This is a genomic window from Salmonella sp. NW177 (assembly GCF_051811585.1).
Lineage (GTDB): Bacteria > Pseudomonadota > Gammaproteobacteria > Enterobacterales > Enterobacteriaceae > Salmonella > Salmonella enterica.
Genome location: NZ_JAMMZV010000003.1, coordinates 1 through 461373 on the forward strand (window position 1 = coordinate 1; position 461373 = coordinate 461373).

At 52.5% G+C, this 461373-nt stretch carries 416 protein-coding genes, 11 tRNA genes, 1 rRNA gene, 1 other RNA gene, 22 pseudogenes and 1 other annotated feature (1 of these 452 only partly in view); of the genes and pseudogenes, 258 read left to right on the plus strand and 193 right to left on the minus strand.

The window, feature by feature from the left end:
• Window positions 1–249: 249 nt before the first annotated feature.
• The 3 genes from rrf (at window position 250) to dkgB (ending at window position 1601) form a co-directional block, all read left to right on the plus strand.
• Window positions 250–365: ribosomal RNA gene (rrf, locus tag NA986_RS10275) — 5S ribosomal RNA — on the plus strand.
• 191 nt (window positions 366–556) lie between these two features.
• A tRNA-Asp gene (locus tag NA986_RS10280) sits at window positions 557–633 on the plus strand.
• A gap of 164 nt (window positions 634–797) precedes the next feature.
• Window positions 798–1601, plus strand: a complete 804-nt coding sequence (gene dkgB / locus NA986_RS10285) for a 2,5-didehydrogluconate reductase DkgB (RefSeq protein WP_023216583.1) — start codon at window positions 798–800, stop codon at window positions 1599–1601.
• A gap of 20 nt (window positions 1602–1621) precedes the next feature.
• Here the strand turns inward: dkgB and yafC are convergent, their stop codons facing one another.
• Window positions 1622–2536, minus strand: coding sequence for a DNA-binding transcriptional regulator YafC (gene yafC / locus NA986_RS10290; RefSeq protein WP_000648536.1), 915 nt, complete (start codon window positions 2534–2536; stop codon window positions 1622–1624).
• A gap of 104 nt (window positions 2537–2640) precedes the next feature.
• On the opposite strand from yafC, the gene NA986_RS10295 reads away from it, so the two are divergent.
• From NA986_RS10295 to NA986_RS10305, 3 genes are all read left to right on the plus strand, one after another.
• The gene (locus tag NA986_RS10295) at window positions 2641–3816 is read left to right on the plus strand and encodes an MFS transporter (protein WP_001127538.1); all 1176 of its coding nucleotides are present in this window, start codon (window positions 2641–2643) and stop codon (window positions 3814–3816) included.
• Between the two features lie 131 nt (window positions 3817–3947).
• Window positions 3948–4748: an endonuclease/exonuclease/phosphatase family protein gene (locus tag NA986_RS10300; protein ID WP_001230970.1), complete on the plus strand. Its 801-nt coding sequence runs from the start codon at window positions 3948–3950 to the stop codon at window positions 4746–4748.
• A 77-nt stretch (window positions 4749–4825) separates the two neighbouring features.
• Window positions 4826–5596: a class I SAM-dependent methyltransferase gene (locus tag NA986_RS10305; RefSeq protein ID WP_023216584.1), complete on the plus strand. Its 771-nt coding sequence runs from the start codon at window positions 4826–4828 to the stop codon at window positions 5594–5596.
• A gap of 55 nt (window positions 5597–5651) precedes the next feature.
• Here NA986_RS10305 and mltD read toward each other — a convergent pair whose 3' ends face one another.
• Together mltD and gloB are read right to left on the minus strand one after the other, a co-directional pair.
• The gene (gene mltD, locus NA986_RS10310) at window positions 5652–7019 is read right to left on the minus strand and encodes a murein transglycosylase D (protein ID WP_000644706.1); all 1368 of its coding nucleotides are present in this window, start codon (window positions 7017–7019) and stop codon (window positions 5652–5654) included.
• Between the two features lie 71 nt (window positions 7020–7090).
• On the minus strand, window positions 7091–7846 hold the full coding sequence (gene gloB, locus NA986_RS10315) for a hydroxyacylglutathione hydrolase (RefSeq protein WP_001052773.1): 756 nt from the start codon (window positions 7844–7846) through the stop codon (window positions 7091–7093).
• A 34-nt stretch (window positions 7847–7880) separates the two neighbouring features.
• Here gloB and NA986_RS10320 point away from each other — a divergent pair, with 34 nt between their 5' ends.
• Complete coding sequence (locus tag NA986_RS10320) at window positions 7881–8603, plus strand: class I SAM-dependent methyltransferase (RefSeq protein WP_000801238.1); 723 nt, start codon at window positions 7881–7883, stop codon at window positions 8601–8603.
• Here the strand turns inward: NA986_RS10320 and rnhA are convergent.
• Entirely contained in the window at window positions 8600–9067 is a 468-nt protein-coding gene (gene rnhA / locus NA986_RS10325) for a ribonuclease HI (protein ID WP_000917872.1), read from the minus strand. The two genes, NA986_RS10320 and rnhA, sit on opposite strands and share 4 nt — an antisense overlap.
• 63 nt (window positions 9068–9130) lie before the next feature.
• On the opposite strand from rnhA, the gene dnaQ reads away from it, so the two are divergent.
• Window positions 9131–9862 (plus strand): DNA polymerase III subunit epsilon, encoded by a 732-nt coding sequence (dnaQ, locus tag NA986_RS10330; RefSeq protein ID WP_001670675.1) that lies wholly within the window; start codon window positions 9131–9133, stop codon window positions 9860–9862.
• Window positions 9863–9995: 133 nt separating this feature from the next.
• A tRNA-Asp gene (locus NA986_RS10335) sits at window positions 9996–10072 on the plus strand.
• Window positions 10073–10392: 320 nt separating this feature from the next.
• Here the strand turns inward: NA986_RS10335 and NA986_RS10340 are convergent.
• From NA986_RS10340 to tagK, 6 genes are read right to left on the minus strand one after another with little or no spacing between them, the layout of a single operon-like run.
• Complete coding sequence (locus tag NA986_RS10340; RefSeq protein ID WP_000367619.1) at window positions 10393–11448, minus strand: ImpA family type VI secretion system protein; 1056 nt, start codon at window positions 11446–11448, stop codon at window positions 10393–10395.
• Between the two features lie 10 nt (window positions 11449–11458).
• Window positions 11459–12454: a type VI secretion system baseplate subunit TssG gene (tssG, locus tag NA986_RS10345; protein ID WP_000145239.1), complete on the minus strand. Its 996-nt coding sequence runs from the start codon at window positions 12452–12454 to the stop codon at window positions 11459–11461.
• Window positions 12451–14334 carry a type VI secretion system baseplate subunit TssF gene (tssF, locus tag NA986_RS10350; protein WP_023216585.1) on the minus strand — a complete coding sequence of 628 codons (1884 nt, stop codon included), beginning with the start codon at window positions 14332–14334 and terminating at the stop codon, window positions 12451–12453. The genes tssG and tssF overlap by 4 nt, the downstream gene beginning before the upstream one ends.
• A 15-nt stretch (window positions 14335–14349) precedes the next feature.
• Window positions 14350–14844 carry a type VI secretion system baseplate subunit TssE gene (gene tssE, locus NA986_RS10355; protein WP_000108007.1) on the minus strand — a complete coding sequence of 165 codons (495 nt, stop codon included), beginning with the start codon at window positions 14842–14844 and terminating at the stop codon, window positions 14350–14352.
• Window positions 14841–15665 (minus strand): type VI secretion system accessory protein TagJ, encoded by an 825-nt coding sequence (locus NA986_RS10360; protein WP_000750535.1) that lies wholly within the window; start codon window positions 15663–15665, stop codon window positions 14841–14843. Before NA986_RS10360 ends, tssE begins: the two co-directional genes overlap by 4 nt.
• Entirely contained in the window at window positions 15652–16554 is a 903-nt protein-coding gene (gene tagK / locus NA986_RS10365) for a type VI secretion system-associated protein TagK (RefSeq protein ID WP_023216586.1), read from the minus strand. The genes NA986_RS10360 and tagK overlap by 14 nt, the downstream gene beginning before the upstream one ends.
• Window positions 16555–16921: 367 nt before the next feature.
• On the opposite strand from tagK, the gene tssH reads away from it, so the two are divergent.
• The 26 genes and pseudogenes from tssH to NA986_RS10495 all read left to right on the plus strand — a co-directional run bounded on the left by tssH (window position 16922) and on the right by NA986_RS10495 (window position 44597).
• A complete protein-coding gene (tssH, locus tag NA986_RS10370) occupies window positions 16922–19561 on the plus strand; it encodes a type VI secretion system ATPase TssH (protein WP_023216587.1) in 2640 nt (879 codons plus the stop codon).
• Window positions 19562–19660: 99 nt separating this feature from the next.
• Complete coding sequence (gene tssB / locus NA986_RS10375) at window positions 19661–20203, plus strand: type VI secretion system contractile sheath small subunit (protein ID WP_000996815.1); 543 nt, start codon at window positions 19661–19663, stop codon at window positions 20201–20203.
• 23 nt (window positions 20204–20226) lie between these two features.
• Window positions 20227–21735, plus strand: coding sequence for a type VI secretion system contractile sheath large subunit (gene tssC / locus NA986_RS10380; protein ID WP_000013884.1), 1509 nt, complete (start codon window positions 20227–20229; stop codon window positions 21733–21735).
• A 14-nt stretch (window positions 21736–21749) separates the two neighbouring features.
• Window positions 21750–21908, plus strand: coding sequence for a BPSL0067 family protein (locus NA986_RS10385; RefSeq protein ID WP_254895323.1), 159 nt, complete (start codon window positions 21750–21752; stop codon window positions 21906–21908).
• A 12-nt stretch (window positions 21909–21920) separates the two neighbouring features.
• The gene (locus NA986_RS10390) at window positions 21921–22367 is read left to right on the plus strand and encodes an STY0301 family protein (RefSeq protein WP_020437319.1); all 447 of its coding nucleotides are present in this window, start codon (window positions 21921–21923) and stop codon (window positions 22365–22367) included.
• A gap of 252 nt (window positions 22368–22619) precedes the next feature.
• Window positions 22620–23105, plus strand: coding sequence for an Hcp family type VI secretion system effector (locus NA986_RS10395; RefSeq protein WP_000312802.1), 486 nt, complete (start codon window positions 22620–22622; stop codon window positions 23103–23105).
• A 67-nt stretch (window positions 23106–23172) separates the two neighbouring features.
• A pseudogene (locus NA986_RS10400) lies at window positions 23173–23367 on the plus strand (type VI secretion system lipoprotein TssJ); the annotation flags it as partial.
• A 42-nt stretch (window positions 23368–23409) separates the two neighbouring features.
• Entirely contained in the window at window positions 23410–23895 is a 486-nt protein-coding gene (locus tag NA986_RS10405; RefSeq protein WP_001081550.1) for a type VI secretion system amidase effector protein Tae4, read from the plus strand.
• Complete coding sequence (locus NA986_RS10410) at window positions 23880–24263, plus strand: type VI secretion system amidase immunity protein Tai4 (protein WP_000379146.1); 384 nt, start codon at window positions 23880–23882, stop codon at window positions 24261–24263. Before NA986_RS10405 ends, NA986_RS10410 begins: the two co-directional genes overlap by 16 nt.
• Window positions 24264–24405: 142 nt before the next feature.
• Window positions 24406–24891 carry an Hcp family type VI secretion system effector gene (locus NA986_RS10415; protein ID WP_000119443.1) on the plus strand — a complete coding sequence of 162 codons (486 nt, stop codon included), beginning with the start codon at window positions 24406–24408 and terminating at the stop codon, window positions 24889–24891.
• Window positions 24892–24957: 66 nt separating this feature from the next.
• Entirely contained in the window at window positions 24958–25494 is a 537-nt protein-coding gene (gene tssJ, locus NA986_RS10420) for a type VI secretion system lipoprotein TssJ (protein ID WP_001045936.1), read from the plus strand.
• 3 nt (window positions 25495–25497) lie between these two features.
• Entirely contained in the window at window positions 25498–26841 is a 1344-nt protein-coding gene (gene tssK, locus NA986_RS10425; RefSeq protein ID WP_023205893.1) for a type VI secretion system baseplate subunit TssK, read from the plus strand.
• Window positions 26838–28142 carry a type VI secretion system protein TssL, long form gene (tssL, locus tag NA986_RS10430; protein ID WP_000132483.1) on the plus strand — a complete coding sequence of 435 codons (1305 nt, stop codon included), beginning with the start codon at window positions 26838–26840 and terminating at the stop codon, window positions 28140–28142. Before tssK ends, tssL begins: the two co-directional genes overlap by 4 nt.
• A 4-nt stretch (window positions 28143–28146) precedes the next feature.
• Complete coding sequence (locus tag NA986_RS10435; protein WP_023232364.1) at window positions 28147–28932, plus strand: Rap1a/Tai family immunity protein; 786 nt, start codon at window positions 28147–28149, stop codon at window positions 28930–28932.
• Window positions 28929–29423, plus strand: a complete 495-nt coding sequence (locus NA986_RS10440; RefSeq protein WP_023216589.1) for a T6SS effector amidase Tae4 family protein — start codon at window positions 28929–28931, stop codon at window positions 29421–29423. Before NA986_RS10435 ends, NA986_RS10440 begins: the two co-directional genes overlap by 4 nt.
• A 236-nt stretch (window positions 29424–29659) precedes the next feature.
• Window positions 29660–33529, plus strand: coding sequence for a Type VI secretion protein IcmF (gene icmF, locus NA986_RS10445; protein ID WP_070793879.1), 3870 nt, complete (start codon window positions 29660–29662; stop codon window positions 33527–33529).
• Complete coding sequence (locus NA986_RS10450) at window positions 33529–34317, plus strand: TagF domain-containing protein (RefSeq protein ID WP_001254128.1); 789 nt, start codon at window positions 33529–33531, stop codon at window positions 34315–34317. The genes icmF and NA986_RS10450 overlap by 1 nt, the downstream gene beginning before the upstream one ends.
• Window positions 34314–34730: a DUF2195 family protein gene (locus NA986_RS10455; protein ID WP_001596567.1), complete on the plus strand. Its 417-nt coding sequence runs from the start codon at window positions 34314–34316 to the stop codon at window positions 34728–34730. Before NA986_RS10450 ends, NA986_RS10455 begins: the two co-directional genes overlap by 4 nt.
• Before the next feature lie 23 nt (window positions 34731–34753).
• Window positions 34754–35275 carry a DUF2778 domain-containing protein gene (locus tag NA986_RS10460; protein ID WP_023994364.1) on the plus strand — a complete coding sequence of 174 codons (522 nt, stop codon included), beginning with the start codon at window positions 34754–34756 and terminating at the stop codon, window positions 35273–35275.
• A gap of 395 nt (window positions 35276–35670) precedes the next feature.
• Window positions 35671–37905, plus strand: coding sequence for a type VI secretion system Vgr family protein (locus NA986_RS10465; protein WP_023216770.1), 2235 nt, complete (start codon window positions 35671–35673; stop codon window positions 37903–37905).
• A gap of 59 nt (window positions 37906–37964) precedes the next feature.
• Window positions 37965–38423 (plus strand): DcrB-related protein, encoded by a 459-nt coding sequence (locus NA986_RS10470; RefSeq protein ID WP_023216769.1) that lies wholly within the window; start codon window positions 37965–37967, stop codon window positions 38421–38423.
• A gap of 15 nt (window positions 38424–38438) precedes the next feature.
• Complete coding sequence (locus NA986_RS10475; protein ID WP_023216768.1) at window positions 38439–43142, plus strand: RHS repeat-associated core domain-containing protein; 4704 nt, start codon at window positions 38439–38441, stop codon at window positions 43140–43142.
• The gene (locus NA986_RS10480) at window positions 43139–43627 is read left to right on the plus strand and encodes a CPCC family cysteine-rich protein (protein ID WP_023216767.1); all 489 of its coding nucleotides are present in this window, start codon (window positions 43139–43141) and stop codon (window positions 43625–43627) included. Before NA986_RS10475 ends, NA986_RS10480 begins: the two co-directional genes overlap by 4 nt.
• A 159-nt stretch (window positions 43628–43786) precedes the next feature.
• Window positions 43787–43876: pseudogene (locus NA986_RS10485) on the plus strand (RHS repeat-associated core domain-containing protein); the annotation flags it as partial.
• Between the two features lie 96 nt (window positions 43877–43972).
• On the plus strand, window positions 43973–44215 hold the full coding sequence (locus NA986_RS10490; RefSeq protein ID WP_240890590.1) for a hypothetical protein: 243 nt from the start codon (window positions 43973–43975) through the stop codon (window positions 44213–44215).
• A 34-nt stretch (window positions 44216–44249) separates the two neighbouring features.
• Window positions 44250–44597 carry a hypothetical protein gene (locus tag NA986_RS10495; protein ID WP_240890591.1) on the plus strand — a complete coding sequence of 116 codons (348 nt, stop codon included), beginning with the start codon at window positions 44250–44252 and terminating at the stop codon, window positions 44595–44597.
• 71 nt (window positions 44598–44668) lie between these two features.
• On the opposite strand, the gene NA986_RS10500 is transcribed toward NA986_RS10495, so the two are convergent.
• Window positions 44669–44902 (minus strand): hypothetical protein, encoded by a 234-nt coding sequence (locus NA986_RS10500; RefSeq protein ID WP_000035941.1) that lies wholly within the window; start codon window positions 44900–44902, stop codon window positions 44669–44671.
• Window positions 44903–45106: 204 nt separating this feature from the next.
• On the opposite strand from NA986_RS10500, the pseudogene NA986_RS10505 reads away from it, so the two are divergent.
• The 8 genes and pseudogenes from NA986_RS10505 to NA986_RS10540 form a co-directional block, all read left to right on the plus strand.
• A pseudogene (locus NA986_RS10505) lies at window positions 45107–47200 on the plus strand (RHS repeat-associated core domain-containing protein); the annotation flags it as partial.
• A gap of 9 nt (window positions 47201–47209) precedes the next feature.
• Complete coding sequence (locus tag NA986_RS10510; protein WP_023216764.1) at window positions 47210–47470, plus strand: hypothetical protein; 261 nt, start codon at window positions 47210–47212, stop codon at window positions 47468–47470.
• A gap of 2 nt (window positions 47471–47472) precedes the next feature.
• Window positions 47473–48054, plus strand: a complete 582-nt coding sequence (locus NA986_RS10515) for a hypothetical protein (RefSeq protein ID WP_240890592.1) — start codon at window positions 47473–47475, stop codon at window positions 48052–48054.
• Window positions 48055–48195: 141 nt separating this feature from the next.
• A pseudogene (locus tag NA986_RS10520) lies at window positions 48196–49008 on the plus strand (RHS repeat-associated core domain-containing protein); the annotation flags it as partial.
• A 279-nt stretch (window positions 49009–49287) separates the two neighbouring features.
• Window positions 49288–49389 (plus strand): annotated as a pseudogene (locus tag NA986_RS10525) (HNH endonuclease); the annotation flags it as partial.
• A 13-nt stretch (window positions 49390–49402) separates the two neighbouring features.
• Window positions 49403–49924, plus strand: a complete 522-nt coding sequence (locus NA986_RS10530) for an SMI1/KNR4 family protein (protein WP_023203424.1) — start codon at window positions 49403–49405, stop codon at window positions 49922–49924.
• A 243-nt stretch (window positions 49925–50167) separates the two neighbouring features.
• Window positions 50168–50692, plus strand: a pseudogene (locus NA986_RS10535) (DUF4329 domain-containing protein); the annotation flags it as partial.
• Window positions 50693–50710: 18 nt separating this feature from the next.
• Window positions 50711–51019 carry a hypothetical protein gene (locus tag NA986_RS10540; RefSeq protein WP_023216761.1) on the plus strand — a complete coding sequence of 103 codons (309 nt, stop codon included), beginning with the start codon at window positions 50711–50713 and terminating at the stop codon, window positions 51017–51019.
• A gap of 58 nt (window positions 51020–51077) precedes the next feature.
• On the opposite strand, the gene NA986_RS10545 is transcribed toward NA986_RS10540, so the two are convergent.
• A complete protein-coding gene (locus NA986_RS10545) occupies window positions 51078–51323 on the minus strand; it encodes a hypothetical protein (protein WP_023216760.1) in 246 nt (81 codons plus the stop codon).
• Window positions 51324–51459: 136 nt separating this feature from the next.
• On the opposite strand from NA986_RS10545, the pseudogene NA986_RS10550 reads away from it, so the two are divergent.
• From NA986_RS10550 to NA986_RS10565, 4 genes and pseudogenes are all read left to right on the plus strand, one after another.
• Window positions 51460–51633: pseudogene (locus NA986_RS10550) on the plus strand (RHS repeat-associated core domain-containing protein); the annotation flags it as partial.
• A gap of 1134 nt (window positions 51634–52767) precedes the next feature.
• Window positions 52768–53235 carry a sugar tyrosine-protein kinase gene (locus NA986_RS10555; protein WP_000828178.1) on the plus strand — a complete coding sequence of 156 codons (468 nt, stop codon included), beginning with the start codon at window positions 52768–52770 and terminating at the stop codon, window positions 53233–53235.
• A gap of 29 nt (window positions 53236–53264) precedes the next feature.
• Window positions 53265–53422: pseudogene (locus tag NA986_RS10560) on the plus strand (RHS repeat-associated core domain-containing protein); the annotation flags it as partial.
• A gap of 130 nt (window positions 53423–53552) precedes the next feature.
• A pseudogene (locus NA986_RS10565) lies at window positions 53553–53830 on the plus strand (hypothetical protein).
• Between the two features lie 131 nt (window positions 53831–53961).
• Here NA986_RS10565 and NA986_RS10570 read toward each other — a convergent pair.
• Window positions 53962–54210, minus strand: coding sequence for a SymE family type I addiction module toxin (locus NA986_RS10570; protein WP_023216986.1), 249 nt, complete (start codon window positions 54208–54210; stop codon window positions 53962–53964).
• 52 nt (window positions 54211–54262) lie between these two features.
• Here NA986_RS10570 and NA986_RS10575 point away from each other — a divergent pair.
• Window positions 54263–54424, plus strand: a pseudogene (locus NA986_RS10575) (transposase); the annotation flags it as partial.
• Between the two features lie 64 nt (window positions 54425–54488).
• Here the strand turns inward: NA986_RS10575 and NA986_RS10580 are convergent.
• Window positions 54489–55085 (minus strand): annotated as a pseudogene (locus tag NA986_RS10580) (ATP-binding protein).
• A gap of 915 nt (window positions 55086–56000) precedes the next feature.
• On the opposite strand from NA986_RS10580, the gene tcfA reads away from it, so the two are divergent.
• The 6 genes from tcfA (at window position 56001) to tioA (ending at window position 62559) form a co-directional block, all read left to right on the plus strand.
• Complete coding sequence (gene tcfA, locus NA986_RS10585; RefSeq protein WP_001009507.1) at window positions 56001–56711, plus strand: fimbrial chaperone TcfA; 711 nt, start codon at window positions 56001–56003, stop codon at window positions 56709–56711.
• Between the two features lie 50 nt (window positions 56712–56761).
• Entirely contained in the window at window positions 56762–57337 is a 576-nt protein-coding gene (gene tcfB / locus NA986_RS10590; protein WP_000287812.1) for a fimbrial protein TcfB, read from the plus strand.
• A gap of 108 nt (window positions 57338–57445) precedes the next feature.
• Window positions 57446–60133, plus strand: a complete 2688-nt coding sequence (gene tcfC, locus NA986_RS10595) for a fimbrial outer membrane usher protein TcfC (protein WP_079940866.1) — start codon at window positions 57446–57448, stop codon at window positions 60131–60133.
• Between the two features lie 22 nt (window positions 60134–60155).
• On the plus strand, window positions 60156–61214 hold the full coding sequence (locus tag NA986_RS10600; RefSeq protein ID WP_000791808.1) for a CfaE/CblD family pilus tip adhesin: 1059 nt from the start codon (window positions 60156–60158) through the stop codon (window positions 61212–61214).
• Window positions 61215–61346: 132 nt separating this feature from the next.
• Window positions 61347–61802, plus strand: a complete 456-nt coding sequence (gene tinR / locus NA986_RS10605) for an Lrp/AsnC family transcriptional regulator TinR (RefSeq protein ID WP_000141547.1) — start codon at window positions 61347–61349, stop codon at window positions 61800–61802.
• 139 nt (window positions 61803–61941) lie between these two features.
• Window positions 61942–62559: a protein TioA gene (gene tioA / locus NA986_RS10610; protein WP_000241748.1), complete on the plus strand. Its 618-nt coding sequence runs from the start codon at window positions 61942–61944 to the stop codon at window positions 62557–62559.
• Between the two features lie 601 nt (window positions 62560–63160).
• Here tioA and NA986_RS10615 read toward each other — a convergent pair.
• Window positions 63161–63273, minus strand: a pseudogene (locus NA986_RS10615) (hypothetical protein); the annotation flags it as partial.
• Window positions 63274–63329: 56 nt separating this feature from the next.
• Between NA986_RS10615 and NA986_RS10620 the strand changes: the two are divergent.
• On the plus strand, window positions 63330–63518 hold the full coding sequence (locus NA986_RS10620; protein WP_031603244.1) for a hypothetical protein: 189 nt from the start codon (window positions 63330–63332) through the stop codon (window positions 63516–63518).
• A 3-nt stretch (window positions 63519–63521) separates the two neighbouring features.
• On the opposite strand, the gene pagN is transcribed toward NA986_RS10620, so the two are convergent.
• The 4 genes from pagN to fadE form a co-directional block, all read right to left on the minus strand.
• A complete protein-coding gene (gene pagN / locus NA986_RS10625) occupies window positions 63522–64241 on the minus strand; it encodes an adhesin/invasin protein PagN (RefSeq protein WP_000787605.1) in 720 nt (239 codons plus the stop codon).
• Between the two features lie 345 nt (window positions 64242–64586).
• Complete coding sequence (locus NA986_RS10630) at window positions 64587–64994, minus strand: Spy/CpxP family protein refolding chaperone (protein ID WP_000788200.1); 408 nt, start codon at window positions 64992–64994, stop codon at window positions 64587–64589.
• Window positions 64995–65155: 161 nt separating this feature from the next.
• Window positions 65156–65923, minus strand: a complete 768-nt coding sequence (locus NA986_RS10635) for an amidohydrolase (RefSeq protein WP_000015789.1) — start codon at window positions 65921–65923, stop codon at window positions 65156–65158.
• A 108-nt stretch (window positions 65924–66031) separates the two neighbouring features.
• Window positions 66032–68476, minus strand: coding sequence for an acyl-CoA dehydrogenase FadE (fadE, locus tag NA986_RS10640; RefSeq protein ID WP_000973041.1), 2445 nt, complete (start codon window positions 68474–68476; stop codon window positions 66032–66034).
• 239 nt (window positions 68477–68715) lie between these two features.
• Between fadE and lpcA the strand changes: the two genes are divergently transcribed.
• Together lpcA and NA986_RS10650 are read left to right on the plus strand one after the other, a co-directional pair.
• Entirely contained in the window at window positions 68716–69294 is a 579-nt protein-coding gene (gene lpcA / locus NA986_RS10645) for a D-sedoheptulose 7-phosphate isomerase (RefSeq protein ID WP_000284051.1), read from the plus strand.
• A gap of 212 nt (window positions 69295–69506) precedes the next feature.
• Entirely contained in the window at window positions 69507–70274 is a 768-nt protein-coding gene (locus NA986_RS10650) for a class II glutamine amidotransferase (protein ID WP_023216988.1), read from the plus strand.
• Here NA986_RS10650 and dpaA read toward each other — a convergent pair.
• Window positions 70245–70985: a peptidoglycan meso-diaminopimelic acid protein amidase gene (dpaA, locus tag NA986_RS10655; RefSeq protein ID WP_001225658.1), complete on the minus strand. Its 741-nt coding sequence runs from the start codon at window positions 70983–70985 to the stop codon at window positions 70245–70247. The two genes, NA986_RS10650 and dpaA, sit on opposite strands and share 30 nt — an antisense overlap.
• A 249-nt stretch (window positions 70986–71234) precedes the next feature.
• Between dpaA and dinB the strand changes: the two genes are divergently transcribed.
• From dinB to prfH, 3 genes are all read left to right on the plus strand, one after another.
• Window positions 71235–72290 carry a DNA polymerase IV gene (dinB, locus tag NA986_RS10660; protein ID WP_023216989.1) on the plus strand — a complete coding sequence of 352 codons (1056 nt, stop codon included), beginning with the start codon at window positions 71235–71237 and terminating at the stop codon, window positions 72288–72290.
• Window positions 72291–72508: 218 nt separating this feature from the next.
• On the plus strand, window positions 72509–73648 hold the full coding sequence (locus NA986_RS10665; RefSeq protein WP_023216990.1) for an RNA ligase RtcB family protein: 1140 nt from the start codon (window positions 72509–72511) through the stop codon (window positions 73646–73648).
• Window positions 73645–74259 (plus strand): peptide chain release factor H, encoded by a 615-nt coding sequence (gene prfH, locus NA986_RS10670; RefSeq protein ID WP_023216991.1) that lies wholly within the window; start codon window positions 73645–73647, stop codon window positions 74257–74259. The genes NA986_RS10665 and prfH overlap by 4 nt, the downstream gene beginning before the upstream one ends.
• Before the next feature lie 155 nt (window positions 74260–74414).
• Here prfH and pepD read toward each other — a convergent pair whose 3' ends face one another.
• Window positions 74415–75872: a cytosol nonspecific dipeptidase gene (gene pepD, locus NA986_RS10675; RefSeq protein ID WP_023216992.1), complete on the minus strand. Its 1458-nt coding sequence runs from the start codon at window positions 75870–75872 to the stop codon at window positions 74415–74417.
• Between the two features lie 248 nt (window positions 75873–76120).
• On the opposite strand from pepD, the gene gpt reads away from it, so the two are divergent.
• The 3 genes from gpt to crl all read left to right on the plus strand — a co-directional run bounded on the left by gpt (window position 76121) and on the right by crl (window position 78371).
• Window positions 76121–76579 (plus strand): xanthine phosphoribosyltransferase, encoded by a 459-nt coding sequence (gene gpt / locus NA986_RS10680; RefSeq protein WP_001292018.1) that lies wholly within the window; start codon window positions 76121–76123, stop codon window positions 76577–76579.
• 88 nt (window positions 76580–76667) lie between these two features.
• Window positions 76668–77912, plus strand: coding sequence for an esterase FrsA (frsA, locus tag NA986_RS10685; protein WP_000189586.1), 1245 nt, complete (start codon window positions 76668–76670; stop codon window positions 77910–77912).
• Between the two features lie 57 nt (window positions 77913–77969).
• Window positions 77970–78371 carry a sigma factor-binding protein Crl gene (gene crl / locus NA986_RS10690; protein WP_000174693.1) on the plus strand — a complete coding sequence of 134 codons (402 nt, stop codon included), beginning with the start codon at window positions 77970–77972 and terminating at the stop codon, window positions 78369–78371.
• 50 nt (window positions 78372–78421) lie between these two features.
• Here the strand turns inward: crl and phoE are convergent, their stop codons facing one another.
• The gene (gene phoE, locus NA986_RS10695; protein WP_001043667.1) at window positions 78422–79474 is read right to left on the minus strand and encodes a phosphoporin PhoE; all 1053 of its coding nucleotides are present in this window, start codon (window positions 79472–79474) and stop codon (window positions 78422–78424) included.
• A gap of 282 nt (window positions 79475–79756) precedes the next feature.
• Between phoE and proB the strand changes: the two genes are divergently transcribed.
• From proB to NA986_RS10715, 4 genes and pseudogenes are all read left to right on the plus strand, one after another.
• On the plus strand, window positions 79757–80860 hold the full coding sequence (gene proB, locus NA986_RS10700) for a glutamate 5-kinase (RefSeq protein ID WP_001285275.1): 1104 nt from the start codon (window positions 79757–79759) through the stop codon (window positions 80858–80860).
• A gap of 11 nt (window positions 80861–80871) precedes the next feature.
• Window positions 80872–82122 carry a glutamate-5-semialdehyde dehydrogenase gene (gene proA / locus NA986_RS10705; RefSeq protein ID WP_023216993.1) on the plus strand — a complete coding sequence of 417 codons (1251 nt, stop codon included), beginning with the start codon at window positions 80872–80874 and terminating at the stop codon, window positions 82120–82122.
• Between the two features lie 115 nt (window positions 82123–82237).
• Window positions 82238–82313: transfer RNA gene (locus NA986_RS10710), tRNA-Thr, on the plus strand.
• Between the two features lie 163 nt (window positions 82314–82476).
• Window positions 82477–82731: pseudogene (locus tag NA986_RS10715) on the plus strand (Arm DNA-binding domain-containing protein); the annotation flags it as partial.
• Between the two features lie 17 nt (window positions 82732–82748).
• On the opposite strand, the gene NA986_RS10720 reads toward NA986_RS10715, so the two are convergent.
• Both NA986_RS10720 and NA986_RS10725 read right to left on the minus strand, forming a co-directional pair.
• Entirely contained in the window at window positions 82749–83609 is an 861-nt protein-coding gene (locus tag NA986_RS10720; protein ID WP_254895321.1) for an IS3 family transposase, read from the minus strand.
• A gap of 156 nt (window positions 83610–83765) precedes the next feature.
• Window positions 83766–83912, minus strand: coding sequence for a hypothetical protein (locus tag NA986_RS10725; RefSeq protein ID WP_023258355.1), 147 nt, complete (start codon window positions 83910–83912; stop codon window positions 83766–83768).
• 66 nt (window positions 83913–83978) lie between these two features.
• Here NA986_RS10725 and NA986_RS10730 point away from each other — a divergent pair.
• From NA986_RS10730 to NA986_RS10770, 9 genes and pseudogenes are all read left to right on the plus strand, one after another.
• Window positions 83979–84344, plus strand: a pseudogene (locus NA986_RS10730) (diol dehydratase reactivase ATPase-like domain-containing protein); the annotation flags it as partial.
• A gap of 4 nt (window positions 84345–84348) precedes the next feature.
• On the plus strand, window positions 84349–84420 hold the full coding sequence (locus tag NA986_RS10735) for a hypothetical protein (protein ID WP_071604630.1): 72 nt from the start codon (window positions 84349–84351) through the stop codon (window positions 84418–84420).
• A 109-nt stretch (window positions 84421–84529) separates the two neighbouring features.
• On the plus strand, window positions 84530–84853 hold the full coding sequence (locus NA986_RS10740; RefSeq protein ID WP_001539227.1) for a DUF1889 family protein: 324 nt from the start codon (window positions 84530–84532) through the stop codon (window positions 84851–84853).
• A 340-nt stretch (window positions 84854–85193) separates the two neighbouring features.
• Window positions 85194–86432: an MFS transporter gene (locus tag NA986_RS10745; protein WP_077957195.1), complete on the plus strand. Its 1239-nt coding sequence runs from the start codon at window positions 85194–85196 to the stop codon at window positions 86430–86432.
• A gap of 131 nt (window positions 86433–86563) precedes the next feature.
• A complete protein-coding gene (leuC, locus tag NA986_RS10750) occupies window positions 86564–87985 on the plus strand; it encodes a 3-isopropylmalate dehydratase large subunit (RefSeq protein ID WP_001274857.1) in 1422 nt (473 codons plus the stop codon).
• Between the two features lies 1 nt (window position 87986).
• Window positions 87987–88613, plus strand: coding sequence for a 3-isopropylmalate dehydratase small subunit (gene leuD / locus NA986_RS10755; protein ID WP_000379342.1), 627 nt, complete (start codon window positions 87987–87989; stop codon window positions 88611–88613).
• 14 nt (window positions 88614–88627) lie between these two features.
• Window positions 88628–89506, plus strand: a complete 879-nt coding sequence (locus tag NA986_RS10760; RefSeq protein WP_000780210.1) for a fumarylacetoacetate hydrolase family protein — start codon at window positions 88628–88630, stop codon at window positions 89504–89506.
• Complete coding sequence (locus NA986_RS10765; RefSeq protein WP_198910086.1) at window positions 89506–90420, plus strand: alpha/beta fold hydrolase; 915 nt, start codon at window positions 89506–89508, stop codon at window positions 90418–90420. Before NA986_RS10760 ends, NA986_RS10765 begins: the two co-directional genes overlap by 1 nt.
• 33 nt (window positions 90421–90453) lie before the next feature.
• Window positions 90454–91419 (plus strand): LysR family transcriptional regulator, encoded by a 966-nt coding sequence (locus NA986_RS10770; RefSeq protein ID WP_000859023.1) that lies wholly within the window; start codon window positions 90454–90456, stop codon window positions 91417–91419.
• Here NA986_RS10770 and NA986_RS10775 read toward each other — a convergent pair.
• Window positions 91364–91636 (minus strand): annotated as a pseudogene (locus tag NA986_RS10775) (cytoplasmic protein). The gene NA986_RS10770 and the pseudogene NA986_RS10775 overlap by 56 nt on opposite strands.
• 691 nt (window positions 91637–92327) lie before the next feature.
• On the opposite strand from NA986_RS10775, the gene NA986_RS10780 reads away from it, so the two are divergent.
• Entirely contained in the window at window positions 92328–92726 is a 399-nt protein-coding gene (locus NA986_RS10780) for a hypothetical protein (protein ID WP_000766844.1), read from the plus strand.
• A 47-nt stretch (window positions 92727–92773) separates the two neighbouring features.
• Here NA986_RS10780 and stbE read toward each other — a convergent pair whose 3' ends face one another.
• The 5 genes from stbE to NA986_RS10805 all read right to left on the minus strand — a co-directional run bounded on the left by stbE (window position 92774) and on the right by NA986_RS10805 (window position 98732).
• Complete coding sequence (gene stbE / locus NA986_RS10785) at window positions 92774–93532, minus strand: fimbrial biogenesis chaperone StbE (RefSeq protein ID WP_023137643.1); 759 nt, start codon at window positions 93530–93532, stop codon at window positions 92774–92776.
• Entirely contained in the window at window positions 93498–94823 is a 1326-nt protein-coding gene (stbD, locus tag NA986_RS10790; protein ID WP_000899100.1) for a fimbrial usher protein StbD, read from the minus strand. Before stbD ends, stbE begins: the two co-directional genes overlap by 35 nt.
• 4 nt (window positions 94824–94827) lie before the next feature.
• Entirely contained in the window at window positions 94828–97389 is a 2562-nt protein-coding gene (locus tag NA986_RS10795) for a fimbrial outer membrane usher protein (protein ID WP_023217000.1), read from the minus strand.
• Window positions 97373–98134: a fimbrial biogenesis chaperone StbB gene (gene stbB, locus NA986_RS10800; protein ID WP_000781492.1), complete on the minus strand. Its 762-nt coding sequence runs from the start codon at window positions 98132–98134 to the stop codon at window positions 97373–97375. The genes NA986_RS10795 and stbB overlap by 17 nt, the downstream gene beginning before the upstream one ends.
• Before the next feature lie 61 nt (window positions 98135–98195).
• Window positions 98196–98732: a fimbrial protein gene (locus NA986_RS10805; protein WP_000062035.1), complete on the minus strand. Its 537-nt coding sequence runs from the start codon at window positions 98730–98732 to the stop codon at window positions 98196–98198.
• Between the two features lie 663 nt (window positions 98733–99395).
• Between NA986_RS10805 and NA986_RS10810 the strand changes: the two genes are divergently transcribed.
• The 9 genes and pseudogenes from NA986_RS10810 (at window position 99396) to NA986_RS10850 (ending at window position 106146) form a co-directional block, all read left to right on the plus strand.
• Entirely contained in the window at window positions 99396–100130 is a 735-nt protein-coding gene (locus tag NA986_RS10810; protein WP_001005866.1) for a winged helix-turn-helix domain-containing protein, read from the plus strand.
• A pseudogene (locus tag NA986_RS10815) lies at window positions 100103–100403 on the plus strand (hypothetical protein). The gene NA986_RS10810 and the pseudogene NA986_RS10815 overlap by 28 nt, the downstream one beginning before the upstream one ends.
• A 501-nt stretch (window positions 100404–100904) precedes the next feature.
• On the plus strand, window positions 100905–102479 hold the full coding sequence (locus NA986_RS10820; RefSeq protein ID WP_077957191.1) for an EAL domain-containing protein: 1575 nt from the start codon (window positions 100905–100907) through the stop codon (window positions 102477–102479).
• Between the two features lie 99 nt (window positions 102480–102578).
• Window positions 102579–103322 carry a transcriptional regulator gene (locus NA986_RS10825; protein WP_070793885.1) on the plus strand — a complete coding sequence of 248 codons (744 nt, stop codon included), beginning with the start codon at window positions 102579–102581 and terminating at the stop codon, window positions 103320–103322.
• Entirely contained in the window at window positions 103295–103783 is a 489-nt protein-coding gene (locus tag NA986_RS10830) for a hypothetical protein (RefSeq protein WP_000545426.1), read from the plus strand. The genes NA986_RS10825 and NA986_RS10830 overlap by 28 nt, the downstream gene beginning before the upstream one ends.
• A gap of 401 nt (window positions 103784–104184) precedes the next feature.
• Window positions 104185–104709 (plus strand): Ail/Lom family outer membrane beta-barrel protein, encoded by a 525-nt coding sequence (locus NA986_RS10835; RefSeq protein ID WP_000830237.1) that lies wholly within the window; start codon window positions 104185–104187, stop codon window positions 104707–104709.
• Between the two features lie 143 nt (window positions 104710–104852).
• Window positions 104853–105494, plus strand: a complete 642-nt coding sequence (locus NA986_RS10840) for a helix-turn-helix transcriptional regulator (protein ID WP_023217003.1) — start codon at window positions 104853–104855, stop codon at window positions 105492–105494.
• Window positions 105495–105504: 10 nt separating this feature from the next.
• On the plus strand, window positions 105505–105729 hold the full coding sequence (locus NA986_RS10845) for a membrane protein (RefSeq protein WP_000737124.1): 225 nt from the start codon (window positions 105505–105507) through the stop codon (window positions 105727–105729).
• Between the two features lie 57 nt (window positions 105730–105786).
• Complete coding sequence (locus NA986_RS10850) at window positions 105787–106146, plus strand: DUF4156 domain-containing protein (RefSeq protein WP_000722978.1); 360 nt, start codon at window positions 105787–105789, stop codon at window positions 106144–106146.
• A 69-nt stretch (window positions 106147–106215) separates the two neighbouring features.
• On the opposite strand, the gene mdsC is transcribed toward NA986_RS10850, so the two are convergent.
• From mdsC to mdsA, 3 genes are read right to left on the minus strand one after another with little or no spacing between them, the layout of a single operon-like run.
• Complete coding sequence (gene mdsC, locus NA986_RS10855; RefSeq protein ID WP_023217004.1) at window positions 106216–107673, minus strand: multidrug efflux transporter outer membrane subunit MdsC; 1458 nt, start codon at window positions 107671–107673, stop codon at window positions 106216–106218.
• Window positions 107674–107689: 16 nt separating this feature from the next.
• On the minus strand, window positions 107690–110857 hold the full coding sequence (gene mdsB, locus NA986_RS10860) for a multidrug efflux RND transporter permease subunit MdsB (RefSeq protein ID WP_023217005.1): 3168 nt from the start codon (window positions 110855–110857) through the stop codon (window positions 107690–107692).
• Window positions 110854–112080, minus strand: a complete 1227-nt coding sequence (gene mdsA / locus NA986_RS10865) for a multidrug efflux RND transporter periplasmic adaptor subunit MdsA (RefSeq protein ID WP_001254851.1) — start codon at window positions 112078–112080, stop codon at window positions 110854–110856. Before mdsA ends, mdsB begins: the two co-directional genes overlap by 4 nt.
• A gap of 276 nt (window positions 112081–112356) precedes the next feature.
• Here mdsA and golT point away from each other — a divergent pair, with 276 nt between their 5' ends.
• The 13 genes and pseudogenes from golT (at window position 112357) to foxA (ending at window position 128568) form a co-directional block, all read left to right on the plus strand.
• The gene (golT, locus tag NA986_RS10870; protein WP_023217006.1) at window positions 112357–114645 is read left to right on the plus strand and encodes a gold/copper-translocating P-type ATPase GolT; all 2289 of its coding nucleotides are present in this window, start codon (window positions 112357–112359) and stop codon (window positions 114643–114645) included.
• Window positions 114646–114656: 11 nt separating this feature from the next.
• A complete protein-coding gene (gene golS, locus NA986_RS10875; RefSeq protein ID WP_001020583.1) occupies window positions 114657–115121 on the plus strand; it encodes an Au(I) sensor transcriptional regulator GolS in 465 nt (154 codons plus the stop codon).
• 77 nt (window positions 115122–115198) lie between these two features.
• Window positions 115199–115393, plus strand: a complete 195-nt coding sequence (gene golB, locus NA986_RS10880; protein ID WP_001159470.1) for a gold resistance metallochaperone GolB — start codon at window positions 115199–115201, stop codon at window positions 115391–115393.
• 291 nt (window positions 115394–115684) lie between these two features.
• Window positions 115685–116938 (plus strand): MFS transporter, encoded by a 1254-nt coding sequence (locus NA986_RS10885; protein WP_000288503.1) that lies wholly within the window; start codon window positions 115685–115687, stop codon window positions 116936–116938.
• 188 nt (window positions 116939–117126) lie between these two features.
• Complete coding sequence (locus tag NA986_RS10890) at window positions 117127–119085, plus strand: site-specific DNA-methyltransferase (protein ID WP_023217007.1); 1959 nt, start codon at window positions 117127–117129, stop codon at window positions 119083–119085.
• Window positions 119086–119094: 9 nt separating this feature from the next.
• Window positions 119095–122067 carry a type III restriction-modification system endonuclease gene (locus NA986_RS10895; RefSeq protein WP_077957189.1) on the plus strand — a complete coding sequence of 991 codons (2973 nt, stop codon included), beginning with the start codon at window positions 119095–119097 and terminating at the stop codon, window positions 122065–122067.
• A gap of 276 nt (window positions 122068–122343) precedes the next feature.
• Window positions 122344–122445 (plus strand): small effector SsaA, encoded by a 102-nt coding sequence (gene ssaA, locus NA986_RS10900; RefSeq protein WP_000934834.1) that lies wholly within the window; start codon window positions 122344–122346, stop codon window positions 122443–122445.
• A 116-nt stretch (window positions 122446–122561) separates the two neighbouring features.
• Window positions 122562–123965, plus strand: coding sequence for a cytochrome ubiquinol oxidase subunit I (locus NA986_RS10905; RefSeq protein WP_000393711.1), 1404 nt, complete (start codon window positions 122562–122564; stop codon window positions 123963–123965).
• On the plus strand, window positions 123962–124972 hold the full coding sequence (cydB, locus tag NA986_RS10910) for a cytochrome d ubiquinol oxidase subunit II (RefSeq protein WP_000151047.1): 1011 nt from the start codon (window positions 123962–123964) through the stop codon (window positions 124970–124972). The genes NA986_RS10905 and cydB overlap by 4 nt, the downstream gene beginning before the upstream one ends.
• Window positions 124918–125103 (plus strand): DUF2474 domain-containing protein, encoded by a 186-nt coding sequence (locus NA986_RS10915; protein WP_305954967.1) that lies wholly within the window; start codon window positions 124918–124920, stop codon window positions 125101–125103. Before cydB ends, NA986_RS10915 begins: the two co-directional genes overlap by 55 nt.
• A pseudogene (locus NA986_RS10920) lies at window positions 125022–125214 on the plus strand (hypothetical protein). The gene NA986_RS10915 and the pseudogene NA986_RS10920 overlap by 82 nt, the downstream one beginning before the upstream one ends.
• A 95-nt stretch (window positions 125215–125309) precedes the next feature.
• A complete protein-coding gene (gene foxR, locus NA986_RS10925) occupies window positions 125310–126314 on the plus strand; it encodes a ferrioxamine uptake transcriptional regulator FoxR (protein WP_000074609.1) in 1005 nt (334 codons plus the stop codon).
• Window positions 126315–126459: 145 nt separating this feature from the next.
• The gene (gene foxA, locus NA986_RS10930) at window positions 126460–128568 is read left to right on the plus strand and encodes a ferrioxamine B receptor FoxA (protein ID WP_109138296.1); all 2109 of its coding nucleotides are present in this window, start codon (window positions 126460–126462) and stop codon (window positions 128566–128568) included.
• Window positions 128569–128608: 40 nt separating this feature from the next.
• On the opposite strand, the gene NA986_RS10935 is transcribed toward foxA, so the two are convergent.
• Complete coding sequence (locus NA986_RS10935) at window positions 128609–129241, minus strand: LysE family transporter (RefSeq protein WP_000433131.1); 633 nt, start codon at window positions 129239–129241, stop codon at window positions 128609–128611.
• Between the two features lie 231 nt (window positions 129242–129472).
• Between NA986_RS10935 and yahO the strand changes: the two genes are divergently transcribed.
• The gene (gene yahO / locus NA986_RS10940; RefSeq protein WP_000848026.1) at window positions 129473–129748 is read left to right on the plus strand and encodes a DUF1471 family periplasmic protein YahO; all 276 of its coding nucleotides are present in this window, start codon (window positions 129473–129475) and stop codon (window positions 129746–129748) included.
• 135 nt (window positions 129749–129883) lie between these two features.
• Here yahO and prpR read toward each other — a convergent pair whose 3' ends face one another.
• Window positions 129884–131509 carry a propionate catabolism operon regulatory protein PrpR gene (gene prpR / locus NA986_RS10945; RefSeq protein WP_070793888.1) on the minus strand — a complete coding sequence of 542 codons (1626 nt, stop codon included), beginning with the start codon at window positions 131507–131509 and terminating at the stop codon, window positions 129884–129886.
• Window positions 131510–131774: 265 nt separating this feature from the next.
• Here prpR and prpB point away from each other — a divergent pair, with 265 nt between their 5' ends.
• The 4 genes from prpB (at window position 131775) to prpE (ending at window position 137360) form a co-directional block, all read left to right on the plus strand.
• On the plus strand, window positions 131775–132662 hold the full coding sequence (gene prpB, locus NA986_RS10950; RefSeq protein WP_000052223.1) for a methylisocitrate lyase: 888 nt from the start codon (window positions 131775–131777) through the stop codon (window positions 132660–132662).
• A 110-nt stretch (window positions 132663–132772) separates the two neighbouring features.
• A complete protein-coding gene (prpC, locus tag NA986_RS10955; RefSeq protein ID WP_001285878.1) occupies window positions 132773–133942 on the plus strand; it encodes a bifunctional 2-methylcitrate synthase/citrate synthase in 1170 nt (389 codons plus the stop codon).
• 39 nt (window positions 133943–133981) lie between these two features.
• Window positions 133982–135433 carry a bifunctional 2-methylcitrate dehydratase/aconitate hydratase gene (locus tag NA986_RS10960; RefSeq protein ID WP_000107076.1) on the plus strand — a complete coding sequence of 484 codons (1452 nt, stop codon included), beginning with the start codon at window positions 133982–133984 and terminating at the stop codon, window positions 135431–135433.
• Between the two features lie 40 nt (window positions 135434–135473).
• A complete protein-coding gene (gene prpE / locus NA986_RS10965) occupies window positions 135474–137360 on the plus strand; it encodes a propionate--CoA ligase (protein WP_001539265.1) in 1887 nt (628 codons plus the stop codon).
• Window positions 137361–137463: 103 nt separating this feature from the next.
• Here prpE and hemB read toward each other — a convergent pair whose 3' ends face one another.
• Complete coding sequence (gene hemB / locus NA986_RS10970) at window positions 137464–138438, minus strand: porphobilinogen synthase (protein ID WP_000130728.1); 975 nt, start codon at window positions 138436–138438, stop codon at window positions 137464–137466.
• A gap of 512 nt (window positions 138439–138950) precedes the next feature.
• Between hemB and ehaB the strand changes: the two genes are divergently transcribed.
• Entirely contained in the window at window positions 138951–141965 is a 3015-nt protein-coding gene (gene ehaB, locus NA986_RS10975) for an autotransporter adhesin EhaB (protein ID WP_001749095.1), read from the plus strand.
• Between the two features lie 85 nt (window positions 141966–142050).
• A complete protein-coding gene (gene iprA / locus NA986_RS10980; RefSeq protein ID WP_000950242.1) occupies window positions 142051–142674 on the plus strand; it encodes a hydrogen peroxide resistance inhibitor IprA in 624 nt (207 codons plus the stop codon).
• A gap of 44 nt (window positions 142675–142718) precedes the next feature.
• Here the strand turns inward: iprA and ampH are convergent, their stop codons facing one another.
• Window positions 142719–143876, minus strand: a complete 1158-nt coding sequence (ampH, locus tag NA986_RS10985; protein ID WP_000830777.1) for a D-alanyl-D-alanine-carboxypeptidase/endopeptidase AmpH — start codon at window positions 143874–143876, stop codon at window positions 142719–142721.
• A gap of 346 nt (window positions 143877–144222) precedes the next feature.
• On the opposite strand from ampH, the gene sbmA reads away from it, so the two are divergent.
• The gene (sbmA, locus tag NA986_RS10990; protein WP_000477024.1) at window positions 144223–145443 is read left to right on the plus strand and encodes a peptide antibiotic transporter SbmA; all 1221 of its coding nucleotides are present in this window, start codon (window positions 144223–144225) and stop codon (window positions 145441–145443) included.
• 14 nt (window positions 145444–145457) lie between these two features.
• On the plus strand, window positions 145458–146552 hold the full coding sequence (gene yaiW / locus NA986_RS10995; protein ID WP_023217009.1) for a surface-exposed outer membrane lipoprotein YaiW: 1095 nt from the start codon (window positions 145458–145460) through the stop codon (window positions 146550–146552).
• A gap of 37 nt (window positions 146553–146589) precedes the next feature.
• On the opposite strand, the gene NA986_RS11000 is transcribed toward yaiW, so the two are convergent.
• Window positions 146590–146898 carry a YaiY family protein gene (locus NA986_RS11000; RefSeq protein WP_000763139.1) on the minus strand — a complete coding sequence of 103 codons (309 nt, stop codon included), beginning with the start codon at window positions 146896–146898 and terminating at the stop codon, window positions 146590–146592.
• Between the two features lie 267 nt (window positions 146899–147165).
• On the opposite strand from NA986_RS11000, the gene NA986_RS11005 reads away from it, so the two are divergent.
• A complete protein-coding gene (locus tag NA986_RS11005) occupies window positions 147166–147381 on the plus strand; it encodes a DUF2754 family protein (protein ID WP_001239242.1) in 216 nt (71 codons plus the stop codon).
• Between the two features lie 25 nt (window positions 147382–147406).
• On the opposite strand, the gene ddlA is transcribed toward NA986_RS11005, so the two are convergent.
• A complete protein-coding gene (gene ddlA, locus NA986_RS11010; RefSeq protein ID WP_001096596.1) occupies window positions 147407–148501 on the minus strand; it encodes a D-alanine--D-alanine ligase in 1095 nt (364 codons plus the stop codon).
• Between the two features lie 77 nt (window positions 148502–148578).
• On the opposite strand from ddlA, the gene NA986_RS11015 reads away from it, so the two are divergent.
• The 5 genes from NA986_RS11015 (at window position 148579) to adrA (ending at window position 153106) form a co-directional block, all read left to right on the plus strand.
• On the plus strand, window positions 148579–149292 hold the full coding sequence (locus tag NA986_RS11015) for an extensin-like domain-containing protein (protein ID WP_000480794.1): 714 nt from the start codon (window positions 148579–148581) through the stop codon (window positions 149290–149292).
• Window positions 149293–149460: 168 nt separating this feature from the next.
• The gene (locus NA986_RS11020) at window positions 149461–150672 is read left to right on the plus strand and encodes a multidrug efflux MFS transporter (RefSeq protein WP_000446768.1); all 1212 of its coding nucleotides are present in this window, start codon (window positions 149461–149463) and stop codon (window positions 150670–150672) included.
• Between the two features lie 296 nt (window positions 150673–150968).
• Window positions 150969–151229, plus strand: coding sequence for an anti-adapter protein IraP (iraP, locus tag NA986_RS11025; protein WP_001518423.1), 261 nt, complete (start codon window positions 150969–150971; stop codon window positions 151227–151229).
• 352 nt (window positions 151230–151581) lie between these two features.
• Window positions 151582–151902 carry a phosphate starvation-inducible protein PsiF gene (psiF, locus tag NA986_RS11030; RefSeq protein WP_000705165.1) on the plus strand — a complete coding sequence of 107 codons (321 nt, stop codon included), beginning with the start codon at window positions 151582–151584 and terminating at the stop codon, window positions 151900–151902.
• Between the two features lie 91 nt (window positions 151903–151993).
• The gene (adrA, locus tag NA986_RS11035) at window positions 151994–153106 is read left to right on the plus strand and encodes a diguanylate cyclase AdrA (protein ID WP_000484097.1); all 1113 of its coding nucleotides are present in this window, start codon (window positions 151994–151996) and stop codon (window positions 153104–153106) included.
• Between the two features lie 14 nt (window positions 153107–153120).
• Here adrA and proC read toward each other — a convergent pair whose 3' ends face one another.
• Entirely contained in the window at window positions 153121–153930 is an 810-nt protein-coding gene (proC, locus tag NA986_RS11040; protein WP_000412193.1) for a pyrroline-5-carboxylate reductase, read from the minus strand.
• 139 nt (window positions 153931–154069) lie between these two features.
• On the opposite strand from proC, the gene NA986_RS11045 reads away from it, so the two are divergent.
• The 5 genes from NA986_RS11045 to ppnP all read left to right on the plus strand — a co-directional run bounded on the left by NA986_RS11045 (window position 154070) and on the right by ppnP (window position 156756).
• A complete protein-coding gene (locus NA986_RS11045; protein WP_000158137.1) occupies window positions 154070–154525 on the plus strand; it encodes a YaiI/YqxD family protein in 456 nt (151 codons plus the stop codon).
• 184 nt (window positions 154526–154709) lie between these two features.
• Window positions 154710–155255: a shikimate kinase AroL gene (gene aroL / locus NA986_RS11050; protein ID WP_000983569.1), complete on the plus strand. Its 546-nt coding sequence runs from the start codon at window positions 154710–154712 to the stop codon at window positions 155253–155255.
• 26 nt (window positions 155256–155281) lie between these two features.
• Complete coding sequence (gene yaiA / locus NA986_RS11055; protein WP_001143161.1) at window positions 155282–155473, plus strand: protein YaiA; 192 nt, start codon at window positions 155282–155284, stop codon at window positions 155471–155473.
• A gap of 250 nt (window positions 155474–155723) precedes the next feature.
• Window positions 155724–156401, plus strand: a complete 678-nt coding sequence (locus NA986_RS11060; protein WP_001276437.1) for an AroM family protein — start codon at window positions 155724–155726, stop codon at window positions 156399–156401.
• A 70-nt stretch (window positions 156402–156471) separates the two neighbouring features.
• Window positions 156472–156756 (plus strand): pyrimidine/purine nucleoside phosphorylase, encoded by a 285-nt coding sequence (gene ppnP / locus NA986_RS11065; protein ID WP_000941953.1) that lies wholly within the window; start codon window positions 156472–156474, stop codon window positions 156754–156756.
• Between the two features lie 42 nt (window positions 156757–156798).
• Here the strand turns inward: ppnP and rdgC are convergent, their stop codons facing one another.
• A complete protein-coding gene (gene rdgC / locus NA986_RS11070; protein ID WP_000964305.1) occupies window positions 156799–157710 on the minus strand; it encodes a recombination-associated protein RdgC in 912 nt (303 codons plus the stop codon).
• Window positions 157711–157835: 125 nt separating this feature from the next.
• On the opposite strand from rdgC, the gene mak reads away from it, so the two are divergent.
• On the plus strand, window positions 157836–158744 hold the full coding sequence (gene mak / locus NA986_RS11075) for a fructokinase (protein ID WP_023215791.1): 909 nt from the start codon (window positions 157836–157838) through the stop codon (window positions 158742–158744).
• A 19-nt stretch (window positions 158745–158763) separates the two neighbouring features.
• On the opposite strand, the gene araJ is transcribed toward mak, so the two are convergent.
• From araJ to sbcD, 3 genes are all read right to left on the minus strand, one after another.
• Window positions 158764–159936, minus strand: a complete 1173-nt coding sequence (gene araJ, locus NA986_RS11080; RefSeq protein ID WP_000755630.1) for an MFS transporter AraJ — start codon at window positions 159934–159936, stop codon at window positions 158764–158766.
• Between the two features lie 171 nt (window positions 159937–160107).
• On the minus strand, window positions 160108–163248 hold the full coding sequence (gene sbcC / locus NA986_RS11085; protein ID WP_023215790.1) for an exonuclease subunit SbcC: 3141 nt from the start codon (window positions 163246–163248) through the stop codon (window positions 160108–160110).
• Complete coding sequence (gene sbcD / locus NA986_RS11090; RefSeq protein WP_023215789.1) at window positions 163245–164447, minus strand: exonuclease subunit SbcD; 1203 nt, start codon at window positions 164445–164447, stop codon at window positions 163245–163247. Before sbcD ends, sbcC begins: the two co-directional genes overlap by 4 nt.
• Window positions 164448–164661: 214 nt before the next feature.
• On the opposite strand from sbcD, the gene phoB reads away from it, so the two are divergent.
• The 5 genes from phoB (at window position 164662) to malZ (ending at window position 171868) form a co-directional block, all read left to right on the plus strand.
• A complete protein-coding gene (gene phoB, locus NA986_RS11095) occupies window positions 164662–165351 on the plus strand; it encodes a phosphate response regulator transcription factor PhoB (RefSeq protein ID WP_000113918.1) in 690 nt (229 codons plus the stop codon).
• A 69-nt stretch (window positions 165352–165420) separates the two neighbouring features.
• Window positions 165421–166716, plus strand: coding sequence for a phosphate regulon sensor histidine kinase PhoR (gene phoR / locus NA986_RS11100; RefSeq protein ID WP_079940867.1), 1296 nt, complete (start codon window positions 165421–165423; stop codon window positions 166714–166716).
• A gap of 408 nt (window positions 166717–167124) precedes the next feature.
• The gene (brnQ, locus tag NA986_RS11105; protein ID WP_000149625.1) at window positions 167125–168444 is read left to right on the plus strand and encodes a branched-chain amino acid transporter carrier protein BrnQ; all 1320 of its coding nucleotides are present in this window, start codon (window positions 167125–167127) and stop codon (window positions 168442–168444) included.
• 74 nt (window positions 168445–168518) lie between these two features.
• Window positions 168519–169889: a proline-specific permease ProY gene (gene proY, locus NA986_RS11110; RefSeq protein ID WP_001555879.1), complete on the plus strand. Its 1371-nt coding sequence runs from the start codon at window positions 168519–168521 to the stop codon at window positions 169887–169889.
• 161 nt (window positions 169890–170050) lie between these two features.
• Complete coding sequence (malZ, locus tag NA986_RS11115; RefSeq protein WP_023215787.1) at window positions 170051–171868, plus strand: maltodextrin glucosidase; 1818 nt, start codon at window positions 170051–170053, stop codon at window positions 171866–171868.
• Window positions 171869–171939: 71 nt separating this feature from the next.
• On the opposite strand, the gene NA986_RS11120 is transcribed toward malZ, so the two are convergent.
• Both NA986_RS11120 and acpH read right to left on the minus strand, forming a co-directional pair.
• Window positions 171940–172542 (minus strand): peroxiredoxin, encoded by a 603-nt coding sequence (locus NA986_RS11120; RefSeq protein ID WP_000244731.1) that lies wholly within the window; start codon window positions 172540–172542, stop codon window positions 171940–171942.
• A gap of 209 nt (window positions 172543–172751) precedes the next feature.
• Complete coding sequence (acpH, locus tag NA986_RS11125; RefSeq protein WP_001009858.1) at window positions 172752–173333, minus strand: ACP phosphodiesterase; 582 nt, start codon at window positions 173331–173333, stop codon at window positions 172752–172754.
• Between the two features lie 93 nt (window positions 173334–173426).
• On the opposite strand from acpH, the gene queA reads away from it, so the two are divergent.
• From queA to NA986_RS11170, 9 genes are all read left to right on the plus strand, one after another.
• Window positions 173427–174491, plus strand: coding sequence for a tRNA preQ1(34) S-adenosylmethionine ribosyltransferase-isomerase QueA (gene queA, locus NA986_RS11130; protein ID WP_001266525.1), 1065 nt, complete (start codon window positions 173427–173429; stop codon window positions 174489–174491).
• A 196-nt stretch (window positions 174492–174687) separates the two neighbouring features.
• Window positions 174688–175815, plus strand: coding sequence for a tRNA guanosine(34) transglycosylase Tgt (gene tgt, locus NA986_RS11135; RefSeq protein WP_000667305.1), 1128 nt, complete (start codon window positions 174688–174690; stop codon window positions 175813–175815).
• Window positions 175816–175837: 22 nt separating this feature from the next.
• Entirely contained in the window at window positions 175838–176170 is a 333-nt protein-coding gene (yajC, locus tag NA986_RS11140) for a preprotein translocase subunit YajC (RefSeq protein ID WP_000007628.1), read from the plus strand.
• 27 nt (window positions 176171–176197) lie between these two features.
• On the plus strand, window positions 176198–178045 hold the full coding sequence (gene secD, locus NA986_RS11145; protein WP_000934808.1) for a protein translocase subunit SecD: 1848 nt from the start codon (window positions 176198–176200) through the stop codon (window positions 178043–178045).
• 10 nt (window positions 178046–178055) lie between these two features.
• Window positions 178056–179027 (plus strand): protein translocase subunit SecF, encoded by a 972-nt coding sequence (gene secF, locus NA986_RS11150; protein WP_000046629.1) that lies wholly within the window; start codon window positions 178056–178058, stop codon window positions 179025–179027.
• A gap of 147 nt (window positions 179028–179174) precedes the next feature.
• Window positions 179175–179540 carry a VOC family protein gene (locus tag NA986_RS11155; protein ID WP_023215785.1) on the plus strand — a complete coding sequence of 122 codons (366 nt, stop codon included), beginning with the start codon at window positions 179175–179177 and terminating at the stop codon, window positions 179538–179540.
• A 25-nt stretch (window positions 179541–179565) separates the two neighbouring features.
• Complete coding sequence (locus NA986_RS11160; protein ID WP_023202234.1) at window positions 179566–180258, plus strand: helix-turn-helix transcriptional regulator; 693 nt, start codon at window positions 179566–179568, stop codon at window positions 180256–180258.
• 169 nt (window positions 180259–180427) lie between these two features.
• On the plus strand, window positions 180428–180775 hold the full coding sequence (gene yajD / locus NA986_RS11165; RefSeq protein WP_000974818.1) for an HNH nuclease YajD: 348 nt from the start codon (window positions 180428–180430) through the stop codon (window positions 180773–180775).
• Between the two features lie 437 nt (window positions 180776–181212).
• Window positions 181213–181320 carry a type I toxin-antitoxin system toxin Ldr family protein gene (locus tag NA986_RS11170; RefSeq protein ID WP_023137930.1) on the plus strand — a complete coding sequence of 36 codons (108 nt, stop codon included), beginning with the start codon at window positions 181213–181215 and terminating at the stop codon, window positions 181318–181320.
• 83 nt (window positions 181321–181403) lie between these two features.
• Here NA986_RS11170 and NA986_RS11175 read toward each other — a convergent pair whose 3' ends face one another.
• Window positions 181404–182267, minus strand: coding sequence for a nucleoside-specific channel-forming protein Tsx (locus NA986_RS11175; RefSeq protein ID WP_000752021.1), 864 nt, complete (start codon window positions 182265–182267; stop codon window positions 181404–181406).
• Window positions 182268–182566: 299 nt separating this feature from the next.
• Window positions 182567–183106 (minus strand): DUF3251 domain-containing protein, encoded by a 540-nt coding sequence (locus NA986_RS11180; RefSeq protein WP_023215784.1) that lies wholly within the window; start codon window positions 183104–183106, stop codon window positions 182567–182569.
• A gap of 151 nt (window positions 183107–183257) precedes the next feature.
• Here NA986_RS11180 and nrdR point away from each other — a divergent pair, with 151 nt between their 5' ends.
• From nrdR to pgpA, 6 genes are all read left to right on the plus strand, one after another.
• Window positions 183258–183707, plus strand: coding sequence for a transcriptional regulator NrdR (gene nrdR / locus NA986_RS11185; protein ID WP_000543533.1), 450 nt, complete (start codon window positions 183258–183260; stop codon window positions 183705–183707).
• 3 nt (window positions 183708–183710) lie between these two features.
• On the plus strand, window positions 183711–184814 hold the full coding sequence (ribD, locus tag NA986_RS11190; RefSeq protein WP_001150218.1) for a bifunctional diaminohydroxyphosphoribosylaminopyrimidine deaminase/5-amino-6-(5-phosphoribosylamino)uracil reductase RibD: 1104 nt from the start codon (window positions 183711–183713) through the stop codon (window positions 184812–184814).
• 88 nt (window positions 184815–184902) lie between these two features.
• Window positions 184903–185373, plus strand: coding sequence for a 6,7-dimethyl-8-ribityllumazine synthase (gene ribH, locus NA986_RS11195; RefSeq protein ID WP_001021372.1), 471 nt, complete (start codon window positions 184903–184905; stop codon window positions 185371–185373).
• Window positions 185374–185393: 20 nt separating this feature from the next.
• Complete coding sequence (gene nusB / locus NA986_RS11200; RefSeq protein ID WP_000801129.1) at window positions 185394–185813, plus strand: transcription antitermination factor NusB; 420 nt, start codon at window positions 185394–185396, stop codon at window positions 185811–185813.
• 78 nt (window positions 185814–185891) lie between these two features.
• A complete protein-coding gene (thiL, locus tag NA986_RS11205; RefSeq protein WP_000752133.1) occupies window positions 185892–186872 on the plus strand; it encodes a thiamine-phosphate kinase in 981 nt (326 codons plus the stop codon).
• Window positions 186850–187365: a phosphatidylglycerophosphatase A gene (gene pgpA, locus NA986_RS11210; RefSeq protein ID WP_023215783.1), complete on the plus strand. Its 516-nt coding sequence runs from the start codon at window positions 186850–186852 to the stop codon at window positions 187363–187365. The genes thiL and pgpA overlap by 23 nt, the downstream gene beginning before the upstream one ends.
• Before the next feature lie 4 nt (window positions 187366–187369).
• On the opposite strand, the pseudogene NA986_RS11215 reads toward pgpA, so the two are convergent.
• The 5 genes and pseudogenes from NA986_RS11215 to xseB all read right to left on the minus strand — a co-directional run.
• Window positions 187370–187461: pseudogene (locus NA986_RS11215) on the minus strand (hypothetical protein); the annotation flags it as partial.
• A gap of 7 nt (window positions 187462–187468) precedes the next feature.
• Entirely contained in the window at window positions 187469–188443 is a 975-nt protein-coding gene (locus tag NA986_RS11220; RefSeq protein WP_001199854.1) for an aldo/keto reductase, read from the minus strand.
• A 56-nt stretch (window positions 188444–188499) separates the two neighbouring features.
• Window positions 188500–190362: a 1-deoxy-D-xylulose-5-phosphate synthase gene (gene dxs, locus NA986_RS11225; RefSeq protein WP_000006777.1), complete on the minus strand. Its 1863-nt coding sequence runs from the start codon at window positions 190360–190362 to the stop codon at window positions 188500–188502.
• 23 nt (window positions 190363–190385) lie between these two features.
• The gene (ispA, locus tag NA986_RS11230; protein WP_000348074.1) at window positions 190386–191285 is read right to left on the minus strand and encodes a (2E,6E)-farnesyl diphosphate synthase; all 900 of its coding nucleotides are present in this window, start codon (window positions 191283–191285) and stop codon (window positions 190386–190388) included.
• Window positions 191286–191528: an exodeoxyribonuclease VII small subunit gene (gene xseB, locus NA986_RS11235; RefSeq protein WP_001124944.1), complete on the minus strand. Its 243-nt coding sequence runs from the start codon at window positions 191526–191528 to the stop codon at window positions 191286–191288.
• Window positions 191529–191737: 209 nt separating this feature from the next.
• On the opposite strand from xseB, the gene thiI reads away from it, so the two are divergent.
• Complete coding sequence (gene thiI, locus NA986_RS11240) at window positions 191738–193186, plus strand: tRNA uracil 4-sulfurtransferase ThiI (protein ID WP_023215781.1); 1449 nt, start codon at window positions 191738–191740, stop codon at window positions 193184–193186.
• 43 nt (window positions 193187–193229) lie between these two features.
• On the opposite strand, the gene phnV is transcribed toward thiI, so the two are convergent.
• The 5 genes from phnV to phnR all read right to left on the minus strand — a co-directional run bounded on the left by phnV (window position 193230) and on the right by phnR (window position 197938).
• Entirely contained in the window at window positions 193230–194027 is a 798-nt protein-coding gene (gene phnV / locus NA986_RS11245) for a 2-aminoethylphosphonate ABC transport system, membrane component PhnV (RefSeq protein WP_000909791.1), read from the minus strand.
• Window positions 194028–194029: 2 nt separating this feature from the next.
• Complete coding sequence (gene phnU, locus NA986_RS11250) at window positions 194030–194890, minus strand: 2-aminoethylphosphonate ABC transporter permease subunit (RefSeq protein WP_001128373.1); 861 nt, start codon at window positions 194888–194890, stop codon at window positions 194030–194032.
• Between the two features lie 2 nt (window positions 194891–194892).
• A complete protein-coding gene (phnT, locus tag NA986_RS11255; protein WP_001727988.1) occupies window positions 194893–196002 on the minus strand; it encodes a 2-aminoethylphosphonate ABC transport system ATP-binding subunit PhnT in 1110 nt (369 codons plus the stop codon).
• Window positions 196003–196007: 5 nt separating this feature from the next.
• On the minus strand, window positions 196008–197021 hold the full coding sequence (gene phnS, locus NA986_RS11260) for a 2-aminoethylphosphonate ABC transporter substrate-binding protein (RefSeq protein WP_023215780.1): 1014 nt from the start codon (window positions 197019–197021) through the stop codon (window positions 196008–196010).
• Between the two features lie 197 nt (window positions 197022–197218).
• A complete protein-coding gene (gene phnR / locus NA986_RS11265; RefSeq protein ID WP_000836268.1) occupies window positions 197219–197938 on the minus strand; it encodes a phosphonate utilization transcriptional regulator PhnR in 720 nt (239 codons plus the stop codon).
• 139 nt (window positions 197939–198077) lie between these two features.
• Between phnR and phnW the strand changes: the two genes are divergently transcribed.
• The 3 genes and pseudogenes from phnW to NA986_RS11280 form a co-directional block, all read left to right on the plus strand.
• Window positions 198078–199181: a 2-aminoethylphosphonate--pyruvate transaminase gene (gene phnW / locus NA986_RS11270; protein WP_023215777.1), complete on the plus strand. Its 1104-nt coding sequence runs from the start codon at window positions 198078–198080 to the stop codon at window positions 199179–199181.
• Between the two features lie 9 nt (window positions 199182–199190).
• Window positions 199191–200000 carry a phosphonoacetaldehyde hydrolase gene (gene phnX / locus NA986_RS11275; RefSeq protein ID WP_023215776.1) on the plus strand — a complete coding sequence of 270 codons (810 nt, stop codon included), beginning with the start codon at window positions 199191–199193 and terminating at the stop codon, window positions 199998–200000.
• A 5-nt stretch (window positions 200001–200005) separates the two neighbouring features.
• Window positions 200006–200088: pseudogene (locus NA986_RS11280) on the plus strand (hypothetical protein); the annotation flags it as partial.
• 8 nt (window positions 200089–200096) lie between these two features.
• Here NA986_RS11280 and yajL read toward each other — a convergent pair.
• Window positions 200097–200687 (minus strand): protein deglycase YajL, encoded by a 591-nt coding sequence (gene yajL, locus NA986_RS11285; protein WP_001275809.1) that lies wholly within the window; start codon window positions 200685–200687, stop codon window positions 200097–200099.
• The gene (gene panE, locus NA986_RS11290) at window positions 200650–201561 is read right to left on the minus strand and encodes a 2-dehydropantoate 2-reductase (protein WP_000705816.1); all 912 of its coding nucleotides are present in this window, start codon (window positions 201559–201561) and stop codon (window positions 200650–200652) included. The genes yajL and panE overlap by 38 nt, the downstream gene beginning before the upstream one ends.
• 125 nt (window positions 201562–201686) lie before the next feature.
• Here panE and NA986_RS11295 point away from each other — a divergent pair, with 125 nt between their 5' ends.
• Complete coding sequence (locus tag NA986_RS11295) at window positions 201687–202178, plus strand: YajQ family cyclic di-GMP-binding protein (protein ID WP_001138913.1); 492 nt, start codon at window positions 201687–201689, stop codon at window positions 202176–202178.
• A 46-nt stretch (window positions 202179–202224) separates the two neighbouring features.
• On the opposite strand, the gene NA986_RS11300 is transcribed toward NA986_RS11295, so the two are convergent.
• Both NA986_RS11300 and NA986_RS11305 read right to left on the minus strand, forming a co-directional pair.
• A complete protein-coding gene (locus NA986_RS11300; RefSeq protein ID WP_001000938.1) occupies window positions 202225–203589 on the minus strand; it encodes an MFS transporter in 1365 nt (454 codons plus the stop codon).
• A 230-nt stretch (window positions 203590–203819) separates the two neighbouring features.
• Window positions 203820–203951, minus strand: a pseudogene (locus NA986_RS11305) (IS5/IS1182 family transposase); the annotation flags it as partial.
• Window positions 203952–204125: 174 nt separating this feature from the next.
• Between NA986_RS11305 and NA986_RS11310 the strand changes: the two are divergent.
• Entirely contained in the window at window positions 204126–205637 is a 1512-nt protein-coding gene (locus tag NA986_RS11310; RefSeq protein WP_070793889.1) for an SEL1-like repeat protein, read from the plus strand.
• Window positions 205638–205648: 11 nt separating this feature from the next.
• Window positions 205649–207118, plus strand: coding sequence for an SEL1-like repeat protein (locus NA986_RS11315; RefSeq protein WP_070793890.1), 1470 nt, complete (start codon window positions 205649–205651; stop codon window positions 207116–207118).
• 47 nt (window positions 207119–207165) lie between these two features.
• On the opposite strand, the gene cyoE is transcribed toward NA986_RS11315, so the two are convergent.
• From cyoE to NA986_RS11350, 7 genes are all read right to left on the minus strand, one after another.
• Window positions 207166–208056 carry a heme o synthase gene (gene cyoE, locus NA986_RS11320; RefSeq protein WP_000971352.1) on the minus strand — a complete coding sequence of 297 codons (891 nt, stop codon included), beginning with the start codon at window positions 208054–208056 and terminating at the stop codon, window positions 207166–207168.
• Window positions 208057–208067: 11 nt separating this feature from the next.
• On the minus strand, window positions 208068–208397 hold the full coding sequence (locus tag NA986_RS11325) for a cytochrome o ubiquinol oxidase subunit IV (protein ID WP_000019878.1): 330 nt from the start codon (window positions 208395–208397) through the stop codon (window positions 208068–208070).
• Window positions 208397–209011, minus strand: coding sequence for a cytochrome o ubiquinol oxidase subunit III (locus NA986_RS11330; protein ID WP_000179833.1), 615 nt, complete (start codon window positions 209009–209011; stop codon window positions 208397–208399). The genes NA986_RS11325 and NA986_RS11330 overlap by 1 nt, the downstream gene beginning before the upstream one ends.
• Entirely contained in the window at window positions 209001–210992 is a 1992-nt protein-coding gene (cyoB, locus tag NA986_RS11335; protein WP_000467158.1) for a cytochrome o ubiquinol oxidase subunit I, read from the minus strand. The genes NA986_RS11330 and cyoB overlap by 11 nt, the downstream gene beginning before the upstream one ends.
• A 10-nt stretch (window positions 210993–211002) precedes the next feature.
• Complete coding sequence (gene cyoA / locus NA986_RS11340; protein ID WP_001239447.1) at window positions 211003–211959, minus strand: cytochrome o ubiquinol oxidase subunit II; 957 nt, start codon at window positions 211957–211959, stop codon at window positions 211003–211005.
• A gap of 452 nt (window positions 211960–212411) precedes the next feature.
• On the minus strand, window positions 212412–213887 hold the full coding sequence (ampG, locus tag NA986_RS11345) for a muropeptide MFS transporter AmpG (RefSeq protein WP_023215772.1): 1476 nt from the start codon (window positions 213885–213887) through the stop codon (window positions 212412–212414).
• 43 nt (window positions 213888–213930) lie between these two features.
• Window positions 213931–214509 carry a lipoprotein gene (locus NA986_RS11350; protein ID WP_001537832.1) on the minus strand — a complete coding sequence of 193 codons (579 nt, stop codon included), beginning with the start codon at window positions 214507–214509 and terminating at the stop codon, window positions 213931–213933.
• A gap of 303 nt (window positions 214510–214812) precedes the next feature.
• Here NA986_RS11350 and bolA point away from each other — a divergent pair, with 303 nt between their 5' ends.
• The 9 genes from bolA (at window position 214813) to fadM (ending at window position 225377) form a co-directional block, all read left to right on the plus strand.
• Window positions 214813–215130: a transcriptional regulator BolA gene (bolA, locus tag NA986_RS11355; protein WP_000973433.1), complete on the plus strand. Its 318-nt coding sequence runs from the start codon at window positions 214813–214815 to the stop codon at window positions 215128–215130.
• Between the two features lie 346 nt (window positions 215131–215476).
• Entirely contained in the window at window positions 215477–216775 is a 1299-nt protein-coding gene (tig, locus tag NA986_RS11360; RefSeq protein WP_001198403.1) for a trigger factor, read from the plus strand.
• A gap of 246 nt (window positions 216776–217021) precedes the next feature.
• The gene (gene clpP, locus NA986_RS11365) at window positions 217022–217645 is read left to right on the plus strand and encodes an ATP-dependent Clp endopeptidase proteolytic subunit ClpP (RefSeq protein WP_000122257.1); all 624 of its coding nucleotides are present in this window, start codon (window positions 217022–217024) and stop codon (window positions 217643–217645) included.
• 251 nt (window positions 217646–217896) lie between these two features.
• Window positions 217897–219168 (plus strand): ATP-dependent protease ATP-binding subunit ClpX, encoded by a 1272-nt coding sequence (gene clpX / locus NA986_RS11370; protein ID WP_000130314.1) that lies wholly within the window; start codon window positions 217897–217899, stop codon window positions 219166–219168.
• Between the two features lie 185 nt (window positions 219169–219353).
• Window positions 219354–221708 carry an endopeptidase La gene (gene lon, locus NA986_RS11375; RefSeq protein ID WP_001067723.1) on the plus strand — a complete coding sequence of 785 codons (2355 nt, stop codon included), beginning with the start codon at window positions 219354–219356 and terminating at the stop codon, window positions 221706–221708.
• A 190-nt stretch (window positions 221709–221898) separates the two neighbouring features.
• The gene (gene hupB / locus NA986_RS11380; protein ID WP_254888479.1) at window positions 221899–222189 is read left to right on the plus strand and encodes a nucleoid-associated protein HU-beta; all 291 of its coding nucleotides are present in this window, start codon (window positions 221899–221901) and stop codon (window positions 222187–222189) included.
• 290 nt (window positions 222190–222479) lie between these two features.
• The gene (gene ppiD, locus NA986_RS11385; RefSeq protein ID WP_000969434.1) at window positions 222480–224351 is read left to right on the plus strand and encodes a peptidylprolyl isomerase; all 1872 of its coding nucleotides are present in this window, start codon (window positions 222480–222482) and stop codon (window positions 224349–224351) included.
• 149 nt (window positions 224352–224500) lie between these two features.
• Window positions 224501–224875: a helix-hairpin-helix domain-containing protein gene (locus NA986_RS11390; protein WP_070793891.1), complete on the plus strand. Its 375-nt coding sequence runs from the start codon at window positions 224501–224503 to the stop codon at window positions 224873–224875.
• A 103-nt stretch (window positions 224876–224978) separates the two neighbouring features.
• Complete coding sequence (fadM, locus tag NA986_RS11395) at window positions 224979–225377, plus strand: long-chain acyl-CoA thioesterase FadM (protein WP_001194543.1); 399 nt, start codon at window positions 224979–224981, stop codon at window positions 225375–225377.
• 105 nt (window positions 225378–225482) lie between these two features.
• On the opposite strand, the gene queC is transcribed toward fadM, so the two are convergent.
• Entirely contained in the window at window positions 225483–226178 is a 696-nt protein-coding gene (queC, locus tag NA986_RS11400) for a 7-cyano-7-deazaguanine synthase QueC (protein ID WP_000817201.1), read from the minus strand.
• Window positions 226179–226242: 64 nt separating this feature from the next.
• A complete protein-coding gene (locus tag NA986_RS11405; RefSeq protein WP_001238177.1) occupies window positions 226243–227943 on the minus strand; it encodes an SgrR family transcriptional regulator in 1701 nt (566 codons plus the stop codon).
• Window positions 227944–228042: 99 nt separating this feature from the next.
• Here NA986_RS11405 and cof point away from each other — a divergent pair, with 99 nt between their 5' ends.
• Window positions 228043–228861 (plus strand): HMP-PP phosphatase, encoded by an 819-nt coding sequence (cof, locus tag NA986_RS11410; RefSeq protein ID WP_000113030.1) that lies wholly within the window; start codon window positions 228043–228045, stop codon window positions 228859–228861.
• 48 nt (window positions 228862–228909) lie between these two features.
• Here cof and cdsH read toward each other — a convergent pair whose 3' ends face one another.
• The gene (gene cdsH, locus NA986_RS11415; RefSeq protein ID WP_077957187.1) at window positions 228910–229965 is read right to left on the minus strand and encodes a cysteine desulfhydrase; all 1056 of its coding nucleotides are present in this window, start codon (window positions 229963–229965) and stop codon (window positions 228910–228912) included.
• 112 nt (window positions 229966–230077) lie between these two features.
• Here cdsH and decR point away from each other — a divergent pair, with 112 nt between their 5' ends.
• The 5 genes from decR (at window position 230078) to amtB (ending at window position 235992) form a co-directional block, all read left to right on the plus strand.
• A complete protein-coding gene (gene decR / locus NA986_RS11420) occupies window positions 230078–230536 on the plus strand; it encodes a DNA-binding transcriptional regulator DecR (RefSeq protein ID WP_000884593.1) in 459 nt (152 codons plus the stop codon).
• A gap of 40 nt (window positions 230537–230576) precedes the next feature.
• Window positions 230577–232349: a SmdA family multidrug ABC transporter permease/ATP-binding protein gene (locus NA986_RS11425; protein ID WP_023215768.1), complete on the plus strand. Its 1773-nt coding sequence runs from the start codon at window positions 230577–230579 to the stop codon at window positions 232347–232349.
• Entirely contained in the window at window positions 232342–234123 is a 1782-nt protein-coding gene (locus NA986_RS11430; protein ID WP_001256078.1) for a SmdB family multidrug efflux ABC transporter permease/ATP-binding protein, read from the plus strand. Before NA986_RS11425 ends, NA986_RS11430 begins: the two co-directional genes overlap by 8 nt.
• Before the next feature lie 212 nt (window positions 234124–234335).
• On the plus strand, window positions 234336–234674 hold the full coding sequence (gene glnK, locus NA986_RS11435; RefSeq protein ID WP_000780341.1) for a P-II family nitrogen regulator: 339 nt from the start codon (window positions 234336–234338) through the stop codon (window positions 234672–234674).
• 31 nt (window positions 234675–234705) lie between these two features.
• Window positions 234706–235992, plus strand: coding sequence for an ammonium transporter AmtB (gene amtB / locus NA986_RS11440; RefSeq protein WP_000684912.1), 1287 nt, complete (start codon window positions 234706–234708; stop codon window positions 235990–235992).
• A gap of 99 nt (window positions 235993–236091) precedes the next feature.
• On the opposite strand, the gene tesB is transcribed toward amtB, so the two are convergent.
• The gene (gene tesB / locus NA986_RS11445; protein WP_000084176.1) at window positions 236092–236952 is read right to left on the minus strand and encodes an acyl-CoA thioesterase II; all 861 of its coding nucleotides are present in this window, start codon (window positions 236950–236952) and stop codon (window positions 236092–236094) included.
• 214 nt (window positions 236953–237166) lie between these two features.
• Here tesB and NA986_RS11450 point away from each other — a divergent pair, with 214 nt between their 5' ends.
• Window positions 237167–237736, plus strand: a complete 570-nt coding sequence (locus NA986_RS11450) for a YbaY family lipoprotein (protein WP_000779802.1) — start codon at window positions 237167–237169, stop codon at window positions 237734–237736.
• A gap of 32 nt (window positions 237737–237768) precedes the next feature.
• Here NA986_RS11450 and NA986_RS11455 read toward each other — a convergent pair whose 3' ends face one another.
• The gene (locus tag NA986_RS11455; protein ID WP_000961285.1) at window positions 237769–238158 is read right to left on the minus strand and encodes an MGMT family protein; all 390 of its coding nucleotides are present in this window, start codon (window positions 238156–238158) and stop codon (window positions 237769–237771) included.
• An 84-nt stretch (window positions 238159–238242) separates the two neighbouring features.
• Between NA986_RS11455 and ffs the strand changes: the two genes are divergently transcribed.
• An RNA gene (ffs, locus tag NA986_RS11460) (signal recognition particle sRNA small type) lies at window positions 238243–238339 on the plus strand.
• Window positions 238340–238388: 49 nt separating this feature from the next.
• Here ffs and NA986_RS11465 read toward each other — a convergent pair.
• The gene (locus NA986_RS11465) at window positions 238389–239939 is read right to left on the minus strand and encodes an EAL domain-containing protein (protein ID WP_000213145.1); all 1551 of its coding nucleotides are present in this window, start codon (window positions 239937–239939) and stop codon (window positions 238389–238391) included.
• A gap of 224 nt (window positions 239940–240163) precedes the next feature.
• Here NA986_RS11465 and NA986_RS11470 point away from each other — a divergent pair, with 224 nt between their 5' ends.
• Window positions 240164–240424 (plus strand): type B 50S ribosomal protein L31, encoded by a 261-nt coding sequence (locus NA986_RS11470; RefSeq protein WP_000801415.1) that lies wholly within the window; start codon window positions 240164–240166, stop codon window positions 240422–240424.
• A gap of 5 nt (window positions 240425–240429) precedes the next feature.
• Entirely contained in the window at window positions 240430–240570 is a 141-nt protein-coding gene (gene ykgO / locus NA986_RS11475) for a type B 50S ribosomal protein L36 (RefSeq protein WP_001197749.1), read from the plus strand.
• 55 nt (window positions 240571–240625) lie between these two features.
• On the opposite strand, the gene NA986_RS11480 is transcribed toward ykgO, so the two are convergent.
• The 6 genes from NA986_RS11480 to acrA all read right to left on the minus strand — a co-directional run bounded on the left by NA986_RS11480 (window position 240626) and on the right by acrA (window position 247424).
• Complete coding sequence (locus tag NA986_RS11480; protein WP_000136183.1) at window positions 240626–241096, minus strand: YlaC family protein; 471 nt, start codon at window positions 241094–241096, stop codon at window positions 240626–240628.
• Between the two features lie 116 nt (window positions 241097–241212).
• Window positions 241213–241764 carry a maltose O-acetyltransferase gene (gene maa / locus NA986_RS11485; protein WP_001278793.1) on the minus strand — a complete coding sequence of 184 codons (552 nt, stop codon included), beginning with the start codon at window positions 241762–241764 and terminating at the stop codon, window positions 241213–241215.
• Between the two features lie 178 nt (window positions 241765–241942).
• Complete coding sequence (locus NA986_RS11490; RefSeq protein WP_001280991.1) at window positions 241943–242161, minus strand: HHA domain-containing protein; 219 nt, start codon at window positions 242159–242161, stop codon at window positions 241943–241945.
• 27 nt (window positions 242162–242188) lie between these two features.
• Window positions 242189–242563, minus strand: coding sequence for an Hha toxicity modulator TomB (gene tomB, locus NA986_RS11495; RefSeq protein WP_000344807.1), 375 nt, complete (start codon window positions 242561–242563; stop codon window positions 242189–242191).
• A gap of 495 nt (window positions 242564–243058) precedes the next feature.
• On the minus strand, window positions 243059–246208 hold the full coding sequence (gene acrB, locus NA986_RS11500) for an efflux RND transporter permease AcrB (protein WP_001132508.1): 3150 nt from the start codon (window positions 246206–246208) through the stop codon (window positions 243059–243061).
• 22 nt (window positions 246209–246230) lie between these two features.
• Window positions 246231–247424 (minus strand): multidrug efflux RND transporter periplasmic adaptor subunit AcrA, encoded by a 1194-nt coding sequence (gene acrA / locus NA986_RS11505; RefSeq protein ID WP_001039202.1) that lies wholly within the window; start codon window positions 247422–247424, stop codon window positions 246231–246233.
• A gap of 141 nt (window positions 247425–247565) precedes the next feature.
• Here acrA and acrR point away from each other — a divergent pair, with 141 nt between their 5' ends.
• Window positions 247566–248219, plus strand: coding sequence for a multidrug efflux transporter transcriptional repressor AcrR (gene acrR / locus NA986_RS11510; RefSeq protein WP_000101755.1), 654 nt, complete (start codon window positions 247566–247568; stop codon window positions 248217–248219).
• Between the two features lie 118 nt (window positions 248220–248337).
• Complete coding sequence (gene mscK, locus NA986_RS11515) at window positions 248338–251700, plus strand: mechanosensitive channel MscK (RefSeq protein WP_023216294.1); 3363 nt, start codon at window positions 248338–248340, stop codon at window positions 251698–251700.
• 41 nt (window positions 251701–251741) lie between these two features.
• Here mscK and NA986_RS11520 read toward each other — a convergent pair whose 3' ends face one another.
• The 3 genes from NA986_RS11520 to priC form a co-directional block, all read right to left on the minus strand.
• On the minus strand, window positions 251742–252665 hold the full coding sequence (locus NA986_RS11520) for an Rpn family recombination-promoting nuclease/putative transposase (RefSeq protein WP_023216295.1): 924 nt from the start codon (window positions 252663–252665) through the stop codon (window positions 251742–251744).
• A gap of 69 nt (window positions 252666–252734) precedes the next feature.
• Window positions 252735–252902 (minus strand): pleiotropic regulatory protein RsmS, encoded by a 168-nt coding sequence (rsmS, locus tag NA986_RS11525; RefSeq protein WP_000051161.1) that lies wholly within the window; start codon window positions 252900–252902, stop codon window positions 252735–252737.
• Between the two features lie 13 nt (window positions 252903–252915).
• Window positions 252916–253443 carry a primosomal replication protein N'' gene (gene priC / locus NA986_RS11530; protein ID WP_023216296.1) on the minus strand — a complete coding sequence of 176 codons (528 nt, stop codon included), beginning with the start codon at window positions 253441–253443 and terminating at the stop codon, window positions 252916–252918.
• Window positions 253444–253511: 68 nt separating this feature from the next.
• Here priC and NA986_RS11535 point away from each other — a divergent pair, with 68 nt between their 5' ends.
• The 8 genes from NA986_RS11535 to hemH all read left to right on the plus strand — a co-directional run bounded on the left by NA986_RS11535 (window position 253512) and on the right by hemH (window position 261676).
• A complete protein-coding gene (locus tag NA986_RS11535; RefSeq protein ID WP_001189860.1) occupies window positions 253512–253889 on the plus strand; it encodes a DUF454 family protein in 378 nt (125 codons plus the stop codon).
• A 152-nt stretch (window positions 253890–254041) separates the two neighbouring features.
• Window positions 254042–254593, plus strand: coding sequence for an adenine phosphoribosyltransferase (gene apt, locus NA986_RS11540; RefSeq protein ID WP_000127352.1), 552 nt, complete (start codon window positions 254042–254044; stop codon window positions 254591–254593).
• A gap of 113 nt (window positions 254594–254706) precedes the next feature.
• A complete protein-coding gene (dnaX, locus tag NA986_RS11545; RefSeq protein WP_000121967.1) occupies window positions 254707–256635 on the plus strand; it encodes a DNA polymerase III subunit gamma/tau in 1929 nt (642 codons plus the stop codon).
• Window positions 255968–256032 (plus strand) — a sequence feature (DnaX frameshifting element). (Overlaps the previous gene by 65 nt.)
• Window positions 256636–256680: 45 nt before the next feature.
• A complete protein-coding gene (locus tag NA986_RS11550; RefSeq protein ID WP_000467098.1) occupies window positions 256681–257010 on the plus strand; it encodes a YbaB/EbfC family nucleoid-associated protein in 330 nt (109 codons plus the stop codon).
• A complete protein-coding gene (recR, locus tag NA986_RS11555; protein ID WP_001195023.1) occupies window positions 257010–257615 on the plus strand; it encodes a recombination mediator RecR in 606 nt (201 codons plus the stop codon). Before NA986_RS11550 ends, recR begins: the two co-directional genes overlap by 1 nt.
• A gap of 110 nt (window positions 257616–257725) precedes the next feature.
• Entirely contained in the window at window positions 257726–259600 is a 1875-nt protein-coding gene (gene htpG / locus NA986_RS11560; protein WP_001523272.1) for a molecular chaperone HtpG, read from the plus strand.
• Window positions 259601–259840: 240 nt separating this feature from the next.
• Entirely contained in the window at window positions 259841–260485 is a 645-nt protein-coding gene (adk, locus tag NA986_RS11565; protein ID WP_001220237.1) for an adenylate kinase, read from the plus strand.
• 228 nt (window positions 260486–260713) lie between these two features.
• Complete coding sequence (hemH, locus tag NA986_RS11570) at window positions 260714–261676, plus strand: ferrochelatase (RefSeq protein ID WP_001250078.1); 963 nt, start codon at window positions 260714–260716, stop codon at window positions 261674–261676.
• Here hemH and aes read toward each other — a convergent pair.
• The gene (aes, locus tag NA986_RS11575; RefSeq protein WP_000801778.1) at window positions 261673–262644 is read right to left on the minus strand and encodes an acetyl esterase; all 972 of its coding nucleotides are present in this window, start codon (window positions 262642–262644) and stop codon (window positions 261673–261675) included. The two genes, hemH and aes, sit on opposite strands and share 4 nt — an antisense overlap.
• 152 nt (window positions 262645–262796) lie before the next feature.
• Here aes and gsk point away from each other — a divergent pair, with 152 nt between their 5' ends.
• A complete protein-coding gene (gene gsk, locus NA986_RS11580) occupies window positions 262797–264101 on the plus strand; it encodes an inosine/guanosine kinase (RefSeq protein ID WP_000671592.1) in 1305 nt (434 codons plus the stop codon).
• A 48-nt stretch (window positions 264102–264149) separates the two neighbouring features.
• On the opposite strand, the gene ybaL is transcribed toward gsk, so the two are convergent.
• Both ybaL and NA986_RS11590 read right to left on the minus strand, forming a co-directional pair.
• Window positions 264150–265826: a YbaL family putative K(+) efflux transporter gene (gene ybaL, locus NA986_RS11585; protein WP_000546209.1), complete on the minus strand. Its 1677-nt coding sequence runs from the start codon at window positions 265824–265826 to the stop codon at window positions 264150–264152.
• A gap of 214 nt (window positions 265827–266040) precedes the next feature.
• Window positions 266041–267261 (minus strand): MFS transporter, encoded by a 1221-nt coding sequence (locus NA986_RS11590; protein WP_001251593.1) that lies wholly within the window; start codon window positions 267259–267261, stop codon window positions 266041–266043.
• A 172-nt stretch (window positions 267262–267433) separates the two neighbouring features.
• On the opposite strand from NA986_RS11590, the gene ushA reads away from it, so the two are divergent.
• Window positions 267434–269086 (plus strand): bifunctional UDP-sugar hydrolase/5'-nucleotidase UshA, encoded by a 1653-nt coding sequence (gene ushA, locus NA986_RS11595; protein WP_000670398.1) that lies wholly within the window; start codon window positions 267434–267436, stop codon window positions 269084–269086.
• A gap of 116 nt (window positions 269087–269202) precedes the next feature.
• Here ushA and ybaK read toward each other — a convergent pair whose 3' ends face one another.
• The 4 genes from ybaK to copA form a co-directional block, all read right to left on the minus strand.
• Window positions 269203–269682 carry a Cys-tRNA(Pro)/Cys-tRNA(Cys) deacylase YbaK gene (ybaK, locus tag NA986_RS11600; RefSeq protein ID WP_000186618.1) on the minus strand — a complete coding sequence of 160 codons (480 nt, stop codon included), beginning with the start codon at window positions 269680–269682 and terminating at the stop codon, window positions 269203–269205.
• A 201-nt stretch (window positions 269683–269883) separates the two neighbouring features.
• Window positions 269884–270678, minus strand: a complete 795-nt coding sequence (locus NA986_RS11605) for a TraB/GumN family protein (protein WP_000421861.1) — start codon at window positions 270676–270678, stop codon at window positions 269884–269886.
• 85 nt (window positions 270679–270763) lie between these two features.
• The gene (locus tag NA986_RS11610) at window positions 270764–271591 is read right to left on the minus strand and encodes a lysozyme inhibitor LprI family protein (protein ID WP_023216300.1); all 828 of its coding nucleotides are present in this window, start codon (window positions 271589–271591) and stop codon (window positions 270764–270766) included.
• Window positions 271592–271744: 153 nt separating this feature from the next.
• Window positions 271745–274246 carry a copper-exporting P-type ATPase CopA gene (copA, locus tag NA986_RS11615; RefSeq protein WP_023137943.1) on the minus strand — a complete coding sequence of 834 codons (2502 nt, stop codon included), beginning with the start codon at window positions 274244–274246 and terminating at the stop codon, window positions 271745–271747.
• 109 nt (window positions 274247–274355) lie between these two features.
• Here copA and cueR point away from each other — a divergent pair, with 109 nt between their 5' ends.
• The gene (cueR, locus tag NA986_RS11620; RefSeq protein WP_001026760.1) at window positions 274356–274772 is read left to right on the plus strand and encodes a Cu(I)-responsive transcriptional regulator; all 417 of its coding nucleotides are present in this window, start codon (window positions 274356–274358) and stop codon (window positions 274770–274772) included.
• Here the strand turns inward: cueR and NA986_RS11625 are convergent, their stop codons facing one another.
• Together NA986_RS11625 and NA986_RS11630 are read right to left on the minus strand one after the other, a co-directional pair.
• Complete coding sequence (locus NA986_RS11625) at window positions 274773–275225, minus strand: NfeD family protein (RefSeq protein ID WP_000561172.1); 453 nt, start codon at window positions 275223–275225, stop codon at window positions 274773–274775.
• Window positions 275222–276139 carry an SPFH domain-containing protein gene (locus tag NA986_RS11630; protein ID WP_000906146.1) on the minus strand — a complete coding sequence of 306 codons (918 nt, stop codon included), beginning with the start codon at window positions 276137–276139 and terminating at the stop codon, window positions 275222–275224. The genes NA986_RS11625 and NA986_RS11630 overlap by 4 nt, the downstream gene beginning before the upstream one ends.
• Window positions 276140–276285: 146 nt before the next feature.
• On the opposite strand from NA986_RS11630, the gene fetA reads away from it, so the two are divergent.
• Together fetA and fetB are read left to right on the plus strand one after the other, a co-directional pair.
• Entirely contained in the window at window positions 276286–276963 is a 678-nt protein-coding gene (gene fetA, locus NA986_RS11635; protein ID WP_023137944.1) for an iron efflux ABC transporter ATP-binding subunit FetA, read from the plus strand.
• A complete protein-coding gene (fetB, locus tag NA986_RS11640; RefSeq protein ID WP_023216301.1) occupies window positions 276950–277729 on the plus strand; it encodes an iron efflux ABC transporter permease subunit FetB in 780 nt (259 codons plus the stop codon). Before fetA ends, fetB begins: the two co-directional genes overlap by 14 nt.
• Before the next feature lie 85 nt (window positions 277730–277814).
• Here fetB and cnoX read toward each other — a convergent pair whose 3' ends face one another.
• From cnoX to tesA, 3 genes are all read right to left on the minus strand, one after another.
• The gene (gene cnoX, locus NA986_RS11645; RefSeq protein WP_023216302.1) at window positions 277815–278669 is read right to left on the minus strand and encodes a chaperedoxin; all 855 of its coding nucleotides are present in this window, start codon (window positions 278667–278669) and stop codon (window positions 277815–277817) included.
• Window positions 278670–278728: 59 nt separating this feature from the next.
• Window positions 278729–279499 (minus strand): SDR family oxidoreductase, encoded by a 771-nt coding sequence (locus NA986_RS11650; RefSeq protein ID WP_001172802.1) that lies wholly within the window; start codon window positions 279497–279499, stop codon window positions 278729–278731.
• A 154-nt stretch (window positions 279500–279653) separates the two neighbouring features.
• The gene (gene tesA / locus NA986_RS11655) at window positions 279654–280268 is read right to left on the minus strand and encodes a multifunctional acyl-CoA thioesterase I/protease I/lysophospholipase L1 (protein WP_023216303.1); all 615 of its coding nucleotides are present in this window, start codon (window positions 280266–280268) and stop codon (window positions 279654–279656) included.
• Here tesA and ybbA point away from each other — a divergent pair.
• From ybbA to NA986_RS11685, 6 genes are all read left to right on the plus strand, one after another.
• Complete coding sequence (ybbA, locus tag NA986_RS11660) at window positions 280239–280925, plus strand: putative ABC transporter ATP-binding protein YbbA (protein ID WP_001110598.1); 687 nt, start codon at window positions 280239–280241, stop codon at window positions 280923–280925. The two genes, tesA and ybbA, sit on opposite strands and share 30 nt — an antisense overlap.
• Window positions 280922–283336 carry a putative ABC transporter permease subunit YbbP gene (gene ybbP / locus NA986_RS11665; RefSeq protein WP_023216304.1) on the plus strand — a complete coding sequence of 805 codons (2415 nt, stop codon included), beginning with the start codon at window positions 280922–280924 and terminating at the stop codon, window positions 283334–283336. Before ybbA ends, ybbP begins: the two co-directional genes overlap by 4 nt.
• Before the next feature lie 185 nt (window positions 283337–283521).
• On the plus strand, window positions 283522–284655 hold the full coding sequence (locus NA986_RS11670) for a porin (protein ID WP_070793894.1): 1134 nt from the start codon (window positions 283522–283524) through the stop codon (window positions 284653–284655).
• 256 nt (window positions 284656–284911) lie between these two features.
• A complete protein-coding gene (locus NA986_RS11675) occupies window positions 284912–285742 on the plus strand; it encodes a MetQ/NlpA family ABC transporter substrate-binding protein (protein ID WP_023216306.1) in 831 nt (276 codons plus the stop codon).
• A 36-nt stretch (window positions 285743–285778) separates the two neighbouring features.
• Window positions 285779–286795 carry a virulence-associated ABC transporter ATP-binding protein SfbB gene (sfbB, locus tag NA986_RS11680; protein WP_000569660.1) on the plus strand — a complete coding sequence of 339 codons (1017 nt, stop codon included), beginning with the start codon at window positions 285779–285781 and terminating at the stop codon, window positions 286793–286795.
• Entirely contained in the window at window positions 286788–287447 is a 660-nt protein-coding gene (locus NA986_RS11685; protein WP_000342247.1) for a methionine ABC transporter permease, read from the plus strand. Before sfbB ends, NA986_RS11685 begins: the two co-directional genes overlap by 8 nt.
• Before the next feature lie 28 nt (window positions 287448–287475).
• Here NA986_RS11685 and mnmH read toward each other — a convergent pair whose 3' ends face one another.
• Window positions 287476–288570 (minus strand): tRNA 2-selenouridine(34) synthase MnmH, encoded by a 1095-nt coding sequence (gene mnmH / locus NA986_RS11690; protein WP_023216307.1) that lies wholly within the window; start codon window positions 288568–288570, stop codon window positions 287476–287478.
• 69 nt (window positions 288571–288639) lie between these two features.
• Window positions 288640–289566 carry an HTH-type transcriptional activator AllS gene (gene allS, locus NA986_RS11695; protein ID WP_000460169.1) on the minus strand — a complete coding sequence of 309 codons (927 nt, stop codon included), beginning with the start codon at window positions 289564–289566 and terminating at the stop codon, window positions 288640–288642.
• A gap of 226 nt (window positions 289567–289792) precedes the next feature.
• Here allS and allA point away from each other — a divergent pair, with 226 nt between their 5' ends.
• From allA to glxK, 10 genes are all read left to right on the plus strand, one after another.
• Window positions 289793–290275 carry an ureidoglycolate lyase gene (gene allA, locus NA986_RS11700; RefSeq protein ID WP_000764659.1) on the plus strand — a complete coding sequence of 161 codons (483 nt, stop codon included), beginning with the start codon at window positions 289793–289795 and terminating at the stop codon, window positions 290273–290275.
• 78 nt (window positions 290276–290353) lie between these two features.
• Window positions 290354–291172, plus strand: a complete 819-nt coding sequence (gene allR, locus NA986_RS11705) for an HTH-type transcriptional repressor AllR (RefSeq protein ID WP_000141265.1) — start codon at window positions 290354–290356, stop codon at window positions 291170–291172.
• Between the two features lie 84 nt (window positions 291173–291256).
• Complete coding sequence (gene gcl / locus NA986_RS11710) at window positions 291257–293038, plus strand: glyoxylate carboligase (protein WP_001096868.1); 1782 nt, start codon at window positions 291257–291259, stop codon at window positions 293036–293038.
• A 12-nt stretch (window positions 293039–293050) separates the two neighbouring features.
• Window positions 293051–293827: a hydroxypyruvate isomerase Gip gene (gene gip / locus NA986_RS11715; protein WP_000943591.1), complete on the plus strand. Its 777-nt coding sequence runs from the start codon at window positions 293051–293053 to the stop codon at window positions 293825–293827.
• 100 nt (window positions 293828–293927) lie between these two features.
• Window positions 293928–294806, plus strand: a complete 879-nt coding sequence (glxR, locus tag NA986_RS11720) for a 2-hydroxy-3-oxopropionate reductase (protein WP_000765815.1) — start codon at window positions 293928–293930, stop codon at window positions 294804–294806.
• Between the two features lie 65 nt (window positions 294807–294871).
• Window positions 294872–296119, plus strand: a complete 1248-nt coding sequence (locus NA986_RS11725) for an MFS transporter (protein ID WP_000005070.1) — start codon at window positions 294872–294874, stop codon at window positions 296117–296119.
• Between the two features lie 95 nt (window positions 296120–296214).
• Window positions 296215–297669, plus strand: coding sequence for an allantoin transporter (locus NA986_RS11730; protein ID WP_017441717.1), 1455 nt, complete (start codon window positions 296215–296217; stop codon window positions 297667–297669).
• A 78-nt stretch (window positions 297670–297747) separates the two neighbouring features.
• On the plus strand, window positions 297748–299109 hold the full coding sequence (allB, locus tag NA986_RS11735) for an allantoinase AllB (RefSeq protein WP_000006865.1): 1362 nt from the start codon (window positions 297748–297750) through the stop codon (window positions 299107–299109).
• A gap of 58 nt (window positions 299110–299167) precedes the next feature.
• Entirely contained in the window at window positions 299168–300466 is a 1299-nt protein-coding gene (locus NA986_RS11740; protein ID WP_000484499.1) for a uracil/xanthine transporter, read from the plus strand.
• 22 nt (window positions 300467–300488) lie between these two features.
• Window positions 300489–301637 carry a glycerate 3-kinase gene (glxK, locus tag NA986_RS11745; protein WP_000706327.1) on the plus strand — a complete coding sequence of 383 codons (1149 nt, stop codon included), beginning with the start codon at window positions 300489–300491 and terminating at the stop codon, window positions 301635–301637.
• 79 nt (window positions 301638–301716) lie between these two features.
• Here the strand turns inward: glxK and allE are convergent, their stop codons facing one another.
• The 3 genes from allE to allD are packed head-to-tail and all read right to left on the minus strand — an operon-like array spanning window position 301717 to window position 304819.
• Window positions 301717–302502, minus strand: a complete 786-nt coding sequence (gene allE, locus NA986_RS11750; protein ID WP_000540985.1) for a (S)-ureidoglycine aminohydrolase — start codon at window positions 302500–302502, stop codon at window positions 301717–301719.
• A 10-nt stretch (window positions 302503–302512) separates the two neighbouring features.
• On the minus strand, window positions 302513–303748 hold the full coding sequence (allC, locus tag NA986_RS11755) for an allantoate deiminase (RefSeq protein WP_000589769.1): 1236 nt from the start codon (window positions 303746–303748) through the stop codon (window positions 302513–302515).
• Window positions 303749–303769: 21 nt separating this feature from the next.
• Window positions 303770–304819, minus strand: coding sequence for an ureidoglycolate dehydrogenase AllD (allD, locus tag NA986_RS11760; RefSeq protein ID WP_000703936.1), 1050 nt, complete (start codon window positions 304817–304819; stop codon window positions 303770–303772).
• 315 nt (window positions 304820–305134) lie between these two features.
• Here allD and NA986_RS11765 point away from each other — a divergent pair, with 315 nt between their 5' ends.
• From NA986_RS11765 to NA986_RS11780, 4 genes are read left to right on the plus strand one after another with little or no spacing between them, the layout of a single operon-like run.
• A complete protein-coding gene (locus NA986_RS11765; protein WP_000580922.1) occupies window positions 305135–306799 on the plus strand; it encodes an acyl-CoA synthetase FdrA in 1665 nt (554 codons plus the stop codon).
• A 9-nt stretch (window positions 306800–306808) separates the two neighbouring features.
• A complete protein-coding gene (locus NA986_RS11770; protein WP_000495330.1) occupies window positions 306809–308068 on the plus strand; it encodes a DUF1116 domain-containing protein in 1260 nt (419 codons plus the stop codon).
• An 11-nt stretch (window positions 308069–308079) separates the two neighbouring features.
• The gene (locus NA986_RS11775) at window positions 308080–308889 is read left to right on the plus strand and encodes a DUF2877 domain-containing protein (RefSeq protein ID WP_000821191.1); all 810 of its coding nucleotides are present in this window, start codon (window positions 308080–308082) and stop codon (window positions 308887–308889) included.
• 3 nt (window positions 308890–308892) lie between these two features.
• Window positions 308893–309786, plus strand: a complete 894-nt coding sequence (locus tag NA986_RS11780; RefSeq protein ID WP_000855337.1) for a carbamate kinase — start codon at window positions 308893–308895, stop codon at window positions 309784–309786.
• 40 nt (window positions 309787–309826) lie between these two features.
• Here NA986_RS11780 and purK read toward each other — a convergent pair whose 3' ends face one another.
• The 4 genes from purK to ppiB form a co-directional block, all read right to left on the minus strand.
• Window positions 309827–310894, minus strand: coding sequence for a 5-(carboxyamino)imidazole ribonucleotide synthase (gene purK / locus NA986_RS11785; RefSeq protein WP_000815601.1), 1068 nt, complete (start codon window positions 310892–310894; stop codon window positions 309827–309829).
• The gene (gene purE, locus NA986_RS11790) at window positions 310891–311400 is read right to left on the minus strand and encodes a 5-(carboxyamino)imidazole ribonucleotide mutase (protein ID WP_000098736.1); all 510 of its coding nucleotides are present in this window, start codon (window positions 311398–311400) and stop codon (window positions 310891–310893) included. The genes purK and purE overlap by 4 nt, the downstream gene beginning before the upstream one ends.
• 117 nt (window positions 311401–311517) lie before the next feature.
• The gene (gene lpxH, locus NA986_RS11795; RefSeq protein WP_000212284.1) at window positions 311518–312240 is read right to left on the minus strand and encodes a UDP-2,3-diacylglucosamine diphosphatase; all 723 of its coding nucleotides are present in this window, start codon (window positions 312238–312240) and stop codon (window positions 311518–311520) included.
• 2 nt (window positions 312241–312242) lie between these two features.
• On the minus strand, window positions 312243–312737 hold the full coding sequence (ppiB, locus tag NA986_RS11800; protein ID WP_000255991.1) for a peptidylprolyl isomerase B: 495 nt from the start codon (window positions 312735–312737) through the stop codon (window positions 312243–312245).
• Window positions 312738–312909: 172 nt separating this feature from the next.
• On the opposite strand from ppiB, the gene cysS reads away from it, so the two are divergent.
• Window positions 312910–314295 (plus strand): cysteine--tRNA ligase, encoded by a 1386-nt coding sequence (gene cysS / locus NA986_RS11805; protein WP_000912376.1) that lies wholly within the window; start codon window positions 312910–312912, stop codon window positions 314293–314295.
• Window positions 314296–314338: 43 nt separating this feature from the next.
• On the opposite strand, the gene NA986_RS11810 is transcribed toward cysS, so the two are convergent.
• The 5 genes from NA986_RS11810 to folD form a co-directional block, all read right to left on the minus strand.
• Complete coding sequence (locus tag NA986_RS11810; RefSeq protein ID WP_023203763.1) at window positions 314339–315163, minus strand: DUF2145 domain-containing protein; 825 nt, start codon at window positions 315161–315163, stop codon at window positions 314339–314341.
• Window positions 315160–315597 (minus strand): STM0539 family protein, encoded by a 438-nt coding sequence (locus NA986_RS11815; RefSeq protein ID WP_001038574.1) that lies wholly within the window; start codon window positions 315595–315597, stop codon window positions 315160–315162. The genes NA986_RS11810 and NA986_RS11815 overlap by 4 nt, the downstream gene beginning before the upstream one ends.
• The gene (locus NA986_RS11820; RefSeq protein WP_001143571.1) at window positions 315590–316135 is read right to left on the minus strand and encodes a metal-dependent hydrolase; all 546 of its coding nucleotides are present in this window, start codon (window positions 316133–316135) and stop codon (window positions 315590–315592) included. The genes NA986_RS11815 and NA986_RS11820 overlap by 8 nt, the downstream gene beginning before the upstream one ends.
• A 127-nt stretch (window positions 316136–316262) precedes the next feature.
• Window positions 316263–316475, minus strand: coding sequence for a ribosome-associated protein YbcJ (ybcJ, locus tag NA986_RS11825; protein ID WP_000190280.1), 213 nt, complete (start codon window positions 316473–316475; stop codon window positions 316263–316265).
• Between the two features lies 1 nt (window position 316476).
• Window positions 316477–317343 (minus strand): bifunctional methylenetetrahydrofolate dehydrogenase/methenyltetrahydrofolate cyclohydrolase FolD, encoded by an 867-nt coding sequence (gene folD, locus NA986_RS11830; protein ID WP_000729165.1) that lies wholly within the window; start codon window positions 317341–317343, stop codon window positions 316477–316479.
• Window positions 317344–317889: 546 nt separating this feature from the next.
• On the opposite strand from folD, the gene fimA reads away from it, so the two are divergent.
• From fimA to sfmF, 6 genes are all read left to right on the plus strand, one after another.
• Window positions 317890–318447: a type 1 fimbrial protein subunit FimA gene (gene fimA / locus NA986_RS11835; protein WP_000681031.1), complete on the plus strand. Its 558-nt coding sequence runs from the start codon at window positions 317890–317892 to the stop codon at window positions 318445–318447.
• Between the two features lie 74 nt (window positions 318448–318521).
• Window positions 318522–319055, plus strand: coding sequence for a type 1 fimbrial protein subunit FimI (gene fimI / locus NA986_RS11840; RefSeq protein WP_023216259.1), 534 nt, complete (start codon window positions 318522–318524; stop codon window positions 319053–319055).
• Between the two features lie 43 nt (window positions 319056–319098).
• On the plus strand, window positions 319099–319791 hold the full coding sequence (gene fimC, locus NA986_RS11845) for a type 1 fimbria chaperone FimC (RefSeq protein ID WP_001675699.1): 693 nt from the start codon (window positions 319099–319101) through the stop codon (window positions 319789–319791).
• A gap of 30 nt (window positions 319792–319821) precedes the next feature.
• Window positions 319822–322434: a fimbrial biogenesis usher protein gene (locus NA986_RS11850; protein WP_023216260.1), complete on the plus strand. Its 2613-nt coding sequence runs from the start codon at window positions 319822–319824 to the stop codon at window positions 322432–322434.
• A 14-nt stretch (window positions 322435–322448) separates the two neighbouring features.
• Complete coding sequence (gene fimH / locus NA986_RS11855; RefSeq protein ID WP_023216261.1) at window positions 322449–323456, plus strand: type 1 fimbria D-mannose specific adhesin FimH; 1008 nt, start codon at window positions 322449–322451, stop codon at window positions 323454–323456.
• Window positions 323457–323465: 9 nt separating this feature from the next.
• On the plus strand, window positions 323466–323984 hold the full coding sequence (gene sfmF / locus NA986_RS11860) for a fimbria assembly protein (RefSeq protein ID WP_000577507.1): 519 nt from the start codon (window positions 323466–323468) through the stop codon (window positions 323982–323984).
• A gap of 45 nt (window positions 323985–324029) precedes the next feature.
• Here sfmF and fimZ read toward each other — a convergent pair whose 3' ends face one another.
• From fimZ to fimW, 4 genes are all read right to left on the minus strand, one after another.
• On the minus strand, window positions 324030–324662 hold the full coding sequence (gene fimZ / locus NA986_RS11865; RefSeq protein WP_000801273.1) for a fimbria biosynthesis transcriptional regulator FimZ: 633 nt from the start codon (window positions 324660–324662) through the stop codon (window positions 324030–324032).
• Between the two features lie 603 nt (window positions 324663–325265).
• Window positions 325266–325988, minus strand: a complete 723-nt coding sequence (fimY, locus tag NA986_RS11870; RefSeq protein ID WP_023216263.1) for a fimbria biosynthesis regulator FimY — start codon at window positions 325986–325988, stop codon at window positions 325266–325268.
• A gap of 18 nt (window positions 325989–326006) precedes the next feature.
• Window positions 326007–326318: a hypothetical protein gene (locus NA986_RS11875; RefSeq protein ID WP_023216264.1), complete on the minus strand. Its 312-nt coding sequence runs from the start codon at window positions 326316–326318 to the stop codon at window positions 326007–326009.
• Between the two features lie 161 nt (window positions 326319–326479).
• Complete coding sequence (fimW, locus tag NA986_RS11880) at window positions 326480–327076, minus strand: fimbria biosynthesis transcriptional regulator FimW (protein ID WP_000948629.1); 597 nt, start codon at window positions 327074–327076, stop codon at window positions 326480–326482.
• Window positions 327077–327330: 254 nt separating this feature from the next.
• On the opposite strand from fimW, the gene NA986_RS11885 reads away from it, so the two are divergent.
• Together NA986_RS11885 and NA986_RS11890 are read left to right on the plus strand one after the other, a co-directional pair.
• Window positions 327331–327407: transfer RNA gene (locus NA986_RS11885), tRNA-Arg, on the plus strand.
• A 377-nt stretch (window positions 327408–327784) separates the two neighbouring features.
• Window positions 327785–327871, plus strand: a pseudogene (locus NA986_RS11890) (cation transporter); the annotation flags it as partial.
• Window positions 327872–327888: 17 nt separating this feature from the next.
• Here the strand turns inward: NA986_RS11890 and rclR are convergent.
• Entirely contained in the window at window positions 327889–328743 is an 855-nt protein-coding gene (gene rclR / locus NA986_RS11895; protein WP_023216267.1) for a reactive chlorine-specific transcriptional regulator RclR, read from the minus strand.
• Window positions 328744–328958: 215 nt separating this feature from the next.
• Between rclR and rclA the strand changes: the two genes are divergently transcribed.
• The 3 genes from rclA (at window position 328959) to rclC (ending at window position 331250) form a co-directional block, all read left to right on the plus strand.
• Window positions 328959–330284, plus strand: coding sequence for a reactive chlorine resistance oxidoreductase RclA (rclA, locus tag NA986_RS11900; RefSeq protein WP_023206881.1), 1326 nt, complete (start codon window positions 328959–328961; stop codon window positions 330282–330284).
• 156 nt (window positions 330285–330440) lie between these two features.
• On the plus strand, window positions 330441–330677 hold the full coding sequence (gene rclB, locus NA986_RS11905; protein ID WP_023206880.1) for a reactive chlorine resistance periplasmic protein RclB: 237 nt from the start codon (window positions 330441–330443) through the stop codon (window positions 330675–330677).
• Between the two features lie 12 nt (window positions 330678–330689).
• The gene (gene rclC, locus NA986_RS11910; protein ID WP_000362177.1) at window positions 330690–331250 is read left to right on the plus strand and encodes a reactive chlorine resistance membrane protein RclC; all 561 of its coding nucleotides are present in this window, start codon (window positions 330690–330692) and stop codon (window positions 331248–331250) included.
• Between the two features lie 94 nt (window positions 331251–331344).
• On the opposite strand, the gene NA986_RS11915 is transcribed toward rclC, so the two are convergent.
• Window positions 331345–332520: a DnaJ family molecular chaperone gene (locus NA986_RS11915; protein ID WP_001033457.1), complete on the minus strand. Its 1176-nt coding sequence runs from the start codon at window positions 332518–332520 to the stop codon at window positions 331345–331347.
• 325 nt (window positions 332521–332845) lie between these two features.
• On the opposite strand from NA986_RS11915, the gene pheP reads away from it, so the two are divergent.
• Window positions 332846–334240, plus strand: coding sequence for a phenylalanine transporter (gene pheP, locus NA986_RS11920; protein ID WP_000786283.1), 1395 nt, complete (start codon window positions 332846–332848; stop codon window positions 334238–334240).
• A 41-nt stretch (window positions 334241–334281) separates the two neighbouring features.
• Here the strand turns inward: pheP and NA986_RS11925 are convergent, their stop codons facing one another.
• Window positions 334282–335529, minus strand: a complete 1248-nt coding sequence (locus NA986_RS11925) for a mechanosensitive ion channel family protein (protein WP_001156978.1) — start codon at window positions 335527–335529, stop codon at window positions 334282–334284.
• A 310-nt stretch (window positions 335530–335839) separates the two neighbouring features.
• On the opposite strand from NA986_RS11925, the gene NA986_RS11930 reads away from it, so the two are divergent.
• Together NA986_RS11930 and NA986_RS11935 are read left to right on the plus strand one after the other, a co-directional pair.
• On the plus strand, window positions 335840–337810 hold the full coding sequence (locus NA986_RS11930) for an autotransporter domain-containing esterase (RefSeq protein ID WP_023216268.1): 1971 nt from the start codon (window positions 335840–335842) through the stop codon (window positions 337808–337810).
• A 166-nt stretch (window positions 337811–337976) separates the two neighbouring features.
• Window positions 337977–340706: a sigma 54-interacting transcriptional regulator gene (locus tag NA986_RS11935; RefSeq protein WP_017441638.1), complete on the plus strand. Its 2730-nt coding sequence runs from the start codon at window positions 337977–337979 to the stop codon at window positions 340704–340706.
• A gap of 127 nt (window positions 340707–340833) precedes the next feature.
• Here the strand turns inward: NA986_RS11935 and NA986_RS11940 are convergent, their stop codons facing one another.
• The 9 genes from NA986_RS11940 to NA986_RS11980 form a co-directional block, all read right to left on the minus strand.
• Window positions 340834–341820 carry an SIS domain-containing protein gene (locus NA986_RS11940; RefSeq protein WP_023216269.1) on the minus strand — a complete coding sequence of 329 codons (987 nt, stop codon included), beginning with the start codon at window positions 341818–341820 and terminating at the stop codon, window positions 340834–340836.
• Between the two features lie 66 nt (window positions 341821–341886).
• Window positions 341887–342930 carry a glutamine--fructose-6-phosphate aminotransferase gene (locus NA986_RS11945; protein ID WP_077957194.1) on the minus strand — a complete coding sequence of 348 codons (1044 nt, stop codon included), beginning with the start codon at window positions 342928–342930 and terminating at the stop codon, window positions 341887–341889.
• Between the two features lie 32 nt (window positions 342931–342962).
• Window positions 342963–343817: a PTS system mannose/fructose/sorbose family transporter subunit IID gene (locus NA986_RS11950; RefSeq protein ID WP_000005802.1), complete on the minus strand. Its 855-nt coding sequence runs from the start codon at window positions 343815–343817 to the stop codon at window positions 342963–342965.
• Window positions 343818–343819: 2 nt separating this feature from the next.
• Window positions 343820–344563, minus strand: a complete 744-nt coding sequence (locus tag NA986_RS11955; protein WP_439039723.1) for a PTS mannose/fructose/sorbose/N-acetylgalactosamine transporter subunit IIC — start codon at window positions 344561–344563, stop codon at window positions 343820–343822.
• Window positions 344564–344577: 14 nt separating this feature from the next.
• Window positions 344578–345048, minus strand: a complete 471-nt coding sequence (locus NA986_RS11960) for a PTS sugar transporter subunit IIB (protein WP_000594175.1) — start codon at window positions 345046–345048, stop codon at window positions 344578–344580.
• Window positions 345026–345475: a PTS sugar transporter subunit IIA gene (locus NA986_RS11965; protein WP_023216271.1), complete on the minus strand. Its 450-nt coding sequence runs from the start codon at window positions 345473–345475 to the stop codon at window positions 345026–345028. Before NA986_RS11965 ends, NA986_RS11960 begins: the two co-directional genes overlap by 23 nt.
• A 199-nt stretch (window positions 345476–345674) precedes the next feature.
• Complete coding sequence (gene nfsB / locus NA986_RS11970) at window positions 345675–346328, minus strand: oxygen-insensitive NAD(P)H nitroreductase (protein ID WP_000355879.1); 654 nt, start codon at window positions 346326–346328, stop codon at window positions 345675–345677.
• 96 nt (window positions 346329–346424) lie between these two features.
• Entirely contained in the window at window positions 346425–346793 is a 369-nt protein-coding gene (locus NA986_RS11975; RefSeq protein WP_000348989.1) for an MmcQ/YjbR family DNA-binding protein, read from the minus strand.
• A complete protein-coding gene (locus NA986_RS11980) occupies window positions 346793–347374 on the minus strand; it encodes a TetR/AcrR family transcriptional regulator (protein ID WP_000113609.1) in 582 nt (193 codons plus the stop codon). Before NA986_RS11980 ends, NA986_RS11975 begins: the two co-directional genes overlap by 1 nt.
• Before the next feature lie 288 nt (window positions 347375–347662).
• Here NA986_RS11980 and NA986_RS11985 point away from each other — a divergent pair, with 288 nt between their 5' ends.
• The gene (locus NA986_RS11985; RefSeq protein WP_000155631.1) at window positions 347663–348004 is read left to right on the plus strand and encodes a RamA family antibiotic efflux transcriptional regulator; all 342 of its coding nucleotides are present in this window, start codon (window positions 347663–347665) and stop codon (window positions 348002–348004) included.
• Between the two features lie 5 nt (window positions 348005–348009).
• Here the strand turns inward: NA986_RS11985 and NA986_RS11990 are convergent, their stop codons facing one another.
• From NA986_RS11990 to NA986_RS12005, 4 genes are all read right to left on the minus strand, one after another.
• Window positions 348010–348258 carry a DUF1158 family protein gene (locus NA986_RS11990; RefSeq protein WP_000682497.1) on the minus strand — a complete coding sequence of 83 codons (249 nt, stop codon included), beginning with the start codon at window positions 348256–348258 and terminating at the stop codon, window positions 348010–348012.
• Window positions 348259–348324: 66 nt separating this feature from the next.
• On the minus strand, window positions 348325–349443 hold the full coding sequence (locus NA986_RS11995) for a YbdK family carboxylate-amine ligase (RefSeq protein ID WP_001196918.1): 1119 nt from the start codon (window positions 349441–349443) through the stop codon (window positions 348325–348327).
• Window positions 349444–349454: 11 nt separating this feature from the next.
• Window positions 349455–350159, minus strand: a complete 705-nt coding sequence (gene entD, locus NA986_RS12000; protein WP_023216273.1) for an enterobactin synthase subunit EntD — start codon at window positions 350157–350159, stop codon at window positions 349455–349457.
• A gap of 46 nt (window positions 350160–350205) precedes the next feature.
• Window positions 350206–352461: a TonB-dependent siderophore receptor gene (locus tag NA986_RS12005; protein ID WP_070793904.1), complete on the minus strand. Its 2256-nt coding sequence runs from the start codon at window positions 352459–352461 to the stop codon at window positions 350206–350208.
• Between the two features lie 188 nt (window positions 352462–352649).
• On the opposite strand from NA986_RS12005, the gene fes reads away from it, so the two are divergent.
• The 4 genes from fes (at window position 352650) to wzz(fepE) (ending at window position 359380) form a co-directional block, all read left to right on the plus strand.
• Window positions 352650–353864, plus strand: coding sequence for an enterochelin esterase (gene fes, locus NA986_RS12010; protein WP_023215928.1), 1215 nt, complete (start codon window positions 352650–352652; stop codon window positions 353862–353864).
• A gap of 30 nt (window positions 353865–353894) precedes the next feature.
• Entirely contained in the window at window positions 353895–354113 is a 219-nt protein-coding gene (locus NA986_RS12015; RefSeq protein WP_000396006.1) for an MbtH family protein, read from the plus strand.
• Window positions 354110–357994 carry an enterobactin non-ribosomal peptide synthetase EntF gene (gene entF / locus NA986_RS12020; protein WP_070793905.1) on the plus strand — a complete coding sequence of 1295 codons (3885 nt, stop codon included), beginning with the start codon at window positions 354110–354112 and terminating at the stop codon, window positions 357992–357994. Before NA986_RS12015 ends, entF begins: the two co-directional genes overlap by 4 nt.
• 249 nt (window positions 357995–358243) lie before the next feature.
• Window positions 358244–359380: an LPS O-antigen length regulator Wzz(fepE) gene (gene wzz(fepE) / locus NA986_RS12025; RefSeq protein ID WP_023216070.1), complete on the plus strand. Its 1137-nt coding sequence runs from the start codon at window positions 358244–358246 to the stop codon at window positions 359378–359380.
• Window positions 359381–359431: 51 nt separating this feature from the next.
• Here the strand turns inward: wzz(fepE) and fepC are convergent, their stop codons facing one another.
• The 3 genes from fepC to fepD are packed head-to-tail and all read right to left on the minus strand — an operon-like array spanning window position 359432 to window position 362219.
• On the minus strand, window positions 359432–360226 hold the full coding sequence (fepC, locus tag NA986_RS12030; protein WP_000140622.1) for an iron-enterobactin ABC transporter ATP-binding protein: 795 nt from the start codon (window positions 360224–360226) through the stop codon (window positions 359432–359434).
• Window positions 360223–361212, minus strand: a complete 990-nt coding sequence (gene fepG / locus NA986_RS12035) for an iron-enterobactin ABC transporter permease (protein ID WP_000480053.1) — start codon at window positions 361210–361212, stop codon at window positions 360223–360225. Before fepG ends, fepC begins: the two co-directional genes overlap by 4 nt.
• Complete coding sequence (fepD, locus tag NA986_RS12040) at window positions 361212–362219, minus strand: Fe(3+)-siderophore ABC transporter permease (protein ID WP_001277880.1); 1008 nt, start codon at window positions 362217–362219, stop codon at window positions 361212–361214. Before fepD ends, fepG begins: the two co-directional genes overlap by 1 nt.
• A gap of 110 nt (window positions 362220–362329) precedes the next feature.
• On the opposite strand from fepD, the gene entS reads away from it, so the two are divergent.
• Window positions 362330–363574 (plus strand): enterobactin transporter EntS, encoded by a 1245-nt coding sequence (entS, locus tag NA986_RS12045; protein ID WP_001081661.1) that lies wholly within the window; start codon window positions 362330–362332, stop codon window positions 363572–363574.
• Window positions 363575–363636: 62 nt separating this feature from the next.
• Here entS and fepB read toward each other — a convergent pair whose 3' ends face one another.
• On the minus strand, window positions 363637–364593 hold the full coding sequence (gene fepB / locus NA986_RS12050) for a Fe2+-enterobactin ABC transporter substrate-binding protein (protein ID WP_001238993.1): 957 nt from the start codon (window positions 364591–364593) through the stop codon (window positions 363637–363639).
• Window positions 364594–364900: 307 nt separating this feature from the next.
• Here fepB and entC point away from each other — a divergent pair, with 307 nt between their 5' ends.
• From entC to NA986_RS12085, 7 genes are all read left to right on the plus strand, one after another.
• Window positions 364901–366076: an isochorismate synthase EntC gene (entC, locus tag NA986_RS12055; RefSeq protein ID WP_000367596.1), complete on the plus strand. Its 1176-nt coding sequence runs from the start codon at window positions 364901–364903 to the stop codon at window positions 366074–366076.
• A 9-nt stretch (window positions 366077–366085) separates the two neighbouring features.
• A complete protein-coding gene (gene entE, locus NA986_RS12060; protein ID WP_023216071.1) occupies window positions 366086–367696 on the plus strand; it encodes a (2,3-dihydroxybenzoyl)adenylate synthase EntE in 1611 nt (536 codons plus the stop codon).
• A 13-nt stretch (window positions 367697–367709) separates the two neighbouring features.
• Window positions 367710–368567 carry an isochorismatase gene (locus NA986_RS12065; RefSeq protein ID WP_001007166.1) on the plus strand — a complete coding sequence of 286 codons (858 nt, stop codon included), beginning with the start codon at window positions 367710–367712 and terminating at the stop codon, window positions 368565–368567.
• Window positions 368567–369322 (plus strand): 2,3-dihydro-2,3-dihydroxybenzoate dehydrogenase EntA, encoded by a 756-nt coding sequence (gene entA, locus NA986_RS12070; RefSeq protein WP_023216072.1) that lies wholly within the window; start codon window positions 368567–368569, stop codon window positions 369320–369322. Before NA986_RS12065 ends, entA begins: the two co-directional genes overlap by 1 nt.
• A 2-nt stretch (window positions 369323–369324) precedes the next feature.
• The gene (gene entH, locus NA986_RS12075; RefSeq protein ID WP_000637965.1) at window positions 369325–369738 is read left to right on the plus strand and encodes a proofreading thioesterase EntH; all 414 of its coding nucleotides are present in this window, start codon (window positions 369325–369327) and stop codon (window positions 369736–369738) included.
• Between the two features lie 181 nt (window positions 369739–369919).
• On the plus strand, window positions 369920–372025 hold the full coding sequence (gene cstA / locus NA986_RS12080) for a pyruvate/proton symporter CstA (protein WP_023216073.1): 2106 nt from the start codon (window positions 369920–369922) through the stop codon (window positions 372023–372025).
• A 63-nt stretch (window positions 372026–372088) separates the two neighbouring features.
• Window positions 372089–372286, plus strand: a complete 198-nt coding sequence (locus tag NA986_RS12085) for a YbdD/YjiX family protein (protein WP_000460619.1) — start codon at window positions 372089–372091, stop codon at window positions 372284–372286.
• Window positions 372287–372321: 35 nt separating this feature from the next.
• Here the strand turns inward: NA986_RS12085 and NA986_RS12090 are convergent, their stop codons facing one another.
• Window positions 372322–373410: an oxidoreductase gene (locus NA986_RS12090; RefSeq protein WP_023216074.1), complete on the minus strand. Its 1089-nt coding sequence runs from the start codon at window positions 373408–373410 to the stop codon at window positions 372322–372324.
• A gap of 126 nt (window positions 373411–373536) precedes the next feature.
• Between NA986_RS12090 and NA986_RS12095 the strand changes: the two genes are divergently transcribed.
• Window positions 373537–374697 (plus strand): pyridoxal phosphate-dependent aminotransferase, encoded by a 1161-nt coding sequence (locus NA986_RS12095; protein WP_001245605.1) that lies wholly within the window; start codon window positions 373537–373539, stop codon window positions 374695–374697.
• Here the strand turns inward: NA986_RS12095 and NA986_RS12100 are convergent, their stop codons facing one another.
• The 4 genes from NA986_RS12100 to dsbG form a co-directional block, all read right to left on the minus strand.
• A complete protein-coding gene (locus tag NA986_RS12100; protein WP_001164755.1) occupies window positions 374698–375315 on the minus strand; it encodes an IbrB-like domain-containing protein in 618 nt (205 codons plus the stop codon). It abuts the gene before it with no gap.
• The gene (locus NA986_RS12105) at window positions 375288–376523 is read right to left on the minus strand and encodes a phosphoadenosine phosphosulfate reductase (RefSeq protein WP_023182267.1); all 1236 of its coding nucleotides are present in this window, start codon (window positions 376521–376523) and stop codon (window positions 375288–375290) included. Before NA986_RS12105 ends, NA986_RS12100 begins: the two co-directional genes overlap by 28 nt.
• A 165-nt stretch (window positions 376524–376688) precedes the next feature.
• Window positions 376689–377591, minus strand: coding sequence for a DNA-binding transcriptional repressor CitR (citR, locus tag NA986_RS12110; RefSeq protein WP_023216076.1), 903 nt, complete (start codon window positions 377589–377591; stop codon window positions 376689–376691).
• Between the two features lie 316 nt (window positions 377592–377907).
• On the minus strand, window positions 377908–378654 hold the full coding sequence (gene dsbG / locus NA986_RS12115; RefSeq protein WP_000597122.1) for a thiol:disulfide interchange protein DsbG: 747 nt from the start codon (window positions 378652–378654) through the stop codon (window positions 377908–377910).
• 440 nt (window positions 378655–379094) lie between these two features.
• Here dsbG and ahpC point away from each other — a divergent pair, with 440 nt between their 5' ends.
• The 6 genes from ahpC to NA986_RS12145 all read left to right on the plus strand — a co-directional run bounded on the left by ahpC (window position 379095) and on the right by NA986_RS12145 (window position 385951).
• On the plus strand, window positions 379095–379658 hold the full coding sequence (gene ahpC, locus NA986_RS12120; RefSeq protein ID WP_000052802.1) for an alkyl hydroperoxide reductase subunit C: 564 nt from the start codon (window positions 379095–379097) through the stop codon (window positions 379656–379658).
• 241 nt (window positions 379659–379899) lie between these two features.
• Window positions 379900–381465, plus strand: a complete 1566-nt coding sequence (gene ahpF, locus NA986_RS12125) for an alkyl hydroperoxide reductase subunit F (protein WP_000887644.1) — start codon at window positions 379900–379902, stop codon at window positions 381463–381465.
• Between the two features lie 332 nt (window positions 381466–381797).
• Complete coding sequence (locus NA986_RS12130) at window positions 381798–382358, plus strand: TorD/DmsD family molecular chaperone (protein ID WP_000377439.1); 561 nt, start codon at window positions 381798–381800, stop codon at window positions 382356–382358.
• Entirely contained in the window at window positions 382351–384630 is a 2280-nt protein-coding gene (locus NA986_RS12135) for a molybdopterin-dependent oxidoreductase (RefSeq protein WP_023216077.1), read from the plus strand. Before NA986_RS12130 ends, NA986_RS12135 begins: the two co-directional genes overlap by 8 nt.
• Entirely contained in the window at window positions 384627–385184 is a 558-nt protein-coding gene (locus tag NA986_RS12140; RefSeq protein WP_001250381.1) for a 4Fe-4S dicluster domain-containing protein, read from the plus strand. Before NA986_RS12135 ends, NA986_RS12140 begins: the two co-directional genes overlap by 4 nt.
• A complete protein-coding gene (locus NA986_RS12145; RefSeq protein ID WP_070793906.1) occupies window positions 385184–385951 on the plus strand; it encodes a dimethyl sulfoxide reductase anchor subunit family protein in 768 nt (255 codons plus the stop codon). The genes NA986_RS12140 and NA986_RS12145 overlap by 1 nt, the downstream gene beginning before the upstream one ends.
• 67 nt (window positions 385952–386018) lie before the next feature.
• Here NA986_RS12145 and uspG read toward each other — a convergent pair whose 3' ends face one another.
• On the minus strand, window positions 386019–386447 hold the full coding sequence (gene uspG / locus NA986_RS12150; protein ID WP_000278499.1) for a universal stress protein UspG: 429 nt from the start codon (window positions 386445–386447) through the stop codon (window positions 386019–386021).
• Window positions 386448–386669: 222 nt separating this feature from the next.
• Here uspG and NA986_RS12155 point away from each other — a divergent pair, with 222 nt between their 5' ends.
• Complete coding sequence (locus NA986_RS12155) at window positions 386670–387908, plus strand: zinc-dependent alcohol dehydrogenase (RefSeq protein WP_000646118.1); 1239 nt, start codon at window positions 386670–386672, stop codon at window positions 387906–387908.
• A gap of 82 nt (window positions 387909–387990) precedes the next feature.
• Here NA986_RS12155 and rnk read toward each other — a convergent pair whose 3' ends face one another.
• The 9 genes from rnk to citC all read right to left on the minus strand — a co-directional run bounded on the left by rnk (window position 387991) and on the right by citC (window position 396289).
• The gene (gene rnk, locus NA986_RS12160) at window positions 387991–388401 is read right to left on the minus strand and encodes a nucleoside diphosphate kinase regulator (RefSeq protein WP_000089748.1); all 411 of its coding nucleotides are present in this window, start codon (window positions 388399–388401) and stop codon (window positions 387991–387993) included.
• Between the two features lie 234 nt (window positions 388402–388635).
• The gene (gene rna, locus NA986_RS12165; protein WP_001092569.1) at window positions 388636–389442 is read right to left on the minus strand and encodes a ribonuclease I; all 807 of its coding nucleotides are present in this window, start codon (window positions 389440–389442) and stop codon (window positions 388636–388638) included.
• Between the two features lie 109 nt (window positions 389443–389551).
• The gene (gene citT, locus NA986_RS12170) at window positions 389552–391015 is read right to left on the minus strand and encodes a citrate/succinate antiporter CitT (RefSeq protein WP_000059028.1); all 1464 of its coding nucleotides are present in this window, start codon (window positions 391013–391015) and stop codon (window positions 389552–389554) included.
• 37 nt (window positions 391016–391052) lie between these two features.
• Window positions 391053–391949 (minus strand): triphosphoribosyl-dephospho-CoA synthase CitG, encoded by an 897-nt coding sequence (gene citG / locus NA986_RS12175; protein ID WP_023216080.1) that lies wholly within the window; start codon window positions 391947–391949, stop codon window positions 391053–391055.
• Window positions 391921–392472 (minus strand): citrate lyase holo-[acyl-carrier protein] synthase, encoded by a 552-nt coding sequence (citX, locus tag NA986_RS12180; protein WP_001236063.1) that lies wholly within the window; start codon window positions 392470–392472, stop codon window positions 391921–391923. The genes citG and citX overlap by 29 nt, the downstream gene beginning before the upstream one ends.
• Before the next feature lie 3 nt (window positions 392473–392475).
• Window positions 392476–394005 carry a citrate lyase subunit alpha gene (citF, locus tag NA986_RS12185; RefSeq protein ID WP_017465572.1) on the minus strand — a complete coding sequence of 510 codons (1530 nt, stop codon included), beginning with the start codon at window positions 394003–394005 and terminating at the stop codon, window positions 392476–392478.
• A gap of 9 nt (window positions 394006–394014) precedes the next feature.
• Complete coding sequence (gene citE, locus NA986_RS12190; protein WP_000622342.1) at window positions 394015–394923, minus strand: citrate (pro-3S)-lyase subunit beta; 909 nt, start codon at window positions 394921–394923, stop codon at window positions 394015–394017.
• A complete protein-coding gene (gene citD, locus NA986_RS12195) occupies window positions 394920–395216 on the minus strand; it encodes a citrate lyase acyl carrier protein (RefSeq protein ID WP_000700679.1) in 297 nt (98 codons plus the stop codon). Before citD ends, citE begins: the two co-directional genes overlap by 4 nt.
• On the minus strand, window positions 395213–396289 hold the full coding sequence (gene citC, locus NA986_RS12200; protein WP_000467874.1) for a [citrate (pro-3S)-lyase] ligase: 1077 nt from the start codon (window positions 396287–396289) through the stop codon (window positions 395213–395215). The genes citD and citC overlap by 4 nt, the downstream gene beginning before the upstream one ends.
• A 385-nt stretch (window positions 396290–396674) precedes the next feature.
• On the opposite strand from citC, the gene dpiB reads away from it, so the two are divergent.
• On the plus strand, window positions 396675–398336 hold the full coding sequence (gene dpiB / locus NA986_RS12205; RefSeq protein WP_023216081.1) for a sensor histidine kinase DpiB: 1662 nt from the start codon (window positions 396675–396677) through the stop codon (window positions 398334–398336).
• Window positions 398305–398985, plus strand: a complete 681-nt coding sequence (gene dpiA, locus NA986_RS12210; RefSeq protein ID WP_000138786.1) for a two-component response regulator DpiA — start codon at window positions 398305–398307, stop codon at window positions 398983–398985. The genes dpiB and dpiA overlap by 32 nt, the downstream gene beginning before the upstream one ends.
• Before the next feature lie 53 nt (window positions 398986–399038).
• Here dpiA and dcuC read toward each other — a convergent pair whose 3' ends face one another.
• Window positions 399039–400424 carry an anaerobic C4-dicarboxylate transporter DcuC gene (gene dcuC, locus NA986_RS12215; RefSeq protein WP_000958619.1) on the minus strand — a complete coding sequence of 462 codons (1386 nt, stop codon included), beginning with the start codon at window positions 400422–400424 and terminating at the stop codon, window positions 399039–399041.
• A gap of 376 nt (window positions 400425–400800) precedes the next feature.
• On the opposite strand from dcuC, the gene pagP reads away from it, so the two are divergent.
• Together pagP and cspE are read left to right on the plus strand one after the other, a co-directional pair.
• Entirely contained in the window at window positions 400801–401373 is a 573-nt protein-coding gene (gene pagP, locus NA986_RS12220) for a lipid IV(A) palmitoyltransferase PagP (protein WP_001623090.1), read from the plus strand.
• 187 nt (window positions 401374–401560) lie between these two features.
• Entirely contained in the window at window positions 401561–401770 is a 210-nt protein-coding gene (gene cspE, locus NA986_RS12225) for a transcription antiterminator/RNA stability regulator CspE (protein ID WP_000034826.1), read from the plus strand.
• A gap of 57 nt (window positions 401771–401827) precedes the next feature.
• On the opposite strand, the gene crcB is transcribed toward cspE, so the two are convergent.
• Window positions 401828–402211 carry a fluoride efflux transporter CrcB gene (gene crcB, locus NA986_RS12230; protein WP_000939753.1) on the minus strand — a complete coding sequence of 128 codons (384 nt, stop codon included), beginning with the start codon at window positions 402209–402211 and terminating at the stop codon, window positions 401828–401830.
• 90 nt (window positions 402212–402301) lie between these two features.
• Between crcB and NA986_RS12235 the strand changes: the two genes are divergently transcribed.
• Together NA986_RS12235 and tatE are read left to right on the plus strand one after the other, a co-directional pair.
• The gene (locus NA986_RS12235) at window positions 402302–403090 is read left to right on the plus strand and encodes a deaminated glutathione amidase (protein WP_023216084.1); all 789 of its coding nucleotides are present in this window, start codon (window positions 402302–402304) and stop codon (window positions 403088–403090) included.
• Window positions 403091–403218: 128 nt separating this feature from the next.
• Window positions 403219–403422 (plus strand): twin-arginine translocase subunit TatE, encoded by a 204-nt coding sequence (tatE, locus tag NA986_RS12240; RefSeq protein ID WP_000503938.1) that lies wholly within the window; start codon window positions 403219–403221, stop codon window positions 403420–403422.
• 85 nt (window positions 403423–403507) lie between these two features.
• On the opposite strand, the gene lipA is transcribed toward tatE, so the two are convergent.
• The 11 genes from lipA to NA986_RS12295 all read right to left on the minus strand — a co-directional run bounded on the left by lipA (window position 403508) and on the right by NA986_RS12295 (window position 414312).
• On the minus strand, window positions 403508–404473 hold the full coding sequence (gene lipA, locus NA986_RS12245; RefSeq protein ID WP_000042640.1) for a lipoyl synthase: 966 nt from the start codon (window positions 404471–404473) through the stop codon (window positions 403508–403510).
• Between the two features lie 205 nt (window positions 404474–404678).
• Window positions 404679–405632, minus strand: a complete 954-nt coding sequence (locus NA986_RS12250; protein ID WP_001282817.1) for a YbeF family transcriptional regulator — start codon at window positions 405630–405632, stop codon at window positions 404679–404681.
• A gap of 300 nt (window positions 405633–405932) precedes the next feature.
• Window positions 405933–406574, minus strand: a complete 642-nt coding sequence (gene lipB / locus NA986_RS12255; RefSeq protein WP_000284009.1) for a lipoyl(octanoyl) transferase LipB — start codon at window positions 406572–406574, stop codon at window positions 405933–405935.
• Window positions 406575–406673: 99 nt separating this feature from the next.
• The gene (gene ybeD, locus NA986_RS12260) at window positions 406674–406937 is read right to left on the minus strand and encodes a DUF493 family protein YbeD (RefSeq protein WP_000850547.1); all 264 of its coding nucleotides are present in this window, start codon (window positions 406935–406937) and stop codon (window positions 406674–406676) included.
• A 107-nt stretch (window positions 406938–407044) separates the two neighbouring features.
• On the minus strand, window positions 407045–408256 hold the full coding sequence (gene dacA / locus NA986_RS12265) for a D-alanyl-D-alanine carboxypeptidase DacA (protein ID WP_000858711.1): 1212 nt from the start codon (window positions 408254–408256) through the stop codon (window positions 407045–407047).
• Window positions 408257–408395: 139 nt separating this feature from the next.
• Window positions 408396–409529 (minus strand): endolytic peptidoglycan transglycosylase RlpA, encoded by a 1134-nt coding sequence (rlpA, locus tag NA986_RS12270; protein ID WP_001231298.1) that lies wholly within the window; start codon window positions 409527–409529, stop codon window positions 408396–408398.
• A 10-nt stretch (window positions 409530–409539) separates the two neighbouring features.
• Window positions 409540–410652 (minus strand): peptidoglycan glycosyltransferase MrdB, encoded by a 1113-nt coding sequence (gene mrdB / locus NA986_RS12275; RefSeq protein WP_000131713.1) that lies wholly within the window; start codon window positions 410650–410652, stop codon window positions 409540–409542.
• 2 nt (window positions 410653–410654) lie between these two features.
• A complete protein-coding gene (gene mrdA, locus NA986_RS12280; protein ID WP_000828700.1) occupies window positions 410655–412556 on the minus strand; it encodes a peptidoglycan DD-transpeptidase MrdA in 1902 nt (633 codons plus the stop codon).
• 30 nt (window positions 412557–412586) lie between these two features.
• Entirely contained in the window at window positions 412587–413054 is a 468-nt protein-coding gene (rlmH, locus tag NA986_RS12285) for a 23S rRNA (pseudouridine(1915)-N(3))-methyltransferase RlmH (RefSeq protein WP_000776107.1), read from the minus strand.
• 3 nt (window positions 413055–413057) lie between these two features.
• Complete coding sequence (gene rsfS, locus NA986_RS12290) at window positions 413058–413375, minus strand: ribosome silencing factor (RefSeq protein WP_001161670.1); 318 nt, start codon at window positions 413373–413375, stop codon at window positions 413058–413060.
• 328 nt (window positions 413376–413703) lie between these two features.
• The gene (locus NA986_RS12295) at window positions 413704–414312 is read right to left on the minus strand and encodes an adenosylcobalamin/alpha-ribazole phosphatase (protein WP_058821494.1); all 609 of its coding nucleotides are present in this window, start codon (window positions 414310–414312) and stop codon (window positions 413704–413706) included.
• A 96-nt stretch (window positions 414313–414408) separates the two neighbouring features.
• Here NA986_RS12295 and cobD point away from each other — a divergent pair, with 96 nt between their 5' ends.
• Window positions 414409–415503 (plus strand): threonine-phosphate decarboxylase CobD, encoded by a 1095-nt coding sequence (gene cobD, locus NA986_RS12300; protein WP_023216086.1) that lies wholly within the window; start codon window positions 414409–414411, stop codon window positions 415501–415503.
• Here cobD and nadD read toward each other — a convergent pair.
• Genes nadD through leuS form a run of 4 tightly spaced genes read right to left on the minus strand, consistent with a single transcriptional unit; the run spans window position 415478 to window position 420339 of the window.
• The gene (gene nadD / locus NA986_RS12305; RefSeq protein WP_023216087.1) at window positions 415478–416119 is read right to left on the minus strand and encodes a nicotinate-nucleotide adenylyltransferase; all 642 of its coding nucleotides are present in this window, start codon (window positions 416117–416119) and stop codon (window positions 415478–415480) included. The genes cobD and nadD overlap by 26 nt on opposite strands.
• A 1-nt stretch (window position 416120) precedes the next feature.
• Complete coding sequence (gene holA / locus NA986_RS12310) at window positions 416121–417152, minus strand: DNA polymerase III subunit delta (protein ID WP_023216088.1); 1032 nt, start codon at window positions 417150–417152, stop codon at window positions 416121–416123.
• A complete protein-coding gene (gene lptE, locus NA986_RS12315; protein ID WP_001269950.1) occupies window positions 417152–417742 on the minus strand; it encodes an LPS assembly lipoprotein LptE in 591 nt (196 codons plus the stop codon). The genes holA and lptE overlap by 1 nt, the downstream gene beginning before the upstream one ends.
• 14 nt (window positions 417743–417756) lie before the next feature.
• Window positions 417757–420339 carry a leucine--tRNA ligase gene (leuS, locus tag NA986_RS12320; protein WP_001157918.1) on the minus strand — a complete coding sequence of 861 codons (2583 nt, stop codon included), beginning with the start codon at window positions 420337–420339 and terminating at the stop codon, window positions 417757–417759.
• Between the two features lie 236 nt (window positions 420340–420575).
• On the opposite strand from leuS, the gene NA986_RS12325 reads away from it, so the two are divergent.
• The 5 genes from NA986_RS12325 to NA986_RS12345 all read left to right on the plus strand — a co-directional run bounded on the left by NA986_RS12325 (window position 420576) and on the right by NA986_RS12345 (window position 425671).
• Complete coding sequence (locus NA986_RS12325) at window positions 420576–420917, plus strand: UxaA family hydrolase (RefSeq protein ID WP_015632837.1); 342 nt, start codon at window positions 420576–420578, stop codon at window positions 420915–420917.
• A gap of 16 nt (window positions 420918–420933) precedes the next feature.
• On the plus strand, window positions 420934–422106 hold the full coding sequence (locus tag NA986_RS12330; protein WP_001670689.1) for a UxaA family hydrolase: 1173 nt from the start codon (window positions 420934–420936) through the stop codon (window positions 422104–422106).
• 49 nt (window positions 422107–422155) lie between these two features.
• Complete coding sequence (locus NA986_RS12335) at window positions 422156–423109, plus strand: 2-keto-3-deoxygluconate permease (RefSeq protein WP_023216090.1); 954 nt, start codon at window positions 422156–422158, stop codon at window positions 423107–423109.
• Window positions 423110–423176: 67 nt separating this feature from the next.
• The gene (locus NA986_RS12340; RefSeq protein WP_023216091.1) at window positions 423177–425105 is read left to right on the plus strand and encodes a sigma-54 interaction domain-containing protein; all 1929 of its coding nucleotides are present in this window, start codon (window positions 423177–423179) and stop codon (window positions 425103–425105) included.
• 92 nt (window positions 425106–425197) lie between these two features.
• Entirely contained in the window at window positions 425198–425671 is a 474-nt protein-coding gene (locus NA986_RS12345) for a zinc ribbon-containing protein (protein WP_001044885.1), read from the plus strand.
• Between the two features lie 38 nt (window positions 425672–425709).
• On the opposite strand, the gene NA986_RS12350 is transcribed toward NA986_RS12345, so the two are convergent.
• The gene (locus NA986_RS12350; protein ID WP_064035029.1) at window positions 425710–426705 is read right to left on the minus strand and encodes a tetratricopeptide repeat protein; all 996 of its coding nucleotides are present in this window, start codon (window positions 426703–426705) and stop codon (window positions 425710–425712) included.
• A 124-nt stretch (window positions 426706–426829) separates the two neighbouring features.
• Between NA986_RS12350 and NA986_RS12355 the strand changes: the two genes are divergently transcribed.
• From NA986_RS12355 to NA986_RS12370, 4 genes are read left to right on the plus strand one after another with little or no spacing between them, the layout of a single operon-like run.
• Complete coding sequence (locus tag NA986_RS12355) at window positions 426830–427537, plus strand: DUF1266 domain-containing protein (RefSeq protein WP_023137867.1); 708 nt, start codon at window positions 426830–426832, stop codon at window positions 427535–427537.
• Window positions 427534–428967: a J domain-containing protein gene (locus tag NA986_RS12360; RefSeq protein ID WP_023216381.1), complete on the plus strand. Its 1434-nt coding sequence runs from the start codon at window positions 427534–427536 to the stop codon at window positions 428965–428967. The genes NA986_RS12355 and NA986_RS12360 overlap by 4 nt, the downstream gene beginning before the upstream one ends.
• 11 nt (window positions 428968–428978) lie before the next feature.
• Window positions 428979–429683: a DUF1266 domain-containing protein gene (locus tag NA986_RS12365; protein ID WP_023137865.1), complete on the plus strand. Its 705-nt coding sequence runs from the start codon at window positions 428979–428981 to the stop codon at window positions 429681–429683.
• Window positions 429680–431143, plus strand: coding sequence for a J domain-containing protein (locus NA986_RS12370; RefSeq protein ID WP_023216382.1), 1464 nt, complete (start codon window positions 429680–429682; stop codon window positions 431141–431143). Before NA986_RS12365 ends, NA986_RS12370 begins: the two co-directional genes overlap by 4 nt.
• Window positions 431144–431164: 21 nt before the next feature.
• Here the strand turns inward: NA986_RS12370 and hscC are convergent, their stop codons facing one another.
• From hscC to miaB, 12 genes and pseudogenes are all read right to left on the minus strand, one after another.
• On the minus strand, window positions 431165–432844 hold the full coding sequence (gene hscC, locus NA986_RS12375; RefSeq protein ID WP_000368029.1) for a molecular chaperone HscC: 1680 nt from the start codon (window positions 432842–432844) through the stop codon (window positions 431165–431167).
• A gap of 75 nt (window positions 432845–432919) precedes the next feature.
• A pseudogene (locus NA986_RS12380) lies at window positions 432920–434157 on the minus strand (hypothetical protein).
• A 31-nt stretch (window positions 434158–434188) separates the two neighbouring features.
• Window positions 434189–435124, minus strand: a complete 936-nt coding sequence (rihA, locus tag NA986_RS12385; RefSeq protein WP_023216383.1) for a pyrimidine-specific ribonucleoside hydrolase RihA — start codon at window positions 435122–435124, stop codon at window positions 434189–434191.
• 116 nt (window positions 435125–435240) lie between these two features.
• The gene (gltL, locus tag NA986_RS12390) at window positions 435241–435966 is read right to left on the minus strand and encodes a glutamate/aspartate ABC transporter ATP-binding protein GltL (RefSeq protein ID WP_000631369.1); all 726 of its coding nucleotides are present in this window, start codon (window positions 435964–435966) and stop codon (window positions 435241–435243) included.
• Entirely contained in the window at window positions 435966–436640 is a 675-nt protein-coding gene (gltK, locus tag NA986_RS12395) for a glutamate/aspartate ABC transporter permease GltK (protein ID WP_000272794.1), read from the minus strand. The genes gltL and gltK overlap by 1 nt, the downstream gene beginning before the upstream one ends.
• Window positions 436640–437380: a glutamate/aspartate ABC transporter permease GltJ gene (gene gltJ, locus NA986_RS12400; RefSeq protein ID WP_000020930.1), complete on the minus strand. Its 741-nt coding sequence runs from the start codon at window positions 437378–437380 to the stop codon at window positions 436640–436642. The genes gltK and gltJ overlap by 1 nt, the downstream gene beginning before the upstream one ends.
• A gap of 159 nt (window positions 437381–437539) precedes the next feature.
• Window positions 437540–438448, minus strand: a complete 909-nt coding sequence (locus NA986_RS12405; RefSeq protein WP_023216384.1) for an amino acid ABC transporter substrate-binding protein — start codon at window positions 438446–438448, stop codon at window positions 437540–437542.
• Between the two features lie 353 nt (window positions 438449–438801).
• Window positions 438802–440340 (minus strand): apolipoprotein N-acyltransferase, encoded by a 1539-nt coding sequence (gene lnt / locus NA986_RS12410; protein ID WP_023216385.1) that lies wholly within the window; start codon window positions 440338–440340, stop codon window positions 438802–438804.
• Between the two features lie 19 nt (window positions 440341–440359).
• The gene (gene corC, locus NA986_RS12415; protein ID WP_001278615.1) at window positions 440360–441238 is read right to left on the minus strand and encodes a CNNM family magnesium/cobalt transport protein CorC; all 879 of its coding nucleotides are present in this window, start codon (window positions 441236–441238) and stop codon (window positions 440360–440362) included.
• A 157-nt stretch (window positions 441239–441395) separates the two neighbouring features.
• Window positions 441396–441869, minus strand: a complete 474-nt coding sequence (ybeY, locus tag NA986_RS12420; protein WP_000084477.1) for an rRNA maturation RNase YbeY — start codon at window positions 441867–441869, stop codon at window positions 441396–441398.
• Window positions 441866–442912, minus strand: coding sequence for a PhoH family protein (locus NA986_RS12425; RefSeq protein ID WP_001018045.1), 1047 nt, complete (start codon window positions 442910–442912; stop codon window positions 441866–441868). The genes ybeY and NA986_RS12425 overlap by 4 nt, the downstream gene beginning before the upstream one ends.
• 204 nt (window positions 442913–443116) lie before the next feature.
• Complete coding sequence (gene miaB, locus NA986_RS12430) at window positions 443117–444541, minus strand: tRNA (N6-isopentenyl adenosine(37)-C2)-methylthiotransferase MiaB (protein WP_001519200.1); 1425 nt, start codon at window positions 444539–444541, stop codon at window positions 443117–443119.
• A gap of 143 nt (window positions 444542–444684) precedes the next feature.
• Between miaB and ubiF the strand changes: the two genes are divergently transcribed.
• Complete coding sequence (gene ubiF, locus NA986_RS12435) at window positions 444685–445860, plus strand: 3-demethoxyubiquinol 3-hydroxylase (protein WP_000184625.1); 1176 nt, start codon at window positions 444685–444687, stop codon at window positions 445858–445860.
• Between the two features lie 66 nt (window positions 445861–445926).
• Here the strand turns inward: ubiF and NA986_RS12440 are convergent, their stop codons facing one another.
• From NA986_RS12440 to nagB, 13 genes are all read right to left on the minus strand, one after another.
• Window positions 445927–446502, minus strand: a complete 576-nt coding sequence (locus NA986_RS12440) for a hypothetical protein (RefSeq protein WP_023216386.1) — start codon at window positions 446500–446502, stop codon at window positions 445927–445929.
• A gap of 135 nt (window positions 446503–446637) precedes the next feature.
• Window positions 446638–446712, minus strand: a tRNA-Gln gene (locus NA986_RS12445).
• Between the two features lie 43 nt (window positions 446713–446755).
• Window positions 446756–446830: transfer RNA gene (locus NA986_RS12450), tRNA-Gln, on the minus strand.
• 46 nt (window positions 446831–446876) lie between these two features.
• Window positions 446877–446953: transfer RNA gene (locus NA986_RS12455), tRNA-Met, on the minus strand.
• A gap of 15 nt (window positions 446954–446968) precedes the next feature.
• A tRNA-Gln gene (locus tag NA986_RS12460) sits at window positions 446969–447043 on the minus strand.
• Window positions 447044–447078: 35 nt separating this feature from the next.
• Window positions 447079–447153: transfer RNA gene (locus NA986_RS12465), tRNA-Gln, on the minus strand.
• Window positions 447154–447176: 23 nt separating this feature from the next.
• A tRNA-Leu gene (locus NA986_RS12470) sits at window positions 447177–447261 on the minus strand.
• A gap of 9 nt (window positions 447262–447270) precedes the next feature.
• A tRNA-Met gene (locus tag NA986_RS12475) sits at window positions 447271–447347 on the minus strand.
• Window positions 447348–447569: 222 nt separating this feature from the next.
• Window positions 447570–449234 (minus strand): asparagine synthase B, encoded by a 1665-nt coding sequence (gene asnB / locus NA986_RS12480; RefSeq protein WP_023216387.1) that lies wholly within the window; start codon window positions 449232–449234, stop codon window positions 447570–447572.
• Between the two features lie 289 nt (window positions 449235–449523).
• Window positions 449524–450276 (minus strand): ribonucleotide monophosphatase NagD, encoded by a 753-nt coding sequence (gene nagD / locus NA986_RS12485; protein ID WP_000153143.1) that lies wholly within the window; start codon window positions 450274–450276, stop codon window positions 449524–449526.
• A 46-nt stretch (window positions 450277–450322) separates the two neighbouring features.
• On the minus strand, window positions 450323–451543 hold the full coding sequence (gene nagC / locus NA986_RS12490; RefSeq protein WP_000187578.1) for a DNA-binding transcriptional regulator NagC: 1221 nt from the start codon (window positions 451541–451543) through the stop codon (window positions 450323–450325).
• A gap of 4 nt (window positions 451544–451547) precedes the next feature.
• Entirely contained in the window at window positions 451548–452702 is a 1155-nt protein-coding gene (nagA, locus tag NA986_RS12495) for an N-acetylglucosamine-6-phosphate deacetylase (RefSeq protein WP_000271186.1), read from the minus strand.
• A 59-nt stretch (window positions 452703–452761) separates the two neighbouring features.
• Window positions 452762–453562, minus strand: coding sequence for a glucosamine-6-phosphate deaminase (gene nagB, locus NA986_RS12500; RefSeq protein ID WP_001237059.1), 801 nt, complete (start codon window positions 453560–453562; stop codon window positions 452762–452764).
• A gap of 326 nt (window positions 453563–453888) precedes the next feature.
• Here nagB and nagE point away from each other — a divergent pair, with 326 nt between their 5' ends.
• The 4 genes from nagE to chiQ all read left to right on the plus strand — a co-directional run bounded on the left by nagE (window position 453889) and on the right by chiQ (window position 460168).
• A complete protein-coding gene (gene nagE / locus NA986_RS12505) occupies window positions 453889–455841 on the plus strand; it encodes a PTS N-acetyl glucosamine transporter subunit IIABC (protein WP_001023068.1) in 1953 nt (650 codons plus the stop codon).
• A gap of 210 nt (window positions 455842–456051) precedes the next feature.
• Entirely contained in the window at window positions 456052–457719 is a 1668-nt protein-coding gene (glnS, locus tag NA986_RS12510) for a glutamine--tRNA ligase (RefSeq protein WP_001287186.1), read from the plus strand.
• A 660-nt stretch (window positions 457720–458379) separates the two neighbouring features.
• On the plus strand, window positions 458380–459786 hold the full coding sequence (gene chiP, locus NA986_RS12515; protein WP_001258803.1) for a chitoporin ChiP: 1407 nt from the start codon (window positions 458380–458382) through the stop codon (window positions 459784–459786).
• Window positions 459787–459835: 49 nt separating this feature from the next.
• A complete protein-coding gene (gene chiQ, locus NA986_RS12520) occupies window positions 459836–460168 on the plus strand; it encodes a ChiQ/YbfN family lipoprotein (protein ID WP_000722260.1) in 333 nt (110 codons plus the stop codon).
• Between the two features lie 48 nt (window positions 460169–460216).
• On the opposite strand, the gene tcuC is transcribed toward chiQ, so the two are convergent.
• Window positions 460217–461373: the 3' portion of a tricarballylate/proton symporter TcuC gene (tcuC, locus tag NA986_RS12525; RefSeq protein ID WP_000057014.1), read on the minus strand. 148 nt of this gene lie beyond the right edge of the window; 1157 of the gene's 1305 nt are visible here — the last part of the coding sequence; its start codon lies beyond the right edge, outside the window — the gene reads right to left on this strand; its stop codon occupies window positions 460217–460219.

Here is a 461373-nt window from a genome sequence, read left to right on the forward strand (position 1 = left end):
GCGCAGCGATGCGTTGAGCTAACCGGTACTAATGAACCGTGAGGCTTAACCTTACAACGCCGAAGATGTTTTGGCGGATGAGAGACGATTTTCAGCACTGATTCAGAGTTGAGTACGCAATAATTTGCGCAGCAGCAAGGCGGCAAGCGAAGGAAAGGAAGGAGCATACTGAAGTATGTGACTGACTTTACGAGCGCAGGCAACGCCGCTGATGCGATAAAGAATTGCGTACAGAGCACAAAGAATTTGCCTGGCGGCACTAGCGCGGTGGTCCCACCTGACCCCATGCCGAACTCAGAAGTGAAACGCCGTAGCGCCGATGGTAGTGTGGGGTCTCCCCATGCGAGAGTAGGGAACTGCCAGGCATCAAATTAGAAGTATGGCATTAACTTTCGGGGCAGTTCACTACTCGACAGAGAGTAGGACAAAAGCGAAAGCTTTTGAACGTTGCGAAGCAACGGCCCGAAGGGTGAATCACGAAGTGATTCATAAACTGCCAGGCATCAAATTGCAGTAAACCGGGATGAAAATCCGGGTTGTGACAAAGAAATTCGGTGGAGCGGTAGTTCAGTTGGTTAGAATACCTGCCTGTCACGCAGGGGGTCGCGGGTTCGAGTCCCGTCCGTTCCGCCACTTATTAAGAGCCCTGAGCATTAGCTCAGGGCTTTTTCTTTGCATGTCATTTAATTATTGCTCAATTCGCAAAAATCCTCTGCATTTCTCGCTCTTTTTCTGCAAAGCGCTGAAGGTCATAATCCCCTCAGTTAACGAACATAGTGATTAAAAAGAGGAATTCTATGACTATCCCTGCATTCGGTTTAGGTACTTTTCGCCTGAAAGACGACGTGGTTATCGCTTCTGTTAAAACGGCGCTTGAACTGGGCTACCGTGCTGTCGACACTGCACAGATCTATGATAATGAAGCGGCTGTTGGACAGGCGATTGCTGAAAGCGGTGTACCACGTAATGAGCTGTACATCACCACCAAGATCTGGATTGAAAACCTTAGCAAAGACAAGCTAATCCCAAGCCTGAAAGAGAGCCTGAAAAAACTGCGTACCGATTATGTCGATCTGACGCTGATCCACTGGCCATCTCCGGGTGATGCCGTGTCTGTCGAAGAATTTATGCAGGCATTGCTGGAAGCTAAAAAACAAGGGCTGACTCGCGAAATTGGCATTTCAAACTTCACCATTCCGTTGATGAAAAAGGCTATTGCCGCGGTGGGCGCAGACCATATCGCCACCAACCAGATTGAGCTATCTCCGTATCTGCAGAATCGTAAGGTGGTTGACTGGGCGAAAGCGCACGGTATCCATATCACCTCTTACATGACGCTGGCATACGGTAAGGCGCTGAAAGATGAAGTGATTGCGCGCATTGCGGCTAAACATAATGCGACCCCGGCGCAGGTTATTCTGGCATGGGCAATGGGTGAAGGTTACTCGGTGATCCCTTCATCCACCAGGCGTGAAAACCTGGCAAGCAACCTGCTGGCACTGGACCTGCATCTGGATGCCGAAGATAGAGCAGCGATCGCGGCACTGGACTGCAACGATCGTCTGGTTAGCCCGGAAGGACTGGCCCCTGCCTGGGATTAATTACCCGATCCTTTGTACCTTTATCCCTCTTTCACAGCTCCTGCGGGGGCTGTTCTTATATATTCGCTCAAAAAGTCGATAAATGCCCGAATGCGTGTGCTGACGGCGCGATCGCTGTAGTAAACGGCGCTGAAAGGCATTTCTACCGGCAGACGTTTATCGGCCAGCAGTTCCACCAGTTCTCCCCGCGCGATCTCTTTATCAATCATATAATCTGAAAGACATGCAATGCCGTTACCGTTCAGGCAAAGTTGTTTTAACGTTTCCCCGCTGTTGGAAGAAATCCCACATTCAACCTCATGGAGCTGCCCATCGCTACAGGCAATCGGCCAGGTATTGAGCGAAACAGGTTCTGAGAACCCCAGGCACAGATGCCGTTTTAACTCTTCAACGGTCTCTGGCTTGCCAAAACGGGCAATATAATCCGGTGAGGCGATAATCTTACGATAACTGGTAAATAACGGACGCGCGCGCAGACTTGAATCTGTCAACGTGCCTGCGCGTATCGCAACATCCACTTTTCGTTCAATAAGATTGATGAACGTTTCTGAGGAGACAAGAGACAACGTTATTTCCGGATACCGTTCACGAAAAGGTTTAATCAGCGGCATCAGGAAATGCAGCATTACCGGCGTTGCCGCATCGATACGCAGTAAGCCGCGCGGGGTATTACGCGACTCCATGATTTCCGTTTCTGCGGCGGCCATTTCTTGCAGTATCTGCTGCACGCGCCTGAAGTATCGCTCTCCTTCTTCAGTCAGGCTCAGCTGTCGAGTCGTACGATTAAGCAGACTGACGCCGAGCTTCATCTCCAGCTTTTTAACTGCCCGGCTGACAGCGGAATTGGCCTGTCCAAGCTGCTCTGCCGCCCGGCTGAAGCTGCCGCTTTCCACGACAGCGACAAAAATTGCGAGTTCTTCGGAGGTGGCTTTCATTTTTGCTCCTGAAGCAAAATTAAATTGATATTTTGGCTATTTTTGTCATTAAAACATCCAGGCATACTGCGTGTCATCTGATTACTGCTGTTATGGAGTTATGTATGCCTCTCGCTTTATTTGCACTGACAATAAGTGCTTTCGCTATCGGTACGACTGAGTTTGTGATTGTCGGCCTGGTGCCGACCATTGCTCAACAACTGGCTATCTCGTTACCTTCCGCCGGAATGCTGGTTTCAATCTATGCGCTGGGTGTGGCTATTGGCGCGCCGGTGCTAACCGCGCTGACCGGACGCCTGCCGCGTAAACAGTTACTGGTCGCGCTGATGGTCTTGTTTACGGCGGGGAATTTGCTGGCATGGCAGGCACCGGGCTATATGACATTAATCGTCGCCCGTCTGCTGACGGGCCTGGCGCACGGCGTGTTCTTCTCGATTGGATCTACCATCGCGACAAGTCTGGTGCCAAAAGAGAAAGCGGCTTCTGCGATCGCTATTATGTTTGGTGGTTTAACGGTAGCGCTGGTCACGGGCGTGCCGCTGGGAACATTTATCGGTCAGCATTTTGGCTGGCGTGAGACCTTCCTTGCGGTATCACTGTTAGGGGTGATTGCGCTGATGAGCAGTCAACTGCTGATCCCGGCCAACATTCCCGGTCGGGCGGCCGCCAGCATTCGTGACCAGGTGAAAGTACTGACTCATCCTCGTCTGTTGCTGATTTACGCCGTTACGGCGCTTGGCTACGGCGGGGTATTCACGGCATTCACCTTCCTGGCGCCAATGATGCAGGATCTGGCGGGATTCTCCCCGGCAGCGGTAAGCTGGATCTTACTGGGGTATGGCGTATCAGTGGCTATCGGCAATATCTGGGGCGGTAAACTGGCGGATAAGCATGGCGCCGTGCCGGCGCTGAAATTCATTTTCGCCGCGCTGTTTGTTCTGCTTATGGTCTTCCAGGTGACGGCCTCCACGCAGTATGCCGCGCTGGCTACCATCCTGGTGATGGGGGTCTTTGCCTTCGGTAACGTACCGGGGTTGCAGGTCTACGTGGTACAGAAAGCGGAACAATTCACGCCTAATGCGGTAGATGTGGCGTCAGGTCTGAACATTGCGGCGTTTAACATTGGTATTGCGCTGGGCTCCGTGATTGGCGGGCAAACGGTGGAGCATTACGGTTTGGCGCAGACGCCGTGGATTGGCGCCCTCATTGTTCTGGTGGCTTTCCTGCTGATGGGTGTCAGCGGACGTCTTGATAAACCTGTACGCATTGCTCTGGAGTAAATTATTGATGTAAGCGCCTACTTACAAAACAAACTGCAATTGTTCGTTGAAAGTGAGTGCTAAAATCCCTATAACAGAAGAACCAGTCCGGTTGAGGACTGGTTGACGTTACAGAGGTTTGAAAGTCAAAAGTGCGAAAAAACACCTATGCGATGCGCTATGTTGCCGGACAGCCCGCCGAGCGGATTTTGCCGCCAGGGTCGTTTGCGAGCATTGGCCAGGCATTGCCCGCCGGGGAACCGCTAAGCAGTGAAGAGCGGATCCGTATCCTCGTGTGGAATATATTCAAGCAGCAGCGAGCCGAATGGTTATCGGTGCTGAAGAACTACGGCAAAGATGCGCATCTGGTCCTGTTGCAGGAGGCACAGACGACGCCTGAACTGGTACAGTTTGCCACCGCTAACTATCTTGCCGCCGACCAGGTTCCCGCTTTTGTACTACCTCAGCATCCGTCTGGCGTCATGACGCTTTCTGCCGCCCATCCTGTTTACTGCTGCCCTTTACGGGAAAGAGAACCGATTTTACGTTTGGCGAAATCAGCCCTGGTGACGGTATATCCCTTGCCGGATACCCGTTTATTAATGGTAGTAAATGTTCATGCGGTAAATTTTAGTCTGGGCGTGGACGTATACAGTAAGCAGTTACTTCCGATCGGCGACCAGATTGCGCACCATAGCGGCCCTGTCATTATGGCGGGTGATTTTAATGCCTGGAGCCGTCCACGTATGAATGCGTTGTACCGCTTTGCACGTGAGATGTCGCTGCGCCAGGTGCGTTTCACTGACGATCAGCGCCGTCGTGCATTTGGACGACCGCTGGATTTTGTTTTTTATCGTGGGTTAAACGTAAATGAAGCCTCCGTACTGGTGACGCGCGCTTCCGATCACAATCCGCTACTCGTTGAATTCAGTCCCGGCAAACCTGAGCAATAAAGGTGCGTCAGGTCTGCCGTGGGGCAGGCCTCTGCGGGTGCTGCCCTCTATTTTTCTCATAACAGAAGGGCACTACCATGACAACGCATTCCCACCATGACAATGTTGAAAAGCAGTTTGGTTCACAGGCGAACGCCTATTTACATAGCGCCGTTCACGCAGCGGGTCGTGACTTAGCGCGGCTGGCGCAAAGGCTGTCTGATTTTTCCCACGCGAACGTACTGGATATGGGATGTGGGGCTGGACACGCGAGTTTTGTCGCTGCGCAACATGCCAACTCGGTCGTGGCATACGATTTATCCGCCAGCATGCTTGAGGTTGTCGCTGGAGCGGCGGAAGAAAGACATTTAAGTAATATTACTCTCCGCCAAGGCTATGCCGAAAAACTGCCCTTTGAAGATGCATCGTTTGAGGTGGTGATTAGCCGCTATTCCGCGCATCACTGGCACGACGTTGGTCAGGCATTGCATGAGGTTTATCGTGTATTAAAACCCGGCGGCGTGCTGATTATCATGGATGTCATGTCGCCTGGACATCCTGTACGCGATATCTGGCTGCAAACGGTGGAGGCGTTACGCGACACGTCGCATGTCCGTAACTATTCCAGTGGCGAATGGCTGGCGATGGTCAATAACGCGATGCTGGTAACGAATACCGTGATAACCGATCGTTTATCGCTGGAGTTTCGCTCATGGGTAACGCGGATGCGTACGCCAGCGCCGTTGGTTGAGGCGATTCGATTATATCAGGCGAGCGCCCCGGTAGAGGTGAAGCGTTATTTTGAGTTGCAGGATGACGGCTCGTTTAGCAGCGATACTATCATGCTGGAAGCGCATAAAGCGGTATAGCAATTTAAAAGGCGCCGGGGGAAGCGGCGCCTTTTGGCTTTTTCGTCGGACAATATCAGGAGTCTGGCGTGCTATTGTCCTTCACAAACAACGTAAGCTGATCGCCCGGTTGTAGATTATCCGTATCATGGTTCCAGCGCATCACATCTTTGATATTAACCCCGTGACGTCTGGCGATACTGGAAAGCGAATCGCCTTTACGGACACGATAGGTAATGCTATCGCTATTGTTTGCCAGTCGTTGCGCGCTGCTGCCAGCGCCTACGGTCAGGCTTTGCCCGATTTTCAGGCGCGAACCACGCAGGTTGTTCCACTGCTGCAAGTCCTTCGTGCTTACGCCAAGCCGCGAAGCAATACCGGAAAGCGTATCGCCAGAGCGCACCTTATAGCTACGGCTATTCAACGGCGTATTGTCGGCGATCAGTTGGGACTGAACGGCGTCAATCTCACCGGAAGCCAGCGACTCACGCAACTGCTCGGCATGCTTTTTGGGCACCATAACATATTGCGGACCGCTTACGCCTAAGGTAGACCCTTTTACACCGGCATTAAACGTCTTCAGCTTGCTGATAGACATGCCCGCCATATCCGCAACCTGCGCCATTTCAACTGGACTGTTTAAACGAACTCGTGCCAGCGCTCGGCTTTCATCTGTTGTTGGCAGACGTACGCCGTAGCGTTTGCTGTTTTTGAGAATTTCACTCAATGCCAGCATCTTAGGTACGTAGAGTTTCGTTTCTCTGGGCAAAGAAAGCGACCAGAAATCCGTCGGTTTTCCACGCGCTTTGTTTGCTTTAATTGCCCGCATAACACGGCCTTCGCCGCTGTTATACGCTGCAACGGTTAACAGCCAGTCGCCGTCAAACATTTTGTTCAGACGCTGCATCATGTCTAACGCGGCGGTCGTAGAGGCTACAACATCGCGACGCGCGTCATAATTACGGGTCTGCTTTAAACCATAATTGCGCCCTGTGCTCGGTATGATCTGCCAGATGCCTGCGGCATTGGCGCCAGACGTTGCGTGAGGATCAAAAGCGCTCTCCACTATGGGTAGTAGTACCAGCTCCATAGGCATGTTACGTTTCTTAACCTGCCCCGCTATCCAGTACATATACGGCTCTGCCCGTAAAGTTACATCGTGGAGATAGCTCTTATTGCGTAAATACTTCTGTTTCTGTTCGCGAATCCGGCTGTTTTCCGGAATTCCCATCTTTAGCTCGTCGCCAATGAAAGCCCACAAGTCCTGATCTGGCGCGATAGACGTTCCGTCGTCCATCCATCGTGCCTGACTCGTAAACTTTCCTGCTTCCCCTTGACCAGCTGCAGAAAGGCTCTGTGCGTGCTGTTGGACGTTGCCAGTGTTCTGAGACGTCTGGCACCCCACAAGCAGGACAGAGGCGAGTAATATCGCTTTTGCCTTCATGTGTGTGTCAATAGTTGCTTAAAAGACGACCGATCATAACGGCGAAGTTAGCGAATGACAAGTAAGAATTATCAGAACGTGTCTTTCTTTGACCTTAACCATGCAAAACGCGCTTCTGGTTGTTGCAATATTGTTTCTTTGTTGATTTCATTAATTAAATCAATATCTTCTGTTCTTAAAAAAAGATTAATCTTACGCTCATTTTTAAGAATAACGGGTAGTGTCATTTGTTTTTTTACACGTAACTCTTTAACTTTACGATAATATTCATTTATGAACGAATCGTGCGGAAGTATGCTCAATGCGAACTTAATGTTAGCTAAAGTGTATTCGTGAGCGCAGCAAATGAGAGTGTCGTCAGGCAGAGAATTAATTTTCATAAGTGACTGATACATCTGTGATGGCGTGCCTTCAAACAGTCGACCACAGCCGCCAGAGAACAGCGTGTCGCCGCAGAATAAGTAAGGATGGCTAAAGTAACAGACGTGTCCTAACGTGTGGCCCGGCGTGGCAAAAAGAGTAAATTTCTCGCCTAAAACGCGAATAGTATCGCCATCGCCAACAAGATGGGTTGCTCCCTTGTCTTGTGTTTCCGCCGGTCCATAAACCGTCATTTGCGGGAAGTGTTGCAACAGCTCTTTGACTCCGCCAACATGATCGTGATGGTGATGCGTCAGAAAAATCGCCTCCGGCATCCACTTATGTTCAGCAATGGCCTTTAAGACGGGGGCCGCTTCGCCGGGATCAACAATCACACAGCGGCCTTCATCATTGGTCAGCACCCAGATGTAATTGTCCTGAAACGCGGGAATACTGTTAAGATTCATATATTACCTCTCAAATAATTAGCGGAAGGTTGCGATGAAACCGGCAAGGCTCTCTCAAACTGTCGTTGCGCCCGGATGTTGGGGTGAGTTGCCCTGGGGCAATTACTACCGTGAGGCGCTGGAACAGCAGCTAAATCCGTGGTTTGCAAAAATGTATGGTTTCCATTTGCTTAAAATCGGTAATTTAAGCGCAGAAATCAATTCCGAAGCGTGCGCGGTCTCCCATCAAGTGAATGTTTCATCGCAGGGCTCACCGATGCAGGTTCTGGCCGATCCGCTACACCTTCCTTTTGCAGATAAATCCGTCGATGTTTGTCTGCTGGCGCATACTTTGCCGTGGTGTACCGACCCGCACCGTTTATTGCGGGAAGCCGACCGCGTATTGATTGATGACGGTTGGCTGGTCATCAGTGGATTTAACCCGCTGAGTTTGATGGGGTTACGTAAACTGGTACCCGTTTTACGTAAAACACCGCCCTATAATAGTCGGATGTTTACCCTTATGCGGCAACTGGACTGGCTGTCTTTACTCAATTTTGAAGTGCTACATTATAGCCGTTTTCATGTCTTACCCTGGAAAAAGCAGGGGGGGCGGCTTTTAAATACGCATATCCCGGCGCTGGGCTGTTTACAGCTTATTGTGGCCCGTAAGCGGACCATCCCGCTTACGCTTAATCCGCTGCGACATAATAAAAGTAAAACCCCTATCCGCCAGACCGTTGGCGCCACCCGGCAATATCGCAAACCGGATGGCTAAGCCTCCGCCTGGTAGCCACTATCTTCCTGCGTGGGGTTCATTGCCGCGGCGCGCGCCAGTTCATCACAACGCTCGTTTTCGGGATGGCCTGCATGGCCTTTGACCCATACCCATTTGATCTGATGCTGACCTAACGCAGCATCGAGACGTTTCCACAGATCGACATTTTTTACGGGTTTCTTTTCCGCTGTTTTCCAGCCGCGTTTCTTCCAGTTATGAATCCATTGGGTAATTCCTTGCCGCACATATTGGCTGTCGGTGCTCAATGTCACTTCGCAATGTTCTTTTAACGCTTCAAGCGCGACGATCGCCGCCATCAGTTCCATACGGTTATTGGTGGTCAGCGTGTAACCTTCACTAAACGTTTTTTCATGACCGCGATAGCGTAAGATAGCGCCATAACCACCAGGCCCTGGATTCCCCAGGCAAGAGCCATCGGTGAAAATTTCTACCTGTTTAAGCATCTCTGGTAGACTTCCTGTAATTGAAATCGATAACAAAACGCAAGTCTGACATAAATGACCGATATGAGCACTGCAATTACACGACAGATTGTCCTCGATACCGAAACCACCGGTATGAACCAGATAGGCGCGCACTATGAAGGTCACAAGATTATTGAGATCGGTGCGGTTGAGGTGATAAACCGTCGTCTGACCGGTAATAACTTCCACGTTTACCTGAAGCCGGATCGGCTGGTGGATCCGGAGGCTTTTGGCGTACACGGCATCGCCGATGAGTTTCTGCTGGATAAGCCGGTTTTTGCTGATGTGGTCGATGAGTTTCTTGATTATATCCGCGGCGCGGAGCTGGTCATCCATAACGCATCGTTCGATATCGGCTTTATGGATTATGAGTTTGGTCTGCTTAAACGCGATATTCCTAAAACCAATACTTTCTGCAAAGTTACCGACAGCCTGGCGTTGGCGCGGAAAATGTTCCCCGGCAAGCGTAACAGCCTTGATGCACTGTGTTCGCGTTATGAGATAGATAATAGCAAACGTACTTTGCACGGCGCATTGCTCGATGCCCAGATCCTTGCTGAAGTGTATCTGGCGATGACGGGCGGACAAACGTCCATGACGTTTGCGATGGAAGGAGAGACGCAACGGCAGCAAGGTGAGGCGACCATTCAGCGAATCGTTCGCCAGGCCAGCCGGTTACGGGTCGTTTTTGCCTCTGAGGAAGAGCTGGCTGCGCATGAATCGCGGCTTGATCTGGTGCAGAAAAAGGGCGGAAGTTGCCTTTGGCGGGCGTAATTTATTCCTTTTTAGGCTATAAAAATCATCCTTCGGGCGATTTTTGCAGCAACTGATTCAAAAGGTGAGAAAAAGCGTTGACGGGCGACACCGCAAACCGTAATATTCGCCTCGTTCCCAGCGGGAACATCACGGAGCGGTAGTTCAGTTGGTTAGAATACCTGCCTGTCACGCAGGGGGTCGCGGGTTCGAGTCCCGTCCGTTCCGCCAGATACAAATCTCAGGGTGTTTTTATACATCCTGTGAAGTAAAAAAAACCGCATCACTGTAAAAAGGATGCGGTTTTTTTTCGTCTTCAGCAGTGCCACCGCCTATCGTGGAATCTGACGCAAATGGGCCTACGCCTGGATGACGAACAGGATATTACCGCCACTTCTTTCACTGTCATGGCTATTTTGATCCCACTGACATTTAAGGCGCGGCCTCATGGCGGTGCTTAACCGGGATCGGGACATGTTCAGCGCAGAAGCAGACTGCGTAATGTTGATGTCACTCAGATAATTACGGAGAACCGCCAGACATGCGCATCATCACTCCAGGGCATCCCACTTCTCCAGCAACTCCACCGGGATCTCATTGATCACCTCCGAGAACCGTTTTCCCACCAGTCTTTCAGCCTGGCGTAACAGTGGGATGGTCGGGCTACTGGGTTCACTGCTCTCAAACCAGCGACGAATGCACCGCAGGCGCTCCAACGCATCATTACGATCGCGAATTGGCCCCGGTTCAGCATTGTGTGGGAGGGATATACCGGGTGGCGCGTTGACAGGCGGCACATCCTCTGCCCGTGCCGGAACGGCATTATCCATAACCGTGCCTGCGGGGTCTGGCACTGGCGCTGGCGACGGAGGGATTTCCGGTGTGGTTGTCTGTACCACGTCAGGCAGCAGCGCTAACAACTGCCGCAGGCGTGAAAAATCTGGAGCCAGATCGCCTAATGTCTCACGCGCCCACACTTGCAGGCGTTCTGCGCTTTCCTGCGCTTCGCGAAACGCTGCCAGCGGTAATGCCCCACGGGCTTCGAGGTCGGCCAGTTGCTGGCGGACGGATTCGGGGGCCAGCGCATCAGCCGGGCGAGGGGCGGATAACGCGCGCTCGACATCCCGTACCTGCAGGCGCAGGGCGGCACTGTTTGACAGCGTGATACCGCGAATGTCTGCCATCACGCCTTCGTGATCCAGCAGCGCCGCCAGGGCATTACTGCGCGCCAGCGCCGCATCTTCAATAGATTCTGCGGATGCGCCTTCGCCGGTAAGCAGCTGTGGATGGAGTGCATCGGACCAGATTACGCTCAGTTCTGCCAGTTGTGTGAGCATTTCCGCCAGTCCCTGTGCGCCAGCCTGCTGGATGCGACTGCGCAGCAGCAGGATCAACACCCGGATATCCTTACTGCGCGTGAGCAGACGGCGCGCATCACGCTCAATTTCCGGCCAGTTCACGGCTTCCGGCGTACTGACAAAATCACCATATTGCGCCTCCGCCTGGGGGGCGGCGCGACTGAACAGCAGCAGGTATTCCGGGTCGTACTCCGGATCGGGGCCGCAGGGTTGTTCCGCGCTTACCGGTTTAGTCAGGGACATATCCATATCATTACTCTCAGTGGGTTAAGCCGTGTTCAGGTTCAAAAATCATGCCTGTCACCGGACGGTCATGCATGGCTTTACCTGCCCAGGCCGTCCAGCCAAGCCGCTGCGCGCCGCCGATCACCGCAGGCGGTGCGGCATGAGGCTTCAACTGCAGCTCAATTTCCCAGCAATATTCAAAACCGATGAACGTACGCACCAGTTCTGTCAGCACGGGCAGATTGTTGCCGCCGGGCAGAAAACGCAGGTAATCCTCCAGCGTGAGCGGGCCGATAATTAGCCGGAATTTGTACTGCATATCCGGTACGGCCTGGCCGATAAGCGCCCCGTTGCCCAGCACCGAAGACTGCGCGGGCGTGCCCAGACGGGTGATTTCATCGTTCGCCACCGTTATCCAGTGCAGGGCGAACTCTTTCACCGCAAAAGGTACGCTGAAATAGTGTGCCAGCGTGGCGGCCAGCCCGTCAGGATTGCGCGATTCGCGTACCAGATGGGCGGAGGCTGCCAGGCGAACATGATCTGACAGCGGGCTTTCGGCGCTTTCCCGTAGATCCTGCCCGCTGAGACTGGCGATATAAAACGCAAAACGGTCGTGTTCCGGTTTGTCCAGCCCGCCACCAGCGGACTGGGCGCTGCGCCATGCCTGCCAGAACTGCGTCAGCCAGCGGTGGTGAAAAATATTGGAAAAATGAACCAGCGTCGGATCGTGACGACTCTCTGAGCGGTTTAGCGCCAGCTCGGTATAGTGCAGCGGCAACGGGCCGTTTGGCCCCCATAGTCCGAGGCTGTACAGGCTCAGGTGCAGGCGTCCATCCTGCCAGCTGACCTGGGCGATTTCCCGTGGCGCAAAGGTCATCGTCGGCGTCTGTCCCAGACGGAATTTTTCCATCCGTGGCTGCCAGATACTGCCTGCCGGAGTATCACAGAGCTGGGCATCCACGCGCCGCATCAGGTTCAGGAATCCGTAACGCCAGGGGGTTTTCTGCGCCTGGTCGAGAGCGCCGGTCATACGCTCCCCCGTTGCCCGGTTCTGACCGGCCAGGTCATGACATGCCCGCGTTGCATCGAGTGCAGCGTCATCTGCGAGAAGGTATTAATGGAAACATGGCGGGCAATATAGTGTTCCAGCACCAGACCGAACAGGTAAGGACTGATACCGGAAAATCCTTCTTCGTCCACGGTCAGTTCGCAACTGACGCCCCGGCCATAGACCAACAGGCCGGAGCCGGGCAGGCGGCGGGTCACCGGGGTGGTTTTGCAGCCAATCAGGCTGCGCACCTGGCGCGACTGCGGGCTGTCGTGAGCCGGAATAAACAGATTCAGCAGATCGCGCAGCGCCTGGCCGCCGGTGCGGTGATCCAGATCGGCCAGCGGCAGATAATTAAACGACAACTGCCGGATCAGCCGCCAGGCCATTTCGCGTTCAGCCAGCGGCGGCTGCGGCGGGCGCGGCGGTCTGATAAGACCCACGCCCGCCACCGGAATCGCCGCATCTACGGTCAGATCATCCCGGCCATTACGTGGAATAAGGCAGGGCAGATCGCGGTTAGTCACCATTGCCGTGACGGTGATATGGCGCAGATTTTCCGGGTAGGGCGCTTCATGCTGATCAACCAGCGACAGGAAGACTTCCGAGCCGGTATAGGGGGTTCGGGTGCCATAGCGGCGGGCGTTTTCTGACGAGCGGCGCGGCTCACGACGCAGTGAAAAATAACGCCCGTGGTTGCCTTCGTCATTATTACGGGTGTGATACAGCGGACGAAAAATCATCTTCCGTGTGGTTTCCGCTTCCAGGCCTTCGACTTCCTGAACAGAAAACACCTCGTAATCCAGCGGACGGGTACGATCCACCACCAGATGCTGTTCCGTCACGCTGTGAGTAACTTCAATCCGGGTGGTGGTGCGGGGAAACAGGTTGATCACCGGCGTACAGAACAGGCTGAACTGTGCAGCGTCCGTCTGATGAATCAGCCAGTCCGGCGGCAGGCGGTTAAGCAGTATGACAATTTCCGCCACATTGCCCTGCACCTTTTGTAACCCGGCAGACAATCCGGTCGGGGTGACGAAGTAAAACCGTTCCGGACAGGCGAAAAATTCATGCAGCAGATTATGGCCGTGAAACACGTTCCAGGCGAGCGGCAGCAGCCCCTGCCCTGGCTCCAGCCCTTCGTGCGCCACCGGGTGTTGAAGATTCACATTCAGTTCGCCGTCAAAGTGACCGGGTTCACCGGCCAGTGTGGCGACGGCGCTGGTATGTAGCAGCTCAAACAGGTGTGACGCAATGCGTTCTTCGCCGCAGAGGTAAAAGGGCAGCCGTGCCGGACCGGCCAGCTCGCTGAAAGTCAGTTCCCCGAAGGTTCGCAGGGTGATGCGCAATGCCCCGGCGACATGAATATTAGGCGGCAGATAGCGGTGCAGGGCGGGCATATCCGGCGGCGCGGCGGTCAGGCGTACCTCCTCGATGGACAGCGGCCACAGCGTGACGTCCTGGCTGCTGCGAAACTGGCAGGCGGTATTTTCGCCTTCCGGGATGGGGGAAACGAACGCGGTATCGCGCGGCACGGTGACCCCTTTCGCCAGGTCGCCTTCCTGCGTATCGGGATACAGCTTTACCACTGCCATCGATGGCGTGGGGGTGACGTAATTGGGGCTGACGACTTCCAGTAACCGCTGTGTGAAGCGGGGAAACTCGGCGTCAATTTTTAGCTGAGTGCGGGCGCTCAGAAAGCTGAACGCCTCGATCATGCGTTCCACATACGGGTCGGCAATATCGGTTCCCTGCATCCCCAGTCGGGCGGCAATTTTGGGATGGAGGGTGGCGAACTCAGCACCGGTCTCCCGCAGGTAGCTCAGTTCGCGGTTGTAATACTCCAGTAGCCGTGGATCCATGAATAATGCCCTGTATTAAAAGAACGTAATGCGGCTCAGCTCCATATCCAGCGCGCTGCGTACCAGAAACTCCGTGGGATACGGCTGCGTCAGAATTTGTCCGCGAATTTCAAACTGTAGTGTGTTATAGCTACCCTGCCGGGTTTTATCGAGCAAGGGCGTGACCCTGAGTGTGGCGGCGTTCAGCCGGGGTTCGAAACGGATAATGGCGCGCCGGATCGCCTCGCTGATATCGTCCCACTTATGCTCATACATAAAGCTGCCCGCCAGCGGCGGCAGGCCATAGTTGAGCACTGACGCCGCCGCCTGCGGATAGCGCCGGGCGTCGATGTCACCCTCGTGGCTAATGGTATTGAGCAAAAAGGAGAGATCCCGACGAATGATCTCCTTCAGTTGTACCGGCGTGACGCTGATATCCCGGTCAATTTTCTGATACGGAGCATTGTCACACAGCCGATCAAATAGGGTGGGCAGCAGGTGGTTAGCGGGTGTAAAACGAGACGTGCTCATGCGCCATCGTTTTCCTGAGCATGAAAGGTACAATGGGCCATGTCCAGCAGGCTGATATCGCCGTGGCTGGTCAGCCAGACTTTCTGCCCCAGCGCCCGCACGGTGGTTTCGCCGGGGCCGTCCTGCCAGGCGGTTTCCCGGCACAAACGCAGGGCGTCGGATGCACTTTCCGAACCGCTGTAACGGGTAAAGAGCCAGGCGCCGTGCGTATCGCCATTCACCAGGGTGATATTAACGGGTTTCCACAGCAGATCGGTCAGGCGCGTCGGTTGCGGCGATTCCAGCGAGCGTATTTGCGAAAACGGCAGCCAGATATACACGCCGCCGGTGACCAGCTCAAGTACCGGGCCAAGGCGGGAATCGCTGTCGCTCGCCCAGTCAAATGCGCCGCCGTTCCACTGCCCGCCCGTGTCTGTTATGGCTTCCAGTGCGGTATTACGGTGTTTATCAACCTCACCGGTATCGTCATGACAGGCGAGTGCCGCCAGCAGTGACTCCACCCAAACGGGCTGCGGCAGAAGAAAACCGGGTCGTTGTTCACCCTGAAAAACGGTGTGGCGGAACATTTCGCAGCGAACCAGCTCCCGGTACAGCCGGGCCTCCTGGGTATAATTGGCCTCCATCCTGGCGCATAGCTGAAGCTGGTGTAGCGCCCGCGACCAGTCTCCGGCCACACACAGCAACTGAAACAGGCTGTGGCGGCAGAGCGCTTTCGCCGGATTTTCCCGAACCTGCTGCTCCGCCATCTGAATCCCCTCCGCAATAGAGTATTCCTGTATCAGCGCGGACAGGGTAGCAGGAAGCGTGTCAGTTTTTTTCATGGGCGGTATTTCCATTTTTCTGTGTCGGAGTGATTCGGTAGTGGCTGTCGATGCCAATAATACGATGCTCGCGGCGGGTCAGATCGGGCAGTATCTCGCTATGTGCGGTTTTCCCCGCCTGTTCCGGCGAGAGCAGTTGCAGGATATCGGGCATTGATTCCATCGCCAGCCAGTGCATTTCACCCTCACCGGTCGTGTCCAGCGTATCCAGAATGGCATCAATACCGGGCGCGCCTGCCACCATATCCTGTAACGTGTCGGTGTCGCCCTTTTTATCGTATAACGACGTCAAATCCTGGGTGACAGCGTCTTCATTTCGGGGAAACGGTTTAGGACGGAGGGGCTTTTCCTGCCCGGAGGGCCGCAATGCCTGCTGATATTCCTGGTAAAGCTGGTGTAGCGTGCTATCCGCTTCATGGCCGGTGTAAGAGGATGCGGTTTCCCGGACGGGAATAATATCGAACGGGTTCTGCGGATTGAGCTGTTGTTGTTTAAACCAGTCCAGATCCAGGTACTCAGCAACGGATTCAGATGACTGAACCAACTGAGGAAACGAAACATCGGGACGGGACTCATCATTGGTGCGGGCAAGGTACCAGGATGACAGACCCCATTCAATCGTATCTCCATCATTCAGCCGCATACGGTGATGAGGTTCCATCACCTGCTCATTGACGGCACAGCACAGTTCATCAGAGTGATTAACAATCCACCACGCCTCTTCGTGGCGAACAAGACTGAGCGCGATATCGTCTTTCCCATGTTGCTCAAAAAGCGGAATGTAGGGGGCGGCGGCAGTAAATACGATGTATGTCCCTGCGGGATACTGTGCGTTATCCGTTATACCCTGCGACTGTATTTTCCGTAATTCCCACATGTCTTGTTTCATTATGTCCCTTAAATGTATTTATTTTTCTGGAGGAAACGTTTAGGGAGTTTTAATTCATAAATAATTTTAACTAAATTCATAGGGAGTCATTATTGATGACACCCTTTTTATTATTTTCGTCGTGAATGCATTGTTGTATGCATAGATGTCTTTTTTGAAATATTATTTCTTTTAATTCTGCAATTGCGATTTTTATCTTGCTGTTCATTGATTATTTAATATTAACGGCTTAGTTGCTAATTAGTCCCTGATCTGTATCATTGTTTTGTTTCGATATTTTTTCGAGGCTATCAATAAAGAATTGTTTATATATTTATATGCATTGATGCATTATTTTTATGAATTTTTATGTCACAAGGCATAACACATGGAAACTCCTGTTTCACGCAGTGCGTTGTATGGAAAACTGGCCGGCCCACTATTCCGGTCGCTGGAATCGGCAACGGCATTTTGCAAACTACGCTCTAATCCCTGGGTTGAGCTGACTCACTGGCTGCACCAGTTAACACAGCAGCCCGATAACGATATTCTCCACGTTCTTCGGCATTACCAGATCCCTCTTTCTGATGTGGAGAAAGCGTTACTCCGGCAACTGGATATGCTGCCCGCCGGGGCCAGCGCCATTAGTGATTTTTCTCACCATATCGATCTCAGCGTTGAAAAGGCCTGGATGCTGGCGAGCGTCCGTTACGGCGATAACAAAATTCGCAGCGGCTGGTTGCTGCTGGCCTTGTTGACCACGCCAGAACTGCGTCGGGTACTGAGCAGTATCTGCGCGCCGCTGGCCATGCTTCCGGTTGATGAACTGACGGAAATACTGCCCTCGTTGATCGAAACATCGCCGGAAGCGCAGGAGCGCCCTTACGACGGCTCCGGTCTGGCATCAGCCACTCCCGGTGAAAGCAGCCAGGCGATTCCCAACGGCGTGCAGGACGGTAAATCCGCGCTGGCAAAATACTGTCAGGACATGACGGCACAGGCGCGCGACGGCAAAATCGACCCGGTGACGGGGCGTGAGCATGAAATCCGCACCATGACGGATATTCTGCTGCGCCGTCGCCAGAATAATCCACTACTGACTGGTGAGGCGGGCGTCGGAAAGACGGCGGTCGTCGAAGGTTTTGCCCTCGCGATTGCGCAGGGGGAAGTGCCGCCCGCGCTGCGGGAAGTACGGCTGCTGGCGCTGGACGTTGGCGCTCTGTTGGCCGGAGCCAGCATGAAAGGCGAGTTTGAATCGCGTCTGAAAGGGTTACTGGAAGAGGCCGGGCGCTCGCCGCAGCCGGTTATTCTGTTTGTCGATGAAGTTCACACTCTGGTGGGCGCGGGCGGCGCATCCGGCACGGGCGATGCCGCTAACCTGCTGAAACCGGCGCTGGCGCGCGGCACCCTGCGGACTATCGGCGCCACCACCTGGAGCGAATACAAGCGCCATATTGAGAAAGATCCGGCGCTGACCCGTCGTTTTCAGGTGTTGCAGATTGCCGAACCGGAAGAGAGCCCCGCAATGGAAATGGTGCGTGGTCTGGTGGATACGCTGGAAAAACACCATAACGTACTGATTCTGGATGAGGCGGTACGTGCGGCGGTACAGCTTTCTCACCGCTACATTCCCGCCCGGCAGTTGCCGGATAAGGCTATCAGCCTGCTGGATACCGCCGCGGCCCGCGTGGCGCTGACGCTGCACACGCCGCCTGCCAGCGTACAGTTCCTGCGCCAGCAGCTAAAAGCGGCGGAAATGGCACGGTCGCTGTTGCAGAAGCAGGAAAAAATGGGGATTCAGTCAGATGAGCGGCGCGATGCGCTGACGGCGCGAATTTTCTCGCTCAACAATGAACTGACTGCATCCGAATCCCGCTGGCAGCGGGAGCTGGAACTGGTACATACGTTGCAGGAACTGCGTCTCGCAGAGTCTGATGCTGATGACAAAACCACGCTGCAACAGGCCGAAACGGCGCTAAGGGAGTGGCAGGGCGACGCGCCGGTGGTGTTCCCGGAAGTCAGCGCGGCGGTTGTCGCGGCGATTGTCGCCGACTGGACCGGTATTCCTGCCGGGCGCATGGTGAAAGATGAGGCCAGCCAGGTGCTGGAACTGCCTGCCCGACTGGCGCAACGCGTTACCGGGCAAGACGGCGCGCTGGCGCAGATTGGTGAACGTATTCAGACCGCCAGGGCGGGACTGGGCGATCCACGCAAACCGGTGGGCGTGTTTATGCTGGCCGGGCCGTCCGGTGTCGGTAAAACCGAAACCGCGCTGGCGCTGGCGGAGGCTATCTACGGCGGTGAGCAGAACCTGGTAACCATCAATATGAGCGAGTTCCAGGAGGCTCACACCGTTTCCACGCTGAAAGGCGCGCCCCCCGGCTATGTGGGCTATGGCGAGGGTGGTGTGCTGACGGAAGCAGTGCGTCGCCACCCCTGGAGCGTAGTGCTGCTCGACGAGATCGAAAAAGCGCACCATGACGTCCATGAACTCTTCTATCAGGTGTTTGACAAGGGCGGGATGGAGGACGGTGAGGGAACACATGTCGATTTCAAAAACACCACGCTATTACTCACCACCAACGTGGGTTCCGACCTCATCAGCCAGATGTGTGAAGATCCGGCCTTAATGCCCGATGCTACGGGGCTTAAAGAGGCGCTAATGCCGGAATTGCGCAAGCATTTCCCGGCGGCATTTCTGGGCCGCGTGACGGTGATCCCTTACCTGCCGCTGGACGAAACGTCGCGTGGCGTGATTGCCCGTCTGCACCTTGACCGGCTGGTGGCGCGGATGGGTGAACAGCACGGCGTGACGCTGACGTATAGCGAGGAACTGGTCGCACATATTGTGGCGTGCTGTCCAATGCATGAAACGGGCGCGCGGTTGCTGATTGGCTACATCGAACAGCACATCCTGCCACAACTGTCGCGCTACTGGTTGCAGGCCATGACGGAAAAAGCCGCGATCAGGCAGATTGATATCGGCGTTAATGGTGATGAGCAGATTGTTTTTGAGATCGTTTGCTGAAACCGGCTGTTCGAAGTGTCCGTAGTGCGATTTTAAAAACTGTACCGGTATACCGCTCCCTTGGCGGCAACCAGTTGACTAAAAAGGAAATGAAGGATTATGGCTATCAACAATAGCGCGCAGAAATTCATCGCGCGCAACCGCGCGCCGCGCGTGCAGATTGAATATGACGTAGAGATTTACGGCTCTGAGAAAAAAATCGAGCTGCCGTTCGTGATGGCGGTGCTGGCCGATCTGGCTGGGAAACCGCGTGAAGAACTGCCGCCGGTGACGGATCGCAAATTCCTCGATATTGATATTGATAACTTCAATGAGCGCATGAAAGCCATTGCGCCGCGCGTGGCGTTCGCCGTGCCGAATACGCTGACGGGTGAAGGTCAGTTGATGGTCGATATCACCCTGGAAAATATGGACGACTTTTCGCCGGCACAGATTGCCCGCAAGGTGGACGCCCTGAACCAGTTACTGGAAGCCCGCACTCAACTGGCGAACCTCCAGACCTACATGGATGGCAAGGCCGGGGCGGAAAATCTGGTCAATAAACTGTTGCAGGACCCGACTCTGCTGAAAACGCTGGCGAATGCGCCGAAACCGGCCGCTACCCAGCAAGGTGTGTCAGCGGATAATGAATCAGCGGAATAACGTCGAATTTTTAAGGAATTTTCATGGCAAACAGTAATATGCAGGCAACCGACGCGGTTGCTCAGGATACCGTCTCCGCATCCGGTGAATTTGATGCGTTGCTGAATCAGGCCTTCCGACCCAAGACTACCCAGGCGGCAAAAGCCGTGGAAGCTGCGGTGCAGACGCTGGCGCAACAGGCGCTGGCGAACACGATCACCGTCAGCGATGACGCCTATAAAAGCATCAGCGCTATTATTGCGCAGATCGACTTTAAGCTGACCGAACAGATCAAACTGATTCTGCAACATCCCGACTGGCAGAAGCTGGAATCCTCGTGGCGCGGTATGGAGCATCTGGTTTACAACACCGAGACCGACGAAAAGCTGAAAATTCGCTTCATGAATCTGTCAAAAGATGAATTGCGGCGCAACATGAAGCGTTACAAGGGCATCGCCTGGGATCAAAGCCCGATGTTCAAGAAACTGTATGAAGCCGAATACGGCCAGTTAGGCGGCGAACCTTATGGCTGTATCATTGCGGATTACTACTTCGACCATACACCGCCCGATGTGGATCTGCTCGGCTCTATCGCCAAAGTCGCCGCGTCGGCCCATGCGCCGTTTATTGCCGGGGCTTCCCCCTCGGTACTGCAAATGGACTCCTGGCAGGAGCTGGCGAATCCCCGCGACCTGACCAAAATCGTCACCCAGAACCTGGAATATGCGCCGTGGAACTCGCTGCGGGCCAGCGAAGACTCCCGTTATATTGGCCTGACGATGCCGCGTTTTCTTGCCCGCCTGCCGTATGGCGCAAAAACCAACCCGGTGGACGAGTTTGATTTTGAAGAAGATGCGGATGGTTCTGACCATACCAAATACGTCTGGAGCAACGCGGCCTACGCGATGGGCGTAAACATCAACCGTTCCTTCAAACACTACGGCTGGTGTACGTTGATTCGCGGTGTGGAATCAGGCGGTGCGGTGGAAAATCTTCCCTGCCATACCTTCCCGACTGACGATGGCGGCGTGGACATGAAATGCCCGACCGAAATCGCCATCTCTGACCGCCGCGAGGCTGAACTGGCGAAAAACGGTTTTATCCCGTTGATCCACCGTAAAAACTCAGACTATGCCGCCTTTATCGGCGCACAATCGCTGCAAAAACCACAGGAATACTACGATCCGGACGCGACGGCCAACGCCAACCTGTCCGCCCGTCTGCCGTACCTGTTCGCCTGCTCGCGCTTCGCTCACTTCCTCAAATGTATCGTCCGCGACAAAATCGGTTCCTTTAAAGAGCGTGAGGATATGCAGCGCTGGCTAAATGAATGGATTATGAATTATGTCGACGCCGATCCGGTGAACTCCTCGCAAGAAACTAAAGCCCGTCGTCCGCTGGCTGCCGCTGAAGTAGTGGTGGAAGAGGTCGAAGGCAATCCAGGTTATTATGATGCGAAATTCTTCCTGCGTCCGCATTTCCAGCTTGAAGGGCTGACGGGATCGCTGCGCCTGGTGACAAAACTGCCGTCAGTGAAGCAGGGCAATGCCTGATATATATTTTATGAATGTTTAAGCGAGTGAAGATAGAGAAGATAGAGAATATAAAGAGGGATATGAAGAAAAGAATCTCGTCTCGCCCACTTTCTCGTAAAGGTGGGATACGTAGTGATGGTACATATCCGGATGCCAGTAACAATGCCGAAGCTTTTTATATTATTGAGTAGGAAATACATATTATGACCATAAGCTCAACTTTTCATCTGTTACCTGGTATTGTTCTGCTCTTTTCACAATATGCTGTGGCTTGGGAAGTCAGTTGTCCGGCTGTTATTGATACTCAGTCTTCTGCTGTGAGCCTGAAGTCTGATGTCCCAGCGCCGTGGCAGCTTTCTCCTCGATATATGTCGCGTTTATGGTTAAGTAGTATTGGGGTAACGCAGGGTAAACCTGAAAACCTGATGGATCTCAAACCAGAGACTAAAAAAGTAAACGGTGAAAATTGGTCTGTATGGGAAACAGAACGTGTTAGCGATAAAGAAACCGATCGCTATTGGGTTTCGTGTATTTATGGTCATGAACAGATATGGTTGACGCAACCAATACCTGCTTCTTCTACTCGCTGTAAGACTCATAATTTTGAGGGATCGCCAGAAGACCAGTCTATATCTTTTATCTGTAATTAGCGATTTGAGACGTGAAAATTTCAGTACAGGTTATGGTTTTTATTATCGGAAGTTATGAAGCATTATTCATATGCATTAAATAATGCAAATTCATAAAATAACTAAATACATTATCGGTACCGGAAAATATACAGTCTTCTGTTCTCCTGAAGTTATTGGAGAAGGATTCTGTACGGCAATGATTTATCTATAAACAAAAAGATATAGATAAAATCAGGTTTATTTTAAGTAAAACTTAATAAGGATATAAAAATGGCTTATGACATTTTTTTAAAAATTGACGGCATTGATGGCGAGTCAATGGATGACAAACACAAAAATGAAATTGAAGTACTGAGCTGGCGCTGGAATATCCATCAGGAATCCACCATGCACGCCGGTAGCGGCCTCGGCTCCGGTAAGGTCTCCGTCACCAACCTGGATTTTGATCACTATATCGACCGCGCCAGCCCGAACCTGTTCAAATACTGCGCCTCCGGCAAGCACATTCCGCAGGCCATTCTGGTTATGCGTAAGGCTGGCGGCAATCCGCTGGAGTACCTCAAGTATACCTTCACCGACCTGATTGTCGCCGTGGTTTCCCCGAGCGGCAGCCACGATGGTGAAATCGCCTCCCGTGAAACGGTCGAGCTTTCTTTCAGCACCGTGAAGCAGGAATACGTGGTGCAGAACCAGCAGGGCGGCAGCGGCGGCACCATCACCGCAGGCTACGACTTCAAGGCCAACAAAGAAATTTAACGGCTGTTTTTCCGGCCAGATGTTATGTCTGGCTGGTTTTATTGTTTTGATTTTAAAGGAATTTACAGTGAATAAATGGCGTAACCCCACTGGGTGGTTATGTGCGGTAGCTATGCCTTTTGCACTGCTCCTGCTTTCCGGATGCGGCAGTAGCGATTCGCTACCTGACCCCTAATCGCAGCGGCCTGGCCTGAGCGTGAAAGCGTTTTACAAGGTGAATTCTGACAATCAGAAGAAAGCGGCGTCCATGAAGATACGTGTTGAGAATTAATGACCTACACAGAATTTTTAGAGGTTAAGCAAAATGAACAGACCTTCATTCAATGAAGCGTGGTTAGCTTTTAGGAAGGTGAATCATTCCGTCGCTGATGTGGGTAGCATTATTGGTGGAAACGTTGGGAAAAATATAACTGGTGGTTATTTTCAAAATGCCTGCCCTATTCGAATGAGCTATGTTTTGAATGCGACAGGGTTCCCAATAGCCCGTAACTCTCCGTATGCAAAGGTTAGTGGTGCCGATAATAAATTCTATATTTATCGCGTGAATGATATGATTGATTATCTTACTCATACTATGGGCAAGCCTGATCTTATTGTTAATAATCCGAAACAGAGTGACTTTATCGGGAAGAAAGGAATTATCGTAGTAAAAGGGCATGGCTGGAGCAATGCCAGAGGACACGTTACATTATGGAATGGCAGTATCTGTTCAGATCAGTGCCACTTATTAAATGACCCAGATAATGGACCATTTGTTCCTGAAGTTGGGACTCTGTGGATACTGCCGTGAAATGGTTAATATTAGTTACTTTCAGCATAAGTGGAATGCTGGTATGGCAGCCATCCTTTGCACAAGAAGCATTGACCACACAATATTCACAGTCGGAACTCTTAAAAAATTGGGCGCTGAGTCATTGTCTGGCATTAGTATACAAAGATGATGTCGTTAAAAACGATGCCAGAGCTACGGCCAGTGCTTACCTTGAATATGGTAAACAATCTGTGGAGATTTACCATGAAATTGATGAGATTGCGAAAAAATATTCAGGGTTGAAATATAACGGTTCGATATCATCAGATTTTAATACCATGAAGTGCATAGATTTTATCCATGACAGGGAATTAAATGAATTAATTAAAAGGCGTGTCGAGAAGTAAAATTCAAAGATATTAAAAGCATACGTTCTCTTGCTCTGATGAATTTATGGGTAAGAAAGAGCTGTACAGGAATAGTTAATCTGTTCACCTAATAAAGCAGATAAATCAGGGCTTAATTTAGGTAGTTAAAAGGATAGTAGATATGTCTTATGACATTTTTCTGAAAATTGACGGCATTGACGGCGAGTCAATGGATGACAAACACAAAAATGAAATTGAAGTACTGAGCTGGCGCTGGAATATTCATCAGGAATCCACCATGCACGCCGGTAGCGGTCTCGGTTCCGGTAAGGTCTCCGTCACTAATCTTTCATTTGAACATTACATCGATCGCGCCAGCCCGAACCTGTTCAAATACTGCTCTTCCGGTAAGCACATTCCGCAGGCCATTCTGGTTATGCGTAAGGCTGGCGGCAATCCGCTGGAGTACCTCAAGTACACTTTCACAGATCTGATTATTGCAATGGTATCGCCCAGCGGAAGCCAGGGAGGGGAAATTGCGTCTCGCGAATCAATTGAACTCTCCTTCAGCACCGTGAAGCAGGAATACGTGGTGCAGAACCAGCAGGGCGGCAGCGGCGGCACCATCACCGCAGGCTACGACTTCAAGGCCAACAAAGAAATTTAACGGCTGTTTTTCCGGCCAGATTTATATCTGGCCGGATTTATTGTTTTGATTTTAAAGGAATTTACAGTGAATAAATGGCGTAACCCCACTCGGCGGTTATGTGCGGTAGCTATGCCTTTTGTACTGCTCCTGCTTTCCGGATGCGGCAGTAGCGATGCGTTACCTGACCTCGAATCACAGCGACTCGACCTGAGCGTGAAAGCCTCCGATAAGGTGAATCCTGACAATCAGAAGAAGGCCGCGCCCATTGAGATTCGTGTTTATGAACTAAAAAATGACGCCGCTTTCACGACAGCCGATTACTGGTCGCTCCATGACAACGACAAATCCGTCCTTACCGACGATTTAGTGCGTCGCGACAGCTTTATTTTGCGTCCCGGCGAAGAGAAAAAACTGCGTCGCCCGCTGAATGCGCAGACCACGGCAATCGGCGTACTGGCCGGATACCGTAACCTGGCCAAATCGGTCTGGCGGGTAACCTACAAAATCCCGGAGGCCCCGGAAAAAGCCTGGTACAGCAGCTTCGTACCGGGGAAAGGAAAAGTGCAGTTGGAGGCGGAACTGGAACAAAGCGCCATTGTAATTACGGAACGGGATAAATGAATTATGAGCTGGAATGACCGCGTAGTCTGGAGTGAAGGACAGTTTTTACTGCCGCAGATGTTTCAGCAGCAAGAGCGTTATCTGGAACACGTCATGCATTACCGCAGCCTGCCGCTGACCCCCTTTTTCTGGGGATTCAGCCACTACAATATTGATGGCGAAGCGCTGAACATCGGTAAACTGATACTGAAAGAGGCATCAGGGATTTTTCCTGACGGCACGCCGTTTAACGCACCGGACCACACCCCGCTGCCGCCGCCGCTGACCATCCTGCCGGAGCACCTGAACCAGCAGATTTGTCTGGCGGTACCGGTTCGCGCGCCGAACAGCGAAGAAACTACGTTTGACAATAACCCGGAATCACTGGCGCGTTTCTCGGTACATGAACACGACATCCGCGACGCCAACTCGCTGGGACGTGGCGCGCAGTTATTACAGCTCAGTCACCTGCGCCTGCGGCTGCTGCCGGAAAAAGCGGTGACGGGCGCCTGGATTGGCCTGCCGCTGACCCGCATCACCGGGCTGAACCCTGACGGGCGGATAGATATCGACCACGACCTGATCCCGCCCATCATTAATTATCAGGCCAGTTCACTGATGTGTACCTGGCTGTCGTGGATCAACGATCTCATCCGGATGCGGGCCGATTCGCTGGCGGAACGGCTGACAGGCAGCGACAACCACGGCCATGAAGCAGCGGAGGTCTCCGATTACCTGCTGCTGCAAATTCTCAATCGCTTTGAGCCGCTGTTGACCCACCTGGCGAAAACGCCGCTGGCCCCGGAAGTGTTGTATCGCTACCTGTCCGAACTGGCCGGGGAACTCTCCACCTATGTGCGTCCACAAACGCGACGGCCCGCTGAATACAAAGAGTACAAACACCTGACGCCCTATGCCGGGGTGAAATCGCTGGTTGATGAGGTGCAGTTCCTGCTGAATGCGGTACTGATCCGGGGCGCGCAGCGCATCGAGCTGAAAGAGGGGACTTACGGCATCCTGAATGCGGTGGTGGCCCCTTCCGATCTTGCCGATTTCAGCACGCTGGTACTGGCGATAAAGGCTTCAATGCCGACCGATGTGCTACTGCAACATTTTGCCGCCCAGACCAAAATCGGGCCATCCGATCGCCTGCCGGAACTGATCCGCTCGCATCTGCCGGGGCTGGCTTTGCAGGTTCTGCCTGTACCACCGCGCCAAATCCCGTTTCAGGCCGGATACATCTATTACGACATCCGCCGCGAGGGAGCATTGTGGGAACACATTGCCCGTTACGGCGGGATGGCCATGCATACCGCCGGGGAATTTCCGGGGCTGGAGACAGAACTGTGGGGAGTGCGCGATAAATGACAGACAGTACCCTGACGCCGCCAGCGGCGGACATGATGTCCTTTTTGTCCACCACGCCGGAGCATAAGGACAGTGAATATGAAACGCCGGTACACACCAGCCAGCGCACGGAACTCAATGTCATCGTTGAAGACGGTCCGGACAGCAAACTCCGGCTGGCTGAAATCAGCGCGGCGGCTAACCCGTTGCTCGCCGCTGCCCGGCCTTTATTGTGCGCTCTCGCAGCCATGCCCGCTAAACTGGATGCGGCCCTGGTAGAGCCTTACCGTAATCTATTGGTACGCGAGATGCATCTGTACCAGACATTATGCGATCAGGCGAACCTGCGGCGCGAGCACGTACTGGCGGTACGTTACTGCCTGTGTACGGCGCTTGATGAAGCCGCCAATAACACAACCTGGGGACGGCGCGGCGTCTGGGCCGGAAAAAGCCTGCTGGTAACATTTCATGGTGAAAGCGAAGGCGGGATAAAACTTTTCCAGATCATCGGGCGTCTGGCGGCCAGCTTCCAGGAGCATGGCAACGTACTGGAGGTTATCTACCACCTGCTGGGGTTGGGATTTGAAGGCCGCTACAGCGTGCAGCCAGACGGGCGTAAGCAACTGGACAATATTCGCCAGCAACTGCTGACACAGCTTTCACAGCGTCGCGATCCGGTTATGCCCGCGCTCTCGCCTGACTTTCAGGGGGCGATAAGCGGACGACTGCGGCGGATGCGCCGGGTGCCGGTCTGGCTGAGCGCCGGGATAGCCCTGTTGGCGATGCTGACGCTATTTGGCCTTTACAGCCACCGGATGGATGTGCAGACCGTCACCGTACAACAGCATATTGATGCGATTGGTATAAAACTGCCGCCGCCGCCCGTGCCGGTTCATAAGCTGCGGCTGAAAATCCTGCTGGCAAACGAAATCGCCCGTGGCCTGCTGACCGTGGACGAAGATGACCAGCACAGTAGGGTGGTCTTCCGTGGCGACGCCATGTTTGTGCCGGGACAGAAAACGGTGAGTGACGCAATCCGGCCAGTGATTAACAAAGCGGCGCGGGAAATCGCCCGCGTGGGCGGCGCAGTCACTGTAACGGGTCACACTGACAGCCAGCCCATTCATTCGGCTGAATTCCCATCCAACCTGGTGCTGTCGGAAAAACGGGCGGCGGAAGTTGCGGCGTTGCTGACCTCCGGCGGCGTACCTGCCGGACGGGTACATATCGTCGGCAAGGGCGATACGGTGCCGGTGGCGGATAACGGCAGTAAAGCCGGGCGGGCGAAAAACCGTCGGGTGGAAATTCTGGTAGTGGAGTGAATGAATGATGAAAAAATCAACCTATGATGTGTCTCATCATTCGGCAGTATGTGGCGTGACGGGGGATTATTATCGGATCTCAGCGACATATCACATAAAACGATCTATCCGTGTTTTTTTGATCATTTTATGTTGTTTATTACCCGGTGGCGTTTTTGCCGGGTCCCTGATTAACGCAGGATTCATTTCCCCCGATAATGTCAACCTCAGTATACGGGATTTTCTGGGATTTTATGCCAGTGATAACTTACAGGAAAAAGATAATACACTGATGTATGTGTTGGGGGTAGCGGATGCCACAGAAGGTAAGACGTGGTGTGGATATGGTCAGGTTGACAGTATAACAATAAACCATACTGTGCTGGCCTGGCTTGATCGGTACTCTGTGAAAAAGCCTGATGCAAGAGCTTCGGTGCTGATAGAGGAAGCATTAGTTAAAAATTTCCCCTGTCAGGGGACTGAACCCTCCGTAAAAATTGCTTCCCGGTCATCTCCTGTGTTATCCCTGACGCCGGATGCGCTTAATCTTTCAGGTAATGACTTTTTTAAATTTTGGGTATCTGGTAATCAACTGGATAAACTCAGGGCGGGTATCTATCTGCTTGGCGTGGAGGATGCAACGGAGAAAAAACTATGGTGTGGATACGATTTATTTAAGACGCTAACATTAAATGAAATTGTCTATGTTTTTCTTAAAAATAAAACACATAAAGAACTTAATTCTCGCGCGGCTGAGCTTATTATGGATAAATTAATTAAATATTCATGTGATACAGGGGTTAAAAAATGAAACCTTTATTCTCAGTGCTAAAGTCTAATCATAATTCATCATCTTTTGAAAGTCCTGATTTTGTTGATTCGAAAGATTTCTATGCAGGCATTGGTTATGACCAGGGGAAACTTGGTGCTCAGTTTGAAAATACCTGTGCGGCCCGTATGAGCGTGGCATTAATTAAATCAGGTGTGAAGTTTAAAGGCCGTCTTCTCCCGATAAAAGAGGGCAAGTGGAAGGGCCGGAGCATTGAAACAGGCGCTAAAAATCTGGCAGATATACTTTCGCAGGCAACTGTTTTCGGTAAACCTGCGGTCTGGCGTGATCCGACTAAATTTCAGACAGAACTGGGTAATAAAAAAGGTGTGGTCTTCTTCTGGAAAATTGATGGATATAATGGTGGGAGTGGTAGTCATATCGATCTGATTGAGCCGACCAGTGCCGGGGCAGTATGTCATTCACACTGTTATTTTACCTGTAAGCAAATTTGGTTCTGGGAATTACGCTAAAATTCTGAAATTCCGTTCGTGTGATTTGAGTGAAATGGAATGTAATAATGCCGGAATTCTGAAGGGTTGAGAGACGAAAACACACGTTCAGGGTCCGTGAAGTATTTTTGACTTCCGGATTTATTATTTTTCAAGAGCTTTCTATATTTTTTTTAAATTAATTACGGTAACGGGAGATTGTTTTCTGGTCTCAGCGCTTTGCTGTTACTGATTATTGGGTGGCGAGTCGAAATATAATGCAAAAATTTCTCAGTCTGCTTTTTTCCCGGCGCGCGCTGGCGATTGTGGGCGTTCTGGTTCTGGCGCTGCTGGTCTGGTTTGTCGGGCCGCTGGTGTCATTTGATACCCTGCGCCCGCTGGCCTCCGTGGGTAGCCGGGTAGTGACCATTGCCCTGTTGCTGATGCTGCTGGTACTGTGGCTGGTCAACTGGTCGATGAGTATCATCGGCATCAGTGTCCTGTGCCTGGCGATTGGCTTCGTCACACCGCTGCTGGCCCTGGGCGATGTCCATCCGTTTGCGCCGCTGTGGGTCCGCCTGACATTAATTGGTTTCATCCTGTTGGTGTATGCGCTGTACGGCCTGTACCGGCTGTGGCGTGCGCTGCGTATGGATGAACAACTGCTGCGTCGCTTCCTGCATCCGCGCGGGGAAGAGGTACCGGTGGCAGGCGAGATCAAAGCCGACCTGCGCACCGTCAACCATATTGTCACGCAGGCCATCCGGCAGCTGCGGCAGTTGCGGGTGGATATGCCTGGCTGGCGTAAAATCTTCGAGGGAAAACGCTTTCTGTATGAGCTGCCGTGGTTCATGGTGGTCGGCAGTCCCGGCGACGGCAAAACCACGGCCCTGCTGAACACCGGATTGCAGTTCCCGCTGGCGGAGCAAATGGAGCAGACCTCGCGCATCCTGACAGTACCGGGTGGCGGCACGCTACACTGCGACTGGTGGTTTACCAACGAAGCGGTGTTGATTGATACCGCCGGACGCTACGCCCGCCACGATGACGGCGGCGAAGCGAGCGCCGCGCAGCGTAACGCCGGAGAGTGGCAGGGCTTTCTCGGTCTGCTGCGTAAACATCGCCCCGGCGCGCCGCTTAACGGCGTGATCCTGACGCTAAACGTGGCGGATTTAACCGCACAGTCACCGGCGGAACGCCTGGCGGCCTGCGCCGCTCTGCGGGCGCGACTGGCAGAACTGCGCGAGACCCTGGGGATTCGCTTTCCGGTCTATCTGGTGGTCACCAAAATGGATTTGTTGCCGGGGTTCAGCGAGTATTTTCGCACGCTGACCAGCCATCTTCGCGCACAAATCTGGGGCTTCACGTTGCCGTACAGCCGCAGGCGAAAAGCGGGCGACCCGCAGGCGCTGCACGCCGCCTGCGCGCAGGAGCTGGCGCGCCTGACGCTGCGGCTGGATCAGGGACTGGATACCCGGTTACAGGAAGAGTACGACCTTAAAAGCCGCCAGCGGCTGTATACCTTCCCGCGTGAGTTCGCCGCCCTCGGCGAGCCGTTGCTGGAGGCTATTGAACAGATCTTCCTCGATTCAAAATTCGATGCCACGCAACTGAATAACACGCTGCGCGGGGTGTTTTTCACCAGCGCCGCGCAGGCGCAGGCCGACGCCGTGGCCGACCAGTTGAGTATCTGGCAGCGCTTTGTCCGGGCGATAAAAACCGCCCGTGGCGAATCCTCCACCTCTCTCCCGCACGCTCTGCCGGACGGCAACCGCAGCTACTTCCTGCATGACCTGCTGACACAGTTTATTTTCCGTGAAGCGCACCTGGTGGAGCCAAACCTCCAGTGGGCCTGGCGTTACCGCCTGCTGCGCCTCGGCGGGCACCTGCTGGTACTGGTGCTGGCATTCCTGTTGTGGCAGGGGATGCAGACCAGCCAGCAGACCAACGGCGACTATCTGAATGAAATCAGCGCCCGCGCGACCCGGCTGGACGGTGATGTGAAAGCCTACACCGGTAAACCGGCGATGGCTCCCGTCCCGGCACTGCTGGACAGCGCAAGGGAACTGTCCGCCTGGCCGGAACTGGACCCGGACGCGCCGCCGCTGACCTGGCGCTACGGCCTGTACAGCGTACCGCCGGTAACCGACAGCGTGGCGTCGCTGTACAACCGTCTGCTGGATCAACTGCTGCTGCCGCCGCTGGTGAAACGGATGGAGTATGTGCTGGCGGACGCCATTGCCCGTCAGGACAGTAAAGCGGCCTACGATGCCCTGCGCATCTATCTGCTACTGAATCTGGATAAAGATCACGAAGATAAATACAACGCGGCGGAGATCCAGTCGTGGGTGATTAACGATCTGGGGAACAGCGACAGCGTGGCCGGGTTCGGCGGGCGCGCCGCCGTGCTGACGCATATCGAAGCGCTGTTTGACGGCAGCCGGGTGGTGCATTCACCGTATGAGAAAAATGAGGCGCTGATCCGTCAGGCGCGGGCATTCCTCGACGGTCACACCAGTACCGAGCGTATCTATGCGCGGGCGCTGGCGGCAATGGAGAGCGAAGCGCCGCAGGAGTTCACGCTGGTACGCGCCGTCGGCGCGGATGCGGGAACGGTGTTTGTGCGTAGCAACGGCGCGCCGCTGGATCGGGGCGTGCCGGGTATTTTTACCCGTGAAGGTTACCGGGAGCTGTTCGACAAACGATTACCGGAATTTGTGGCGGCGGCGACGGCGAACGATGGCTGGGTGATGGGCCGGGAGAGTACGCCAAAAAAGCTGACTGACAGCCTGCGCAGCCAGATACCGGGGCAGGAGCAGTCTGTCGCCCGCGAAGTCCGCCGTTTGTACCTGACGGAATATGCCCGCCGCTGGCAGGATTTTCTGGACAGTATCCATAGTATCAACAGTGCCGGGGAAGAGGGCAGTTCCGGCCTGGCCTATGATTTACAGGTGCTGCGCACCCTGGCGTCGCCGGACTCTCCGCTGATGCGGCTGGGAAAAGCGGTGGTGGAGCAGACCACTCTGGTGCCGCCGCCGGACCCGCAGGCCAGACAGAAACAACTGGCGCAGCGCGCATCCGGTAACGCGGGGAAAGTGGTACAGACGGCAAAACTGTTCCAGGATATTCACCCGGAAGAGCGGCTGGAAAAAACGCTGGTGGATGATCGTTTCGCCGCGCTGCGCGAGGTCATTGCCGGGCGGGCGGACGGCGGACAGAGCGGTGGTGGGACGATGCAGATCGCTTCGCTGCTGACCATGCTCAACGAGTATTACACCCAACTGACCATTGCTGATAGCGCGCTGGCGGCGGGGACGTTGCCAGCGCGCATTACTGCCGCAGACAAGTTGCAACTGGAGGCGGCGAAACTGCCTGCGCCGCTGAAAAACATCCTGCTGGATCTGACGAAGCAGGGAACGCGCAAAATCAACGCCGGGACCGGCGACGTGCTGAACACCCAGATGGAGGCGATGATGGGCGACGACTGCCGTGACGCCATCGACGGGCGCTATCCGTTCGCCGACAGTCCGCAGGAGGTCAGCGCCGAGGACTTTAACCGCATCTTCGCCAGCGGCGGCGTACTGGATGCTTTCTGGAGCAAACAACTGGCTCCGCTGGCGGACACCGCCAGCGACCCGTGGCGCTACAAACCGACCGAAGGCAACATGACGTTGCAGGGGCCGGATTTAACGCCGTTTCAGCAGGCGAAGCAGATTCGCAGCGTGTTTTTTAACAGCGAGGGCGGGAAAAAATTTTCCTGGTCGATGCAGATTAGCGTGGTGGATATGGACCCGGCCATCACGGAACTGGTGATTGATATCGACGGTCAGGTGCTGCGCTACGCCCATGGTCCGGACCGGCCCCTGAAAGTGACGTGGCCGGGACCGCGCAACGGCTCGATGGCGGAAATCACCGCCAGCCCGCGTATCCGCCAGGACACCTCAACGCTACTGACCGGCGGGCCGTGGGCGCTGTTTCATCTGCTGGACGCCGGAATGGTACAGGAAACGGCGGTGCGGGGGCGTCAACTGGTGGAATATGATTTTGACGGTCGCCGGGTGGTGCTGGAAATCACCGCCGGGCGGGATTTTAACCCGGTCAGCCGGGAGCTGTTGCAGAACTTCAGTTGCCCGGCGAGGGCGCTGTAATGCGCCGGCCAGCGGTGGTATCAGCCCCGGCGATGTTCGGCAGGCTGCCGGACCAGCGCGACTATGTGCGCTGGCGGGTGGGCGCTGAAGAGGGACGAATATGGCAGGACTGGCTGAACCGCCAGACGTGGGTGGGCAGCGGGCGGCATATCGTGTTGCCGGAAGGCCAGACGACCGATGAAGAGCGTGACGGCTGGATGCACCTGTCGCCGCGTGGCGAACATGATATGCCCGCGCCGGAACACCATCCGCTGCCGTGGAGCTTTGTGATGTCGCCGGGATTTTTGCCGATGGGTGGGACGACTGACTGGCTGACCGGAGTGCTGATGGCGTCACGGGATAGCGTGGGACGCCCGTGGCCGCTGGTGATTTACCAGCGCTGCGGTCGGGAGTGGCTGGACGAGAGTTTGCAGGAGACGCAGGGCTGGCTGTACTGGCTGGCGAGGCTGGCGGCGCAGCATATCACGCCGGACACGATGCGGCGCGGGCGGCTGACCGAGCAAGTGGACCAGCTATGGGCGATGTGGCAGCCGGGGCCGTGGTGGGCGCAGTGGCTGCGCGGGTTACGACGTACATCGCAGCGCAGCCGGGAATTGACCGGGCTGCCGGATGAAGCACCGGTAGTAGAACTGCCGGGCGTGCGTTATCTGCCGTGGCCGGGCTGGCCGGGTAAGACGCTGGGGCAGGCAACACCGGGGCAAGGCTGGTTCTGGCAGCAGAACAGTGAAGGGCGGTATGTGGATGCGCTGCGACTGGTGGATGAAGAAAATAGAGGTCAGATGCTGTGAAAAAGTACGCTGTAGAGGTTCTGTTTATGTCTGCCTGTGCAGGAATGTTCCTGCCCGTATTTGCCTGGGGCGGAACAGATGTAAACATTGATAACCCGCTGGCGGAGTGTGTGGATATCCATCCCGTTCATCGTCAGGAAATGGATAACCTTACCATTCTGAAAACAACGGTCACACTGAAAAAAAGTACCGGTGAATGTGGCTGTTTCTCAACATTAATCAACTATACCAGCTTACTGGCGCAGGATGTTGAGGGTTACGGACGCGGAAGTGCATATTCCCTTCAGGAGGGGAATATTTCACTGGCGAAGATGCAGGGACGTTATCCTTTCAGCTTTGTATTATCGGTGGATAACCAGTCTGTACGGGATCAGAAGCTGGCGCTAATGATACGTTGTACACCACCGCTGTAATACACAGAATAGTCAGGGAGAAGATGATGGCAGTAAGACTGACTTTTGATGGACAAAAGCTGACATGGCCTGGTATCGGGATATTTAAGGCGACCACGGGGTTACCGGATTTACAGTGGCCAGATAAACAGTGTGTGCCGGATGCGGCGATACCGGAAGGGAATTATAAATTGTTTATTCAGTTTCAGGGGGAGGCACCGATAAGAAATGCTGCGGATTGTGATCTGGGACCATCATGGGGCTGGAGTACCATTCCGCGAGGCCAGGCTGCCGGAACATGTGAGATGTACTGGGCTAACTGGGGATATAACCGTATCCGGCTGGAATCAGCGGATGAGAAGACCCGAAAAGCCTGTGGGGGCAAGCGGGGTGGTTTTTATATCCATGATTCCACCAAAGGTTACAGTCATGGTTGTATTGAAGTGGAACCGGTGTTTTTCCGTATTCTGAAACAGGAGACGGAAAAAGAAAATGGTGAAAAGACATTTACGGTTAATGTTAAGTATGTTTCTGGTCAGCAAACGAATGGTGGAACAAAACAATAATACCGTTAAAACCGGCTGAAATTATCGTGTCTGGACGTGCTGTGGTTGACAATCATTACAATGGTGGCCAGATAAGTAATGAGCACGATGATAAAGTATATGACTGGCGGTGTGCTGGTTATTAATCAAATTTCTATAAAATGCAATGTGAATCTGGTAAGCGTAATAAAAATAAAATCATAATATTGTTATATTCATTTCCTTATTTATGTAATTCAGTATTTATGTTATGTGCTAATTTTTGTGTTTTTATTTTCATGGCTCTTGTCAGCAATATACCCTGTTCTTCTGGTAAATATTTAAATATAACAGGCTGGTTGCATTATAAAGTGCGGGGCACTGTTTCCTGACGGTGAGTCTATTTATTTTAATCCGGTATTAAAGGAGTCACTACCATGAGTTTTGTATCCACAAATAATAAATCCGGTATGGGAGGGCTGACGACAACCACGCCGCCGATAACCGGAGAAAGTGGCGGTGTCACCGCAGATTCAGTCGCCGGAAGCGTGGCAGATGCGGCGGAAGCCGCTGTGGAACAGGCTGCGGGATCGCTATTTGGCGCATTGCCGGAGCCATCAGGGCTGGTGAAAGCCGCGGTGGCAGCGGCGCAGGCCGCCGCCGCCGCAGGTATGGCGCAGGATGCGGTATCGGCCATCGTCTCCGCTGTTGCAGGCGGGCCGGGGGCGCATAATGTGACGGTCAGCGGCAGCGCCGTACCGCCGGGCGCATTACTGTTCGCCAGCCTGGACGGCGGCGAAACATTAAGTGAACTGTTCAGCTATGTGGTACAGCTAAAAACGCCCGACACCCTGAATCTGGGCTATGTCTCCCCGGCGGCCAACCTGCCGCTCAAACCGATGGTGGGCAAAGATCTGTGCGTCAACATCGAACTGGATGGTGGCGGTAAACGGCATATCAGCGGGCTGGTCACGGCGGCGCGGGTGGTGGGCCATGAAGGGCGTTCGGTTACCTATGAGCTGCGTATGGAGCCGTGGGTAAAACTGCTGACCCATACCAGCGACTACAAAGCATTCCAGAATAAAACCGTGGTGGATATTCTGGATGAAGTGCTGGCGGAATACCCCTACCCGGTGGAAAAGCGGCTGGTGGAAAGCTACCCGGTACGCACCTGGCAGGTGCAGTACGGTGAAACTGATTTTGATTTTCTTCAGCGACTGATGCAGGAGTGGGGCATCTACTGGTGGTTTGAGCACAGCGAGGACAGCCACACGCTGGTGCTGGCGGATGCCATCAGCGCCCACAAAGCATGTCCGGACTCGCCGCTGGTCGAGTGGCACCAGGAAGGACTGAAGCTGGACAAGGAGTTTATCCACACTATCACGGCAAACGAGAGTCTGCGGACTGGCCAGTGGGTGCTGGATGATTTCGATTTTACGAAGCCACGTTCATTGCTGGCAAACACCGTGGCAAACCCGCGTGAAACCGGTCATGCCACCTACGAGCATTATGAGTGGCCGGGAGACTACTTCGACAAGAGTGAAGGCGAGATGCTGACGCGCATTCGTATGGAAGCGCAGCGCAGCCCCGGCAGTCGAGTGCTGGGGGGAGGGAATATCCGCACACTCATGACCGGTTATACCTTCACGCTGGAAAACTATCCCACTGCCGAAGTCAATCAGGAATACCTGCTGATGCAGACCTTGCTGTTTGTGCAGGACAACGCGCAGCACAGCGGGCAGGACCAGCACTTTACCTTTTCCACCCGTTTTGAACTGCACCCCACCCGCGAGGTGTTCCGCCCGCAGCGGACGGTGAGCAAACCCCACACCAAAGGGCCGCAGAGCGCCATCGTCACCGGCCCGGCGGGCCAGGAAATCTGGACGGATCAGTACGGGCGGGTAAAGGTACAGTTTGGTTGGGATCGCTATGGCAAAATGGATGAAAACAGCTCCTGCTGGATACGCGTCAGCTACCCGTGGGCGGGCAAAGGCTTCGGGATGATCCAGATCCCGCGTATCGGCCAGGAAGTGCTGGTGGATTTCAAAAACGGCGATCCGGATCTGCCGATCATCGTGGGGCGTACCTACAACCAGGACACCATGCCGCCGTGGGGACTGCCGGGCGCGGCAACACAGAGCGGGATATACAGCCACACTATCGGCGGCGGACCGACCAATGCCAACGCCCTGCGTTTTGAAGATAAACCCGGTAGTGAAGAGGTCTGGCTACATGCTGAAAAAGATCAGCGTATTGAAGTTAATAATAATGAAAGTCACTGGGTGGGGAATAATCGGGTTAAGGTCATTGATCAGTCAGAAATAGCCACTATTGGCGCTGTCCGCGACCATAAAGTTCAGTATGACGATACCTCTCTGGCCGGAGGAAATAAAACCATTCAGACGGTAAAAGAGTTATATCTGGCAGCGGGTGATTCTATTACCCTGAGTTGTGGTGACACCGTTCTGTACATGAGCAGTAAGGGGGAATTTTACGTAACCTGTAAAACGTTCAATATTACTGCAACAGATGCCGATGGTCAGATTAATACTATAAAAGGGCAGCTGGATTTAAATATGAATAAAAGAGAACCCAAAGTGGGAACATTTGGTGAGTCAGAAAAAACAGCAATGGCAGCAGTAATTAAAGAAACTTTCCCACCCAAAGAATAGTTTTTATTTTAGTGCCGGACTTATCAACACTTTCAGACCAAAAAGGATTTTATATAATCATGACGAACTATTATATCAACGAAGCCATCTTGAGTTTCTCCGGTAATATATCCCAGGACAGCACCCTCAATATGATCCGCCTGAGCGATCCGGATGCGGCGCTGATTATCAGCCGCGGCAAAATGCAGGACGGTGATGAACTGGCGTCCCAGGTTGAACAACAGATGAAAAAACTGGAAAAGCAGGTTAAGGAACTGCGTTATACGCCAGCACAGGTTGTCCGGCTGGGTATTGACGGGAAAATGGAGGGGCTGGAAATACAGAGTCAGTTCATCCGGGGTAATGAGCATGTATACCAGTACCAGGCGGTATTTGTGCTACAGAGCAGCCGGGTAATGATGGCCCTGACCTATGCCCGCTCAACAGCGTTAACCGAAGCGGATAGGGGGCGCTGGGCGGATATCAAAAAGAATCTGCGTTTCAGGTTGGACCCAGAAAACACGGCAATCGGACAATAACACAGGGAGTGTGGTATGGGAGAAGCATTCTGGGCGGCAAGGGAAGGCGACGCGCTGCTGCATACGTCCTTTCTGGCAGATCTGGTGGGCAGTGCGCTGGAATTCGCCATCAATGCGGTTATTGATTTTGCGGCACTGGCTGTTGTGGCGCTGGCGACGGGGGCTACGGTGGCAACGCTGGGATGCAGCGCCGTATTACTTGTGGGGACCGTGGTCGGCGCGACGATGTTGCTGAGTGGCGCCGGGGAGAAAATCAGTAAAGCCTGTGAAGACATAGCCAACAGCCTTTTTCCGCCGAAAATTGAGGGATATATCCTGACCGGCTCAGGCGACACCCGGATTAACAGCAAACGGGCGGCGCGGGCGGCGGCAACGGCATTATCACGCCATGATGTAGAAACCCTGGATGCGCAGGCGCAGGCAGAGGCAGAAGAAGAAAAACGCAGGCAGGACGCCAAATCAATGTGGGATGTGGCCGGGGAATATCTGGATGCAGTAAAAGGCCGGGCAGAGAATATGGCTAAGGGCGTCGTTTCCGTGGTGAGCCGGATGGGATCAGCGGAAGGATGGGCCTCGCTGGGAAATGATGCTCTGGCAGAGGCGGGCGATATGCTTTCCGACACGGGCCACTTTATTTCAGAGATGTGGCAGCCCACGGTGGCAACGGCATATCCGGGGTCTGACCCGAAACAGGATGATAAAATCGACTGCCACAAACATCCCTCTTCATTCACCCAGTTTATGGCGCAGAAACTGCAGGCGCTGACGGATGACCCGGTGGGGACGGTACTGGGGGCGATGAACACTTTCGATGTGCTGGAAACCGGTTTTCAGGCGGCAAGCGCGCTTATCGGCAGCGTGTCGAACCTGTTCAAAGGCGACGATGAGCCGCCCGCAGCAGAATATATCGCCGAAGGGACGCGGGATGTGCGTATCAACAGCCAGCCTGCGGCGCGCAGCGGGGTACGCTGTACCTGCGAGGCAAAAGTGGTGGATGAGCCTGAGAACGGCGTACATGTATCCGGTGATGTACGTATCGGCGGGCCGCTTCTGGTGGTACGGGATATCAAAAGCGGTAAGTCACAAATAACCCTGGTGACCACCATTGCGCTGACGTTCATGCAGCCCGGACGGGCGTCAGCTAAAAGTGCCTGCTTTATGATGGGATTGGGCATTAACATGATGGTTCAGAAGGCGGGGAGTGCGCTGAACCGCCCGGTAAACGCCGCCACCGGAGCCAAGTACCTGGCAGGCGATGATGACGTTGATTTCAGTCTGCCCGGCCACTTCCCGCTGGAGTGGCAGCGGACCTACAGCAGCCGTGATGAACGGACGGAGGGGATGTTCGGGCGGGGCTGGAGCGTGCTGTATGAAGTGTGCCTGGAGCGTACGCCGGACAACCCGGATGAAAACTGCATGACGTATGTGGCCCCGATGGGACGGCGAATTGACCTGCAGGCGGTGGAGCCGGGGAGCGGTTTTTACAGCCCCGGCGAGGGGCTGGCGGTACGGCGCAGCGAACAGGGCCACTGGCTTATCAGCAGTGATGACGGCGTGTACAGGCTGTTTGAAGCGGACCCGTTCAGCCCACAGCGTCGGCGGCTGAAAATGCTGGGCGACCGCAACAGTAACTGCCAGCACCTGACCTACGACAACCACGGGCGTCTGGTGGAAATCAGCGGCGATCGGCAGCGCCCCTGCATCCGGCTGCACTATGAGCTGGCAGCGCACCCGCAGCGCGTGACGCGCATCTTCCGCCATCACCCGAAAGGGGAGCCGGAGCTGCTGCGGCGTTACCGCTACGATGAGGCGGGGCGGCTGAACGGGGTGGTGGACAACGCAGGTCAGTATCAGCGCGAGTTTGCGTACGACGACAACGACTGCATGACGATGCACCGGGAGCCGGGCGGCGAACGGTATTACTACACCTGGGCGTGGTTTGAAGGCCCGGACGATGCGGCGTGGCGGGTGACGGGCCATCATACGGACAGCGGCGAGCAGTACCGTCTGGACTGGAATCTGGCAGAACGTTCGCTGTGCGTGACGGATAGTCTGGGGCGTACGCGCTGCCACTGGTGGGATGCGCAGGGCCTGGTGACGGCGTACCGGGACGAGGCCGGGCAGATGACCACTTTCCGCTGGAGCGATGAAGAGCGGTTACTGCTGGGGATGACGGACGCGCAGGGCGGCAAATGGCGTTATGTCTATGACCGTCTCGGCCACCTGACGGAGACGCATGACCCGCTGGGCCGGGTTGAGCAGACGCAGTGGCATCCGGTGTGGCACCAGCCGGAAACGGAGGTGGATGCCGCGGGGGCGGCGTGGCGTTATGAGTATGATGAGCGGGGCAACCTGCAGGCGGTCATCGACCCGCTGCACCAGCGCACGGTATACGGGTATGACCGGCACGGCCAGGTGGTGCGGATAACCGACGCGCGGGGTGGAGATAAATACCTGCAGTGGAACGAAGACGGGCAGCTTATGCGCCACACGGACTGTTCTGGCTCGCAGACGGCATGGTTTTATGATGAACGCACGCGGCTGGAAAGGGTGACGGACGCGGAGAGTAACAGTACGCGTTACAGCTATGACGGCAACGGACATCTGACGGAGGTCATGTTCGCGGACGGGCGTACGGAGCGTTACCAGCCGGATGCGGCGGGACGGCTGGTGAAATACACCAGCCCGGCAGGGCAGATAACACGCTGGCAGCGGGACGGCCAGGGGCGGGTGCGCAGGCAGACGGATGCGACGGGTCGCAGAACGGCGTATGAGTACGACGCTTACGGGCGGCTGACCACGCTCACGAACGAGAACGGGGAAAGCTACCGGTTCCGGTACGATGTTCTGGACCGGGTGACGGAACAGACGGACCCCGGCGGCAGCCGCCGGGTATACGGGTATAACGCGCTGAATGCGGTGACGGCAGTGATATACGGCGGGGAGCGCGGGGGCGAAATCCGCCACGGTCTGGAGCGTGATGCGGCGGGGAGGCTGACGGCGAAAATCACGCCGGAGACGCGCACGAAATACCGGTACGACGCGGCGGACCGTCTGCTGGAAATCCGCCGCAGGCGGCATGATGCGGCGGAAGGCGGAGAGCCGGAAGTTATCCGGTTCAGCTACGACAGTGCGGGTAACCTGCTGAGCGAGGAGACGGCGCAGGGCGTGCTACAGCACCGGTACGATGTTCAGGGCAACCGCACAGAAACGCAGATGCCGGACGGGCGGACGCTGCGGTACCTGTACTACGGGAGCGGCCATCTCCAGCAAATCAACCTGGGGCGTGATGTCATCAGCGAGTTCACGCGCGACCACCTGCACCGTGAGGTGCAGCGGAGCCAGGGGCGGCTGGACACGCGGCGGATGTACGACCGGACGGGCCGGTTAACGCGGAAACTGACCTGTAAAGGAATGCGCGGTGTGGTGCCGGAGACGTTTATTGACCGGGAATATGCGTACAGCGGCCAGGATGAGCTGCTGAAAAAGCGGCACAGCCGGCAGGGGGTGACGGATTATTTTTACGACACGACGGGGCGTATCACGGCGTGCCGGAATGAGGCATACCTGGACAGCTGGCAGTACGACGCGGCGGCGAACCTGCTGGACAGGCGGCAGGGAGAGACCGCGCAGGCGGGTGCAGGCAGCGTGGTGCCGTTCAACCGGATAACGTCATACCGTGGGCTGCATTACCGTTACGATGAATATGGCCGGGTGGTGGAAAAGCGGGGCCGTAACGGCACGCAGCACTACCGCTGGGACGCGGAGCACCGGCTGACGGAAGTGGCGGTCACCCGGGGGGACACCGTACGGCGTTACGGGTACGTGTACGACGCGCCGGGCAGGCGGGTGGAGAAGCACGAGCTGGATGCGGAAGGAAAGCCGTATAACCGGACGACGTTTTTATGGGACGGAATGCGGCTGGCGCAGGAGTGCAGGCTGGGAAGAAGCAGCAGCCTGTATATCTACAGCGACCAGGGGAGCCACGAGCCGCTGGCGCGGGTGGACAGGGCGGCGCCGGGCGAAGCGGATGAGGTGCTGTATTACCATACGGACGTAAACGGCGCGCCGGAGGAGATGACGGACGGCAGGGGCAATATTGTCTGGGAAGCGGGCTATCAGGTATGGGGGAACCTGACGCATGAAAAAGAAACCCGGCCCGTACAGCAGAACCTGCGTTTCCAGGGGCAGTATCTGGACAGGGAAACGGGGCTGCATTACAATTTGTACAGATTTTATGATCCGGATATCGGGAAGTTTATATCGGGCGATCCAATCTCGCTGAGAGGTGGAATAAACTTATATGCGTATGCGCCTAATCCATTAAGTTGGACCGACCCATTTGGTTTATTTACATGTGGAGTAAACTGGAAGAAAGGTCAAAATAAATGGGCTAAAGGGAAGTTAGGTGATCATTATAGAAAGCATGTTCTTGAGCAAGGTGAGTTTGGTAATATATCAATGAAACAGTATCATGAACTAATGGAAGATTTCCTCATGGATAATTCACCCGGTTATAAATATGCAAAAATAGGAAATCAAATTATAAAATTTGATCCTGCAACTAATCGTGTTTTGGTTGGTAATGCTAAATCTAGGGAGATACTGTCTTTTTATAAGGCCATGCCCGAACATGTAACAACTGATCCTTTTAAGGATGCTGTCAATGTGGCATTAGGTAAAACAGGTTTATCACCAGCGGATGTAATATATAAATGAATACTATTAGAAGAAAATCGGCGATCATTATTTTTGCTATATATAAGATAGCATTATTATCGAATTCTGAAATAGAAGACATATTGTTTTCTGACTATCTGGATGAAGAAACTGGTGAGCCTATTGTTTATGAAGATATATATGATAGTGATATTCAGGATTTTCTTTTAAATTTTCATGTTGACGTAGTTTTTTATGGTATATCTAATGAATACTTATTTAATTTTCTAGAGAAGTGTTTTAATAAGAAATTTATTATTATTGGCGATGATCCTGAACTTAATAAATGTCCGTGTTGTAGTTATTTGACTTTGCCTGAAAGAGGGCAATATGATGTATGCCCCATTTGCCAATGGGAAGATGATGGAAGGTCCGAGGACAGCATAGAAACATATAGCACAGTCAATCATTCATCATTAAAAGATTACAGATTGTTAAAATTAGGAAAATTATCAAAAGAAGATATTTTTTATAGGAAAGGATAGTTACTATCCTACAATAAAAGCTGGGAATAGAATTAAGTCTTCCCGGCTTATTGATGAGTTTGCTAAGCTTTGCTATAGCTTATGTACTATGATGTTGTGATTTTACCGATCTACGTACCAAATTAGCGGTATGATTGGTAAGAGGGTCAGACTGCGTACCCTGACCCTATTTCGATCCGGGGCGGGATAAATCTTTATCAGTATGCGCCTAATCCGCTGTCATGGATAGATCCGTTAGGCCTTGCTGGATGTAATGCCCAACAACGGCGCAATATATCTGATTTACGAAATGGTAAAGATGTCACGGTTAGAAGTATTGACGAAGCAAGAGCATTATTAGATAACATGCCGGATCTTAGACCTCATGTTGACAATTTTCCTGCAAGGTCTGGAGAGCTTTATATTGGCACTAAATTCAGCGATGTATGGAAACAACCAGCGGGAACATATCGGGGTGATTTATATAATGTGAAAAATCCATTATCTAATGTTGTTCATAATTCTAAAAATCCATTACACGATAATAATCCGCACTATAATATTATCTTTGGTGATGGTACTAAAGCTGGGATAATTATCGTTCCTTAGTGAGGTTTGCATGAGAAATACAATAGATAATAGGATGTTAGATTCAATTCCATTAGTGGAAAGAACCATTGAATCGTCTGGAAATGAACTGCTTATTACATACAATATAATTGGTGATTTAGACTTCGATATTACACTCAGGAAAACTTATCAATCTTATGAACAATTAGAAAATTCAATTTTGGTTTTTTTATCTGATGAAAAAAAACATAATGAAGATATATTAAATTGGGATGATGATTTTTCCATTAAGCAGAAAAAAGCAAAAAAAGAACTATTTTTAAGATTTGCTACTGGTCAGTTATTCTTGCCCGATAATGGAGAAGGATTTGTTTTTGATGGTGATATAAATCACATGAGATCGTGGATGGATAAATTATAAAATCTTTGTGAGGTTTATTTTTATAAGTTGGGGAAATATTGAATTTCCTCAACTCTTTATTATTTAACCTCTCAAATCCCGCCTTCGAGTCTGCTCCGGTTTATCAACGGAATATCCCCGGTATTATTCAGTAAGCCGGGAAAATCTTTTAACCATGTCTTAACTTTCCAGTGATTAATATATGTCACGCTCATACCTTCAATACAGCCCCACAGTTCACGGGTATTATGCGGCGTGATCACGATGCAGTCTTTCATCACCCGAATTTTCACAGGCATCCCGTTAATAAATCTGGCCTGCGCCATCCAGTCGCCGCATAAACGAACCGAGCGTCCTTCAACGCATGAATAAAACTCACAGTGGGTAAAATCCGGCACAGTATCAGGATCGCGTATCGATCTCGCTTTTTTAGTGGGTTTCAGCAGATTGGCATTTTCTGCTGATGTTCATCGTGATCAACTGAGACTGGAAAAGAAACATCAGTATTACAGGGAACAGAAAGCGAATGCTACAACCGACTTGGGTTGCCGGAGACGGTGAACTCACCGGGGAAACAGCAGGACAGGTATACCTGGAATGCGCTGGGGCTGATGAGCAGCCACCGGCGTATCACGGGGAGCGTGGAGAGCTGGCGGTATACGCCGCGCGGTCTGCTGGCGGCGCACACGGATGAGGAGAAGCGCGAGACGCGCTGGCAGTACACGCCGGAAGGCCGGGTGACCGCGCTGACCAACGGCAACGGGGCGCAGTACCGGTTCAGTCACGATGCGGACGGCAGGCTGGTGCGTGAGGTGCGCCCGGACGGACTGAGCCGTACTTTTATCCTGGACGACAGCGGTTATCTGACGGCGATACAGACCACGGGCACGCAGGGCGGCGTGCGGCGGGAGACGCAGCAGCGGGATGCGCTGGGCCGTCTGTTACGGACGGAGAATGAACACGGCCAGCGGACGTTCAGCTACAACCGGCTGGACCAGATAACGGCAGTGACGCTCACGCCCACGGAGGCGGGGCAACAGCAGCACCGGATGCAGGCCGACACGGTGCGTTTTGAGTATGACCGCAGCGGCTGGCTGACGGCGGAGCACGCGGGGAACGGCAGCATACGTTATCAGCGCGACGCGCTGGGCAACCCGACGGACATCACGCTGCCGGACGGGCAGCACCTGACGCATCTGTATTACGGGAGCGGGCATCTGTTACAGACGGAGCTGGACGGCCTGACGGTGAGCGAGTATGAGCGCGACAGCCTGCACCGTCAGATAATGCGCACGCAGGGGCAGCTTGCGACGTACAGCGGCTATGACGACGACGGGCTGCTGAGCTGGCAGCGCAGTCTGGCGCCCGGCAGCGCCCCTGTTCTTCCCGGCCAGCGCCCGGCGCGGCAGGGCTGCGTGACGTCGAGGGACTATTACTGGAACAACCACGGCGAGGTGGGCACGATTGACGACGGCCTGCGTGGCAGCGTGGTGTACAGCTATGACAGAAGCGGTTACCTGACCGGGCGTTCCGGGCAGATGTATGACCATGACCGTTATTATTACGATAAGGCGGGCAACCTGCTGGATAACGAAGGGCAGGGTCCGGTGATGAACAACCGGCTGCCGGGCTGTGGTCGTGATCGTTACGGCTATAACGAGTGGGGCGAGCTGACCACGCGGTGCGACCAGCAACTGGAGTGGAACGCGCAGGGGCAGCTGACGCGGGTCATCAGCGGCAACACGGAGACGCACTACGGCTACGATGCGCTGGGGAGGCGAATCCGCAAGGCGACGTACGGGCGGCACACGGGTCATACGGCGCGGAGCCGGACGGACTTTGTGTGGGAGGGGTTCAGGCTGTTGCAGGAGAACGTGCAGCAGCAGGGCTGGCGGACATATCTGTACGATACGGAACAGCCGTACACGCCGGTGGCGAGCGTGACGGGAAAGGGAGAAAGCAGGCAGGTGTGGTATTACCACACGGACGTGACGGGCACGCCGCAGGAGGTGACGGCGGCGGACGGAACGCTGGTGTGGGCGGGGTATATCAGGGGGTTTGGAGAGAATGCGGCGGACATCAGCAACAGCGGGGCGTACTTTCACCAGCCGCTGCGGCTGCCGGGGCAGTATTTTGACGACGAGACAGGGCTGCATTACAATCTGTTCAGATATTATGCACCGGAGTGTGGCAGGTTCGTCAGTCAGGATCCGATTGGGCTAAGGGGCGGGATAAACCTTTATCAGTATGCGCCGAATCCGTTAAGTTGGATCGATCCATGGGGATTGACAGGGACATATATTTTCACTGACGGTACTACATATTATATTGGCAAAGGGCCTGAATCCAGAATGTATGATTCGATGGACTATCGTATAGGTGGTAGGGCTAATGCGATACAATTTGCGCATATGGATTTTGGTGATGATAAATTAGGTTTTATGGTCGAGCATCGTTTAATGGAAAAATATAATGCTCGGTATTCTCCTGATTTCGCGAATAGCGAACGTATAAGCTCACCTGGTAAGAGATTATATGATGCTGCCGATGCTAAGACACAAAGAAAAGTTAATCGATTAGCTAATAAATTAGATAGTAAATATAGAGCATCTAAGGGTTGTTAAGGAGGTATTATGAATTCAATTTATTATAACGAGAATACAGGCGATCTTGAAATACCGTTGGATATTCTATCCAAGGGAATATCTTATGCTGCAAAAAAGAAATTACATAACATAAAAATAGTCAGCCCAATAAAAAAAAGCAATGACAAACTTGATTTATCGCCATTGACTGAAAATGATAATATTCATTCACTTCATATTATTGATGATATCGATCTAAAAAAAATTGACTTATCGCCATTATATGAAATGAAAAATATAAAAAAATAATAATGAAGTATTTAAAAGGAAATATTGATTTTTCTAAATTTCAGAAGTTGGAAACTCTTTATATAACAAAGGCCGATGCCGAAATAGATGTTTTAAATATCGATACCCTGGTAGATCTTTTACTGGTTTCAATAAAAAACACTAATTGTGAATTTATATCTTCGCTTAGGAGCTTGAATACGCTGAGAATAAGTAGTGTCAGTATAGAAACTCTATCTGGGATAGAGCTTCTCAGTAATTTAAAGTCATTAAAAATTACCTACTCCCCCAACGTTATTGATATATCAAGTATAAATAAAATAAAAACCTTATCTTATCTGCATGTTGAGAAGTGTAAAAAATTAACTGAATTTTCTTTCCTAAGGGATAACGAATCTATATGTGATCTTTTTTTGTCAGATGTTGATTCACTCTCTTTTATTCCAGAAATGAAAAGTATTAAAAATCTTAAATTTTGGAACTTAAAAGATGGAGATTTAAGCTATTTGCTTAACTCTTCGACACTTAAAACTGTTGATTTTCACCCCGATAAAAAAAGTTATAGTCACAGGAAAGACGAAATAAATAAGAAAATAGGTAAATGAGAGGGGGCAATTATTGATATTTGCCGGGAACCATTGAAATTTGCCCAGCCTTTTTATTACTTAACTTTCAGAGCACCTTCATGGTTCCAGTCGTAACGGGCCCCGGCACCCGCGATGGCGTTTCTCACCCCGGTACGCCGCCTGCGTGGCAGCGTGGTGTACAGCTATGACAGAAGCGGTTACCTGACCGGACGCTCAGGTCAGATGTATGACCACGACCGTTATTATTACGATAAGGCGGGCAACCTGCTGGATAACGAAGGGCAGGGTCCGGTGATGAACAACCGGCTGCCGGGCTGTGGTCGTGACCGTTACGGTTATAACGAGTGGGGCGAGCTGACCACGCGGCGCGACCAGCAACTGGAGTGGAACGCGCAGGGGCAGCTGACGCGGGTCATCAGCGGCAACACGGAGACGCACTACGGCTACGATGCGCTGGGGAGGCGAACCCGCAAGGCGACGTACGGGCGGCACACGGGCCATACGGCGCGGAGCCGGACGGACTTTGTGTGGGAGGGGTTCAGGCTGTTGCAGGAGAACGTGCAGCAGCAGGGCTGGCGGACATATCTGTACGATGCGGAACAGCCGTACACGCCGGTGGCGAGCGTGACGGGAAAGGGAGAAAGCAGGCAGGTGTGGTATTACCACACGGACGTGACGGGCACGCCGCAGGAGGTGACGGCGGCGGACGGAACGCTGGTGTGGGCGGGGTATATCAGGGGGTTTGGAGAGAATGCGGCGGACATCAGCAACAGCGGGGCGTACTTTCACCAGCCGCTGCGGCTGCCGGGGCAGTATTTTGATGACGAGACAGGGCTGCATTACAATCTGTTCAGATATTATGCACCGGAGTGTGGCAGGTTCGTCAGTCAGGATCCGATTGGGCTGAATGGAGGTATTAACCTCTACCAATATGCACCGAATCCGTTAAGCTGGATTGATCCGTGGGGTTTGATCGGCAAGCCGTTGAATTCTCCATTAACGGATAAATGGTTAGATAAGGGAGGAAGTATCTGGCAGGAGATTGATGGTCAGACATGGGTATATCAAGATAAATATGGCAATGTAGTGAGGTATCCGGATGGATATCCAGACTTCAGTCCTTATGAGGTGCAACATGTTGATGTCCCCGATTTAAAAGGGAATCACCGCTTGGGTCCATCAGGAGATTTTGGCAAAGCCAATGCTTTAGCTCCCAAAGGGGCTGCCGATTTGGAAGTTAATACTTGGCATCATCATCAAAACGGAGTCACCATGCAAGAAGTTCCTAAAGACATACATAGTAGATTTACCCATCGGGGTGGTGTCTCAAATATTAGAAATAAATGTTTGTAAATGTGGAGTGCATATGCCTGTTTCATGTGGTAATGGTTTAGCCGAAAACCAAATTAGAGATCTGGAAAAAAATTTTTCATTATCATTTCCCGATGACTATAAGGATTTTCTGTCTCGGTATAACGGGTTTGTTGTTAAGCAGCCTGATTTTTGTGAATTTGACTATGATTCTGTTGATGATGGGGCCATTGCCTTTTATGCGTTATTCGGATACGGAATTTCAAATAGAAACGATGAATTAGTTTACCAGAATAATGAATATCTCGACGAGATAGATTTCATAAGCAATGCATTTATTATCGGCTCCGACCCGGGAGGAAACTACTTTGTCTTAGTATGTGAAGGTGAAAAGAAAGGCGTTTATTATTGGGATAGGACTCATTTACACTCGGAAGATGATTTACAAAAATTTGATATAAATGCTGAGAATGTAAGTGGGCCTCTCTATAAATTTAGTGATAACTTCTATGACTTTTTTGAGAGACTAGTTATAAATACGTTAAGCGCAGGGATGAAGTTGTACCGAGACTTGTAGTGTAAATGGAAGATCTTGGGTGTCATATGCGGTTGATGAAAGTATCAGCATGATGAAAAAATGACTGATTGTTTTTTTGCCCTATGATATTACCCATCGGTTAATGGATAGAATAATACTCATAAAGATGGAATGCTGATTAGAGTAAGACGATAGCATATGAACTATGATGCAGTGTTTTTTGTCATTTACATACAAAACTGACATTATGTTCCACAATCTGATTAGATCCACTATCCTTATCCAATCTCGCTGAGGGGCGGAATAAACTTATATGCGTATGCGCCGAATCCGTTAAGTTGGATCGATCCCCTCGGATTAAGGAAATCATGTTCAGGTTTTTCAAGTGCGGATGATGCTGCGAGATCTGCTCTAAGTAAATATAATCCGATGTCCATATTTAAAAACAGAGAGTACGGCGGAGTTATATTTAGAGCTAAAGATGGTTCTTACGGATATACACGTGGTCGTTTAAGAACCAGCAGAACAGCACCAACATTTAAAGACTCCGCAGGTGGTTTACCCAAAGGTTCTACACCAGTCGGGCAATATCACACGCACGGCGATTATTCAGATGCGGGTTTTAACCGGACGAATAAGGCAGGAGATTATCATGATAGTGATCAATTTTCTTCAAAAGATATATTTATTCATAATCAGGCAAATGGTTATTATCCTGGCTATACTGATGCTTTAGGAGCGCTAAGTGGCGGGTTCTGGAAGATTTTTGGTAGAGTCAGCGGCCCTGATGATGCGGTACCGTTATAAGGTGCGGGGGGAGATCTGATGAATAGAAAAAATCGTTGTGTTCTTGAGATTGATAAAGAATTAACTCCGTTCTTATTTAATGCAATTATAGCAATTAAAAATAGTGAGTGGAGTAAATTATACGATGTGGAAAATTTTTATTTGATTTTCAATCCTATTATCCGTAAAACAGAAAATGTAGAGTTCTATACTATTACATTTTTATCAGAGGAAATCACTCAAGATAACTGGATGGATATAGGTTCTGGTGGTATTGAGGTTAAAGAGGTAAATGTTAACATAAACGTAAAGACTAAAGAAGTCATCTCTATATATGGTGGTCGTTAGTATATTGGTCCGAGAGATATTCTCAAACCTCTTTTATTATTAATCCCCGGTCAGTCCACTAAACAATCACGTCCCACATCCCCTTAACTACCTGTTCAGCCTGATAAAGCTGTTCGCACAGCTTCTGCACCTCGTTACCGTCCGCCATTAGCACAATACACCCGTCCGAAATCTTCACCGTCACGCTGCGCCCGGTCTCAAATCCCGCTTCTTCCTGGCAGTCGCCGCTGGGGATTTGTGAGTAACAGGTGGTCATGCAGGTTTCGCTGTTGATGTGGCGGACGCTGGCGCCGGAGGCATTCATATTTGCTGACTAAATAAATTCTTATTTATCCGCCGGATGCTGGCTGATTGTGGAGCTCAGGGTGAGTGAGTATGGGCGCGACATCCTGGCACCGCGCCTCCCTCTCCCCGGCCAGTACCGGGCGGTGATGAGCAACCGGCTACCGGGGCCGTATTTTGACGATGAAACGGGCCTGCATTAAAATCTGTTCAGATATTATGCACCGGAGTGTGGCAGGTTCGTCAGTCAGGGCCCGACAGGGCTGTAAGGAGGATTAAATCCTTACCACTATCCGTTGAATCCCGTCACAGATACAGATCCGCTGGGATTGTTTACATGTGAATTATGTAGTCGCATGATAGATGAGACTAATAATAGTCTGGATAGTCTTCCATTTAATCCGGCAAAAATGTTAACGGCTAGTTTAAATATGGCTAATTCTGCAAGATTGCACGCAAGTGGGGTAGCCAAACTCGGGATAGGTATTGCTGCTGATGGATTTATTACATTGTCTCCAGTGGGCAATGTTTCTCTGGCATGGGGGCGTGGAATATCAAATTAGCAACTGCTTCATATAACAGGGAAAATTTATGATTATCAGAATCACTTAATGAAACCGACAAGGATAGGTGCTGGAGAAATTTATTAGGTGTATTGCCTTATAGTGAACAGTTTGACGATCCAGATGAGCCATCAATTAGCGATTTGTATAAAGAGAAATTCCATAACATGATGGATTCTCCAATGAATTTCATCAAAAAGATAGGGACATTGATGTTTGATGAATATGATTAATAAAATATCCATGTTGATCTTTATTATTGGAAGTATAAGCGCGATAATATGGGTATTATATGCCACTTTATCGAAAAGAGGGATGTTTAGAGATAATCTTAAAAAAATAATCAAGATAATATGTGATTTATTTTGGGGGATAGGCTGATAACTCTGAGTAAAGAATATCAGAGACTGTACATGAAATTATTAATCCTTCGTTGAATAAAAGCCGGGAAATCATTATAGGCGGATAACCGCATCACGGAAGATATGCAGTACGTGTACCGGTATGGCTGTTACGGGAGGCTGACGCCGGAGCAGATGGCGGGACAACTGGAGCCGGAGTACACACCCCAAAGGAAAGAGAGGTTTGTGCGTATTATTCATTGTGTGATCATAGCGGTACAGGTACTTCTGCTGGTTTGTTATTCACAATATCAGCCCCTGATGCTGATTTATTACCAGGAATATCAGAGTCTGGAGGGGATTCTTATGGGGCACTTCTTGCGGGAATGGCTTATACAGATGCTTGTGATCAAACTGATAGTTATAAATATACAAAAGGTGTGAGTATGGGACCCGGATTTGGAGACTAGGGGGAACTCACATGCTTCCGGCATTCGAGGTGTCTATCGGAGATTTTCGATCTGATGGATAAGGAATATGATTGGTTACCAGGTGAATTCAAGTGAAAAGAAATAGATTTTTTCTATCGTTACTATTTATGGTGTTGATTGTGTTGTTCGTTATTCTATTTTTTACATGGTTAGGTAGAGAGAATATTAAAAATGATAGCGCTATTCGAGAAGTTGCGAAAGAAGAAGTTGATAAGCTTTTTTCTCTTTATAATGAAGGGGAGTATGCTGAGATATATGATTTGTCATGTGACTCTTTCAAAAATGCCACTGCGAGAAAAGATTTTTTAACAGTTATGGGAACTAAAATGAAAATACTCGGTGAATTTAAAGGGCGAAAACTTCAATATAGCAATGTCATTAATTCAAAATCCGTGGAGTTATATTATAGAGTGGACTATATTAACTATTCTTTAATTGAAGAATTTAATTATATTAAAAATGATGGACAAAAAATATGCTTGCAAGCAATGTATACGGATGATGCGGGGAAACATGGGGAGGTAATTAAATTACATTAATGTGTGATAACTCCAGTTAGAACCTATCCCAATGCGATGAAGAATCGGGGCTGTATTATAACTAGCGCCGTTTCTATAATCCGGGACTGGGAAGGTATATTACGTAGATCCAATAGGGCTGAAAGGGGGATGGAGCCGATATCATTATCCGCTGAATCCTATTACAGATAGTGATCTTCTTGGTCTTATTACTTGTGGTACTGATAGAGGTGATTCTGGCAAGTTATTAAGATGAAAAATGGTTGAAAATAATTGCATTAGTGAATGCTTATTTATGTCTTTACCTACAAAAAGTAACGGATTTGCTTGCTGGAATTGTGTTAACGAATGTAAAGGAAATCAAGGCTATTGATGTTTTACTACAGGAATAGATATGGTTAACGATAAGGATACAGCTATATTAATTAGTGATTTAATGTTGAGATTCAGTAAGGAGCTTGATGAATCTGTTGCTGTTGTTCAGTCCCGTTGTGATGAGGATGAATTTAATGTATATCGAGAAACGGTTGGTTTTATCATGGGTGAAATGCTTATTAAAATAATGAATCCATTATATGAAAAACATCCCGAAATAAAACCAAAAGGATTGAAATAAAACATCTGGAACCGGAGGAATAATGTGTAAAAGCCGGAGGGGTTATCTTTTCCCGGCTTTTTATTATCAATTACTCATTAACTCCTGTTCCGTTCTTTTGCGTTTAATCACCGGAATATCTCCGGTATTGTTCAGCGCCCCAGAAATTTTTTTAACCACTGTTCTGCACTCCGTTTATTAATGCGGGTTACGCCCATCCCTTCAATACAGACAAAGAGTCCGTGGGTATGCTGCGGCGTGAGCACGATGCAATCCCTCATTACCCGCACCTTGACGGGCATCCCGTTAATAAACCCCGCCTGCGGCATCCATTCACCGTACAAACGAACTGAAAGTCTCTCAATGCGTGAGTATGTAAGTATCCCGCATAATCGAGCCATTCACATTTAGAGATCATCCGACATAATCAATCTGCCAACGCAGGAGATCGCTGTGCGTAAAGCCCGTATTACTGCGCACCAGATCATCGCTGTGATTAGATCAGTCGAATCCGGACAGACTGTTAAAGATGTCTACCGGGAGGCCGGTATTTCGGAAGCCACCAGGGACAACTGGAAGTCTGGATACGGCGGCATGGAAGCTTCTGATATTAAATCTTGAGGATGTCAACGCCAGGATTTATGGTCGTTTTTCGCTATTTTTAATATCCGCTGTTTGATCACTTCTGCTGTCCGCTTTCCGCCATTTCATCTTCACTGATTGGCGTTGCGCTTTTGGTCAGCGCCCCGACTTTGCGTTTTTCCTTCAGTTGGTAACTTTCTCCTTTGATATTCAGTGTGGTTGAGTGATGCAGTAGCCGATCCAGGATCGCTGTTGCCAGCACGTTATCACCGAACATCTCTCCCCAGTCTGCGAAGCCTTTGTTTGACGTCAGGATAATGCTCGCTTTTTCATACCGTCGGTTCAGCAGTCGGAAGAACAGACTGGCTTCCTCGCTGGTCATTGGCAGGTAACCTATTTCGTCCAGGATCAGCCCCCGCGCATAGCTCAGTTGTTGTAGCTGGCGCTCCAGGCGGTTTACCAGCTTCGCTTTCATCAGCGTCTACTAGCCTGTCCTGCGGCATGAACAACCCCCGATGGCCCACATCTGCCGCTTTCACACCGGGGGCAACGGCCAGGTGGGTTTTCTCCACTCCGGGGGCCCCAGCAGGATCACATTCTCGCAGCGCTCCACGAACGCCAGACCGGCCAACTCCCGGACGACCTTACGATCGATGCCTGGCTGGAAGCTGAAGTCGAACTGCTGCAGCGCCATGCACAGGAATGTCGACTTATTTTTGGGCTGACAGAGGCATTGGTCGTTAAGACTTGTATATTCATGTTGCTTACTCGCACAAAAGGGGGAAAGGAACCGTAAACAACATTGACAGGTAAGGGACTGGCATCAATTTGAATGGTGTTTTTTTATAACATTATGTTTTAAAAGGTGAATTGTATTTTCATGGTGAATTATTCTGTTTTATGTTGTTATTTATGGAATATTTAACCAATATTTTATCTAAAAATAGTGTATTATATTGATTACACTTTGCTGGAGAGGTGTAAACATCAAGCGTAACCATATGATGTATATAAGTTTTTGTTTGCTGATATCATATTTTTAACAGATATTGAGCAAGTAAATCTGATCTAACTGTAACTTTAGTTTTCTAAATTAATTACTTTGCTTACTTTTTTTTACCTGGTTTTGTAAAACCTCATGATGATCAGTCTATTTGTGGCTTTGTTTAAGGTTTATTTGGTTTTGTAGTCTGAATTGTATCTCCCTCCTGGAGGGCTTTCTTTAGATTCTCTGTCTCCTACGTTGTTATGTTACGTATTTGTTGCTTTGAAGGAGGGGAAATACAGTTCCATTTATCTGAGTAAGTCAGGTACACAGTAACAACTTTCTTATGAAGAATTTCCAAAATTTTTACTGCGGCGTTATTAATTGTTCAGCGATTCTTACAGATCTGTCGTTCGCTTTTAGTGAATGAAATCCGTGGACTTTTATTTACTAATTTTTTCTTTCCTGAAAAATACAGAGGTATTGAGCGAAAAATTTTATTCCGTATGATGCCCTCCACACAAAATGTATTAACACTGAATCGTAATTTGCTTCTTTATGCTGATAACTTTCTGTCTATGCTAATACTAAAATTTAGATGACTTTTATACGGTAAAATCTGGTATGAATTTTAAAGATACTCTTCCCGGGGTGTTTCTCTGTGTCGCTATGTTTGCATGTGGTCATGCCAGGGCTAATATGCTCGTTTATCCCATGGCGGCAGAAATTAATAGTAGCCGCGAAGAGGCCACCTCGCTGTTCGTCTATTCTAAATCAGATCATGTGCAATATATTCGAACAAGAATCATGCGTATTGAACACCCTGGTATGCCACAGGAGAAGGAGGTACCAGCAGGGAATGATATAGAGACAGGACTTGTTGTCTCCCCGGAGAAATTTGCTCTTTCCCCGGGAACAAAAAAAACAATACGTGTTATCAGTACTCAGGCACCGGAAAGAGAGGAAGCCTGGCGGGTATACTTCGAGGCTGTTCCTGAACTGGAAGATGATCCACAGGCAGGCGGAAAGCAAAATTCATCCGTAAGTGTGAATCTTGTCTGGGGGGTGTTGCTGCGTGTTTCTCCGTCAGACCCCAGGCCTGCGCTGGTAACGAACGGTCACCACCTGCTGAATACGGGAAATACCCGGCTTTCTCTTATTCGGGCCGGCAACTGCGACACCACATGCCACTGGCAGAATATAGACAAAAGTATTTATCCCGGCGGGAGTGCTGATATTCCGGCCGGAATAAAAAGTAATGCATTTCGTGTGGAATATCGTACGGGTGCAAATTCACCGGTAATCTCTGCTGATTTAACAGCAGCCGGAAAGTAAAAACACACGGAGCGTACGCTATACCCTACATTTATTCTCAGGGGGAGCGGATGTATACCGAGTGTACATATATCACTGTAATAAACAACAAAGCAAGGTTATTTTTTATGAACATGAAAACATCTTTTATTGCCGCAGCTGTGGCATTGGCCACCGTTTATTCTTTTTCTGTTTCTGCGGTTCAGAAGGATATTACCGTCACTGCCAATATTGACAGTACACTTGAACTGCTGCAGGCCGATGGTTCATCCCTCCCGTCGACTATGAAGCTGGATTTCATGCCGGGTAAGGGCCTGGTCCATAAATCACTCCAGACCCGCCTTTACAGCAACGATCAGACCAAGTCGGTTAATGTAAAACTGTTGAATGCTCCACAACTTATCAACGTCCTGGATCCCACCAAAACCATTGATATGGAAGTGACTCTGGGAGGACGGTCACTGACCACCACCAATTCTGTACTGGAAGCTAAAACCCTGTTCCCGGACGGAAAAACTGGCGATGCTTCAGCTCCGCTGAACCTGGATATTGGTCAGAAGGCTGGAGCAGCCTTACAAAACCTGCCTGCCGGTGAATACAGCGGATTGGTCAGTCTGGTGATTTCACAGGCTGTCACTGCCGGCTAATAACCGGTTATTAGCTCTTCATCTGATCCGGTTTTGGGGTGTCACCGTTCGTACCTGAACCGGATCCGGTATTGATCTTATTATTCATTGCAATTCAGGTCTCTTTACGTGAGTCGTTATTTCTGGATGTATTATTTACTGGGATTGTGCAGTTTTACCAGCCAGGCAACTCTTATTCCCCCTCCTGGATTTGAATCTCTGCTGGAAGGACAGACTGAGCAAATTGAAGTGTTGCTACCAGGGCATTCACTGGGATTATTTCCGGTGGTGGTTAAACCGGACACCGTGCAGTTCATGTCCCCATTGATGGTACTTGAAAGCAGTGGGCTTGCCGCGTTGCCGGTCGCAGAACGGCAAAAAGCGCTGGCTGCACTCAGCCGTCCGTTGCTACGTAACAGCAATCTGGTCTGTGGTGTCTCAGAAGCAAAAGACAGCAGCGAGTGTGGTTACGTGGCAACAGATAAAGAGGATGTTGCGGTTATTTTTGATGAGAACAACGGTCAGTTATCTTTGTTTCTTAACCGGGACTGGTTGCCGGATGAAGAACGACGTGATAAACGCTGGCTGACTCCGACCCCGGAGGGTGTCAGCGCATTTATTCACCGCCAGACGCTGTATCTGAGTGATGATCTCCACAGCCGTAATATGACACTGAATGGTAGCGGTGCCCTGGGGCTTGGTGACGGTCGTTATCTGGGAGGCAACTGGGCGGCTATCTGGAATCAGTCAGAACATTACAGTAACAGTCAGACCTGGTTTGACAATCTGTTTGTCCGTCAGGATCTCGGCAATCAGTATTATCTCCAGGCTGGTCGGATGGATCAGCGGAATCTGTCCAGCGCCACGGGGGGGGATTTTGGGTTCAGTCTGCTTCCCCTGAGCCGGTTTGATGGATTACGAACCGGGACCACCCAAGCTTATGTTAACCATGAGGTGGACCAGAATGCCACTCCGGTTATGGTTCAGGTTACCCGAAATGCCCGTATTGATATTTATCGTGGCAGCGAGTTGCTGGGGAGTCAGTTCCTGACCCCGGGAATGCATACCCTGGATACTCATTCTCTTCCACCGGGAAGCTATCCTCTGGCGTTGCGGGTGTATGAGGATGGGATTCTGCGGCGAACGGAGACCCAGCCCTTCAGTAAGGGGGGCAATAGCTTCAGTGCACAGACCCAGTGGTTTATTCAGGGCGGGCTGGAAGATACCGGGGATAAAGCCAGCCATTATGACGGTGAGACTGTCATGGCTGCCGGATTCCAAACTGGGCTGCGGAAAAATATCAGTCTGACCGAAGGTATCTCTCTGGCACATGAGGCCTGGTACAGTGAAACCCGACTGAATTCACAGCATGCAGTGCTGGATGGCACGCTGGACCTTTCTGCCGGGATACTGCATGGGACAGACAGCACGAGCGGTAACACTGAGCAGGTGACATACAACGACGGATTTTCCGCGAGTCTGTGGCGTAACCATACGGAAAGTGATGCCTGTAGTGGTCGTCATCCACAGTCAGTGCATGCCAGTATGACCTGCCAGACTTCGATGAACGCCTCCCTGTCGGTTCCGGTGGGGAACTGGTATGCCCTACTGGGATACAGTACCAGCAGGACAGAAGGTCGGCCGGTTTACCGGGGATATGATGATAACAGTGACAAAGAAAATGTGTTCTGGCGACAGGCATACATCCCTGCCTCTCACCGCGAATCTGCTCAGGCTAGTGCAACGTACAGCCTTAATATGGCTGGCATGAATATTAATACCCATGGGGGAGTATGGCGAACCCGAAATGACGGAGTGAATGATGATGGCTTGTTTATGAGTGTCAGTGTGTCATATGCCTCTCAACCACCGACAATGACTGGCAGTAATGGGTATACCTCAGCCGGGACCGATATTCACAGTAGCCGGAATCAAAAAACACAGACGTCCTGGAATGTGAACCATGTGAGATCCTGGCAGCAGGATCTGTATCGTGAACTGTCGGTGGGTTTCTCCGGTTATAACGACGACAGCTGGAGCGGGAGTCTCGGCGGACGCATGAGCGGCCGTATGGGTGAACTGAGCGCCACTTTCAGTAACTCCCATCAACGTAATGCGGGCAGCGCCAGTTCACTCACCGCTGGCTACAGCTCGTCTCTGGCGTTATCCCGTAATGGACTGTTCTGGGGAGGTGGTCAGGACGGTGAACCGGCCTCTGGCATGGCGGTGAACGTGGAGCCAGAGGGGGACGAGGGCAGTAGCGGGAAAGTAGTCAGCGTTCGTGGCAGCAGCCAGCCGTTCAGTCTCGGTTTTGGTCAGCAGTCGCTGTTGCTGATGGAAGGCTATAACGCCACGGAGGTGACCATTGAGGATGCAGGGGTTAGTTCACAGGGTATGGCAGGCGTAAAAGCGGGAGGGGGAAGCAGGTGTTACTTCCTGACACCCGGGCATCTGCTGGTTCACAACATCAGCGCCAGTATGAGCCGACTGTACGTTGGCCGCGTACTGGACAAGGATGGCAGACCGCTGCTGGACGCACAGCCACTGAACCATCCATTTTTGTCGTTGGGACCTTCCGGGCGATTTAGCCTGCAGAGCGAGCATAAAGAATCCAGCCTGTGGCTGCTGTCAAAAAACAGGATCCTGCGTTGTCCGATGTCAGTACATAAACGTCGGGATGTTATGCAGGTAGTGGGTGATGTGCGGTGTGAATTAAGTGACGTGGATGCCCTGCCACAGGCGTTGCAAATATCGCCGCGGGTCATCCGTTTGCTGAACGTGGCAGGTTTGCTGCGCCATTCCGTTCAGGAAGCCTGACGTAGAGATAAAGGCGATTACTATGAAGAATAAAATGAAGTGGACAAAGATAAACCATTATTTACATCCGAAAATTTGTTCGGCCTGCGCAATCTTGCTGATGGCTGGCGCTACACTGCCACAAGTCGCCGATGCGGAGACTACCTACGACCGGACCAGCACCGTCGACCTGAATTACGACAGGAGTAATGTACTAGGCTTTGAACGCATGTTTGAGCAGCATATAGATACGAATTATCTAGGATGGGTATGTAGATCCAATAGTAATGAAAACGAGGGGGCGTGTGACGATACAAATCTGATATGGGATAAACGGGGGGTAACAAAGATTCGTCTGCGTTTCAGAGAACAAATCAGTCATGCTGAAACTACGCTCATACTGGACGCTCGTGCTGGAGGAGCATGTGGATATTTTACTATTAATGGAGCCTGTACTTGTGTATATCCACATAACTACGTAACGGCCGGTATTTCCGCCGAAGAGCTAGCGAAAATACCGAAAGCCGGTATATGGAAAGCAACGTTGGTCTTGGATGTACATAGATGGCTAGACGGAAAAGTTGGTGTCGGGACTGCAGATATCACGCTGAATGTGACAGACCACTTTGCAGAAAATGCGGCTATTTATTTTCCGCAGTTTGGTACTGCAACACCTCGGGTGGACCTGAATCTGCACCGGCTGAATGCCTCACAAATGTCGGGCAGGGCTAATCTGGATATGTGTCTGTATGACGGAGGTGTGAAAGCCCGTTCATTACAGATGAAGATAGAAGGAAGCAATAAGTCAGGTACGGGATTTCAGGTTATAAAGAGTGATTCTGCTGATACGATTGATTATGCGGTCAGTATGAATTATGGGGGACGAAGTATTCCTGTCACCCGTGGCGTGGAGTTCAGTTTGGAGAACGTGGATAAAGCAGCAACGCGTCCGGTGGTACTTCCCGGGCAACGGCAGGCGGTACGTTGTGTGTCAGTGCCCCTTACCCTGACAACACAACCCTTTAACATCAGGGAGAAGCGTTCTGGTGAATATCAGGGAACGCTGACGGTGACAATGCTGATGGGAACACAAACCCCCTGACAGTAATTATTTATTTTATTGATATCTTTCTTATATGGTTTTTTAAATCAGAGTTCTCTTTATATACTTGTTTTATTTAATAAAGAGAATCTATTCACTTATGAAAATCAATGCGTGAGGTTCTGCTTTCCTATGACTGAGTATTTAGATGATAAAGATAAAGAATTATTGAAAGAAATCCAAAAAGATTGTGCACAAACTTTATGGCAACTTGCATATAAAGTGGGACTTACGCCCACACCATGTTTCAAACGTTTAAAAAAACTTAAAGACAGGGGAGTTATCATTGGTCAGTTTGCTTTATTGGATAAAGAAAAACTAGGTCTTTCACTTAATGTCTTTATTATGATTAACATATCTGAGGAGCAATACGCTAGTATTTCTGAGAAAATAAAGTCAATGCCTGAGGTTATTGCCTTTTATCGAATTTCTGGATCATTTAATTATTTAATGCATACAGTATTTACAGATATGAACGATTACTATAGTTTTTATGAGAAAATAATATTAACTAATTCTTCAATTAGTGGATCTGCATCGAGCTTTGTTCTTGAGCAAATAAAGGAAACAAACGAACTGCCAGTGTGAAAGTGTGATGTGTACTTACTGATTTAATACATTATTATCCTTCTTACGGAACAACAACGGCAGATTGCGGCTGTTGAACAAGGATTTTAATCAGCAGTGGTGAAATTAAGCGGCACAGAATAACACAGCGGAATATCACATGGTTAAATATCACCCCGTGCATGTAACAAAAAACCGCATTAAAACAGATGATGTTACTGATATTTATTTCGTTGAACCCTTCTGGAAAGAAGGCGAAAACCACATAATTGAGTCATTGATGTTTTTTGAAGAGTTACAAAAGTCATTTAATTTATTCAACCATAAATATGGGTTAAATAAATATATACTCAGGATCCCCTGGGAATTTGTGCTCATACATATGGAAAGGATCAGTAAATTAAATAGCGTCGGGTTATTTGCTGTTTCTGTTGACTTTAATAACAACCACAAATTTCTGAGCGAGTACATCAGGAGTCGCAGAGATTATGGTATGGAAGTTTGGTTTGATTTTTGTGGTAAACATTCTTATTCCAGTGAAATTAAAAACCTTGGGTTCTTTTTTCAGGCTTGCGTAGTGCCTCGTGATCCTAATTTTATTAGTAGTGTTTATCATTATCATAAGTTCCAAAAGATTCTTGTCGGGGATATAAATGATGTAGAACAGAGAGCCGTGTACCAGAACGAAGTTGATTACATGTATGGAATGCAATGGCCATCGTCATATGACGGTTTTTTCTTTCGGGATCATAAAAAAAATGAAACTTGGTATATATAACAGAAGGAGTGAAAATTTGAATCAAAAATATCTTATTTATTTTTTGTTTAATTATTGTTTTGTTTTTTATTACGATTAAATATAAAGAACATCATTGTTCGTGCGGTGGGGAGGCTGGAAGTTTAGGGGATGACCGTTTATCAACAATTTTATTACAGCCACCATACGAATGGTTTATATATGCACTAGATGTATTATTTTAGTTTAATATATCGATGGTTGCTATTTGCATTGATGATGTTCCGTTACATTAAGGAATATACATCTGTATCTCGTTATACGCACACTCACATTACTAATCATTATTAATATGAGTGTGGTTCTTGTTTTACGCATGCATGGTTGCATGTGACGTTAAATTTAAATGAGCTGACTGTATGAATTCTAAATACTTTAGAGAGGTGTTTTTTGTCTCGGTAGTTGTTATATTATTATTTTATTTGGTGTTATTTGCAGCCAGTGCTCATGCTGAAGGCGGTTTCAGCTCTGGAGGCATTGGGTTATTTATGACGGGAACAAGAGAGATGCTACTGTAGAGATAATAAATTCTGCTAAAGATTCCCCAATTCTTGTGCATTGACATCCTCCACGTCCTGAAGGGCGTGGGTTCCTGCTCCAACGGGCTGCCTGACTGCACGCTCCTTCCACAGGCAAGCACGGCGTGTCCCGCTCTAAAATGTTACGCGCGCCGTTTACATCGGCGTTCGCAGTATATCTTCATACCAGACACTTGTAAGTATCTCGCATAATCGTGCCATTCACATTTAGAGATCATACAACAGGACGGGGCTGTTTTTGGGCAGCCGGAAGTTAAGCCCATACCAGAAACGTTGCAGTGTACTGAAAAATGGCGCCAGGTTGCACCTGTTCAACGATTTTCTGAAGGCGCAGGAGTATTCATTACTGATATCCTCCATTGCGCCTTCGGGAACCCACAGAACCAGCTATTTTACCGATAGTGTTTAAAAGGCGTAAGTAATGCCGAGCATGAAGTCATTGGAGGCAGCCTTTGTGTCTGCATCATAAGCGGTATGTTCATCACCAGCATAGTGATTTTTTGAAATGCTTACTTTGCCTGCATTAATGTATTTATAACTGGCGTCAATCATAATATTATCTGTTACAGCATATTTTGCACCGATACCTGCGCCCCAGGCAAAGTTATTTTTTGAAGCAGACAGAGTTTCATTAATACCAAAACCAACAGGAATGGTGTTATTACTTAGCTTCACATGAGCGAGGCCAACGCCTGCGCTGATATAGGGTGTAAATGCCGTACTATTGTGAAAATCATAATAGCCATTAACCATGTAAGTGGTCATTCGGACCTGATTTTTTACATTTATGTGTACTGGCTGACCAAATGCAATAATATCCTGCCCGCCTTTAGCATCCGTCTCACCTCTGAAAGTGGTATCCAGTTCTAAACGTACTGGAAGCTGGAATGGATCATAAAAGTCATAACCGATAGCAACCCCGCCGCCAAAAACGCCTTTGGTACGGTCAGGTAACGTTGCATGACCATTGACTATCTCATCCTGGCTGAAGGTTGAGTTGATTCCATAGACATTTACTACGGATGTCCCCGCTTTCCCGGTGATATAGATCCCTTCTTTTGCTGATGCAGTAGCGGACCAGGCTACCACAAGGGGAATGATGCAGACTGCGAAAAAGTTTTTCATTTCAGAACCTGCCTTAATATTGGGCTAAAAGACAAGTTTCACGGTATAGGGTGTGATATAACGATTACATAAACGAAGCCCAAAAAACGGTCTATTGTAACGCTGGGTTTTCTGTAAGCGGGTAAAAAATGAGATGAAGATTTTAAATAACAATACGATAATCGTCGGTATGGAAATCCATCTCCTCGCCAAATTGCCCAACGTATGCCAGCCCCACGTACGGTTTCACTTCTATGTTATGTAACGGGTAGTGTGAGATGGAGCGATGCTGTAAGAAAAAGATGAAGATGAATTTGTACCCGACCAGAATAAAGCCCGTTATCCAGGAATAACGGGCAAAAATATTTACTCAAGTGCCTGGGCGAGATCTTGTTGTACCTGTTGACGTTGTTCTGGTGTCAAGACTTTGCTTAAATCAAAATAATATTTAACCCGATAATAGCGAGCCTGTTGTTCTATGTTACTGAAGGCTGCAAGCTGCTGTTTTACGGCGGCGTCATCCCATTTACCGGATTTAATCACCTCTATCAGCGCACCGTCTTTAATTCCCTTCATAGAAATCTGACTGACGTCGGTTTCCAGTTGTTGGTGAAGTTTTTTGATCCGGGTAATCTGATCGTTTGTCAGCTTCAGATGCTGGACAATAGGATCCTGGGCGGGCAGGGGAGGATTGGGAACAGCGGTGGCGAAAGCGCCAAAAGAAACGCCCGCCAGAGTCGCTGCCAGTAAAGTTGTGCGTACAAAGTTTTTCATGAAGATATCCTGATAAGGGAGTGATTAACCGTTTTTATTACCCGCGAATGGCGAGCAATTATCTTAGTCAGAATACGTTGCCTGCCACATTACGCCACGCGAATTTGTTTTACGGAGAGTTACGGAGTGAAACAATCCCGCCGCGGTGAGCGGCAGGTTGCTTACAAGGTGAATGGATCGGCATCGCGCCAGGCTGGAAATTTTTCGCGATAGTCCTGCAAGGCGACGAGAGAAAGATCGGCATCGATACGTGTCGCCTGGTGTGGTTCGGCGGTGGCGATAATGTCGCCCTGGGGATTAATGATCCGGCTATCGCCGCGATAATGTAACCCGTTGCCATCGGTGCCAACCCGGTTGCAGCCTGCGACATAAGCCTGATTTTCAATAGCGCGCGCCGTCAGTAATGTTTGCCAGTGTAGCGAGCGCGGCGCAGGCCAGTTCGCTACATACAGCGCCAGATCGTAATCATTGCGGTTGCGCGACCATATCGGAAAGCGCAGATCGTAACAGATCAGCGGCAGAATGCGCCAACCGCGCCACTGCACGATGATGCGTTTATCGCCTGCGGCATAATGTTGATGTTCATCCGCCATACGAAACAGATGGCGCTTATCATAGAGATGAACCTTGCCTTCCGGTTCAACCAGTAAGAAGCGATTTACGGCGCCGCGCTCAGTTTGTAGCGCCGCGCTGCCGGCAATCAGAGCGTCAGTTTGTCGGGCTTTGGCCTGCATCCACGTAATCACGCTATCTTGCGAAAGTGAGTTATTAGCGGCCTCCATCGCGAAGCCGGTGGTAAACATTTCAGGCAGAACAATCACATCCCGGCCAGATACGAGCTCTAGCTGTCTGTCAAAATGACGCAGGTTTGCCGGGCCGTCCATCCAGACTAAAGGTTGTTGCAACAGAGTAATTTTCAAACCAGACACGATCGGAGCTCCTCATTGAACAGCGTCTTTACACTGTAGCATGAGCAATAATAAAAAAGCGGCAAGAAAAAGCCCCGCGAAAGCGGGGCAGGAAAGAGGCGAGACTGATTATGCGGCTTCGACTTTACGCACTTTCTCCGGCAGCTTTACCGGTTTGGTCGCCAGCGCTTCAGGTTCAAAATCATCAACGTTGATACTGCGCAGGCGGCTCTCTTCCGCTTTCGCCAGAATGGCGGCTTCATCTTTATCTATAAGCCCTTTCGCCAGCGCATTGCGCGCCAGTTCATCCAGACGAGTAAACGGCAGATTTTTACCCAGTTCTTTGCAGATGCGCTGGTGGATAGGGTCGGCAGCGATGACATCACGCAGCGCTTCTTCCAGTAAACCGACCGGATTATGTTCGGCGGGCGTCAGATACTGACCGCGCCCAATGCGTGAACGTGTGGCGTTCGGCACCTGCAGGATCTTCGCCACGGCGTGATCCAGCTTATCAGACGGCGCCAGATAATGACGGCCAGTCGGGAAGATCATCGCGGTGAGCAATCCGGCCACGACGCGGTTCGGGAAGTTCTGCAGCAGATCGTCCATCGCTTGTTCAGCACGATACAGCGCATCCTGTACGCCCCAGTGCACCAGCGGCAGGTCGGCTTCGTGGCGACCTTCGTCGTCGTAACGCTTCAGTACGGCTGAGGCCAGATAAAGCTGACTCAACACATCGCCCAGACGCGCGGAGATACGCTCGCGGCGTTTCAGGCTGCCGCCCAGTACCGCCATTGACACGTCAGACAGCAGCGCCAGGTTTGCGCTCAGTCGGTTCAGATGCTGGTAATAACGCTTCGTGGCGTCGCCGGTTGGCGTATGGCTCGTTAATCCGCGGGTCAGGCCAAGCCAGAAACTGCGGACGGTATTGCTGCCGACATGGCCAATATGTTTAAACAACAGTTTATCAAAGGCATTCACATCATTATTCTGCGCTGCGGCCATCTCTTCCAGTACATAAGGATGGCAGCGAATGGCGCCCTGACCAAAGATCATCATGCTACGGGTCAGGATATTCGCGCCTTCCACGGTGATCGCGATAGGCGCGCCCTGGTAAGCACGCGCCAGGAAGTTGCTCTCGCCCAGCATAATGCCTTTACCCCCAGTGATATCCATCGCGTCGATAATGGACTGCTGGCCGCGGTGGGTGCAGTGGTACTTCACGATAGCCGACAGTACCGCCGGTTTTTCGCCCAGCATAATGCCGTAGGTGATTAACGATGCGGCAGCATCCATCACATAAGCGTTACCTGCAATACGCGCCAGCGGTTCTTCAATACCTTCCATCTTGCCGATAGAAATTTTGAACTGACGACGAATGTGAGCATAGGCGCCGGTTGCCAGCGCGACGGATTTCACCCCGCCAGTGGAGTTGGACGGCAGGGTAATACCGCGTCCTACCGACAAACATTCCACCAGCATACGCCAGCCCTGTCCGGCCATTTTGGGGCCGCCGATAATATAATCAATAGGCACGAAAATATCGTTACCGCGGGTTGGGCCATTCTGGAACGGAACGTTAAGCGGGAAGTGACGACGACCAATTTCCACACCCGGCGTTGAGGTGGGGATCAGGGCACAGGTAATACCCAGCTCTTCTTCTCCGCCTAACAATCTATCCGGATCGGAAAGCTTAAACGCCAGGCCCAACACGGTAGCTATCGGTGCCAGCGTAATGTAACGCTTGTTCCAGGTCAGGCGCATACCCAGCACCTGCTGGCCCTGCCATTCGCCCATGCAAACCACGCCGGTATCCGGAATGGCGCCTGCATCAGAACCTGCTTCCGGGCTGGTCAGCGCAAAGCAGGGGATCTCCTGGCCGCGCGCCAGTCGCGGCAGATAGTGATTCTTCTGCTCTTCCGTACCATAGTGCTGCAACAACTCGCCAGGGCCGAGTGAGTTTGGAACGCCGACGGTGATAGCCAGAATTCCGGAGACGCCGGACAGTTTTTGCAGTACACGGGACTGCGCATAAGCGGAGAACTCCAGCCCGCCGTACTCTTTTTTAATGATCATCGCAAAAAAACGATGCTCTTTCAGATAAGCCCACAGTTCCGGCGGCAGATCCGCCAGTTCATGGGTAATTTGGAAATCGTTCGCCATCCGGCACGCTTCTTCTACCGGACCGTCGAGAAACGCTTGCTCTTCGGCAGTGAGTTGCGGTTGCGGATAGTTGTGCAGTTTTTTCCAGTCAGGCTTGCCCTGGAACAGATCGCCTTCCCACCAGGTTGTACCGGCATCAATCGCTTCTTTCTCAGTGCGCGACATCGGCGGCATGACCTTACGGAAGCCGCGGAACACCGGTGCGGAAATCATTGATTTTCGCATCGGTGTGAGGTTAAACGGCACGAGGATAATGGCCAGAGGAACCAACAGCCAGATGGACCACAGGCCAGCGACGCCAAGTGCGGCGGTCCAGGCGAGCAGAATCAGGCTGCTGAGAAATAAACTCACGCGGTGATAGAACAATGCGCCGAGCAGAACAACCGTAGCGATAATACTCAAAATCATCATAACGAAAAGCTCCCTTGCTTGTAGGAGGTCTGACCACTTGTGATGATTAGGTTGTAGTGGATGTAAAATTTTTTAGCAATGTGTTTACAAAATAATTACAACAAAGCTCACATTGTTGCCGTTTTTGGGGGCACGAAAAATCAAAAGCGTGAGGCGTTAATTCGGCTTATGCTTCTCGCCTGTACTGCTATCCGGTACACTGCATACTGTCATTTACATTCATGCTGAAGGATATCCTCATGTACCAGGATCTTATTCGTAACGAACTGAACGAAGCGGCGGAAACGCTGGCTAATTTTTTAAAAGATGACGCCAATATTCACGCCATTCAGCGCGCGGCGGTCCTGTTGGCTGACAGTTTTAAAGCGGGTGGTAAGGTACTTTCCTGCGGTAACGGCGGCTCCCATTGCGATGCGATGCACTTTGCTGAAGAGCTGACAGGCCGTTATCGTGAAAATCGTCCGGGCTACCCGGCAATTGCGATTTCTGATGTTAGCCATATATCCTGCGTCAGTAATGATTTTGGCTATGACTATATTTTCTCTCGTTACGTTGAGGCGGTAGGGCGCGAAGGCGATGTCCTGTTAGGGATCTCGACGTCGGGTAACTCTGGTAACGTGATTAAAGCGATTGCCGCGGCCCGTGAAAAAGGCATGAAAGTGATTACGTTGACCGGCAAAGACGGCGGCAAAATGGCGGGAACGGCGGATATTGAAATTCGCGTACCGCACTTCGGTTATGCCGATCGTATTCAGGAAATTCATATCAAAGTGATTCATATTTTGATTCAGTTGATCGAAAAAGAGATGGTTAAATAACTATACCCGTCATACTTCAAGCTGCAGGTGCGTTGGTTGCGCTCAGAAACCCCAGGAGCATAGTTATCTATGCTCCTGGGGATTTCCTCCCTTACCGCCTTCCTGCAACTCGAATTATTTAGGGTATAGCATATTGTTTTCTTTGATATTTAGACTTTTGATTGGCTGTAAAAATTACGCCTTCCCGCTTAAGGCGTTAGTGGAGGTGATGTATGTGCGAACTGCTTGGGATGAGCGCCAATGTGCCGACGGATATCTGCTTTAGCTTCACCGGACTGGTGCAGCGTGGCGGCGGAACCGGGCCGCATAAAGACGGCTGGGGAATTACCTTTTACGAAGGAAAGGGCTGTCGCACGTTTAAAGATCCGCAACCGAGCTACCATTCGCCGATTGCGAAACTGGTACAGAATTACCCGATCAAGTCCTGCTCGGTTATCGCCCATATCCGTCAGGCTAATCGCGGTGAAGTGGCGCTGGAAAATACGCACCCTTTTACCCGGGAATTATGGGGACGCAACTGGACTTATGCTCATAACGGTCAGCTCAATGGTTATAAGTCGCTGGAAACCGGTAATTTTCGTCCGGTGGGGGAAACCGACAGCGAAAAAGCGTTTTGCTGGCTATTGTATAAATTAACGCAGCGTTATCCCCGCACGCCGGGCAACATGACAGCGGTATTTAAATATATTGCGACACTGGCGACGGTATTACGTGAAAAAGGCGTTTTTAACATGCTGCTGTCAGATGGGCGATATGTGATGGCGTTTTGCTCAACCCATTTGCACTGGATCACTCGCCGGGCGCCGTTTGGCGTAGCCACGCTGGTGGATCAGGATATGGAAATTGATTTCAGCTCACAGACCACGCCAAATGACGTGGTTACCGTGATTGCTACCCAGCCGCTAACGGGGAATGAAACCTGGCAAAAGATTATGCCAGGCGAATGGGCGTTATTTTGCCTCGGAGAGCGTATAATTTGAGGCCAGCTGTGGCTGAACGACTTCGTGACTCAACGGTTTGCTCACGACGTAACGCCCATCAACGATAGAAACAGTTGGCGGCTTATGCGTTTGTTCAAAATAATCGTAGCCGGGTTTTAGCTGCGCCCAGAAATCTTTGTAATATGAATATTTATGACGCTGCATATTGGCGTCGGTCATCCGGAACGGATAAATACTCACCTGCACGCTCGGCTGACCAAAGACCAGCGCGGCGGTGACAAACTGGAAAATCTCATCAATGCCGCTGTCGGTCATGGCATAGCAGCCGACGGAAACACAGGCGCCGTGAATCATCAGATATTTACCATCATAGCCATGCGCGCGATCGTAGGCATTGGGAAAACCAATGTTGATGGCCTTATAAAAACGGCTGTCTGGCTTGAGTTGATTGCGCTGAACGCTGTAAAACCCTTCCGGACTTTTAAAATCGCCCTGACGGCGTTTCGGGCCTAACCCGCCGGAATAGTTGCAAATTTTGTAGCTATCAAGCAACTGGTATTGCTCACCCATTTTGACGTAGAGATCAAGGGTGCGCTCTTCTTTAAAAATCTGAATATAGACCGGTGAGCCCATTAACTGCTGCTTATACTCTTTACTGACCGGCGTGACGGGGCTGCTGCTGCTCAGCAAACCGGCAAATGAGACGCACGGCATCAGAAGCATCGCAAGAAAAAATGCGATTTTACGCATACTGCTTGTTCCTTGATAAAACGGTTACACACGCCAGAACGGCAAAAGAGTCCCCAAATCGGAGTAATCTGGATTTGGAGCGCTCACATTAGCACCACGGCAGTTTTTCGCAAGTCCCCGTGTGTACGTTTACAATTTTCCCGCCGCTTTCGTCGTCATACCTTCGAATATGTCGTATTTTTAACGCAAATGTCTCTTTGCGCGCAATAAAACATACTGTACACTTAAACAGTATTGTGGGGGCGAGCGATGCGCAAAATCATACATGTTGATATGGACTGTTTTTTTGCCGCGGTAGAGATGCGTGATAATCCGGCGTTACGCGATATCCCCATTGCCATTGGCGGGAGTCGTGAGCGAAGAGGCGTTATCAGTACCGCCAACTATCCTGCGCGCCAGTTTGGCGTACGCAGCGCGATGCCGACCGCCATGGCGCTAAAGCTGTGCCCCCATCTCACCCTATTGCCTGGCCGCTTTGACGCCTATAAAGAGGCTTCGCGGCATGTACGTGACATCTTTTCCCGCTACACTTCACTGATTGAACCGCTCTCGCTGGATGAAGCCTGGCTGGATGTGACTGACAGCCCGCACTGTTATGGTTCGGCGACGCTGATCGCCAGGGAGATTCGTCAGACTATTTTCAATGAACTGCAACTCACCGCCTCCGCCGGCGTTGCGCCAGTGAAATTTCTGGCGAAGATTGCCTCCGATCTCAATAAACCGAACGGACAATATGTTATTACGCCAGCCGATGTACCCGACTTTCTTAAAACGTTGCCGTTAGCCAAAATTCCAGGCGTGGGGAAAGTTTCCGCCGCCAAACTGGAAAATATGGGGTTAAGAACCTGCGGGGATATTCAACAGTGCGATCTGGCGATGCTTCTCAAACGCTTCGGTAAATTTGGCCGGGTATTATGGGAGCGTAGTCAGGGTGTTGACGAGCGTGATGTTAACAGCGAAAGGCTGCGTAAATCGGTAGGCGTTGAGCGTACTCTGGCGGAGGATATTCATGAGTGGTCGGACTGCGAGGCCATTATTGAACATTTATATCCGGAACTGGAGCGTCGTCTGGCTATAGTAAAGCCCGATTTACTGATTGCCCGACAGGGCGTTAAATTAAAATTTAATGATTTTCAGCAAACCACTCAGGAACATGTCTGGCCGCAATTAAATAAAGAAGACTTAATTACCACCGCCCGTAAAACCTGGGACGAGCGTCGCGGCGAGCGCGGCGTACGGCTGGTGGGGTTACACGTAACGCTGCTCGACCCTCAGTTGGAACGACAGTTGGTGTTAGGGTTATAAGTCAGGCCATTAAGATTTTATCACTATTACGATTGCGCCATCTAAATTTCAGTATTACTATACCCGCGTTTTCTCATTCTCAATAACTGCAAAGGAGGTTCATCATGACACTTTATTCTCTGAACGCACTTTGCAGACCTTTCCAGGATTAATTTTCTTTTATTGCTCTGGATTAGTCTGCCATTTCCTGATTTTTTAATTCATATATGGAATGGTATATGGGCAATTATATTCGTCCTTTATCAGATGTGGTATTTTCTATCGCATCAGATAACCTGTGGATCGAAGATTCCGCGATCCAACAATTATATACGACGGCTAAGTTAACCGGTATGAAACGCGTTATCGGGATGCCAGATCTGCATCCGGGGCGCGGTTACCCTATTGGCGCAGCCTTTTTCTCGCGTGGACGCTTTTATCCGGCGCTGGTCGGCAACGATATCGGCTGCGGCATGGCGTTATGGCAAACGGATATTTTAGGGCGTAAATATAACGCCGATAAACTGGAGAAGCGGCTGGCGTCGCTGACTGACGTGGCGGACGCGCAGTGGCTGGAGGAGAATGTCCCCGCCGCAATGCAGCATCATTCGTGGCGCTCTGCGCTGGGTTCCATTGGCGGCGGCAATCATTTTGCCGAGCTGCAGCAGGTCGATCGCATCGTCGATGCTGATTCGTTCGCTTTGTCGGGGTTGCAAAAAGCGCAGTTATTACTGCTGGTACACAGTGGTTCACGCGGTCTGGGGCAAGCTATCCTGCGTCGTCATGTGGAGGCGTTTTCGCATAACGGTTTGCCGGAAGATAGCGACGATGCGCGCCGCTACCTTGCAGAACATGACGATGCGCTGGCATTTGCCCGCAGTAATCGCGCGCTGATTGCCCGCCGGATACTGCAACAGCTCAGGGCTGAGGGCGAACCGCGGTTGGATGTGGCGCATAACTTTGTTGAACCCTGTACTGTCGCGAGTGAGGCGGGGTGGCTGCATCGTAAAGGCGCTACGCCAGATGGGCAGGGACTGGTGATTATCCCCGGCTCGCGCGGCGATTATAGCTGGCTGGTGAAACCCGTCGTCAGCGAGGAGAGCCTCTTCTCCCTGGCGCACGGCGCGGGGCGCAAATGGATGCGTACCGAGTGTAAAGACCGGTTATCGGCAAAATTTACCCCGCGACAGCTCTGCCGTACCGGGATGGGTAGCCGGGTGATTTGCCGCGATCGCCAGCTCATTTATGAAGAAGCGCCGCAGGCGTATAAATCCATCGATAGCGTTGTGGATTGTCTGGCAGACGCCGGACTGATTACGCCGGTTGCCTGCCTGCGTCCGGTGCTGACGCTGAAAACCTCAGGGGAGAAAAGCGCATGATCTTACTGCAACTTTCTTCCGCACAGGGACCGGACGAGTGTTGTCTGGCGGTAAAAAAAGCGCTGGATTGTCTGACGAAAGAAGCCGCCAGAGAAAAGGTATCGTTGACGCGACTTGAAACGGAGCCGGGACGATTACCAGACACGCTGCGTTCCGCGCTGGTCTCGCTGGACGGCGAAAAAGCTATGGCTTTCAGTGAACGTTGGTGCGGCACGTTACTGTGGATTTGTACCAGCCCGTATCGTCCGCACCATGGGCGAAAAAACTGGCACGTCGGCATTGGGCGCTTTTCCGCCGACGAGCACATACAGTCTGATGAGATTCGTTTCGAGACTTTGCGCTCTTCCGGCCCGGGTGGGCAGCACGTTAATAAAACCGACTCGGCAGTGCGGGCCACGCACCTGGCGAGCGGGATTAGCGTGAAGGTTCAGTCGGAGCGCAGTCAACATGCGAATAAGCGTCTGGCCCGGCTGCTGATTGCCTGGCGGCTGGAACAGCAACGGCAAAATGAGTGTGCGGCGTTGAAGTCTGAAAGGCGTCTGTTCCATCATCAGATTGAGCGCGGCAATCCGCTACGGATATTTAAAGGAATGGCGTTTACGCCACAATAATTCGGTGTTACCGGCGCTGTTATAGGGCTGTCCGGCTATTCGCGTGTAGCCGCAGCGCTATTTCAGCGCATTCAGGAGAGGTTATCTGGCAATGGATACCCGATATTCCATATTGCTAGCCCGTCCAGAAATGGGACGGGCATTTTAGCGCTTTCTTACTTCGCAGGAATCGCTTTCAGCAATTCGGTCAGCAGAGTCCAGTAGTGGCCGACGCTTTCGATATGCACCTGCTCATCCGGAGAGTGAGGTCCGGTAATGGTAGGCCCAATAGAAACCATGTCCATATCCGGATAGGGTTTCTTAAACAGACCGCATTCCAGGCCGGCGTGGATAATCTGGATGTTCGGTGTCTTGTTGAACAGACGCTGATAGGTTTCCCGCACCAGGTGCATGACCGGCGAGTTCGCATCGGGCTGCCAGCCCGGATAGCTGCCTTTTGCTTCGGTTTTCGCGCCAGCCAGCTTGCCCAGCGAATCCAGCATACTCACCACATAATCTTTACCGCTGTCGATAAGAGAGCGAATCAGGCAGTGAATTTCGACATTCGCATCAGACATTGTGACCACGCCAACGTTCAGCGATGTTTCCACTACGCCTTTCGCCACGTCTGAATTGCGGATCACGCCGTTCGGCGTTGCGTTCAGCAGGCGCACAAAGGTATCGCGTGACGGCGCGGTCAATGCGGCTTTATCACTGGCAACCTCATTGAGTTGCAGCGTCAGGTTTTTCTCTTTTTCCGCCAGTTCGTTTTTCAGAATATCCTGGTAAGCGTTCACTAATGTTTTCAGAGCGCCTACGTTGTCTGCGGCAACGGCGAGGGTAGCGAACGCTTCGCGCGGAATCGCGTTACGCAGCGTGCCGCCGTTGAAATCGATCAGACGCAGATCCAGTTCTTCTGCGTGCCCGGCCAGAAAACGCGCCAGCAATTTGTTGGCATTGCCAAGGCCGAGGTGAATTTCACCACCGGAGTGGCCGCCTTTCAGACCTTTCAGGGTTAGCTTAAAGCACGCAAATCCTACGGGTACAGCTTCACGGGTCAACGGCAGATTAGAGGTAAAATCGATGCCGCCTGCGCAGCCCATATAGATCTCACCTTCTTCTTCAGAGTCGGTGTTGATCAGGATGTCGGCCTGCAACCAGCCGGACTGGAGGCCGAACGCGCCATCCATGCCCGCTTCTTCGGTCATGGTCAGCAGCACTTCCAGCGGGCCATGGACGACATTATCATCAGCCAGTACCGCTAACGCAGAAGCCATTCCAATACCATTGTCGGCGCCGAGCGTAGTACCGCGCGCTTTAACCCATTCGCCATCAATATAAGGCTGGATAGGATCTGTAGTGAAGTCGTGAACGGTGTCGCTATTTTTTTGCGGCACCATATCCAGATGCGCCTGTAAAACGACCGGCTTGCGATTTTCCATACCTGCAGTGGCGGGCTTACGGATCAGAATATTACCGACCTGGTCGCGATCCACGTAAAGGCCTTTCTCTTTGGCCCAACTCACAATATGTTCCGCGAGTTGCTCTTCGTGATAGGACGGGTGAGGAATAGAACAGATTTTGGCAAAAATATCCCACAAAGGTTGTGGTGATAACTGAGACAGTTCAGACACGATAAGTCTCCTTGGCGGTGGTCTGAAAAACGTTCTTACAGGCCACAGGGTTAGCGGAATTGATAACTCTTACGAGATGCGACTGAGAATACCACTTTCTCCGCCTGCGGGTAGTATAAAGCATACAAAAAGAGGCGTGGATTCCGCTAAACACTGGTTTTTAGCGCGTCAGGTCTCTATAATCTCGCGCAACTATTTCCCCCTCGAACACTTTTTAAGCCGTAGATAAACAGGCTGGGACACTTCACATGAGCGAAAAATACGTCGTCACCTGGGACATGTTGCAGATTCACGCACGCAAACTGGCGAGCCGCCTCATGCCTTCAGAACAATGGAAAGGCATTATTGCCGTAAGTCGTGGCGGCCTTGTACCGGGCGCACTACTGGCGCGTGAATTGGGCATTCGTCATGTCGATACCGTATGCATCTCCAGCTACGATCACGATAACCAGCGCGAACTGAAAGTGCTGAAACGTGCAGAAGGCGACGGCGAAGGCTTTATCGTCATCGACGATCTGGTCGATACCGGCGGCACCGCCGTCGCGATTCGCGAAATGTACCCTAAAGCGCATTTCGTCACGATTTTCGCTAAACCGGCGGGCCGTCCGCTGGTTGATGATTATGTTATTGATATTCCTCAGAACACCTGGATTGAGCAGCCCTGGGATATGGGTGTGGTATTTGTACCGCCGATTTCAGGTCGTTAATCAGCAGCTTTTCAGAGCGCCCGGCAATGCCGGGCGCTGTTTTATTGGTTACAATAAGCCTCTATGAGTATCCAAGGAGGCTGCACGAATGACACAGGCTAACCTCAGCGAAACCCTGTTCAAACCCCGCTTTAAACATACTGAAACGTCTACCCTTGTCCGTCGGTTCAATCGTGGGTCGCAGCCGCCCATGCAATCCGCGCTGGACGGTAAGAACGTCCCGCACTGGTATCGCATGATAAACCGCCTGATGTGGATTTGGCGCGGCGTTGATCCACGAGAAATCCTTGATGTGCAGGCGCGCATTGTGATGAGCGACGCAGAGCGAACGGATGATGATTTATACGATACGGTCATCGGTTACCGCGGCGGCAACTGGATTTATGAGTGGGCAAAGCAGGCGATGGACTGGCAGCAGAAAGCCTGTCAGGAACAGGACGCCATGCGCAGCGGACGCTACTGGCTTCATGCCTCAACGCTCTATAACATTGCCGCCTACCCGCATTTGAAGGGCGATGAGCTGGCGGAGCAGGCGCAGGCGCTGGCGAATCGCGCCTATGAAGAGGCCGCGCAGCGGTTGCCAGGCTCGTTACGTGAAATGGAATTTGCCGTTCCTGGCGGTTCGCCTGTCACCGCGTTTTTACATATGCCGAAAGGGGATGGTCCGTTTCCGACGGTGCTCATGTGCGGCGGCCTGGACGCCATGCAAACCGACTATTACACCCTGTATGAACGCTATTTCGCGCCGCGCGGTATTGCGATGTTAACGCTTGATATGCCTTCGGTTGGATTTTCATCAAAGTGGAAATTAACCCAGGATTCCAGCTTGCTCCACCAGCATGTGTTAAAAGCGCTTCCTAATGTCCCCTGGGTGGATCATACCCGTGTTGCGGCGTTTGGTTTCCGTTTTGGCGCCAACGTTGCGGTGCGTCTGGCCTATCTGGAAGCGCCGCGTTTGAAAGCGGTGGCTTGCCTGGGGCCGGTGGTCCATGCGCTACTTAGCGATCCGCAACGACAGAGCACGGTGCCGGAGATGTATCTGGATGTGCTGGCCAGCCGTCTGGGTATGCATGATGCTTCGGATGAGGCGCTGCGTGTGGAGCTCAATCGCTATTCGTTGAAAGTACAGGGGCTACTGGGCAGACGTTGTCCTACGCCAATGCTTTCCGGCTTCTGGAAAAACGATCCTTTCAGCCCGGAAGAAGAGTCTCGCTTAATTACAACATCATCTTCAGACGGTAAGCTGATAGAGATCCCTTTTAACCCGGTGTACCGCAATTTTGACCACGCGCTGCAAGAAATTACCGACTGGATTAATCATAGATTGTGTTAATAGATTGATAAATTCTATTGATTTGGTAAAACAGTTGCTTCATTAAAGGAGATCGCAATGACGTTACCGAGTGGACACCCGAAAAGTAGATTGATCAAGAAATTTACCGCGCTTGGCCCCTATATCCGGGAAGGGCAGTGCGAAGACAATCGTTTTTTTTTCGATTGCCTGGCAGTTTGCGTCAACGTGAAGCCCGCGCCAGAGAAGCGTGAATTTTGGGGCTGGTGGATGGAGCTGGAAGCACAAGAGAAACGCTTCACTTATCGTTATCAGTTTGGTTTGTTTGATAAAGAGGGCAACTGGACCGCAGTGCCGATTAACGAAACCGAAGTGGTGGAGCGACTGGAATACACGCTACGCGAGTTTCATGAAAAGCTACGCGACCTGCTGATTTCTATGGAGCTGGCGCTGGAGCCGTCTGACGATTTCAACGACGAGCCGGTAAAACTGTCGGCATAACCCTGCTGTCATGCCTGATGGCGTAGCGCCATCAGGCACAATGCGACTTATCAGAACTGGTAGGTCAACCCTATTGCCACAATATCATCGTCATTAATGCCTAACGTGTTATCGCTATCAAGCTGATTGATTTTGTAATCTACAAACGCGGACATATTTTTGTTAAAGTAATAGGTTGCGCCAACGTCAATGTAATTCACCAAATCCTCACTGCCGACGCCCTCAATATCTTTGCCTTTTGACAGTACATAGCCTAATGACGGACGCAGACCAAAATCAAACTGATACTGGATAACTGCTTCGAAGTTTTGGGTTTTATTGGCAAATCCGCCGGAAACTGGCGTCATGTTGCGGGTTTCTGAATAGAAGGTCGCAATATAAATATCATTCGCGTCATACTTTACACCCGTAGCCCAGGCTTCGGCTTTATCGCCCGTACCGCGGCGCTGCAGATTTTGCTCCCTGGTGCGATCGGAGAGAGTATAAGCGCCGCTGACGGCAAAATCACTGCCGCCGAAATCGTAGCTCACGGATGTGCCGAAGCCGTCGCCGTTTTGCTTTTTCACATCGCGATCTTCGTTTTTCCCCTGATACTGTAAGGTAAGATCCAGTCCATCAACGATGCCGAAGAAATCGGTATTGCGGTAAGTCGCCAGCCCGCTGGCGCGTTTAGTCATAAAATTATCGGTCTGGGCGGAAGAGTCGCCGCCGAATTCGGGAAACATATCCGTCCAGGCCTCAACATCGTACAGCGCGCCCAGGTTACGTCCATAGTCAAAAGAACCGATATCTTTTAATTTCAGACCAGCAAAGGCCAGGCGGGTTTTTTGCTGGGACGAATCACTTTCGGCTTTATTACCGGCAAACTCAGCTTCCCAGCGCCCGTAGCCGGTCAATTGATCGTTAATTTGCGTTTCGCCTTTAAAACCAAAACGAACGTAGCTTTGATCGCCATCTTTGCTGTCATAATCGCTCATATAGTGCATGGCTTTAACTTTTCCATACACATCAAGCTTATTACCGTTTTTATTGTAAACCTCGGCGGCGTGAACAGATGCTGATGCGATGATACTCACCACTATTGCCAGAGTGCTCTTATTCATTTCCATTCCTGTTTTAATTACGCGCTATGATTTGTCGGGAGACCCGGTAAAAAACAGGAAGGTTTTTAACGTTCGGTAATGAAAGATTTATGACAAAGTGAGGATTTTTTTAAAAAAATATGTTTAATTGTTGCGGTAATAAAATGGTCAAATTCCGCCGCTACGCTTGCTGATCCTGCGCAACAAAATTTCACGCTACGCGTACAGGTTGTTGGCAACCGGAGCCAGTCCTGCTAAAACGTTCATTTGGTCTTTATTTCTTATTTTGAACGGCAGAGAATCATGAGTGACAGCCAGACGCTGGTCGTAAAACTCGGCACCAGCGTGCTAACAGGCGGATCGCGCCGCCTGAACCGTGCCCATATCGTAGAACTTGTCCGCCAGTGCGCGCAGCTACACGCCGCGGGACATCGTATTGTTATTGTTACCTCTGGCGCGATTGCCGCCGGACGTGAACATCTCGGCTACCCGGAACTGCCGGCAACGATCGCCTCTAAACAGCTTCTGGCGGCGGTAGGGCAAAGCCGTCTGATTCAACTGTGGGAGCAGTTGTTTTCAATTTACGGTATCCATATCGGGCAGATGCTGTTGACGCGTGCGGATATGGAAGACAGAGAGCGCTTTCTGAACGCCCGCGATACGCTGCGTGCGTTACTGGATAACCATATTGTGCCGGTTATCAATGAAAATGATGCCGTTGCGACAGCGGAAATTAAAGTGGGCGATAACGATAACCTCTCCGCGCTGGCGGCGATCCTGGCAGGCGCGGATAAACTGCTGCTGCTGACCGATCAGCAAGGATTATTTACCGCCGATCCGCGTAGCAATCCGCAGGCGGAGCTTATCAAAGATGTGTATGGCGTTGACGATGCGCTGCGCTCTATCGCGGGAGACAGCGTTTCCGGGCTGGGAACCGGTGGTATGAGCACTAAGCTTCAGGCGGCAGACGTGGCCTGTCGCGCGGGTATTGATACGATTATTGCCTCAGGCAGTAAACCGGGCGTGATCGGCGATGTGATGGAGGGGATTTCCGTCGGTACCCGTTTTCATGCACAAGCCTCGCCGCTGGAGAACCGCAAACGTTGGATCTTCGGCGCGCCGCCGGCAGGCGAAATTACGGTTGATGAAGGCGCAACCGCGGCAATGCTGGAACGTGGCAGTTCACTTCTGCCAAAAGGCATCAAAAGCGTGACGGGCAATTTCTCGCGGGGGGAGGTCATCAGAATTTGTAACCTGCAAGGGCGTGATATCGCTCATGGCGTCAGCCGTTATAACAGTGATGCTCTGCGGCGGATAGCCGGTCACCACTCTCAACAAATCGATGCGATTCTGGGCTATGAATATGGCCCGGTCGCTGTTCATCGTGATGACATGATTACTCGATAAGGAACAGGCATATGCTGGAACAAATGGGCATTGCTGCTAAAGCGGCGTCGTATAAGCTGGCGCTGCTCTCCAGCGGCGAAAAAAATCGCGTGCTGGAAAAAATAGCCGATGAACTGGAAGCGCAAATGGAAAGTATCCTCAGCGCGAACGTACAAGATGTTGAGCAGGCGCGGGCCAACGGCCTGAGCGAAGCGATGCTGGACCGCCTGGCGCTGACCCCTGCGCGTCTGAAAGCGATTGCTGACGATGTGCGCCAGGTCTGTAATCTTGCCGACCCGGTCGGGCAGGTGATCGACGGCGGTCTGCTGGACAGCGGGCTACGTCTGGAGCGCCGCCGCGTGCCGTTGGGCGTGGTTGGCGTTATCTATGAGGCGCGTCCGAATGTTACCGTTGATGTGGCTTCTTTGTGTCTGAAAACCGGTAATGCGGTGATTCTACGCGGTGGGAAAGAGACGCATCGCACGAATGCCGCAACCGTTCGTGTCATTCAGAAGGCGCTGAAAGCTTGCGGTTTACCGGAGGCGGCGGTTCAGGCGATTGATAATCCGGACCGTTCGCTGGTCAATGAAATGCTGCGTATGGATAAGTACATCGATATGCTGATCCCGCGCGGCGGCGCAGGCTTGCATAAACTGTGCCGCGAGCAATCCACCATTCCGGTGATTACCGGCGGGATTGGCGTGTGCCATATTTTTGTCGATAGCAGCGCAGACATCGCCCCGGCGCTGAAGATTATCGTCAACGCCAAAACCCAGCGCCCGAGCACCTGTAACACGGTGGAAACCTTGCTGGTGCATCAGGACATCGCAGAACGCTTTTTGCCTGCGCTGAGCAAGCAGATGGCGGAGAGCGGCGTGACGTTGCATGGGGATGAAACCGTCATGCAGGAGCTGCATGGCCCTGCCAAACTGGTGCCGCTGAAACCGGAAGAGCTGGATAACGAGTTTCTGTCTCTGGATCTGAACGTTGTGGTGGTCGAAAATATGGATGGCGCTATCGGCCACATTCGCGAACATGGCACTCAGCACTCCGATGCGATTTTGACGAGTGATATGCATAATGCTGCGCGTTTCGTGAACGAAGTGGATTCCGCTGCGGTTTATGTCAACGCCTCTACCCGTTTTACCGATGGCGGGCAGTTTGGGCTTGGCGCAGAAGTGGCGGTCAGCACGCAGAAATTACATGCCCGCGGTCCGATGGGGCTTGAAGCGCTTACCACCTATAAGTGGATCGGCTTTGGCGATGGTACGATTCGTGCGTAATTAATGACGAGCGGTGCAAAAATAGCCGGTTGAGTAGCAAGGCTATTGACGCACCGCCCGGTTAGTTTTAACCTTCTACCCCGTGATTCACCCGCGTGAACACACCCTTCTCAGGGCCGATATAGCTCAGTTGGTAGAGCAGCGCATTCGTAATGCGAAGGTCGTAGGTTCGACTCCTATTATCGGCACCATCTCAAGTTCCTCAAACGTCCGTATTCATCCATAAATACACTGATTTATAACGACTTTATTGCTTTTTTGTCCATCACCGTCCGTAACCATCCAGTAGAATCCGACACTGAATGTGTATAGGATTGTGTATATGTTCCTGTTCGGTCTTGGATTCCTATCCACATGCCTTTAAACGATATGCAGATTCGCCGCGCTAAGCCTGAAACTAAAGCCTATACACTCGGAGATGGGCAAGGGTTGTCATTGCTAATTGAACCTAATGGAAGCAAGAGCTGGCGGTTCCGTTATCGTTTTGCCGGTAAGCCAAAAATGATCTCGCTGGGTGTGTATCCGACGATCACACTTGCAGATGTCAGTTCTCGTCGTGATGATGCCCGAAAACTTGTGGCAGAAGGAAAGAGCTGTGATCCTACCCGCGTAATATGGGCACAACCCTAAGCGAGGTTCTGGTTTTCAAATTGTTCCGGACTGAGACCGCCACAGGCACTGTGACGACGCCACCGATTGTAATCACACTCACTATAATTAAACACTGCTGTCCGCATTATTTCCCGGCTGACAAAGTCCTCTCCGTGGATACATTCCACCCTCAGCGTATGGAAGAAGCTTTCCGCACAGGCATTGTCGTAACAACAACCTCTGGCGCTCATACTTCCCCGCAGATTATGGCGTTTCAGTAAGCTCTGGTAATCCGTTGAACAGTACTGACCGCCTCTGTCTGTCTGCACGATGACATTTTCCGGACATTTACGCCGCCACAGCGCCATCTGTAACGCATCGCAGGCAAGCTGTGCTGTCATCCGCGAGGACATCGACCAGCCAATGACTGACCGCGACCACAGATCGATAACCACGGCCAGATAAAGCCAGCCTTCACCAGTGCGAAGATACGTGATGTTACCCACCCACTTCTGATTCGGGCCGCTGGCGTAAAAGTCCTGCTTCAGCAGATTCTCTGAGACTGGCAGACCATGTTTGCGGTAACTGACCGGACGGAACCGGCGCGAGGCTTTCGCCCGCAGCCCCTGCCGACGCAGGCTGGCCGCCACGGTTTTCACGTTGAACTGGTAACCCTGAGCACGAAGCTCATCCGTCAGGCGTGGCGCACCATAGCGTTGTTTTGCGTCACTGAATGCTTCCCGGACGACGTTATCACAGACAAGGCGGAACCGCTGACGCCGGTTTATCTGATGACGACGCTGATGCCAGACGTACCAGCCGCTACGGGCAACCTGATAATACACGGCACATGGCTTTGATATTGAACTCAGCCTGATGGTTTTCGATGAAGACATACTTCATTTCAGGCGCTTCGCGAAGTATGTCGCGGCCTTTTGGAGAATGGCCAGTTCCTCATCCCGTTCTGCCAGTTGACGTTTCAGACGGGCGATCTCAGCGGACATCTCCTGCTCGCGTTCAGAAGAAGAGAGCTGATTTTGCCGTTTGCTTCGCTAGTTGTAGAGCTGTGATTCATACAGGTTAAGTTCGCGGGCGGCAGCGGCCACCCCAATGCGTTCAGCCAGTTTCAGGGCTTCCTGACGAAATTCAGGCGTGTGCTGCTTGCGTGGCTTTTTGGTGGTTGATGCTGGTTTTGTCATGTGAGTCACTTCTTACTTGTGAGTTTACTCACTTAGTCGCGTGTCCACTATTGCTGGGTAAGATCAATGGCCTCGCTGACCGGTCATGACATGAACGCCGTGCATATTCAGGATCTTCTGGCGGTAGATACGTTTATTCCCCGCGAGGTGCAGGGGGGCATTGCCGGGGAATGTTCAATGGAGAACGCCGTTGGCATTGCGGCGATGGTGAAATCCGATCGCTTACAGATGCAGGCTATCGCCAGCGAGCTGAGTGCGCGGCTAAACACGCCCGTCGAAGTCGGTGGCGTGGAAGCCAACATGGCTGTGGCTGGCGCGTTAACGACGCCCGGATGCGCCGCTCCGCTGGCGATCCTCGATTTAGGCGCAGGATCCACCGATGCCGCCATTATCAATAACGATGGCGTAGTACAGCGTTGTCGCCGGGCAGGGTAATATCCGTGGTACTGAAGGCCCGCGCAATGCGGTGGCGACCGGGCTGGTTTTAGCCGGAGAAGCCAAAAAATAGCGCAGAAAATAGCCGCGAAAGCGTTTAGCTGCGGGGTAAGTCAAAGAAAGGCGATGTTCTCTTTGATATCCCGGCGGAGTTGGGTACATAGTATCAAGGTGTCTCTCACGTGGTTAATTTTAAGGATAAGAGCATGCCAACAGCAATTGAAAAAGCCTTGGATTTTATTGGTGGTATGAACACATCGGCGTCAGTACCCCATTCAATGGATGAAAGTACCGCTAAGGGAATTTTAAAGTATTTGCATGATTTAGGCGTGCCAGTAAGCCCGGAAGTTGTGGTGGCACGGGGTGAGCAGGAGGGATGGAATCCTGAGTTCACGAAAAAAGTGGCCGGATGGGCAGAAAAAGTCGCCTCCGGTAACCGCATCCTTATCAAAAACCCAGAGTATTTTTCGACCTATATGCAGGAGCAGCTCAAAGAACTCGTGTGAGCTGACTATCGAATAAAACGCTAACGGACGTTTCCATCTAAGGATGGCGGCGTCCAGAAGGGTTGCCAGTGACAGTTTTGGACTGCCGATTCATTTCTTTTCGTCAAATTAATGTCTATATATTTATTGAATAAATATATAGTTCATAACTTACTACGTTGCCATTACCGCGTCATTCTTAGATGATCTACATTTCATAAAACACTTGATTCCATTTCGTCTCTATTAAGAAAAATAAAATGTGAACGCTGTCAATTCTGTAAACGTAAAAGATAAATATTGTATACACGGATGTTTGTTGGCACACAGGCAGATGGCAATCAGGATCTTTTACGGAACATTGTGTATGAAAAATAATATTGAAGAGACAATAGGTAAGTACTTGCCTATTTTAATGATATTACCTCTGGCGGGTTTGGCAGAGTTAGCTTCTTTATATTCAATCCAGGCTTTATTACCAAAGTTAAGTGAGGTTTATAATATCCCATTGAATCAGGTAGGGATGATTTTGTCTGCTGAGGTAGGGTTTCTGGCATTAGCCATGTTATTTAGCGGCACGTTATCTGACCGTTTTGGGCGAAAGCCAATCATTTTTTATTCGTTGCTGGCAGGAGGTATTTTAACTCTATTGCGCGCAACTGCATCATCATGGCCGATGCTGGTGGTATACCGCGCTTTGCTCGGCATTGCAGTAAGTGGTATTACGGCGGCCGTTACAGTCTATATCAGTGAAGAAGTCTCTCCTGCTTTGGCAGGGATTGTTACTGGATATTTTATTTTTGGCAATTCGCTAGGAAGTATGTCTGGTCGTGTGTTTGCAACTTTGATGATGGAGCATGTATCTATAGATACGATTTTCTTTATCTTCGGTGGTGTTCTGATTGCTATGGCACTCGCGGTGAAGTTGTTTCTCCCGACATCCCGACAGTTTGTTCCTACACCTTCACTACAGCTTGGTGCAGTGTTGAAAGGCGGGTTGGAACATTTTAAGAATATCCGCGTATCATTATGTTTTGTCATTGGATTTATTCTTTTCGGCTCTTTTACGTCCATCTTTAATTTTCTGGCGTTTTACCTGCATCGACCGCCTTATGAGCTGAGCTACACCTGGATAGGTTTGATTCCAGTTAGCTTCTCATTAACTTTTTTTCTTGCGCCATATGCTGCCCGTGTCGCGTTGAATATTGGGTCGATGAATGCGCTCAGTATGCTGATCATCTGTATGATGGTCGGTGCATTTCTTACGCTAATCGCCCCTTCTCTGTGGGTTTTCATTTCAGGTATCGTTTTACTGTCAGTCGCATTTTTCTCTGCTCATTCCACCGTATTAGCCTGGGTCAGTTCACGGAGTCCAAACGCAAAAGGACAGGCGACATCGTTTTATCTACTTTGCTACTACTCTGGCGGTGCAGTAATGGGGTATTTAAACGGGTATCTTTTCTCCTGGCAGGGATGGAATGCTATTGCGGCATCATGTCTGATGATGCTGGGGATAGGATTATTTATCTGCCGGTTTATTTTCGCAAAATATGAGAAACAACCGCAAATCAAAAAACAGTCAGTTCAGGAGAGTTTCTGATTATAGACACGAAGTGTGTTTTTATACTTTCCATAATGGAATCATCATTTTTTCATTAATGTGTCACTATAGCTAAAAGCTTAAACTGTGAATATTTGGCTACCCGGATATTCGTTGCTCCAGGAATATATATGTCTGCTAAAACGCTGTATGAAAAATTAGTTGAGTCACATACCATTCGTGAACTTGATAACGAAGGACATGTTTTACTTTATATTGATCGTTCAATACTGAATGAATATACCAGCCCGCAGGCATTTAGCGGGTTAAGAGAACGCGGCCGCACCGTTCGGCACCCCGACACGTTTTTATTGAATATTGACCATGTTAATCCCACGCGGTCGCAACGGGATGACTTAATGACCGATCCGGGAGGACAGCTACAGGTTGATTACTTTCGGGAAAATGCCGCTGACTTTGGCATCACATTATTTGATGTGCTGGATCCGCGTCAGGGGATTGAACACGTGGTTGCTCATGAACAAGGGCTAGTGATGCCTGGCATGGTGATCGCCGCCGGGGATAGTCACACGACAACCTACGGTGCATTTGGCGCGCTGGGCTTTGGTATCGGGACGTCGGAAATTGAACATCTGCTGGCCACGCAGACGCTGGTTTACCGCAAGCTCAAAACCATGCGCGTAAGTGTTCAGGGAGAGCTACCTTTCGCCTGTTCCGCAAAAGATATTGTTCTTGAATTGCTTGAACGTATTGGCGCTGATGGCGCGACCGGATATGCCATTGAATTTGTGGGTGAGGCCATCAGCGCGTTGAGCGTTGAAGGACGAATGACGCTCTGCAACATGGCGGTAGAAGTGGGGGCGCGTGGTGCCATTATTGCGCCGGATAAAAAGGTTTTTGACTATATCTACGGTAAACCGCAAATGCCTGTAGGTGAACTCTGGCAGCAGGCATTGCTGGAATGGTCACAGTTGAGCAGCGATGCTGATGCGGTATTTGATAAGACGGTGGCGATCAACTGCCATGATCTTGAGCCTAAAGTCACCTGGGGAATCAGTCCGGATCAAACAGGTTCCATCACCGGACGTGTCCCTTTCCCGGAACAGGAAACCAATCCGCTTAAGCGCCTGGCGCTTGAGAAGGCCCTTCATTACATGGGATTAACGGCTGGCATGTTGCTGAAAGATATTCGTATCTCTCACGCTTTTATTGGTTCATGCACAAATGGTCGCATTGAGGATTTGCGTGCCGTTGCGAAGGTGCTTGAAGGGCGCAAAATCGCCAGCCATGTTCGCGGGATCATTGTGCCTGGTTCAACAATGGTAAGACGCCAGGCGGAAGAAGAAGGACTGGCGAAAATCTTTATTGCTGCCGGTTTTGAATGGCGGCAGTCGGGTTGCTCAATGTGCCTTGCGATGAATGAAGATGTGTTGTCGCCCGGCGATCGCTGTGCATCAGGTACGAACCGTAATTTCCCTGGACGACAGGGCGCTGGAGCAAGAACGCATTTGATGAGCCCGGCGATGGTTGCGGCGGCGGCGGTAGCGGGGCATCTGGTCGATGTTCGGTCATTACTTCAGGCAGGGGAATAAGATGGATACGTTTAAGCAAATCAGCGGGCGAATTGCGCCGATGCTGGAACCGAATATCGACACTGATGTGATTATGCCAAAACAGTTCCTGAAAGGGATCGATCGCCAGGGGCTGGATAAAGGGGTGTTTTTCGATCGTCGATTTATGGCTGGCGGCCAACCAAATCCTGATTTTATTCTGAACATGCCGGGCTGGCAGAGCGCGACATTCCTGCTGGTTGGCCCCAATTTTGGCTGTGGATCGAGTCGTGAACACGCCGTATGGGGATTAAAACAACTGGGAATACGGGGGCTGATAGGTAGCACATTTGCAGGCATTTTCGATGATAACTGCCAACGCAACGGGATCCTCACGGTCTCATTAGATGAACCTGCTTTGGCGCGCCTGGCGCAGCTTGCCGCGAGTGCTGATACCAATTCTATCACTGTTTCACTCGATCGCTGCGAAATTACGACGGCAGAGGAAACGATCTCCTTTGTGATCAGTGAACTCAAACGGGCGATGCTGGCCGCAGGCGAAGATGCGATAGCCTGGACATTGCAATACTTGCCGGAGATTGAAAATTTTGAGGTTGCGCATTATTCACGGCGGCCGTGGTTAAAACGCCCTGCATCTCCGCGTGGTTAAGGAAGAAGACTGCAATGAAACTGGTTCAATATCTTGTGAACGGTGGCAAACGCTACGGCATTATGCAGGAAACCGGAATAATTGATCTCTCGCAGCGGCTTGGCGACAAATATCCCACTTTGAAATCTCTACTGTGCGCTAATGCGCTGACGGATGCGGCGTTATGGTGTGATGAGCCGGCGGATTATTACTACCAGGAAGTCACTTTTCTGCCGGTGATTGACGATCCGCAGAAGATCATCTGTGTCGGAATGAATTACGCCGATAAGCGTATTGAGTTTAATGAAACCAACCCGGCCCCAACCCTTTTTGTCCGCTTTGCGGATTCTCAGACCGGGCATAATGGCCTGCTGCTGAAGCCTGAAAATACCAATGAGTTCGACTACGAAGGTGAATTAGCCGTAGTGATTGGGCGGCGATGCTCCCGGGTCAGCGCTGAGGATGCTTTAGATTATGTCGCCGGATACAGCTGCTATATGGATGGTTCAGTGAGGGACTGGCAGCATAGCTGGTTTACGGCTGGAAAAAACTGGCCTTCGACAGGATCATTCGGTCCGTGTCTGGTGACCACAGACGACATTCCCGATCCCCAGATGCTACGTTTACTGACACGACTAAACGGGCGGGAGGTGCAGAACGAATCTACGGCAAATATGATCCATCCTATCGCTTCACTCATTGCTTATATAAGCACCTTTACTCTGCTTTCCCCTGGCGACACGATCCTCACAGGGTCGCCTGGTGGAGTGGGCAAAAAACGCGTTCCACCGCTGTTTTTACACGATGGTGATGTTATTGAAGTTGAGATTGAACATATTGGAACCCTGCGCAATGTCGTCCGGGATAGCCGTTATTTAACATCATCTGTTAGCTGGCATGACGGGAGAAAGTGATGAGTACACTGATTGAATGCGGCGCCTCTCCGTTTATTCCGGGGTTTGCGCTCAAGGATGTTCGTCTGGAAAATGGTCTGACGGTAAGAGTGGCTATCGGAGGCAGTGGTTCACCTTTGGTACTGCTACATGGGCATCCGCAGAATCATACAACATGGCGGAAAGTCGCACCGACATTGGCGCAAAATCATACAGTCATTTTGCCGGATTTGCGTGGCTATGGCGACAGCGATAAACCAACGAGCGATCCGGCGCACCGTACCTATTCAAAGCGCACCATGGCGCAGGATATCGTCATGTTAATGGATGCGCTCGGCTTTTCCCGTTTTGCCTTCGTAGGGCATGATCGTGGCGGACGCGTAGGACACAGGCTCGCGCTGGATTATCCGGATCGTGTGACCTGTTGTACTTTTATCGACATTGCTCCAACCGCGACGATGTACGTCTTGACCGATAAATCCTTTGCTACGCGTTACTTTTGGTGGTTTTTCCTGATTCAACCGTTCCCGTTACCCGAAACGATGATTGCGCACGATCCGGCATTTTTTCTGCGTAAGCATATTTCTGGCCAGCTAAAAATAGAGGGCGCGACCTCGCAGGAAGCATTCAATGAATACCTGCGCTGTTACCAGAACCCTGAGATGATCCACGCGATCTGTGAGGACTACCGGGCTGCTGCGACGATTGATTTGGACGATGATGCCGCAGATACGTCGGCGCGTATCCGGTGTCCGTTACAGTTGCTGTGGGGAGGACTGGGAACGGTAGGGCAACTATATGATGTGGTTGGTACCTGGAAAGAAAATGCGCTAAACGTTCAGGGGGAAGCATTGCCTTGCGGACACTCCCCGCAGGAAGAGTGTCCTGAGTACTTTATCCAGAAACTTCAGTCCTTTTTACATTCAGTGTTATAACTCGGTCATCCTTTGCAACTTCGCACTGATGCTATGAAAACGACACCTGTAGGAAAAAAACATCGCCAGCCCCTTGAGGGCTGGCCTTCTGTTGAAGATCTTTTCGTTTTTGTCACCGTTGCTCGCAACGGTGGATTTGCCCGGGCAGCGCTGGAGCTGGGGTTATCTCCCTCCTATATCAGCAAACGTATCGCTATCCTTGAAAAATGTCTCAACGCCCGGCTTTTTTTTCGAAATAACAGAGTGATGCGTCTCACACCGGAAGGCGAAAATGCGCTGGGTGGGGCTATGCAGGTCGTCAGTGAAATGGATGGTTTTGTCAGTCGTTTGGATAATCAACGTGGTGTGTTGGCTGGTAATATCACCATCAACTGCTCATTTGGTTTTGGGCATAAATATGTCGCAGAGGCGCTGTCGTCATTTATGATCGCCTATCCTGATATTACGGTAAAACTCACGCTAACGGATCGTGAAGTGGATCTGGTGGAAGAGGGGATCGATATTGAAATTCGCGTTGGGGATGATATCAACGAATTGTATATCGCACGGCAGTTAGCCACTAATCGACGGATCCTGTGTGCTTCCCCTGAATACCTCGAACGCCACGGCAAGCCAGAGTCTGTTAGTGCGCTTGTGCAGCACGATTGCCTAATGATTCAGGAAAAAAACTCGGCATTTGGCAATTGGATATTAACGGACGGTAAGCAGCAGACGCATTGCCGACTAAACGGTTTTCATTCTTCCAACAGCGGCAGTGTGGTGCTTATTTGGGCCCTGAAAGGTCATGGCATTACATTGCGGTCGGAATGGGATGTTGCGCAGTATATTGAACGAGGTGAGCTGGTTCGCGTGTTGCCTCAGTGGTATCAGGAAGCGAATATCTGGGCTGTGTATACCCGGCGTTCATCAAGTTCTGATCGTATCAAAATCTGCATCGATTTCCTCACGGAGCATCTTGCACAATGCTTGCCAGGCGGTAAAGCACCGGGCGTACTGTGATCAGTCGGCGCTAACTGTCGTGGCGCCAGATGCTCTGACTTACGTTTACTGTTAGGTGTTCTTTTTGCCAGCACCCAGTAGCTTTTAGGGCGTTGCGTTGGTGGCGCGGTTTTGTTTCCGCTATCGTGGCGAAGTTATCTTTTATCCCACCACGCGGCCCAACCTCCACATAGATACCTCCATTATTACCGGATTTCTCACCTGGTTTTAACGTCATATTTTATCACCTGATTTTTGGGTGACGATTATCGGAGGTTGAGAATTCTATTGGTATCGGCTGGATGGCATTGTAAGTATCACACACTCACTCCATAACAATCAGATTGATTGAGCGACTACTTTAGCTCAATAGATATGTGTTCATCTTAAGCGTATTATCGCAGGTTGGCAATTAAAATCCTTTTAAAAAACAATACCATCCATCAATTCAATATGCTGATTTTTCGAGGTTTTCTCAAATTTAGTTCTGCTTATGTAATGCTACCTAACTGACTAAAAGTAATGCTCTTTTCACACAAAAGCCTTAACAGAGGAAACGCAATATTACGTGACTTAATGCCTCTGCTCATTCTCATTAGTTATACCAATGTAATGTTTTCTCACAGCAAAAGAGAAGCAGCTACCTGTGCAGCATTATAGGCGGAAAATCCATTGGGGGTATTACCAAAGATGAAATAGAAAATTAATATTATTAATTAAATGAATATGAAATAGGTATTGTTCCTGTTATCGTTACAACCTTTTCTTTCATAACAATCTTCTCATTTTCTTTCTCGCGTACTTGTTTAGCATGGTATAGATGTCTATGAGGACGTCAGTCCGCAAAGCATTCGTTCTGCATGGTATGTCTTTCGCTATTCTCAGGGGTGTGAAATGAAAGTTTTCTTTGACGGAGTCTATATAAAAATATGAAATTGATAATAATTCTCCTTCTCGCGCTATTCCCGTTATGTTCATCTGCCAGCAATCATTATGCCCTTGTTTTTGAAAATAACACGATACTGCTTGTTTTAAATCTTAAATGTTCCCCCTGTGATTTAAACTGCGCAAATATTCAATATCAGCTTTTCAATAAAGAGACGGAGTCTGTTATTTCAGGGGTTGCTAAGCCTGTGACAACGGGCATCGAAAATAATTTTCGTGGTTATATGATGCGTAATAATAATACGTTCTACACATTAATTGAATCAGATAATGAAAACGTATGGGATATGTCTGTTGAGGAGAAGGGAACTCAACAGAACAAAGATGCCGTGCAAAAAGTAAAATATCAGCTTAATGCTATTTTTGACAATGGTACATGCTGAATTCTGGCCTGTCTCAGGGATACGATCGTATCCCTGAATATTTCCCATCAAAACTCAGGAGTAAAATCACTCTCACTAATATATTTTTCCAGTATGGCGGTATATTGTCGCCAGTTCCCGGAGTCGTTGATTACTGCATAATTTATCGATGCTCCCGGCGTTGGCGAGCGTGTTAGCGGCACATCAAGTGCTGTTTTCGGCGCAACCATGATATCGCCGATACTTTTCTTGTTATCCATCGTTAACGTTAAACTCATATACCACGAGGTGGGGTTAACTATCCGTATAGTATTCTCTTTAGCAATAAAGCGTAATTTTTTCTCCTCCGCTTCCGTTGGCGCTTTTAATCCGGTCGGGCGAATTAAAATTTTTAGCCGCAAACGAAGCGGTAATACCAGTTTTCGCGGGTGGTTTTTAATGTCCTGGGTGACTGGCGGTATCTGATAAATGTTTAGCCAGAAGAGACTCTCCCGGTCCGTTGCCAGCTGCTGGCGGGAACTCAGGAGCAGGCGAAGCGTTCTCAGTTCTCCTGGCTGCATTTTAAATACCGGCGGCAGCGCCACCAGCGGCGTTTTGCTGTTATCCGGAGAGGCGTCAATGTTTCCGGCGTCGGTCCATACCTGTAACAGCATCGGCGTTGTATTATCGTTGGATAATGTCAACGATTGAGCGACATCATCTGAAGCAAAAATAATTCGGGTTCTGTCAATATTAACGGCGGCTTGTGCCGGGCCATACCATCCCGTCAACCCAAGTAGCGTTAATATGACTTTACTGAAAACTAACCACTGCCTGTAATTGCGCATTCACGCTTCCTGCCGTTACTGTTTGTCCGCCGATCGCCTCAAGCGAGGCAGTAAAATCACCGCTGTAGGTTTCTACTGAACCGGATGATACCCGTGTGGTTAAATCTTTATAGCCATACCAGCCTCGGGCGTTGCCAGTGCCTGTCTTGATCCGATCGGGTAACAGGTTAATCGGCGTACCGGCATCGTTATAGATGCGGATACCCACTCCGGAAGCTACGCCAGGTTCGCCATAATGGGTGTCCAGTAGCCACGACAGACCGCCTGCGGATGTGGTTAGCCCCAGGCGACGCGCCGCCGCCACAGCGGTGGGTTGATTAACGACAAACCCCATTGCGACATTAGCGGCGCTGGTGGACGGGAGGGCACTGGACACGGCGCCGGACTCACATTCCAGGCTGACGTGGAAAGGCGCCTGACTATTGCCTCCGGCGGCTAATATGCCGACGGCGACAGGGGGAATTTTCACGATCGCAGGATAATCTGTGATTTTACATAACGCGCCGCGAACATAGGTGACGCTATTATATGTACTCCATGCCCCGGGCCAATAGCTGGGCCAGCCATAATAATCGCTGGCATGATCCAGTCCCGCTTTGATCCGCTCGGTAATCAAGCCTGGGCCTTTAAACGCGATATAACCCCGAGGCTGCGTCCAGGTATCTCGGTCCATTGGATTCTGGTAGGCAAAATATTTTCTTGAGTCAATTTTAAACATCTCATATAACACGTTGCTAAACGCGCTGGCAGGAATATAAATATATTTGTCATCCTGAAACCAACTGTCTGCGGTAAGTTGGCGTTCTTTCCAGAAGCGGCTGTAATATTCGCCGGTACTGAGGTTTGTCATACGGACAGCAACATTACGCTCCACATCATAATAAGCGCCTTCTACTTCGGGAGTAAAAAATGCCCCCGCAAAAGCGCTATCGCCATTTGTCGAATACATCTCATAGAGCTTCCCGGCATCGGCGGTATCGCAGCGGTAAAGTACCTGTTTACTGGAATAGGGCGTTCCGGTGGCGGCCGTCAGGAAGTTACCGATCCCACTGGCCAATAGTGTGCCGGAGGGTTGAAATGTTTCACTATTACTGACGCTAATCACCGTTGGCAAACCGATATTACCGGTATTCGTGTCAGTTGCGCCGATCCAGTTTTGCGCCGTGTAGCCCGCTTTTATCGCCGCGTCAGAGAGCGCGCTCTTATCGGTGACTTTGATACATGACGACCATGTTCCGGCGCTGACAAACAGACTGGTGATAAACAAGAGCGTTCGGAAACTAAAAAGCATTGTGCTATTCCTTCTCGCAGATTTTGTTCAGATAGAGAAACGGTTCTTTGGTGTGAAGATCGAGTTGGTAGGCAACCCGGCAATGCTGGTTTGCCCCTGTTCCCCAGCGCACCAGTAGAGAACCCGACGGATGGGCGATACGGGCATAAATCTGCCCACTCTGGCCGACCATGCCGATGTTTGTGCCTTCACCGTTGAAAACATCAGCGCCCATTGGCGGTATGCCGCCATCCGGCATCTTCACGGAGATCAGCACCGCTTTGCCGCTGATAGTGGCGAAATTGACACGCGCGATGGCGCCGGCATAGGGCACAATCTGCTGACTTCCTCCCGTCAGTTCGGCATCGCTGCGCATCTTACGGGTATCGAGCGTAACGTTATTGACGCGGTAAGGAGATAACGAAGGCAGAATGGCGTAACCAAAGCGATCAACCACAGCGCCCTGGCCATTTTGTACGATCGCGCCCTGCGCGCCATCGGCATGAATAAGCGCAAAGGTATCGCTGGTATAGGGGCCAGCCGTCAGACCGCCAGGGTGAAGAACCAGGGTGCCGGACGCGCCCAGCCCTTCCTGACGATAGTTATCACCCTGGTCATAGTTGGCGCGAAGTGCGCCAAACCGGGTGTTTTGTTGTAGATTACCGCCAAATGTCGTTGGCGCGCTGCTATCGCTATTACTATTGCGATAACGCTCGTAGCCGCCATAAACCGACCATGACAGGTCGCTGTTTTCACCGCTACTGCCGGTCATGGATACGGTTGAGGAACGGCTTTGACTGGACTGGTTATAATTCATGGCGACAGACGTTCTGTTTTCGCCCCAATCCAGCGGTATAGAGACATTAAACGACATTGTGGTTTCGGTATATTTTTGTCGGCTACTCACGTCCAGTGGTTCGTTAACGCCGTGATAAAAGCGATCGTAATCCCAGGTGGTGCGCTGTCGTGCGATATTCACCCCGTAGCTTATATTCCGCCACTGGTTGCTATACCCCATTTGTAGCTGTGTTATACGCGATTGGTTATTGTAGTAGTCTGCGGTGCTGGCGCTGAGGTTAAGCGTGCCAAGCCGTCCTAACGGCTGGCTTACCGTCGCGGACAGGCGATTGCGCTGATGCAGCGTGTCGGAGTAGTAATCAATCCCCGTTTTTGCTTCCCGGCGTACGCCGAGCACGTCCTGAAGATCGCGAAAGCCGTTGGTTGAATAACGATAAGCCGCCAGTACCAGGTTAGTGCCGGTGGTAAACGTTTTGCTGTAACTGAGTTCCGCGCGCCAGCCTTGCTGGCGATCGTTATGCTCTGCGCGCGCATTCGACCAGGTGGCGTTAAGGCCGAACGCGCCCATACCGGTGGCCCAGACGCCGCCCGCCAGCCATGCCTGGTAACGCTGCGCAATTCGTGAACCGAGGTTGAGGGTAATGGTGTTATTAACGCCGTGCTGGAACGTTCCCTCAAAGAAACGATTTTCAATATCGTAGTACTGACGAACCCTGCCGAAGGCCAGCGAATAGTGCCAGTTACCGGGGCGAACCGAATCCGGCACGGAAGAATAAGGCACGGTGAAACGTGAGGTTTTACCGCTGGCCTCGATAACCTCTACCTCCAGATCGCCTTGATAACGGGTGTTGTACAGATCGTCAATATAAAATGGGCCCGGCGGAACGTTGGTTTCATAAATCACTTTCCCCAGTTGTTTTACTACCACGTGCGCGCTACTGGCCGCTACGCCCCGAACTTCCGGCGCATAACCGCGTTTGCCCTGCGGGCGCATCCGCTCGTCGGTGACTAGTTTAGCTCCGTTAAAAGACAGACTGCCGAATAAGCTGGAGTCCGTATAGCTATCGCCCAGAGACAGGATACTGTTAATAGACGCGACAGGTCTTTGCACCCAGGTTCGAACGCTATTATAGCGCCAGGCGCTTCCGCTCTGGTTGCTATTGGCATAGCGCAGATTACTTTGATGACGGACCTGCCAAAGTCCGAGGTTAACGCCCATGTTTAAACCGCTCCATAAGTATTGGTAGCGATAATGGCTGTCGGTATTTTCGGTGTGGGTCCAGTTTGTGTTATGGCGTAAAAACAGCGCCAGCGCGCCGCTATCCCACTCTGAAGGGGAGATATAACCGCGCGGTTTGTGCGTAAGTTCGGTCATTGGAATCGTCAGCAACAGGCGAAGCGTGGCGCTATCAAATTGCCAGCCGGCATGAGGCACCCACTCCCTGAGCGGGCGACACTCGGTCGCAGCGTCGGTCGCGGGGAGTGATTTTATCTGTGCTGCTTTCATCACCGATAAGGGCAGGCAGGGTTCAGTCTGTTGACCCTCTTTTACAGCATTAAATCGAATATTAGTGCTCGAGGTTACCAGCGTGCCATTAACGTAAACGTCGGCAAGATAGTCTCCGGAAGGCGTTTGCTGTTCATTAAAACGGGCAATATTTTGTCCGTAAGTGGCCCCCTGAAGTAGCGCAGGATCAAAATAATACTCTTCACCTTGCGCGGAGCCTGAGCAAACTATGGCGATCAATAGCGCAAGGCTTTTGCGGTTCAAATTAATGGTGGGGGACATCGTAGCTCTCGCTTATCCTTGCGCCCAGGTCGTTAACCAAAGTAACGGTGACTGTACCGGAGAAGGATTTGAGTGACCGCTTGCCCGGCAGCCACCAGGTTTGACTGGAGAAAGGGGCAATCATGTCAGCATCCAGGTTATACGAAGCGCCGTTCACTTTTACATTCAGATTACTTAAAGAGGCAAACCAGGGCTGCGGATTAACAATAACAATACCGCTTTTTCCGGAACCCTTATTTACCGTTTTAATCTGTAGTTTTTTCGCCAGATTATCAGGTTTGCCTAGCCCGTCAGGACGATAGAAAAGTTTTATTCTTGAACGCAACATCACCAACATTTTATTTTGTCCGCTGTCGCTGCCAATATTCGTTGGTGGTACCTGTAATACGTTAAACCAGAATACTGACTCACGATCCTGCGGCAATTTTTTCGTGTTGTTATAAATTACGCGTACCACCTGGCCTGCTTTGGGTTGAATACGAAATACCGGCGGCGTGGCAATGAACGGCATCGCGCTGCTATTTTCCGGGCTGGTATTCATATCGCCATCGTCAAACCAGGTTTGTACGATATAAGGTATTGCATCATTATTTTTTAACTGCACATCTACGGAGGAGGCTGTTGATGGGTAAATTATTCGGCTACCCAAAATAGTAACGCTCGCCCACGATGCTGTGGCGGGTAGGGCCAGCAATAGAAAAACTATTAAGTAATATAATGCGGAATGTCGGGTATCCATTTTCATCTCAACAACTCCCTGGCGATTGAAAATGGTCTGGCGTTTCAACGCCAGACCGTAGCGACAATTATTTATACGAAACGGCGTATTGAAGGGTGGCAGCGACTGTCCCAGCCTCTGCTTTCCCGGTAGAGTAATACCGCGCGGTATAAGTCGCGCTCGCTTCAGAAGCATTTGGTTCCAGCTGTAGGTCGCCGTCGCCAGTAAAGCCGCCGGTCAGATTGATTGGCTCCCCTGAAGTGTCGAGTAATTGGACTTCAACATTTTTCGCGCTGCCAGTATTACCCAGGTTACCGTTACTGGTGACCTGATTACCGACAAAGACAGTGGAAATTTTTGTTGTTTTGTCCTGAGAGCCGGTACACCCGGACAGCCCAATATCAAACGTTATTGGCCCCGCAGTTTTCCCTTGTTCTGATAAGTCTTTAGTACTTACTGTTGGCAATAACACGACGGGTTTAGCCTGATTACCATTAATCACGACAGAGCACGTTTCATCAGAGACTTCCCCTTGAAAGGTGATGGTGTTATCAGAAACAGCCATCGCGCTGCTGGAGACAAGAAGCGAGCCTGTGATCATTGCTAAATATTTTTTCATAGACATATGATAATGTTCCTGTATTAATCTTTACTTTTTCAGGACGAGTGCAATTCGCCCGAATGTTTCGTGCTTATGGAGGAGTGGTAAAAATAACGATCATTAACTCTATTTTTGGATGTGAGCTATACCCTCCTGACTATTGATAATGCGATATAAAACAAACAGACTTATTTCTCTTATCATGAAATAGAGCGATAAGCGCTTTCGTCCATACATCTCATTAGTACAACTGATAGTGTTATCATTTGATTGAGTGTAATCCGATAACAATTCTCTCCGCGTCTGAATAGATAGACTATGTTGCAATACAAACCTGCACATTTTTGCTATGTAAAATCCGCATCAGTTAAACCTCCCGATGGATAATACGATGGTGAGATTAAGGTAAATTTTCTGAAATGTGCTTCTGAAACAGTATAATTAGTCTTACTTTTTTCTTACTTTTGGCCTTTCAGAAGTTTCCTGAGTTTGCGTTAAGGTAAAGAAAAGTGTTCAGATTTACCTATAACTGTTTGATTTGTAATGTGCAGGTAATACTTGTGTCAATTATTGTTTACTATAAGTGAGACTTATAAGTTAAACTCAGGTTAATTAGGGGGCTGAATTCTTTTTTGAGCATGATAATATGTCGTCTGAATGATGGATGCAGTTACCTTTAGGATTGTCATGAATGAAAGCATATTTTTACTTGATAAGCGTGTTGTATTTGATAGTACGAAGATGACCTTATCGCATGGTAATGAGATAATCAGAATATCAGAAGCTGAGACCCATCTGCTTCTTGCTTTTTGGCATGGTCTTTACAAAAAAGAAGATATTATTCATTTTGTTTGGGAAAATCGTGGAGGCTGCGTCTCAGAATCAAGTTACTATAAACTCATTAATCAAATGAGAAATGATTTTAGTAGCATCGGTCTACAGTCATCTGACATCGTAACTCGCCCTCGGGTGGGGGTGTCGCTGTCTGTTGCCATTGAACCTATAAAAAAAATTACCTCCCTAAAGGTGAGTGATGAAAACGTTAAAGGCACCCCGACTCGGGAGAATATATTTTACAAAATTAAACGTCACAGCGTATTTGTGGTATTAACAGGAGCCATTCTTCTGGCATTGCTCTATGGTGTATTTACTATATATAAAGCGCCTGTTCGTAACAGCCCTGATAGTTTTTTTACATATCTTGGCGAATATAACGATTATGCAATCTATAAAACAAAAGAGGATAAGGTCACATTAAGTGAAGTAGTTTTTGCTTTTAACTCTCTAAAAATTAAAATTTACCGGCAAAATGGACGCCATCTTTATTATATCAGGGAGCCTAATATGAATATTTTTCTGCAATGCTTAAATCCTGTTGAAATGGCGGTGCCAAAATGTATTACAGTAAAAGAACGTTACTGATTATATTTGTAATATTTATCGGCATTGTCGCAATCGGATCGGTAATAGCGCTTGAGTGGGTAAATCGTGACTCTTATAGAACCAATAATCTTATATGCACGACAAAATCAGAAGCGTATATTGCGCCACGAAAATTGTACATGGATGGTGGACTTGTGCTGGATCTTAAATCCGGCAGGATTACCCTACACTACGATGTTACTACCGATACGAAAGAGAAGCGGCTTTTTTTTCGTGACATCTGCATCAGCAAACTGCGCAGAACGGGTATGAAAACATTTACTTTTAAAGTCAATTCAGTTAAGACTTTTGAGTCTGATACTGCTGGCGATTTGTTTTCCTGGTTGAGACTGTTACAGCCTGGTACGATTAATGAGTTAAAGATGGTCAAAATTGGGAAAAATACCTACATGTTTTCGCTTAATCGACATTTGTATAATGTGTGTACCACCAGTAGTAACGTTGAGTTGTAGCCAATAATCTCTGTATTGATGGGAATTCGTTCCGTGATGGTTATGCCTCATCAGGCAGCGAACCTGGCATCTGGCTAACATATTGAATTTAGATATCTGCTATCGCTTATTTTAACGATAGTATCCTGCCCCTGTTGGGTATTGATATTTTCTTGTCTATTTTCGGCACAGGGAGTGCCATCTTGCTATCATTAAGAACGTATAACCTATCTCTCAATATTGCTTTTCTATATTAATGTTACTTTAGTTAACTTATAAAAGCGTACAGTGGCAAAAGGAAGGCCGGTAAGAGGGCAATGATTTGAAAGTAAGAAAGCTATTTCTGATGTTGTTTATTGCCGTTCCACTGATCGTAATGATATTGGTGGGGTTACTCGCGGGTATCTTCCAGCTAAAACGAGATATCGCCGTCAGCGCCAATACGCTGCTGCGGTTTAGCGCGGATATATCTGCCGCCTCCTGGCAAGTCGCCGGAAAAGCCGCCAGACTGGCTGAGAGTTCCTGTACTGATACGCTGAAAGAACTGTCCAGAACGCGGGCCTTCACTCCTTATGTCCGTGACATTGGGTTTCTGGAAAATGGTGATATCACTTGCTCCTTTGTCACAGGAACCGAACGCTATCATTTTTCCCGGCTGGCAGGGCTTTCTTTACCTGCTTCTTATCCGGAACGGTGGTTGCGATCTATCGGTAGTATGGCCGAAGGACCCGATCGCCTTGTTGTGGTTTATGTGAAAAAAGTAGCAGCGAATAAAGCGGCTTTCGTCATTGTGGATTCGCAGTATGTCCAGGAGCTCATAGAGATATTGGCTGCAGAGAGAGCATCAGCCTTTAGCCTGACATTCGGCGCAGGGGAGGCGATTACCAGCGCTGCGACGTTGCGCGGTAAGGCGTTTTTAACGCAGCGGTTCACCTCAACCGATCACACTATCCAGCTGATGGTGCGAACCCCTTTCTCAACGTTATCGGCATACTGGTTACAAAACCTTTTTATTTTTGTTCCGCTGTCATTGTGTCTTTCTGTAGGGATGATGTTGTTCTACAGGCGCTGGTATTTAAAACGTTTATCTCTGGCCCGGGAGATTGCCAGGGGGATAACGCACAATGAGTTTACGGTACATTATCAACCTGTTTTTAACGTTAAACACGGTAGTTGCGGCGGCGTGGAGGCGCTAATGCGCTGGCCGCAACCGGATGGCCGTTTTATAACCCCGGATATTTTTATTACCGCCGCAGAAAATGAAGGCATGATTATTCCTCTCTCTCGTCATCTGTTCGAACTGATTGCTCATGACGCGATAAACTGGACTGTACCGGATGATTTCTATATCAGCGTAAATATATCGCCTGCGCATCTTATGGATGACGGTTTTATACAAGATATAGAGGCGCTCAGGACTCGTTTGGGAACGATAACGCTTATGTTGGAGCTCACCGAACGTAGCCTGATTGTAGAACCTTCACAGGTCGCAGAAAAACTTTCAACGCTCCGTGAAAAAGGCGTGTTAATAGCGATTGATGATTTTGGAACCGGCTATTGCTCACTCTCCTATCTCCAGCAATTACCTGTAGACTCTCTTAAAATAGACAGAACGTTTATCGATACCATTGATACCAGCAGCAATGATGTTCCTGTCCTGGATACTATCATCACGCTGAGTCAGCGACTGGGGCTTAATGTGGTTGCCGAAGGGGTCAGTACCCAGCACCAATTGCGTTATATCTTAAGCCACGGGGTAGGATTCGTTCAGGGATTTCTTTATGCCAGGCCGATGGAGGCTAATGACTTTATGAGCTGGCTTGGCAAGTCAGCCCAGAGGCAAAATGGTTTGCTCAAGGGGGAAAACGAATCTGCGAGTGGCCTGGTGGCTGAATAATACAGGTGCTCGCTACGGAAAAAAATTCAATAGCGCGATATATCCTGGTAATATGTTTATGCCGTGAAGAAACGTGATAGCACTGGGGCGGATATTTTTATGAGTCAGAACAATTATCTGATTGACAAAAGGGTTATTCTTGATTGTGAACGAATGACGCTTTCCTGCGCCGGAGAGTCGATAACGATATCTGAATCGGAACGCAGTTTGCTTATCGCTTTTCATGAAGGCCTTTTTAAAAAAGATGATTTAATTAACTATGTCTGGGGGCGCAAAGGTGTCGTGGTCTCTGATGCCAGTTATTATAAATTGATTAACCAGCTACGAGGGTCATTTGATAAAATTGGTCTTAAGGGGGCGTCTGTTGTGACTCGTCCTCGCGTGGGTGTTTTACTCTCAGTTTCCATTGAACCGTTGAGTGATGAGGCGCAAAATACGCCGTTGCCTGCTGTTGCTGAAACAGAAGTATCGACGGTTGAAGTGCGGCACGATGACACTATTATTACCCCAATACCGGGCGCTGTGAATAAAAAAGATTGGCTCTACTTTTGCCTGGCCGCGCTTCTGATGTTTTTTATGATGTATAAAGTTAAGGGTGAAAATATTGATTACTTTACCCTTCAGGGTTCGTATGATGGATACATTTTTTATAGTGTCGGGCATGATAAAACCCATCTGACGGATATCGTTGAAGCGTACTCTGAGATGAGTAATGAAATACATAAACAAAACGGAAAAATTATTTATTACATTCGCGTTCCTAATACAAATATTTTTGTCCAGTGTCTTAACCAACTTGATATAGCGGAGCCGAAATGCATTTCCATAAAAGAACGTTATTAAGCGTGGCGACGCTTGGTATGTTGGCTGTTTCAGTCGTACTGATGGTAGTTTGGGTACGAAACAGTAGCCATAGTTCTATTAATACTAATGAATTTTTATGTACGACAAGAACGGTAACGACGATACAACCTAAAGATATCCATGCCGATGGCAGTCTTGTTCTTGATTTTAAGATGAAGAGAATTACGCTTCAATATGAAATAAAAACAAAAGATAACGGTGTAAAAATATTATACCGGGACGTATATATGAAAAATTTACATCGAACAGCGCCTGGTGTTTATACGTTCGAAGTATCCCAGGTAAAAGTCTTTGCCACGGACACGGCTGGCGATCTGTTATCATATTTACGGGTTCTGCATCCGGAAGCGGCTAATGAGATTCGAATATCTAAAGTGGGTGAGAAAACCTTTTTTTATTCTCTTAATCGGCAGCTTTATAACGTTTGTACCGCGCAGTAGATCTGAATGTTGTCTGAATGCGTCAGAAAGCGAGTTGCGAAATTGCCCTCCGCAAGGGTAAAGGTTAACTCAATAATCAAATAAAATTCATATAAAACAATGAGTTATGAATTTTTTACTCTTCATGGAGGTAGCTGATACTCGCTGATAACCTCTCGCAGTCCGCCCGACGGATGCGATGCCAGGATCGGGTCTGAAGCAACTATGAATCCGCTATTAATAAAAAAGTAAGAACTCTGTAAGACTGATTTCATATCCATTATCGAATATATCAGGTTATATTACCTCCGCAGTTGGCATGACTGGTAATAAGCGCATTAGGTGCTCTTAATCTAAATGCTATTTGTGTGCCATAAGTTCCGGTACCGCCTTAATTATATATCAAAAATGGAGTGGTTTTAATGAAAAGACGGTCTTCGTTCCTTGTTTTTTTAGGTTTATTATTAGCGTCACCTTTAGCTTTGGCTAACGATCAGCACACCGTATCGTTTGGTTATGCACAAACTCATCTCAGTTCATTGAAAAATAGCGATAGCAAAGATCTGCGAGGCTTTAATTTTAAATATCGTTACGAGTTTAATGAGACCTGGGGGATGTTAGGCTCATTCACCGCGACGCGCAATGAAATGGAGAACTACACCTGGAAAGAGGGGAAATTGCATAAAAATGGTTCCGATTCTGTAGACTACGGTTCTTTGATGTTTGGACCAACATATCGTTTTAATGACTATGTGAGCCTGTACGGCAATGCGGGTATAGCGACGATGAAATTTAATAAACACTCAAAAGAAGACTCCTTTGCCTACGGCGCTGGCGTAATATTTAATCCAGTTAAGAGTATATCTATCGATGCATCATGGGAAGCCAGTCGTTTCTTCGCTGTGGATACCAATACATTTGGTGTCAGCGTAGGTTATCGCTTCTGACATTAAAAGTATAAGCGTTACGTTTATGGCAAGGAATTAAAAATAATATGGCGCTGCTACAGAATAGGGATGGTTATGAGCGCTCAGGTAATCTTAAGAGGAAGATAAAACACTCACCGTAGCGTTATTCTATTGATGAAATTATGATAAATTCACTATCGGAACAACTTCCGTTAAAAACGATAGGTATAGTTTTAACGGATGATTATTATACTTATTTAGGCATCGCTTCACTCTTTGAGGATGGGAAGTGCTTTATGTTCCCACTCAATGGAGAATATAATTCGTGTCAGATATCAGCTAGCGAAGATATCATAATTATTATTGATGGACGAGTTTTGATTCAGGGGGGCTGGAAAGGTTTTAAGGCGCTCATGCAGCATTATCCACATGCTCGTCGAATCTGGCTCACGCGCAGAGATATTGGAAAACTTTATCCACATGGCTGCGATAGAGATCCTGATATCGATCCCGATTTGGCAAAGCCTGTTTTTATTGAGCATTTCATTAAATATGCTTGTGCAAACGATGTAGCGGTCGGTGAACTTGCGCCGTTGACAAAAAAGGAGGAGGAGTTGTTATGGCACTTTTTATATAAAAAGTCGATGAGTCAGATCGCCAGTAGCTATGGCATGAGTCGTAAGACTTTGTACATTCATAGATTGCGTATCTGTCGTAAATATGGCTTCAAACGTTTTTTCCATTTGCTATTTATTTACCAAAGAAGTCGCCATATCTTCGCATCTAAAATTTTCCGTGTAGACAAAAACGCCGATCAGGCTTGAAGCAAACAAGATGAAAAAGTTAACGATGAGAGAGTGTGAAAGCATCAATCCTACTTTGCTGCTTGCCATTAAGATACTTATCTCGGCGCTTGACGAAAAAACAAAAATAAGGCTCAGAGAGCATATTGAAAAAACTGAACAAGAAATAGCCTCAAGCATACATGATAGCATCATGACAGAGACTTTTCTTCAGCAAATGAAAGACATTCGTTACATCTTAAATATAGTTCCTTGACGGCGTTCAGAAGCAAGAACGCGTTATTATTTAATGATTAATAGACCAGGTATTAGTATGAAAAAGATCTTAGTATGTTTCGTCGGCTTGGCTTTAACCGCATGTAGCGCTAATTCGTTGAATTATGGCGCTGAACAGGTACGGGTGATGACCAGCGAGCCAGGTAAGGAATGCAGCTACTTAGGGGATATCACGGGCAGCCAGGGGAATTTCTTTACCGGTGGCTGGACTTCCAACAGTAACCTGGAAACGGGTGCCCGTAACGATCTGAAAAACAAAGCTTATAAAATGGGCGGCAATACGGTAGTCCTGTTAACCCAGCGTGCAGGCCAGACAGGAAGTTCATGGCACGGTTCGGGCTCAAGCAAACAAACCAATGTCACGTTAAGCGGGAACGTTTATCGTTGCCCTCGTTAACCTTATTTTGCAGGCAATATATGCCTGTTTAGCGCGCGCGCCGCACTGGCGACGCGGGCGCTATTTGGGCTAACCTTGCTTTTTCTCGCTGTATTCCCGCCAACCGCCGCCTAATGCTTTATACAGGTTAATGATATTTAACTGTTGCATGAGACGTGTGCGTACCAGGCGCTGTTGCGCGCCATAAAGCATACGATGGGTATCAAGCAGCGTAAGGTAGTCATCGACGCCTTCCTGAAAACGGAGTCCGGCCAGCTCATAGGCGATTTGGCTGGCTTCAACCGCGCGTTGTTCTGATTGCACCTGGTCATTCAGCGTACGCTGTCCCGCCAGACCATCCGCCACGTCGCGAAAGGCTTGCTGAATAACGTTTTCATACCTGGCGATTTCAATCTGTTTTTGGACATGCGCCCTATCCAGGTCAGCGCGTAATGCGCCGCCGTGAAAGAGAGGCAAGGTGATTTGCGGTAGAAAACGCCAGCTTCCCGATCCCGGTTCAAAGAGTCCGCTAAGAGACGCGCTGGCCGTTCCCGCCGTGCCTGTCAGGCTGATGGTCGGGAAGAAGGCGGCGCGCGCTGCGCCTATCCGGGCGTTTGCGCCGCGCAGCCTGTACTCGGCGGCGCGAATATCCGGGCGGCGTACCAGCAGATCTGACGGTAATCCGCCTGGCAGAGTGGTCGGGATCGCGTCTTCCGTAAGCGTGACCGCTTCGTTTAGTCGACGCGACAGTTCAGGCGTGAGCGGCTGGCCCAACAGCAATTCCAGCGCGTTACGATCCCGCGCCAACTGTCGCGTATACGCCGCGCGATTGATTTCGGCAGAACGCAGCGCGATCTCCGCCATACGCAGATCGAGCTGTGTGGCGTTGCCTGTCCGGGCAAGCTGGGTTGTCAATGTGTATGAACTTTTTTGCGCGGCCAGCGTATTTTCGGTTAAGCGCAGCAGCTCCCGGTCAGCCCGTAGCGTCAGCCAGGCGCTGGCGACTTCGGAAACCAGGCTCATTCGCGCCGCAATGTACGTCTCATCAAGCGCCATATAGGCGGCTAATGCCTGGTCGCTAAGGCTTCGCACTCGCCCCCAGAGATCCAGTTCCCAGGCCGTCGTCGCCCCAGCCATCTCGTAGCGTCGGTTAATCTCAGGCTCGTCCGTGACGCTGAGATCGGCGGGAGTGCGACCGGCGTCCATGGCGGTGGCGATGCCGAGCGTCGGCAGCATCTCCGCGCGCTGAATACGGTATAACGCCCGGGCGGCTTCAACATTGAGCCCTGCCTTGCGTAAATCCCGATTATTGCGTAACGCGATCGCAATCAGTTCCTGTAGAAGCGGATCGTGGAAGAAATCACGCCAGCCAATGTCAGCGGCATCCGGCGCGCCAGAAACAGTTGACGTTGCGTAGGGATAGACCATCGCAGTCGGCGATGCGGGGCGTTCGTGCTTCGGCGCCATCGTACAGCCAGCAAGCGTGGTGACGAAAGCAAGCGTCGCCAGCGTGGCGGTCTGCCGATAGCCTGTAAAAATGATCTTCATTATGCCATTCCCATCATTATGCTTGCTGATCATGCGAATCAACGCGGTTCTCACGCTTTAATGCCATCCTGCGAACCACCACGTAAAATACAGGCGTCAATAACAGGCCGAAGAGCGTGACGCCCAACATGCCGGCAAACACGGCGATGCCCATCGCATGTCGCATTTCCGCGCCGGCACCCGTCGCGAGTACCAGCGGTACTACACCTGCGATAAAGGCGAATGAGGTCATCAGGATAGGACGCAGACGCAGGCGGGACGCTTCCAGCACGGCGGTCAGCGGGTCTGCGCCGTCGTGTTCTTTGGCGCGGGCAAACTCGACAATCAAAATGGCGTTCTTGGCCGCCAGGCCGACCAGCACCACGAAACCAATCTGCGTAAAGATATTGTTATCTCCGCCAGATACCCACACGCCGACAATGGCTGAGAGTAATGACATAGGCGCAATAAGTAGGATGGCGAAGGGCAGCGACCAACTGTTGTACTGCGCCGCCAGGATCAGGAAGGCCAGCAGCACCGCCAGCGCAAAGATAGCAAGCGCGGAGTTGCCGGCCTGTTTTTCCTGATAAACCAGATCGGTCCATTCGAAGACCATCCCTTCCGGCAACGTTTCACGCACGATCTTTTCAATCGCGTCCGTCGCCTGTCCGGAGGAGAAGCCCGGAGCCGGTCCTCCGCTAATATCTACCGAGGGGAAGCCGTTGTAATGGATGATTCTGTCCGGCCCCGACTGGCGCATAATCGTGACGAAAGCGCTAAGCGGGATCATCTCGCCCTTCGCATTGCGGACTTTAAGCAGGCCGATATCCTCTTGCTGCATACGGAATGGCGCATCGGCCTGCGCCATCACCCGCCAGGTACGGCCAAATCGGTTGAAATCGTTGACGTAAAGCGAGCCGAGGTTAATTTGCAACGTTTCAAAGATGTCGGTGAGCGATACCCCCATTGATTTCGCCTTCACCCGGTCGATATCCACCTGTAATTGCGGGGCGTTCGTCTGGAAACTGGCCAGCATATTGGCCAGTTCGGGCGTCTGCATCGCCTTAGACATAATCTCGCTTTGCACCTTTGTCATCGCTTCAAATCCCAGTTCCGCACGATCTTCAATCTGCAATTTAAAGCCGCCCGTCGCGCCAAGCCCTGGAACCGGCGGTGGCGGGAAGATGCCAATAAATCCGTCGGGAATGTGGCTAAATTTGTGCATTAGCTTTCCGGCGATAGCGTTAGCGGAAAGCGAAGGATCTTCACGCTCGTCAAAGGGTTTCAGCATGGCGAACATCAGCGCCGAATTTGGCACATTTACCGGGCCGTTAACCGACAGGCCGGGGAAGACGACGACGCTTTCGACGCCGGGTTCCGCCAGTGCGATAGCGGACATCTGTTTTACGACCGCCTCTGTGCGATCCAACGATGCGCCGCTTGGGAGCTGGGCGATGCCGACGAGATAGTATTTATCCTGCGCAGGCACAAACCCGTTCGGCACCTGATGGAAGCCAAGCCAGGTCAGCCCCACAAAGCCAGCATAGAGCACCATCACAATGACGCTGCCGCGCACGGCCCGACGGACGGCGCTAACATAGCGGTTCGACGCGCTGTCGAAGAAACGGTTAAAGCGATGGAAAAAACCGCCAGTGACCGTGCCCATCAACCGCGTTAGCCAGTCAGCCTTCGCAGTATCGTGGTGCGGTCTTAGCAAAATGGCAGCCAGCGCAGGGGAGAGCGTCAGCGAGTTAATGGCCGAAAGGATGGTCGAAATAGCGATGGTCAACGCGAACTGACGATAAAACTCACCCTGCAGGCCCGCCAGGAATGCGGAAGGGATAAAGACCGCCGTCAGCACCGAGGTAATAGAAAGAATGGGACCAGTGACTTCATCCATCGCCTTTTTTGCCGCCTCTCCGGGGCTTTTGCCCTGCGAGATATGCCGTTCCACGTTTTCGACCACAACGATGGCGTCATCGACAACGATACCTATCGACAGGACCAAACCAAACAGCGAAAGCGTATTCAGCGAAAAGCCAAACAGGTGCATCAAGGCAAAGGTGCCGACCAGCGAAACGGGAACCGCCACCAGAGGAATAATGGACGCCCGCCAGGTTTGCAGGAACAGCACCACGACAAGGACGACCAGCACGAGGGCTTCCAGCAACGTAATCGCCACCGATTGTAGCGATGCGCGCACGAAGACCGTAGGATCATAGGCAATCCGGTATTCGATATCCTGCGGGAAGTTTTGCTGCAACTCATCCATTTTGCCGCGAATTGCGTTAGATACGTCAATCGCATTGGCGCCCGGACTTTGAATAATCTGTAACGCTGGCGCCGCTTCGCCATTCAGTAAACTACGCAGCGTATAGGCATCTGCGCCCAGCGTGACGCGGGCGACATCACGCAGACGCGTCACCTCGCCGTCAGCGCCGATTTTTACCACAATCTCGCCGAACTGTTCTTCGCTGGTCAGGCGGCCCAGCGTGTTTACCGTCATCTGAAAAGCGGCGGAGGCCTCCGGCTGTTGCCCGACGGAGCCGGCGGCGACCTGTACGTTTTGTTCCCGCAACGCCGTAACGATATCACTGGCGGTAAGACCGCGGTTGGCGATTTTCGCCGGGTCCAGCCAGACGCGCATGGCGTACTCGCCCGCGCCCCAGACGAGAACATCGCCGACGCCAGGTAAACGGGCCAGTTCGTCGCGAACCTGCCGGATGGCGAAGTTAGACAGGTAAAGCGAGTCATAGCGTTTTTGCGGCGAGACAAGATGGACCACCATCAACATATCGGGGGACGTTTTCTCCGTTACAACGCCAATTCGCTGGACTTCTTCGGGCAGGCGAGGCAGCGCGCGGGATACCCGGTTTTGCACCTGAATTTGCGCCATATCAGGATCGGTTCCCTGTTCGAAGGCGATAGAGATAACCATGCGACCATCAATGGCCATCTGGGTATTCATATACAACATGCCGTCAACGCCGTTGATCACCTGTTCCAGCGGCGCGGCTACCGTATCGGCAATCACTTGCGGGTTAGCGCCGGGGTAGCTGGCGCTAACCTGTACCGTGGGTGGCGTAACGGCCGGATATTCACTCAGCGGCAGTTTTAAAAAGGCGATAGCGCCAGCCAGCAGCATTAACAGCGACAGGACGATGGCGAAGATGGGCCGTGCGATGAAAAAGTGGGTGAATTTCATTGGCGCACCGCCTTCGACGCGCTGTCGCCGTCCGCTTTAGTCAATGTCGCGGTCTGTTTATCGGTCACATTCTGCCGCATCGGCACCAGACGCGGCGCAACGGTCATGCCAGGACGCACCAGCCCCTTGAGGATGATTTTTTCTCCCGGCTGTACTCCCTGTGTAACGACGCGGAGTCCATCGACCATTTGTCCCAGCTCAACCGGACGATACTCCACCTGATTCTCCTTGCCGACGATCAGCACATAGTTTTTGCCCTGATCGGCGCTCACCGCCAGATCGTCAATTAGCACGGTTTCCCGCGGCTCGCCGATGGGCAAACTGATTCGGGCAAACAGGCCGGGAGAAAGCATTCCGTCGGGGTCAGGAATCACGGCGCGTGCCCGGATAGTGCCGGTGCTGCGGTTCATCTGATTGCCCATAAAGTCGAGTACGCCCTGATAAGGCAGCCCGTTATCGGTGGTTAACCCCATGTTGACTACCGGTGGATTTTTGTCGGAGCGGGTATGCCGTAACGCCTTCAGCCAGGTGGCTTCGTCAATATCGAAATACACATACATGGGATTGTGAGACACGATAGTCGTCAGAAGCGTGGCGTTACCCGCTACGCCGCCGCTGACCAGATTGCCCCGGGTTACCAGTATGCGGTCAACGCGTCCGGCAATGGGCGCGGTAATACGGGTCCAGGAGAGTTCAAGGCGCGCTGCGGCGACGGCGGCTTTGGCCGATTGCATCTGCGCCTGTCGCGCATTACGCGTGGCGGTGACATCGTCAGCGTTTTTACGTGATACGGCGCCGCTGGCGACCAGTCGTTGAATGCGATCGAAATCCGCCTGCGCCTGGCGGGCCAGTACTTCAGCCTGACGTAATTGCGCGACGGCGGTGTCGAGGGCGACCTCGAACGGGCGCGGATCGATCTGGAACAGCAGTTGTCCGCGGCTTACCAGACGTCCTTCCGGAACGCTGACGGCGTCAAGGGTTCCTCCCACGCGCGAACGCAGCTCCACGGTCTCCGGCGCGGCCAGAAAACCGGTGAATTCCGCCGTAGGCGCGAGTGTGCGGCTAAGGGCTTTAGCAACCGGTACCGACGGTGGAGGCGGCGCGCTGGCCGGTGGTCCGACGGCGTTGTCTTTATCCCATAGTGCTTCGCCGGCCATGTAAATCACGCCCCCGATGGCGGCGATGACGCCGGCTATCAACATAATTTTGAATGTTCTACGCATGTCGTTTCCCTCTTTACCGCAGCGTGTTGGCCATTCCGCAACGCTGCCGCAGAATTTTTGGCAAAGGCTAGGCGTTACAACGAAGGAAAGGTCAAGCGTTCCTGACGGGTTTTTTCGGGGCGTGGGTCGGCATCGTGGCGTAAATGTCTCGCATCATCTTCTTTTATGAGCCATCTCACATTCTCGCCGAACCGTGCAGCCTGAATACGCTTGACCTTCCCACAATGGCAAGCTTTAGGCTTTCTGATACCGAATAGTCAGGATGGGGAAGTCGTCATGAGTCAGTCAGAAAATCGTCACGACACGATAAGCTTGCTTATTGAAGGTATGACCTGCGCGTCGTGCGTCGCTCGCGTTGAAAAAGGTATTAAGGCTGTGCCTGGCGTAACGGACGCTACGGTGAATCTGGCGACGGAGCGCGCCACCGTTCGCGGGACGGCGTCGGCGGAGGCGGTGATCGCGGCGATTGAAAAAACGGGGTATGAGGCGCGACCGGTAGAGACGGCGGGGCAGGGCGAAGACGACTCTCAAGAGAAAAAAGAGGCCGAGCGCGTCAGGCTGAAGCGCGATCTGATTCTCGCCAGCGTGCTGGCGCTCCCCGTTTTTGTGCTTGAAATGGGCTCGCACCTTATTCCTGGTATGCACGAGTGGGTGATAAAAACGATTGGCCTGCAACAAAGCTGGTACTGGCAATTTGCACTGACCCTGTTGGTGCTGACGATCCCCGGTCGCCGTTTTTACCTTAAAGGGTTCCCGGCGCTGGCGCGTCTGGCGCCGGACATGAACTCGCTGGTCGCCGTGGGAACCGCAGCGGCATTCGGCTACTCGCTGGTGGCGACCTTTACGCCCGACCTGTTGCCTGAAGGGACGGTAAACGTCTATTACGAGGCCGCCGCAGTGATTGTCGCGCTTATTCTGCTGGGGCGCTTTCTGGAGGCAAGGGCGAAGGGGCGGACTTCCGAAGCGATTAAACGTCTGGTGGGGCTACAGGCGCGGGTCGCGCATGTGTTACGCGAGGGCCGCATCGTGGATATCCCTGTCGACGAGGTTGTGCTGGGCGACTGTGTGGAGGTTCGGCCAGGCGAGCGGATCCCGGTTGACGGCGAAGTGACCGAAGGCCGCAGCTTCGTTGACGAGTCGATGATTACCGGCGAACCGATACCGGTTGAGAAATCCGCAGGAAGCGCGGTGGTGGGCGGTACCGTCAACCAAAAAGGCGCGCTCACGCTGCGGGCGACCGCCGTCGGCGGACAGACCATGCTGGCGCAAATCATTCGTCTGGTGGAACAGGCGCAGGGTTCAAAACTGCCGATTCAGGCCGTCGTGGATAAAGTGACGCTGTGGTTTGTCCCAATGGTAATGCTTATTGCTGCGCTGACCTTTGTGGTATGGCTGGCGTTTGGGCCGTCGCCTGCGCTGACTTTCGCTCTGATCAATGGTGTTGCGGTTCTGATTATCGCCTGTCCTTGCGCGATGGGCCTGGCGACGCCGACCTCCATTATGGTGGGAACCGGTCGTGGGGCGGAAATGGGCGTGCTGTTCCGTAAGGGGGAGGCGTTACAGCTACTCAAAGACGCTAAGGTGGTGGCCGTAGACAAAACCGGGACGCTTACCGAAGGCCGCCCGGTACTGACCGATCTCGACGTGGCCAGCGGCTTTGAACGCCGTGAGGTGCTGGCGAAAGTCGCGGCGGTAGAATCGCGTTCAGAGCATCCGATTGCCCGTGCGATTGTCGTGTCGGCAGAAGAGGAAGGGATCGCGCTACCAGGCATGAGCGGCTTCGAATCGGTGACCGGGATGGGCGTATACGCTACCGTTGACGGTACGCGTGTTGACGTGGGGGCCGATCGCTATATGCGCGAAATTGGCGTGGATATTAGCGGCTTCGCCACCACCGCCGAACGGTTAGGACAGGAAGGGAAATCGCCGCTCTATGCGGCTATTGACGGTCAACTGGCAGCGATTATCGCCGTGGCCGATCCGATCAAACCCAGTACGCCCGCCGCAATTAACGCTTTACATCAGCTCGGCATTAAGGTCGCCATGATCACTGGCGATAATGCCCGCACGGCACAGGCTATCGCCAGACAGTTAGGGATTGATGACGTGGTCGCCGAGGTATTGCCAGAAGGGAAAGTCGAGGCGATACGGCGCCTGAAAGCGGCGTATGGGCAGGTGGCGTTTGTCGGCGATGGCATCAACGATGCGCCAGCGCTGGCGGAGTCCGACGTGGGGCTGGCGATTGGCACCGGCACCGATGTGGCGGTGGAATCCGCCGACGTCGTACTAATGTCCGGCAACCTGCAAGGCGTGCCGAATGCTATCGCGCTGTCTAAAGCGACCATCCGCAATATCCACCAGAATCTGTTCTGGGCCTTTGCTTACAATACGGCGCTGATTCCTGTCGCGGCAGGCGCGCTATTTCCGGTCTGGGGCATATTATTGTCACCGGTATTCGCCGCAGGGGCGATGGCGATGTCGAGCGTGTTCGTGCTGGGCAACGCTTTGCGGCTGCGCCGTTTCCGGGCGCCGATGGCAACCCCATCCGACACATCCACGACATGAGGAGGAGCGTCATGAACATCGGTAAAGCAGCTAAAGCATCGAAAGTCTCGGCCAAAATGATTCGCTACTATGAACAGATTGGTCTGATTCCCGCGGCAAGTCGGACGGATTCCGGCTATCGGGCCTATACCCAGGCTGATGTTAATCAATTGCATTTTATACGCCGCGCGCGCGATCTCGGCTTTTCAGTTGCTGAAATCAGCGACTTACTGAATCTTTGGAATAACCAGTCGCGGCAAAGCGCTGACGTCAAACGCCTGGCGCAGACGCACATTGATGAACTGGACAGACGTATCCAGAACATGCAGCACATGGCGCAAACCCTCAAAGCGCTGATTCACTGCTGCGCCGGCGACGCGCTGCCAGATTGCCCCATTCTGCATACGCTTGGACAACCTGACGATAGCGAGCCGGAGGCGCGTACCGGAGCGGTATTGCGCCGTCCTCGTCGCCACGGACTGGCAAAGCGTCTGTAAGTCCTGAGATTACGCTTGACCTTCCAACACTGGCAAGGCCCAGACTGGCAACAGTTCCCACACAAAAGGAGTTCACTATGCAGTTCCATATTGATGACATGACCTGCGGCGGCTGCGCCAGTACGGTAAAAAAGACGATTCTGACTCTTGATGCTAATGCGACGGTGAGAACCGACCCGGCGACGCGTCTGGTTGACGTTGAAACGTCGCTATCCGCGGAGCAGATTGCCGCCGCCCTGCAAAAGGCCGGTTTCCCGCCGCGCGAAAGGTAATCGGCAATGGCGATCGGTCTGGCGACAGGCCGGTCGCGATACGCTAGCCACGCTTCGCTTTTCTTGGCGTGAGATAATCCCCATAAAAAATGTGACAAATCATGTGCCAGTAAGCTTTGTTAATAATATGTAATGATTTGTCTATTTTTGCTAACATTTTACCTGCTATATACAAAAAGATAACAAATAAGTAGCGCAACGCTACCTTGTTACGTCGCTTTGACGACGGGAGCGTTCCAGCGTTTCGCCGCTTCAAAGCTTGATGTTATTTTTTGATGCAGGACACTACCTATGTACACCCCCCTGAACTGGACGACGACACAACGACATGTGGCGTTTGCCAGCTTTACCAGTTGGATGCTGGATGCGTTTGATTTCTTTATCCTTGTCTTTGTACTTAGCGATCTCGCCGAATGGTTTCACGCTTCCGTATCGGACGTTTCCATTGCGATTATGCTGACCCTGGCGGTACGTCCCATTGGCGCGCTGCTATTTGGCCGAATGGCGGAAAAGTACGGACGTCGACCGATACTGATGCTCAATATTCTGTTCTTCACGGTGTTTGAACTGCTTTCCGCCTGGTCGCCCACCTTCATGGCATTTCTGATTTTTCGGGTCATGTACGGCGTGGCGATGGGCGGGATATGGGGCGTTGCGTCATCACTGGCGATGGAAACCATTCCCGATCGTTCGCGTGGCCTGATGTCGGGCATTTTTCAGGCGGGCTATCCCTGCGGCTATCTGTTCGCCTCGGTTATTTTTGGCCTCTTCTACAGTATGGTAGGCTGGCGCGGCATGTTCCTGATTGGCGCCCTGCCTGTTGTCTTGCTGCCTTATATCTGGTTTAAAGTGCCGGAATCCCCCGTCTGGCTGGCGGCCAGAGCGCGTAAAGAGAATACCGCGCTGCTTCCTGTTCTGCGCAAACAGTGGAAGTTGTGTCTGTATCTGGTGCTGGTCATGGCGTTCTTTAACTTTTTCAGTCACGGCACGCAGGATCTCTATCCTACCTTCCTGAAGATGCAGCATGGTTTTGATCCGCATCTGATCAGTATCATTGCGATTTTTTATAACATTGCCGCCATGCTCGGCGGTATTTTCTACGGTACGCTATCGGAACGTATTGGGCGTAAAAAAGCGATCATGATCGCCGCCTTTCTTGCGCTTCCGGTACTCCCGCTATGGGCATTTTCCAGCGGATCATTCACGATTGGCCTGGGCGCGTTCCTGATGCAGTTTATGGTGCAGGGCGCCTGGGGAGTCGTGCCGACCTGGCTGAACGAGCTGGTTCCGGCGAATGCGCGCGCCGTGCTGCCAGGGTTTGTTTACCAACTCGGTAATTTACTGGCGTCGGTTAATGCGACGTTACAGGCCCGCATCGCGGAAACGCATGGTGGCAATTACGGGTTGGCAATGGCGATCGTGGCTGGCGCGGTGGCTATTTTAATCTGTGTATTTGTGGCATTTGGTCGCGAGACCCGGGGAGTCGTCATCTCCGGTACAGATAGCGACGCCCTCCCGGAGTCGGCCATCAGTCATCGCACGTAAACACTACGCTCCTGGCGCATACTGTCGCCGGGAGCACGCCTTCCTCCCGTCGTTTTCACGCCCTTTCAACGAACAACAAAGGTTAATGATGGCATCTGCCGTTCGTGACCATTACAATCATCGCTTACTTTTTTCTTTATAAGAAATTGATTGCTGCACCTTAAAATTATCAACGGAGCGAAGATATCATGTTGAAAGATAACCAAAAACACAACGAGTCTGTTGCCCCGAATAGCGCCTTTCTGTCTGAGTTACAACGTGCATTACCGGAATTTTTTACCGCCGATCGCTATAACGAGCAGGGCGAACTGATCGCGAAAGGCGGATTTGATCTCGCCAAATTTGAGCGCGCGTTGAAAGCGCGTAATATTGATGAGCTGACTAGCGGTTATCAGATTGATTTTATTGGCAAAGATTACGCAAAAAAACAGGCGGGTGAAAAATCCGTTACCGTTATCGTTCCTGACGTGGAACACAATACTCTGGCAGAAAATAAAAACAGCCATAATCTTTTTCTGACCGGAGATAATCTGGATGTGTTACGCCATCTGCAAAATAATTACGCCGATACCGTCGATATGATCTATATCGATCCCCCTTATAACACCGGATCGGACGGGTTTGTCTATCCCGATCATTTTGAATATAGCGATCGGGCGTTGCAGGATATGTTTGGTCTTAATGATACTGAACTGGCACGTTTAAAATCCATTCAGGGTAAATCGACGCACTCCGCGTGGTTATCTTTCATGTATCCGCGTCTTTTCCTGGCCAGGAAGCTCCTGAAAGATACCGGATTTATTTTTATCTCTATCGACGATAATGAGTACGCCAATCTTAAATTAATGATGGATGAGATTTTTGGCGAAGGCGGATTTGTCACCAATGTGATGTGGAAGCGCAAAAAAGAGATTTCTAACGACTCTGATAACGTTTCCATCCAGGGGGAATACATTCTTGTTTATGCCAAAACCGGTCAGGGCGCTTTACGTTTAGAACCGCTTTCTAAAGAGTATATTCAGAAATCCTATAAAGAACCGACCGAACAGTTTCCAGAAGGGAAATGGCGACCGGTGCCGTTAACGGTGTCAAAAGGGCTGAGCGGCGGCGGCTATACCTATAAAATTACCACGCCGAACGGTACGGTACACGAAAGACTATGGGCTTATCCTGAAGCCAGTTACCAAAAACTGGTGGCCGATAATCTGGTCTATTTTGGCAAAGATAACGTCGGTATTCCCCAGCGAGTCATGTACGCGCATCACAGTAAGGGGCAGCCAACGACCAATTACTGGGATAACGTAGCGTCGAATAAAGAGGGGAAAAAGGAGATTCTGGATCTCTTCGGCGACAACGTTTTTGATACGCCGAAACCGACCGCATTATTGAAGAAAATCATCAAGCTCGCTATCGATAAAGACGGCGTCGTCCTGGACTTTTTTGCCGGTTCCGGCACTACGGCCCATGCGGTGATGGCGCTGAATGAAGAAGATGGGGGGCAACGCACGTTTATTCTGTGTACTATCGATCAGGCATTAAGCAATAACACTATCGCGAAAAAAGCAGGTTATAACACTATTGATGAAATCAGCCGCGAGCGAATTACACGCGTTGCGGCGAAGATCCGCGCCAACAATCCCGCAACCAATAGCGATCTCGGTTTTAAACATTATCGTTTTGCCACTCCGACACAGCAGACGCTGGACGATCTGGATAGCTTCGATATTGCTACCGGCCATTTTATCAATACCAGCGGTCAACTGGCCGCTTTTACCGAGTCAGGATTTACCGACATGATCAATCCTTTTTCCGCCAGAGGATTGGGCGTGCCGGGCGGCGCAAGCGGCGAAGAGACCTTATTAACGACATGGCTGGTCGCCGATGGTTATAAAATGGATATTGACGTACAGACCGTTGATTTTTCCGGCTATTGCGCCAGGTATGTTGATAATACGCGCCTGTATCTGATTGATGAACGATGGGGAACCGAGCAGACCCGCGATCTTCTCAACCACATTGGTACGCACCAGCTTCCGGTTCAGACCATTGTCATTTACGGCTACTCTTTCGACCTTGAATCCATTCGTGAACTGGAAATCGGCTTAAAACAGCTTGATCAAAAAGTGAACCTGGTGAAGCGTTATTAAGAGGGGATGATGATGAATATTTTACTGGAAGAACTTCCCCATCAGGAACAGGCGTTAGCGGCGATTCTGGCGAGTTTCACCGGTATCGATCACGCGCAAGCCGATCATAATCACTATGCTAATCCGCTGATTAAGGAACGTTACGACGATAAGGCCAATATTGACGTTAAAATGGAGACCGGGACGGGCAAAACCTATGTCTATACCCGGTTGATGTATGAACTGCATCAGAAGTATGGCCTCTTCAAATTTGTGCTGGTGGTGCCGACGCCAGCCATTAAAGAAGGCGCGCGGAACTTTATCACCAGCGATTACGCCAGACAGCATTTTTCACAGTTCTACGAAAATACGCGGATGGAACTTTGCACCATTAACGCCGGTGATTTTAAAGTAAAGTCGGGGCGTAAAAATTTTCCGGCCCAGCTATTAAGTTTTACTGATGCCAGCCGTCGTGATAGCCATACGATTCAGGTTTTGCTGATCAATGCGCAAATGCTCAATTCCGCCAGTATGACGCGAGACGATTACGATCAAACGCTACTGGGTGGGCTGACGTCGCCTGTTAAAGGGCTGCAAATGACGCGACCGGTGGTCATTATTGATGAACCGCATCGTTTTGCGCGAGATAACAAATTTTATCGAGCGATTCAGGCTATTCAGCCGCAAATGATCGTCCGCTTTGGCGCTACCTTCCCGGATATTGTAGAAGGTAAGGGTAAAAATAAATGTGTACGTAAAGATTACTATCGCCGGCAACCGCAGTTTGATCTCAACGCGGTGGACAGTTTTAACGATGGTTTGGTGAAAGGTATTGATATTTATTACCCGAATCTCCCCGAGGAACAGGCCAACAACCGTTATATCGTTGACAGCGTCACGGCAAAGAAATTAATCCTCCGACGGGGGAGCAAAATTGCCGAGGTTGGCGTGGGCGAAAATCTCGCCGATGTCGATGCAGGATTTGAAGGCAGTATCGAATATGCCGGCAGTAAAATGTTGTCGAACGATCTGGAGCTGGAGGCAGGGATGGCGCTGGTGCCAGGAACCTTTGGCGCGAGCTACCAGGAACTGATTATTCAGGAAGCCATTGATAAGCATTTTGATACCGAGCAGGCAAATTTCTTACGCAGCAATGAGCCAGAAAATAATGCCCCGCGTATTAAGACCTTAAGCCTTTTCTTTATTGACAGTATTAAAAGCTATCGTGATGACGAAGGCTGGTTGAAAGTCACTTTTGAGCGTTTGCTGAAAAAGAAACTGACGCAACTGATTGACGAGTATCAGCGCAAGACCCTGCCGCGAGAAGTGGAGTATCTGTCGTTTCTGCAGGCCACGCTCGCCAGCCTGCACTCGGATAACCAAAACGTCCACGCTGGTTACTTTGGCGAAGACCGCGGAAGCGGCGATGAGGCGATCCAGGCTGAGGTAGATGATATTCTGAAAAATAAAGAGAAGTTGCTCAGTTTTTCAGACCATCACGGCAACTGGGAAACGCGCCGCTTTCTGTTTTCAAAATGGACGCTTCGCGAAGGCTGGGATAACCCGAATGTTTTTGTCATTGCTAAATTACGTTCTTCCGGTAGCGAGTCGAGCAAAATTCAGGAAGTGGGGCGCGGCCTGCGGCTACCGGTAGATGAAAACGGCCATCGCGTTCATCAGGAAGAGTGGCCGTCCCGACTGTCGTTTCTGATTGGTTATGATGAAAAAGCGTTTGCCAGTATGCTGGTTGATGAGATTAATCGCGACAGCAAAGTTCAGCTTAACGAGCAGAAACTGGATGAGGCGATGATCACTCTCATCGTCACCGAGCGGCAAAAAGTCGATCCTGCGTTTACGGAGCTTCGTTTGCTGGAAGATCTGGATGATAAAAAACTGATCAACCGGAGTAATGAGTTTAAACCCAGCGTCACGCTTAACGGGGAAACCAAAAGTGGTTTTGCGTGGCTACTGGAGTTCTACCCTGAGCTGACGCAGGCGCGGGTGCGAGCGGATCGCATTCGTGACAATAAGCCCGCCTCCCGACTGCGAGTCAGGTTACGCAAAGAGAATTGGGAACAACTTAGCAGTATCTGGGAGCAGTTTTCCCGCCGTTATATGCTGCAATTCGAGCGTAGCGGCGCTTCTCTGGAACAGATTGCCGCCGAGGTGCTGCGCGATCCGGCGCTGTATATACGCCAGAAGCCAAGCCAGGTGCAACAACGGCTGGTATCGAATGAAGATAATGGCCGTTTTGAAGTGGCGCAGCGGGAAGGCGAATTAGCCGCCAGCGAATTTATGGCGGGCATGAAATATGGCCATTTTCTTAAGCAACTGGCGTTACGCACCAGTCTGCCGGTTAACGTCCTGCACCCGGTGTTAATGGCGATGCTGCGTGATGTTTTGCACGGAGATTCACGCTATTTAAGCGAGATCTCGTTGGACAATATGACCCGCGCATTACAGACGCGGATTAATGCGCATTTTGCGCAGCGCCACGATTATCTGCCTCTCGACTTCCAGGCTTCAACGTCGGTATTTGATTCCACGGCACGGCAGTTCAGAGAGGAGATTAGCGCTGAAATTGTGGGGAAAAATGTGGATGAGAATGCGATAGACGATCCTCGTTCTCTCTATCAAATACCGCCGTTGCGTTATGACAGCGTCGATCCAGAATTGCCGCTATTAAAATACGATTATCCGCAACAGGTTTCTGTGTTTGGCAAACTGCCTAAGCGGGCCATTCAGATCCCCAAATATACGGGGGGCTCTACTACGCCGGATTTTGTGTACCGTATTGAGCGTCAGGACGCCGACAGCGTTTATTTACTGGTTGAAACTAAAGCAGAAAATATGCGCGTAGGCGATCAGGTTATTCTTGATGCGCAACGTAAATTCTTCGATATGCTGCGTCGGCAAAATATCAATGTCGAGTTTGCGGAAGCGACCAGCGCGCCGGCGGTATTTTCTACGATCAATGGCTTGATTGAGGGGAAGGCAAACTAACGGGTTTGAATGGACCTTAACGGTTATCTTTTTGATAGACCATATAAAATGGCCGCCGCGCAGCGAGCGTTGCGGTCATTCTCCCTGTGCTAATCCCCCGTCCCGTAAACCGCGTTGACTTGAAGGTTATCGTTTTACGTCTATTCTTAACTTTCAGCTAAGCGTATTTTGCTGAAATTGCAAATAGTCTTGAAGACGCTGTTTTTTTGTTTTGCCGTTATTTTTATAACGGCCAGGTAGATATTGCCAAGTGAATGTAACTAAGGGAGACATGTTATGCTAAATAGATACTACCGTTTCGCTGTCGAAAAAGACGACCCCTCCGAAGCGCCAGAGTCGGGCGATAAGCCTGACAGCCAGCCGCAAAAAAAATCGTAATTTATCTGGATATTCCCCGACGTTTTTACGTTTGGGGAAAATAACCGTTTCGTTTCAACCTGGTTGCGAACAGTGAATATTTTACACGAAGTGACTATATATAAACGGGAGGGAACATGGAGTTTGATGCCTTCTTTTTAGCGAGACTCCAGTTTGCCTTTACCGTCTCTTTTCATATTATTTTCCCCGCGATTACGATTGGCTTAGCCAGTTACCTGGTGGTACTGGAAGGTCTATGGCTAAAAACGCGTAATCCTGTCTGGCGCTCGCTCTATCAGTTCTGGCTCAAAATTTTTGCCGTCAACTTCGGGATGGGCGTGGTCTCCGGTCTGGTCATGGCTTACCAGTTCGGAACGAACTGGAGCGGTTTCTCCCAGTTCGCCGGCAGTATCACCGGGCCTTTATTAACCTATGAAGTGCTCACCGCATTCTTCCTGGAAGCGGGATTCTTAGGCGTGATGCTTTTTGGCTGGAACAAAGTCGGGCCGGGCCTGCATTTCTTGTCTACCTGTATGGTGGCGTTGGGCACGTTAATGTCGACGTTCTGGATTCTGGCGTCTAACAGCTGGATGCATACCCCGCAGGGATTTGAAATTCACAACGGTCAGGTGGTCCCGGTGGACTGGTTCGCGGTGATTTTCAACCCGTCGTTCCCGTATCGCCTGTTGCATATGTCCGTTGCGGCGTTTTTAAGTAGCGCGATGTTTGTCGGCGCGTCCGCTGCCTGGCATTTACTGAAAGGTAACGATACGCCGGCTATCCGCCGTATGTTCTCGATGGCGTTATGGATGGCGGTCGTGGTGGCGCCCGTTCAGGCATTGATTGGCGATATGCACGGCCTTAACACCCTGAAGCATCAGCCGGTCAAAATTGCCGCGATTGAGGGGCACTGGGAAAATACGCCCGGCGAGCCAACGCCGCTTACGCTGGTAGGCTGGCCGGATATGGAGGCGGAACGGACCCGCTATGCGCTTGAGATCCCGGCGTTGGGCAGTCTGATCCTGACGCATAGCCTGGACAAACAGGTGCCTGCGCTAAAAGATTATCCCAAAGAGGATCGCCCCAACTCTACCGTGGTGTTCTGGTCTTTCCGTCTGATGGTGGGCATGGGCGTACTGATGATCTTCCTGGGGCTGGCCAGCCTGTGGCTGCGCTACCGACGCCGCCTGTATCATTCGCGGCCCTTTATGCACTTTGCGCTTTGGATGGGGCCGTCCGGGCTTATCGCCATCCTTGCCGGATGGGTGACGACTGAAGTAGGACGTCAGCCGTGGGTGGTTTATGGCCTGCTGCGAACGCGTGATGCGGTTTCCGCGCACAGCACCTTGCAGATGAGCATCAGTTTGCTGGCCTTCTTTGTGGTCTATTCCCTGGTCTTTGGGGTTGGCTATATTTATATGATTCGCCTTATCCAGAAAGGGCCGCAGCCGGCGGAGACACCGACCGCTGAAACCGATGGCAGACCCGCGCGTCCTATCTCTGCCGTGGGAGAATCGCTTGAGCAGGAGAAACGCGAATGACCATCGATCTTCCGGTTATCTGGTTTGCTATTATCGTGTTCGCCACGCTGATGTATATCGTAATGGATGGGTTCGATCTGGGCGTCGGTATCCTGTTTCCGTTTATTCGCGATAAACACGATCGCGATGTTATGGTGAACTCGGTCGCGCCGGTATGGGACGGGAACGAAACCTGGCTGGTGCTGGGCGGGGCCGGGCTTTTTGGCGCTTTCCCGTTGGCTTATGCCGTCATCACCGACGCGCTGACTATCCCGCTGGTGGTTATGCTGCTTGGTCTTATCTTTCGCGGCGTCGCTTTTGAATTCCGTTTTAAAGCCACCGAGTCGCATCGCGCGTTCTGGGATAAATCCTTTATCGTCGGGTCAATCCTGGCGACCTTTGCCCAGGGGGTTGTGGTGGGGGCGGTGGTGAGCGGTTTTCAGGTGGAAGGGCGAACCTTTAGCGGTTCGCAGCTTGACTGGCTGACGCCGTTTAATCTGTTCTGCGGCGTCGGTCTGGTTGTCACCTACGCGCTGCTGGGCGCTACCTGGCTGATTATGAAAAGCGAAGATCCGCTGCATAGCCGGATGTGCGCGCTGTCGCGCCCGTTGTTGATCGTCTTGTTGTTGGTGATGGGAGGCGTCAGCGTGTGGACGCCGCTCACCCACGACGACATCGCCGAGCGCTGGTTCACGCTGCCCAATTTATACTACTTCCTGCCGGTGCCTGTGCTGGTGTTGGCTTTTAGCGTCTGGCTATGGCGCAGCGTGAAAAAACCAGAATCCCATGCGCGTCCATTTATTCTCACGCTAGGGTTGATTTTTCTGGGGTTCAGCGGGTTAGGCATCAGTATTTGGCCGAATATTATTCCACCGGATATTTCGCTGTATGCCGCCGCCGCGCCGCCGCAAAGTCAAAGCTTTATGCTGGTTGGGGCGCTGATAATCATCCCGATTATTCTGGCTTATACCTTCTGGAGCTACTACGTCTTCCGTGGAAAAGTGCGACATGGAGAGGGATATCACTGATGGTTAAAGTGAAAAAATGGTCGCGGCGAGTCGTATGGATGGTCGCGATATGGTGCGCCAGCGTGCTTCTGCTGGCGGGCGTCGGAATGTTATTCAGACTGCTCATGACCTCCGCAGGATTTCGCTCCTGACTGATACTCCCCGGACGCGCTTTCGTCTCTCGCGAAAGCGCGTTTTTATCGACAGATCGGCGTTTATCGATCACCTTTGCTCGCCTTATCTCTCCCCTCAACAGCGGTTGATAATTATTCTCATCTTTATTGTCGTTCCCGGGCCGCAGTGATATGGTTACACAGTGGCTAACGCTCTGGTATAACGCAGATAAACGGTATTGATAATGTCTCCGATCTCCTGTCACTCTTCCGCCGCCCCGGCGATGAAAAAGATCTTTTCCGTCAGCGACTTCATCGCGTTTGGCGAGCGTTATGGCATTGATTACCGCTTCCCTGCGTTACCGCAGTATACGCAGAGTAGTCCCGTACTTCATGGCGATATCGAAGAGATAGCGCTTCCCGGCGGGATTTGCATTACACGCTCGGATGTTCACGTGTTACAACCTTATGAAACCACCTCTCGCCATAGCAGTCCGCTGTATATGCTGGTGGTGCTGGAAGGTAACGTTGCGCTGGCTGTCAATGAGCAGACCTTTTTGTTGAGCGCGGGGATGGCGTTTTGCTCTCAACTGAGTGAGCAGCAGACGATACGCGCCCATCACGGCGCAGACAGCAAATTGCGCACCTTATCGCTGGGAATGTACCCGGACGGCGGGTGGCGGGAGCGTTTGCCTGTCTCGCTGGCAGACGAGTGGGAACGTAGCGCGGCCTCGGCGAGGGTCTGGCAGGTGCCGGAGTTTCTGCTTTCAGGGCTACGTTATGCGCAGCAGCCCGGACCTCATGCGGCGTCACGCCAGTTAATGCTGGAAGGCATCATGCTGCAATTGCTGGGCTATGCGCTAAATCTATGTCAGCCCGCAACGCAAAAACGCGGGCTTCCCGTCACCGGTGAATACCAGCGGCTGGAGCTCATTCGGCGTTTACTGGAGCAGACGCCGGAAAAAGCCTACACGCTGAACGAACTGGCGCGTCGGGCGGCAATGAGTCCAAGTAGCCTGCGGTGCAAGTTTCGCCATGCCTATGGGTGTACCGTGTTTGATTATCTGCGCGATTGCCGCCTGGCGCGCGCGCGTCGTTATCTGATGGAGGGATACAGCGTGCAGCAGGCCGCCTGGATGTCAGGCTATCAACATGCCACAAACTTTGCGACGGCATTTCGTCGGCGTTATGGCTGCTCGCCCGGCGAGCTGCGTGACGCGTCTCTGACGGCGTCCCGCCACTGTGCGTAACGCGCCCCGCCAGAACGGTAATATCCGCCGCTAACCCGGTTTTCTGCCGCTTTGGGTGATTTTTTATCATTGCGCATAGGCAATCTGGCGTTACGCATAGTGGTCCGTCATCTCTAAAAGGTAATAATTCTTATTTACAATAAAGATGCCTTTGGAGATGTTCATGTTTGCGACAACGCGTATGGCGCTATTGATAGGCGGAGCTATCGGCGGCGCGACTTTTCCTCTTTCTGCCCAGGAAACCACAAAAAATGATACCGTCATTGTCACCTCGCCCGTTCAGAGTGGCGCGACCAAGCTGGCGACGCCAGATATTGAAACGCCGCAGTCGGTATCCATTATTACCCGCCAGCAGTTTGAAGAGCAGGGCGCAACCAGCGTGCGTCAGGCGGTCAGCTACACCCCAGGCGTATACAGTAATCAGATAGGCGCCTCTAACCGCTTTGATTACATCGTATTGCGTGGTTTTTCGGACGGTAGTCTGGATAACGTCTATCTCGACGGGTTAAAAATGATGGGCGACACCAATTCGCACAGTTCGTTGGTGATTGACCCCTGGTTTCTGGAAGATATCGAGGTGGTACGCGGCCCGGCGTCCGTTCTGTATGGACGTTCATCGCCAGGCGGCATTGTCGCGTTGACGTCGCGAAAACCGGCGTTTGATGCCGGGGGAGAGGTGAAGCTGTTTGCCGGCAATCACAACCAGCGCGGGGCGGCTTTTGATGTGACCGGCCCACTGGATGACAATGAACGTGTGGCGGCGCGTCTTAGCGGCATGACACGTTACGCCGATTCGCAGTTTACCCCCTTGAAAGAGGAACGTTATGCGCTGATGCCGAGCCTGACCTGGCGAATTACCGATCGGACGCGTCTTGATCTTATGGCCTATCTGCACCGTGATCCGGAAGGCGGTAGCCACTCCGGACTGCCTTATCAAGGCACGGTTGTACCTTATAACGGCGGAAAAATTTCTAACACTTTCTTTGAAGGTGAAGATGACTACGACAAATACGATCGCCGTGAAAATATGGTGGGTTATAACATTGAGCATCTGTTCGATAACGGCTGGTCGGTACGGCAAAAATTGCGCTATTTGCATACCAAAGTGACGTTGAATCAGGTCTATGCCGCAGGTTGGTTGAATGAAACGGCGCTGAATCGCGGCTATTCCGGCTCCGGGGAGAAAATGTCGGCTATCGCGCTGGATAATCAGCTCGACGGCAGCGTGGATACCGGGGCGATTAATCATCGTCTGCTGGTGGGGATCGATTATCAGGATCGCAGTAATCATACTACTGGCTATTATGGCGCGTTTCCGCCGATTGACGCTTTCAGCCCTGTTTATGGCGCTCAGCCGGATTACATTACGTTGTATAGCCGTGAAAAACATAAGCTGCGGCAGACCGGATACTATTTACAGGATCAGATGTCATGGGATCGCTGGCGCTTTACGTTGGGCGGTCGTTACGATCGGGTCAGCGTGTCTAACATCGACAAACTTCATGATTCACGCAGCGATCTCGATAAAAACAACGTCAGCACCCGTGCCGCGTTGCTTTATCTGTTCGACAATGGCGTCGCCCCCTATCTTAGTTATTCTACCGCGTTTACGCCGACCAGCTTCGCCGACGAAAACGGCAATGTGCTGGAACCGATGAAAGGCAAGCAGTGGGAGGCGGGGGTAAAATACGAACCGCTGGGGGGGAATAGCCAGTTTAGCGCCGCCGTGTATCGTATTAACCAGACAAATATCGCGACCAAAGAAGAACCTACCGATCCGTACCGCTCGATTGGTGAAATTGAGTCTAAAGGGGTGGAACTGGAGGCCATTAGCCATTTGTCGGATAGCGTCCGTTTGCAGGCGGCGTATACCTATACTGATATCCGTTATAAGAAAAGTAGCCCGCAAGAGCAGGGTAAGCGCGCGGTTTATGCTCCACGAAACCAGGCCAGCGCCTGGCTAAGTTACGATGTGAAAAGCGGTCTGTTAGAGGGGCTGACTTTGGGCTCCGGCATTCGGTACGTCAACGGCGTGACCAGCGATCGCCTGAATACCCACACGTTGCCGTCCTATACACTGGTCGACATGGTGGTTGGGTATGATTTATCCAGCATTGGGTTAAATGGCTTGAGCGCCCAGCTCAACATAAATAATCTGACGGACAAACGCTATGTCGCTGCCTGTAATTCGCTCTCTTATTGTTATTTTGGCGCCGAGCGTAGCATTGTAGGCAGCGTTTCATGGGCGTTTTGATAACGCTTATCGTCCGGTAGCAAAGGCTACCGGACAAACATTAGCGGTGCGTCACGCCTTCATAGAGAAGTCTGAGCGCAAACATCCCGATAATGGCGCCGATAACACGGCTGGCAATGCGCTGTATACGCCCGTAAGCGCGGCGGACTGCGGGAAGCGAAAAGGCCTGGCTGAGAAAAATACGCCAGATAACGGATGACAGCACAATTCCGGCCCAGGCCATTAACCTCGCCCATGTGGGCGTTTCTGCGCTAAGCGTTACGGAAAAAATACTGATAAAAAACAGTACGGTTTGCGGATTGGATAAATCGGTCATTAATCCCCGGCGAAAGAAAATTGTCCACGGGGCGGCAATCGGCGTCTGGAGCGTGCTCATTTGCGGCGTCGCCTGGTGGCGAATACTGTTCCAGGCGAACCATAATAAATAGGCGCCGCCGACAATTTTGATAAGAGAAAATACCGCTTCGCATTGCGTAATGAGCGTCGCCAGACCGAAAAGCCCCAGCCCGGAATAAAAGGCGTCTCCCGTGGCGACGCCCAGGCCGGTGATGACTCCCGCCCGGCGTCCTGATGCGAGGCTGGTTTGCACCACCACAAACAGATTCGCGCCGGGATTAAAAAAGGTTAACACAAACAGACTGACGGTAAGCACAACGGCATGAAACGGCTCCATAGACAACTCTTCCCATAGCCTCAAGAAATAACGTTCATCTTATTAATAGTCAAACCAGATGATTGCGAGTGAGATCACAAAGCAGGGGCGTTTTAATCCGCGTTGTTACGCCGACTGAGCGGGGGCTGACTGGATTTTTCCAGCAATCTACACTACTTATTTAATCAGTCCGAACGGCCTTTTTGTTCTGATAAAGCGATGATGGCGTAATAATAAAACGAGGGTTTTGCTATGAAAACTGGCTACAAGGTTATGCTTGGCGCATTAGCGTTTGTCGTGACAAACGTTTATGCCGCAGAAATCATGAAAAAAACGGACTTTGATAAAGTCGCCTCCGAATACACGAAAATTGGCACGATTTCCACCACCGGGGAAATGTCGCCGCTGGACGCCAGAGAAGATTTAATCAAAAAGGCGGATGAAAAAGGAGCGGATGTGGTGGTGCTGACGTCCGGGCAGACAGAAAATAAAATTCATGGTACGGCTGATATTTATAAAAAGAAATAAAAGCGTTGCATCATAAAAATACCCGCCTGGGTTTCCGGCGGGTATTTTTATTCCAGGCAACCGGCATCCGTTTTGCCGGATGACGGCCTGCAGTAAACGTAGCGCCATCAGGCATTCAGGACGCTGTCATTTGTCTTAATTATCCGACTGGTCTTTGGCACCTGCTTTTAAACGACGCCACAGAGTGGTGCGGCTAATCCCCAGATAACGCGCCGCCGCGGTCTTATCGCCCTTAAAGCGCGCCAGTACATCCTGTAACGTGTGCGCATCCACGGTTGAAGGCGTCAGCTCTGCTGTGTTCACCATAAGCTCAGGTAATAACTGCCGCATAAATTGCCTGTCCAGCGTTGGCGCGGGATCGACGCTTAAAAAAAGCGCCAGGCGCTCCATCATATTACGCAGTTCGCGAATATTACCGGGCCAGCGCCAGGCCAGCAAAAGCGGCTGACACTGTGTCAATCCATGACGTATCGATTCGGTAAACGGAATTTCCATCGCCGCCAGCGACTGTTTTAAAAAGCTTTCCGCCAGCGGCAAAATATCAGCCTGCCGCTCGCGCAAAGGAGGAAGCGTCAGACGCAGAATACTCAGGCGATAAAAGAGATCGGGGCGAAAACGTCCTTGCATTATCTCCCGATCCAGATCGCAATGCGTAGCGCTGATCACCCGGACCTCCACCGGGATCGGCTGGTGTCCGCCGACGCGAGTGACGGCTTTTTCCTCCAGTACGCGCAAAAGTCGGGTTTGTAAGGGCAAGGGCATTTCGCCGATTTCATCCAGAAACAGCGTGCCGCCGTGTGCGATTTCAAATAGCCCCGCCCGGCCTCCTCGTCGTGAACCGGTAAACGCGCCCTCTTCATAACCAAATAGTTCCGCCTCCAGCAATGACTCGGTAATCGCGCCGCAATTGACGGCGACAAAGGGAGGGGATGGCTTATTCTGACGGTGAGGCTGGCGGTGAAAAAACGTCTGGTGAATCGCCTGCGCCGCCAGCTCTTTTCCGGTCCCTGTTTCCCCCTGAATCAGCACTGCCGCACGGGAGCGGGCATAGAGCGTAATCGTCTGGCGGAGCTGCTCCATTTGCGGCGACTGGCCGCGTATATCGCCCAGTTCATACCGGGTTTGTAATCCCTTGCCGGATGGGTAATCCACGCGCTGTCGCCGTGTCAGACGGGTCATATCCAGCGCATCATGAAAAGCCTGACGAACGGTCGCCGCGGAATAAATAAAGATGGCGGTCATACCCGCTTCTTCCGCCAGATCGGTAATTAATCCCGCGCCGACGACGGCCTCAATACCGTTGGCCTTAAGTTCGTTAATTTGCCCGCGCGCGTCCTCTTCGGTGACATAGCTTCGCTGTTCAAGACGGACGTGAAACGTTTTCTGAAAGGCAAGTAAAGCCGGAATGGTCTCCTGATAGGTCACGATACCGATAGACGAGGTGAGCTTTCCCGCTTTCGCCAGCGCCTGTAATACATCGAATCCGCTGGGCTTGATGAGGATCACCGGTATTGACAGGCGGCTTTTTAAATAGGCCCCATTCGAACCCGCCGCGATAATCGCGTCGCAGCGCTCGGTCGCCAGTTTTTTGCGAATGTAGGTCACCGCCTTTTCAAAGCCGAGTTGAATAGGCGTGATGGTCGCCAGATGATCGAATTCCAGGCTGATATCCCGAAACAGTTCGAACAGACGCGTTACGGAGACCGTCCAGATCACCGGTTTATCGCTATTATCGCGCGGAGCGCTGTGAGCAGTCGTCATCGCAGTAGGCTCATCTTTAAGGGGCGATTTTTTGTTTTAAACATGTTTCATAAATGTTGCAATGAAACAGGGTGATTCGTTTCATGAAACGTTAGCTGACACGTTTTTCTTTTCCCTTAATCGCGCTTATTCATAACAGGAATGACTGTAATCACCTGTTTTTAAATCTCATTGTATTTAATTTTCTCGCAGCCTCTTTGCCTGGCATAGCCTTTGCTTTGGTGAATACATTCTGAGTAACAATTTACTAACATGAGGACGAGATATGTCTTTACATTCGCCGGGGCAGGCATTTCGCGCCGCGCTCGCTAAAGAGAATCCATTACAAATTGTCGGCGCTATTAATGCCAACCATGCTCTGTTGGCCCAACGGGCCGGGTATCAGGCTATCTATCTTTCTGGCGGCGGCGTAGCGGCGGGCTCGCTCGGACTGCCGGATCTGGGGATTTCGACGCTGGATGATGTGTTAACCGATATCCGGCGCATCACGGATGTTTGCCCGCTGCCGCTGTTGGTGGATGCGGATATTGGCTTTGGCTCCTCCGCCTTTAATGTCGCGCGGACGGTAAAGTCCATAGCCAAAGCGGGCGCCGCCGCGCTGCATATTGAAGACCAGGTTGGCGCTAAGCGCTGTGGACACCGTCCCAACAAAGCGATCGTCTCGAAAGAGGAGATGGTAGACAGAATTCGGGCGGCAGTGGATGCGCGCACCGATCCGAACTTTGTGATCATGGCGCGTACCGATGCGCTGGCGGTGGAAGGGCTGGAGGCGGCTCTCGATCGCGCGCAGGCTTACGTGGACGCGGGGGCTGACATGCTGTTCCCGGAGGCGATCACCGAACTGTCGATGTACCGCCAGTTCGCCGACGTGGCGCAGGTGCCGATCCTCGCCAACATCACTGAGTTTGGCGCGACGCCGCTGTTTACGACCGACGAGTTGCGCAGCGCAAACGTGGCGATGGCGCTCTATCCGCTGTCGGCGTTTCGCGCCATGAACCGCGCCGCAGAAAAAGTCTATACCGTGCTGCGCCAGGAAGGGACGCAAAAGAACGTGATCGACATCATGCAGACTCGTAACGAGCTGTACGAAAGCATCAATTACTACCAGTTCGAAGAGAAGCTGGACGCGCTGTACAGGAATAAAAAATCGTAGCCTGTAGGCCTGATAAGGCGAAGCCGCCATCAGGCAATGCCGGATGGTACTACGTTTATCCGGCTTACACGCCTCAATACCCTACACATTAAAAAAATGACGAGGACACTATGAGCGACACCACGATCCTGCAAAATAATAACCATGTCATTAAGCCTAAAAAATCGGTCGCGCTTTCCGGCGTACCTGCCGGAAATACCGCTCTGTGTACCGTGGGAAAAAGCGGTAACGATCTGCACTATCGCGGTTACGACATTCTCGATCTGGCGGAGCACTGCGAATTTGAAGAAGTCGCGCATTTACTGATCCACGGAAAATTACCGACCCGCGACGAGCTGAACGCGTATAAAAGCAAATTAAAAGCGCTGCGCGGATTACCCGCCAATGTCCGTACCGTTCTGGAAGCGTTACCGGCGGCTTCGCACCCGATGGACGTGATGCGTACCGGCGTTTCCGCGCTGGGCTGCACCCTGCCGGAAAAAGAGGGACATACCGTCTCCGGCGCGCGCGATATTGCCGATAAGCTGTTGGCCTCGCTCAGCTCTATCCTTCTTTACTGGTATCACTACAGCCACAACGGCGAACGTATTCAGCCGGAAACCGACGATGATTCCATCGGCGGCCATTTCCTGCATCTGCTGCATGGTGAAAAGCCAACCCAAAGCTGGGAAAAGGCGATGCATATTTCGCTGGTGCTGTATGCCGAGCATGAGTTCAACGCCTCGACGTTTACCAGTCGGGTGATTGCCGGGACCGGCTCGGATGTCTACTCCGCGATTATCGGCGCGATTGGCGCGCTGCGCGGCCCGAAACACGGCGGGGCGAATGAGGTGTCGCTGGAAATTCAACAGCGTTATGAAACGCCGGACGAGGCAGAGGCGGATATCCGTAAACGCGTGGAAAACAAAGAGGTGGTGATTGGCTTTGGACATCCGGTTTACACCATCGCCGACCCGCGCCATCAGGTGATTAAACGGGTGGCGAAACAGCTTTCAGAAGAAGGCGGCTCGCTGAAGATGTACCACATCGCCGACCGTCTGGAAACGGTGATGTGGGAGACCAAAAAGATGTTCCCGAATCTCGACTGGTTTTCGGCGGTTTCCTACAACATGATGGGCGTCCCTACCGAAATGTTCACCCCGCTGTTTGTCATCGCCCGCGTTACCGGCTGGGCGGCGCACATTATTGAACAGCGTCAGGACAACAAAATTATTCGTCCTTCCGCCAATTATACCGGGCCGGAAGATCGTCCGTTTGTCTCGATAGACGATCGTTGCTAACTCACTCTTATTAAAAATAAAACGCAGGAAACGTACCCTATGTCTACCCAAGAACTGAACATCCGCCCGGAATTTGACCGCGAAATCGTCGATATCGTGGATTACGTGATGAACTACGACATCACCTCAAAGGTGGCGTACGACACTGCGCATTACTGCCTGCTCGACACGCTCGGCTGTGGTCTGGAAGCGCTGGAATACCCGGCCTGTAAAAAATTGCTTGGGCCAATCGTGCCAGGCACGGTGGTGCCCAACGGCGCACGCGTGCCGGGCACCCAGTTTCAGCTCGATCCGGTACAGGCAGCTTTTAACATTGGCGCGATGATCCGCTGGCTCGATTTTAACGATACCTGGCTTGCCGCCGAGTGGGGCCATCCTTCCGATAACCTCGGCGGTATTCTGGCGATTGCGGACTGGCTGTCACGCAACGCCGTCGCCGCCGGCAAAGCGCCGCTGACCATGAAACAGGTATTGAGCGGGATGATCAAAGCCCATGAAATTCAGGGCTGTATCGCGCTGGAAAACGCCTTCAACCGTGTCGGGCTTGACCATGTGCTGCTGGTCAAAGTGGCCTCGACCGCGGTGGTCGCTGAAATGCTGGGGCTGACGCGCGATGAGATCCTCAACGCGGTATCGCTGGCGTGGGTGGATGGGCAGTCGTTGCGCACTTATCGTCATGCGCCGAATACCGGTACGCGCAAATCCTGGGCAGCGGGCGATGCGACTTCGCGCGCGGTACGTCTGGCGCTGATGGCGAAAACCGGCGAGATGGGCTATCCCTCGGCGCTCACCGCCAAAACCTGGGGCTTCTACGACGTTTCATTCAAAGGTGAAACGTTCCGTTTCCAGCGTCCTTACGGCTCCTACGTGATGGAAAACGTGCTATTCAAAATTTCTTTCCCGGCAGAATTCCACTCGCAAACCGCCGTCGAAGCGGCGATGACGCTGTATGAGCAGATGCAGGCCGCGGGCAAAACGGCAGCGGATATCGAGAAAGTGACCATCCGCACCCACGAAGCCTGTCTCCGCATTATCGATAAAAAAGGTCCGCTCAATAACCCGGCGGACCGCGATCACTGTATCCAGTATATGGTCGCCGTGCCGCTGCTGTTCGGACGGTTAACCGCGGCGGATTATGAAGACGAGGTGGCGCAGGACAAGCGTATTGACGCCCTGCGCGAGAAAATCGTGTGTTATGAGGACCCGGCTTTTACCGCCGACTATCACGACCCGGAAAAACGAGCTATCGGCAATGCGATCACCGTGGAGTTTACTGATGGCTCACGCTTTGGCGAGGTTGTCGTGGAGTATCCGATTGGTCATGCGCGTCGCCGCGCCGACGGTATTCCGAAGCTTATCGAAAAATTTAAAATTAACCTGGCGCGTCAGTTCCCGACTCGCCAGCAGCAACGCATTCTGGATGTCTCCCTGGACAGAGCCCGCCTGGAGCAGATGCCGGTTAACGAATACCTCGATTTATATGTCATCTGAGCCAGCCAGCAGCAAGGCGTAAGTTCAACAGGAGAGCGTGATGTCTTTTAGCGAATTTTATCAGCGTTCCATTAACGAACCGGAGGCGTTCTGGGCCGAGCAGGCCCGGCGTATCGACTGGCGACAGCCGTTTACGCAGACGCTGGATCATAGCCGTCCACCGTTTGCCCGCTGGTTTTGCGGCGGCACCACTAACTTATGTCATAACGCCGTCGACCGCTGGCTGGATAAACAGCCGGAGGCGCTGGCGCTGATTGCCGTCTCATCAGAGACCGATGAAGAGCGTACATTTACCTTCAGCCAGTTGCATGATGAAGTCAACGCTGTGGCCGCTATGCTGCTGTCGCTGGGCGTGCAGCGTGGCGATCGCGTATTGGTCTATATGCCGATGATTGCCGAAGCGCAGATAACCCTGCTGGCCTGTGCGCGCATTGGCGCGATCCATTCGGTGGTCTTTGGCGGTTTTGCCTCGCACAGCGTGGCGGCGCGCATTGACGATGCCAGACCGGCGCTGATTGTGTCGGCGGATGCTGGAGCGCGGGGCGGTAAAATCCTGCCGTATAAAAAGCTGCTTGATGACGCTATTGCGCAGGCGCAGCATCAGCCGAAACACGTTCTGCTGGTGGACAGAGGGCTGGCGAAAATGGCGTGGGTGGATGGGCGCGATCTGGATTTTGCCACGTTGCGCCAGCAGCATCTCGGTGCGAGCGTGCCGGTGGCGTGGCTGGAATCCAATGAAACCTCGTGCATTCTTTACACCTCCGGCACTACCGGCAAACCGAAAGGCGTCCAGCGCGACGTCGGCGGTTATGCGGTGGCGCTGGCAACCTCGATGGACACCATTTTTGGCGGCAAGGCGGGCGGCGTATTCTTTTGCGCATCGGATATCGGCTGGGTCGTCGGCCACTCCTATATTGTTTACGCTCCGCTGCTGGCAGGCATGGCGACTATTGTTTATGAAGGACTGCCGACGTACCCGGACTGCGGGGTCTGGTGGAAAATTGTCGAGAAATACCAGGTTAACCGGATGTTTTCCGCCCCGACCGCGATTCGCGTGCTGAAAAAATTCCCGACGGCGCAAATCCGCAATCACGATCTCTCCTCGCTGGAGGCGCTTTATCTGGCCGGTGAGCCGCTGGACGAGCCGACGGCCAGTTGGGTGACGGAGACGCTGGGCGTACCGGTCATCGACAATTATTGGCAGACGGAGTCCGGCTGGCCGATCATGGCGCTGGCCCGCGCGCTGGACGACAGGCCGTCGCGTCTGGGAAGTCCCGGCGTGCCGATGTACGGTTATAACGTCCAGCTACTCAATGAAGTCACCGGCGAGCCCTGCGGCATAAATGAAAAGGGAATGCTGGTGATTGAAGGGCCGCTGCCGCCGGGCTGTATTCAGACTATTTGGGGCGACGATGCGCGTTTTGTGAAGACTTACTGGTCGCTGTTTGCCCGTCAGGTTTATGCCACCTTCGACTGGGGAATCCGCGACGCCGAGGGGTATTACTTTATTCTGGGCCGTACCGATGATGTGATTAATATTGCGGGTCATCGGCTGGGGACGCGAGAAATAGAAGAAAGTATCTCCAGTTACCCGAACGTAGCGGAAGTGGCGGTAGTGGGGATAAAGGACGCTCTGAAAGGGCAGGTGGCGGTGGCGTTTGTCATTCCGAAGCAGAGCGATACGCTGGCGGATCGCGAGGCGGCGCGCGACGAGGAAAACGCGATTATGGCGCTGGTGGACAACCAAATCGGTCACTTTGGTCGTCCGGCGCATGTCTGGTTTGTTTCGCAGCTCCCCAAAACGCGTTCCGGAAAGATGCTTCGCCGCACGATCCAGGCGATCTGCGAAGGCCGCGATCCGGGCGATCTGACAACCATTGACGATCCCGCGTCGTTGCAGCAAATTCGCCAGGCGATCGAGGAATAGCCGTAAGCCGGATAAGCCGCGTCCGGCAACGGGTTAGCGTTTGCGACTGAATAGTGGGGTGTAAAGTCGGGAAAGGGCGGCAGCGCGCCGCCCTGTAACAGAATTAACGCAGAATATTTTTCTCAGCCAGATCCAGCGCGAAGTAACTGAAAATCAAATCGGCGCCAGCGCGTTTAATCGAGCCCAGACTTTCCAGCACGACCTTTTCTTCATCGATGGCGCCAGCCATAGCAGCAAATTTAATCATGGCGTATTCACCGCTCACCTGGTAAGCGCCAAGCGGCAACTCTGTGCGTTCGCGGATTTCACGCAGCACGTCCAGATACGCGCCGGCCGGTTTCACCATTAAGCAATCCGCGCCCTGGGCTTCGTCGAGCAGTGATTCGCGAATCGCTTCACGGCGGTTCATCGGATTCATTTGATACGTCTTGCGGTCGCCTTTTAACGCGGTACCCGCTGCTTCACGGAAGGGGCCGTAGAAAGAAGAGGCGAACTTAGTGGAGTAGGACATTATTGCCGTATCGGTAAAACCGGCGGCATCCAGCGCCTGGCGGATAGCCTGGACTTGTCCATCCATTGCCGCGGAGGGCGCAATAAAATCTGCTCCAGCCGCCGCCGCGACAACGGCCTGCTTGCCGAGGTTGGCCAGCGTCGCATCGTTATCCACACCGTGTTCGCACAACACGCCGCAGTGGCCGTGCGAGGTGTATTCGCAGAAGCAGGTGTCGGACATGACGATCATCTCCGGCACGGTTTGCTTACAGATGCGGGACATTCTTGCCACCAGACCGTCTTCTTTCCAGGTATCGCTGCCGGTGTCATCTGTATGGTGAGAAATGCCGAAGGTCATAACGGAACGAATGCCAGCATTTGCGATACGTTCAATCTCTCGCGCCAGCTGCTTTTCCGGGATACGCATTACGCCGGGCATGGCATCAATAGCTTTGTAATCGTCGAGTTCTTCTTCAACAAAGATCGGCAACACCAGGTCGTTCAGGCTAAGTGTTGTCTCTTCAAACATAGCGCGCAGCGCAGCGGATTTGCGCAGGCGGCGAGGGCGATGGATAAGGTCTGTCATGGTCTGCCTGATGTTTGTGGAATCGAAGGCCCAGTATACCTGAATCTGCAGGCAGATGTTTTACGAAAACGGTCCTTAACGTAGCAGGCGCAGCCCCGGCGGCGGCAGAACATGGCGCTTCTTTTATATACCGAAGATTAATACCTCAGGCACTATATCATTTTAAATAAGAATTAGTTTTACGTTGTTTTTAGTTTTATTTCATCGTCATTTAAGTAAATGTGGGTTTTAACATTATTCATGTTTATTTTGTTTTTCTTTAATCTATATTTATCTTATATGTATTTTGTTTTTTTATTTTCTTGTAAGGTCATGAAAAAGAATGCTTTTCAATTATAAAACTTCCTTTTATTACGTCTTTTTAATTCATGTCCGAATCCGGACTGAGGATAAAGAATAATTGAACCTTTTAGCAATGACGCCGCATAATCCTTCTTGCTAAACATCTCTATGTTTTTATGCATTGATAATTGATGGATCAACTATATTACGTCCCTGAGGAGGGATGACAAATGCACTCCTGGAAAAAGAAACTTGTAGTCTCACAATTAGCATTGGCTTGCACTCTGGCAATCACTTCTCAGGCGAATGCTACTACTAATGATATTTCTGGTACCACTTACAATACGTTTCATCACTACAACGATGCGACCTACGCTGATGACGTTTATTATGATGGCTATGTAGGTTGGAACAACTACGCAACTGATAGTTACTATAACGGTGACATTTATCCTGTAATCAATAACGCGCGAGTTAATGGCGTTATTTCTACCTACTATCTGGATGATGGCGTTACTACCAATACTAATGCGAATAGCCTGACAATTAAAAACAGTACTATTCACGGTATGATTACCTCCGCGTGTCTTGAGGGTACCGATTGCGTAAATCGTGACACCGGGTATGTATATGATCGTCTGGCGTTGACCGTTGATAACTCTACTATTGATGACAACTACGAGCATTATACCTATAACGGTACCTATACCGATGGTACTGCGGATACACATGTTGTTGATGTTTATGGCATGGGTACCGCGATTACACTGGATCAGGAAGTTGATCTGTCTATTGTAAATAATTCTCATGTTGCTGGTATTACCCTGACTCAGGGCTACGAATGGGAAGATATCGACGATAACACCGTTAGCACTGGCGTAAACAGTAGTGAAGTATTTAATAACACAATCAATGTTGTTGATTCTACCGTAACCTCTGGTTCATTGTCTGATGAAGGTACTTCCGGCTGGTTTGGTAATACTAATAACGCTAGCGATTACAGTGGTTCTTATACTGCTGATGACATTGCGATTGCGGCAATTGCACACCCATATGCTGATAATGCAATGCAGACGACGGTCAACCTCAGCAACTCCACGCTGATGGGCGATGTTGTATTCTCCAGCAATTTCGATGAAAACTTCTTCCCGAATGGAGCGGATAGCTATCGTGATACTGATGCTGACCGCGACACGAACGGTTGGGATGGCACTGACCGTATGGATGTTACCCTGAATAATGGTAGCAAATGGGTTGGTGCAGCAATGTCTGTACATATGACAGACACTGGTACTGATGCCGATGGAGACGGTGTTTTTGAATATACTGTAGATACTAACGGCGACGGTATTCTTGATGCCACATCTCCGGATGGAGTTTACGATTCTTATGCTGTAGGTACCGAGGCAACTGCAACTCTGATCGATATCGCAGCTAATAGTCTGTGGCCATTATCAACTGTAGGTGTTGATAACATTTATACTGACTACAGTGAGTATAACCATATCGTTGGTAACGAAGTTTATCAGAGCGGCCTGTTTAACGTGACCCTGAATACCGGATCACAGTGGGACACTACTAAAACTTCTCTGATTGATACGCTGAGTATCAATAGTGGTTCTGTTGTCAATGTTGCTGATTCTACTCTGGTTTCTGACACTATCGGCCTGACTGGTGGTTCTGCTCTGAACATCAATGAAGATGGTCATGTTGCAACTGATACCCTGTCTATCGATAACAGTACCGTTACGATTGCTGATGATGTTTCTGCTGGCTGGAGCGTAAATGATGCTGCCCTGTACGCAAACACTATCAACGTAACCAATAATGGTGTACTGGATGTTGGTAATAGCGCTTCTAATGCGCTGCAGGTTGATACTCTGAACCTGACCAGCTACACCGATGCTAACGGTTATGTGAACGCTGGTGTCTTCAACATCGAAAGTAACCGTTTCGTACTGGATGCTGACCTGACTAACGATCGTACTAACGACACGACTAAGTCTAACTACGGTTATGGCGTGATTGCGATGAACTCTGATGGTCATTTGACCATTAACGGTAACGGCGATACTTACGATACCGACCAGACGGAAGCAGGTCAGGATGAAGTTGATAACGTTGGTGACAATGTTGCAGCTGCCACCGGTAACTATAAAGTGCGTATCGACAACGCCACTGGCGCGGGTTCTGTTGCGGATTATAAAGGTAATGAGCTGATCTATGTTAACGATAAGAACAGCACCGCTACCTTCTCTGCAGCAAACAAAGCTGACCTGGGTGCTTACACCTATCAGGCTAAGCAGGAAGGCAACACTGTCGTGCTGGAACAGATGGAACTGACCGACTACGCTAACATGGCGCTGAGCATTCCTTCTGCGAACACCAATATCTGGAACCTGGAACAAGACACCGTTGGTACTCGTCTGACCAACGCTCGTCATGGCCTGGCGGATAACGGCGGCGCATGGGTAAGCTACTTCGGCGGTAACTTCAACGGCGACAACGGCACCATTAACTACGATCAGGATGTTAATGGCATCATGGTCGGTGTTGATACCAAAGTTGATGGTAACAACGCTAAGTGGATCGTTGGTGCGGCAGCAGGCTTCGCGAAAGGCGATCTGAGCGATCGTACCGGTCAGGTGGATCAGGACAGCCAGTCTGCCTACATCTACTCTTCCGCTCGTTTCGCAAACAACATCTTTGTTGACGGTAACTTGAGCTACTCTCACTTCAACAACGATTTGTCTGCTAACATGAGCGACGGTACTTACGTTGACGGCAACACCTCTTCTGACGCCTGGGGCTTCGGCTTGAAACTGGGTTATGATCTGAAGCTGGGTGATGCAGGCTACGTAACGCCTTACGGCAGCGTATCCGGTCTGTTCCAGTCTGGCGACGACTACCAGCTGAGCAACGACATGAAAGTTGACGGTCAGTCTTACGACAGCATGCGTTATGAACTCGGTGTAGATGCAGGTTATACCTTCACTTACAGCGAAGATCAGGCGCTGACCCCGTACTTCAAACTGGCTTACGTTTACGACGACTCCAACAACGATGCTGACGTAAACGGCGACTCTATCGACAACGGCGTAGAAGGTTCTGCGGTACGTGTTGGTCTGGGTACTCAGTTCAGCTTCACGAAGAACTTCAGCGCCTACACCGATGCTAACTACCTCGGCGGCGGTGATGTTGATCAAGACTGGTCTGCAAACGTTGGTGTTAAATATACCTGGTAATCATTTTCTCTCAGGAGAAATAAAGGTAATTTAAACTGAAAAATGCCCGTCAAGGACTTGACGGGCATTATTGCAAGGAATGCATATGTTATCTTTAAGCAAGCCACTACAGGAATTCTACAGACTCGATAAATGCCTTTCTAAGCATGGTACGCGTTTCGAGTTTGTTAATGATAAAGAGATTATCTGTTCACCTGATGAAAGTAATACCCATACCTTTGTTATTTTAGAGGGGGTTGTTTCGTTAGTTCGCGGTGATAAAGTTCTTATTGGTATTGTGCAGGCCCCCTTTATTTTCGGCTTAGCCGATGGTGTGGCGAAAAAAGAGGCACAATATAAATTAATTGCGGAGAGCGGTTGCATCGGTTATCGCCTCTCATCATCACAAACTCTCGCCATCATTGAGCAGAACCAACTGTGGCGTGAAGCCTTCTGTTGGATAGTATGGAAAAGTCAGGTACTGGAACTTCGTGACAAGCAGCTCATTGGTAATAATTCTTACGACCAGATTCGTGCGACGTTAATGACAATGATTGAGTGGGATGAAGAACTTCGCTCACGTATTGGTGTTATGAATTATATTCATCAACGAACGCGCGTATCGCGATCGGTGGTGGCGGAAGTTCTCGCGGCCCTGCGTAAGGGTAATTACATTGAAATGAATAAAGGCAAACTGATCAGTATTAACCGTTTGCCCTCCGAATATTAACAAAAATGTTGCGCCTCGTCTGATATAGCGCGAGGCGCGACGACTCAGGATGCAGGAATAGCAATCGGTTTATTGCCGCTTAGCTCAGTAACCAAATCGTTAATCCCGTCACTCATATTGGTAAAACGCGTGAGGGGGGAACGGGTTACGACCACAAAAGCGCCAATATTATATTGTGGGATCATCGCCATATAGGTAATAAAACCGCCGCCGCCTCCTGTTTTCTGGATAATGCCAGGACGTCCGTCTTTTGGCGCCATATAGACCCAGCCCAGACCGAGCGCGTCGGCTTTACCCGGTACGTCCATCCCAATGATTTTCTTTAACTGTGTGCGCTGATAAATCAACGTTTGCATACGATCGGCCTGTTGGCTACGGTGATAGAAATCTGACGACAGATACTGTTGCATCCAGCGCATCATATCTCCTGGCGTAGAATAGACCCCGCCGCTGCCAATGGCTGCCAGCGTATTATTACAGGGGCTTGCGCCTTTTTCTGCCACCATCAGACGCTTACACTGATCGGGAGAAGGGGTAAACGTGGTGTCTTTCATTCCCAGCGGGCGAGTAATCTTTTCTTCAAACAGTTGCGTATAAGGTTTGCCGGAGGCGGTCGCCAGCGCGTCGGCTAACAGGTCGAACGCCAGATTGGAATAGGCCGCCTGCGAGCCTGGCGCGACTTTTAACGTTGCTGTGGAGAGCCAGTTCCAGCGTTGTTCGCGGGTTGGCCAGACAAATACCGGACGATGCGCCGCGCCGCCGGGCTGTTCTCGCGGAAGCGCGCTGGTGTGGGTCGCTAAGTTGACCAACGTAATCGGCGTGCCTTGATACGTCGGGACATGCGCGCCGGGAGGCGCATATTTGCTGAGAGGGTCGTTTAATTTTACCGTTCCCTGATCGAGCAATTTTACCAACATTTCACTGGTCATTAGCTTGGTGAGAGAAGCGATACGAATGACCGAATCAAGCTGTGGACGAACATTATTGCCCGGTCTGGTGTCACCGAAACTACGAAACACGCGTTGATTGCCGTCGATCACCACCAGCGCCATGCCCGTGGCGCCGCTACCATAAAAGATATGCTCGGCATAACGATCAACGATATCAGAGGCAAAAACCGGATCGGCAATCGGCTGAGCCGCCTGGACAGAAGTAAGTGATGCCGCAAACAGCATGGCAGTAAAAAGCAGACTACGTTTCAACGGTGATGTCCATAAGTGAAATAACGGTGGTTATGCGTATTTATACTACCCGGCGGCACATTGCAAAACGTTAAAGAGAAAAAAGTGGGTGAAAAAACGTAACGGCGGGTTTTCGTGATGAAGAATGTTTACTTTTGTGATAGAGCGCTTGTGATAACCTGATAGCGTCAGCCTGCCTGCTTAGGATGAAACTCGTCGAAACAATTCTGTTGAGCAGAAGTGCGAACTAAGCGTCACAACGTAGGTCACAATGCCTGGTTTAGCCCTTTCATTTGCGTGGGCATGGCGTGATATTGCCGCCGTCACAGCAGCCGTAATAAAGAGAAGAAGTTAGCAGGAGAGCATGATGTTTAAATCTTTTTTCCCAAAGCCAGGGCCGTTTTTCATGTCGGCGTTTGTTTGGGCGCTTATCGCCGTCATTTTCTGGCAGGCGGGAGGAGGAGATTGGGTGGCGCGACTTGTGGGGGCATCCGATGAAGTGCCTATCAGCGCAGCGCGCTTCTGGTCGCTGGACTATCTGATTTTTTATGCTTATTACCTGATTTGTGTGGGATTATTTGCAACGTTCTGGTTCATCTATAGTCCGCACCGCTGGCAGTACTGGTCGATACTTGGCACCTCGCTCATTATTTTTGTCACCTGGTTTTTGGTGGAGGTTGGCGTCGCGGTTAACGCCTGGTACGCACCATTCTATGATTTGATTCAAACGGCGCTCAGCTCGCCGCACAAGGTCACTCTTGGTCAATTTTATCATGAAGTGGGGGTGTTTCTCGGTATTGCGCTTATCGCCGTGGTGATCGGTGTGCTGAACAACTTCTTTGTCAGCCACTATGTATTTCGCTGGCGTACCGCAATGAATGAGCACTATATGGCGCACTGGCAGTACCTGCGCCATATCGAAGGGGCCGCCCAACGTGTGCAGGAAGACACCATGCGTTTTGCCTCTACACTGGAGAACATGGGCGTGAGTTTTATCAATGCCATCATGACGCTTATCGCCTTTCTGCCGGTGTTGGTCACCCTGTCAGCGCATGTGCCTAATTTACCCATCGTAGGACATATCCCTTACGGCCTGGTCATTGCCGCTATAGTCTGGTCATTAATGGGGACGGGCCTGCTGGCGGTCGTCGGGATCAAATTGCCGGGGCTAGAATTTAAAAATCAGCGAGTGGAAGCCGCTTATCGTAAGGAGCTGGTCTACGGTGAAGATGACGCCAGCCGCGCCACGCCGCCAACCGTCCGTGAACTGTTTAGCGCAGTGCGCCATAACTACTTCCGTCTCTACTTTCACTATATGTATTTCAACATCGCGCGCATTCTCTATTTGCAGGTCGATAACGTTTTCGGTTTGTTCCTGCTGTTTCCTTCCATTGTTGCCGGTACGATTACGCTGGGGCTGATGACGCAAATCACCAACGTGTTTGGCCAGGTGCGCGGTTCGTTCCAGTATTTGATTAACTCCTGGACGACTCTGGTGGAGCTGATGTCTATTTATAAACGTTTGCGTAGCTTTGAACGTCAGTTGGATGGTCAGCCAGTTCAGGAAGTGACTCACTCTTTTAGCTAACAGAAGGAAACGTTATGTCGGCGGCGTCCCGTCTTTATCCTCTGCCTTTTCTGGCGGTCGCCATATTGGCTGGCTGTAGTAGTCAATCCGGGCAGCCGGTGAGCAAAGGCGAGAAGCCTGTCGACGTGGCAAGCGTAGTACGTCAGAAAATGCCGGCCAGTGTCAAAGACAGAGAGGCCTGGGCGAAAGATATCGCGACAACGTTTAAGAGCCAGGGGCTGTCGCCGACGGTAGAAAATATCTGTTCGGTGCTGGCTGTCGCCCAGCAGGAGTCCGGTTATCAGGCGGATCCTGTCGTGCCGGGGCTAAGTAAAATCGCCTGGCAGGAGATTGATCGCCGCGCTGAACGACTACACATTCCGCTGTTTCTGGTGCACACCGCGCTGAAAATTAACTCCCCCAACGGCAAGAGCTATAGCGAACGCCTGGACACGGTAAAAACCGAAAAACAGCTTAGCGCTATTTTTGACGACTTTATCAATATGGTCCCTATGGGGCAGACGCTATTTGGCTCATATAACCCGGTGCATACGGGCGGCCCGATGCAGGTCAGCATTGCCTTTGCCGAACAGCACGCGAAAGGCTATCCGTGGAAGATGACGGGTACGGTACGTCAGGAGGTCTTTACGCGCCGTGGCGGATTGTGGTTTGGAACCTACCATTTGCTGAATTACCCGGCGAACTACAGCGCGCCTGTTTTCCGCTTCGCCGACTTCAACGCGGGATGGTACGCCAGCCGTAACGCTGCGTTCCAGAATGCCGTCAGTAAAGCCAGTGGGGTAAAACTGGCGCTGGATGGCGATCTGATTCGTTATAACAGCAAGGAACCGGGCAAAACAGAGTTAGCGGTGCGCAAACTGGCAGGGCAGTTGGGAATGAGTGAGCGTGAAATTCGCAGCCAACTGGAGAAAGGCGATAGCCTGGCGTTTGAAAAAACGGCGCTCTACAAGAAAGTCTATAAACTGGCCGAGGCCAAAACGGGCAAGACGCTTGCGCGGGAAATGTTGCCCGGTATTCAACTGGAAAGCCCGAAGATCACGCGCAAGCTGACAACCGCCTGGTTTGCTAAACGAGTTGATGAGCGGCGGGCGCGGTGTATGGGGCGATAAATTTCGCGCTGGGATACTTTCTCCAGCGCGCTAAGGTTTATTGGTGACGGTGACGCCAGCGTAAAAACGCGGCGATAACGGCGAAAATGAGGCAGCCCGTGAGGAAGGGCACCAGGCCAAAAATCGTCCCGACGCCCAGCCCAATCTCTACCCGCGGTCGACCTGTATCCTGTACCTGCATCAGATGCTCATAGATGCCCGGCGCATGAACCAGCAGGTTTAAGAGTTGCGCTCCGGCCCAGAAGCAAAACAGTACAAATATGGCGTAAGCAATATTTCCGGGCGTAGAGGAGGTTTCTCGATGCTTCCCGCTGAACAGCGATTTTGAGAGAGTGAAATCAGCCATAAAGACCTCCAGGATGATCGGCTACGATCTGGCGTTATGCCATCGGCTTACTGTGAAGTCTGACAGGTCATTGTGTTTGTCAATATCAGAATCATGGTAATTTCACATACGGAATGTATCCATCGCGTAAATTTTTGTTAGTTGTCACAAAACGATCACTTTTATCAAAATCAATTAACATTTAAGAAATTCCGTATCCCCCACAGACTCGCTCGCCAGAAGTATGCAAAAATACGTTTTTGTTGCTGTTAATACGTCGGAGTCGTTATGCGTTTGCCTGTAAAAATTCGTCGTGACTGGCACTACTATGCCTTCTCTATTGGCCTTATCTTTATTTTGAATGGCGTCGTAGGATTGCTGGGTTTTGAGGCGAAAGGATGGCAAACCTATGGTGTTGGGCTGGTAACGTGGATTATTAGCTTCTGGCTGGCGGGGTTCATCATTCGTCGGCGCGAAGATGGTGAGGTAAAAGACGCCCGATAAACGTTGCGCTATCGGGCGTGCGGTATTACATCGTGGTTTTTAAGGCGTTATTCGCCGTATGGCGTTCCAGCGCCAGCTCAATCAGGCGACTAATCAAATCGGTATAGCCCAATCCGCTCGCCTGCCAGAGTTTTGGATACATACTGATATTGGTAAAACCTGGCAGCGTATTAATCTCGTTAATCACGACCTCATTGTCTGCCGTTAAGAAGACATCGACACGCGCCATACCCGCGCACCCCAGCGTCTGATAAGCCTGGATCGCGATCGCGCGGATCTTGTCATTCACCTCGGAAGGGATCTGCGCAGGCACGACAACTTGTGCGCCGTTATCATCAATATACTTAGTATCGTAGGCGTAAAATTCGCTATTCAGTACGATTTCGCCGCAGGTACTGGCCTGTGGGTTATCGTTACCTAATACGGCGCATTCGATCTCGCGCCCTTTGATCCCTTGCTCCACCACCACTTTATGATCGAATTCGAAAGCCAGCGCGACCGCCTGCTGATATTGCGCTTCGTTAGTGACTTTACTAACGCCGACCGAAGAGCCCTGATTGGCGGGCTTAACGAACAGCGGCAGTCCCAGACGGGATTCAACCTCGGCAAAACTAAACGCGTGACGATTCGTTCGGGTGAGTGTAATAAACGGGGCGATATTCAGTCCTGCATCGCGTAGCAGTCGTTTGGCGACGTCTTTATCCATGCAGGCTGCGGAGCTCAGCACGTCTGAACCGACAAACGGTAAGTTTGCGACGCGCAGCATCCCCTGCAATGAGCCGTCTTCGCCCAGCGTACCGTGGACGATAGGAAAAATAACATCTACCGTCGGTAGCGGCTGCCCGTTCTGGGCGTTAATCAATTGGTGTTGGTGTTTGCCAGGCACCTGGGCCAGACTGATTGCCGAAGGACGTAGCGCGATATGTGCCGGATCGTCTGCATTCTGCAAATAATTTTCCGCATCGTTAACATGCCATTGTCCCGCCTTATCTATCCCTAACAGCACCACGTCGAAGCGGGTTTTATCGATCGCATCAACGATATTTTTCGCTGATTGCAAAGACACTTCATGTTCCGCCGACTTACCGCCAAATACTATTCCTACCCGCAATTTCGCCATCTTAAAAACCCATTCCATCGAATGCAAAGCGTATACATTACCACGACAAAACGCGGGTTTCGCGGGCTTCTGCCATAATGTTTATGGGATGTGAGAACGGAGGCCGCGTGAGAGGTAAGGGTTTTCTGATTATTGTGCTGTTGGGCGGCATTGGCGGGCTGGGATATCGTTATCTTCCCTCTTATTATAATCCTTTTGCTCCGCTACAACTTGCCGATCCGCCAGGCTGGATCACTACCTTCAAACTACAGCGCCTGACGCCGTCGCAGTGCCGGGAGCTGTTGACGGCGGCCAATCAACAGGGATTAATTTCATCACAACCTGTTGCGGATAGCGCTGGTGAATGTCCCTTGTCCCATGTTGTGCGCGTCAGAGATTTTGGTCAGGTCAAACTGAGCAGCAGTTTTTTAGCCTCCTGCCCGCTGGCGCTGCGCTCCGCGCTGTTTGTCGAACAGCAGGCAAAACCTTTAACAGAAACGTGGATGAAGCGCCGCCTGACCCGCATCGAACATCTGGGCAGCTATGCCTGCCGTAATATTTATCACCGCCCGGATGCGCGTCGCAGTGAACATGCCAGCGCAGAAGCGCTGGATGTCAGCGGGTTTCAGCTATCAGATGGCCGAAAAATCACTGTTCTGCGCGGCTGGGGGCGTCAGGAGACGGGGCCCTGGTTACGCGCTATGTTAAACGCCAGTTGCCATTATTATGGCAATGGGCTCGGGCCTGACTATAACGCTGCTCATGCTAACCATTTTCATCTTGGAATGCGGGGCTACGGCGTGTGTCGTTAAAGCATAAACGTCTGCCTTGCGCGGCTGTATAATGTGATATATTTCACAAAAATGATGAACGGGGAGACAAAATAGCAAAGTGTGACGTATCGCACCTCTGGAACCACCAGGAAAAAGAGAACTTGCTAAGCTAACGCGTATTTTCAGCTACTTACCGTTACGAGTCTTATGGAATCCTGGAAAGTTAATCTAATTTCCGTTTGGTTTGGATGTTTTTTTACCGGGCTGGCAATCAGCCAAATCCTGCCATTCTTACCCCTTTATATTTCCCAGCTTGGCGTCTCTTCCCATGAAGCGTTATCAATGTGGTCCGGGTTAACGTTTAGCATCACGTTTCTTATTTCCGCCATTGTGTCGCCGATGTGGGGCAGTCTTGCCGATCGTAAAGGGCGTAAACTGATGCTATTGCGCGCGTCGCTCGGGATGGCGATAGCTATTCTACTGCAGGCATTCGCGACCCATGTCTGGCAACTTTTCCTGCTGCGCGGAATCATGGGGTTAACGTCAGGCTATATCCCCAATGCCATGGCGCTGGTAGCCTCTCAGGTACCGCGCGAACGTAGCGGCTGGGCGCTCAGTACGCTTTCTACCGCGCAGATCAGCGGCGTTATCGGCGGGCCGTTAATGGGCGGCTTTGTCGCGGATCATATCGGGCTGCGGGCGGTATTTCTGATTACCGCCATGCTGTTGGTGGTGAGCTTTCTGGTCACGCTATTTTTAATTAAAGAAGGCGTGCGTCCGGTCATCAAGAAAAGCGAACGCCTGAGTGGTAAAGCCGTTTTTGCGTCGTTACCTTATCCTGCGCTGGTGATCAGTTTGTTTTTTACCACGATGGTCATTCAACTCTGTAATGGTTCCATCAGTCCAATCCTGGCGCTGTTTATCAAATCAATGATGCCGGACAGTAATAACATCGCCTTTCTTAGCGGGTTAATTGCCTCGGTGCCCGGTATCTCCGCGCTTATCTCCGCGCCTCGCCTGGGAAAACTTGGCGACAGAATCGGCACGGAAAGAATTCTGATGGCCACGCTTATCTGCGCAGTGCTGCTTTTCTTCGCGATGTCCTGGGTCACTACGCCGTTCCAGTTGGGGCTGTTGCGTTTCTTGTTGGGCTTTGCCGATGGCGCGATGTTACCCGCCGTACAAACGTTATTGGTGAAATACTCCAGCGACCAAATTACCGGACGTATTTTTGGCTACAACCAGTCATTTATGTACCTGGGCAACGTGGTTGGGCCGTTGATGGGCGCGACGGTATCGGCGATGGCCGGTTTCCGCTGGGTTTTTATCGCTACGGCGGCGATCGTGTTGATCAATATCGGGCAACTGACCCTGGCGTTACGTCGTCGGCGTAACGCGCAAAAAGCGAAAGGCCAATAGCGGTGCATCGTAACGGCGCTTCTGCCGTTACGATATGGTTTAAATTAAAAGATATATTCTTTATCCGTGAAGTTTTTCTATAGATGGCATAACCTTAAATTATGATATAGCGTGATTATTGTTTTTTGATGGTTTATTATCGTCTCGTTTTCGGTCTGAGAAACGTTTCGCTGCGGCGACAGTGATAATTATTTGTGTAAAGTTCTTCCTGTATCATAAAAATAGTACTTTCAGCCTCTAGGCAGTGGTTCTTCATAGTGATAACGTCACCCTGGAACTAATAAGGAAATATGGTCATGAAAAATCTCATAGCAGAGTTGTTGCTTAAGCTAGCCCAAAAAGAAGAAGAGTCGAAAGAACTGGTTGCTCAGGTAGAAGCGTTAGAGATTATCGTCACAGCAATGTTACGTAACATGGCGCAAAACGAGCAGGAGATGTTGATACGTCAGGTAGAGGGGGCACTTGAAGGCGTAAAGCCGGATGCCAGCGTTCCTGATCACGATACGGAATTGCTGCGCCAATATGTAAAAAAGTTGCTGAGACACCCCCGGCACTAATCGTATTTTAAAACAACACAGTTGTTATAACGTTACTTTTATGAAATAACATAGCCGCTTCGTTTTTATTTTCTTCTGGGTAATACAGAGCGAAATAAAAACGAAGCGGCTATGGTAATAACAGTGTAACGCTATGCGCTGTTCTTCTGCATCCTGCCAGTGTGACTGTGGATAATCGAATTGCACATTAGCCTACGGTTTGTCAATCAATAAAACATCTATTGCTAACGGTAAGTAATACTTTTACAACCGGGTGGTATTTTTGCCAGTAACGGCCAGACTTATATAAAGTCCCTGGGATATTTCCCAAAGGGACAACGTGTAATGTGTACACTGACAAAAGGATGGTGCTATGAAAATAACATTACTGGTGACTTTACTTTTTGGCCTGGTCTTTTTAACCGCCGTCGGCGCAACCGAGAAACCGTTAACGCCGCAACAGCAGCGCATGACGACCTGTAATCAGCAGGCGACAGCGCAAGCGTTGAAAGGCGATGCGCGTAAAACCTACCTTAGCGACTGTCTAAAAAACAGTCAGTCAGCCCCTGGCGAGAAAAGCCTGACGCCGCAACAGCAGAAAATGCGTGAATGCAATGTTCAGGCGACGGAACAATCACTGAAAGGCGATGACCGTAGCAAGTTTATGAGCGCCTGCCTGAAAAAAGCGGCGTAGTGCTATCGGGTGAGTCCTGAAAAACACTCACCCGAAATTTCATACTTCCTCCATGCGCTCTGTTTCTATAATTTGGGAAAATTGTTTCTAAATGTTCCCAAAAATAATGAATGATGAAAATTTTTACCGAAAAGCGGTTGAACAGGCGGTAGCGCCGCCTGACCCTTCTGATGATCGCCAGCGCTCCGGATTGCGCTTCGCCCGGCGCATCAGGCTACCGCGAGCGGTGGGGTTAGGGGGGATGTTTTTACCGGTGGCCGCCGTGTTAGTGTCGCAACCTGTCTTTGGCGGCTGGTGGCTATTGCTGGTCGGCTGGTCTTTTGTCTGGCCGCATCTGGCGTGGCAGTGGGCGGCGAAAGCCCTTGATCCGCTACGCCAGGAAATTTACAACCTGAAAGTGGATGCGATCCTCTCCGGCATGTGGATCGCGTTGATGGGCGTCAATATGTTGCCTGCCGCCGCGCTGTTTATGATGATGAGCATGAATCTGATGGGCGCTGGCGGGCGGCGGCTATTCACTGTCGGAATGGGCCTTTTGCTGGCGTCATGTCTGGTGACGTTGCAGCTTACCGGGCTACCCGTCGCGATGCGAAGCTCGTCGCTGGAAGTCACGCTCTCTTTGCCCGTCATTATGTTGTATCCGCTTCTGTTCGCCTGGGTAAGTTATCAAACGGCCATTAAATTAGCGGAACATAAGCGACGCTTGCAGGCGATGAGTTCGCGGGATGGCATGACCGGCGTCTATAACCGACGCCACTGGGAAATTTTATTACGTAATGAATTCGATCACAGCCGACGCCACCATCGGGAGGCGACATTGTTGATTATCGATATCGATCATTTTAAGAGCATTAACGACACTTGGGGACATGATGTTGGGGATGAGGCTATTATCGCCCTGACGCGTCAATTACAGATAACGCTACGCGGGAGTGATATTATCGGGCGCTTTGGCGGCGACGAATTTGCGGTGATTATGTGCGGAACGCCGGCAGACAGCGCGATTACCGCCATGTCGCGAGTGCATGAACGGCTAAATACCTTACGCTTGCCGGGCGCGCCGCAGGTCATGTTACGTATCAGCGTGGGCGTGGCGCCGTTAACGCCACAAATCGGTCATTATCGGGAATGGTTAAAGTCTGCGGATATGGCGCTTTACAAAGCAAAGAATGCCGGACGTAACCGCACCGAAGTGGCGGCATGACGTCCAGCCGGGCTTCAGGATTTACTGAGCGCCTCTGATTTTTCCATACACTTCGTCATCGCTTCTATTACCGCTGCGCGGAAGCCACGTTCTTCCAGAACGCGTACGGCTTCAATCGTCGTTCCGCCAGGCGAGCACACCATATCTTTCAGTTCGCCGGGATGCTTTCCGGTTTCGAGTACCATTTTCGCCGATCCCATAACGGCCTGCGCGGCGAATTTATAAGCCTGAGCACGAGGCATACCGCCCAGAACGGCAGCGTCCGCCATCGCCTCGATAAACATAAAGACATAGGCCGGCGAAGATCCGCTCACGCCAACCACCGGATGGATCATCGGCTCAGCAATCACTTCCGCCTCGCCAAAGCAGCGGAAAATATTCAGCACATCAGCCGTATCTTCCGGTGTGACCAGCGCGTTGGGTGTGACGGAGGTCATTCCTGCGTTGACCAGCGACGGCGTATTCGGCATAGCGCGAATGATTTTACGGTCGTGTCCCAGCGCGCGCGCAAGCTGATCAAGCGTTACGCCTGCGGCGATAGAGACCACCAGCGAGTCTTTGTTCAGGCTGGAGGAGATTTCACTGAGCACTTTCACCATAATGCCCGGTTTTACCGCGCCGAAAACGATATCCGCGACCTGAGCGACCTCCTGCGCGCTTTGCGCCGCATTAATGCCGTACTGGTCATGCAGGGCGGCAACTTTATCGGGGGAGGGGGTGTAGACCCAGATCTGACCGGGAAGTACCTGACCGCTGGCAATCAGTCCGCCAAGAATAGCCTTGCCCATATTACCGCAGCCAATAAAACCGATTTTCTTCTCCATCTCGTCACTCCCTATGTTTGTGTGTTATGGGGAATGGTTAGCTTAACGCGGATTGAAAATGGGCAGAAGGAGAAACAGCACTTTGATGAAAGGCAAAAGCGCGAGACAATAAAAGATTGTATACCGTACGGGAGACATTATGACCATCTGGGTGGATGCGGATGCGTGTCCGAATGTCATTAAAGAAATTTTGTACCGCGCCGCCGAGCGGATGCAGTTGCCGCTTATTCTGGTTGCCAATCAGGCCTTGCGCGTGCCGCCTTCGCGTTTTATCCGCACGCTCCGCGTGGCCGCCGGGTTTGACGTGGCGGACAATGAAATCGTGCGTCAATGCGAAGCGGGCGATCTGGTGATTACCGCGGATATTCCGCTGGCGGCTGAAGTGCTGGAAAAAGGCGCTGCGGCTCTTAATCCCCGGGGAGAACGCTATAGCGACGCCACGATTCGCGAACGTCTGACGATGCGTGACTTTATGGACACGCTACGCGCCAGCGGCGTACAAACGGGGGGACCAAACACTCTCTCGCCGCGCGATCGTCAGCATTTTGCCGCCGAGCTGGATAAGTGGTGGCTGGAAAGCCAGCGTAAAAAATAAATCGTGTAATGAAAAATTTACAGTTTATTCATTTCTGATTCTTGCTATAGTACTAATATTGTGACTTTAGTACCTTTGTGTAAATTATTATTTACATTTATGCGTTGTACTAGTTAGATGATATGATTATAACATTGCTGATATCAAATCCTGCGTATGCGCAGTTCCTGGGGGAACGCCTGCTATGATGCAACCTCTTTATCTTGTTGGCCCGCGGGGCTGTGGGAAAACCACCATCGGTATGGCGCTGGCGCAGGCAACCGGTTTTCGGTTTGCAGATACCGACCGCTGGCTGCAATCGCACGTGCAGATGAGCGTCGCTGATATCGTTGAAAAAGAAGGCTGGGGAGGGTTCCGCGCCCGGGAAACCGCGGCCCTGGAGGCGGTAAGCGCGCCTTCGACTGTCGTGGCGACAGGGGGCGGTATTATTCTCACGGAGTATAACCGACGTTATATGCACCGTGTTGGCGTAGTGATTTATCTGTGCGCGCCGGTATCCACGCTGGTTAACCGGCTTGAGGCTGAACCTGAAGCGGATCTGCGCCCGACCCTCACCGGCAAGCCGTTGAGCGAAGAGGTTCGGGAAGTGCTTGAGCAGCGTGACGCGTTGTATCGCGAAACGGCGCATTACATTATTGACGCGACGAAAGCGCCGGCCCAGGTCGTTTCTGAAATTATTGCGGCGCTGCCGCCGTCGACGCAACGGTTACAGGGAGATGTCTATACTTAACGCTCACCCAGAATAAAGGAAACGCTATGCCAACCAGACCACCTTATCCGCGGGAAGCTTATATCGTCACCATTGAAAAAGGCACGCCGGGCCAGACGGTGACGTGGTATCAGCTACGGGCTGACCATCCAAAACCTGATTCGCTCATCAGCGAGCATCCGACCGCAGAAGAAGCGATGGATGCGAAAAAACGTTACGAAGATCCGGATAAATCATAGACGCATGAACCACTCGGAAGGGATTCTGAGTACCCCTAAATTGTATCTCCATCACATTCTTGAAACATTTATACTGGCAACTAAAACCGTAAATTAAGCGATAACAATACAATATTGGAGTTATTTGGAATCTTTACACAATACGTTGCTCATCTGCTGCTACGCTTTCTGAGATTTGTAGGGCAGGTAGCGCGGTGAGCGTGTGAATATTTGCCCGGGAATTACGACGAAGTAATAAGGTGGAATAAAAATGAGTGCGTCGTTGGCAATCCTCACAATCGGCGTTGTGCCAATGAGCGAAGTGTTACCGCTTCTGACGGAATACATCGACGAACAACACATCACCCATCATAGCCTGCTGGGAAAAATGAGCCGGGAAGACGTTATGGCGGATTACGCTGTAGAGCCTGGCGACGATCCGCTTTTGACGTTGCTGAATGATAACCAGATAGCCCATGTTTCCCGCCAGAAGGTGGAGCGAGATTTACAGAGCGTTGTCGAGGTGCTGGATAACCAGGGTTATGATGTCATTATACTGATGAGCACCGCGGCGATTAAAAGTATGGCAGCCCGTAATTCTATTTTGCTTGAACCGCTGCGTATTATTCCACCGCTTGTCGCCTCTATTGTGGATGGGCATCAGGTGGGCGTGATTGTGCCTGTTGCAGAACTTCTGGCGGCCCAGGAGAAAAAATGGCAGGTATTGCAAATGCCGCCGGTGTATTCGCTGGCGAATCCGGTTCACGGTTCTGAGCAACAGTTAATTGATGCCGGGCAGGCGCTACTGGATCAAGGCGCGGACGTCATTATGCTGGATTGTCTGGGTTTTCATCAGCGTCATCGGGATATTTTACAGCAGGCGCTGGATGTGCCGGTTTTACTCTCTAACGTTTTGATTGCGCGGTTAGCTTCAGAACTGCTTGTCTAATTTTACGTGACAGGCCGAACGTCAGGACTCTATATTGGGTGTTAATTTAATAATGAGACGGGGCCTGATTATGCTACAAAGCAATGAATACTTTTCCGGGAAAGTGAAGTCTATTGGATTTACCAGCAGTAGCACCGGCCGGGCCAGCGTTGGTGTGATGGCGGAAGGGGAGTATACATTTGGCACCGCCGAACCCGAAGAGATGACGGTTGTGAGCGGCGCGTTGAAGGTACTGTTGCCGGGAACTGTCGAATGGAAAGTGTATACAGCCGGTGAGGTGTTTAACGTGCCTGGCCACAGCGAGTTTCATCTACAGGTTGCTGAGCCCACCTCGTATCTGTGCCGCTATTTGTAACGGAACGGTGAGTCCCCTCTCCGGCGGAGAGGGACCCTCTGGTTAGCGCTGCGCTTCGCCGCCTAATCCTTCCACCAGGCTTTGAATCAGCGCCGCCAGTTCGCCGGTCATCAGGATAAAGTCCGCGTCAAAACGTTGGGCAAAATCTTCCCGGTCGATATCTTCGTTCTGATCGCGCAGCTCATCGCAGAATTTCAGACGCTTAATGGAGCCGTCGTCGCACATGACGAATTGAATACGCTGCTGCCAGTCGAGCGCCAGCTTCGTGACCACTTTACCCGCTTCAATATGAACGGCGATCTCGTCGCTGACCAGATCCTGCTTTTTCGCGCGGATCACGCCGCCATCTTCCAGCATCGCTTTCAATTCGGCTTCGTCCAGCAACTGGAAACCCTGAGCGACCGTACCGGAGCGCACCCACTCTGTGAGCGTCAGCTCAATCGGATTTTCCAGCGCCAGCGGGACGACCGGCAGCGAGCCAAGACTTTTACGCAGTAGCGCCAAAGTATCTTCCGCTTTTTTCGCGCTGGCGCAGTCAACCATAATCAGGCCGTTAACGGTATCAATCCACATCATTGTCTGACTGAAGCGGCTAAACGCGCGCGGCAGCAACGAATGCAACACTTCATCCTTCAGGGAATCTTTTTCCGTCTTCTTCAGCTTGCGTCCCTGATCGGCTTCCAGTTTCTGGATTTTCGCCTCCAGAGCCTGTTTGATCACTGGCGATGGCAGGATTTTCTCTTCTTTGCGCGCGCAAATAATAATTTGGCCATTGGCGGTGTGCGTTAACGCATCGCTGTGAGAGCCCATCGGCGGAACCCAGCCCATTTTGGCCATATCCTGGCTACCGCATGGGGTAAACGTCATTGAGGCGAGCTGTTTCTCCATCTCTTCGGCGCGTAATGTAATATCGCGGCTAAGACGGTAAACCATTAAATTTTTGAACCACAGCATGATAATTTCCACGGCCTTGTCGTTAAATCCAGGCGGTATAGTAACGAATTGTCGGCAGGCTTGCATTGCCAATCAGAACGGTGAATTCTACCCTGTTGATATTCCCAAAAAATGAGGAGCGGTATGTGCGTATTGGTATCGATTTAGGCGGCACAAAAACGGAAGTCATTGCGCTTGATGATGCAGGAGAGCAGCGGTTTCGCCATCGTCTGCCTACGCCGCGGGAGGATTATCAGCAAACGATAGAAACCATCGCTACGCTGGTCGACATGGCGGAACAGGCGACCGGCCAGACCGGTAGCGTTGGCATTGGCATTCCCGGTTCTCTCTCGCCTTACACCGGCGTGGTAAAAAACGCTAACTCTACGTGGCTTAACGGCCAGCCGTTCGATAGCGATGTGAGCCGTCGTCTGAAGCGTGAAGTGCGGTTAGCCAACGATGCCAATTGTCTGGCGGTATCGGAAGCGGTAGATGGCGCGGCGGCGGGGGCGCAAACGGTATTTGCGGTGATTATCGGTACCGGGTGCGGCGCGGGCGTAGCGCTAAATGGCCGGGCGCACATCGGCGGCAACGGTACGGCAGGTGAATGGGGTCACAATCCGTTGCCGTGGATGGATGACGATGAGTTGCGTTACCGCGAAGAAATTCCCTGTTATTGCGGTAAACAAGGCTGTATCGAAACCTTTATTTCCGGTACGGGATTTGCCACGGATTACCAGCGTTTGAGCGGTAAAGCGCTAAAAGGCGATGAGATTATTCGTCTGGTCGACGTGCAGGACGCCGTGGCGGAACTGGCGTTAAGCCGTTATGAGCTACGGCTGGCGAAAGCATTATCTCATGTCGTGAATATTCTGGATCCGGATGTCATTGTGCTGGGCGGCGGAATGAGCAATGTTGAGCGCCTGTACAAGACGGTTCCGTCGCTGATGAAATCGTTTGTTTTTGGCGGCGAGTGCGAGACGCCGGTATGTAAGGCGCGGCATGGCGATTCAAGCGGCGTGCGCGGCGCGGCCTGGCTGTGGCCGCTGGCGTAACGTTTTTAGCCGGATGGCGTCATCCGGCAACCGGCGTGACCGATGGCTGCTTGTGTTTTAGACGTCCGTATACCAGCAACGACGACATGGCGGAAAACGAGAGCAGGGCGGCGGGAAGCGCCACGTAGTGGTACGCAAAACCTAGCGTCAGCATCAGCCCGCCGCACCAGGCGCCAATCGCGCTACCGAGATTAAAGGCGATTTGCCCTCCCGCCGCGCCCAGCAGTTCGCCGCCTTTGGCGTTTTGCAGCAGCAGGATTTGCAGCGGCGCAGAGAGCGCAAACAGACCAGCGCAGCAGATAAACGCGAAAGTCAGCGATGCCGTTTTGTATCCGCTGAAGAAAAAGAGCGCCATGAGAGAGAGCACGATAACGAGGTCAGTCACTACCGCGATGCGCAGCGGCGTATATCTGCCGGAGAGTTTGCCGCTTAACAGATTGCCTAACACCATCCCCAGCCCGACCAGCATCATAATAAACGTCATGCTCGTCTCCGAAAAACCGGAGATGTACATCATAAATGGCTTGATATAGCTGAACCAGGCAAAAACGCCCGCATTGCCGAACATCGTGGCGGCGAAAATGAGCCACGGCGCAGGACTACGCAAGAAGTGGAACTGCTCGCGCAGACTGCCTTGGGCTTTGTCACGGATATCCGGCACCCAGAAGAAAATTGCGGTGAGCACAGCGATGTTGAAAACCGCGATCAATAAAAAGGTGTAGCGCCAGCTAAATTCCTGGCTCAGGTAAGTGCCGACCGGAATGCCCACCAGATTCGCCACCGTCATTCCTGAAACCATACCCGCGACGGCGGCGGTGACTTTCCCGGGGCGGATAATCTTTGACAGGACAATGGCGCCGACGCCAAAAAAGGCGCCGTGCGGAAAGCCGGAAACCAGTCTGCCGACGGCGAGCATCAGATATGACGAGGAAAAGGTAAATATGGCATTGCCCATCACGCACAGCGTGACCAGAAACAGCAGTATATGTTTAAGCGAAAAGCGGCTGGAAAAGAGCGCCATAACAGGCGCGCCCAGCACGACGCCGAAGGCGTAAAACGAGATCATATGCCCGGCGGCGGGAATCGTTATCCCGACATCGCGTGCCAGCTCCGTCAGCACGCCCATAATGCCAAACTCGGCCATCCCCAGTCCGAACGTACCCAGCGCCAAAGAAAAAATAACTTTTTTCATACTACCTGCCGAAAATAAAGGCGCATGTTGCGCGCTGTGGCTCTGAATTGTCACAGCCAATCAACGTATAGCTTGCGGATAAGCGCGAGGTAATACCATTCCTTATCCGTCTTTGTGTATTCATTATTATGCTATGTCATGACAGTATGCTGTGCGCAGGATGACCTCGCGTTACTCCACAGCAAACGCTTTGTCCAGTTTGCTATAACCAAGTCCATTGATTTTTTTCACTTTTATCTGCACGGGGATACGTTCTTTCATGGCTTCCACATGGCTAATCACACCGATGGTCTTCCCGCTGGCATTCAGCGCGTCGAGCGCATCCAGCGCGGCGTCCAGCGTTTCGCTATCAAGCGTGCCGAAGCCTTCGTCGAGGAACAAAGAATCAATGCGCGTTTTATGGCTGACCAAATCTGATAACGCCAGCGCCAGCGCCAGGCTGACCAGGAAACTTTCGCCGCCTGATAACGTTCGCGTATCGCGCACGGCGTCGGCCTGCCAGGTATCGACAACCTCCAGTTCCAGCGCGTCGCTGGCTTTGCGCTGCAATAAATAGCGGCCATGCAGGCGGGTGAGCTGATGATTCGCCAGCCAGACCAGATTATCCAGCGTCAGTCCCTGGGCGAATTTGCGGAACTTATCACCTTCTTTAGAGCCGATCAGCGCATTGAGATAGCCCCAGTCTTCCACTTGCTGAGAGGCTTGCTTCATTTCCGCCATCAGCGCGCGTTGGCGCTGCCGATTATCTGCATCCTGTTTAATTTGCTGGCGGATTTCCCCCTGGCGTGTCGTGTTCTCGCGCAGTTGTTGCGCCAACTGCGCCAGCCGCTGCGCGAGCTGCTCCGCCGTACACGTTGGGTCCAGACCGGCGGGCGGCTGTTGCTGATGGTCAGCCAGCGCCTGCGCGGACTGCGCGCTTAACGCCTTCGCTTGTTGTAGCTGACTTTCCAGCGTTTGTTGTTGTTTTTCCAGACGGGTCACGGTCTCTTCATCCAGCAACGCCGCCAGGAACGTTGCCTGGCTGTCAAACGGGCTATTTTTTAACGCCGCATCAAAGTGCGCTATCGCCTCGGCGGCGCGCTGCTGCTCCTGCGTCGTCTGTTCCTGCAGGGTTTGCAACTGGCTTTGTAATGACACGCACTCATCATGCGCCTGCCGCCAGTTATCCAGCGGCACGTCGTCGTCGGAATCCGCGGTATCCGTTTGCGGTAGCGTTTCCAGCAACGGGGCAAGCCTGTCGATCTGCGTTTGCAAATCCGCGAACTCGGTCTGACGCTGTTGCCATATTTTCGCTTCGTCAGCGCGCTTATTCAGCCATGAGGCTTCGTCTTCTGGCGCTGGAAGGGAAAGCGTATACTGCGCCAAATCAGCCGTCAGCGACGCCTGACGCTGCGCAATCTGCGCGGTAAAGCGCGCTACCTGTTCAGTATGCGCCGCGATTTGCGTTTGTAGAGCATGACGCTGGCTGAGCTGATCCAACTGTTGCTCATGCTCTTCCGCGGCGGCCAGCCAGCCCGCGAGGTCTTCTTGCGGCTGGAGCTGAACGCCCAGCGTAGCGCACAGCGTTTGCCATTCCTCAGTAAGCGCTTGCTCCTCCTGCAACAACGACTGCGCCTCGCTTTCATCCCGCTGTAATTGTTGCGTTAAGGCATCTAACTGTCCTCGCAGCGCGGCGCCTTCTTCCGCCAGCGTTTTGACCTCTTTTTCCAGCGCGTCGCGGCGGGTTTGATTCGCGCTCAGTTCCAGCGCCTGATAGGCGGCGATGGCGGGGTGCGTCGTCGAGCCGCAAAGCGGACACGGCTGGCCGGGCTGTAAGTGCGCCCGCTGGCTTTCCAGATCTTTGATGCGCGCCTCCTGCTCGCAAATAGTGCGAACGTCCGCAAGCTCCTGCGCTTTAGTCTTATAACTCAGACGCTTATCCGCCAGACGTTGGGTGTATTGCGCCTGCTCCTGATGATGACGCGCGATAGCTGCCTGTAGCTGCGCCTGACGCTTTTGTTTCGGGAGAATTTGCCCCTGAAGCGCGGCGAGACGATGGCGTAGCGGACGCTGCCGGGTATGCAATGCTCTGGCTTCCGCCAGCGCCTGTGGCGTGAGGTCGAGCGTGAGCGGCGGTAGCGCATCACGCTGACGCGTATCGCTCAGCAACTGCTGTTGCCATTGGCTCAGTTGCGCCCGATCGTGGGATTGTTGTGTTAATAATGCTCGCCACCCCGCCAGTTCGCTGCGCCAGACGCGGATGCCGTCGTGTTCCGCCAGCCATGTCTTCAACCGCTGCCCTGTGGCGTTCAGTTGCGTGAATTGTCGATGCGCGCAGGCGCGGATACGCTGGCGCAGGCGATACGCGCTTTGTAAGCGAGCATTCACTTCATCACTGTGCTGGCGAACACGCTCAACGGCGCGGGTTTGTTCCTGAATGCGCTCCCAGTGCGGGCGCAACTGGCGAGCAGGTTGCGCCAGCGTCAGCGCCGCGAGCTGCGGCTGCGCTTTTTCTCGCGCCTCTTGCGCCGCGTACAGCGCCTGCTGCCGGGCGTGTAATTCAGTGTGGAGCTCGTTTTTTCGGGTCAGCCAGTGAAGGTGCTGCTGCTGTACCTGCTGGTCGGCCAGCAGGCGTTTCTCTTCGTCAGTAAGCGCCTGCAAACTGGCTTCCAGTTGCTGTAACTGTTCGTCCGCCAATAGGGCGACGCCGCTGGCCTGCGCTTGTAACTTTTCCAGTTCGAGACGGGCTGATTTATGTTTTTCAAATACCTGTGCGGAGATCTGCCCGTAAATCTCAGTGCCGGTGAGCTCCTCCAGAAGCTCTGCGCGCTCTTTCGCTTTGGCGTTAAGAAAGGCGGCGAACTGCCCCTGTGATAACAACATCGAACGGGTGAAGCGCCCGTAGTCCAGCCCGGTCAACGTGGCGATCATCTCCAGTTTATCCTTTACCTTATCGGCAAAGATCTTTCCGTCTGAACACCGCGCCAGCTCCACGCGTGGGGCCTGGAGATTGCCGTCGGGCTGATTTCGGGCTCGGTTCTGGCTCCAGAACGCGCGCCAGGCTTCGCCTTTTACCTCAAACTCCACTTCGGCCAGACATTCCGCCGTATCGCGCGTCATCAAATCGTTTTGCGACTGCGATACCGTATTCAGGCGCGGCGTTTCGTGGTACAGCGCCAGGCAGATGGCGTCAAGCAAGGTGGTTTTTCCCGCGCCGGTCGGGCCGGTAATGGCGAATAACCCGTTACTGGCAAACGGTTCGGCGGTAAAGTCGACCTTCCATTCTCCTTTCAGCGAGTTCAGGTTTTTCAGACGCAAACTGAGAATTTTCATGCCTCGTGCTCCTCATTCAACGCGTAGAGCGTGCTGGAAAAGAGCTGATTCAGGCGCTCGCGCTGCGGGGTATCTAACGCTTCCAGAGCCAGACGCCGCGCAAAAACCTCTTTCACGCTAAGCTCGCTTAATGTTTCCCGCCGCTCGTTCGCCAGCGAGCTCTCACGCTGTTCGCGGCTACGGCGCACCAGTAATACCTCTACGGGTAGCGACTCCGTTAGCGTCTGTATTCTGCGCTGGATATCGTGCAGATAATCATCGGTGGTGATTTCAATATCCAGCCAGACGGGGGGCGATTGCTCAACGCCGCGCCACTGCTCAAGCTGTTCGGTAATTGACGCCAGGTCGCCTTTTAAAACCGCCAACGGTTGAGTCACGGGGACAGCCAGACTTTCGGTACTTTGCCATTTCCCCTGCTCGAAGGTCACCAGATGCACGCATTTGCTTTTGCCGCACTCATCAAAGCTGAGGGCGATGGGCGAGCCGCAATAGCGGATATGCTCTGTGCCGCCGACACATTGCGCGCGGTGAATGTGTCCCAATGCGATATAATCCGCTGGGGGGAAATGCTGCGCCGGAAAGGCATCCAGCGTACCGATATAAATGTCGCGAACCGCATCGCTTTTGCTGGCGCCGACGGTGGTTAAATGCCCCGTCGCGATAACCGGCAGCTTTCGTTCGCCGCGTAGCTGGCACGCTTCCCGATATTGCTGTTGATAATAATCGGCAATCGCATGAAGAAGTTGCTGCTGTTTCTCGCTGCCGGATAACCCTGCCTGACTGGTAATAATGTCGCGCGGGCGCAAAAAGGGAATGGGGCACAGTACGGCGCCCGGAGAACCGTCGCGACGATGAAGTAGCCGCGGCGCATAGCCCGCGCTGGCGATCACGGTTGTATTGAGAAACGCCAGAATGTCGCGCGATTCGTTTAGCGTGGCGACGGAATCATGATTACCGGCCAGCACCACCAGATGACAGCCCGTTTGCTGTAAATTAACGACGAAACGGTTATAAAGTTCTCGGGCATAGCTTGGCGGCGAACCGGTATCAAAAATATCGCCAGCGACAATAATGGCATCCACCTGATGGGCCTGCGCGGTCTCCAGCAGCCAGTCCAGAAAAGCCTGATGCTCCGCGGCGCGGCTTTTACTGTAGAAGTTTTGTCCCAGATGCCAGTCAGAGGTGTGGAGGATGCGCATAATTGTTCCATGCAAAAAAAGCGTGAACGGGATTATACACGTCATCCCCTCCATTTTTGGGCGCAATTTACCGCCGGTACACGGTAATGCACGGTTTCACCGGTGTCATAAATCATCAACATGCTGTCAATGCCGCCTTTTTTTTTCATAAATCTGTCATAAATCTGACGCATAATGGCGCGGCATTGATAACTAACGACTAACAGGGCAAATTATGGCGAGACGTATTCTGGTCGTAGAAGATGAGGCGCCGATCCGTGAAATGGTGTGCTTCGTGCTCGAACAAAATGGCTTTCAGCCCGTAGAAGCCGAAGATTATGACAGTGCGGTGAATAAACTTAATGAACCCTGGCCGGATCTCATCCTTCTTGACTGGATGTTGCCCGGCGGGTCAGGGTTACAGTTTATTAAACATCTCAAACGTGAAGCCCTGACCCGGGATATTCCTGTGGTTATGCTGACCGCAAGAGGTGAGGAAGAAGATCGTGTGCGCGGGCTGGAAACCGGCGCTGACGATTACATTACCAAGCCGTTTTCCCCCAAGGAGTTGGTGGCGCGCATTAAAGCCGTTATGCGGCGCATCTCGCCGATGGCGGTCGAAGAGGTGATCGAGATGCAGGGACTGAGCCTTGATCCCGGCTCTCACCGCGTGATGACCGGCGACAGCCCGCTGGATATGGGGCCGACCGAATTTAAATTACTCCATTTCTTTATGACGCACCCGGAACGGGTTTACAGTCGCGAGCAGCTACTCAATCATGTCTGGGGCACCAATGTGTACGTTGAAGACCGGACGGTCGACGTGCATATTCGCCGTTTGCGTAAGGCGCTGGAGCACAGCGGCCACGACCGGATGGTGCAAACGGTACGCGGGACAGGGTATCGTTTTTCGACCCGCTTTTAATGCCTTTTCCGCCAGTAGAACACAGGTTTCTGGCGGAGAAGGCTTTCCATTCTTGAGGGAGTATGACGCGTGCTGGAACGGCTGTCATGGAAAAGGCTGGTGCTGGAGCTGGTGCTCTGTTGCATCCCCGCGCTTATCCTTAGCGCTTTTTTTGGTTATCTGCCGTGGTTTTTACTGGCGGCGGTGACGGGACTGCTTGCCTGGCATTTCTGGAATTTATTACGCCTCTCCTGGTGGCTTTGGGTCGACAGAAGTATGACGCCGCCGCCGGGACGGGGAAGCTGGGAACCGCTGTTATACGGTTTACACCAGATGCAGTTGCGAAATAAGAAGCGTCGCCGCGAGCTGGGGAACCTGATTAAACGTTTTCGCAGCGGCGCGGAGTCGCTGCCTGATGCCGTGGTACTGACCACAGAAGAGGGCGGCATTTTTTGGTGTAACGGTTTGGCGCAACAGATACTGGGGCTACGCTGGCCGGATGACAACGGGCAGAATATTCTCAATCTACTGCGTTATCCGGAGTTTACCCAGTATTTAAAAACGCGTGATTTCACCCGTCCGCTTCATTTGGTGCTCAATACCGGGCGGCACCTGGAGATCCGCGTCATGCCTTATACCGATAAACAACTCCTGATGGTGGCGCGCGATGTGACGCAAATGCATCAGCTTGAAGGCGCCAGACGTAACTTTTTCGCCAACGTTAGCCATGAATTGCGTACGCCATTGACGGTATTGCAAGGCTATCTGGAAATGATGCAGGAACAGGCGCTGGAGGGGGCGACGCGAGAGAAAGCGCTGCATACGATGCGCGAGCAAACGTATCGTATGGAAGGGCTGGTAAAACAACTGCTTACGCTGTCTAAAATTGAGGCGGCCCCGGCGCTGTTATTAAATGAAAAAGTGGATGTACCGATGATGCTGCGGGTCGTGGAGCGTGAAGCGCAGACGCTCAGCCAGCAGAAACATACCTTTACGTTTGAGGTCGACGATAGTCTTAGCGTTCTGGGCAATGAAGAGCAGCTACGTAGCGCGATCTCAAACCTGGTGTATAACGCGGTAAACCATACGCCGGCGGGAACGCATATTACGGTGAGCTGGCGACGTGCCGCGCATGGCGCTGAATTTTGCATTCAAGATAACGGTCCGGGGATTGCTGCCGAGCATATTCCTCGTCTGACCGAACGCTTCTACCGCGTCGATAAAGCGCGTTCGCGGCAAACGGGCGGCAGCGGCCTGGGATTGGCGATTGTGAAACATGCGTTGAATCACCATGAAAGCCGCCTTGAAATCGACAGTTCGCCTGGCAAAGGAACGCGATTTAGCTTTGTGCTGCCGGAACGTTTACTTGCCAAAAATAGTGATTAATTGCCTTTCGTAAGTATAACTTTCCATAAGCCAGCGGATGCTGGCTTATTTTCTTTGCAGTTAAGACGGGCTCGTTGAAACATTCAACGTTTGGTGATTTTTTGTTCGCATGATTAGCCATAACTTTTTCATGAGAATGGTGTTTTATTCTGGTTGTAAATTTCATATCGCTATATTCATCTGGTTTTTAGATCCCACCTTGCTTTAAAACGTTATAAGCGTTTAAATTGCGCTTCAGGTGCTGTCATTACGACTGCATTTGCGCGGTAAATCGAAAAACAATTCTTCGCCGCATCGGTCCGGGAGCTTTTCCCGCTGAAATTGATAAAAAACGCCGCTTTATAATCCTCCGGGAAAGGCAAAAATTTTAATGTTTACAACATCACCATCCACAGGCAGTAAGACTTTATGACCCATCAGTTAAAATCGCGCGATATCATCGCCCTGGGCTTTATGACATTTGCGCTGTTCGTTGGCGCAGGCAACATTATCTTTCCTCCTATGGTCGGTTTGCAGGCGGGTGAACACGTCTGGACAGCCGCTATTGGCTTTCTGATTACCGCCGTAGGGCTACCGGTTCTTACTGTTGTGGCGCTGGCGAAAGTCGGCGGCGGCGTAGACAGCCTCAGTACGCCGATTGGTAAAGTGGCGGGACTCCTGCTGGCGACCGTTTGCTATCTGGCCGTCGGGCCGTTATTTGCGACGCCGCGTACCGCGACGGTGTCGTTTGAGGTCGGTATCGCTCCGTTGACCGGCGATTCTGCAATGCCGTTGCTGATTTACAGCGTGGTCTATTTCGCTATCGTTATTCTGGTTTCCCTCTATCCGGGTAAGCTGCTGGATACGGTGGGGAATTTCCTGGCGCCGTTGAAAATTATTGCGCTGGTCATCCTTTCCGTCGCGGCTATCGTTTGGCCTGCCGGTCCAATCAGCAACGCCCTGGACGCTTATCAGAATGCGGCCTTTTCTAACGGATTTGTGAACGGCTATCTGACGATGGATACGCTGGGCGCGATGGTGTTTGGTATCGTTATTGTGAACGCGGCGCGTTCTCGCGGCGTGACCGAAGCGCGCCTGTTGACGCGTTACACGGTCTGGGCCGGCCTGATGGCGGGCGTGGGGCTGACGCTGCTTTACCTTGCCTTGTTCCGCTTAGGTTCTGACAGCGCGACGCTGGTCGATCAGTCAGCGAACGGCGCGGCGATTCTTCATGCCTATGTTCAGCATACCTTTGGCGGCGCGGGAAGCTTCCTGCTGGCGGCGCTGATCTTTATCGCGTGTCTGGTGACGGCGGTGGGGCTGACCTGCGCCTGCGCTGAGTTTTTCGCGCAGTATATTCCGCTGTCTTACCGCACGCTGGTCTTTATTCTCGGCGGCTTCTCTATGGTGGTATCAAACCTCGGACTGAGCCATCTGATTCAAATCTCCATTCCGGTGCTGACGGCTATCTATCCGCCGTGTATCGCACTGGTTGTATTAAGTTTTACCCGCTCATGGTGGCATAATTCCACCCGTATCATCGCGCCGGCCATGTTTATCAGTCTGCTTTTTGGTATCCTTGACGGCATCAAAGCATCTGCCTTTGGCGATATGCTGCCAGCCTGGAGTCAGCGTTTGCCGCTGGCGGAACAGGGGCTGGCGTGGTTGATGCCAACGGTGGTGATGGTGATCCTGGCGATTATCTGGGATCGCGCGGCGGGTCGGCAGGTGACCTCCAGCGCTCACTAAAATCGCTGACATATGTGTACACCACGGGGCTTAACGCCCCGTGGTTTTTTATTGTGTTGATAGGTCAGAAATTGATGGAAAGCAATAATAAGCTAAAGCGTGGGCTGAGCACCCGGCACATTCGCTTTATGGCATTAGGTTCGGCAATCGGCACCGGCCTGTTTTACGGCTCGGCGGACGCCATCAAAATGGCGGGGCCGAGCGTGCTGTTGGCCTATATTATTGGCGGGGTCGCGGCATATATCATTATGCGCGCATTGGGGGAAATGTCCGTTCACAACCCTGCCGCCAGCTCATTTTCGCGCTATGCGCAGGAAAACCTCGGCCCGCTTGCGGGCTACATTACCGGCTGGACCTACTGTTTTGAGATCTTGATCGTCGCCATTGCCGACGTGACCGCGTTCGGCATTTACATGGGAGTCTGGTTCCCCGCCGTGCCGCACTGGATTTGGGTGCTTAGCGTGGTGCTGATCATTTGCGCCATCAACCTGATGAGCGTCAAGGTGTTCGGCGAGCTGGAGTTTTGGTTCTCCTTCTTCAAAGTCGCCACCATTATTATCATGATTGTTGCGGGTATCGGCATCATTGTGTGGGGAATTGGCAACGGCGGGCAGCCGACCGGCATTCATAACCTGTGGAGCAACGGCGGCTTCTTCAGCAATGGCTGGCTGGGAATGATCATGTCGCTGCAAATGGTGATGTTCGCTTATGGCGGGATTGAGATTATCGGTATCACCGCCGGGGAAGCGAAAGACCCGGAGAAATCCATTCCGCGCGCCATTAACTCAGTACCGATGCGTATCCTGGTATTTTATGTCGGCACGCTGTTCGTCATTATGTCTATCTATCCGTGGAATCAGGTCGGCACAAACGGCAGCCCATTTGTGCTGACGTTCCAGCATATGGGGATTACCTTTGCCGCCAGCATTCTGAACTTTGTGGTATTGACCGCCTCGCTTTCCGCTATCAATTCTGATGTGTTTGGTGTAGGCCGTATGCTGCATGGTATGGCGGAGCAGGGGAGCGCGCCGAAAGTCTTTGCCAAAACGTCACGCCGTGGTATTCCGTGGGTCACTGTGCTGGTGATGACGATTGCGCTGCTGTTTGCGGTTTACCTGAACTACATCATGCCGGAAAACGTCTTCCTGGTGATTGCCTCGCTGGCGACGTTTGCGACGGTATGGGTATGGATTATGATCCTGCTGTCGCAAATCGCCTTCCGTCGTCGTTTACCGCCGGAAGAGGTAAAAGCGCTGAAGTTTAAGGTGCCGGGCGGTGTCGTAACGACGATAGCGGGTCTGATTTTCCTGGTCTTCATTATTGCGCTTATCGGCTACCATCCGGATACCCGCATCTCACTGTATGTGGGCTTCGCCTGGATAGTTCTGCTGTTGATTGGCTGGATATTTAAACGCCGTCGCGACCGTCAATTGGCGCAGGCGTAGTCGTTTTTCTCTGCCTTATCCGGTCTGCAGGCAACGGTAGACCGGATAAGCGGAGCCGCTTCTCCTCCTGGAGCCTCCTCCCCTAATAAACCCCTGGATGATGAGTTATCCTTTAAATCTCTGTGGCAAGGTGGCCCCATTTTCAGTAGAGGGGATACGAGATGTTGAATGCCTGGCACTTACCGGTTGCCCCATTTGTGAAGCAACATAACGATAAATTAACCATTACGCTGTGGCTGAGCGGAGAAAATCCGCCGTCTCGCGTGACGTTGCGCTCAGAATTCGATAATGAAGAAATCTCACTGGCGATGCGCAAACAGCGCCGCCAGCCGCAGCCGGGCGTGACGGCGTGGCGAGCGACGCTCAATATCGCGTTAGGGCAGCCCCGTCGCCGTTACAGCTTTAAATTGCTTTGGCACGACCGCCAGCTTTGGTTTACGCCACAGGGATTTAGCCGTTTTCCGCCTGCGCGTCTGGAACAATTTGCGGTTGATGCGCCGGATAGCGGCCCGCAGTGGGTCGCCGATCAAATTTTTTATCAGATCTTCCCGGATCGTTTTGCCCGCAGCGCGACGCGTGAAGCCGATCAGGACCGGGTGTATTACCATCATGCCGCAGGTCAGGAGATTGTGCTGCGCGACTGGGACGATCCTTTAACCCCCCAGGCGGGCGGTTCCACCTTTTACGGCGGCTGTCTGAATGGCATTTGTGAGAAGCTGCCGTATCTGAAAAAACTGGGCGTCACAGCGCTATATCTGAATCCGGTATTTACCGCGCCGAGCGTCCATAAGTACGACACGGAAGATTATCGCCATGTCGATCCGCAATTTGGCGGCGATCGGGCGCTGCTACGCCTGCGGCGTGAAACCCAGGCGCAGGGCATGAGGCTGGTGCTGGATGGCGTGTTTAATCATAGCGGCGACTCGCATGCGTGGTTTGACAGGCATAACCGCAGCACTGGCGGTGCGTGCCATCACCCGGACTCGCCGTGGCGCGACTGGTACTCCTTTTCACCACAAGGCGTGGCGCTGGACTGGTTGGGTTATCCGAGCCTGCCGAAACTCGATTATCAATCAGAAACGCTGGTGGATGAGATCTATCGCGGTGAGGACAGTATCGTTCGTCACTGGCTAAAGGCACCGTGGAATATGGACGGCTGGCGGCTGGATGTCGTACATATGCTGGGCGAGGCGGGCGGGGCGCGTCATAATTTGCAGCACGTCGCCGGTATTACCCGGGCGGCAAAAGAGGCGCAGCCCGAAGCCTATATTGTGGGGGAACATTTCGGCGATGCGCGGCAGTGGCTACAGGCCGATGCGGAAGATGCCGCCATGAATTATCGCGGCTTCACCTTCCCGCTGTGGGGATTTCTCGCCAATACTGATATCGCTTACGAACCACAGCATATTGATGCCCGGACCTGTATCGCGTGGATGGATAACTACCGCGCCGGGCTGTCACATCAGCAACAACTGCGCATGTTTAATCAACTCGACAGCCATGATACTGCGCGCTTTAAAACCCTGCTGGGTAAAGACGCGGCGCGCCTGCCGCTGGCGGTGGTCTGGCTGTTTACCTGGCCCGGCGTGCCATGTATTTATTACGGCGATGAAGTCGGCGTGGACGGCGCAAATGACCCCATGTGCCGCAAACCGTTCCCGTGGGATGAACGCAAGCAGGACGGCAACTTGCTGGCGCTGTACCAGCGTATGGCGAAACTGCGCCAGCGCAGTCTGGCGCTGCGTCGTGGCGGATGCCAGGCGCTGTATGCCGAAGGTGACGTAGTGGTATTCGTGCGAGTTTATCAGCAGCAGCGGGCGTTGGTGGCGATTAACCGGGGCGAGGCCTGTGAAGTGGCGCTGGAAGCGTTGCCGTTGCTGAACGTGGCCGGATGGCAATGTAAAACGGGAAGCGGTGACATCCGCGAGGGAAGACTTAGTTTACCCGCGATTTCCGCGACCGTATGGATGAATCGTTGAGGCGAGGTGGTTCGTAACACCTCACGCATAAAAAAGGCTCGCATTCGCGAGCCTTTTATCAATGCACTGACTTACAGGCTGGAAATGTTCTCAGCCAAGTATTTAGCCACGCCGTCCGGAGAGGCGTTCATGCCTTCTTTGCCTTTTTCCCACTGCGCCGGGCAGACATCACCGTGCTCTTCGTGGAACTGCAGCGCGTCGACCATACGCAGCATTTCGTCGATATTACGACCCAGCGGCAGATCGTTTACGACCTGGTGGCGAACAATACCGTTAGCGTCAATCAGGAAAGAGCCGCGCAGCGCAACGCCTTCGTCCGGGTGTTCGATACCGTAAGCTTTCTGAATTTCACGCTTCACGTCGGCGACCATTGCGTATTTCACCGGGCCAATGCCGCCTTTATCGACAGGGGTGTTACGCCATGCGTTGTGAACGAACTCAGAGTCGAAAGAAACGCCGACCACTTCAACGCCGCGCTTCTGGAATTCTTCATAACGTTTATCAAAGGCGATCAGCTCAGACGGGCAAACAAAAGTGAAGTCCATCGGCCAGAAGAACAGAACGGTCGTTTTACCATTGGTGTGCTGTTTGAAGTTGAATTTATCAACAATCTCACCGCTACCCAGTACCGCCGCAGCGGTGAAATCCGGGGCCTGACGAGTAACCAGTACCATAATAATTCTCCTGCAATATTAAGGGTTTTAGAACGCAACGCGGGCAGTATAGGGAGGGCGAAGCGACAAAACAATGCGGTCTTGACAATCAATGAGACAGCTTTTGCCTATCGATCGGGTCATTATAAATCGTAATGATGACCCCTTTATGACAGCGAACCATCTTTCTGCCAACGGCGGATCTGACGCACGCCCTCGCTATCAGGCCGTCACAGCGCTTTGCGGGCGGCCTGTGCCATCATACGCGGATAAAAATGCCAGAAGCGCTCTTCTAACGCGTCGTAGTGCGCGTCCAGATCGTACCAGGAATCACGCAAGGCATCCAGCCGGGGACGGCGATTCGCCATGCCATTCAGCACGTTTTGAATGAAATCCATATCGCGATACCGCTCTAACCATTTTTCTGACCAAAGATAATCATTCAGGTTGACAAAGCGCGGCGGGGAGTCGGGCAGAATCGTCGCGACCTGCGCATGGGCGTAGCCGACAAACGCCTGAAGTGGAAAATCGGGAGAGATTTGCGTCCAGTGGCGCGATAAAAAATGATCCCACATGACGTCCAGCGTAATGGGCGCCACGCGCCGCGTTTCATGGCGGAACCACTCTCGCGCCTCACGAACTTCCGGCAGGTTGTCGGTCATGACGTCAATACGCCGATGCATATAAATACCCTCTACCACGTCAGGAGGATAATGCGTTGCCGGGTTACCGCGGACAAAATCGGCCAGCAGATTACCGGAAAGCGAGCTGTCGGCAAGGTGCGCCAGATGCAGGTGAGCAAGAAAATTCATTATTGATTCTCTGTCCAAAAAGCGGGTAACGGTTGCAGCGGGAACGCCCCGGCACTAGACTACCCGCCTCTTATTTTAGTCTGAGTCAGAGTCATGCGCGTTACCGATTTTTCCTTTGAACTACCCGAATCCCTGATTGCCCACTACCCACAGCCGGAACGCAGTCGCTGCCGTTTGCTGTCATTAGAGGGGCCGACGGGCGCGCTGACGCACGGTACTTTCACCGATCTGCTCGATAAGCTCAACCCTGGCGATTTGCTGGTCTTCAATAATACCCGCGTGATCCCGGCGCGGCTCTTTGGCCGTAAAGCCAGCGGCGGCAAGATAGAAGTGCTGGTCGAACGTATGCTCGATGATAAACGCATCCTGGCGCATATTCGCGCTTCTAAAGCGCCAAAACCGGGCACGGAACTGCTACTGGGCGACGACGAAAGTATCCACGCGACCATGACCGCGCGTCACGGCGCTCTGTTTGAAGTTGAGTTTAATGACCCGCGTCCGGTGCTGGATATTCTCAACGCCATCGGCCATATGCCGTTGCCGCCGTATATCGACCGTCCGGACGAGGACGCCGACCGCGAACTGTATCAGACGGTTTACAGTGAAAAACCGGGCGCCGTCGCCGCGCCGACCGCGGGGCTGCACTTTGATGAGCCGCTGCTGGCGGCGCTTCGTGAGAAAGGTATCGAAATGGCGTTTGTTACGCTACACGTCGGCGCGGGCACTTTCCAGCCGGTGCGTGTCGATACCATTGAAGATCACATCATGCACTCCGAATATGCTGAGGTGCCGCAAGAGGTGGTCGACGCGGTGCTGGCGGCGAAAGCGCGCGGCAACCGGGTTATCGCCGTCGGCACCACCTCGGTACGCTCGCTGGAAAGCGCGGCGCAGGCGGCAAAAAGCGATTTGATAGAGCCGTTCTTCGGCGATACGCAAATCTTTATTTATCCAGGTTATCAATACAAAGTGATTGATGCGCTGATCACCAACTTCCATCTGCCGGAATCGACGTTGATTATGCTGGTTTCCGCATTTGCCGGTTATCAACACACCATGAATGCCTATAAGACTGCGGTAGAACAAAAATATCGCTTTTTTAGCTACGGGGACGCGATGTTTATCACGTACAATCCGCAGGCTATTTCTGAGCGTCCGTAAGAAGGCTATCTCACTTGCCATTTTGACGCCGGGCAGTGTTCGCCATCCTCACGTACTGCGTGTACGCTCCGGTGGTTGTGCGCTGGTCGACCCCAAACTGGCTGCGCCGATGACGCCTTCGGGAATTTATTAGCTATGGAATCATTCCGTAGCGAGTCGTTAAACGTCGGACTGTTTTTCTGACGCAGGAGTGATAATGAAATTTGAGTTAGATACCACCGATGGTCGCGCGCGTCGCGGTCGTCTGGTGTTTGATCGTGGCGTAGTGGAAACGCCTGCTTTTATGCCTGTGGGTACTTACGGTACCGTGAAAGGCATGACGCCGGAAGAAGTGGAAGCGACCGGCGCGCAGATTATTCTCGGCAACACTTTCCACCTGTGGCTGCGCCCGGGTCAGGAAATCATGAAGCTGCATGGCGATCTGCACGATTTTATGCAGTGGAAAGGGCCGATTCTCACCGATTCCGGCGGCTTCCAGGTCTTCAGCCTCGGCGATATTCGTAAGATTACCGAGCAAGGTGTGCACTTCCGTAACCCGATCAACGGCGATCCGATTTTCCTCGATCCGGAAAAGTCGATGGAGATCCAGTACGATCTCGGTTCCGATATCGTGATGATCTTTGATGAATGTACGCCGTATCCGGCAGACTGGGACTATGCTAAACGCTCGATGGAGATGTCGTTGCGTTGGGCGAAGCGTAGCCGCGACCGTTTTGATAGCCTTGGCAATAAGAATGCGCTTTTTGGCATTATTCAGGGCAGCGTTTACGAAGATTTACGCGATATCTCGGTGAAAGGTCTGGTAGAGATTGGCTTTGATGGCTACGCTGTCGGCGGTTTGGCTGTCGGTGAGCCGAAAGCAGATATGCACCGTATTCTGGAGCACGTTTGCCCGCAGATCCCGGCTGACAAACCGCGTTACCTGATGGGCGTGGGTAAACCGGAAGATCTGGTGGAAGGGGTGCGTCGCGGTATTGATATGTTTGACTGTGTCATGCCAACGCGAAATGCCCGTAATGGTCATCTGTTTGTGACCGACGGCGTGGTGAAGATTCGTAATGCAAAGCATAAAAGCGACACCAGCCCGCTTGACGCCGAGTGCGATTGCTACACCTGTCGCAATTATTCACGCGCTTACTTGCATCATCTCGACCGTTGCAACGAAATATTAGGTGCGCGTCTCAATACCATTCATAACTTGCGTTACTACCAGCGTTTGATGGCGGGTTTACGCAAGGCTATTGAAGAGGGTAAATTAGAGAGCTTCGTAACCGAGTTTTACCAACGTCAGGGGCGACCCGTTCCACCTTTGAACGTTGATTAATTTTAATAATGAGGGAATTTGAATGAGCTTTTTTATTTCTGATGCGGTAGCGGCAACAGGTGCTCCAGCGCAGGGCAGCCCGATGTCTCTGATTTTAATGCTGGTGGTGTTTGGTCTGATTTTCTATTTCATGATCCTGCGCCCGCAGCAGAAGCGCACCAAAGAGCACAAAAAGCTGATGGACTCCATTGCGAAAGGTGATGAAGTTCTGACGAATGGCGGTCTGGTCGGTCGAGTGACCAAAGTAGCGGAAGCCGGCTACATTGCCATCGCGCTGAATGACACCACGGAAGTGGTTATCAAACGTGACTTCGTAGCTGCCGTTCTGCCGAAAGGCACCATGAAGGCGCTGTAATATTTCGTTTTCCCAAAGGGAACTGCCGTGTTAAACCGTTATCCTTTGTGGAAGTACATCATGCTGGTCGTCGTGATTATCGTCGGCCTGCTTTACGCACTTCCCAACCTGTATGGTGAGGATCCGGCTGTTCAAATCACTGGCGTGCGCGGCGTCGCCGCCAGTGAGCAAACGCTGATCCAGGTCCAGAAAACGTTACAAGAAGAAAAAATTCCCGCTAAGTCTGTGGCACTGGAAGAGGGCGCTATTCTTGCGCGCTTCGACACCACCGATACCCAGCTACGCGCCCGTGAAGCGCTGATGAGCGTGCTGGGGGATAAATATGTCGTGGCGCTTAACCTTGCGCCGGCTACGCCGCGCTGGTTGGCGGCTATTCACGCCGATCCGATGAAGCTCGGTCTTGATCTGCGCGGCGGCGTTCACTTCCTGATGGAAGTGGATATGGATACCGCGTTAGGTAAACTCCAGGAACAAAATATCGATAGCCTGCGCAGCGATCTGCGTGAAAAAGGCATTCCTTATACCACCGTTCGTAAAGAAAATAATTATGGGTTGAGCATCACGTTCCGTGACAGCAAAGCGCGTGATGAGGCGATCGCCTATCTGACGCCGCGTCATCGTGACCTGGTGATTTCCAGCCAGGGCGGTAATCAACTTCGCGCGGTAATGACCGATGCGCGCCTGAGCGAAGCGCGCGAATACGCCGTTCAGCAGAACATTAATATTCTGCGTAACCGTGTTAACCAACTGGGCGTCGCGGAGCCAGTCGTACAGCGTCAGGGCGCAGACCGTATTGTGGTTGAGCTGCCGGGTATCCAGGATACCGCTCGCGCGAAAGAAATTCTCGGCGCGACCGCGACGCTGGAATTCCGTCTGGTGAATACCAACGTTGACCAGGCCGCCGCTGCTGCCGGGCGCGTACCGGGTGATTCCGAAGTGAAACAGACCCGCGAAGGCCAGCCGGTGGTATTGTACAAACGCGTGATCCTCACGGGCGACCATATCACCGACTCGACGTCCAGCCAGGATGAATATAACCAACCGCAGGTTAACATCTCGCTGGATAGCGCAGGCGGCAATATCATGTCTAACTTCACTAAGGACAATATCGGCAAACCGATGGCGACCCTGTTTGTGGAGTATAAAGACAGCGGTAAGAAAGACGCTAACGGTCGCGCCGTACTGGTGAAACAGGAAGAGGTGATTAACATTGCCAACATCCAGTCTCGGCTGGGTAACAGCTTCCGTATTACCGGTATCAGCAACCCGAACGAAGCGCGTCAGCTCTCGTTGTTGCTGCGTGCGGGTGCCCTGATTGCGCCGATTCAGATCGTTGAAGAGCGCACCATTGGCCCGACTCTGGGTATGCAGAACATCAAGCAGGGCCTGGAAGCCTGTCTGGCCGGTCTGGTGGTCTCCATCCTGTTCATGATCTTCTTCTATAAGAAGTTTGGTCTGATTGCGACCAGCGCGTTAGTGGCTAACCTGGTGTTGATTGTCGGTATCATGTCGCTGTTGCCGGGGGCAACGCTCAGTATGCCGGGGATTGCGGGTATCGTGTTAACCCTTGCAGTGGCGGTCGACGCCAACGTTCTGATTAACGAACGTATCAAAGAAGAGTTGAGTAATGGCCGCACGGTACAGCAGGCGATAAACGAAGGCTATGCCGGCGCGTTCAGTTCCATCTTCGATGCGAACATCACGACGCTGATTAAAGTCATCATTCTGTATGCTGTCGGTACCGGGGCAATTAAAGGGTTCGCGATTACGACCGGTATCGGTGTGGCGACGTCGATGTTTACCGCGATTATCGGTACGCGTGCTATCGTAAACCTGCTATATGGCGGCAAGCGCGTCACTAAGCTGTCAATCTGAGGAGTGCGATGTGGCACAGGAATACACTGTTGAACAACTAAACCACGGCCGTAAAGTCTATGACTTTATGCGCTGGGACTTCTGGGCATTCGGCATCTCCGGGCTGTTGCTGATCGCGGCCATTGTCATTATGGGCGTACGCGGGTTTAACTGGGGGCTGGATTTCACCGGCGGCACGGTAATTGAAATCACGCTGGAAAAACCGGCTGAAATGGACGTGATGCGCGAAGCGCTGCAAAAAGCGGGCTATGAAGAGCCGCAGTTGCAGAACTTTGGCAGTAGTCACGACATTATGGTGCGTATGCCGCCAACCGAAGGTGAAACCGGCGGTCAGGTACTGGGTAGCAAAGTGGTGACGATCATTAATGAAGCCACCAACCAGAATGCGGCCGTGAAGCGTATTGAATTCGTGGGGCCAAGCGTGGGCGCCGATCTGGCGCAAACCGGCGCCATGGCGCTGCTGGTGGCGTTGATCTCTATCCTCGTTTATGTCGGTTTCCGCTTTGAGTGGCGACTGGCGGCAGGGGTGGTCATCGCGCTGGCGCACGACGTGATCATTACGCTGGGGATACTGTCGCTTTTCCATATCGAGATTGACCTGACCATTGTGGCATCGTTGATGTCGGTGATCGGTTACTCGCTGAACGACAGTATCGTGGTCTCCGACCGTATTCGTGAAAACTTCCGCAAAATCCGTCGCGGGACGCCTTACGAAATCTTTAACGTGTCGCTGACCCAGACGCTACACCGTACGTTGATTACCTCCGGTACGACGTTAGTGGTAATTCTGATGCTGTACCTCTTCGGCGGTCCGGTACTGGAAGGCTTCTCGCTGACGATGCTGATCGGTGTCTCTATTGGTACGGCATCTTCTATCTATGTCGCATCGGCGCTGGCGCTGAAACTCGGTATGAAGCGCGAGCATATGCTGCAGCAGAAAGTCGAAAAAGAAGGGGCGGATCAGCCGTCCATTCTGCCGTAAACACGTATTTAAGTGTTATCTGAATCCCGGTCATGCGATCGGGATTTTTTTATTTATGTACCATGACGATAAACATTACTGACAGTATGCTGTCAGGAGCCCTGTCATACACTCCTCATGAATTTACCCACACTCGCAGGAGGATGTATGAAAAACTTGATTAACTGGTTTGAAATTCCAGTTACTGATATGGCGCGTGCAATCGCCTTTTATGAGCAAGTGATGCAGATATCGTTATGTCGGGAAACCATGGATGGGGCGGACCTGGCCGTATTCCCGTATGCTGAACCCGGACCCGGCGGAGCGCTGATAAAGCAGGATGATGTCGCTCCAGTTGCGCAGGGAGTCGTTATTTATCTGCATACCGCCGATTTGTTAGCCTCGATTGAACGTGTCGTCCTTGCCGGTGGCAAGTGTGTTCTGGAACCCATGGTTCCCGGAGATGACATTGGAACCATCGCGTTGTTTATTGACAGCGAAGGTAACCGAATAGGTTTACATCAACCTGCGTGATATTTGCTAAATGTAGAGAGTCAATATGACCAGACGCGCTGACCGTTTGTTTCAGATCGTGCAAATTTTGCGGGGTAGACGACTGACGACGGCAGCGCTGTTGGCACAGCGGCTTGCGGTTTCTGAACGGACGATTTATCGCGATATTCGCGATCTGTCGTTATCCGGTGTGCCTGTCGAAGGTGAAGCGGGGAGCGGATACCGTTTAATGGCGGGTTTTGATCTGCCGCCCTTGATGCTTACCCATCGTGAATCGGAAGCACTGATGGTGGCTATACGGTTATTGAAAACCTGGGGCGGCGATTCGCTATCGCGCGAGCTTGAATCCGCCCAGGAAAAAGTGTTGGCTATTTTACCGGAAGAAAGCCGTCGTAAAGCGGAGCAGACACGGATTTACGCTCCGGAGTTGGGTACATCTCCACATTCGCGCAGCGCGTTTGATCTTATCCATCAGGCCGTTTCGGCGCAGCAGGTGTTGGCGCTACATTATCGTGATGAAGCGGGGCATCTCTCTTCACGGGATATACAACCTCTGGGATTGTTTTTCTGGGGAGAGCACTGGCTACTGGTTGCCTGGTGTGAGAGACGGGAAGACTATCGGTGTTTTCGCCTCGATCGCTGTTTACAAATTACTCCGCTTAACCGGCGATTTCGTGAAACAATCGACCGTTCTTTGCGTGATTTTTTGCGTAAAGTTGAGCACGAAAAAATGCCGTAAGATGTGATAGCGATAACTCCAACGCTTGTAAAACGGGTTGATTGGTCATCAGTTTGTCTGAAATAGCCTGCCTTACCTGGATATATAAGTTGCACAGAATCATTGCTAAAAGCCCGGCTTCGCGGGAAACTGCGCATAACTCTTTGTATTATTCAGGTACCTGTTAATTATGGCTATCATCCCAAAAAACTACGCGCGCCTGGAAAGCGGCTATCGTGAAAAAGCGCTGAAGCTGTTTCCGTGGGTGTGCGGACGTTGTTCCCGTGAGTTTGTGTATTCAAATCTGCGTGAGCTGACGGTGCATCATATCGATCATGACCACACCAATAACCCGGAAGACGGCAGTAACTGGGAGCTATTGTGCCTCTACTGCCACGATCATGAGCATTCTAAATATACCGAAGCCGATCAGTACGGTTCGACGGTCATTGCCGGGGAAGATGCGCAAAAAGATGTCGGCGAGGCGACTTATAACCCGTTTGCCGATCTGAAAGCGATGATGAACAAAAAGAAATAAGCAGGCTGCTGACAAAGCTGTTGGTGCTGTTGAATGTTAGGTTACGCTTCGCTCCACCCAACGGAATCCGCAATATAAATGAATTATTGGTTTTCGTAGGTCGGATGCAATCCGACATTTTTTCAGCCCCGGAGTTTGTCGCCAGACCCAAACGTCCTGTAACGCATACATTGTCACTGGAATCCCGATCGCAAGGTTGGGATTTTTTTGTTTTTAATTCATGCCGATACTGGCGAGCAGAGTAGAATCAGCGGTAAGCCGGGGCAACCCGGTGAGGCGCAATGTTGCGGGGGCTTGATCCCCGGTGGCCTTGTCGCTGGAAAGAGAAAACCCCCGCACATTGTTCGGTATTCACCGGCAACATTACGGGGGCTAACTTGACCCTAGACAAGTTGAGGATAGCCGCGAACCGTTGCCATTGCAACAAAGGCGGCAATATGACGCTCACAGAGTTGAGCATTACTATCTGGCACGATCTGGCGGCACCAACGCTGGTCGGGATTGCGACAGGTCTGTTTTTAGGCTGGCGGCATCGCCGGAAGTAATGTGAAGTGGGCGCGACTCGCCGCCGCATGGCAGCATGCGCCCGAAACGGGCCAGAGGGCGACCTCTGGCCTTTTTTGCAGGTTTAGAAGTTATAACCCACGACCAGGTAGCCGCCCCAGCCGGTAGATTTCGCGCTGAAATCGCCGTCGCCCCAGTTCAGTTTTGCGCCATTCTGCCACTGTCCGCCGTTATGGAAGTAACGCGCAACGACCGAGTAGTGCCAGTGATCGTAGTTCAGCGCCAGGATATGGCTGGAAGCGATGGAGTTGCTGGTACGGTTCGGATCGTCGCCTAAATCAGATCCCCAGTCAAAGTTGGTAAAGCCGATATAGCTCAGTTTACCGCCCCACAGATCGGTGATGGGGACGAAGTATTTCACTTTGAAACGGTAGCCGTCCCATTCGTTTTCATTGGACGCGCCGTAGTTTTGCCACTGATATTTCGCATACACGTTCAGCGACAGGCCCATCGGCAGGCCGGTGTCGATATCGGTCCCCAGACCCATATACCACGTGCTCTGGCGGCTGGCTTTGTTATCGCCCATATCGTAGATGTAGTTGTTGGCGAAATACCACTCTTTAAACGGGCCGAAGCTCAGGTCTGCGCCGGTCAGCTTATCAATCGAGAAACGCGGCTCGATTTCCATGAACAGCGGAGAACCGTCGGACCAGATACCTTTATCGTTGCCGTTACCCCAATCAAAGGTTTTGGGAATATCGATATAGCCGTAGAAATCAAACCAGTCTTTTTTGGCAAATGCTTCATATTCCAGATAGACGTCGTTGTTCAATTTCGGCGAGAAACGGGTATGGTAGCTGCCTACCACGTTTACGCTCTGGTGCCACCAGTCGGACAAATACTGCGGCTGATCATTTTCTGCTGCGTTAGCAGTAAAAGATGAGGTGAGCGCCAGCGCTGCGCTGACTGCGAGTAAAGTTTTTTTCATATGTATGCCACTGTTTGAAATCCCTTACGGGAGTGAAAAGAACGCAATTTGCGTTTCTAAATATTTCGTGTTTCTGCGGAGCCTATTATAAAAATCATTGCTCACAAAAATATGTCTTGTTTCACATATCTATCATTTACGTAATCGATTGCGTTCACGTTTGCGCATTTTAGACGCGGCGACAGTACTATCTTTCATGAATATTACCAATTCATGCCATAAATGACGGAAATGTCAGTAGGGCAACAAAAGTCGCGCGGGGGATGTTGCGGAACGCACAAAACGCTCCGCCAGAACGTTTATTGATTAACAGGCTGAATATCATGGATGCGAATGAAGCCTAACTGCGCCGGTGTGATCCCCTTCAACGGTAACGAAATATTGACATCACTGGGCGCCAGCAAACTGGCAGGGGCATTTACCAGAAGGCTCTGTGCATTCACCTCCTGATAGTTCTCCGTAGTGCCCTGAAGTTGCCCGTACTCTACGGTAGCGCTGAATGCTGGCAGCGGATCGCGGGACTCGCCCTGAATGCGTAACGTTGCGTGAGCGCCGTCTGCGACAGGCGTAATCTCCAGCAATGTCATACGTAGCGTACCGATCTGACTCTCCAGCCGGGCAGACGTATTGGCGCCAGGCAACAAATAGACGCCGCGGGTTGACTCCGCATTCAGCTTATTTTGTTGGGTAATTTTTACCGTTTCCTGATTCAGTTGGGTCATCTCTTTATTCAGGGTGCTAATGCTTTGATGCATCTGGCGAACTTCACTCTGCGGCGCGCAGGCGGTCAGGCTCAAGAGACTTCCCACCAGGAGAATTCTTAGGTAACGTCTTGTCATGTCGATCATTTCCTTCGTGGTTCGATAGCGTAATGGTAGTGCGCTATACGCACAAAGGCACCGATCCTTTATCTCAAAAGCGCTCCGCCTTTGTTGTCGCGCCAGTTCAGGGTAAAATAGTGTTTTCTAAATCATCTGGTCAGGACGCCGTATGCATTGCCCATTTTGTTTCGCCGTAGATACCAAAGTCATTGACTCTCGTCTTGTAGGCGAGGGCTCGTCCGTGCGCCGCCGTCGGCAGTGTCTGGTGTGTAATGAACGCTTTACGACCTTTGAAGTGGCTGAACTGGTCATGCCGCGCGTGATAAAAAGCAACGATGTGCGCGAACCCTTTAATGAGGATAAGCTGCGTAGCGGCATGTTGAGAGCGCTGGAAAAAAGACCCGTCAGCGCAGATGATGTTGAAATGGCATTGAACCATATTAAGTCACAATTACGTGCCACTGGGGAGCGTGAAGTTCCCAGCAAGATGATTGGCAACCTGGTCATGGAGCAGCTGAAAAAACTCGATAAAGTCGCGTATATTCGCTTTGCCTCCGTCTATCGCAGTTTCGAAGATATCAAAGACTTTGGCGAAGAAATCGCTCGCCTACAGGACTAAGCCATGCAGGATGAGTTTTACATGGCGCGAGCGCTCAAACTGGCGCAGCGTGGACGTTTCACCACTCACCCGAACCCTAATGTCGGCTGTGTCATTGTTAACAATGGCGATATCGTCGGCGAAGGTTATCACCATCGCGCCGGAGAGCCGCACGCCGAGGTCCATGCGCTGCGGATGGCGGGCGCAAAAGCCAAAGGCGCAACCGCCTATGTCACGCTTGAACCCTGTAGCCATCATGGGCGAACGCCGCCATGTTGTGATGCGCTGATTGCGGCCGGCGTCGCGCGCGTGGTCGCCGCGATGCAGGACCCGAACCCACAGGTCGCCGGGCGTGGGCTGTATCGCCTGCAACAGGCGGGTATTGCGGTCAGCCACGGGTTAATGATGAGTGAAGCGGAGGCGCTCAATAAAGGCTTCCTCAAACGGATGCGTACCGGATTCCCTTATCTTCAGCTTAAACTGGGCGCCTCCGTCGACGGACGGACGGCGATGGCCAGCGGCGAAAGCCAGTGGATCACCTCGCCGCAGGCCCGGCGCGACGTTCAGCGCTTGCGTGCGCAAAGTCACGCTATCTTAACCAGTAGCGCGACGGTATTGGCTGACGATCCGGCCTTGACGGTGCGTTGGGCGGAGTTAGACGCCTCTACGCAGGCGTCTTACCCGCAGGAAAATCTGCGCCAGCCGGTGCGAATTGTTATCGACAGCCAAAACCGGGTAACGCCTGCGCATCGTATTGTGCAGCAGCCTGGCGAAACGTGGATTGCGCGTACCCAGGAAGATAGCCGCGCGTGGCCCGATTCGGTTCGTACTATCAGCGTGCCGGCGCACAACGGACATTTGGATCTGGTTGTGCTGATGATGCAGTTAGGCAGGCAGCAGATTAATAGCATATGGGTTGAAGCCGGACCGGGACTGGCGGGCGCGTTGCTGCAAGCCGGGCTGGTGGATGAACTGATTGTCTATGTCGCGCCTAAATTGTTGGGAACCCAGGCGCGGGGATTATGCGAATTGCCGGGGCTTGAGAAGCTCGCCGACGCGCCGCAATTTACCTTCAGCGAAATACGTCATGTCGGCCCGGATGTTTGCCTGCATATGGTGAGCGCATGAGTTCTCCCGTCGAAAGGGGAGCAGCGCTCAAATTATTATGATAAAATCCGCCCCCCTGCGGGGCCAAATGAACCCTGGAAGAGAGAATATGAACATTATTAAAGCTAACGTTGCAGCCCCTGACGCTCGTGTCGCCATCACTATTGCGCGTTTCAATCAGTTTATCAACGACAGCCTGCTGGATGGCGCGGTTGATGCCCTGACGCGTATTGGTCAGGTAAAAGATGATAATATTACCGTAGTGTGGGTGCCTGGCGCTTATGAACTGCCGCTGGCGACCGAAGCGCTGGCGAAAAGCGGTAAATATGACGCCGTGGTTGCGCTGGGAACCGTGATTCGCGGGGGGACTGCGCACTTTGAATATGTGGCAGGCGGCGCCAGCAATGGCCTGGCAAGCGTTGCCCAGGACAGCGGCGTGCCGGTAGCCTTTGGTGTTCTGACCACCGAGAGTATTGAACAAGCCATCGAACGTGCTGGTACAAAAGCCGGTAATAAAGGCGCAGAAGCTGCGCTGACCGCGCTTGAAATGATTAATGTATTGAAAGCCATTAAGGCCTGATTTTTTGTAAGGGGAATTCCGTGAAACCTGCTGCTCGTCGCCGCGCCCGTGAGTGTGCCGTCCAGGCGCTTTACTCCTGGCAGTTGTCCCAGAACGACATCGCTGATGTTGAATACCAGTTCCTGGCGGAACAGGACGTAAAAGACGTCGACGTTCTCTATTTCCGTGAACTGCTATCCGGGGTGGCGACTAACAGCGCGTACCTGGATGGTTTAATGAAACCGTATCTGTCCCGCCTGCTTGAAGAGCTGGGACAGGTTGAAAAAGCCGTGCTGCGTATTGCGTTGTTTGAGCTGTCAAAACGCAGCGATGTGCCTTATAAAGTGGCCATCAACGAAGCGATTGAACTGGCGAAAACCTTTGGCGCTGAAGACAGCCACAAATTCGTCAACGGCGTACTGGATAAAGCAGCTCCGGTGATTCGTCCCAACAAAAAGTGATTCACAGGCCGGAAAGATAGCGGGCGATCGATACCCGCCGTCTCCGGCCTTTTCTTTTTTTCTGCTGAGGCATAACGTATGGCATGTGGCGAGTTTTCCCTGATTGCCCGTTATTTTGACCGTGTAAGAAGCTCTCGTCTTGATGTTGAAACCGGTATTGGCGACGATTGCGCGCTCCTGAATATTCCTGAAAAACAGACCCTGGCGATCAGTACCGATACGCTGGTGGCGGGCATCCATTTCTTACCCGATATCGATCCTGCCGATCTGGCGTATAAAGCGCTGGCGGTGAATTTAAGCGATCTGGCGGCGATGGGCGCCGATCCGGCATGGTTAACGCTGGCGCTCACGCTTCCTGACGTCGATGAGGCGTGGCTTGCCGCGTTCAGCGACAGCCTGTTTGAACAACTGGATTACTACGACATGCAGCTCATTGGCGGAGATACCACGCGCGGCCCGCTGTCGATGACGCTCGGTATTCATGGCCTTGTGCCAGCCGGTCGGGCGCTGAAACGTTCTGGCGCAAAACCGGGCGACTGGATTTATGTTACTGGCACGTTGGGCGATAGCGCTGCCGGGCTGGCGATTCTACGGGGTGATTTTCGCGTGGGAAGCTGGGGGGATGCCGACTATCTGGTCAAACGCCATCTGCGCCCGACGCCGCGTATTTTACAAGGACAGGCGCTACGCGATCTCGCCAGTTCGGCGATTGATCTTTCCGACGGTTTGATCTCCGATCTTGGTCACATTCTGCAAGCCAGCAACTGCGGCGCGCGAATCGATTTGGAGGCGCTGCCTGACTCCGAAGAACTGTGGGGACATGCCAATGATCCCGAACAAAAGCTTCGCTGGATGTTATCCGGCGGCGAAGATTATGAACTGTGCTTTACCGTCCCGGAGCTGAACCGTGGCGCGCTGGATGTCGCGCTTGGTCATCTGGGCGTGCCGTTTACCTGTATCGGGCAAATGACGGCGGATATCGAAGGGATCGCCTTTGTGCGTGACGGAGAACCTGTCACTTTTGACTGGAAAGGATATGACCATTTTGCCACGCCATAAAGATGTTGCGAAAAGCCGCCTGAATTTGCGCAATCCGTGGCATCTGCTCGCTACCGGCTTTGGCAGCGGGTTGAGCCCCGTGGTGCCGGGCACGATGGGCTCGCTGGCGGCGATCCCCTTCTGGTATTTGATGACGTTTCTGCCGTGGCAGCTTTATTCGCTGGTCGTGATGTTTGGGATCTGCATTGGCGTTTATCTTTGCCATCAGACGGCGAAAGATATGGGCTTACACGACCACGGCAGTATTGTCTGGGATGAATTTATCGGTATGTGGATAACGCTAATGGCGTTGCCGACGACGGACTGGCAGTGGGTGGCTGCCGGGTTCGTTATTTTCCGCATTCTGGATATGTGGAAACCCTGGCCGATCCGTTGGTTTGATCGCAACGTGCACGGCGGCATGGGGATTATGATCGATGATATCGTCGCCGGCGTGATATCCGCCGGCATACTGTATTTTATCGGTCATCACTGGCCGCTCGGTATTATTTAAAGGGTTTGCCGGATGGCGGCGTAAACGCCTTATCCGGCCTATCCCCGAACAATATGTCGATTTCGCAGGCCCGATAAGCGCCGCGCCATCGGGCAATGGCAGATTATTTAAATCCCACCACCGGATGTTGTTTGTACGGCGTTTCGAGTTCGGCAATCTGCTCCGGTTTGAGCGTTAAATCAACGGCATTCAGCAACTCATCTAACTGCTCTTCACGCGAAGCGCCGATAATCGGCGCGGCGACGCCTCGTTTGCTGAGTAGCCAGGCCAGCGCGACCTGCGCTCGCGTTGCGCCAAGCGCCTCGCTGACGCCAGCCAGCCGTTCCGCTATTTGCGCATCATTTTTATCGCTTTCAGCGTATAAATTTTTACCCACGTCATCCGAGACCAGCCGGGCCGTGGTTTCTCCCCAGGGGCGAGTTAAGCGCCCGCGCGCCAGCGGGCTCCACGGAATCACGGCGACGCCTTCCTGCCAGCACAGCGGTAGCATCTCACGCTCTTCCTCGCGGTAGATCAGGTTATAGTGATCCTGCATGGTGACAAACGGCGCCCAGCCGTGTTGTTTTTGTAGCGCCAGCGCCTGGGCAAATTGTGAGGCGTGCATTGAGGAAGCGCCGATATAGCGGGCTTTACCCGCCTTCACCACGTCGTTTAGCGCTTCCAGAGTTTCTTCTATCGGCGTGGTGTAATCCCAGCGGTGGATTTGCAGGATATCGACATACTCCATTCCCAGACGGGTGAGGCTATCGTCAATAGAGCGCAGGATTTGCGCGCGGGACAATCCTTCCGGCAGATCGCCGACGCGATGGAAGACTTTCGTCGCTACCACCACCTCGTCGCGCCGGGCGAAATCACGCAGCGCGCGGCCGACAATCTCTTCACTGCTGCCGTCGGAGTAGCTGTTGGCGGTATCAAAAAAGTTAATGCCGCCCTCAAGGGCGCGCTTGATGATGGGACGGCTGCTCTCTTCGGGAAGCGTCCAGGCGTGATTGCCGCGACTCGGCTCGCCGAACGTCATACAGCCCAGACAAAGGCGGGACACCTGAAGATCTGTATTTCCTAACGTGTTGTATTGCATGACTCCGCTCCTGTTATACCCGTCACTCTTCAAGCATAGCAGGAGCAAAGAGGGGATTATGCCAGCCAGGCCTTGATTTTGGCTTCAATGCCTGCGGCGTCAAGCCCCAGTTCCGCGCGGGCTTCTTCCTGCGTTCCTTGCGGGATAAAGAAATCCGGAAGACCGATATTCAGCACAGGTACAGGTTTACGATGGGCCATTAGCACTTCGTTTACGCCGCTGCCAGCGCCGCCCATAATGGCGTTTTCTTCCAGCGTCACCAGCGCGTCATGTTGCGCGGCCATCTCCAGAATTAACGTGTCGTCCAGCGGCTTAACAAAGCGCATGTCGACCAGCGTGGCGTTCAGCGCTTCGGCGACTTTCGCCGCCTCAGGCATTAAGGTGCCAAAGTTTAGAATCGCCAGTTTTTCGCCATGACGCTTCACAAGGCCTTTACCAATAGGCAGTTTTTCCAGCGGGGTTAGCGCCACGCCCTGCGCATTACCGCGTGGATAACGTACTGCCGTCGGGCCGTCGTTATAGTGATACCCGGTAAATAACATCTGGCGACATTCGTTTTCGTCGCTTGGCGTCATGATCACCATATCCGGGATGCAGCGCAGATAGGAGAGATCGAACGCGCCCTGGTGTGTTTGTCCATCCGCGCCAACGATACCGGCGCGATCGATGGCGAACATGACCGGCAGTTTCTGGATAGCGACGTCATGGATGACCTGATCGTAGGCGCGTTGCAGGAAAGTAGAGTAGATCGCCACGACGGGCTTATAGCCGCCAATCGCCAGACCTGCGGCGAAGGTGACGGCATGCTGTTCGGCGATGGCGACGTCAAAATAGCGATCCGGGAATTTACGTGAAAATTCCACCATGCCGGAACCTTCGCGCATTGCCGGGGTGATCGCCATCAGCTTGCTGTCTTTGGCGGCGGTTTCACACAGCCAGTCACCGAAGATTTTTGAATAACCAGGCAGACCGCCGCTGCTTTTCGGCAAACATCCGCTGGAAGGATCAAATTTAGGCACCGCATGGAAAGTGATCGGATCTTTTTCCGCGGGCTCATAGCCGCGGCCTTTCTTGGTCATGATATGCAGGAACTGCGGGCCTTTCAGGTCGCGCATGTTCTTCAATGTGCTGATAAGCCCCATGACATCGTGACCATCGACCGGCCCGATGTAGTTAAAGCCCAGCTCTTCGAACAGTGTTCCCGGCACAACCATGCCTTTAATATGTTCTTCGGTACGCTTGAGCAGTTCTTTAATTGGCGGTACGCCGGAGAAGACCTTTTTTCCGCCTTCGCGCAGAGAAGAGTAAAGCTTACCGGAAAGTAGCTGCGCCAGATGGTTGTTGAGCGCGCCGACGTTTTCCGAAATCGACATTTCATTGTCGTTCAGAATGACCAGCATGTCGGGCCGGATATCGCCTGCGTGATTCATTGCTTCAAACGCCATACCGGCGGTGATGGCGCCGTCGCCAATCACACAGACGGTGCGGCGATCTTTGCCTTCTTTCTCCGCCGCTACGGCAATACCGATACCGGCGCTGATGGAGGTGGAGGAATGCCCAACGCTTAGCACATCGTATTCGCTTTCTCCGCGCCACGGGAACGGGTGCAGACCGCCTTTCTGGCGAATGGTGCCGATTTTGTCGCGACGACCGGTAAGGATTTTATGTGGATAAGCCTGGTGTCCAACATCCCAGATTAGCTGGTCAAACGGGGTGTTGTAGACATAATGCAGCGCCACGGTAAGTTCTACCGTGCCCAGCCCGGAAGCGAAGTGCCCGCTGGAACGGCTTACGCTGTCGAGTAAGTAGCGGCGTAGCTCGTCGCAGAGTTTCGGCAGACTCTCTTTCGGTAACAGTCGTAACTCCTGGGTGGAGTCGACCAATGCCAGGGTAGGGTATTTGGCTATATCAAAACTCATCGCAAGCTCATTGGATATGGGGTTTATTTATCACGCTGGATTATGTAGTTCGCTAGCGCTTCCAGTGCCGAGGTGTCCAGTGATTGCGCGGCCAGCTGATGTAACGACTGACGGGCGTCCTCTATCAGGTCCCGGGCTTTATTCCGGGCTTGCTCAAGACCCAGAAGTGCAGGGTAGGTACTTTTGCCAAGCTGCTGGTCTGCGCCCTGACGTTTACCTAACGTTGCAGTATCGCCCACCACATCCAGAATGTCATCCTGAACCTGGAAGGCAAGGCCGATACTCTCTGCATAGCGGTCAAGTATCGGCAGAGTATTCCGTCCTTTATCGCCCGCGCTCAACGCGCCAAGTCTAACGGCGGCGCGAATGAGCGCGCCGGTCTTATGGCGATGAATGCGTTCCAGCGCGTCCAGAGTGATCCGCTGGCCTTCTGCCGCCAGATCCAATGCCTGACCGCCGCACATACCGGCGATACCGCTGGCGTTTGCCAGTTCGGCGATCATCGCGATACGATCGCGATCGGCGACTTCCGGCATCGGCGCGTCGCTGATAATGGCAAACGCCAGTGTCTGCAACGCGTCTCCCGCCAGGATTGCGTTGGCTTCGCCAAATTTAATATGGCAAGTCGGCAGGCCGCGACGCAAATCGTCATCGTCCATTGCTGGCAGGTCGTCATGGATCAGCGAATAGGCATGAATGCATTCGACCGCCGCAGCTGGCGCATCCAGCGTTGCCGTACTGACGCCAAACATTTGACCGGTGGCGTAAACCAGAAATGGCCGCAGGCGTTTACCGCCTAATAATGCGCCATACTGCATGGCTTCGACCACGGGAGTGTTCTGAAAGGGCAGTGGCGCGATAAAACGGCTCAGCGCCTGATTCGCTTGCGTTACGCAAGCCTGTAGCTGCTGCGTAAAGTCCATTTACTCATTATCCGCGATAAAAGGCTCAGGTGAAGCCTCTTCATTATCAGACAGCAAAATTTGCACGCGCTGTTCCGCCTGCTGCAGTTTTGCCTGCCCCTGACGCGCCAGCTGTACGCCGCGCTCGAATTCATTCAGCGCGTCTTCCAGCGGCAAATCGCCGCTTTCCAGGCGGGTAACAATATGTTCCAGCTCGCTCAGCGCAGTTTCAAAGCTGGCGGGCGCCTCATTTTTCTTCGGCATGATGACTGTTTGACTCTCTGTAATGGCAGCACAAGTCTATGGTAACGGACTCACACTGATAAGCAAATAACGCGCAATGGTAAGGGGAAATGCGCAAGATGTCCGTGATAGTGATATACTTCCGCGCCTGGATGCAGCCGTAGGTATGGGCTGCTGTACTATTTCTCCACGACAAGCCTTAGATAGCTTGCTAAAGAACCATTGCCGCCATGAAGTTTATCATTAAATTGTTCCCGGAAATCACTATCAAAAGCCAATCTGTGCGTTTGCGCTTTATAAAAATTTTAACCGGGAACATCCGTAACGTTTTAAAGCACTACGATGAGACCCTCGCGGTTGTCCGTCACTGGGATAACATTGAAGTTCGCGCCAAAGATGAAAACCAGCGTCTGGCGATTCGCGACGCGCTGACCCGCATTCCGGGGATCCACCATATTCTTGAAGTCGAAGATGTGCCGTTCACCGATATGCACGACATTTTCGAGAAAGCGTTGGCGCAGTATCGCGAGCAGCTTGAAGGCAAAACCTTCTGCGTGCGCGTAAAACGTCGCGGTAAGCATGAGTTTAGCTCCATTGAGGTGGAGCGCTATGTCGGCGGCGGATTAAATCAGCATATTGAATCGGCGCGCGTGAAGCTCACTAACCCGGATGTGACGGTGCATCTGGAAGTGGAAGATGATCGCCTGCTGTTGATCAAAGGGCGTTATGAAGGTATTGGCGGTTTCCCGATTGGCACCCAGGAAGATGTGCTGTCGCTGATCTCCGGCGGTTTTGACTCCGGCGTCTCCAGCTATATGCTGATGCGTCGCGGCTGCCGCGTACACTACTGCTTCTTTAACCTCGGCGGCGCGGCGCATGAAATCGGCGTTCGCCAGGTGGCGCATTACCTGTGGAACCGCTTTGGCAGCTCCCATCGCGTGCGTTTTGTAGCGATTAACTTCGAACCGGTGGTCGGCGAGATTCTGGAGAAAGTTGACGACGGCCAGATGGGCGTGGTGCTCAAACGTATGATGGTACGCGCGGCGTCGAAAGTGGCGGAACGTTACGGCGTACAGGCGCTGGTGACCGGCGAAGCGCTGGGCCAGGTGTCCAGCCAGACGCTAACCAACTTGCGCTTGATCGATAACGTGTCTGACACGCTGATCTTGCGCCCGCTGATCTCTTACGATAAAGAGCACATTATCAACCTGGCGCGCCAGATTGGTACGGAAGATTTTGCCCGTACGATGCCGGAATACTGTGGCGTGATTTCAAAAAGTCCGACGGTGAAAGCCATTAAAGCGAAAATTGAAGCCGAAGAAGAAAATTTCGACTTCAGTATTCTCGATAAGGTGGTAGAAGAAGCGAAAAACGTCGATATTCGTGAAATCGCCCAGCAGACCCAGCAGGAGGTGGTGGAAGTTGAAACCGTGAGCGGTTTTGGCGCCAACGATGTGATTCTGGATATCCGTTCTGTCGATGAGCAGGATGACAAGCCGCTGAAAGTGGAAGGTGTGGACGTGGTTTCGCTGCCTTTCTACAAGCTGAGCACTAAATTTGGCGATCTCGATCAGAGCAAAACCTGGCTGCTATGGTGCGAACGCGGCGTAATGAGTCGCCTGCAGGCGCTCTATCTGCGCGAGCAGGGGTTTGCCAATGTGAAGGTGTATCGCCCGTAATTCCTTTGCCGGGTGGCGGCTATGTCCTACCCGGCCTACCGTTTTATTTCTGCCCCAACCGTTTTGCAATGCGCTCCAGCTTCATCATCAGCAGCAGCGTAATGGCCACCAGCACAATAGTCAGCGCCGCGCCGTCGGCGATATTTCCACGGTCGGTCAGGCTAAAGATCGCCACCGGCAGCGTCGTCCAGCCCGGCGGATAAATCATCATCGTCGCGCCCAACTCCCCCATGGAGAGCGATAAACTCAGCGCCAGCGCTGACATCATCCACGGCATCAATAACGGCAACGTCACGTGACGCAGACGATACCAGGGCGATGCCCCCAGACTCGACGCGACGTTTTCAATATCGGCGGAAATTCGCGCCAGTCCGGTCGACACGTTACTGAAGGTAAAGGCGGAAATCAGCACAAAGTGCGCTGTCAGCACAATCCATAGGGTGCCGTTCATTTGCAATGGCCCCTGGCTGAAAGCAACCAGAATGCCCAGGCCCACGGACACTGACGGAATCGCACTCGGCAGATAGAACACCATACTTAACCATTTCTGCGTTTTCACCCCATATTGACGCAGCGCCAGCGCCGCCCAAACGCCGCAAAGCAGCGCAAACAGGCTGGCGCAAAAGCCAATCGTGAGGCTGGCAAGTAGGGCGTCCCATGCCGCACCGTGCAGAGCGTTAACAAAGTGGTTCAGCGTGAAGCCACTCGGCAGAATACCGTTCCACTGCTGGCTAAGGCTGGACATCAGAATCACCGCCAGCGGCAGGAAAAAGAACACGATAAACAGTACGCTAGCCACAACGCCCGCCGCTGCGCGTCCTTTAGGTGACCAAATTAGCATGGCTAGCTCCTTACGCCGGTACGCGATGCCGCCAGGCGATAGAGGGAGAACAGCCCCAGCGACAAGACAATGTTGATCAACGCAATCATGCAGGCGACCGTATAGTCGGACTCCAGAATCGCTTTGCTGTAAACCATCATCGGCAGGGTGTTAACCCCTTTCGCGCCAATAAACAGTACGATGCCAAACTCGTTAGTGGTCAACAGCAGGCACAGGCTGCCACCAGCCATCAGCGCCGGTAGCGCCGCCGGGAAAATCACCTGCCCAATCACCCGTAACGGGTGCGCCCCCAGAATGCTGGCTGCCTCTAGCTGGCTTTTATCAATTTGCCGCAGCGCGGCCATCAGTGGCCGCATCACCAGCGGAGTGAACACCGTGATCTCCGCCAGAATGACCCCCTGCATCGAGTAGAGAAAATCCACCGGCGGTAGCTCAAAGGCAAACAGGCTCATCAGCGTACCGTTGAGCAGACCCGCTGACCCATAAATAAAGGTGAACGCCAGCGTAATCAGGAAGGTCGGCAGCGCAATAAAAGTATCGACGACCCGACCAATCAACTCGCTGCCGGGGAAAGGAATAAACACCAGAATCAGCGACATCACGCTGCCCAGCAGCAGGCAACCGGCGGTGGCGAAAAAGGCGATTTGCAACGTGTTCAGCAACGCGCCGACAAAGCGTTTCGAGTCGACCACCTGGCGGAAGGTCTCGAGCCCGATCTCGCCATTGGCACCGCGTAGCGCCTGTTCAACGATGAGCGACAGAGGCCAGAAAAACAGCGTCGCCAGCACCAGCAACGGGAGCAGCAGCCACAGCAGCGGGCGTAGGTTAAGCGCCGGTTTTTCCAGTGGTAAAATGAGTGGCATGGTTATACCTCAATCAGGACCGCATCATCCGGTTCGAACCACAGCGCCAGCTTGTCGCCCACGCGCGGCAGCGGATTGACATGCGTCAACACCATCCGCACCGTTTCGCCAGCAACGTCACACAGCAGATGGGTTAAATCGCCCTGCCAGTGCACCGATTGCAGTGTGGCGTTGAAGCGGTTGCTGTAGGCCGAACGCGGCGTCAGGCTGAGGTGCTGAGGACGAATGCACAGCAGTTTGTTGTAACCGTGGTGGCTGCCCTGGCTGAACGCGCGAATCACCGCACCGCCGCAGCTGACGTCCACCAGCCCCGGAACCTCCGTTATCCCCAGCGCGATGGCGGAGAGAATATTGGCGCGGCCTAAGAATTCGGCGGCAAAGCGATTGGGCGGATGCTGATATAACGCGCGGGTTTCGCCGTGAGCAATCAGCGAGCCATCCTTCATAATGCCGATTTTATCGGCCAGAGTGAGTGCTTCCGTTTGATCGTGGGTGACGTAGAGAATAGTGAGTTCCGGCAGCTCACGGTGAAGACGGGCGATTTCTTCCACCATATTATGACGAATCTGTGCGTCCAGCGCTGACAGTGGTTCATCCAGCAACAGCACGCGCGGGCGCACGGCAATCGCGCGGGCGATGGCCACGCGTTGCTGCTGGCCGCCGGAAAGTTGATGCGGATAACGGGCGGCGTAATCACTCATGCCAACCGTTTTCAGCGCCTGCGTTACACGCTCATTAATTAGCGCCTTTGGCTGCTTCTGCGCACGCAGGCCAAAAGCGACGTTGTCTTCCACTTTCAGATGCGGGAACAAGGCGTAGTTCTGCACCACCATCGCCAACCCGCGTTTATAGGGTGGCAGATGGGTGACGTCCGTATCGCCAATCAGAATACGACCGCCTGCAGGTTGCACAAAGCCCGCAACCGCACGCAGCACCGTCGTTTTTCCAGATCCTGATGGGCCAATCAGCGCCAGCACTTCGCCAGGTTCAATCGTCAAAGAGAGCGGTTTAAGCACCACGTTGCCGTGATACGCAACGCGCAGCGAGTCGAGGACTATCCCCGATGTCCCCTGCGATGCAGGGGCGTGAACGGCAGTCGTTTTCATCAGCATCAGGTTTACTCGCTTTCGGTCACTTTGTGCCAACGGCTAATATCTGCCGACAGGGAAACGGCTACGTCATCCCAATTTGGCTGCCAGCTCTGCACGCCTTCCAACGCGGCAGTGGCGGTCTTGTAATGTTCGTCGCTCGGCGTCACGTCGCTGCGTACCGGCATTCCCCAGGAGAGTTCGCTGACGCGAGTCTGCGCTTCTTTACTCAGCAGGAAGTTAATCAGCTTTTTACCATTTTCACTCTGCGGCGCCCCCTGGACCAGGCCAATGACATAAGGGATGGCCAGCGCGCTGCGCTCGCCTTTGTCGTTGGCCGGCCAGAAGATTTTCACGTTCGGGTTACGTTCCATCTGCGCGAGGTTCATTTGCAGGTCGCCGTTAGCGACGTAGATTTCACCTTTATTAACCAGCGCGGTTAGCTTGCCGGTAGAGGCAGATGGCCCGACGTTATTGGCCTGCAGCTTGCCGAGATACGCAAAACCGGCATCTTTACTGCCGAAGCTGTGGAAAGCCTGCAGCATCACCGCCGTGCCGTCAGCGGCCTGACCTGGCGTGGAATACTGGAGTTTATTTTTGAATTTACCGTCAAGCAGATCCTGCCAGCTCGCCGGGGCAGTTTTCAGCAGCTTGCTGTTGTAGATAAAGCTCAGATAGTTCTTTACCAGCGGCGAATAAAGGTTGTTGGCATCGGGGATAGCCGAGGCGGCGTCGGTGTTAAAGTTCGCCAGCAGCTTTTCGGCGGCGGCGCGCTGAATGAATGGCGGCGCGGTTACCAGCACGTCGGCTTGCGGATTCGTACGCTCTTTTGCCAGACGTTCCACTACCACGCCACCACCGCCTTCAACATAGCGTACGGTAATGCCGGTCGCTTTGGTGAATGCGTCAAACTGCACCTGGTACCAGCTGTTATCGCCATCGTGCAGCCCGTCGATGGAGTACACCGTGACCACCGATTCCGCCCATGACGGGGCGCTGGCGAGAGCGAAGACAGACAGCAGAGCAAGTCGGGAAAGTTTCATCGTAATAGCCTCATAGCGTACGTTGCATTTTCTGGCCTATACCAGGTTTGCTTTTTACGCTAAACGGCTTATATGACAAAACGATGAAAGAGAAATAAATCAGTCCACGCCGGATGATGCTGCGTTTATCCGGATAGCCGTGAGACGATACGATTGATAGGCCGGATAAGTCCCGCAGCCAACATCCGGCGCATCCGCTAGTGGGTATCTACCTCAATACGCAGGCTGTCGTGACGCCAGTATTCGATATCCAGATCCAGCACTCGCCCGTGTTGATCGTAGTTCAGACGGCGCAGCAACAGCGCCGGGCGTCCTTCCATAACTCCCAGCGCCTGTGCGGCCTGCGCAGGCATGGCGGTGGGGTAGAACGACAGATGCATGCTGGTATAGACGAGGTTGTAGTGCGACTCGTATACCTCGGTCAGGCTGCCGTTGAGATCATACTGCAGCAGCTCAGGCACGCGGGCGGGCAAACAATGGTTTTCGCAGTAGCACACGGCGCGGCCATCGGCGTAACGCAGACGGGTCAGCAGATAGATTTGATCAAACGGCTGGAGCTGGAGGGGCTCCATGACCTCGACAGGCACGGTGGTTAACACGCCGCTCAGTAGCGCGGTTTTTGGCTCCCGCCCCTGCTCGCGGCAAAGCTTATGGAAGTTGGTGTTCTGGGTCGGATCCAGCCACAGGCGTTCCGGCGTAACGAACCAACCGCGACGATCGGCGCGCCAGATAAGCCCACTGGACTCCAGCTGCGCCAGACTTTCGCGAATAGTAATGCGCGTGGTGTTGAAGATCGCGCACAGTTCGCGTTCAGACGGCAGTTTATCACCGCTTTTCAACGCACCGCTCTGAATACGCGCCTGAAGCTGCGCCTTGATCAACAGGTACTGCGGGATATCGCCCGGGATAGATTTCATGCTTACTCGCTTCCGTTTTGCCTGCCGCCATTATACAAGCAGAGATGAATTTTTTGTTGCAGCGCGATTTTCTCTTTGACCCGTCGCGGCAAAGATCGTCATGATAAATGCAATCTGGTATAGACCAAAGGTAAATAACATGACTTCGCGTAACTATCTGCTGCTGACTCCAGGCCCGCTCACCACCTCTCGTACCGTGAAAGAAGCGATGTTGTTCGATAGCTGTACCTGGGATGATGATTACAATATCGGCGTGGTGGAACAGATCCGCCAGCAGCTGACCGCACTGGCAACGGCCTCCGAAGGCTACACCTCCGTACTGCTGCAAGGCAGCGGCAGCTATGTTGTGGAAGCCGTACTGGGCAGCGCATTGGGGCCGCAGGATAAGGTGCTGATCGTCAGCAACGGTGCATACGGCGCACGAATGGTCGAGATGGCCGGCCTTATGGGTATCGCCCATCACGCTTACGACTGCGGCGAAGTTGCGCGCCCGGACGTGCAGGCGATCGACGCGATCCTCAACGCCGACCCGACGATCAGCCATATCGCCATGGTGCATAGCGAAACGACCACCGGGATGCTCAACCCCATTGATGAGGTGGGCGCTCTGGCGCATCGCTATGGCAAAACCTACATCGTTGACGCCATGAGCAGCTTCGGCGGCATCCCCATGGATATTGCAGCATTACACATCGACTATCTGATCAGCTCCGCCAATAAATGCATTCAGGGCGTGCCGGGTTTTGCCTTCGTGATTGCCCGCGAGCAAAAACTGGCCGTGTGCAAAGGGCATTCCCGCTCGCTGTCGTTAGATCTCTACGCCCAGTGGCGCTGTATGGAGGATAACCACGGCAAATGGCGTTTTACTTCGCCCACACATACCGTCCTGGCGTTTGCACAGGCGCTGAAAGAGCTGGCGAAAGAAGGTGGCGTGGCGGCACGTCATCAACGCTATCAGCAAAATCAGCGCAGCCTGGTGGCCGGAATGCGGGCGCTGGGCTTTAACACACTGCTGGATGACGAACTTCACTCGCCCATTATCACCGCCTTTTATTCACCGGAAGACCCGCAGTATCGCTTTAGCGAATTTTATCGCCGCCTCAAAGAGCAGGGCTTTGTTATCTATCCTGGCAAAGTGTCGCAAAGCGACTGCTTCCGCATCGGCAACATTGGCGAAGTATATGCCGCCGATATCACGGCCCTGCTGACCGCCATTCGTACCGCCATGTACTGGACGAAATAAGGAACCATGATGAACCGTATTCACGCTGTTATTCTCGACTGGGCGGGCACCACCGTCGATTTTGGCTCCTTCGCGCCGACGCAAATTTTCGTCGAGGCGTTCCGTCAGGCATTTGATATGGAGATCACCCTCGCCGAAGCACGCGTGCCAATGGGGCTGGGTAAATGGCAACACATTGAAGCGCTGGGAAAATTACCTGCTGTTGACGCGCGCTGGCAGGCAAAGTTTGGTCGCTCCATGAGCGCAGCAGATATTGATGCCATCTACGCCGCTTTCATGCCGTTACAGATTGCTAAAGTTGTCGATTTTTCTTCTCCTATTGCCGGAGTTATCGACACGATCGCGGCGCTACGAGCCGAGGGCATTAAGATAGGCTCCTGCTCCGGTTACCCACGAGCGGTGATGGAGCGCCTGGTCCCCGCCGCCGCCGGGCATGGCTATTGTCCGGATCATTGGGTGGCAACGGACGACCTGGCCGCGGGTGGCCGCCCGGGGCCGTGGATGGCGCTGCAAAACGTGATTGCGCTGGGCATTGATGCGGTCGCGCACTGCGTGAAGGTAGATGATGCCGCGCCGGGCATTAGCGAGGGGCTTAACGCGGGGATGTGGACGGTGGGGCTGGCGGTATCGGGTAACGAATTCGGCGCAACATGGGACGCCTATCAGACTATGTCGAAAGAGGACGTTGCGGTCCGCCGTGAGCACGCGGCCAGCAAGCTGTACGCCGCCGGGGCGCATTACGTGGTGGATTCACTGGCGGATTTACCTGAGGTGATTGCGCATATTAATGCGCGTCTGGCGCAGGGCGAACGCCCGTAAAATAACTGCCGGATGGCGCTGCCGCTTATTCGGCCTACAGACTGTACCGTTTTGTAGGCCGGATAAGGTGTTTACGCCGCCATCCGGCAATCATTCTTACTCGTAGTAGTTATAAATCCCCGCCGCCATCACCAGTTGCGAAGCCACTTCATGCGCTTTTTCACGACCAACCAACAGGTCGATGATTTTCAAACCAAAATCGATAGCGGTACCCGGTCCTTGGCTGGTTAATAATTTTACCCGCGCATCCCACACCACACGCTTATCCTGCCACTGTTCGGCGGGGATTTTATCTTTCAGCGCCGGAAAACCGGTCATATTGCCGATAGGGAAGATATCGTGCGGCACGAGCACTGTGGCGGCTGCGGCGCAAATGGCTGCGACAATGCGCCCGGAGCGGTGAAACTGTTTTACGGTTTCGACCAGCAGCGGGCTGTCGCGAAAGCACTCGGCGCCTTTAATTCCGCCGGGCAACACGATGATGTCATAATCGCCGTCGGCAACTTCAACCAGCGGCGCATCCGCCAGTAGCTTTACACCGCGCGAGCAGACAATAGTCAGGTTGCCATCACTGGCGACGCTGGCGGTAGTGACGTGGATTCCGCCGCGAACCAGCAGATCGATAGTGGTGACCGCTTCGGTCTCTTCACTACCAGGGGCGAGGCATACCAGTGCCTGAGCGCTCATACTCACTCTCCTTTCGCTTTACCATTTCAAACAGGCGGCTATTTTCCGGAACGGCGAGACCGTGCACGCGGGCGCGCTTGAGTAAATAACCGGTGATGTAGTCAATTTCGGTATGGCGCATGGCACGCACGTCCTGCAACATGGATGAGATGTTTTCTGCCGTACTGTCAATCACTTGCTCAACATAATAGCGTAAATCGTCTGCCGATGTGTGGTAGCCTTCACGTTCAATCACGGCGGCGACCTCTTCGCAAATTGCGTTAATTTCATCAGTATGATGGCGCAGCTCGCCGTTCGGGCAGTTCCAAAGCGCGGTGAGCGGGTTGATAACACAGTTGACCGCCAGTTTGCGCCACATCTCTGCGCGGATATTGTTATGCCAGGCGACATCGGGCAGTACCCCCTGCAGGATATCGGCGAGATAACTGTAATCGCCGTCTTGCTCGCGCGCCGGGCCAATATGCGTAGTACCGTTAGCGACATGAATAATGATATTACCGTCGCGGCGCGCAGCATGGGTGATAGTCCCCATCAACATCGGCTGTTGGATATTTTGCAGTTCTTCTATGGTTCCCATTCCATTATGAATGAGCAGAATAGGCGACGTCACCGGTAGGGTTGACGCCAGGGTTCGTACTGCGTCGGAAACCTGCCACGCTTTCAGCGTGACTAATAACAGTTCGCTCTTCGCCAAAAAATCCGGATCGTTTGCCGTCAGTGATTCGTTGAAAAAGGAACCATCGGTATCGATCAGATTTACGCTGCAATAAGGTTGTGGCACCCGTAGCCAGCCCTGTACGTCATGCCCGTGTTTGCACAGTGCCGAAAGCCAAAGTTGTCCTAAGGCTCCGCATCCCAGTACAGTAATTTTCATTGTTCCTCCTCACCTGCAACAGCGCCAGGTGTTATGGCGCTAATTATAGCGTCATCAGCTAAGCTTCTCGTTAAGCCTCGTTGCAGGTATTATGCAACGCAACGAAAATGAAGGGAGAAGAAAAGATGCCATCTTTCGATATTGTTTCTGAAGTTGATCTGCAGGAAGCGCGTAACGGCGTGGATAACGCGGTTCGCGAGGTTGAGTCTCGTTTTGACTTCCGTGGCGTAGAGGCGACTATTGAACTGAACGATGCCAATAAAACCATCAAGGTGCTGAGCGAGTCCGATTTCCAGGTCAATCAGTTGCTCGATATTCTGCGCGCCAAGCTGCTTAAACGCGGTATTGAAGGCGCTTCGCTGGATGTACCGGACGAGTTCGTGCATAGCGGTAAAACCTGGTATGTGGAAGCGAAGCTGAAGCAGGGCATTGAAAGCGCCGTGCAGAAGAAAATCGTCAAGCTGATTAAAGACAGCAAACTGAAGGTGCAGGCGCAAATTCAGGGGGAAGAGATTCGCGTGACGGGCAAATCACGTGACGATCTGCAATCGGTAATGGCGCTGGTTCGCGGCGGCGATTTGGGCCAGCCGTTCCAGTTCAAAAACTTCCGCGATTAAGTTGTTATGCCGGATAGAGCCTCGCCGCCATCCGGCAATGCAGCATTCATCCTTTGCTGATAAGCTGTTCAACTTCAAAGCGATTGGTCACTTTGCTGTCGATTTTGACGTAAGCGGAATGCTCTTCCGCCACGATCAGCGCTTCGCTTACGCCTTTCATTGCCAACAGCCGCTGTTTTAGCCTGTCGTCAGCAACGATATCCGCTGGAATTTCCACGCGCAGGCTGCTGACATAGGGCGGCTCTTTCATGGTACTTGCCACTGCCAGCCATACCATCGCCAGTACGGCCCCGGCAAGGAAAACGGTTTGCCCATCAAACGTGCCGTCTATCCAGCCGCCCAGCGAGCCGCCAAGCGCCACGCCAAGAAACTGACTGGTAGAATAGACGCCCATCGCCGTTCCTTTATACCCCGCGGGCGACTCTTTGCTAATAAGCGAAGGCAGCAGCGCCTCCATCAGATTAAAGGCGAGGAAAAAGAGTTGTACGCCAATCACCAGCTCCCAGAAATGTTGGCCCGCTCCCCACAACACGATTTCTGCGACGACAATGAGCCCCACGCAGAACAGGAATACCTGCTTCATCCGCCGTTTGACTTCAGCATAGATAATAAAAGGCACGACGGCGGCAAAGGCGATCACCATGGTTGCCAGATACACCTTCCAGTGTTCGGCGGCAGGGAAACCGGCATCGGCAAGCTGGCCGGGCAGGGCGACAAAGGTGGACATCAATAAAATATGCAGACACATAATGCCGAAATTGAGCTTGAGCAGCCTCGGCTCCGCCAGCACTTTACTGAAGCTGCCTTTGACCATCCCGGATTCGCGATTCAGCACATGGTTGGTACTGTTGGGAACCACCCAGATCGTCAGAAGAATGCCCAGGGTGGCGAGGGCGGCGATCATCCAGAACAACGCGTTCAATCCCAGACTATGGGTAACGATCGGCCCTAATACCATCGCAATCGCGAAAGTGATACCAAAGCTGACGCCGATAAACGCCATCGCTTTGGTACGGTTTTGCTCTCGGGTGAGATCAGACAGGAGCGCCATGACGGCGGCGGCAATAGCGCCGGACCCCTGTAGCGCTCGCCCCAGAATAATGCCCCAGATTGAGTGGGAGAGCGCGGCAATGACGCTGCCCGCGACAAATACCGCCAGTCCGCCGACAATCAGCGGTTTGCGGCCAATGCGGTCGGACAGCAGCCCAAAGGGAATTTGAAAGATAGCCTGCGCCAGCCCGTAAATGCCGATCGCAATGCCGATTAATGCTTCGCTGGCGCCCTGTAGCGCCATACCGTATGTGGTCAGTACTGGTAGAACCATAAACATACCCAGCATACGCAACGAAAAGACGGTCCCTAAACCCCATGTGGCGCGCAGCTCCCCTGGCGTCATTTTATAATCGTTCATTGCCACCTCTGTATAAAAGCTGGGAGTAGTGTAGTGCGGGGAGTGTGTCGGGTAAATAGAGGGTTAATTAGCAAATATTATGTTTTTGAAACAGTTGAGCTAAAAAAGAGATAAATTGTTAACACGATAGGGGCGATCGGGAGAGTCAGCATAGCCTTGTGCTCATTCATATTCCGATCTCCTTGAGCTGTAGTGGCTATCTGAGCCATATCAGTATAGTGTAGCGGTTAGCCACGGCCTTCAGGCTGTGTGCGCTGTTGCTCCATATAGCAATAGCAGAACTCGTCAAGCCAGACTGTCAGCGAACCGCGCTGCCTGAGTGTGGCTGGCCGGTGGGTGACTTTAAACTTTTGCTTTGCCATAGGAACCCGATTCTGAAACGACTGCAATGATCAGATTCGTCCATCTTCTGAAAATTTGATTTATTCAACAACGCCGAGACTGATAGCAAACTTTCCGCGTGATGGCGCGCGTTTATCAGGTAGAAAATTCGTCAGCAGTCGCATTTATTATATTATTCAAGGAGTGAATTCGTTATGGAAATTAAATGTTTATCATTATGTATTTTAGCGGGTATTTTATTTGTTAGCCAGGTAAATGCATCAGAGAACAACGGTAAAGATGATGTAAAATATGCTGCGCTTACCCAGAAGGATCTTGATGCTTTGCCTGTGGAAAAAAGAGCTTCGGTTCTGGATGAACTGGGGTTTATCCATGAATACGGCCTTAATGTACCGATGAATCGCGAACAGGCGTTGCAGTATTACAAGCAGGCCTGTGAGCTTGGCGGTAACTACGGCTGTTATAATGTGAAGTATGCTTATCAGTATGGCGACGGAGTGGCGAAAGATAGCGCTCAGGCCAATAAGTATGCTAAGAAAATGAATCTGGATAATTTATTGATTGAGCAAGAGTATATCGATAAGTTTTCGCAAGAAATTTACATGGCAAAAGCATTGGCCGATACGGATAAATCGCAGCGGGCGGCATTTATTAGTATACTAATTCATGCTCTAAATAATAGACCCGAGAGCGATGCGCTTTTTTTTAGCCGTATTGGATTTAACCAGGAAAAAACATTTCGGCTGGCTACGTTATGGTCGCAGGATGGCGACCCGCAAATGGATTATCAGATGGGGCGACTCACCCTTAATGACTTTTCCGGTCGCTATGCGGACGAGCCTTATCAAGCCAGACCTGCGTCATTGAAGTGGTTTCGCGCCGCCGCGGAAAAAGGCGTCGTTGAGGCCCAATCTCTCTTGGGGGGTATTTATTCGGGGGGAGAGGGCGATGAGTGGGGGATTAAGCCAGACATTCAGGAAGCACAAAAATGGTATGGACAGGCGGCTAAGCAGGGGGACAGCGATGCACAGATTGCGTTAGGTAAAATCTATTATTCTGGCGCAACAGGGCGCACTGATTACGCTAAAGCGCTGGCATTATTTACGCAGGTTGAAAATGATGGTACTAATTCGCGCTCAACGATGCCGTTGAGTTGGATGTATTATAACGGTTTAGGTACTGCACCTGATTGTGATAAAGCCTGGTCGTATTACAAGAAAGCATCTCGATATGTAGGTAAGAAAGTTGAGGAAAAAATATTTTTAAGTAAATGCGCAGCGGATATTCAGAGTCGAAAAAACAACGCGGATGCTTTACCTAAAGTAACCCTGAAAAAAGAGAGAATTTTCTCTCGCGGGATAACGGCTAAACCGAAAGAATGCGCACTAATTTTTCAGATTGGCACAGATAAAATCCGTAACATGGCGAATTTGCATATTACGCTTGAGCTGAAAAATGCTGATGGAATGGCAACTGAGGAAACGTTGATGATTCCGCCATTCGGTTTGAATACTCTGGGGATAGATATGCAAAATCATGATGTTGATCCTCTCGTTACCCCATACGATCTCCCGCTGTATACGCAAGATTTTTGTCACGGGATCGGCGATATCCATTTTACGCTGAAATCCGCTACGGCAACGATTAACGGTAAGAATGTCGATTTACTGAAAGCTGACAGTGTGCGCTTTTTAGATAAAAAATAAGGGAATGAAAAATGATAAAACGGAAATGGAATCTTTTGCTTCTGCTTGGGCTTTCTTTCGCATCGGTATGCCAGGCAGGTGGTGATATTGACGCGTTGTATAGCCGTATTGCGCAGAAAGATGTTCAGGCGCTAAATGAGCTAAAGGCGTTAGCCAAAGATAATAACGCTCAAGCGCTGGCGGAGTTGGGGTTTATTTATGAGTACGGCGTTGCTGTGCCGAAAGATACGATACAGGCTATCAAGTATTATGAGCAGGCTTGTCATGTTGAAGAACCCTATGGCTGCTACAACGCTCGTTATTTTTATCTGCATGGCCTGGGGGTGATGCAGGATGACGTTTTGGCAAAAGAGCTTGCGGATAAAACCAGTAAAGCAGACACCGATACTGATGCGCAGACGGTGACGCGCCTGATAGCCGACGAAATAGATACGGCAAAGCAAGCCGCAGAAAGCGATATTACTCAGCGTTCCCGGTTTATTGAAACATTACGCCAGTATGCCAGCGGCGGGAGCGCGATGGCCGCGCGCATCACGCGCCTGGGTTATTCAAAGGCGGATATCCTGCACCTTGCGGAGCTGTGGGCGCAGGAGAGAGACCCTGAACTTAACTTTATCGTTGGTAGCCTCTATGACTCTGGTTTTGTTGAGGTCGACGATAAAGAGGCGCGTTCGTTGCAATGGTTCCGCAAGGCTGCTGAATTGGGCCAGGCTGATGCGCAGAATATACTCGGTTACTTCTACTTGAATGGAAAACGAGGGATTAAGCGCGATCTGCAGAAGGGGGTGCAGTGGTACGAGTTGGCGGCTGCGCAGGGGAATGCCGATGCGCTCATAAATCTTGGTGAGAGCTATTACTCCGGGACGCAGGTTCCGCTTGATTACGCTCGGGCGTTTGAATTCTTTGAACGGGCGGCGAAGATGGGCAAGTCTCGCGCTTTAAACTATCTTGCCTGGATGTATACCAACGGTCAGTTTGTCGACACGGACTGCCGGAAGGCAGCGGAGTTGTTTGCTCAGGGGCGAACAAGTTTTGCAGACGATCCCCATTTTCAGGTGACCTGCGAAAAAGACCGACAGGCCCGCGCTGAGGCTGTGGCAATGCGTGAAAAGAATTTGCCGAAGTTAACCTTCAATCGTGATCGTGTTTTCGGTGCGAGCCAGGGCAGCGGCTATGCATGCGAGCTGGAGTTTGTCGTCAAAACGGACAGAATCAGCAGTATAGAGAATTTACGCGTCTCACTGGCGCTGAAAAATAAGGCCGGGGCGATGTCACAGCAGGTTATCGCATTTGAGCCTTTTGGGCTAAATACGCAGAACCGCAATTTACAAGGGTATAAGTCTGATACGCTCCGTGAATCGACATTACAACCTGTCTATCAGCCGGAATTTTGCGATGTTGATAGCTATAGCGTGACTGCTGTGACGGGAATGGTTAACGGTAAAGAGATGGATATGCTTAAGGCAGGCATTTTTCTGTAACTGCGAGCGAAAATAATGGCGTATCAAGCGATACGCCATCAAAAGTCTTACCAGACGTAAGTCAGCAGATTCTGCGAATTCGGCACCATAAAATCAACGGACATCATGATACTCAGCGCGGTAATCGCAATGATAGAGAAGCCGAACAGCTTGCGCGCCCAGACCTTATCATCTTCCACTTTGTAACCGCGTAGCGCCATGCCGAGCCACCAAACGCTGACCGCCGCGGCGACCACCAGGTATTTGTAACCGGCATAACCGCCCAACGTGAGCATTAGCGTTGCAACGGCAAACGCAATGATATACAGCGTGATGTGGTTTTTAGCGACTGAGATTCCTTTTACCACCGGCAGAACCGGGATATTGGCCGCCTGATAGTCCTTAAAGCGGAAAATGGCGATGGCGTAAGAGTGCGGCATCTGCCAGAGGCTGAAAATAGCCAACAGGATCGCCGCGCCGCTGTCAAAGTCGCCCGTTACGGCGCAGTAGCCAATCACCGGCGGCGCTGCGCCGGAGAGAGAACCAATCAGCGTTCCGTAAACGGAGTGACGCTTCATGTACAAGCTGTACACGCCAACGTAGACCACGAAGCCCATTACCCCCAGCCAGCAGGCCAGAGGATTGGCGCCAAACCACAACAGCATAAAGCCAGCAATACCCAGCAGGGTGGCGTATACCAGCGAGACGCCAGGAGAAATCAGGCCTTTGACCAGCACCCGATTCTTGGTCCTTTCCATCTTCCTGTCGATATCCCTGTCGATGTAGTTGTTAAATACACAACCCGACGCCACAACCAGTGACACCCCGACCAGCGTATAAATGAACAGGGGATAGTCAATGCTGCCCTTTGAGGCCAGCAGAAATCCCCCGATCACCGAGATCAGGTTGCCAAAGATGATGCCTGGTTTCGTTACTTGCAGGTATTGCTTAAACATCATACTCGCCGCTCTTAGTGCATCATCATGTTGTAGTTGAGGTTCCACATAATCCAGATGGAGCCCACAACCAGGATGGCGATGATCAGCACGGTAAAGATGAAGGCCGTCATGTTCCAGCCTTCATCAGATTTGGTGTTCATGTGCAGGAAACACACCAGATGCACCAAAATCTGCACCACTGCCATTGCCAGGATAGATCCCAGAATAACGGCCGGAGAGGCAGCGCCGGTCATCACCATCCAGAATGGAATAACCGTCAGGATGACCGACAGGATAAAGCCGGTCATGTACGTTTTTACGCTGCCGTGGGATGCGCCGCCGCTCTCGGTAGAATGACTCATTACATCGCCCCCATCAGATAAACAACAGTGAATACGCAAATCCAAATCACATCCAGGAAGTGCCAGAACAGGCTCAGGCACATGATGCGGGTACGGTTAGTGCTGGTCAGACCGCGACGGGCAACTTGCACCATCAGCACCGCCATCCAGATCAAACCGGAAGTGACGTGCAGACCGTGCGTGCCGACCAGCGCGAAGAACGCAGACAGGAAGCCGCTGCGATCCGGGCCCATACCGTTAACAATCAGGTGATGGAATTCATAGAGTTCCATCCCGATAAATCCGGCACCGAACAAGAAGGTCAACGCCAGCCAGGAGATAACCTGGCTCTTGTTGTTCTTGTGCATGGCGATCGCCGCCATGCCGTAGGTAATGGAGCTAAATAACAGCAGGAAGGTTTCAACCAGAACGAACGGCAGTTCGAAAATGTCCTTACCTGTCGGGCCGCCAGCGGTGCCGTTCACCAGAACGGCATAGGTAGCAAACAGAATAGAGAACAGAATGCAGTCGCTCATCAGGTAGACCCAAAATCCGAAGATTTTGTTCTGGCCTGCGTCATGGTGCCCGTGTTCGTGCGCGTGGGCAGTCGCGTGCGTTAAAGTATCAGTTGCCATTTTTCAGCCCTGCCTTAGTAATCTCATCGAAATGCTGGTTTTCCAGTTTTTCGACTTCCGGGACCGGCACGTAGTAATCCACATCTTCATCAAAGCTTTTTACAATCCAGCTGATGATCATGCCTGCGAAACCCACTATCGCCAGCCACCAGATATGCCAGATCATGGCGAAGCCAAATACCGTCGCGAAGGCGGCGATAACAATACCGGCACCGCTATTTTTCGGCATATGAATCTCTTCATACTGTCCAGGCTGTTGGTACGCTTCGCCTTTTTCTTTCATTTCCCAGAAGGCGTCACGTTCGTGAACGTGCGGCACAACGGCAAAGTTATAGAACGGCGGCGGAGACGAGGTTGACCACTCCAGCGTACGGCCACCCCATGGGTCGCCGGTCAGATCGCGGTTCTGATCGCGGTCGCGAATAGAAACGAAGATCTGAATCAGTTGGCACAGGATACCCAGCGCAATCAGCGCGGCGCCGGCGGCGGCAACCATCAGCATCGTATGGAACTGCGGATCAATTTGCTGGCTGAGGCGACGGGTCATGCCCATGAAGCCCAGTACGTACAGCGGCATAAAGGCTACAAAGAAACCGATAATCCAGAACCAGAAGGCGCGTTTACCCCAGGTTTCGTTCAGCTTGAAGCCAAACGCCTTCGGCCACCAGTAGGTCATACCCGCGAAGCAGCCAAACACTACGCCGCCGATGATCACGTTATGGAAGTGCGCAATCAGGAACAGACTGTTGTGCAGGACGAAGTCCGCGCCCGGTACCGCCAGCAGCACGCCGGTCATACCGCCGACCGAGAAGGTCACGATAAAGCCGATGGTCCACATCATTGCGGAATGGAAGACGATACGGCCCTGATACATGGTGAACAACCAGTTGAAGATCTTCACCCCGGTCGGGATGGCGATAATCATGGTGGTGATACCGAAGAAGGCGTTAACGTTCGCGCCTGCGCCCATCGTGAAGAAGTGGTGCAGCCAAACGATAAACGACAGTACGGTAATACAGACGGTCGCCCAAACCAGCGAGGTATAGCCGAACAGACGTTTACGCGAGAAGGTCGCTGCGATTTCGGAGAATACCCCGAAGACCGGCAGAATCAGAATGTACACTTCCGGATGGCCCCAGGCCCAAATCAGGTTGATGTACATCATCATGTTGCCGCCCATATCGTTGGTAAAGAAATGGGTGCCCAGATAGCGATCCAGGGTCAGCAACGCGACGGTAACCGTCAGAATCGGGAAAGAGGCGATGATCAGTACGTTGGCGCACAAAGAGGCCCAGGTAAAGACCGGCATCTTGAACATTGTCATACCCGGCGCACGCATCTTCAGGATCGTCACGAAGAAGTTGATACCGGTTAACGTCGTACCAATACCCGAGAGTTGCAACGCCCATATCCAGTAATCGACCCCGACGCTGGGACTGTACTCTATTCCCGATAGAGGCGGATAAGCCAGCCACCCTGTCTGCGCGAATTCACCCACGCCCAGCGAGAGGTTAACCAGGATAACGCCGACAACGGTGAACCAGAAGCTCAGGTTGTTCAGGAAAGGGAAAGCAACGTCGCGCGCGCCGATCTGCAGCGGAACCACCAGGTTCATCAGACCGATAACGAAGGGCATCGCCACGAAGAAGATCATGATTACGCCGTGAGCGGTAAAGATCTGATCGTAGTGGTGCGGCGGTAGAAAACCCGCTTCGCCTGCGGAGGCAAGCGCCTGCTGGCTACGCATCATGATGGCATCGGCGAAACCACGTAACAGCATCACAATCGCGACGATGATATACATGATGCCGAGGCGTTTATGGTCAACTGACGTTAACCACTCTTTCCATAGGTAGGTCCACTTACCGAAGTAAGTAATCGCTGCCAGTATCGCCAGTCCCCCGACGATAATTGCAGCGATCGTTACCATGACGATAGGTTCATGGAACGGTACTGCATCCAGTGATAATTTTCCGAACATCTTATCTTCCTCAACCCTTGGAGTTGGCGGATTCCGCGTGGCTCATGTCCATACCTTCCATTCCTTCATGCGAGCTGTGCTCACCTTCAGGTTGGGTCATGTCCATGCTCTTACCGTGGTCCATGAATTTGTTAATAACGTCCTTGAACAAATCTGGTTTCACGCTGGAGAAATATTCCACCTTGTTGTACTCGCTTGGCATAGCCACTTTCTCGAACGCCGCCATATCATTCATGGTGTTCGGAGACTGCTTCGCTTTTGCGACCCATTGGTCGAATTCTGCGCGGTCTTCGGTGGCGATAGCTTTAAACTTCATACCAGAGAAGCCCGGGCCGCTATAGCTGGCGGAGATGCCATCGTAGGTTCCGGGTTCGTTGGCGATCAGATGCAAACGTGTTTGCATACCGGCCATGGCATAAATCTGGCTACCCAGACGCGGGATAAAGAAGGAGTTCATCACGGAGTTAGAGGTCACTTTGAAATAAACCGGCGTGTTCGCCGGGAAGGCGATCTCGTTGACGGTGGCGATACCCTGCTCCGGATAGATGAAGAACCATTTCCAGTCCATGGAAACCACTTCGATGGTGATCGGTTTTTCGTCATGCGCCAGCGGCTTGCTTGGTTCAAGCGCGTGCGTGGTTTTCCAGGTCAGTACGGCAAGGAAAATGATGATTAAGATAGGCACCGTCCAGACCACGGCTTCCACTTTATTGGAGTGTGACCAGTTCGGGCTATACTTCGCATCCTTATTACTCGCACGATACTTCCAGGCGAAACCAACAGCCATCAAGATGGCGGGAATAACGACGATCAACATCAGGCCAAATGCCGTCAGTATCAGCGAACGTTGCTCCAGTCCAATCTGTCCTTTGGGATCCAGCAGCGCAGAATTACAGCCACTGAGTAATGCAGTGCCTGCAATTAATGACAACCATCCCAAACTTTTATTGTATTTCCTGAGTCTCATTTAACGACCTCAATTCCACGGGACCTGGTGGCGTTTAAAGTGTAGGGGCATTTTACGGTAAGGTTACATTACTGTAAACATGATTGGTTCTGTGTTACCAAGTTCTGCCGCGCATGTCACATATGTTGCCAAGTATGTCGAAATAACTTTAAGACACTGTTGAAACTTTGCGTTATAACGGATGAGGTCTGTAAGTGGGATGTTGAGGGATAATTGGTATAACCAATGTAAAAATAAAACAATTACTTAACAATTTATTATCAATGAAAGGACAATCAACGGCAGAAATTTAAATTTAATCGGCTGAATCGTGTAAAGAAAATAGGTAGCGTAGAAATTACCAATAATTTCCAAAATTCTGTTGCGCACAAAAAGACAAATATATTTTTTATCAATTGATGGTTATTTAGCCGTTATAATTCCGGGTCGTTATTACAACGGCAAATAATGTTTTACAGCAGGCGTGTTTTTCGTAGCGCCAGGTAGTCCAGCAACCCGCCAAAGACAATGCCGCACACGGCAATCGCTACCGCAGTTTCAAGCAATCCGGACAGGAATGAGAAGTTAGTGTAATCCAACGCGTTCATGGTCAGCAGGAGTACCCACACCGCCAGCAAAGCGACGCCCGCGAGCAGGATTGAAAGCGCGAAATTGTAGGCGCCACGGTATTGCGTGCGGGGAATGAAACGCTCGCTCTGCCAGCTATATTCCAGCGTTTGCCGACAGACCAGCAACAGTAACAGCCCGGGAACGGCGGCGACAACTGAGAAGAGGTAGAATGTCGGCCAGCCGTGTGCTTCAACGAACCAGCCTGCCACAGGACCAACATAAACGCGGCCTACTGCGGAGAGGGCCGACAGTAGGGCAAACTGTGTTGCGGAAAACGACTTATTACATAGCGTCATTAATAAGGCGACAAAGGCGGCAGTACCCATCCCGCCGCACAGATTTTCGAAAAAGACCGCCGCGCCCATGCTGAACATGTTTTTATCGGTAATGGAGAGCAACCAGTAACCGGCGTTGGACGCGCCTTGCAAAAGGCCGAAAATCAGCAGCGCGCGAAACAGCGAAAGACGCTGCATTAATATGCCGCCGTATAACGCGCCGACGATCGTCGCCAGCAGGCCCAGCGTTTTATTGACCACACCGACTTCGCCGGCGTCAAAGCCGACGCCGCGAATCAAAAAGGTGGTGGTCAGGCTCATGGCGAAGGCGTCACCCAGTTTATAAAGCACAATGAGCAGTAAAATCAGCCAGGCGTTGTTACGGCCAAAGAAATCGCGTAGCGGCGCGACGACGGCCTGTTCCAGCGATTTCGGGGACGGGATAGTATCGGTCGGTTCCGGCGCCAGTAAGGTGGCGATAATGCAGGGGATCAACAATGCCGCCATCAGCCAGTACATGCCCTGCCAGCCGAGCCAGCGATCGGCCAGCCATAGCGCCAGTCCGCCGGAAACCAGCATCCCCAACCGGTAGCCAAGCACGCTGATTGCCGCGCCAGCGCCGCGTTCTTCTGCGGGTAAAACATCGGTTTTCCAGGCGTCGAACACGATATCCTGCGAGGCGGAGCAAAAAGCAATCACCACCGCCAGCGCCGCCATCCAGCGTAGCTGCGTGCCGGGTTCAAGAAAGCCCATCGCCGCAATCGCCGCCAGTAATAACAGTTGGGTGGCGAGTAACCAACCGCGACGACGACCTAAAAAAGGCGGCGTGTAGCGGTCCATCAGCGGGGACCAGAGAAACTTAAACACATAGGCCTGACCAACCAGCGAGAAGAAGCCAATCGTTTTAAGATCGATATTCTCGACGGTCATCCACGCCTGTAGCGTACCGGAAGTGAGCGCCAGCGGGAGACCGGAGGCAAAACCCAATATCAGCAGAATGGCTGAGCGCGGTTGCTGGAAAATACGTAAATATTGACTTGACATAGGCATCTACAGACCCGGCTTCTGCCGGGTCTTGTTGTTGCTATTAACGGGCGTTTTGCTTGATAAAATCGTGAATACTGGTGTCCTGAGACATATCAGCAATGGTATCGGTCAGAACGCTGTTTACCGCGTCGGCAATATTCTGGTTAGAGGCCTGGAACGCCCCTTCAATAGAGTAGTTGGCGCGATAGTTTTTGGTCATCTTGCTGCCATTTGCCGCGGTCGCAATAATCGCGATATCCGCTTTGGTCGCGATGTTGTAGCGCACGCTGCCCTGGGAAACATCAGCATACAGTTGGTTAACAATAATCTGCAGATTAACCGCGCCGTTAGGCCCGATCATGTAGCCCCGTGCCGTCATCTGTTTTTCCAGGACTTCTTGTAACAGGAAGCGTAAATCGCGGGAGGCGGTTAACGTTACCAACTGGTTGTTACGCGTGACTTTCGCTAACGCTTGATCCTGGCGTTGGTCCGCGCCGGTAATGCTAACGGTGACGCCCATCAGGCTCGGGTCCTGCTGTGGCAAGGTGATCTTCGGCGCGACGTCAATGGTCGTCGGCGGTGTGGCGCATCCTGCCAGCATAAACAGAGCGACTAACGGAAAGAGAAGTTTTTTTAACATATTCAGGCTCTCAATGACGCTTAAAACGTGATAGGTAAAAATTCCCGCCATCATAACACCGCTAACGGCGAGGGGAAGTGGTCAACGCAGGTAAATTCGTCGTAATGTCCGATTTGGTATTGATAACGGCGCGAGCGGGGATTTTGAGCGCTAAAAGAATGATTAAGGCAGTAAACTTCATACGTTTGGCTGAAATAATCAGACGAAAGCTAAATTTTTGTTGTCATGCTGTAATGGAAACGGTAAAAGCGGCTAGTATTTAAAGGGATGGGTGACATCACAGCGTTGTCGGAGGAGATTTTCATGATGATACGTGAGCAAATAGAAGAAAAATTAAGGACAGCGTTCGACCCCGTGTTTCTCGAAGTTGTGGATGAAAGCTATCGTCACAATGTTCCAGCAGGATCGGAAAGCCATTTTAAGGTCGTGCTGGTGAGCGATCGCTTTACAGGCGAACGTTTTCTTAATCGTCATCGGATGATTTACGGTACGTTAACGGCGGAACTTTCCACAACCGTACATGCGCTGGCACTGCATACTTATACCCTCAAAGAGTGGGAAGGATTGCAGGATACTATCTTCGCGTCGCCTCCTTGTCGCGGCGCGGGAAGCATCGCGTAGCAAAACGGATTTGCAACTACCTCCGCTTTTCCAGTATGTTGCTACAGAATTATGTGAAAACGGCCTGCGGGCCGTTTTGTTTTGTCTGAATTTTGAGCGTGTCGTACAGTATTCAGACAAAAATTAGCCGAGAATTGTGAAAACCGCCGCAGCATCGCACAATCACCGTTCTCGACTCACAAAAGTGATGCCGCTATAATGCGCCGTCTTATATATGAACGTCTTCGGGATGATTCTGACGACAGGGAATGTGATTGATTATGAGAACATCCCGGTTCCGCGAAGCAAATAGCACGTGCTTGCGGAGTAGAGTTGACCGAGCACTGTGATTTTTTGAGGTAACAAGATGCAAGTTTCAGTTGAAACCACTCAGGGCCTTGGCCGCCGTGTAACGATTACAATCGCTGCTGACAGCATCGAGACCGCTGTAAAAAGCGAGCTGGTCAACGTAGCGAAAAAAGTACGTATTGACGGCTTCCGTAAAGGCAAAGTACCGATGAATATCGTCGCTCAGCGTTATGGCGCTTCTGTTCGCCAGGACGTGCTGGGCGATCTGATGAGCCGCAACTTCGTTGACGCGATCATCAAAGAAAAAATTAACCCGGCAGGCGCGCCGAACTATGTTCCGGGCGAATACAAAGTGGGTGAAGACTTCACTTACTCCGTCGAGTTTGAAGTCTATCCGGAAGTTGAGCTGACCGGACTCGAGTCCATCGAAGTTGAAAAACCGGTTGTTGAAGTCACCGACGCTGACGTTGATGTGATGCTGGACACCCTGCGTAAGCAGCAGGCGACCTGGAAAGAAAAAGACGGCGCTGCGGATGCGGAAGACCGCGTGACCATCGACTTCACCGGCTCTGTAGACGGCGAAGAGTTCGAAGGCGGCAAAGCGACCGATTTCGTTCTGGCGATGGGCCAGGGTCGTATGATTCCGGGCTTTGAAGACGGCGTTAAAGGCCACAAAGCTGGCGAAGAGTTCACTATCGATGTGACCTTCCCGGAAGAGTACCATGCTGAAAACCTGAAAGGTAAAGCGGCTAAGTTCGTTATCAACCTGAAGAAAGTTGAAGAACGCGAACTGCCGGAACTGACTGAAGAATTCATCAAACGTTTCGGCGTTGAAGATGGTTCCGTAGCCGGTCTGCGCGCTGAAGTACGTAAAAACATGGAACGCGAGCTGAAAGGCGCGGTGCGTAACCGCGTTAAGTCTCAGGCGATCGAAGGTCTGGTAAAAGCTAACGACATCGACGTACCGGCTGCGCTGATCGACAGCGAAATCGACGTTCTGCGTCGTCAGGCTGCGCAGCGTTTTGGTGGCAACGAGAAACAGGCTCTGGAGCTGCCGCGCGAACTGTTCGAAGAACAGGCTAAGCGTCGTGTAGTTGTCGGTCTGCTGCTCGGCGAAGTCATTCGTACCAACGAGCTGAAAGCGGACGAAGAACGCGTTAAAGGCCTGATCGAAGAGATGGCGTCTGCTTACGAAGATCCGAAAGAAGTGATTGAGTTCTACAGCAAAAATAAAGAGCTGATGGACAATATGCGTAACGTCGCTCTGGAAGAACAGGCTGTTGAAGCGGTTCTGGCAAAAGCGAAAGTGTCTGAAAAAGCCACTTCCTTCAATGAGCTGATGAACCAGCAAGCGTAATTTTTCGCGTTAAAAGCACGAAATTTGCACAAAAACCCGTCACCTTTCAGTGACGGGTTTTTTTTGTCACGCATTTTGCATGGTAAGGGTGCGAAAACCGCGTTTCAGTGTTAGCGTTAGAGCAAAAGATTGTTATGCTTGAATTATGGCGATGCCGTACCCATTACAGAGGGACTGGCTGATAATCCGTCCATCAGGTTACAATCAGTACAGCAGGTTTTTTCAATTTTTATCCAGGAGACGGAAATGTCATACAGCGGAGAACGAGATAATTTGGCCCCTCATATGGCGCTGGTGCCGATGGTCATTGAACAGACCTCACGCGGTGAGCGCTCTTTTGATATCTATTCTCGTCTACTTAAGGAACGCGTCATATTTCTGACCGGCCAGGTCGAAGACCATATGGCTAACCTGATCGTGGCGCAGATGCTGTTCCTGGAAGCGGAAAACCCGGAAAAAGATATCTATCTGTACATTAATTCTCCTGGCGGCGTAATTACTGCGGGGATGTCCATCTATGACACCATGCAGTTTATTAAGCCAGACGTCAGCACCATTTGTATGGGACAGGCGGCCTCTATGGGGGCGTTTCTGCTGACTGCCGGGGCGAAAGGCAAACGTTTCTGCTTGCCGAACTCTCGCGTCATGATCCACCAGCCGCTGGGCGGCTATCAGGGCCAGGCGACGGATATTGAAATTCACGCCCGCGAAATTTTGAAAGTAAAAGGGCGCATGAATGAACTTATGGCGCATCATACGGGTCAATCTCTTGAGCAGATTGAACGTGATACTGAGCGCGATCGCTTCCTCTCCGCGCCTGAAGCGGTAGAGTACGGTTTGGTTGACTCAATTTTGACCCATCGTAATTGATGCCCTGGACGCAAGTGTGCCGCTATACACTTCATCCTTCACGCTACCTCGGTGTTGGCTGCCAGCGCGCCTCCCGGTGACTTACTTATATAAGCGCCTGCGGAGTCGCCGAGTTGCCGCCTTGATGTAGCTCGAATGATTTTGTGTATATACTAATGAAGGGCGGCACAACGCTGATTAGCGGCTTGCGCCTGAGAATGGCATTTGCGTCGTCGTGTGCGGCACAAAGAACAAAGAAGAGGTTTTGACTCATGACAGATAAACGCAAAGATGGCTCGGGCAAATTGTTGTACTGCTCTTTTTGCGGCAAAAGCCAGCATGAAGTGCGCAAGCTGATTGCCGGTCCATCCGTGTATATCTGCGACGAATGCGTCGATTTATGTAACGACATTATTCGCGAAGAAATTAAAGAAGTTGCTCCGCACCGTGAACGTAGTGCGCTGCCGACGCCGCATGAAATTCGTACTCACCTGGACGATTACGTTATCGGCCAGGAGCAGGCGAAAAAAGTGCTGGCGGTGGCGGTCTATAACCACTACAAGCGTCTGCGTAACGGCGATACCAGCAATGGCGTCGAGTTAGGCAAAAGCAACATTCTGCTGATTGGACCGACCGGTTCCGGTAAAACGCTGCTGGCGGAAACGCTGGCGCGCTTGCTGGATGTGCCGTTCACTATGGCGGATGCGACCACGCTGACCGAAGCGGGTTACGTGGGGGAAGACGTCGAGAATATCATTCAGAAACTGTTGCAGAAATGCGACTACGACGTGCAAAAAGCGCAGCGTGGGATTGTCTACATTGATGAAATCGATAAGATTTCGCGTAAATCAGACAATCCGTCCATTACCCGCGATGTTTCCGGCGAAGGCGTACAGCAGGCGTTGCTGAAACTGATCGAAGGCACTGTCGCCGCGGTTCCACCTCAGGGCGGTCGCAAACATCCGCAGCAGGAGTTCTTACAGGTAGATACCTCTAAGATTCTGTTTATCTGCGGCGGCGCGTTTGCCGGTCTGGATAAAGTGATCGCTAACCGTGTTGAAACCGGCTCCGGCATTGGTTTTGGCGCGACGGTGAAAGCGAAGTCCGACAAAGCCAGTGAAGGCGAGCTGTTGTCGCAGGTTGAACCGGAAGATTTGATCAAATTTGGTCTGATTCCTGAGTTTATCGGTCGTCTGCCAGTGGTGGCGACGCTGAACGAACTCAGCGAAGAAGCGCTGATTCAAATCCTGAAAGAGCCGAAAAATGCGCTGACCAAGCAGTATCAGGCGCTGTTTAACCTGGAAGGCGTCGATCTGGAATTCCGTGACGAAGCGCTGGACGCTATCGCCAGGAAAGCAATGGCGCGTAAAACTGGTGCCCGTGGTCTGCGTTCTATCGTCGAAGCGGCGCTGCTGGATACCATGTACGATTTGCCATCTATGGAAGACGTCGAAAAAGTGGTGATCGACGAGTCCGTAATTGCCGGTCAGAGTAAGCCGTTGCTGATTTACGGCAAACCGGAAGCGCAGGCTTCTGGCGAATAATTAAACATTCATACAATCAGTTAGCCAAAAAAGGGGGGATTTTATCTCCCCTTTCGTTTTTCCTGTAAACACGCCGTTGAATGTGTGGGAAACATCCCCATATACTGACGTACATGTTATAGGTGGTATGGAGCACAGCTATACTATCTGATTACCTGGCGGACACTAAACTAAGAGAGAGCTCTATGAATCCTGAGCGTTCTGAACGCATTGAAATCCCCGTATTGCCCTTGCGCGATGTGGTGGTTTATCCGCACATGGTCATACCCTTATTTGTAGGGCGGGAAAAATCTATCCGTTGTCTGGAAGCGGCTATGGACCATGATAAAAAAATCATGCTGGTCGCCCAGAAGGAAGCATCAACGGATGAGCCGGGTGTAAACGATCTTTTCACCGTCGGGACCGTGGCCTCTATTTTGCAGATGCTGAAACTGCCTGACGGCACCGTAAAAGTGCTGGTCGAGGGGTTACAGCGCGCGCGTATTTCCGCGCTGTCTGACAACGGCGAACATTTCTCCGCGAAGGCGGAGTACCTTGATTCGCCAGCCATTGATGAGCGTGAACAAGAAGTGCTGGTGCGTACCGCCATCAGCCAGTTCGAAGGCTACATCAAGCTGAACAAAAAAATTCCGCCGGAAGTGCTGACGTCACTCAATAGCATTGACGACCCTGCACGTCTGGCTGACACCATCGCCGCGCATATGCCGCTGAAACTGGCGGATAAACAGTCCGTACTGGAGATGTCCGACGTTAACGAACGTCTGGAATATCTGATGGCGATGATGGAATCTGAAATCGATCTGCTGCAGGTTGAGAAACGCATTCGCAACCGCGTGAAAAAGCAGATGGAGAAATCCCAGCGCGAGTACTATCTGAACGAGCAAATGAAAGCGATTCAGAAAGAACTTGGCGAGATGGACGACGCGCCGGACGAAAACGAAGCGCTGAAGCGTAAGATCGACGCGGCGAAAATGCCGAAAGAGGCGAAAGAGAAAGCGGAAGCGGAACTGCAGAAGCTGAAAATGATGTCTCCGATGTCGGCGGAAGCGACCGTGGTGCGCGGCTACATCGACTGGATGGTGCAGGTGCCGTGGAATGCGCGTAGCAAGGTCAAAAAAGACCTGCGTCAGGCGCAGGAAATCCTCGATACTGACCATTATGGTCTGGAGCGCGTGAAAGACCGCATCCTTGAGTATCTCGCGGTTCAAAGCCGTGTAAATAAAATCAAGGGGCCGATCCTGTGTCTGGTGGGGCCGCCGGGGGTAGGTAAAACCTCGTTGGGCCAGTCCATCGCTAAAGCAACAGGGCGTAAATACATCCGTATGGCGCTGGGCGGCGTGCGTGATGAAGCGGAAATCCGCGGTCATCGCCGGACTTACATTGGCTCTATGCCGGGTAAACTGATCCAAAAAATGGCCAAAGTGGGGGTTAAAAACCCACTGTTCCTGCTCGATGAGATCGACAAAATGTCTTCGGACATGCGCGGCGATCCGGCTTCCGCCCTGCTGGAAGTGCTGGATCCGGAGCAGAACGTGGCGTTCAGCGATCATTACCTGGAAGTGGATTACGATCTCAGCGATGTGATGTTTGTCGCCACTTCCAACTCCATGAACATTCCGGCGCCGCTGCTGGATCGTATGGAGGTGATCCGTCTGTCCGGTTATACCGAAGATGAGAAGCTGAATATTGCTAAACGTCACCTGCTGCCGAAGCAGATCGAGCGTAACGCGCTGAAGAAAGGAGAACTGACGGTCGACGATAGCGCGATTATCGGTATTATCCGCTATTACACGCGTGAAGCGGGCGTGCGTAGTCTGGAGCGTGAAATCTCCAAACTGTGCCGCAAAGCGGTTAAACAACTGTTGCTCGATAAGTCGTTAAAACATATCGAAATTAACGGTGATAATCTGCACGACTACCTCGGTGTCCAGCGCTTTGATTATGGCCGCGCGGATAGCGAAAACCGCGTAGGTCAGGTGACAGGGCTGGCGTGGACGGAAGTGGGCGGCGATCTGTTGACCATCGAAACCGCCTGCGTCCCGGGCAAAGGCAAGTTGACCTACACCGGCTCGCTCGGTGAAGTGATGCAGGAATCTATTCAGGCGGCGCTGACCGTGGTGCGCGCGCGCGCGGAAAAACTGGGTATTAATCCGGACTTTTACGAAAAACGCGATATCCACGTTCACGTGCCGGAAGGCGCAACGCCGAAAGACGGTCCAAGCGCCGGTATCGCGATGTGTACCGCGCTGGTTTCCTGCCTGACCGGTAATCCGGTGCGCGCAGATGTGGCAATGACCGGTGAGATCACGCTGCGTGGTCAGGTGTTGCCGATCGGCGGCCTGAAAGAGAAACTGTTGGCGGCGCATCGCGGCGGGATTAAAACGGTCTTAATTCCATTCGAAAATAAACGTGACCTGGAGGAGATTCCGGACAACGTGATTGCCGATCTGGATATTCACCCGGTTAAGCGCATTGAGGAAGTTCTGACGCTTGCTCTGCAAAACGAACCGTCTGGAATGCAGGTTGTAACCGCAAAATAGTGACCTCGCGCAAATAGCGCTAATAAAAACAGGGCTGGCAGGCTATTTCGGACTTGCCAGCCTTTTTTTGTATAGCTAATTTAGATGGTTGATTGGGTCTGCCACCATTAACGGGTGTTGTAAGGGCGTGGCAGGCCTGATATAACTGCTGCGCGGTCGTACTTCGAAGGATTCAGGTGCGATATAAATTATAAAGAGGAAGAGAAGAGTGAATAAATCTCAACTGATCGAAAAAATTGCTGCAGGGGCTGATATCTCTAAGGCTGCGGCTGGACGTGCGTTAGATGCGATTATTGCTTCTGTTACCGAATCTCTGAAAGAAGGGGATGACGTTGCACTGGTAGGCTTTGGTACTTTTGCTGTTAAAGAGCGTGCTGCCCGTACTGGTCGCAACCCGCAAACAGGTAAAGAGATCACCATCGCCGCTGCCAAAGTGCCGAGTTTCCGTGCAGGTAAAGCGCTGAAAGACGCGGTAAACTAAGCGTGATCCCCTCGGGGGATGTGACAAAGTACAAGGGCGCATCAACTGATGTGCCTTTTTTATTGGCGATTCGGGACTTTCTGTGCGTTGCGGGCTGACAATTGCCCTCGTTTCTTGTCACAATAGGCTTTTGTGCGCCGCGTTCAGAAAATGCGATGCGCGTGAAGTCTCTATACGCAAATCATTCAGGTTGCGTCGACGCGGCTACTGAGCGAATCACTCAGTAGCCAGCGGAGAAGCCGCCTGAAAGATAAAGTGTAAAGTCACCTACAGCGGAGTGTGGTTACACCATGATGGACAGCTTACGCACGGCTGCAAACAGTCTCGTGCTCAAGATTATTTTCGTTATCATTATCGTGTCGTTCATTTTGACCGGCGTTAGTGGTTACCTGATTGGCGGAAGCAATAACTACGCCGCAAAAGTGAATGGCCAGGAAATCAGCCGGGCACAGTTTGAGAATGCGTTTAATAACGAACGTAACCGTATGCAGCAGCAGTTGGGCGACAGGTATTCTGAACTGGCGGCCAACGAAGGTTATATGAAAAGCCTGCGCCAGCAGGTGCTGAATCGTCTGATAGATGAAGCGCTGTTGGATCAATATTCCCGCGAACTGAAACTGGGCATCAGCGATGAGCAGGTAAAGCAGGCGATTTTCGCCACTCCCGCTTTTCAGGTGGACGGTAAGTTTGACAACAACCGCTATAACGCGATTGTGAATCAGATGGGAATGACGGCCGATCAGTACGCTCAGGCGCTGCGTAACCAGCTTACCACTCAGCAACTGATCAACGGCGTGGCCGGTACTGATTTTATGCTGAAAGGGGAAACCGACGAACTGGCGGCATTAGTCTCTCAACAGCGCGTGGTGCGTGAAGCCGTTATTGATGTCAACGCGCTGGCGGCGAAGCAGCAGGTGACCGATCAGGAAGTGTCCAGCTACTACGATCAGAATAAAGTCCGCTTTATGACGCCGGAACAGTTCCGCGTAAGCTATATCAAGCTGGATGCCGCGACGATGCAGGCGCCGGTCAGCGATGCGGATATTCAGGCCTATTATGACCAGCATGTAGATCAGTTTACTCAGCCGGAGCGTATTCGTTACAGCATTATTCAGACCAAAACGGAAGATGATGCGAAAGCGGTACTGGATGCGCTGAACAAGGGCGAAGATTTCGCCACGCTGGCGAAAGAGAAATCTACCGATATCATCTCTGCGCGTAATGGCGGCGATATGGGCTGGCTGGAAGAGTCTGCCACGGTGCCGGAACTGAAAAACGCCGGATTAAAAGAAAAAGGACAGATATCTGGCGTGATTAAGTCGTCTGTCGGTTTTCTGGTGGCGCGTCTGGATGATATTCAGCCTGCCAAAGTGAAACCGTTAAGCGAGGTTCGCGACGACATTGCCGCGAAAGTGAAACAAGAAAAAGCGCTGGATGCTTACTATGCGTTGCAGCAGAAGGTGAGCGATGCGGCAAGCAACGACAATGAGTCGTTAGCAGGCGCTGAACAGGTCGCTGGCGTAAAAGCGGTTGAAACCGGCTGGTTTAGCCGTGACACCTTACCTGAAGAGCTGAACTTCAAACCGGTAGCCGATGCTATCTTTAATGGCGGTCTGGTAGGCGAAAACGGTACGCCGGGACCGAATTCAGACATTATCACCGTAGATGGCGACCGGGCTTTTGTTGTGCGCGTGAGCGAACATAAACCTGAAGCCGTGAAGCCGTTGGCAGAAGTGAAAGAACAGGTCACTGCCCTGGTGAAGCATAACAAAGCGGAACAACAGGCGAAGCTGGATGCGGAAAAACTGCTGGTCGAGCTGAAAGCGGGCAAAGGCGCGGAAGCGATGAAAGCGGCGGGTCTGAGTTTTGGCGAGCCTAAAACGTTAAGTCGTACCAGTCAGGATCCGGTGAGTCAGGCGGCCTTTGCGTTAAGCCTTCCGACGAAAGATAAGCCAGTTTATGGCGTGGCGAACGATATGCAGGGTAACGTCGTTCTGCTGGCGTTTGACGAGGTGAAAGCGGGCGCCATGCCGGAAGCGCAGAAAAAAGCGATGGTGCAGGGCATCACGCAGAACAATGCGCAAATTGTCTTTGAGGCGCTGATGAGCAATCTGCGTAAAGAGGCGAAAATCAAAATCGGCGACGCTCTGGAACAGCAGTAATCGTCGAGGCGCTTCGCAAAAAATTGCAAAACGTTGTATCCCACAAAGGCCGCTTTCGCGGCCTTTTCCATTTCTGAGAATTGCCGTTTGTTCGTTTTTCTCCGCCCCGCTATCGTGGCTGCACTGTTAACAAACAAGGAGAAAACAGTATGAAACACGGAATTAAAGCACTGCTTATTACACTTTCTTTAACCTGCGCGGGCATGGCCCATAGCACGCTGGCGGCGACGCCTGTCGCAAAAAATGCAGCGGTGGAAACAAAAGCGGATACGCCTTCTTCATCCTCCGCCAAAGCGGCATTACCTGCTAAAGCCAGCGATGATGAAGGTACCAGGGTGAGCATTAATACCGCGTCTGCGGAGGATCTGGCGCGGGTGATGAACGGCGTTGGGCTGAAAAAAGCGCAGGCTATTGTGAGCTATCGGGAGGAGTATGGTCCTTTTAAAACGGTGGATGATTTAAAGCAGGTGCCGGGAATGGGAAGCGCGCTGGTGGAGCGTAATCTGGCAGTTTTAACATTGTAATCACTTGCACAGTGGCCAAAATTTGCCAGACTGTAGAGGTCATACCAGTTATGACCTCTGTACTTGTCGTTTACTTATAACAACAACGTAAGGTTATTGCGCTATGCAAACACAAATCAAAGTTCGTGGATATCATCTTGATGTTTATCAACATGTTAATAATGCCCGCTATCTGGAGTTTCTGGAAGAGGCCCGTTGGGATGGGCTGGAAAACAGCGACAGCTTTCAGTGGATGACGGCCCGCAATATTGCCTTTGTGGTGGTAAACATCAATATAAATTACCGTCGTCCGGCGGTATTGAGCGATCTACTGACCGTGACCAGCCAGGTACAACAGCTTAACGGTAAAAGCGGCGTATTAAGCCAGACGATTACGCTGGAGCCAGAAGGGCAGGTGGTGGCCGATGCGCTCATCACGTTTGTTTGTATTGATTTAAAAACGCAAAAAGCGCTGCCGCTGGAAGGCGAATTGCGTGAAAAGCTGGAACAGATGGTGCAATAACGCTTCGCAGTCTGATGGCGTTGAACTTGTCCGGCCTGGCGATATTGACCATGGTGAATATCGCCAGGCCGGATAAGGTGCATGCGCCGCCATCCGGCAAAACAATCACCTTAACCCGGTTTTTTGCTTCATTGCCGCCATCACCGCCGCTTTATTCGACAGATAATGATTCAGGCCGTTAGCGCGCAGATTACAGGCTGCGCAATGACCACAGCCATCGCCTTTAATGCCGTTATAGCAGGTCAGCGTCTCTTCGCGAACCAAATCCAGTTGGCCCCAATAATCGGCCAGCGCCCAGGTTTCAGCTTTATCAATCCACATTAAGGGCGTTTCGAAACGGATATCTTTCGCCATGCCCAGATTCACCGCGTGATTCAGCGCTTTGACGAACTCATCGCGACAGTCTGGATAGCCGGAAAAATCGGTCTCGCAAACGCCGGTGATCACCGCTTCGGCTTTGACCTGATAAGCGTAAATCGCCGCCAGCGTCAGAAAGAGAATATTGCGTCCCGGTACGAAAGTATTGGGGATACCGTCAGCGTTCGGTTCATAGTCCGGCACCGGAATGCTATCCCGCGTCAGGCTGCTGACCGCCAGTTCGTTCAGCAAAGTGACATCCAGCACTTTATGCGCGCGTGCGCCAAGTTTTAACGCCAGTGCGCGCGCGACATCAATCTCTGCGCGGTGGCGCTGACCATAATCAAACGTGACACAATGCACTTCATCATACTGATGCCGCGCTTGCGCCAGACAAGTGGTGGAGTCCTGACCTCCACTAAATACAACAACGGCGCGTTTCATAGTTATCCTGATCAATGACGAAAGCCAATATGGTAACGCGTACGGATAATCCCGACCAGCTTCTTCACGGCGAAGGCGGAGGAAGCCAGGCTTCGCTAAATTCAAACCAGCCGCGAGGGGTGAGTCGAACGCCGTTAACGCCCGGTGGGGCGCTGATGCGATAGTGATAATTAAATAGTGGCGTAAGTGTGGCGTCATCCATCAGGTTGGCAAAAACTTGTTGTAGCGCGGCGCGGCGATCTTTTTCATTGGGCTGAATTTGCAGAGCGTCAAGCGTAGCCTGCAGATGGGAAAACGCAGGCGCGTCAAGGACATGCGACCAGATCTGATCGCAACGTAGCCACTGCTCCAGCGTATATTCCGGCGCTTCGCCGATCAGCCTGTCGCCCATCATCAGATCCGCTTGCGCCAACGCAGGGCAGTTATCCCAGTTTTTGGCATTATGAAAAATCAACGTTAACTCACAGCCGAGCGTCGCCAGGTAATGTCGAAGCTGTTCCGCCATCGTATGCAGCTCTACGGGAAGGTGATACGCCAGGGTAAGTTTTTTCGGCAATGGCGTTTCATCAACGTCCTGCCATTGCGGGATTGTCCAGCCGGGTAGCAGCCCCTGACTTGGCATAATCAAGTTCTCATCTACCGGTAAGGTTTTCAGCAGCGAAGTATGATGGATAATATGTATCAGACGCCGCGCCTGCTGTACGTTGAGCCGTGAGCCCTTTTTGAGGGTTAAATAACAAAAGCCAAGACTGATACCACTACTTACCTGACTCAGCGTCGCCAGCTCTTCCGGTTTGCCGATGGCAATCTGCACCGGATGGCGGCAACTGGTGCCCAGATCCTGGGCAAACAGTTGCGGGGTGATCCAGAATTCAATCGCTTTCAGCAGCGGATGGCTGAGGTGATAATGGTCATGACTTTCCAGACGCACCAGTTCCGGCGTGAACAACGCCAGGCGAAAAGGACCGGTGCCGATAAGCGGCAGGTCAGGATGCGCCAGACCGCTACAATAGCTCGCCAGACGATGCGCCAGCCAGTAATCAGGTCGGTGAAGGAGAAAGGTCAGGCACTGAGGATGCGTTACTTCGATCCGTGCGACGCTAATAAACAATTTGCTTAGCGCGGGTAGGGTAAGCAGCCTTTCCAGGCGTTCGTGTAGCTGCGCGGTATCCACCGCATCGCCATTATGCCAGTGCAGCGTGGAGCGAATATAAAAATCCCAGCGTAAACCGTCGGCGGAAACCTTCCAGTGATGCGCCAAATCCCCGCAAGGATATTGACTGTCGCGGTCGAAGCGCGTTAACCCGGAAAAAACTTGCCCTGCGAGATGCTGTTCCGCGCGGCCTGGCAGGAAACCCGGCTGCAGCGGATCAAGCGGACGATAGTAGGGAATACGCAATGTCGGCGTATCGTTTTGCCATTGGCCGCCCATAAAAGGCTGGAGCATCGCCCGTAACTCGCCCGGCGCCAGCTGCGCCAGTTCCAGTACGTTGAGCTGCTGCCCTTTTTCCAGCGCCTGTTCCATCATGGCGGTGCGGAGCGATTCCGGCGTGACCAGAAACTGGAGCCGTCCACGTTTCCCGCGCCCGGACTGCGCCTCCCATCTTAGCCAACCCGCCTGCTGGGCCTGACGCAGCAGCGTTCGCAGATGGCGCTCGCTACAAAAACAGCGTTCGGCCAGTTCGCTAACGGTGACATGTTGCGTTTCCCCGGCGGAAGGCTGCCAGAGGCGTTGATATTGATTAAGCCGATTCAGTAGCCTCATAAAACCCGGAACACTTCCTTTTATCTGTTCACTATTACTTCCGTATATCTCAGGTAATACTGAACAACAAGTTAACCGCGTCACAGTGTGGAGAAAGAGATGGCCCGTCTGGCAGCATTTGATATGGATGGCACGTTATTAATGCCCGATCACCATTTGGGTAGAGAAACGATCGCCACGCTGGCGCGTCTGCGCGAACGCGATATCACCCTGACATTCGCTACGGGTCGTCATGTGCTGGAGATGCGGCATATTCTGGGGACGCTTTCACTGGATGCTTATCTTATTACCGGTAACGGGACGCGAATTCACTCGCTGGAAGGCGACGTGCTGCATCGTCAGGATCTCGATCCTCAGGTTGCCGATACGGTGATGCACCATGCCTGGGATACCCGAGCCAGTATGCATGTGTTTAATGACAACGGCTGGTTTACAGGCCAGGAGATCCCCGCGCTACTCCAGGCGCACGTCTACAGCGGCTTTCGTTATCAGGTTATCGATATAAAAAGCATTCCGGCCCATCAGGTGACGAAGATCTGTTTTTGCGGCGATCATGACGATCTGATCCGTTTGCGCATTCAGCTCAATGAGGCGCTGGAAGAACGCGCTCATCTCTGTTTCTCTGCCGTCGACTGCCTGGAAGTGCTACCGCTGGGGTGCAATAAAGGATCGGCGCTGGCGGTATTGAGCAACCATTTAGGGCTTTCACTGGCAGATTGCATGGCGTTTGGCGACGCGATGAACGATCGGGAAATGCTGGGCAGCGTCGGGCGGGGGCTCATTATGGGCAATGCCATGCCGCAGCTTATCGCCGCGCTGCCACACCTTTCGGTTATCGGACATTGTGGTAATCAAGCGGTATCACACTTTTTGACGCATTGGCTGGACAATCCGCATCTACCTTATTCCCCCGAATGAGAGATCTCTTCCAGCAAGCCAGACATTCAGTCTGGCTTTTTTTTGTTTCTAGTCGCCGGTAAGTAATTTTTCGATGGCCGCTGACCACGGCGTCAAATCGCCGATATGGTCGCTAACCCAGGACGGATGGTAATAGGTATCCAGATAGCGATCGCCGCTATCGCACAATAACGTCACGATAGCGCCGGTTTCTCCAGCCTCGCGCATCCGGGCCGCAAGCTGCAGCGCTCCCCACATATTCGTGCCGGTAGAGGCGCCGACTTTACGGCCTAGCTGCGTTTCCAGCCAGTGTGCGGTGGCAACGCTGGCGGCGTCCGGCACGCGCAGCATCTCATCCACGACATCCGGAATAAAAGAAGGCTCTACTCGCGGACGACCAATTCCTTCAATTTTACTGCCCACCGGGCTGCGTAATGAAGCGTCGCGATCCTGCCAGTAAGGTAAAAAGACGGAATTTTCCGGATCCACCACCATGAGCTGAGTATCATAGCCCTGGCAGCGAATATAGCGCCCAATCGTCGCAGAGGTTCCGCCCGTTCCGGCGCTCATGACGATAAATCGCGGTACTGGATGGGGTTCGTTGCGCATCTGGCGGAAAATACTGTCGGCAATATTATTGTTGCCCCGCCAGTCGGTAGCTCGTTCTGCGTAGGTAAACTGGTCCATATAGTGACCGTTCAGTTCATGCGCCAGCCGCTCGGAGGCGGCATAAATTTCGCAGGCGCTCTCCACAAAATGACAGTGGCCGCCGTAAAATTGAATCTGTTCGATTTTACGTTTTGCGGTACAGGCGGGCATGACGGCGATGAACGGTAGTCCCAGTAAACGCGCGAACCAGGCTTCGGAAATCGCCGTTGAGCCTGATGACGCTTCAATAATCGGAGTGCCTTCTTTAATCCAGCCATTGCACAGCCCATAAAGGAACAGCGAGCGCGCCAGGCGATGCTTGAGGCTACCGGTGGGATGCGTGCTTTCATCTTTCAGGTAAAGCTGGATACCTGGAAATGCCGACAGGGACAAACGAATAAGATGCGTATCCGCTGAGCGCTGGTGGTCAGCGTTAATTTCATTAATGGCATTTTTAACCCAATTGCTACTCATCATTAATATCCATTTATCATTTTGTGCCAAGAGTAGCGAAAAGTACGGAAAAAATTGTTGCTATTTGACCTTTAAATTACAATGTAAGGAGAAAAATATTCTCTATGGAGTGGGTATGTTAGATAAAATTGACCGTAAACTGCTTTGCTTATTGCAGCAGGACTGTACCCTCTCTTTGCAGGCGCTGGCGGATGCCGTTAATCTGACGACAACGCCTTGCTGGAAGCGGCTTAAACGCCTGGAAGATGACGGTATCCTGCTTGGCAGGGTCGCGCTGCTGGACCCGGAAAAACTGGGGCTGGGGTTAACCGCTTTTGTGTTGATAAAAACGCAGCACCACAGCAGTGAATGGTACTGTCGGTTCGTGACCGTCGTCTCTGAGATGCCGGAAGTGCTTGGCTTCTGGCGGATGGCGGGGGAATACGACTATCTGATGCGAGTTCAGGTGGCCGACATGAAGCGGTATGACGACTTCTATAAACGTCTGGTCAATAGCGTCCCAGGACTGTCAGACGTCACCTCCAGTTTTGCGATGGAACAGATTAAGTACACCACCTCTCTGCCCATTGAATAATTCTCCCGGTATTGCCGGAAATCATATCAGGAAATAACGCGTGCGATTATTTGCTCAATTAAGCTGGTACTTTCGCCGGGAATGGCGTCGCTATCTTGGCGCGGTGGCCCTGCTTATGCTTATTGCGATGCTTCAGCTGATCCCGCCCAAAGTGGTGGGGATTGTCGTGGATGGCGTAACCGCACAGCATTTTACTCCAGGCCGAATAGCGATGTGGATTGGCACCATTGCCCTGATCGCCGTAGTGGTCTATTTGTTGCGCTATGTCTGGCGCGTGCTGCTGTTTGGCGCTTCTTATCAATTAGCCGTCGAACTGCGTGAAGATTATTATCGCCAGCTGAGTCGTCAGCATCCTGAATTTTATCAGCGCCATCGGACGGGCGATCTTATCGCGCGTGCGACGAATGATGTGGATCGCGTCGTATTTGCAGCGGGCGAGGGCGTTCTGACGCTGGTTGACTCGCTGGTAATGGGCTGCGCGGTACTGATTGTCATGTCGACGCAAATTAGCTGGCAGCTAACGCTATTAGCGCTGTTGCCGATGCCGATTATGGCGCTGATGATCAAACGTTACGGCGATCGGCTGCATGATTATTTCAAACTGGCGCAGGCCGCCTTCTCCAGCCTGAACGATCGCACGCAGGAGAGTCTGACCAGCATCCGCATGATCAAAGCGTTTGGTCTGGAGGATCGCCAGTCTTCGCTGTTTGCGGCGGATGCCGAAGATACCGGCAAGAAAAATATGCGCGTGGCGCGTATTGACGCGCGTTTTGATCCAACCATTTACATCGCCATTGGCATGGCGAACCTGCTCGCGATTAGCGGCGGAAGCTGGATGGTGGTTAACGGCAGCCTGACGCTGGGCGAACTCACCAGCTTTATGATGTATCTGGGGTTGATGATTTGGCCGATGCTGGCGCTGGCCTGGATGTTTAATATCGTGGAGCGGGGTAGCGCCGCATACAGCCGCATCCGCGCCATGCTGGCGGAAGCGCCGGTAGTTAAGGATGGCGAAGAGCCGGTCCCGGCGGGGCGTGGCGAACTGACGGCGGCCATTCGTGAGTTTTGCTATCCGCAAACGACGCATCCGGCGCTGGAGAATGTGAACTTTCGTCTTAAACCGGGTCAGATGCTGGGGATATGCGGTCCGACCGGCGCGGGGAAAAGCACAATATTGTCGCTTATCCAGCGCCATTTTGATGTGACGCAGGGAGAGATCCGTTTCCATGACGTGCCGTTGACGCATCTGCAGCTGGATAGCTGGCGTAGCCGACTGGCGGTCGTCAGCCAGACGCCGTTTTTGTTCTCGGACTCTATTGCCAATAATATTGCGCTCGGACGCCCGGAGGCGACTCAGGAGGAGATTGAACAGGTGGCGCGTTTAGCCAGCGTACATGAAGATATTCTCCGTTTGCCTCAGGGCTACGACACGCAGGTAGGTGAACGTGGCGTCATGTTATCGGGAGGGCAAAAACAGCGTATCTCGATTGCCAGAGCGCTACTGTTAAATGCGGAAATTCTGCTTCTTGATGATGCGCTTTCTGCAGTAGATGGCCGCACGGAGCATCGGATTTTGCATAATTTGCGCCAGTGGGGCGAAGGGCGTACGGTCATCATCAGCGCGCATCGTTTATCCGCGCTGACCGACGCCAATGAAATTATCGTTATGCAACATGGTCATGTTGTTCAGCGCGGCGATCACGATCAACTGGCGCAGCAGATTGGCTGGTATCGCGATATGTATCGCTATCAGCAACTGGAGGCCGCGCTGGATGACGCGCCGGAACGCGGCGAGGAGGCGGTGAATGCGTAGTTTTGGACAGCTATGGCCGACGCTGAAACGGTTGCTGGCGTATGGCTCGCCATGGCGAAAACCGCTCTCTGTCGCGGTGATGATGCTGTGGATTGCGGCGGCGGCGGAGGTTAGCGGTCCGCTGCTGATCAGCTATTTCATTGATAACATGGTGGCCCGCCACCATTTACCGTTGGGCAAGGTCGCGGGGCTGGCGGCCGCCTATGTGGGGCTACAGTTTCTGGCGGCGGGTCTGCATTACGCCCAGTCTTTATTATTTAACCGGGCGGCCGTTGGCGTGGTTCAGTCCTTGCGCACGGACGTCATGGATGCCGCCTTGCGCCAGCCGCTAAGCGCCTTCGACACGCAGCCTGTCGGACAATTAATTTCACGCGTGACCAACGATACGGAAGTCATCCGCGATCTGTACGTCACGGTCGTCGCAACGGTATTACGTAGCGCGGCGTTGATCGGCGCCATGCTGGTCGCCATGTTCAGCCTTGACTGGCGGATGGCGCTGGTGGCGATTTTGATTTTTCCGGCGGTATTGACCGTGATGGTCATTTATCAGCGCTACAGCACGCCGATTGTACGCCGCGTGCGGGCATACCTGGCGGATATTAACGACGGCTTTAACGAAATCATCAACGGGATGAGCGTAATCCAGCAGTTTCGCCAGCAGGCGCGCTTCGGCGAACGCATGGGCGAGGCCAGCCGCTCGCACTACATGGCGCGGATGCAGACACTACGCTTAGACGGCTTTTTATTGCGTCCGCTGCTTAGCCTCTTTTCTGCGCTCATTTTGTGCGGTCTGTTGATGCTTTTCAGCTTTACGTCTGCCGGCACGATTGAGGTCGGGGTGCTGTATGCGTTCATTAGCTATTTGTCACGTCTGAACGAGCCGCTCATTGAACTGACCACCCAGCAATCCATGCTACAGCAGGCGGTTGTGGCGGGAGAGCGTGTTTTTGAACTGATGGATCGCCCGCGCCAGCGCTATGGCAGCGACGACAGGCCGTTGCAAAGCGGGGCGATTGATATTGATCATCTGTCGTTTGCTTACCGCGACGATAATCTTGTTTTACAGGATATTACGCTATCAGTACCGTCCCGTAGCTTTGTGGCGCTGGTGGGGCACACCGGCAGCGGGAAGAGCACGCTCGCCAGCTTATTAATGGGGTATTACCCCCTGACACAAGGCGAAATTCGGCTGGATGGGCGAGAGATCGCCTCTCTTAATCATCGCGTTTTACGCCAGGGCGTGGCGATGGTTCAACAGGACCCGGTAGTGATGGCGGATACCTTTCTGGCTAATGTGACGCTGGGGCGCGATGTCTCCGAGGCGCAGGTGTGGCAGGCGCTGGAAACGGTACAACTGGCAGATCTGGCGCGCGGCCTGAGCGACGGGCTGCATACGCATCTCGGCGAGCAGGGAAATACGCTGTCCGTCGGGCAAAAACAGCTATTGGCGCTGGCGCGCGTGCTGGTTGACGCCCCGCAAATATTAATTCTTGATGAAGCGACGGCCAGCATCGATTCCGGCACTGAGCAGGCGATACAGCAGGCGCTGGCGGCGATTCGCGAGCGCACCACGCTGGTGGTTATTGCCCATCGGCTATCGACAATCGTGGAGGCAGATACCATTCTGGTTCTCCATCGCGGCCAGGCGGTGGAGCGCGGGACGCATCAACAATTGCTGGCGGCGCAAGGGCGCTACTGGCAAATGTATCAATTACAGTTAGTTGGCGAGGAGTTAGCCGCCAGCGTACACGAAGAACCCGGCCCTGCGGCATAAGGTTTGGCGCCACAGGGCAAAGCCTCGCCCATCATGCACCGTCGTGGTGCATTTTTCTTTCCCTGCTTCGATTTTGGGGCGCGTCAATATAAAGACGCGCCGCTAACCGCGCTTTTCCTCGCTCGCCAGCTTCTGGCACATCCTTTGCAATATCCATTCTGAAGAGTCCATGCGCGGCGGCAGCCGTTACCTAATTCTGACTGGAGGGTTCTATGAAGCTGGTTACCGTGATTATCAAACCGTTCAAGCTGGAGGACGTGCGGGAGGCGCTTTCTTCCATTGGCATTCAGGGACTGACCGTCACCGAAGTGAAAGGGTTTGGCCGTCAGAAAGGACACGCCGAACTGTATCGCGGCGCGGAGTACAGCGTGAATTTCCTGCCGAAGGTCAAAATTGATGTGGCTATCGCCGACGACCAACTGGAAGAGGTGATCGATATCATCAGTAAAGCGGCTTACACCGGAAAAATTGGCGACGGCAAAATTTTCGTCGCGGAGCTCATGCGCGTTATTCGGATTCGTACCGGCGAAGCTGACGAAGCAGCGCTGTAAGACCCGCCACACAGCAACAGGAAATGAAAAAATGAAGATAGCGATGATAAAAACCACACTGGCTTCACTGGCGCTGCTGCCTGGGCTAACGATAGCCGCGCCGGCGGTTGCCGATAAAGCGGATAGTGCTTTTATGATGATTTGCACCGCGCTGGTGCTGTTCATGACGATACCGGGTATCGCGCTGTTTTACGGCGGATTAATTCGCGCCAAGAACGTGCTGTCAATGTTAACGCAAGTGACCGTCACCTTTGCGCTGGTCTGTATTTTATGGGTGGTGTACGGCTATTCGCTGGCTTTTGGCGAAGGGAATCATTTCTTCGGTAATGCCGATGGGGCGATGTTGAAGAATATCGCGTTGACGGCGGTAACGGGTACGATTTATCAGTATATTCATGTCGCGTTTCAGGGATCTTTCGCCTGTATTACCGTCGGGCTGATTGTCGGCGCGCTGGCGGAGCGTATTCGTTTTTCGGCGGTACTGATTTTTGTCGTGGTGTGGTTCACGCTCTCTTATATTCCGATTGCGCACATGGTGTGGGGCGGCGGCCTGCTGGCTGCTCACGGCGCGCTGGATTTTGCCGGTGGTACGGTGGTGCATATTAACGCCGCTATCGCCGGGCTGGTAGGGGCTTATTTAATTGGCAAACGCGTCGGCTTTGGGAAAGAAGCATTTAAACCCCATAACCTGCCGATGGTCTTTACCGGTACTGCGATTCTGTATATCGGCTGGTTTGGATTTAACGCGGGTTCTGCGGGTAGCGCAAACGAGATAGCAGCGCTGGCCTTTGTGAACACCGTGGTGGCGACCGCCGCCGCGATTCTGGGGTGGATTATCGGCGAGTGGACGCTACGCGGTAAGCCTTCCCTGCTGGGAGCGTGTTCCGGCGCGATTGCCGGTCTGGTCGGCGTGACGCCAGCCTGTGGCTATGTTGGCGTTGGCGGCGCGCTGGTTATCGGCGTTATTGCCGGTCTGGCGGGATTGTGGGGAGTCACCATGCTTAAACGTCTGTTACGGGTAGATGATCCGTGCGACGTATTTGGCGTTCACGGCGTTTGCGGAATAGTCGGCTGTATCCTGACCGGCGTTTTTGCCGCCAGTTCGCTGGGCGGCGTTGGCTTTGTCGACGGCGTTACGATGGGACATCAGGTGATGGTACAGCTGGAAAGTATTGCTATTACGGTCGTCTGGTCCGGCGTTGTCGCGTTTGTTGGTTACAAACTGGCGGATATCCTTGTTGGACTGCGTGTACCGGAAGAGCAGGAGCGCGAGGGGCTGGATGTGAACAGTCACGGCGAGAATGCGTATAACGCGTGATTGCGCAACATGCCTGATGGCGCTGCGCTTACCCAGTCTACTGTAGGCCGGATAAGCGCAGCGTCATCAGGCCATTAACGCCGCATAGCGGCATGTTTTTTAATTGTGATTACGCATTACCCCTTCCTGCACGGTTGAAGCGACCAGAGCGCCATCCTGAGTATAAAACTCGCCGCGAACAAAGCCCCGGGCGCTGGAGGCGGAAGTGCTCTCCACGCTATAAAGTAGCCATTCATTAAAATTGAACGGGCGATGGAACCACATAGAGTGATCGATAGTGGCGATCTGAATGCCCTTTTCCAGAAAACCGATGCCGTGAGGCTGAAGCGCGACGGGAAGGAAATTCAGATCCGAGGCATATCCCAGTAAATATTGATGGACGCGAATGTCATCCGGAACGGTGCCGTTGGCGCGAATCCATACCTGACGCACAGGCGCGGCGACGTGACCTTTCAACGGATTGTGAAATTCGACGGGACGAATTTCCAGCGGGCGATCGCAGAGAAACTTTTCTTTCAGAATCGGCGGCAGTAAATGCGCCAGCGATTGCGCGATTTCCGTTTCTGACGGTAGTCCTTCCGGCCCGACTGCCGTCGGCATGGTTTTTTGATGTTCAAAACCCGGTTCCGGCGCCTGGAATGAGGCGGTCATGTAAAAGATGGGTTTCCCGTTCTGAATAGCGGCAACGCGGCGGGCGCTGAAGCTATTCCCATCGCGCAGCACTTCTACGTCATAGATAATGGGTTTTTGGCTATCGCCTGGCCGCAGAAAATAACTGTGGAATGAATGTACCAGTCGCGCTTCCGGCACCGTTTCTTTGGCGGCATAGAGCGCCTGGCCCACCACCTGACCGCCAAATACCTGGCGCAGCCCTAAGTCTTCACTTTGGCCCCGAAAGAGTCCTTCTTCAATTTTTTCCAGATTCAATAATGTCAGCAAATTATTCAGTGTCTGACTCATACATACTCTCCAGGTGACAACGATGCCGAAGCGAGGTAGGGCAGAGTATAACGCAATTTTGCAAGTGGTCCGATGGGTACAAAAGTCTGAATAACAGACCAATTCCAGGCAAAAATGAGTGACATGTGCCACACTTAATCACGTTATGTTTCTGTTAACCACTCTTCCGGCGGGGGGAAAGGCCTGCTGGTGCATTGATGATAAGGAGAATTGAATGAAACTCGTGCACATCGTAAGTGGTTTAGCGGTTGCGATATCTCTGGCGGCCTGCGCTGATAAAAGCGCTGATATCCAGACGCCTGCGCCAAACCCTAACATGTCGATTACAGCTAACCAGTCTACTATTCAGCAACCCAATGTTTCCGGTACCGTCTGGATCCGCCAGAAGGTCGCTCTGCCGCCAGATGCGGTGCTGACCGTGACGCTTTCAGATGCTTCGCTGGCTGATGCGCCGTCTAAGGTGCTGTCGCAAAAAGCGGTACGTACCGAAGGTAAACAGGCGCCTTTCAGTTTTGTGTTGCCGTTTAACCCATCAGATATTCAACCTAACGCGCGTATTCTCCTGAGCGCGGCCATCACCGTTGACAATAAGCTGGTATTTATTACCGATAGCGTGAAACCGGTGATTAACAATGGCGGCACTAAAGCGGATCTGACGCTGGTACCGGTACAGCAAACGGCGGTGCCTGTGCAGGCCAGCGGCGGTGCGACGACGACGGTTCCATCGACTTCGCCGACCCAGGTCAATCCGTCTTCTGCCGTTCCTGCGCCTACCCAGTATTAATCCTGCGCCGACCCTCTCCGTTACGGAGAGGGTTAATACACCCAGCGATAGCGTTGTAAATCGATTTGTCCGCTTCCCGACACCACCACGCCTTCCGCCAGTAATGCCTGACGTTGCCGCTGTAGATCCGGCCCGGTAAGTGATATTGCGCCGTGGCGGTTCACCACCCGATGCCATGGTAAAGTGCTGCCTTCCGGCAGACGTTTTAAAACTCCGCCGACCTGACGCGCCGCCCGAGGCGAACCGGCAAGCCGGGCGACATCACCGTAGGTCGTGACAAATCCTTCCGGGATCGAAGCGACGATTTGCCAGACGCGTTGAGGAAATGTGTCCTGAATATCCATAATAGAATCCTGCGTTAATGCTTCAGGATAATCTGGAATAAGGGGGGAGGAAAGCCCGGATGCGCAAGAAACCAGCACCCGATGCCTGATGGGTTGCAATTGCACGATATAGCAGTGATAATGCGCCTGCGCGTTGGTTCACAACGCTCTCAATGGGGGCTCTGTTGGTTCTCCCGCAACGCTACTCTGTTTACCAGGTCAGGTCCGGAAGGAAGCAGCCAAGGCAGATGACGCGTGTGCCGGGATGTAGCTGGCAGGGCCCCCACCCATTTGTGCCTCTCCACACTGTTCTTTTCTGCTGTGCGACGTTATAGCCGCTGTTCCGCCCAAAGAATAAATGCCGTAGCGGGTAGGGGCTTACTGTATAACCAGCCCTGACCATAATGTACGCCATGCTGGCGTAGCCACTGTTCTTGCCTGGTCGTTTCGATGCCTTCTGCGACCATCTTAAGTTTGAGCGTTTTCGCCATTTCAATAATATGCGGCGTGACGTTTTTATATTCCAGCGCATCGACAAAAGATTTATCAATTTTAAGGACATCCACATCCAGATTTTGTAAGTAGCTGAGGCTGGAATAGCCGGTGCCAAAGTCATCAATATAAATGGAATGTCCCGCGTTACGGTATCTGGCGACAATGGGCGCGCTGGTTTTCGGATCGGCGAACTCACGTTCCGTTAACTCAAGCGCGATTTGCGACGGAGAAATTTGGCTACGGTTCAGCAGCGTGCTTAACAGCGTCGGCAACGTTTCCGACGCCAGATCGGATGCCTCAAGATTGATCGAAATATGTTGTTCGGGATGGGACTTTAACCAACTCCCCATGTCTTCAAAAACGGTTTCGATGATTAGCCGGGTTAGCGGCTCCGTGAGCCCGGTTTGTTCAGCCAGCGCGATAAAAATTTCCGGCGAAAGGAAGGTGCCGTCCGCCTGTTGCCAGCGAGCTAAGGCTTCGGCACCGACAATTTTTCCGCTGCTCAGGGAGACAATAGGCTGATAGTGTACGTTAATTTCGCGATTGTCTATCGCATCCTGGAGGCGGTGGCGGGGCGACTGTAGCCGACGCAAAATACGCAGAATAAAGGCCGCGGCCAGCAGACCCGTTACGATGCCCGCCGGTAGCCAGATAAATGCCTGTCGATACCAGCTCCTTTCCAGCGGAGCGGTCGGTGCCCAGCTTACGATAGTAATGCCCATTTCCGGAAAGGGGTGAATAGCATACTGAATGCCTCGGTTTTCCAGCCGCAGGGGCGTCTCATGGTGAATGAGCGGAAGAATAGCGGGGTCAAGGTTACCGCTGCTGGCAACCACAGTATTGCGTTCCCGGCCAATAATAGCGACGTCAATCGGCCATGCGCCAAACGGAATCACATCGATAAAGGACGCCGGGTCGATCATCACGATATAGCTGTCGCTCCCGAGTGCCGCCATATAGCGTTTTATACCCAGATCGTTTTGCGCCGTAAACCAGGCGCGATAACCGTCGCGAGTGATTTTCATGGGCGGAGGGAACGCGGGAATATGGCTCTCTTTTTCAAGTGAGGAGCAAACGGGAATCGAATTTTTAAGATACAGAACTTCCTGGACATACCGAAAGCTATAAGACACGCGGCGCATGGCGAGTAAATGGGCGCTGCTGCAGGGCTCGCCTTTAAAGGAGGCAATATGCGTTAACGCGGCTTTTGCCTGGTCACTGACCCTTTCTGTACGTAGCGCCACCCGGGACGAGAAGATATCCAGCTCTTCGTTAAACCTTTTTTCAACTTGACGGTGCGCCAGCCACAGGCTCAATCCTATCGGGAAAAGGACAGACAGGATAAGCACTCCCGTTACCAGGCTGACCAGATGTCGTGTTGTCACAGTGATGTCCTTATAAACACAGCGTAGAGAAAGTATATCCGATCGTAAATCGCGCCCTTGAATGATAAAGCTATTTTATCGATTTTACAGATACAGGGGCCAGACTAACGCGTTACGCCACGTTGCTTTTGCCGCCAGGAAGAGATCGTGAATGTTTACCGGTTGAAAAAAGAGCGTTGATAGCGTATTTTATTGTTATGTTATAACATAATTGAGAGAGCGCAATGAAACCTGATATTCATCCTGTATACCGCACCGTCGTATTTCACGACACCAGCGCAAATGAATATGTGAAAGTGGGATCAACTATCAAAACTGAACGTGAAATCGAACTGGACGGCGTGACATATCCGTATGTCACTATTGATGTGTCATCAAAATCGCATCCTTTTTATACCGGTAGACAGAAAACGTTTGATAGCGAAAGTAGCGCCGCACGCTTCCAGAAACGTTTTGGTCATTTTATCGGCGCTAAACGGGGGTAAATGAAATGCAGGTGTTAAACTCACTTCGCAATGCAAAACAACGGCATCCGGATTGCCAGATAGTCAAACGCAAAGGACGCTTATACGTGATTTGTAAAACAAATCCGCGTTTTAAGGCGGTTCAGGGGCGTAAAAAAAGACGTTAAAAAACCAACAGTTCAGGGAAAGCAGTGCGTACCAGGGAGGGTGCGCACTTTTTTATTACCGGCTGGCTTCTGCGCGGGCCAGCGTAAAAATATCGTAGAAGGAAAGTTCGCCCTTACGGGCAACCATTTTTTGCAGCTGGACTTTATGTTCATTATCCACCTGTGGAGACTGAAGAATCGTCTCAATGAGCGTGGGGGGAACAAAGCGGGTGTTGTACCATTCGCCGTTGTAACAGACCCGGAGGTCCAGCACATCGATGTCGTTATAGTGATAACGCGGGGCGATGTCGAAAAAGAAGAAGCCATTAAATGCGATAAATAACACCACTAACAGCCACACTGACCCCACCAGCGTTTCTGATTGCAGCATGACCGCCAGCGTCGCAAACCAGGCTGCATACATCGCGATAAATAACCCAGGATGCTTGCGGATAAAACTGATACTAAAACGCGGCCTGTTATCGCGTTTTTCACGGACGTTTAAGTCATCAATAGTTTCGCTAAGCAGGCGCTGTATCTCTGTCATCTTTTGCCTTCATGATTTCTGCGACATAGGGGTAGTAACAGCCCATTTTAAAGGGAGGTGTAACGTGAAAAAAGTAACAGATTAACCACGAATTAGCATAACAGTTATCATTTTGACTACAATTTTTTAATGATTCGCGCCGGATTTCCGCCTACCACGACGTCTGGCGGTACGTTTTTTGTCACCACAGCGCCTGAAGCGACGACGACGTTATCGCCGATGGTTACGCCAGGATTAACGACGGCTCGTCCGCCTATCCAGACGTTATTTCCGATAGTGACGGGTTTACCTAATTCTCTGCCGCTGTTGCGTTCGACGGCGTCCAGCGGGTGCGTGGCGGTATAGATATGTACCCCTGGCGCGAGCATACAATTATCGCCAATATGAATTGGGCAAACATCAAGCATGACGCAGTCGAAGTTAGCGTAAAAGGAGTGACCAAGAAAAATATTATAGCCGTAGTCGCAACGAAAGGAAGGTTCAATATAGGCGTCTTCGCATCGACCCAACAGGTCGCGTAAAATCGCCTGACGCTTATTTATTTCATCAGGCGTAGTATAATTGTATTGATGGATGAGTTGACGCGCCCGCAGTCGATCCTGGCATAAAGTTTCATCGGTCGGGCAATACAGTGCCCCAGCGATCATTTTTTGTTTTTCGTCACTCATCGCGCGCTCCCCTTGGTGGATATTATCGCAATAGAAGCAATAATAAAGTATTAGAGGGAACGTTCCCCGCTATTGGTATGTGATCTATATCACTGTTCTATAATAGCCCGTTGTGTTATTAGCCAGAACGAGGAGGCAGATAACACCTGCGTGTTCTCTAAAAAGTAATGTAGCGTGATTAACGAATGAATTTCCATACTGAAGAGGGGATCTTGTCGTAGAGTTTGTTCATCGTCAATTCTGCAAGACGGTGATCCGCAGCTGAGTAAAATACAGCCAGCTCATTGTCGGACAATTCATATTTATTTTTCTCAATGACGCGCTCCAGAGTGTCAATTGTCTGACAGCGCCGTAAACGCATCAAATAATCAGTTTTAGTTAATGGTTTATCAGACATAAATTCTACCTATGATTGTAATAATTTTTAACAAGACAAACTAACAGGATTAGCCCTGGTGGCGTTGACGAAACAACGGAACAGGCGGTTGCCCGATTTACGCCATTTTTGCAAATCCTGCGTATTAATACCATAGCTGCTGAACAACATAAAGGTGTCGTCCAGGTATTCATCTATCTGCGCAATCAATTTATTGTCTTCATTGTACTTAATTTTATAATTAAGCGCGAAAGTTGCAATATGCTCTATCAGCTCATTGAGCTGCAGGTTGACTGCTGAGGTCGGGTCATTAACCCAGCCATGGTTGCTTTCTTCAAGGTTTGCAAGACAGTCATGATACAGGGTTTCGCAAAGAAATTTAAGCTGTGCTATATCATGTCTTTTGGGTGAGTATTCGTCCATAATGCATCCCCTTTTTAGTGGCTTAAACTAACCGAACACCTTCGGGATGGATACAACTAACTAACCTGGTACTTCCCACGTCACCTTATGATTTAACTATAATCTACTCTAAAAAACTTTTCATCGTCATATTACGAAAAATTACAATTGCGTGAAAGCCGCGTGTTGCCATACTTTTTCGAATTTTAACAGTGATCGTCGGTCGCCTAAAAAGGAACCAGTTTTATTGTTTGTGTAATCATTGGGTTAACGTTTTTTAGCTTTTCAGGCTAAAACAATAGACTCTGACAGGAGAAAATAGCCAGGAATATTCTTAATATTTCTTAATTAATGGCTGAATTAAGAAATGGCCAACTTTCCTAAGAAAAGCCTTTAACGCAGTAAGGATTATACCTTTTATTAATATGGCAAAAAATAATCAATCTAACAATAAGCGTATTTTATGATTTTTGCGTAAAAAAGGCCGCTTGCGCGGCCTTATCAACAGTGAGCAAATCAGCGATGTTCTGTCGAATGGCTATGCTCAATATCTTCGCTTTTACGGCTAAAGCGGCGGCGTACCACCACGAAGAAGACCGGTACGAAGAAAATAGCCAGTACGGTTGCCGTTACCATCCCGCCCAGTACGCCAGTACCTACCGCATTCTGCGCGCCGGAACCCGCGCCGGAACTGATAACCAGCGGCATAACCCCCAGCATGAACGCTAACGAGGTCATCAGAATCGGGCGCAAACGCATCCGGACGGCCTCCAGCGTCGCTTCTACCAGACCTTTCCCTTCTTTATCCATTAAGTCTTTGGCGAATTCGACGATAAGTATCGCGTTCTTCGCCGACAACCCAATGGTTGTGAGCAGGCCCACCTGGAAGTAAACGTCGTTAGTCAGTCCGCGGAAGGTCGCAGCCAGCAGCGCGCCGATAACCCCAAGCGGAACAACCAGCATTACGGAGAACGGGATAGACCAGCTCTCATACAATGCCGCCAGACACAGGAAGACGACGATCAGCGAGATAGCATACAGGGCAGGGGCCTGGTTGCCGGACAACCGCTCCTGGTAGGACATCCCGGTCCAGTCATACCCAATGCCTGACGGCAGCTTGCTGGCCAGTTCTTCCATCATCGCCATCGCTTCACCGGTACTCTTGCCTGGCGCCGCCTGACCCAGAATTTCCATCGAAGGCAGACCGTTATAGCGTTCCAGACGCGGCGAACCATATTCCCAGCGGGAAGAGGAGAATGCGGAGAACGGCACCATCTGACCATCGCTACCACGAACGTACCAGTCGTTAATATCATCCGGCAACATGCGGTATTTCGCTTCGGACATCACGTAAACTTTCTTCACACGACCGCGATCGATAAAGTCGTTTACATAGCTGCCGCCCCATGCTGCGCCCAGCGTGGTATTAATGTCGCTAATAGACACGCCCAGCGCCTGAGCTTTTTCCTGGTCGATATCGATTTTAAACTGCGGCGTATCTTCCAGACCGTTAGGTCGAACGCCGACCAGCAGATCAGGATATTTCGCCACCTCGCCGAACAACTGATTACGTGCCTGGGTGAGTTTTTCATGACCAAGTCCCGCCTGGTCAATCAACTCGAAGTCAAACCCGGTTGCGGTGCCCAGTTCAACAATCGCCGGTAGGTTAAAGGCGAAGACCATCGCATCTTTAATTTGTGAAAACGCTGCGGTTGCCCGCTGGGTAATCGCTTCAACCTTGTTTTTTTCGCCTGGACGATCGGCCCAGTCTTTCAACGACACGAATGCAATACCGGTATTCTGACCGCGCCCTGCAAAACCGAAGCCGTTGACGGCGAATACCGATTCAACGTTGGCTTTCTCTTTGTTCAGATAGTAATCCGTGACCTCATCCAGCACTTTTTGCGTGCGCTCTTGCGTCGCGCCGGCGGGGAGCTGGACCATTGTCAGGAATACGCCCTGGTCTTCATCCGGCAAGAAAGAGCTTGGCAGACGAACGAACAGATAAGCCATACCGACGACGATAATGAGATAGAGCAGCAGATAACGCCCGGTGCTGCGCAGAATATTGCCTACGCTATCGGTGTAGTGATGCGTGCTCTTATCAAACAGGCGGTTAAACCAGCCGAAAAAGCCTTTTTTCCCTTCGCCATGATCGCCTTTGGCGACGGGTTTGAGCATCGTCGCGCACAGCGCAGGCGTCAGGATCAGCGCGACCAGCACCGACAGCGCCATCGCCGATACGATGGTGATAGAGAACTGACGATAAATTGCCCCGGTTGAGCCGCCAAAGAAGGCCATCGGAATAAATACCGCCGACAGTACCATCGCGATACCCACCAATGCGCCCTGAATCTGGCCCATGGATTTGCGCGTCGCTTCCTTCGGCGGAAGGCCTTCTTCCGTCATAACACGTTCGACGTTCTCGACCACCACGATGGCGTCATCCACCAGCAAGCCGATGGCGAGCACCATCCCGAACATCGTCAGCGTGTTTATCGAGAAACCGAATGCCGCAAGCACGGCAAAGGTTCCCAACAACACCACCGGAACCGCAATAGTCGGAATCAACGTCGCGCGGAAGTTCTGCAGGAACAGGTACATCACCAGGAACACGAGGATAATCGCTTCGACCAGCGTTTTTACCACTTCATGAATAGAGATCTTCACGAACGGCGTGGTGTCATACGGGTAGACGATTTTCATCCCTGGCGGGAAGAACGGTTCCATTTTTTTCAGTTCGGCGCGAATAGCGGTAGCGGTATCCAGCGCGTTGGCGCCGGTAGCCAGTTTGATGCCAAGACCTGACGCTGGCTGACCGTTAAATTTCGCGATGACGTCGTAGTTTTCGCCGCCAAGCTCAATTTTCGCTACATCCCGCAGACGAACCTGGGAGCCATCCTGATTCACTTTCAGCAGGATTTTGCCAAACTCATCCGTTGAGGTCAGACGCGTTTGGGCAATAATCGATGCGTTAAGCTGCTGCCCTTTTACCGGCGGCGTACCACCGAGCTGACCTGCCGCGACCTGGGCGTTCTGCGCTTTGATCGCGTTAATCACGTCGACCGGCGTCAGTTGGTATTTGGTTAGCTCTGTCGGATTCATCCAGATACGCATCGCATACTGCGAACCAAACAGCTGGACGTCGCCCACCCCAGAGGTACGGCTGATCGGATCTTTCATATTGGCGGCAACGTAATCCGAAATATCCTCCTGGGTCATGGTGCCGTCGGTGTTAATGACGCCCACTACCATCAGGAAGCTACTTGAGGACTTCTCAACGCTCACGCCCTGTTGCTGTACTTCCTGGGGAAGTAACGGCATTGCCAGTTGCAACTTGTTCTGAACCTGAACCTGCGCGATATCCGCATCGGTGCCGGATTCAAAGGTCAGCGTGATCTGCACGGTCCCCGTGGAGTCACTGTTGGAGGACATATACATCAGGTTATCGATACCGTTCATATTCTGTTCGATAACCTGCGTGACGGTATCCTGTACCGTTTTCGCATCAGCGCCAGGGTAGGTTGCGGAGATCGTCACTGCTGGTGGCGCAATCGTCGGATATTGCGCTACCGGCAATTTGAGGATCGCGAGCCCCCCTGCCAACATGATGATGATGGCGATCACCCACGCAAATATAGGGCGATCGATAAAGAAATTAGGCATGTCTTAACGGCTCCTGTTTAAGTTAAGACCTGGGCTGAGCAGGTTGATCACCGCTTGCGGCTTGCTGTTTGTTATCCGCGGTAATTTCCTGCACTTTAACCTGTGCGCCAGGACGTACTTTTTGCAGCCCGCTGACGACTACGCGGTCGCCCGCTTTCAATCCGTCAGTCACCAGCCACTTATCACCGATCGCCTGGCTTGCGACGATTTGGCGGGTTTCCACTTTGTTATCAGCGCCAACCACCAGCACCGTGGCATCGCCGCGTGGAGTACGGGTAACGCCCTGTTGTGGAACCAGTAATGCCGTCGGTTTTGTCCCTTCCTGCAGACGTGCGCGAACGAACATTCCTGGCAATAAGGTGTGATCCGGGTTAGGGAAGATGGCGCGCAAAGTAATAGATCCGGTGGTTTGGTCAACGGTCACATCGGAGAACTCAAGCGTACCGGACTGCGGGAATTTGATACCGTCGCTGGTCACCAGGTCGACCTTCGCTTTGCCGTTTTCCTGCTTCAGCGAACCATTTGCCAGCTCCTGCTTCAGGCGCAGGAAATCATTGCTGGACTGGGTCACATCGACATAAATAGGGTCCAGCTGCTGCACTGTCGCCAGCGCCGACGCCTGACCGTTCTGTACCAGCGCGCCTTCCGTTACGGACGACTTACCAATACGACCGCTAATCGGCGAGGTGACTTTGGTATACGCCAGGTTGATACGTGCGGTTTCAACGGCGGCTTTTGCTGCGACAACGGCGGCAGTCGCTTGTTGTGCGTCAGCCAGCGCCTGATCGTATTCCTGCTTACTGATGTACTGCGTACCCAGCAGCTTTTGATAACGCTTCACCGTCAGTTCAGCGATATTCGCGGCGGCCTGCGCTTTTGCCAGATCGCCCTTAGCGCTGTCGTAAGTCGCCTGGTAGGTCGCAGGATCAATCTGATAGAGAGAGACTCCCGCTTCGATATCACTTCCCTCAACGAAATTACGCTTCAGGATAATGCCGCTTACCTGTGGGCGAACTTCGGCGATACGGTAAGCAACGGTACGACCCGGAAGTTCAGTTGTGATTTGCAGTGGTTCCGTTTTTAGTGTGACAACTCCAACTTCTGGCATCTGCTGGCCGCCTTGCTGGTCCTGTTTGTCGTCACATCCTGTTAGCGCTAAGCTGCCTGAGAGCATCAGAACGACCGCCAGAGGCGTTAACCCTCTGTTTTTGTTCATATGTAAACCTCGAGTGTCCGATTTCAAATTGGTCAATGGTCAAAGGTCCTTAAACCCATTGCTGCGTTTATATTATCGTCGTGCTATGGTACATACATCCATAAATGTATGTAAATCTAACGCCTGTAAATTCACCGACATATGGCACGAAAAACCAAACAACAAGCGCTGGAGACACGACAACACATCCTGGATGTGGCCCTGCGTTTGTTCTCGCAGCAAGGCGTATCAGCAACCTCGCTGGCGGAGATTGCGAACGCTGCTGGCGTGACGCGCGGCGCAATCTATTGGCATTTCAAAAATAAGTCGGATTTATTCAGTGAGATCTGGGAGCTATCAGAATCCAATATTGGTGAGCTTGAGATTGAGTATCAGGCAAAATTCCCCGACGATCCACTATCTGTATTAAGAGAAATTTTAGTTCATATTCTTGAAGCTACTGTAACAGAAGAACGACGCCGCTTATTGATGGAGATTATATTCCATAAATGTGAGTTTGTCGGAGAAATGGTTGTGGTTCAACAGGCGCAACGTAGCCTTTGTCTGGAAAGTTACGATCGGATTGAACAAACGTTAAAACATTGTATTAATGCTAAAATGCTGCCTGAAAATCTGCTGACCCGTCGTGCGGCGATACTGATGCGCAGCTTTATTTCAGGGCTCATGGAAAACTGGTTATTTGCTCCGCAATCGTTTGATTTAAAAAAAGAAGCTCGCGCCTACGTCACGATCCTGCTGGAGATGTATCAATTGTGTCCGACGCTGCGCGCGTCGACGGTCAACGGCTCCCCCTGATAATATTCCAGGAAAACTCCTGGACATTTTCTGTGTCGCTATTCTGTTTGTTACAGGCGTGATATTCTTGCGACTCAATTATTTCCGGTCTGCTTGCCGGTTCAGACACTTCATTCTCATGACTATGTTGCAGCTTTATAAACGTTCACAGCATTTTGTTTTTATTACAATTAGCGTCCTTATTATCCTGCTGTCCTGTCAGTCTCTGGCATTTGCCCGGGGGCAAACGAATGGCGACCTGCCGTCAAAAGCGGATGTGCAAAACCAGCTGGATACGCTGAATAAGCAAAAAGATCTCTCCGCCCAGGATAAGCTCGTCCAGCAGGACCTTATTGATACGTTAGCTACGCTGGATAAAATCGAGCGGGTAAAAGAGGAAACCGTACAGCTACGGCAGAAGGTGGCGCAGGCGCCTGAAAAAATGCGTCAGGCGACGGCTGCGTTGAATGCGCTGAGCGACGTCGATAATGATGATGAAATGCGAAAAACGCTGAGTGCGCTTTCGCTACGTCAGCTTGAGCTGCGCGTGGCGCAGGTACTGGATGATTTGCAAAATTCGCAAAACGATCTTGCCGCTTATAACAGCCAGCTTGTTTCGCTACAGACCCAGCCTGAGCGCGTGCAAAACGCCATGTATACCGCCTCACAGCAAATACAGCAAATCCGTAACCGTCTGGACGGCAATAACGTCGGCGAAGCCGCGCTTCGCCCCAGCCAACAGGTGTTATTACAGGCACAACAGGCGCTGCTTAATGCGCAGATCGACCAGCAACGTAAGAGTCTTGAAGGAAATACCGTTTTGCAGGACACCCTGCAAAAACAGCGAGATTACGTGACGGCCAACAGTAATCGTCTTGAACATCAGCTTCAACTTTTACAGGAGGCGGTCAACAGTAAACGACTTACGCTAACGGAAAAAACGGCCCAGGAGGCCATTTCGCCGGACGAAACGGCGCGTATCCAGGCGAACCCGCTGGTAAAACAGGAACTGGATATTAACCATCAACTCAGCCAGCGTCTGATTGTCGCGACCGAAAACGGCAATATGTTGATGCAGCAAAACATTAAAGTGAAAAACTGGCTCGATCGCGCGCTGCAGTCGGAAAGAAATATCAAAGAACAGATTGCCGTCTTAAAAGGCAGCCTGTTGCTGTCGCGTATTCTTTATCAACAGCAGCAAACCCTGCCCTCCGCCGACGAACTCGAAGATATGACCAACCGCATTGCGGATTTGCGTCTGGAGCAGTTTGAAATCAACCAGCAGCGTGATGCCTTATTCCAAAGCGATGCCTTTGTCGACAAGCTGGAGGAGGGGCATACCAGCGAGGTGAATGATGAAGTTCATGATGCGTTGCTTCAGGTGGTGGAGATGCGCCGTGAGCTATTGGATCAGCTAAATAAACAGTTGGGTAACCAGCTGATGATGGCGATTAACCTGCAAGTTAACCAGCAGCAGTTGATGAGCGTCTCGAAAAATCTGAAAGCCATTCTGACGCAGCAGATTTTTTGGGTGAACAGTAACCGCCCTATGGACTGGGACTGGCTTAAAGCGTTCCCCCAAACGTTAAAAGAGCAATTCAGCGCCATGAAAATCACGGTGAACTGGCAAAAAGCCTGGCCCGCGGTATTTATTGCTTTTTTGGCCGGGTTGCCGCTCTTGCTCATCGCCGGTTTAATCCGCTGGCGTCTGAAATGGTTAAAAGCGTATCAACAGAAGCTGGCCGCCGCCGTGGGATCGCTGCGTAACGATAGTCAGCTCAATACGCCAAAAGCTATTCTGATCGATCTGATCCGCGCGCTGCCGGTGTGCCTGATTATCCTCGCGCTTGGACTGATCCTGCTGACCATGCAGCTAAATATCAGCGATCTGCTCTGGGCCTTTAGTAAAAAGCTCGCGATGTTCTGGCTGGTCTTTGGGCTGTGCTGGAAGGTGCTGGAAAAAGAGGGCGTGGCGATACGCCATTTTGGTATGCCGGCGCAGTTGACCAGCCACTGGCGTCGCCAGATTGTACGCATTAGCCTCGCATTGCTGCCGCTGCACTTTTGGTCTGTGGTGGCGGAGTTGTCGCCGCTGAATCTGATGGATGACGTGCTGGGGCAGGCGGTTATTTTCCTCAATCTGCTGGTCATAACATTGCTGGTGTGGCCACTGTGCCGGGAAAGCTGGCGCGATAAAGAATCTCACGGCATTCGACTGGTGACCGTGACGATTCTTTCCATCATTCCGGTGGCGTTAATGGTATTAACGGCGACCGGCTATTTCTATACCACCCTGCGCCTGGCGGGACGCTGGATTGAAACCGTCTATCTGGTCATTATCTGGAACCTGCTTTATCAAACGGTGCTGCGCGGGTTAAGCGTAGCGGCGCGCCGGATTGCCTGGCGACGCGCGCTGGCTCGTCGTCAGAACCTGGTAAAAGAGGGAGCGGAAGGCGCGGAGCCACAGGAAGAACCCACCATCGCGCTGGAGCAGATTAACCAGCAAACATTACGTATCACGATGCTGCTAATGCTTGCCCTGTTCGGCGTTATGTTCTGGGCGATTTGGTCCGATTTGATCACCGTATTCAGCTATCTTGATAGCATCACTCTGTGGCACTACAACGGCTCCGAAGCTGGCGCTGCGGTGGTGAAAAGCGTGACGATGGGCAGCTTGCTATTCGCCATTATTGCCGCGATGGTGGCCTGGGCGCTTATCCGCAACTTACCCGGCCTGTTGGAAGTGCTGGTGCTTTCACGTCTGAATATGCGCCAGGGGGCTTCGTATGCGATCACCACGATCCTTAACTACGTCATTATCGCTGTTGGCGCGATGACAGTATTCGGATCGCTCGGCGTCTCGTGGGATAAACTCCAGTGGCTGGCGGCGGCGTTGTCGGTAGGTCTCGGTTTTGGACTACAGGAGATCTTCGGTAACTTTGTCTCGGGTTTAATCATCCTCTTCGAACGTCCGGTACGCATTGGCGATACGGTAACGATCGGCACCTATTCCGGCACGGTCAGTAAGATTCGTATTCGCGCCACCACTATTACCGATTTTGATCGTAAAGAAGTGATCATTCCGAACAAAGCGTTCGTAACGGAGCGGCTGATTAACTGGTCCCTCTCCGATACCACGACACGTCTGGTTATCCGGCTTGGCGTGGCTTATGGCTCGGATCTGGAGAAAGTGAAAAGAGTCTTGCTACAGGCGGCGATGGAGCATCCGAAGGTGATGCACGATCCGGAACCTGCCGTATTCTTCACCACCTTTGGCGCCAGCACTCTGGATCATGAACTGCGTCTGTACGTGCGTGAATTGCGCGATCGTAGCCATACGGTGGATGAACTGAACCGCGCGATCGATCGACTGTGCCGTGAAAATGATATCAATATCGCCTTTAACCAGCTTGAGGTACATCTGCATAACGCGAAGGGTGACGAAGTCACTGAAGTGAAGCGCGATCTCAACGGCGGCGATCTGGCGCCGGCGGCAAGCTAAAAGGCGGTGGGCTGCGCGCTTTATGAGTGCGCGCGGCGCCGCTAATGCGAAAGCGTAGAAAGCTCTTCCGGCGTAATGCCGGTGACGCTGGCGATGAGCCCGGGTTCCAGCCCGTTGGCAAGCATTTTGCGGGCAATAGCGCGCGCTTCGGCCTCACGGCCTTGTGCTAACCCTTGCTCAAGGCCTTTTTGCAACCCTTCCGTTCGGCCTTTTTCTTCCAGCCATTCCGCTATTGTCATCAGTTGTTCCTTATACTGCGGCGCGCCCTGCGCCAGTTGACGAATCAGCGCTCCGGGTTCTGCGGCGTTTCCTGCTTTCAACATATAGTTGATTAGTACACTGAGCTGCGTGTCCGTCAAATGATCCTGCGTTAAAAGCGTGATAAGGGGGTCGAGCAGTTCGCTTAAATCGCGTTGACGAATGTGTTTTTGCAGGAGCTCTAACATCGCTATCCGCCGATGCTGCAAAAGCTGATTATCCGGCATTATCGTCAGGTCGACCAGCGCAAATTCGCAGCTGTATAAGGCCTTCGCCATATCCGGTTTCACAAACATATTATGCCAGTTAAGGCTATAGGGCCACGGGCTTTCCGGACCGTGATAAAAGAGGATTGGTACCACCAGCGGCAAGGTATCATGACCGGCATCCAGATGACGCTGCATGGCGGCAATGGCGTACCGCATCAGGCGAAAAGCCATCAGCCGGTCTGATTTGCTCTGATGTTCAATGAGCGCGTAAACATACCCGGGGCCGTGTTGGGTATGCAGAGAGTAGAGAATATCTGAATAGCGGCTGCGTAAATTGTCTTCAACAAAACTCCCTGACTCCAGCTTCAGTGAATCCAGATCGCAGATTGCAAGAAAGGCTTCTGGCAAGTGGATAGCCAGAAAGTCGCGGGCGACCTCTTTTTGCATCAGCATTTGTCGAAATACCGCATCGTGCGGCGTGGTGGGTAGACGTTCCATGACCTGTCCCTTGTTGCCTGACGGTAGCGACCACTCTGTCAGCGACAACGAGGACAAACCAGGGGGCAATTACTCTGTTTGCGAGTCGTCTTCCGTACTTTTTAACTTGTTTTCATAATCACGCATAACTATTTCCAGCGCGCGTAGCACCGTTCGTGCCGGTAAGCGATTCTCTTCAAGCAGCACAATTAAATCCACGGCCAGTTTGACTTCATCAGGGGCATTTTCAAGCGACATACTTTCTCCAGGGTTAACGGGTTAAACGCGCCAGTACGTTTTCTATTTTCTCCAGCGCATGTCGGCAGCGCGCCAGCCGTCCTTCATAGATCTCGACTTCCTTTTGCAGCGTTTGTTGTTCGACAAGGCCGGTCGCCTGCGCCAGACGAATTTTGCGCTCCTGTGTCATCGCCAGTAGTCGACGTTCAAACTCTTGATGCTGTATTCGTCTGCGCTGCCAACGGCCAAGCCCTGGCGCGGCGGTGTCCCACTGGCGCAGCGACCAGGCGGCGGTTTCACGCGATATCGCCTCCAGTTGCGAAGCCAGATGTTCCGCCAGCCAGGCGACTTGCGGCCGTTGCTCATGTTTTACCGCCTGACGCAACGCGGCGAGATTGGCGTCAGCCTCTTCCAGATATCCCTGCAACAGAGTACTGCGGGTACGGAAAAGGTGTCGGTCAAAGCGCGCGCTTAACGTCGCATGTTGCGCCAGCGGCGCGCAGCGTTGGCGTAGCGTCGCCAGCCTCTCTTCCAGCGTCTGTAACAGCATAGCGGTTTTCAATTCAACACCCCGATGAAAATAAGACAGGCTGTGCTACAGTAGCCTTCTGTTTGATAACGATTCGCATTATGCAACGTACTATTTTAATCATCATTGGCTGGCTGGCGGTAGTATTAGGGACATTGGGCGTGGTTTTGCCCCTGTTGCCGACTACGCCGTTCATTTTACTGGCGGCCTGGTGTTTCGCCCGCTCGTCGCCGCGTTTCCATGCCTGGTTGTTATACCGCTCATGGTTTGGCGGTTATCTGCGCCACTGGCAGCGCTATCGGGCCATGCCGCCGGGAGCGAAACCGCGAGCGATCGCGTTGATATTGCTGACCTTTGGTATATCGCTGTGGCTGGTGAATATGATGTGGGTGCGGGTGCTGCTGTTGGTTATTTTGGCCTGTCTGCTGATTTTTATGTGGCGGATACCGGTGATTGATGAAAAGCAACAAAAGCGCTGAAGCACACGAATCGCTGTTGCAATTGTCGTTCACAGCCAGTAAATTCGACCGTTTTCGAGCACAGGCGCAGGCGGTCAAAGAGTAACCGAGCGTTACCCCTGACCGAAAAGTATTGCGCCGTGAGTAACACCGTACTTAGCAGGCATATATCCATGACCGCGACTGCACAGCAGCTTGAGTTTCTCAAAAACAGCATCAAAAGCATTCAGGATTACCCGAAACCGGGCATTCTTTTCCGTGATGTCACCAGCTTACTGGAAGACCCGAAAGCCTACGCGCTCAGTATTGAACTGTTGGTTGAGCGTTATAAAAATGCGGGTATCACCAAAGTGGTCGGCACCGAAGCGCGTGGCTTCCTGTTTGGCGCGCCGGTTGCGCTTGGGCTGGGCGTTGGTTTTGTTCCGGTACGTAAACCGCGCAAATTACCGCGTGAAACTATTGCCGAGACCTATGAATTAGAGTACGGCACCGATCAGCTGGAAATCCATGTCGACGCGATTAAATCTGGCGACAACGTGCTGGTCGTGGACGATCTGCTGGCGACTGGCGGCACCATTGAGGCGACCGTGAAGCTGATCCGTCGTCTGGGCGGGAAAGTCACCGATGCGGCGTTCATCATTAATTTGTTCGATCTGGGCGGCGAGCAGCGTCTGGAAAAGCAGGGGATTACCTGTTATAGCCTGGTGCCGTTTCCAGGGCATTGATTCAGGCTATCCGCACTGCTATTTTAGCCAGAGAGACAACCTCGCTGTATCGGCGAGGTTGTGTTAGCATTACCCTTCTATGAATCCACCTTCCAGCGTTTCAGAGCCTGCCAATGAGTTATCAGGTCTTAGCCAGAAAATGGCGCCCACAAACCTTTGCTGACGTCGTCGGCCAGGAACATGTGCTGACCGCACTGGCGAACGGCTTGTCGTTAGGGCGCATTCATCACGCATATCTTTTTTCCGGCACGCGCGGCGTCGGTAAAACTTCTATCGCCCGACTGCTGGCGAAGGGGCTGAACTGCGAAACCGGTATTACCGCGACGCCGTGCGGCGTTTGCGATAACTGTCGGGAAATTGAGCAAGGGCGTTTTGTCGATCTCATTGAGATTGACGCCGCATCGCGTACCAAAGTCGAAGACACCCGCGACCTGCTGGATAACGTCCAGTACGCGCCTGCGCGCGGTCGCTTTAAAGTCTATCTGATCGATGAAGTCCACATGCTGTCGCGCCACAGCTTTAATGCGCTACTTAAAACGCTTGAAGAGCCGCCAGCGCATGTGAAATTTTTACTGGCGACCACCGATCCGCAGAAGCTGCCGGTGACCATTTTGTCGCGCTGCCTACAGTTTCATCTCAAAGCGCTGGATGTTGAACAGATTCGCCATCAGCTTGAGCATATTCTCAATGAGGAACATATCGCTCACGAACCCCGCGCGTTGCAGTTGTTATCACGCGCGGCTGACGGCAGCCTGCGCGATGCATTAAGTCTGACTGACCAGGCGATCGCCAGCGGCGACGGGCAGGTTTCGACGCAGGCGGTAAGCGCCATGCTCGGTACGCTGGACGACGACCAGGCTTTGTCATTAGTCGAGGCGGTGGTTGACGCTAACGGCGAACGCGTCATGTCGCTTATCAACGAGGCGGCGGCGCGCGGTATTGAATGGGAAGCGCTGCTGGTCGAAATGCTTAGCCTGCTGCACCGTATTGCGATGGTGCAACTTTCGCCTGCCGCGTTAGGCAGCGATATGGCGGCTATCGAGCAACGGATGCGCGAACTTGCCCGGACGGTGCCTCCCGGCGATCTTCAGCTCTATTATCAGACGTTGTTGATTGGTCGCAAAGAATTGCCCTGGGCGCCGGACCGGCGGATGGGCGTTGAAATGACCTTACTGCGTGCGCTGGCGTTTCACCCGCGTATGCCCTTGCCGGAGCCTGAAACGCCGCGGCAGTCTTTTGCGCCCGTGGCCCCAACGGCGGTAATGACGCCGCCGCAGGTGCAGCAGCCGTCGGCGCCCGCGCCGCAGACATCGCCAGCGCCGCTGCCGGCGTCTACCAGTCAGGTGCTGGCGGCGCGCAATCAGCTACAGCGCGCGCAGGGAGTAACCAAAACAAAAAAGAGTGAACCGGCAGCCGCATCCCGCGCGCGGCCGGTGAATAACTCTGCGCTGGAGCGGCTGGCCTCGGTTTCGGAGCGCGTACAGGCGCGCCCGGCGCCGTCCGCGCTGGAAACGGCGCCAGTAAAGAAAGAGGCTTATCGCTGGAAGGCCACCACGCCGGTAGTACAAACCAAAGAAGTGGTGGCTACGCCAAAAGCGCTTAAGAAAGCTCTGGAGCATGAAAAAACGCCGGAGCTGGCGGCTAAACTGGCGGCGGAAGCGATTGAGCGCGATCCGTGGGCGGCGCAGGTAAGCCAGCTTTCTTTGCCTAAGCTGGTGGAGCAGGTGGCGCTTAATGCCTGGAAGGAGCAGAACGGCAACGCGGTTTGTCTGCATCTGCGCTCGACGCAGCGGCACCTCAATTCCAGCGGCGCGCAGCAAAAGCTGGCGCAAGCGCTCAGCGATCTGACGGGAACGACGGTTGAACTGACCATCGTTGAAGATGATAATCCCGCGGTGCGTACGCCGCTGGAATGGCGTCAGGCCATTTATGAAGAGAAACTCGCGCAAGCGCGTGAGTCAATTATTGCGGATAATAACATTCAGACGCTGCGTCGATTCTTCGACGCCGAGCTGGATGAAGAGAGTATCCGCCCCATTTGATCGTAAGCCCGGCTTGCGATTGTGAACCATCAAGAGAGAGAGCTTATGTTTGGAAAAGGCGGTCTGGGCAATCTGATGAAGCAGGCCCAGCAGATGCAGGAAAAAATGCAGAAAATGCAGGAAGAGATTGCGCAGCTGGAAGTGACCGGCGAATCCGGCGCGGGTCTGGTGAAGGTTACCATCAACGGCGCGCATAACTGCCGCCGCGTGGAAATTGACCCAAGCCTGCTGGAAGATGACAAAGAGATGCTGGAAGATCTGGTCGCTGCGGCCTTCAACGATGCGGCGCGCCGCATTGAAGAGACGCAAAAAGAGAAGATGGCTTCCGTCTCTTCCGGTATGCAACTGCCGCCAGGCTTTAAGATGCCATTCTGATGCAAACCAGTCCGCTGTTAACTCAGCTTATGGAAGCGTTGCGCTGCCTTCCGGGCGTCGGCCCTAAGTCGGCGCAGCGGATGGCGTTTACCCTGTTGCAGCGCGATCGCAGCGGCGGAATGCGCCTGGCGCAGGCGCTGACCCGGGCGATGTCGGAAATCGGCCACTGCGCCGACTGCCGCACCTTTACCGAGCAGGATGTTTGTAATATCTGTTCGAACCCGCGGCGTCAGGAAAACGGCCAGATTTGCGTGGTGGAGAGTCCTGCGGATATCTACGCCATTGAGCAGACCGGGCAATTTTCCGGGCGGTATTTCGTGCTGATGGGCCACCTGTCGCCGCTGGACGGCATCGGGCCGGATGATATCGGTCTCGATCGTCTGGAACAGCGGCTGGCGTCAGAAAAAATCAGTGAGCTGATCCTCGCGACCAACCCGACGGTTGAAGGGGAGGCTACCGCGAACTATATTGCCGAGCTGTGCGCGGAGGCCGGCGTCGAAGCCAGTCGTATCGCCCACGGCGTGCCGGTTGGCGGCGAACTGGAGATGGTCGACGGTACGACGCTGTCCCACTCGCTGGCGGGACGCCATAAGATTATTTTCTGAACAAACGGAGGCGGCATTCGCGGCCTCCGCTTGAAATCACACCCGCTTGTCCCCATCTCACCCTCAACGTATTTTTACCATTAAAAATGGCATTGTTGAGGTCTATCCACATGAAAGGACAAGAAACGCGTGGTTTTCAGTCAGAAGTTAAACAGCTTCTGCACCTGATGATCCATTCTCTTTATTCCAATAAAGAAATCTTCCTGCGTGAACTCATCTCTAACGCCTCAGATGCGGCGGACAAGCTGCGTTTCCGCGCTCTGTCAAACCCGGATCTGTATGAAGGAGATGGCGAGCTGCGTGTGCGCGTCTCTTTCGATAAAGATAAGCGTACGTTGACCATTGCCGATAACGGCGTGGGGATGAATCGTGATGAGGTGATTGACCACTTAGGCACCATTGCCAAGTCCGGCACCAAATCTTTCCTCGAATCAATGGGGTCCGATCAGGCGAAAGATAGCCAGCTCATTGGTCAGTTTGGCGTAGGCTTCTACTCCGCGTTTATTGTGGCCGATAAAGTGACCGTACGTACACGTGCGGCAGGCGACAAGCCGGAAAATGGCGTGTTCTGGGAATCGGCAGGCGAAGGCGAATACACCGTTGCCGATATCACCAAAAATGACCGTGGTACGGAAATCACCTTACACCTGCGTGAAGGCGAAGATGAATTCCTCGATGACTGGCGCGTACGCTCGATTATCAGTAAATATTCCGATCACATCGCATTGCCGGTAGAGATTGAAAAACGGGAAGAAAAAGACGGCGAAACCGTGATTTCCTGGGAGAAAATCAACAAGGCCCAGGCGTTGTGGACCCGTAACAAGTCGGAAATTAAAGACGACGAGTACAACGAGTTTTACAAGCACATCGCGCATGATTTCACCGATCCGCTGACCTGGAGCCACAACCGCGTGGAAGGTAAGCAGGAGTACACCAGCCTGCTGTATATCCCGTCGCAGGCGCCGTGGGATCTGTGGAACCGCGATCACAAACATGGTCTGAAGCTGTACGTACAGCGCGTGTTCATTATGGACGATGCCGAGCAGTTCATGCCTAACTATCTGCGTTTCGTGCGCGGCCTGATTGATTCTAATGACCTGCCGTTGAACGTCTCCCGTGAAATCCTGCAGGACAGCACGGTAACGCGTAATCTGCGTAGCGCTCTGACCAAACGCGTTCTGCAAATGTTGGAAAAACTGGCGAAAGACGACGCGGAAAAATACCAAACCTTCTGGAAACAGTTCGGTCTGGTGTTGAAAGAAGGCCCGGCGGAAGATCACGCCAACCAGGAAGCGATCGCTAAATTGTTGCGCTTTGCCTCCACCCATACAGACTCTTCCGCCCAGACCGTGTCGCTGGAAGATTACGTCTCCCGGATGAAAGAAGGGCAGGAAAAAATCTACTACATCACCGCAGACAGCTATGCGGCGGCGAAAAACAGCCCGCACCTGGAGCTGCTGCGTAAGAAAGGCATCGAAGTGCTGCTGCTCTCCGATCGCATCGACGAGTGGATGATGAACTACCTGACCGAGTTTGACGGTAAAGCATTCCAGTCGGTCGCTAAAGCCGATGAGTCCATCGAAAAACTGGCGGATGAAGTCGACGAAAACGCGAAAGAAGCGGAAAAGGCGCTTGAGCCGTTCGTGGAGCGTGTCAAAACCCTGCTGGGCGATCGCGTGAAAGAGGTGCGTCTGACGCACCGTTTAACCGACACGCCGGCGATTGTCACCACCGATGCGGATGAAATGAGCACCCAGATGGCGAAACTGTTCGCCGCGGCCGGTCAGTCCGTGCCGGAAGTGAAATACATCTTTGAGCTCAACCCGGATCATGTGCTGGTCAAACGCACTGCCGATACCGAGGATGAAGCGCAGTTTAAAGAGTGGGTCGAGCTGCTGCTGGATCAGGCGCTGTTCGCTGAACGCGGTACGCTGGAAGATCCGAATCAGTTTATCCGCCGTATGAACCAGTTGCTGGTGTCCTGATAACGCTCATCTGATTGCCGGATAGCGACGCGAAGCATCTTATCCGGCCTACGGCGAGTACTGTTTGTAGGCCGGATAAGCGCCAGCGCCATCCGGCATTTTTTATAATACCTTCTCTTTTCTGGATTTCTCTTCGTTAACCGTTTCAGCATCAGGCGGCTTCCTTGAGCGAAATGCGTGATGGTGGTATCGTTTAGCGCTTTTTAAAAAATATCGACAACCTTTGAGGGGATTTTCGTAATGCGTATTATTCTGCTTGGCGCTCCGGGCGCGGGTAAAGGAACTCAGGCTCAGTTCATCATGGAGAAATATGGTATTCCGCAAATCTCCACTGGCGATATGCTGCGCGCCGCAGTGAAATCAGGCTCCGAGTTGGGCAAACAGGCGAAAGATATCATGGACGCCGGTAAACTGGTGACCGATGAATTGGTGATTGCGCTGGTTAAAGAGCGTATCGCCCAGGAAGACTGCCGTAACGGTTTTCTGCTGGACGGTTTCCCGCGCACGATCCCGCAGGCTGACGCGATGAAAGAAGCGGGTATTGTCGTGGATTACGTGCTGGAATTCGACGTACCGGACGAACTGATCGTTGACCGTATTGTGGGCCGTCGCGTACACGCCGCCTCTGGCCGCGTTTACCACGTAAAGTTTAATCCGCCGAAAGTGGAAGGCAAAGATGACGTCACCGGCGAAGATCTGACGACCCGTAAAGACGATCAGGAAGAGACCGTTCGCAAACGTCTGGTGGAATATCATCAGATGACCGCGCCGCTGATTGGCTACTACCAGAAAGAAGCGGAAGCGGGCAACACCAAATACGCTAAAGTTGACGGTACGCAGGCCGTTGCCGACGTGCGCGCAGCGCTGGAAAAAATCCTCGGTTAATTTTTTCGCGTAGTGAACCGCTTATCAGGCCTGCCATTATCCCGCAAGCCTGATAAGCGTAGCGCCATCAGGCAATCGGTGCCGGATGGCGGCCTGAACGCCTTATCCGGCCTACTGGCATCGTGAGCGCCATTCGGCGAATTCTCGTCTTACCTCTCGCAGCAATTAGTTCTTCTTTATCGCTTTTCCGCTACAATTATCAACAATTTGAATAGATAAGAGGCGGCAATGCGTCAGACGAAAACCGGTATCCTGCTGGCTAACCTTGGCACGCCAGATGCCCCAACTCCCGAAGCGGTAAAGCGCTACCTGAAACAATTTTTAAGCGACAGACGCGTGGTGGATACTCCTCGTCTGCTGTGGTGGCCGCTGCTGCGTGGCGTTATTTTACCGCTGCGTTCGCCGCGCGTCGCGAAACTCTATCAATCTATCTGGATGGATGGCGGTTCGCCGCTCATGGTATATAGCCGCGAACAGCAACAGGCGCTGGCCGCGCGGTTGCCAGACACGCCCGTCGCGCTGGGGATGAGCTACGGCTCGCCCTCGCTGGAAAGCGCTGTCGATGAACTGTTAGCAAGCGACGTCGACCATATCGTCGTGCTGCCGTTGTACCCGCAATACTCTTGCTCAACTGTGGGCGCAGTCTGGGACGAACTGGGGCGGATACTGGCGCGTAAACGTCGTATTCCCGGTATCTCATTTATTCGCGATTACGCGGATGACGGCGCTTATATCGATGCGCTGGCGAAAAGCGCGCGTGAGTCGTTCGCCAGACACGGCGAGCCGGATGTGCTTCTGCTCTCTTATCACGGCATTCCACAACGTTATGCGGATGAAGGCGATGACTACCCGCAGCGCTGTCGCGATACCACGCGCGAACTGGTTTCCGCATTGGGGCTGCCGCCGGAAAAGGTAATGATGACGTTCCAGTCGCGCTTTGGCCGTGAACCGTGGCTGACGCCGTACACCGATGAAACGCTAAAAATGTTGGGTGAAAAGGGGACTGGCCATATTCAGGTCATGTGTCCGGGGTTTGCCGCGGATTGTCTGGAGACGCTGGAAGAGATAGCGGAACAGAACCGCGAGATTTTCCTTGAAGCGGGTGGTAAAAAGTATGCGTACATTCCGGCGCTGAACGCGACGCCGGAACATATTGATATGATGCTGAAACTCACGGCGCCGTACCGTTAACGCGGCGTCTTCATCCTCGCCATAAAGAATCGCGCGCCGTCCTGCAAGGCATCGTCGGCGATTGTCATCATTCGCGAATAGTGCAGAAAGGCGTGCAGCGTGCCGGGATACATTTTGTATTCGCAGGGCTGCTGGTGCGCCTGTAATGTCTGGTGCAGCAAGCGGCTGTCATCAATGAGCGGATCAAACTCCGCGCTGGCAATAAAGCAGGGCGGCACATCGCGCGTGAGATCGTTATTAAACAGACAATACCAGGGCGATTCCCGATCTTCATCGTTACGCAGATAGGCCTTTTCGTACATGTCCAGATCTTCACGCGTCAGGCCGTCCCACGCGCCGCCGAACAGACGGCGGCTTACCGAGTCCTGCAACCCATACAGCCCATACCACAACAGAATCGCGATAACGTTACCGCAGCGAATGTGCTTATCACGTAACCAGAGCGCGCTGGCAAGCGCCAGCATGGCGCCTGCGGAATCTCCGGCGAAACCGATTTTCTCCACGTTGAGCGAGTATTCATCGGCATGTTGAGAGAAGTAGCTGCATACCGCGACGGTTTCTTCAATGGCCTGCGGATAACGCGCTTGCGGCGACAGCGAATAATCAATACCGATCACGGTGCAGCCGGTATAACGCGCCAGCAGACGCATTATCCGGTCATGCGTATCCAGATTACCGAGGATAAATCCGCCGCCGTGCAGATAGTATAAGGTGGCCTGACTGGTCGGCTGCGGCGAGTAGAGCCGGGTTGTTACATCGCCATAAGGCGTAGGGACGGCGCAGGTGCGGGTGGTCATGGACGGCGCGTCGGCATTCCAGAAACGGCGCTCAAGAAGATAATACTGACGCTGGGTCTCAATATCGCCATCGGCAGGCCAGGGGGGAAGGCCTGGTTGCTGGAAGTTTACGACGGCTTTCATTTCGTCAGACAGTCGGGTGAGTACGGGAATTTTATTTTCCGGCTTCATAAAACGCTCCTTGTGAAAGTGAACCATTGTAAAAAACGCGGCTGGAGAAACTGCGATCTCGTCGTCCGATATTGAAACGCCATCGTCCGTCGCGCGCAGCAGGGGGAATGTGCTACCATGCAGCGCTCCGTTATTCATCCGTAAGCACAATCATGAAATTTCCCGGTAAACGTAAATCCAAACACTATTTTCCCGTCAATGCGCGTGACCCGTTGTTGCAACAAATTCAGCCAGAACAGGAAACCAACGCCTCCTGGGTCGTCGGTATCGACCAGACGTTGGTGGATATTGAGGCGAAAGTGGATGACGATTTTATTACACGCTATGGATTAAGCGCCGGGCATTCTCTGGTGATAGAAGACGAGGTGGCGGAGAAGCTGTATCAGGAACTGACGCGGGAAAATCTGATCACCCATCAGTTTGCTGGCGGCACCATAGGCAATACGATGCATAATTACTCGGTACTGGCGGATGACCGTTCGGTGTTACTGGGCGTGATGTGCAGCAACATTGAGATTGGCAGCTACGCTTATCGTTACCTGTGTAATACTTCCAGCCGTACCGACCTGAATTATCTGCAAGCGGTAGATGGCCCGATTGGCCGCTGTTTCACGCTGATTGGCGAATCCGGCGAGCGTACCTTCGCTATCAGCCCCGGCCATATGAATCAGCTACGGGCGGAAAGTATTCCGGAAGCGGTGATCGCTGGCGCTTCCGCGCTGGTGTTGACCTCATATCTGGTGCGCTGTAAGCCTGGCGAACCGATGCCTGACGCGACGATGAAAGCGATCGAATACGCGAAAAAGCATAACGTGCCGGTTGTCATGACGCTGGGCACCAAATTTGTGATCGCCGATAATCCGCAGTGGTGGCAGGCGTTTCTCAAAGAGAATGTCTCGATTCTGGCAATGAATGAAGAAGAAGCGGAAGCGCTGACCGGCGAAAACGACCCGCTGCTGGCGGCGGATAAGGCGCTGGACTGGGTCGACCTGGTGTTATGCACCGCCGGGCCGATAGGGTTATATATGGCAGGCTTCACCGAAGAGGAAGCAAAACGTAAAACCCAGCATCCGCTGCTACCGGGAGCTATTGCTGAATTTAACCAGTATGAATTTAGCCGGGCAATGCGCCATAAAGATTGTATTAATCCGCTGCGCGTTTATTCGCATATTGCGCCGTATATGGGCGGGCCGGAAAAAATCATGAACACCAACGGCGCGGGCGATGGCGCGCTGGCGGCGCTGCTGCACGATATTACGGCGAACAGTTACCATCGTAGCAACGTACCGAACTCCAGTAAGCACAAATTTACCTGGCTGACCTATTCGTCGCTGGCGCAGGTGTGTAAATATGCTAACCGTGTCAGTTATCAGGTACTGAACCAGCATTCTCCGCGTCTGACACGCGGGCTGCCGGAGCGTGAGGACAGCCTGGAAGAGTCGTACTGGGATCGCTAATCTGTCTTGCCCGATGGCGCTGCGCGCATCGGGCCGCCCGGCAAACCCTTAACTGGCGACGACTTCACCTGCGGGCGGCGTTTCAAGCAGTTCCAGCATCGCCCGGGCAATTTCTCGCTCGCCCATCACTACCTGATTGGCTCCCCGCTCGGTAATATATTTCACTTCATCATCATAGTGCGCGCGGGCGATTATCTCGATATCAGGACTTTTTTCCCGCGCTGAGGCGACAATCTCGCCGGCTTCGTAACCGTTGGGGATGGTCAATAACAGCCAGCGGGCGCAGTCCAGATGCGCCAGATTCATGATTTCTTCGTTAGCGGCGTTGCCCAGCACGGCGCGAATCCCGCGTTCGCGCAGTTCATCCACGCGGGTACGGGACGTTTCGATAACCACCAGCGGAATCCCCGCCGCCAGTAATTTTTCTCCCAGCAGACTGCCTACGCGGCCAAAACCCACCAGCAGGGCATGATTACAGATATCCACCGGAATTTGCTTCTCTTCTTCGATAGCCTCTTCCAGAGTTTGCTCTTCCAGCGTTTCGGTTTTCGCCAGATACTTCTCCAGCAGGGTAAACAGTACGGGATTAAGCATAATCGACAAAATAGCGCCTGCCAGCACCAGGTTCTGTCCCGCTTGCGGCAGCAGATTGAGCGCCATGCCGAGTCCGGCGAGAATAAAGGCGAACTCGCCGATTTGCGCCAGGCTGGCGGCAATGGTCAGCGCGGTTCGCGGCGAGTGGCCGAACATACGCACCAGGAAAAACGCAGCGATCGATTTGCCAAAGACGATAATGGCAAGCGTCGCCAGCACCGCCAGCGGCTGTTGGATCAAGACTAACGGATCGAACAACATGCCGACGGAAACAAAAAACAGGACGGCAAAGGCGTCGCGCAGCGGCAACGTATCGTGCGCCGCCCGGTGACTCAGTTCTGACTCATTAAGCACCATTCCAGCGAAGAACGCGCCCAGCGCAAAAGAGACGTCAAACAGTTCTACCGCGCCAAACGCAATGCCTAACGCCAGCGCCAGTACGGAAAGGGTAAATAATTCGCGCGAGCCGGTGGCGGCGCTGCGGGCCATAATCCACGGCACCAGGCGGCGTCCGACCAGCATCATGATGGCGATAAACGCCACCACTTTACCAATGGTTATCCCCATATCGACCGTCAGCGAGGCTATGCCGACATCGCCTTTTTCCACCATGCCGGCAACGGCGGGCAGCAAGACCAGCGTCAGCACCATCACCAGATCTTCGACAATCAGCCAGCCGATGGCGATTTGCCCGCGCTGGCTATCAAGGAGTTGTCGCTCCTCAAGCGCGCGCAGCAGGACGACGGTACTGGCGGTAGACAGACAGAGCCCAAAAACGATGCCGGTCATTAATGACCATCCCAGCACGGCGGAAAGCGCCATACCCAGCAGCGTCGCCACCGCTATCTGAGCGACAGCGCCGGGAATGGCGATAGACTTTACCGCCATCAAATCCTTCAGCGAAAAATGCAGCCCGACGCCGAACATCAATAGAATCACGCCGAGCTCCGCCAGCTCCGGCGCCAGTTTGGTATCCGCAACAAAACCCGGGGTAAAAGGTCCCGCCAGAACGCCCGCTAACAGATATCCCACCAGTGGAGAAATACGCAATTTGTTGGCAATCATGCCGAGAATAAAAGCGAGCACAAGGCCGCCGACAATGGTGGTGATAAGCGGGGTAGCGTGATGCATTCCGTCTCCTTTGGTTGCTGGACTCCAAAACTCCTGGTAATAGTTTATGACAATTTCAATCAGGATGTTTATAAAAAATGGTTGTGTTTTATAAAAAGATACGATCTGAAGGCAAAAAGAGCACGGAACGTAAAAGTGATAAGTATGAGATGGACAAAGCAAGATGGCATCAGGATGTACAGGCGGTTAAAGCGTACCTTTAACCGCCATAAAATCATGCTTTATGTCGATTATCAGGTAAGAATATGGTCAGTATCCCCAGAAGCGGCAGGAAAGCACAGATTTTATAAACTAAATAGATACTGGTATGGTCGGCAATCAGCCCCAGCACCGCTGCGCCCAGGCCTCCCATCCCGAAGGCAAACCCGAAAAACAGGCCGGAAACCATACCGATGCGTCCTGGCAGCAGCTCCTGGGCATACACCAGAATGGCGGAAAACGCCGACGCGAGAATAAAGCCGATAATCACCGTTAAAATCCCCGTCCAGTACAGCGTGGCGTAGGGTAAAACAAGGGTAAACGGCGCGACGCCGAGAATAGAGCCCCAAATCACATATTTCCTGCCGATTTTATCGCCCACCGGCCCGCCGATTACCGTCCCGGCAGCCACCGCAAACAGGAAGGCAAACAGATGGAGCTGCGCGTTTTGTATTGATAATCCGAATTTTTGCATCAGATAAAAGGTGTAGTAGCTACTGATGCTCGCCATATAGAAATATTTCGAGAAAATGAGTAGCAATAATACGCTGACCGCCAGCACGACTTTATTGCGCGGCAGCGGGTTAGCGATTATCGCTTTTGGCTTGCCTTTCGCTATCCGGTGCTGGGCTGCATACCAGCGGCTGATCTGCGCCAGCACCACGATCGCCAGTAGCGCAGCCAGCACAAACCAGGCGACATTCCCTTTGCCATAGGGCGCGATAATCACGGCGGCCAGCAGCGGGCCCAATGAACTGCCGAAGTTACCGCCGACCTGGAAGATAGACTGCGCCAGACCATGACGTCCGCCGGAGGCCATGCGCGCCACGCGGGACGATTCCGGGTGAAAAACGGACGAGCCGGTACCCACCAGTGCCGCAGCGAGCAATACGCCGCCAAAACTTCCCGCCATTGCCAGCAGTACCAGCCCGCTCAGGGTAAAACACATGCCGACAGGCAGCGACCACGGCATGGGATATTTATCCGTCCAGTAGCCGACGACCGGTTGCAGTAGCGATGAGGCGAGCTGGAATGTCAGGGTGATCAAACCTATCTGGACGAAAGTCAGTGAGAACTCCGCCTGCAACAGGGGATAAATGGCTAAGATTAGCGACTGGATCATATCGTTCAGCAGATGGGAAAGACTGATCGCGCCCAAAATACCAAACGAAGTACGTGCTTTAGCGGCCGCTGCGGGCGCGCCGGCTAACGGCTGGGTTGGTTCACTCATGGCCATAGAAAGTCACTTAAATTTTATGCGATGTTGGAGATAGTAGGATGTGTAATTATTACTTGCCTAACATACCTGTGAAATGTGTTTGAAGGAAGTCTCAATTCTGAAAACATATTTGTCTATTATTGCAAGGAAAGGTAATTTCTGCGGTTGATATTGAGTCAGGGAGAGAAAGATGAAATTTTTGAAACGGGGTGTGGCGCTGGCGTTACTGGCGGCGTTCGCGCTGACGACTCAGCCTGCACAGGCTTACGAAAAAGATAAAACCTATAAAATTACTATCCTGCATACCAACGATCACCACGGTCACTTCTGGCGTAGCGAATATGGCGAATATGGTCTGGCGGCGCAAAAAACGCTGGTGGACAGTATCCGTAAAGAGGTGGCGCAAGAGGGGGGAAGCGTCCTGTTGTTATCCGGCGGCGACATTAATACCGGGGTGCCGGAATCCGATCTCCAGGATGCGGAGCCCGATTTCCGCGGGATGAATCTGATTGGCTACGACGCTATGGCCGTCGGTAATCATGAGTTTGATAACCCGCTCACCGTATTGCGCCAGCAGGAAAAGTGGGCGAAGTTTCCCTTTCTTTCCGCCAATATTTATCAAAAAAGTACCGGCGAGCGTCTGTTTAAGCCGTGGGCTATTTTTACACGCCAGGATATAAAAATCGCGGTAATCGGCTTAACCACCGATGACACGGCGAAAATAGGCAACCCGGAATATTTCACCGATATTGAGTTTCGTAAACCTGCTGAAGAAGCAAAGGTGGTGATTCAGGAACTTAATATGAATGAAAAACCGGACGTGATTATCGCGACCACGCATATGGGACATTATGACAACGGCGATCACGGTTCGAACGCGCCGGGCGACGTTGAGATGGCGCGTAGCCTGCCTGCCGGTTCGTTGGCGATGATTGTGGGCGGTCACTCACAAGACCCGGTATGCATGGCGTCGGAAAATAAAAAACAGGTGAATTACGTACCGGGAACGCCCTGCGCGCCGGATAAGCAAAATGGTATCTGGATCGTGCAGGCGCATGAGTGGGGTAAATATGTGGGCCGCGCGGATTTCGAATTCCGTAACGGCGAGATGAAAATGGTTAACTACCAGCTTATTCCGGTAAATCTCAAGAAAAAAGTGACCTGGGATAACGGGAAAAGCGAGCGTGTACTTTACACGCCGGAAATCGCCGAAAATCCGCAAATGCTCTCGTTATTAACGCCGTTCCAGAATAAAGGTAAAGCGCAACTGGAGGTGAAAATTGGTAGCGTGAATGGCCTTCTTGAAGGCGATCGCAGTAAGGTCAGATTTGTCCAGACCAATATGGGACGGGTGATTCTGGCTGCGCAGATCGCGCGCACCGGCGCCGATTTTGGCGTGATGAGCGGCGGCGGTATTCGCGACTCGATTGAGGCGGGAGATATTACCTATAAAAGCGTGCTCAAGGTACAGCCGTTCGGCAACATTGTGGTGTATGCCGATATGAGCGGCAAAGAGGTAGTTGATTATCTCACCGCCGTAGCACAGATGAAACCGGACTCCGGCGCCTATCCACAGTTCGCCAATGTGAGCTTTGTCGCCAAAGAGGGCAAGCTCACCGATCTGAAAATCAAAGGCGAGCCTGTTGATCCGGCCAAAACCTACCGCATGGCGACGCTGAGTTTCAACGCCACGGGCGGCGATGGTTATCCGCGCATCGATAACAAACCGGGATACGTGAATACCGGGTTTATTGACGCGGAAGTGCTGAAAGAGTTTATTCAGCAGAATTCACCGCTGGATGCGGCGGCGTTTACGCCAAAGGGTGAGGTGAGCTGGCTGTAGCGGTACGGATAGCCATCACTGCCTGATGGCGCGCAGCCTTAAGGCCTACGGATTATGTCTGCTGTAGGCCGGATAAGGCGTTTGCGCCGCTATCCGGCAATGTATTTTACGCAGGCTTAATCCCGACGCGCGATATCAGCGAATTTAGCACCCAGTATGGCGGCCAAATCGTCAGCCGCCAGTTCAATATCCAGCCCGCGTTTACCACCGGAAACATATATAGTGGCAAACGTGCGGGCTGGCGCGTCAATCAGCGTAGGCAGCCGTTTCTTCTGTCCCAGCGGACTGATCCCGCCGACCAGATATCCCGTGGTGCGTTGCGCCACCATCGGGTCGGCCATATCGACCTTTTTCGCGCCCAGAGCTTTGGCGACTTTTTTCAAATCCAGCTGCCCGGCTACAGGCGTCACGGCGACGGCCAGTTGCTTCATATCACCATTCACGGCAACCAAAAGCGTTTTATACACCTGATCGGCGTTTAGCCCGAGCTTACGCACCACTTCATCGCCAAAGTTAGTTTCATTCGGATCGTGATCGTAGGTGTGAATGTTAAACGGAATCTTGTTTTTTTCGAGTAACTTAACTGCGGGTGTCATAACGTTCCTTCTTACTACAGACGTGATTTGCCATCAGCATACGCCCGAAAGCGGACTAAAAAATAGTATAATCTTGTGCATTAGGTCTTGGCAGTTGCGGCAACTTTGAGCGACAATCTGAAGATCCGAAGCGAAAGCGTCGGGATAATAATAACGATGAAATTCCTCTTTGACGGGCCAATAGCGATATTGGCCATTTTTTTATTTCAATATTTGCGGTAGGTTGCCTTCGCCGTACAGATGTAGCGCCCCTACGGCTACCACGTAGCGTCCCGGCGGCAGTGCCAGCAGCGCGTCGCGCCAGGCTTCATTGCGTTTCACCATCAGTACATCATACAGCGGCTGGCTAAACGTTCTGGGGAGCGAAGCGCCGACGCTGGTCGGCGGCTGTTCAAGCCACCAGCCGATCATCACCTGCAAAAGCCGTGCGTTGGTGTGCCAGTGCGTCAGCGTGTCGTCGAGCAGCGCCATCCCGCCATCGGGCAGATCGCAGAGTAGTTCGAGCTGGTGTTTCGCCCCTTCCAGCTCTTGCACCGGCAGCGACATTTCGCGGGCAGCCTGTAATAGCTGATAATCAATGCCATAGTCCGGGCGCAATCCCAGCCGTTGCGCCTGCGTGGCCTGTAGCACCATAGCTATCTGCCATAAAGGTTGATTATCAAAATGGATCAGCGGCATACCCAACTCACTGACCCGTTTTTCCAGTGCGCTTAGCTGCCCGGCGCTGAGACGTTCGACCAACGGCGGGCATTTGGGGAGATTGCTGAATGGCGTTTCGTTACCAGAAATATCCGCTTCAACGACCAGCGCGTCGGCCTGGCGTAGCTTTTTCACCAGCTTTGCTGGAAGAGGAGCCATATCGCGTGTCCCCATATGAATACTGCCAACCAGATGCAGATGACGACCGCCGGGCAGGGAGAGATCGATAGCAGGCCAACTATTTGGGGTACCACGCAGCGCGCGCCATAAACGTTTAAGTTGATTTAATAACTCCATACGCGCTCCCTTTGAAAAAGCTCATGCTAGCGCGTTGGGGAAAAGGGCGCAATGCGCCCTGACGGGACGTCAACGATCGGTCGGGTTATTCGCTGCCGTCGAGATAGGCCGTTCTGGCGATGGTCATTTCAAGCTGGCATTTATAAATACTGATGCGCTTTTCAGCGGGTATGGCCTCGGATTTGGCATCGCTAAGTTTGCCGCACTGCTGCTCTTTTTGGGTCACCCAGACTCGCTGCTCTTGTTTTAATGCCGTTCGGGCAGAGGCGGGTAGCGATTTCCAGACCTGATTAAGCTCGCGATCTCTACTCTCAAATTTCTTTGCTGCGATTTCAATCAGTGAGTTATTTTTTTTCTTTATAATGCTATCACCAGATACCGTCATTCTTGCCATTACATAAATAGATCGCGCCAATTTATCGGTTTTTTGCACAGAGGTGACAACAATATCTTTGTTGTTGTCTGCTAGCTGAATATTGTAGTTAACCTGTTTCCAGGTCACCGTATTGTTTATTACCTGTCCATCCCCTTGTGAAATATAGAATAGAGTGTTTGGTAAGTCTTTCATTAATTTAAATAATGGCTGAGGAATATCCATGGCGACGGTAGCCGAGCAAGTTCGTAAGTTGGCATTTTCTGCTTGAGGGTTCTGCGTGATTACATCACTGAATTGAACAGGAATAGCCCGGAGTTGCTGCTCGTATTGAGTTTGGGGGATATCGAAGAAAAGCGTGGAGGGCTCTTTAATATAGTCTTGCTGTAAACGACCTAATGCTTCATTGTAAATCCAATCTTTTGCCGCCGTGACTGCATTATCGTTGCCACATTTTAACTCTGGAGTGGAATCAAATAACCCTGCATAACTGACGGCGGGAGAAAGCAGGAAAAGAAGCGTAACTGCTTTTCTAAACATAAATAACACATCCTTATGATTCAAAAAAACATTATAAAATGTTGATTTTTATTTTTCTATAGGATGTGCGGTTAAATTTTTATATATTGATACGGTAAATTACTGATGGCTTAATAATATATCAGGCAGCTGATGCTGCCTGATATAGCGTTTTTACGCCTTCGGTTTAAAGCGCAATAGCCGGTTGGCATTGCTGACGACGGTAATGGAAGACAGCGCCATTGCCGCGCCCGCTACTACCGGGTTTAACAAGGTACCGGTAAACGGCCACAGAATACCGGCGGCCACCGGGATACCAATGCTGTTGTAGATAAATGCGCCAAGCAGGTTTTGCTTCATATTGCGCAACGTCGCGCGCGAAATGGCCAGCGCATCCGCCACGCCCATCAGACTATGGCGCATCAGCGTAATCGCCGCGGTTTCAATCGCCACATCGCTGCCGCCGCCCATCGCGATACCGACGTCCGCCTGCGCCAGCGCGGGCGCATCGTTGATACCATCGCCGACCATCGCAACCTGACGACCCTGGCTTTGCAGACGTTTAATCGCATCGGCTTTGCCATCCGGCAGAACGCCCGCAATCACTTCATCAATGCCCGCTTCTTTGGCAATCGCGTTAGCCGTCGTTGGGTTATCCCCGGTGAGCATTACCAGACGGTATCCGGCGTTGTGCAGGCGTTCAAGCGCGGCAATACTATCGCTGCGCAATGGATCGCGTACCGCCAGTAACGCCGCCGCTTTACCGTCAATCGCCAGCAGGACCGGAGTCGAGCCTTGCGAGGCCTGCGCGGTGATTTCTGCCGTCATATCATCCGTGGCGACGTGCTGTTCGTTCAGCAACGCCTGGTTCCCCAGAAGCAGTTGATGACCTTCCGCTTCACCGCTGACGCCCAGTCCGCGTAGCGTTCTGAAACCGTTCACCTGCGGCAGTTTATCGTCGCCGGCTTTTTCCAGAATCGCATGGGCCAGCGGGTGGCTGGAGCCTTGTTCGAGCGCGGCTGCCAGACGTAATGCCTGAGCTTCATCAACGCCGTTAAAGGTTTTTACCGCCACCACTTGCGGCTTGCCTTCCGTCAGCGTCCCGGTTTTATCAAAAACGAGGGTATCCAGCGTACTGGCGCGTTGCAGGGCATCGGCGTCGCGTACCAGCACGCCGAATTCGGCAGCGCGGCCTACGCCGGAAATAATCGACATTGGCGTCGCCAGGCCTAATGCGCAAGGGCAGGCGATAATCAGTACGGTGGTGGCGATGACCAGCGTATAAACAATTTGCGGCGCCGGTCCGAAGAAATACCAGATAGCGGCGCTGAACAGCGCAATGGCCACGACGACGGGAACGAATACCGCGGAGATTTTATCGGCCAGTTGGCCAATTTCCGGTTTACTGCTCTGCGCCTGGCGTACCATGCGAATAATGCGTGACAGCGTGGTATGACTGCCCACCGCGCTGGCGCGGAACAGGACGCTGCCGTCCTGGACGACGGTGCCGGCATGAACGCTGTCGCCTTCGCCTTTTTGCTGCGGAATGGGTTCGCCGGTCAGCATGGCTTCATCAAGCCACGCTTCGCCCTGGGTAATTTCGCCATCCACCGGCACGCGATCGCCGGTAGTGAGCCGCAGCAGCATCCCTGGCTGAACGTCCGCCAGCGGGACGCTTTTTTCGCCGTCTTCTGTCACGACGCGTGCGGTGGGCGGGGTGAGATCGAGTAATTTTTCCAGCGCTTTTGAGGAACGCTGACGGGCGCGCGCTTCCAGCATGTGTCCGAGATTAATCAGACCGATAATCATCGCGCTGGCTTCGTAATAGAGGTGCCGTGCTTCCATCGGGAACCACTGCGGCCACAGGTTGACGCTCATGGAGTAGAGCCAGGCGACCCCGGTGCCGAGCGCCACCAGCGTATCCATCGTCGCTGTGCCGTTCAGCAGGCTTTTCCACGCGTTACGGTAAAAGTGACCGCCCGCAAAGACCATCACCGCAAGCGTGATCAGGCCAATAGCCAGCCACAGGCTGCGGTTGTCGCCGGTCACCATCATGTTATCGCCGATCATCCCCCAGACCATGACCGGTATACCGACCGCCAGAGCGACGATGGCCTGCCAGCGAAAACGTTTCATGGTGGCGATGGCGGTTTCCTGCTGGCGCTCGCGGCGTTTGATGTCATCTTCAATCGCCTCTGCGCCGTAGCCGGCTTTTTCCACCGCCTGCACTAAATCAGCGGCGGACGCGCTGCCCATCACCAGCGCAGTGCGTTCCGCCAGGTTTACCCGTGCCTGCGTGACGCCCGGTACGCTTTGTAGCGCATGTTGTACGCGGGTGACACAACTGGCGCAGCTCATGCCGCTTAACAGCAACTGTTGGCTTTCTTCATCGGCCGTCGCTACCGGAAGCTCATGAGGAACCGCTGCCAGTGCTTCCGACGGGATTGATGACTCCGTCAGCGGTTTAGCCTTTGGGTGGCTTAACGTCGCGCCATACCCGGCCTGTTTGATGGTTTCAATTAACGAGTCCGCACTGGCGGTACCGGTAACGTGCGCTTCGGTTACGGTGACGTCCGCCAGCTCAACATCCGGACGTTGTTCAAGACTTTCTTTCACGCGTTTAACGCAATGACCGCAGGACAAACCGTCCAGGGTCAGGTCGATAGTTTGAGACATAGTAAAAACTCCTTTATGATTGGTCATCAATTCATTGACCTTAGTAATCGTAGTGACTCACTGTGATAAAGGTTAAACCTTCCAGCAAGGTTAAGGTCAAGGGGGAAATATGAATATTAGCGATGTGGCGAAAAAAACCGGTTTAACCAGCAAAGCCATTCGGTTTTATGAAGAGAAAGGGCTGGTGACGCCGCCATTACGTAGCGAAAATGGTTATCGCACCTACACGCAGAAGCATTTAAACGAGCTGACGTTGCTGCGACAGGCGAGGCAGGTGGGGTTTAATCTGGAAGAGTGTGGCGAACTGGTCAATCTGTTTAACGATCCGCGACGCCATAGCGCAGATGTGAAAAAGCGGACGCTGGAAAAGGTCGCGGAGATCGAGCGCCATATCAGCGAGCTGCAATCAATGCGCGATCAACTGCTGGCGCTGGCGGAGAGTTGTCCCGGCGATGACAGCGCCGACTGCCCGATTATTGATAATCTTTCCGGCTGCTGTCATCACAAGGCGCAAAAGCCACGTTGATTAAACGGCGCGAATGCGTAAGGTGATGCCTTCCACGGCGATCACTTCGACATGCGTACCTGCGCGCAGGTCTTCGTCAGCGCATACCGGCCACGAGCTGTCGCCGACACGCATATGACCCCGTCCGTTCACTAACGCGGCATCAAGCATAAACCGGCGGCCTACCAGTTGTTGTCCGCGTTGGTTAAGGCGGCTGTCGGCCGGCTTCTGTTCCCGCACGCGACGCGCCAGCCAGCGCCACCAAAGCCAGGCCGCCAGCAACGTTAAGGCCGCAAACAGCACGCCCTGCCATTCCCAGCCGAGCGGTAAGAGCCAGACGGTTAAGCCGGTAATCACTGCCGCCACGCCGCTCCACAGCAAATAGCCGTTACCGCCGAGCATTTCCGCAGCCAACAACAGGCCGCCGAGGCTAAGCCAGAAGATATGCGGATGTACCAGAATCATCGCTATCATGCTTTTTTCCGTTCGCTGGCGCTGTCCTTAACCAGCTCGCTGATCCCGGCGATAGCGCCCATCAGACTGCTGGCATCCAGCGGCATCATGACCACTTTGCTGTTATTCGCCGAGCCGATTTGCTGTAACGCTTCGGTGTATTTCTGCGCCACGAAGTAGTTTATCGCCTGAATATCCCCGGCGGCGATGGCTTCAGACACCATCTGCGTAGCGCGGGCTTCCGCTTCGGCGGAACGTTCGCGCGCTTCCGCCTGCAGGAAAGCGGACTGACGTTCGCCTTCGGCTTTCAGAATCTGCGACTGTTTTTCCCCCTCGGCTTTCAGGATTTCCGCCTGACGTACCCCTTCGGCCTCAAGGATATAGGCGCGTTTGGTACGTTCCGCTTTCATCTGGGCGTTCATCGAGGAGATCAATTCCGCGGGCGGGCGGACATCGCGAATTTCGATACGGGTAACTTTAATTCCCCACGGGTTGGTGGCTTCATCGACAATATGCAGCAGCCGCGTGTTGATGCTGTCGCGCTGGGAGAGCATTTCATCCAGCTCCATCGAACCGAGCACCGTACGGATATTGGTCATGGTCAGGTTAATGATCGCCAGTTCCAGGTTACTGACTTCATAAGCGGCGCGCGGCGCATCGATAACCTGAATAAAACAGACCGCATCGATAGTGACGTTGGCGTTATCTTTTGAGATCACCTCCTGCGACGGAATATCCAGCACCTGCTCCATCATATTGATCTTGCGGCCAATTCTGTCCATAAACGGTACAACAAGGCTTAATCCCGGCTGCAGGGTTTTGGTGTAACGTCCAAAGCGCTCCACCGTCCACTGGTATCCCTGCGGAACGATTTTGACGCCCGCGCCGACGATCACCAGCGCGACGAAAATGAGAATAGGGATAAGAATGAGCATAGCTAAACCTCCTGTTGCGTTGTCCATAAACCGATTTTGCTGACGAATTAAGCGAATTATACCTGATTCAGTAAAGCATGTTCCCCCCTTATTAATTACAGGGATACACTATCGCTATAAAAATATGAACAACGGATGCGCAATAAATGACAGAACGTAGCATGTTGCTTGAGTTAAAGCAGGTCGGTTACCGGACTGCGACGACAAAAATAGTGAATAACATCAGTTTTACGCTGCAACGCGGCGAATTTAAGTTAATTACCGGTCCTTCTGGCTGCGGAAAAAGTACGTTGTTGAAAATGGTGGCCTCGTTAATAAGCCCTGATATCGGCGTGATTCTTTTTGAGGGGCGGGATATTACTACTCTGAGTCCGGAAGCCTATCGCCAGCAGGTTTCTTATTGCGCTCAGACGCCAGCGCTATTTGGCGATACGGTTTACGATAACCTGATTTTTCCCTGGCAAATTCGTCATCAGCGCCCGCAGCCGACAGCCTTCGCAGACGATCTGGCGCGTTTTGAACTGCCGGAGACGATTCTGCAAAAACCGATTGCCGCGCTTTCCGGCGGGGAAAAACAGCGTATTGCTCTAATTCGTAATCTACAGTTTCTGCCGAAAATACTGTTACTCGACGAAATAACCAGCGCGCTGGATGAACATAACAAACGGAATGTGAATGATATTATTCATCGCTATGTTCGCGATAAGCAGGTCGCTGTCTTGTGGGTAACGCATGATAAAGATGAAATTCAACACGCGGATAAGGTGATAACGTTAACGCCATCTGCCGGAGAGATGCAGGAGGCGCGTTATGAACGAGCATAATATTACCAATACCTCGCTGGCGTTATCGATGCTGCTGGTGGTGGTCGCGATGCTCATCAGTCACAAGGAAAAGCTGGCGCTGGAAAAAGATATTCTGTGGAGCGTATACCGGGCGGTGATACAGCTCATTATTGTCGGCTATGTACTGAAATACATCTTTGGCGTTAATCATGCCGCCCTGACGCTGCTGATGGTGCTGTTCATCTGTTTTAACGCCGCCTGGAACGCGCAAAAGCGCAGTAAATATATCGATAAGGCATTTCTCTCCTCGTTTATCGCCATCACCGTCGGCGCCGGACTAACGCTGACGGTACTGGTGCTTACCGGTTCGATTGAATTTGCGCCGATGCAGGTGATTCCCATCGCTGGCATGGTTGCCGGCAATGCGATGGTGGCGGTAGGGCTGTGCTACAACCAACTGGGGCTGCGTTTTCATAGCGAGCAGCAGCAAATCCAGGAAAAATTAAGTTTGGGCGCAACGCCGAAAATGGCTTCCGCCGGGCTTATCCGCGATAGCATCCGCGCATCGCTTATCCCGACGATCGACTCGGCAAAGACCGTTGGGCTGGTGAGCCTGCCGGGGATGATGTCCGGGCTGATTTTTGCCGGGATCGATCCGGTAAAAGCGATTAAATATCAAATTATGGTAACGTTTATGCTGTTGTCGACAGCCAGCCTGTCTACCATCATTGCCTGCTATTTAACCTACCGGAAGTTCTATAATTCGCGTCATCAGTTGGTAGTGATGCCGCTCAAGAAATCATGATAGTGGCCGGATGATGGCGCAAGCGCCTTATCCGGCCTGAGGACGACAGGTAGGCCAGATAAGCGCGCCATCAGGCAAGAGAGGATTAATACAGTAGCGCGTACAACTGGCGGCGGTATTTCGACGCCAGCGCGTCGCCGGTGCCGAGCGCGGCAAGGATCTCCTGGAAGGTTTTGCGCGTCTGTCCCTCGGCGGCGGTAAGATCTTTTCTCAGATGGCTGAACAGCAATTCCAGCGCTTCTTCATTACGTCCGACCTGGTGCAACTGCAACGCCAGTTGCGTTGCCAAAGCCGCATCCTGCGGATTCTCCGCGACTTGCTGCTGAAGTTGCTGAATTTCCGGCGTATCCGCCGCCTGTTTAAGCAGTTCGATCTGCGCAACCAGCCCCTGATAACGGGTATCCTGATCCTGTAGCGGGATAGTTTTTAACACCGCTTCGGCCTCTTCAGAGCGGTTCAGCGCAATTTGCGCTTCCGCCAGTAACAGGCCAATCTCACCGTTCTGCGAAGAGAGCTGCCAGGCGTCTTTGAGCAACGGCAGCGCGTCAATGTAGTTGCCCTCCTGCATTAACTGCATCGCTTGTTGCGCTTTTAGCTCTTCTTCACGCGGCAGTACTTTATCCAGCAGAGCGTGGATTGCCTCTTCCGGCTGCGGCCCCTGGAAACCATCGACCGGTTGGCCATTCTGGAACAGATAGACAGTCGGGATGGCGCGCAGACCAAACTGAGCGGCGATCATCTGTTCGGCGTCGCAGTCCAGCTTTGCCAGAATAAACTGACCGTGGTACTGAGCAGCCAGACTTTCCAGCACTGGCGTTAATTGCAGACAGTGTTGGCTGCGTTCAGACCAGAAATAGAACAGTACCGGCGTGGTCATGGACTGCTCTAAGGTCTGCTGCAGGTTGGATTCATTAATATTGACAATGTTCTGTACGGACATGGCGTCGCTCTCTTTTGTCTGTGTCACGTTTACATGGGGGCTGACGGGCGCGCTTCAACTCAGCTTTGTAAAATTTTATCCAGCATCCGGCCCGGCAATATGCGTTTCAGCGCCATCACCGCCCAGGTGACCAGCGTAACGGGATAGCGCAGCCTGGGTTTATCGCTTGCAAAAGCATGACGTACTTTCGCTACTACCGCGTCAGGATCGCGGGTGAAACGTGCGGCGATGCCGGGATTTTCTACCGGTTTATCACGCTGCGTCTGGTTAACGTTATCGGTAAAACGGGTACGAATCGGCCCCGGTTCTATCAGGCTCACTTTAATGCCTGTGTGCCGTAGCTCCATACGTAGCGCGTCAGACCAGGCTTCGAGCGCATATTTGCTGGCGGCGTAAGCGCCGCGCCCTGGGGTGGAAATCAGCCCCATCACCGATGAGGTCATCACAATGCGTCCTTCGCCATGCGGCAACATGGCGGGAAGTAAGCGCATGGTAAGCTGATGCGCGCCGAAAAAATTACTGGAAAACTGTTGCTCCATCTGCTCACGGCTGATGGTAGAAAGGGGGCCATACACGCCGTAGCCGGCATTGTTAAAGATCCCATACAGACGATTATCGGTCAGGGCGATCACTTCATCGGCGGCACGATCCACGCTTTCAGGGGAGTCGAGATCGATCAACACGCCGGTAAATCCCATACTGTTCATCCGGGCGACATCATCAGGTTTGCGGCAGCCCGCCAGGATTTGAAAGCCCTGGCGTTTAAGCTCAAGCGCGCTGTCCAGACCGATTCCGCTGGAACATCCTGTTATTAAGACCGATTTTTGCATAACTTTACCTGTCAGGATCTCCGTTGATTTAAGAGTCGTGGTTAACTATATCCGTCATACTTCAAGTTGCCTGTGCGTTCGTTTACTCCAGTCACATAGGTATCTATGCTCCTGGAAATTCTCTTACGTGCCGCCTTCATGCAACTCGAATTATTCAGGAGAGAAAAGGGGTCAACTGCTTCGCCATCCAGTCGGCAATAAACGGCTGGGCGTCGCGGTTGGGATGAATGCCGTCATCCTGCATCCACTGCGGTTTCAGATATACCTCTTCCATAAAAAACGGTAACAGAGGAATATCGAACTCTTTGGCGAGCTTAGGATAAATGGCGCTAAAGGATTCATTATAACGGCGACCGTAGTTAGCGGGCAGATGAATTTGCATCAGTAACGGTCGGGCATCGGCGGCTTTCACCGTCTGAATGATTTTACGTAGCGTCTGTTCGGTTTGTGCAGGCGCAAAACCGCGTAGGCCATCGTTGCCGCCAAGTTCCACCACTACCCAGCGCGGGTGATGCTGTTGCAACAGCGCCGGCAAACGCGCCAGTCCCTGCTGCGAGGTATCTCCGCTTATACTGGCATTAACGACCGACGTTTTGTTTTGCCATTTATCATTAAGGAGCGACGGCCATGCCGCGCTGGCGGCCATACGGTAACCGGCGCTGAGGCTATCGCCCAGAATTAATAAGGTGTCTGCGGCGGCGGCACGGAAAGTTAACAGGATCAAAAACAGGAAGGGCAAATGCCAGCGGAAAACAGTGTTGAAGTTCATCGTCTCAGGAAGTCCGTCGGTCAGGGTGAGCATGAGCTTTCCATCCTTACCGGAGTTGAACTGGTTGTCAAACGCGGCGAAACCATTGCGCTGATTGGCGAATCAGGATCGGGAAAATCTACGCTGCTGGCGATTCTCGCCGGACTGGATGACGGCAGTAGCGGAGAGGTCAGTCTGGTCGGGAAACCGCTTCACCAGATGGACGAAGAGGCGCGGGCGCAGCTTCGCGCTCAGCATGTCGGTTTTGTTTTTCAATCCTTCATGCTTATTCCTACGCTTAACGCGCTGGAAAACGTTGAGCTACCGGCCCTGCTACGCGGTGAAAACAGCGGTCAGAGTAAGGCGGGGGCGAAAGCGCTGCTCGAACAACTGGGACTGGGAAAACGGCTTGACCACCTTCCGGCACAGCTTTCCGGCGGCGAACAGCAGCGTGTAGCGCTGGCGCGCGCGTTTAACGGGCGTCCTGATGTGCTGTTTGCCGATGAGCCGACGGGCAACCTTGACCGTCAGACCGGAGATAAAATCGCCGACCTGCTATTTTCGCTTAACCGCGAACACGGCACCACGCTGATTCTGGTGACGCACGACCCGGCGCTGGCGGCGCGCTGCGACCGGCGGCTGCGGTTGGTCAACGGTCAGTTACAGGAGGAGGCATGATAGCTCGCTGGTTCTGGCGCGAATGGCGCTCGCCGTCGCTGATTATTGTCTGGCTGGCGTTGAGTCTGGCGGTGGCCTGCGTACTGGCGCTCGGCAGTATCAGCGACCGGATGGAAAAAGGGTTAAGTCAGCAAAGCCGCGAGTTTATGGCAGGCGATCGGACGCTGCAAAGTTCGCGGGAGGTACCGAAAGCCTGGCTTGAAGAGGCGCGTAAACGCGGCCTTAACATGGGCGAGCAGTTAACCTTTGCGACCATGACGTTTGCCGGCGATACGCCGCAACTGGCCAGCGTGAAGGCGGTAGATAGCGTTTATCCGATGTACGGCGAATTGCAAACCCGTCCTGACGGAGTGAAACCGCAGCCGGGTAGCGTACTGCTGGCGCCGCGTCTGATGGCGCTGCTTAATTTGAAAACGGGCGATACCATTGATGTCGGCGACGTGACCTTGCGTATTGCCGGTGAAGTGGTGCAGGAGCCGGATTCCGGATTTAACCCTTTTCAGATGGCGCCGCGTCTGATGATGAATATGGCCGATGTGGCAAAAACCGGTGCGATACAGCCGGGGAGCCGCGTGATGTGGCGGTATAAATTCGGCGGAACGCCGCAACAGCTTGCTGGCTATGAAAGCTGGCTGTTACCGCAGCTTAAACCGGAACATCGCTGGTATGGACTGGAGCAGGATGACGGGGCATTGGGGAAATCGCTCGAACGTTCGCAGCAGTTTTTGCTGCTTTCGGCGTTATTAACGCTACTGCTGGCGGTAGCTGCCGTCGCGGTGGCGATGAGCCATTACTGCCGTAGCCGCTACGATCTGGTGGCGATTTTAAAAACGTTGGGCGCGGGCCGGGCCCAGTTGCGTAAACTTATTATCGGACAGTGGTTGATGGTGCTGGGGCTTTCCGCCGTCACGGGAGGCGCGATTGGATTACTGTTTGAAAACATATTGCTGGTGCTGCTAAAACCGGTACTGCCCGCCGATTTGCCGCCCGCCAGCCTGTGGCCCTGGCTGTGGGCGCTGGGCGCGATGACGGTCATCTCTCTGCTGGTCGGTTTACGGCCTTATCGATTGTTGCTGGCGACCCAGCCGCTACGGGTGCTGCGCCGCGATGTTGTCGCTCGCGTCTGGCCGTTAAAAATTTATTTGCCTGTCGCCTGCGCCGTCGTGGTGGCGCTGCTCGCCGGATTGATGGGCGGAAGTATGCTGTTGTGGGCGGTTCTGGCGGGCGCCGTGATACTGGCGCTGCTGTGCGGTCTGGTGGGCTGGATGCTGCTTAACGTGCTGCGCGGCATGACGTTGACGTCGCTACCGCTGCGTCTGGCCGTCAGCCGACTTCTGCGTCAGCCGTGGTCAACGTTGAGTCAGCTTTCGGCGTTTTCGCTTTCGTTTATGCTGCTGGCGCTCTTGCTGGTGCTGCGCGGCGACCTCCTTGATCGCTGGCAACAGCAGCTCCCGCCGGAAAGCCCGAACTATTTCCTTATCAATATTGCTTCAGAACAGGTTGCGCCGCTGAAAGCCTTTTTGGCGGAACATCAGGTGATCCCGCAGACGTTTTATCCGATTGTGCGGGCGCGGTTAACGAAGATAAACGGTAATCCGACGGAAGGTCAGCAGGATGAGTCGCTCAACCGTGAACTGAATTTGACCTGGCAGGATACGCGCCCGGCGCATAATCCGCTGGTCGCCGGTCACTGGCCGCCAAAATCGGGCGAAGTCTCTATGGAGGAGGGGCTGGCGAAGCGGCTGAACGTCAAACTCGGCGATAGCGTAACCTTTATGGGCGATACCCAGGCATTTAGCGCTAAAGTCACCAGCTTGCGTCAAGTGGACTGGGAAAGCCTGCGGCCCAACTTTTTCTTCATTTTTCCTTCCGGGGCGCTGGACGGGCAACCACAAAGCTGGCTGACCAGTTTTCGCTGGGAGAATGGCAACGGCATGTTAACGCAGCTTAACCGCGAGTTTCCTACCGTCAGCCTGTTAGATATCGGGGCGATCCTGAAACAGGTGGGACAGGTGCTGGAGCAGGTCAGTCGGGCGCTGGAGGTGATGGTTGTGCTAGTCACCCTCTGCGGCATGTTGCTATTACTGGCCCAGGTACAGGTCGGGATGCGTCAGCGCCATCAGGAGCTGGTGGTGTGGCGCACGTTAGGAGCCGGAAAGAAACTGTTGCGTACCACACTCTGGTGCGAATTCGCCATGCTGGGGTTAGTTGCCGGGCTGGTCGCCGCGATTGGCGCGGAAACGGCGCTGGCGATCTTACAAATCAACGTTTTTGATTTCCCCTGGGAGCCGGACTGGCGTTTATGGGGCGCACTGCCGTTTTGCGGCGCGCTGCTGCTTTCCGTATGCGGCGGCTGGCTTGGCGTTCGTTTGCTGAAAGGCAAAGCGCTATTCCGACAGTTTAGCGAATGATTCATGATGTGAATAATTTCGCGCCGGTTTTTAAAACGGCGCGTACTTTTTTAGTCGCACAAATTGATAACTCCTTGATTTTTAGTAGCACAAATCATTAAAAAATACACAACACGTAAGGTTTTATAACAGTTATTATTTGCCTGCTAAATGATTTGGATTGGCTATCTATCAAGGAAAATATAATGACAATTAAAATAACAGCGTTGGCGGCATCGATCGGCGTGGCAGTGGCTTTCATGCCTTTCGCCACTCAGGCGGAAATCACCGTTTTAAAACAAGATCCCCAGGCGGGTAATCCACTCAGCCGACTCAATTTCACCGTTGGCGGGAGTATTCGTCCGCAGTTCCAGAATATGACCGGCAATGACGGCGCGAACGGTTATAAACGTAATGGTTTTGATGGCGGGACGCGTTTCCGCTTCGCCGCGGATTACTATCTGTTTGATGATATCAGTTGGATTAGCTATTACGAGCTGGGCGTCAATATCCCTGCGGTATTTGACTGGGATAATCATTATGCGAAGGGCGCGACTGATACCACTCGCCGTATGCTGTATACCGGCTTCAAGAGCGCGACGTGGGGAACGCTGACCTTCGGTCAACAGAACAGCATTTATTACGATGTGGTGGGCGTAAAAACCGATATCTGGGATTACGACATGATAGGTCAGGCGCCGGGCAACGGGATTAACGGCGACTACGATGGTTCTTATCGCACGCGTAAGTCCTTGAAGTATAAGAAAAGCATTGGCAATGTCGATCTCTACGCATCTTATCTGTTCAGCGACGATTATAATGCCAATAACGGCCTGAATTACAAGCGTAAAGGCGGCGGTTCTTTAGGCGCGGATTACCATCTCACCGACGATCTGACCTGGGGGACGGCATGGAACTATACCCGTGCGGAGATGCGCGGCAACGGCAATAAAACTTACGATCAAAATATTGTCGGTACCGCGTTAAGCTGGACGCCGGAAAACTGGACTATCGCCGCAGGCGGCGGTTGGTATCAGAACTTTATGACGACCAAAAAAGTGTCTGTGAATGATTACTTTGCCGGCGATGCGTGGGGTCTGGAATATTTTGTCGGTTACGCTTTCCCGATTGGTCAGTATGCCGTGAAAGCTATTCAACCGTACTTTATGGGCGACCGCATTGAATATGTGAATGGCCGCGACTATCTGCGCACCGATAACGGCGTGGGGATCACCTTCCAACTGGATTATGGTTTCCGCGTTGATTATGAACATGTTTTCACCTCCAGCACTGACAATCTGGGCGATATGAACCTGGTGCGTCTGCGTTACGATTTCTAAAGCGTTTTCCTCTGCCGGATGTTGGCGTTAAGACCTCTTATCCGGCATTTCCCTCTACGCTATTCCCGCCTGACACACGCCTGAGCGCCTGCCTCGTACATTTAACGACACACCAGGAAACATCATGAAATAATTTCAAGGACAGCAGGCTGTGATCTGTGTCATGTTAAGAAATAGCCTTTCGTTTGGGCCAAAACAGACGATGCCGCATGAACGGCATCCGGCACAGCATCACACTATTTAAAATGGAGAAATTATGGGATTGCGTCAGAGTTTACGCATTGCGGCCAGCACGCTATTACTGGCCTGCGGATTACAGTTTGCCCATGCCGATGGTTCCCCGCAAACGATCGTATTTGGCGTCGCGCCAGGGCCGTATGGCGACATGGTGAAGCAGGCGATTGCGCCGACATTAAAAGAAAAAGGGTATAAGGTCGTGGTGCGCGAGTTTAGCGACTATGTCCAGCCCAATATGGCGTTAGCTAACGGCAGCATTGACGCCAACCTCTTTCAACATACCCTCTATTTTGACAAATTCACCGCTGACAAAGGGCTGAAGCTCAGCAAACTTATTGTGGTACCGACCGCCGGGATGGGCTTCTATTCACGTAAAATCAACAGTCTGGATGCGCTTAAAAAAGGGGACATTATTACCCTCTCCAACGATCCGACTAACCTGGCGCGCGGCCTTCGCTTCCTGCAATCGTTGGGGCTGATCACGATTAAGGACAATATCGATCCGACCAAAGCCTCTGAACGAGATATCGCCAGCAATCCAAAAGGACTGGTTTTCAAACCGCTGGAAGCCGCACAGCTACCACGCACGCTGGATGGCGTGACCGGCGCGCTGGTTAACGGGAACTTTGCGGTGGCGGCAGGACTCGATCTCTCCAGCGCGATTAAGCAGGAACACCTGGATGAGAATCTGAAAAATATCATTGCGGTACGCAGTGAAGATGCCGATAAGCCGTTTGCCAAAGATATTGTCGAGGCGGTGAAATCGCCGGCTTATCGCGCGGTCATCGACGATCCAAAGAATATTTATAACGCCTTCCAGAAACCGGAATGGATGACCGCGACCCCCTGATCGCAGCGGTGGCCATCCCCAATTTCTGAGGTGAATATGATTGAAATAGAAAAAGTCTGCGTCGATTTTACCGCCGGTCGCGGTACCCCCACGCGCGCGGTGGATGATGTGAGCCTGCATATCGCCGCGGGCGAGATTTTTGGCATTGTCGGTACCAGCGGCGCAGGAAAAAGCACTCTGCTGCGTACCCTGAACGCCTTAACGCGTCCCAGCCAGGGGCGCGTCAACGTCAACGGCGTGGAAATTTCGGCGCTGGACGGAAAAGCGTTACGCCAGGCGCGGCAGCGTATTGGTATGATTTTCCAGCATTTTAACTTAATGCATACCCGGACAGTGGCGCAAAACGTGGCGTTTAGCCTGAAAGCGGCTGGCTGGGAACGCAGCAAAATCGCGCCGCGGGTGGCGGAAATTTTAACGCTGGTGGGCCTTGCCGATAAAGCGAACCGTTTCCCGGTACAGCTCAGCGGCGGGCAAAAACAGCGGGTGGGGATAGCCCGCGCCATCGCTAACCATCCGGATGTTTTGCTGTGTGATGAACCGACTTCCGCGCTGGATCTGGAAACTTCCGCCACGATTCTGGCCCTGCTCAGACAGATCAACGCACAGCTCGGGATTACTATTGTACTGATCACCCATGAAATGAACGTGATCAAATCTATTTGCGATCGCGTGGCGGTGATGTCGGGCGGTAAGGTTGTGGAATCGGGCGAGGTGTTTGATGTGTTTGCCCACCCGCAACACGCTTTCACACAGCAACTGGTGTCTCATACCCTTAATTTGACCCTGCCGGAACGTTTACGGGAACACCTGCCCGGGCAGTTGCTGAAAATTTTGTTTATCGGCGATTCGGCGGAGCAGCCGGTACTGTCAGAGGTGGCGATCAAGTTTGGCGTCGCGGTCAATATCCTGCATGGCAAGATTGAGTATATCGGCGAACGCGCGTTGGGCATTCTGGTGGTGCAATTAACCGCGCCGCATAATCCAACGGCGGTGGCCGCCGCCGTGGAGCATATCCGTCAACGTACCGCACAGGTGGAGGTGATCCGTGGATGATTTATTGCCGGATTTAACGCTGGCGTTCAATGAAACTTTCCAGATGTTGAGTATTTCAACGGTGCTGGCGATTCTTGGCGGTCTACCGCTCGGTTTTCTGATTTTTGTCACCGATCGTCATCTGTTCTGGCAGAACCGTTTTATTTATCTCGTCGCCTCGGTTCTGGTGAATATTATCCGCTCGGTGCCATTTGTTATTTTACTGGTGCTGTTACTGCCGCTAACGCAGCTTTTGCTGGGCAATACCATTGGCCCGATTGCAGCCTCCGTCCCGCTGTCGGTGGCCGCAATCGCGTTTTATGCACGCCTGGTAGATAGCGCGCTCCGTGAAGTCGATAAAGGGATTATTGAGGCGGCGCTGGCATTCGGCGCTAGTCCGATGCGTATTATCTGTACCGTACTGTTGCCGGAAGCCAGCGCAGGGCTGCTGCGCGGCCTGACGATTACATTGGTAAGCTTAATCGGCTACTCGGCGATGGCCGGGATTGTCGGCGGCGGCGGGGTAGGCGACCTGGCGATTCGCTATGGCTACTACCGTTACGAAACCGAAGTGATGGTTGTTACCGTGGTGGCGTTGATTGTGCTGGTTCAGGTCGTTCAGATGCTGGGCGACTGGCTGGCAAAACGTGCCGACAAGCGCGACAGACACTAAGCCGGCGTCAGCCGGCAATAAAAGTAAGCTATTGCGCTTTTAGCCAGTTGGCAACCTCTTGCCATGGGCCGCGAAAAACGATATTCGCGGCTTTTTTCTCCAGTTGATAGCGATACATTGGGTCGTAATATTCGTTAAGTAGCGGAACCAGCCATGCCATATGGCCGTCGGTGCTGCCGCTGGATAATTGCTCCGCCAGCGCCCTATCCAGCGTGTCCGTCAGTTCGGCAAAGCGTTGCAACCCCAGACGGCGGCGAATAGCGAACAGTCCATGATGAAGATATTCACTATACGCCTGCCAACCGGCTTCATCGCCGTAGGCGTGGGTGAAGTCGTGATGCATACGGATGAAATACTCTTCACGCAGTCGTTCCAGACGAAGCGCAAACGGATCTTCCACTACCGCAATGGGGGCCTGCGCCATTCTTTCGCGTAAACACTCAGGCAGATGGTTGGCGCCGATCGTTCGCCCTTCATCTTCCAGTACCCACCTTTTTAGCGTCTGACGCGCGTTAATTTTCAGCAATTCAACGGCAAGTTTGTTTTCAAAACTGGCCTGGCTGAGCTGGGGTTTCAGCGTGCGGCCAAAAGAGGAGCCGCGATGACGCGCGAGACCTTCCAGATCCACGCCGTTGGGCTGTTGTCGCACCAGTTGCGTTTTGCCGCTGCCCGTACAGCCGCCAATTAAAAGTATCGGTTTTTGCGCCAGTTGCCAGGTCGCCTGAATTGCTGTCTGGCGCAGCGCTTTATAGCCGCCTTCAATAAGCGGGCAGTCAATCCCTGTTTCTTGCAGCCAACGTTGTACGATATGTGACCGCTGACCGCCGCGCGCGCAGCACAGATACCCGTTGGGGAAACGTTGATACGCGGCTTTCCAGGCCTCAAGCCGCTGCTGGCGAATGTCGCCGCAAACCAGCCGATGCCCCAGCGCTAACGCCGCATCCGCGCCCTGACGTTTGTAGCAGGTGCCGACGGCGGCTCGCTCGTCATCCATCATCAATGGCAGGTTGATAGCGCCCGGCATGGCGCCCTGTTCAAACTCAATCGGCGCGCGTACATCAATTAAAGGCGTATCGGCAAGGAGGAGCGCGCGATAGTCCTGTGCTTTTTGTCTGTCTTGCATAACGTAAAACGTAACCTTAAATCATCCTTTGCGCTATTTTACGCGCCAATTCGCAAAGTGGCTTGATTTTTAACAGCGTACCGTGTTGAAAATGGATAAAAAACCGGCTATTTCGGGTTGCCGTTGGGTAAATAATTTCACAATGTCTTCTACCGCTTTGCCTCCGCCAAATTTATGCCAGGCGAGGCTTAACGGTGAGGGGGGACGCATCGTAGGGATAGTACAGCTCACCAGTTCGTTTTTGTCGATCAGCGTTTGACAGAGCGGCTGCGGGACAAAACCGATACCGACGCCTGCCAGATGAGCGGCGATTTTGGTTTCCATATCAGGCACGATAATTTCCTTCTGCCCCGGAAGGCGCCAGGCTACCCGTTTGGTCAGCGTACGCGCGCTGTCTTCGATATTAATTGCCGGGAAACGGCGCAACTGCGCTTCTGTTAGAGGCCCGCTGACGTGAGCTAAAGGATGATCCGCAGACATCACAAAACGCCATTGTACGGAACCTAAAGGGTCGAGCATAAAGGTATTAGCCAACGGCTCAGTGCCAGTTACGCCAATCGCCAGCGAAAAACCTTCATACAGGAGCGAATCCCAGACGCCCATATAAATTTGCCGGGAAAAGTGAAACTGAGTGAAAGGGTAACGCGCATTAAGCCACGATAAGAGACTGGCGACCGCTTGCGGGCTATAGAGCAGGTTATTCACCACAATATTGACCTGACGCTCTACGCCGTCGTTAACCTGGCGTAGCTCGTCAGGCATGCTATCCAGCCACGCAAGCCAGTCTTTTGCCTGAGAGAGAAGGTGAGAGCCCGCCGCCGTCAACGAGACGCTTCGCGTTGTGCGAAAGAACAGCCCTACTCCGGTATTTTCCTCCAGCAGTTTGATGCGGTAGCTAATGGTTGCCGTGGTTTTACACAGGCGCTCCGCCGCTTTGGAGAAACTCCCCGTTTCGGCAACGCTGATAAAGGTACGCAGTGTTTCCGGGTCAAACATCGTCAGACGCCTCCTTACGATCCTGATAAAACCAGAATTGTTTTCCTATGATTTTTAAGTAGTTTTACATAATAGCCATGTTTGATTTGTGGTCTAAATCTACTTTTGGAAAAATATTCCAACTTTTATGTTGATGTTAAATCCCGAAGGTTTTAGATTGCATGGTATTGAAACCGGACAGAGTCCAAACCGCGGTTAAACGGAATCGAGCTACAAGGGAAAAATAATGAAACTTGAGGTATTACCGTTAGATCAGAAGACGTTCAGCGCTTATGGCGATGTTATTGAGACGCAGGAACGTGACTTTTTTCATATAAACAACGGGTTAGTTGAGCGATATCACGACCTGGCGAAGGTTGAAGTTCTGGAGCAGGATCGCACGCTGATCAGTATTAACAGGGCGCAACCGGCCGCGATGCCTATTGTGGTACATGAACTGGAACGTCATCCTTTAGGTACGCAGGCGTTTGTGCCGATGAACGGCGAGGCTTTTGTCGTTATTGTCGCGCTCGGCGATGATAAACCCGATCTCTCCACGCTGCGGGCGTTTATTAGCAATGGACGGCAGGGCGTCAATTATCACCGTAATGTATGGCATCACCCGCTGTTTGCGTGGCAGACGGTTACCGATTTTCTGACGGTGGATCGCGGCGGCAGCGATAACTGTGATGTTGAAAGTATCCCGACACATGAACTCTGTTTTGCGTGACGCTATTGGCCTTCTTGCATAAGATGAACATATTGTTCATTGTTTATGCTCATATTTTGGGCCGGAGTTAACGTAAATATGACGGAAGTAAGACGACGCGGCAGGCCAGGACAGGCAGAGCCGACTGCGCAGAAAGGCGCTCAGGCGCTGGAGAGGGGCATAGCGATATTGCAATATCTCGAAAGAAGCGGCGGCAGTTCATCAGTTAGCGATATTTCCGGCAGCCTGGATTTACCGCTTTCTACGACGTTTCGCCTGTTAAAGGTACTGCAAGCGGCTGATTTTGTGTACCAGGATAGCCAGCTTGGCTGGTGGCATATTGGTTTAGGCGTATTTAATGTGGGCTCTGCGTATATTCATAATCGCGATGTCCTCTCGGTGGCCGGACCCTTTATGCACCGACTTATGCTGCTTTCTGGCGAGACGGTCAACGTAGCGATTCGCAACGGTAATGAAGCGGTGTTAATCGGTCAAAAGGAGTGCAAATCGATGGTCAGAATGTGCGCGCCCTTAGGGAGTCGTCTGCCGTTACATGCTTCCGGCGCCGGAAAAGCGCTGCTTTACCCGCTCACCGAAGAAGAGCTGGTGGGGATCGTCGTCAATACCGGTTTGCGGCGGTTTACGCCGACCACTCTGGTGGATTTACCTATCCTGCTTAAAAATCTGGAGCAGGCGCGTGAACAGGGCTACACCGTCGACCAGGAAGAACATGTTGTCGGGCTGAATTGTATCGCCTCCGCTATCTATGACGATGCGGGCAGCGTGGTCGCCGCTATCTCAATATCGGGACCGGCTTCCCGGCTGACGGAAGATCGCTTTATCAGCCAGGGTGAACTGGTACGGGATACCGCGAAAGACATCAGTACGGCGCTTGGGCTAAAACCCCCTGTAGCCTGAGCCGCATCCCGCTCGCTGGAGCGGGACTTTTTTAAAATTTTTAAAAGTTGGAAACTTTTTCCAATAAAAAGAGGTAGCAATAAAATGGCAAAAATGAGAGCCGTGGATGCGGCAATGTATGTGCTGGAAAAAGAAGGTATCACCACAGCATTCGGCGTTCCTGGGGCTGCAATCAACCCCTTCTATTCTGCAATGCGTAAGCATGGAGGCATTCGCCATATACTGGCGCGTCATGTGGAAGGCGCCTCGCATATGGCTGAGGGCTACACACGTGCGGCGGCAGGTAATATTGGGGTCTGCCTGGGCACTTCCGGCCCGGCGGGAACCGACATGATCACCGCGCTCTATTCCGCTTCTGCCGACTCTATCCCGATTTTATGCATTACCGGTCAGGCGCCACGAGCGCGTCTGCACAAGGAAGATTTCCAGGCAGTCGATATTGAAGCGATTGCAAAACCAGTCAGCAAGATGGCAGTGACGGTTCGTGAGGCGGCGCTGGTGCCGCGCGTATTACAGCAGGCTTTTCATCTGATGCGCTCAGGCCGCCCAGGTCCTGTGCTGGTTGATTTACCGTTTGATGTCCAGGTTGCGGAGATCGAATTCGATCCGGATATGTATGAGCCGTTGCCGGTATATAAGCCAGCCGCCAGCCGCGTACAGATTGAAAAGGCGCTGGAGATGCTGATTCAGTCCGAGCGTCCGGTAATTGTCGCGGGCGGCGGGGTTATTAACGCCGACGCCGCGCCACTGCTGCAGCAGTTTGCCGAACTGACCAGCGTACCGGTGATCCCTACCCTGATGGGCTGGGGCTGTATCCCGGACGATCACCCCTTAATGGCGGGGATGGTCGGCCTGCAAACGGCGCACCGCTACGGCAACGCCACTCTGCTGGCATCCGATATGGTTTTTGGCATCGGTAACCGTTTCGCCAACCGTCATACGGGGTCCGTTGAGAAATATACTCAGGGTCGAAAAATCATCCATATCGATATTGAACCGACGCAAATTGGCCGCGTGTTGTGCCCGGATCTGGGCATCGTTTCTGACGCCAAAGCGGCGCTAACGTTGCTGATCGATGTCGCGCAGGAGATGCAAAAAGCGGGGCGTTTGCCATGCCGGAAGACTTGGGTGGACGAATGCCAGCAGCGTAAACGGACTTTGCTGCGTAAAACCCACTTTGACAACGTACCAGTGAAGCCGCAGCGCGTCTATGAAGAGATGAACAAAGCCTTTGGTCGCGATGTGTGCTATGTCACCACCATTGGATTGTCGCAAATCGCGGCAGCGCAGATGCTGCATGTGTTTAAAGACAGACACTGGATCAACTGCGGCCAGGCGGGACCTCTTGGCTGGACAATCCCGGCGGCATTAGGGGTATGTGCTGCCGATCCGCAACGCAATGTGGTGGCGATTTCCGGCGATTTCGACTTCCAGTTCCTGATTGAAGAGTTAGCCGTCGGCGCGCAGTTTAACATTCCGTATATCCATGTGCTGGTTAACAACGCTTATCTTGGTCTGATTCGCCAGTCGCAACGCGCATTTGACATGGACTACTGCGTACAGCTCGCCTTTGAAAATATCAACTCCAGCGAAGTGAATGGCTATGGCGTTGACCATGTAAAAGTGGCGGAAGGGTTAGGCTGTAAAGCCATTCGTGTCTTTAAACCGGAAGATATTGCGCCTGCATTTGAACAAGCCAAAGCGCTAATGGCGCAATATCGCGTTCCGGTGGTGGTGGAAGTCATTCTGGAACGCGTAACCAATATTTCCATGGGCAGCGAACTGGATAACGTAACCGAGTTTGAAGAGGTTGCGGATAGTGCGAAAGATGCGCCAACAGAAACCTGTTTTATGAAATATGAGTAAGGGAGGTAATCGATGTTACGTTTCTCTGCCAATCTTTCTATGCTGTTTACGGAATATGATTTCCTGGAACGCTTTGATAAAGCGGCGTTGTCGGGATTTCGCGGCGTGGAATTCATGTTTCCCTACGATAACGACATCGAAGTGTTAAAACGTAAGCTCAGGGATAATAATCTGGAACATACGTTACATAATTTACCGGCTGGCGACTGGGCGGCTGGCGAACGTGGAATTGCCTGTATTCCTGGGCGCGAAGAAGAGTTTCGCGATGGCGTAGCGGCCGCAATCCGCTATGCACGTGCGTTAGGCAATAAGAAAATAAATTGTCTGGTGGGTAAAACGCCGTCAGGATTCTCCGCAACGGAGATCCACGACACGTTGGTCGAAAACCTGCGCTATGCGGCAAATATGCTGGCGAAAGAAGACATTTTATTACTTATCGAACCTATTAATCACTTTGATATGCCGGGATTCCATCTCACCGGCACTCAACAGGCGTTAGCATTAATTAAGGATATCGGCAGTGATAATATCAAAATTCAGTATGATATTTATCACATGCAACGCATGGAAGGGGAATTAACGCAAACCATGACGGCATGGGCCGATAAAATAGGCCATTTACAGATTGCTGATAACCCGCGTCGCGGCGAGCCGGGGACCGGGGAAATTAATTATGACTTTATTTTTAATGTCATTAAACAGTCTGGTTATGATGGCTGGGTTGGCTGTGAATATAAACCACTGACTACCACGGAAGCGGGATTATCGTGGATTAATCAGTACCGTTAAAACGCAGAATAATTCGGGCAGCGCTTTTTTTTCCACTGTGTTGGAAGGGGATTGTGTTGCCTGAATCTGGAAACACCGAAAGCAATAAAAGAGGTTGTATATGAAACTGGGATTTATTGGCCTGGGAATTATGGGCTCGCCAATGGCTATCAATTTGGCACGCGCCGGTCATCAATTACACGTTACGACTATTGGTCCGGTCGCGGACGAACTGCTCTCGCTGGGGGCGGTAAATGTTGAGACTGCACGTCAGGTAACTGAATTTGCAGACATTATCTTCATAATGGTGCCGGATACGCCGCAGGTTGAAGAGGTGTTATTTGGCGAACACGGTTGCGCTAAAACATCGCTTCAAGGAAAAACCATCGTCGATATGAGTTCTATTTCTCCTATCGAAACCAAACGTTTTGCCCAGCGCGTTAATGAAATGGGCGCTGATTACCTGGATGCCCCGGTTTCCGGGGGAGAAATCGGGGCGCGTGAAGGCACTCTGTCGATTATGGTCGGCGGCGAGCAGAAAGTCTTTGACCGCGTTAAACCGCTCTTTGACATCCTGGGAAAAAATATCACCCTGGTGGGCGGCAATGGGGATGGGCAAACCTGTAAGGTGGCTAACCAAATTATTGTTGCGCTGAATATTGAAGCGGTTTCTGAAGCCTTAGTGTTTGCTTCAAAAGCAGGCGCCGATCCGGTACGCGTGCGCCAGGCGTTAATGGGCGGGTTCGCCTCTTCACGCATTCTGGAAGTTCACGGCGAGCGGATGATCAACCGGACGTTCGAGCCTGGTTTCAAAATCGCGCTTCATCAGAAAGACCTTAATCTTGCATTGCAAAGCGCAAAAGCGCTGGCGCTGAATTTACCGAATACGGCGACCTGCCAGGAATTATTCAATACCTGTGCGGCAAATGGCGGGAGCCAGCTTGATCATTCGGCAATGGTACAGGCGCTGGAATTAATGGCCAATCATAAATTGTCCTAATTATGTGTATCGCTGCGGCTGCAGCGATACCTGTTCACAAGGAACACTCTGTAAAGGTGAAGAACATGAGTGAAACTAAAAAATCCGGGATTGATTACTGGAAACAAATTGTTGTCGTAATGAGTCTGGGCTGGGTAGCGATTTGGATCTATCGCACCGTGCTTACGCCAATTTATCCAGAAATTCAGGCATCTTTAGACAATGTAAGTAATGCTGAAATAGGCGCCATTGCAAGTTTTTACTTTTTTGCTTACTGCAGTATGCAAATCCCTTGCGGAATATTGGTCGATAAATTCGGTCAAAAAATCATGCTGATGGCCGGATTTACGCTTTTTATTATTGGTACACTCTGTATCGCGAAAGCCAATGGCCTGACCATGATCTATATAGGGTCGCTAATGGCAGGTGGCGGATGCGCTTCTTTCTTTAGCTCGGCTTATTCACTCTCTTCGGCAAACGTGCCGCAGGCCCGTCGGGCATTAGCCAACGCGATTATCAACAGCGGGTCGGCTATAGGGATGGGGATTGGCTTAATCGGTTCCAGCGTATTAGTAAAAAACATGAGCATGGCCTGGCAAAATGTACTGTATATCGTGGCCGCGATATTAGTAATCATGCTGTGCGTCTTTACGCTGATCATTCGCGGTAAAGCCAAAAGCGACTCTGCGCAAGCGGAAAAGCAAACCCAAACCGTTACGGAAGATGAGAAACGCGCACCTTTATTCTCTGGTTTATTGTGTAGCGTTTACTTCCTCTATTTCTGTACCTGCTACGGTTATTATTTGATAGTGACCTGGCTGCCCTCTTATCTCCAGACTGAAAGAGGATTTGATGGCGGAGCTATCGGGCTGGCATCAGCGCTGGTAGCGGTGGTTGGCGTACCGGGAGCGTTATTTTTTAGCCATCTGTCAGATAAATTCCGTAACAGTAAAGTTAAGGTTATTCTCGGTCTGGAAATTGTGGCGGCTGCAATGTTGGCGTTTACGGTTTTGTCCCCGAATACCACGATGCTGATGGTCAGCCTGACGCTATACGGCTTGCTGGGGAAAATGGCGGTAGACCCGATCCTGATCTCCTTTGTATCTGAACAGGCTTCGGCAAAAAGTCTGGGAAGAGCTTTCAGCCTTTTTAATTTCTTTGGCATGAGCTCGGCGGTTGTCGCCCCAACGTTGACCGGATTTATTTCGGATGTAACGGGGTCGAAGGAGATCAGTTTTGTGATTTCAGCATGTTTAGTGGTTACCGGAACGCTGATCTTTGCTGTCGTCACTTTATATAAAAAGAAAGCAACACAACGTATTGCTTCAGCTTAAAAATAATTATATCTACTGTTTCTTTATTTTATATTTATTTGTTCCTCATAGCTAAACCCATAACAACGTTATCCGATGCGTGAAAAGAGGGATTTATGGAACATCAAAGAGAGCTATACCAGCAGCGCGGTTATAGCGAAGACTTATTACCTAAAACAGAAACCCAACGAAACTGGAAAGCATTTAACTATTTCACCTTATGGATGGGATCTGTACATAACGTGCCAAATTACGTTATGGTCGGCGGTTTTTTTATACTGGGGCTATCAACATTTAATATCATGTTGGCCATTATTATCAGCGCATTATTTATTGCGGCAGCGATGGTAATGAATGGCGCGGCAGGCAGCAAATATGGCGTTCCTTTTGCTATGATATTGCGAGGTTCTTACGGCGTCCGCGGCGCGCTATTCCCTGGATTATTACGAGGGGGAATCGCGGCAATTATGTGGTTCGGCTTGCAGTGTTACGCGGGATCGCTGGCATTTCTTATTTTGATTGGGAAGATCTGGCCAGGATTTCTGACATTAGGCGGAGATTTCAAGCTGCTGGGTCTTTCACTGCCAGGACTAATTACTTTTCTAATTTTTTGGATTATTAACGTTGGCATCGGTTTTGGCGGTGGTAAAGTATTAAATAAATTTACCGCTATCCTCAATCCATGTATTTACATTGTCTTTGGCGGCATGGCTATTTGGGCAATATCGCTGGTCGGCATTGGCCCGATTCTGGACTATCTGCCTTCAGGCGTGCAAAAAGCAGAGCACAGCGGCTTTCTGTTCCTGGTGGTGATTAACGCCGTAGTCGCCGTCTGGGCTGCGCCAGCGGTAAGCGCGTCCGATTTCACGCAAAACGCGCATTCATTTCGCGCTCAGGCATTGGGACAAACGCTGGGGCTTATCGTAGCGTATATATTATTCGCCGTAGCCAGCGTGTGCATTATTGCCGGAGCCAGTATTCATTATGGTATGGATACCTGGAACGTGCTGGATATTGTGCAGCGCTGGGACAGCCTGTTTGCTTCATTCTTTGCGGTGCTGGTGATTCTGATGACGACAATTTCAACCAACGCCACCGGTAATATTATACCTGCGGGGTATCAAATTGCGGCGCTTGCCCCGACAAAGCTTAACTATAAAAATGGCGTAATGATTGCCAGTATTATCAGTCTACTGATTTGCCCATGGAAATTAATGGAGAATCAGGACAGTATTTATCTGTTCCTCGATATTATCGGCGGTATGCTTGGCCCGGTAATCGGCGTAATGTTAGCTCATTATTTTGTGGTAATGCGTGGAAAAATTAATCTTGATGAGCTGTACACCGCCAGCGGTGATTACAAATATTATGATAATGGATTTAACCTGACTGCATTTTCAGTCACCCTGGTCGCAGTCATTCTGTCATTAGGCGGCAAGTTTATACCATTTATGGAGCCTTTATCCCGCGTGTCCTGGTTTGTAGGCGTAATAGTTGCGTTCGTTGCTTATGCGCTATTGAAGAAACGCACGGGTTTTGAAAATACAGGAGAGCAAAAACTCGTAGGTTAAATATTGAAAAAGCATTAAGCGTATTTAATGAAGTGTGCGCTATTTAAAAACTATCTGTATCCATACAAGGAGTTTGTTATGTCTTTTGATTTAATTATTAAGAACGGTACTGTCATCTTAGAAAACGAAGCGAGAGTTATCGATATCGCCGTCCAGGGCGGAAAAATCGCCGCGATTGGCGAGAACCTGGGGGAAGCGAAAAATGTGCTGGATGCGACGGGATTGATCGTTTCGCCGGGCATGGTTGACGCGCATACCCACATTTCTGAACCGGGCCGTACCCACTGGGAAGGCTATGAAACCGGTACGCGCGCGGCGGCGAAAGGCGGTATTACCACGATGATTGAGATGCCGCTCAATCAGCTGCCGGCGACGGTCGATCGTGAGACGATTGAACTCAAGTTTGACGCGGCAAAAGGTAAATTGACCATCGACGCCGCGCAGTTGGGCGGTTTGGTCTCTTATAACCTGGATCGGCTGCATGAGCTGGACGAAGTGGGCGTTGTCGGCTTCAAGTGCTTTGTCGCCACCTGCGGCGATCGTGGCATCGATAATGATTTTCGCGACGTTAATGACTGGCAGTTTTACAAAGGCGCGCAGAAACTGGGGGAGATGGACCAGACGGTACTGGTACATTGCGAAAATGCTCTGATTTGTGATGAGCTGGGCGAAGAAGCTAAACGCGAAGGACGCGTAACGGCGCATGATTATGTCGCCTCACGTCCGGTATTTACTGAAGTGGAAGCCATTCGTCGCGTGCTGTATCTGGCGAAAGCGGCAGGTTGCCGTCTGCACGTTTGCCATATCAGCAGCCCGGAGGGGGTAGAGGAAGTAACGCGCGCGCGTCAGGAAGGTCAGGATGTCACCTGTGAATCGTGCCCGCACTATTTTGTCCTCGATACCGATCAGTTCGAAGAGATTGGCACCCTGGCAAAATGTTCTCCGCCAATTCGCGACCAGGAAAACCAGAAAGGGATGTGGGAAAAACTGTTTAACGGCGAAATCGACTGCCTGGTATCCGACCACTCTCCATGCCCTCCGGAAATGAAAGCAGGCAATATCATGCAAGCATGGGGCGGAATTGCCGGACTGCAAAACTGCATGGACGTCATGTTTGATGAAGCGGTGCAAAAACGCGGTATGTCGTTGCCGATGTTTGGCAAATTAATGGCGACCAACGCCGCCGATATTTTTGGTCTGAAACATAAAGGACGTATTGCCCCCGGCAAAGATGCTGACCTGGTCTTTATTCAGCCTGACAGCAGCTATGTTCTGAAAAATGAAGATCTGGAATATCGCCATAAAGTCAGTCCGTATGTTGGCCGTACTATTGGCGCGCGTATTACCAAAACGATTTTGCGCGGCGATGTTATTTATGACATCGAGCATGGCTTCCCTGTGCCGCCAAAAGGTCAGTTTATCCTTAAACATCAGCAGTAATCCGGTGTGATTTAATGCCCGTCGTCACGACGGGCATTCTCTATTTTAAGGTGTGGATATGTTCCCTGTTATTAACCGCGAAAGTGTGTTGTCCGGCTTTCAGTGGTTTTTCTTTATTTTCTGTAACACGGTTGTGGTTCCCCCTACCTTGCTGTCCGCTTTTCATCTTCCCGCTGATAACTTGTTAATGCTCACACAATACGCTTTTTTGACCACCGCGTTGGCCTGCCTGGCTCAGGCATTTTGCGGCCATCGCCGCGCCATTATGGAAGGGCCGACAGGGCTGTGGTGGGGCGCTATTCTTACGATTACGCTTGGCGAGGCGTCTCGCGGCACGCCGCTGAACGATATCGCCTCCAGCCTGTCGGTCGGGATCGCGATCTCCGCGATGGTGACGATATTTATCGGCATTAGCGGCTTAGGACACCGTCTGGCTCGCCTGTTTACGCCGGCGGTGATGGTTTTTTTCATGCTGCTTTTGGGCGCGCAGCTGACCTCAATATTTTTTAAAGGCATGCTGGGGCTGCCTTTTGGCATTGCCGATACCAGCGCCAGAATCAAATTGGCCCCCTTTGGGTTGGCGGTCGCGGTGATGTGTTTTATCCTCGCGATGATTATTTTCCTGCAACAGCGTATCTCCCGTTACGCGTTACTGGTAGGGACCGTGGTCGGGTGGGGGCTATGGCGGTTATGCTTTCCTTCATCACACTTACCGCCGGGTGAATTAAGCTGGCGATGGTTTCCGCTGGGCAGCCACGGCACGCTGATGCCGGGTATTATTGTGACGGCGGTGATGACGGGGTTAGTCAACATCAGCAACACTTACGGCGCCATCCGCGGTACCGATATCTTTTATCCGCATCAAGGGTCGGGCAGTTCTCGTTATCGCCGAAGCTTTATGATTTCCGGACTGATGACGTTAGTGACGGTGCCTTTCGCGGTCGTGCCTTTTTCGCCTTTTGTGTCTTCCATTGGTTTATTAACGCAAACCGGCGACAGTTCTCGCAAATCCTTTATCTGCGGTAGCGCGCTGTGTCTGCTGGTTGCCATTATAACGCCGTTAACCCGCTTATTTTGCGCTATTCCACTGGCGATCAGCAGCGCCGTTATGCTGGTCTCTTATTTACCTTTACTTTATTCCGGTTTGGTTTTTAGCCAGCAAATTACGTTTACCGCGCGGAATATTTATCGCCTGGCATTACCGCTTTTTGTCGGCATTTTTTTGATGGGGCTTCCTCCGGTCTATTTACAGGATCTTCCACTGATGATTCGTCCTCTGCTTAGCAACGGATTACTGGTGGGAATCTTACTGGCAGTGCTTATGGAAAATCTTATTCCGTGGGAACGCATTAAATAACATGAGAAAACAAGGAGACATGATGAAGATTGTAATTGCGCCAGATTCATTTAAAGAGAGCTTAAGCGCTGATAAATGCTGTCAGGCTATTAAAGCGGGATTTTCAACCGTATTTCCTGATGCGCGCTATGTCTGTTTACCGATCGCCGATGGTGGAGAAGGAACCGTGGACGCGATGGTGGCAGCGACCGGCGGGAAACGGGTTTCTGTAGACGTTAGCGGGCCGATGGGGGAAAAAGTAAACGGATTTTATGGCCTGACCGGCGACGGCAAAACGGCGATTATTGAAATGGCGGCGGCGAGCGGATTGATGCTGGTGGCGCCCGAGGCGCGTAATCCGCTGCTGGCATCCAGTTTCGGCACCGGCGAATTGATTCGTCACGCCCTGGACGCGGGGATTCGCCATATTATTCTGGGTATCGGCGGCAGCGCCACGGTGGATGGCGGAATGGGAGTAGCGCAGGCGCTCGGTGTGCGTTTTCTGGACGCGCAGGGAATGCTGCTTGGCGCCGGAGGGGGCAATTTATCGCGCCTGGCGAGCATTGACCTGCAGGGGTGCGATCCGCGAATTTCAGAGTGTCGTATTGAGGTCGCCTGTGATGTTGATAACCCGTTGGTGGGGCCACGCGGCGCGGCGGCGGTATTCGGTCCGCAGAAAGGGGCGACGCCTGAAATGGTCGAGACGCTGGAAAATGGATTGCGTAATTATGCCCGTGTCTTACATGCCCTGACCGGACGCGACATGTCTCAAATACCGGGCGGTGGAGCGGCCGGAGGAATGGGGATTGCCGCTATCGTCTTCCTGGAAGCGGAAATGAAGCCCGGTATTGAGATTGTTATGCAGGCGGTGAAGCTGGAGGAGGCGGTAAAAGAGGCTTCGCTGGTGATTACCGGAGAAGGGCGAATCGACTCGCAAACAGCGGGAGGAAAAGCGCCGATAGGCGTCGCGTCAGTGGCGAAACGGCATCACGTCCCAGTTATCGGCATTGCCGGCGTACTGGGCGACGGCGTGGAAGTGGTCCATCGCCACGGTATTGATGCCGTATTCAGTATTTTGCCGCGGCTGGCGCCTTTGCCGGAAGTTCTGGCGAACGGTGAACAAAATCTCTACCACAGCGCCTGTAATATTGCCCGCGTCATCAAACTTGGCCAGGATATCGGGACTCGTTAAGCATAAAAAAAGCCACGGTTCTCACCGTGGCAAAATCCAACATAGCTAAATTAAAAATAATCAGGAGGGCTGTCCGCCGTTAAATCATAACGTCGCGGTTACAGTCTTTGGAGTAGATGTAGCTGAATGCTTCGCCACGACCTACACCGTATCCGGCCTGCAGGGAATAAGCGCCCATGAAGATGTAGTCGCCTTTTTTCACCGGCACCCAGTTGTTGTCGAGGTTATAAACCCCCTGGCCGGAAAGGATATAAGCGCCATGTTCCTGGACGTGGGTTTCAATATAGCCGTGGCTGGCGCCCGGTTCGAAAGACAGAATATGCATATTCATATCGAAGCCCAGCTCTTTAGGCAGGAAATCCAGCAGAATAACATCTTCCATGCCTTCATAATGAATACGCTCCAGCTGGCTGGCATTGCCGGAAACCAACCACGGGGCATGCCCCTCGACAGGAGTATAGCGGCGTTTATATAAAAATAGCTGGCTGTCTTCCGTTTGAGCGTTGCTAAAGGTCATCATCTCGCCCGGTGGACAATAGAGGTATCCGCCCTGGGTTAAAGAGAATGTTTTTCCTTCTGCTTTAGCTTCAATATTTCCCGTAATGACATAGAGAAAAGTTTCAATCCCCTCGCCGCCAAAGCCCTGCTGGTTGCCGCCATTCTGATGTAAGGTGACCAGATAATCGACGAAAGAAGCACCCAGCTTCGGCGTCGAAAGGATGGTGACGTCACAGTTTTCAAAGCCGGGAATAATATTTTTCACCAGACCGTCCGGCGTTAAGAGCGCATAGTTACCGTGTTTCACAATGGCGCGGTTCGCCAGTAAATCATCGCGGTAACCCGTGACGTTATTCAGATATCCCATTGATGGCTCCTTATTTTTGCCAGGCAAGTTGATGCAGCATTAATGCCAGAGTTTTGACCCCTTCAGCAAGATCATTAATGTTGGTACGTTCCGCCGGGTTATGGCTGATACCATTAATGCTGGGGACGAAAATCATACAGGTAGGGACGCGCGGCGCGAAAATTTGCGCGTCATGACCTGCGCCGCTATGCATTATGCGATAGTTCAGTTGTTCGGTTTCACACAGCCTGGTGAGGGCCGCGACCAGTTCGGCGTTCATCGGCACCGGCGCTTCGTCCATCCACAAATCGATATCGATGCTGATATCCATTTCATCGCAGATGGCGCGCATATCGTTTTCCAACTGTTCGGTAAATTCGCGAAGTACGGCGGCGTCCGTATGCCGGCAATCGATTGTAAATGTGGTTTTTCCAGGGACAACATTGACCGTATTCGGCTGCGGCTCAACTTTGCCGAACGTTAATACCAGGGGATCGCCATGCTGTTTGGCTTTTTCAATGGACTGACTGCAAATACGACTGAAGGCATGCACCGTATCGCGACGATAGCCCATTGGCGTTGTGCCTGCATGGTTGGACTCGCCGTTGAGCGTCACCGTGTAGCGACGTTGCCCGACGATGGCGTTGACGACGCCAATCGACTGTCCGTTGCTCTCCAGAACGCAGCCTTGCTCAATATGCAATTCAACAAAGGCGCGGATATCGGTTCGCGCGGCGAGCGGCGCGGCGGGAAGGGTAAATCCGCACGCCTGCATAGCGTCGACAAAGCCTGTGCCTTTGGCGTCCTGGATATGGCGTACCTCTTCAGGATTCGCCAGGCCAAAAATGTTCTTGCTGCCCCAAAAAACGTAAGGGAAACGGCTGCCTTCTTCCTCAGCCATTGACACTACCTCGACGGTGCGCAGCGGCGCGCCGTAGGTCGCTTTTAGCCAGTCGAGCGCCAGCCAGGCGGCAAGCGCGCCGAATTGCCCGTCCAGATTGCCGCCGTTGACGACCGTATCAATATGCGAACCGCTTAAAATCACCTGCTCCGGAAATTGTGTGCCGCAAAGGCGGCCATATAAATTTCCGACGTCATCAAAGCGTGTCTCCAGACCGCTTTCTGCCATTCGCTTTTTAAACTGCTGCTGTGTTTCCAGCCACTCAGGCGAATAAAGTAAACGCGTCATTCCACCCGTAGGATCGGCTCCAATGGAAGAGAGCCAGGGCAATGTTTCTTCTATCGCGTGGCGAAAATGCTTTATCATAGAAAATTCCTGTTTCAATAATTATTGGGCAAAGGGATTTTTTGTTTCGTATGACTTGAGATAGAGGGCATCGGAAATCAGATATTGATAAATATCATCAACAATATCGATACCATTCATATCGGCATTTTTCTGTTTAATATCCTGATCCTGTCCAGGATAATAAACCTGTTTAAAACCGGGGGCGGGCTTCACGGAATTGAGTTCCTGCATGGTCTGACTAATATGTTTGCGGAATAATTCACAGGAAGAGAAGAACGCCGGATTAATGACCAGATGAAGTTGTCCTAAATTGCGTCCGGCGTGTAAATCTTCATACATCGAACTGACCTGGCGGCCAAACGGCAGCCCCAGCAGAATACCGGACAGAATATCGATCATCATCATCAGGCCGTAACCTTTCGGGCCTGCGGCGGGTAATAACGCATTGACGGCAAAAGGATCATGTGTCGGCGCGCCATTTTTATCGACGGCCCAACTCTCCGGAATGGACTCATTGCGGGACCGTGCATCGAGGACTTTTCCCCAGGCCTGCACGGTGGTGGCCATATCGAAGGTAATGATGTCGTCGCCTTCGCCCGGCGCGGCAAAGGCCAGCGGATTAGTGCCATAGTAAATATCCGCCCCGCCAAACGGCACGACCATAGGATCGGACTGACAGATAGACAGACCGATCAGGCCTTCGCGAGCAGCCTGGCGGACGAAATAAGAGATGGCGCCGCTATGGCCCATTCTGCTAATGCCGACAACCGCGACGCCATTTTTTTTGGCTATTTCAATAGCATGCTCCATTCCCATTTTGGCTGCGACCTGTCCGGCAGCATTATCGGCATGCAGTATCGCCGTACAGGGACCGGTATTCTCAATGCGGAACGTCGGCTCCCGGTTGGTGCCGCCTTTTGAAATTCGTTCGGCATAATATTCAACGCGTACGGCGCCATGTGAGTGAATACCTCTGGCATCTGCATAAACCAGTACGTCGGCGACGATGGCGGCGTGCTCACGTTTTAGTCCGGCTTTATAAAGCTTATTTTCGATAAGCTGATGGAGTGTTTCCCGACTGATTTTCATCTGTCTTCCTTTTTAACGACGGTGTGAAGCATGACTGCGATTAACATACCGGGAAAATAAAATGATTATGTGATCCAGACAGGCAAAAAAATATAATTAGAATTTATTTGATAATCAGGCGGGTTTTATCTTTTTGCTTAAATAAAAAGCTTTTTTAGAAAATCATAACTAATCCTTTAGCCGTTGTTTGAATTCTTTTGTTAATAAATTTGATGTGACGTTAATCACTCTATTTACCCTCCCGGATATATACCGTGAAGCGCACATTAACACTGCTCGTGCAATTGCAATGGGTGCAATTATTAAGGAGTTGTTATGATCCACGCCTTTATTAAAAAAGGGTGTTTTCAGGACTCTGTCAGCTTAATGATTATTTCTCGAAAGCTGAGTGAGTCCGAAAATGTTGATGATGTATCGGTAATGATGGGAACGCCTGCGAATAAGTCGCTGCTGGAAACTACCGGTTTCTGGCATGACGATTTTCATGGCGCAACGCCCAATGACATTTGTGTGGCGATTCGTACCGAAGCGGTAGATGACGGCATTACGCAAGTGATTGTGCGACAGCTCGAAGAAGCATTGCAGCAGTTGGCGCAGGGAAGCAGCGGCAGCCAGTCGTTAATCCAGGTCAGACGCTGGGAAAGCGCCTGTCAGAAACTGCCAGAGGCGAATCTGGCGCTGGTATCGGTGGCCGGCGAATATGCGGCGGAACTGGCGGAGCAGGCGCTGGATCGTTCGTTGAACGTGATGATCTTCTCCGATAATGTCACGCTGGACGATGAAATCAGACTAAAACGCCGGGCGCGTGATAAAGGACTGCTGGTCATGGGGCCGGATTGCGGCACCGCTATGATCGCCAATACGCCGCTGGCTTTCGCTAACGTCATGCCAGAGGGCAACATCGGGGTGATTGGCGCTTCCGGCACCGGTATTCAGGAGCTCTGTTCACAGATTGCGCTGGCGGGGGAAGGGATTACCCATGCTATCGGGCTTGGCGGACGCGATTTGAGCGCCGAGGTCGGTGGGATCAGCGCGCTAACGGCACTGGACATACTCAGCGCGGATGAAAAGAGCCAGGTGCTGGCCTTTGTCTCCAAACCGCCTGCCGATGCGGTTCGTCAGCATATTATCGCGGCGATGAAAGCCACCGGGAAACCCGTTGTAGCGCTGTTCTTAGGGTTTTCCTCCCCCGTTGCGCGTGAGGAAAACGTCTGGTTTGCCTCGACGCTGGATGAAGCCGCCCGACTGGCATGTTTATTGTCTCGCGTGACGTCGCAGCGTAAAGAAATGGTTTCAACAGGCGGCGTGATTCGTGGTCTCTATACCGGCGGAACGCTGGCGGCGGAAGCGGCGGGGCTGCTGGCTGGCTATCTGGGCGTCGCGGCGGATACGGAACATCACCATGGCATGATGCTTGACGCTGACGGCCACCAGATTATCGATCTGGGCGATGACTTTTATACCGTTGGGCGACCACATCCGATGATTGACCCGGCGTTACGTAATCAGCTTATCGCCGGGCTTGGCGCACAGCCGCAGGTACGCGTGTTATTAGTGGACGTCGTTATTGGTTTTGGCGCGACTGCCGATCCCGCCGCATCGCTGATTCAGGCCTGGCAGAAGGCATGTGCCGCACGCGCCAGCGACCAGCCGCTGTTCGCCATCGCAACCGTCACCGGAACGGAACGCGATCCTCAGTGCCGCTCGCAACAAATCGCCGCGCTCGAAGATGCCGGCATCACGGTAGTGGATTCTCTTCCCGAAGCCACTCTGTTGGCCGCGGAACTGATTCGACCTACCCTCTCTTCAACTCATCCATCAGCTCCCCGGTTACTGGAAGCGGTAGCGGTGATTAATGCCGGGTTACGTAGCTTCGCGCTGGATTTACAGGCTGCCGGTATGCCCGTGGTGCACTACCAGTGGGCGCCTGTCGCTGGCGGTAATAAAAAACTGGCTCGTCTGTTAGAACGTTTGCAATAAGGGGTTCCCATGTTTACATCAGTGGCGCAAGCCAACGCTGCAGTCATCGAACAAATTCGTCGCGCACGTCCGCACTGGCTGGATGTGAAGCCAGCTTCTTCATTAATTAGCGTGCTCAATCAGGGGAAAACGCTTCTTCATGCCGGGCCGCCGATGCGCTGGCAAGAGATGACCGGCCCGATGAAAGGCGCCTGTATCGGCGCATGCCTGTTTGAAGGATGGGCCAAAGATGAAATGAGCGCGCTCGCGCTGTTAGAGCAGGGAAAGGTCAACTTTATTCCCTGCCATCACGTTAACGCCGTGGGGCCGATGGGCGGTATCACGTCAGCCAGTATGCCGATGCTGGTCGTGGAAAATATCACCGACGGCAATCGCGCGTACTGCAATCTCAACGAAGGGATCGGCAAAGTGATGCGTTTCGGCGCCTATGGCGAGGATGTTCAGCAACGTTTGCGCTGGATGCGTGATGTGCTGATGCCGGTATTAAGCGCGGCGCTGGGACGTCTGGAGCGGGGGCTCGACCTGACCGCAATGATGGCGCAGGGCATTACGATGGGAGATGAATTCCACCAGCGCAATATCGCCTCTTCCGCATTGCTGATGCGCACGTTGGCGCCGCATATCGCCCGTCTGGAACACGATAAGCAGCAGATAGCGGAAGTGATGGATTTTCTGAGCGTCACCGATCAATTCTTCCTTAATCTGGCGATGGCCTACTGTAAAGCCGCCATGGACGCGGGCGCGCAGATTCGCGCCGGCAGTATTGTGACGGCGATGACCCGTAATGGCGATATGTTTGGTATTCGGGTTAGCGGTCTGGGCGACCGTTGGTTCACCGCGCCTGTTAATACGCCACAGGGGCTATTTTTTACCGGTTTTTCGCAGGATCAGGCCAACCCGGACATGGGCGACAGCGCCATTACTGAAACGTTTGGTATTGGCGGCGCTGCAATGATTGCCGCGCCTGGCGTAACGCGTTTTGTCGGTGCCGGGGGAATGGAAGCGGCGAAATCTGTTTCTGAAGAGATGGCTGAAATTTATCTCGAACGCAACATGCAGCTACAAATCCCCGGATGGGATTTTCAGGGGGCCTGTCTGGGGCTGGATATCCGCCGCGTGGTCGAGACCGGAATTACGCCGCTGATTAACACGGGTATCGCGCATAAAGAGGCGGGAATTGGTCAGATTGGCGCGGGAACCGTCCGTGCGCCGCTGGCCTGTTTCGAGCAGGCGCTGGAAGCGCTGGCGGAAAGCATGGGCGTAAGTTAAGAGAGCGTCTCATGAAACGTATCCATCCTCTTATGGCAAGCCGACAATCGGCGGATTATCGGCAACCCTGGCAGATGTCAGGGGTATGGCGTCGCTCTATTAATTTTGTGGCGAAAAGCGGTGAGTTATTAACGCTTCACCGTCGGGGGAGCGGCTTCAGTCCGGGAGGGTGGATACTGCGCGGCGGCGATTTTGACGCCTTGCGCGATGTGCTCACCGATGGCGAAAAACCGCAGTCAACCGCTGCCGGTATTCAGATTGGCGAGTTTCTTTTATGCGAGCCGGAGAGGCGCTGTTCGCTGCGGGTTCCACGCTATCTTGCGTCGCCGCGTCTTAACGCGACGTACATGCAGCGTAGTGAGGAGACGGGGCTGTTTGGGCCGTTAACCGTCGCCGCAGCTCAGCCTCTATGTCCGGAACTTCGCCAGTTTTGTCACTGCTTTCAGTCGGCGCTTGCAGGTGCTGCGACTGACTGGCGGCTATGGCTGGGTAAAGGGCCGGGCTTAACGCCCAGTCATGACGACACGCTGACGGGAATGTTGCTGGCGGCCTGGTATTTTGGCGCCATAGATGAACGCGCCGGGCGTAATTTTTTTGCCCAATCCGGCAGCCTTGATCGGGCGACGACGCTCGTGAGCGTCAGTTATTTACGCTATGCGGCTATGGGTTATTTCGCGTCGCCTTTACTCCACTTTATTCATGCGCTGCGACGAGATGCTCGCACAGAAACGGCGATTGACGGACTGCTGGCGCTGGGGCACACCTCTGGCGCGGATACGCTGCTGGGGTTCTGGCTTGGACAACAAATAGTAAAAGGATAGGGAATGAAAACGTTGGTAGTTGCTCTTGGCGGCAACGCATTATTGCAGCGCGGAGAAGCGCTAACGGCAGAGAATCAATATCGCAATATTGCCGACGCGGTGCCTGCGCTGGCGCGACTTGCCCGCTCGTATCGGCTGGCGATAGTACATGGCAACGGCCCCCAGGTCGGCCTGTTGGCTTTACAGAACCTTGCCTGGAAAGCCGTTGAGCCTTATCCGCTGGATGTGCTGGTAGCGGAGAGTCAGGGAATGATCGGCTATATGCTGGCGCAGCGTCTGGCTCTTGAACCCGATATGCCGCCGGTGACTGCGGTATTAACGCGGATAAAGGTATCGGCGGACGATCCTGCTTTTCTTGAACCGGAAAAGTTTATTGGTCCCGTTTATTCGCCAGAAGAGCAAATGGCGCTGGAAGCGACTTATGGCTGGCATATGAAACGTGATGGAAAATATCTGCGCCGTGTCGTCGCTTCCCCGGCGCCGCGTCAGATTATCGAAAGCGCCGCTATTGAGTTATTGCTAAAAGAGGGCCATGTGGTGATTTGCAGCGGCGGTGGCGGGGTACCTGTTGCCGGCGAGGGCGAAGGGGTCGAGGCGGTGATAGATAAAGACCTGGCGGCGGCATTGCTGGCGGAGCAGATAGCGGCCGATGGTCTGATCATTTTGACGGATGCTGATGCGGTGTATGAACATTGGGGAACGCCACAACAGCGCGCTATTCGTCAGGCTTCGCCCGATGAGCTGGCGCCGTTTGCCAAAGCCGATGGCGCGATGGGACCGAAGGTGACCGCGGTAAGCGGATATGTGAAGCGGTGCGGAAAGCCGGCATGGATTGGCGCATTGTCGCGTATTGACGATACCCTGGCGGGCAGAGCGGGAACCTGCATCTGTCTGTGATCGCGACGGGCGGCGACAGAGAATGCGCCGCCCACGCTGTTTATTTAAGCTTACTTTGCGCCCAGATAATGCCGCTGGCGTATTCGCCCGGCAGGAGCGGAGAGAGCGCTTCCAGGGTGGCGCTAAGACGTGACGTATCGCTGTCGGTCAGATTCAGATGGCCGACTTTTCGCCCCGGACGTACCGCTTTATCATACCAGTGCAGATGTACCAGCGGCAGCTTCAGCCAGTCGTAATTCAGCTCGCTGCCGATCAGGTTGATCATCACCGACGGGGCGTTAATCACCGGCGCGGGCAACGGCAGGCCGGTAATCGCGCGCAAATGCAATTCAAACTGACTGATGCTGGCGCCATTTTGCGTCCAGTGTCCGCTGTTATGCACGCGCGGCGCCAGTTCATTGATTAACAGGCCTTCCGGCGTGATAAAACATTCCATCGCCATTACGCCGACGTAGTTCAGCGCCTGCATAATTGCTGACAGCATCGATTCCGCCTGCTCCTGCTGTTCGGCGTTCGCCTGTGGGAACGCGACGCTGGTCCGCAAGATGCCGTCCTGATGCAAATTGTGCGTTAGCGGGTAAAACACGGTACTGCCGTCATGAGCGCGCGCGCCGACTAACGACACTTCGCCGGAAAAATGGATACCGCGCTCAACAATACATTCGCCATAGCAGTCATCCGGCAGTTGCCCGGTTTCGTCCGCGCGTAGACGCCACTGCCCGCGACCGTCGTAGCCGCCAACGCGACGCTTAATAATCGCCAGTTCTCCCAGACGGTCAAAGATGCCGGACCACTCGTCGGCGCTGGTCAGCAGCTGCCACGGCGCGGTCGCGAGTCCCAGTTTATCGAAAAGCTGTTTTTGTGTCAGACGGTCGGCGATGATCGGAAATACATCGCGATTGACGAAGGCCGGGTGGCGCGCCAGCTCGCGGGTAAGCGCGGTTTCCGGCCAGCGCTCAATCTCTGCGGTAATGACGCTCTGCTGTACCGGCACGGCGGTAGGCTCTGCATCCAGACCAACCGGCCAGACGGCGATACCCAGCGGTTCGCCCGCCTGGCGCAGCATTCGGCCCAGTTGTCCGTTGCCGAGAACGCAAACTTGCTTCATAGCGTCCCCCGCGGATCGGGATTTTCCAGAACTTCATCGGTTTGCGCTTTGCGCCAGTCGGCAATGCGCTGATGCAGTTCCGCGTCGTGTTGCGCCAGAATCTGCGCGGCGAGCAGGGCGGCGTTCGCGGCACCGGCTTTACCGATCGCCAGCGTACCCACCGGAATGCCGCGCGGCATCTGCACGATGGAGTAGAGGCTATCCACGCCGCTGAGCGCAGCGCTTTGTACCGGCACGCCGAGTACCGGGACCAGCGTTTTTGCCGCAATCATTCCCGGCAGGTGTGCCGCGCCGCCCGCGCCGGCAATAATCACTTGATATCCGTTCTCTTCCGCCGTTTCGGCGAAGCTGAACAGCTTATCGGGGGTGCGATGGGCGGAAACCACTTCTACATGGTGCGGGACATCCAGAATTTCAAAAATTTCGGCGGCGAATTGCATGGTAGCCCAGTCGCTTTTGGACCCCATCACGATGGCGACACGCGCCGGATTATTGCGGGAAGACATGCGTCTTAAAACTCCTGTGGTGCGGGACACGCTGCTTTTGAGGTGTCAAAGAATAGCATGATAATCAGGCAAGGAAAACGGTTGCGTGTGCGCCGTAACGGACGATTCGACGAACATTTACAGGGGGAAGGCGATTAACTCCACGTTGTCCGGCGTGACTTTTACCATTGAACCTTCATGATGCCATGCGCCTAACACCACGCGGAACGCGGGCTGGTCGTTGGCGGAAAGTTCATGCACCGCCGGGCGGTGGGTGTGACCGTGAATCAGCCACTGTACGCGGTGTTTTTCCATTTCGGCGACGACGGTCTGTGCATTGACGTCCATAATATCCAGCGATTTGCTGCTGTTGGCGGCTTTGCTGCCGGCGCGCATTCTGGCGGCGATACGGCGGCGGATAAACAGCGGCAGGGTAAGGAATAGTCGTTGAACCCACGGATTATGGACTTTGGCGCGAAACGCCTGATATCCGGCATCATCGGTACAGAGCGTATCGCCGTGCATAATCAACACATTGCGGCCATACAGGTCGAGCACTTTTTCCTGTGGCAGTAGAATCATGCCGCTTTCGCGGGCAAAGCGTTTGCCAATCAGGAAGTCGCGATTACCATGAATAAAGAAGCAGGGGACGCCGGAATCAACCAGCGATTTAATGGCAACGGCCATTTCACGATGTAGCGGGTTGGGGTCGTCGTCGCCAATCCAGGCCTCGAAGAGATCGCCAAGAATATACAGCGCGTCGGCCTGACGGGCTTCTACGGCTAAAAAACGCAGAAAACCGGCGACGATCGCCGGTTCTTCCGTTTGCAGATGCAAGTCTGCAATAAAGAGTGTCGCCACGATTACTCGCTGACGGTCACGTTTTCAATGATGACGTCTTCTTTTGGTACGTCCTGGTGCATACCGCTACGGCCAGTGGCGACGCCTTTGATTTTATCTACCACGTCCATACCTTCTACGACTTCCGCAAAGACGCAGTAGCCCCAGCCCTGCAGACTTTCGCCGGAGAAGTTCAGGAAGTCGTTGTCTGCCACGTTGATGAAGAATTGCGCGGTAGCCGAGTGTGGCGCCTGAGTACGCGCCATTGCCAGCGTACCACGGGTATTTTTCAGACCATTGTTGGCTTCGTTTTTGATCGCCTCTTTGGTGGCTTTCTGTTTCATGCCCGGCTCAAAGCCGCCGCCCTGAATCATAAAACCGTTAATCACACGGTGGAAAATGGTGTTGTTGTAAAAACCTTCGCGGCAGTAGTCCAGGAAGTTTTTAACTGTTTCAGGCGCTTTATCATCAAAGGTTTTGATTACGATATCGCCGTGATTAGTGTGGAAAGTAACCATTTTTGCATCCTGTTCCAAGAGAGTGGTGCTTTAGCCCGCAATGGGGCACATATAGGGGCTTGTTATAGCATAACCGTAAGCTGCGATCACCTTGCAAAGTGTGCTGCTTCGATTACGAATAATATGTATCATACGGAGATTATTACCCACACACGTCTATACGGAATCTTCGATGTTAAAAATTTTTAATACACTGACGCGCCAAAAAGAGGAATTCAAACCCATTCATGCCGGGGAAGTCGGCATGTACGTGTGTGGTATCACCGTTTACGATCTCTGCCACATTGGTCACGGACGCACGTTTGTCGCTTTTGACGTTGTCGCGCGCTATTTGCGTTTTCTCGGTTATAAGCTGAAGTATGTGCGTAACATTACCGATATCGACGATAAAATTATTAAACGCGCCAATGAAAATGGCGAAAGTTTTGTCGCGCTGGTCGACAGAATGATTGCGGAAATGCATCAGGACTTCGACGCGCTGAATATTCTGCGTCCGGACAGCGAGCCGCGTGCGACGCACCATATTCAGGAAATTATCGAGCTCACCCGCACCTTAATCGAGAAAGGGCACGCCTATGTGGCGGATAACGGCGATGTGATGTTCGATGTACCGACCGATCCGACTTATGGGCAGCTTTCCCGTCAGGATCTTGAGCAGCTTCAGGCGGGCGCGCGCGTAGATGTCGTTGACGTGAAGCGTAACCCGATGGACTTCGTGCTGTGGAAAATGTCGAAAGAGGGCGAGCCGAGCTGGCCGTCGCCGTGGGGCGAAGGGCGTCCGGGCTGGCACATTGAATGTTCGGCGATGAACTGCAAGCAGTTGGGCAACCATTTTGATATTCACGGCGGCGGTTCCGATCTGATGTTCCCGCACCATGAAAACGAGATTGCCCAGTCTACCTGCGCGCATGACGGCGAATACGTCAACTACTGGATGCACTCCGGTATGGTGATGGTGGATCGCGAGAAGATGTCCAAATCGCTGGGCAACTTCTTTACCGTGCGCGACGTGCTGAAATACTACGATGCGGAAACCGTGCGCTACTTCCTGATGTCCGGGCATTACCGTAGCCAACTGAACTACAGCGAAGAGAACCTCAAGCAGGCGCGCGCCTCGCTGGAGCGGTTATACACTGCATTGCGTGGAACGGATAAATCAGCGGCCCCGGCGGGCGGCGAGGCGTTTGAAGCGCGTTTCGTGGAGGCGATGAATGACGATTTCAATACCCCGGAAGCCTACTCCGTCCTGTTTGATATGGCGCGTGAAGTCAACCGTCTGAAGGGCGAAGATATGACCGCCGCGAATGCGATGGCGTCTCATCTGCGGAAGATTTCCGGCGTGCTGGGACTGCTGGAGCAGGAGCCGGATGTTTTCCTGCAAAGCGGCGCGCAGGCGGATGACGGTGAAGTCGCGGAAATTGAAGCCTTGATTCAACAGCGTCTGGATGCCCGTAAAGCGAAAGACTGGGCGGCCGCCGATGCGGCGCGCGATCGTCTCGCTGAAATGGGTATTATTCTGGAAGATGGCCCGCAGGGCACCACCTGGCGACGTAAGTAAACGCTTTTACAGGCCGCTCTATTTGCATAGAACGGCCTGTTTTTTATTTTTTCGCGCCGGGCGAAAGATAAACACACACCGACTCCCCCAGATTCTGATGTTCACACCCGGGTATTGCCCGGCTGTAACGGGCAATAAAGCGGATGACGCTGTCGCCGCTGTTTAGCCCCACATTTCCTTTTCGCAGCAATTCTGCTGGCTGATCGTCGGTGAAAACGTTGGGGGTGAACAGTTTTGCGCCTAATCGTTCAAAAGTGCCAGCACTAACTATAGAGGGTTGATAACCCTGAAGCTGCAACCAGCGGCGGGCATCATTACGTGACCAAACCTGCGCATCGTTTGCTCGCGCAAACACTTCGAGAAGCCAGCCATTCGAATTCTGATAAGGGCCGGAAAAAGGCCACGCAATCAGGTTATAGCGGGGACTGTGGAAGAGATTGAGTTTGATAGCGCTATGTAAGAGCGTTTGTAATGCCGTCGCGATATCTGAACGCGGGCGCAAAACGGCAATGCTCTGATTCACCAGGTCATCAGCCAGAAACTCATACAGACCTTGTATATAGAGCGCTGATTCAGCGGTTCCGCAAGTATTCAGATTATGGTAAACCCGCCAGTCTCCGTTTGGCTGGCGCATGGCATAGCCAGCATGTGACCAGGTTAAATGTCGGCTCGACATATCTTGCCCCTGGCGAACCAGAATGACGACCGGATCGGGTTGACTGTTAAGCTGCTGTTTGAGCTGTAGCGCCTGATCCATTGTCGCTGCGATGCTCTCCGGCGTGTTTGCTTTTTGGTGACAGTTAGCACTGTCTGCATAAGCGTTGAGCGAGATTGCGCTGAGCCACAGGGCAAACGCGAACCGCTTCATTTGGCCGGTACCGTCTGGTTGCTGGAAAGTCCTGCGTCGTCCTGATTTACCATATGGGCAAGGACTTTGCCCTCTTTTTTCAAATAAGCGCCGGTGCCTTCCTGCGTTTTTTCCAGAGTGACTTTATCACCTGCTTTGAGGTTGCCTTCTTTGACGACATTTAGCGGAACTTGCATTTTAATGTCTTTGTTATCGGGGGACTTAGTGGTTAACAGCGCGGTTTTTTGCTTTTTATTTTCGACAACAGATCCAATGCTCAGGTTGAGCGGCAGCAGTACGGGGGAGAGTATAATTCCGCTAACCAGTGCGGAACTGCCCACGCTGACAACCGCAGACGATGCCGCATACCAGCCAGTGGCAGACATTTCTTCGCTATAGCTGGCGTGGGAAAATGAGAAACAGATGACCGCGGCGGCGAATGTCATTTTATTCATATTGATTCCTTTTAATATGCGTTTTAAGTACCCATAGAAATAACACTAAAATACTTCCCGGCAACCACACCCACAGCAATTCTGAGAGAATGACCTGGTGTCCATACGGCGTGATGTAGCTTGAAAGCGCAAACGGCGCGACTTTAATCACCTGCCAGGGTGCAAAGAAACGTTCATCCGACCACGGCCACAGCCATCCGACGCCTTTCCCACCCGTGGTTATCGAATCCAGCAGGCTGTGCGACAACAATGAAACGGTTAAAAACAGCCAGCAGCGCACCTGCCCCGCTCGAAACCATCGTCGTCCCGCGAGTACGCACAACAGGGGGAGGACGAATGCGAAAAGTAAAGAGTGGGTAAATCCGCGATGGCCAAATACGTTGCCGTAGGCGACGCCAAATTTAAAGGCCAGCACGTCGGCATCGGGGAGCATCGCCAGCACAACACCGGCAAACAGCAGGCGAGGAGGGATAACTTTCAGGCCTAAGCCTGCGCCAAGACACAGAGGAACGGCGGCGTGGGTGATAACGGTAGGCATAGCGATGGTTCACAGGGAAATAGCCATGCTAGCAGTTGGAACGCAGAGGATTAAGTGGATGATTATCTGAAAAGACAGCGTAATCAGGCCGGATAAGACGCTTTGCGTCGCTATCCGGCACTCTGTATCAGGCCACGACGTTCACACTTTGGCCTTCAAAGCTAACGGTTTGCCCGGCGACAATTTTGCAGCGCTTACGCGTTTCAACCGTGCCATCAACCTTCACCAACCCGTCGGCAATGGCGATTTTCGCCTGCGCGCCGCTTTCGCTCCAGCCTTCCAGCTTGAGCAGATCGCACAGCTCGACGTGCGGGTGCTTGCCTAAAGAGAATGTCGCCATATTATTTTCCTTGTGGATCGTGATATTCAATGCACGCCTGCAGCGTGTTTTCGATAAGCGTGGCGACCGTCATCGGGCCGACGCCGCCCGGTACTGGCGTGATGTATGACGCGCGCGCCGCGGCTTCGTCAAACACGACGTCGCCAACGACCTTGCCATTTTCCAGACGGTTAATACCGACATCAATCACAATTGCGCCTTCTTTAATCCATTCGCCGGGAATAAAGCCCGGTTTACCTACGGCGACAATGAGCAAATCAGCATGCTCGACATGGTGACGCAGATCTTTGGTAAAGCGGTGCGTAACGGTAGTCGTACAGCCAGCCAGCAGCAGCTCCATGCTCATTGGGCGTCCAACGATATTGGACGCGCCAATGACCACCGCATTCAGGCCGTAGGTATCAATATTGTAACGCTCAAGCAGGGTCACAATACCGCGGGGCGTACAGGGACGCAGGCGCGGCGCACGCTGGCACAGACGACCGACATTATAAGGATGAAAACCGTCTACGTCTTTATCTGGCGCGATACGCTCCAGCACTTTAACGTTGTCGATGCCTGCCGGTAAAGGCAACTGCACCAGAATACCGTCAATCGTGTTATCTGCATTCAGAGTATCGATAAGCGCCAGCAGTTCGGCTTCGCTGGTGGTTTCTGGCAGGTCATAGGAGCGGGAGACGAACCCCACTTCGTCGCACGCTTTACGTTTGCTTGCGACATAAATCTGTGAGGCCGGATTGCTGCCGACCAACACCACAGCCAGGCCGGGAGCGCGAAGTCCTGCTGCGACGCGTGCCTGAACTTTTTGAGCAACCTCAGATCGCACCTGCTGCGCAATCGTTTTACCGTCAATAATCTTTGCTGCCATCAGAGAGAAGATTCCATCTGTTACTTCAAGTCAAAGGGGATAACGCTATTTTGTCAGAAGCGGGCCTCGCTGTCAGTTAACGTTTGTGTTTCCGATGCAAACGCGACGTCTCCCCCGTTCGTTGCCGATGCTGAGACGTGACCCGTAAGCGCGCCATGATTAACCAAAAAGAAACAATTCATCACCCTGGCTATGGTTACCGTAATCCCTCGTCGTTAATAGCATCGGGCGGCATAATGCGACATTTTATACAAAATAAGATTAGACCCTTCTTATATCCCAATAAGAATTAGCTTAGGTCATTAAAAGAGTTTGCGGCTATTTTTTATTTAGCGAAATGTTTAATTTATTACCGTGACGAAATGTCATATTCGCAAAGATTAATTACTGCGTCTGATACTCAGGGGAGAAACAGAAAACTAATTAATCTGCGATATCTATCTTTACAGGATGCAGAGATAACTTTTCTGACATGCTATGTCGATAATAATTCAAACGGAGCCGACAGGATGCCGAAACCGGGTGTGTGTAATTCAAGGGAAATCCATGAAACATAAATTAATGACCTCTACTATTGCGAGTCTGATGTTTGTCGCTGGCGCAGCGGTTGCGGCTGATCCTACTCCGGTGAGCGTGAGTGGCGGTACTATTCATTTCGAAGGTAAACTGGTTAATGCAGCCTGTGCCGTCAGCACTAAATCCGCCGATCAAACGGTGACGCTGGGTCAATACCGTACCGCCAGCTTTACGGCGATTGGTAATACGACTGCGCAGGTGCCTTTCTCCATCGTCCTGAATGACTGCGATCCGAAAGTGGCGGCCACCGCTGCCGTGGCTTTCTCTGGTCAGGCAGATAACACCAACCCTAATTTGCTGGCTGTCTCCTCTGCGGACAATAGCACTACCGCAACCGGCGTCGGGATTGAGATTCTTGATAACACCTCCTCACCGTTGAAGCCGGACGGCGCGACCTTCTCGGCGAAGCAGGCGCTGGTTGAAGGCACCAATACGCTGCGTTTTACCGCACGCTATAAGGCAACCGCCGCCGCCGCGACGCCAGGCCAGGCTAATGCCGACGCCACCTTTATCATGAAATACGAATAATCCCGTCAGGGAACGCCAGGGAAGGGAGGCGCCTCAACGGAAGAGGCTATCGGGGATAAAAGAGAACATAGCAGATGATAAGGAAAGGCGCGGCGCTAGTGGGGCTTGTTTTGATGTCGCCCGTTATTGCGCAGCCGGTAATGGTGGAGAGCGGGCGTGTTCACCTGCGCGGACAACTGGTCAATGGCGGCTGCGCTGTCGCCACTGAAAGCCAGGATTTGCGCGTACTGATGGGACAGTACCGCACGAATGCGTTTACCGGTCCTGGCAGCTTCGCTCCCGTCAGCGTTCCATTTTCGTTACGGTTAATCTCCTGTAGCGCGGAAGTCTGGCGTCATGTTGGCATTGCGTTTGCCGGCGTTACGCCTGCGGAAGATCCCCATGTTTTTCTGGCCAGCGGCGAGGGTATCGGTAATGCCGGAATCGGCCTGGCGTTATTTGATGACCAGCAGCGGCAAATCATACCCAACACATTACCGCTTCATTACGCGCCCATTTTAACGTCAGAAATGACTTTGCATTTTACCGCCCGCTATCGGGCAATTTCAGAAAATATGACGCCGGGACGAATGCATTCAGAAGTGTGGTTTACGCTGGTTTACCCATGAATTTTCTTGCCGACGTGACTCAATGCAAAAGGTATTTTTTACCATGCTGAATAGTATAAAAGTAGGCTTTATTGTTCTTCTCACGTTATTTACTTCGCTGAACGTACAGGCGGCGGGGGGGATTGCATTAGGCGCCACGCGCGTTATTTATCCCTCGGCGGCGAAGCAGACTTCTCTGGCAATCAGTAATAGCGATACTCAAGAACGTTACCTCGTCAATTCATGGATCGAAAATAGCGCCGGGCAGAAAGAAAAAACGTTTATTGTTACGCCGCCTTTATTCGTCAGCGAGCCCAAAAGTGAAAACACGCTGCGTATTATCTACGCCGGGCAACCGCTACCCGGGGATCGGGAGTCGTTATTCTGGATGAACGTGAAAGCCATCCCGTCGGTCGATAAAAGTCATATTGAAGGAAAAAACGTTCTGCAACTGGCGATTCTGTCGCGCATTAAACTGTTCGTGCGTCCGGCGAATTTGCCGCAGACGCCGGAAGACGCGCCGACCTTGCTGAAATTTTCCCGTGTCGGCAACCATCTCAAGATAACCAACCCATCTGCTTATTACCTCACGCTGGTCAATATCAGCGTGGGCGCGAAAAAGATTGATAACGTGATGATCGCGCCAAAAAGCGACATGCAAATTCCCTTACCGACTGGCGCGCAGGGCAGCGTGACATTTCAGACCGTCAATGATTACGGCGCATTGACGTCGGCGACAACGGCCAGTCTCGGTTAAGCAGAGAGCGTGAAGCCACACGAGAACACGATGAAGAAGACAACCTGGTTTGCAGGGCGATTTCCCGGCTATGTATCACCGTTAAACGGCGTGGCGCTGTCGGTGCTGGCGGCGCTGTGTCCGCTGACGAGCCGCGGCGAAAGTTATTTCAACCCTGCGTTTTTGTCGGCGGATACCGCGTCCGTGGCGGATTTATCTCGCTTTGAAAAAGGTAATCATCAGCCGCCCGGTATTTACCGGGTGGATATCTGGCGTAACGACGAATTCGTAGCGACGCAGGATATTCGTTTTGAGGCGGGCGCCGTGGGCGCCGGCGATAAATCCGGCGGCCTGATGCCTTGTTTTACACCGGAGTGGATTAAACGGCTGGGCGTGAATACCGCGGCGTTCCCTGTCTCAGATAAAGGCGTCGATACCACGTGTATTCACCTTCCTGAGAAAATCCCGGGCGCGGAGGTCGCGTTTGATTTCGCGTCGATGCGCTTAAACGTTAGCTTGCCGCAGGCGTCATTGCTCAACAGCGCGCGTGGCTATATCCCGCCGGAAGAGTGGGATGAAGGGATACCCGCCGCACTCATTAATTACAGTTTTACCGGTAGCCGCGGAACAGACAGCGATAGCTATTTTTTGAGTCTGCTGAGCGGGTTGAACTATGGCCCCTGGCGGCTGCGTAATAACGGAGCCTGGAATTATTCGAAAGGGGATGGCTATCATTCGCAACGCTGGAACAACATTGGCACCTGGGTACAGCGCGCCATCATTCCGCTAAAAAGCGAACTGGTCATGGGGGACAGCAATACCGGGAACGATGTTTTCGACAGCGTCGGCTTTCGCGGAGCGCGGCTGTACTCTTCTGACAATATGTATCCCGATAGCCTGCAGGGCTACGCCCCCACGGTTAGAGGAATCGCCCGGACGGCGGCAAAGCTGACGATACGACAGAACGGGTATGTTATCTACCAAAGCTATGTGTCGCCGGGTGCGTTTGCGATTACCGATCTTAATCCTACCTCTTCCAGCGGCGACCTTGAGGTGACGGTAGATGAAAAAGACGGTAGCCAACAACGTTACACGGTGCCTTACTCTACCGTTCCGCTATTGCAGCGTGAGGGCAGGGTGAAGTATGACCTGGTGGCCGGGGATTTTCGCAGCGGCAATAGTCAGCAGTCTTCGCCATTCTTTTTCCAGGGAACGGTGATTGCCGGCCTGCCTGCGGGGCTGACGGCTTACGGCGGTACGCAACTTGCCGATCGTTACCGTGCCGTGGTGGTCGGGGCGGGGCGAAATTTGGGCGACTGGGGTGCCGTGTCGGTCGATGTCACACATGCGCGTAGCCAACTGGCAGATGACAGCACCCATCAGGGGCAATCGTTGCGTTTTCTGTACGCCAAATCGCTGAATAATTACGGGACTAATTTTCAATTGCTGGGCTACCGCTATTCCACGCGCGGATTTTACACCCTGGATGATGTGGCATACCGCAGTATGGAAGGGTACGACTACGAATACGATAGCGACGGACGCCGCCATAAAGTGCCGGTGGCGCAGAGCTACCACAATCTCCGTTACAGCAAAAAAGGCCGCTTTCAGGTCAATATTTCGCAAAACCTGGGGGATTACGGGTCACTGTATCTTTCCGGCAGTCAACAAAATTACTGGAATACGGCGGATACCAATACCTGGTATCAACTGGGATACGCCAGTGGATGGCAAGGCATAAGTTATTCGCTGTCATGGTCGTGGAACGAGTCGGTGGGGATCTCAGGCGCCGATCGCATTCTGGCATTCAATATGTCCGTTCCGTTTAGCGTTCTGACCGGACGGCGCTATGCGCGCGACACTATTCTTGATCGTACTTATGCCACGTTTAACGCCAACCGCAACCGCGACGGCGACAATAGCTGGCAGACCGGCGTGGGCGGCACGCTTCTGGAAGGACGTAATCTGAGCTACAGCGTGACGCAAGGGCGTAGCAGTAGCAATGGTTATAGCGGCAGCGCCAGCGCTAGCTGGCAGGCGACGTATGGCACGCTGGGCGTGGGATATAACTACGATCGCGATCAGCATGACTATAACTGGCAACTTTCCGGCGGCGTGGTCGGTCATGCGGATGGTATTACGTTTAGCCAACCGTTGGGCGATACCAATGTCTTGATTAAAGCGCCGGGAGCGAAAGGCGTGCGCATCGAAAACCAGACCGGCGTGAAAACGGACTGGCGGGGTTATGCGGTAATGCCCTACGCCACGGTATATCGCTATAACCGCGTCGCGTTAGATACCAACACGATGGACAACCATACCGATGTCGAAAATAACGTCAGCAGCGTAGTGCCGACAGAGGGCGCGCTGGTGCGGGCTGCTTTTGATACGCGGATAGGCGTAAGGGCAATCATTACCGCGAGGCTTGGCGGACGTCCGTTACCGTTTGGCGCGATAGTACGAGAAACCGCCAGCGGCATTACCAGTATGGTCGGCGATGATGGGCAAATTTATCTGAGCGGCTTGCCGCTAAAAGGTGAACTGTTCATCCAGTGGGGAGAGGGGAAAAACGCGCGTTGTATCGCCCCTTACGCCCTGGCGGAGGATAGCCTGAAGCAGGCGATTACGATAGCCAGCGCAACCTGTATCCGTCCGGCGTCATAAAAGGGAAAATAGAGATGAAAATATACTCAGCGCTATTGCTGGCGGGGACCGTGCTCTTTTTCACCCATCCCGCGCTGGCGACGGTTTGCCGCAATTCAAACGGGACGGTGACCGATATCTTTTACGACCTGTCAGATGTTTTCACCAGCGGCAATAATCAGCCGGGACAGGTGGTTACGCTGCCGGAAAAATCTGGTTGGGTCGGCGTAAACGCGACGTGCCCGGCGGGGACAACGGTGAATTATACCTACCGAAGCTATGTATCAGAATTACCGGTACAAAGCACCGAAGGAAATTTTAAATACCTCAAGCTGAATGACTACCTTCTGGGCGCGATGAGCATCACCGATAGTGTCGCTGGCGTATTTTATCCGCCCCGTAACTATATTCTCATGGGCGTCGACTATAACGTGTCGCAGCAAAAGCCGTTTGGCGTGCAGGACTCAAAGCTGGTTTTTAAATTAAAAGTGATACGGCCTTTTATTAATATGGTGACGATCCCTCGCCAGACAATGTTTACCGTCTATGTGACGACCTCTACCGGCGACGCGTTGAGCACGCCGGTATATACCATTAGCTACAGCGGCAAAGTGGAAGTGCCGCAAAACTGTGAAGTGAATGCCGGACAGGTCGTGGAGTTTGATTTCGGCGATATCGGCGCGTCGTTATTTAGTCAGGCGGGGGCGGGTAATCGTCCACAAGGCGTCACGCCGCAAACGAAAACCATTGCTATCAAATGTACCAACGTCGCGGCGCAGGCCTATTTATCGATGCGGCTTGAAGCCGAAAAGGCCTCAGGGCAGGCGATGGTGTCCGATAATCCGGATTTAGGCTTTGTAGTTGCTAATAGCAACGGTACGCCGCTCACACCCAATAATTTGTCGAGTAAAATTCCGTTTCATCTTGATGATAACGCCGCCGCTCGCGTAGGTATTCGCGCCTGGCCGATCAGCGTGACGGGGATTAAACCGGCGGAAGGGCCGTTTACTGCGCGCGGCTATCTACGAGTCGATTATGATTAAGGAGGCATAATGATCTTTCGGCGCGTTTTCATCGCTATCGGTTGTGTTTTGTTCAGCCCGCTGAGTCAGGCCAACTCATCTCTGGGCGAAGTGAATATTGAACTGCGCGGTAACGTGGTGGATTTTACCTGCGCCGTGGTGGCGGGCGACAGTAACAAGTCGGTTAACCTCGGCACCTGGCCGACAAAACAGCTTCACGCCGCCGGTGACGCTACGCAACCGGTAGCCTTTAGCCTAAAACTTGAAGGCTGCCCGCCGGGTTCGGCGTCTATAACGTTTTCCGGGACGCCAGCGCCCGGCACGGCATTACTGGCGCTTGCTGATACGGCAATGGCGCAAAAACTGGCGATTGAAATTCGCGATGGCGATCAACGTCGATTGCCACTTGAACAGGCCAGCAAGGCCGTCGATATTGACAACAACGGCAATGCTACCCTGAAATTCTATGCGAACTATATCGCCTTAGCCGATGGCGTGCAGCCCGGACTTGCTAACGCGGATGCGACCTTCCTGATCAATTACAATTAGTGTCCGTTATTGTGGCTCCCGAACGATAATTCGCCGGGAGTACATTTACAATAATTCGTGTGATTTGGCGTAATCGATAAGCTCAACGATAGAGTGAAGGCCAAGTTTAGAAAATATATTGGCCTTATGCGCGCTGATAGTCTTGTTACTCAATAAAAGTTGCTCGGCAATTTCTTTGTTAGACATTCCATTGGCCAGATAGCGCAGCACGGTAACTTCGCGGTTAGAAAGTGGCATATCATGGTGCCCGCCTTTGGGGGTACGGGTATTACTGATAAAGTTAAGCGTCTCAGATGGAAAAAAAGAATAGCCGGATAAAATCATTTTTACCGCATTATAAATATCATTGAGGTCTTTGCGTTTACTTACAAATCCGTTTGCGCCCGCTCTTATTGCTCTTCCGGCATAAAAAGCCTCTGATTTCGACGATAAAAAAAGTATCCGGGTATGTTCCTGGATAGATTTGATTCGTTTAAGTAAGGTAAAGCCGTCGGTGCCCGGTAATTCAATATCCAGAATGACAAGGTCAACAGGATAAGTGCGCAGATACTCTATCGCTGTTCGGCTATCATCCGTTTTCAGGACAACCTGAATATTGCTATTTTTACCGAGTAAAACTTCGATCGACATTCTTACAATAGGGTGTTCGTCCATAATGATAACAGATGCAGGTTTCATTGTTGTATGCCTCAGACTGTTATGCGTCCTTCGTTTTAGAATAAGCGTCAGACACCTTAAAGATTGTGAAATAGCCAGATCTACACACCACACAGTGGAGCAATAATAAAGAATGAGACCTCCCTGTTGACTGGCTATTTTGCGTAAGAGTAATAAATATGTGGAATATCCATTTCGCACCAACAAAAAAGAAATTTCTGATTAAGTAAAAACAATATGGATTATACCTGGTCTGATTTCTCGGAAAAGTCTTGCGAAATGCGAATTATGGATAGCGGGTAGGATATTCTGTGACGTTATAGAAAATTTGTTCGTGGTGGAGCTATTTTCTTTAGAGTTGACATTGAGTAGTTTAAACTGTTGTTTTTAAGTATAAAAATAATATGAAAGACTAATTGTTTAGTATTTGTTATGTAATAACAGAAAGATGTTGACGCTGGAGACCTCGAAAAACGAGGAGGAACAGGGGACGATGTAAGAAAAAATTTTTTATCGCTTACCAGGACGAGTTGTAAATATTAATTTTATGTGAAATATTTACATTTAATGGAAGTGAAAATAAGTAATTTCTTAAAAAATCTTATTCACCAAAACGTTACTCCGTTAAAAAATATCGTGGAAAGTAACGTTTAGCTGCTGGAGCAGCCGAAGAAAGCTTTGCCTGTGGGGAAGGTTAAGGAGGGTGATAAGTTGTTTAAGCCGGTAAACTACACGATGATAAGGTACGCTTTGCTGACGTGCTATTTCTTTTAAAGAGGCGCCTTGCGCTAAAGTTTCAATCATCAACCAGTCAGTACGGCTAAAGCTTTCCGATAAGCGAGGTTTGGCGGCTGATAACAAGGCTTCGCGTACTGAGGCCAGATTTTGTCGTCGCGACAGGACAAAAAAACGCCCAGCCATACGGATAAACTGTGTTATAGCGGGGGTTTTATCTGATACCAGCAGGTAAATCTGGATATCGCTTTGTTGCCAACTGAGCGCGCGTAGCTGGTTAAGCGCCTCAATACAGGAGACAGGTAGCGTCTCCATATCTACAATCAGTTGTCTGAGCGACCCCTTTTCAATCCACAAAGAAATGTCATCTAATGAGCGGAATGCAGCGGTACGTTTTCCGGAAAATAAGTAGTGACTCAGCGAATAGCCGAGGTAGTTGTCAGTTGTAATTATTGCCTGAGAAATGATACCAACCGGCAAGGCATAATTGAGCTGTTGGTTCAGTAACTCAAGGCGATCAAATATCTGCGGCGTTGGAGAGTGATAACGGCAGGCGCAGTCTTTAGCATTTCTTAAACGGCGGTGTCTTTCCCTGCGTGGTACGCTGCGCATCCTGCTTTTTCCATTGCTCTAATATATATCTGGTAATATGGCTGGCCATAAATAACCTTGTTCCATCGTTGCACCAGCGTAAAAAGCAATGCTTCGTTGCTCTGATGTTTCAATGCCTTCCATCAGCATTAACTGCTGAAAAAAAACTTCGCTATCATGTTCTGACGGAAGTTGCGTCAGGACCTCATAGCCGATTAATTGCGCAGTTGAGAGATGAATGATTGGCTCAGATTTTAACAATTCGCTGTTGAGATATGAATGACGTGTGGGCGAAGACGCCAGGTGTGGGGGATTTATCCTTTCCTTTAATAAAGTACCCTGTGCCACCAAATACTCCTCCAGGCATTTATGATGCAGCCATATATTTTCGACCCCTGAATCTATCAGGATATTATGGGCATCATTGTGGCAGCGTTAAAAAAATGCCTGTAGGTATCGTTACTTAATTATTGGTGAGATATTTCGTAAGCCTTGTAAAAAGTTAAGTGAGTTTACTTACTGAGTAAGAAATGAAGGTTAACTCTAATATATTTTAAAAACTGCTGCTCCGTTTTAACATGTAATTTTCGCATAATGCTCCGGCGGAGTGACTTTGTCTGCTCTTCAGAAAGTGAAAGTAAAGCGGCCGTTTCGCTTAAATGATAACCGCTGGCGATCAGTTTTAACAGGTGACGTTCTGTTACTGAAAAATGACGAGTCGTGCAGTAGTGACAAATGCCAGAAGGGACGCTATGTCGAAGCGCTCGTTTATGTAAGATCAATATCATTTTCCGGGTAATTTCTTCAACATCATCTTCCCGATAAATATGCGGCAGCATATACAGACATGGTCTGAACATGAGCTTTTCTTTATCGCATTTATTACAAATAATCACCCGTAGCTGATGTTGGGTATGCATAGGTATCTGGTAACAGCCTGCGCTGAACCAATCATCATCCAGGGCCAGGAAAGCGATATCGGCATTATCTATCTCTTCTGGCGGCAGAAAGTCAATTTTCTGCTGCCATTGATTCGCCAGACGCGTCATGATGATTTTCAACCCATGCTCAAAGTGACTGTTTTGTTCCTTAATAGCGATACTCAGCATAAAAAATATCCTACACGGCAGGTGAATCATGGTGAAATATTAAAGAAACTGATTGATTATCTAAATACTGGCGGCCTTAATTCCCACTTTATGCGTGCTGAGATGTGTCCAGGCGATTTCCTGGAACCTGGCATTGCGCCAGAAAAGACGATATTCGTACACTTAGTCAGCAACCAGAACAAAAGCCATTGACTCAGGAGTGCCTGACCGTATAATTCTCGCGTTTCGTCTACACGAAGTCTTCACTTCACAAGGCGCCCTTAGCTCAGTTGGATAGAGCAACGGCCTTCTAAGCCGTGGGTCGCAGGTTCGAATCCTGCAGGGCGCGCCATTGATAAATCAAGCAGTTACATCAAAAAAACTATCATCTAAAATTATCCTGCAGTGTAAGTATCAGGGTAAGTTTTAAATCATCCCTGTATTTGCGCATTATCTCGCAACAGGTGTCGTTACGGGTGCTGTTTAATTTCCCTCAAATAAAACTCTTAAATCCAGCGCTGAAATGTTTGTAATCAAATAAAAATTTATGCTTCTCTAAAAAGGAGTCGGGTCATTTTGATTCCGTCTTGCTGCTTAGTCTGTCAACCGCTGTATTTTTCGGGATTATCGCCTACGTAGAGCGTCTATTAGCGTTGAAACTGCCACGGGGCAGGTTGCAGAGTCGACGTAAGGGAAGCGTTATTGAACATTACCAGCGTTCCCTTTGCGATGATTGGCGGCATGATTACCGCGCCGTTGCTGTCGCTGTTCATCATTCCGGCAGCCTACAAGCTGATGTGGCTGCGCAGGCATCGTCGCCTTGCGGCACACGTTTATCGTCCGAGCGCGCTGACCCGTTTGCGGTACTCGCCTGGTGTACAACCGAATTCACGGACAAAAGCTTTGTGAAAAGAAGATTCGCTCGCATAACCTACCGACTCGGCAATCACCATCACCGGCAGCGCTTCACGCGACAGGGTCTGGGCGGCGATTTGCAGGCGCAGCGTTGTTAACACGGCTAAGGGCGTTGTAGCGGACACGTCGCGAAATAGCTGGGCGAAGCTCGCCCGCGACATGTGTACCCGTTGCGCCAGCGTTTCGACCGTCCAGGGATGCGCCGGTGTTTCCAGCATGTGAAGGATCACGCGGCCCAGCCGGGGATGCAGTAATAAATTGAGCACGCTTTTCGCCGTGCCAGCCTGCGATAGCCAGTCGCGAACGGCGAGGGTAAACAGCGTGGCGCACTGCTGACTGTATAAGGCATCAGCGCCAGGTAAATGGCGTTCTGACTCCTGCTGTAACAGCAAAATGGCGGCGTTAATCCAGATACTGGCGGGGCTATGCGGCGGCGGGGCAAGACATAACACTTCCGGCAACGCGGTAAGGAAATAACGTGACGTCGTGTGCAGACGTAGACTACCGCACACGATATGTGTCGGTGCTTCGCCAGACTGGCGCAAACGGTGGGCGGAGTTTTGCGGCAGAATCACCACCTTTCCCGGCGTAAGCGTCATGGCGTCGCCGGTAGGCATTTCCAGTTGCGCTTCGCCCTGCGTAACGGTATGCCAGCGAATCACCGATAGTTCGCCAGCGGCGTGCGGCAACTGCCAGTCGCCGCCTAACGGGCAATTCTTGTCGATTGAGCCCTGAGGGGCGTTAAGCGTCAATAGCCGACTAAGCGCATCCATATAGACTCCAGAACAGATTCTTTTTCAAAAATAGGGATAACCATTTCTGTCTATTGTCACTATATTTCGGACTCAATGTCATTTCTACTCTTGTTTTTGCTAACCGCTAATTTAGACGATAAGACAAAAAATGACGCGTTGCGGATAACCCTGTCTTTTTTGACGTTATTTATACTTGTCCTGACAAACAGATGGTGATTTGGCGGAGAAAGAAGATGACACAGTATCAGGCGCTCATTATTGGTTTTGGCAAGGCAGGAAAAACGTTGGCGGCAACTCTGGCGAAGACGGGATGGCGCGTGGCGATTATCGAACAGTCCGCCAGTATGTTTGGCGGAACCTGCATCAACATTGGCTGTATTCCAACGAAAACGCTGGTGCATGACGCGGAACGTGAGGGCGATTTTTCTGTCGCCATGCAACGCAAAGCGGCGGTCGTAAATTTTTTACGCGACAAAAATTTTCATAATCTTGCCGACCTGGACAATGTCGATGTGATTGAGGGAAGGGCGGAGTTTATTGATAACCATACCTTACGGGTATTTCAGGCGGACGGCGAGCGGGTGTTACGGGGAGAAAAGATCTTCATTAATACTGGCGCAGAGTCGGTGATCCCGGCTATTACGGGCTTAACAACGACGGCAGGGGTGTTCGATAGCACCGGACTACTCAGCCTGAGCCAGCGTCCGGCGCGCCTGGGGATTTTAGGCGGTGGTTATATTGGCCTTGAATTTGCCTCAATGTTCGCCAACTTCGGTACGAAGGTCACTATCTTTGAAGCAGCGCCGCAATTCCTGCCTCGTGAAGATCGGGATATCGCGCAGGCAATTACCCGTATTTTACAGGAAAAGGGCGTCGAGCTGATTTTAAACGCCAACGTACAGGCCGTATCCTCAAAGGAGGGCGCGGTACAAGTAGAAACACCGGAAGGCGCGCATCTTATGGATGCCCTGCTGGTGGCGTCGGGGCGAAAACCGGCGACGGCTGGCTTACAGTTGCAGAACGCCGGCGTGGCGGTGAACGAACGCGGCGGGATCATCGTGGATGATTACCTGCGTACCACGGCGGACAATATCTGGGCGATGGGCGACGTTACCGGTGGGTTGCAGTTTACCTATATTTCACTGGATGATTTTCGTATTGTACGCGACGGGTTATTGGGAGATGGCAAACGCAGTACCCGCGATCGCCAGAACGTCCCGTATTCCGTCTTTATGACGCCGCCGCTCTCTCGTGTCGGGCTGACGGAAGAACAAGCGCGGGCAAGCGGCGCAACGGTGCAGGTGGTGACATTACCGGTGGCGGCGATCCCTCGCGCCCGTGTTATGAACGATACCCGTGGCGTACTAAAAGCGGTAGTGGACGTGAATACGCAGCGTATTGTAGGGGTGTCATTGTTATGCGTTGATTCTCATGAAATGATTAATATCGTTAAAACCGTTATGGATGCAGATTTACCTTATACGGTGTTACGCGACCAGATATTTACCCATCCTACAATGAGTGAGTCTTTAAACGATCTCTTCTCTCTCATTAAGTAAAACATAAATAACGTAGCCCTGTTAATCAGGGCTTTTTTTTGCCTGTCAGGCTATAAAAATACGCCAGGACAAATATGCTGGCGTCTGAAAGAAAAGGCTTTAGTCAGGCGTAACGTATTATAACACCATTGAAATAACCCACGACTGGAAATCTCGATGTTAAAAGTTACCACACTTATTGCTTCATTATTGGCTGCGCCGCTGGCGTTTTCCGCCTCCGCCCAGCCGCTAACCGACGTTGAATATATCAGCGTTTCTGCGGTGGCAGCAACGCCGTCAATGCTTGAAAACGCTATTGCCAGACTGGCGCAAAGTAAACAGGCGTCGTCATGGAAAATTACGTCCATGCGTATTGATAATACGGGTTACGCCACTGCGATTTTATATAAGTAAGGAGAGCCTGAGATGGATAAATATCTTCGTCTGTTAAGTCAGGGGGATCGGCTGGGGTTAACATTAATTCGCCTGAGTATCGCCATCGTTTTTATCTGGATTGGACTACTAAAATTTGTGCCCTATGAGGCAGACAGTATTACCCCGTTTGTGGCGAACAGTCCGTTTATGTCTTTTTTCTATGAACATCCTGAAGAATATCGTCAGCATCTGACTCATGAGGGCGAACTAAAACCGGAGGAACGCGCCTGGCAAACGGCCAATAATACGTATGCGTTTTCGGATGGTCTGGGCGTGGTGGAATTGATTATCGCGGCGCTGGTACTGGCTAACCCTGTCAGCCGCTGGTTAGGGCTGGCAGGCGGCGTGCTGGCATTCCTGACGCCATTTGTCACGCTGTCGTTTTTAATCACCACGCCGGAGGCCTGGGTTATGCCGCTGGGCGATGCGCATTATGGTTTTCCGTATTTATCGGGCGCCGGGCGGCTGGTATTAAAAGATACGTTAATGCTGGCAGGTGCGGTGATGATCATGGCGGACTCCGCCCGTTCGTTACTTTTACAGCGACAGTAGCGACCCTCTTACCCTCTTACCCTCTTACCCTCTTTATGCCGCGATTCGTCGGGTGGCGCTTGCGCCATCCGACAATGTGTTGATGAATGATGGACTACCCTGACAGAAGTTCCTGTTCCACCTGTTGAACTTGCGCCTCCAGCGTATTGCGAATTTCGGTTAGCGCCCGTTCCTGCTCGGAGAAATAGGCTTCCTTATCCGCAACGGAAGAGGCGAGCCGCCAGGCATTTTCCGTTTCCAGTTGCGTTATCTCTTTCAACAGCGCGTCGATTTGCGTGCGGAGCTGGCGTATTTTATGGCGCAGATGTTCCAGATTATTTAGCCTGTCGCTTGCCATCATCGGTTCCAGGCCGCTTTGCAGCTGCGTCAATAACGCGCGAATTGCCGCCAGATCGGCATTCTGCCGCGCCTGATTAAGCTGTACCATCATCTGGTGCGCTTTTTCTTTCAATTCATCGGCGACCACATCCGGGTGACACAGGCGGCTGGCCTGACGCCACAAACGTTTTAATTCACTGCGTTCGTCAGCCGACAAACGTTGATCGCGGGCGTAGCGGAATTGCGCTTCCTGCTGCTGCTCCCGGTACTGGTGATAGTCCTGTTCCGCATTTTCCTGCGCCTGGCGGAATGCGCTGTCGTCCTGATGGGAAAAATCCGCTTCCAGCTCGCGAATTTCCGCCAGCAACGCGGTGATTAACTCCGTCTGCTGCTGGATTCGCTGACGGATGCCCACCGCTTCGCGCGAGGCGGCATTCAATCCTGTCCACTGTTGTTTTAGCGTTGCCAGTTGATCCACGGCCTGGGAAATAAATTGCAGGCAGGATTGATAATCCTTTTCCCGGCGTTTTATTTCGGCCTCTTGCTTACGCTGCATACTCACCGCGAGCTGTTTACGCAACTCCAGAATACGGCTCATCAACGGCCCGAGGCGCAGATGATAGAGGTCGTTGAAATCGTCGAGGATTTGTACCCGCGCATTTCGTTTGTCAATCAGATCGCGAAGTTGGGCTTCAAGTGCTTTCAGCTCCAGCTTACTGGCGGCAATAGAGGGATCTTGCCACGTCGAGAGCGCCCGTTGAGCCTGTAGCCAGGCGGCGATCTCTTGCATGGCGTCACTGAATCGACGAGCTTCAATTGCCTGGGCAATGGCGCTGATTACGGCATCCTGCGGCTCATTTTTCAGGTAGATGAGCTGCTGACGGATAATCTCTTCGTCCTCAAGTTCAATGGCGCTTTTGATGATCTCTAAACGTTTGATGATCTTATTCATGACGTTGATGCCTGGCGTGGCTCAAAAACGGATAACAGACACCAGGTCTGATTCACCTTTTTGAAAATACTGAAAAAATACTAAATGTATTCTGTAGGGTGTCGTACTTTTCGTCCAGAGTTATTCACATATTTTATACTCGGCGTCTGTCACCCGTAACGTTCTATATCGGCGCGCACTCTTTTCTTTTTACTCCCCGCGACATCTTTTTTTACACGATAACGTTAACGTCCGGAGTTGAGCCTTGACAAACGATTGCGCCTTGCGGCAGCGAGAGCGAAATGTTAAAAGGTGCCCCTCAATAAAAACGATACAGGGGTAGGACGTGAAAAACGCGTCAACTGCATCCGGCGCCAGCGTGTCGGATGCCGCGTCGAAGAATGAACCGACGCTTCAGCGGGGGTTGCAAAACCGCCATATTCAGCTAATTGCGCTGGGCGGCGCCATTGGCACCGGACTGTTTCTGGGCATCGGCCCGGCGATTCAAATGGCGGGGCCGGCTGTTTTGTTGGGCTATGGCGTTGCCGGGATTATCGCTTTTCTCATTATGCGCCAGTTGGGTGAAATGGTCGTGGAAGAGCCGGTTTCCGGATCGTTTGCCCACTTCGCCTGGAAATATTGGGGGCCGTTTGCGGGCTTTTTGTCGGGCTGGAACTATTGGGTCATGTTTGTGCTGGTCGGGATGGCGGAGCTGACCGCGGCGGGCATCTATATGCAGTACTGGCTGCCTGACGTACCAACATGGATTTGGGCGGCGGCGTTTTTTATTATCATTAATGCCGTAAATCTGGTGAACGTTCGTCTGTATGGCGAAACGGAATTCTGGTTCGCGCTCATTAAAGTGCTGGCGATTATCGGCATGATAGGTTTTGGTCTGTGGCTGCTGTTCTCCGGCCACGGCGGCGAACATGCCAGTATTGATAACCTCTGGCGTTATAACGGTTTCTTCGCTACCGGTTGGCATGGTTTGCTTCTGTCGCTGGCGGTGATTATGTTTTCTTTTGGCGGACTGGAGCTGATCGGCATTACTGCGGCGGAAGCGCGCGATCCGCAAAAAAGCATCCCGAAAGCGGTGAATCAGGTGGTATACCGTATTTTGCTGTTCTACATTGGTTCGCTGGTGGTGTTGCTGGCGCTCTATCCGTGGGTAGAGGTGAAATCCAATAGCAGCCCTTTTGTGATGATCTTCCATAACCTGGACAGTAATGTGGTGGCTTCGGCGCTGAATTTCGTTATTCTGGTCGCGTCGCTTTCGGTGTATAACAGCGGCGTTTATTCGAACAGCCGAATGCTGTTCGGCCTGTCCGTACAAGGCAATGCGCCGAAATTTTTAACCCGCGTCAGCCATCGCGGCGTGCCGGTGAACTCGCTGATACTTTCCGGAGCGATTACCTCGCTGGTGGTGCTGATCAACTATCTGTTGCCGCAAAAAGCGTTTAGCCTGTTGATGGCGCTGGTTGTCGCGACGCTATTGCTAAACTGGATAATGATCTGTCTCGCGCATTTACGTTTTCGCGCGGCGATGCGTCGTAAAGGGCGCGAGACGCAATTTAAGGCGCTGTTCTATCCCGCCGGAAACTATTTGTGCATTGCGTTTCTGGCGCTGATTCTGGTGTTAATGTGTACGATGGACGATATGCGATTGTCGGCGATTTTGCTGCCGGTATGGATTGTATTCCTGTTTATCGCGTTTACAGTTTTGCGCCGTAAGGCTCATTAACTTTTTTGCCCGATCCTATGCTCATGCGATCGGGCAATCCATTAATGCCGCAATGTCCCTGACAGCGCGCGAATATCGCTGCCGGTCGGCGTCTGATGAATACGCAAGCCAAACTCTTCCACCACGGCAAAAATATGGTCGAAAATATCGGCCTGAATGCTCTCATATTCCAGCCACACGACGGTATTGGTAAAGGCGTAGATCTCTATCGGCAAACCATGATCGTCAGGCGCCAGTTGGCGTACCATCAGCGTCATATCTTTACGGATGCGCGGATGGTGGCGTAAATATTCGTTCAGATAGGCGCGAAATGTCCCGATATTGGTCATTCGGCGGTGATTTAAGGCTGATTCCGGCGCATCCAGTTGTTTATTCCATTCATCGATTTCCTGATGACGGCTGGTAAGGTACGGCTTTAACAGTTGCGCGGTTAACAGCCGCTGTTTTTCATCATCATCCAGAAAATGGATACTGGTCGCGTCAATATTAATACTGCGTTTAATCCGGCGTCCGCCGGACGCAGACATGCCGCTCCAGTTTTTGAACGAGTCGGAAACCAGTGACCAGGTGGGAATGGTGGTGATGGTATTATCCCAGTTGCGTACTTTTACCGTGGTTAAGCCAATATCAATGACCGCGCCATCTGCGCCATATTTTGGCATCTCCAGCCAGTCGCCCAGTTTGAGCATATCGTTGGCGGAAAGCTGGATACCGGCAACCAGGCCAAGAATCGGGTCTTTAAAGACCAGCATTAATACCGCGGCCATCGCGCCCAGCCCGCTGATTAAAATTGCTGGTGACTGGCCAATCAGCAGTGAGATCATCAGAATGCCGACGATAATTGCGCCGATGAGCTTAATACCCTGAAATATTCCTTTTAGCGGTAACTGAGAGGCGGCGGGCCATTTTTGCGATAGATTGAAAATCACGTCCAGCAGAGAAAATAACGACAGCAGGGCGTAGGTCATAATCCATAACTGCGCGCAGGTCGTCAGGATATCCGCAGCCTCACTGCCTTTTTGTAGCCAGAGCGCGGCCTGAATATTGACAATGATGCCTTGCAGCGTAAAAGCCAGACGATGGAATAATTTATTCTGGGTAATAATTTGCAGCCACAGGCGGGAACTGGCGCTGGCACGTTTTTCGAAAGCGCGCAGTACTATCCAGTGCAAAATAATATGCACGACAACTGCTGTCAGAAAAATAATACCAAATATCACCACCAGCGACGTGGTGTGATTCATTTCAATTCCCGCTAAATCTTCTACCCGGGATATCAATTCCTGCATAATCTCTCCTTTATAAACAGCAGCCTATGATGACTGCTGAATGGCATTTATGCAAATCAGGACGCCTGCGCTTCAGACATAATCAGCAACAGACGGGTAAAAGCGCCTCTGGGGCTATCCATACGCTATATTTTATCCAGCGCCCTATAAACGTCGTTATTTTACGCGGTTCCCTCTTTTTGAACAGGCGCCAGTACGTCAACAATGGATGAAAACTTTTTAACCAGAATGTTTAAAACGATTGCAATATCTCTGTCGGATAATGATTAGCACTGTCGTATCTATCAACAATAACATTAAGGAACATCGGATGACCCAAAAGCGTACCCTGCTAAAATACGGCATACTCTCGCTGGCGCTGGCCGCGCCATTATCTGCCTGTGCGTTTGATTCTCTTACGGTAATTGGCGATAGCCTTAGCGATACCGGGAATAACGGTCGCTGGACCTGGGATAGTGGTCAAAATAAGCTCTACGACGAACAGTTGGCCGAACGATATGGGCTGGAATTAAGCCCTTCCAGCAATGGCGGCTCTAATTATGCCGCCGGCGGCGCGACGGCGACCCCGGAATTAAACCCGCAGGATAATACCGCGGATCAGGTACGGCAGTGGCTTGCCAAAACGGGGGGAAAAGCCGACCACAACGGTTTGTATATTCACTGGGTAGGCGGAAACGATCTGGCGGCGGCCATCGCGCGACCTGCCATGGCACAGCAAATAGCCGGTAATAGCGCCACTAGCGCGGCGGAGCAGGTAGGGATGTTACTGGATGCCGGCGCCGGGCTGGTCGTGGCGCCAAACGTACCGGATATTAGTGCGACGCCAATGCTTCTGGAGGCGGTAATCACCGCCGGGCTGGGCGCAGCGGCGCCCCCGGCGCTAAAAGCGGCGTTAGAGGCGCTGGCGGAGGGAGCTACGCCCGATTTCGCCAGTCGGCAACAGGCGATCCGCAAGGCGTTGCTGGCGGCGGCTGCAACGGTAAGCAGCAATCCGTTTATTCAGCAACTGCTCGTTGAGCAACTGCTGGCGGGCTATGAAAAGGCGGCAGGGCAGGCGTCAGCTCTGACCGATTATTATAATCAGATGGAAGAGAAGGGGCTGGAGCAACACGGCGGCAATATAGCCCGTGCCGATATCAACGGCCTCTTTAAGGAAATTCTTGCCAACCCGCAGGCGTTTGGTCTGACAAATACCGTAGGCATGGCCTGCCCGCCGGGCGTATCCGCTTCGGCGTGCTCCTCGGCAATGCCTGGATTTAATGCGTCGCAGGACTATCTGTTTGCCGATCATTTACATCCCGGTCCGCAGGTCCATACCATTATTGCGCAATATATCCAGTCGATCATTGCCGCGCCGGTACAGGCGACATACCTGAACCAAAGCGTTCAGTCGATGGCGCAAGGCAGTCGTACCACGCTTGACAGCCGTTATCAGCAGCTTCGCCAGGGGGAAAATCCTGTTGGTTCGCTGGGTATGTTCGGCGGATACAGCGGGGGATATCAACGTTATGATAATAATGAGGCCGACGGGAACGGTAATCATAATAATCTGACGGTTGGCGTCGATTATCAGCTTAACGAGCAGGTACTGCTGGGAGGGCTGATAGCTGGTTCTCTGGATAAGCAACATCCTGACGATAATTATCGTTATGACGCCCGTGGTTTTCAGGCCGCCGTATTCAGCCATTTACGCGCCGGTCAGGCGTGGCTGGATAGCGATTTACACTACCTGTCCGCTAAATTCAGTAACATTCAGCGCAGTATCACGCTCGGTGCGCTAAGACGGGTGGAAGAGGGCGAAACCAACGGTAGGCTGTGGGGCGCGAGGTTAACCAGTGGTTATGATTTTGTCATGATGCCGTGGTTAACGACCGGACCGATGCTGCAATATGCATGGGATTACAGCCACGTTAATGGTTATAGCGAGAAGCTCAATACCAGTACATCAATGCGTTTTGGCGACCAAAACGCCCATTCGCAGGTGGGTAGCGCGGGTTGGCGTCTGGATCTCCGCCACAGCATCATTCACTCCTGGGCGCAGATTAATTATCGCCGTCAGTTTGGCGATGATACGTATGTGGCGAACGGCGGCCTTAAATCGACCGCGCTGACGTTTAGCCGCGACGGAAAAGCGCAGGATAAAAACTGGGTTGATATCGCGATTGGCGCAGATTTTCCGCTGTCGGCAACGGTGTCCGCTTTCGCCGGGCTGGCGCAAACGGCAGGGTTAAGCGATGGCAATCAAACCCGTTATAACGTTGGGTTTAGCGCCCAATTTTGATGACACGCCAGGGAGGGCCAACCCCGTTCGTTCGTGACACGATGAGCCGAAAGCGCAACGGTAAGTTTTATAAAAAGTAAGTATTTTCAAAAATGTGGGTGAAGCCTGTGACGTCGTTTGTAAATTATCGTATAAGCGGAGTTTACGTTTTTGGCGGGGCGCAGGTATGAATAAAGAGTCCATATTTCGTCAGTTGGAGCTACGGCTGGCCGGATGTTCACTAACAGCCGACGCGTTAAGCGGGTTTAGCGCAATGGCGATTGCCGACAGTCTCAGGCAAAAACGCAGCATTATTAGTCACCATCTTAATAACTTGCATCGTGAGCAGCGGGTGGTCAAAGTGAATAGCCGCCCGGTGCTGTTCCTGCCCGTCGAGGCGCTACGTCGTCACCACCGGTTGGCGGTTCGGCAGGGGGATTACGCGTCCATTCAGGCGCTGTGCGCGGAGCGGCAGGACAGTCTGGAGCTGCTCATTGGCGCACAGGGCAGCTTGCAGGAGTCCCTGCGTCAGTGTAAGGCGGCGATCAGTTATCCCGGCGCGGGCTTGCCTTTGCTGCTGCGCGGCCCGACGGGGACAGGAAAAAGTTTTTTGGCGCGTCAACTTTGGCAGTATGCCATCGAGCAGGGCATTTTGCCCCCGGAGGCGCCCTTTACCGTGTTTAACTGCGCCGAATACGCTAATAACCCGGAATTGCTGACGTCAAAATTATTTGGTCATGCTAAAGGTGCTTTTACCGGCGCAGACAGAGCGGTATCCGGGTTAATTGAGACCAGTAATGGCGGCGTATTGTTTATCGATGAAGTGCACCGTCTACCGCCGGAAGGGCAGGAAAAACTGTTCCATTTTATGGATAACGGCACCTGGCGTCGCTTAGGCGAAAGCAGCGATGAACGCAGCGCCACGGTACGTCTGATATTCGCCTCTACCGAAGATCTGGAAAAGCACTTTCTGGCGACATTTATTCGCCGGATACCGGTCATTGTCAAAATTCTGCCTATCGCCGAACGCGGACAATATGAGCGGCTGGCGTTTATTCACCATTTTTTTCGTCGCGAGGCGCAGCGTCTTCATCACGATTTGTCGCTGGATAGTGAAATTATCAGCCAACTGATGCAGGAGACCCTGGAAGGGAATGTCGGCGGCCTGGAAAATCTCATTCGTAATATTTGCGCCAGCGCCTGGACTTTCGGCCAGCGTGACGATGGGGTACTGGAAGTAAAAGCCGGGCAACTGCCGGATCGTCTGCTGATGGAGGTGCCCTTTACCGTTCCGCAGACGGCGGAACGCGTCATGATTTATCGCGAAGGTGGCGTTTTTCCGCGAGTTTCCGGTCAGCATCAGGAATATTTACGGTTGACGGAAAACATTTGCGGCCTGTGCGAAGAGCTGGCGCAGGAGAATATTTCCGCACGGACGTTTGACAAGCTGGTCTATCAAAACCTCACGTTATATCTCGATGCCTTAATGAATAAAGAGAGCCCTCGCGCTCGTCAGGACAAGCGGCTGCGTTTTATCGAAGATGTCGGGAAAGCGATCGCTGCACATTACGATCTCGAACTGAATGCGGAATTCGCTTATCTCACTGGACGTTACCTTACCAGCCTGCCGTTAACGCCGGTGGAGGCGTCGCCATCGGTTCGCCATGTGATGCTGCGCTGGCTGGAGGAGGCGCCGGGGCTGGCGCAGCGTGTGGCGCAAAAACTGCTGGACGTGGTAAATAATAAATATGATTTGTTAATCGACACGCTCGACAGACTGGTCGTGGCGGCCATCGTCAGTAATGCCATTGACGCCACCAGCGGCGGTAAGGTAAAAGCGCTGATCATCGCGCATGGTTATTCGACCGCCAGCAGCATTGCAGGCGTGGCGAACCGTCTGATTGGCGAAAAGATTTATCATGCGATGGATATGCCGATGGAGGTCGCGTTTAGCGATGTCAGCCGGGCCATTGTCGATTATCTCCAGCATACGGATACCCGCGCAGGCGTCATGGTGCTGATCGATATGGGATACACCAAAGAGATCGCCGATGCGCTTTTGAGCGTAATTCATGGCCCGCTGGTGGTGGTCGATAACGTTACGACGCGTCTGGCGCTGAACGTGGCCAGCGAGATCGCGCTGCAAAAAAACATCGAACAGATCGCCGAAGAGATCGTCCCGTTAAATCAGTCGCGCTGGGATGTCTTCTGGCCCGCGCAGAAAAAAGCGCGCGCGCTGCTGGTGACCTGTATTACCGGCATCGGGACGGCGTTTAAATTTAAAAATTTGATGGAAAAAAGTCAGTTGACCGACTTTGATATTAATATTATCGCCTGTGAATATACCCGTCTGAAAAACAGCCGGATGGCGGCCTCGTTGCTGAATCAGTATGAAGTGATTGCGGTTGTCGGCACCATTGACCCGCAGCTGGCGGGCGTTCCCTGGGTGGGGATTGAAGAGCTGCTTGGCGAGCAGGGGTATGCGCATTTAAGTCAGTTATTAAGCGGTTATCTTAACGATAAACAAATTGCGTTAATTAATAAAAATATGGTTCGCGAATTTTCGTTGCATAATGTGGTTAATTCGCTGACCATTCTCAATGCCAATAAGACGATAGGGCATATCGAAACGATTATTGCCGAATGGCAAAATACGCTGGGCTTCAGCTTTAATAATAATTTGATTATTAGTTTATATGTTCATTTGAGCTGTATGATTGAGCGACTGGTCATGCGCAATGAAATTACCCACTATAAAAACATGACGGAATTTAACGAGCGGCATGGTGAATTTATCGTGATGGTAAATCATTCGTTTCAGCGATTGAAAATTCTTTATAACGTGGCGCTGCCGGTAGCGGAAATTGGCTATATCCACGATATTTTCGAATTACGGATAGAGGATTTTCGCTGGTAGCCGCGGTAGTTCAGGAAAAAAGGGGCGCTAGCGCCCCGCAGAAGAAAGGCCTGATGGCGCTACGCTTATCAGGCCTACAGATCGCTTTGTAGGCTGGATAAAGCGAAGCCGCCATCCGGCATAACTATTAATATTCAACTTTCCACATATACCGGCGGGTGGTCAGTGGGTGGTTACGGGCTGTCGCCAGAGCGAGGTTATAAACGTCCAGCACACAGTTGTGCAACAGACCGCAGAAGTATTCGCCAACGTCGGTGGGCAGATCCTGAATGCCGAGTTTATCCGTATCGATCAACTGCAGTTTTCCCTGATAGCGTTCAATAAAGCGAATCGCACGATCGTCCAGCGGGCGAGTGCGACCACTGCTTTGCAGCAATATAAACGGCGTGCCCGGCTCGGTGATTTCGAACGGTCCGTGGAAATACTCTCCGCTATGTATGCTGGCGGAGTTGATCCACTGCATTTCCAGCAGAATACAGATAGACTCTTGATGCGCGGCGCCGAAAGAGGGGCCGCTGCCCATCATATAGACCACCTTCTCATCCTTCCATTCGGCGGCGAAACGCTGAGCATCTTCTTGTACCTGCCGTTGGGCGCCGTGAACAACGTCGCTAAAGCGCCCAAACGCGCTGACTAACTCATCGTATTGCGCATAGCCCTCTGTTTGGGCGAGAATTTCCAGCGCCAGCCACAGGCTGTATGCGGCTTTTTGTTGTGCAGGGTCGACCGTTTCCGGATAACGCGCCCACTGATATTCAATGATGTAGTCGCTGTATTCGCACAACGGCGTGTCAGTTTGGTAAACCAGACCGATGGTCGCCGCTCCTTTTTCACGCGCCACGCGGGCGGCTGCGACGGTTTCCACCGTATTGCCCTGCTGCGAGGCGAGAATAACGACGCTATTTTTTCCTAATGCTTTTGGCGTGGCGTGGACAAATTCATTACTGGTGATATAACCGACAGCCAGTTTTGACGCTTCACAGTCCAGAAAGTATTTCCCTGGCCAGAAGCCGGTTAATGAACCGCCGCAGCCGACAAACCAGACACGTTCAATGTTTTGTTTACCTAAAATATCGCTAATAATACGGCGGGCATTTTCATGAGCAACAGACATATTTATCTCCTTAGCGTGTAGCGCGTCCTCCGCAACAGCGCGGATAATAACGAGCATTAATAAAAATTAAATTTCTTGCTTACTTTTCATTTTTTGATGGAATTGCGGATCTTTGGGTATCGCCGGATTAATGCCTTTTTGCGGGGGTAATATCGCGCATAGCATTTGTAGCGGAATGATATATTCAAAGACGGCAAAGTCCTCATCATTGACAAACGGGAAATTCAGATTCAGACCATTATTTTCTACCTGCGGGCCGATGCGGTAAATAGACGGCGTCCACTCACCGAGTATTTGCGCCAGCCGATCCTGACGCGCGTCAGGCTGCGGGTCGAGCATAATGAGTGCGGATTGCGCATTAAAGGCATTGTAAATACCGTGAATAAACTCCTCGAATTCGTAGCCCGACACCGGGCAGCGCAACGTCTCCAGCATCTTGAGCGCACCCTCCTGCACCGTACCGAACAGCGTTGCCGGGCCGGTCAGACGAATATCTGCGCTATCGCGCAGCGCCAGCGCATTGGTTTGCGCCCACGCCTGCGAGGCGGTAATCAGCGCGGGCAGGTGGTTAAAGGTCTTTTCCATCCGCAGCAGCAGTGACCGGCGCTGTTCGCCGTCCAGCCGCTGTTGCTGCCCGGCGACGGCGAGCGCCAGCAGCATCAAATTGAGAACCGTGCAGTGATAGCCTTTTGTTTTCGCGCCAGCGGTTTCTTCGCCGCAGGGAACGGTAAGGATATAATCCGCCGCCCGGTCGATAGTCGCAGGCGCCACGCCAGCCATTGAGGCGGTGATATGACCAACATTGCGGGCGCGCTCCATCGCCGCCAGCGTTGAGAGGCTGCCGCCGCCCTGGGAGATGCCGACAACCAGCGCCTTGCCGCTGCGGGCAAGCGTCTCGTCGTCAAGCATAAACGGCCAGCAGACATCCACCGGCAATGCGCACCAGCGCTGCATAAACGCGCGAGCGGTCAACGCGCCGTGGTATGACGTGCCGGAGCCTGTCAGCATAATGCGGGTGACGCCGCGTTCCGTTAGCGCCTGCGCCGCGCGCCAGAGATCTTCCCGCGTCTGCGTCAGCATCTCCAGCAGGCGAAGGGGAGTCTCGTTCATATAGTCTTCTACTTGCATAGTGTTACCTCTCGTCAAAGCAGGCCCAGCGCGCTGGCAAGAAGCCCAAACGCGACGGTGCCTAACAGGATCCAGTTAATGTTCACGCCCTTACGGATAAGTTTGTACATGCCAAGCGTGAAGAGCAGCGGCAGCAGGGAAGGGAGGATTTTGTCAATAAAATCCTGCACTTTCATGGTAGTCTGCCCGGCGGTAAAGCTCAGCGGGGTTGTAATGTCGATCATGCTGGCGGTCATGGCGCCGACGACCATCAACCCGACGATTGACGCGATATAAGTCACCCTGTCCATCAGCCCGCTTTGCCAGAGGCGCATCAGCCAGGTGGTCCCCGCCCGGTAGCCCAGTTTGAGGGCGTACCAGCGGCAGAGGATGTGCGGAATGTTATAGACCAGTAGAGCGAGAATCGGCCCCAGAATGCTGCCCTGCTGGGCAAAGTAGATCCCCATCCCGGCGGCGATAACTTTCAGCGATCCCCAAAAGATGGAATCGCCGATCCCGGCCAGCGGCCCCATCAGGCTGGTTTTAACGGCATTGATCGACTCTTCGTTAAAGTCCGGGTTGCGTTGATTTTCCTCCTCCATCGCAATCGACAGGCCAAAGACAAACGTTGACAGATGCGGCGTGGTATTAAACAGCACCAGATGGCGCTGTAAGGCGCGCCCCAGTTCGGCGGGGTCCTGGTAGATACGCTTTAGCGCTGGCGACATAGCGAAGGCATAGCCCATATGCTGCTGGCGTTCATAGTTCCACGATCCTTGCAACGTAAAGGAGCGCCAGAACACGCTGCGTAAATCGCGGGCGGTGATGCGGCTTTCGCTTTGCGAGTGAGCCTGTGCGTCGTCGATCAGGGTCTGCGTCACTTCACTCATGATTAGCCCTCCTGTTGGGATGTGTTAAGAAACTGGCTGATAATGAAAGCCAACACCACGGCAAACAGCGCGATGGCGATGATGTCCAGTTTGGTATATGCGGCGATCAGAAAGCCCAGCCCAAGGTAAGGTATTAATTTGCTGCTAAGCATCATGCTGATCAGCAACGCGAAACCCAGCGCCGGCAAAATCTTACTGGCGACAACCAGGCCATTGGTAATAAAGGCGGGAATGGCGTCGAGGAACCAGGTGACGGCGGCAGAACCGAGCAAAATGGCGAAAAAGACCGGCAGAAAACCGCTTAGAAAATAGAGCAGCGTTGGGCCTCCCAGGTGCATAACGGCAACCATCTGGGTATTACCCTGCGCCGCATAACGATCGGCCATGTGGCCAAAGCGGGCGTTAACCACGCGCACCAGGACGCCGAGGGTCTGCGCCAGCATAGAGATAGGAATCGCGATGGTCAGCGCCGCTTCGGGCCCGCGCCCGGACATAATAGAAAACGCGGTCGCCAGTACCGAACCGGTGACGACATCAGGCGGTACCGCGGCGCCGATAGCGACATTACCTAAAAAGATCAGTTCCAGCGTCGCGCCGATCAGAATGCCTTCGTGTAAATTGCCGCAGACCAGACCGGTGAGGGCGCACATCACCAGCGGACGGTCAATCATCGACACGCCGAGTAAACGCCCGTCAAGAATGCCCAGTGCGGCAATCAGGCCGAGCAGCGTTGCGGTGAGCAACATAGTGACCTCCGGGTTCAGAGTTTATCGTTAAGCAATTCGGCGGAATGGGCCGGAACCTGGCGCATTTCCAGACGGATGCCTTTGGCTTTTAGCGCCTGGCTATCGGCAATCTCCTGCTCGGTCAGGTATATGGCTTTGCCGAACTGCTGCGCGCCCTCTTTTTGCGCGATACCGCCGTAGTTGATAACGCTAATCCCTGGCACTTTCTCGGCGAAGGCGAGGGTTTCGGCGGTATTTCCCAGCACCACCATCACTTTTTTGTGATCCAGCTTGCCGCTGGCGAGTTTTTCCGCCGCCTGTTCCACCGTGATAATGTCCAGCGACACGCCAGCGGGTTTTGCCAGACTTAATGACATAGAGACAAACGCGTCGCCGGCGGCGTTGGCGTTAGCGACGATGATATGGTCGATATCCAGCGCCCGGGTCCAGGCGAAGACCACCTGGCCGTGCAGCAGGCGGTAATCAATGCGCACTAATTTGATCATGGGATTCTCCCTGTAGGTCAGAGGATGGTTGTGTTATTAGCGTGTTGATAAAGACAATGGATTCACGCGCCGCATTGGTGGCGTAGGTAATGGCCGCGTCTGTGCTTTCTTCTTCACAGAGTAAAAACTCCAGCAGCAGGGTCATGTTGACGCCAGCCACCACAAAAACGTGACGGTGACGCATCAGCACTTTCGCGGCGCTATTGTTGATGCTGCCGCCGAGCAGATCGGTAAACACCACCACTTCTTCGCCGTTGGCCTGCGCGATCAGATTTTCGAGGGTTTGTTCAAGCTGCTCCGTGGTGACAATATCGCCATCGTAGGCGCAAACCGGTGTCACGCCGTGTTCGTCGCCAATCAGCAGCGATAGACTGTTAATAAGTCCGCGGGCAAAAGGGCCATGGCTGGCTACATAAACATGTCTCACCCGTTTTCTCCTTCATCCAGATAGGGGGTATCCAGATATGGCAAACGGCGTGCCAGTTTTAAATATTATTTATTTTCAATAGGTTGAAAGAGAAAGTTAACACTAGCGATGTAAAACTTGGCACTTCGCGCTATTGATCATTGGGGAACCTGGCAGAAAGGTGAAAAAAGCCGGACGGGCGTCCGGCTTAGGCAGGGGATTAAACTTCCGTCAGTGTGGTTTCAAGCGGCAGACGTGATTTCGGCAGCCCGGCGTTGAAATCCTCGACGCTATGATGGCCGACCGGCACCACGACCAGACTGGTATAGCCTTTTTCTTTCAGACCAAATTCAGCGTCGAGCACCTCGGCGTCGAAACCTTCAATGGGGACGGCGTCGAGACCCATCGCGGCGACGCCCAGCAGAAAGTTGCCGACGTTCAGATAAACCTGTTTCGCCATCCACTGGTGGTCATCTTTCAGCGAGACGCGGTGCATATCGGCGAAAAAGCGGCGACCTTTATCATTTGCCGCTTTAGCTTCCGGCGTAGCGAAACGGCCATCAGCATCTTCCTGATCGACGACGCGCTCAAGCCATGCGTCATCCATTGCGGTTTTGGCGCAGAAGACCACCACATGGGAGGCGTCCAGCATTTTGCGTTCGTTGAACGTGTAGTTTCCGGCAGCGGATTTTGCTACGCGCGCTTTGCCTTCTTCCGTACTGGCGACAATAAAGTGCCACGGCTGGGAATTGGTGCTGGAGGGGCTGTACTGTAGTAGTGTTTTTATTTTATCCGCTTCTTCGGCGGTCAGTTTTTTGCTGGGATCGAACGCCTTAGTGGAGTAGCGCTGTAAGGCGACAGAAACGATATCCATAAATGCTCCTGGTTGGTTTAGTACCCTTTTGTATCAGCAGGGTACCGGGTTATCGGTAAAAAGATAAGGGAGGAAAATGCGGAAACGGTTATTGCATCAGCGCGGCCGCAGGCGCAGTTGCTCTCTTTTAGGCAGCCCGTCTACGACCAGATTCCATGAGTCATTTATCAAATCGTTGAGTAGCGAGACGGTGATATCCTCGCCCGCATAGACTGAAATCCAGTGTTTCTTATTCATGTGATAGCCAGGCGCAATGCTGGGGTAAATTTGTTGATTTACCAGGGATTTTTGGGGATCCGACTTCAGGTTCACTACTGGGCGACAGTGATGTTCAGTGAACAGCATGAATATTTTGCCGCCGACTTTAAACACATCGTACTGTGGGCCGAAAGGCCAGCAGTGTTCGGTAAAAGGCAGTTCCAGCGCAAAGCGTTTTGCACAGGCGTGCAGTGTTTGACCGTCCATTATTGCTCCTCGCGAGTCAGCGCGCGCCACATGGCTTCGAATCCCAGCGCAATATATTCGCCAGCGCGAGCGGGATCGCGCGCGGCGAAATCCATTGTTGTTTCAGCCAGCGCCAGAAAAAGGCCGTCGCCGAAGGCGCGGTACTCATCCGACATAAACACCATCAAAACGGAACGATGACATAAATCGCGCAATTCGGGGAACATATCGTCGGCCCGTTGTTCCGTCTCTTTGGTGAGCTTTTCGCTGACGGCCAGTTGACGGATCGCCCGATGGCGCGCGGGATGGTTCAGACCCCAACTGATGTAACTGTTCCAGATAAAACGAGTCATCATTTTGGCATCGGTAATGGATCGATCCAGCTCCATTATCATTGACTGGCAGAGATCCTGCTTTAAATGCAAATACAACGTGTTAATCAGCTCATCTTTGGTCGCGAAATAGCGAAACAATGTTCCTTCTGCAACACCTGCGTTACGCGCAATCACCGCCGTTGAGGCGGCGATACCGGATTGCGCTATCGCCTGGGTTGCCGCTTCCAGTAATGCTTGTTTTTTGTCTTCACTCTTCGGACGAGCCACTACACGTTACCCTTATGCCTGTAAAAACATGATTGAATCATGCCCGTTGTCGCGTCGCAACGGTGAATGTCAACCTTTGAAAAGTACCTTGACGGCGTATCTTTGCTTTTTATAATGAGTGCTTACTCACTCATAATCAAGGGCTGCCGCATGAAGTGGTAGAAAAGCATATTGCAGGCCATGCGATAAGCCGTCTCACAATTTATGTGGTTATTACTATGCTTATTGCTGTTGCCGTAAATGTGCGGTGCGGGAGCCGCTGACGAGTTTGATAGAGGGGAGAGCACGATGACCATTTCCGCTCAGGTTATCGACACGATTGTCGAGTGGATTGATGATAATTTGAATCAGCCGTTACGTATTGATGATATTGCCCGTCATGCGGGGTATTCCAAGTGGCACCTGCAGCGCCTTTTTATGCAGTACAAAGGGGAGAGTCTGGGGCGCTACGTGCGTGAACGGAAGCTAAAACTGGCGGCGCGCGACCTGCTCGACACCGACCAGAAGGTGTATGATATTTGTCTCAAGTATGGTTTTGATTCGCAGCAAACCTTTACGCGCATTTTTACCCGCACGTTCAACCTGCCGCCAGGCGCTTATCGTAAAGAAAAGCATGGCCGTACGCATTGAAATGTTTAATCGGCCAGCGAAAACCAGCGCCGCCAGATAAAGCGAATAACATAATATTCCAGCGCGCCGAGCAACAGAAACCATAAACAAAACAACAAAGTATAAAGCTGGTTGAGATCCATAAGATGAAAGATCCCGACCAGTTTTTGCGCCAGCGCAAGGCCGAGCGAAGGGGCGGGCAGCAGCAGGCTGGAGAGCAACGCCATCAGCAAAATACCGGCAGCGGTCATCAATGATTCAAGCGGGTGTTTCATGGCTTTGTTAAACGTAAGTTAAAACGCCATTGTCCGGGATATCGCCTGGTAAGGCAAATATGCTGTCTATTGTCCCGCCCAGATTTCACAATGTTTTTGTACCAGACCTATCAGCGATCCGCCGTCGGCAATAAACTCCCGCATATATTGCGCTTCGTTACCGCCTTTTTTCACCTGCAGACGTAGCGCGTCAATGGCGCTGTCTGCGCCCAGCTTGCGCGCAGAGGGGGTAACGTTGTCCAGCAGACGCAGCGTATCATCTGCCAGGCGACGGCGGTCGCCGGTATAGACATCGGTTAGCACGCCCTCCAGACCATAGCGGCAAGCCTGAAAACGGTTGAATTTATATAACAGATAGTCTTGTTCCTGCGGTTTAAAGGGACGCTCGGTCAGCAGCCAGTGCGCGGTCGCCTGAATCAACCCTGCCATATTGATGGCATGATCAAGGGTGAGCGGCGTATCCATCACCCGAACTTCTACCGTGCCAAAGGCCGGGCTGGGGCGGATATCCCAGTGCAAATCTTTGATGCTGTCGATCATCGTGGTGTAAGACAGACGGCGAAATAGTCCGGCAAACTCTTGCCAGTTACTGACCCACGGCATGGGACCGTTATCGGGAAAAGCGGAAAAAATATTCAGGCGCGCGCAGGCAAAACGGGTGTCAGATCCTTGCATATAGGGGGACGCGGCGGAGAGCGCAATAAAGTGCGGCACAAAATGCGACAGCCCGTGTAAAAGATAAATCGCATCGTCGCCGTTCGCGCAGCCGACGTGGACATGCTGACCGAAAACCGTCGCCTGTTGAATTAAATAGCCGAAATTTTCCAGCGTGCGTTGATAGCGCTCATTATCACAGACCTCCTGACGCTGCCATTTTTGAAAAGGGTGCGTACCGCCGCCGCAAATGCCAAGATGGTGTTCCGACGCCGCCTGTAAAATAACGTGCTGCATGGCAGAAAGTTGGGCCGCCGCCTGGTCAATATCGCGGCAGACGCCCGTGGCCATCTCCAGCATACTTTCGGTGATATCGTGCTTAATTTCTCCCGCAGTAAGTTGGGGCTTAACGGTGTCGATCAGCGTAGAAGAGTCCTGGCTTAAATCGTAGCCAGGTGGATTGATCACCTGCATCTCCAGCTCAATACCAAGCGTATAAGGTTCAGAAACGTGAAAATCATTCAGCGCCATAGCGATCTCATTTATCGGTGTATTGCGCTAAGTATAGAAGCGGGAGCGCTCCTGTCGTGGGGAAAGCGCGTTATTGCAGAAACAAGAGTAATAACGCTATTGCCACGTTGAAACCATTCTGTACGGACGGTACGTTCAGCCATCGTGGCGGCAAAGGCTGGCAGCAGATGTAACGAGATGTGCGTGGCGGTAAGCGAGGTAACTTTTGCGCTATTGAATCCCGGGAGCGTGACGCGGTCTGAAAAGGCTTTATAAACGCTCTCTTTGGCGGAGAAAGCCAGCGTCAGGGCAAGCGGAAAAGGGAGCGAGCTCGCCTGGAGAATTTGGCGCTCATCGCTATCAATAATGGACGGCGCCAGCTCTGTCGCCGTGTGCTGACTCATGATTTTTTCTATATCAATGCCGATACGCTGTCGGGATATGACGGCCAGCGCCGTTGTCGCACAGTGGCTGATGCTGCCAAATAGGCCGTCCGGCCATAGCGGCTGTCGCTTCTCGCCAATACCGGGCACTGTCCTGACGCCCACCTCGCGTAGCGCATGAACGGCGGCGATGCGGCCTGCCAGATGTTCAGCTTTACGCTTGCGTCCGGCAGACCGGAGCCGATCGTGATGAGGTAGCCATAGCAGGTCGTGTTCGTGAAAGCTACTCGCATCAAAGTCGACGATATGCAGCCTGCGTCCGGCAAAGGGAAGAGGAAAATGAGATGTCCGCATCGTTTTTTGCTAATTCCCTCCCCGAATGAGGGAGGGAAGGTTGCCATCAGAAATGGGTATTAATGCTCATATACCACGTACGTCCCGGTTCGTTATAGGTGTACGCGCCAGCACCCGCCATATAAGCGCCAGTTTGCGTATCCCTGACGGTTTGCGCGTTACCTTCACGCCACAGACGTTTGTCAAAGAGGTTATCCACGCCACCGGTCAGGCTGACATTTTTGGTCACGTCCCAGGTCGCGCTCAGGCCAACAATACTGTATGGGCTGACCGCTTGCTTATCTGTTCCGGTAACGGGGTTACCCTGATAATCATATTTCTTCGGCTCTTGTTTGCCGTACCAGGTGAAGGTCGATTGCAGAGAAACGTCCTGACGTACCTGCCAGCTCAGGGTTGAGTTAAGCGTGTACTGTGGAATAATCGACAGGCGTTCGCCGGTCTCTTTGTTTTTGCTCTGCAGCATATACGTAACGTTATTCGTCCAGTTGACGGTGTCGCTAACCGGTACGTTTAACGTGCCTTCCAGACCTTCAACGACCGCTTTCGGCACGTTCTCCCACTGATAAACATCCGTTTTGCCGTTGTTGATACGCTGCAACGGCACCGTACCCGCTTCAATCTTATTGCGGTAATCATTGCGGAACCAGGTGATGCCGGCCAGCCAGCCATCGCGTTTAAATTCCAGACCGATCTCTTTATTGATGCTGGTTTCGGCTTTCAGATCATCGTTACCCATCATATAGCAGCCGATGCCGGTACCCGCGCCAGTCGCGTAGCAACCCTGACCTTTGCTATACAAAATATAGTTTGGGTTAGTCTGGTACAGACTCGGGGCTTTATAAGCGCGGGCGATCCCCATTTTCAGGGTAAAGTCATCCCCCAGACCTTGTGACAGGTTCAGCGACGGGCTCCAGTTATCCCCCACAATACTGTGATGATCGAAACGTAGCCCCGGCGTCAGCATGGTGCTGTCGGTCAGTTCCATGTTGTTTTCAGCAAACAGAGAGAAAATTTCCGCTTTTGAATAGGGGCTACGATTGGTACTGCTGTAACCCGGGATATTTCCCCCCATAAAGGTTTGCGAGTTGGAGAGCTCGTCTTTCATACGCTGTTGGGCCCATTCGGTACCCAGCGTCAGGTTTTGATTGACCAGCAGATCGAAAGGAAGGCTCACTTCGCTGTGTAGGGTGACGTCATTCAAATCGGCATCGGCATATTTTTGCGATGCTTTGGGATCGAAAATTCCTTCGGTGCCGCCTGCCAGGCCTTCCGGCATCCGGGAGTTACGGGTATGTTCGTATTGCACCCAGTTACTGATGGTTACGCCATTATTCCAGCCGCCGTTCCAGGTCAGAGAGTAGTTCTGCCGATAGAGGCGGTTCGTCTCTTTTCCGTAATTATCTTTCACCAGTTGGTTCGTATTGGTGTTCTGAGTATCACCGGCATAGAGGTTGCCCTGGCGACTGTAACCGGCCTCCAGCTCCAGAGACTGAAGCGGAGCAAAATCCCAACGAACCACGCCGTTGATATCTTTGTTAATGACCCCCTCGCGTCCTGCCGGTAGCGTGTCGGCGTAACTCCCGGTACGTTCAGACTGATGCCCCTGGTTAATATTACGCGCATCCGCCTGCGTTTTGTCGAGGTTGCCATACAGACGGAAGCTGAAATCCCCGCCCAGCGGGCCGTTCAGGCTAAAGTTAGTGCGTTTGGTCGCACCTTCGTCTTTATGTTCCGGCGCGTTGAAATAGGTATTCCAGGAACCGTGCCACTCGCTACCGCCTTTTTTGGTAATGATATTGACCACGCCACCCGCCGCGCCGTTACCGTAGCGTGCGGCGGCAGGGCCACGCAGCACTTCAATGCGTTCGATCATCTCCGGCGGCACCCACGCGGTATCGCCGCGGGTATCGCGTTCGCCGCGCCAGCCCAGGCGCACCGAGTTACGGCTGGTGACGGGTTTACCGTCTATCAGGATAAGGGTGTTTTCCGGCCCCATGCCGCGAATATCGATTTGGCGATTATTCCCGCGCTGACCGCTGGTGGAGTTGCCGGTCAGGTTCACGCCCGGCATGGTGCGGATGATTTCTGACACGTCGCGCGCGGGCGGATTTTTGCGGATCTCATCGGCGGTGATGGTGGATACGCCTGGCGCCTGTAGGTTTTGCTGGGCAGCGGTCACCACGATGGTGTCTTCATTGGTGAGCGCAGCGCTATCGGTTTTGTCTTCCGCCATCACGGGCAGAGCGGCCCCGTAAATCCCTAAATTGACCAGTAAGGTCAGGGAATGAATCTTCTTGTTCATTGTATATCCTGCTTTTCTTTAGCCACATAAGCCAAAGCGCCCGTCAAAGGCATTGGCCGGGTGGTGAAATTGTGTTCGCGCGTCCCATAGCGCGACAATACGCTATTGCAAATGCAAATAGTTATCAATAATATTATCAATATATTTCACCTTTTATATACAAAATTCATAATAAACACAGGGTTATAATGAAAGAGGCGCTGGCAACGGGAAGTGAGGCCTGGTGGAGGACGAAAACCGGGCCGGAATGGATACGGGAAAAAGACGGAAATTATCGGGTCACTTTTTGGTGGCGCGACCCGCAGGGAAACGAAACACACTCCCCGATACGGCGTGTCTGGGTCTACATCACTGGCGTAACCGATCATCATCAAAACGCGCAGCCTCAGACGATGGCGCGTATTGCCGGAACGGATGTCTGGCGCTGGAGCACGGCGCTTAGCGCTAACTGGCGCGGCAGCTACTGTTTTATTCCTACCGAGCGAGATGACGTTTTTGCCGCTTTTGCGCCGGGCGAAACGCCCGATCGGAACGCGCTGCGTGAAGGCTGGCGACAGCTATTACCGCAGGCGATTGCCGACCCGCTTAATTCGCAAAGCTGGCGGGGAGGACGTGGTCATGCGGTTTCAGCGCTGGAAATGCCGGATGCGCCCCTTCAGCCGGGATGGGATCGTCCTGAAACGCCGTACTCGCCGCCTTTGATGATGCAGTGGCATAGCGAACGTCTGGGTAACTCCCGCCGCGTATGGATATTGACGACCGGAGACGAGGCGCCGGAGGAAAGACCGTTGGCTATTCTGCTGGACGGTCAATTCTGGGCAGAAAATATGCCCGTCTGGCCCGCGCTCGCCTCGCTGACTCATCAACGCCTGCTTCCCGGTGCCGTCTACCTGCTGATTGACGCGATTGATACTCACCACCGCAGCCAGGAGTTGCCCTGCAATGCCGACTTCTGGCTGGCGGTGCAGCAGGAACTGTTGCCGCAAGTCAGAGCCGTGACGCCTTTTAGCGATGATGCCGGGCGAACGGTGGTCGCCGGACAGAGTTTTGGCGGCCTGTCGGCGCTGTATGCCGGCCTGAACTGGCCGACGCGTTTTGGCTGTGTACTAAGCCAGTCAGGATCGTTCTGGTGGCCTCATCGCATCACCCCGCCGGAGGGGGAAGTCATTACCCGGCTGAAAACCGGCGCATTATGCGCGCGCGGACTGCGTATCGTACTGGAAGCCGGCGTGCGTGAGCCGATCGTGTTTCAGGCAAATCAGGCGCTTTATGCCCAACTGAACACCTCGCAGCAGTCCATTTTCTGGCGTCAGGTTGACGGCGGACACGATGCGCTTTGCTGGCGCGGCGGGCTAACGCAAGGGCTGATGCTGCTTTGGCAGCCGCTTATCGACACGCTTTAACCGGGCACATGTCCATGACAGGAGTTGAGTATGGAGTTCAGTAATCCCTTCGATAATCCGCAGGGACAGTTTTACATCCTGCAAAATGCGCAGCGTCAATTCAGCCTTTGGCCAGCGGCATGTGCGCTTCCCGCAGGCTGGGACGTGGTATGCGAACCGCAATCGCAGGACGCGTGCCAGCAGTGGCTTAATACGCGCTGGACAACACTGAATCCGGCGCATTATGCCGATAAGCAGGAGGCGAAATGACGCAGCGTTTACCGTTAGTCGCCGCTCAGCCGGGGATCTGGATGGCGGAAAAACTCTCTGATTTACCCTCCGCCTGGAGCGTGGCGCACTACGTGGAACTGAATGGCGAGCTGGATGCCCCCTTGCTGGCAAAAGCGGTAGCGGTAGGGATGCAACAGGCGGATACGCTACGGATGCGTTTTACCGAAGAGAACGGCGAGGTCTGGCAATGGATAGATCCTGAGCACACCTTCAGCGAGCCCCCGATTGCCGATTTACGCGACCATCCCGATCCGCATCACGCGGCGCTGGCGTTAATGCAGGCGGATTTACGGCAAAACCTGCGCGCAGATAGCGGTAAGCCGCTGGCGTTTCACCAGTTAATCCGCATTGATGATACCCGCTGGTATTGGTATCAGCGCTATCACCATTTGCTGGTGGATGGCTTTAGCTTCCCGGCGATAACCCGCCAGATTGCGGCGATTTATCGCGCCTGGCAGAGCGACGCCCCTACGCCGGAGTCGCCTTTTACCCCCTTTGCGGATGTGGTCGAGGAATATCAGCGCTATCACCAGAGCGAGGCCTGGCAGCGTGACGGCGCCTTCTGGGCGCAGCAGCGCCGCGAGCTGCCGCCGCCAGCGTCAATTTCTGCCGCGCCGTTGCCGGGGCGGTCGGCGAGCGCGGATGTTCTGCGTATGAAATTGAGCGCGCCGGCGGGGGCGTTTCGCCAACTGGCGGCGCACATGCCTGAGATACCGCGAGCGGATCTTGCCCTGGCGCTGGTGACGTTGTGGCTGGGACGATTATGCGGGCGAATGGATTATGCCGCCGGATTTATCTTTATGCGGCGGATGGGCTCAGCGGCGTTAACGGCGACCGGGCCTGTCCTTAACGTGTTGCCGCTGGCGGTTAACCTTTATGCGACGGAAGATCTGCCAACGCTGGCGAAGCGTCTTGCGGCGCAGTTAAAGAAGATGCGCCGCCACCAGCGTTACGACGCCGAACAGATTGTACGCGATAGCGGGCGAGCCGCAGGGGAGACGCCGCTATTTGGCCCGGTGCTTAACATAAAAATGTTTGATTATTATCTGGATCTTCCTGGCATACAGGCGCAAACCCATACCCTGGCGACGGGGCCGGTTAACGATCTTGAACTGGCGCTTTTTCCGGATGAAAACGGCGGTCTGGATATTGAATTGCTGGCGAATGCACAGCGTTACGATGATGCCACGCTCTCCCGCCATGCCTTACGATTGATGGCGCTTATCACGCAGTTTGCGGATAACCCGGCGCTGCGCTGCGGCGATGCGCAAATGCTGCTGGCGGAAGAACAAACGCAATTAGCACACCTTAATAATACGGCGGTAACGATTCCCGCCGCCACGCTTAGCGATTTGGTGGCGCAGCAGGCGCAAAAAACGCCAGAGGCTTCCGCGTTGGCAGATGCGCATTATCACTTTACCTACCGTGAAATGCGCGAACAGGTTGTGGCGCTGGCGTATGCGCTGCGGGAACGCGGCGTTCAGCCTGGCGATAGCGTGGCGGTGGCGTTGCCACGGTCGGTTTTTCTGACCTTAGCGCTGCATGGCATTGTCGAGGCGGGCGCCGCCTGGCTGCCGCTGGATACCGGTTATCCTGACGATCGGCTGCGAATGATGCTGGAAGATGCGCAGCCGAAACTGTTAATTACGACTCAGGCGCAGCTGGCGCGCTTTCACGATATTCCGGGGATGGAATATTTGTGTTATAGCCAACCGCTACCGGTCAGTGACGCCACTCCGCTGGGGCTGTCGTTACCGCATCATACCGCTTACATCATTTTCACCTCTGGCTCGACGGGTAGGCCGAAAGGAGTGATGGTGGGACAAACGGCGATAGTCAACCGGCTGCTGTGGATGCAGGATCACTATCCGTTGACGGCGGATGATGTAGTAGCGCAAAAAACGCCGTGCAGTTTTGACGTCTCAGTATGGGAGTTTTTCTGGCCGTTTATCGCCGGGGCGAAACTGGTGATGGCTGAACCGGAAGCGCACCGCGACCCGCTCGCGATGCAACGGTTCTTTGCGCAATACGGCGTCACGACCACTCATTTTGTGCCGTCGATGCTGGCGGCCTTTATTGCCTCGCTCACGCCAGCGTCGGCTGGGAAAAGCTGCGCTTCCTTAAAGCGCGTTTTCTGTAGCGGCGAGGCCCTGCCGACGGCGCTGTGCCGCGAATGGGAGACGTTAACCAACGCGCCGCTACACAATCTATACGGGCCAACGGAGGCCGCGGTGGATGTGAGCTGGTATCCGGCCTGTGGCGATGAGCTGGCGGCTGTTGACGGCAACAGTATCCCGATTGGTTATCCCGTCTGGAATACCGGTTTACGTATTCTCGATGCGCATATGCAGCCGGTGCCGCCGGGCGTGGCTGGCGATCTCTATCTTACCGGTATCCAACTGGCGCAGGGCTATCTGGGGCGTCCGGATCTTACCGCCAGCCGTTTTATCGCCGATCCTTTTGCGCCAGGCGAACGGATGTACCGTACCGGAGATGTGGCGCGCTGGCTGGATTCCGGCGCGGTGGAGTACCTGGGGCGCAGCGACGATCAGCTCAAAATTCGGGGGCAACGTATTGAACTGGGCGAGATTGACCGCGTCATGCAAACGCTGCCGGATGTTGAACAGGCGGTAGCACATGCCTGCGTCTTTAATCAGGCGGCGGCGACGGGCGGGGATGCCCGGCAACTGGTCGGCTATCTGGTGTCGCACTCCGGTTTGCCGCTGGATTTACCGGCGCTGCAGGAAAAATTACGCCAAAAACTTCCCGCGCATATGGTGCCAGTTGTGCTGTTGCAACTTGCCAGCTTGCCGCTTAGCGCTAATGGCAAGCTGGATCGTAAAGCCCTGCCGCTGCCGGACCTGACGCCGCGCGTGAAAGGGCGTGCGCCGCAGTCCGCAACGGAGATTGCTGTCGCCGCGGCGTTTTCCCGCCTGCTGGGCTGTGAGATTAACGACGTTGAAAGTGATTTCTTTGCGCTGGGCGGACATTCGCTGCTGGCGATGAAACTGGCCGCGCAGCTAAGTCAGACGTTTAACCGCCAGGTGACGCCGGGGCAGGTGATGGTGGCGTCTGACGTGGCGCAGTTAAGTAAGCTGCTCGATACTGACGATGACGAACGCTCGCGCAATCTGGGGTTCGGGCCGCTGTTGCCGCTGCGTGAAAGCGATGGTCCAACGTTATTTTGTTTCCATCCGGCGTCGGGGTTCGCCTGGCAATTTAGCGTATTATCACGCTATCTCAGCCCGTCGTGGTCGATTATGGGGATTCAGTCGCCGCGCCCCGCTGGCCCTATGCAAACCGCAACCACCCTTGATGAGGTATGTGAACATCATCTGGCGACATTGCTCGCCCGGCAGCCGCATGGCCCTTATTATTTATTAGGCTATTCGCTGGGCGGGACGCTGGCGCAAGGGATCGCCGCCCGGTTGCGCGCACGCGGCGAAACGGTGGCGTTTTTGGGGTTACTGGACACCTGGCCGCCGGAAACGCAAAACTGGCGGGAAAAAGAGGCGAATGGCCTCAATCCGGACGTATTGGCGGAAATTGAACGTGAACGCGCTGCGTTTGTCGCCGCGCAGGAGGGAAATGCCTCCGACGCCTTATTTACCGCCATTGAAGGCAATTATGCGGATGCCGTCCGATTGCTGACGACGGCGCATAGCGTACCGTTTGATGGACATGCTACGCTCTTTGTGGCGGATAAAACGGTGCCGGAAGGCGTATCGCCTGAACAGAGCTGGTCGCCGTGGATAGCGTCTTTGGCTATTTATCGCCAGTCGTGCGCGCATGTAGATATTATTTCTCCCTCCGCTTTTGAAACTATCGGGCCCATCATCAGCGAACTTATTAATAAATAACGGGCGTTGTTTCTGCCTTTAACAAATTAAATCCTGAAACCCATAATAATTACTAATTATTATGGGTTTTTTATTGCAACTATTAATTCTTTTAACATAAGTGATACATGCTACAGGCAAGTTTAATTCCGAATATTTAGCTTTTCGGGCACTGGCGCGTAAAGATTGTTTCGGATAATTCTGACTTGCTGTTAGAATCTCTGACAGGAATGTGTTCTTTCATTGGATAAAGTTTTCAGGTCATACGGCATGCCATCTCTTAATGTAAAACAAGAAAAAAATCAGTCATTTGCAGGTTACTCACTGCCGCCCGCCAACAGTCATGAAATCGATTTGTTCAGCCTTATAGAGGTGTTATGGCAGGCGAAACGTCGTATTCTTGCTACCGTTTTCGCCTTTGCGTGCGTGGGGTTGCTTCTGTCCTTTCTGCTGCCGCAAAAATGGACCAGCCAGGCGATTGTCACACCGGCGGAGTCGGTACAATGGCAGGGGCTGGAGAGAACGTTGACCGCGCTGCGCGTGTTGGATATGGAGGTAAGCGTTGATCGGGGCAGCGTATTTAATCTGTTTATTAAAAAGTTTAGCTCGCCCTCGCTGCTGGAAGAATATCTTCGTTCTTCTCCGTATGTCATGGATCAATTAAAAGGCGCGCAAATAGAAGAGCAGGATCTTCACCGGGCGATTGTCGTGCTGAGCGAAAAAATGAAAGCGGTGGACAGTAATGTCGGCAAGAAAAATGAAACGTCGTTATTTACGTCGTGGACGCTGAGTTTTACCGCGCCGACGCGGGAAGAAGCGCAAAAAGTGCTGGCTGGCTATATTCAGTACATCTCTGATATCGTCGTGAAAGAGACGCTGGAAAATATTCGTAACCAGCTGGAAATCAAAACCCGCTATGAGCAGGAAAAGCTGGCGATGGATCGAGTGCGTCTCAAAAATCAGCTTGATGCCAATATTCAACGTCTTCATTATTCGCTGGAAATCGCCAACGCCGCCGGTATTAAGAGACCGGTTTACAGCAATGGTCAGGCGGTAAAAGATGATCCGGATTTTTCTATTTCTCTCGGCGCGGATGGTATTTCCCGCAAACTGGAAATTGAAAAAGGGGTAACGGACGTGGCCGAGATCGACGGTGATTTGCGTAACCGTCAATACCATGTTGAACAACTGGCGGCAATGAATGTGAGTGACGTGAAGTTTACCCCGTTTAAATATCAACTGTCGCCGTCTCTGCCAGTGAAAAAAGATGGCCCGGGTAAAGCCATCATTATTATCCTGGCGGCGTTGATTGGCGGTATGATGGCCTGCGGCGGCGTATTACTGCGTCACGCGATGGTCTCTCGTAAAATGGAAAACGCGCTGGCGATAGATGAGCGGTTAGTCTGATTTACCCAAAAGCCGGATAGCGATATCCGGCTTTGTCATCTGTGTGGGCGACTATCGCCGCCCCAGCGGTACCACCAGCGGCGTCCCGGCAACCGGATCGTCGATAATCATACAGCGCAGTCCATAGATTTTTTCGATAAGCTCAGCGGTAACAATCTCTTTCGGCGCGCCCTGTGCGACAATATTACCTTCGCGTAATGCAATCAAATGCGTGGCGTATCGGCAGGCCTGATTCAGGTCATGCAGGACGGCGGCGAGCGTATAGCCTTTTTCGCGGTTGAGATCGCTTAACAACTCCAGCAAATCAATTTGATGGCTAATATCCAGCCACGTTGTCGGCTCATCCAGCAGCATGATGGACGTTTCCTGCGCCAGCACCATGGCTATCCACGCCCGCTGGCGTTGGCCGCCGGACAGAGTATCTACGCTTTGCGTCGCCAGTGAGGTGATACCTGTTGCACGCATGGCACTGGCGACGGCATCGGCATCTTCCTTACGCCAGCGGGTAAATAACGGCTGATGCGGATAACGCCCTCTGGCGACCAGCTCTTGTACGGTGATATCGCCCGGCGTAGTGGCGTTTTGCGCCAGCAATCCGATGCGCCGCGCCACCTCTTTACTGGCGTAACGCTGTATCTGTTCGCCATCCAGCCAGACATGGCCGTCAACAGGCGTCATCAGACGGCTTAGCGTGCGTAGCAACGTTGACTTGCCGCAGCCGTTAGGGCCGATGATGGCGGTAAAATGGCCGTCCGGAATCGAAACATTAAGGTTTTTTGCGACGGTATAGCTGCCATAACCCAGCGTTAACTGGTCGCCGCGCAAACGGGCTACGGATTCGGTCATTTTTTGCGGGACTCCTGAATTAACAAGACGATAAGGTAAATACCGCCGAGGCTGACGGTGACCACGCCCACTGGAAGCTGATAAGGCATAAACAGTTGCTGCGCGCACGCATCGGCGGCCAGTAGTAACAACGCGCCGCACAGCGCCGACTGAGTTAATCCCCAGCGCGCTGTGCCGCTAAGACGGCGGGCGATGTGCGGCGCGACAAGGGCAATAAACGAGATGGGGCCAGCCAGTGCCGTTGCCGCAGCGGTGAGCGACACCGCCACCAGCATCAGCATCAGGCGTGACCGCTCCACGCTAACACCCAGCGCGCAGGCGCTGTCATCGCCCATTTCCAGCAGCCGCATACGACGCACCAGTAGCGCGGCGCCTGTCAGCATCACAATAATCAGCGGCGCCGAAGGCCAGGTTTTTGCCCATGTCAGACCGTTGAGCGACCCGGCGTTCCATAAGCCGGCGGTGAGCGCCGTTTCCAGCGACGCCTGCAACAGAAGCCAGGTATTAAAGGCGACTAACATCGCGCGGATGCCGATACCGATGATAATCAGCCGGAAAGTTTCAATCCCGTTACGCCAGGCGAGCAGCCAGACAATCAATGACGTGACGATACCGCCCGCCATTGCCGCCAGCGCGATCGCGGTAAGATGCTGGCCAAACAGGACCATTGCGACCAGTACGCCGCTCCAGGCGCCAGTATTAAAGCCCATCACATCAGGGCTGCCTAGCGGGTTACGCATCAACGACTGAAAAATCGCGCCACTGACGCCAAGCGCAGCGCCAATCAGCAGCGCCATTAATACGCGCGGTAGTCGCCATTCGGTTACGACAAGGGTGATGTTACGCGGCGCGTCGCCCAGCAGCGCGGCAATAATCTGCCCGGTCTCAAGAGGCACGGCGCCGCTTTGCAGGCTCCATAAGCCAATGGCGAAGCAGCCAGCCGCCAGAATCAGGCAGCTTACGATAAGCCGACGAGAAAGAAACATCACAGGCCGCCTCCGCTCGATTTACGGCGTACCAGAAAGATAAGTACCGGCGCGCCGATAAACGCACTGACGACCGATACGCGGAGTTCGCCCGGCACCAACAGACGACCAATAATATCGGCAAAAAGCAGCAGAGCAGGGGTTGCCAGTAGCGTCACTGGCAGCGACCAGCGGTGGTCTGCGCCCACCAGCCAACGCGCCATATGCGGCATCATCAGACCAATAAAGGCGATAGGGCCGACCAGCGCCGTTGCGCTGCCGCACAAGACGGTAATCGCCAGTAAACCGATAAGTTGGGTGCGCGCCACTTTACTCCCCAGCGCCGTCGCGGTATCGCTGCCGAGGCTCAGGCTGTTCAGCGCACGGCTCAGAAATAGCGCCACGATCCCAGCGATAACCACGGGCGCGAGCGCGACTTTCAACGTTTGCAGGCTGCGAATGTCCAGCGATCCTGCCTGCCAGAAGCGAAGCTGGTCATAGACCTCTGGATTTAACAGCGCGATGCCGCTGGTCAGTCCTTCCAGTACCGCCCCAAGCGCCACGCCCGCCAGTGTCAGGCGGACCGGGCTTAACTGGCCGCCGCCCTGACTACCGGTGAAGGCGACAATCAGCGATGCGATAAGCGCGCCGCTAAATGCCATGAAAAGCTGTTCCAGCGGCGTGGAGAAACCAAACAGCGCCGCGCCCAGTACAATGGCGAAGCTGGCGCCGTTGTTAACGCCCAGAATCCCCGGGTCGGCGAGCGGGTTGCGAGTAAGTGTTTGCATGAGCGCCCCGGCGAGACCCAACGCGCCGCCTGCCAGTAATCCGGCCAGCGTACGCGGCAAACGCGCATCCAGGACGATAGTGCAATCGGCGCTTTGGCACACGCCGGTGAACGCCTCCAGCACGACGGCGGCGGGCAGCGGTTTCGCGCCAATGACCAGGCTTAAAACCGCGGCGAGACTCAGTAATAACAACAATCCGGGCACGGCAAACGCGCGCGTCACGGAAAACGAGCATGACATAGTAACTTCCCTGATAATGATAGTAATTATCGTTATCTATCTTATTTGGTTATGTTAGCATGTGCAGCCATTGAATGGATATTTAAAAAAACTCGCATTAAGGCGTTGTAATGAATCGACAATCCTGGCTGCTCAATCTCAGCCTGTTGAAGACGCACCCTGCATTTCGCGCAGTATTTCTGGCCCGTTTTATCTCTATTGTCTCGCTGGGGCTGCTTGGCGTGGCGGTTCCGGTACAGATCCAAATGATGACGCACTCCACCTGGCAGGTAGGACTGTCGGTAACGTTAACCGGCGGCGCCATGTTTATTGGCTTAATGGTGGGCGGTGTGCTGGCCGATCGCTACGAACGCAAAAAGGTGATTCTGCTGGCGCGCGGTACTTGCGGTATTGGCTTTATTGGCCTGTGCGTGAACGCGCTGTTGCCGGAACCATCATTGCTGGCGATATATCTCCTTGGCCTGTGGGACGGCTTTTTCGCGTCTCTGGGCGTGACCGCGTTACTGGCGGCGACGCCAGCGCTGGTCGGAAGAGAAAATCTGATGCAGGCTGGCGCGATTACCATGCTGACGGTACGTCTGGGATCGGTTATTTCCCCGATGTTGGGGGGCATATTGCTTGCCAGCGGCGGCGTAGCCTGGAACTATGGGCTGGCGGCCGCCGGGACGTTTATTACGCTATTGCCGCTACTGACGCTGCCGCGACTGCCTGTTCCTCCGCAGCCGCGGGAAAATCCATTTATTGCGTTACTGGCGGCATTTCGTTTTTTGCTCGCCAGTCCGCTTATCGGCGGTATTGCGCTGCTTGGCGGTCTGGTGACGATGGCAAGCGCGGTACGCGTCCTCTATCCGGCGCTGGCGATGAGCTGGCAGATGTCGGCGGCGCAAATCGGTTTACTGTATGCGGCAATTCCGCTGGGGGCGGCCATTGGCGCGCTGACCAGCGGACAACTGGCGCATAGCGTTCGTCCGGGGCTCATTATGCTGGTTTCGACAGTCGGTTCTTTTCTGGCGGTGGGGCTGTTCGCCATCATGCCGGTCTGGATCGCAGGTGTTATCTGTCTGGCGCTGTTTGGCTGGCTTAGCGCCATCAGTTCGTTATTACAATACACCCTGCTGCAAACCCAGACGCCGGAAAATATGCTGGGGCGAATGAACGGCCTGTGGACCGCGCAAAACGTCACGGGAGACGCTATCGGCGCGGCGCTGTTAGGCGGTCTTGGCGCAATGATGACGCCGGTCGCTTCCGCGAGCGTGAGTGGATTCGGGCTGGTGATTATTGGTTTGCTGCTGCTGTTAGTGCTGGGCGAGCTACGTCGTTTTCGCCAGACGCCGCCGGTTAGCGATGCTGGCTGATGAAGGGGCGTTTATCCGACTGACAAAATCGGTCTGGTCAGTCGGATAAGACTCCGATAAGGCTAAAACAGGGCGGCCAGCCGGTTAAGCAGCAACGTTGCGCTGTAATAATCCAGACGGAACGTCTCCGTACCCAGGGCATAGACGCGCTTATTTTGCACCGCTGGCAGGTGCGCCAGCAGCGGATTGGCGTAAAGGGCCGCAACATCGTTGTTGTCGCCGGCAAACAGGAAAAGAGATTCGCCGTTTAACCCGGCGGCCAGATTTTCACCGCCAAGCTGAATGATATCGTGGCGCTTACCCTGGCTTTTGCTGGTTTGCAGCCCTCGGGGCAATGTCGCCAGCGTAAAGCCTAACTGTGTCAATAGCTTGCCTTGTGCTGATTCTGGCGTCCACAGATTGGCGCTATGCGCGGCAGGGGTATACACCAGCGCGCTAACCGGCTGCGGCGGCAGGGCGATTCGCTGTTTAACCGTCGTCAGTTGCGCCTCAAATTCCGCTATTCGCGCGGCGGCCTGTTTCTCCTGACCGGTGATCTCGCCAAGCTGCGTGAGCAAACTCTGCCAGCTTTTATCGTCATAATTGATGACGAGCGTCGGCGCGATAGCGGAGAGCTGATCGTAAAGCGCCAGCGCGGAGTCGCCGCCGGTGGCGCTAATCAAAATGAGATCCGGCATTTGCGCGGCGACCGTTTCGGCATTCGGTTCGCCGATGTACAGCCGGGCGACATGGCGAGCCTTTGCTACGTCGCTCCACTGGCGCATAAACCCTTGATCGTCAGCAAAGCGGTTATTCGGCGTAGTGGCCCCGCTGGCGACGACGGGCGCATCAATCGCCAGCAGCGAGCCTGTCAACGTCACGCTGGTAGAGACGATACGCGCGGGTTTGTGGTCCAGAGTATGAACGCCGCGGCTGTCCTGAATTTGCCGGGGCCAACCGGCGTCCTGGGCTAAGGATATTCCTGAAATTGATAAACCAACCACTAAAAGCAGCCAACGATAAAAGGCGGGGAGTCTCACAATAGCGTCCTGTTATTAATAAAGTTAATGCTTCTCATTTTCATATCAGCGGCAGCGAGATGCAAGCCTTAGTGCCATTTAACTCATGACCAGAGTTGACAGAGCGACGTTTTACTCTTAGGTTAGCGCACTAAAAATAGAAATAATAATCATTATTATACACAAAATCATTCAAGAAGCATCGCGACGGCAAGGGAAGAATCCCCGCGGGCATAGATAACTGTGTGACCGGGGTTTCTGAGCGCAGCCAACAAAGAGGCAGCTTGAAAGATGAAGTGTATATAAGCCTTTATCATTGGAGGATGATATGGATATGTCACTGGCCGAGGACGCTCAGGAGACAATGGCAACGCTTGCTCCCGATCGCTTTTTCTTCATGTCGCCGTATCGCAGTTTTACCACTTCCGGGTGCTTCGCCCGTTATACCGAGCCTGCGGTTGCCGGAGATTCGCCGGATAGCCCTTTCCAGCAGAAATTGCGCCAGCAGTTTGCCGAGGCCAAATCGCAGGGCATCGCCAACCCTATCCTGGTGGGGGCGATCCCCTTTGATACCCGTCAGCCGTCGTCGCTATTTATCCCGATGGCGTGGCAGTCCTTTTCTCGCCAGCAAAAGCAGCGCACGGCGCGTTATTTTACTGACCATCAGCCGCTGACGGTGACGGCGCGAAAGGCGATTCCGGAGCAGGATGCTTTTGAAGCGATGGTCGCACGCGCGGCTATGCTGACCGCCACGCCAGACGTCGATAAAGTGGTGCTTTCCCGGCTAATAGATATCACCACTGATGTGGCGGTGGATAGCGGAGCATTGCTGGAGCGGCTGGTTGCGCAGAATCCAGTTAGTTACAACTTCCATGTGCCACTGGCGGATGGCGGCGTTCTGCTGGGCGCCAGCCCCGAATTGCTGCTACGCAAAGAGGGCGAGCGGTTTAGTTCGCTGCCGTTAGCAGGCTCGGCACGCCGACAGCCCGATGACGTTCTGGATCGCGAGGCGGGAAACCGACTGCTGGCTTCACAAAAAGATCGCCATGAACATGAGCTGGTGACGCAGGCGATGAAGCAGATCCTGCGCGATCGCAGCACGGAACTGCAATTACCTTCCTCTCCGCAGTTGATCACCACGCCGACGCTATGGCATCTCGGTACGCCGTTTGAGGGCAAGGCCAACGCCGGAGAAAACGCGCTGACGCTGGCCTGTCTGCTGCATCCGACCCCTGCGTTAAGCGGTTTCCCCCATCAGGTCGCGAAAAAGCTGATTGCTGAACTGGAACCGTTCGATCGTGAACTGTTTGGCGGCATTGTCGGCTGGTGCGACGCCGAAGGAAACGGCGAGTGGGTAGTAACGATTCGTTGCGCGAAATTGCACGGTAATCAGGTGCGCCTGTTCGCCGGCGCCGGGATTGTCCCTGCCTCTTCGCCAGTCGGCGAGTGGCGGGAAACCGGCGTCAAGCTCTCTACAATGTTGAACGTTTTTGGACTGCATTAAGGAACGATGATGCGTATACCTTTCACCCGTTGGCCGGATGAATTTGCCCGCCGTTATCGTGAAAAAGGCTACTGGCAAGACGTGCCGTTGACCGATATTCTGACCCGCCACGCTGACAGCGACAAGACGGCGGTCATTGAAGGCGAGCGCGCATTCAGCTATCGCCAGCTCAACCAGGCCGCGGATAATCTGGCCTGCAGTTTACGCCGTCAGGGCATCAAACCTGGCGAAACCGCTCTGGTACAACTGGGGAATGTACCGGAACTGTATATCACCTTTTTCGCCCTGTTGAAGCTTGGCGTAGCGCCTGTTCTGGCGCTGTTTAGCCATCAACGTACCGAACTTAACGCCTATGCGATGCAGATCGCGCCGACGCTGGTGATTGCCGATCGCCAACATACGCTGTTCGCCGGCGAGGACTTTCTCAACACGTTTGTGGCTGAACACCGCTCTGTGCGGGTGGTGTTATTGCGTAACGACGACGGCGATCACAGCCTGGACGCGGCGATGCGGCAGGCGGCGGAAGATTTCACCGCCACGCCATCACCTGCTGACGAAGTGGCCTACTTTCAGCTTTCCGGCGGTACTACCGGCACGCCAAAGCTTATTCCCCGTACCCATAACGACTATTACTACAGCGTGCGCCGCAGCAATGAGATTTGCGGTTTCAACGAGGAGACGCGTTTTCTGTGCGCGATTCCCGCCGCGCATAACTACGCCATGAGTTCGCCGGGCGCGCTGGGCGTCTTTCTTGCCAAAGGAACGGTAGTGCTGGCGACCGATCCCAGCGCCACGCTCTGTTTCCCGCTGATCGAAAAACACCAGATTAATGCCACGGCGCTGGTACCGCCCGCGGTCAGTCTATGGCTACAGGCTATCCAGGAGTGGGGCGGCAATGCGCCGCTGGCGTCATTAAGGTTATTGCAGGTCGGCGGCGCGCGGCTTTCTGCGACGCTGGCCGCCCGTATTCCGGCTGAAATTGGCTGTCAGTTGCAGCAGGTCTTCGGCATGGCGGAAGGGTTAGTGAACTATACCCGGCTGGACGATAGTCCGGAACGGATTATCAATACCCAGGGAAGACCCATGTGTCCGGACGACGAAGTGTGGGTGGCGGATGCCGACGGGAATCCACTGCCGCCGGGCGAGACTGGTCGTCTGATGACGCGCGGCCCCTATACTTTTCGCGGCTATTTCAACAGTCCGCAACACAATGCCAGCGCCTTTGACGCCAACGGTTTTTACTGCTCCGGCGATCTGATCTCCATTGATCAAGACGGTTACATCACCGTTCACGGGCGTGAAAAAGATCAGATCAACCGGGGCGGCGAGAAGATAGCCGCCGAAGAGATAGAAAACCTGTTACTGCGCCACCCGGCGGTGATCCATGCGGCGCTGGTCAGCATGGAAGATGAACTGCTGGGAGAAAAAAGTTGCGCATATCTGGTGGTAAAAGAGCCGCTGCGAGCGGTACAGGTACGCCGTTTCCTGCGAGAGCAGGGCGTGGCGGAATTTAAATTACCGGATCGCGTGGAGTGCGTTGCGTCACTGCCGCTGACGCCGGTTGGTAAAGTCGATAAAAAACAACTACGCCAGCGGTTGGCGTCACGTTCACCGCTCTGAAGGAGAAAGAGAGATGGCCATTCCGAAACTACAGTCTTACGCGCTGCCCACCGCACTGGATATCCCGACCAACAAAGTGAACTGGGCATTTGAGCCGGAGCGCGCTGCGCTGCTCATCCACGATATGCAGGATTACTTTGTCAGCTTTTGGGGCCGCAACTGCCCAATGATGGACCAGGTGATTGCCAATATCGCCGCTCTGCGCCAGTACTGTAAGGAACATCATATCCCGGTCTATTACACCGCTCAGCCGAAAGAGCAAAGCGATGAAGATCGCGCGTTACTCAATGATATGTGGGGACCGGGACTGACGCGCTCTCCGGAACAGCAGAAGGTGGTAGAAGCCTTAACGCCGGATGAGGCGGATACGGTGCTGGTGAAGTGGCGCTATAGCGCGTTTCACCGCTCGCCGCTGGAACAGATGTTAAAAGATACCGGACGTAATCAGCTCATCATTACTGGCGTGTATGCGCATATTGGCTGTATGACCACCGCTACCGATGCGTTTATGCGCGACATTAAGCCGTTTATGGTGGCGGATGCGCTGGCGGATTTCAGCCGGGAAGAGCATCTGATGGCGCTGAACTATGTGGCGGGGCGTTCCGGTCGCGTCGTCATGACCGAGTCGCTGTTGCCGACGCCGGTTCCTGCCAGTAAAGCGGCGCTGCGGGCGTTGATTCTGCCGTTGCTGGATGAGACCGACGAGCCGCTGGACGATGAAAACCTGATTGATTATGGCCTGGATTCAGTACGCATGATGGGGCTGGCGGCGCGCTGGCGTAAAGTACACGGCGATATCGACTTCGTGATGCTGGCGAAAAACCCGACCATTGACGCCTGGTGGGCGCTGCTTTCTCGCGGGGTAGAGTAATGCCCTGTATTGATTTTTCAGACAAAACGGTATGGGTGACCGGGGCGGGGAAAGGGATCGGTTACGCGACGGCGCTGGCGTTTGTCGACGCCGGGGCGCGGGTGATCGGCTTCGATCGCGAATTTACGCAAGAGAATTATCCCTTTGCTACCGAAGTCATGGATGTGGCGGATGCCGTACAGGTTGCGCAGGTGTGCCAGCGTGTGTTGCAAAAAACGCCGCGGCTGGATGTGCTGGTCAACGCCGCCGGTATTTTGCGTATGGGAGCGACCGATGCGCTTAGCGTCGACGACTGGCAGCAGACATTTGCGGTCAATGTGGGCGGGGCATTTAACCTGTTTTCGCAGACGATGGCGCAGTTTCGCCGTCAGCAGGGAGGGGCGATTGTCACCGTAGCCTCAGATGCGGCGCATACGCCACGTATCGGTATGAGCGCCTACGGCGCCTCTAAAGCGGCGCTGAAAAGCCTGGCGCTAACCGTAGGGCTGGAGCTGGCGGGCTGCGGGGTGCGCTGTAATGTGGTGTCGCCGGGTTCGACTGACACCGATATGCAGCGCACGTTATGGGTGAGTGAAGATGCCGAACAACAGCGTATTCGCGGTTTCGGCGAACAGTTTAAGCTCGGCATACCGCTCGGTAAAATCGCCCGTCCGCAGGAGATAGCCAATACCATTTTGTTTCTTGCCTCCGATCTGGCCAGCCACATTACCTTGCAGGATATCGTGGTGGACGGCGGTTCAACATTGGGAGCCTGACGATGATCTGGAAACGGCATTTAACGCTGGATGAATTGAACGCTACCAGTCAGAACACTCTGGTGGCGCATCTGGGCATTGTTTACACCCGTCTGGGCGATGACGTGCTGGAGGCGGAAATGCCCGTCGATGCCCGCACTCATCAACCGTTTGGTCTGCTACACGGCGGCGCATCGGCAGCGCTGGCGGAGACGTTGGGATCAATGGCGGGTTATCTGATGACCCGCGACGGGCAGTGCGTGGTCGGGACCGAGTTAAACGCCACTCACCACCGCGCCATCTCGCAGGGGAAAGTACGCGGCGTTTGCCTGCCGCTGCATCTGGGGCGGCAGAATCAAAGCTGGGAAATTACGCTCTTTGACGAGCAGGGGAGGCGCTGCTGCACCTGTCGCCTGGGAACGGCGGTAATGGGATAGTTCTGGCAAAGTAAAATGCAATTGCAGCATTAACCAAGAAAGGAAGTGATCTGGTTAACACTGTAATGTAAAAAATGGGTAACGATCCGGTTTTATCATGTTGTTGTGTTGTTAATTACGGTAAAGGTGTTATAGAAACAAAATGTAACATCTCTCTGGAACACCCAAACGGACAACAACTATGAATAAATCAGGGAAATACCTCGTCTGGACAGCGCTCTCAGTATTGGGTGCGTTTGCCCTGGGCTATATTGCGTTAAATCGTGGGGAACAGATCAACGCGCTATGGATCGTGGTGGCGTCGGTCTGTGTCTATCTTATTGCGTATCGTTTTTATGGGCTCTATATCGCCAAAAAAGTGCTGGCGGTTGACCCAACACGTATGACGCCCGCGGTACGTCATAATGATGGTCTGGATTATGTCCCGACCGATAAGAAAGTGCTGTTCGGTCACCATTTTGCGGCCATTGCTGGCGCAGGTCCGCTGGTCGGGCCGGTACTGGCGGCGCAGATGGGCTATCTGCCGGGGATGATCTGGCTGCTGGCGGGCGTTGTGCTGGCGGGAGCGGTGCAGGACTTTATGGTGCTGTTCGTCTCGACCCGGCGCGATGGGCGTTCGCTTGGCGAGCTGGTTAAAGAGGAGATGGGCGCGACGGCAGGGGTGATCGCGCTGGTGGCCTGCTTTATGATCATGGTGATCATTCTGGCCGTCCTGGCGATGATCGTGGTGAAAGCGCTGACCCATAGCCCGTGGGGAACGTACACTGTCGCGTTCACTATTCCACTGGCGATTTTTATGGGCATCTACCTGCGTTATCTGCGTCCGGGGCGCATCGGCGAGGTGTCGGTCATTGGGCTGGTATTTCTTATTTTCGCTATTATTTCCGGCGGATGGGTGGCGGCAAGCCCAACCTGGGCGCCGTACTTTGATTTTACTGGCGTGCAGCTTACCTGGATGCTGGTGGGTTATGGTTTTGTCGCGGCGGTACTGCCGGTCTGGCTGCTGCTCGCGCCGCGTGATTACCTCTCTACCTTCCTGAAAATTGGTACGATTGTCGGTCTGGCGGTCGGGATTCTGATCATGCGTCCGACGCTGACTATGCCGGCGCTGACCAAATTTGTTGATGGTACCGGACCGGTCTGGACGGGCGACCTGTTCCCGTTCCTGTTTATTACCATCGCCTGCGGCGCGGTCTCCGGTTTCCATGCGCTCATCTCCTCCGGCACGACGCCGAAGATGTTGGCCAACGAAGGCCAGGCCTGCTTTATCGGCTACGGCGGGATGTTAATGGAATCTTTCGTCGCCATTATGGCGCTGGTCTCCGCCTGTATTATCGATCCGGGCGTTTACTTCGCGATGAATAGCCCGATGGCGGTACTGGCGCCAGCGGGGACAGCGGATGTCGTGGCTTCTGCCGCGCAGGTGGTCAGTAGTTGGGGTTTCGCTATCACGCCGGATACGTTACACCAGATTGCCAATGAAGTCGGCGAACAATCCATTATCTCCCGCGCAGGCGGTGCGCCAACGCTGGCGGTAGGGATGGCCTACATTTTACATGGCGCGTTGGGCGGTATGATGGATGTGGCGTTCTGGTATCACTTCGCCATTCTGTTTGAAGCGCTGTTTATTCTGACGGCGGTGGATGCGGGTACCCGTGCGGCGCGCTTTATGTTGCAGGATTTGTTGGGCGTAGTGTCGCCAGGGCTGAAACGTACCGATTCGCTGCCAGCGAACCTGCTTGCTACGGCATTGTGCGTGCTGGCGTGGGGGTATTTCCTCCATCAGGGCGTGGTCGATCCGTTGGGCGGTATTAACACCCTGTGGCCGCTGTTTGGCATCGCTAACCAGATGCTGGCGGGTATGGCGCTGATGCTTTGCGCCGTGGTACTGTTCAAAATGAAGCGTCAGCGTTATGCGTGGGTCGCGCTGGTGCCGACGGCCTGGCTGCTGATTTGTACGCTGACGGCGGGCTGGCAGAAAGCGTTTAGTCCGGATGCGAAAATCGGCTTCCTGGCCATTGCCAATAAGTTCCAGGCGATGATCGACAGCGGCAATATTCCGCCGCAATACACCGAATCGCAACTCGCGCAGTTGGTATTCAATAACCGTCTGGATGCCGGGCTAACCATCTTCTTTATGGTGGTGGTCGTGGTGCTGGCGGTCTTCTCTATTAAGACGGCGCTGGCCGCTCTGAAGATTAATAAACCGACGGCGAATGAAACGCCGTATGAGCCGATGCCGGAAAATGTGGATGAGATCGTGACGCAGGCGAAAGGCGCGCACTAATCTTTTTACATCAATAGCCCTCTCCAGAATAAGGAGAGGGCATTTGGATGACAGGTGACAACGATGTTCGATACGCTTTCGAAAGCCGGAAAATATCTGGGACAGGCCGCAAAAATGATGATTGGCGTGCCAGACTACGACAACTATGTTGAGCATATGCGCATAACGCATCCGGATCAGACGCCGATGACCTATGAAGAATTTTTCCGCGAGCGGCAGGATGCGCGCTATGGTGGAAAAGGCGGCGCGCGTTGCTGCTGATGGTTGCCAGGCCTGATAAACGCAACGTCACCAGGCTATATTCTGAAAAATTCAACTTTTTCAAACGCCGCACACAGGGTGTCTGGCGTTAACGTCACCGGTAAATAGTGGATGGATTCGACCGGGCGCAGGGTATGCGCGATTACCCTATCGATCTCGGCGGTGTTATGAATATCCACGTCCAGTTCGCTAAGCTTGGCCGGCAGATGAAATCGCCGGTACGCTGCAATCAATTGCGCCAGCACGTCATCTTGTCCCAGTAGCGCGCTTTGCACCAGAATGCCATAAGCCACTTTCGTTCCGTGCAGGAATTTTTCCGTTTGCGGCAGAACGGTCAGACCGTTGTGTACCGCATGGGCGGCGGCGACACGGGTATAGCGTTCTCCGAGGCCGCCGACCATACCGCCGCCAGCGATAATCGCATCCACCACGTCGCAAAATGCCTGGGTCAGCCGACGCTGCTGTTTATCCGCTAATGCTTGTTCGCTGCTGTCCAGCAGGAGATCGCGAATAGCGCACGCGCTGTTAATGCCCAGTCTTACGGTCAAAGGTAACGTTTCAGGCTGCGGCGCAAGCACAACGGCTTCATACCATTTCGCCAGCGTATCGCCAATGCCAGCTAACAGATAGTCATCGGGCGCCTGCAGAATAATGCGCGGTTCGACCAGCACCAGAAAATTGGCATCATCAAAAATTTCGAACTGTAACGCCTGTCCCGCGTCGTTATACCAGACGGAAAGCGGTGTCCAGGCGGCGCAGGTTGCCGCGATGGTCGGGATAGCGACAAACGGCAGCGCCAGACGGCGGGCGAGCGCTTTGGCGGTATCGAGCAGCGCGCCGCCGCCGACGCCTATCACCACCTGACGATCGTCGTTGCAGGCGTGCGCCAGTTGGGCAACATGGCGTTCGCTACAATGGCCGGTAAACTGCAGATGTTTTGCGCCAGCACGTTCAAACGCTTCCGGCAGGTAAGGCCGGGCGGCGGCAATCGCGCGTTCGCCGTACACCCAAACGGCGTGGGAAAGCTGTTCCGGCGTGAAAAAGTCTGTCAGTCTTCCGAGGCTTCCGGCATGGGAAAAATAATTCGCCGGGCCGGTAACGACGCGGATTTCAGTGTGGTTCATGTTGTGTTGTCCTTAGGGTCTTCTCACCGCTGTTATTATATTTAGACATCTAAACGTCTTGATTGCCAAATACTAACACCCTGTGATAGTGTGTCAATAACCACATCACTGGCGGGTATGAAGATAATGAGAAATAACCCACTGATTCCAAAAAGCAAATTGCCCAATCTTGGCACCACGATTTTTACGCAAATGAGCGCGTTGGCGCAGAAACATCAGGCAATAAATTTATCGCAAGGCTTCCCTGATTTTGATGGTCCTTCTTATTTGCACGAGCGGTTGGCTTATCATGTCGCGCAGGGCGCGAATCAATATGCGCCGATGACGGGCGCGCAGGCGCTGAGGGAGGCCATAGCCGATAAAACGGCGGAAATATATGGTTATCGACCCGATGACGTCAGTGATATCACCGTCACGGCGGGCGCGACAGAAGCGTTGTACGCGGCGATTACCGCACTGGTGCGGGCAGGGGATGAGGTTATCTGTTTCGATCCCAGTTACGACAGCTATGCCCCGGCCGTGGCGCTTTCCGGCGGCGTGTTAAAACGCATAGCGCTTACGCCGCCGCATTTTCGCGTCGACTGGCAGGCGTTTTCGGCGTTGCTTAGCGAGCGCACGCGGCTGGTGATCCTCAATACGCCGCATAATCCCACCGCTACCGTCTGGCGTCAGGAGGATATCGAGGCGCTGTGGCAGGCTATCGGCGAGCGGGAAATTTATGTGTTAAGCGATGAAGTGTACGAACATATTTGTTTTGCCGTCGAAGGTCATGCCAGCGTATTGGCGCACCCTCAGTTACGAGAGCGGGCGGTTGCCGTTTCATCGTTTGGTAAAACCTTTCATATGACGGGATGGAAGATTGGTTACTGCGTTGCGCCTGCGGCCATTAGCGCCGAAATCCGCAAAGTTCATCAGTACCTGACGTTTTGCGTCAATACGCCGGCGCAACTGGCGCTGGCGGATATGCTGCGCGCCGCGCCGGAACACTATCGCGCGTTACCCGATTTTTACCGGAAAAAACGCGATGTGCTGGTTAACGCGCTGGCGCAAAGTCGATTAAAAGTGCTGCCCTGTGAAGGTACCTATTTTCTGTTAATCGATTACAGCGCAGTGTCGACGCTAAATGACGTTGAGTTTTGTCAGTGGCTAACCGAAGAAGTCGGTGTCGCCGCTATTCCGCTCTCTGTCTTTTGCGCTGCCCCTTTCCCGCATCAGCTTATACGTTTATGTTTCGCTAAACAGGAATCCACGCTGCTGGCCGCCGCAGAGCGCCTGTGTAAACTGTAGTTATTTAACCGTCCACGCTCTGGAGAATCGACGGTCTGCAAAAAGCTCCTGCAGGCCGTTGATCTGTTTCAGGCGCAGGACTTCATCGGCGTCCATACCTAACTCCTGGCCGATTTTGCTCTCGTCCCAGCCTAGCAGAGAAAGTTCGCGCACGATTTCTGACATGGCGTGGATCTGGTGACGCCCGCGCGCGCGGTTATGCCGAATGGTTGCCGCCATGCGTTCGTGACGTTCTCTGTCCAGACACGTTATCGGCAGGTAGCCTTTCAGACGCCTTTTCAGGGCCGCTTTTCCTTTGCCCAGCTCATGACGGTGAAAACCGTCCACAATCTCGTACTCCTCGGCATCGGCCTTTACCACCACGATCGGCTGAGTAAACCCATCTTGTTCAATCGATTTAAGCAGCAGTTTTTTCTCCGGCGGCGCAACGTTATTCGGGTTGTAGTCATTAGGTGAAATATGATCGTTTTTCACCCACAGGACACAATCGACAGGCTCATCGCGAAAAGGACTAACGCTATGTATCGCCATTCTAAATTCATTAATGGCGGCGATCCTCTCCTCTTCAGGCAGTTCAGAGAGAAAGTGAGTTATTTCGGTTGTGAGTCGGTGTTGCATAAGATCCCCCATTCCTGGCGTTTAGCTTTCATACGTTCGTTATAACGCTGGTAATTCTTAGGTTTTGTCGGACTGAATGACAGCGCCCGGCACCAGTAATCATTGTTCAGTAATACTTTGCAGATCCGTCGCCATGACGGAATATCGCGCGATCCGATATCGCCATGCTGCGTCTGTGGAATAGTGTTCATGCCTTTTTTCTTATACCACTGCAAATAAACGGCGATTTTATTACGGTAATGTTCGGCAGTGACTTCAGGCATACTGTGTAGCAGGAGCAGCGCGTACTCTTCCCAGTTAAGGTGATCGGGTTTTAAAATTTTCCGGTGGCCGTAAAAATGGCTGTCTTGTCCGGCGTATATTCCTCCGCTGAGTGCGCCGCTGACTCTGGCGCACATGGCCGCCCAGCGCTCAGGTTCGATAACATGATACAGCCATAACCCTTGTCGTTGTTCCGGGCCGAACGGTTCGCAAATACGCATGTAACGGGGCGGTACGCCAGCCTGATACATCAAATTATACAAAGGGTTACAGGGTTTACCTGTTTTGGCGAACCAGGTCCAGATATCTGCGGTTTTCCAGTCATAGATGGGATAGATATACCAGGTGTGCCCCTTAGGGGCTAACGTGGTCCAGGGCTTATCGTCGGCAAAGCGCAGCTTATGCGAGTTAGCGATAGCGGCAAATCGGTTATAGGATTCGTCGGAACGAATACCGACCAGCATAGCGGCAGGACGTTTTTCTGAAAACCAGTCGGCAAAATCGCGAACGAACTGTTCAAAGGTCATGCCTTGTTGATAAAAGGAAAAAAAGGCCGGATCGGTAATCGCATCTTCTGGCGGTTGTCGTACCCAGTCGGCACCCGGCTGCCAACACTGCCACTCCGGCTGGTATTGTGAAAGGGAATTTTGTGTGGTTAAGGGTAATGCGACCCAATAAAAACGCTCAATAACGTCCGCGTAGTATTCACGTAATGATTCAATATAGGCGATGGTACAGGAGAATTGCGCTTCCCAGTCAATGAAGAGAACATGGATCTTTTTATTCATTTTGCGCGCCAACGTTGCCGTCAGGTGCAGCATAAGTCCTGAATCTTTACCACCAGAAAATGAGACGCAGACCCGGGGTAAGGTTTCCAGGGTCCACATTATACGCTCTTGAGCCGCTTCCAGAACATTTTGCTCAAGTGGAACTTTATAAACCGACATCTCTGGATAGTCTCCGATGTGTTAACTACAGTATATTCGAAATAATTAACATAAAGGATAAGCGGATTAGATGAACTTGCAATGCTTTATTATATTTGTAAAATAAATATATCCCATAAATATATACATTGAATTTATATTAACACCTGTTATCTGACCTTCTTATTAATGCTTTTTTGTGATGTGCTCAATGAGCTCAGCAAATCCACTATTATTCAGCGAAGCTCTATTATACATAAGATAGAGCTGTATGGGAGCAATGGTAAAAGGTGTAGTGACTTTTTTAAGTTTGATAGAGGAAGAGTAATAGTCAACAAGTGATTCTGGTAAAAAACCAATAAGCTCCGTGGAGCTGATGGCGTTGGCGATGGTCATCAGCGATTTGCTTCTGAAACCAATTATTCTTTCCCCCAGCACATCATCTATAAGTGAATGATACTCTTTTATACCGCTTGCCCGGGCGACGAGTTGCGTAAATGACTCTTGTAGAATTTCGTCGATAGTGGCGGTGTCGCCTAGTCGGGGATGGTTTTCACTGCAAACAAGGATACATTCCATCCTATTAAAGTGAGAACAAACAATAGAACGATTATTCAGTGGGGCCGATGAAACCACAACATCTGCTTTGCGGTAGGCAAGCAGATCTTCAGGCTGTTCGTCAGTGGTCAAAATGTCGTGATGTTCAATTTCAACCTGTGGATCTTTGCGGATATATTTAACTAATCTCATCACATATTGGGTGATCAACAGCTGTGGGCTGTAGATAATAAACTTTTTCTTCAGGCTGGACTGATTCATTATATTAATAGTTTGTTCCAGGCTGTTAAGGTTATTTTCTAAATGATAATGTAAATTAATGCCTGTTACGGTAGGCGTAATTCCTTTACCTGAACGAATAAATAGAGGATCGTTGAATTGCGTGCGCAGGCGTTGCAATGACTGGCTTACGGCAGAAGGTGTAATATAGAGTGTTTCTGCTGCTTTGCTAATGCTTAAATGTTGATAGATACATTCAAATATAACCAACAAGTTAAGATCAAATTTTTTAAGGTCGTAAAGGTTAGCCATAGTATCTTCCTGGCATAATCATGGTATCTTTCATGATTATGACTTAATCTCAATAATTTACCAGAGTTATGTTTATTAAACTTAATGTAGAGTTTATTTAAACTAAAATACCACAGTTATGAATATTTTAGCGAGTAAATAATCACAGTAAAGGCGGACATAACGTACACTTTTATAATCACGCCGTTAGTCTAAAAAGGCTGTGCCGGATGACATGCTGGTCTGGCGTCGCGTTAATGCCAGGAAGAGGTTGGCCCGACAAACGCAGCGCTATCGGGCGGGGTACGGTTAAGCTTCTGCCTTGCTAATTTCTGCGTTAAGGCTGCCCCATCATGGCGTCCAGTTGCGCTTTTTCCGGTAAACCCACAACCTGTTGCAAAATCTTATCTTTATTCATGTAATAAATTGCTGGCGTCGCGTTAGCGCCAAGATCGTCCATTAACTGCTGATTCTGATTAATGACTTTCATCTGCGCCGGGGGGATGGACGCCGGAACCTCCAGCTTCATCTTTCCTGCGGAGGCTTCGTAGTCATGCCAGGTTTTCGCCGGGTCTTTCGCGGCTAAAATCGCTGCGGCTGTGGCCGGGCTTTCCGGTTTAATTACGCCGACCAGTAATGTGCGTAATTGTACCTTGCCGGATTCGACCCACGGACGAGCTTGTTGCCAAAACTGCTTACAATAGGGGCAGAAAGGGTCGGCGAAGACATACAGCACCACCGGCGCGTCTTTTTTACCGTCGAGTATCCATGACGCTTTTTCCATTTTCTGCCACATTTCACGTCCGGCCGGCGCATAGATCTCTTTTTCTATCAGGGCGTTGCTAAGATTTTCGCCTTTTTCATTATACATATAGCCGGAAATCGCGTGTTTACCGTCCGGCGTCAGGTAAATCGTGACGCCCATATCCTGATACTTTCCGAGATAGCCCTTCATGCCCCCCGGCGCCTCGAAGGATTTCAGGATAGTTATACCCTGTTTTTCAATGGCTTTAACCGGCGCAGGCAGTTCTTCCGCGTGGGCGAGAATGGGCAGCATAGCAAGCAGCAATGTACGTTTAATCATATTTTTTCCTTTTAAGATCAAAGCGAAAAGAGTATTAATGATGATGCCTATCACAGACATAGGTAAGAGCTGGCGTGCCGGGATTGCCCTTTCTATGCTGGGGTGATGTAATCCTTTTCGCTGTTACAGCCTTTGTTAAGGTAATGTAGAGCGCAACACTTAGCCAGCATATACGCTATGGATTTCGAGTTGCAGACAATACGTCTGTAATTTGCAAGACGAGTCGTACTGGCTCTGAAGTTACCTACGGGTAGTTCAGGTAATGGGGCCGCCTGTCAGGCGGCCTTTTTACTTTAGATGGCTGACAGGGCGCAGTGTTCACAATGTCGCCCGAATCGGGTTGTTAGTTAACGCTTATTGATTTGATAATGGAAACGCATTAGCCGAATCAGCAAAATTTCGTTAACTTACTCCTCAACGAAAACACGGAGGAAGTATAGATGTCCTTAATTAACACCAAAATCAAACCTTTCAAAAACCAGGCGTTCAAAAACGGTGAATTCATTGAAGTCACCGAGAAAGATACCGAAGGCCGCTGGAGCGTCTTCTTCTTCTACCCGGCCGATTTTACCTTTGTTTGCCCGACTGAACTGGGTGACGTTGCCGACCATTACGAAGAACTGCAGAAGCTGGGCGTAGACGTTTATTCCGTCTCAACCGATACTCACTTCACGCACAAAGCATGGCACAGCAGCTCTGAAACTATCGCAAAAATCAAATATGCGATGATCGGCGACCCGACTGGCGCCCTGACCCGTAACTTCGACAACATGCGTGAAGATGAAGGTCTGGCAGACCGTGCGACCTTTGTTGTTGACCCGCAGGGTATCATCCAGGCGATCGAAGTTACCGCTGAAGGTATCGGCCGTGACGCGTCTGACCTGCTGCGTAAAATTAAAGCAGCACAGTACGTTGCCGCTCACCCAGGCGAAGTATGCCCGGCGAAATGGAAAGAAGGCGAAGCGACTCTGGCTCCATCTTTAGACCTGGTCGGTAAAATCTAAATTTCCGTCGTCTTTCACGCCATAGCTGCGTTGGCGTCGCCTGCTCACCCCGGTCACTTACTTCAGTAAGCTCCCGGGGATTCTCAGGCTAGACGCCTTACTCTGACGTGAAATACTTTGGAAATTGTTTCAGTCATGGGCGCACCCGCGCCCATTTCATTTCAGCACCATGACGCAAGTTGCATTAATGCAGTCCCGCGAAGTCGGCTTGCATGATGATGTTTTCAGAGAGGGAAGAAGAATGCTCGACACAAATATGAAAACCCAGCTCAGGGCTTACCTTGAGAAACTGACCAAACCTGTTGAGCTGATTGCCACGCTGGATGACAGCGCTAAATCGGCGGAAATCAAGGAACTGCTGGCTGAAATCGCCGAGCTGTCCGACAAAGTCACATTTAAAGAAGACAATACTCTGCCGGTGCGCAAGCCGTCTTTCCTGATTACGAATCCAGGTTCTCAGCAGGGGCCGCGCTTTGCCGGTTCTCCGCTGGGCCACGAATTTACCTCGCTGGTTTTGGCGCTGCTGTGGACCGGCGGTCATCCGTCAAAAGAAGCGCAGTCGCTGCTGGAGCAGATTCGCGATATTGACGGCGATTTTGAATTCGAAACTTATTATTCACTCTCCTGCCATAACTGCCCGGACGTAGTGCAGGCGCTGAACCTGATGGCGGTGCTGAACCCGCGTATTAAACATACGGCAATTGATGGCGGCACCTTCCAGAACGAAATCACCGAACGTAACGTGATGGGTGTTCCGGCGGTATTTGTTAACGGTAAAGAGTTCGGCCAGGGACGTATGACTCTGACCGAGATTGTCGCTAAAGTGGATACTGGCGCAGAAAAACGCGCGGCGGAAGCGCTGAACAAACGCGATGCGTATGACGTACTGATTGTCGGCTCCGGCCCGGCGGGCGCGGCGGCGGCGGTCTACTCGGCGCGCAAAGGCATCCGTACCGGTCTGATGGGCGAGCGCTTCGGCGGTCAGGTGCTGGATACCGTGGATATCGAAAACTATATCTCAGTGCCGAAAACCGAAGGCCAGAAACTGGCGGGCGCGCTGAAAGCGCATGTCAGCGATTATGACGTTGACGTTATCGACAGCCAGAGCGCAAGTAAACTGGTTCCGGCCGCGACAGAAGGCGGCCTGCATCAGATTGAAACGGCGTCCGGCGCAGTATTGAAAGCGCGCAGTATCATCATCGCCACCGGCGCGAAATGGCGCAATATGAATGTGCCGGGCGAGGATCAGTATCGCACCAAAGGCGTCACCTATTGTCCGCACTGCGACGGTCCGTTATTTAAAGGGAAGCGTGTGGCGGTCATCGGCGGCGGCAACTCTGGCGTTGAAGCGGCTATCGATCTGGCAGGTATTGTAGAACACGTTACGTTGCTGGAGTTCGCGCCGGAGATGAAGGCGGATCAGGTGCTACAGGACAAAGTGCGTAGCCTGAAAAATGTCGATATCATTTTGAATGCGCAAACGACAGAAGTGAAGGGCGACGGTTCGAAAGTGGTGGGGCTGGAGTATCGTGACCGTGTCAGCGGCGATATTCATAGCGTCGCGCTGGCAGGGATTTTTGTGCAGATTGGTCTGTTGCCGAATACCCACTGGCTGGAAGGCGCGCTTGAGCGTAACCGCATGGGCGAGATCATTATTGACGCCAAATGTGAAACCAGCGTTAAGGGCGTCTTCGCTGCAGGCGATTGCACCACCGTTCCTTACAAACAGATTATCATCGCCACAGGCGAAGGGGCGAAAGCCTCGTTGAGCGCCTTTGATTATCTGATTCGTACCAAAATCGCATAAAAAGAAGTAAGCACACCTGCAAGGTCAGTTAACTGGCCATCGTAAATGGCCCGATAGTGTAAGCTATTCGGGCCTGCGGTGTTTATGCCCGGGGAACGCCGCCGGGTAAAACACATTCTTCATTATCAATACTCTGAAACCGTCTGTTAATAACAGACGGTTTTTTATTTCAACGGTCTTCTGTTTTTAAACTTTGAAACAATAAAAAAGCCTTCTACGGATTTAACGGGAATTTTTCTGTTTTTTTATCAAAGAAAGATTAAGCGCTTCCGTTAACATGCTCATTCTTTTTTCTTGATTTATATTGCATTTGTATGTGAGGTTATTTATTCATGGATTCAATCTATGAATCACTGACGGAATTAGAAAAAACAGGGCTTACATTGCGTGATTTTTTTAATTCTCATGATAGTCGTTCACTGAAATCTGCCTACGTGAGATTAAATCCCACTGCTGCGGTAAACCTTACCGATCGGGCGTGGCTGGAGGCGGAGTATGACTTTAATGCGCTATTCGTCGGTCCTGGCAAGCTGCTGGCTGCGCCTTTCGCTTCAGTGTATCTGGAAGATGATGCGCTGGTGATGGGAAAGGCGACGCTGGAGATACGGGATTTTATGGCAGCGTTGGGATTATCGGTTAATCAGGAGAGCAATATCCCTGACGATCATATTTCCTGCGTGCTGGAATTGACCACACTATTACTGGCTAATACCCGGCAAACGTCACAATACCGATCTACTCTCACTCAATATATCAATAACTATTTAACAAAGTGGGTGCCATTATATATCGAAAAAATAAAAACTCATGCACAAACGACCACGTTATATACGGTGGCGGACATCTTATTTTATTGGCTTGATGAATTAAAACGAGAGTATCAATATGAGTAATGAGACAGGACATCTGAACAGACGTTCTTTTTTAAAGGGGATAGTGGCACTGGGCGCCGTTGCGGCTTTACCCGGAGGATTACTGACCTCCCGATGCGCGCTTGCGCAGCCGCCTGTTCCCTTTAACCCTAAAACGTACAAAATTTATCGTAACGCGTGTCCGCGTAACTGCTATGACACCTGTAGCCTCAAGACGTGGGTAAAGGACGGGGTCATTACTTTCGTGGAAGGCGCGCCGGAATCAACATTTACTCACGGTACCCCTTGCGTCAAAGGGTTAAGCTATCCGCGCCGGGTTTATAGCCCCGATCGTATTAAATATCCCATGGCGCAGGACGTTCGCGGTAGCGGCAACTGGCGTCGCATCTCATGGGAAGAGGCGATGCAGCGCATTGCCGCCAAAATGCTGGAGATTAAGAAAAAAGACGGTTCTATGCTCGGTCTGGCGCTGACCAAATATTCCGGTAAGTTTGGTGTGCTGAACTATGCCGTTGAAGGGATGATGTCCTCGCTTGGCTACACCACCCGTTTTGCCGGTACGCCGTGCTGGCCTGCCGGTATCGACGCGCAAAACTACGACATGGGCGACATGTGGTGTAACGACCCGGAAGATATGGTGAAAGCGAAATACATCATTATCTGGGGCGCCAACCCGGCCTGGTGCTCAATGCACAGCATGAAGTACATCTATCAGGCGCGCGAGAAAGGGGCGAAGGTCGTGGTTATCGACCCGCTGCTGTCGCAGACTGCCGCCAAAGCCGATCTCTACCTGCGCGTGCGGCCTGGCTCAGACGGCGCGCTGGCGCTGGGAATGGCGCGTCATCTGGTGGATAAAGGCCTGGTGGATCAGAATTTTGTCAACAACGATGCTCACGGCTATCCGGAATTTGAAGCCTATCTGCGCAATAACGTCACCGTGGAATGGGCGGCAGAAATCTGCGGCCTGTCTGCGGATGTCATTCGCCAGCTGGCGGAAGAGTTTACGACGGTTAAGCCGGCCACGGTCTGGATTGGTTACGGGATGCAGCGTCATGTCAACGGCGGCGCCAACGTTCGCGCTATCGATGCCTTTGTCGCTATGACCGGCAACATCGGTGTCGAAGGCGGCGGCGCGCGTTATGGCCATCTGCATACCTGGGGCTTTAACTATAACGCCATGCTGCAGAAGCCGCCGGTGGGCGCTATTGGCATACCGGGAGCGGCGGGCACCACCAGTGAATTCGGGGCTGCCGCTGGCAGCGACGCCGTGCAGTACTCCGATCGCTCTCTGAATATTAACCAGACGGCGCAGGGGATTCTGGAGGCCAACGATCCGCCGGTTCGTATGCTGTGGGTCGCCTGTAAAAACCCGTTTGCCCAGGATTTCGATCGCAGCAAGATGAAAAAAGCGTTTGAAAAGCTGGAAATGGTGGTCTGCGCCGATCAGTTCTTCAACGAAACGGTGCAACACGCTGATATCGTGCTGCCCGTTACCACCGCGTTTGAAGAATGGAACGTGGATGCTTCTTACTGGCACTACTGGCTTTCCATTAATCAGCCGGCGATTAAGCCGATGTATGAAGCAAAATGCGATCTCGAAATCGCTACCATGCTGTCGCGCACCATTAATAAGATGGCGCCGGGTTCCTGTACCTTCCCGCAAGAGTTCGATCACAAGCGCTGGCTGGATCAGGAGTTCAACGACGGTATGGCGAAAATGTTCGGCATCTCTTCCTGGGACGATCTGCTGGACGGGCCAAAAAAAGCGATCCTGCCAAGTTCTGCCGCCTGGTACGACCGCAAGTTCAAAACGCCGTCAGGCAAGTATGAATTTAAATCTGAACTGGCGGAGAAAAACGGCCACACCGCGCTGCCGGAATACAAACCGGAAGCCGAGAGCAAACTGCCTTTCCATCTGTTTACGCCGCACGTGCAGTTTGGCCTGCACTCGCAGTTTATCAACCTGGACTGGATGCAGGTGTTCTACCCGGAACCGTTCGTTTATATCCATCCTTCTTCCGCACAGAAAAAAGGCATCAGCGAGAACGATCTGGTCAAAGTTTTCAATGGCACCGGTGAAGTTGAGCTGCGGGCAAAAGTCACCACCAACGTGCCGGAAGATTTTCTGGTGATGTATGAAGCGTGGTTCCCGAAACGGCAGTACAACGTGCAAAACGTCGTGGCCGATACGCCTGCTGATATGGGGCTGATGAAAACTGGCGCGCCGGGCGCCGCTATCCACAGTCAGTTTGCTGACGTTGTATTGATCGGTAAAGGGGAATCCGTAGCATGAGACGTGCGTTTTTAGTGAATAGCGATAAGTGCATCGGCTGCCGCGGCTGTGCTATGGCGTGTAAAAGCTTTAACCAACTGGAGCCGGATCGCTTCTGGCGCTACGTTTATCCGTTGGATAAAGACATCTATCCACATGAAGAGCGGGCGTTTTACTCGCTGGCCTGTAACCACTGCGAACACCCGGCCTGCGTCGCCGCCTGTCCGGTCGAAGCCTATACCAAACGTGAAGATGGCGTGGTGGTGCATAACCCTGAGCGCTGCATTGGCTGTAAAAACTGTATTCGTAACTGTCCTTATGGCGCGCCGCGTTTTAATGAAGAGACGCGTAAAGCGGAAAAATGCAGTATGTGCTACGAGCGTCTTGATATCGGTATGAATCCGGCGTGCGTAAACGCCTGTCCGGTGGGCGCCTTGTCGATTATCGATTTGGATGCCGATCCTGTGCCCGATAATGCGGTGCAGTATCCGCCAGGGTTCCCGCATATGCCACAGCTTAATCCAGGAACGCGCTTTATTCTGGCGCGCCAGCCTAAGCAGCCGGAGGACAAGTAATGGAAAAATATGAACTGCCGCTGGTGTTTTTTACGGTATTAAGCCAGATGTCTGTCGGGATGGCTTTGGTACTGACATGGCGTACGCTGCGTGGTGAAGTGGAAGGCCAGCGTTTCTATTGGTTGGCCACCGGGCTGGTGCTGGCATTGGCGTCTATTGCCGCGATTCTGCATCTGGCGCATCCCGATCGCGCTTATAATGCGCTGATTAACCTGCGACATGCCTGGTTAAGTCGGGAAATCCTTGGCGCCACGTTGTTTGGCGCAGCGGTCGGCGTAACGTTCCTGGCAAAGGGACATAAAGCGATGGCTCTTATCGCCTCCGTGTTCGGCGTGTTACTGGTGGCGGTGCAGGGGATGACCTACGCCGCGCCAGCGATGGTAGCTATCGCTAATGGATTTACCATGCTGTTATTTTTTATTACGGTATGGGTCATGGGTTGCGCGGCGATTCCGCTGTTAAGACTCAGGCCTGCCGTTCCTGCGTTACGCCAGGGAATTGTGGTGTGTATCGCGGTACTTATCGCGGTGCCGCTGGTGTGGTTAAGCGGGGGAACGGTCATGCAGATGACGGCGCGTTCATGGCTGGCTTCCCCGTTTTATCTGGCAAGCCTGGTTTGCCTTGCGCTCGCTTTTGTCGCCAGCCGTCACGGTGATTCGCGCCCGAAACTCCTGTTCGTCTTGTTATTCGTTGGCGTATTTCTGAGTCGGCTGGTCTTTTTTGGCGACACGGTGAGTACTATTGTGAATATCGGGCATTTGTACTAACGATGATGCAGTAAAAAGCCCTGCCAGGCGTGACCTGGCAGGGCGTGTCAGTTTTTAGCCGCCAGAGTTAACGCACAACCAATACCGGCAGCGTTGCATGGCGCACCACGCTTGAGGCGTTAGACCCCAACAGGTGTGTCGTGATGGACGGATTACGCGAACCGATTACCACGACATCCGCATCCAGTTCTTCGCCCATCTCATTGACGACATCGCGCACGCTACCAAAGCGAACATGCGTTTTAATTCGTGAAGGATCGATACTGAAGTGTCCCACCATCGTTTGCAGACGCGTTTCCGCCTCATGCTGTAAATGTTCTTCAAAGCGACGCACGTCGGCGGCAAAGCGATGCAGACTCATGCTCGCGGACCCAGGCAGTACATGCAACAGATGAATGACGCCATCCTGTTGCGCCAGAAACTCAGCGTGGCGAATGGCTTTATCGCTAAGTTCCATTTCAAAAACATCAACCGGCATAATGATTGTCTTATACATACCCGTTACTCCCTGTTAATCAATACTGAATTTATTCAAGCATATAATAATGTTTCTTTCTGCTATTTGTCTGGCAATTTTAAATATTGCGACAACCTGACGTTAAAAAAGTCGTGTATTTTCCAGGAAAAATCCTAAAGCCGCCTGTTTTTCCGGCAGTCTCTCCGGGATAGCTACCCTTTTATAGTCGAACGCAACATTCACCGTTACTCCGGAGGCTGCATGAAAGCATTGACGTATCACGGTCCACATCACGTAAAGGTTGAAAACGTACCCGATCCTGGCATTGAGCAGCCTGACGATATCATTTTGCGTGTTACCGCCACCGCGATTTGCGGATCTGATTTGCATCTCTATCGCGGCAAGATCCCACAGGTAAAACATGGCGATATTTTCGGCCATGAGTTTATGGGCGAGGTGGTGGAAACCGGACATGATGTGAAGAATATTCGAAAAGGAGATCGGGTCGTTATCCCGTTTGTCATTGCCTGTGGTGACTGTTTTTTCTGTCGGCTACAGCAATATTCAGCGTGTGAAAACACTAACGACGGACACGGCGCGGCGATGAATAAAAAACAGATCCCGCCACCGGCGGCGCTGTTTGGGTATAGCCATCTGTATGGCGGCGTTCCCGGCGGACAGGCCGAATATGTTCGCGTGCCAAAAGGTAATGTCGGTCCATTTAAGGTGCCGCCGCTGTTATCTGACGATAAAGCGCTGTTTCTTTCTGATATTTTGCCTACCGCCTGGCAGGCGGCAAAAAATGCTCAGATTCAGCAAGGTTCCAGCGTGGCGGTTTTTGGCGCAGGGCCGGTAGGATTACTGACTATCGCCTGTGCGCGACTGCTGGGCGCGGAGCAGATCTTCGTCGTTGATCACCATGCCTGGCGCCTGCGTTTCGCCGAAGAACGTTACGGCGCGATACCGATCAACTTCGATGATGAGAACGATCCGGCGGAAAAAATCATTGAGCAGACGGCAGGACACCGCGGCGTGGACGCGGTAATTGATGCCGTAGGCTTTGAAGCGAAAGGCAGCATGACGGAGACGGTGCTGACGAACCTTAAACTGGAAGGCAGCAGCGGCAAAGCGCTTCGACAATGTATCGCGGCGGTCAGACGCGGCGGCGTGGTCAGCGTGCCCGGCGTGTATGCCGGTTTTATTCACGGCTTTTTATTTGGCGACGCCTTTGATAAGGGGCTAACTTTTAAAATGGGTCAAACCCATGTTCACGCGTGGCTGGGGGAATTATTACCGCTTATTGAAAAAGGGTTGCTGAAGCCGGAGGAGATTGTCACGCACTATATGCCGTTTGAAGAGGCGGCGCGCGGCTACGAAATTTTCGAAAAACGCGAAGAAGAGTGCCGGAAGGTTATCCTGGTGCCGGGAGCGACGTCGGCACAAGCGGCGCAGAAACAGGCGACGGGAGTCATCAACCCGATGCCAGGCGGCGTTGTCTGAAACAGGCAGAAATGAAAGGGCTAACGGAAAGAGGATGCGCAGGCATCCTCTGTGTAAACGCATTAACGCTTATGCAGATGGTTTAACGCAGGAAGTCGCCCGCGGCTTCAGGCTGATATTCGAGTTCCAGCACTTCGAGATGGGTGGAGGCGCCGCCCGGCAGTTCCCAGTGAATGGTGTCGCCGACGCGCAGTCCCAGCAACGCCGCGCCGACGGGCGCCATTACCGAAAGCTGGGTACTGCTGTCCGTCATATTGGCGGGGTACACCAGCGTCCGCACGCGTGTTTCACCATCGCTCAAATTGCGGAATTTAACGCGGCTGTTCATGGTGACGACATCGTTCGGCATCTCTTGTGGCGAACACATTTGCGCGCGATCCAGTTCGGCGTTGAGCGCGTCGGCAATCGGCAGATCCGCATACGCAGGCTGTTCCAGAAGACGATCAATACGTTCGGCGTCAAGGTCGTTAATGATAATAGTGGGTCTGGACATTTCTTACTCCATGTCATCGATACTGCGAGTAGTGCAGGTAAATGGTCCCAAAAGAAAACCCTCACCGTCTGGCGGCGAGGGTTTAACTCTCATGATGATACTGAGACTTACCCCGTCTTTGAAGTGATTTAGTTCACATTCGGGTAAATCCTCAAACGTCATAGCCCTGAGTGAATTTTAGTCTACATTCGGGCGTGTTCTCAAATGTGGCTACGGTTTTAAACCTCTGCTTCGTCAATAACCGGCTTTATCGATAATAAACTGTTTCCCGCAGTTGCCGGGATGCGGCTGCGGCAGGAATGAGGCAGAGGAGAGCGGCGCGTTAATCATCGACGCCTTTAATGAAAACTGAATCTCTGTTAAATAGGCGGGATTGCCATGGCAGTTTACTTTAACGGCTTTGACATTATCCTGGCCCCACATTTGTGCGACGACGCTATCAAACTCAGCGCGGCTAACGGTTTTGCCGTAATTATCCGCCAGAAACTGCCCCAGCGCGCTGTCTTTTATCGCCTTATCCAGCCGTATCATGGTGCCGAAATAGGCATTGGGATCAAACCCGAAACAGGCGCCATGTTTGGCATATTCGTAGCGCTCCAGACAGGAATTCCCCCCCGCGCCGGGCATCACTTCCTTAAGCGCTGCCGCGATGTCAGGCGAAAGTCCGGGGGCGGGGGCAGAGCATTTCCGGCTGGCCTTGACTTCAGGCAGATTCGGGATTGGCCGCGTCGCACAACCAAAGCGCTGCCAGCGTCTCTGGTCAACACCGCGTGCGGCGATAGATTTGGGTAATCCTGGCCACAGGCCGTGGACGGTCAGAAAGTCTGCTTTGTTGGCTGGCTCTTTTTGCAGACGGCACTCATCGGGTTCCCGATGGCGGCGTTCATGCTGGCTTTGACAAAAACCGGTTTGCCAGGAAAGCGCCAGCACATAGTCAGTGAAATCACCGTACTGTTGCGCCTGAAGTTCGTCGGCGTTGGCGGCAAAAATTGGAGTTAAGAGGGCAGCCAGCAGCGGACTGTAATGCCATATTGTGTTCATGATGAATTCGATAATTTATACACATTATGAATGTTACCCATTTAATCATAAAAAATGCCGCTCAGGTGAACCTGAACGGCATCATTTTTAACCTACGTTGGCGTAATGTTTAATTCCACATTGCCAGAATCGGCCAGCCCACCAGCAACAGCATCGCGATATAGATAACGCCAAAGATTGCGCCAAGCCGCCAGTAGTCTTTGGATTTCACGTAACCGCAGCCGTAGATAATCACACCAGGGCCGGTGGCATACGGCGTCAGACAGCCCATGATACCGATAGACAGCACCAGCAGAATACACAGTTGTTCCATCGGAACGCCCGGAATGCCTTTACCCACCGCCAGAATGACCGGCAGCATGGTCGCGGTGTGAGCGGAAAGGCTGGCGAACAGGTAGTGCGCGAAATAGAACACCAGTACCAGTACAATGACGGTTGCATCCGGCGAGAAACCTTCCAGATGTGTGCTCATGGTATTGGCGAACCAGTCAATAAAGCCGGAGCGGGTTAAGCCATTAGCCATGACCACCAGCGTAGCGAGGTTCACCAGGGTGTTCCAGGCGCTGTTGTAGCGCGTAATGTCTTTCCACGGCACAACATGCAGCGCCAGCATCAGCGATACGGCCAGCAGACCCACGGCAGTGGCGTTGATGATTTTTCCACCAAAAACCCACAATCCTAAGCTAAGCAGCACCAGGCCAATCAGCGTCCACTCTTTGCGGGACAGACGCCCCATGTTTTTTAACTCGCCGCCAGCCCAGGCCGCGACTTCCGCACTGTGGGTCACTTCAGGTTTATAAAGTACATAGGAGAGCCACGGCGCAACGATCAGTAAAATAATCCCCACCGGCAGAAAGCTGAGAAACCACTGCAGCCAGCTAATCTGGACGCCGGCGATCTTGCTGACGAACTCCAGACCTAACACGTTTGGCGCCGCGCCAGTGACAAACATCGAAGAGCTCAGGCTGGTACTGATCACCATCATCCACATCAAATAACCGCCGATGCGGCGTGCGGAAGGATCGTTTGGAAACGATTTAAATAGCGGCGGCAGGTTCTTGATGACCGGGAAGACAGTCCCGCCGGTACGAGCCGTATTGGAGGGAGTAAACGGCGCCAGCAAAATATCGATAATGACAATCGCATAGCCGAGCGTCAGCGTGCGTTTACCCATGAATTTTACCAAAAACAGCGCAATGCGACGTCCCAGCCCGGTCACTTCGTAGCCCAGCGCGAAAATAAACGCGCCGAAAACCAGCCAGACCGTGGTGCTGGAGAAACCGGCAAGCCCCCATTTCAGCGCCTGTTTACTGGCTTTAAACGCCGGATCGGCCAGTTCTGAAGCGTCAAATAGCAGGTAATTGCTGCCGATAACGCAAATGGTTACGGCGATAAAACTGATCGCTGTCGCCGGGATCGGCTCCAGGATCATACCGACAATCATCGCGACGAAAACCGCAAAATAGTGCCAGGCCTGCGGCGGCATACCATCTGGAACAGGAATTAGCAACATGACGCCCATCACCACTAATGGGGCCAACAACTTCCATATATTATCTTTGGATAAAGACATAAATGACTCTCCGGAAAGGATATTTTCTATAATTGTGTTAATGATTAACTTGCGAAATTTGCGCTAAAAACCAGGTCACGATCAGCAGATCGGCGCTACCGCCTGGGCTGAGATTGCGTTCAATGCATTGCTGATCGAACCGGTGGAGATAAACGAGATCGTCAGGCGTCCGTATGCCGCCCTGCTGTAATAAGACCGCCGCCTGCTGCTGTAACCAGCGCAGACCGTCCGCCCCGCCGCGCGACGCGACGTTGGTATCGCCGTTAAGCGACATCAGCAGCAGTAAGGTATCAAGCAGCGCCAGTTCGGGATCGCGCCCCTGCGTCAGCAATGCGCGGTAGTGCGGCAACGCGTGGCGGATGACCAGCGGATAGCCCGCTTCCGCTTCACCGCGCGCGCCGGTTAATCCCAGTTGCTGATACAGCCGCTGGCCTGCGGTGAGCTGTAGGTTGTTCTGGCGCAGTTCGCGCGTGGTCAGGCCGCGGCAAAAATCGGCGGCGGTAGCGCAGAGTGTTTCTGCGGTGATCGGCTGGCGTAGCTGATACAGGCGGCCAATGGCGGCGCACAGTAACCCCAGCGAGAAAATGCTGCCTTTATGGGTATTGACGCCCGCCGTTGCGCGAAACATCGCTGCTTCACAGGCCATCCCCAATGGACGCAGGCCCGCCAGAACTGACTCTGGCGGCAGGCGCGTGCAGCTGGCGCCATATTCCATAAAGCGCGGCAGCCAGTGTCGAATCGCCTCCGCGCTGCGGTGAAAATCCGCCAGCGCCATATCTTTGTGCGCGCCGCAGTTTAGTCGGTCTACCAGACCGGGTTTTGGCGATAAATTTACCTCGGTCAGCATAGCGCGCCAGGCCAAATCGGCCCAGGCGTCATACAGCGACTGAGGCTGAATGGAGGCGTTAGTCGGGTTGGCGGGAATCGGCATCATGCAGCAGCGCCTCCATATGAATCAGTAAATCAGTCAGCGCGTGGGTTTTACCCCGCGCGCATTCAGCCGCGCTTTGCCCGCACAGCAGACAGCGGCGAGCGGGAAGCGCGAAATGGCGGCGGGAGAGTATTTCGCCTTCCGCCGTCAGGACATCGATATCCCACAGGCGCCCCAGTGGATAACGCTGTTCCAGCGCGATGGTCGCCTGTTTGAGCGCCTGAGCGGGCGCGTCAATCGCCAGCAGCCCTTCCGGCCCGCTGGCGGAAGCCAGTGCAGCCTGCTCCCGGATGGTCCAGCCATACTCTTCTGCCAGCGTGTGCAGGGCAGTCACGCCGTGATTAAAGATCCGGCGGGTTAACGCGCTGTCTTTTATCGGGCCTGGCGCCACCACGGTAAAGGAGACCAGCGGAGTAGCGTGACGCGTTAGCCAGGCGCGCTGTCTTGCTTGTCTCTCATCCCGGCTGGCGAGCAGCTCAGGAATAGAAACGTCGTGACAGGTGGCGAGTTCAGGAAACAGGCGCATGGCTTATTCCTTCACCTGATGCACCACATCGATCACTGAACCGTCGCGATAACGCACGACAGCAATCACGCGGTCGGTGAATTCGATAGGGCGGGGCTGACCGGTAAGCAGTTGCGCGCGTTCGCGCAGCCACTCAATCGATACCACTTTCATTCCCGCTGCTTGCAGTCGTTCAGCCAGCTCCGGACGCGCCGGGTTGACGGCGATACCGTGATCGGTGACCAGAATGTCGACGCTGGAGCCTGGTGTGACGCAGGTGGTGACGTTATCAACCAGCGTTGGGATGCGACCGCGCACCAGCGGCGCGACGATGATGGACAGCGCCGCCGCGACGGCGGTATCGCAGTGGCCGCCGGACGCGCCGCGTAGAACGCCGTCGGAGCCGGTTAGCACGTTAACATTGAAGTGGGTGTCTACTTCCAGCGCGCTCAGCACCACCACGTCCAGACGGTCGACGGAAGCGCCTTTAGAGCCCCAGTTGGCGTACTGGTTAGCGCTGATTTCGATATGGTTCGGGTTGCGGGCCAAAGATTGCGCAGCGTTACGATCGAAGCTCTGCACGTCAAGCAGTTTGCGGATTAAGCCCTTTTCATGCAGGTCGACCATGGTGGCGGTGATTCCGCCCAGCGCGAAATTAGCCACAATGTTGCGGCTACGCATTTTGTCTTCCAGGAAGCGGGTGACCGCCAGCGATGCGCCGCCGGTGCCGGTTTGTAGGGAGAAACCTTCGTTGAAGTAGCCGGAGTGAGCAATGACTTCCGCCGCGCTGCGGGCGATCAGCAGTTCACGCGGATTAGTGGTCATGCGGGTCGCGCCAGCGCCGATTTTGTTTGCATCACCGACTTCTTCGATTTGCACGATCAGATCAACCTGATCCTGAGCGATGCTTGCCGGGTTATGCGGATACGGCAGCAGTTGCTCCGTCAGCATCACGACCTGCTTCGCGCTGTCGGCATCCACCATCGCGTAGCCCAGTGAACCGCAACAGGCTTTGCCGGTATAACCGTTAGCATTACCGAATTCATCGCAGGAGGGCACGCCAAGAAACGCAACATCAATATTGAGTTCGCCGCTTTGTACCAGATGCACACGACCGCCGTGGGAGTGAATCTGAACCGGCTCAGCCAGCAGGCCGCGAGAAATTTCTTCCGCCAGCGGGCCGCGCAGGCCTGACGTGTAGATGCGGCTGACCACCCCGTTACGAATGTGTTCAACCAGCGGCGCGTGGCAGTCGCTCAGCGAGCTGGAGGCCAGGGTCAGATTTTTGAAGCCCATCTTCGCGATGGTTTCCATCACCAGGTTAATCGTCAGATCGCCGCCGCGAAACGCGTGGTGAAAGGAGACCGTCATGCCGTCGCGTAAACCGGAACGGCGGATGGCCTCTTCCAGGCTGGCGCACAGTTTGTGGTCGCGCGGTTTTTGCGCTTGTAGATCCAATTTTGCCGCACTTTGGTAAGCGCTCAGTTCGCTTTCAGCGTGACGGCTCCAGGCGGCTACGCGATCCTGGCGTTGAGATTCATTTTTCTGCGTCATTTTTTTGCCTTATTCTTCGCGAATACCGGAAAGTTCTGCACGGGAGAGCACCAGACGGGCGCGTTCAATCACCGGGCTGTCGACCATCTTGCCGTTAAGGGAAACGACGCCGAGACCTTCGCGGGCGGCGGCTTCTGCGGCCTCAACGACCAGACGCGCATGGGCGACCTCTTTACGCGTCGGCGCATAAAGGTTGTGCAGCAGTTCTATTTGGCGGGGGTTGATCAGTGACTTACCGTCAAAGCCCAACTGTTTAATGTGGGCGGCTTCTTGCAGGAAACCGGCTTCGTTGTTGGCGTCGGAATAGACGGTATCGAAGGCCTGAATGCCGGCGGAACGCGCGGCCTGCAAAATGGCGCAGCGGGCGAACAGCAGTTCGGTGCCTTCCGGAGAGCGTTCGGTGCGCAGGTTGCGAACATAGTCTTCCGCGCCCAGCGCAATCCCGATCAACCGTTCAGAGGCGTGGGCGATTTCTACCGCGCGGGTAATACCCAGCGGCGATTCCACGGCGGCTAACAGGCCGGTACTGCCCGGTTCGCGACCGCAGGCGTTTTCAATGCGCAGAATTTCGTTTTCGATATCAATGACGTCCTGCGCGGTGTCGGTTTTCGGTAAACGCACCACGTCCGCGCCGCCGCGCACGACCGCTTCCAGATCGTTGACGCCCCATTCGGAGTCCAGCGCATTCACGCGGACGATGGTTTCGACGTCACGGTAAAGCGGGTGTTGCAGCGCGTGATATACCAGACGGCGCGCCGCATCTTTTTCGCGTAATGCAACGGAGTCTTCCAGGTCGAACATCAGCGCGTCGGCCGGGTAGATAAACGAATTGCTCACCATCGCCGCGTTGGCGCCCGGTACGAATAACATACTGCGGCGGGTGCGGGTTTTACGTTGTTGCAGAGAGGCGGAAATCATTGGCGATCCTCCCAGGGCAGAGCGGCAATACCGCTGGCGCGCGCCAGTAGCGTTTCCAGTCGGGCGCGCAAAATGCAGTCCAGAGCGCCTTTATCATCGACGTTCAGTTGTACGCCGCGCACGTCGTAGCGAGAAAGCACCTCCAGGATGGTGGCGCGAATGGCCTCGCCAAACTGTTTTTCAACGCTACTGTTGATTTGCAGGTCAATATCCTGCGTATCGAGCGGCGCAATGCGTATCATCACATCGCCGGACTCAAGCGTGCCTGCGACGGCTAGCTGGTTTATTTTCATTTTTCACCTGTTGCTAATACGGGGGACTTTTGACGGGCTGCCGCGCTGCCCGGATGGCGTTCGACCATGCCCTGCAAATAGCGCAGGGTGGCGTCGGGAACCAGCGGCGCGATAGCCGTGAGATCGTGTTTAACCAGCAGCTTGCGTACCCAGGAGGCAGATATCGGCGTCTCCTGGAAGCAAAGCCGCTCTATTTCCACCAGCGTAATGGGTGGGGCGGGAAGCGTTGGCGTCTCCAGCCAGAAACGCATATCAAGGTTGTACTGGGCGGTAACGGTGCAAAACGGCTCCGTACCGACAAAGCGGTGTGTGATGCCAAGCGCGGGCGCCAGATACTGGCGGAAAATCTTCAGGTCGATTTCGGTATAACAGTGATTAATGACGCTCTGCTCTTTAATGAAATAGCAGGGGAACGTCGCCCGAGAGATAATGTATTCGGAGCCGCGGTGAACGGTTAAGCGCGGGATATCGGTAGTCCCTTTAAGGACCAGATCGAGTCGGTCTTCATAGGGAAAGCGTGATGTATCTTCTTTGACCAGGAACAGATGCAGCCAGTCGCACTGTGCCGCCGCCTGTTGGATCAGATAGCGATGGCCGTTCGTGAAAGGATTGGCGTTCATCACAATACAGCCAATTTTCTTTCCCTCATGACGCAATGTCGCCAGCGATTCCGCATACCGTTTCAACCGGGTCGCGCTATTTTCCATTAAGACCATCACGCCAGGGACGCTGGCTATCGTCGAAAAGCTGCACTGTTTAAACAGCGCTTCGTATTCCGTTTTGGTATAAATAAAAAGATGGGTGCAGTGCCGTTCCCAGGCGAGATTAATCAATTCCGTCGCCAGCGTTAACGCTAAGCCTTCGCCGCGTACTGATTCGCTAATGGCCACGCATTTAATGATATTTCCGGCAATACCGCCGCAGGCAATAAGACGGTCATCACGGCTGACGGTAATAAACACTTCAACAGTGGTATCGACGCTTAAATCATTCTCTTTGAGAAAGTGAGCGATCTCCGCCATTTTTTTATTTTCAGAGCGTTTTACCCGAGTGAATACATTATTGCCAAACATAGTAAGAAATATCCTGGTGATATGCTTGTTGCCACTTTTCTGTATATGTTGCGCTGTGTTGCAACTTGATAACTTTTTCTTTTCAGTCAGAGTGGGAGTATTTTTATGACGAGTTATTTATTTTTTCTCACTGACGTATACATCGTAAGGAGTATTTTGGTGGTAAATTTTGATTTATTTCACAAAGCGTTAGATGGTTTTTAAGTGTTTTATGGTTTTAAGTTTTTTAATTAATTTAATCGCCATTCCGGCGGTGGGTTTTAGTTGTTTAATTGATTTAATGTGGGGAATCTGTAACGATTGGTTTTTATATGCTTCAAGATGCTTAAAACATTTTTATTACATTTGCGATAAATCTGAAGAGAAATGCCCATAAGGAACCTTAATGTCCTATCAGAAAAATAAAAAGCTGTTTCCTTTTTTTCGGCAACTCGCGTTTCCGTTACGTATTTTTCTGCTCATTCTGGTGGTTTCTGTTTTCATCGTGGCAGCGTTAGCACAATATTTGTCTGCCAGTTTCGAAGATTATCTGGCGTCCCATGTTCGTGATATGGCGATGAATCAGGCAAAAATTATTGCTTCTAACGACAGCATTATCGCTGCCGTAAAAAACCGGGACTATAAACGCCTGGCGATAATTGCGAATAAACTGCAGCGCGGGACGGATTTTGACTATGTGGTGATAGGCGATCGCCACTCGATCCGGCTTTACCATCCGAATCCGGAAAAAATCGGCTATCCCATGCAGTTTACGAAACCCGGCGCGCTGGAAAGAGGAGAAAGTTATTTCATTACCGGTAAGGGCTCAATAGGGATGGCGATGCGCGCCAAAACGCCTATCTTTGACAACGAAGGCAACGTGATCGGCGTTGTTTCAATTGGCTATCTGGTCAGTAAAATCGACTCCTGGCGGCTGGACTTCTTATTACCGATGGCGGGGGTTTTTGTCCTGTTGCTGGTGGTATTAATGCTGCTTTCCTGGTTTTTCGCCGCGCATATCCGCCGACAAATGCTGGGCATGGAGCCGAAACAGATTGCGCGTGTGGTACGCCAGCAGGAGGCGTTATTTAGCTCGGTTTATGAAGGGCTGATCGCCGTTGATCCGGAGGGACATATCACCGCGATTAACCGCAATGCGAGAAAAATGTTGGGGCTGCCGTCGCCGGGGCGTCAGTGGCTGGGCAGGCTGATAGCGGAAGTCGTCAATCCGGCAGACTTTTTTACCTGCCAGATCGCAGAAAGACGCCAGGACGTGATGGCCAACTTCAATGGCCTGAGCGTCATCGCCAATCGTGAGGCTATCCGTTCCGGCGAGGAGCTGCTGGGCGCTATTATTAGTTTTCGCAGCAAAGATGAAATCGCGACGTTGAACGCGCAGCTAACCCAGATTAAACAGTATGTTGAGAGCCTGCGCACGCTACGCCATGAGCACCTGAACTGGATGTCGACTCTGAACGGCCTGCTGCAAATGAAAGAGTATGATCGGGTCAGAGAGATGGTGCAGGGTGAGTCGCAGGCGCAGCAGCAACTTATTGATAGTTTACGCGGCGCCTTCGCCGATCGTCAGGTGGCCGGTTTGCTGTTTGGCAAAGTTCAGCGCGCGCGTGAACTGGGGCTCAAGATGGTGATTGTTCCCGGCAGCCAGCTACATCAACTGCCGGAGGGGCTGGATAGCACGGAGTTCGCCGCCATCGTCGGGAATCTGCTGGATAACGCGTTTGAGGCGAGTTTGCGTACACAGGAAGGCGACAAGACCATCGAACTTTTCCTGAGCGACGAGGGCGACGAGGTGGTAATAGAGGTCGCCGACCAGGGCTGCGGCGTTCCTGAAGCGCTGCGGGAAAAAATTTTTGAACAGGGCGTAAGTACCCGAACCGACGAACCCGGTGAGCATGGTATCGGGTTATATCTGATTGCAAGTTATGTGGGGCGCTGTGGCGGGGTCATTACGCTGGAAGACAATGATCCTTGTGGCACCTTATTTTCTTTATTCCTTCCGAAAGTGAAAAAAAACGATGACAGAACCATTAACCCTATTGATCGTTGAGGATGAAACGCTGCTGGCGGAAATGCACGCAGAATATATCCGCCATATTCCTGGCTTTAACCAGATATGGCTGGCGGGCAATCTGGCGCAGGCGAGAATGATGATTGACCGGTTCAAACCTGGATTAATTCTGTTGGATAATTATCTGCCGGATGGGAAGGGGATTACGCTGCTGCATGAATTAATGCAGTCGCGCTATCCCGGCGGCGTCGTGTTTACGACCGCCGCCAGTGACATGGAGACGGTAGCGGAAGCGGTACGTAGCGGCGCGTTTGATTATCTGGTCAAACCTATTGCTTATGAACGTTTGGGACAGACGCTGACCCGCTATCAACAGCGCAGACGTATGCTGGCGAGCGCGGATAGCGCAAGCCAGAAGCAGATAGATGAAATGTTCAACGCCTATGCGCGCGGCGAACCGAAAGGGGATTTGCCGACCGGTATTGATGCCTTAACCCTTAATGCGGTGATGAAGCTGTTTGCCGATCCAACCGTACGCCATACGGCTGAAACGGTCGCGCAGGCCTTAACGATAAGCCGCACCACATCCCGACGCTACCTGGAATATTGCGCGAGTCGGCACCTGATTGTCGCAGAGATTATTCATGGCAAAGTGGGCAGGCCGCAGCGTATTTACCACGGCGGCTAAGCCTGGTTTAAGATGCCGGGGCGATGTTTTCCCTCGCCCCGGCTTACCGGCTATCAGCCGCCAGTAACGGCGGAAGAGGCGCCTGGCACCATAATTTCCGTGGCGATAATGACGATCAACAGACCGACGATGACCGGAACGGACGTGCGTTTCACCACTTCAAACGGTGATATTTTAGCCATCCCGGCGACAGCGACCACGACGCCGGAGACCGGCGAAATCGTGCGCCCCAGGTTTGAGGCTTGCAGCATTGGGATGGATAAATAGGCTGGGTTGATACCGGAGGAGTGCGCCAGTTTAGGGATCATCTCAACAAAGGCGTAAAAAGGCGCATTGCCTGAACCGGTGGTCATCGCGGCCAGCATGGTTAAAATCACTAAGACCAGCATCAGAATAATGCTGGCGGAGCCAAAAGAAGTGGCAATCGAGATCAGACTTTGGATAAAGCCAATGGTGCTCAGCCCCTGGGCGAAAACGCCCGCCGCGACCAGCAGCATCACAACGCCGGCAAACGCATCCGCCATGCCGCGATAAGCCACTTCCAGGCCGGAAAACACATTTTGCGTGTTGAAGCCGCGCACGAATTCCAGCACGGCGGCCAGCAGCATACAGATCACCAGAATGGTAATAATGTGCAACTGCGGCCCCCATTTACCGTCAAAAATCAGTACGCCGATAATGGGCGTGAACGGCAAAAGGGCATAAAACGCCGGGGCCGTGGTGGTAATCTCCGCCACGTCCAGCATCTCATGTGAAATGTTCTCTTTTTTATCCAGATAGCGTTGCCAGAAAAAATGCGCAATCGCCATACCGATGATGGCGGCGATGGAAATCGGCAGCGTGGTTTTGAACGCGAAATCGATTAACGGCATCTCCGCCGCTTTTGCGGCTAAAACCACATCGCCAGACGTTGGCGAGAGGATAATAGCGGCCGGCGAAGCGCAAATAGCCGCCGCCGCGCCGCGGCTAATGCCGACGTTGACCATCACCGGGAAGAGAGTAGCCATGAGCAGTACGCCAAGCCCCGTCGCGGAAGAGACGGCCAGCGACATCAGGCAGGCGACAAAATAGGCGGCAATCATCAACAGGTAGGGCGAGTTTATGTACTGTAAAGGTTTCGACGCCAGCTTCACGACCATATCATTCGCGCCGATATGCGTCATATAAGCGGCAAAGCCGCACAGCATCATGATCATCATGCCAAGATCGCCGCCGCGACTCATAAGCAGAATTTTGATGTATTCAACAATATCTGTTGCGGTATAGCCGGTACTGGTTTCGCTGGCAGGTAATACCTTATGCCCCATCAGCGCGCTGATAATAAGCAGAACCAGACCGCCGACAAATAAAACGCCAGTGGCGGAATATCCCTTAATGATGTAGCGCGCTACACCCACAATAACGACGACTCCGATAAGGAGTTCTATAACTGTTAGCATTGTTTCCCCTGTCTTATCGACACCCAGAGTAAAAATAAGAGCCACAAAAGTGGTATAAAAATGTACCGAATAAAGGATGGCGCCTTACTGATTAAAATCACGGCGCGGTTATTTTTTCATGTCATCGCTAAAGATGAAATATGCTTATACGAATTTTCTGTAGCGCTATAAGTATTAATTTATTGTTATTTTATTGTTTTATTTGTTGTGCTTTGTTTTGTGTTTTTTGTGAAAGCTTATTAAGGAGCGCGACGGTTCTAAGTGCTAAATCAAACGCCGTTAACCCGATACTCTCTCAGATTATTCTCTGTTTATAGTTTGTTAAGATTTTATTCAGGTTAATGTTGTTATTATCACAGTCGAATTTTTGAACGGTATGGCTGTTGTGATGATTATCAGAAAGTATTTTCTTATTATTGCTCTCCTTGTTATGCCATGGCTGGCTATTCCTTCAGTCTCTGCGGCGGATAAAGGGTGGTTTAACACGTTTACCGATAACGTCGCAGAAACGTGGCGACAGCCTGAGCATTATGATTTGTATGTCCCCGCCATTACCTGGCATGCGCGCTTTGCCTACGATAAAGAGAAAACGGATCGCTATAACGAGCGGCCGTGGGGCGTTGGTTTTGGTCAGTCGCGCTGGGACGACAAAGGCAACTGGCATGGCCTTTATATGATGGCCTTTAAAGATTCATTTAACAAATGGGAACCCATAGGCGGTTATGGCTGGGAAAAAACCTGGCGACCGCTGGAAGACGATAATTTTCGTCTGGGACTGGGCTTTACCGCAGGCGTTACCGCGCGCGACAACTGGAATTATATTCCCATCCCTGTGCTGTTGCCTTTAGCGTCGATAGGCTATGGTCCCGCTACCTTTCAGATGACCTACATTCCGGGTTCGTATAACAACGGAAACGTCTATTTCGCCTGGATGCGTTTCCAGTTTTGACGGGGAAGGGCATTGTTCTGTTGTGAATTAAAAAGCCTTAAAAAACAATAAGTAGATAGAGTTAGCTAAAAATTAACGCGATATTTATCACTTTTTCGCAAAGTTCGACTGGACAAAATGCATCACAATTGTTGTACTGGTATCCGACACAGCATTTGTGTCTATTTTTCATGTAAAGGTAATTTTGATGTCTAAGATTAAAGGTAACGTTAAGTGGTTTAATGAATCCAAAGGATTCGGTTTCATTACTCCGGAAGATGGCAGCAAAGACGTGTTCGTACACTTCTCTGCAATCCAGACCAATGGTTTTAAAACTCTGGCTGAAGGTCAGCGCGTAGAGTTCGAAATCACTAACGGTGCCAAAGGCCCTTCCGCTGCAAACGTAACTGCTCTGTAAGCATACGTCCGACAGCAAGATTTCAAAACCCGCCCTTTCGGCGGGTTTTTTTTGCGCTTAACGCGCCGCTGCGGCGGAAAATAGCCAGAATGCCAGCGCCGTCATGGCAAACGAACCCAACAGGTTAATCAGCACATTCAGCAGCGCCCAGCCAAAGCGCCCCTCTTGCAGCAAGAATACCACTTCAGCAGAAAAAGTAGAAAAGGTCGTCAGGCCGCCGCAAAAGCCGGTCGTAATGAGCACTTTCCACATCGGATCGATATGTGTCATGCGGTTAAACCAGGCGAACCCCATGCCGATAATAAACGCGCCAAGCAAATTTGCTGTTAGCGTACCGATGGGAATCGCCTGATGAAGCGGATTAAAACGCATACTTAGCATCCACCGGGCTACGCTCCCCGTTCCACCGCCGATAAAAACTGCTAAAAGAAGCTGTAACACTGCCGAATCCTTTATTTAATTGCTATACAGGAGGAGTGTAACGCCGAACACGCATAATTGGCGAGTCCTGACAGAGGTGTGGGAGGGGATATGTTCGTTGCAGCCGGGCAGTTTGTGGTGAGTTCTGTATGGGAAAAGAATGCGCGAGTTTGCGTTTCGTTAATGGCTCAGGCGGCGGACCGCGGCGTATCGCTTCTGGTGCTGCCTGAGGGGATATTAGCGCGAGATGACATCGACCTTGACCTGCCGATTCGCGCCGCGCAGCCGCTGGATGGCGCGTTTATGACGCGGCTTCAGGAAGAAAGCGCTCATAATAATATGACGACGATATTCACTATCCTTGTCCCGTCAACGCCTGGACGGGCGGTTAATATGCTGGTGGCGCTACGGGCGGGTCACATTGTCGCGCGTTACGCGAAGCTGCATCTCTATGATGCGTTTTCGATGCAAGAATCCCAAAGTATTGATGCCGGAACCGTTATCGCGCCTGTGCTGGACGTGGAGGGGGTTAAGGTGGGGCTTATGACCTGTTATGACCTGCGCTTTCCGGATATGGCGTTAGCGCTGGCTTTACAGGGGGCTGACGTATTGGCGCTGCCGACGGGCTGGGTTCGCGGCCCGTTGAAAGAGCAGCAGTGGTCGACGCTGCTGGCGGCGAGAGCGCTGGATACCACCTGCTATATGATTGCGGCCGGGGAGTGTGGTAATCGTAATATTGGTCAAAGTCGTATTATCGATCCGTTGGGGGTAACGATAGCCGCGGCAGCCGATCGTCCGGCGCTGATCGTCGCGGAAATATTCAGAGAACGAATAGACCAGGTGCGGAAGCAACTTCCTCTTTTGCAGCAACGACGATTTGCGCCACCGCAATTATTATGATGTTTTTTTACGCAAAGCTTGATTCACCTTGTTACAGATTGCTATTGTGTGCGCGCGTCGAAAGACCGTTAATATTCTCAGGTTAATCCGGCGCGTTACGCAGCCTGTTTTTAGTGAAGAAGGTATCTATGGGTGAGATTAGTATTACCAAACTGCTGGTGGTTGCCGCACTGGTTGTTCTGCTGTTTGGTACCAAGAAGTTACGTACGCTGGGCGGAGACCTGGGCACGGCGATTAAAGGATTCAAGAAAGCAATGAACGATGAAGACGCGGGCGTTAAGAAAGACGTCGACGGTAGCGTTCAGGCTGAAAAACTCTCGCACAAAGAGTAATAGCGCGATGCGCTTGCTCCGCAGAGTAAAAAAACCGGCAAGTTGCCGGTTTTTTTTGCCTGAAATGTAAGCGTCTATTACACGATCATTTCACTTCCATGCCTTTGGCCTGGAGATCAGCATGGTACGAAGAACGTACAAAGGGGCCACAGGCGGCATGGGTAAAGCCCATCGCCAGAGCTTCCGCTTTCATCTCGTCAAACTCTTCCGGGCTGACATAACGCTGTACCGGCAGGTGATGGCGGCTTGGCTGTAGATACTGACCAAGCGTCAGCATGGTAACGCCGTGACGGCGTAAGTCGCGCATAACCTCAATGATTTCCGCATTGGTTTCGCCTAAGCCCACCATCAGACCCGATTTTGTCGGAATTTCCGGGTGCGCTTCTTTGAAGCGTTCCAGTAATTTCAGCGACCAGTTGTAATCGGCGCCCGGACGAACCTGGCGGTAAATACGCGGCACGTTTTCCAGGTTGTGGTTAAACACATCCGGCGGCGTCGCGTTAAGAATATCCAGCGCGCGATCCATACGTCCACGGAAGTCTGGCACCAGGGTCTCTATTTTTATCTCCGGGCTTTTGGCGCGGATGGCAGTGATGCAGTCAGCAAAATGCTGGGCGCCGCCGTCACGCAGATCGTCACGGTCGACAGAGGTGATGACCACATAGCGTAGCGCCATGTCGGCGATCGTTTGCGCCAGTTTCTGCGGCTCTTCCGCATCCGGCGCAACGGGGCGGCCATGGGCGACATCACAGAACGGACAGCGGCGAGTGCAAATGGCGCCAAGGATCATAAACGTAGCGGTACCGTGGTTGAAACATTCAGCCAGGTTTGGGCAAGACGCTTCCTCGCAGACAGAATGCAGGCCATTTTTGCGCATTGCGGCTTTGATGCCCTGGATACGGGTAGAATCCGCCGGAAGTTTTATTTTCATCCATTCCGGTTTACGTAGTAGAGCGTCGCGCTCTGTGACCACATTTTTAACCGGGATAAGAGCCATCTTATCGGCATCGCGGTATTTTACACCGCGTTCCATCACAATGGGTTTACTCATAGCGTGCGTGTTCCAGTTGCGAATAACGAAGGAAAGCGTTTCAATTCAAGGGAAAGTTGTATTTATCAACTATTTTTGAATTTGTGACACGCAGTATATCATTGATAAGGGCCATAAAGCAGCCTGACAGCCCGGCAAAATGTAAAATAGTTGTTGTTTTGTGCTGTTTGCCCATATCTTCCGTGACCTGAATGCAACATTTTTGTCAGAACGCCTCACGGATGATATCAATGACGTTCTCCAGCACCGGATCGCGCAGACTCAGTTTATTGTAATGCAGCGAGAACTCGACCTGTTCACTATTCACCGGCGCGTAGGGAAGGCGTTCAAGCGGCCAGCAACGGCTAAATAAGTCGTAGAAGCGGGTGGGCATCAGTCCCAGCAGATCGCTGCTGGCGATCAGCGAGGCAATGGTAAAAATATTGTAGCTGCTAAAACTGATTTGCTGATCGGGAAATGTCTCCTGCAGTCGCTGGCGCAGGAGGGAAAGATGTTGTCCCTCCAGCATCAGAAAGGTGTGATCCGCGCTGTTCAGTCTCTCTTCAGTAATGGCGTTCGCCAGACACGGGTGATGCTGGCGGCAGACAATCTCAAGCGTATCGCTAAACAGGACGTGATGCTGAATGCTCCGGTTGTTATAGCTATGGGTATTGATAATGAGATCGGTCTGAAACTGACTAAGCTGGCTTTCGGCATCGTCTACCGGAATGTTGCGCAGCAAAAGCTGAGGATAACGCGGCCTGATGGCCTGGTAAATAATCGGCATCACTAGCGCGCCGACCGAAGGCGTCGTGCCAATTGTAATGGTACGTTGCTTATCATAGCTGCCCGTAAGATCCAGGGCGCCAAGAATAGATTCCAGCCCCTGGCTGATGTATTCGTGCAGATGCGTAGCATACGTCGTGGGCGTTACGCCCTGGCCTTTGCGAATAAACAGCGGATCGGGAAATATAGTCCGTAATTTTTGAATGGACTGGCTGATGGCTGACGGCGTCAGGTTAAGAATTTTCGCTGCATTGACGATCCCTTTATGGACATATACGGCCTCGAAAATCGTCAACAGATTGAGGTCAATATTTCTCAGTGTTCTGAAAATTTGCGGTTTGTCTTGTAGGTGTTGATCGGCCGGTTGTCTTTCTGCCTGATTATTATCACTCACGCTCTGGCTCCGAATTCATTCGTATTATGAATAATAGATGAAATAGTATATTTTGCATTTATGAGTTGGTTTTAAAATTACTTTTATGAATGTATTTTAGTCATTTCAATAAGATAAGTAGCAGCAAGGCCGGGATTTTGTTCACGGAAAATTCCTCATCATGAGGACTGAAGAGGCCATGCCGCCTGGCGGCTACAGCAGGGATATAACGAAAATATAGAAAGCGGGGGGAGAAGTAAAGCATTCAAATCATATATGATTAATGACCCATAAATTTCTTGGGCCATTATATTTTACGCATTAAGCAGCAATATATTCATACGGTGGATTATTTAGCAGAGCTAAAATATTCGCCAGCAAGCGGGGCGCAATATTATCCGTGGTTGCGTCTTCCTTCCACTGCGTTATTTTAGCCATTTCCATGCCGGCATAACCACACGGGTTGATACGCAGGAAAGGAGAAAGATCCATGTTAACGTTTAGCGCTAAACCGTGGAATGAGCAGCCGCGACGGATACGTAAACCCAGCGAGCAGATTTTCTTTTCACCCACATAGACGCCCGGCGCATCGGCGCGCGGATGCGCCTCAATACCAATTTCAGCCAGCGTATTCACCACGGTCTGTTCAAGTAGGGTGACTAAATCACGCACGCCCAGTTTACGTCGTTTCAGGTTAAGTAAAACGTACATTACCTGTTGGCCCGGACCATGATAGGTCACCTGTCCTCCACGATCGCTCTGCACAACGGGAATATCGCCAGGCATCAATATATGTTCCGCTTTACCGGCCTGGCCCTGGGTAAACACCGGGTAATGCTCAACCAACCAGATTTCATCATGGCTGTTTTCATCGCGCATATCGGTAAAGTTATGCATGGCCTGAGAGATAGCTTCATAGGGCTGAAGGCCGAGCTGGCGGACAAGGATTTTATCCTGATACAAAACGGCATCTCCGTAGAGAATGAAAAAAGAGAGGAAAGTATATCACAGCGGGGGAGGCGGGGAGTTACCCGGATAAGACCGGGTAACCGTCTGGATGTATTACAATACCATTCGCACGATATCAATATTGCCCAGTTCTTCGTACAACGTTTCAACCTGTTCAATATGGGTGGCATTAATGGTGATAGAGACCGAGTGGTAGTTGCCTTTGCTGCTCGGTTTTACCGTCGGAGAGTAATCACCAGGCGCATGGCGCTGTACCACTTCAACCACCTGATCAACCAGCTCAGGTAACGCCTGCCCCATTACTTTGTAAGTAAATGGCGTAGGGAATTCAAGCAGTTCGTTAAGTTTGGTTTTCATGTCAGCTCCGGCATTACGTAAAAAAATAACAACTCCCGCCGCAGGGCGGGAGTTTTACTGATGCATAGTATATGGGGACGAAAATCACACTTTCAAGCGCTCAATTTTTATCCAAACCAGTGATGGAACATTAATTTAATGTAATCAATGATTTTACCGAAGAAGTTCCCTTCCGGGATCTCTTGCAGTACGACCAGCGGACGCTGCTCGATGGTTTTACCGTCCAGCTGGAAGTTTATAGTGCCGACCACCTGGTTTTTCTGCAGCGGCGCGTGCAGTTCTGCGGTATTCAGTACATAGCTCGCTTTCAAATCTTTCATGCGACCGCGAGGGATCGTCAGGTAAACGTCTTTATCGACGCCCAGCGAGGCGCGATCGGTATTACCAAACCAGGCGGGTTCAGAGGCGAACTCTTTACCAGCCTTCAGCGGATTAACGGTTTCAAAGAAACGGAAGCCCCACGTCAGCAGTTTTTTGCTTTCTGTTTCACGGCCTTTATAGGTCCGTCCGCCCATCACGGCGGAAATCAATCGCATCTGGCCTTCGGTTGCGGAAGCGACCAGATTATAGCCCGCTTTGCTGGTATGGCCGGTTTTGATGCCGTCCACATTCAGGCTGTTATCCCACAGCAGACCGTTACGGTTTAACTGGCGAATGCCGTTAAAGGTGAACTCTTTTTCTTTATAAACGGCATATTCGTTAGGCACATCGCGAATTAACGCCTGACCAATCAGCGCCATATCGCGAGCTGAACTGTATTGTCCGTCGGCGTCCAGGCCGTGTACGGTCTGGAAGTGGGTATTTTTCAGCCCCAACGCGTTCACATAGCTGTTCATCAGCCCGACGAAAGCATCCTGGCTACCGGCGGCGAAATCAGCCATCGCCACACAGGCGTCATTGCCGGATTGCAGATTGATGCCGCGTATCAACTGAGAGACCGGTACCTGCATTCCCGGTTTGAGGAACATCAGCGAGGAGCCTTTAAATACCGGATTGCCGGTGGCCCAGGCGTCATTACCGACGGTAACCAGGTCGGTTTCTTTAAATTTACCCGCTTTCATTGCCTGTCCGATGACGTAACTGGTCATCATCTTCGTCAGACTAGCCGGGTCGCGACGTTCGTCGGCGTTTTGTTCCGCCAGAACTTTGCCGGAGTTGTAGTCGATCAGGATGTAGGATTCCGCATCGATCTGCGGAACGCCCGGGATCATAGTTTTGATATTCAGGTCATCGGCATGTGCGGTTGAGATAAAAGCGGCACAAAGCGCCGTGGTGAGCGCCATGCGCTGCATAAAACGAGCGGAAAAAGTGGTCTTCATGGTCTGAACTACGACGTCCGTGATGAAATTAAAAAAAGAGCCCTACTATAGCAAAAGCATAACTGGCAGGCATCTGACTTTCCGCGTGACTTTGTTAATGTCATTTACAGAAATTGACAGTACAGATACCTGCGATCGGTTACTGCGCGCTGGCGATAAAGGACTGTAATTGTGCTTCTGTTTGCAAACGTTGCTGTAACGCGCTGGCTTCGGCTTTACTGGCAAAAGGCCCCAGTTGAATACGCCAGACCGCGCCGTTTTGTATTACGCGCCCTGGTACGCTGAACTGCTGGCTTAAACGCTGTTGGTACTGCTGCGCACGCGTTTGATCGCTGACGGCGCCGACCTGGACGACGAAACGACCGCTCGCCGCGGCGGCAGGCGCGCTCACCGGGGCAGATACCGGGGCCGCGGCAGCAGGCGCGCTCACCGGCGTCGCAGTCGCTGGAGCCGTCACCGGCGCGGAAACCGGCGCTGTCTGTGGTGCTGGCGTCGGTTCATTACCCTCCAGCACGCCAGGCGCCAGCGTGGTCGGCGCGCCGAGGAAGCCGCTGCTGCTCACCGGCGCGCCGGTGGTATCGTCACTTTTCAACGTGGAATTACTGACCGGAAGAACGTCGCCTTGCGGTTGCGCAGGCGCTGAAGAGGCGCTTCCCATTCCGCCGCTTAAATCAGGGCGTGGGGGCAGAGCGTAGGTCTGTTTCGCCACCGTCGTACAGGCCATCCCCGGGCCGGAGAGCGAACCATCCGGCGCTACGATAATGGGGTCAATCCGTACTTTAGTATTATTCGAGGTATTCAGACGATCCGCCGCCGCGCGGGACAGGGAGATGACCCGATCGGTGCCATAGGGGCCGCGATCGTTAATACGCACGACGATCATGCGACCGTTGGCCAGGTTGGTGATTCGCGCATAGCTGGGGATAGGCAGTGTCGGATGGGCGGCGGTAAGCTGCATCGGATCGAACATCTCCCCGGAGGCGGTTAAATTACTGCCGGGTTCCGCATCATAAATAGCGGCCAGGCCAGCCTGGCTAAAGCGGGACGGGTCCTGAACGATTTTATAACTTTTACCGTCACGCTGATAATCCTGGTTTGCGGTCGGATTCAGAGGTTCATAACGCGGTTCCGCTCCGCTGATTTCCACAGTCGGACCATTACATACCGCAGGTTGCGGCGCGACGGTGGTTTGCTGCTGACCGCCGTCATTAGTACATGCCGCGAGTAGTACTATCCCTGCCGCGACGCAGATTACAGGCAACTGCTTACGCATTGCGCACCCCTTATACGCTTTTCGACAACATTTTTCTGTGGGTGTGGATCGACATCACAATCCCGAACCCGGCCATCAGCACAATCAGTGCGGAGCCCCCGTAGCTGACCAGGGGTAAAGGTACTCCAACCACAGGCAGAATACCGCTCACCATACCAATATTTACGAAGACATAAACGAATAATATTAACATTAATCCGCCAGCCATCACGCGACCAAATGTAGTTTGCGCTCTGGCGGCAATCCACAGACCGCGCATTATTAGCAAAATATAGAGCGCGAGCAGAATCAGTATGCCCACCAGACCGAGCTCTTCCGCCAGTACCGCGAAGATAAAGTCGGTATGGCGTTCGGGTAAAAACTCCAGCTGCGACTGGGTGCCGTGGAGCCAGCCTTTACCGCGCAGGCCGCCTGAGCCAATGGCGATTTTAGACTGAATAATATGATAGCCCGCGCCCAGCGGATCGGTCTCCGGATCAAGGAGCATCATGACGCGCTGGCGTTGGTAATCGTGCATCAGGAAAAACCACAAAATAGGAATAAATGCAGCGATCAATACAATGGCGACCCCAATTAAGCGCCAGCTCAGACCAGACAAAAATAGGACAAAGAGACCGGAAAGGGCGACCAGAATAGACGTCCCCAGGTCCGGCTGGGCGGCGACCAGCAGGGTAGGCATAAAGATTAATACCAGGGCGATGGCGGTATTTTTCAGCGAGGGCGGGCAGACGTCACGGTTAATAAAGCGGGCGACCATCAGCGGCACGGCGATTTTGGCTATTTCCGAAGGCTGAAAGCGAACGATTCCCAGATCGAGCCAGCGCTGCGCGCCTTTGGATATTGCGCCAAAGGCATCAACGGCGACCAGCAGAATGATACAAATGATATAGAGATAGGGCGCCCAGCCTTCATACACGCGCGGCGGGATCTGCGCCATCACCACCATAACCACCAGCCCCATCGCAATCTGACCGATTTTACGCTCCATCATGCCGATGTCCTGGCCGCTGGCGCTCCAGATGACCAATGCGCTGTAAACCAGTAACGCCAGCAGAATAAGTAGCATCGTGGGATCGATATGAATTTTATCCCAGAAGGTTTTTTTGTTCGGATTATCCGTCATGACTATTGGTCCTCCGCCGCTGCAACCACCGGGTTTTCCGCAGGCAAATGGGTGTTGTTGTCGCCCAGCATGATGTGATCAAGGATTTGGCGCATGATCGTGCCTACTGCCGGGCCTGCACCGCCGTTTTCAAGGATGATCGCGACGGCGACCTGGGGATTGTTATACGGCGCAAAGGCGGTCATTAATTTATGGTCGCGCAGGCGCTCGGCGATTTTATGCGCATTGTACGTTTCGTTGGCCTTCAGGCCAAAGACCTGCGCGGTGCCCGACTTCGCCGCGATTTTATAGGGCGCGCTGGCAAAATATTTATGCGCCGTGCCGTTAGGGCGGTTGGCGACGCCATACATGCCATCTTTCGCAATTTCCCAGTAGCCGGAGTGAATATCGCCCACCGGCGGCTCATGCGGCTGTACCCACGGCACCTGTTTACCGTTTTCCGCGGTGCTCATTAACAGGTGCGGGACTTTAACTACACCGTCGTTAATAAGGATCATCAGCGCCTTACTCATCTGAATCGGCGTTGCCGTCCAGTAGCCCTGGCCGATGCCCACCGGAATCGTATCGCCCTGATACCACGGTTTTTTAAAGCGTTTCTGTTTCCACTCGCGGGTCGGCATATTACCAGAGCGCTCTTCTGCGAGATCAATTCCGGTATAGTGACCATAGCCGAACTTACCCATCCATTCTGACAGGCGATCGATCCCCATGTCATAGGCCACCTGATAGAAGAAGGTATCTGCCGACTCTTCAAGGGATTTGGTGATATTCAGATGCCCGTGGCCCCATTTTTTCCAGTCGCGGTAGCGTTTCTCAGACCCCGGCAACTGCCACCAGCCAGGGTCGAAAAGACTGGTGTTACGGGTGATGACGCCAGCGCTTAACGCCGATACGGCGACGTAAGGCTTAACGGTAGAAGCGGGTGGGTAGACACCCTGAGTCGCGCGGTTCACTAATGGCGTGTTCGGGTCGTTAAGCAGCCCGGAGTAATCTTTGCTGGAGATGCCGTCCACGAAAAGGTTAGGGTCGTAACTTGGCATGGAGACCAGCGATAGCACGCCGCCGGTACGCGGATCGGTGACAATCACCGCCGCGCGACTGCCTGCCAGCAGCGTTTCAATATACTGCTGGAGCTTGAGATCCAGCGTCAGGTAGATATCGTGTCCGGCCTGCGGCGGCACCTCTTTAAGCTGGCGAATAACACGGCCGCGGTTGTTGACTTCAACCTCTTCATAACCGGTTTGCCCATGCAGAATATCTTCATAGTAGCGCTCAATGCCCAGCTTGCCGATGTCATGGGTGGCGGCGTAGTTCGCCAGTTTGTTTTCTCTGTCGAGACGCTCGACGTCTTTATCATTGATTTTCGATACGTAGCCGATAACGTGGGTCAGCGCCGATCCGTATGGATAATAGCGGCGTTTATAGCCTTTGACTTCGACGCCCGGAAAACGGTACTGGTTGACAGCAAAGCGCGCGACCTGAACTTCCGTCAGGTTTGTTTTCACCGGAATAGAAGTAAAGCGATGGGATCGGGCGCGCTCTTTTTTAAAGGCGGCGATATCGTCGTCGTTTAAATCGACCACACTGCGTAGCGCATCCAGCGTTTGCTGAACGTTATCCACCTTTTCCGGCATCATTTCAATCTGATAGATAGTGCGGTTCAGCGCAAGGGGAATGCCGTTACGGTCGTAGATTATCCCGCGGCTTGGCGCAATTGGCACCAGCTTGATACGGTTTTCGTTCGAGCGGGTCTGGTAATCGGTAAAACGGAGAATTTGCAGATTATACAAATTGGCGATCAGTACGCCGGTCAGCAGCAAAATACCCAAAAAGGCGACCAGCGCCCGACGCACAAACAGTGCGGACTCAGCCGTATAGTCACGAAAAGAATTTTGTCGTTTCATCCGCTGCTTAATCTTCTCAAGACTTCACGATCACTCACGGTGATAAGGGTGGTTGGTTGTGATGCTCCACGCCCGGTACAAACTCTCCGCGACCAGAACCCGAACCAGCGGGTGAGGGAGCGTTAACGCCGAGAGCGACCAGCTCTGTTCCGCTGCCGCTTTGCAGGCGGGAGATAATCCTTCCGGGCCGCCAATCAGCAAACTGACGTCGCGCCCGTCCTGTTTCCAGCGCTCCAGCTCATTGGCTAACTGCGGCGTATCCCACGGCTTGCCTGGAATATCCAGGGTAACAATGCGATTCTTACCGGCGGCGGCCAGCATCTGCTCGCCCTCTTTGTCGAGAATGCGTTTGATATCCGCGTTCTTGCCGCGTTTGCCCGCAGGGATTTCGATCAGCTCAAAGGGCATATCTTTCGGAAAACGACGCAGATATTCCGTAAATCCCGTTTGAACCCAGTCGGGCATCTTCGTGCCGACAGCGACAAGTTGCAGCTTCACGCATTAACTCCAGAGTTTTTCCAGTTCATACAGGCGGCGACTTTCTTCCTGCATGACATGCACAATCACATCGCCCAGATCGACGACAATCCAGTCAGCCGCATTTTCGCCTTCGACGCCTAACGGCAGCATACCGGCCGCGCGCGACGACTGCACCACGTGGTCGGCAATAGACATAACGTGACGGCTGGAGGTGCCGGTACAAATAATCATACAGTCGGTGATACTGGATTTACCCTGAACATCTAAGGCGATGATGTCCTGACCTTTCAGGTCATCAATTTTGTCGATAACAAAATCCTGGAGTGCTTTACCCTGCAAGTTTTCCCCCTGGGTGAATAATTGCGTTATAACGATAGAAAAAAGGCCAACAGGCTGGACCGGTAAGGCGTTGCGAGTTAACGCTAACCTTCCGGCGGGACGCCGTGTAGTATACCTGAATCAGCGGCGATACCGGGACTTATGTCGCCGGATCGGCGTTTAAAACCAGATTATCATCCCATCCCACGTCACAGAAAGCATCGCCATTTTTGTAAAACAATTTCTGCAAAGCTCTGCAAGGTGAAAAAAGCCTGGCTGCGGAGAATAACAGCCTGTCGGGGGCTGTCAATGGGCGAAACCGCTGCGGCGAGAAAAAACGGAAAATTCATCACTCAGGCCGCCAGACGGCACGACTATTTAATACTTTCAGGGTGGCGAACCCTTCGCACAGGTCGATTGCGCTCCAGCATCCCTGTTCTACCCGGAAATGCCATAGCGAGGCGGCGGGCATTGCGAGCAGACGGGCAATCAACAGGCTGAGTACGCCCTGATGGCTGACGATCAGCAGGTTCTGGCAATCGCTGAACGCGTCGAGTCGCGAGGTAAAGCGCTCTACGCGCCGGGTAAAAGCCTGAAAACCCTCGCCATTGGTCGGAACCGCATTCTGCCAGTCCGTACACCAGGCGGCATAGCTTTCGGCATCTTCATGGGTGAGGTCGCGGTGATGGCGCATTTCCCAGTCGCCGAAGTACATCTCATTAAGCTCAGGTAAGATGTGTTGCGGCACATCCCGGCCCTCCAGTACGAGCCGGGCGGTATGGCGCGCACGCTCCAGCTCGCTGCATAACACCCGGTCAAATGGCGCGTGGCGCAATAAAGTATGTAGCGTTTTCGCCTGGCCAATCCCTTTTTCCGTTAACGGCGTGGGAGCATGTCCGCTATACAACCCGGCGACATTGGCCTCGGTTTCGCCATGACGCACCAGCCACAATCGCATGGTATTCCTCATGAGGTTAAATGCGCAAAACATGATAATGCCCCTGATTGCGCAACGTTTTTTTCACTAAAATAGCGTTTTTTGGCCGGAGGCATAATGGCGTTATTCAACAGCGCGCATGGCGGTAATATTCGGGAAGCCGCGACGGTGTTGGGCATCTCGCCTGACCAGTTACTGGATTTTAGCGCAAACATTAATCCGCTGGGTATGCCTGTCAGCGTGAAACGCGCGCTTATCGACAATCTGGACTGCATTGAGCGCTACCCGGACGCCGATTATTTTCATTTGCACCAGGCGCTGGCGCGTCATCATCAGGTGCCGGCATCGTGGATACTGGCGGGAAATGGCGAGACGGAGTCAATCTTTACCGTGGCGAGCGGTCTTAAACCACGTCGTGCAATGATTGTCACGCCAGGTTTCGCGGAGTATGGCCGGGCGCTGGCGCAAATTGGCTGTGAAATTCGTCGCTGGTCTCTACGCGAAGCGGATGGCTGGCAGCTTACCGATGCCATTCTTGAGGCGTTGACGCCCGATCTGGACTGCCTGTTTCTGTGTACGCCCAATAATCCTACCGGCCTGCTGCCGGAGCTGCAGTTATTACAGGCCATTGCCGATCGCTGCAAATCGCTGAACATTAACCTGATCCTGGATGAAGCGTTTATCGATTTTATTCCGCATGAGACGGGCTTTATTCCTGCTCTTAAAGATAATCCGCATATCTGGGTGCTGCGTTCGCTGACCAAATTTTATGCCATTCCCGGCCTGCGGTTGGGATATCTCGTCAACAGCAATGACGCGGCGGTGGCGCGGATGCGTCGCCAACAAATGCCGTGGTCGGTTAACGCGCTGGCGGCGCTGGCCGGTGAGGTAGCGTTACAGGATAGCGCCTGGCAACAGGCGACCTGGCATTGGTTACGGGAGGAGGGCGCCCGGTTTTATCAGGCGCTTTGTCAGCTCCCCCTGCTGACGGTCTATCCCGGGCGGGCAAACTATCTGTTGCTACGCTGTGAGCGAGAGGATATTGACCTGCAGCGACGGTTGCTGACGCAGCGGATTTTAATCCGTAGCTGCGCTAACTACCCGGGGCTGGACAGCCGCTATTATCGTGTGGCGATACGCAGCACTGCGCAAAACGAGCGTCTGCTGTCGGCGCTGCGCAATGTGCTTACTGGTATAACCCCTGCTGATTGATGTAGTTCAGCACGTTTTCCGGCAACAGCTCGTCGCAGGATTCGCCTTTTTCCAGACGTTCGCGGATGAGGGTTGCGGAGATATTAAGCCAGGGCGTTTCCGCCAGGTAAATTTTACCGGCTGGCAACTGGTGCAGATCGTCCGGCGTATGGGTCAGATGCTGTTCCAGCCACTGCTGGTGTTGCGCCTGCGTCATTTCAAGGGGATAGCCCGGACGACGACAAACGATCAGGTGAGTGTTATCGAGGATGGTGTCGTAATCATGCCAGGAGGGGAAGTTAAGCAGCGAATCCTGGCCGATAATAAACGCCAGCGGCGCTTCGGGGCCCTGTTCTTCGCGCCATGCTTTCAGCGTTTGCGCAGTGTAAGAGGGCGCGTTTCGCTGTAGCTCGCGTTCATCCAGCGTAAAAAGCGGCTTATCGGCGATAGCCAGCTCCAGCATATATTTACGCTGCGCGCTGGAAGCTTCCGGCTGGGGGCGATGCGGCGGCACATTGTTAGGCATAATAATCACCCGCGATAAGCCGATCAGATTCGCCAGCGTTTCAACAGGTTTAAGATGTCCATAATGCACCGGATCAAAGGTGCCGCCGAATAAAGCCTGTAACGATTTCATATCACCCATCAATAAATACGTCTGCCAGCGCCTTATGGCAGAGCAGGAGCGATAGCCCTTCAAGATCTGCCCATACTGACTGACCATAATCCTGTTTGAGCGTAATTTCTGTACGCGTCAGTAACTGCACGGCCTGGCGAAGCTGTGCAGGATGGAGACGCTGCAACGCGTCGCCGATCATGGGGCGACGGTTTTGCCAGACCCGGTGTTTATCAAACAGCGCGCGTAACGGCATATGCGCGGACTGACGTTTGAGATTGACCAGTAGCAGCAGCTCTCGCTGGAGGGTGCGCAGCAGAATGACCGGTTCGCTGCCTTCAAGGCGTAGCTGTTGCAGAATATGCAGCGCGCGTTTGCTTTTCCCCATCAGTAACGCATCCACCCAGTGGAAAGGGGTAAAGTGGGCGGCGTCATTGACGGCCTGCTCCACGCGAGGAAGCGTTAACTTACCGTCAGGCCAAAGCAGCGACAGTCGTTCCAGCGCCTGCGCCAGCGCCAACAGATTGCCCTCATAGCAATAGCACAGCAGTTGGTTCGCGGCGTCATCCAGTTGCAAATTCTGTGCTTTCGCTCTGGCGGCCACCCAGCGGGGAAGCTGCGCCTGCTCCGGCGTCTGACAACTGACCTGAACGCTACGGTCTGCCATCGCGGTATACCAGGCGGCGTTTTCCTGCGCTTTGGTGAGCTTGTTTCCGCGTACTATTAATAACAGGTCGTCATGCAGCAGCTCGCTCAGGGTAGCGAGTTGCTCATTCATTGCCGCGTTAGGCCCGTTTTCCGGCAGTTGCAGCACCAGCGTTTGACGGCTGGCGAACAGGCTCATCGCCTGGCAGAGTGAGAAAAGCGATCCCCAGTCTGTACTGGGATCGAGAGTAAAAGCGTGGTGCTCTTCGAAGCCTTGCGACGCAGCCGCCAGACGAATAGCGTCCTGACTTTCCTGCAGCAGCAGCGGATCGTTGCCCAATAATAGATATGCCGCACGCAGCCCTTCGTTGAGCTGCGCGCGGAGTTGTTCAGGATACAACCTGATCATTAGTTACTCAGCGTAGTGGAGACGCGTGCTGGCGTAGAGGCGGGCGCCGCCGTCTCATTGTCGGCGGTAGCCTCCTCTTTCGTCGCCTGAATATCCGCCGCGCGGACGCTGGTCAGCTTACGAATCAGCTGTTCAGCGGCTTTGTCGTACATCTCCTGAACGATCATGGCCTGCTCGTTATCCTTCGCCAACGCCATCTGCGGGTTATCGAAGAACGAACGGTACACTTTCGTGCTGATAGGATAGATGTCATGGCCCGGAATCAATACCGAGGCATTGACGGTCATCACCATCTGATATTCCGCCGTCTGGCCGTCCTGGAACACTGACGCCGTATCCTGCGAAATAGTCACCGTTCCAAGCCGCAGAGACGGAACGTCTTTGCGCGTTGTGTCTTTATCAAGCAGGTTTACGTTATTCAGCCGTAACTGATTACGTACCGCACGACTTAGCGGACCGTTCGGATCGCCTGAATCGAGGATCATCGTTTTCATTGAAGCCGGAACCTGCGTAGTGCTACGCAGATGCCAGCCGCATCCGGCGGTGACCAGCACCGCCAGAGATAACAACAGTGTTACCAGATATCGCACGCTTCCTCCCGCGCTTAGCCAACAACCAGATTGAGGAGTTTACCCGGAACGTAAATCACTTTACGCACGGTAACGCCATCAAGATATTTTGCCACCAGATGTTCCTGGCCTGCACGTTCACGCACCTGTTCTTCGGTAGCATCCACCGGTACGGTGATTTTCCCGCGAACTTTACCGTTAACCTGCACGACAACCAGCGTGGTGTTTTCCACCATTGCCTGCTCGTCGGCAACCGGCCACGGCGCGTTGTCGATATCGCCTTCGCCACCCAGTTCCTGCCACAAGGTAAAGCAGACGTGCGGGGTGAACGGGTTAAGCATACGCACGACGGCCTGCAGCGCTTCCTGAAGCAGTGCGCGGTCTTGTTCGCCTTCCTGCGGGGCTTTCGCCAGTTTGTTCATCAACTCCATGATCGCCGCAATGGCGGTGTTGAACGTCTGACGGCGGCCGATATCATCGGTCACTTTGGCAATGGTTTTATGCACATCGCGACGCAGCGCTTTTTGATCTTCGCTCAGCGCATCGACGTTCAGCGCCGCGACAGGACCTTTAGCGGTGTGTTCGTAAACCAGCTTCCAGACGCGTTTAATAAAGCGGTTTGCGCCTTCTACGCCGGACTCCTGCCATTCCAGAGTCATATCCGCCGGAGAAGCGAACATCATAAACAGGCGTACCGTATCCGCGCCATAACGTTCAACCATTACCTGCGGGTCGATACCGTTATTTTTCGACTTGGACATTTTACTCATGCCAGTGTAGACCAGCTCATGACCCGCTGCGTCTTTTGCTTTGACGATGCGGCCTTTTTCATCGCGCTCGACGATAGCGTCAACTGGCGAAACCCAGTTACGTTCGCCGTTCTCGCCGACATAATAGAACGCATCCGCCAGCACCATGCCCTGACACAGCAACTGCTTAGCCGGCTCGTCAGAGGTGACCATGCCCGCATCGCGCATCAGCTTATGGAAGAAGCGGAAGTAGAGCAGGTGCATGATGGCATGTTCAATACCGCCGATGTAGATGTCGACTGGCAGCCAGTAGTTTGCCGCTTTCGAATCCAGCATTCCTTCCTGATACTGCGGGCAGGTGTAACGCGCGTAGTACCATGACGATTCCATAAAGGTGTCGAAGGTGTCGGTTTCACGCAGCGCCGGCATACCGTTAACGGTAGTTTTCGCCCACTCAGGATCGGCCTTGATCGGGCTGGTGATGCCGTCCATGACGACATCTTCCGGCAAAATAACCGGCAGTTGATCTTCCGGCGTCGGCAGCACGGTGCCATCTTCCAGGGTGACCATCGGGATCGGCGCGCCCCAGTAACGCTGACGGGAAACGCCCCAGTCACGCAGACGATAGTTCACTTTACGTTCGCCGACGCCTTTTTCCGCCAGTTTATCGGCAATGGCGTTAAACGCCGCTTCAAAGGCCAGACCGTCGAACTCGCCGGAGTTAAACAGCACGCCTTTTTCGGTCAGCGCCTGTTCGGAAAGATCCGGCTCGGAACCGTCGGCGGCCAGAATCACCGGCTTGATGGTCAAACCGTATTTGGAGGCAAATTCGTAGTCGCGCTGATCGTGACCCGGAACGGCCATCACCGCGCCAGTGCCGTACTCCATCAGGACAAAGTTTGCCGCCCAGACCGGGATCTCTTCGCCAGTTAACGGATGAATCGCTTTATAGCCGGTGTCGACGCCTTTTTTCTCCATGGTCGCCATTTCGGCTTCGGCCACTTTGGTGTTACGGCATTCGTCGATGAACGCCGCCAGCTCGGCGTTGTTCGCCGCCGCTTTTTGCGCCAGCGGATGACCGGCGGCCACCGCCAGGTAAGTGGCGCCCATAAAGGTATCCGGACGGGTGGTATAGACGGTCAGGGTGTTATCGTAACCCTTCACATCGAAGGTGATTTCCACGCCTTCAGAGCGGCCAATCCAGTTGCGCTGCATCGTTTTTACGGTATCAGGCCAGTGGTCCAGCTTATCCAGATCGCGCAACAATTCGTCTGCGTAAGCGGTGATTTTGATAAACCACTGTGGGATCTCTTTACGCTCAACTTTGGTATCGCAGCGCCAGCAGCAGCCGTCGATCACCTGTTCGTTGGCGAGAACGGTCTGATCGTTCGGGCACCAGTTAACGGCAGAAGTCTTCTTGTACACCAGGCCTTTTTTATACAGCTCGGTGAAGAATTTCTGTTCCCAACGGTAGTATTCCGGGGTGCAGGTCGCGATTTCACGGCTCCAGTCATAGCCAAAACCCAGCGTTTTGAGCTGGTTTTTCATGTACGCGATGTTGTCGTACGTCCACGGCGCCGGCGCGGTGTTGTTCTTCACCGCCGCGCCTTCCGCCGGCAGGCCGAAGGCGTCCCAGCCGATTGGCTGCAGCACGTTTTTGCCCAGCATGCGCTGGTAGCGGGCAACCACGTCGCCGATGGTGTAGTTACGTACGTGGCCCATGTGTAGTCGGCCAGAAGGATAGGGAAGCATCGACAGGCAGTAATACTTCTCTTTGCTCTCGTCTTCGGTCACTTCAAATGTGCGCTTCTCATCCCAGTGAAGCTGTACTTTGGATTCTATCTCTTCCGGGCGGTATTGCTCTTGCATGGCAGCCAGTAGTCCTGTTTTCGATACAGCTACAAATGTAGCTTTAGAGGTGGTGTTTAGATCCGCATAGCATAGCCCAAACACGCACGTCAAAACAGGGGGTAGAACATTTGTCGCGCCAGGCGTTCATGAGGAGGTGACGCAAAATGCGACACGACTGAGGCAAATTACCGCAGTTCCTGTCACCGCCAGATCGGCCTGTAAAAATAAAGTCATATAAACCATGCAGTTAAAAAATGGCACGCCTTTTGATTAGGGAAGACAGGACTAAAGCAAAGGAGTTAATCGTGAAAAAAAATGCAGTGGTGATTCACCCTCAGGATTGCGTCGCGACGGCTATTACGGCGCTCAAGGCCGGCGAAACCGCCACAATGTTCGTTGGCGAACGCGAGATAAGCGTTGTGTTACATCAGGATGTGCCATTTGGCCACAAATTCGCCATCTGCGATGTGCCTTTTCATGGCGAAGTTTATAAATATGGTGAATCCATTGGCCGCGCCACTCAGGAAATAAAAAGTGGCGACTATGTGCACGTCCACAATGTGGAAAGCGAACGCGGACGTGGTGACTGGAAATAATATAAAACAAGGGAAAATGATTATGAGCAATGAGACTTTTTTGGGTTTCCGCCGCCCTGACGGCCGTTTTGGCATCCGTAATTATGTACTGATTTTACCTACCAGCGTTTGTGCGAATAAAGTTGCCCAGGATATTGCCCGGCAGGTAAAAGGCGCGACATGGGTGAATAACGATTTTGGCTGCTGCCAGGTGGCAGGCGATGCGCGTCTGACGGAAAAGACATTGATTAATGTGGCGAATAATCCCAACGTCGGCGCTATTGTGGTTGTGGGCTTAGGCTGTGAAGGCGCGGAGCCGCTGCGCATCGCAGAAGAGATTACCGCATTTGGCAAACCGACTTCCTGCATTACCATTCAGGAAGAGGGCGGCACGCTTAAATGTCAGGCCAGGGGGATTTCGCTGGCCCGCGACTATGCGCAACAACTCTCCATGCAAAAACCGCAGCAAGCACCGGTTAGCGAGCTGCTGCTGGCGATGGAGTGCGGCGGGTCAGATACGACATCGGGGCTGGCGTCTAACCCTTCCTGCGGGGTCGCCTCGGATAAGCTGATACGCTGCGGCGGAAGCTCAATTCTTTCTGAAACGACGGAATTTATTGGTGCCGAGCATGTGATGGCGAAACGCGCGGTGACGCCGGAGGTTGGTCAACAGCTTATTGATTTAGTGGTCGGCTGCGAGGCGCGAGCAAAAGCGCTGGGCGAGGATATTCGCGGGGGACAGCCGACGCCGGGCAATATTAAAGGCGGGTTGACTACCATTGAAGAAAAATCGTTAGGCTGTATGCATAAAGCAGGTCATGCGCCGTTACAGGGCGTCCTGGAATATGCCGATAGTCCAACGCATCCGGGCCTGTGGATTATGGATACCCCGGGGCAGGATATTGAATCTATTTCCGGCATGGTGGCGGGTGGAGCGCAGATCGTTATTTTTACTACGGGTCGCGGAACGCCTGCCGGTAACCCAATAGCGCCGGTAATAAAAATTACGGGTAATAAAGCAACGTGGGAAATGATGCAGGACAATATTGATATTGATGTGTCCGCCATTATGTCTGGCGAGGCTTCTATTACACAAATGGGCGAGGAAATTTATCAGGAAATTTTACGTGTCGCGAATGGGAAAACGACTAAATCAGAAGATTTAGGTCATAACGAATTCTCTATTTATAAGATCGCGCCGACGTTCTGATATCAAATCGGGCAGCACAAGCTGTCCGGTTATCTCCTGGGAATAAGCTATGAAAATTAAAAAAACACTGGAACGTTTTCCTGGTGGTATGATGGTTGTACCGCTAATCATCGGCGCATTGTTTAAAACCTTTGCCCCGGAGGCGCTGGAAATAGGCGGTTTTGTCACTTCTATTTCGCATGGCGCAATGGCGATTTTAGGCATGTTTTTAGTCTGTATGGGCGCGGATATCCAGTTTAAAGCTGCGCCGAAAGCACTGAAAAAAGGCGCTGCTATCACCTTTGCGAAATTTGCCAGCGGCGTGATTATTGGCATTCTGGTCGGAAAATTTTGCGGCCCGGATGGGTTATTAGGTCTGTCGGCTTTAGCGATTATTTCGGCGATGACCAACTCGAACAGTGGGTTATATGCCGCGTTGGTGGGGGAGTTCGGCGATGAAACCGACGGCGGCGCGATTGCGGTAATATCGTTGAACGATGGTCCCTTTTTCACCATGCTGGCGTTAGGGTCGGCAGGCATGGTGTCGATACCCTTTATGAATCTGGTGGCGGTTATTATTCCCATTATCATTGGCATGATTTTGGGTAATCTGGATGAGGACATGCGCAAGTTTCTTAAACAGGGCAGCGTGGTAACGATTCCTTTTTTTGCCTTTGGGTTAGGATACGGTATTGATTTCGCACGACTTATCACGGCAGGTTCTTCAGGCATTTTACTGGGACTCATGACGGTGGCGATTGGCGGATTTTTTAATATTTTCGCCGATCGTCTGACGGGAGGCAGCGGCGTGGCAGGCGCGGCGGTCTCCACCACCTCTGGCAACGCCGTCGCGACGCCAGCGGCAATCGCGCTGCTCGATCCGCATTTTACCGACCTGGCGTCGACGGCGGCGGCGCAGGTGGCGGCCTCGACGATTATTACCGCTCTGTGCGCCCCCTTCCTGACCGTATGGATAAAAAAACGCTACGATCGTAAACTGAACCCAGCCGCCGCAGGCGGTTAGCGTTTCGGCGGAAAATAAATCACGACGGGCGGTCTCGCCCGTTCATAAACCAACAGGATGGTGAGTGATGAATAAGACGAAAGATATAGCCGCATCTCCTCTCTGTTTTGTCTCTCCTTACCCGCAACTGGCAAAGGCTGCCGAGGCGCTGGTCGCGCAGTTGGATTACGCCGTCACTATTCATCAAACGACGCTTAATCGTATCCTGGATGAGCTACCTTTATTAGAGTCCCGTGGGCACCAGGTACTGATTAGTCGTGGCGGCTGTGCGGAAATATTAAAAAAGCACAGTAAATTACCGGTAGTCGAAATTAAAATGTCCGGCTACGACATTCTTGATGCGCTTATCCCTTTTAAAGGACAAAAAGGCACTGTCGGTATTGTCGGCTTTTCCAGTGTGATCAAAGGATGCGCGCGCGTAGCGGAACAGTTAAATATTAACTATAAAATTTTTACCTTACAGGGAAATGATAAAGAAACGATTTCTTGCCTGAAGCGGCAATTAGCGTCCACGCCATTAGATTGCATTGTTGGCGATACCGTTTGTCAGGATTATTTTTCACCGCTGGGCTCGCAATTCCGTTTACTTGATTCCAGCCCCGCCTCAATAACCGAAGCTCTGGAAGAAGCCAGCTCATTATATCTGGCTTTTCGCAGCCAATTACTCGAGCGTCATCATCTGCAGCTGATTCTCGATCAGTTTGATAAAGCTGTTATCACGCTTGATGATACCGGCGCGTTACTGCATTACAATAAATATGCGAGCCAACTTTTTAAAATTAACGCCTCCGGTGAAATTTATGACGCATCTTTCCTGAAACAGGTATTGTACCAGGAGCGGCATACATTACGCGAGGGAAAAACCGTCAGCGCGAAAGTCGTCGATACGCCGCAAGGCGCGATGGTGGTTAATCTGTATCCGGTATTTGCGGCCAGACAGTTAAGCCGGGTAGTGTTGACGATGCAAACCGTCTCCAGTTTACAGGGGGTGGAACATCATGTTCGCCGCCAGGAACTGTCTCGCCGCGGCTTGAGCGCCCGCTATCATTTCGACGATCTGCTTACCGAAAATCCGGAAATGCTGCGTCGTCTGGCGATCATTAAAAATTATGCCGGTACGGACGCGACTATCTTAATTAATGGCGAAAGCGGGACGGGAAAAGAGGTGCTGGCGCAAAGTATTCATAACGCCAGCCAACGCGTCAACGGCCCCTTTGTCGCCATTAACTGCGGCGCGATGGCCCCTCAGATTCTGGAGAGCGAACTCTTTGGCTATGTCGCCGGCGCATTTACCGGCGCGTCGCCGAAAGGCAAAATAGGCCTGTTTGAATTAGCGCACCACGGTACCATTTTTCTGGATGAGATTAGCGAACTGGATAAACCGCTACAGACGCGCTTATTACGGGTATTGCAGGAGCGGCAGATTATGCGGCTGGGCTCAGACCAGATGATACCTGTTGATATTCGCGTGATTGCGGCGACCAATCAGACGTTAACGAAGCTCATTGCGGACGGGACATTTCGCGAAGATCTTTACTATCGGCTTAACGTATTAAAAGTGACCACCATCCCGCTACGCAAACGTCCGGAGGATATCAAAGCCATCGGCCTGTCGCTGCTTACTAGTTTCAGCCAGCATTATAAACGCCCGGCACTAACGTTAACCCCGGCGCTGTGGCAAGAGCTTCAGCGCTTCGCCTGGCCCGGAAACGTCAGGCAGTTAAGCAATATTATCGAACGGCTGGTGCTCTCTATTGATCACTCCCCGGCAACGCTGGATGAGGGCCGCCTCTTGCTGGACGATCTGGAAGAGGGGAGCCGACGCGAGCCAACTACCTGCCACGACTGCCAGATGCTGGCTGGCGATTATAAAACGATTCGCCTGCGTATTTTGAGAAAATTATTAGAGGCGGAAAGGGATAATAAATCGTTAGTGGCGAAACGGTTAAATGTCGATCGTACCTCGCTGACGCGCTGGATACGTGAGTCGGCCTGACAAGAATTTACAGACTCTGTGGGCAGCCTTGCAAAGCGTAACGCAAATAACGTCTATTATTATAGGCAGTTAACGATCCAAGAGGTGAAGTGATGAACAAGGTTGCTCAATATTACCGTGAACTGGTGGCCTCATTAAGCGAGCGTTTACGCAATGGCGAGCGCGACATTGATGCGCTGGTGGAGCAGGCGCGCCAGCGCGTGATGCAAACAGGGGAGTTAACGCGAACCGAGGTGGACGAACTGACGCGCGCTGTCAGACGCGATCTGGAAGAGTTCGCCATGAGCTACGAAGAGAGCCAGGAAGATAGCGTCTTCTTGCGGGTGATTAAAGAGAGTCTCTGGCAGGAACTGGCGGATATTACCGACAAAACCCAGCTGGAATGGCGTGAAGTCTTCCAGGATTTGAATCACCACGGCGTGTATCACAGTGGCGAAGTGGTGGGGTTGGGGAATCTGGTGTGCGAGAAATGCCACTATCATCTGGCGGTTTACACGCCGGATGTGCTGCCGCTGTGCCCGAAGTGTGGCCACGATCAGTTCCAGCGCAGGCCGTTTGAGCCGTAAGGTTCATTATCGTGAGCGGACGGTTGCCGTCCGCCATGTTAAGCGTGCAGTTGGGCTTCCAGTTTGCGGATCTCTTCGTCGACGTTCCATTTGCCCGTGGGCTGTGCTTTTTTGAACCAGTAGAGCGCTTGTTGTAGGTCTTGTGCGGTACCGTATCCATCTCTGTACATGCATCCGAGGTTGTACCAGCCCGATGAATTGTTACATTCTGCTGATTTGTGGAACCATTCCAGTGCTAGCGAATAATTTTGCTCGACGCCATGACCGCATTTGTACATCCAGCCGATACTGTTATAGGCATCATCGTCACCCTGGTCTGCCGCTTTTCGAAACCAGTATATTGCCTGCTGGTAATCTTGTTTGATACCTTTTCCGATGTAATAACAATAGCCCATCTGATATTGCGAGTAGCTGCTCTCTTGTAGCGCGCTCTTCTTGTACCAAAGGGCGGCAAGGGATAAATTTTTCCGACATCCTTTCCCATTGCCATACATATACGCCAGTCTTTCCTGGCTGGCGCAATGGCCTTGTAATGCTGCCTGTTTAAACCAGTAGAGTGCCTGTGTATCATTTTGCTCTACGCCAGTTCCTGAATGATACATTCTCCCGAGATTATATTGCGCAAGGTTGTGGCTCTGTTCTGCTCCTTTGCGATACCAGGCAACGGCCTGGGCATAATCTGGCGCCATCCCGGTTTCTCCTTCCTGAACCCAGCCTAATGTGTTGAAAGCGTGTCGGTGTCCTTGCTGTGCGGCTTTTTCTGACCAGAATAAAGCCAGCGTATTATCTTTCATGTCGGTAGGCGTGTCTTTGTATCGTAAGCCGAGCCAATATTGCGCCTCGCAATGCCCTTGCTCGGCCGCCTGCTGTAGCCAATAAAAAGAGAGCTTATCCTCTTCGCTGCCATCTATACGTTCGTCATTATATAAACGGCCTAATATATATTGAGCTTCACTATTTCCTGACTGCGCCAGTTCGGTTAATTGTGCTAAAGATGCGTTGTCGCAGGGATGACTGGTTATGGAATGATTCATTTTTTAATTTATCCCACCATTGTTTTTTAGATTAATAATATATTGCGATTTGGCTTTGTTGTACTCTATTTTAGTTTTCAATTGCGTTTTTATTTGTAGCGTGAATATATTTTGGCGATTTATTATGGATAAAGAATCACAATATTTACTCTTTGCACTTTCCTCGCCGATGGAAGTATTGAACGAGGACTGTTTACCTTCACATTCGTCACCGAAAATGTATTTAGGGATAAAACGTTTCGATCTTGAATCGTCGTGGGGTATTGAAAATCGCGATGAACTGCTTCAGACCATTTCCCGCATGACGGATGACGGTCATGCCACACAACTGGAATGGCTATATCGCCGCTGGTTCAGGTATGCGCCGCAGGAGTGGCAGGAGTATACCGACGCGCTGGATGAGGGAGATCGCATTTATGCCCGATTCGTCGCTGATACCGCCGTGTGTTGCGGCGAAGGTGGTATTCGTAGCTGGGATTATGTGCGGATGGGGTTTCTCTGCCGCATGGGCGTGCTCAATGAATGGCTGACGGAAGAGGAGAGCCTGTGGCTGCAGTCGCGGATACAGCTTCGTGCGCTCAGCTATTATTCCGGCTGGTTGCAATATTTCAGCGCCTATTACACCGGGCGTTTGTACTGGCAGTTACGGAATGGCGATAACCTACCGCTGCTACGCGAGACATTCGCCCGTAAGGAGTTTGACGACGCGGGGCGACGTATGATGAATAAGCTGATCGCCGGGAAAGACAGTTTTTACGCCACGCTGCCGTGGCGCTACCTGCCCCATTACCCTGAATGCCCGGACACGCTTCAGGAGGTGAGCGATCTATGAAAACCTGTTGGCAAGTCCTTGGTATTGAGGCCACCACGGATACCGACGCCATTCGTCAGGCTTATCTGGCGCTGCTGCCGTCATTTCATCCGGAAACCGATCCGCAGGGTTTTAAGCAATTGCGAGAAGCCTATGAGAATGCATTGCAGGGGACAACATCGCCCGCCATTACGGTGGTTGAAGAGGATCCCGATACCCCGTGGGTGAATTATCTCAGGGAGATATTCGGTGATTTGCTGGCGGATGGCGAACGGCGCTTTCAGCCGCAGGCATGGCAGGAGTTTATCCAACAGATCAATAAATTATCGATTTCACAGGTCGAAAAATCGCGCTGGTGGCTGTGCGCTATCGCGATGAAGACCTTTCCTGTTTCGTACTCGTGTCTGAAACTGCTGTCAGATCGCCTGGCCTGGGAACAGGGGAGTGATAATCGAGATGTCGATGCCGAGGAGGTGGAGGATCTTTTGTTTGAAATCCGCCGTGGCGACCTGTTTGATTATTCGCTATTGCTGCATTTGCCAGTGGCGGTACAAAACCAGACCATTGCTTTTTATGATGCCCAGGACAACACCTTTTTCGAGCATCCTCTCTATTTCGCCCAACTTATGGCGCAGCACGGCGCCTGGATTATCCCGGACAATCTACGCTTTCAACGACGTCTGTTACGCTGGTTCAGCACCTTGCACTGGGGTATTGCGGAGCTGCTGCCTGTCGCCCTGGCATGGCAGGAAGCCGAACCCGATAACGCAACGCCGGGTTATTACTACTTAGCCCAGCGCGTATTCTGCGGTGAAGGCGATAGCCTGCTGCCAGAACTTTACGCGCAGTGGTGGGCGCATCCTTCTACCCAGCTTGACGATCTGTTGCTGCGCTGGTGCCGTCAGCATCGACCGGACTTTTTCCCGCTGCTGGTGATGGAGGTTGAGGGGCGTGAGCAGGTCGATATCGATGGCGAACCGCTGCTGTATATTCCCGGCTCCAGCGCCCGTTCCTGCTTGCTGTGGGCCGAGGCGCTGCACAGTGGCGCATTATCGCCGCTAAGCGAAAGTTTTATTGCGCGGCGTTTGAATTATGGCGCGCCAGCGATGAGTGAGGCGCATAGCCAGCATCCATACTGGCTGTTGTATCAGGTGGCGGATAGCCTGGCGTGCGCCGAGGATCCGTCAGCGGCATTGTTACAGAGGCTGGTAACGAAGCTTGATGCGCCTGATATCTGCCCGTTGGAAGCGCTGATTATTCGCGGGTTGCTGGGGCGGGCTGCGGCTATCGACACACCGTGTGAAGCTGTAGTCGCAGATGAAGAACCGGTGACAACGGTGACTTCGCCGAGTACGGAGGAATCTGGCGGCGGCTTTGGCCTCTGGCAGGTGATTAAAATCATTTTATTTATTGGCGTTGTCGGCCATGTATTACGCCAGTTTATGCATTAGGGATATCGAATATGGACAAGGAAGAACAATATTTACTTTTTGCGCTCTCCACGCCGATGGAGGTGCTAAACAGTCGTGCCATTGGCGCGAAACCTTCGCACTTCTCCCCGGCAATGTATACCGGGAAAACACACTTTGATCTCTCCGATTCATGGGGGATTGATAACCGTGAAGATCTTATTCAAACCATCTATCGGATGACGGACGATGGTCATGCGGCAGATTTGGCTCCCTTTTATATCCGCTGGTTTACGCTATCTCCTCGCCAATGGCGCGAATTTACCGCGCAGTTTGGCGAGCAGGGCCAGATTTATGCGCGATTTGTTGCCGAAACCGCACTATGCTGCGGTCGCGGCGGTATCAAAGCCTGGGACTATGTGCGTATGGGGTTTTTATGCCGGATGGGGGTGTTGAATCAATGGCTGACGGAAGAGGAAAGCCTGTGGCTGCAATCGCGTATCTATGCGCGGGCGCACTATTTTTACGACGGCTGGACGCAATATTTTACCGCCTATTCGTTGGGGCGGCTGTACTGGCAGGCCGAAGGGGACGCCATGCAGGCATATTTCGCCCACCTAAAGTACGACGCTTCAGGCGCGCGGATGTTTAATGAACTGGCCTCTACGACAGAGAGTTATTATGCGCAGCTACCGTGGCGTCCGCTCAACGAACAACCGACATGCCCGGAAACGCTTAAAGGAGTGAGCGATTTATGAATATCTGTTGGGAAATCCTGGGCATTGAACCCACCACCGATCTGGAATGTATCCGTCAGGCTTATCTTGCCCTGTTGCCCTCATTCCACCCTGAGAGCGATCCGCAGGGTTTTAAGCGATTGCGCCAGGCCTATGAAGAAGCGCAGCACTGGGCCGCCTCGCCTGCGGAGGACGCAAAAACGGAAGAGGTGAGCGACGAACATGAAATACTGGTGGCGTTCAGGGAATTGCTGGCATCAGAGCGCGATCGCTTTCAGCCCTCGGCATGGCAGAAATTTATTCAGCAATTGAACCAGTGTTCAATGGATGAGATAGATAAGCTGCGCTGGCAGTTGTGCGACATCGCCATGAAAACAGAAACGATCTCGCTGTCTTGCCTGGCATTGTTGGCGCAGCGTCTGAACTGGCAGCCGCAGGAAGCAGAAGATGATGCTGATGGAGAAGAGCTGGAAGCATTTCTGGAGACCGTAAAGCGGGGCGATGCGTTTGATCTGCTAAGTCTGGCCAAATTGCCTCTTGTTGTTCAAGACCAAACTGACGCCTACTTTTTTAAGCTTGAGCGTATCTGGCGCTTTTATCCCGAACATTTTGCCGACGCTCTACAGGTTCAGGGCGCCTGGATAATTCCCGATGATAAACAGCTGCATCGTAAACTATTACACTGGTTTAGCGCCGAGCAGTGGAGCATGGCCGAACTGGTCGATATTGCTCGTCGCTGGCAGGCCGTGGAGCCGGATAACGAAGATGCGCACTATTACCTTTGCAAACAGCGTTTGCTCTGCGGCGAGGGGGAAAGCCTGTTGGCCGATCTTTGCGATTTCTGGCAGCGTTATCCCTCCACGCAGGCGGACGACTTGTTGCTGGGCTGGTGCCGCCAGCACCGGCCTGATTTCTTCCCGCTGGCGGTGATGGCGGTCGAAGCGCGCTGTATGGCGGATGCCGAATATGTCCCCGGTGAAAGTGCGCGCACGCGTTTACTGTGGGCCGACATTTTGCACAGCGGTAGGTTATCACCGCTGGGGCGTTCATTCGTTGACTCCCTGTTTTATAAGCGAAAAGCGATGGCGTGGGCAAATTCACGGCTGAGTACCCAGGGGGAACCCGAAACGCCGCTGTTGGATCTGTACCGGACGGCGGAGCAGGTGGTGCTGGAAGCGTTTCCCAAAGAAAAGCCCTTTTTTCGCCTGCTGATCCGGCTGGAGGAGGGGCAAGCCTGTCCGCTGGAGGCGCTGATAACCCAGGCGTTGTCATCTAAAATCGCCATGAAGCCAGGCGATATTCGCGACAAAAAGGAGCTGGCGGAAGAGCTCAGGCTGGCGGCTGAGAAAAAATTGTCTTCTGAAGCGAAAACCGAAGCACCCCGTCAGGCGGAATCTGGCGGGGTGATGAAAATCATGAAGATTGTCGGTTTGATCGCGTTGATTGTCTGCGCGTTAAATCGATTCTTCCATTTTTTCTGAACAGGGGCAGTGAAAGCGCCGTTACGGCGCTTTCGGCTCGTCAATACCCAGATATTCGCAGGCGCGACGGCGCACGTCATCGACGCGCTGCATATCATTAGACAGCAGGGCCGCGTCGAAATCGGTAATAATCTCCCCCAGCATTTCGCGCTCATCGCCTAACGCGCGTGACCACTGCTCCTCTAACTGTGCTTTAAACGTCCGGTTAATCAGCATATCGCGGGGATAAATTTTCAGCGCCTGCAGGCGCTCGCGGCTGGCGTCGATTTGCTGCGTCGTCAGTGAGGTGGCATTATGGCTGATGATTCTGGATTCACTCTTGCCGTCTTCCAGCAGCACGTCAACTTCCAGCAGGCCATTAATATCGTAGCTAAAACGAATATCAATGGCCTGAATGTGCCCGTTCGGCTTCAGCATGACGTCAAAAGAATCGATCAGGATATTATTTTTCACCTTGTGGCTTTCGCCCTGGTATACCCTGACGCAGATAGAGTCCTGCTCAGGGTGCATGGTGGAGTACGTTTCCACTTTTGACACCGGAACGGTGGTATTGCGTTCAATGATGGGCGAGAAAATACCTGGCACGCCCTGTCGGTTGACTTCCACGCCCAGTGAGTAGGGGCAGATATCCGTGAGGATCACCTCTTCAACGTCTTCATGGCGCAGGCGACAGGCGGCCTGAGTCGCGGCGCCAAGCGCCACGATGGTGCTGGGATCGTAACTTTGATAGGGCAATTTACCGAATAAGCGCACCGCGATGCGTTGCACCAGCGGCATCTGTGACGCGCCGCCGACCAGCACCAGGCTGTCAATTTGCTCCGGTTTGAGTCGGGAATCGCGCAGCGCCTGCTCAATGGGCGTGCGCAGCCGGTTGAGCAACGGTAGCCACAGGGCTTCCAGCTCATCGTCATAAAACGTGCTTTCCAGCACGCGCTCCTGATAAAGCCAGCTCATGCGCAGCGGGGAGCCGCTGGCGCATTTTGCGGCTTCAACACAGGCATACAGCGCAGCCAGATCGCTATCCGTCAACGCTGATTTATCGAGATTCCAGCGTTTTAGCACTTCATCAAGCAACAAATGCGTGAAATCTTCGCCGCCGAGGTAGTTATCGCCAGCGGAGGCGTGAACTTCGATAATCGGCGTAGCGTATTCCAGAACGGTCACATCAAAGGTTCCGCCCCCCAGATCGAAAACCAGCGAACGGCTGTTTTGCTGCGTATGCAGGCCATAAGCCATTGCCGCCGCCGTGGGTTCATTGATCAAGCGCACGGCGTTTAACCCCGCAAGCTCAGCGGCAAGGCGTGTATGCTTCCGCTGCTCATCGCTGAAATAAGCCGGAACCGAGATCACGACGTCCTTGATTGGCTGCTGAAGGTAGTCTTCCGCATCTTCTTTCAGCGAGCGTAAAACCAGCGAAGATAATTCCGGCGCATTAAACGACTCTTCACCCAAATGCCAGTGAGTATTACTGCCCATTGCGCGTTTAAATAAGGCAGCGGTTTTATCTGGATGAGATGTTTTACGCGCTGCGGCAGGTTTTCCCACCAGAATTTGTTTATTTTCATCCATACTAATTATGGATGGTGTTAAATATTCACCAAATTTATTAGGTATTAATTGTGCGGCTCCGTCTTGCCAGACGGCGATTAAACTATTAGTGGTGCCGAGATCGATACCAATCGCTAACGTTGCATTATCCATTGCGTTTAATTTATCGGGAAAGAGAGTTTATAGAATAAAGAACACCACCCTCTGGCGTGGTGATCTTTATCAATGTCACGCCTGGCGAAAGTATTCATCCATAATGTTCGTCAACTCCGGGCGCTCGCCGTCATCATTGATGGCGAAATCGAGGAAAAAAGCATCGGCCTGTGGCGTGCGTTTCTGGGCCAGTAAACGAAACGCCAGCGGGTAGTGGCAAGCATAATCGGGGGTGCGAGTCAGAAAACGGACAAAATCAATCAACAAGGGGGAATGGGTATAAAACAGCGCGCGTAACAATACGGCGGGAAATCCCTCTTCGGTGATCCCTTGCGCCATGATTTTGTTGAGGCCGGCCTCGCTCAGATCGCCTGCGGCAATAATATCTGCGCAGGCCGCAAGATCGGGATAATGCGTTGCGCAGTTAGCCAATGCGTTCGGCCAGTTGACGTGGGTATAACGTTCGTCATGGCGAGTAAAGTAATCCTCCCAAAGGGATGGCGGTAGTTTTTCGTACTGTATTTTCAGGGGGATGCGGCGCTGAAACTGGGCTTCTTCCAGGCGCTCGCCGTCATAAAATCGCAGGTATTGCTGTCGCGTCTCGTAGCATGACACCGCTACCGGCTGGCTGATGACCCAGGTCTTCACGGGCCGGCCTTCCAGCGCGGCGGCAGTAGCTTTATGGTGACCATCAAGCAGGACGCAAAGCCAGGTGTCATTCATATACCAGGCCAGCGCGTGGCTCTCTGGCTTATCGCGGTAATACCCGGCGCGTTGTGGGTTAAATCGCGATGGGGGCTGGCCTGGCAGTAAAAACAGGGTTCGCCGGACTGGTAGTGATAGTCCACGTCAGCAATCCACTGCCCTGTGGTCGCGGGATTCGGTTGTTTTTCGTTACCCACCGCCCAGAAAAAATGTCCGTTGCCATCTGTGGGATAAAGTTCGCGTTCTTCCAGCCGGTAATAGCCATCGGCAAAGAGTGAAAACAGCGGCGTCAGGGCGGTAAATGCTTCGTTCAACCCGACTCCTGGCTGATTCCACTCGGCAAGTGAGGATAAAAACTGCGCGGCGCTTTCATCATCATTGCTAAAACCGGCATAAACAAATTCTGCGCAGGTTGGGCACCAGGCTTCAGTGTAAAAACGAATCAGCGGCGAGCCATGCCAGGAGAGCGTATGAATACCGGCGTCAGAGTCGGGATCGTGGATAACGCAGGGACGAAGCAATGCTTTTCCGTTACGTACTGAAAACGTAATATGGGCTACGTCGTGCTGTAGCAGGCTGATTTCAGGTCTATTGTTACGCCAAAACATCGCTATTCATCCCTGGATTCTACTTTGCGCTTTATGCGTAGTATTGCAGCCGTTCCGCCAGCAAATCGACAAATCCCTGGCGGTCTACATCGACCATCACCGTCGCATTCGGCTTATTCCCCGTCAGGAAATAATAATCCACCACCGTCATCCCCTGGGTGTATTTCCCCTGGGTTTCCACGCCAACCCAACGCTCAACGGTGGTGAAAATCTCGGGTTTCAGCAGCCAGGCGATGGTGCACGGGTCGTGCAGCGGCGCGCCGACAAATCCCCATTTTTCGTCTTTGTGATACTCCATAAAGAAGTCCAGCAGTTCGGCGACGATGGTGGAAATCGGGTTACCGATGGCGCGAAAGCGTTCGATATCGGCGGCGTGAATCTGTGCCTTATGAGTGACGTCCAGCCCGGCCATCGCCACCGAAATGCCTGACTGGAAGACAATTTCTGCCGCTTCCGGGTCGACGTAAATATTAAATTCCGCAGCGGGCGTCCAGTTACCCAGCGTCATCGCGCCGCCCATGATCACAATGCGGGCGATTTTCGTATGCAGTTCCGGATGGCTATTCAGCAGCAGCGCCACGTTGGTCTGTGGGCCAGTGGAGACGATGGTGACCGGCTGTGCGCTCTCGCGCAGTGTTTTTGCCATTAGCTCAACGGCAGTGCCGCTTTGCGGGGCGAATGACGGCTCGGGCAGCGCCGGGCCGTCAAGACCGCTTTCGCCGTGAACGTTATCGGCGATAATCAGTTCGCGCATGAGAGGTTTCACCGCGCCGCCCGCCACCGGAATATCCGGGCGTTTGAGCAGCGTCAGCATCCGCAGCACGTTGAGCAGGGTCTTCTCCGGCGTCTGGTTGCCGGCGGAAGAGGTGATCGCTTTCACTTCCAGTTCAGGGGAGGCGAGGGCGAGAACGAGGGCGATCGCGTCATCATGACCCGGATCGCAATCAATAATAATGGGCAGTGCCATTGTGGCTCCTTGTAAGCGGTACTTTGTGACAAGGTTAACGCCCGGCTGGATACGTTTCGAGAAGCGAAGCGGTAAAGCGTGAGATAGCGCGCACTCTGACGTGCGCGCCGGGAAGATTAGTGCAGGATTTTCGCAAGGAAGTCTTTTGCGCGATCGGAACTGGGGTTAGCGAAGAACTCCTCTTTTGGCGAATCTTCGACGATTTTACCTTCATCCATAAAGATCACCCGGTTAGCCACTTTACGGGCAAAGCCCATTTCGTGCGTCACCACCATCATGGTCATCCCTTCGTTCGCCAGTTCGACCATCACGTCCAGCACCTCGTTGATCATTTCCGGATCGAGCGCGGAAGTCGGTTCATCGAATAACATGGCAATAGGGTCCATGCACAGCGCACGGGCGATGGCGACACGCTGCTGCTGACCGCCGGAAAGCTGCGCCGGGAACTTGTTGGCATGCGCAGACAGGCCAACGCGCTCCAGCAGCTTCAGGCCTTTATCGCGGGCGGCGGCCTTATCGCGTTTCAGCACTTTCACCTGCGCCAGCGTCAGGTTTTCGATGATCGACAGGTGGGGAAATAGCTCGAAGTGCTGGAATACCATGCCCACGCGGGAACGCAGTTTCGCCAGATCGGTTTTTTTGTCGTTCACAATAATGCCGTTAACGGTAATTTCGCCTTTTTGCACCGGTTCCAGACCATTGACGGTCTTAATCAGCGTGGATTTACCGGAACCCGATGGCCCGCAGACTACCACCACCTCACCTTTTTTCACTTCTGTTGAGCAATCGGTCAGCACCTGAAAGTGACCATACCATTTTGAAACATTTTTCAGGGTAATCATTAAACTGTCCTTTTCTTCAAATAGCTGACCAGCAACGACGCGCTCAGGCTGATAACAAAATAAACGGCGCCGGCGAACAGAATCATTTCGACCTGAGTACCGTCACGCTCGCCGATAGTCGACGCGGTGCGGAAGAAGTCCGCCAGGCTGAGTACATAAACTAAAGAGGTGTCCTGAAATAGCACGATGCCCTGCGTAAGCAACAGCGGCACCATCGCCCGAAACGCCTGCGGCAGAATAATGAGCTTCATCGACTGCCAGTGGGTCATCCCCAGCGCCAGCGCGGCGCTGGACTGCCCGCGGGAAATACTTTGAATACCGGCGCGAATAATCTCGGAATAGTAGGCCGCTTCAAACATAGAGAATGCCACCATCGCGGAGATCAGGCGGATATCGGTTTTCGGCGATAGTCCCAGCACGTTTTGCAGAAAGCCGGGTACAATCAGATAGAACCACAGCAAGACCATCACCAACGGGATGGAACGGAAAACGTTAACATACGCTTTAGCAAACCAGGCGATAGGGGCAAAGCTTGAGAGGCGCATGACGGCCAGAATGGTTCCCCAGACTATCCCCACGATAACGGCGGTGACGGTGATCTTCAGCGTGATGACCAACCCGGCCAGTAGGTAAGGCAGTGAGGGGATAATCGAACTCCAGTCAAATTCGTACATTATTTGCTCCCCACGTTGCCCGGCAGGCGGACTTTGCGTTCAACCAGGCTCATGACCAGCATGATAACGGCGTTAATCAGCACATAGGCCAGCGTAATGGCGGTGAAGGATTCCCAGGCGTGCGCCGAGTAATCCAACAGTTTGCCTGCCTGCGCTGCCATATCCACCAGACCGATGGTTGACGCGATGGCCGAGTTTTTCACCAGGTTCATCATCTCTGACGTCATTGGCGGCACGATAACGCGATAGGCATTCGGCAGCAGGACATAGCGATAAGCCTGCGGCAGCGTTAGCCCCATCGCCAGCGCCGCGTTCTTCTGCCCGCGAGGCAAAGACTGAATCGCAGCGCGTACCTGTTCGCAAACGCGGGCGGCGGTAAACAGTCCCAGACAGATCATTGAGGAGAGGAAAAACTGAATATTGGGATCGAGTTCCGCCTTAAACCACATGCCAAGATCTTCCGGCAACAGTTCAGGCACCACCAGGTACCAGGTGAAGAATTGCACGATCAGCGGCACGTTACGGAACAGTTCTACGTACAACGTGCCCAGTCCGGAGAGGAAACGGTTGGGAACGGTACGTAAAATGCCGAAAATAGATCCTACCAGGAAAGCGATAATCCAGGCGGTAATCGAAAGGGCTACGGTGACCTGAAAACCACTCCATAGCCAGCCGAGATAGGTGGTATTGCCGAAGGGGGCTTCCTGTAAAAAAATACCCCAGTTCCAGTCTATTGACATACATCTACTCCGAAAAAAAAGGGTAGCAGCGCTACCCTCGAAGATTGTTGCCCGGCGATTTGCGGCTTCAGGCCCGATGGGGAACGACCATCAGGCTTATAGTCTGTCCGTGCTGAGCGACAATCGAGAGGACAGGAGTCCCGTCCCATTTAGTTTTAGTTAGTTAAGCGCTTTATCATTCGGTGCTTTGAACAGGGCTTTCATCTCGTCAGACAATTCGAAATTCATGTTCAGGTTTTTCGGTGGGATCGGATTTTTAAACCACTTATCAAACCACTTTTCCGCTTCGCCGGAGGTTTGCGCCTGAGCGATGGTATCGTCCATCAGCTTTTTAAACTCAGGGTCGTTTTTACGCAGCATACAGCCGTAGGCTTCCTGGGACTGCGGTTTACCGACAATCTCCCAGTTATCCGGTTTCTTGGCTTTGGCGCGCTCGCCGGCCAGCAGCGCGTCATCCATCATAAAGGCGACGGCGCGACCGCTTTCCAGGGTGCGGAACGAGTCACCGTGGTCTTTCGCGCTAATAATACGCATCCCCATCTTTTGCTCTTCGTTAAGCTTATGCAGCAGAATTTCAGAGGTCGTCCCGGAGGTGACGACGACCGCTTTGCCTTTCAGATCCGGGAAATCTTTAATATCGCCGCCTTTTTTAGTCAGCAGTCGCGTCCCGACGACGAAAATCGTATCGGAGAAGGCGGCCTGTTTCTGGCGCTCAAGGTTGTTAGTCGTTGAACCACATTCAAAATCGAAGGTTCCGTTTTGCAATAGTGGAATACGGTTTTGCGAGGTGATCGGGATCAGCTTCACCTGCAGATCGGGCTTGTTAAGTTTCTTTTTTACCGCTTCCACAATGGCGTTGGAGTAGTCCTGGGAATAGCCGACCACTTTCTGCTGGTTGTCGTAATAAGAAAAGGGCACAGAAGATTCGCGATGCCCGACGACGATCACGCCATTTTTAGCGATCTTGTCCAGGGTGCTACCAGTGGCAGGCGCGCCATCTTCTGCGTGCGCGAGGCCCGCAGACAGTCCCATGACCAGCATTGCTGTGGTTAGCTTACGTAATTGCATATCCAACTCCTTTATCATCTGCGCCGTCGACGCATTGATAGCTATTGTGATGTTGTTATTGCCTGCAACTTGCGCGTGCAGTGTTATGTGTGTTTGTTAACATTTAGTGTGGCTTGTTGTAAATATTTTGCTGCGATATTGTTTATTTTTGCGAAGTGCGCCGCACCGTTCAGAGGCAAAAATCCTACATTGCACCGTTCAGGTGCTACCGATGATCGATTTTGGTGCGACCAGGTTGCACAAGCAGCCAGAACAGGTTTGCCATGTTTAACAAAGCAATAGACGTGCCAGAATGGGGAAAAAGGAGGATTTTCAGGCCGGATAAATGAAGCGCTATCCGGCCTGGGGAGAGATTATTTCCGTCGTTGTCGCAGGCTCATCACTACCGCGCCAAAAGCAAACAGCGCGGTCAGTACCCATAGCGGCCAGTTGCCGGTACGAGCATAGGGAGTTAACCCCGTGGTTGGCGTGACGTGGGTGGTCAGTACCTGGCGTGTGAACTGCGGGATCATCGCCTGAATTTCGCCCTGCGGGCCAATCACCGCCGTAATACCGTTATTAGTACTGCGCAGCAACGGACGCGCCAGTTCCAGCGAACGCATCCGCGCCATCTGGAAATGTTGCCACGGGCCAATGGACTTACCAAACCAGGCGTCGTTAGAAATCGTCAGCAGATAGTCGGTGTCCGGGCGGAAGTTATCCCGCACCTGTTCGCCAAGAATAATTTCATAACAGATTGCCGCCGTCAGCTTATAGTCGTGCGCATGTAACTGCGGCTGGATATAAGGGCCGCGGCTAAAGGAGGACATGGGCAGATCGAAGAACGGCGCCAGCGGACGCAGGATAGATTCCAGCGGAACGAACTCGCCAAAGGGTACAAGGTGATTTTTATTGTAGCGATTGGGCGAGTCATAACTGTATGGATTATCCTTGCCCAACGTAATAATCGTATTGTAGGTGTCGTATCGATTCTGTTTATTGAGACGCGCATCGACAATACCGGTGATCAGCGTGCTATTTTTTTCGCGTAACATCTCGTCCAGCGAACGAAGGAAAGGCTGCTGATTGATTTCGAGATCCGGAATCGCCGACTCAGGCCAGATAATAATCTGTGATTTGCCTAACTCTGGGCGGGTTTCGTTGAGATAAATTTTTAGCGTATTCAGTAGCTGGTTTTCGTCCCACTTCAGCGACTGCGGAATATCGCCTTGCACCAGCGATACCTGGGTCGCTTTGGCCGGTTCCAGCGTAAACCACTGGATATAACGTAGCGGAAAGGGCAAAGCAAACAGAATCACGGCGACAGTCAGCGGACGCCAGTTCCGCGTCGCCAGTGCCAGCGCTAACAGGCCGCTGACCATCATCAGCAGGAAGTTGATCGCTTCGACGCCCATTACCGGCGCCAGGCCTTTTAGCGGACCGTCGACCTGACTATAGCCAAATTGCAGCCAGGGGAAGCCGGTCAGCACCCAGCCGCGTAAAAATTCGGTGATTTGCCATACTGCAGGCGCGGCGATAGCGACGCGCAGCCAGTTGGTTTTTGGCCACAGACGCGACAAAATCCCGGCAAACAGTCCGGTATACAGCGAGAGATAAGCTGCAAGCAGCACCACCAGAAAAACGTTAACCGGGCCCGGCATGCCGCCAAACTGCGCGATACTGACATAAACCCAGTTAATCCCGCTACCGAAAAGTCCGAGTCCCCAGCAATAGCCGATGGCGGCAGACTGGAGCGGGCGGCGATTAAACGTTAAGGCCTGCAGCCCGATAAGCGACACTATCGCTGCGGGCCAGACGTCATACGGAGAGAAAGCCAGTGTTCCGCAGGCGCCGAATAATAACGCCAGCAGCAGGCGAATACGCTGGCGTTCAATTAACGAGGCAAATGCCATTTTTAGTCCACTATTGCTGTTATTCGTCCAGTTTTGGCTGGGGCGAGTCATCCGGGATCCTGACATGTACCTGAATAATACGACGACTATCGGCCATCGCCACTTTGAACTGGTAACCATCAATGTCAATGGTTTCGCCGCGGGCCGGTAAATGGCCGAACGCCTGCATCACCAGCCCGCCGATGGTATCGACCTCTTCATCGCTGAAGTGGGTGCCGAAAGCGTCATTGAAGTCTTCAATCGACGCCAGCGCGCGAATCGTCCAGGTATGGCGGCTAAGCTGACGGAAGTCGATATCGTCTTCTTCGTCATACTCATCTTCAATTTCACCGACAATCAGTTCGAGGATGTCTTCGATAGTCACAAGGCCGGAAACGCCGCCAAACTCATCGATAACGATGGCCATATGGTAACGCTGGGAGCGGAACTCCTTGAGCATACGGTCAACCCGTTTGCTTTCCGGTACGACAACCGCGGTGCGTAACACTTTGTCCATGCTGAAGGCTTCGGCATCGCTGCGCATAAACGGCAGCAAATCTTTGGCCATCAGAATCCCTTCAATGTGATCTTTATCTTCGCTGATCACCGGAAAACGCGAGTGGGCGGACTCGATGATAACATCGAGACATTCGTCCAGCGTCTGGTTGCGTTTCAGGGTAATCATCTGGGAGCGCGGGATCATAATATCGCGTACGCGCTGGTCGGCGATGTCCATTACGCCTTCGAGCATATCGCGCGTATCTTCATCGATAAGCTCGTTCTGCCCGGAATCACGGATCAGCGCCAGCAACTCATCGCGGTTTTTAGGTTCACCGTGGAAAAGCTGGCTGAGTAGCAGGGAAAAAAATCCCTTTTTACTGTTTACTGTGTCACTACTGTGTGAATTGTCGTCGCTCATGGCGTCGTATGGGTTCTCATGTTAGTTAATACAAAGCTCGTCATGCGTATACTCAGCTGTGACGGCATGTTTTGCCTGATGGCGCTACGCTTATCAGGCCTACAAAAGGCATGAATGTAGGCCGGATAAGGCGCAAGCGTCGCCATCCGGCAAGCTACTATTCTGCAATCTTCTCGGCAATGTACGGATCCTCATAGCCCATAGCAAGCATAATCTCCGTTTCGAGAGACTCCATCTCTTCCGCTTCGTCATCGTCGATATGATCGTAACCCAGCAAATGCAGGCTACCGTGCACGACCATGTGCGCCCAGTGCGCCTCCAGCGGCTTGCTCTGTTCCTGCGCTTCCTGCTCCACGACCTGACGGCAAATAATCAGATCGCCCAGTAGCGGCATTTCAATGCCGGGGGGCGCTTCAAACGGGAAGGAGAGAACATTAGTGGGTTTATCTTTCCCGCGGTACGTCAAATTAAGGTCGTGGCTTTCGGCCTCATCCACCAGACGGATTGTGACTTCCGCCTCTTCCTGAAACTGCGGAATAACGCCGTCCAGCCAGCGTTGAAACTGAGCTTCATCCGGCAGGCCCGCGTGGTTTTCACAGGCCAACTGTAAATCGAGGATCACCTGGCTCATTTCTGTTCCTGCTCCTGGGCTTCACGCTTACGCTCCGCCGCCAACGCCGCTTTGCGTTTTTGTTCGGCCTCTTCCCAGGCTTCATAGGCGTTAACAATGCGGGCAACGACCGGATGGCGCACCACGTCTTCGCTGTGGAAGAAGTTAAAGCTGATTTCATCGACTTCCGCCAGCACTTCAATGGCATGACGCAAGCCGGATTTGGTGTTGCGTGGCAGGTCAATCTGCGTCACGTCGCCGGTGATCACCGCTTTCGAGTTAAAGCCGATACGCGTCAGGAACATCTTCATCTGTTCGATAGTGGTGTTCTGGCTTTCATCCAGAATGATAAAGGCGTCGTTTAATGTGCGTCCGCGCATATAGGCCAGCGGCGCGACTTCAATCACATTGCGCTCAATCAGCTTCTCGACTTTTTCAAAGCCGAGCATTTCGAACAGCGCGTCATACAGCGGACGCAGGTACGGGTCCACCTTCTGACTTAAATCGCCTGGCAGAAAGCCGAGTTTTTCGCCCGCTTCCACCGCCGGACGGGTCAGTAGAATACGGCGAATCTCCTGGCGCTCCAGGGCGTCTACCGCAGCGGCGACCGCAAGATAAGTTTTACCGGTACCCGCCGGGCCGACGCCAAAGGTAATATCGTGATCGAGAATATTGGCGATGTACTGCGCCTGGTTCGGGGTACGCGGTTTAATCACGCCGCGCTTGGTTTTGATATTAATAGCTTTGCCATAGTCAGGCACGCTTTCCGCGCTCTGTTCCAGCACCCGCGCTTCTTTGATCGCCAGATGAATTTGTTCCGGTTCGATATCCTGAGTCTGGCCGCGCATCGGTGCGGTATCGACATACAGACTTCGCAAAATATCTGTCGCCGCGGTCACGCAAATCGGACGACCGGTCAGTTTAAAGTGATTGTCACGGCGGTTGATTTCAATACCGAGACGACGTTCGAGCTGTTTAATATTGTCATCAAACGGCCCGCAAAGGCTCAACAGACGGGCGTTGTCTGCAGGCTCAAGGGTAATTTCGCGAGTGTCTATATTCAAACTGTTCCTCTTGTGTCTGTATCGCCGGACGCTGAACATTTACCGGCATCTAAGGAAATTATTCACGCCATAGGGAAAAGGCGCAAGCATTGCAATGAAGATGGGGATGAAGAGAGAAAATTGCAAGGCCCGTCGGGCGACAGGCCATGACCAGGAAGCCCGACAGGCGTAGCACCATCGGGCATTATTGCCTTTCCTGCAGGATTAAGGCTGGTAGAATCCTACGCCCAGCTCATTTTCTTTACGGGTACGGGCAATGACGGACTCCGGCGTTTCGGCGACGCGCAGCCCCATTTCATCTTCGGTACGCACCACTTTTCCGCGCAGGGAGTTCGGATAGACGTCAGTAATTTCCACATCGACAAACTTACCAATCATCTCCGGCGTGCCTTCAAAGTTCACCACCCGATTGTTTTCGGTACGGCCAGACAGTTCCATAATGTTTTTACGCGACGTGCCTTCCACCAGAATGCGCTGTGTCGTGCCGAGCATACGGCGGCTCCATGCCATCGCCTGCTGATTGATACGCTCTTGCAGAATATACAGACGCTGCTTTTTCTCTTCTTCCGGTACGTCATCAACCATATCGGCAGCCGGCGTTCCCGGACGCGCAGAGAAGATAAAGCTGTAGCTCATATCAAAGTTGACGTCAGCGATAAGCTTCATGGTTTTTTCGAAATCATCGGTAGTTTCGCCAGGGAAACCGACGATAAAGTCAGAGCTTATCTGAATGTCCGGCCGCGCCGCGCGCAGTTTACGGATGATTGCTTTATATTCCAGCGCAGTGTGGGTGCGCCCCATCAGATTCAACACGCGATCGGAACCGCTCTGTACCGGCAGATGCAGGAAACTGACCAGTTCCGGCGTATCGCGGTACACCTCGATAATATCGTCGGTGAACTCAATCGGATGGCTGGTGGTAAAGCGAATACGGTCAATGCCGTCGATGGCGGCAACCAGACGCAGCAGATCGGCAAAGGTGCCGGTGGTGCCGTCGTAGTTTTCTCCGCGCCAGGCGTTAACGTTCTGGCCCAGCAGGTTGACCTCACGCACGCCCTGCGCCGCTAGCTGGGCGATTTCGAACAGGATATCGTCTGAGGGACGGCTGACTTCTTCACCGCGGGTATACGGTACCACGCAGTAAGTACAATATTTATTGCAGCCTTCCATGATAGAAACGAAAGCGGTCGGGCCTTCTGCGCGCGGTTCCGGCAAACGGTCGAACTTTTCGATTTCCGGGAAGCTGATATCGACCACCGGGCTGCGGTCGCCACGCACGGAATTAATCATCTCCGGCAGGCGGTGTAAGGTTTGCGGGCCAAAAATAATGTCGACGTAATGGGCGCGTTGACGAATGTGCTCGCCTTCCTGGGAAGCCACGCAGCCGCCGACGCCGATAATCAGATCGGGATTTTTCTCTTTTAACAGTCTCCAGCGACCTAATTGATGGAAGACTTTTTCCTGAGCCTTCTCGCGGATTGAGCAGGTATTCAACAGCAGCACATCCGCCTCTTCCGCCACGTCGGTCAGTTGATAGCCGTGGGTGGCGTCCAGCAGATCGGCCATCTTCGATGAATCGTACTCGTTCATCTGACAGCCCCAGGTTTTAATATGGAGTTTTTTAGTCATCGACTTGCTCTTGCGAAATAGTGGCTGAAAAGCAGGGCGCATAGTGTAATGCTTTGGCGCGGTTGTGACCAGTATGACTGACGTCAGCCCTAATGGGTAAAAAATCCTGTAAACTTGTCTAAAACGTAACAGGATGAATGACCATGACAAATCAACCAACGGAAATTGCCATTGTCGGCGGGGGAATGGTCGGCGGCGCGCTGGCGCTGGGTCTGGCGCAGCAAGGGTTTACGGTGATGGTAATAGAACATGCCGCGCCTGCGCCGTTTGTGGCTGACAGCCAGCCTGACGTGCGGATTTCGGCCATTAGCGCGGCATCCGTGGCGCTGCTCAAGGGACTGGGCGTTTGGGAGGCGGTGCAGGGGATGCGTAGCCATCCTTATCGGCGACTGGAGACCTGGGAGTGGGAAAACGCCCATGTGGTGTTCGACGCCGCTGAACTCAAGCTGCCGCTGTTAGGCTATATGGTAGAGAACAACGTCCTGCAACAGGCGCTGTGGCAGGCGCTGGAAGCGCACCCCGGCGTGACGCTGCGCGTTCCGGCTTCACTGGCGGCATTGCACCGCCGCCACGATGGTTATGCGCTGGAACTGGCCGACGGCGAATGGGTAACGCCGAAGTTAGTGATTGGCGCCGACGGCGCGAATTCGCAGGTTCGGCAAATGGCGGGAATTGGCATTCATGCCTGGCAATATGCGCAGTCGTGTATGCTTATCACCGTCAAGTGTGAAAATGCGCCAGGCGACAGCACCTGGCAGCAGTTTACGCCAACGGGGCCGCGCGCCTTTTTGCCGCTGTTCGACGATTGGGCGTCGCTGGTGTGGTATGACGCTCCGGCACGTATTCGCCAGCTACAGAGTTTATCGATGACGCAATTGCAGGTGGAAATTAACCAGCACTTTCCGGCGCGTCTGGGGGCGGTGATGCCTGTCGCGGCGGGCGCGTTTCCGCTAACCCGTCGTCACGCGTTGCAGTATGCGCAACCGGGGCTGGCGCTGGTAGGCGACGCGGCGCATACCATTCATCCGCTGGCCGGGCAGGGCGTCAACCTGGGGTATCGGGATGTTGATGCGTTGATTGATGTGCTGGCGAGTGCCCGTAGCTATGGCGAGTCCTGGGCCAGCCATTCGGTGTTGAAACGCTATCAGACGCGGCGCATGGCAGATAATTTTATGATGCAAAGTGGAATGGATCTGTTTTATGCCGGGTTCAGCAATGAACTGCCGCCGCTGCGTATTTTACGCAATATGGGGCTGATGGCGGCGCAGCGCGCAGGCGTGCTAAAACGTCAGGCGCTGAAATATGCGTTGGGGTTGTAACCCGTTGAATGCCTTACCCGGTTTGTAAAAACGCTCAATTGCAGGTCGGGTAAGCGTATTGACATCTTACTTTACTGCAAATAATGCACATAAACCTAATTTCCCTTTGAAATCAATTTCATACCAAGGTGATGCCATTTCAATTGTGCATACGTTGTATTGGCAACGTACTACTTTATGTAGCATCAGTAATGTGGAACTCATTGATTTTACAAGAATCGCCAGGGTGATTAATGCGGCGATAATCCGATACCACGTCAGTGTTGCATGTTGGACATCAAACCACAGAATATAAAAAATGATGATGTGAAGAATGACTTTGCTGGACAGGGCGCGAATATAGAATCCGTGCAGCGCCGTTTTCGAGGAAAACGCGACATTAATCAGCGCGCTTTGTTTTTCTTGCACAGGGATCCCTGGCAGATACACTATCCATTCCGCACTATTCTGGCGCAACATGACGGCCTTTTTCTGGTGCAGTATATGTAGCCTCATTGACACTGCCACGGGGTAAACCAGACCCAAAATAATCAACCAGGCGGCGCTGGCCGTGATATCAATGAAGGTGAAAGCGCAGAGCAAGACGACCATAAAAAATGTTAATGGCCGCAAAAAGAGATACCAACAAAACTGGTAATTCATTGTGAGGTTACCGAACGATCCCTGTAAGGCTTTATCATAGCGTTTTACTGATAGCAGGGCATTGAGGGGGAAACCTCTTTCGGAATTTATAAACGCATAAAAGCAAAAAGCTCGCCGAAGCGAGCTTTTTAAAGGTGGCTGGGGTACGAGGATTCGAACCTCGGAATGCCGGAATCAGAATCCGGTGCCTTACCGCTTGGCGATACCCCAATTGTCGTACTTCTTGCGCTCGTTAGCAGAGCGTCTTTAAAACTGGCTGGGGTACGAGGATTCGAACCTCGGAATGCCGGAATCAGAATCCGGTGCCTTACCGCTTGGCGATACCCCAACAAATTATTTTCGAACCGGTCGAATACCTCGACGCGTTCTGAATATGGTGGCTACGACGGGATTCGAACCTGTGACCCCATCATTATGAGTGATGTGCTCTAACCAACTGAGCTACGTAGCCAGATGATTTCTTCGATGGCTGGGGTACCTGGATTCGAACCAGGGAATGCCGGTATCAAAAACCGGTGCCTTACCGCTTGGCGATACCCCAATACCGTCGCGGTGAACCGCAAACTCGAAGAAATATGGCTGGGGTACCTGGATTCGAACCAGGGAATGCCGGTATCAAAAACCGGTGCCTTACCGCTTGGCGATACCCCATCCGTACAACGCTTATCGGTGAATGGTGCGGGAGGCGAGACTTGAACTCGCACACCTTGCGGCGCCAGAACCTAAATCTGGTGCGTCTACCAATTTCGCCACTCCCGCAAAAAAAGATGGTGGCTACGACGGGATTCGAACCTGTGACCCCATCATTATGAGTGATGTGCTCTAACCAACTGAGCTACGTAGCCATCTTTTTTTCGCGTTACCTTATCGGCGTTGCGGGGCGCATTATGCGTATTGAGCCTTGAAGCGTCAACCTCTTTTTCATCGAAAAACGTCGGAAAGTGTCTGTTTGGTTAGGTTGCGAACAGCGTGGCGCAATATTCGGCAATTATTGGTTATTAATCGTTTTTCCGAAAGTGGCTTGCTATAAAAAAAGAGCCCCTAAGGGCTCTTTCGTCATCGTTAATTTACTGGTACGCCGACTGATGCACGCCGACCGCGCGGCCTGACGGGTCATCCATCGTTTTGAATGCTTCATCCCACTCAATGGCTTTGGCGGAAGAACAGGCCACGGACGGGCCGCCGGGTACGCATTCCGCCGCGCTCGGCACCGGGAACAGCTCTTCAAAAATTTCGCGGTACAAGTACGCCTCTTTAGACGACGGCGTGTTGTATGGAAAGCGGAAGCGGGCGGTTTCCAGTTGTTGATCGGAAATCTGTTTCGCCGCCACTTCTTTCAGCGTATCGATCCAGCTGTAGCCTACGCCGTCAGAGAACTGCTCTTTCTGACGCCACGCGACGCTTGCTGGCAGATAAGACTCGAAGCACTCGCGCAGCACGTGTTTTTCCATCTTGCCGTTACCGCACATTTTATCCTGTGGGTTGATACGCATCGCCACGTCGAGGAATTTTTTATCCAGGAACGGTACGCGCGCTTCCACGCCCCAGGCGGACATCGCTTTGTTGGCGCGGGCGCAGTCATACATATGCAGCGCCTGTAGCTTACGGACCGTCTCTTCATGTAACTCTTTGGCGTTCGGCGCTTTATGGAAGTACAGGTAGCCGCCAAACACCTCATCGGAACCTTCGCCGGAGAGCACCATTTTGATGCCCATCGCTTTGATCTTACGCGACATCAGATACATCGGCGTTGAGGCGCGGATAGTGGTCACGTCATAGGTTTCGATGTGGTAGATAACATCACGAATGGCATCAAGGCCTTCCTGCACGGTGAAGTGAATTTCATGGTGCACGGTGCCGAGGTGGTTAGCCACTTCCTGGGCCGCCTTCAGGTCAGGCGAACCTTCCAGACCGACCGCAAAAGAGTGCAACTGTGGCCACCAGGCTTCGGAGCGCTCCTGATCTTCGACGCGACGGGCGGCGAATTTTTTGGTGATAGCCGAGATAATCGACGAGTCCAGACCGCCGGAGAGCAGCACGCCGTAAGGGACGTCGGACATCAGGTGGCTTTTCACGGATTCTTCCAGCGCCTGACGCAGCGCGTTTTTGTCGGTGACGTTGTCTTTTACCGCATCGAACTCAAACCAGTCGCGCTGATAGTACTGACGAATTTCGCCGTCTTTGCTCCACAGGTAGCTGCCCGCCGGAAACTCTTTAATGGTGCGGCAGACCGGGGTCAGCGCTTTCATTTCTGACGCTACGTAGAAGTTGCCGAATTCGTCATAGCCCATATAGAGCGGAATAATACCGATATGGTCACGACCAATCAGATAAGCGTCTTTTTCGCTGTCATACAGGGCGAAGGCGAACATCCCCTGTAAATCGTCAAGGAAATCCGGCCCTTTTTCCTGATATAGCGCGAGAATAACTTCGCAGTCGGAGCCTGTCTGGAACGCGTAACGATCGCCATACTCCGCGCGTAACGTTTGATGGTTATAAATTTCACCGTTCACCGCCAGCACGTGGGTTTTTCTGGTGTTATACAGGGGCTGGGCGCCGGCGTTAACATCAACAATCGACAAACGTTCATGTGCGAGAATCGCGTTATCGCAAGCGTAGATGCCGGACCAGTCCGGGCCGCGATGGCGCATCAGGCGTGACAGTTCAAGGGCTTTTTTACGCAGTTCCGCTGCATCTGTTTTGATATCGAATACGCCGAAAATAGAACACATAGCCTTCTCCGTTAATCTGTTGCGTCGTACTTTTTGTGTTTGCTTGACTAAAAAATGCCGCAAAGGCGTGGAAGGCGCAAGGGGATTACGGTCTGAAAAATGAAAAATGCAATCGTCATTGTTGATTAGTGAAAAATGATTACATATTGCGCGGATTTATTGATGGATCTTCAGTTTTATCGTGGATTAATTGAATTATGTTTTTCCTGATGGCGTTTCGCTTATCAGACCTACAATGTTGTTCGAACCGTAGGCCTGAAAGCTATGCGTCATCAGGCAGAGGACAGGTTTAGATAACGTCGATCTCAGCGACGGAAGGGTAAATCCAGCTTGGGCGGAACGGCATACTGTCAATATCATTGATTGTTGATACGCCTGAAAGCACCAGAATGGTCTCCAGACCGGCCTGGAATCCCGCCAGAATGTCGGTGCGCAGGTTGTCGCCGACGATAACGGTCTCTTCCGAGTGCGCCTGCATTTTGTTTAACGCCGCGCGGATGATCCACGGGCTGGGTTTGCCGACATAAAACGGCTTCCGGCCGGAAATTTTTTCAATGCCTGCGCACAGCGCGCCGCAGGCCGGATAAAAGCCGCGACCGTGGGTATCCGGGTTGGTGGCGATAAAGCGCGCGCCATTGGCGACGAAAAATGCCGCTTTATGCATCATGTCCCAGTTGTAGGAGCGGGTCTCTCCAACGATGACAAAATCAGGGTTCACATCGGTAATGGTAAAACCCGCTTTATAGAGCTCGTGAATAAGCGCGCCTTCGCCCACGACATACGCTTTCTTACCTTCCTGACGGCGCAGAAAATCGGCTGTCGCCATTGCTGACGTATAAAACACGCTGTCCGGCACGTTAACGCCAGCGGTAGCAAAACGGTTCGCCAGATCCTGGCCGGTTTGCGACGGGTAATTGGTCAGCAGCACCAGCGGCAGACCTTTTTCCAGAATCCCCGTCAGAAATTCCGCCGCACCGGGTACGGCTACGTTGTCGTGCATCAGCACGCCGTCGATATCGCAGATTACATTCTTGATGGTCATGAACTACCCAGGGAATTTGTGAATAATCCGATACTATAAGAGCGCATCAACTTTCCAGCAAACGTTGCAGCAATGTTCCGTTGAGCATGGCGCGTTTAACTAAGGCAAATGCGCCGATAGCAGAACGGTGATCCAGCGTGGAGCGTACCACCGGCAAATTTTTGCGAAAGGCCTTTAACGCCTGCGTATTGATACAGCTTTCGATAGCGGGCAACAGGACTTTATCGGCTTCAATGATCTCGCCGGCAATGACGATTTTTTGCGGATTAAACAGGTTGATAGCAATGGCGATCGTTTTGCCCAAATGGCGACCAACATGCTCAATGACTTCCGAGGCCAGGCTGTCGCCCCGGTTTGCCGCCTTACAGATGGTTTTAATCGTGCAGTCGTCAAGCGGAACACGGCTTTGATACCCTTGTTTAAGCAAATTCAGCACCCGTTGTTCAATCGCCGCATTGGCGGCAATGGTTTCCAGACAGCCGAAATTACCGCAGTGGCAGCGCTCGCCCAACGGCTCCACCTGAATATGCCCAATTTCGCCGACGTTGCCGTTACGGCCAATGAAGATGCGTCCGTTGGAGATAATCCCGGCGCCTGTACCACGATGAACGCGCACCAGAATCGAGTCCTCGCAATCCTGACTGGCGCCGAAGTAGTGTTCCGCCAGCGCCAGGCTACGGATATCGTGTCCCACGAAACAGGTAACGTGAAACCGTTTTTCCAGCGCTTCGACCAGTCCCCAGTTTTCAACCTGAATGTGCGGCATGTAACGAATCACGCCGCTTTCCGGATCGACAAGCCCTGGCAGGATCACCGAGATAGCGATCAATTCACGAATTTTACGCTGACAGCTATCAATAAAGACGGCGATGGTGTTGAGCAGCGCATGTTCCAGCGTCTCCTGGGTGCGCTCCGGTAGCGGATAATGCTCCTCAGCGACCACTTTACTGCTCAGATCGTAGAGCGTTAAAGTGGTGTCATGACGCCCCAGGCGAACGCCAATGGCATGGAAGTTACGGGTTTCCGTGACGATAGAGATAGCGCGGCGGCCTCCGGTAGAGGCCTGCTGATCGACTTCTTTGATCAGCCCGCGTTCAATGAGTTGACGCGTAATTTTCGTTACGCTGGCGGGAGCAAGCTGGCTTTGCTCGGCAATTTGTATGCGCGAGATAGGACCATGCTGGTCAATCAGGCGGTAAACGGCCGCGCTGTTAAGCTGTTTTACGAGATCAACGTTACCTATCTGAGCTTGTCCGCCTGGTGTCATATTCTCACTTACTCAAGTCAACGACCTCGTCACCATTAACGATGGTCTTGATAATTTTAAAATCGTGGGTGAACGCGGTCAGGTTGGCGACTTTACCCGGCGCAATGCTACCGAGATGCTTATCAACGCCGATAGCGCGTGCCGGATAGAGCGTTGCCATGCGCAGCACTTCATCCAGCGCGATGCCGCAATGCGCGACCAGGTTGCGTACGCCTTCAATCATGGTTAAGGACGAACCGCTCAACGTACCGTTTTCATCCACACACAGTCCATTGCGGTAGTATATTGTTTTACCTGCGAAAATGAACTGCTCAATATTGGCCCCCGCCGGTGCGGTGGCGTCTGTCACCAGACAAAGTTTGTCGCCTTTCAGGCGTTTGGCATTGCGAATGTTGGCGTAGTCGACATGCAGACCATCGGCGATAACGCCGCAATAAATATCCGCTTCGTCCAGAACGGCGCCAGCAAGGCCCGGCTCACGCCCTGTAATGTACGGCATCGCGTTAAACAGGTGAGTCGCAAAGGTAATCCCGGCGCGGAAGCCCGCTTTTGCCTCTTTTAACGTCGCGTTGGAGTGGCCTGCGGAAACCACAATGCCCGCATTCGCCAGTTTAGCGATTACGTCAGCAGGCACCATTTCCGGCGCGAGTGTAACTTTGGTGATGACGTCGGCATTATCGCACAAGAAATCAACCAGCGCAGCGTCTGGTTTACGTACGAAATCAGGATTATGGGTGCCTTTTTTTACCAAATTAAGCCAGGGGCCTTCCAGGTGGAGACCCAGCGCCTGGTGCGGATGTTTTTCCAGGTATTCGCGCATGACGCGAATGCCCTGTTTCATCAATTCGTCGCTGGTAGTGATAAGCGTTGGCAGAAAGTTAGTACAGCCCGATTTTTCATTGGCTTTCTGCATAATTTCCAGCGTTTCAACGCTGACGGCTTCTGCGGTATCGTTAAACTGCACGCCGCCGCAGCCGTTTAGCTGCACATCAATAAAACCGGGGGAGAGAATGGCCCCATTCAATGAGCGTTGTTCTATTCCCGGCGGCAGTTCAGCCATCGGACAAACGCGGTCAATCAGGCCATTAGCGACAACAAGCGCATGGTCATCAAGAATTTCGTGACCGGTAAAGATCCGGCCCTGGGTTAAAGCATACATTCCGACCCCCGATATCAAAAATTTACCGCCCCGCATTGACTGGCGGGGCGGAGACAACATTACAGACCTTTAATATTTTCTGCTTCTAATTCATTGAAATATTTCAATGTTTTAACTTTAAGTTCCATTGTGGACGGCTCATCGCATACCACAACCGCTTTCGGATGGAGTTGCAGGCAGCTAATGGTCCACATGTGGTTGACGTTGCCTTCAACCGCCGCCTGCAGCGCCTGGGCTTTCTGATGGCCCAGCACCAGAATCATCACTTCTTCCGCATCCAGCAGGGTGCCTACGCCTACCGTCAGCGCGTATTTCGGCACCTGGTTTACGTCGCCGTCAAAGAAGCGGGAGTTCGCTACGCGAGTATCATGGGTTAACGTTTTGATACGGGTACGGGAAGCCAGGGAAGAAGCCGGTTCGTTAAAGGCGATGTGACCGTCATTGCCGACGCCGCCCATAAACAGATGGATTTTACCGTAAGAACGAATTTTTTCTTCATATTGACGGCATTCTGCATCGATATCCGGTGCGTTACCGTTGAGAAGATTGATGTTTTCTGCTGGAATATCAACGTGATCGAAAAAGTTACGATGCATAAAGCTGTGGTAGCTTTCCGGGTGCTCTTTCGGCAGGCCAACATATTCGTCCATATTAAAGGTGACCACATGCTTAAAGCTGACCTCGCCCGCTTTGTGCATCTCAACCAGCGCTTTGTACGCCGTTAGCGGCGTGCCGCCGGTAGGCAGTCCAAGGACAAACGGACGATCGGCGGTCGGTTTGAACGCATTAATACGGTTAACGATATGGCGAGCGGCCCATTTGCCAACCTGTTCTGCGGTACTCAGGGGGATCAGTCTCATTCTTCACCTCAATAATCAATGTCAAAATTTGGCGGATCGTATTAAGCGTAACCTGGATATCCAGGGTTCGTGTTCAATCCGTCCTGATTTTTTGAATCATAAAATAAGTTTTCCGTGTTAGCCAGTGGATGGTGGGGGTGATTACGATATTTAGTGATTATAATCACAAAAAACACCCGTTTAATTTGCGAGGCGAATTAATTTTCCACACACTCTGCAGAAGATGATCTCACCGTTCGATTACAGAACATCACGTTTTTAACGTTTGCAGCACAATAAAAAACGGCTTCAAAGAAGCCATATCGGCGTCTCGTAGGGGGAATAAGATGAATATTTTAGGTTTTTTCCAGCGGCTGGGTAGGGCGTTGCAGCTCCCTATCGCCGTGTTGCCGGTGGCAGCGTTGTTGCTGCGATTCGGCCAACCAGATTTGCTGAATATGCCGTTTATCGCGCAAGCGGGCGGGTCTATTTTCGATAACCTGGCGCTGGTTTTCGCTATCGGCGTGGCCTCCAGTTGGTCTAAAGATAGCGCGGGCGCGGCAGCGCTGGCGGGAGCCGTGGGTTACTTCGTCATGACCAAAGCGATGGTGACGATTAACCCGGAAATCAACATGGGCGTGCTGGCGGGGATTATTACCGGTCTGGTCGGCGGCGCGGTTTATAATCGCTGGTCTGGTATCAAACTGCCTGATTTTCTCAGTTTCTTCGGTGGAAAACGTTTTGTGCCGATCGCAACGGGCTTTTTCTGTCTGGTGCTGGCCGCTATTTTCGGTTACGTCTGGCCGCCGGTACAGCATGGAATCCATGCGGGCGGTGAATGGATCGTTTCCGCAGGCGCGCTGGGTTCCGGTATCTTTGGCTTCATCAACCGTCTGCTGATCCCCACCGGTCTGCATCAGGTACTGAACACCATCGCCTGGTTCCAGATTGGCGAATTCACCAATGCCGCAGGCACTGTATTCCACGGCGACATCAACCGCTTCTATGCTGGCGACGGCACGGCGGGGATGTTTATGTCCGGCTTCTTCCCGATCATGATGTTTGGTCTGCCGGGCGCCGCTCTGGCGATGTATTTCGCCGCGCCGAAAGAACGTCGTCCGATGGTGGGCGGTATGCTGCTGTCTGTCGCGATCACCGCGTTTCTGACCGGCGTAACCGAGCCGCTGGAATTCCTGTTTATGTTCCTGGCGCCGCTGCTGTACCTCCTGCACGCCATTTTGACTGGTATCAGCCTGTTCGTCGCGACGTTGCTGGGTATCCATGCGGGCTTCTCTTTCTCGGCAGGCGCGATCGACTATGTTCTGATGTATAACCTGCCAGCGGCCAGCAATAACGTCTGGATGTTGCTGGTGATGGGCGTTGTATTCTTTATCATCTACTTCCTGCTGTTCAGCGCGGTTATTCGTATGTTTAACCTGAAAACGCCGGGCCGCGAAGATAAAGTTGATGAGATGGTAACGGAAGAAGCCAACAGCAACACCGAAGAAGGGTTAACGCAACTGGCGACCAGCTATATTGCTGCGGTTGGCGGTACGGACAACCTGAAAGCGATCGATGCGTGTATTACCCGTCTGCGCCTGACCGTGAATGACTCTGCTCGCGTTAACGATGCGGCCTGTAAACGCCTCGGCGCTTCCGGCGTGGTGAAACTGAACAAACAGACCATTCAGGTTATTGTCGGCGCGAAAGCGGAATCGATTGGCGATGAAATGAAGAAAGTGGTGGCGCGGGGGCCGGTCGCGGCAGCGTCTGCTGATGCGGCTCACGTTGCAACACCTGCTCCGGCGGCCAAACCCCAGGCGGTGCCGAATGCGGTGACTATCGCTGAACTGGTCTCTCCGATTACCGGTGAGGTAGTGGCGCTGGATCAGGTACCGGATGAAGCTTTCGCCAGCAAAGCGGTCGGCGACGGCGTGGCGGTGAAACCCACCGATAAAACCGTGGTTTCTCCGGCGGCGGGTACTATCGTGAAAATCTTCAACACTAACCACGCGTTCTGTCTGGAAACCGAAAAAGGCGCGGAGATCGTTGTCCATATGGGTATCGATACCGTCGCGCTGAACGGTCAGGGCTTCAAGCGTCTGGTAGAAGAGGGTGCGGAAGTCACGGCGGGTCAGCCGGTTCTGGAACTGGATCTGGATTTCCTGAATGCCAATGCGCGCTCCATGATAAGCCCGGTTGTTTGCAGCAACAGCGATGACTTCAGCGCTCTGGTCATCAAAGCGGATGGTCACGTGGTAGCGGGTAAAACGCCGCTGTACGAGATCAAGAGCAAATAATCGCTTCCTGGCCGGATAAGGCGTAAGACGCCATCCGGCGATATCACAGAAAACATAAGCGGCAGAGGGAAACCTTCGCCGCTTTTTTTTACCGCAATTAGCCCCAATATTTTCTGCTAAGCCACTTTTTAAGTAACTAAAGGTTGTCAGTCTGTCCGGCTTATAAGATCATATGCCGTTATACGTTGTTTACGCTTTGAGGAATCCACGATGAGTGAGGCTGAAGCCCGCCCGACTAACTTTATTCGTCAGATTATTGATGAAGATCTGGCGAGTGGTAAACATACCACTGTCCATACCCGTTTTCCGCCGGAGCCGAATGGCTATCTGCACATCGGCCACGCGAAATCTATCTGCCTGAACTTTGGCATCGCGCAAGATTATCAGGGCCAGTGCAACCTGCGTTTCGATGACACTAACCCGGTAAAAGAAGATATCGAGTACGTTGATTCGATCAAAAACGACGTCGAGTGGTTAGGCTTTCACTGGTCTGGCGATATTCGCTACTCCTCCGATTACTTTGACCAACTGCACGCCTATGCGGTCGAGCTCATCAATAAAGGCCTGGCCTACGTTGATGAGCTGACGCCGGAGCAGATCCGCGAATACCGCGGTACGCTGACCGCGCCGGGTAAAAACAGCCCGTTCCGCGATCGCAGCGTGGAAGAAAACCTCGCGCTATTTGAAAAAATGCGTACCGGCGGTTTTGAAGAGGGTAAAGCCTGTCTGCGCGCTAAAATCGACATGGCGTCGCCGTTTATCGTGATGCGCGATCCGGTGCTGTATCGCATTAAATTCGCCGAGCATCATCAGACCGGCACGAAGTGGTGCATCTATCCGATGTACGACTTTACTCACTGCATCAGCGATGCGCTGGAAGGCATTACTCATTCTCTGTGTACGCTGGAGTTCCAGGATAACCGTCGTCTGTACGACTGGGTGCTGGACAACATCACCATTCCGGTTCACCCGCGCCAGTACGAATTCTCGCGGCTGAATCTGGAATACACCGTGATGTCCAAGCGTAAGCTGAACCTGCTGGTGACCGACAAACACGTCGAAGGCTGGGATGATCCGCGTATGCCGACTATTTCCGGTCTGCGCCGTCGCGGCTATACCGCGGCTTCTATTCGTGAGTTCTGCAAACGCATCGGCGTCACCAAGCAGGACAACACCATTGAGATGGCGTCGCTGGAATCCTGCATTCGCGAAGATCTGAACGAAAATGCGCCGCGCGCAATGGCGGTAATCGATCCGGTAAAACTGGTTATCGAAAACTACCCGCAGGGTGAGAGCGAAATGGTTACCATGCCTAACCATCCGAATAAACCGGAGATGGGCAGCCGTGAAGTGCCGTTTAGCGGTGAGATCTGGATCGATCGCGCAGATTTCCGCGAAGAAGCGAACAAACAGTACAAGCGTCTGGTGATGGGCAAAGAAGTGCGTCTGCGTAATGCCTACGTCATTAAAGCGGAGCGCGTAGAGAAGGATGCCGAAGGGAATATCACCACCATCTTCTGTACCTATGATGCCGATACGCTGAGTAAAGATCCGGCTGACGGGCGTAAAGTGAAAGGCGTAATCCACTGGGTTAGCGCAGCACATGCGCTGCCGATTGAAATTCGTCTCTACGACCGTCTGTTCAGCGTGCCGAATCCAGGCGCCGCGGAGGACTTCCTGTCTGTTATCAACCCCGAATCATTAGTGATTAAGCAGGGGTATGGCGAGCCGTCGCTGAAAGCGGCGGTAGCAGGAAAAGCTTTCCAGTTTGAACGTGAAGGCTACTTCTGCCTCGACAGCCGCTATGCAACGGCCGATAAGCTGGTCTTTAACCGCACCGTGGGCCTGCGTGATACCTGGGCGAAAGCGGGCGAGTAAGCACTGCGCCAATAGGCGAATGCTGTAAAAATACCTTGTCAACGCCGCGTTCTGCGGCGTTTTTTCTCTGCATTTCCAAGAGCCTATCCCATTAGGGCTATTTTACTTGCCATTTTGGACCTGGGCAGTGCTCGCCAAAACGCGTTAGCGTTTTGAACGCCGCTTGCGGCGGCCCGAAGGGCGAGCGTAGCGAGTCAAACCTCACGTACTACGTGTACGCTCCGGTTTTTGCGCGCTGTCCGTGTCCAAACTGGCTGCGCCAATAACGCCTGGTGGGATAGGCTCTAAGTCGATTCTCTTTTTTGCGAGGCGAATTAATTATTCTCTGAAAATTATTGATCTGATAAATGATTATTAATCTAAATGTTATAAGCGTCAGGTCAACAGGAGACAATTATTTTCATGCCTATGGAAAACAAGTCAATTTTCTTTCTGGCGGTCTGCTTCCCCCACCAGCAGTCGAATGTAACAGAAAGCAATTAAATATGTGCGGTTGCTCATATTATTACATACTGGTTACAGAAAGAGATTGATAATTCGCATCGCGAAAAATAGTCTATTTAACGTAGTAAATGAGGTTTCTCAGCGCTACTTTTTATTTTTATTTTTTCGCTGTTCGCTTTTGTCGGCAGCAATTTATACGTCAAAGAGGATTAACTTATGCGTACGTTTAGTGGCAAACGTAGTACGCTGGCTCTGGCTATCGCCGGTATCACAGCAATGTCGGGGTGGATCGTTGTTCCGCAGGCGCAAGCCTCCGGCTTTTTCGACGACTCCACGTTAACGGGCGGCATCTATTATTGGCAGCGTGAACGCGATCGCAAAGATGTGACCGACGGCGACAAATATAAAACTAACCTTTCTCATGCGACCTGGAACGCTAACCTGGATTTTCAGTCTGGTTACGCTGCGGATATGTTCGGTCTGGATATCGCGGCGTTTACCGCGATTGAAATGGCAGAAAACGGCGACAGCGGTCATCCAAACGAAATTGCCTTCTCGAAAAAGAATAAAGGCTACGACGAAGACTATTCCGGCGATAAGAGCGGTATCAGTCTTTATAAAGCCGCCGCGAAATTTAAATATGGCCCGGTCTGGGCGCGCGCCGGTTATATTCAGCCTACCGGTCAGACGCTGTTAGCGCCGCACTGGAGTTTTATGCCGGGTACTTATCAGGGTGCGGAAGCCGGCGCCAGTTTTGACTATGGCGATGCGGGCGCGTTAAGTTTTTCCTACATGTGGACTAACGAATATAAAGCGCCGTGGCATACCGAAATGGATAAGTTTTATCAGGCGGATAAAAAAACCAATGTAGATTATCTCCACTCCATCGGCGCGAAGTACGACTTCAAAAATGATCTGGTGCTGGAAGCGGCGTTTGGTCAGTCCGAAGGCTATGTCGATCAATATTTCGCGAAGGCCAGCTATAAATTTGATTTAGGCGGCAATCCGTTCACCACCAGTTACCAGTTCTACGGCGCGCGCGACAAAGTAGACGATCGCAGCGTGAATGACATTTACGACGGTACGGCCTGGCTGCAGGCGTTGACCTTCGGCTACAAAGTCGCGGAAGTGGTTGACCTGCGTCTGGAAGGCACCTGGGTGAAAGCGGACGGTCAGCAGGGCTATTTTCTGCAACGTATGACGCCAACCTACGCCTCTTCAAACGGTCGTCTGGATATCTGGTGGGATAACCGCTCCGACTTTAACGCTAACGGTGAAAAGGCGGTTTTCTTCGGCGCGATGTATGACCTGAAAAACTGGAATCTGCCGGGCTGGGCTGTGGGCGCGTCTTACGTTTACGCCTGGGATGCCAAACCGGCAACCTGGCAAAGTAACCCGGATGCTTACTACGACAAAAACCGCACTATCGAAGAGTCCTCATACAGTCTGGATGCGGTTTATACCCTGCAGGAGGGGCGTGCCAAAGGCACCATGTTCAAGCTGCACTTCACCGAATATGACAACCACTCCAATATTCCAAGCTGGGGCGGTGGTTACGGCAACATCTTCCAGGATGAGCGTGACGTGAAATTTATTGTTATTGCGCCATTCACTATTTTCTGATGTCAGATGCGGCAGGCTGCCGGTCTGCCGCGCTGTTGAGGAACGACCTATGAAAAAAATTTTACTCATCGCCAGCATGACCGCCGGTTTGACGGCCTGCGCGTCATCACCCGCGCCGGAAGAAGATAGTCGGCTGAAAGAGGCGTACAGCGCCTGTATCAATACCGCACAGGGCTCGCCTGAGAAGATAGAGGCCTGCCAAAGCGTGCTGAATGTCCTTAAAAAAGAGCGTAAACATCAGCAATTTGCTAACGAAGAAAGCGTGCGGGTACTGGACTATCAGCAGTGCATTCAGGCGACGCGCACGGGTAACGATCAGGCGGTCAAGGCTGACTGCGATAAGGTCTGGCAGGAAATTCGCAGTCATAATAACGTGCAATAAAACCCTGCCTTGCCACCCACGGGCGAATGTTTTCCGCCCGTGGTTTTTTCAGGCTTTATTTTCTGCCGCGATATAGCCGCGACTCAGACGTACAAACAGCATCGCCGTCGCGGCAAGTCCACATAACGCTGCGCACATCAGCCACCAGCCGGGCGAGCTTTTATCGCCGGTTAACTTTACCAGCGCGGTAGAGATGGCCGGCGTCAGGCCGCCAAAAATCGCCGTCGCCAGGCTAAAGGCCAGCGAGAAACCAACGGTACGCACATAGACTGGCATCACTTCGGTTAACGCCGCGACCATTGCGCCGTTATACATGCCAAAAAAGAAAGAGAACCACAGCAGTACCAGCGTCATGCGGGTAAAGTCGGGCGCGGCGGTCAGCCACTGCATGACGGGCCAGGTGGTGATCAGCGCCAGCAACGTAATGCCCATTAACACGGCGCGACGGCCAATCCGGTCGGAAATCGCGCCGCCAATGGGTAACCAGATAAAATTGGACACCCCCACCAACATGGTGACGATCAAACTGTCCCGCGCGCTGAGATTAAGCACGGTTCTGCCATAGGTCGGCGTATAAACGGTGATAAAATAAAACGTTGTGGTGGTCATCGCCACCAGCAGCGTTCCGGCCGTAATAATGCGCCAGTTTTTGGCGATAGTTGCAAAAATTTCCCTGGTGTCGGGGCGATGCTTGCGTTGTAAAAACGCCTCTGTTTCTTGTAATGAACGACGTAAAACAAAAATCAGCGGAATGATCATACAGCCGATAAAGAACGGAATTCGCCAGCCCCACTCCGATATCGCGTCGTGTCCCAGCGTGATATTCAGGCTATAACCAATCAACGCGGCGACAACGATCGCGACCTGCTGACTGGCGGATTGCCAGCTGGTATAAAACCCTTTATTGCCTGGCGTTGCGATTTCGGACAGATAGACCGAGACGCCGCCTAACTCAACGCCCGCAGAAAATCCTTGTAATAACCGGCCCAACAGCACCAACGCAGGCGCTGCCAGGCCGATCGTTTGGTAGCCGGGGACGAGGGCGATGAGCAACGTACCGCAGCCCATAATCGCCAGCGTCACCATCAGCCCTTTACGGCGTCCGATTCTGTCAATATAGGCGCCAAGCACAATCGCGCCGACGGGGCGCATTAAAAAACCGGAGCCAAAGACGGCAAAGGTCAACATTAATGAGGCAAATTCGC

What these genes read in the sequence shown, in the direction of transcription:
- dkgB (WP_023216583.1), top strand. Translation starts at nt 798, where the DNA reads ATGACTATCCCTGCATTCGGTTTAGGTACTTTTCGCCTGAAAGACGAC.
- yafC (WP_000648536.1), bottom strand. Translation starts at nt 2,536, where the DNA reads ATGAAAGCCACCTCCGAAGAACTCGCAATTTTTGTCGCTGTCGTGGAA.
- NA986_RS10295 (WP_001127538.1), top strand. Translation starts at nt 2,641, where the DNA reads ATGCCTCTCGCTTTATTTGCACTGACAATAAGTGCTTTCGCTATCGGT.
- NA986_RS10305 (WP_023216584.1), top strand. Translation starts at nt 4,826, where the DNA reads ATGACAACGCATTCCCACCATGACAATGTTGAAAAGCAGTTTGGTTCA.
- mltD (WP_000644706.1), bottom strand. Translation starts at nt 7,019, where the DNA reads ATGAAGGCAAAAGCGATATTACTCGCCTCTGTCCTGCTTGTGGGGTGC.
- gloB (WP_001052773.1), bottom strand. Translation starts at nt 7,846, where the DNA reads ATGAATCTTAACAGTATTCCCGCGTTTCAGGACAATTACATCTGGGTG.
- NA986_RS10320 (WP_000801238.1), top strand. Translation starts at nt 7,881, where the DNA reads ATGAAACCGGCAAGGCTCTCTCAAACTGTCGTTGCGCCCGGATGTTGG.
- rnhA (WP_000917872.1), bottom strand. Translation starts at nt 9,067, where the DNA reads ATGCTTAAACAGGTAGAAATTTTCACCGATGGCTCTTGCCTGGGGAAT.
- dnaQ (WP_001670675.1), top strand. Translation starts at nt 9,131, where the DNA reads ATGAGCACTGCAATTACACGACAGATTGTCCTCGATACCGAAACCACC.
- NA986_RS10340 (WP_000367619.1), bottom strand. Translation starts at nt 11,448, where the DNA reads ATGGATATGTCCCTGACTAAACCGGTAAGCGCGGAACAACCCTGCGGC.
- tssG (WP_000145239.1), bottom strand. Translation starts at nt 12,454, where the DNA reads ATGACCGGCGCTCTCGACCAGGCGCAGAAAACCCCCTGGCGTTACGGA.
- tssF (WP_023216585.1), bottom strand. Translation starts at nt 14,334, where the DNA reads ATGGATCCACGGCTACTGGAGTATTACAACCGCGAACTGAGCTACCTG.
- tssE (WP_000108007.1), bottom strand. Translation starts at nt 14,844, where the DNA reads ATGAGCACGTCTCGTTTTACACCCGCTAACCACCTGCTGCCCACCCTA.
- NA986_RS10360 (WP_000750535.1), bottom strand. Translation starts at nt 15,665, where the DNA reads ATGAAAAAAACTGACACGCTTCCTGCTACCCTGTCCGCGCTGATACAG.
- tagK (WP_023216586.1), bottom strand. Translation starts at nt 16,554, where the DNA reads ATGAAACAAGACATGTGGGAATTACGGAAAATACAGTCGCAGGGTATA.
- tssH (WP_023216587.1), top strand. Translation starts at nt 16,922, where the DNA reads ATGGAAACTCCTGTTTCACGCAGTGCGTTGTATGGAAAACTGGCCGGC.
- tssB (WP_000996815.1), top strand. Translation starts at nt 19,661, where the DNA reads ATGGCTATCAACAATAGCGCGCAGAAATTCATCGCGCGCAACCGCGCG.
- tssC (WP_000013884.1), top strand. Translation starts at nt 20,227, where the DNA reads ATGGCAAACAGTAATATGCAGGCAACCGACGCGGTTGCTCAGGATACC.
- NA986_RS10385 (WP_254895323.1), top strand. Translation starts at nt 21,750, where the DNA reads ATGTTTAAGCGAGTGAAGATAGAGAAGATAGAGAATATAAAGAGGGAT.
- NA986_RS10390 (WP_020437319.1), top strand. Translation starts at nt 21,921, where the DNA reads ATGACCATAAGCTCAACTTTTCATCTGTTACCTGGTATTGTTCTGCTC.
- NA986_RS10395 (WP_000312802.1), top strand. Translation starts at nt 22,620, where the DNA reads ATGGCTTATGACATTTTTTTAAAAATTGACGGCATTGATGGCGAGTCA.
- NA986_RS10405 (WP_001081550.1), top strand. Translation starts at nt 23,410, where the DNA reads ATGAACAGACCTTCATTCAATGAAGCGTGGTTAGCTTTTAGGAAGGTG.
- NA986_RS10415 (WP_000119443.1), top strand. Translation starts at nt 24,406, where the DNA reads ATGTCTTATGACATTTTTCTGAAAATTGACGGCATTGACGGCGAGTCA.
- tssK (WP_023205893.1), top strand. Translation starts at nt 25,498, where the DNA reads ATGAGCTGGAATGACCGCGTAGTCTGGAGTGAAGGACAGTTTTTACTG.
- tssL (WP_000132483.1), top strand. Translation starts at nt 26,838, where the DNA reads ATGACAGACAGTACCCTGACGCCGCCAGCGGCGGACATGATGTCCTTT.
- NA986_RS10435 (WP_023232364.1), top strand. Translation starts at nt 28,147, where the DNA reads ATGATGAAAAAATCAACCTATGATGTGTCTCATCATTCGGCAGTATGT.
- NA986_RS10440 (WP_023216589.1), top strand. Translation starts at nt 28,929, where the DNA reads ATGAAACCTTTATTCTCAGTGCTAAAGTCTAATCATAATTCATCATCT.
- icmF (WP_070793879.1), top strand. Translation starts at nt 29,660, where the DNA reads ATGCAAAAATTTCTCAGTCTGCTTTTTTCCCGGCGCGCGCTGGCGATT.
- NA986_RS10450 (WP_001254128.1), top strand. Translation starts at nt 33,529, where the DNA reads ATGCGCCGGCCAGCGGTGGTATCAGCCCCGGCGATGTTCGGCAGGCTG.
- NA986_RS10460 (WP_023994364.1), top strand. Translation starts at nt 34,754, where the DNA reads ATGATGGCAGTAAGACTGACTTTTGATGGACAAAAGCTGACATGGCCT.
- NA986_RS10465 (WP_023216770.1), top strand. Translation starts at nt 35,671, where the DNA reads ATGAGTTTTGTATCCACAAATAATAAATCCGGTATGGGAGGGCTGACG.
- NA986_RS10470 (WP_023216769.1), top strand. Translation starts at nt 37,965, where the DNA reads ATGACGAACTATTATATCAACGAAGCCATCTTGAGTTTCTCCGGTAAT.
- NA986_RS10475 (WP_023216768.1), top strand. Translation starts at nt 38,439, where the DNA reads ATGGGAGAAGCATTCTGGGCGGCAAGGGAAGGCGACGCGCTGCTGCAT.
- NA986_RS10480 (WP_023216767.1), top strand. Translation starts at nt 43,139, where the DNA reads ATGAATACTATTAGAAGAAAATCGGCGATCATTATTTTTGCTATATAT.
- NA986_RS10490 (WP_240890590.1), top strand. Translation starts at nt 43,973, where the DNA reads ATGCCGGATCTTAGACCTCATGTTGACAATTTTCCTGCAAGGTCTGGA.
- NA986_RS10495 (WP_240890591.1), top strand. Translation starts at nt 44,250, where the DNA reads ATGTTAGATTCAATTCCATTAGTGGAAAGAACCATTGAATCGTCTGGA.
- NA986_RS10500 (WP_000035941.1), bottom strand. Translation starts at nt 44,902, where the DNA reads ATGGCGCAGGCCAGATTTATTAACGGGATGCCTGTGAAAATTCGGGTG.
- NA986_RS10510 (WP_023216764.1), top strand. Translation starts at nt 47,210, where the DNA reads ATGAATTCAATTTATTATAACGAGAATACAGGCGATCTTGAAATACCG.
- NA986_RS10515 (WP_240890592.1), top strand. Translation starts at nt 47,473, where the DNA reads ATGAAGTATTTAAAAGGAAATATTGATTTTTCTAAATTTCAGAAGTTG.
- NA986_RS10530 (WP_023203424.1), top strand. Translation starts at nt 49,403, where the DNA reads ATGCCTGTTTCATGTGGTAATGGTTTAGCCGAAAACCAAATTAGAGAT.
- NA986_RS10540 (WP_023216761.1), top strand. Translation starts at nt 50,711, where the DNA reads ATGAATAGAAAAAATCGTTGTGTTCTTGAGATTGATAAAGAATTAACT.
- NA986_RS10545 (WP_023216760.1), bottom strand. Translation starts at nt 51,323, where the DNA reads ATGAATGCCTCCGGCGCCAGCGTCCGCCACATCAACAGCGAAACCTGC.
- NA986_RS10570 (WP_023216986.1), bottom strand. Translation starts at nt 54,210, where the DNA reads ATGGCTCGATTATGCGGGATACTTACATACTCACGCATTGAGAGACTT.
- tcfA (WP_001009507.1), top strand. Translation starts at nt 56,001, where the DNA reads ATGAATTTTAAAGATACTCTTCCCGGGGTGTTTCTCTGTGTCGCTATG.
- tcfB (WP_000287812.1), top strand. Translation starts at nt 56,762, where the DNA reads ATGTATACCGAGTGTACATATATCACTGTAATAAACAACAAAGCAAGG.
- NA986_RS10600 (WP_000791808.1), top strand. Translation starts at nt 60,156, where the DNA reads ATGAAGAATAAAATGAAGTGGACAAAGATAAACCATTATTTACATCCG.
- tinR (WP_000141547.1), top strand. Translation starts at nt 61,347, where the DNA reads ATGACTGAGTATTTAGATGATAAAGATAAAGAATTATTGAAAGAAATC.
- tioA (WP_000241748.1), top strand. Translation starts at nt 61,942, where the DNA reads ATGGTTAAATATCACCCCGTGCATGTAACAAAAAACCGCATTAAAACA.
- pagN (WP_000787605.1), bottom strand. Translation starts at nt 64,241, where the DNA reads ATGAAAAACTTTTTCGCAGTCTGCATCATTCCCCTTGTGGTAGCCTGG.
- NA986_RS10630 (WP_000788200.1), bottom strand. Translation starts at nt 64,994, where the DNA reads ATGAAAAACTTTGTACGCACAACTTTACTGGCAGCGACTCTGGCGGGC.
- fadE (WP_000973041.1), bottom strand. Translation starts at nt 68,476, where the DNA reads ATGATGATTTTGAGTATTATCGCTACGGTTGTTCTGCTCGGCGCATTG.
- lpcA (WP_000284051.1), top strand. Translation starts at nt 68,716, where the DNA reads ATGTACCAGGATCTTATTCGTAACGAACTGAACGAAGCGGCGGAAACG.
- NA986_RS10650 (WP_023216988.1), top strand. Translation starts at nt 69,507, where the DNA reads ATGTGCGAACTGCTTGGGATGAGCGCCAATGTGCCGACGGATATCTGC.
- dpaA (WP_001225658.1), bottom strand. Translation starts at nt 70,985, where the DNA reads ATGCGTAAAATCGCATTTTTTCTTGCGATGCTTCTGATGCCGTGCGTC.
- dinB (WP_023216989.1), top strand. Translation starts at nt 71,235, where the DNA reads ATGCGCAAAATCATACATGTTGATATGGACTGTTTTTTTGCCGCGGTA.
- NA986_RS10665 (WP_023216990.1), top strand. Translation starts at nt 72,509, where the DNA reads ATGGGCAATTATATTCGTCCTTTATCAGATGTGGTATTTTCTATCGCA.
- prfH (WP_023216991.1), top strand. Translation starts at nt 73,645, where the DNA reads ATGATCTTACTGCAACTTTCTTCCGCACAGGGACCGGACGAGTGTTGT.
- gpt (WP_001292018.1), top strand. Translation starts at nt 76,121, where the DNA reads ATGAGCGAAAAATACGTCGTCACCTGGGACATGTTGCAGATTCACGCA.
- frsA (WP_000189586.1), top strand. Translation starts at nt 76,668, where the DNA reads ATGACACAGGCTAACCTCAGCGAAACCCTGTTCAAACCCCGCTTTAAA.
- crl (WP_000174693.1), top strand. Translation starts at nt 77,970, where the DNA reads ATGACGTTACCGAGTGGACACCCGAAAAGTAGATTGATCAAGAAATTT.
- phoE (WP_001043667.1), bottom strand. Translation starts at nt 79,474, where the DNA reads ATGAATAAGAGCACTCTGGCAATAGTGGTGAGTATCATCGCATCAGCA.
- proB (WP_001285275.1), top strand. Translation starts at nt 79,757, where the DNA reads ATGAGTGACAGCCAGACGCTGGTCGTAAAACTCGGCACCAGCGTGCTA.
- proA (WP_023216993.1), top strand. Translation starts at nt 80,872, where the DNA reads ATGCTGGAACAAATGGGCATTGCTGCTAAAGCGGCGTCGTATAAGCTG.
- NA986_RS10720 (WP_254895321.1), bottom strand. Translation starts at nt 83,609, where the DNA reads ATGTCTTCATCGAAAACCATCAGGCTGAGTTCAATATCAAAGCCATGT.
- NA986_RS10725 (WP_023258355.1), bottom strand. Translation starts at nt 83,912, where the DNA reads ATGACAAAACCAGCATCAACCACCAAAAAGCCACGCAAGCAGCACACG.
- leuC (WP_001274857.1), top strand. Translation starts at nt 86,564, where the DNA reads ATGTCTGCTAAAACGCTGTATGAAAAATTAGTTGAGTCACATACCATT.
- leuD (WP_000379342.1), top strand. Translation starts at nt 87,987, where the DNA reads ATGGATACGTTTAAGCAAATCAGCGGGCGAATTGCGCCGATGCTGGAA.
- NA986_RS10760 (WP_000780210.1), top strand. Translation starts at nt 88,628, where the DNA reads ATGAAACTGGTTCAATATCTTGTGAACGGTGGCAAACGCTACGGCATT.
- NA986_RS10765 (WP_198910086.1), top strand. Translation starts at nt 89,506, where the DNA reads ATGAGTACACTGATTGAATGCGGCGCCTCTCCGTTTATTCCGGGGTTT.
- NA986_RS10770 (WP_000859023.1), top strand. Translation starts at nt 90,454, where the DNA reads ATGAAAACGACACCTGTAGGAAAAAAACATCGCCAGCCCCTTGAGGGC.
- NA986_RS10780 (WP_000766844.1), top strand. Translation starts at nt 92,328, where the DNA reads ATGAAATTGATAATAATTCTCCTTCTCGCGCTATTCCCGTTATGTTCA.
- stbE (WP_023137643.1), bottom strand. Translation starts at nt 93,532, where the DNA reads ATGCGCAATTACAGGCAGTGGTTAGTTTTCAGTAAAGTCATATTAACG.
- stbD (WP_000899100.1), bottom strand. Translation starts at nt 94,823, where the DNA reads ATGCTTTTTAGTTTCCGAACGCTCTTGTTTATCACCAGTCTGTTTGTC.
- NA986_RS10795 (WP_023217000.1), bottom strand. Translation starts at nt 97,389, where the DNA reads ATGTCCCCCACCATTAATTTGAACCGCAAAAGCCTTGCGCTATTGATC.
- stbB (WP_000781492.1), bottom strand. Translation starts at nt 98,134, where the DNA reads ATGAAAATGGATACCCGACATTCCGCATTATATTACTTAATAGTTTTT.
- NA986_RS10805 (WP_000062035.1), bottom strand. Translation starts at nt 98,732, where the DNA reads ATGTCTATGAAAAAATATTTAGCAATGATCACAGGCTCGCTTCTTGTC.
- NA986_RS10810 (WP_001005866.1), top strand. Translation starts at nt 99,396, where the DNA reads ATGAATGAAAGCATATTTTTACTTGATAAGCGTGTTGTATTTGATAGT.
- NA986_RS10825 (WP_070793885.1), top strand. Translation starts at nt 102,579, where the DNA reads ATGAGTCAGAACAATTATCTGATTGACAAAAGGGTTATTCTTGATTGT.
- NA986_RS10830 (WP_000545426.1), top strand. Translation starts at nt 103,295, where the DNA reads ATGCATTTCCATAAAAGAACGTTATTAAGCGTGGCGACGCTTGGTATG.
- NA986_RS10835 (WP_000830237.1), top strand. Translation starts at nt 104,185, where the DNA reads ATGAAAAGACGGTCTTCGTTCCTTGTTTTTTTAGGTTTATTATTAGCG.
- NA986_RS10840 (WP_023217003.1), top strand. Translation starts at nt 104,853, where the DNA reads ATGATAAATTCACTATCGGAACAACTTCCGTTAAAAACGATAGGTATA.
- NA986_RS10845 (WP_000737124.1), top strand. Translation starts at nt 105,505, where the DNA reads ATGAAAAAGTTAACGATGAGAGAGTGTGAAAGCATCAATCCTACTTTG.
- NA986_RS10850 (WP_000722978.1), top strand. Translation starts at nt 105,787, where the DNA reads ATGAAAAAGATCTTAGTATGTTTCGTCGGCTTGGCTTTAACCGCATGT.
- mdsC (WP_023217004.1), bottom strand. Translation starts at nt 107,673, where the DNA reads ATGAAGATCATTTTTACAGGCTATCGGCAGACCGCCACGCTGGCGACG.
- mdsB (WP_023217005.1), bottom strand. Translation starts at nt 110,857, where the DNA reads ATGAAATTCACCCACTTTTTCATCGCACGGCCCATCTTCGCCATCGTC.
- mdsA (WP_001254851.1), bottom strand. Translation starts at nt 112,080, where the DNA reads ATGCGTAGAACATTCAAAATTATGTTGATAGCCGGCGTCATCGCCGCC.
- golT (WP_023217006.1), top strand. Translation starts at nt 112,357, where the DNA reads ATGAGTCAGTCAGAAAATCGTCACGACACGATAAGCTTGCTTATTGAA.
- golS (WP_001020583.1), top strand. Translation starts at nt 114,657, where the DNA reads ATGAACATCGGTAAAGCAGCTAAAGCATCGAAAGTCTCGGCCAAAATG.
- golB (WP_001159470.1), top strand. Translation starts at nt 115,199, where the DNA reads ATGCAGTTCCATATTGATGACATGACCTGCGGCGGCTGCGCCAGTACG.
- NA986_RS10885 (WP_000288503.1), top strand. Translation starts at nt 115,685, where the DNA reads ATGTACACCCCCCTGAACTGGACGACGACACAACGACATGTGGCGTTT.
- NA986_RS10890 (WP_023217007.1), top strand. Translation starts at nt 117,127, where the DNA reads ATGTTGAAAGATAACCAAAAACACAACGAGTCTGTTGCCCCGAATAGC.
- NA986_RS10895 (WP_077957189.1), top strand. Translation starts at nt 119,095, where the DNA reads ATGATGAATATTTTACTGGAAGAACTTCCCCATCAGGAACAGGCGTTA.
- ssaA (WP_000934834.1), top strand. Translation starts at nt 122,344, where the DNA reads ATGCTAAATAGATACTACCGTTTCGCTGTCGAAAAAGACGACCCCTCC.
- NA986_RS10905 (WP_000393711.1), top strand. Translation starts at nt 122,562, where the DNA reads ATGGAGTTTGATGCCTTCTTTTTAGCGAGACTCCAGTTTGCCTTTACC.
- cydB (WP_000151047.1), top strand. Translation starts at nt 123,962, where the DNA reads ATGACCATCGATCTTCCGGTTATCTGGTTTGCTATTATCGTGTTCGCC.
- foxR (WP_000074609.1), top strand. Translation starts at nt 125,310, where the DNA reads ATGTCTCCGATCTCCTGTCACTCTTCCGCCGCCCCGGCGATGAAAAAG.
- foxA (WP_109138296.1), top strand. Translation starts at nt 126,460, where the DNA reads ATGCCTTTGGAGATGTTCATGTTTGCGACAACGCGTATGGCGCTATTG.
- NA986_RS10935 (WP_000433131.1), bottom strand. Translation starts at nt 129,241, where the DNA reads ATGGAGCCGTTTCATGCCGTTGTGCTTACCGTCAGTCTGTTTGTGTTA.
- yahO (WP_000848026.1), top strand. Translation starts at nt 129,473, where the DNA reads ATGAAAACTGGCTACAAGGTTATGCTTGGCGCATTAGCGTTTGTCGTG.
- prpR (WP_070793888.1), bottom strand. Translation starts at nt 131,509, where the DNA reads ATGACGACTGCTCACAGCGCTCCGCGCGATAATAGCGATAAACCGGTG.
- prpB (WP_000052223.1), top strand. Translation starts at nt 131,775, where the DNA reads ATGTCTTTACATTCGCCGGGGCAGGCATTTCGCGCCGCGCTCGCTAAA.
- prpC (WP_001285878.1), top strand. Translation starts at nt 132,773, where the DNA reads ATGAGCGACACCACGATCCTGCAAAATAATAACCATGTCATTAAGCCT.
- NA986_RS10960 (WP_000107076.1), top strand. Translation starts at nt 133,982, where the DNA reads ATGTCTACCCAAGAACTGAACATCCGCCCGGAATTTGACCGCGAAATC.
- prpE (WP_001539265.1), top strand. Translation starts at nt 135,474, where the DNA reads ATGTCTTTTAGCGAATTTTATCAGCGTTCCATTAACGAACCGGAGGCG.
- hemB (WP_000130728.1), bottom strand. Translation starts at nt 138,438, where the DNA reads ATGACAGACCTTATCCATCGCCCTCGCCGCCTGCGCAAATCCGCTGCG.
- ehaB (WP_001749095.1), top strand. Translation starts at nt 138,951, where the DNA reads ATGCACTCCTGGAAAAAGAAACTTGTAGTCTCACAATTAGCATTGGCT.
- iprA (WP_000950242.1), top strand. Translation starts at nt 142,051, where the DNA reads ATGTTATCTTTAAGCAAGCCACTACAGGAATTCTACAGACTCGATAAA.
- sbmA (WP_000477024.1), top strand. Translation starts at nt 144,223, where the DNA reads ATGTTTAAATCTTTTTTCCCAAAGCCAGGGCCGTTTTTCATGTCGGCG.
- yaiW (WP_023217009.1), top strand. Translation starts at nt 145,458, where the DNA reads ATGTCGGCGGCGTCCCGTCTTTATCCTCTGCCTTTTCTGGCGGTCGCC.
- NA986_RS11000 (WP_000763139.1), bottom strand. Translation starts at nt 146,898, where the DNA reads ATGGCTGATTTCACTCTCTCAAAATCGCTGTTCAGCGGGAAGCATCGA.
- NA986_RS11005 (WP_001239242.1), top strand. Translation starts at nt 147,166, where the DNA reads ATGCGTTTGCCTGTAAAAATTCGTCGTGACTGGCACTACTATGCCTTC.
- ddlA (WP_001096596.1), bottom strand. Translation starts at nt 148,501, where the DNA reads ATGGCGAAATTGCGGGTAGGAATAGTATTTGGCGGTAAGTCGGCGGAA.
- NA986_RS11015 (WP_000480794.1), top strand. Translation starts at nt 148,579, where the DNA reads ATGTTTATGGGATGTGAGAACGGAGGCCGCGTGAGAGGTAAGGGTTTT.
- NA986_RS11020 (WP_000446768.1), top strand. Translation starts at nt 149,461, where the DNA reads ATGGAATCCTGGAAAGTTAATCTAATTTCCGTTTGGTTTGGATGTTTT.
- iraP (WP_001518423.1), top strand. Translation starts at nt 150,969, where the DNA reads ATGAAAAATCTCATAGCAGAGTTGTTGCTTAAGCTAGCCCAAAAAGAA.
- psiF (WP_000705165.1), top strand. Translation starts at nt 151,582, where the DNA reads ATGAAAATAACATTACTGGTGACTTTACTTTTTGGCCTGGTCTTTTTA.
- adrA (WP_000484097.1), top strand. Translation starts at nt 151,994, where the DNA reads ATGTTCCCAAAAATAATGAATGATGAAAATTTTTACCGAAAAGCGGTT.
- proC (WP_000412193.1), bottom strand. Translation starts at nt 153,930, where the DNA reads ATGGAGAAGAAAATCGGTTTTATTGGCTGCGGTAATATGGGCAAGGCT.
- NA986_RS11045 (WP_000158137.1), top strand. Translation starts at nt 154,070, where the DNA reads ATGACCATCTGGGTGGATGCGGATGCGTGTCCGAATGTCATTAAAGAA.
- aroL (WP_000983569.1), top strand. Translation starts at nt 154,710, where the DNA reads ATGATGCAACCTCTTTATCTTGTTGGCCCGCGGGGCTGTGGGAAAACC.
- yaiA (WP_001143161.1), top strand. Translation starts at nt 155,282, where the DNA reads ATGCCAACCAGACCACCTTATCCGCGGGAAGCTTATATCGTCACCATT.
- NA986_RS11060 (WP_001276437.1), top strand. Translation starts at nt 155,724, where the DNA reads ATGAGTGCGTCGTTGGCAATCCTCACAATCGGCGTTGTGCCAATGAGC.
- ppnP (WP_000941953.1), top strand. Translation starts at nt 156,472, where the DNA reads ATGCTACAAAGCAATGAATACTTTTCCGGGAAAGTGAAGTCTATTGGA.
- rdgC (WP_000964305.1), bottom strand. Translation starts at nt 157,710, where the DNA reads ATGCTGTGGTTCAAAAATTTAATGGTTTACCGTCTTAGCCGCGATATT.
- araJ (WP_000755630.1), bottom strand. Translation starts at nt 159,936, where the DNA reads ATGAAAAAAGTTATTTTTTCTTTGGCGCTGGGTACGTTCGGACTGGGG.
- sbcC (WP_023215790.1), bottom strand. Translation starts at nt 163,248, where the DNA reads ATGAAAATTCTCAGTTTGCGTCTGAAAAACCTGAACTCGCTGAAAGGA.
- sbcD (WP_023215789.1), bottom strand. Translation starts at nt 164,447, where the DNA reads ATGCGCATCCTCCACACCTCTGACTGGCATCTGGGACAAAACTTCTAC.
- phoB (WP_000113918.1), top strand. Translation starts at nt 164,662, where the DNA reads ATGGCGAGACGTATTCTGGTCGTAGAAGATGAGGCGCCGATCCGTGAA.
- brnQ (WP_000149625.1), top strand. Translation starts at nt 167,125, where the DNA reads ATGACCCATCAGTTAAAATCGCGCGATATCATCGCCCTGGGCTTTATG.
- proY (WP_001555879.1), top strand. Translation starts at nt 168,519, where the DNA reads ATGGAAAGCAATAATAAGCTAAAGCGTGGGCTGAGCACCCGGCACATT.
- malZ (WP_023215787.1), top strand. Translation starts at nt 170,051, where the DNA reads ATGTTGAATGCCTGGCACTTACCGGTTGCCCCATTTGTGAAGCAACAT.
- NA986_RS11120 (WP_000244731.1), bottom strand. Translation starts at nt 172,542, where the DNA reads ATGGTACTGGTTACTCGTCAGGCCCCGGATTTCACCGCTGCGGCGGTA.
- acpH (WP_001009858.1), bottom strand. Translation starts at nt 173,333, where the DNA reads ATGAATTTTCTTGCTCACCTGCATCTGGCGCACCTTGCCGACAGCTCG.
- queA (WP_001266525.1), top strand. Translation starts at nt 173,427, where the DNA reads ATGCGCGTTACCGATTTTTCCTTTGAACTACCCGAATCCCTGATTGCC.
- tgt (WP_000667305.1), top strand. Translation starts at nt 174,688, where the DNA reads ATGAAATTTGAGTTAGATACCACCGATGGTCGCGCGCGTCGCGGTCGT.
- yajC (WP_000007628.1), top strand. Translation starts at nt 175,838, where the DNA reads ATGAGCTTTTTTATTTCTGATGCGGTAGCGGCAACAGGTGCTCCAGCG.
- NA986_RS11155 (WP_023215785.1), top strand. Translation starts at nt 179,175, where the DNA reads ATGAAAAACTTGATTAACTGGTTTGAAATTCCAGTTACTGATATGGCG.
- NA986_RS11160 (WP_023202234.1), top strand. Translation starts at nt 179,566, where the DNA reads ATGACCAGACGCGCTGACCGTTTGTTTCAGATCGTGCAAATTTTGCGG.
- yajD (WP_000974818.1), top strand. Translation starts at nt 180,428, where the DNA reads ATGGCTATCATCCCAAAAAACTACGCGCGCCTGGAAAGCGGCTATCGT.
- NA986_RS11170 (WP_023137930.1), top strand. Translation starts at nt 181,213, where the DNA reads ATGACGCTCACAGAGTTGAGCATTACTATCTGGCACGATCTGGCGGCA.
- NA986_RS11175 (WP_000752021.1), bottom strand. Translation starts at nt 182,267, where the DNA reads ATGAAAAAAACTTTACTCGCAGTCAGCGCAGCGCTGGCGCTCACCTCA.
- NA986_RS11180 (WP_023215784.1), bottom strand. Translation starts at nt 183,106, where the DNA reads ATGACAAGACGTTACCTAAGAATTCTCCTGGTGGGAAGTCTCTTGAGC.
- nrdR (WP_000543533.1), top strand. Translation starts at nt 183,258, where the DNA reads ATGCATTGCCCATTTTGTTTCGCCGTAGATACCAAAGTCATTGACTCT.
- ribD (WP_001150218.1), top strand. Translation starts at nt 183,711, where the DNA reads ATGCAGGATGAGTTTTACATGGCGCGAGCGCTCAAACTGGCGCAGCGT.
- ribH (WP_001021372.1), top strand. Translation starts at nt 184,903, where the DNA reads ATGAACATTATTAAAGCTAACGTTGCAGCCCCTGACGCTCGTGTCGCC.
- thiL (WP_000752133.1), top strand. Translation starts at nt 185,892, where the DNA reads ATGGCATGTGGCGAGTTTTCCCTGATTGCCCGTTATTTTGACCGTGTA.
- pgpA (WP_023215783.1), top strand. Translation starts at nt 186,850, where the DNA reads ATGACCATTTTGCCACGCCATAAAGATGTTGCGAAAAGCCGCCTGAAT.
- NA986_RS11220 (WP_001199854.1), bottom strand. Translation starts at nt 188,443, where the DNA reads ATGCAATACAACACGTTAGGAAATACAGATCTTCAGGTGTCCCGCCTT.
- dxs (WP_000006777.1), bottom strand. Translation starts at nt 190,362, where the DNA reads ATGAGTTTTGATATAGCCAAATACCCTACCCTGGCATTGGTCGACTCC.
- ispA (WP_000348074.1), bottom strand. Translation starts at nt 191,285, where the DNA reads ATGGACTTTACGCAGCAGCTACAGGCTTGCGTAACGCAAGCGAATCAG.
- xseB (WP_001124944.1), bottom strand. Translation starts at nt 191,528, where the DNA reads ATGCCGAAGAAAAATGAGGCGCCCGCCAGCTTTGAAACTGCGCTGAGC.
- thiI (WP_023215781.1), top strand. Translation starts at nt 191,738, where the DNA reads ATGAAGTTTATCATTAAATTGTTCCCGGAAATCACTATCAAAAGCCAA.
- phnV (WP_000909791.1), bottom strand. Translation starts at nt 194,027, where the DNA reads ATGCTAATTTGGTCACCTAAAGGACGCGCAGCGGCGGGCGTTGTGGCT.
- phnU (WP_001128373.1), bottom strand. Translation starts at nt 194,890, where the DNA reads ATGCCACTCATTTTACCACTGGAAAAACCGGCGCTTAACCTACGCCCG.
- phnT (WP_001727988.1), bottom strand. Translation starts at nt 196,002, where the DNA reads ATGCTGATGAAAACGACTGCCGTTCACGCCCCTGCATCGCAGGGGACA.
- phnS (WP_023215780.1), bottom strand. Translation starts at nt 197,021, where the DNA reads ATGAAACTTTCCCGACTTGCTCTGCTGTCTGTCTTCGCTCTCGCCAGC.
- phnR (WP_000836268.1), bottom strand. Translation starts at nt 197,938, where the DNA reads ATGAAATCTATCCCGGGCGATATCCCGCAGTACCTGTTGATCAAGGCG.
- phnW (WP_023215777.1), top strand. Translation starts at nt 198,078, where the DNA reads ATGACTTCGCGTAACTATCTGCTGCTGACTCCAGGCCCGCTCACCACC.
- phnX (WP_023215776.1), top strand. Translation starts at nt 199,191, where the DNA reads ATGAACCGTATTCACGCTGTTATTCTCGACTGGGCGGGCACCACCGTC.
- yajL (WP_001275809.1), bottom strand. Translation starts at nt 200,687, where the DNA reads ATGAGCGCTCAGGCACTGGTATGCCTCGCCCCTGGTAGTGAAGAGACC.
- panE (WP_000705816.1), bottom strand. Translation starts at nt 201,561, where the DNA reads ATGAAAATTACTGTACTGGGATGCGGAGCCTTAGGACAACTTTGGCTT.
- NA986_RS11295 (WP_001138913.1), top strand. Translation starts at nt 201,687, where the DNA reads ATGCCATCTTTCGATATTGTTTCTGAAGTTGATCTGCAGGAAGCGCGT.
- NA986_RS11300 (WP_001000938.1), bottom strand. Translation starts at nt 203,589, where the DNA reads ATGAACGATTATAAAATGACGCCAGGGGAGCTGCGCGCCACATGGGGT.
- NA986_RS11310 (WP_070793889.1), top strand. Translation starts at nt 204,126, where the DNA reads ATGGAAATTAAATGTTTATCATTATGTATTTTAGCGGGTATTTTATTT.
- NA986_RS11315 (WP_070793890.1), top strand. Translation starts at nt 205,649, where the DNA reads ATGATAAAACGGAAATGGAATCTTTTGCTTCTGCTTGGGCTTTCTTTC.
- cyoE (WP_000971352.1), bottom strand. Translation starts at nt 208,056, where the DNA reads ATGATGTTTAAGCAATACCTGCAAGTAACGAAACCAGGCATCATCTTT.
- NA986_RS11325 (WP_000019878.1), bottom strand. Translation starts at nt 208,397, where the DNA reads ATGAGTCATTCTACCGAGAGCGGCGGCGCATCCCACGGCAGCGTAAAA.
- NA986_RS11330 (WP_000179833.1), bottom strand. Translation starts at nt 209,011, where the DNA reads ATGGCAACTGATACTTTAACGCACGCGACTGCCCACGCGCACGAACAC.
- cyoB (WP_000467158.1), bottom strand. Translation starts at nt 210,992, where the DNA reads ATGTTCGGAAAATTATCACTGGATGCAGTACCGTTCCATGAACCTATC.
- cyoA (WP_001239447.1), bottom strand. Translation starts at nt 211,959, where the DNA reads ATGAGACTCAGGAAATACAATAAAAGTTTGGGATGGTTGTCATTAATT.
- ampG (WP_023215772.1), bottom strand. Translation starts at nt 213,887, where the DNA reads ATGTCAAGTCAATATTTACGTATTTTCCAGCAACCGCGCTCAGCCATT.
- NA986_RS11350 (WP_001537832.1), bottom strand. Translation starts at nt 214,509, where the DNA reads ATGTTAAAAAAACTTCTCTTTCCGTTAGTCGCTCTGTTTATGCTGGCA.
- bolA (WP_000973433.1), top strand. Translation starts at nt 214,813, where the DNA reads ATGATGATACGTGAGCAAATAGAAGAAAAATTAAGGACAGCGTTCGAC.
- tig (WP_001198403.1), top strand. Translation starts at nt 215,477, where the DNA reads ATGCAAGTTTCAGTTGAAACCACTCAGGGCCTTGGCCGCCGTGTAACG.
- clpP (WP_000122257.1), top strand. Translation starts at nt 217,022, where the DNA reads ATGTCATACAGCGGAGAACGAGATAATTTGGCCCCTCATATGGCGCTG.
- clpX (WP_000130314.1), top strand. Translation starts at nt 217,897, where the DNA reads ATGACAGATAAACGCAAAGATGGCTCGGGCAAATTGTTGTACTGCTCT.
- lon (WP_001067723.1), top strand. Translation starts at nt 219,354, where the DNA reads ATGAATCCTGAGCGTTCTGAACGCATTGAAATCCCCGTATTGCCCTTG.
- ppiD (WP_000969434.1), top strand. Translation starts at nt 222,480, where the DNA reads ATGATGGACAGCTTACGCACGGCTGCAAACAGTCTCGTGCTCAAGATT.
- NA986_RS11390 (WP_070793891.1), top strand. Translation starts at nt 224,501, where the DNA reads ATGAAACACGGAATTAAAGCACTGCTTATTACACTTTCTTTAACCTGC.
- fadM (WP_001194543.1), top strand. Translation starts at nt 224,979, where the DNA reads ATGCAAACACAAATCAAAGTTCGTGGATATCATCTTGATGTTTATCAA.
- queC (WP_000817201.1), bottom strand. Translation starts at nt 226,178, where the DNA reads ATGAAACGCGCCGTTGTTGTATTTAGTGGAGGTCAGGACTCCACCACT.
- NA986_RS11405 (WP_001238177.1), bottom strand. Translation starts at nt 227,943, where the DNA reads ATGAGGCTACTGAATCGGCTTAATCAATATCAACGCCTCTGGCAGCCT.
- cof (WP_000113030.1), top strand. Translation starts at nt 228,043, where the DNA reads ATGGCCCGTCTGGCAGCATTTGATATGGATGGCACGTTATTAATGCCC.
- cdsH (WP_077957187.1), bottom strand. Translation starts at nt 229,965, where the DNA reads ATGATGAGTAGCAATTGGGTTAAAAATGCCATTAATGAAATTAACGCT.
- decR (WP_000884593.1), top strand. Translation starts at nt 230,078, where the DNA reads ATGTTAGATAAAATTGACCGTAAACTGCTTTGCTTATTGCAGCAGGAC.
- NA986_RS11430 (WP_001256078.1), top strand. Translation starts at nt 232,342, where the DNA reads ATGCGTAGTTTTGGACAGCTATGGCCGACGCTGAAACGGTTGCTGGCG.
- glnK (WP_000780341.1), top strand. Translation starts at nt 234,336, where the DNA reads ATGAAGCTGGTTACCGTGATTATCAAACCGTTCAAGCTGGAGGACGTG.
- amtB (WP_000684912.1), top strand. Translation starts at nt 234,706, where the DNA reads ATGAAGATAGCGATGATAAAAACCACACTGGCTTCACTGGCGCTGCTG.
- tesB (WP_000084176.1), bottom strand. Translation starts at nt 236,952, where the DNA reads ATGAGTCAGACACTGAATAATTTGCTGACATTATTGAATCTGGAAAAA.
- NA986_RS11450 (WP_000779802.1), top strand. Translation starts at nt 237,167, where the DNA reads ATGAAACTCGTGCACATCGTAAGTGGTTTAGCGGTTGCGATATCTCTG.
- NA986_RS11470 (WP_000801415.1), top strand. Translation starts at nt 240,164, where the DNA reads ATGAAACCTGATATTCATCCTGTATACCGCACCGTCGTATTTCACGAC.
- ykgO (WP_001197749.1), top strand. Translation starts at nt 240,430, where the DNA reads ATGCAGGTGTTAAACTCACTTCGCAATGCAAAACAACGGCATCCGGAT.
- NA986_RS11480 (WP_000136183.1), bottom strand. Translation starts at nt 241,096, where the DNA reads ATGACAGAGATACAGCGCCTGCTTAGCGAAACTATTGATGACTTAAAC.
- maa (WP_001278793.1), bottom strand. Translation starts at nt 241,764, where the DNA reads ATGAGTGACGAAAAACAAAAAATGATCGCTGGGGCACTGTATTGCCCG.
- NA986_RS11490 (WP_001280991.1), bottom strand. Translation starts at nt 242,161, where the DNA reads ATGTCTGATAAACCATTAACTAAAACTGATTATTTGATGCGTTTACGG.
- tomB (WP_000344807.1), bottom strand. Translation starts at nt 242,563, where the DNA reads ATGGACGAATACTCACCCAAAAGACATGATATAGCACAGCTTAAATTT.
- acrB (WP_001132508.1), bottom strand. Translation starts at nt 246,208, where the DNA reads ATGCCTAATTTCTTTATCGATCGCCCTATATTTGCGTGGGTGATCGCC.
- acrA (WP_001039202.1), bottom strand. Translation starts at nt 247,424, where the DNA reads ATGAACAAAAACAGAGGGTTAACGCCTCTGGCGGTCGTTCTGATGCTC.
- acrR (WP_000101755.1), top strand. Translation starts at nt 247,566, where the DNA reads ATGGCACGAAAAACCAAACAACAAGCGCTGGAGACACGACAACACATC.
- mscK (WP_023216294.1), top strand. Translation starts at nt 248,338, where the DNA reads ATGACTATGTTGCAGCTTTATAAACGTTCACAGCATTTTGTTTTTATT.
- NA986_RS11520 (WP_023216295.1), bottom strand. Translation starts at nt 252,665, where the DNA reads ATGGAACGTCTACCCACCACGCCGCACGATGCGGTATTTCGACAAATG.
- rsmS (WP_000051161.1), bottom strand. Translation starts at nt 252,902, where the DNA reads ATGTCGCTTGAAAATGCCCCTGATGAAGTCAAACTGGCCGTGGATTTA.
- NA986_RS11535 (WP_001189860.1), top strand. Translation starts at nt 253,512, where the DNA reads ATGCAACGTACTATTTTAATCATCATTGGCTGGCTGGCGGTAGTATTA.
- apt (WP_000127352.1), top strand. Translation starts at nt 254,042, where the DNA reads ATGACCGCGACTGCACAGCAGCTTGAGTTTCTCAAAAACAGCATCAAA.
- dnaX (WP_000121967.1), top strand. Translation starts at nt 254,707, where the DNA reads ATGAGTTATCAGGTCTTAGCCAGAAAATGGCGCCCACAAACCTTTGCT.
- NA986_RS11550 (WP_000467098.1), top strand. Translation starts at nt 256,681, where the DNA reads ATGTTTGGAAAAGGCGGTCTGGGCAATCTGATGAAGCAGGCCCAGCAG.
- recR (WP_001195023.1), top strand. Translation starts at nt 257,010, where the DNA reads ATGCAAACCAGTCCGCTGTTAACTCAGCTTATGGAAGCGTTGCGCTGC.
- htpG (WP_001523272.1), top strand. Translation starts at nt 257,726, where the DNA reads ATGAAAGGACAAGAAACGCGTGGTTTTCAGTCAGAAGTTAAACAGCTT.
- adk (WP_001220237.1), top strand. Translation starts at nt 259,841, where the DNA reads ATGCGTATTATTCTGCTTGGCGCTCCGGGCGCGGGTAAAGGAACTCAG.
- hemH (WP_001250078.1), top strand. Translation starts at nt 260,714, where the DNA reads ATGCGTCAGACGAAAACCGGTATCCTGCTGGCTAACCTTGGCACGCCA.
- aes (WP_000801778.1), bottom strand. Translation starts at nt 262,644, where the DNA reads ATGAAGCCGGAAAATAAAATTCCCGTACTCACCCGACTGTCTGACGAA.
- gsk (WP_000671592.1), top strand. Translation starts at nt 262,797, where the DNA reads ATGAAATTTCCCGGTAAACGTAAATCCAAACACTATTTTCCCGTCAAT.
- ybaL (WP_000546209.1), bottom strand. Translation starts at nt 265,826, where the DNA reads ATGCATCACGCTACCCCGCTTATCACCACCATTGTCGGCGGCCTTGTG.
- NA986_RS11590 (WP_001251593.1), bottom strand. Translation starts at nt 267,261, where the DNA reads ATGGCCATGAGTGAACCAACCCAGCCGTTAGCCGGCGCGCCCGCAGCG.
- ushA (WP_000670398.1), top strand. Translation starts at nt 267,434, where the DNA reads ATGAAATTTTTGAAACGGGGTGTGGCGCTGGCGTTACTGGCGGCGTTC.
- ybaK (WP_000186618.1), bottom strand. Translation starts at nt 269,682, where the DNA reads ATGACACCCGCAGTTAAGTTACTCGAAAAAAACAAGATTCCGTTTAAC.
- NA986_RS11605 (WP_000421861.1), bottom strand. Translation starts at nt 270,678, where the DNA reads ATGGAGTTATTAAATCAACTTAAACGTTTATGGCGCGCGCTGCGTGGT.
- NA986_RS11610 (WP_023216300.1), bottom strand. Translation starts at nt 271,591, where the DNA reads ATGTTTAGAAAAGCAGTTACGCTTCTTTTCCTGCTTTCTCCCGCCGTC.
- copA (WP_023137943.1), bottom strand. Translation starts at nt 274,246, where the DNA reads ATGTCTCAAACTATCGACCTGACCCTGGACGGTTTGTCCTGCGGTCAT.
- cueR (WP_001026760.1), top strand. Translation starts at nt 274,356, where the DNA reads ATGAATATTAGCGATGTGGCGAAAAAAACCGGTTTAACCAGCAAAGCC.
- NA986_RS11625 (WP_000561172.1), bottom strand. Translation starts at nt 275,225, where the DNA reads ATGATAGCGATGATTCTGGTACATCCGCATATCTTCTGGCTTAGCCTC.
- NA986_RS11630 (WP_000906146.1), bottom strand. Translation starts at nt 276,139, where the DNA reads ATGCTCATTCTTATCCCTATTCTCATTTTCGTCGCGCTGGTGATCGTC.
- fetA (WP_023137944.1), top strand. Translation starts at nt 276,286, where the DNA reads ATGACAGAACGTAGCATGTTGCTTGAGTTAAAGCAGGTCGGTTACCGG.
- fetB (WP_023216301.1), top strand. Translation starts at nt 276,950, where the DNA reads ATGAACGAGCATAATATTACCAATACCTCGCTGGCGTTATCGATGCTG.
- cnoX (WP_023216302.1), bottom strand. Translation starts at nt 278,669, where the DNA reads ATGTCCGTACAGAACATTGTCAATATTAATGAATCCAACCTGCAGCAG.
- NA986_RS11650 (WP_001172802.1), bottom strand. Translation starts at nt 279,499, where the DNA reads ATGCAAAAATCGGTCTTAATAACAGGATGTTCCAGCGGAATCGGTCTG.
- ybbA (WP_001110598.1), top strand. Translation starts at nt 280,239, where the DNA reads ATGCCAGCGGAAAACAGTGTTGAAGTTCATCGTCTCAGGAAGTCCGTC.
- tesA (WP_023216303.1), bottom strand. Translation starts at nt 280,268, where the DNA reads ATGAACTTCAACACTGTTTTCCGCTGGCATTTGCCCTTCCTGTTTTTG.
- ybbP (WP_023216304.1), top strand. Translation starts at nt 280,922, where the DNA reads ATGATAGCTCGCTGGTTCTGGCGCGAATGGCGCTCGCCGTCGCTGATT.
- NA986_RS11670 (WP_070793894.1), top strand. Translation starts at nt 283,522, where the DNA reads ATGACAATTAAAATAACAGCGTTGGCGGCATCGATCGGCGTGGCAGTG.
- NA986_RS11675 (WP_023216306.1), top strand. Translation starts at nt 284,912, where the DNA reads ATGGGATTGCGTCAGAGTTTACGCATTGCGGCCAGCACGCTATTACTG.
- sfbB (WP_000569660.1), top strand. Translation starts at nt 285,779, where the DNA reads ATGATTGAAATAGAAAAAGTCTGCGTCGATTTTACCGCCGGTCGCGGT.
- mnmH (WP_023216307.1), bottom strand. Translation starts at nt 288,570, where the DNA reads ATGCAAGACAGACAAAAAGCACAGGACTATCGCGCGCTCCTCCTTGCC.
- allS (WP_000460169.1), bottom strand. Translation starts at nt 289,566, where the DNA reads ATGTTTGACCCGGAAACACTGCGTACCTTTATCAGCGTTGCCGAAACG.
- allA (WP_000764659.1), top strand. Translation starts at nt 289,793, where the DNA reads ATGAAACTTGAGGTATTACCGTTAGATCAGAAGACGTTCAGCGCTTAT.
- allR (WP_000141265.1), top strand. Translation starts at nt 290,354, where the DNA reads ATGACGGAAGTAAGACGACGCGGCAGGCCAGGACAGGCAGAGCCGACT.
- gcl (WP_001096868.1), top strand. Translation starts at nt 291,257, where the DNA reads ATGGCAAAAATGAGAGCCGTGGATGCGGCAATGTATGTGCTGGAAAAA.
- gip (WP_000943591.1), top strand. Translation starts at nt 293,051, where the DNA reads ATGTTACGTTTCTCTGCCAATCTTTCTATGCTGTTTACGGAATATGAT.
- glxR (WP_000765815.1), top strand. Translation starts at nt 293,928, where the DNA reads ATGAAACTGGGATTTATTGGCCTGGGAATTATGGGCTCGCCAATGGCT.
- NA986_RS11725 (WP_000005070.1), top strand. Translation starts at nt 294,872, where the DNA reads ATGAGTGAAACTAAAAAATCCGGGATTGATTACTGGAAACAAATTGTT.
- NA986_RS11730 (WP_017441717.1), top strand. Translation starts at nt 296,215, where the DNA reads ATGGAACATCAAAGAGAGCTATACCAGCAGCGCGGTTATAGCGAAGAC.
- allB (WP_000006865.1), top strand. Translation starts at nt 297,748, where the DNA reads ATGTCTTTTGATTTAATTATTAAGAACGGTACTGTCATCTTAGAAAAC.
- NA986_RS11740 (WP_000484499.1), top strand. Translation starts at nt 299,168, where the DNA reads ATGTTCCCTGTTATTAACCGCGAAAGTGTGTTGTCCGGCTTTCAGTGG.
- glxK (WP_000706327.1), top strand. Translation starts at nt 300,489, where the DNA reads ATGAAGATTGTAATTGCGCCAGATTCATTTAAAGAGAGCTTAAGCGCT.
- allE (WP_000540985.1), bottom strand. Translation starts at nt 302,502, where the DNA reads ATGGGATATCTGAATAACGTCACGGGTTACCGCGATGATTTACTGGCG.
- allC (WP_000589769.1), bottom strand. Translation starts at nt 303,748, where the DNA reads ATGATAAAGCATTTTCGCCACGCGATAGAAGAAACATTGCCCTGGCTC.
- allD (WP_000703936.1), bottom strand. Translation starts at nt 304,819, where the DNA reads ATGAAAATCAGTCGGGAAACACTCCATCAGCTTATCGAAAATAAGCTT.
- NA986_RS11765 (WP_000580922.1), top strand. Translation starts at nt 305,135, where the DNA reads ATGATCCACGCCTTTATTAAAAAAGGGTGTTTTCAGGACTCTGTCAGC.
- NA986_RS11770 (WP_000495330.1), top strand. Translation starts at nt 306,809, where the DNA reads ATGTTTACATCAGTGGCGCAAGCCAACGCTGCAGTCATCGAACAAATT.
- NA986_RS11775 (WP_000821191.1), top strand. Translation starts at nt 308,080, where the DNA reads ATGAAACGTATCCATCCTCTTATGGCAAGCCGACAATCGGCGGATTAT.
- NA986_RS11780 (WP_000855337.1), top strand. Translation starts at nt 308,893, where the DNA reads ATGAAAACGTTGGTAGTTGCTCTTGGCGGCAACGCATTATTGCAGCGC.
- purK (WP_000815601.1), bottom strand. Translation starts at nt 310,894, where the DNA reads ATGAAGCAAGTTTGCGTTCTCGGCAACGGACAACTGGGCCGAATGCTG.
- purE (WP_000098736.1), bottom strand. Translation starts at nt 311,400, where the DNA reads ATGTCTTCCCGCAATAATCCGGCGCGTGTCGCCATCGTGATGGGGTCC.
- ppiB (WP_000255991.1), bottom strand. Translation starts at nt 312,737, where the DNA reads ATGGTTACTTTCCACACTAATCACGGCGATATCGTAATCAAAACCTTT.
- cysS (WP_000912376.1), top strand. Translation starts at nt 312,910, where the DNA reads ATGTTAAAAATTTTTAATACACTGACGCGCCAAAAAGAGGAATTCAAA.
- NA986_RS11810 (WP_023203763.1), bottom strand. Translation starts at nt 315,163, where the DNA reads ATGAAGCGGTTCGCGTTTGCCCTGTGGCTCAGCGCAATCTCGCTCAAC.
- NA986_RS11815 (WP_001038574.1), bottom strand. Translation starts at nt 315,597, where the DNA reads ATGAATAAAATGACATTCGCCGCCGCGGTCATCTGTTTCTCATTTTCC.
- NA986_RS11820 (WP_001143571.1), bottom strand. Translation starts at nt 316,135, where the DNA reads ATGCCTACCGTTATCACCCACGCCGCCGTTCCTCTGTGTCTTGGCGCA.
- ybcJ (WP_000190280.1), bottom strand. Translation starts at nt 316,475, where the DNA reads ATGGCGACATTCTCTTTAGGCAAGCACCCGCACGTCGAGCTGTGCGAT.
- folD (WP_000729165.1), bottom strand. Translation starts at nt 317,343, where the DNA reads ATGGCAGCAAAGATTATTGACGGTAAAACGATTGCGCAGCAGGTGCGA.
- fimA (WP_000681031.1), top strand. Translation starts at nt 317,890, where the DNA reads ATGAAACATAAATTAATGACCTCTACTATTGCGAGTCTGATGTTTGTC.
- fimI (WP_023216259.1), top strand. Translation starts at nt 318,522, where the DNA reads ATGATAAGGAAAGGCGCGGCGCTAGTGGGGCTTGTTTTGATGTCGCCC.
- fimC (WP_001675699.1), top strand. Translation starts at nt 319,099, where the DNA reads ATGCTGAATAGTATAAAAGTAGGCTTTATTGTTCTTCTCACGTTATTT.
- NA986_RS11850 (WP_023216260.1), top strand. Translation starts at nt 319,822, where the DNA reads ATGAAGAAGACAACCTGGTTTGCAGGGCGATTTCCCGGCTATGTATCA.
- fimH (WP_023216261.1), top strand. Translation starts at nt 322,449, where the DNA reads ATGAAAATATACTCAGCGCTATTGCTGGCGGGGACCGTGCTCTTTTTC.
- sfmF (WP_000577507.1), top strand. Translation starts at nt 323,466, where the DNA reads ATGATCTTTCGGCGCGTTTTCATCGCTATCGGTTGTGTTTTGTTCAGC.
- fimZ (WP_000801273.1), bottom strand. Translation starts at nt 324,662, where the DNA reads ATGAAACCTGCATCTGTTATCATTATGGACGAACACCCTATTGTAAGA.
- fimY (WP_023216263.1), bottom strand. Translation starts at nt 325,988, where the DNA reads ATGCGCAGCGTACCACGCAGGGAAAGACACCGCCGTTTAAGAAATGCT.
- fimW (WP_000948629.1), bottom strand. Translation starts at nt 327,076, where the DNA reads ATGCTGAGTATCGCTATTAAGGAACAAAACAGTCACTTTGAGCATGGG.
- rclR (WP_023216267.1), bottom strand. Translation starts at nt 328,743, where the DNA reads ATGGATGCGCTTAGTCGGCTATTGACGCTTAACGCCCCTCAGGGCTCA.
- rclA (WP_023206881.1), top strand. Translation starts at nt 328,959, where the DNA reads ATGACACAGTATCAGGCGCTCATTATTGGTTTTGGCAAGGCAGGAAAA.
- rclB (WP_023206880.1), top strand. Translation starts at nt 330,441, where the DNA reads ATGTTAAAAGTTACCACACTTATTGCTTCATTATTGGCTGCGCCGCTG.
- rclC (WP_000362177.1), top strand. Translation starts at nt 330,690, where the DNA reads ATGGATAAATATCTTCGTCTGTTAAGTCAGGGGGATCGGCTGGGGTTA.
- NA986_RS11915 (WP_001033457.1), bottom strand. Translation starts at nt 332,520, where the DNA reads ATGAATAAGATCATCAAACGTTTAGAGATCATCAAAAGCGCCATTGAA.
- NA986_RS11925 (WP_001156978.1), bottom strand. Translation starts at nt 335,529, where the DNA reads ATGCAGGAATTGATATCCCGGGTAGAAGATTTAGCGGGAATTGAAATG.
- NA986_RS11930 (WP_023216268.1), top strand. Translation starts at nt 335,840, where the DNA reads ATGACCCAAAAGCGTACCCTGCTAAAATACGGCATACTCTCGCTGGCG.
- NA986_RS11935 (WP_017441638.1), top strand. Translation starts at nt 337,977, where the DNA reads ATGAATAAAGAGTCCATATTTCGTCAGTTGGAGCTACGGCTGGCCGGA.
- NA986_RS11940 (WP_023216269.1), bottom strand. Translation starts at nt 341,820, where the DNA reads ATGTCTGTTGCTCATGAAAATGCCCGCCGTATTATTAGCGATATTTTA.
- NA986_RS11945 (WP_077957194.1), bottom strand. Translation starts at nt 342,930, where the DNA reads ATGAACGAGACTCCCCTTCGCCTGCTGGAGATGCTGACGCAGACGCGG.
- NA986_RS11950 (WP_000005802.1), bottom strand. Translation starts at nt 343,817, where the DNA reads ATGAGTGAAGTGACGCAGACCCTGATCGACGACGCACAGGCTCACTCG.
- NA986_RS11955 (WP_439039723.1), bottom strand. Translation starts at nt 344,563, where the DNA reads ATGTTGCTCACCGCAACGCTGCTCGGCCTGATTGCCGCACTGGGCATT.
- NA986_RS11960 (WP_000594175.1), bottom strand. Translation starts at nt 345,048, where the DNA reads ATGATCAAATTAGTGCGCATTGATTACCGCCTGCTGCACGGCCAGGTG.
- nfsB (WP_000355879.1), bottom strand. Translation starts at nt 346,328, where the DNA reads ATGGATATCGTTTCTGTCGCCTTACAGCGCTACTCCACTAAGGCGTTC.
- NA986_RS11975 (WP_000348989.1), bottom strand. Translation starts at nt 346,793, where the DNA reads ATGGACGGTCAAACACTGCACGCCTGTGCAAAACGCTTTGCGCTGGAA.
- NA986_RS11985 (WP_000155631.1), top strand. Translation starts at nt 347,663, where the DNA reads ATGACCATTTCCGCTCAGGTTATCGACACGATTGTCGAGTGGATTGAT.
- NA986_RS11990 (WP_000682497.1), bottom strand. Translation starts at nt 348,258, where the DNA reads ATGAAACACCCGCTTGAATCATTGATGACCGCTGCCGGTATTTTGCTG.
- NA986_RS11995 (WP_001196918.1), bottom strand. Translation starts at nt 349,443, where the DNA reads ATGGCGCTGAATGATTTTCACGTTTCTGAACCTTATACGCTTGGTATT.
- entD (WP_023216273.1), bottom strand. Translation starts at nt 350,159, where the DNA reads ATGCGGACATCTCATTTTCCTCTTCCCTTTGCCGGACGCAGGCTGCAT.
- NA986_RS12005 (WP_070793904.1), bottom strand. Translation starts at nt 352,461, where the DNA reads ATGAACAAGAAGATTCATTCCCTGACCTTACTGGTCAATTTAGGGATT.
- fes (WP_023215928.1), top strand. Translation starts at nt 352,650, where the DNA reads ATGAAAGAGGCGCTGGCAACGGGAAGTGAGGCCTGGTGGAGGACGAAA.
- NA986_RS12015 (WP_000396006.1), top strand. Translation starts at nt 353,895, where the DNA reads ATGGAGTTCAGTAATCCCTTCGATAATCCGCAGGGACAGTTTTACATC.
- entF (WP_070793905.1), top strand. Translation starts at nt 354,110, where the DNA reads ATGACGCAGCGTTTACCGTTAGTCGCCGCTCAGCCGGGGATCTGGATG.
- fepC (WP_000140622.1), bottom strand. Translation starts at nt 360,226, where the DNA reads ATGACCGAATCCGTAGCCCGTTTGCGCGGCGACCAGTTAACGCTGGGT.
- fepG (WP_000480053.1), bottom strand. Translation starts at nt 361,212, where the DNA reads ATGTTTCTTTCTCGTCGGCTTATCGTAAGCTGCCTGATTCTGGCGGCT.
- fepD (WP_001277880.1), bottom strand. Translation starts at nt 362,219, where the DNA reads ATGTCATGCTCGTTTTCCGTGACGCGCGCGTTTGCCGTGCCCGGATTG.
- entS (WP_001081661.1), top strand. Translation starts at nt 362,330, where the DNA reads ATGAATCGACAATCCTGGCTGCTCAATCTCAGCCTGTTGAAGACGCAC.
- entC (WP_000367596.1), top strand. Translation starts at nt 364,901, where the DNA reads ATGGATATGTCACTGGCCGAGGACGCTCAGGAGACAATGGCAACGCTT.
- entE (WP_023216071.1), top strand. Translation starts at nt 366,086, where the DNA reads ATGCGTATACCTTTCACCCGTTGGCCGGATGAATTTGCCCGCCGTTAT.
- NA986_RS12065 (WP_001007166.1), top strand. Translation starts at nt 367,710, where the DNA reads ATGGCCATTCCGAAACTACAGTCTTACGCGCTGCCCACCGCACTGGAT.
- entA (WP_023216072.1), top strand. Translation starts at nt 368,567, where the DNA reads ATGCCCTGTATTGATTTTTCAGACAAAACGGTATGGGTGACCGGGGCG.
- entH (WP_000637965.1), top strand. Translation starts at nt 369,325, where the DNA reads ATGATCTGGAAACGGCATTTAACGCTGGATGAATTGAACGCTACCAGT.
- cstA (WP_023216073.1), top strand. Translation starts at nt 369,920, where the DNA reads ATGAATAAATCAGGGAAATACCTCGTCTGGACAGCGCTCTCAGTATTG.
- NA986_RS12085 (WP_000460619.1), top strand. Translation starts at nt 372,089, where the DNA reads ATGTTCGATACGCTTTCGAAAGCCGGAAAATATCTGGGACAGGCCGCA.
- NA986_RS12090 (WP_023216074.1), bottom strand. Translation starts at nt 373,410, where the DNA reads ATGAACCACACTGAAATCCGCGTCGTTACCGGCCCGGCGAATTATTTT.
- NA986_RS12095 (WP_001245605.1), top strand. Translation starts at nt 373,537, where the DNA reads ATGAGAAATAACCCACTGATTCCAAAAAGCAAATTGCCCAATCTTGGC.
- NA986_RS12100 (WP_001164755.1), bottom strand. Translation starts at nt 375,315, where the DNA reads ATGCAACACCGACTCACAACCGAAATAACTCACTTTCTCTCTGAACTG.
- NA986_RS12105 (WP_023182267.1), bottom strand. Translation starts at nt 376,523, where the DNA reads ATGTCGGTTTATAAAGTTCCACTTGAGCAAAATGTTCTGGAAGCGGCT.
- citR (WP_023216076.1), bottom strand. Translation starts at nt 377,591, where the DNA reads ATGGCTAACCTTTACGACCTTAAAAAATTTGATCTTAACTTGTTGGTT.
- dsbG (WP_000597122.1), bottom strand. Translation starts at nt 378,654, where the DNA reads ATGATTAAACGTACATTGCTGCTTGCTATGCTGCCCATTCTCGCCCAC.
- ahpC (WP_000052802.1), top strand. Translation starts at nt 379,095, where the DNA reads ATGTCCTTAATTAACACCAAAATCAAACCTTTCAAAAACCAGGCGTTC.
- ahpF (WP_000887644.1), top strand. Translation starts at nt 379,900, where the DNA reads ATGCTCGACACAAATATGAAAACCCAGCTCAGGGCTTACCTTGAGAAA.
- NA986_RS12130 (WP_000377439.1), top strand. Translation starts at nt 381,798, where the DNA reads ATGGATTCAATCTATGAATCACTGACGGAATTAGAAAAAACAGGGCTT.
- NA986_RS12135 (WP_023216077.1), top strand. Translation starts at nt 382,351, where the DNA reads ATGAGTAATGAGACAGGACATCTGAACAGACGTTCTTTTTTAAAGGGG.
- NA986_RS12140 (WP_001250381.1), top strand. Translation starts at nt 384,627, where the DNA reads ATGAGACGTGCGTTTTTAGTGAATAGCGATAAGTGCATCGGCTGCCGC.
- NA986_RS12145 (WP_070793906.1), top strand. Translation starts at nt 385,184, where the DNA reads ATGGAAAAATATGAACTGCCGCTGGTGTTTTTTACGGTATTAAGCCAG.
- uspG (WP_000278499.1), bottom strand. Translation starts at nt 386,447, where the DNA reads ATGTATAAGACAATCATTATGCCGGTTGATGTTTTTGAAATGGAACTT.
- NA986_RS12155 (WP_000646118.1), top strand. Translation starts at nt 386,670, where the DNA reads ATGAAAGCATTGACGTATCACGGTCCACATCACGTAAAGGTTGAAAAC.
- rnk (WP_000089748.1), bottom strand. Translation starts at nt 388,401, where the DNA reads ATGTCCAGACCCACTATTATCATTAACGACCTTGACGCCGAACGTATT.
- rna (WP_001092569.1), bottom strand. Translation starts at nt 389,442, where the DNA reads ATGAACACAATATGGCATTACAGTCCGCTGCTGGCTGCCCTCTTAACT.
- citT (WP_000059028.1), bottom strand. Translation starts at nt 391,015, where the DNA reads ATGTCTTTATCCAAAGATAATATATGGAAGTTGTTGGCCCCATTAGTG.
- citG (WP_023216080.1), bottom strand. Translation starts at nt 391,949, where the DNA reads ATGATGCCGATTCCCGCCAACCCGACTAACGCCTCCATTCAGCCTCAG.
- citX (WP_001236063.1), bottom strand. Translation starts at nt 392,472, where the DNA reads ATGCGCCTGTTTCCTGAACTCGCCACCTGTCACGACGTTTCTATTCCT.
- citF (WP_017465572.1), bottom strand. Translation starts at nt 394,005, where the DNA reads ATGACGCAGAAAAATGAATCTCAACGCCAGGATCGCGTAGCCGCCTGG.
- citE (WP_000622342.1), bottom strand. Translation starts at nt 394,923, where the DNA reads ATGATTTCCGCCTCTCTGCAACAACGTAAAACCCGCACCCGCCGCAGT.
- citD (WP_000700679.1), bottom strand. Translation starts at nt 395,216, where the DNA reads ATGAAAATAAACCAGCTAGCCGTCGCAGGCACGCTTGAGTCCGGCGAT.
- citC (WP_000467874.1), bottom strand. Translation starts at nt 396,289, where the DNA reads ATGTTTGGCAATAATGTATTCACTCGGGTAAAACGCTCTGAAAATAAA.
- dpiB (WP_023216081.1), top strand. Translation starts at nt 396,675, where the DNA reads ATGTCCTATCAGAAAAATAAAAAGCTGTTTCCTTTTTTTCGGCAACTC.
- dpiA (WP_000138786.1), top strand. Translation starts at nt 398,305, where the DNA reads ATGACAGAACCATTAACCCTATTGATCGTTGAGGATGAAACGCTGCTG.
- dcuC (WP_000958619.1), bottom strand. Translation starts at nt 400,424, where the DNA reads ATGCTAACAGTTATAGAACTCCTTATCGGAGTCGTCGTTATTGTGGGT.
- pagP (WP_001623090.1), top strand. Translation starts at nt 400,801, where the DNA reads ATGGCTGTTGTGATGATTATCAGAAAGTATTTTCTTATTATTGCTCTC.
- cspE (WP_000034826.1), top strand. Translation starts at nt 401,561, where the DNA reads ATGTCTAAGATTAAAGGTAACGTTAAGTGGTTTAATGAATCCAAAGGA.
- NA986_RS12235 (WP_023216084.1), top strand. Translation starts at nt 402,302, where the DNA reads ATGTTCGTTGCAGCCGGGCAGTTTGTGGTGAGTTCTGTATGGGAAAAG.
- tatE (WP_000503938.1), top strand. Translation starts at nt 403,219, where the DNA reads ATGGGTGAGATTAGTATTACCAAACTGCTGGTGGTTGCCGCACTGGTT.
- lipA (WP_000042640.1), bottom strand. Translation starts at nt 404,473, where the DNA reads ATGAGTAAACCCATTGTGATGGAACGCGGTGTAAAATACCGCGATGCC.
- ybeD (WP_000850547.1), bottom strand. Translation starts at nt 406,937, where the DNA reads ATGAAAACCAAACTTAACGAACTGCTTGAATTCCCTACGCCATTTACT.
- dacA (WP_000858711.1), bottom strand. Translation starts at nt 408,256, where the DNA reads ATGAAGACCACTTTTTCCGCTCGTTTTATGCAGCGCATGGCGCTCACC.
- rlpA (WP_001231298.1), bottom strand. Translation starts at nt 409,529, where the DNA reads ATGCGTAAGCAGTTGCCTGTAATCTGCGTCGCGGCAGGGATAGTACTA.
- mrdB (WP_000131713.1), bottom strand. Translation starts at nt 410,652, where the DNA reads ATGACGGATAATCCGAACAAAAAAACCTTCTGGGATAAAATTCATATC.
- mrdA (WP_000828700.1), bottom strand. Translation starts at nt 412,556, where the DNA reads ATGAAACGACAAAATTCTTTTCGTGACTATACGGCTGAGTCCGCACTG.
- NA986_RS12295 (WP_058821494.1), bottom strand. Translation starts at nt 414,312, where the DNA reads ATGCGATTGTGGCTGGTGCGTCATGGCGAAACCGAGGCCAATGTCGCC.
- cobD (WP_023216086.1), top strand. Translation starts at nt 414,409, where the DNA reads ATGGCGTTATTCAACAGCGCGCATGGCGGTAATATTCGGGAAGCCGCG.
- nadD (WP_023216087.1), bottom strand. Translation starts at nt 416,119, where the DNA reads ATGAAATCGTTACAGGCTTTATTCGGCGGCACCTTTGATCCGGTGCAT.
- holA (WP_023216088.1), bottom strand. Translation starts at nt 417,152, where the DNA reads ATGATCAGGTTGTATCCTGAACAACTCCGCGCGCAGCTCAACGAAGGG.
- leuS (WP_001157918.1), bottom strand. Translation starts at nt 420,339, where the DNA reads ATGCAAGAGCAATACCGCCCGGAAGAGATAGAATCCAAAGTACAGCTT.
- NA986_RS12325 (WP_015632837.1), top strand. Translation starts at nt 420,576, where the DNA reads ATGGCACGCCTTTTGATTAGGGAAGACAGGACTAAAGCAAAGGAGTTA.
- NA986_RS12330 (WP_001670689.1), top strand. Translation starts at nt 420,934, where the DNA reads ATGATTATGAGCAATGAGACTTTTTTGGGTTTCCGCCGCCCTGACGGC.
- NA986_RS12335 (WP_023216090.1), top strand. Translation starts at nt 422,156, where the DNA reads ATGAAAATTAAAAAAACACTGGAACGTTTTCCTGGTGGTATGATGGTT.
- NA986_RS12340 (WP_023216091.1), top strand. Translation starts at nt 423,177, where the DNA reads ATGAATAAGACGAAAGATATAGCCGCATCTCCTCTCTGTTTTGTCTCT.
- NA986_RS12345 (WP_001044885.1), top strand. Translation starts at nt 425,198, where the DNA reads ATGAACAAGGTTGCTCAATATTACCGTGAACTGGTGGCCTCATTAAGC.
- NA986_RS12350 (WP_064035029.1), bottom strand. Translation starts at nt 426,705, where the DNA reads ATGAATCATTCCATAACCAGTCATCCCTGCGACAACGCATCTTTAGCA.
- NA986_RS12355 (WP_023137867.1), top strand. Translation starts at nt 426,830, where the DNA reads ATGGATAAAGAATCACAATATTTACTCTTTGCACTTTCCTCGCCGATG.
- NA986_RS12360 (WP_023216381.1), top strand. Translation starts at nt 427,534, where the DNA reads ATGAAAACCTGTTGGCAAGTCCTTGGTATTGAGGCCACCACGGATACC.
- NA986_RS12365 (WP_023137865.1), top strand. Translation starts at nt 428,979, where the DNA reads ATGGACAAGGAAGAACAATATTTACTTTTTGCGCTCTCCACGCCGATG.
- NA986_RS12370 (WP_023216382.1), top strand. Translation starts at nt 429,680, where the DNA reads ATGAATATCTGTTGGGAAATCCTGGGCATTGAACCCACCACCGATCTG.
- hscC (WP_000368029.1), bottom strand. Translation starts at nt 432,844, where the DNA reads ATGGATAATGCAACGTTAGCGATTGGTATCGATCTCGGCACCACTAAT.
- rihA (WP_023216383.1), bottom strand. Translation starts at nt 435,124, where the DNA reads ATGGCACTGCCCATTATTATTGATTGCGATCCGGGTCATGATGACGCG.
- gltL (WP_000631369.1), bottom strand. Translation starts at nt 435,966, where the DNA reads ATGATTACCCTGAAAAATGTTTCAAAATGGTATGGTCACTTTCAGGTG.
- gltK (WP_000272794.1), bottom strand. Translation starts at nt 436,640, where the DNA reads ATGTACGAATTTGACTGGAGTTCGATTATCCCCTCACTGCCTTACCTA.
- gltJ (WP_000020930.1), bottom strand. Translation starts at nt 437,380, where the DNA reads ATGTCAATAGACTGGAACTGGGGTATTTTTTTACAGGAAGCCCCCTTC.
- NA986_RS12405 (WP_023216384.1), bottom strand. Translation starts at nt 438,448, where the DNA reads ATGCAATTACGTAAGCTAACCACAGCAATGCTGGTCATGGGACTGTCT.
- lnt (WP_023216385.1), bottom strand. Translation starts at nt 440,340, where the DNA reads ATGGCATTTGCCTCGTTAATTGAACGCCAGCGTATTCGCCTGCTGCTG.
- corC (WP_001278615.1), bottom strand. Translation starts at nt 441,238, where the DNA reads ATGAGCGACGACAATTCACACAGTAGTGACACAGTAAACAGTAAAAAG.
- ybeY (WP_000084477.1), bottom strand. Translation starts at nt 441,869, where the DNA reads ATGAGCCAGGTGATCCTCGATTTACAGTTGGCCTGTGAAAACCACGCG.
- miaB (WP_001519200.1), bottom strand. Translation starts at nt 444,541, where the DNA reads ATGACTAAAAAACTCCATATTAAAACCTGGGGCTGTCAGATGAACGAG.
- ubiF (WP_000184625.1), top strand. Translation starts at nt 444,685, where the DNA reads ATGACAAATCAACCAACGGAAATTGCCATTGTCGGCGGGGGAATGGTC.
- NA986_RS12440 (WP_023216386.1), bottom strand. Translation starts at nt 446,502, where the DNA reads ATGAATTACCAGTTTTGTTGGTATCTCTTTTTGCGGCCATTAACATTT.
- asnB (WP_023216387.1), bottom strand. Translation starts at nt 449,234, where the DNA reads ATGTGTTCTATTTTCGGCGTATTCGATATCAAAACAGATGCAGCGGAA.
- nagD (WP_000153143.1), bottom strand. Translation starts at nt 450,276, where the DNA reads ATGACCATCAAGAATGTAATCTGCGATATCGACGGCGTGCTGATGCAC.
- nagC (WP_000187578.1), bottom strand. Translation starts at nt 451,543, where the DNA reads ATGACACCAGGCGGACAAGCTCAGATAGGTAACGTTGATCTCGTAAAA.
- nagA (WP_000271186.1), bottom strand. Translation starts at nt 452,702, where the DNA reads ATGTATGCTTTAACCCAGGGCCGGATCTTTACCGGTCACGAAATTCTT.
- nagB (WP_001237059.1), bottom strand. Translation starts at nt 453,562, where the DNA reads ATGAGACTGATCCCCCTGAGTACCGCAGAACAGGTTGGCAAATGGGCC.
- nagE (WP_001023068.1), top strand. Translation starts at nt 453,889, where the DNA reads ATGAATATTTTAGGTTTTTTCCAGCGGCTGGGTAGGGCGTTGCAGCTC.
- glnS (WP_001287186.1), top strand. Translation starts at nt 456,052, where the DNA reads ATGAGTGAGGCTGAAGCCCGCCCGACTAACTTTATTCGTCAGATTATT.
- chiP (WP_001258803.1), top strand. Translation starts at nt 458,380, where the DNA reads ATGCGTACGTTTAGTGGCAAACGTAGTACGCTGGCTCTGGCTATCGCC.
- chiQ (WP_000722260.1), top strand. Translation starts at nt 459,836, where the DNA reads ATGAAAAAAATTTTACTCATCGCCAGCATGACCGCCGGTTTGACGGCC.